Annotated in this window: 393 protein-coding genes, 7 tRNA genes and 5 pseudogenes (2 of these 405 running past the window's edge); 223 read left to right on the forward strand and 182 right to left on the reverse strand. The window is 44.3% G+C overall.

All coding sequences use genetic code 11. The features are described 5' to 3' along the window. Window positions 1-469, reverse strand: partial view of a hydroxymethylpyrimidine/phosphomethylpyrimidine kinase gene (locus JMX03_RS01295; RefSeq protein ID WP_201593922.1) — the 5' portion only. 332 nt of this gene lie to the left of the window's left edge; 469 of the gene's 801 nt are visible here — the first part of the coding sequence; it begins with the start codon at window positions 467-469; its stop codon lies beyond the left edge, outside the window. A 345-nt stretch (window positions 470-814) separates the two neighbouring features. On the opposite strand from JMX03_RS01295, the gene JMX03_RS01300 reads away from it, so the two are divergent. From JMX03_RS01300 to JMX03_RS01310, 3 genes are all read left to right on the forward strand, one after another. After that, window positions 815-904 (forward strand) — tRNA-Ser (locus JMX03_RS01300). Window positions 905-1089: 185 nt separating this feature from the next. Continuing rightward, window positions 1090-1166, forward strand: a tRNA-Arg gene (locus JMX03_RS01305). Between the two features lie 259 nt (window positions 1167-1425). Continuing rightward, window positions 1426-2103, forward strand: a complete 678-nt coding sequence (locus tag JMX03_RS01310) for an RDD family protein (RefSeq protein ID WP_201593923.1) — start codon at window positions 1426-1428, stop codon at window positions 2101-2103. 38 nt (window positions 2104-2141) lie between these two features. On the opposite strand, the gene JMX03_RS01315 is transcribed toward JMX03_RS01310, so the two are convergent. From JMX03_RS01315 to JMX03_RS01360, 10 genes are all read right to left on the reverse strand, one after another. Beyond that, window positions 2142-3173: a calcium/sodium antiporter gene (locus JMX03_RS01315; RefSeq protein WP_201593924.1), complete on the reverse strand. Its 1032-nt coding sequence runs from the start codon at window positions 3171-3173 to the stop codon at window positions 2142-2144. Between the two features lie 151 nt (window positions 3174-3324). After that, window positions 3325-3705: an aspartate 1-decarboxylase gene (panD, locus tag JMX03_RS01320; RefSeq protein ID WP_010196068.1), complete on the reverse strand. Its 381-nt coding sequence runs from the start codon at window positions 3703-3705 to the stop codon at window positions 3325-3327. Window positions 3706-3907: 202 nt separating this feature from the next. Next, a complete protein-coding gene (gene pth / locus JMX03_RS01325) occupies window positions 3908-4489 on the reverse strand; it encodes an aminoacyl-tRNA hydrolase (RefSeq protein ID WP_201576029.1) in 582 nt (193 codons plus the stop codon). A gap of 227 nt (window positions 4490-4716) precedes the next feature. Further along, window positions 4717-5397, reverse strand: coding sequence for a 50S ribosomal protein L25/general stress protein Ctc (locus JMX03_RS01330; RefSeq protein WP_201593925.1), 681 nt, complete (start codon window positions 5395-5397; stop codon window positions 4717-4719). A gap of 453 nt (window positions 5398-5850) precedes the next feature. Further along, window positions 5851-6798, reverse strand: a complete 948-nt coding sequence (locus JMX03_RS01335; protein ID WP_201576023.1) for a ribose-phosphate pyrophosphokinase — start codon at window positions 6796-6798, stop codon at window positions 5851-5853. A gap of 109 nt (window positions 6799-6907) precedes the next feature. Then, window positions 6908-6983 (reverse strand) — tRNA-Gln (locus JMX03_RS01340). A gap of 173 nt (window positions 6984-7156) precedes the next feature. Continuing rightward, window positions 7157-7735, reverse strand: a complete 579-nt coding sequence (locus JMX03_RS01345) for a hypothetical protein (protein WP_201593926.1) — start codon at window positions 7733-7735, stop codon at window positions 7157-7159. A 109-nt stretch (window positions 7736-7844) separates the two neighbouring features. Beyond that, window positions 7845-8798 (reverse strand): 4-(cytidine 5'-diphospho)-2-C-methyl-D-erythritol kinase, encoded by a 954-nt coding sequence (gene ispE, locus JMX03_RS01350; RefSeq protein WP_201593927.1) that lies wholly within the window; start codon window positions 8796-8798, stop codon window positions 7845-7847. A 12-nt stretch (window positions 8799-8810) separates the two neighbouring features. Continuing rightward, entirely contained in the window at window positions 8811-9446 is a 636-nt protein-coding gene (gene lolB, locus JMX03_RS01355; protein WP_201593928.1) for a lipoprotein insertase outer membrane protein LolB, read from the reverse strand. 179 nt (window positions 9447-9625) lie between these two features. Next, window positions 9626-11647, reverse strand: coding sequence for a tetratricopeptide repeat protein (locus JMX03_RS01360; RefSeq protein ID WP_201593929.1), 2022 nt, complete (start codon window positions 11645-11647; stop codon window positions 9626-9628). 431 nt (window positions 11648-12078) lie between these two features. On the opposite strand from JMX03_RS01360, the gene hemA reads away from it, so the two are divergent. The 5 genes and pseudogenes from hemA to JMX03_RS01385 form a co-directional block, all read left to right on the forward strand. Beyond that, complete coding sequence (gene hemA / locus JMX03_RS01365) at window positions 12079-13395, forward strand: glutamyl-tRNA reductase (protein WP_201593930.1); 1317 nt, start codon at window positions 12079-12081, stop codon at window positions 13393-13395. Window positions 13396-13562: 167 nt separating this feature from the next. Next, the gene (locus JMX03_RS01370; protein WP_201593931.1) at window positions 13563-14699 is read left to right on the forward strand and encodes an aminotransferase class V-fold PLP-dependent enzyme; all 1137 of its coding nucleotides are present in this window, start codon (window positions 13563-13565) and stop codon (window positions 14697-14699) included. Window positions 14700-14908: 209 nt separating this feature from the next. Continuing rightward, window positions 14909-15346 carry a YeeE/YedE family protein gene (locus JMX03_RS01375; RefSeq protein WP_201593932.1) on the forward strand — a complete coding sequence of 146 codons (438 nt, stop codon included), beginning with the start codon at window positions 14909-14911 and terminating at the stop codon, window positions 15344-15346. Between the two features lie 80 nt (window positions 15347-15426). After that, window positions 15427-15846, forward strand: coding sequence for a DUF6691 family protein (locus tag JMX03_RS01380; protein ID WP_201576002.1), 420 nt, complete (start codon window positions 15427-15429; stop codon window positions 15844-15846). 345 nt (window positions 15847-16191) lie between these two features. Further along, window positions 16192-17327, forward strand: a pseudogene (locus JMX03_RS01385) (RNA-guided endonuclease TnpB family protein); the annotation flags it as partial. A gap of 109 nt (window positions 17328-17436) precedes the next feature. Here the strand turns inward: JMX03_RS01385 and JMX03_RS01390 are convergent. Then, window positions 17437-19101, reverse strand: a complete 1665-nt coding sequence (locus tag JMX03_RS01390) for an AMP-binding protein (RefSeq protein ID WP_201593933.1) — start codon at window positions 19099-19101, stop codon at window positions 17437-17439. A 298-nt stretch (window positions 19102-19399) separates the two neighbouring features. Between JMX03_RS01390 and JMX03_RS01395 the strand changes: the two genes are divergently transcribed. Further along, window positions 19400-21556, forward strand: coding sequence for an NADPH-dependent 2,4-dienoyl-CoA reductase (locus JMX03_RS01395; RefSeq protein ID WP_227695094.1), 2157 nt, complete (start codon window positions 19400-19402; stop codon window positions 21554-21556). A gap of 148 nt (window positions 21557-21704) precedes the next feature. Here JMX03_RS01395 and JMX03_RS01400 read toward each other — a convergent pair whose 3' ends face one another. Continuing rightward, window positions 21705-22469 carry a lysozyme inhibitor LprI family protein gene (locus JMX03_RS01400; RefSeq protein ID WP_201593934.1) on the reverse strand — a complete coding sequence of 255 codons (765 nt, stop codon included), beginning with the start codon at window positions 22467-22469 and terminating at the stop codon, window positions 21705-21707. A 362-nt stretch (window positions 22470-22831) separates the two neighbouring features. Beyond that, entirely contained in the window at window positions 22832-23380 is a 549-nt protein-coding gene (locus JMX03_RS01405; RefSeq protein WP_201593935.1) for a hypothetical protein, read from the reverse strand. A 153-nt stretch (window positions 23381-23533) separates the two neighbouring features. Between JMX03_RS01405 and JMX03_RS01410 the strand changes: the two genes are divergently transcribed. Then, a complete protein-coding gene (locus JMX03_RS01410) occupies window positions 23534-23809 on the forward strand; it encodes an amphi-Trp domain-containing protein (RefSeq protein ID WP_201593936.1) in 276 nt (91 codons plus the stop codon). Between the two features lie 78 nt (window positions 23810-23887). Here JMX03_RS01410 and JMX03_RS01415 read toward each other — a convergent pair whose 3' ends face one another. Continuing rightward, entirely contained in the window at window positions 23888-24907 is a 1020-nt protein-coding gene (locus JMX03_RS01415) for a lipoate--protein ligase (RefSeq protein ID WP_201593937.1), read from the reverse strand. Window positions 24908-25323: 416 nt separating this feature from the next. Here JMX03_RS01415 and JMX03_RS01420 point away from each other — a divergent pair, with 416 nt between their 5' ends. Beyond that, window positions 25324-26370: an AlbA family DNA-binding domain-containing protein gene (locus tag JMX03_RS01420; protein ID WP_201593939.1), complete on the forward strand. Its 1047-nt coding sequence runs from the start codon at window positions 25324-25326 to the stop codon at window positions 26368-26370. Window positions 26371-26497: 127 nt separating this feature from the next. Here JMX03_RS01420 and JMX03_RS01425 read toward each other — a convergent pair whose 3' ends face one another. After that, complete coding sequence (locus JMX03_RS01425) at window positions 26498-26671, reverse strand: hypothetical protein (RefSeq protein ID WP_406947689.1); 174 nt, start codon at window positions 26669-26671, stop codon at window positions 26498-26500. A gap of 27 nt (window positions 26672-26698) precedes the next feature. Continuing rightward, window positions 26699-27010, reverse strand: a complete 312-nt coding sequence (locus JMX03_RS01430; RefSeq protein WP_201593941.1) for a Trp family transcriptional regulator — start codon at window positions 27008-27010, stop codon at window positions 26699-26701. Between the two features lie 259 nt (window positions 27011-27269). On the opposite strand from JMX03_RS01430, the gene trpB reads away from it, so the two are divergent. Beyond that, window positions 27270-28463 (forward strand): tryptophan synthase subunit beta, encoded by a 1194-nt coding sequence (gene trpB, locus JMX03_RS01435; protein WP_406947733.1) that lies wholly within the window; start codon window positions 27270-27272, stop codon window positions 28461-28463. 327 nt (window positions 28464-28790) lie between these two features. After that, window positions 28791-29699, forward strand: a complete 909-nt coding sequence (locus JMX03_RS01440; protein ID WP_201593945.1) for a DMT family transporter — start codon at window positions 28791-28793, stop codon at window positions 29697-29699. Between the two features lie 37 nt (window positions 29700-29736). Here JMX03_RS01440 and JMX03_RS01445 read toward each other — a convergent pair whose 3' ends face one another. Then, complete coding sequence (locus tag JMX03_RS01445; RefSeq protein WP_201597686.1) at window positions 29737-30303, reverse strand: LOG family protein; 567 nt, start codon at window positions 30301-30303, stop codon at window positions 29737-29739. A 32-nt stretch (window positions 30304-30335) separates the two neighbouring features. Next, entirely contained in the window at window positions 30336-31484 is a 1149-nt protein-coding gene (locus JMX03_RS01450; protein ID WP_201593947.1) for a hypothetical protein, read from the reverse strand. A 261-nt stretch (window positions 31485-31745) separates the two neighbouring features. Here JMX03_RS01450 and nemA point away from each other — a divergent pair, with 261 nt between their 5' ends. Continuing rightward, window positions 31746-32855 (forward strand): alkene reductase, encoded by a 1110-nt coding sequence (gene nemA / locus JMX03_RS01455; protein WP_201593949.1) that lies wholly within the window; start codon window positions 31746-31748, stop codon window positions 32853-32855. Between the two features lie 121 nt (window positions 32856-32976). On the opposite strand, the gene JMX03_RS01460 is transcribed toward nemA, so the two are convergent. Further along, window positions 32977-34278 carry a BaiN/RdsA family NAD(P)/FAD-dependent oxidoreductase gene (locus JMX03_RS01460; protein ID WP_201593950.1) on the reverse strand — a complete coding sequence of 434 codons (1302 nt, stop codon included), beginning with the start codon at window positions 34276-34278 and terminating at the stop codon, window positions 32977-32979. Between the two features lie 869 nt (window positions 34279-35147). Between JMX03_RS01460 and acs the strand changes: the two genes are divergently transcribed. The 4 genes from acs to pgsA all read left to right on the forward strand — a co-directional run bounded on the left by acs (window position 35148) and on the right by pgsA (window position 40212). After that, window positions 35148-37106, forward strand: coding sequence for an acetate--CoA ligase (gene acs / locus JMX03_RS01465; protein ID WP_201593951.1), 1959 nt, complete (start codon window positions 35148-35150; stop codon window positions 37104-37106). A 197-nt stretch (window positions 37107-37303) separates the two neighbouring features. Beyond that, the gene (locus JMX03_RS01470; RefSeq protein WP_201593958.1) at window positions 37304-38461 is read left to right on the forward strand and encodes an NAD(P)/FAD-dependent oxidoreductase; all 1158 of its coding nucleotides are present in this window, start codon (window positions 37304-37306) and stop codon (window positions 38459-38461) included. Window positions 38462-38553: 92 nt separating this feature from the next. After that, window positions 38554-38982: an MgtC/SapB family protein gene (locus tag JMX03_RS01475; protein WP_201575966.1), complete on the forward strand. Its 429-nt coding sequence runs from the start codon at window positions 38554-38556 to the stop codon at window positions 38980-38982. Between the two features lie 549 nt (window positions 38983-39531). Then, window positions 39532-40212 (forward strand): CDP-diacylglycerol--glycerol-3-phosphate 3-phosphatidyltransferase, encoded by a 681-nt coding sequence (gene pgsA, locus JMX03_RS01480; protein WP_201575965.1) that lies wholly within the window; start codon window positions 39532-39534, stop codon window positions 40210-40212. Between the two features lie 125 nt (window positions 40213-40337). Here the strand turns inward: pgsA and JMX03_RS01485 are convergent, their stop codons facing one another. Further along, the gene (locus tag JMX03_RS01485) at window positions 40338-40832 is read right to left on the reverse strand and encodes a pyridoxamine 5'-phosphate oxidase family protein (protein ID WP_201593960.1); all 495 of its coding nucleotides are present in this window, start codon (window positions 40830-40832) and stop codon (window positions 40338-40340) included. A 478-nt stretch (window positions 40833-41310) separates the two neighbouring features. Between JMX03_RS01485 and purL the strand changes: the two genes are divergently transcribed. Further along, entirely contained in the window at window positions 41311-45339 is a 4029-nt protein-coding gene (gene purL / locus JMX03_RS01490; protein WP_201593962.1) for a phosphoribosylformylglycinamidine synthase, read from the forward strand. A gap of 370 nt (window positions 45340-45709) precedes the next feature. On the opposite strand, the gene JMX03_RS01495 is transcribed toward purL, so the two are convergent. The 13 genes from JMX03_RS01495 to JMX03_RS01555 all read right to left on the reverse strand — a co-directional run bounded on the left by JMX03_RS01495 (window position 45710) and on the right by JMX03_RS01555 (window position 57912). Then, entirely contained in the window at window positions 45710-46681 is a 972-nt protein-coding gene (locus JMX03_RS01495; protein WP_201593964.1) for a DUF4435 domain-containing protein, read from the reverse strand. Continuing rightward, a complete protein-coding gene (locus JMX03_RS01500; protein WP_201593966.1) occupies window positions 46681-47706 on the reverse strand; it encodes an ATP-binding protein in 1026 nt (341 codons plus the stop codon). Before JMX03_RS01500 ends, JMX03_RS01495 begins: the two co-directional genes overlap by 1 nt. Before the next feature lie 355 nt (window positions 47707-48061). Then, window positions 48062-48247 carry a hypothetical protein gene (locus JMX03_RS01505; RefSeq protein WP_201593968.1) on the reverse strand — a complete coding sequence of 62 codons (186 nt, stop codon included), beginning with the start codon at window positions 48245-48247 and terminating at the stop codon, window positions 48062-48064. 19 nt (window positions 48248-48266) lie between these two features. Next, window positions 48267-49010, reverse strand: a complete 744-nt coding sequence (locus JMX03_RS01510) for a type 1 glutamine amidotransferase (protein ID WP_201593970.1) — start codon at window positions 49008-49010, stop codon at window positions 48267-48269. Window positions 49011-49114: 104 nt separating this feature from the next. Continuing rightward, complete coding sequence (locus tag JMX03_RS01515) at window positions 49115-49996, reverse strand: N-acetylmuramoyl-L-alanine amidase (protein WP_201593972.1); 882 nt, start codon at window positions 49994-49996, stop codon at window positions 49115-49117. 141 nt (window positions 49997-50137) lie between these two features. Continuing rightward, complete coding sequence (locus JMX03_RS01520) at window positions 50138-50392, reverse strand: hypothetical protein (RefSeq protein ID WP_201593974.1); 255 nt, start codon at window positions 50390-50392, stop codon at window positions 50138-50140. Window positions 50393-50406: 14 nt separating this feature from the next. Continuing rightward, a complete protein-coding gene (locus JMX03_RS01525) occupies window positions 50407-50904 on the reverse strand; it encodes a type II toxin-antitoxin system HicB family antitoxin (protein WP_201593976.1) in 498 nt (165 codons plus the stop codon). After that, window positions 50897-51157 (reverse strand): type II toxin-antitoxin system HicA family toxin, encoded by a 261-nt coding sequence (locus JMX03_RS01530; RefSeq protein ID WP_201593978.1) that lies wholly within the window; start codon window positions 51155-51157, stop codon window positions 50897-50899. The genes JMX03_RS01525 and JMX03_RS01530 overlap by 8 nt, the downstream gene beginning before the upstream one ends. A gap of 483 nt (window positions 51158-51640) precedes the next feature. Next, window positions 51641-52411, reverse strand: a complete 771-nt coding sequence (locus JMX03_RS01535) for an MOSC domain-containing protein (protein ID WP_201593981.1) — start codon at window positions 52409-52411, stop codon at window positions 51641-51643. 194 nt (window positions 52412-52605) lie between these two features. Next, entirely contained in the window at window positions 52606-53007 is a 402-nt protein-coding gene (rsfS, locus tag JMX03_RS01540) for a ribosome silencing factor (protein WP_201593983.1), read from the reverse strand. Between the two features lie 153 nt (window positions 53008-53160). Beyond that, window positions 53161-54030, reverse strand: a complete 870-nt coding sequence (nadD, locus tag JMX03_RS01545; protein WP_201593985.1) for a nicotinate (nicotinamide) nucleotide adenylyltransferase — start codon at window positions 54028-54030, stop codon at window positions 53161-53163. Window positions 54031-54219: 189 nt separating this feature from the next. Continuing rightward, window positions 54220-56364: a phosphate acetyltransferase gene (gene pta, locus JMX03_RS01550; protein ID WP_201575950.1), complete on the reverse strand. Its 2145-nt coding sequence runs from the start codon at window positions 56362-56364 to the stop codon at window positions 54220-54222. Between the two features lie 315 nt (window positions 56365-56679). Next, window positions 56680-57912, reverse strand: coding sequence for an acetate/propionate family kinase (locus JMX03_RS01555; RefSeq protein WP_201593987.1), 1233 nt, complete (start codon window positions 57910-57912; stop codon window positions 56680-56682). Between the two features lie 699 nt (window positions 57913-58611). Between JMX03_RS01555 and lptM the strand changes: the two genes are divergently transcribed. The 4 genes from lptM to JMX03_RS01575 all read left to right on the forward strand — a co-directional run bounded on the left by lptM (window position 58612) and on the right by JMX03_RS01575 (window position 62401). Further along, window positions 58612-58809, forward strand: coding sequence for an LPS translocon maturation chaperone LptM (gene lptM, locus JMX03_RS01560; protein ID WP_201575946.1), 198 nt, complete (start codon window positions 58612-58614; stop codon window positions 58807-58809). Window positions 58810-58885: 76 nt separating this feature from the next. Further along, entirely contained in the window at window positions 58886-60238 is a 1353-nt protein-coding gene (lysA, locus tag JMX03_RS01565) for a diaminopimelate decarboxylase (RefSeq protein ID WP_201593989.1), read from the forward strand. A gap of 248 nt (window positions 60239-60486) precedes the next feature. Continuing rightward, the gene (dapF, locus tag JMX03_RS01570) at window positions 60487-61374 is read left to right on the forward strand and encodes a diaminopimelate epimerase (RefSeq protein WP_201593991.1); all 888 of its coding nucleotides are present in this window, start codon (window positions 60487-60489) and stop codon (window positions 61372-61374) included. A gap of 34 nt (window positions 61375-61408) precedes the next feature. Next, window positions 61409-62401: a tyrosine recombinase XerC gene (locus JMX03_RS01575; RefSeq protein ID WP_201593993.1), complete on the forward strand. Its 993-nt coding sequence runs from the start codon at window positions 61409-61411 to the stop codon at window positions 62399-62401. A 35-nt stretch (window positions 62402-62436) separates the two neighbouring features. Here JMX03_RS01575 and JMX03_RS01580 read toward each other — a convergent pair whose 3' ends face one another. Further along, entirely contained in the window at window positions 62437-63339 is a 903-nt protein-coding gene (locus tag JMX03_RS01580) for a carbon-nitrogen hydrolase family protein (protein WP_201593995.1), read from the reverse strand. A gap of 302 nt (window positions 63340-63641) precedes the next feature. Between JMX03_RS01580 and rpoN the strand changes: the two genes are divergently transcribed. Further along, window positions 63642-65351, forward strand: a complete 1710-nt coding sequence (rpoN, locus tag JMX03_RS01585) for an RNA polymerase factor sigma-54 (protein WP_201593996.1) — start codon at window positions 63642-63644, stop codon at window positions 65349-65351. A 394-nt stretch (window positions 65352-65745) separates the two neighbouring features. Continuing rightward, window positions 65746-66117 carry a ribosome hibernation-promoting factor, HPF/YfiA family gene (gene hpf / locus JMX03_RS01590; protein WP_201575935.1) on the forward strand — a complete coding sequence of 124 codons (372 nt, stop codon included), beginning with the start codon at window positions 65746-65748 and terminating at the stop codon, window positions 66115-66117. A 204-nt stretch (window positions 66118-66321) separates the two neighbouring features. Here hpf and thiS read toward each other — a convergent pair whose 3' ends face one another. The 4 genes from thiS to JMX03_RS01610 form a co-directional block, all read right to left on the reverse strand. Beyond that, a complete protein-coding gene (gene thiS / locus JMX03_RS01595; protein WP_201593998.1) occupies window positions 66322-66522 on the reverse strand; it encodes a sulfur carrier protein ThiS in 201 nt (66 codons plus the stop codon). 69 nt (window positions 66523-66591) lie between these two features. Further along, window positions 66592-66957: a DUF423 domain-containing protein gene (locus JMX03_RS01600; RefSeq protein WP_201577595.1), complete on the reverse strand. Its 366-nt coding sequence runs from the start codon at window positions 66955-66957 to the stop codon at window positions 66592-66594. A gap of 82 nt (window positions 66958-67039) precedes the next feature. Next, window positions 67040-67903 (reverse strand): RNA polymerase sigma factor RpoH, encoded by an 864-nt coding sequence (gene rpoH, locus JMX03_RS01605; protein ID WP_201577593.1) that lies wholly within the window; start codon window positions 67901-67903, stop codon window positions 67040-67042. A gap of 250 nt (window positions 67904-68153) precedes the next feature. Then, window positions 68154-68648: a sulfurtransferase TusA family protein gene (locus tag JMX03_RS01610; protein WP_201594000.1), complete on the reverse strand. Its 495-nt coding sequence runs from the start codon at window positions 68646-68648 to the stop codon at window positions 68154-68156. Window positions 68649-69027: 379 nt separating this feature from the next. On the opposite strand from JMX03_RS01610, the gene JMX03_RS01615 reads away from it, so the two are divergent. Next, complete coding sequence (locus JMX03_RS01615) at window positions 69028-70713, forward strand: M48 family metalloprotease (protein WP_227695110.1); 1686 nt, start codon at window positions 69028-69030, stop codon at window positions 70711-70713. A gap of 51 nt (window positions 70714-70764) precedes the next feature. Here JMX03_RS01615 and JMX03_RS01620 read toward each other — a convergent pair whose 3' ends face one another. Together JMX03_RS01620 and rpsU are read right to left on the reverse strand one after the other, a co-directional pair. Next, window positions 70765-71214: a GatB/YqeY domain-containing protein gene (locus tag JMX03_RS01620; RefSeq protein WP_201575931.1), complete on the reverse strand. Its 450-nt coding sequence runs from the start codon at window positions 71212-71214 to the stop codon at window positions 70765-70767. A gap of 401 nt (window positions 71215-71615) precedes the next feature. Continuing rightward, window positions 71616-71831 (reverse strand): 30S ribosomal protein S21, encoded by a 216-nt coding sequence (gene rpsU / locus JMX03_RS01625; protein ID WP_201575929.1) that lies wholly within the window; start codon window positions 71829-71831, stop codon window positions 71616-71618. A 396-nt stretch (window positions 71832-72227) separates the two neighbouring features. Between rpsU and JMX03_RS01630 the strand changes: the two genes are divergently transcribed. The 4 genes from JMX03_RS01630 to crcB all read left to right on the forward strand — a co-directional run bounded on the left by JMX03_RS01630 (window position 72228) and on the right by crcB (window position 74801). Continuing rightward, window positions 72228-72593 carry a hypothetical protein gene (locus JMX03_RS01630; RefSeq protein ID WP_201594002.1) on the forward strand — a complete coding sequence of 122 codons (366 nt, stop codon included), beginning with the start codon at window positions 72228-72230 and terminating at the stop codon, window positions 72591-72593. Window positions 72594-72677: 84 nt separating this feature from the next. Then, on the forward strand, window positions 72678-73214 hold the full coding sequence (locus JMX03_RS01635) for a c-type cytochrome (RefSeq protein WP_201594004.1): 537 nt from the start codon (window positions 72678-72680) through the stop codon (window positions 73212-73214). Between the two features lie 133 nt (window positions 73215-73347). Next, window positions 73348-74397: a tRNA (adenosine(37)-N6)-threonylcarbamoyltransferase complex transferase subunit TsaD gene (gene tsaD / locus JMX03_RS01640; RefSeq protein ID WP_201594006.1), complete on the forward strand. Its 1050-nt coding sequence runs from the start codon at window positions 73348-73350 to the stop codon at window positions 74395-74397. 32 nt (window positions 74398-74429) lie between these two features. Beyond that, complete coding sequence (gene crcB / locus JMX03_RS01645; RefSeq protein WP_201594008.1) at window positions 74430-74801, forward strand: fluoride efflux transporter CrcB; 372 nt, start codon at window positions 74430-74432, stop codon at window positions 74799-74801. Between the two features lie 82 nt (window positions 74802-74883). Here the strand turns inward: crcB and JMX03_RS01650 are convergent, their stop codons facing one another. The 6 genes from JMX03_RS01650 to potA form a co-directional block, all read right to left on the reverse strand. After that, entirely contained in the window at window positions 74884-75300 is a 417-nt protein-coding gene (locus JMX03_RS01650; RefSeq protein ID WP_201594010.1) for a hypothetical protein, read from the reverse strand. Continuing rightward, entirely contained in the window at window positions 75297-76025 is a 729-nt protein-coding gene (locus JMX03_RS01655; protein WP_201594012.1) for a hypothetical protein, read from the reverse strand. Before JMX03_RS01655 ends, JMX03_RS01650 begins: the two co-directional genes overlap by 4 nt. Window positions 76026-76212: 187 nt before the next feature. Next, on the reverse strand, window positions 76213-77103 hold the full coding sequence (locus JMX03_RS01660; protein WP_201594014.1) for a LysR family transcriptional regulator: 891 nt from the start codon (window positions 77101-77103) through the stop codon (window positions 76213-76215). A 104-nt stretch (window positions 77104-77207) separates the two neighbouring features. Further along, window positions 77208-78026, reverse strand: coding sequence for a spermidine/putrescine ABC transporter permease PotC (gene potC, locus JMX03_RS01665; RefSeq protein ID WP_201594016.1), 819 nt, complete (start codon window positions 78024-78026; stop codon window positions 77208-77210). Beyond that, complete coding sequence (gene potB, locus JMX03_RS01670) at window positions 78026-78913, reverse strand: spermidine/putrescine ABC transporter permease PotB (protein ID WP_201594018.1); 888 nt, start codon at window positions 78911-78913, stop codon at window positions 78026-78028. Before potB ends, potC begins: the two co-directional genes overlap by 1 nt. Continuing rightward, entirely contained in the window at window positions 78913-80184 is a 1272-nt protein-coding gene (potA, locus tag JMX03_RS01675) for a spermidine/putrescine ABC transporter ATP-binding protein PotA (RefSeq protein ID WP_227695115.1), read from the reverse strand. Before potA ends, potB begins: the two co-directional genes overlap by 1 nt. 510 nt (window positions 80185-80694) lie before the next feature. On the opposite strand from potA, the gene JMX03_RS01680 reads away from it, so the two are divergent. From JMX03_RS01680 to JMX03_RS01690, 3 genes are all read left to right on the forward strand, one after another. Further along, complete coding sequence (locus JMX03_RS01680) at window positions 80695-81333, forward strand: carbonic anhydrase (RefSeq protein ID WP_201594020.1); 639 nt, start codon at window positions 80695-80697, stop codon at window positions 81331-81333. 296 nt (window positions 81334-81629) lie between these two features. Continuing rightward, window positions 81630-82076 carry a lactoylglutathione lyase gene (gene gloA, locus JMX03_RS01685; RefSeq protein WP_406947734.1) on the forward strand — a complete coding sequence of 149 codons (447 nt, stop codon included), beginning with the start codon at window positions 81630-81632 and terminating at the stop codon, window positions 82074-82076. 52 nt (window positions 82077-82128) lie between these two features. Beyond that, complete coding sequence (locus JMX03_RS01690; protein ID WP_201594024.1) at window positions 82129-83103, forward strand: mechanosensitive ion channel family protein; 975 nt, start codon at window positions 82129-82131, stop codon at window positions 83101-83103. Window positions 83104-83311: 208 nt separating this feature from the next. On the opposite strand, the gene JMX03_RS01695 is transcribed toward JMX03_RS01690, so the two are convergent. The 3 genes from JMX03_RS01695 to ribA all read right to left on the reverse strand — a co-directional run bounded on the left by JMX03_RS01695 (window position 83312) and on the right by ribA (window position 85736). Further along, window positions 83312-83785, reverse strand: coding sequence for a c-type cytochrome (locus JMX03_RS01695; protein WP_201575902.1), 474 nt, complete (start codon window positions 83783-83785; stop codon window positions 83312-83314). 216 nt (window positions 83786-84001) lie between these two features. Continuing rightward, on the reverse strand, window positions 84002-84994 hold the full coding sequence (gene hemF / locus JMX03_RS01700) for an oxygen-dependent coproporphyrinogen oxidase (RefSeq protein WP_201594026.1): 993 nt from the start codon (window positions 84992-84994) through the stop codon (window positions 84002-84004). A gap of 67 nt (window positions 84995-85061) precedes the next feature. Next, window positions 85062-85736, reverse strand: coding sequence for a GTP cyclohydrolase II (gene ribA / locus JMX03_RS01705; protein WP_201594028.1), 675 nt, complete (start codon window positions 85734-85736; stop codon window positions 85062-85064). 486 nt (window positions 85737-86222) lie between these two features. Here ribA and dxs point away from each other — a divergent pair, with 486 nt between their 5' ends. Both dxs and JMX03_RS01715 read left to right on the forward strand, forming a co-directional pair. Further along, entirely contained in the window at window positions 86223-88301 is a 2079-nt protein-coding gene (dxs, locus tag JMX03_RS01710; RefSeq protein ID WP_201594030.1) for a 1-deoxy-D-xylulose-5-phosphate synthase, read from the forward strand. A 369-nt stretch (window positions 88302-88670) separates the two neighbouring features. Next, the gene (locus tag JMX03_RS01715) at window positions 88671-89498 is read left to right on the forward strand and encodes an inositol monophosphatase family protein (protein ID WP_201575897.1); all 828 of its coding nucleotides are present in this window, start codon (window positions 88671-88673) and stop codon (window positions 89496-89498) included. A gap of 103 nt (window positions 89499-89601) precedes the next feature. Here the strand turns inward: JMX03_RS01715 and JMX03_RS01720 are convergent, their stop codons facing one another. After that, window positions 89602-91002 carry a WS/DGAT/MGAT family O-acyltransferase gene (locus tag JMX03_RS01720; protein ID WP_201594032.1) on the reverse strand — a complete coding sequence of 467 codons (1401 nt, stop codon included), beginning with the start codon at window positions 91000-91002 and terminating at the stop codon, window positions 89602-89604. A gap of 258 nt (window positions 91003-91260) precedes the next feature. Beyond that, window positions 91261-92088 carry a thiazole synthase gene (locus JMX03_RS01725; protein WP_201594034.1) on the reverse strand — a complete coding sequence of 276 codons (828 nt, stop codon included), beginning with the start codon at window positions 92086-92088 and terminating at the stop codon, window positions 91261-91263. 306 nt (window positions 92089-92394) lie between these two features. Between JMX03_RS01725 and gspE the strand changes: the two genes are divergently transcribed. Beyond that, complete coding sequence (gene gspE, locus JMX03_RS01730; RefSeq protein ID WP_406947735.1) at window positions 92395-93879, forward strand: type II secretion system ATPase GspE; 1485 nt, start codon at window positions 92395-92397, stop codon at window positions 93877-93879. A gap of 103 nt (window positions 93880-93982) precedes the next feature. Here the strand turns inward: gspE and JMX03_RS01735 are convergent, their stop codons facing one another. Then, window positions 93983-94477, reverse strand: a complete 495-nt coding sequence (locus JMX03_RS01735) for a RidA family protein (RefSeq protein WP_201594038.1) — start codon at window positions 94475-94477, stop codon at window positions 93983-93985. 104 nt (window positions 94478-94581) lie between these two features. Next, the gene (locus tag JMX03_RS01740) at window positions 94582-95301 is read right to left on the reverse strand and encodes a DUF4442 domain-containing protein (protein WP_201594040.1); all 720 of its coding nucleotides are present in this window, start codon (window positions 95299-95301) and stop codon (window positions 94582-94584) included. 193 nt (window positions 95302-95494) lie between these two features. On the opposite strand from JMX03_RS01740, the gene JMX03_RS01745 reads away from it, so the two are divergent. The 7 genes from JMX03_RS01745 to gspF all read left to right on the forward strand — a co-directional run bounded on the left by JMX03_RS01745 (window position 95495) and on the right by gspF (window position 101895). Beyond that, window positions 95495-96997, forward strand: coding sequence for an McrB family protein (locus tag JMX03_RS01745; RefSeq protein ID WP_201594042.1), 1503 nt, complete (start codon window positions 95495-95497; stop codon window positions 96995-96997). Window positions 96998-97002: 5 nt separating this feature from the next. Continuing rightward, on the forward strand, window positions 97003-98616 hold the full coding sequence (locus JMX03_RS01750; protein WP_201594044.1) for an McrC family protein: 1614 nt from the start codon (window positions 97003-97005) through the stop codon (window positions 98614-98616). 224 nt (window positions 98617-98840) lie between these two features. Then, window positions 98841-98917: transfer RNA gene (locus JMX03_RS01755), tRNA-Pro, on the forward strand. Window positions 98918-99010: 93 nt separating this feature from the next. Next, window positions 99011-99087: transfer RNA gene (locus JMX03_RS01760), tRNA-Arg, on the forward strand. Between the two features lie 40 nt (window positions 99088-99127). After that, window positions 99128-99203: transfer RNA gene (locus JMX03_RS01765), tRNA-His, on the forward strand. Window positions 99204-99606: 403 nt separating this feature from the next. After that, a complete protein-coding gene (locus JMX03_RS01770; protein ID WP_201594046.1) occupies window positions 99607-100563 on the forward strand; it encodes a hypothetical protein in 957 nt (318 codons plus the stop codon). A 129-nt stretch (window positions 100564-100692) separates the two neighbouring features. Continuing rightward, entirely contained in the window at window positions 100693-101895 is a 1203-nt protein-coding gene (gene gspF / locus JMX03_RS01775; RefSeq protein ID WP_201594048.1) for a type II secretion system inner membrane protein GspF, read from the forward strand. A 159-nt stretch (window positions 101896-102054) separates the two neighbouring features. Here gspF and JMX03_RS01780 read toward each other — a convergent pair whose 3' ends face one another. Continuing rightward, on the reverse strand, window positions 102055-103131 hold the full coding sequence (locus JMX03_RS01780; protein WP_201594050.1) for an RNA-guided endonuclease InsQ/TnpB family protein: 1077 nt from the start codon (window positions 103129-103131) through the stop codon (window positions 102055-102057). A gap of 425 nt (window positions 103132-103556) precedes the next feature. Here JMX03_RS01780 and gspG point away from each other — a divergent pair, with 425 nt between their 5' ends. The 15 genes from gspG to JMX03_RS01855 all read left to right on the forward strand — a co-directional run bounded on the left by gspG (window position 103557) and on the right by JMX03_RS01855 (window position 121843). Then, window positions 103557-104003 carry a type II secretion system major pseudopilin GspG gene (gene gspG, locus JMX03_RS01785; protein ID WP_201597690.1) on the forward strand — a complete coding sequence of 149 codons (447 nt, stop codon included), beginning with the start codon at window positions 103557-103559 and terminating at the stop codon, window positions 104001-104003. Window positions 104004-104135: 132 nt separating this feature from the next. Continuing rightward, the gene (locus tag JMX03_RS01790) at window positions 104136-104645 is read left to right on the forward strand and encodes a protein-disulfide reductase DsbD domain-containing protein (protein ID WP_201594052.1); all 510 of its coding nucleotides are present in this window, start codon (window positions 104136-104138) and stop codon (window positions 104643-104645) included. Between the two features lie 128 nt (window positions 104646-104773). Next, the gene (locus tag JMX03_RS01795; protein ID WP_201594054.1) at window positions 104774-106888 is read left to right on the forward strand and encodes a cytochrome c biogenesis protein CcdA; all 2115 of its coding nucleotides are present in this window, start codon (window positions 104774-104776) and stop codon (window positions 106886-106888) included. Window positions 106889-107228: 340 nt separating this feature from the next. Then, the gene (locus tag JMX03_RS01800) at window positions 107229-108677 is read left to right on the forward strand and encodes a phospholipase A (RefSeq protein ID WP_201594056.1); all 1449 of its coding nucleotides are present in this window, start codon (window positions 107229-107231) and stop codon (window positions 108675-108677) included. A 21-nt stretch (window positions 108678-108698) separates the two neighbouring features. Continuing rightward, window positions 108699-109508 (forward strand): ComF family protein, encoded by an 810-nt coding sequence (locus JMX03_RS01805; protein WP_201594058.1) that lies wholly within the window; start codon window positions 108699-108701, stop codon window positions 109506-109508. A gap of 335 nt (window positions 109509-109843) precedes the next feature. Continuing rightward, a complete protein-coding gene (locus JMX03_RS01810; RefSeq protein ID WP_227695117.1) occupies window positions 109844-110326 on the forward strand; it encodes a pilus assembly FimT family protein in 483 nt (160 codons plus the stop codon). Continuing rightward, on the forward strand, window positions 110326-110889 hold the full coding sequence (pilV, locus tag JMX03_RS01815; protein ID WP_201594060.1) for a type IV pilus modification protein PilV: 564 nt from the start codon (window positions 110326-110328) through the stop codon (window positions 110887-110889). Before JMX03_RS01810 ends, pilV begins: the two co-directional genes overlap by 1 nt. Next, on the forward strand, window positions 110889-111992 hold the full coding sequence (locus JMX03_RS01820) for a prepilin-type N-terminal cleavage/methylation domain-containing protein (RefSeq protein ID WP_201594062.1): 1104 nt from the start codon (window positions 110889-110891) through the stop codon (window positions 111990-111992). The genes pilV and JMX03_RS01820 overlap by 1 nt, the downstream gene beginning before the upstream one ends. 44 nt (window positions 111993-112036) lie before the next feature. Further along, on the forward strand, window positions 112037-112957 hold the full coding sequence (locus tag JMX03_RS01825) for a pilus assembly PilX family protein (protein ID WP_201594064.1): 921 nt from the start codon (window positions 112037-112039) through the stop codon (window positions 112955-112957). Between the two features lie 60 nt (window positions 112958-113017). Then, window positions 113018-117010 (forward strand): pilus assembly protein, encoded by a 3993-nt coding sequence (locus JMX03_RS01830; protein ID WP_201594066.1) that lies wholly within the window; start codon window positions 113018-113020, stop codon window positions 117008-117010. After that, a complete protein-coding gene (locus tag JMX03_RS15245; RefSeq protein ID WP_320158294.1) occupies window positions 117003-117623 on the forward strand; it encodes a type IV pilin protein in 621 nt (206 codons plus the stop codon). The genes JMX03_RS01830 and JMX03_RS15245 overlap by 8 nt, the downstream gene beginning before the upstream one ends. A gap of 2 nt (window positions 117624-117625) precedes the next feature. After that, window positions 117626-118072 (forward strand): type IV pilin protein, encoded by a 447-nt coding sequence (locus tag JMX03_RS01840; protein ID WP_320158295.1) that lies wholly within the window; start codon window positions 117626-117628, stop codon window positions 118070-118072. Between the two features lie 406 nt (window positions 118073-118478). Beyond that, window positions 118479-118976 (forward strand): pilin, encoded by a 498-nt coding sequence (locus tag JMX03_RS01845; RefSeq protein ID WP_201594068.1) that lies wholly within the window; start codon window positions 118479-118481, stop codon window positions 118974-118976. A gap of 548 nt (window positions 118977-119524) precedes the next feature. Then, window positions 119525-120040 carry a pilin gene (locus tag JMX03_RS01850; protein ID WP_320158296.1) on the forward strand — a complete coding sequence of 172 codons (516 nt, stop codon included), beginning with the start codon at window positions 119525-119527 and terminating at the stop codon, window positions 120038-120040. A gap of 297 nt (window positions 120041-120337) precedes the next feature. Next, a complete protein-coding gene (locus JMX03_RS01855; protein WP_201594069.1) occupies window positions 120338-121843 on the forward strand; it encodes a fused MFS/spermidine synthase in 1506 nt (501 codons plus the stop codon). Between the two features lie 247 nt (window positions 121844-122090). On the opposite strand, the gene JMX03_RS01860 is transcribed toward JMX03_RS01855, so the two are convergent. The 4 genes from JMX03_RS01860 to mutS form a co-directional block, all read right to left on the reverse strand. Continuing rightward, window positions 122091-122705 carry an REP-associated tyrosine transposase gene (locus tag JMX03_RS01860; protein ID WP_265090437.1) on the reverse strand — a complete coding sequence of 205 codons (615 nt, stop codon included), beginning with the start codon at window positions 122703-122705 and terminating at the stop codon, window positions 122091-122093. A 115-nt stretch (window positions 122706-122820) separates the two neighbouring features. After that, window positions 122821-123144, reverse strand: a complete 324-nt coding sequence (gene fdxA / locus JMX03_RS01865; RefSeq protein WP_201594071.1) for a ferredoxin FdxA — start codon at window positions 123142-123144, stop codon at window positions 122821-122823. A gap of 96 nt (window positions 123145-123240) precedes the next feature. After that, on the reverse strand, window positions 123241-123564 hold the full coding sequence (gene fdxA / locus JMX03_RS01870) for a ferredoxin FdxA (protein WP_201594073.1): 324 nt from the start codon (window positions 123562-123564) through the stop codon (window positions 123241-123243). An 84-nt stretch (window positions 123565-123648) separates the two neighbouring features. After that, a complete protein-coding gene (gene mutS / locus JMX03_RS01875; RefSeq protein ID WP_201594074.1) occupies window positions 123649-126861 on the reverse strand; it encodes a DNA mismatch repair protein MutS in 3213 nt (1070 codons plus the stop codon). A gap of 698 nt (window positions 126862-127559) precedes the next feature. Between mutS and secA the strand changes: the two genes are divergently transcribed. Together secA and JMX03_RS01885 are read left to right on the forward strand one after the other, a co-directional pair. After that, window positions 127560-130385, forward strand: coding sequence for a preprotein translocase subunit SecA (secA, locus tag JMX03_RS01880; protein ID WP_201594076.1), 2826 nt, complete (start codon window positions 127560-127562; stop codon window positions 130383-130385). A 375-nt stretch (window positions 130386-130760) separates the two neighbouring features. Continuing rightward, on the forward strand, window positions 130761-131087 hold the full coding sequence (locus tag JMX03_RS01885; RefSeq protein WP_201594078.1) for a hypothetical protein: 327 nt from the start codon (window positions 130761-130763) through the stop codon (window positions 131085-131087). Window positions 131088-131209: 122 nt separating this feature from the next. Here the strand turns inward: JMX03_RS01885 and JMX03_RS01890 are convergent, their stop codons facing one another. The 5 genes from JMX03_RS01890 to JMX03_RS01910 form a co-directional block, all read right to left on the reverse strand. Continuing rightward, window positions 131210-131848 (reverse strand): YsnF/AvaK domain-containing protein, encoded by a 639-nt coding sequence (locus JMX03_RS01890; protein WP_227695120.1) that lies wholly within the window; start codon window positions 131846-131848, stop codon window positions 131210-131212. A 345-nt stretch (window positions 131849-132193) separates the two neighbouring features. Then, window positions 132194-133042, reverse strand: coding sequence for a DUF2382 domain-containing protein (locus tag JMX03_RS01895; protein ID WP_201594080.1), 849 nt, complete (start codon window positions 133040-133042; stop codon window positions 132194-132196). Window positions 133043-133577: 535 nt separating this feature from the next. Further along, a complete protein-coding gene (locus JMX03_RS01900) occupies window positions 133578-134759 on the reverse strand; it encodes a thiolase family protein (RefSeq protein WP_201594082.1) in 1182 nt (393 codons plus the stop codon). Window positions 134760-134919: 160 nt separating this feature from the next. After that, on the reverse strand, window positions 134920-136272 hold the full coding sequence (locus tag JMX03_RS01905) for a homoserine dehydrogenase (RefSeq protein ID WP_201594084.1): 1353 nt from the start codon (window positions 136270-136272) through the stop codon (window positions 134920-134922). Between the two features lie 143 nt (window positions 136273-136415). Then, entirely contained in the window at window positions 136416-137261 is an 846-nt protein-coding gene (locus tag JMX03_RS01910; RefSeq protein ID WP_201594086.1) for a DsbC family protein, read from the reverse strand. Window positions 137262-137621: 360 nt separating this feature from the next. On the opposite strand from JMX03_RS01910, the gene JMX03_RS01915 reads away from it, so the two are divergent. Beyond that, on the forward strand, window positions 137622-138551 hold the full coding sequence (locus tag JMX03_RS01915; protein ID WP_201594088.1) for a DUF808 domain-containing protein: 930 nt from the start codon (window positions 137622-137624) through the stop codon (window positions 138549-138551). Window positions 138552-138687: 136 nt separating this feature from the next. On the opposite strand, the gene JMX03_RS01920 is transcribed toward JMX03_RS01915, so the two are convergent. After that, window positions 138688-142710, reverse strand: a complete 4023-nt coding sequence (locus JMX03_RS01920) for an Rne/Rng family ribonuclease (RefSeq protein ID WP_201594090.1) — start codon at window positions 142708-142710, stop codon at window positions 138688-138690. A gap of 1114 nt (window positions 142711-143824) precedes the next feature. Here JMX03_RS01920 and JMX03_RS01925 point away from each other — a divergent pair. Both JMX03_RS01925 and JMX03_RS01930 read left to right on the forward strand, forming a co-directional pair. Then, window positions 143825-144835 (forward strand): RluA family pseudouridine synthase, encoded by a 1011-nt coding sequence (locus JMX03_RS01925; protein WP_201594092.1) that lies wholly within the window; start codon window positions 143825-143827, stop codon window positions 144833-144835. Between the two features lie 56 nt (window positions 144836-144891). Further along, entirely contained in the window at window positions 144892-145611 is a 720-nt protein-coding gene (locus tag JMX03_RS01930) for an HAD-IA family hydrolase (RefSeq protein WP_201594094.1), read from the forward strand. Window positions 145612-145729: 118 nt separating this feature from the next. On the opposite strand, the gene tnpB is transcribed toward JMX03_RS01930, so the two are convergent. After that, a complete protein-coding gene (gene tnpB, locus JMX03_RS01935) occupies window positions 145730-146878 on the reverse strand; it encodes an IS200/IS605 family element RNA-guided endonuclease TnpB (RefSeq protein ID WP_201594096.1) in 1149 nt (382 codons plus the stop codon). 157 nt (window positions 146879-147035) lie between these two features. Continuing rightward, window positions 147036-147764 (reverse strand): ribosome biogenesis GTP-binding protein YihA/YsxC, encoded by a 729-nt coding sequence (gene yihA, locus JMX03_RS01940; protein WP_201594098.1) that lies wholly within the window; start codon window positions 147762-147764, stop codon window positions 147036-147038. Between the two features lie 432 nt (window positions 147765-148196). Between yihA and JMX03_RS01945 the strand changes: the two genes are divergently transcribed. The 4 genes from JMX03_RS01945 to JMX03_RS01960 all read left to right on the forward strand — a co-directional run bounded on the left by JMX03_RS01945 (window position 148197) and on the right by JMX03_RS01960 (window position 151333). Next, window positions 148197-148535, forward strand: coding sequence for a c-type cytochrome (locus JMX03_RS01945; protein WP_201594100.1), 339 nt, complete (start codon window positions 148197-148199; stop codon window positions 148533-148535). A 343-nt stretch (window positions 148536-148878) separates the two neighbouring features. Further along, window positions 148879-149547 (forward strand): c-type cytochrome, encoded by a 669-nt coding sequence (locus tag JMX03_RS01950; RefSeq protein WP_201594102.1) that lies wholly within the window; start codon window positions 148879-148881, stop codon window positions 149545-149547. Between the two features lie 275 nt (window positions 149548-149822). Continuing rightward, complete coding sequence (locus JMX03_RS01955) at window positions 149823-150965, forward strand: hypothetical protein (RefSeq protein ID WP_201594104.1); 1143 nt, start codon at window positions 149823-149825, stop codon at window positions 150963-150965. After that, the gene (locus tag JMX03_RS01960; RefSeq protein ID WP_227695122.1) at window positions 150953-151333 is read left to right on the forward strand and encodes an RnfH family protein; all 381 of its coding nucleotides are present in this window, start codon (window positions 150953-150955) and stop codon (window positions 151331-151333) included. The genes JMX03_RS01955 and JMX03_RS01960 overlap by 13 nt, the downstream gene beginning before the upstream one ends. Window positions 151334-151407: 74 nt before the next feature. On the opposite strand, the gene JMX03_RS01965 is transcribed toward JMX03_RS01960, so the two are convergent. After that, a complete protein-coding gene (locus JMX03_RS01965) occupies window positions 151408-151842 on the reverse strand; it encodes an outer membrane protein assembly factor BamE (protein ID WP_201594106.1) in 435 nt (144 codons plus the stop codon). Window positions 151843-152157: 315 nt separating this feature from the next. Between JMX03_RS01965 and fur the strand changes: the two genes are divergently transcribed. After that, the gene (gene fur, locus JMX03_RS01970) at window positions 152158-152592 is read left to right on the forward strand and encodes a ferric iron uptake transcriptional regulator (protein WP_201594108.1); all 435 of its coding nucleotides are present in this window, start codon (window positions 152158-152160) and stop codon (window positions 152590-152592) included. Between the two features lie 107 nt (window positions 152593-152699). Here fur and JMX03_RS01975 read toward each other — a convergent pair whose 3' ends face one another. Together JMX03_RS01975 and JMX03_RS01980 are read right to left on the reverse strand one after the other, a co-directional pair. Then, a complete protein-coding gene (locus JMX03_RS01975; RefSeq protein WP_201594110.1) occupies window positions 152700-153821 on the reverse strand; it encodes a PilT/PilU family type 4a pilus ATPase in 1122 nt (373 codons plus the stop codon). A gap of 51 nt (window positions 153822-153872) precedes the next feature. Next, window positions 153873-154928, reverse strand: coding sequence for a type IV pilus twitching motility protein PilT (locus JMX03_RS01980; protein WP_201575814.1), 1056 nt, complete (start codon window positions 154926-154928; stop codon window positions 153873-153875). A gap of 404 nt (window positions 154929-155332) precedes the next feature. On the opposite strand from JMX03_RS01980, the gene JMX03_RS01985 reads away from it, so the two are divergent. Continuing rightward, entirely contained in the window at window positions 155333-156061 is a 729-nt protein-coding gene (locus JMX03_RS01985) for a YggS family pyridoxal phosphate-dependent enzyme (protein ID WP_201594112.1), read from the forward strand. Window positions 156062-156094: 33 nt separating this feature from the next. On the opposite strand, the gene JMX03_RS01990 is transcribed toward JMX03_RS01985, so the two are convergent. Beyond that, window positions 156095-157369: a hemolysin family protein gene (locus tag JMX03_RS01990; RefSeq protein ID WP_201594114.1), complete on the reverse strand. Its 1275-nt coding sequence runs from the start codon at window positions 157367-157369 to the stop codon at window positions 156095-156097. Window positions 157370-157567: 198 nt separating this feature from the next. Next, the gene (locus JMX03_RS01995; protein WP_201594116.1) at window positions 157568-159256 is read right to left on the reverse strand and encodes an NAD+ synthase; all 1689 of its coding nucleotides are present in this window, start codon (window positions 159254-159256) and stop codon (window positions 157568-157570) included. Between the two features lie 806 nt (window positions 159257-160062). On the opposite strand from JMX03_RS01995, the gene JMX03_RS02000 reads away from it, so the two are divergent. The 3 genes from JMX03_RS02000 (at window position 160063) to epmA (ending at window position 163771) form a co-directional block, all read left to right on the forward strand. Continuing rightward, window positions 160063-161223, forward strand: a complete 1161-nt coding sequence (locus JMX03_RS02000) for an AI-2E family transporter (RefSeq protein WP_201594118.1) — start codon at window positions 160063-160065, stop codon at window positions 161221-161223. 266 nt (window positions 161224-161489) lie between these two features. Further along, complete coding sequence (locus JMX03_RS02005; RefSeq protein WP_201594120.1) at window positions 161490-162677, forward strand: 4-phosphoerythronate dehydrogenase; 1188 nt, start codon at window positions 161490-161492, stop codon at window positions 162675-162677. A gap of 59 nt (window positions 162678-162736) precedes the next feature. Continuing rightward, window positions 162737-163771 (forward strand): EF-P lysine aminoacylase EpmA, encoded by a 1035-nt coding sequence (gene epmA / locus JMX03_RS02010; protein ID WP_201594122.1) that lies wholly within the window; start codon window positions 162737-162739, stop codon window positions 163769-163771. A gap of 185 nt (window positions 163772-163956) precedes the next feature. Here the strand turns inward: epmA and JMX03_RS02015 are convergent, their stop codons facing one another. Continuing rightward, entirely contained in the window at window positions 163957-164595 is a 639-nt protein-coding gene (locus tag JMX03_RS02015) for an NAD(P)H-binding protein (RefSeq protein WP_201594123.1), read from the reverse strand. A gap of 150 nt (window positions 164596-164745) precedes the next feature. On the opposite strand from JMX03_RS02015, the gene JMX03_RS02020 reads away from it, so the two are divergent. Then, entirely contained in the window at window positions 164746-165849 is a 1104-nt protein-coding gene (locus tag JMX03_RS02020) for an RNA-guided endonuclease InsQ/TnpB family protein (protein ID WP_201594125.1), read from the forward strand. 247 nt (window positions 165850-166096) lie between these two features. Here the strand turns inward: JMX03_RS02020 and JMX03_RS02025 are convergent, their stop codons facing one another. The 5 genes from JMX03_RS02025 to JMX03_RS02045 form a co-directional block, all read right to left on the reverse strand. Beyond that, on the reverse strand, window positions 166097-166546 hold the full coding sequence (locus JMX03_RS02025) for a YaiI/YqxD family protein (RefSeq protein ID WP_201575800.1): 450 nt from the start codon (window positions 166544-166546) through the stop codon (window positions 166097-166099). Continuing rightward, entirely contained in the window at window positions 166546-167937 is a 1392-nt protein-coding gene (locus tag JMX03_RS02030) for a 5-(carboxyamino)imidazole ribonucleotide synthase (RefSeq protein ID WP_201594127.1), read from the reverse strand. Before JMX03_RS02030 ends, JMX03_RS02025 begins: the two co-directional genes overlap by 1 nt. A 206-nt stretch (window positions 167938-168143) precedes the next feature. Beyond that, on the reverse strand, window positions 168144-168689 hold the full coding sequence (gene purE / locus JMX03_RS02035) for a 5-(carboxyamino)imidazole ribonucleotide mutase (protein ID WP_201594129.1): 546 nt from the start codon (window positions 168687-168689) through the stop codon (window positions 168144-168146). Window positions 168690-168832: 143 nt separating this feature from the next. Next, complete coding sequence (locus tag JMX03_RS02040; protein WP_201594131.1) at window positions 168833-169777, reverse strand: metallophosphoesterase; 945 nt, start codon at window positions 169775-169777, stop codon at window positions 168833-168835. Between the two features lie 55 nt (window positions 169778-169832). Next, a complete protein-coding gene (locus JMX03_RS02045; protein WP_201594133.1) occupies window positions 169833-170441 on the reverse strand; it encodes a rhomboid family intramembrane serine protease in 609 nt (202 codons plus the stop codon). Window positions 170442-170784: 343 nt separating this feature from the next. On the opposite strand from JMX03_RS02045, the gene JMX03_RS02050 reads away from it, so the two are divergent. Next, entirely contained in the window at window positions 170785-172515 is a 1731-nt protein-coding gene (locus tag JMX03_RS02050; protein ID WP_201594135.1) for a hypothetical protein, read from the forward strand. 638 nt (window positions 172516-173153) lie between these two features. Continuing rightward, window positions 173154-174749: an OmpA family protein gene (locus tag JMX03_RS02055; protein ID WP_201594138.1), complete on the forward strand. Its 1596-nt coding sequence runs from the start codon at window positions 173154-173156 to the stop codon at window positions 174747-174749. Between the two features lie 106 nt (window positions 174750-174855). On the opposite strand, the gene nagZ is transcribed toward JMX03_RS02055, so the two are convergent. After that, window positions 174856-175959 carry a beta-N-acetylhexosaminidase gene (nagZ, locus tag JMX03_RS02060; protein WP_201594140.1) on the reverse strand — a complete coding sequence of 368 codons (1104 nt, stop codon included), beginning with the start codon at window positions 175957-175959 and terminating at the stop codon, window positions 174856-174858. A 495-nt stretch (window positions 175960-176454) separates the two neighbouring features. On the opposite strand from nagZ, the gene JMX03_RS02065 reads away from it, so the two are divergent. After that, on the forward strand, window positions 176455-178677 hold the full coding sequence (locus JMX03_RS02065; RefSeq protein WP_201594142.1) for a carboxy terminal-processing peptidase: 2223 nt from the start codon (window positions 176455-176457) through the stop codon (window positions 178675-178677). Between the two features lie 508 nt (window positions 178678-179185). Here JMX03_RS02065 and JMX03_RS02070 read toward each other — a convergent pair. Beyond that, entirely contained in the window at window positions 179186-179671 is a 486-nt protein-coding gene (locus JMX03_RS02070; RefSeq protein ID WP_201575776.1) for an FKBP-type peptidyl-prolyl cis-trans isomerase, read from the reverse strand. 347 nt (window positions 179672-180018) lie between these two features. Here JMX03_RS02070 and JMX03_RS02075 point away from each other — a divergent pair, with 347 nt between their 5' ends. Beyond that, window positions 180019-181923: a M61 family metallopeptidase gene (locus tag JMX03_RS02075; protein ID WP_227695130.1), complete on the forward strand. Its 1905-nt coding sequence runs from the start codon at window positions 180019-180021 to the stop codon at window positions 181921-181923. A 21-nt stretch (window positions 181924-181944) separates the two neighbouring features. Here JMX03_RS02075 and JMX03_RS02080 read toward each other — a convergent pair whose 3' ends face one another. From JMX03_RS02080 to JMX03_RS02095, 4 genes are all read right to left on the reverse strand, one after another. Next, on the reverse strand, window positions 181945-182310 hold the full coding sequence (locus JMX03_RS02080) for a glutathione S-transferase N-terminal domain-containing protein (RefSeq protein WP_201594144.1): 366 nt from the start codon (window positions 182308-182310) through the stop codon (window positions 181945-181947). A gap of 108 nt (window positions 182311-182418) precedes the next feature. Continuing rightward, window positions 182419-183279: a CopM family metallochaperone gene (copM, locus tag JMX03_RS02085; RefSeq protein WP_201594146.1), complete on the reverse strand. Its 861-nt coding sequence runs from the start codon at window positions 183277-183279 to the stop codon at window positions 182419-182421. Window positions 183280-183442: 163 nt separating this feature from the next. After that, window positions 183443-184057, reverse strand: a complete 615-nt coding sequence (locus JMX03_RS02090) for a pseudouridine synthase (RefSeq protein ID WP_201594148.1) — start codon at window positions 184055-184057, stop codon at window positions 183443-183445. 423 nt (window positions 184058-184480) lie between these two features. Then, entirely contained in the window at window positions 184481-186700 is a 2220-nt protein-coding gene (locus JMX03_RS02095; protein WP_201594150.1) for an NADP-dependent isocitrate dehydrogenase, read from the reverse strand. A 749-nt stretch (window positions 186701-187449) separates the two neighbouring features. Between JMX03_RS02095 and JMX03_RS02100 the strand changes: the two genes are divergently transcribed. The 3 genes from JMX03_RS02100 (at window position 187450) to glyA (ending at window position 190971) form a co-directional block, all read left to right on the forward strand. Further along, window positions 187450-188811: a GNAT family N-acetyltransferase gene (locus JMX03_RS02100; RefSeq protein ID WP_201594152.1), complete on the forward strand. Its 1362-nt coding sequence runs from the start codon at window positions 187450-187452 to the stop codon at window positions 188809-188811. An 86-nt stretch (window positions 188812-188897) separates the two neighbouring features. Beyond that, the gene (locus JMX03_RS02105) at window positions 188898-189389 is read left to right on the forward strand and encodes a chorismate--pyruvate lyase family protein (protein ID WP_201594154.1); all 492 of its coding nucleotides are present in this window, start codon (window positions 188898-188900) and stop codon (window positions 189387-189389) included. Window positions 189390-189714: 325 nt separating this feature from the next. Further along, window positions 189715-190971 (forward strand): serine hydroxymethyltransferase, encoded by a 1257-nt coding sequence (glyA, locus tag JMX03_RS02110; RefSeq protein ID WP_201594156.1) that lies wholly within the window; start codon window positions 189715-189717, stop codon window positions 190969-190971. Window positions 190972-191090: 119 nt separating this feature from the next. Here glyA and JMX03_RS02115 read toward each other — a convergent pair whose 3' ends face one another. From JMX03_RS02115 to JMX03_RS02140, 6 genes are all read right to left on the reverse strand, one after another. Further along, window positions 191091-191339: a DUF2164 domain-containing protein gene (locus JMX03_RS02115; RefSeq protein WP_201594158.1), complete on the reverse strand. Its 249-nt coding sequence runs from the start codon at window positions 191337-191339 to the stop codon at window positions 191091-191093. A 103-nt stretch (window positions 191340-191442) separates the two neighbouring features. Next, window positions 191443-192099, reverse strand: coding sequence for a leucine efflux protein LeuE (gene leuE, locus JMX03_RS02120; RefSeq protein WP_201594160.1), 657 nt, complete (start codon window positions 192097-192099; stop codon window positions 191443-191445). Window positions 192100-192298: 199 nt separating this feature from the next. Beyond that, window positions 192299-193573, reverse strand: coding sequence for a sodium/glutamate symporter (gltS, locus tag JMX03_RS02125; protein WP_201575761.1), 1275 nt, complete (start codon window positions 193571-193573; stop codon window positions 192299-192301). Between the two features lie 50 nt (window positions 193574-193623). Beyond that, window positions 193624-193995, reverse strand: a complete 372-nt coding sequence (locus tag JMX03_RS02130; protein ID WP_201575757.1) for a barstar family protein — start codon at window positions 193993-193995, stop codon at window positions 193624-193626. 1 nt (window position 193996) lies between these two features. After that, a complete protein-coding gene (locus JMX03_RS15090) occupies window positions 193997-194782 on the reverse strand; it encodes a ribonuclease domain-containing protein (RefSeq protein ID WP_201594162.1) in 786 nt (261 codons plus the stop codon). A 134-nt stretch (window positions 194783-194916) separates the two neighbouring features. Next, window positions 194917-196218 carry a glutamate-5-semialdehyde dehydrogenase gene (locus tag JMX03_RS02140; protein ID WP_201594164.1) on the reverse strand — a complete coding sequence of 434 codons (1302 nt, stop codon included), beginning with the start codon at window positions 196216-196218 and terminating at the stop codon, window positions 194917-194919. 518 nt (window positions 196219-196736) lie between these two features. Between JMX03_RS02140 and JMX03_RS02145 the strand changes: the two genes are divergently transcribed. The 9 genes from JMX03_RS02145 (at window position 196737) to JMX03_RS02185 (ending at window position 206046) form a co-directional block, all read left to right on the forward strand. Beyond that, window positions 196737-197048: a hypothetical protein gene (locus JMX03_RS02145; protein WP_201594166.1), complete on the forward strand. Its 312-nt coding sequence runs from the start codon at window positions 196737-196739 to the stop codon at window positions 197046-197048. A 219-nt stretch (window positions 197049-197267) separates the two neighbouring features. Beyond that, window positions 197268-198065 carry an ABC transporter ATP-binding protein gene (locus JMX03_RS02150; RefSeq protein ID WP_201594168.1) on the forward strand — a complete coding sequence of 266 codons (798 nt, stop codon included), beginning with the start codon at window positions 197268-197270 and terminating at the stop codon, window positions 198063-198065. A 235-nt stretch (window positions 198066-198300) separates the two neighbouring features. Further along, a complete protein-coding gene (locus JMX03_RS02155; protein WP_406947690.1) occupies window positions 198301-199098 on the forward strand; it encodes a transporter substrate-binding domain-containing protein in 798 nt (265 codons plus the stop codon). 59 nt (window positions 199099-199157) lie between these two features. Continuing rightward, window positions 199158-199997 carry a transporter substrate-binding domain-containing protein gene (locus JMX03_RS02160; RefSeq protein WP_201597708.1) on the forward strand — a complete coding sequence of 280 codons (840 nt, stop codon included), beginning with the start codon at window positions 199158-199160 and terminating at the stop codon, window positions 199995-199997. A gap of 297 nt (window positions 199998-200294) precedes the next feature. After that, window positions 200295-201125 (forward strand): ABC transporter substrate-binding protein, encoded by an 831-nt coding sequence (locus tag JMX03_RS02165; RefSeq protein ID WP_201597710.1) that lies wholly within the window; start codon window positions 200295-200297, stop codon window positions 201123-201125. 411 nt (window positions 201126-201536) lie between these two features. Beyond that, window positions 201537-202271, forward strand: coding sequence for an ABC transporter permease (locus JMX03_RS02170; RefSeq protein WP_201575738.1), 735 nt, complete (start codon window positions 201537-201539; stop codon window positions 202269-202271). A 13-nt stretch (window positions 202272-202284) separates the two neighbouring features. Next, a complete protein-coding gene (locus JMX03_RS02175) occupies window positions 202285-203010 on the forward strand; it encodes an ABC transporter permease (RefSeq protein ID WP_201594172.1) in 726 nt (241 codons plus the stop codon). A 213-nt stretch (window positions 203011-203223) separates the two neighbouring features. Next, window positions 203224-204972 (forward strand): DUF3616 domain-containing protein, encoded by a 1749-nt coding sequence (locus JMX03_RS02180; protein ID WP_201594174.1) that lies wholly within the window; start codon window positions 203224-203226, stop codon window positions 204970-204972. 39 nt (window positions 204973-205011) lie between these two features. Next, a complete protein-coding gene (locus JMX03_RS02185; RefSeq protein ID WP_201594176.1) occupies window positions 205012-206046 on the forward strand; it encodes a hypothetical protein in 1035 nt (344 codons plus the stop codon). 29 nt (window positions 206047-206075) lie between these two features. On the opposite strand, the gene JMX03_RS02190 is transcribed toward JMX03_RS02185, so the two are convergent. Together JMX03_RS02190 and JMX03_RS15095 are read right to left on the reverse strand one after the other, a co-directional pair. Further along, complete coding sequence (locus JMX03_RS02190) at window positions 206076-207404, reverse strand: erythromycin esterase family protein (RefSeq protein ID WP_265090438.1); 1329 nt, start codon at window positions 207402-207404, stop codon at window positions 206076-206078. Beyond that, window positions 207391-208059: a protein-L-isoaspartate(D-aspartate) O-methyltransferase gene (locus JMX03_RS15095; RefSeq protein ID WP_201594180.1), complete on the reverse strand. Its 669-nt coding sequence runs from the start codon at window positions 208057-208059 to the stop codon at window positions 207391-207393. Before JMX03_RS15095 ends, JMX03_RS02190 begins: the two co-directional genes overlap by 14 nt. 441 nt (window positions 208060-208500) lie before the next feature. Here JMX03_RS15095 and JMX03_RS02200 point away from each other — a divergent pair, with 441 nt between their 5' ends. From JMX03_RS02200 to JMX03_RS02210, 3 genes are all read left to right on the forward strand, one after another. Then, window positions 208501-209151 carry a fumarylacetoacetate hydrolase family protein gene (locus tag JMX03_RS02200; RefSeq protein WP_374220375.1) on the forward strand — a complete coding sequence of 217 codons (651 nt, stop codon included), beginning with the start codon at window positions 208501-208503 and terminating at the stop codon, window positions 209149-209151. Window positions 209152-209401: 250 nt separating this feature from the next. Beyond that, window positions 209402-211630: a PhoX family protein gene (locus JMX03_RS02205; protein ID WP_201594184.1), complete on the forward strand. Its 2229-nt coding sequence runs from the start codon at window positions 209402-209404 to the stop codon at window positions 211628-211630. A gap of 122 nt (window positions 211631-211752) precedes the next feature. Next, the gene (locus tag JMX03_RS02210) at window positions 211753-213069 is read left to right on the forward strand and encodes an IS4 family transposase (protein ID WP_265090439.1); all 1317 of its coding nucleotides are present in this window, start codon (window positions 211753-211755) and stop codon (window positions 213067-213069) included. A gap of 80 nt (window positions 213070-213149) precedes the next feature. On the opposite strand, the gene JMX03_RS02215 is transcribed toward JMX03_RS02210, so the two are convergent. Continuing rightward, on the reverse strand, window positions 213150-213656 hold the full coding sequence (locus JMX03_RS02215) for an IS630 family transposase (protein ID WP_201594186.1): 507 nt from the start codon (window positions 213654-213656) through the stop codon (window positions 213150-213152). Window positions 213657-213700: 44 nt separating this feature from the next. Further along, window positions 213701-214186, reverse strand: a complete 486-nt coding sequence (locus JMX03_RS02220) for a winged helix-turn-helix domain-containing protein (RefSeq protein WP_201594188.1) — start codon at window positions 214184-214186, stop codon at window positions 213701-213703. A gap of 150 nt (window positions 214187-214336) precedes the next feature. On the opposite strand from JMX03_RS02220, the gene JMX03_RS02225 reads away from it, so the two are divergent. Then, window positions 214337-215815: an alpha/beta fold hydrolase gene (locus JMX03_RS02225; protein WP_201594190.1), complete on the forward strand. Its 1479-nt coding sequence runs from the start codon at window positions 214337-214339 to the stop codon at window positions 215813-215815. A 320-nt stretch (window positions 215816-216135) separates the two neighbouring features. On the opposite strand, the gene hslO is transcribed toward JMX03_RS02225, so the two are convergent. Then, window positions 216136-217104, reverse strand: a complete 969-nt coding sequence (gene hslO / locus JMX03_RS02230) for an Hsp33 family molecular chaperone HslO (protein WP_201575725.1) — start codon at window positions 217102-217104, stop codon at window positions 216136-216138. A 382-nt stretch (window positions 217105-217486) separates the two neighbouring features. On the opposite strand from hslO, the gene JMX03_RS02235 reads away from it, so the two are divergent. Together JMX03_RS02235 and cspE are read left to right on the forward strand one after the other, a co-directional pair. After that, a complete protein-coding gene (locus JMX03_RS02235; RefSeq protein WP_201594192.1) occupies window positions 217487-217909 on the forward strand; it encodes a YbaN family protein in 423 nt (140 codons plus the stop codon). Between the two features lie 283 nt (window positions 217910-218192). After that, window positions 218193-218402, forward strand: coding sequence for a transcription antiterminator/RNA stability regulator CspE (cspE, locus tag JMX03_RS02240; RefSeq protein WP_068403593.1), 210 nt, complete (start codon window positions 218193-218195; stop codon window positions 218400-218402). 167 nt (window positions 218403-218569) lie between these two features. Here the strand turns inward: cspE and JMX03_RS02245 are convergent, their stop codons facing one another. Beyond that, on the reverse strand, window positions 218570-219658 hold the full coding sequence (locus tag JMX03_RS02245; RefSeq protein WP_201594194.1) for a YeiH family protein: 1089 nt from the start codon (window positions 219656-219658) through the stop codon (window positions 218570-218572). A gap of 183 nt (window positions 219659-219841) precedes the next feature. Between JMX03_RS02245 and JMX03_RS02250 the strand changes: the two genes are divergently transcribed. Further along, entirely contained in the window at window positions 219842-220777 is a 936-nt protein-coding gene (locus JMX03_RS02250; RefSeq protein WP_201594196.1) for a LysR substrate-binding domain-containing protein, read from the forward strand. Window positions 220778-220923: 146 nt separating this feature from the next. Here JMX03_RS02250 and JMX03_RS02255 read toward each other — a convergent pair whose 3' ends face one another. The 4 genes from JMX03_RS02255 to JMX03_RS02270 form a co-directional block, all read right to left on the reverse strand. Beyond that, a complete protein-coding gene (locus tag JMX03_RS02255; RefSeq protein ID WP_201575718.1) occupies window positions 220924-221385 on the reverse strand; it encodes a universal stress protein in 462 nt (153 codons plus the stop codon). A 41-nt stretch (window positions 221386-221426) separates the two neighbouring features. Beyond that, entirely contained in the window at window positions 221427-221888 is a 462-nt protein-coding gene (locus JMX03_RS02260; protein ID WP_201575716.1) for a universal stress protein, read from the reverse strand. A 297-nt stretch (window positions 221889-222185) separates the two neighbouring features. Next, entirely contained in the window at window positions 222186-222647 is a 462-nt protein-coding gene (locus JMX03_RS02265; RefSeq protein WP_201575714.1) for a universal stress protein, read from the reverse strand. A gap of 79 nt (window positions 222648-222726) precedes the next feature. Then, window positions 222727-223188 (reverse strand): universal stress protein, encoded by a 462-nt coding sequence (locus JMX03_RS02270; RefSeq protein WP_201594198.1) that lies wholly within the window; start codon window positions 223186-223188, stop codon window positions 222727-222729. Window positions 223189-223428: 240 nt separating this feature from the next. Between JMX03_RS02270 and JMX03_RS02275 the strand changes: the two genes are divergently transcribed. Together JMX03_RS02275 and JMX03_RS02280 are read left to right on the forward strand one after the other, a co-directional pair. Further along, window positions 223429-226500: an insulinase family protein gene (locus JMX03_RS02275; RefSeq protein WP_201594200.1), complete on the forward strand. Its 3072-nt coding sequence runs from the start codon at window positions 223429-223431 to the stop codon at window positions 226498-226500. A gap of 229 nt (window positions 226501-226729) precedes the next feature. Beyond that, window positions 226730-228094: a serpin family protein gene (locus JMX03_RS02280; RefSeq protein ID WP_201594202.1), complete on the forward strand. Its 1365-nt coding sequence runs from the start codon at window positions 226730-226732 to the stop codon at window positions 228092-228094. Between the two features lie 163 nt (window positions 228095-228257). Here the strand turns inward: JMX03_RS02280 and JMX03_RS02285 are convergent, their stop codons facing one another. Further along, entirely contained in the window at window positions 228258-228821 is a 564-nt protein-coding gene (locus tag JMX03_RS02285; protein WP_201575705.1) for an NUDIX hydrolase, read from the reverse strand. 541 nt (window positions 228822-229362) lie between these two features. Here JMX03_RS02285 and JMX03_RS02290 point away from each other — a divergent pair. Next, on the forward strand, window positions 229363-230109 hold the full coding sequence (locus tag JMX03_RS02290) for an NUDIX hydrolase (RefSeq protein WP_201575703.1): 747 nt from the start codon (window positions 229363-229365) through the stop codon (window positions 230107-230109). 47 nt (window positions 230110-230156) lie between these two features. Here JMX03_RS02290 and JMX03_RS02295 read toward each other — a convergent pair whose 3' ends face one another. The 3 genes from JMX03_RS02295 to nhaA all read right to left on the reverse strand — a co-directional run bounded on the left by JMX03_RS02295 (window position 230157) and on the right by nhaA (window position 233464). Further along, complete coding sequence (locus JMX03_RS02295; RefSeq protein ID WP_201594204.1) at window positions 230157-231506, reverse strand: oxygenase MpaB family protein; 1350 nt, start codon at window positions 231504-231506, stop codon at window positions 230157-230159. Between the two features lie 105 nt (window positions 231507-231611). Next, window positions 231612-232190, reverse strand: coding sequence for a DUF2799 domain-containing protein (locus JMX03_RS02300; RefSeq protein ID WP_201594206.1), 579 nt, complete (start codon window positions 232188-232190; stop codon window positions 231612-231614). A 68-nt stretch (window positions 232191-232258) separates the two neighbouring features. Beyond that, window positions 232259-233464 carry a Na+/H+ antiporter NhaA gene (gene nhaA / locus JMX03_RS02305; protein ID WP_201575700.1) on the reverse strand — a complete coding sequence of 402 codons (1206 nt, stop codon included), beginning with the start codon at window positions 233462-233464 and terminating at the stop codon, window positions 232259-232261. Window positions 233465-234209: 745 nt separating this feature from the next. Between nhaA and JMX03_RS02310 the strand changes: the two genes are divergently transcribed. From JMX03_RS02310 to JMX03_RS02335, 6 genes are all read left to right on the forward strand, one after another. Continuing rightward, a complete protein-coding gene (locus JMX03_RS02310) occupies window positions 234210-235097 on the forward strand; it encodes an ABC transporter ATP-binding protein (RefSeq protein WP_201594208.1) in 888 nt (295 codons plus the stop codon). A 96-nt stretch (window positions 235098-235193) separates the two neighbouring features. Continuing rightward, entirely contained in the window at window positions 235194-236876 is a 1683-nt protein-coding gene (locus tag JMX03_RS02315; protein WP_201594210.1) for an ABC transporter permease family protein, read from the forward strand. Window positions 236877-236953: 77 nt separating this feature from the next. Continuing rightward, on the forward strand, window positions 236954-237946 hold the full coding sequence (locus JMX03_RS02320; RefSeq protein WP_201594212.1) for an extracellular solute-binding protein: 993 nt from the start codon (window positions 236954-236956) through the stop codon (window positions 237944-237946). 37 nt (window positions 237947-237983) lie between these two features. Next, complete coding sequence (locus JMX03_RS02325; RefSeq protein WP_201594214.1) at window positions 237984-239126, forward strand: TIGR03364 family FAD-dependent oxidoreductase; 1143 nt, start codon at window positions 237984-237986, stop codon at window positions 239124-239126. Then, window positions 239126-239860, forward strand: a complete 735-nt coding sequence (locus JMX03_RS02330) for an HAD family hydrolase (protein ID WP_201594216.1) — start codon at window positions 239126-239128, stop codon at window positions 239858-239860. Before JMX03_RS02325 ends, JMX03_RS02330 begins: the two co-directional genes overlap by 1 nt. Before the next feature lie 448 nt (window positions 239861-240308). Then, on the forward strand, window positions 240309-241064 hold the full coding sequence (locus JMX03_RS02335; protein WP_201594218.1) for a TSUP family transporter: 756 nt from the start codon (window positions 240309-240311) through the stop codon (window positions 241062-241064). Between the two features lie 127 nt (window positions 241065-241191). Here the strand turns inward: JMX03_RS02335 and JMX03_RS02340 are convergent, their stop codons facing one another. From JMX03_RS02340 to radC, 3 genes are all read right to left on the reverse strand, one after another. Beyond that, on the reverse strand, window positions 241192-242556 hold the full coding sequence (locus JMX03_RS02340) for a dicarboxylate/amino acid:cation symporter (RefSeq protein WP_227695133.1): 1365 nt from the start codon (window positions 242554-242556) through the stop codon (window positions 241192-241194). A gap of 496 nt (window positions 242557-243052) precedes the next feature. Beyond that, window positions 243053-246049, reverse strand: a complete 2997-nt coding sequence (locus tag JMX03_RS02345) for an acyl-CoA dehydrogenase (RefSeq protein ID WP_201594220.1) — start codon at window positions 246047-246049, stop codon at window positions 243053-243055. A 342-nt stretch (window positions 246050-246391) separates the two neighbouring features. Then, entirely contained in the window at window positions 246392-247072 is a 681-nt protein-coding gene (gene radC, locus JMX03_RS02350; protein ID WP_201594221.1) for a RadC family protein, read from the reverse strand. Between the two features lie 161 nt (window positions 247073-247233). Between radC and coaBC the strand changes: the two genes are divergently transcribed. Next, on the forward strand, window positions 247234-248622 hold the full coding sequence (gene coaBC / locus JMX03_RS02355; protein ID WP_201594223.1) for a bifunctional phosphopantothenoylcysteine decarboxylase/phosphopantothenate--cysteine ligase CoaBC: 1389 nt from the start codon (window positions 247234-247236) through the stop codon (window positions 248620-248622). A gap of 84 nt (window positions 248623-248706) precedes the next feature. Continuing rightward, window positions 248707-249498, forward strand: coding sequence for a sulfite exporter TauE/SafE family protein (locus JMX03_RS02360; RefSeq protein ID WP_201597714.1), 792 nt, complete (start codon window positions 248707-248709; stop codon window positions 249496-249498). Window positions 249499-249676: 178 nt separating this feature from the next. Here the strand turns inward: JMX03_RS02360 and JMX03_RS02365 are convergent, their stop codons facing one another. From JMX03_RS02365 to JMX03_RS02380, 4 genes are all read right to left on the reverse strand, one after another. Then, entirely contained in the window at window positions 249677-249883 is a 207-nt protein-coding gene (locus JMX03_RS02365; RefSeq protein ID WP_201594225.1) for a DUF2905 domain-containing protein, read from the reverse strand. 56 nt (window positions 249884-249939) lie between these two features. Further along, window positions 249940-250857 carry a histone deacetylase family protein gene (locus JMX03_RS02370; RefSeq protein WP_201594227.1) on the reverse strand — a complete coding sequence of 306 codons (918 nt, stop codon included), beginning with the start codon at window positions 250855-250857 and terminating at the stop codon, window positions 249940-249942. Window positions 250858-250935: 78 nt separating this feature from the next. Beyond that, on the reverse strand, window positions 250936-251724 hold the full coding sequence (locus JMX03_RS02375; RefSeq protein ID WP_201594229.1) for a YbjN domain-containing protein: 789 nt from the start codon (window positions 251722-251724) through the stop codon (window positions 250936-250938). A gap of 31 nt (window positions 251725-251755) precedes the next feature. Next, complete coding sequence (locus JMX03_RS02380) at window positions 251756-252820, reverse strand: hypothetical protein (protein ID WP_227695135.1); 1065 nt, start codon at window positions 252818-252820, stop codon at window positions 251756-251758. 237 nt (window positions 252821-253057) lie between these two features. Between JMX03_RS02380 and ccmA the strand changes: the two genes are divergently transcribed. The 5 genes from ccmA (at window position 253058) to ccmE (ending at window position 256474) form a co-directional block, all read left to right on the forward strand. Further along, window positions 253058-253687 carry a heme ABC exporter ATP-binding protein CcmA gene (gene ccmA, locus JMX03_RS02385; protein ID WP_201594231.1) on the forward strand — a complete coding sequence of 210 codons (630 nt, stop codon included), beginning with the start codon at window positions 253058-253060 and terminating at the stop codon, window positions 253685-253687. Window positions 253688-253697: 10 nt separating this feature from the next. Then, window positions 253698-254432 carry a heme exporter protein CcmB gene (locus tag JMX03_RS02390; protein WP_227695137.1) on the forward strand — a complete coding sequence of 245 codons (735 nt, stop codon included), beginning with the start codon at window positions 253698-253700 and terminating at the stop codon, window positions 254430-254432. Window positions 254433-254714: 282 nt separating this feature from the next. After that, window positions 254715-255503, forward strand: coding sequence for a heme ABC transporter permease CcmC (ccmC, locus tag JMX03_RS02395; RefSeq protein ID WP_201575680.1), 789 nt, complete (start codon window positions 254715-254717; stop codon window positions 255501-255503). Between the two features lie 87 nt (window positions 255504-255590). Next, window positions 255591-255815 (forward strand): heme exporter protein CcmD, encoded by a 225-nt coding sequence (ccmD, locus tag JMX03_RS02400; protein WP_201575678.1) that lies wholly within the window; start codon window positions 255591-255593, stop codon window positions 255813-255815. Between the two features lie 158 nt (window positions 255816-255973). Further along, complete coding sequence (gene ccmE / locus JMX03_RS02405; RefSeq protein WP_201594233.1) at window positions 255974-256474, forward strand: cytochrome c maturation protein CcmE; 501 nt, start codon at window positions 255974-255976, stop codon at window positions 256472-256474. Window positions 256475-256618: 144 nt separating this feature from the next. Here ccmE and JMX03_RS14895 read toward each other — a convergent pair whose 3' ends face one another. Both JMX03_RS14895 and JMX03_RS14900 read right to left on the reverse strand, forming a co-directional pair. After that, window positions 256619-256942 (reverse strand): aldo/keto reductase, encoded by a 324-nt coding sequence (locus JMX03_RS14895; RefSeq protein WP_227695145.1) that lies wholly within the window; start codon window positions 256940-256942, stop codon window positions 256619-256621. 11 nt (window positions 256943-256953) lie between these two features. Then, the gene (locus JMX03_RS14900) at window positions 256954-257487 is read right to left on the reverse strand and encodes an aldo/keto reductase (RefSeq protein WP_227695152.1); all 534 of its coding nucleotides are present in this window, start codon (window positions 257485-257487) and stop codon (window positions 256954-256956) included. A gap of 311 nt (window positions 257488-257798) precedes the next feature. Between JMX03_RS14900 and JMX03_RS02415 the strand changes: the two genes are divergently transcribed. Then, on the forward strand, window positions 257799-259055 hold the full coding sequence (locus JMX03_RS02415; protein WP_201594235.1) for an amidohydrolase family protein: 1257 nt from the start codon (window positions 257799-257801) through the stop codon (window positions 259053-259055). A 100-nt stretch (window positions 259056-259155) separates the two neighbouring features. Here the strand turns inward: JMX03_RS02415 and JMX03_RS02420 are convergent, their stop codons facing one another. The 6 genes from JMX03_RS02420 to JMX03_RS02445 form a co-directional block, all read right to left on the reverse strand. Continuing rightward, the gene (locus JMX03_RS02420) at window positions 259156-260130 is read right to left on the reverse strand and encodes a MetQ/NlpA family ABC transporter substrate-binding protein (RefSeq protein WP_201575670.1); all 975 of its coding nucleotides are present in this window, start codon (window positions 260128-260130) and stop codon (window positions 259156-259158) included. Window positions 260131-260364: 234 nt separating this feature from the next. Beyond that, window positions 260365-261051: a methionine ABC transporter permease gene (locus JMX03_RS02425; RefSeq protein ID WP_201575668.1), complete on the reverse strand. Its 687-nt coding sequence runs from the start codon at window positions 261049-261051 to the stop codon at window positions 260365-260367. Between the two features lie 34 nt (window positions 261052-261085). Beyond that, window positions 261086-261856, reverse strand: a complete 771-nt coding sequence (locus JMX03_RS02430; RefSeq protein ID WP_201594237.1) for a methionine ABC transporter ATP-binding protein — start codon at window positions 261854-261856, stop codon at window positions 261086-261088. Between the two features lie 329 nt (window positions 261857-262185). After that, window positions 262186-264342, reverse strand: a complete 2157-nt coding sequence (locus JMX03_RS02435) for a sensor histidine kinase (RefSeq protein WP_201594239.1) — start codon at window positions 264340-264342, stop codon at window positions 262186-262188. 101 nt (window positions 264343-264443) lie between these two features. Beyond that, window positions 264444-265166: a response regulator transcription factor gene (locus JMX03_RS02440; RefSeq protein ID WP_201575662.1), complete on the reverse strand. Its 723-nt coding sequence runs from the start codon at window positions 265164-265166 to the stop codon at window positions 264444-264446. A gap of 342 nt (window positions 265167-265508) precedes the next feature. Next, entirely contained in the window at window positions 265509-266831 is a 1323-nt protein-coding gene (locus JMX03_RS02445; RefSeq protein WP_201594241.1) for an HlyD family efflux transporter periplasmic adaptor subunit, read from the reverse strand. Between the two features lie 585 nt (window positions 266832-267416). Between JMX03_RS02445 and pilG the strand changes: the two genes are divergently transcribed. From pilG to JMX03_RS02480, 8 genes and pseudogenes are all read left to right on the forward strand, one after another. Then, window positions 267417-267797 (forward strand): twitching motility response regulator PilG, encoded by a 381-nt coding sequence (pilG, locus tag JMX03_RS02450; protein WP_201575658.1) that lies wholly within the window; start codon window positions 267417-267419, stop codon window positions 267795-267797. A 196-nt stretch (window positions 267798-267993) separates the two neighbouring features. Continuing rightward, window positions 267994-268356 (forward strand): response regulator, encoded by a 363-nt coding sequence (locus JMX03_RS02455; RefSeq protein WP_201575657.1) that lies wholly within the window; start codon window positions 267994-267996, stop codon window positions 268354-268356. Window positions 268357-268359: 3 nt separating this feature from the next. Next, on the forward strand, window positions 268360-268887 hold the full coding sequence (locus JMX03_RS02460) for a chemotaxis protein CheW (protein WP_201594243.1): 528 nt from the start codon (window positions 268360-268362) through the stop codon (window positions 268885-268887). Window positions 268888-269450: 563 nt separating this feature from the next. Then, a pseudogene (locus JMX03_RS02465) lies at window positions 269451-270500 on the forward strand (methyl-accepting chemotaxis protein); the annotation flags it as partial. Window positions 270501-270580: 80 nt separating this feature from the next. Then, window positions 270581-274408, forward strand: coding sequence for an Hpt domain-containing protein (locus JMX03_RS14905; RefSeq protein WP_227695159.1), 3828 nt, complete (start codon window positions 270581-270583; stop codon window positions 274406-274408). 30 nt (window positions 274409-274438) lie between these two features. Further along, window positions 274439-277510, forward strand: a complete 3072-nt coding sequence (locus tag JMX03_RS14910; RefSeq protein ID WP_227695168.1) for a response regulator — start codon at window positions 274439-274441, stop codon at window positions 277508-277510. Further along, window positions 277503-278513 carry a chemotaxis protein CheB gene (locus JMX03_RS02475; RefSeq protein ID WP_201594247.1) on the forward strand — a complete coding sequence of 337 codons (1011 nt, stop codon included), beginning with the start codon at window positions 277503-277505 and terminating at the stop codon, window positions 278511-278513. The genes JMX03_RS14910 and JMX03_RS02475 overlap by 8 nt, the downstream gene beginning before the upstream one ends. A gap of 8 nt (window positions 278514-278521) precedes the next feature. Beyond that, on the forward strand, window positions 278522-279106 hold the full coding sequence (locus JMX03_RS02480) for a hypothetical protein (RefSeq protein WP_227695178.1): 585 nt from the start codon (window positions 278522-278524) through the stop codon (window positions 279104-279106). 242 nt (window positions 279107-279348) lie between these two features. On the opposite strand, the gene minE is transcribed toward JMX03_RS02480, so the two are convergent. The 5 genes from minE to JMX03_RS02505 form a co-directional block, all read right to left on the reverse strand. Beyond that, window positions 279349-279639: a cell division topological specificity factor MinE gene (gene minE / locus JMX03_RS02485; RefSeq protein ID WP_201575649.1), complete on the reverse strand. Its 291-nt coding sequence runs from the start codon at window positions 279637-279639 to the stop codon at window positions 279349-279351. Window positions 279640-279641: 2 nt separating this feature from the next. Next, window positions 279642-280454, reverse strand: coding sequence for a septum site-determining protein MinD (gene minD / locus JMX03_RS02490; protein ID WP_201575647.1), 813 nt, complete (start codon window positions 280452-280454; stop codon window positions 279642-279644). Window positions 280455-280918: 464 nt separating this feature from the next. Continuing rightward, on the reverse strand, window positions 280919-281740 hold the full coding sequence (gene minC / locus JMX03_RS02495; RefSeq protein WP_201594251.1) for a septum site-determining protein MinC: 822 nt from the start codon (window positions 281738-281740) through the stop codon (window positions 280919-280921). Between the two features lie 297 nt (window positions 281741-282037). After that, window positions 282038-283117, reverse strand: coding sequence for a hypothetical protein (locus JMX03_RS02500; RefSeq protein WP_201575643.1), 1080 nt, complete (start codon window positions 283115-283117; stop codon window positions 282038-282040). Window positions 283118-283270: 153 nt separating this feature from the next. Beyond that, window positions 283271-284233, reverse strand: coding sequence for an acyltransferase (locus JMX03_RS02505; protein ID WP_201594253.1), 963 nt, complete (start codon window positions 284231-284233; stop codon window positions 283271-283273). A gap of 541 nt (window positions 284234-284774) precedes the next feature. On the opposite strand from JMX03_RS02505, the gene JMX03_RS02510 reads away from it, so the two are divergent. From JMX03_RS02510 to JMX03_RS02540, 7 genes are all read left to right on the forward strand, one after another. Beyond that, window positions 284775-285431, forward strand: a complete 657-nt coding sequence (locus tag JMX03_RS02510) for an OmpA family protein (RefSeq protein ID WP_201575640.1) — start codon at window positions 284775-284777, stop codon at window positions 285429-285431. Between the two features lie 337 nt (window positions 285432-285768). Further along, on the forward strand, window positions 285769-287229 hold the full coding sequence (locus JMX03_RS02515; protein WP_201594255.1) for an imelysin family protein: 1461 nt from the start codon (window positions 285769-285771) through the stop codon (window positions 287227-287229). A gap of 210 nt (window positions 287230-287439) precedes the next feature. Next, complete coding sequence (locus JMX03_RS02520; RefSeq protein WP_227695180.1) at window positions 287440-289068, forward strand: di-heme oxidoreductase family protein; 1629 nt, start codon at window positions 287440-287442, stop codon at window positions 289066-289068. Between the two features lie 64 nt (window positions 289069-289132). Then, complete coding sequence (locus JMX03_RS02525; protein ID WP_201594257.1) at window positions 289133-290281, forward strand: imelysin family protein; 1149 nt, start codon at window positions 289133-289135, stop codon at window positions 290279-290281. Window positions 290282-290284: 3 nt separating this feature from the next. Further along, window positions 290285-291844 (forward strand): DUF1513 domain-containing protein, encoded by a 1560-nt coding sequence (locus JMX03_RS02530; protein ID WP_201594259.1) that lies wholly within the window; start codon window positions 290285-290287, stop codon window positions 291842-291844. Between the two features lie 85 nt (window positions 291845-291929). Continuing rightward, the gene (locus JMX03_RS02535; RefSeq protein WP_227695182.1) at window positions 291930-292514 is read left to right on the forward strand and encodes a M48 family metallopeptidase; all 585 of its coding nucleotides are present in this window, start codon (window positions 291930-291932) and stop codon (window positions 292512-292514) included. Between the two features lie 217 nt (window positions 292515-292731). Next, the gene (locus JMX03_RS02540; protein WP_201594261.1) at window positions 292732-293334 is read left to right on the forward strand and encodes a methyltransferase domain-containing protein; all 603 of its coding nucleotides are present in this window, start codon (window positions 292732-292734) and stop codon (window positions 293332-293334) included. Here JMX03_RS02540 and JMX03_RS02545 read toward each other — a convergent pair. Beyond that, window positions 293323-293985, reverse strand: a complete 663-nt coding sequence (locus JMX03_RS02545; RefSeq protein ID WP_201594263.1) for an HD domain-containing protein — start codon at window positions 293983-293985, stop codon at window positions 293323-293325. The two genes, JMX03_RS02540 and JMX03_RS02545, sit on opposite strands and share 12 nt — an antisense overlap. A 15-nt stretch (window positions 293986-294000) precedes the next feature. Further along, window positions 294001-294915 carry a hydrogen peroxide-inducible genes activator gene (locus JMX03_RS02550; protein WP_201594265.1) on the reverse strand — a complete coding sequence of 305 codons (915 nt, stop codon included), beginning with the start codon at window positions 294913-294915 and terminating at the stop codon, window positions 294001-294003. A 290-nt stretch (window positions 294916-295205) separates the two neighbouring features. On the opposite strand from JMX03_RS02550, the gene ahpC reads away from it, so the two are divergent. Continuing rightward, entirely contained in the window at window positions 295206-295772 is a 567-nt protein-coding gene (ahpC, locus tag JMX03_RS02555; RefSeq protein WP_201575632.1) for an alkyl hydroperoxide reductase subunit C, read from the forward strand. 232 nt (window positions 295773-296004) lie between these two features. On the opposite strand, the gene JMX03_RS02560 is transcribed toward ahpC, so the two are convergent. Beyond that, window positions 296005-296253 (reverse strand): YdcH family protein, encoded by a 249-nt coding sequence (locus tag JMX03_RS02560; protein WP_201575631.1) that lies wholly within the window; start codon window positions 296251-296253, stop codon window positions 296005-296007. Window positions 296254-296768: 515 nt separating this feature from the next. On the opposite strand from JMX03_RS02560, the gene ahpF reads away from it, so the two are divergent. Continuing rightward, window positions 296769-298346, forward strand: a complete 1578-nt coding sequence (gene ahpF, locus JMX03_RS02565) for an alkyl hydroperoxide reductase subunit F (RefSeq protein WP_201575630.1) — start codon at window positions 296769-296771, stop codon at window positions 298344-298346. A gap of 66 nt (window positions 298347-298412) precedes the next feature. Here the strand turns inward: ahpF and JMX03_RS02570 are convergent, their stop codons facing one another. After that, the gene (locus JMX03_RS02570) at window positions 298413-299273 is read right to left on the reverse strand and encodes a bile acid:sodium symporter family protein (protein WP_201594267.1); all 861 of its coding nucleotides are present in this window, start codon (window positions 299271-299273) and stop codon (window positions 298413-298415) included. Between the two features lie 105 nt (window positions 299274-299378). Here JMX03_RS02570 and JMX03_RS02575 point away from each other — a divergent pair, with 105 nt between their 5' ends. From JMX03_RS02575 to JMX03_RS02585, 3 genes and pseudogenes are all read left to right on the forward strand, one after another. Then, window positions 299379-299585, forward strand: coding sequence for a helix-turn-helix domain-containing protein (locus JMX03_RS02575; protein WP_201594269.1), 207 nt, complete (start codon window positions 299379-299381; stop codon window positions 299583-299585). A gap of 19 nt (window positions 299586-299604) precedes the next feature. Further along, window positions 299605-300254, forward strand: a pseudogene (locus JMX03_RS02580) (IS1595-like element ISPssp3 family transposase). 28 nt (window positions 300255-300282) lie between these two features. Next, window positions 300283-301242 (forward strand): annotated as a pseudogene (locus JMX03_RS02585) (RNA-guided endonuclease TnpB family protein); the annotation flags it as partial. 222 nt (window positions 301243-301464) lie between these two features. On the opposite strand, the gene JMX03_RS02590 reads toward JMX03_RS02585, so the two are convergent. The 4 genes from JMX03_RS02590 to JMX03_RS02605 all read right to left on the reverse strand — a co-directional run bounded on the left by JMX03_RS02590 (window position 301465) and on the right by JMX03_RS02605 (window position 304598). After that, on the reverse strand, window positions 301465-301797 hold the full coding sequence (locus JMX03_RS02590; RefSeq protein ID WP_201594273.1) for a TIGR01244 family sulfur transferase: 333 nt from the start codon (window positions 301795-301797) through the stop codon (window positions 301465-301467). Between the two features lie 122 nt (window positions 301798-301919). Next, the gene (locus tag JMX03_RS02595; RefSeq protein WP_201575615.1) at window positions 301920-302246 is read right to left on the reverse strand and encodes a beta-lactamase hydrolase domain-containing protein; all 327 of its coding nucleotides are present in this window, start codon (window positions 302244-302246) and stop codon (window positions 301920-301922) included. A 236-nt stretch (window positions 302247-302482) separates the two neighbouring features. Then, window positions 302483-304192, reverse strand: coding sequence for a SulP family inorganic anion transporter (locus JMX03_RS02600; protein WP_201594275.1), 1710 nt, complete (start codon window positions 304190-304192; stop codon window positions 302483-302485). A gap of 118 nt (window positions 304193-304310) precedes the next feature. Further along, complete coding sequence (locus JMX03_RS02605; protein WP_201577535.1) at window positions 304311-304598, reverse strand: ArsR/SmtB family transcription factor; 288 nt, start codon at window positions 304596-304598, stop codon at window positions 304311-304313. 470 nt (window positions 304599-305068) lie between these two features. Here JMX03_RS02605 and JMX03_RS02610 point away from each other — a divergent pair, with 470 nt between their 5' ends. The 3 genes from JMX03_RS02610 (at window position 305069) to trxC (ending at window position 306714) form a co-directional block, all read left to right on the forward strand. Next, entirely contained in the window at window positions 305069-305938 is an 870-nt protein-coding gene (locus tag JMX03_RS02610; protein ID WP_201594277.1) for an MBL fold metallo-hydrolase, read from the forward strand. Window positions 305939-306042: 104 nt separating this feature from the next. Then, on the forward strand, window positions 306043-306225 hold the full coding sequence (locus tag JMX03_RS02615; RefSeq protein WP_201575610.1) for a YgaP family membrane protein: 183 nt from the start codon (window positions 306043-306045) through the stop codon (window positions 306223-306225). Window positions 306226-306276: 51 nt separating this feature from the next. Then, window positions 306277-306714: a thioredoxin TrxC gene (gene trxC / locus JMX03_RS02620; RefSeq protein ID WP_201575608.1), complete on the forward strand. Its 438-nt coding sequence runs from the start codon at window positions 306277-306279 to the stop codon at window positions 306712-306714. Between the two features lie 393 nt (window positions 306715-307107). Here the strand turns inward: trxC and JMX03_RS02625 are convergent, their stop codons facing one another. From JMX03_RS02625 to JMX03_RS02640, 4 genes are all read right to left on the reverse strand, one after another. After that, window positions 307108-307509: a hypothetical protein gene (locus JMX03_RS02625; RefSeq protein ID WP_201575606.1), complete on the reverse strand. Its 402-nt coding sequence runs from the start codon at window positions 307507-307509 to the stop codon at window positions 307108-307110. A gap of 88 nt (window positions 307510-307597) precedes the next feature. Then, the gene (locus JMX03_RS02630; protein ID WP_201575604.1) at window positions 307598-307957 is read right to left on the reverse strand and encodes a SirB2 family protein; all 360 of its coding nucleotides are present in this window, start codon (window positions 307955-307957) and stop codon (window positions 307598-307600) included. 113 nt (window positions 307958-308070) lie between these two features. Next, window positions 308071-308403: a BolA family protein gene (locus JMX03_RS02635; protein ID WP_201575602.1), complete on the reverse strand. Its 333-nt coding sequence runs from the start codon at window positions 308401-308403 to the stop codon at window positions 308071-308073. A 248-nt stretch (window positions 308404-308651) separates the two neighbouring features. Next, window positions 308652-309464, reverse strand: a complete 813-nt coding sequence (locus JMX03_RS02640) for a M48 family metallopeptidase (protein WP_201594279.1) — start codon at window positions 309462-309464, stop codon at window positions 308652-308654. Window positions 309465-309995: 531 nt separating this feature from the next. On the opposite strand from JMX03_RS02640, the gene JMX03_RS02645 reads away from it, so the two are divergent. Together JMX03_RS02645 and JMX03_RS02650 are read left to right on the forward strand one after the other, a co-directional pair. Then, window positions 309996-310070: transfer RNA gene (locus JMX03_RS02645), tRNA-Gly, on the forward strand. A 198-nt stretch (window positions 310071-310268) separates the two neighbouring features. Further along, complete coding sequence (locus JMX03_RS02650) at window positions 310269-311060, forward strand: glucose 1-dehydrogenase (RefSeq protein WP_201594281.1); 792 nt, start codon at window positions 310269-310271, stop codon at window positions 311058-311060. A gap of 340 nt (window positions 311061-311400) precedes the next feature. Here the strand turns inward: JMX03_RS02650 and JMX03_RS02655 are convergent, their stop codons facing one another. From JMX03_RS02655 to nadR, 3 genes are all read right to left on the reverse strand, one after another. Next, window positions 311401-311877: an Mpo1 family 2-hydroxy fatty acid dioxygenase gene (locus JMX03_RS02655; RefSeq protein ID WP_201594283.1), complete on the reverse strand. Its 477-nt coding sequence runs from the start codon at window positions 311875-311877 to the stop codon at window positions 311401-311403. Between the two features lie 159 nt (window positions 311878-312036). Continuing rightward, window positions 312037-312786 carry a nicotinamide riboside transporter PnuC gene (gene pnuC, locus JMX03_RS02660; protein WP_201594285.1) on the reverse strand — a complete coding sequence of 250 codons (750 nt, stop codon included), beginning with the start codon at window positions 312784-312786 and terminating at the stop codon, window positions 312037-312039. Window positions 312787-312820: 34 nt separating this feature from the next. After that, a complete protein-coding gene (nadR, locus tag JMX03_RS02665; protein WP_201594287.1) occupies window positions 312821-313867 on the reverse strand; it encodes a multifunctional transcriptional regulator/nicotinamide-nucleotide adenylyltransferase/ribosylnicotinamide kinase NadR in 1047 nt (348 codons plus the stop codon). A gap of 582 nt (window positions 313868-314449) precedes the next feature. Between nadR and JMX03_RS02670 the strand changes: the two genes are divergently transcribed. The 5 genes from JMX03_RS02670 (at window position 314450) to JMX03_RS02690 (ending at window position 319560) form a co-directional block, all read left to right on the forward strand. Then, window positions 314450-314662, forward strand: coding sequence for a PspC domain-containing protein (locus JMX03_RS02670; RefSeq protein WP_201575595.1), 213 nt, complete (start codon window positions 314450-314452; stop codon window positions 314660-314662). A gap of 217 nt (window positions 314663-314879) precedes the next feature. After that, on the forward strand, window positions 314880-315530 hold the full coding sequence (locus JMX03_RS02675; protein WP_201574297.1) for an IS1595-like element ISPssp3 family transposase: 651 nt from the start codon (window positions 314880-314882) through the stop codon (window positions 315528-315530). A gap of 430 nt (window positions 315531-315960) precedes the next feature. Then, window positions 315961-316938: a glycine--tRNA ligase subunit alpha gene (gene glyQ, locus JMX03_RS02680; protein WP_406947736.1), complete on the forward strand. Its 978-nt coding sequence runs from the start codon at window positions 315961-315963 to the stop codon at window positions 316936-316938. A gap of 9 nt (window positions 316939-316947) precedes the next feature. After that, window positions 316948-319041: a glycine--tRNA ligase subunit beta gene (gene glyS / locus JMX03_RS02685; protein ID WP_201594291.1), complete on the forward strand. Its 2094-nt coding sequence runs from the start codon at window positions 316948-316950 to the stop codon at window positions 319039-319041. Window positions 319042-319260: 219 nt separating this feature from the next. Beyond that, the gene (locus tag JMX03_RS02690) at window positions 319261-319560 is read left to right on the forward strand and encodes a hypothetical protein (RefSeq protein WP_227695184.1); all 300 of its coding nucleotides are present in this window, start codon (window positions 319261-319263) and stop codon (window positions 319558-319560) included. 16 nt (window positions 319561-319576) lie between these two features. Here the strand turns inward: JMX03_RS02690 and JMX03_RS02695 are convergent, their stop codons facing one another. Both JMX03_RS02695 and JMX03_RS02700 read right to left on the reverse strand, forming a co-directional pair. Continuing rightward, window positions 319577-320020 carry a cell division protein ZapA gene (locus tag JMX03_RS02695; protein WP_201575588.1) on the reverse strand — a complete coding sequence of 148 codons (444 nt, stop codon included), beginning with the start codon at window positions 320018-320020 and terminating at the stop codon, window positions 319577-319579. Between the two features lie 150 nt (window positions 320021-320170). Continuing rightward, window positions 320171-320611 (reverse strand): hypothetical protein, encoded by a 441-nt coding sequence (locus JMX03_RS02700; protein ID WP_201594293.1) that lies wholly within the window; start codon window positions 320609-320611, stop codon window positions 320171-320173. A 226-nt stretch (window positions 320612-320837) separates the two neighbouring features. Between JMX03_RS02700 and JMX03_RS02705 the strand changes: the two genes are divergently transcribed. The 6 genes from JMX03_RS02705 to nrdD all read left to right on the forward strand — a co-directional run bounded on the left by JMX03_RS02705 (window position 320838) and on the right by nrdD (window position 326701). Then, window positions 320838-321491 carry a UPF0149 family protein gene (locus tag JMX03_RS02705; protein ID WP_201594295.1) on the forward strand — a complete coding sequence of 218 codons (654 nt, stop codon included), beginning with the start codon at window positions 320838-320840 and terminating at the stop codon, window positions 321489-321491. 74 nt (window positions 321492-321565) lie between these two features. Next, window positions 321566-322051, forward strand: coding sequence for a nucleoside deaminase (locus JMX03_RS02710; RefSeq protein WP_265090440.1), 486 nt, complete (start codon window positions 321566-321568; stop codon window positions 322049-322051). A gap of 57 nt (window positions 322052-322108) precedes the next feature. After that, the gene (gene argE / locus JMX03_RS02715) at window positions 322109-323335 is read left to right on the forward strand and encodes an acetylornithine deacetylase (RefSeq protein WP_201594297.1); all 1227 of its coding nucleotides are present in this window, start codon (window positions 322109-322111) and stop codon (window positions 323333-323335) included. Between the two features lie 121 nt (window positions 323336-323456). Then, window positions 323457-324188, forward strand: a complete 732-nt coding sequence (locus tag JMX03_RS02720; RefSeq protein ID WP_201594299.1) for a LysE family translocator — start codon at window positions 323457-323459, stop codon at window positions 324186-324188. A 268-nt stretch (window positions 324189-324456) separates the two neighbouring features. Then, complete coding sequence (gene nrdG, locus JMX03_RS02725; protein WP_201594301.1) at window positions 324457-324915, forward strand: anaerobic ribonucleoside-triphosphate reductase activating protein; 459 nt, start codon at window positions 324457-324459, stop codon at window positions 324913-324915. Then, entirely contained in the window at window positions 324908-326701 is a 1794-nt protein-coding gene (gene nrdD / locus JMX03_RS02730) for an anaerobic ribonucleoside-triphosphate reductase (protein WP_201594303.1), read from the forward strand. The genes nrdG and nrdD overlap by 8 nt, the downstream gene beginning before the upstream one ends. Window positions 326702-326849: 148 nt before the next feature. Here nrdD and miaB read toward each other — a convergent pair whose 3' ends face one another. Then, window positions 326850-328319, reverse strand: a complete 1470-nt coding sequence (gene miaB / locus JMX03_RS02735) for a tRNA (N6-isopentenyl adenosine(37)-C2)-methylthiotransferase MiaB (protein WP_201594305.1) — start codon at window positions 328317-328319, stop codon at window positions 326850-326852. Window positions 328320-328889: 570 nt separating this feature from the next. Between miaB and JMX03_RS02740 the strand changes: the two genes are divergently transcribed. From JMX03_RS02740 to JMX03_RS02765, 6 genes are all read left to right on the forward strand, one after another. Next, window positions 328890-330947 carry a lytic transglycosylase domain-containing protein gene (locus JMX03_RS02740; protein WP_201577530.1) on the forward strand — a complete coding sequence of 686 codons (2058 nt, stop codon included), beginning with the start codon at window positions 328890-328892 and terminating at the stop codon, window positions 330945-330947. A gap of 517 nt (window positions 330948-331464) precedes the next feature. Further along, the gene (locus JMX03_RS02745) at window positions 331465-332328 is read left to right on the forward strand and encodes a ribonuclease T2 (RefSeq protein WP_227695187.1); all 864 of its coding nucleotides are present in this window, start codon (window positions 331465-331467) and stop codon (window positions 332326-332328) included. A gap of 261 nt (window positions 332329-332589) precedes the next feature. Further along, on the forward strand, window positions 332590-333579 hold the full coding sequence (locus tag JMX03_RS02750) for a malate dehydrogenase (RefSeq protein WP_201575575.1): 990 nt from the start codon (window positions 332590-332592) through the stop codon (window positions 333577-333579). Between the two features lie 94 nt (window positions 333580-333673). Continuing rightward, complete coding sequence (locus JMX03_RS02755; RefSeq protein ID WP_201594307.1) at window positions 333674-334189, forward strand: helix-turn-helix domain-containing protein; 516 nt, start codon at window positions 333674-333676, stop codon at window positions 334187-334189. Beyond that, window positions 334177-335022: an IS3 family transposase gene (locus JMX03_RS02760; protein ID WP_265090490.1), complete on the forward strand. Its 846-nt coding sequence runs from the start codon at window positions 334177-334179 to the stop codon at window positions 335020-335022. Before JMX03_RS02755 ends, JMX03_RS02760 begins: the two co-directional genes overlap by 13 nt. Window positions 335023-335226: 204 nt before the next feature. Continuing rightward, window positions 335227-335466, forward strand: a complete 240-nt coding sequence (locus JMX03_RS02765; protein WP_201575573.1) for a DUF2789 family protein — start codon at window positions 335227-335229, stop codon at window positions 335464-335466. A gap of 139 nt (window positions 335467-335605) precedes the next feature. Here the strand turns inward: JMX03_RS02765 and ribF are convergent, their stop codons facing one another. Beyond that, a complete protein-coding gene (gene ribF / locus JMX03_RS02770) occupies window positions 335606-336649 on the reverse strand; it encodes a bifunctional riboflavin kinase/FAD synthetase (RefSeq protein ID WP_201594309.1) in 1044 nt (347 codons plus the stop codon). Between the two features lie 271 nt (window positions 336650-336920). Between ribF and JMX03_RS02775 the strand changes: the two genes are divergently transcribed. Next, a complete protein-coding gene (locus JMX03_RS02775) occupies window positions 336921-337535 on the forward strand; it encodes a GNAT family N-acetyltransferase (protein WP_201594311.1) in 615 nt (204 codons plus the stop codon). Here JMX03_RS02775 and JMX03_RS02780 read toward each other — a convergent pair. The 3 genes from JMX03_RS02780 to ampD form a co-directional block, all read right to left on the reverse strand. After that, window positions 337532-338176, reverse strand: coding sequence for a hypothetical protein (locus tag JMX03_RS02780; RefSeq protein ID WP_201594313.1), 645 nt, complete (start codon window positions 338174-338176; stop codon window positions 337532-337534). The genes JMX03_RS02775 and JMX03_RS02780 overlap by 4 nt on opposite strands. A gap of 137 nt (window positions 338177-338313) precedes the next feature. Continuing rightward, window positions 338314-339864: a murein biosynthesis integral membrane protein MurJ gene (murJ, locus tag JMX03_RS02785; protein WP_201594315.1), complete on the reverse strand. Its 1551-nt coding sequence runs from the start codon at window positions 339862-339864 to the stop codon at window positions 338314-338316. A gap of 136 nt (window positions 339865-340000) precedes the next feature. Continuing rightward, complete coding sequence (gene ampD / locus JMX03_RS02790) at window positions 340001-340606, reverse strand: 1,6-anhydro-N-acetylmuramyl-L-alanine amidase AmpD (protein WP_201594317.1); 606 nt, start codon at window positions 340604-340606, stop codon at window positions 340001-340003. A 265-nt stretch (window positions 340607-340871) separates the two neighbouring features. Here ampD and JMX03_RS02795 point away from each other — a divergent pair, with 265 nt between their 5' ends. The 11 genes from JMX03_RS02795 to ftsZ all read left to right on the forward strand — a co-directional run bounded on the left by JMX03_RS02795 (window position 340872) and on the right by ftsZ (window position 355044). Further along, complete coding sequence (locus JMX03_RS02795) at window positions 340872-342968, forward strand: Lnb N-terminal periplasmic domain-containing protein (protein ID WP_201594319.1); 2097 nt, start codon at window positions 340872-340874, stop codon at window positions 342966-342968. A gap of 88 nt (window positions 342969-343056) precedes the next feature. Further along, window positions 343057-343902 carry an SDR family oxidoreductase gene (locus JMX03_RS02800; RefSeq protein WP_201594321.1) on the forward strand — a complete coding sequence of 282 codons (846 nt, stop codon included), beginning with the start codon at window positions 343057-343059 and terminating at the stop codon, window positions 343900-343902. 110 nt (window positions 343903-344012) lie between these two features. Continuing rightward, entirely contained in the window at window positions 344013-345065 is a 1053-nt protein-coding gene (locus JMX03_RS02805; protein WP_201594323.1) for a hypothetical protein, read from the forward strand. 61 nt (window positions 345066-345126) lie between these two features. Further along, window positions 345127-345855 (forward strand): orotate phosphoribosyltransferase, encoded by a 729-nt coding sequence (gene pyrE, locus JMX03_RS02810; RefSeq protein ID WP_201594325.1) that lies wholly within the window; start codon window positions 345127-345129, stop codon window positions 345853-345855. A gap of 81 nt (window positions 345856-345936) precedes the next feature. After that, on the forward strand, window positions 345937-346911 hold the full coding sequence (gene gshB, locus JMX03_RS02815) for a glutathione synthase (RefSeq protein WP_201594327.1): 975 nt from the start codon (window positions 345937-345939) through the stop codon (window positions 346909-346911). A 264-nt stretch (window positions 346912-347175) separates the two neighbouring features. Continuing rightward, window positions 347176-348261: an undecaprenyldiphospho-muramoylpentapeptide beta-N-acetylglucosaminyltransferase gene (gene murG / locus JMX03_RS02820; protein ID WP_201594329.1), complete on the forward strand. Its 1086-nt coding sequence runs from the start codon at window positions 347176-347178 to the stop codon at window positions 348259-348261. A gap of 92 nt (window positions 348262-348353) precedes the next feature. Continuing rightward, window positions 348354-349814: a UDP-N-acetylmuramate--L-alanine ligase gene (gene murC / locus JMX03_RS02825; RefSeq protein WP_201575557.1), complete on the forward strand. Its 1461-nt coding sequence runs from the start codon at window positions 348354-348356 to the stop codon at window positions 349812-349814. Between the two features lie 29 nt (window positions 349815-349843). Further along, window positions 349844-350965 (forward strand): D-alanine--D-alanine ligase, encoded by a 1122-nt coding sequence (locus JMX03_RS02830; protein ID WP_227695189.1) that lies wholly within the window; start codon window positions 349844-349846, stop codon window positions 350963-350965. Window positions 350966-351224: 259 nt separating this feature from the next. Next, window positions 351225-352019 carry a cell division protein FtsQ/DivIB gene (locus JMX03_RS02835; protein ID WP_201594331.1) on the forward strand — a complete coding sequence of 265 codons (795 nt, stop codon included), beginning with the start codon at window positions 351225-351227 and terminating at the stop codon, window positions 352017-352019. 178 nt (window positions 352020-352197) lie between these two features. Beyond that, window positions 352198-353490 (forward strand): cell division protein FtsA, encoded by a 1293-nt coding sequence (gene ftsA / locus JMX03_RS02840; protein WP_201575555.1) that lies wholly within the window; start codon window positions 352198-352200, stop codon window positions 353488-353490. 357 nt (window positions 353491-353847) lie between these two features. After that, entirely contained in the window at window positions 353848-355044 is a 1197-nt protein-coding gene (gene ftsZ / locus JMX03_RS02845) for a cell division protein FtsZ (protein ID WP_201575554.1), read from the forward strand. Between the two features lie 396 nt (window positions 355045-355440). On the opposite strand, the gene JMX03_RS02850 is transcribed toward ftsZ, so the two are convergent. Together JMX03_RS02850 and JMX03_RS02855 are read right to left on the reverse strand one after the other, a co-directional pair. Beyond that, window positions 355441-355947, reverse strand: a complete 507-nt coding sequence (locus JMX03_RS02850) for an IS630 family transposase (RefSeq protein WP_201594333.1) — start codon at window positions 355945-355947, stop codon at window positions 355441-355443. 44 nt (window positions 355948-355991) lie between these two features. Beyond that, complete coding sequence (locus tag JMX03_RS02855) at window positions 355992-356477, reverse strand: winged helix-turn-helix domain-containing protein (protein ID WP_201594188.1); 486 nt, start codon at window positions 356475-356477, stop codon at window positions 355992-355994. Between the two features lie 189 nt (window positions 356478-356666). Here JMX03_RS02855 and lpxC point away from each other — a divergent pair, with 189 nt between their 5' ends. Further along, on the forward strand, window positions 356667-357584 hold the full coding sequence (gene lpxC / locus JMX03_RS02860; RefSeq protein WP_201594335.1) for a UDP-3-O-acyl-N-acetylglucosamine deacetylase: 918 nt from the start codon (window positions 356667-356669) through the stop codon (window positions 357582-357584). Between the two features lie 299 nt (window positions 357585-357883). Here lpxC and JMX03_RS02865 read toward each other — a convergent pair whose 3' ends face one another. Further along, a complete protein-coding gene (locus tag JMX03_RS02865) occupies window positions 357884-358399 on the reverse strand; it encodes a hypothetical protein (protein ID WP_201594337.1) in 516 nt (171 codons plus the stop codon). Window positions 358400-358658: 259 nt separating this feature from the next. On the opposite strand from JMX03_RS02865, the gene JMX03_RS02870 reads away from it, so the two are divergent. Further along, a complete protein-coding gene (locus JMX03_RS02870) occupies window positions 358659-359387 on the forward strand; it encodes a CHAP domain-containing protein (RefSeq protein WP_201597727.1) in 729 nt (242 codons plus the stop codon). Between the two features lie 262 nt (window positions 359388-359649). Here JMX03_RS02870 and JMX03_RS02875 read toward each other — a convergent pair whose 3' ends face one another. Next, complete coding sequence (locus tag JMX03_RS02875) at window positions 359650-360459, reverse strand: DOMON domain-containing protein (RefSeq protein ID WP_201594339.1); 810 nt, start codon at window positions 360457-360459, stop codon at window positions 359650-359652. A 230-nt stretch (window positions 360460-360689) separates the two neighbouring features. Further along, a complete protein-coding gene (locus JMX03_RS02880; protein WP_201575548.1) occupies window positions 360690-361001 on the reverse strand; it encodes a YhbY family RNA-binding protein in 312 nt (103 codons plus the stop codon). A gap of 395 nt (window positions 361002-361396) precedes the next feature. On the opposite strand from JMX03_RS02880, the gene JMX03_RS02885 reads away from it, so the two are divergent. Beyond that, window positions 361397-362029: an RlmE family RNA methyltransferase gene (locus JMX03_RS02885; RefSeq protein WP_201594341.1), complete on the forward strand. Its 633-nt coding sequence runs from the start codon at window positions 361397-361399 to the stop codon at window positions 362027-362029. Between the two features lie 387 nt (window positions 362030-362416). After that, the gene (ftsH, locus tag JMX03_RS02890; RefSeq protein ID WP_201594343.1) at window positions 362417-364312 is read left to right on the forward strand and encodes an ATP-dependent zinc metalloprotease FtsH; all 1896 of its coding nucleotides are present in this window, start codon (window positions 362417-362419) and stop codon (window positions 364310-364312) included. Window positions 364313-364371: 59 nt separating this feature from the next. Here ftsH and JMX03_RS02895 read toward each other — a convergent pair whose 3' ends face one another. Beyond that, on the reverse strand, window positions 364372-365688 hold the full coding sequence (locus JMX03_RS02895) for an IS4 family transposase (protein WP_265090441.1): 1317 nt from the start codon (window positions 365686-365688) through the stop codon (window positions 364372-364374). Window positions 365689-365991: 303 nt separating this feature from the next. On the opposite strand from JMX03_RS02895, the gene folP reads away from it, so the two are divergent. From folP to JMX03_RS02915, 4 genes are all read left to right on the forward strand, one after another. Beyond that, window positions 365992-366894, forward strand: a complete 903-nt coding sequence (folP, locus tag JMX03_RS02900; RefSeq protein WP_201594345.1) for a dihydropteroate synthase — start codon at window positions 365992-365994, stop codon at window positions 366892-366894. Window positions 366895-367026: 132 nt separating this feature from the next. Then, on the forward strand, window positions 367027-367290 hold the full coding sequence (locus JMX03_RS02905; protein WP_201597731.1) for an FAD assembly factor SdhE: 264 nt from the start codon (window positions 367027-367029) through the stop codon (window positions 367288-367290). A 35-nt stretch (window positions 367291-367325) separates the two neighbouring features. Next, the gene (locus JMX03_RS02910) at window positions 367326-367787 is read left to right on the forward strand and encodes a hypothetical protein (RefSeq protein ID WP_201594347.1); all 462 of its coding nucleotides are present in this window, start codon (window positions 367326-367328) and stop codon (window positions 367785-367787) included. Between the two features lie 349 nt (window positions 367788-368136). After that, complete coding sequence (locus tag JMX03_RS02915) at window positions 368137-368847, forward strand: YidB family protein (RefSeq protein WP_201594349.1); 711 nt, start codon at window positions 368137-368139, stop codon at window positions 368845-368847. Window positions 368848-368973: 126 nt separating this feature from the next. Here JMX03_RS02915 and JMX03_RS02920 read toward each other — a convergent pair whose 3' ends face one another. From JMX03_RS02920 to trmB, 3 genes are all read right to left on the reverse strand, one after another. Beyond that, window positions 368974-370035, reverse strand: coding sequence for a regulatory protein RecX (locus JMX03_RS02920; RefSeq protein WP_201594351.1), 1062 nt, complete (start codon window positions 370033-370035; stop codon window positions 368974-368976). 40 nt (window positions 370036-370075) lie between these two features. Further along, window positions 370076-371134 carry a recombinase RecA gene (recA, locus tag JMX03_RS02925; RefSeq protein WP_201575536.1) on the reverse strand — a complete coding sequence of 353 codons (1059 nt, stop codon included), beginning with the start codon at window positions 371132-371134 and terminating at the stop codon, window positions 370076-370078. A gap of 985 nt (window positions 371135-372119) precedes the next feature. Next, a complete protein-coding gene (trmB, locus tag JMX03_RS02930) occupies window positions 372120-372941 on the reverse strand; it encodes a tRNA (guanosine(46)-N7)-methyltransferase TrmB (RefSeq protein ID WP_201594353.1) in 822 nt (273 codons plus the stop codon). Between the two features lie 192 nt (window positions 372942-373133). On the opposite strand from trmB, the gene JMX03_RS02935 reads away from it, so the two are divergent. After that, entirely contained in the window at window positions 373134-374063 is a 930-nt protein-coding gene (locus JMX03_RS02935) for a DUF2628 domain-containing protein (RefSeq protein ID WP_201594355.1), read from the forward strand. Window positions 374064-374194: 131 nt separating this feature from the next. Here the strand turns inward: JMX03_RS02935 and JMX03_RS02940 are convergent, their stop codons facing one another. From JMX03_RS02940 to gmk, 9 genes and pseudogenes are all read right to left on the reverse strand, one after another. Beyond that, window positions 374195-376084 (reverse strand): monovalent cation:proton antiporter-2 (CPA2) family protein, encoded by a 1890-nt coding sequence (locus JMX03_RS02940; RefSeq protein WP_201594357.1) that lies wholly within the window; start codon window positions 376082-376084, stop codon window positions 374195-374197. Between the two features lie 60 nt (window positions 376085-376144). Next, the gene (locus tag JMX03_RS02945; RefSeq protein ID WP_201594359.1) at window positions 376145-376849 is read right to left on the reverse strand and encodes a hypothetical protein; all 705 of its coding nucleotides are present in this window, start codon (window positions 376847-376849) and stop codon (window positions 376145-376147) included. 496 nt (window positions 376850-377345) lie between these two features. Then, window positions 377346-378627 (reverse strand): annotated as a pseudogene (locus JMX03_RS02950) (IS256 family transposase). Window positions 378628-378838: 211 nt separating this feature from the next. Beyond that, window positions 378839-380068, reverse strand: coding sequence for a cation diffusion facilitator family transporter (locus tag JMX03_RS02955; RefSeq protein WP_201594361.1), 1230 nt, complete (start codon window positions 380066-380068; stop codon window positions 378839-378841). A 226-nt stretch (window positions 380069-380294) separates the two neighbouring features. Then, on the reverse strand, window positions 380295-382583 hold the full coding sequence (locus tag JMX03_RS02960) for a primosomal protein N' (protein WP_201594363.1): 2289 nt from the start codon (window positions 382581-382583) through the stop codon (window positions 380295-380297). Between the two features lie 261 nt (window positions 382584-382844). Next, window positions 382845-383225 (reverse strand): RidA family protein, encoded by a 381-nt coding sequence (locus JMX03_RS02965; protein ID WP_201575522.1) that lies wholly within the window; start codon window positions 383223-383225, stop codon window positions 382845-382847. 146 nt (window positions 383226-383371) lie between these two features. Continuing rightward, complete coding sequence (locus tag JMX03_RS02970; protein WP_201594365.1) at window positions 383372-385570, reverse strand: RelA/SpoT family protein; 2199 nt, start codon at window positions 385568-385570, stop codon at window positions 383372-383374. A 426-nt stretch (window positions 385571-385996) separates the two neighbouring features. Further along, window positions 385997-386257 (reverse strand): DNA-directed RNA polymerase subunit omega, encoded by a 261-nt coding sequence (rpoZ, locus tag JMX03_RS02975; RefSeq protein ID WP_192524480.1) that lies wholly within the window; start codon window positions 386255-386257, stop codon window positions 385997-385999. Window positions 386258-386419: 162 nt separating this feature from the next. Then, the gene (gene gmk / locus JMX03_RS02980) at window positions 386420-387046 is read right to left on the reverse strand and encodes a guanylate kinase (protein WP_201575520.1); all 627 of its coding nucleotides are present in this window, start codon (window positions 387044-387046) and stop codon (window positions 386420-386422) included. Window positions 387047-387306: 260 nt separating this feature from the next. Between gmk and ispH the strand changes: the two genes are divergently transcribed. The 12 genes from ispH (at window position 387307) to JMX03_RS03040 (ending at window position 399160) form a co-directional block, all read left to right on the forward strand. Then, a complete protein-coding gene (gene ispH, locus JMX03_RS02985; protein ID WP_201594367.1) occupies window positions 387307-388263 on the forward strand; it encodes a 4-hydroxy-3-methylbut-2-enyl diphosphate reductase in 957 nt (318 codons plus the stop codon). Between the two features lie 65 nt (window positions 388264-388328). After that, window positions 388329-388574, forward strand: coding sequence for a hypothetical protein (locus JMX03_RS02990; RefSeq protein ID WP_201594369.1), 246 nt, complete (start codon window positions 388329-388331; stop codon window positions 388572-388574). A 154-nt stretch (window positions 388575-388728) separates the two neighbouring features. Continuing rightward, a complete protein-coding gene (locus JMX03_RS02995; RefSeq protein WP_201594371.1) occupies window positions 388729-389544 on the forward strand; it encodes a thioesterase family protein in 816 nt (271 codons plus the stop codon). Window positions 389545-389871: 327 nt separating this feature from the next. Next, the gene (locus JMX03_RS03000; RefSeq protein ID WP_320158297.1) at window positions 389872-391404 is read left to right on the forward strand and encodes a catalase; all 1533 of its coding nucleotides are present in this window, start codon (window positions 389872-389874) and stop codon (window positions 391402-391404) included. Between the two features lie 243 nt (window positions 391405-391647). After that, window positions 391648-393618 carry a molecular chaperone HtpG gene (gene htpG, locus JMX03_RS03005; RefSeq protein ID WP_201594373.1) on the forward strand — a complete coding sequence of 657 codons (1971 nt, stop codon included), beginning with the start codon at window positions 391648-391650 and terminating at the stop codon, window positions 393616-393618. 342 nt (window positions 393619-393960) lie between these two features. Further along, complete coding sequence (locus JMX03_RS03010; protein ID WP_201594375.1) at window positions 393961-395451, forward strand: C13 family peptidase; 1491 nt, start codon at window positions 393961-393963, stop codon at window positions 395449-395451. Between the two features lie 111 nt (window positions 395452-395562). Continuing rightward, on the forward strand, window positions 395563-396453 hold the full coding sequence (fghA, locus tag JMX03_RS03015) for an S-formylglutathione hydrolase (RefSeq protein WP_201575508.1): 891 nt from the start codon (window positions 395563-395565) through the stop codon (window positions 396451-396453). 209 nt (window positions 396454-396662) lie between these two features. After that, a complete protein-coding gene (locus JMX03_RS15250; protein WP_374220372.1) occupies window positions 396663-396950 on the forward strand; it encodes a TIGR03643 family protein in 288 nt (95 codons plus the stop codon). 114 nt (window positions 396951-397064) lie between these two features. After that, complete coding sequence (gene rpe, locus JMX03_RS03025) at window positions 397065-397760, forward strand: ribulose-phosphate 3-epimerase (protein WP_201594379.1); 696 nt, start codon at window positions 397065-397067, stop codon at window positions 397758-397760. 104 nt (window positions 397761-397864) lie between these two features. Then, window positions 397865-398215, forward strand: coding sequence for a hypothetical protein (locus JMX03_RS03030; RefSeq protein ID WP_227695199.1), 351 nt, complete (start codon window positions 397865-397867; stop codon window positions 398213-398215). Between the two features lie 124 nt (window positions 398216-398339). Then, entirely contained in the window at window positions 398340-398651 is a 312-nt protein-coding gene (locus JMX03_RS03035) for a hypothetical protein (protein ID WP_201575502.1), read from the forward strand. Between the two features lie 197 nt (window positions 398652-398848). Further along, window positions 398849-399160: a hypothetical protein gene (locus JMX03_RS03040; RefSeq protein WP_201575501.1), complete on the forward strand. Its 312-nt coding sequence runs from the start codon at window positions 398849-398851 to the stop codon at window positions 399158-399160. Between the two features lie 225 nt (window positions 399161-399385). Here JMX03_RS03040 and rpmG read toward each other — a convergent pair whose 3' ends face one another. Next, window positions 399386-399541, reverse strand: a complete 156-nt coding sequence (gene rpmG / locus JMX03_RS03045; protein ID WP_010201403.1) for a 50S ribosomal protein L33 — start codon at window positions 399539-399541, stop codon at window positions 399386-399388. A 38-nt stretch (window positions 399542-399579) separates the two neighbouring features. Beyond that, entirely contained in the window at window positions 399580-399816 is a 237-nt protein-coding gene (gene rpmB / locus JMX03_RS03050; RefSeq protein ID WP_201575500.1) for a 50S ribosomal protein L28, read from the reverse strand. Between the two features lie 485 nt (window positions 399817-400301). Between rpmB and JMX03_RS03055 the strand changes: the two genes are divergently transcribed. Then, complete coding sequence (locus JMX03_RS03055) at window positions 400302-406037, forward strand: Ig-like domain-containing protein (protein WP_201594381.1); 5736 nt, start codon at window positions 400302-400304, stop codon at window positions 406035-406037. A 215-nt stretch (window positions 406038-406252) separates the two neighbouring features. After that, window positions 406253-407215 carry a formyltetrahydrofolate deformylase gene (purU, locus tag JMX03_RS03060; RefSeq protein ID WP_227695207.1) on the forward strand — a complete coding sequence of 321 codons (963 nt, stop codon included), beginning with the start codon at window positions 406253-406255 and terminating at the stop codon, window positions 407213-407215. A 117-nt stretch (window positions 407216-407332) separates the two neighbouring features. Here purU and JMX03_RS03065 read toward each other — a convergent pair whose 3' ends face one another. Further along, window positions 407333-408124, reverse strand: coding sequence for a cytochrome C assembly family protein (locus tag JMX03_RS03065; RefSeq protein ID WP_201594383.1), 792 nt, complete (start codon window positions 408122-408124; stop codon window positions 407333-407335). A 408-nt stretch (window positions 408125-408532) separates the two neighbouring features. Between JMX03_RS03065 and ffh the strand changes: the two genes are divergently transcribed. The 8 genes from ffh (at window position 408533) to JMX03_RS03105 (ending at window position 415971) form a co-directional block, all read left to right on the forward strand. After that, complete coding sequence (gene ffh / locus JMX03_RS03070) at window positions 408533-410080, forward strand: signal recognition particle protein (protein WP_201594385.1); 1548 nt, start codon at window positions 408533-408535, stop codon at window positions 410078-410080. Between the two features lie 198 nt (window positions 410081-410278). Next, the gene (tsaB, locus tag JMX03_RS03075; RefSeq protein WP_201597746.1) at window positions 410279-411004 is read left to right on the forward strand and encodes a tRNA (adenosine(37)-N6)-threonylcarbamoyltransferase complex dimerization subunit type 1 TsaB; all 726 of its coding nucleotides are present in this window, start codon (window positions 410279-410281) and stop codon (window positions 411002-411004) included. A 140-nt stretch (window positions 411005-411144) separates the two neighbouring features. Beyond that, the gene (locus tag JMX03_RS03080) at window positions 411145-411987 is read left to right on the forward strand and encodes an undecaprenyl-diphosphate phosphatase (protein ID WP_201594386.1); all 843 of its coding nucleotides are present in this window, start codon (window positions 411145-411147) and stop codon (window positions 411985-411987) included. Between the two features lie 70 nt (window positions 411988-412057). Continuing rightward, window positions 412058-412960, forward strand: coding sequence for a class I SAM-dependent methyltransferase (locus JMX03_RS03085; RefSeq protein ID WP_201594388.1), 903 nt, complete (start codon window positions 412058-412060; stop codon window positions 412958-412960). Between the two features lie 57 nt (window positions 412961-413017). Next, the gene (locus JMX03_RS03090) at window positions 413018-413254 is read left to right on the forward strand and encodes a hypothetical protein (protein WP_201594390.1); all 237 of its coding nucleotides are present in this window, start codon (window positions 413018-413020) and stop codon (window positions 413252-413254) included. Between the two features lie 66 nt (window positions 413255-413320). Next, window positions 413321-414238 carry a 4-hydroxybenzoate octaprenyltransferase gene (gene ubiA, locus JMX03_RS03095; protein ID WP_201597748.1) on the forward strand — a complete coding sequence of 306 codons (918 nt, stop codon included), beginning with the start codon at window positions 413321-413323 and terminating at the stop codon, window positions 414236-414238. Window positions 414239-414374: 136 nt separating this feature from the next. After that, entirely contained in the window at window positions 414375-415232 is an 858-nt protein-coding gene (locus tag JMX03_RS03100) for a hypothetical protein (RefSeq protein ID WP_201594392.1), read from the forward strand. A 46-nt stretch (window positions 415233-415278) separates the two neighbouring features. Beyond that, window positions 415279-415971, forward strand: a complete 693-nt coding sequence (locus JMX03_RS03105; protein WP_227695209.1) for a DUF4112 domain-containing protein — start codon at window positions 415279-415281, stop codon at window positions 415969-415971. Between the two features lie 104 nt (window positions 415972-416075). On the opposite strand, the gene JMX03_RS03110 is transcribed toward JMX03_RS03105, so the two are convergent. The 6 genes from JMX03_RS03110 to JMX03_RS03135 all read right to left on the reverse strand — a co-directional run bounded on the left by JMX03_RS03110 (window position 416076) and on the right by JMX03_RS03135 (window position 420883). Further along, window positions 416076-416735 (reverse strand): hypothetical protein, encoded by a 660-nt coding sequence (locus JMX03_RS03110; RefSeq protein ID WP_227695211.1) that lies wholly within the window; start codon window positions 416733-416735, stop codon window positions 416076-416078. A 53-nt stretch (window positions 416736-416788) separates the two neighbouring features. Next, a complete protein-coding gene (locus JMX03_RS03115; RefSeq protein ID WP_201594396.1) occupies window positions 416789-417214 on the reverse strand; it encodes a secondary thiamine-phosphate synthase enzyme YjbQ in 426 nt (141 codons plus the stop codon). A gap of 114 nt (window positions 417215-417328) precedes the next feature. Continuing rightward, window positions 417329-419410, reverse strand: coding sequence for an FAD-dependent 5-carboxymethylaminomethyl-2-thiouridine(34) oxidoreductase MnmC (mnmC, locus tag JMX03_RS03120; protein WP_201594398.1), 2082 nt, complete (start codon window positions 419408-419410; stop codon window positions 417329-417331). Between the two features lie 54 nt (window positions 419411-419464). Next, complete coding sequence (locus tag JMX03_RS03125; RefSeq protein ID WP_227695213.1) at window positions 419465-419863, reverse strand: hypothetical protein; 399 nt, start codon at window positions 419861-419863, stop codon at window positions 419465-419467. After that, on the reverse strand, window positions 419860-420189 hold the full coding sequence (locus JMX03_RS03130) for a YciI family protein (protein ID WP_201594400.1): 330 nt from the start codon (window positions 420187-420189) through the stop codon (window positions 419860-419862). The genes JMX03_RS03125 and JMX03_RS03130 overlap by 4 nt, the downstream gene beginning before the upstream one ends. 142 nt (window positions 420190-420331) lie before the next feature. Then, window positions 420332-420883, reverse strand: coding sequence for an inner membrane-spanning protein YciB (locus tag JMX03_RS03135; protein WP_201575484.1), 552 nt, complete (start codon window positions 420881-420883; stop codon window positions 420332-420334). A gap of 203 nt (window positions 420884-421086) precedes the next feature. Here JMX03_RS03135 and JMX03_RS03140 point away from each other — a divergent pair, with 203 nt between their 5' ends. After that, window positions 421087-421968, forward strand: coding sequence for a PHP domain-containing protein (locus tag JMX03_RS03140; protein WP_201594402.1), 882 nt, complete (start codon window positions 421087-421089; stop codon window positions 421966-421968). A 316-nt stretch (window positions 421969-422284) separates the two neighbouring features. Beyond that, on the forward strand, window positions 422285-423784 hold the full coding sequence (locus tag JMX03_RS03145) for a GGDEF domain-containing protein (RefSeq protein ID WP_201594404.1): 1500 nt from the start codon (window positions 422285-422287) through the stop codon (window positions 423782-423784). 5 nt (window positions 423785-423789) lie between these two features. Here the strand turns inward: JMX03_RS03145 and truD are convergent, their stop codons facing one another. After that, window positions 423790-425016, reverse strand: a complete 1227-nt coding sequence (gene truD, locus JMX03_RS03150; protein ID WP_201594406.1) for a tRNA pseudouridine(13) synthase TruD — start codon at window positions 425014-425016, stop codon at window positions 423790-423792. A gap of 224 nt (window positions 425017-425240) precedes the next feature. Between truD and JMX03_RS03155 the strand changes: the two genes are divergently transcribed. Beyond that, complete coding sequence (locus JMX03_RS03155; protein WP_201594408.1) at window positions 425241-426848, forward strand: FAD-dependent oxidoreductase; 1608 nt, start codon at window positions 425241-425243, stop codon at window positions 426846-426848. A 401-nt stretch (window positions 426849-427249) separates the two neighbouring features. Continuing rightward, entirely contained in the window at window positions 427250-427906 is a 657-nt protein-coding gene (locus JMX03_RS03160; protein WP_201594410.1) for a GNAT family N-acetyltransferase, read from the forward strand. A gap of 29 nt (window positions 427907-427935) precedes the next feature. Here the strand turns inward: JMX03_RS03160 and JMX03_RS03165 are convergent, their stop codons facing one another. Next, the gene (locus tag JMX03_RS03165) at window positions 427936-428148 is read right to left on the reverse strand and encodes a hypothetical protein (protein WP_201594412.1); all 213 of its coding nucleotides are present in this window, start codon (window positions 428146-428148) and stop codon (window positions 427936-427938) included. 130 nt (window positions 428149-428278) lie between these two features. Here JMX03_RS03165 and JMX03_RS03170 point away from each other — a divergent pair, with 130 nt between their 5' ends. Beyond that, window positions 428279-428602, forward strand: coding sequence for a hypothetical protein (locus JMX03_RS03170; protein WP_201594414.1), 324 nt, complete (start codon window positions 428279-428281; stop codon window positions 428600-428602). Window positions 428603-428692: 90 nt separating this feature from the next. Here JMX03_RS03170 and gorA read toward each other — a convergent pair whose 3' ends face one another. The 3 genes from gorA to JMX03_RS03185 form a co-directional block, all read right to left on the reverse strand. Then, complete coding sequence (gene gorA / locus JMX03_RS03175; protein ID WP_201594416.1) at window positions 428693-430048, reverse strand: glutathione-disulfide reductase; 1356 nt, start codon at window positions 430046-430048, stop codon at window positions 428693-428695. Window positions 430049-430226: 178 nt separating this feature from the next. Further along, a complete protein-coding gene (locus JMX03_RS03180) occupies window positions 430227-430679 on the reverse strand; it encodes a threonine/serine exporter family protein (RefSeq protein WP_201594418.1) in 453 nt (150 codons plus the stop codon). A 1-nt stretch (window position 430680) separates the two neighbouring features. Beyond that, complete coding sequence (locus JMX03_RS03185) at window positions 430681-431502, reverse strand: threonine/serine exporter family protein (protein WP_201597750.1); 822 nt, start codon at window positions 431500-431502, stop codon at window positions 430681-430683. Between the two features lie 284 nt (window positions 431503-431786). Between JMX03_RS03185 and JMX03_RS03190 the strand changes: the two genes are divergently transcribed. After that, window positions 431787-432068, forward strand: coding sequence for a DUF503 domain-containing protein (locus JMX03_RS03190; protein ID WP_201594420.1), 282 nt, complete (start codon window positions 431787-431789; stop codon window positions 432066-432068). A gap of 289 nt (window positions 432069-432357) precedes the next feature. After that, window positions 432358-433212 carry a M48 family metallopeptidase gene (locus JMX03_RS03195; protein ID WP_201594422.1) on the forward strand — a complete coding sequence of 285 codons (855 nt, stop codon included), beginning with the start codon at window positions 432358-432360 and terminating at the stop codon, window positions 433210-433212. Between the two features lie 134 nt (window positions 433213-433346). Here JMX03_RS03195 and JMX03_RS03200 read toward each other — a convergent pair whose 3' ends face one another. After that, window positions 433347-434480: an ArsO family NAD(P)H-dependent flavin-containing monooxygenase gene (locus JMX03_RS03200; RefSeq protein WP_201594424.1), complete on the reverse strand. Its 1134-nt coding sequence runs from the start codon at window positions 434478-434480 to the stop codon at window positions 433347-433349. A 217-nt stretch (window positions 434481-434697) separates the two neighbouring features. On the opposite strand from JMX03_RS03200, the gene JMX03_RS03205 reads away from it, so the two are divergent. Continuing rightward, a complete protein-coding gene (locus tag JMX03_RS03205) occupies window positions 434698-435102 on the forward strand; it encodes a RidA family protein (protein ID WP_201594426.1) in 405 nt (134 codons plus the stop codon). Window positions 435103-435293: 191 nt separating this feature from the next. On the opposite strand, the gene JMX03_RS03210 is transcribed toward JMX03_RS03205, so the two are convergent. Together JMX03_RS03210 and uvrA are read right to left on the reverse strand one after the other, a co-directional pair. Further along, window positions 435294-436319, reverse strand: coding sequence for a hypothetical protein (locus JMX03_RS03210; protein WP_201594428.1), 1026 nt, complete (start codon window positions 436317-436319; stop codon window positions 435294-435296). A gap of 162 nt (window positions 436320-436481) precedes the next feature. After that, window positions 436482-439388, reverse strand: coding sequence for an excinuclease ABC subunit UvrA (gene uvrA, locus JMX03_RS03215; RefSeq protein WP_201594430.1), 2907 nt, complete (start codon window positions 439386-439388; stop codon window positions 436482-436484). Between the two features lie 534 nt (window positions 439389-439922). Here uvrA and JMX03_RS03220 point away from each other — a divergent pair. The 11 genes from JMX03_RS03220 to JMX03_RS03270 all read left to right on the forward strand — a co-directional run bounded on the left by JMX03_RS03220 (window position 439923) and on the right by JMX03_RS03270 (window position 453205). After that, complete coding sequence (locus JMX03_RS03220) at window positions 439923-441287, forward strand: MFS transporter (RefSeq protein WP_201594432.1); 1365 nt, start codon at window positions 439923-439925, stop codon at window positions 441285-441287. Between the two features lie 159 nt (window positions 441288-441446). After that, on the forward strand, window positions 441447-443237 hold the full coding sequence (locus JMX03_RS03225; protein ID WP_201594434.1) for a choline/carnitine O-acyltransferase: 1791 nt from the start codon (window positions 441447-441449) through the stop codon (window positions 443235-443237). A gap of 241 nt (window positions 443238-443478) precedes the next feature. Continuing rightward, window positions 443479-444066: a single-stranded DNA-binding protein gene (ssb, locus tag JMX03_RS03230; RefSeq protein WP_201594436.1), complete on the forward strand. Its 588-nt coding sequence runs from the start codon at window positions 443479-443481 to the stop codon at window positions 444064-444066. A gap of 502 nt (window positions 444067-444568) precedes the next feature. After that, window positions 444569-444892, forward strand: coding sequence for an H-NS histone family protein (locus JMX03_RS03235; protein WP_201575446.1), 324 nt, complete (start codon window positions 444569-444571; stop codon window positions 444890-444892). A 139-nt stretch (window positions 444893-445031) separates the two neighbouring features. After that, window positions 445032-445850, forward strand: coding sequence for a type II secretion system protein N (gspN, locus tag JMX03_RS03240; RefSeq protein WP_201594438.1), 819 nt, complete (start codon window positions 445032-445034; stop codon window positions 445848-445850). Beyond that, a complete protein-coding gene (locus tag JMX03_RS03245) occupies window positions 445851-446777 on the forward strand; it encodes a type II secretion system protein N (RefSeq protein ID WP_201594440.1) in 927 nt (308 codons plus the stop codon). A gap of 133 nt (window positions 446778-446910) precedes the next feature. Continuing rightward, window positions 446911-449133: a type II secretion system secretin GspD gene (gene gspD, locus JMX03_RS03250; protein WP_201597753.1), complete on the forward strand. Its 2223-nt coding sequence runs from the start codon at window positions 446911-446913 to the stop codon at window positions 449131-449133. 23 nt (window positions 449134-449156) lie between these two features. Next, entirely contained in the window at window positions 449157-449318 is a 162-nt protein-coding gene (locus tag JMX03_RS03255; protein WP_201594442.1) for a hypothetical protein, read from the forward strand. Between the two features lie 140 nt (window positions 449319-449458). Then, entirely contained in the window at window positions 449459-450508 is a 1050-nt protein-coding gene (locus JMX03_RS03260; protein WP_201594444.1) for a TatD family hydrolase, read from the forward strand. A 54-nt stretch (window positions 450509-450562) separates the two neighbouring features. After that, on the forward strand, window positions 450563-451414 hold the full coding sequence (locus JMX03_RS03265) for a tRNA threonylcarbamoyladenosine dehydratase (RefSeq protein WP_201594446.1): 852 nt from the start codon (window positions 450563-450565) through the stop codon (window positions 451412-451414). Between the two features lie 33 nt (window positions 451415-451447). Further along, window positions 451448-453205: a GAF domain-containing hybrid sensor histidine kinase/response regulator gene (locus tag JMX03_RS03270; RefSeq protein ID WP_227695233.1), complete on the forward strand. Its 1758-nt coding sequence runs from the start codon at window positions 451448-451450 to the stop codon at window positions 453203-453205. A gap of 110 nt (window positions 453206-453315) precedes the next feature. Here JMX03_RS03270 and efp read toward each other — a convergent pair whose 3' ends face one another. Then, a complete protein-coding gene (gene efp / locus JMX03_RS03275) occupies window positions 453316-453888 on the reverse strand; it encodes an elongation factor P (protein ID WP_201594450.1) in 573 nt (190 codons plus the stop codon). A gap of 236 nt (window positions 453889-454124) precedes the next feature. Between efp and epmB the strand changes: the two genes are divergently transcribed. The 6 genes from epmB to JMX03_RS03305 form a co-directional block, all read left to right on the forward strand. Then, a complete protein-coding gene (gene epmB, locus JMX03_RS03280) occupies window positions 454125-455129 on the forward strand; it encodes an EF-P beta-lysylation protein EpmB (protein ID WP_201594452.1) in 1005 nt (334 codons plus the stop codon). 118 nt (window positions 455130-455247) lie between these two features. Beyond that, window positions 455248-457155, forward strand: coding sequence for a hypothetical protein (locus JMX03_RS03285; RefSeq protein WP_201594454.1), 1908 nt, complete (start codon window positions 455248-455250; stop codon window positions 457153-457155). 237 nt (window positions 457156-457392) lie between these two features. Continuing rightward, window positions 457393-459477, forward strand: coding sequence for an EAL domain-containing protein (locus JMX03_RS03290; RefSeq protein ID WP_201594456.1), 2085 nt, complete (start codon window positions 457393-457395; stop codon window positions 459475-459477). A 162-nt stretch (window positions 459478-459639) separates the two neighbouring features. Further along, the gene (locus JMX03_RS03295) at window positions 459640-460095 is read left to right on the forward strand and encodes a c-type cytochrome (RefSeq protein WP_201594458.1); all 456 of its coding nucleotides are present in this window, start codon (window positions 459640-459642) and stop codon (window positions 460093-460095) included. Between the two features lie 150 nt (window positions 460096-460245). Further along, complete coding sequence (locus tag JMX03_RS03300) at window positions 460246-461286, forward strand: AAA family ATPase (protein WP_201594460.1); 1041 nt, start codon at window positions 460246-460248, stop codon at window positions 461284-461286. A 56-nt stretch (window positions 461287-461342) separates the two neighbouring features. After that, on the forward strand, window positions 461343-461373 hold the 5' portion of the coding sequence (locus tag JMX03_RS03305; protein ID WP_227695235.1) for a DUF58 domain-containing protein. 1058 nt of this gene lie beyond the right edge of the window; the window shows 31 of its 1089 coding nt (coding positions 1-31); its start codon is at window positions 461343-461345; its stop codon lies beyond the right edge, outside the window.

Consider the following 461373-nt stretch of genomic DNA (forward strand, 5'->3'; position numbering starts at 1 on the left):
CGCTGTGCAGATCTTGCTCTCCGCTTAATGCCCTTAGTTCGTGAGTGTTTGGAGTGATTAGGGTGGCATAAGGCAGCAGCTCTCTAAACGCTGTGACCAGCGTCTGCTCGTCGCCCAAGCTCCCACCACTATTGGCAACCAGTACAGGATCAAGGACGAAAGGAGTCTCTTCACTGATAGTGTGCTCAGCAAACAGATGGGTCAGCATCGAGATATTATCCGTTGTACCCATCATGCCAGACTTAATGACTCGCACAGGCAAATCCTTGAGTACGGTCGTTGCCTGATCTTTTACCAATGTCGCTGAGCAGGCCTCAAACCCGAAAACTTGCTGTGAGCTCTGCACAGTAATGGCAGTGCAGGCGATGGCAGCATGAGCACCTGTCGCTCCGATGGACTCTATGTCTGCTTGTAGCCCCGCACCACCTGAGGGGTCCAATCCTGAAAAGCATAATACTACTGGTCGCATAACCGCTCCTTTATGGCTAAGTTGAATAACAAATACTATAGCCACACAATAGCAAAAAAGCCACCGCAGTAAACTTCTTATATCTCTGTTGCTTAAGAAAGTCTGTTGAACCTATCTATTGCTGTTTTTTATGGCTGTAAATGGCAATTTTAAGTATCAAAAATACCTAAAATTAATTAAATCGATAATTATGGCAAAAGCAGAGCTAAATCTGTAGACAACGCTTGCAATTCGTTTTGGCTTTGTTATAATACTCGCCCACGACATAAGACGTATCATTAGCATCGATACTGTATTTAGAGAAGTGTTTTTATAAAATATTTTGATAAGTGTCTTAAATCGTTCGGTGAAGTGGGTGAGTGGCTGAAACCAGTTCCCTGCTAAGGAACCATACGTGTAAGCGTATCGAGGGTTCGAATCCCTCCTTCACCGCCATTTATTCGGTTTATTGTTAGATTTAAAATGCAGTATATCGATGTTAGATAGGTTTTTTAATTAATATAAAAAATATTTTGTTTTAATTATCAAAAGTTATTGACATCATCTGGATTATCTATATAATAGCCAACCTAATTTGCTGTAAATGTTCGTTAAAAAACAGCAGATAATGTGCAAAGTACGCGCCTGTAGCTCAGTTGGATAGAGCACTTGGCTACGAACTAAGGGGTCGGGAGTTCGAATCTCTCCAGGCGCACCATTTGCATACTAGCTTACATTATTAATATAGTAATTAAGCTGAACGAAGTCCTAAATAAATCGCCTGTCTAACGACAATTTGGCGATTTTTTTGTGTCTGTTATTTTTATAGTGATCATTTCCTTCTTTTAAGTTTAAGCTTTTAAGCCTAAGTATTTTAATGCCTTTCTTATCAAACCTTCTTTGATGTTAATGTACGCTAAGCGCCTGAATTACGGTACAATAGTGCCATTATTCCTTGCTTGCTATGAGCTTGTATCATGTCAAAAAGTACCTCAAAAGCTACTGTTAAATCAAAATCTCAGCGCAAACACTCGCCACAGCAAATGCCTGTCGTCGAAGAGCCTGTGATTGCCAAACCAACGACCCGAATCGTGGCTATCATTTACGATGGTATGCTTATCTTGGCATTATTGTTTTTGGTAGGGACAATGCTGACTGTCATTGGCACGCTGCTGACCATGGAGACGGGTACCGAGTCATCACAAGCGCAGTCGCTGCCCACTTGGTATCAAAACTTTGTCATGACCCCATCTTTTATCCTAACTTTGGTAGGTTTTTATGGCATATTTTGGCGTCGGGGTGGGCAGACATTGGGTATGCAGACATGGCGTTTAAAGACCGTAAACAATGCAGGGCACTTATTGACGTGGGGACAGTCGTTCAAACGTATCTTGGCTGCCAGTTTGATGCCATTATTGTTTGGTATTATCGGTAGTTTGATCGGTGGCTCTCGCGCCATCTTGCTGACCAGCGCATTTTTGGGCTTAATTTTTAATTATGTGTTTTGCTTATTTAATCGCCGCGGTTTGGCGGTACAAGATATGCTCTCTAATAGCATTACCTTAAAAATGCCCAAACAACAACATGAGGGCTTATGGCGTGGCTTCAAAAACCGTAAGCAGCCCAAAAGCAGTCAAGAGAATGCACAAAAATAATATAAATATCAGGATGACAAGGCCTATATATTAAAGGCCTACATATTAATGGTTTTGATCAGCCATATCGTATAGCCAACAAAGCACATGAGCAGCGCTCCGCCAGACAGTCGCCCAAATTTACGCTGGGTAAGATAAGCAAAAGTACATAGCACAAATAGTAGTACGGTTAATATACTGACCATCGATATGTCTCTCGATAGAATCAAAGGGTTGGCCTCAATCGGTGCAATAAGAGCTGCTAAGCCAACCACGCCCAAAGTATTAAACATATTAGAGCCGATGATATTACCGAGCGCCATATCATGCTCACCATGTCTTGCAGCTGCAAGGCTTGCGACCAGCTCTGGTAGAGAAGTGCCAACAGCGACAATGGTCAAACCAATGATTAGCTCGCTAAGTCCCCAAAACGTTGCCAGTTCAACCGCGCCCCAGACAATAGCGCGTGAGCCCAGTACCAGCATGAGCATACCAATGAATAAGCTCGCAAAACCGCGTGATATGCTAGGTTCTATGTAGCCAGCTTCTGTGCTGTCTTTCATACCATGCTGTGATGTGCTGTTATTCTCTAAGCTCAAGCTTTCTTTATGTGCGTGTACCTGTTCAGCTTCTGTCTGATTGTCACCCATACTAAAAAAAATCTGTACACCTAGAACGAGCATCAGTAGTATTAATAAAAACACCCCATCAGCTAGGCTCAAAAAGCCATCACGTAGCTGCCACGCTGCCAAAGCGGTAATCAGTAGTAAGATGGGTAAGTCTCGCGCTACGATGCTCTTATGGATGATAATAGGGCTTATCAGTACTGTTAAGCCGAGCACTAGGGCGATGTTCATGATATTTGAGCCATAAGCATTACCCAATGCAAGCTCAGGACTACCGTCGATTGCTGCTAGCACCGATACCACCATTTCAGGTGCTGATGTGCCCAAACCTAAAATCAATACTCCAATCAAAAAACTTGGTACGCCGAGCTTTTTTGCTAATGCGGTGGCACCCTCAATAAAAACATCAGCACTCCATACAAGGATTGCTAAGCCAATTAGTATTGCAACAACTGCCAACCACATCAGGGTATTCCTTTGCTCGTCATAAAGGTGTCATAAAAAATACTTTGTATTTGAAGGATAAAAAAAGCTGAATCACAATACGGATTCAGCTTTTTATTAAAACAGATAAATAAGAGAGTCCAGCATCTTGAGGCGCTAGACTGAATAAAGACTAGGCCACTTGCACAGGAATGATATTCGCTGTGTCTTTGACGGTATTGTCTTCATTACAATAGACCAGTTTTGGCTGATAAGTCGAGGCTTCAACTTCATCAAAATGGGCATAAGCGCAGATGATGACGATATCACCTAAGTCTGCCATATGGGCAGCAGCACCATTGAGCGAGATAATGCCAGAGCCAGCTTCAGCACGGATAGCATAGGTGCGAAAGCGTTTGCCGTTGGTGACATTATAAATGTCGATAGATTCATTCTCGCGTAAACCTGCAAGATCTAATAAATCGCCATCGATACCGCATGAGCCTTCATAGTGCAGCTCAGCATGCGTGACGCGGGCACGGTGCAATTTGCATTTAAGCATATTAAGTAGCATGAATTGCTTCCTTAGCGTAACAAAAGTAATCTGTTAATGGGGGCAAATAGCGCAAAATAAAAGGGTAGTCCACTGTTTTAGCGGTCAAATCTGCACTACTGGCCTGAATATAAAACATGAAAGAGTGCTATAAACGCTTAAAACAACATCCATACTAAACTTGAAGCAACCATCATGTTTTAGACAGCAAGTATCATACCGTTCAGTCAGGCAATTTAAAACTATTAATTTGCGAACGCGCCCGTTCAATATCACCATCTAATAATAATGGCAATGCTTCAAACGCTGCGGTAAGGGCACTATCGATTGCAGTTTGCTCATCTGGTGCTGCTTTTGAGAGTACATGGCCAGTCACTTTAGACTTATGACCAGGGTGGCCAATGCCCACACGCAAACGATGAAAGTCATTACCTATATGTGGGGTGATATCACGCAGACCATTATGGCCACCATGACCACCACCTGTTTTTAGCTTGATGCTCCCAGCAGGTATATCGAGCTCATCATGGGCAATCAATAACTCATCATTATCAATACCATAAAAATTGACCATGGGTACCACGGATTGACCAGACTTATTCATAAAGGTCAGTGGCAATAATAGACGCACGTCATGGCCATGGATTTGCCCTCGGCCTGTGACCCCGTGGAATTTTTTGTCGGGGCTTAAGTCAATATTGAACTGATGCGCCAGATGCTGTACAAACCAAAATCCTGCATTATGCCGCGTATACATATACTGCTGACCAGGATTGCCAAGACCGACGATAAGTTTTAGTGCCATGACTATACTCTGCCTGAATTTAGAAATAAGAGAATGAATAAAATACGATTTGAAAAAATAGCCACTGCCAGTACCATATTTAAATGTTCAACAGACCCTAGTTTTTCAAAACCTACTTACAAAAACAGCAGGAGATATCGATCCCCTGCTGTTTTATACATAACCAAAAAGCTAACTGCTTAACAGGCAACAATAATGCTTATTAAGCAATATAAAAGACATCTGAATTATTCTTCTTCGCCTTTATCTGCAGCTTCGCCTTGCGCTGATGCAGGTACGTCAGCAGCATCAACTTCTTCAGTATCTTCGTCAACTTCTTCAATTGTTGGTGGCTGCATGTTAACGATCGTGCGATCGACTGCGTCTTCCATATCAAGATCAAAGATGATTACGCCTTCAGGCAGGTTGATGTCTGATAGACGGAATAGATCACCGATTTCCATACCAGATACATCTACTTCTAGATATTCAGGTAGCTGTGATGGTAAGCAAACGACTTCAACTTCAGTAACCAACGTAGATAGGATACCGCCCGCTTTAGTACCAGGTGCTTCTTCACGACCTGAGAAATGTAGTGGGATGTTCATGTTGATTTTCTGGCCTTTTACGATGCGCTGAAAGTCAGCATGCATTGGAAAGCCTTTAGCTGGGTGGCGTTGCAAGTCTTTGATAACTGCTTGATGCTCTTCGCCGTCAACAGTGATGGTCAAAACCTGAGAGAAGAAGGCTTCATACTCAAGTGATTTTACCATTTCGTTAACTTTGATAGCGATAGCCATTGGCTCTTCACCACCACCATAGATAATAGCAGGAACTAGGTTCTGCTTACGTAGGCGGCGGCTCGCACCTTTACCTTGTTGGTCTGCAGAACGGTCAACTGCGTTAATTGCAAAATGATCAATGCTCATGGATATAATCCTATAAAAAGATAAATGAAGTGTCTGGTCATAAAAAAGTGGATTTGCGACCAATCCACTAATAGGTGATGATAGCTAGTGTTCATAGTGGTTAATTAAAACTAGTAACTAGTTAGTAACTAATGGGTCACTATGAGCTTCGCCACTCGCTCATGATAGCGGTTTGTAGTGATGTTTATTTTCATTACAGGCGCTACTATGTTGCGTGATCAGCACTTTTGAAAGCGCTCACCCTGCTTAGTCACTCTAAATTCTATATATGATAAGCAAATGGTCAGCACAGGCGCGCATTATACGTGGTTTTGTAGCAATAATAAAGACCTACGCAAAAGCCTAGTCAAAAAACAGCACCAAGTAAGGATACGTGGCGCTGTTTTTGAGTGTTAGATAGTTTATCTCAGCCAGTTTTGTTGTTAATTTAAACAACAACTAGCAGTCAAGTCTTTAGGCATCAAACATAGCGCTGATAGATTCTTCGTTATTGATACGGCGTAAGCTTTCGGCCAGCATGGGCGCGATACTTACTTGGCGTATTTTGCTACACGCTTGAGCGGCAGGTGATAATGGAATCGTATCGGTGACTACCACTTCGTCCAACTCTGACTCGTTGATGTTATTGAGGGCATTACCTGATAGCACAGGGTGGGTGATATACGCCAAGACGCGGCGGGCACCGTTTTCTTTTAGCGCGACTGCTGCTTGGCACAAGGTACCTGCAGTATCGACCATATCATCAACGATGACGCAATCACGATCACGTACGTCACCGATGATGTGCATCACTTGTGACTCATTGGCGCGCGCACGACGCTTATCAATAATCGCCATGTCGGTATCGCCCAACTGCTTGGCCATTGCACGGGCACGCACAACGCCGCCAACGTCAGGTGAGACCACCATGATGTTGTCATAATCTTGTTTTTTTAGATCATTCAATAAGACAGGCGTACCGTAGATGTTATCCACTGGAATATCAAAGAAGCCCTGAATTTGATCGGAGTGCAAATCAACGGTCATGACGCGGTCGATACTAACGATGTTTAGCATGTCAGCAACGACTTTAGCAGAGATGGGTACACGTGCCGAACGCGGGCGGCGGTCTTGACGAGCATAACCAAAGTACGGCATCACGGCAGTGATACGGCCAGCACTTGAGCGACGCAGAGCGTCAGCCATCATCATGATTTCCATCAAATTGTCGTTGGTCGGTGCACAGGTGGGCTGCATGATAAACACGTCTTTACCGCGTACGTGTTCTTTGATTTCCACAGCAATTTCGCCATCAGAAAAACGGGTGACGTCAGCTTTACCAAGAGGAATATGCAGGTGGTCGGCTACGGTTTTCGCAAGTTCAGGATGGGCGTTGCCCGTAAAAATTGCCAAATAAGGCATGACTGAAGTCCTATTGATTGACTCAAGCAGCGACCGCTAAGCAGTGTCTAACTGCCCAAATAAAGAAAAGAGTGATGAACGTTGGTATTGATATACTTACTACAGAAAATGGCAGGGGTAGCTGGACTCGAACCAACGGATGTCAGGATCAAAACCTGATGCCTTACCAACTTGGCTATACCCCTATTGTGGCGACCTATTATAAGTAAATTTTTAGATTTTGCAAGTCATTTGCGGCTTTTTATGGTTTTTATTCGAAACTAAATAAATTAGCGTGAGTTGCACAAGCCCTATTGTAGTAGGTAGAGATTTTTTTACAGAGTCTTTGAATTGCAAGTTGGTGCTGCACTAGGCTTATTTACACTAGAGGAGTCACCACTCTACCACTCATAAACACCGCAGGTTCTGTCAGACAAGCAGTATTCTCTGGATCATCGATGACGGTATCACCTTTTCTTAAATAATAACTACCTATTCGCTCTTTAATTATACCGCTAGTGACAACCTCCTCACCTAGTTTAACTTTGGTTCCATTTAAAGAAATAGTTTGTTCATTCTCATAAAGAATGGCTCTATCTGGATAAAAAATAGGACTAAGGTACTCGTTGTCATTTTTAACAAAGTATAAGCAGTTATTTTTGATAACGTATTTGCCTTTGAAAACAAAATTGATTTCGCGCATTGAAAGAGTAGCGGCATAAGTGAATAGTTCGGCAGGCGAGCTGAGTTTAGAGTCTGGCTGAGAAATAGCTATATTTTGAGAGTTGTCTTTTACTTTTATGTCTAGTTGCTGTGGCAAAGCTATATTATCAGATGAGCGATTAGAATTCGATTCACCGTTAGATTTAGATAGTGATGTACATCCAGTCAAACTTGACGACAGGCAGATAAAAACTGTGGCGGTTATTAGACTCTTATTTAAATATGAATGGTTCATATTAATACCAACTTATTTTAAATTTTTATTAGGATACGCTCAGTGCAAATAAAAGATACGTACCTCTTAAAAATACTACACTGGGCGCACCCTAATCTTAAATATTATTCTATAAATTGCCAACCACATACCCAGCACAAGGCGCATTCGCAATCCACTCTGCCAACAGCGCCTTATCAGTAATACTCGCATCCAACGGCAAAAACACCGCGCTACCAGAGCCAGTCATCCGTGCTGTGCCCAATGCTATTTTTTCTAAACTATGCAAATACTGCAATGCCTCATCAACAGCAGGGGCGAGGCTTGTCACCACTGGAGTAAAGACATTGTGATAGGGTGCAAGTAGATTTTGTGTGTAACTCCCTGACTGACTTTCGATAGCTTCAGTTGCGAGTGATGCTATATCTCGGCGTAATTTAGGATGCGCAAACAGCTTGGCAGTATTGACGTGGGCATCAGGCGTCAAGACTAAATAGTGCTGATCTGGCAAGTCAATGGCTGTCAGTTCTTCACCAATGCCCATCGCAATAGCATCTTGCCCAAAGATAAATATTGGCACATCTGCGCCGATAGTGGTGGCTATTTTGATAAGTTCATCTTGGCTTAGATTAAATTGCCATAGCTCATTTAAAGTAAGCAAGGTCGTGGCTGCATTAGAAGAGCCACCGCCTAGACCTGCGCCCATCGGTAACTGTTTGTCTAACGTAATACACACTTGCGGTAGCTGCTGAGGCAGCTTGTTTGATTGCATGGCAAACGCTAATAGTGCGCGTGCAGCCTTAAAAATGAGGTTGTCATTTAGGCTGACAGTTATCGCTTCTGCGCCAGCCAAGGTCAGTAGCTGACCACACAGCTCGTTCATGTCTAAAGAAATATCAGGAGTTATCACTTCATCCGTGACTGAAAAATGCAGATAATCGCCCCAGTCAAGCAATCGAAATACCGTCTGCAAGTTATGGTAGCCATCTGCGCGTTTGCCTGTGATATGCAAAAATAAATTTATCTTAGCAGGAGACAAACGTGTCAGAACGGTAATTTGGGGCGATGAGTTATCAGTCGTCATGAGTTATATCTATTAGCTACTTTGATGGTTGATAGTCATGATGACTTTGTGGCCTGCAGGCTGTACCGCGCTGATCTTAACGGGTAATTTATCTGCGCCTTTATAGGTGAAGCTTGCCGTCCATTCGCCGTTGACTGAGCTGATCAATCTGCCTTGCTCGTCCAGCTGTGGCGCACTGTCTGAAGGGGCTGAGCGTCCAGATATCCAGTAGGGCATTTGCGAGATAGGCGCTTGCCAACCTGTGGCTTTTTGTAGCAAGGTTTCAGGGTTGTCCGCGGTTAAGGTGCCTGTTTTTTCGCTGACTAAGGTTGCCGTTTGACCATCATATTCGATATTGGTCTTACCAATGCCCAGAGCACCAATCAGCTCGATAGCGAAGCGCTCTTGTTGTTGCCCCCAAGCATAAAATGCACTGCCACCTTGCGCTCCTGTATTGGTAGCGCTTACTGCAGGCGTGGTCACGCCGATTTTGCCAGTAATAGTGAAGTTGTCGAGCTTTTGAGCTTGCACCATGGAGGAGGGGCTAGAAGTAGCACCGGCACCTTGTAAAGACTGACAGCCAGAGGTGATTAGCAGGGCTGCAGTAAGCGCTGTAAATACAGCAAGTTTTTTAGGTTTATGGTTGGTTTTTATTAAAAAATCTGACATGGTGTTTCCTCAAAGTGTATGAGCTTAAGATATGGCCAAAGTAGCTTACGCTCAATTTGTTACTCAGTTATCGCCTATTGTTAGAAACTTATAAATGGCGTGAGTAATGATTGTATGTCACGCAGACAAGTGCCATTAATGCTAAGTCATACCATAAGCTATGAAGTCAGGTGAGGTCTTCAATAAAGCTGCACACGATCATTGACGTTTTGTTGTCCAAAGGAGAAGCGTTGCTGTAGGTCGGCTAACAGTGCCTCGACTTTGTCATCATCTCCTAGGCCTTGATAGGCACGCAATAACAGCACACCAGAACGTAGTGTAGGCAGCACATCATAAGGCGTCTGTAGATACTCTATAACTTGGGTATAATTGTCATTGGCTAAGGCATTGCTCGCCAGCACATTCAAGGCTTGTAGATGTAACTCATTGTCATAGCGAGGATCATCATAGCGGATTTGAATGACAGCTTGCGCAATTTCTAAGCCTCTTTCAGAATCACGATCATTAGATAACAATAGCTGCGCGTAGCTGAGCTGATATGATAAGTTGCTAGGGTCTAGTGCTTGTAAATGGTTGAGTAAGGTGCGTTTGACGATATAGTCTGTGACGTCATCAAGCAGTTGCGTGCGGGCAAATAAGATCATCTCATTATCAGGATACTGACGACTGGCACGAGTCAATAAATCTAGTGCCAGATCTGCTTCATTATTTTGCCATAAGATATCCGCTTGTAAAACGTAAGCATCGGGCGCAAAAACCTCAAACTGTCTACGGAGCTTTTCTAACGTCGCGATGGCCGCATCGATGTTCCCCATCAACAGCTCAAGGTCGACTACTTTTTTGCGTGCCGCCAATACCAAGTCTTCTTGTATGACTTCATTTAAGTACGACTTGGCCTGAGCAAAGCGTTGCTGGCGCTCAGCACTGATGCCAAGATAATAATAGGCTTGATCCAGATAGGCTGGGTTTTTTGCCAGCATATTCAGCAGTTGGTCTGCGCTACGATATTCTTCAATATCCAAACTGACCAAAGCTGCCAATAAGGTGATCTCTGTATCATCGCTAAAGCGATTATGCGTATCGAGCAGTAGCTCCCATGCCGCTTGGCTTTCCTTTAAATCTAGTAAGTAGCGAATCTCATATAAATATAAGCTCTTGCTGTTTGGATTACGCAAACGTGCCTGACTGACATAGTTTATGACCGTCTCTGCTGGTTCTATCTTGCGTAAGATATCCGCTTTTAGGGTCACAAAAGGCACATAGTCTGGCTGACGCATCAAAGCACGGTCGATATGTATCAGAGCGATTTCTGGCTCGTTAAACTGATTGAGTAGCCCCGCCTTTAACACCGATAAAGAGGCGTTTTGCTCACTGTTAATTGGCTCTAATGCTGCTAGCAGTTCACGCTGATCACGATCGGTCGTCGGGTAAATTCCAATCAGAATTTCACTCAAGTCAGTACGTGGATCATAGCGCAAAATACGGTTTAGAGTCTCGCCTGCCAGGGTATAGTCATGAGCTTTCAGTGCCAAATGCGCCACATAAAACCAAGCAGGGACGTGGTCTGGGTTTTGCTCTTGCCACGACTTGGCAAACTGCAGCGAGGATCCAACGGCTTCATGACGCAGTGACAAACTCAGCGCGCGCTCAAATACCGCGGTGGCATCTTCTTTAAAAGACTGCTGTTTATAAAGCGCTAGCGCACGGTTGATGTCACCACGACTTGCCGCAAACTCCGCATCTAGCAAGGCATATAGGCTGGGTTCGTTTAGCTCTGGTTGTATGACAATGGCTGAAGGTGGGCTTTCAAGATTATTAGCATCGTTAAAACCATTACGCTGGTTTGATAGCGTAGTGGATTGATACATTTTATCAAAACCAACTGCCCCATCTGTATCAGCATCAGCTGAAGATACAGAGTTCGGCGCTGACGTTTTTGTATCATCAGCAGCTTTATGCAGTCTAATATAACTGGTACTGCTATCCTGAATAGCGCCTGCAGTACTGTCTATATTTAGCTCAGCAGAGCTTGCTTGAGCAGAAGTCCCTAAACACAGACAAGCGGCCAACAATAATGTTAGCTTACGATAGTGGCGCAGACGACTCATAATGACGTTTAATAAAGCCTGAATACGAGATTGGCTGTCATACTCAAGTGTTGGCGCGGGCGTTGATGGCAACAATGACCCAAAACAAATCATAGATAGCGGTATTTACCTATTAAAAGAGTTCTTTATTATAAAAGTGGATGAGGGCAGTTAACAATAGTACTCGTGTTACCTAATAGCGAATACTACCGAAAACCGATGCACGGTTCTATAGTAGAGGTCACTGACTGGTATTATTTATATTATAAGTACAAATTCTATTATAGGTACAAACTAAAAGCAGGTAGGGCGGTTGATTTATGCTCTGAGTGCCCAGATACAAGCGGATACTGGCTAAGTATTAAATAAAGCCCGTAAAAATGCTATAATAAACGGTTTTATATATAGCAATTGCTGTATAACCTATTCAAATTAATAACGTTATATTAGATATGCACCGGTTTACGTTCGATAATAGTATGCTTATGTGTAGCATTGCTATTGTCTAGCATATTTCTGAGCGTTATATTTATGGTCTATTGATAATGAGATTAGTGGTCATTGGGGTCAATCACAAAACCGCACCAGTCGCTTTGCGTGAGCGTCTGGCGTTTGTGGGCGATGATGTGGCCACCGCACTTGGTGAGCTCAAAGCTTTCACTGACGGCAGCGTGATTGTGTCGACTTGTAATCGCACAGAAATTTACGCCTTGGTACCTGAGCCTAGTAGTGCAACGACAACGTCGGCTACCGCGGTGATGTCCGCACATGTCAATCATATCAAAACTTGGCTTGCTAATTTTAAGCAGCTACCGATCGCTGAGATTGAGCCTTTTTTATATGTGCATCGTGACACACATGCGCTGACCCATTGGCTTAGAGTCGCTGCAGGGCTTGACTCCATGATATTGGGTGAGCCGCAAATACTTGGCCAAATCAAACAGTCGGTACAACTGGCGCAGGCTGAACAGTCGTTAAGTGGTCAGCTAAACTGGGTGGTAGATCAGATATTTGCAGCTTCCAAACGGGTACGTAACGAGACTAAGGTCGGCGCCCACGCCGTATCGCTTGGCTTCGCAGCGGCCAAACTGGCCACGCAAATTTTTGATGACATGTCCAAGCGCACTTTGCTGATTGTCGCTGCAGGCGAGATGAACCGCTTGGTGGCCACGCACATTGCAGGTCTAGGAGTAGGCCGCATTATTATTTGTAATCGCAGTCCTGAACGCGCTGAGGCCTTAGCAGATGAGTTACGTCTGCCCAATCGCACTGTGGAGGTCAGATCACTACAAGATCTACCGCAAGTACTTGCAGAAGCCGATATCGTCAGTAGCTGTAGTGGCAGTATGGACATCTTGATTGATAAGAATATGACGGTGCAAGCACTAAAACGCCGCCGCTATCAGCCAATGCTGCTGATAGATTTGGCAGTGCCACGTGATATTGACTCGACCATCAGCCGTATGGATGCCGTCTATTTGTACTCGGTTGATGACTTGCAGCATGTCATTGCAGGTAATCTTGAGCAGCGTCGTCAAGCTGCCGTCGATGCTGAACTGCTGGTCAGTCAGCTGGTCGTCGAGATGGAGCGCAGCTTTCAAGTACGTCAAGTGGGCCGTGATATTCAACAATATCGTATACGCACCCATGACCAAGTGGATAAGTTGCTGCATGAGTCTATTGCCAAGCTTGGGCAACAAGATGCCAGTGCTGAAGACATCATTACTGAGCTGTCACGGCGTTTGACTCAGACTTTGACTCACGCTCCATCGAAGCTCATGCGTAAGGCTGCGCGTGAAGGTGACAGTGAGCTGCTGGATTTTGTGGTATCAGGGTTACATGACGCCTATCGTCGGCGCTAAAAACTGACATTAAATGAAGCGGTCTGTTAGGGTTGCTGTGATGGTTTTCAGCCATTGTCAGGCAGCATTTTCAGTGCTAGTATCAAACCATCAGGGTCATTGCTATCAGCATTACCAAACGGACATTCATTTAACGGATATTTACTTAATATTACCAAGGAGCTTCCATGCCAGCATTACGTCAAGATATTGATCCAGAAGGCTTATTAGAGTACTCAGTGGTTTATACAGACCGCGCCCTCAACCATATGTCGAAAGTCTTTCAGCAAGTCATGAAGGATCTGTCGAGCAATTTGCAAGCAGTCTACAACGCTGATGCGGTGGCCATTGTGCCAGGTTCTGGTACATATGGAATGGAAGCGGTCGCACGTCAATTGGCAAATGATGAAGATTGCTTAATCATTCGTAATGGTTGGTTTAGCTATCGTTGGACGCAAATCCTAGAAAAAGGCAAAATTGCCAAGTCGTCTACCGTACTGACAGCAAACCGTGCTGAAGATACGGATGCGCCAAAACCGTTTGCACCGGTCGATATCGATGAAGCCGTTGCCAAGATTAAAGAAGAAAAACCAGCGATTGTGTTTGCTCCGCATGTTGAAACCTCATCAGGGATCATCTTGTCAGAAGACTACATTAAGGCCTTAGCAGATGCCGTGCATAGTGTTGGTGGTTTGTTGGTTATCGACTGCATCGCTTCTGGTTGCGTCTGGCTAGATATGAAAGCACTGGGCATTGACGTGATCATTAGTGCGCCACAAAAAGGCTGGAGCAGCACACCGGCTGCTGGCTTGGTGATGTTAAGCGCTGCGGCAGTCAAAAAAGTAGAAAGCACTGAGTCTGATAGTTTTAGCTTGGATCTTAAGCAATGGCTAAACATTATGCGCGCCTTTGAAAACGGCGGTCACGCTTATCATGCGACCATGCCGACAGATAGCTTACGCCAGTTCCGTGATACCATTATGGAAGCCAAAGAAATCGGCTTTGATAAGCTTTGCGTTGCTCAGTGGGAGCTAGGCACACGTATTCGCCAAGTGCTTGCAGACAAAGGTATTGAAAGCGTCGCGGCTGAAGGGTTTGAAGCGCCAGGTGTGGTGGTTGCTTATACTGACCGTGATGACATGCATAAAGGCAGTGCATTTGCTGAAGCTGGCATGCAGATTGCTTCTGGTGTACCGCTTAAAGTCGGTGAGCCAGAAAGCTTTAAGACTTTCCGCTTAGGTCTATTTGGTTTAGATAAGCTTACTGACGTAGATGGCGCAGTGCAGCGTTTTGAGTCGGTTCTTGTTAAAGTATTGGCTAAATAGTCATACATCATTGTAATAACCATAGCGATAAATCTTGTTAATAAAGTAAATAAAAATACTGAGCTTCTGAGCTCAGTATTTTTTGGCTATTTACTATGTTTTATTATATAATGTATTTATATGAATCGAATATATGTGCAACAATACAACGCATTTAAAATCAAACAACGACATATCAATAAATTAAAAAGCAGGCTAGGTGAGACCTTATGAGTATACAAATAGACTGGCAAGCATTTACTCCGATCTCTTTAGTAGGTGGAATGATGCTAGGCGTGGCGACGATAATTTTGCTACTGGGCATTGGGCGTATAGCGGGTATTAGTGGGATTTTTTCCAGCCTGCTAAAACCCAAACGCGTAGAGATGTGGCAGGTATTGTTTATACTTGGCCTCATCATCTCGCCATTGTTATATAAGCTGGCACGGCCGTTACCTGATGTAGAGGTCAGTACCTCCTTGCCTCTGCTCATCGCTGCAGGTTTGCTGGTGGGTTTTGGTACGCGCTTAGGTTCAGGCTGTACCAGTGGTCATGGTATTTGCGGTAATGCGCGCCTATCTCCCAGATCATTGGCGGCGACCGTGACCTTTATGTTTTTTGGCATCTTCACCGTCTATATTGGACGGCATCTACTCGGACTGCTCTAAATGTTGAGCAGAATAGATAGAGTGCGGTGAAGACAGAGTTTAATACTATTAATAAAAGATGATGATAGCGAGAGACGACAATGCTAAAAAATATAATTGGATTACTAGCAGGGTTATTATTTGGATTTGGACTGCTGATATCGGGCATGACTGACCCTGTTAAGGTACAAGGCTTCTTGGACGTGTTTGGTGCGTGGGATATCTCCTTGGCACTGGTGATGGGTGGCGGCTTGGCAGTCGCTATCGTTGGCGTGCAGTTGGCTAAGCGTCAGCAGACCAGTTGGATTGGTACATCAATCGATATGCCAAGCAAAACAGTCATTACGAAGCCGCTTATTATTGGGGCGATGCTGTTTGGTATCGGCTGGGGTCTTGTTGGTATTTGCCCTGGACCAGGTATAGTACTGCTCGGTACTGGACAGTGGCAAGCTTATGTCTTTATCCCAGCGATGATCCTTGGTATGCTGATATATCAATGGCTTGAGCCCAAGCTTGGCTAATGGCTTTGATTAATGAAAGAGTAAACAAAAAGGTCAGCCTAAAATTATTAGGCTGACCTTTTTATGACTGTAAATTAAACTATAGTCAGTACTAAATAAAATCGCTACGTTAATAGCTACGTGCTACTGGTATAAGTTTTCCTCGCTGGCTGTGCGCTTCGCACTCCAGAGGCTTCGCAAAATTTATTCCAGCAGCACTGTATCGGTTTTAACATTTCAGCGCAGAATTCCCCTACTTCTAAAGTAGTGGGATGAATGCGTTATTGATAACTACCCTTACTCCCTATGGTATTATAATTAATAATTATAACGCCAATTAACAACAAGCTCCTTATGACCAAGCAAATCCTAAAAGCCCATAAAGTCAGGCTGTACCCCAATGAAGAACAGCAAATATTCTTTGCCAAATCATTCGGCTGCACACGCTTTATCTGGAATAGGATGCTTAGTGACAAGATTGAGCATTACAACGAGCATAAGGCCGAGCTTAAAAATACTCCTGCTCAATACAAAAAAGAGTTTGAATGGCTAAGAGAAGTCGATAGCCTGGCACTGGCCAACGTCCAGCAAAACCTAAGAGCCGCTTATAGTAAATTCTTCAAAGGTTTAGGCTTTCCTAAGTTTAAGAAAAAAGGTCAGCGTGACAGCTACACCACCAACAACCAAAAAGGTACGGTATCCATCACCAGTAATAGCGTTAAGCTGCCCAAAATTGGTTATATCAACGCTAAGTTCCCAAATAAAATAAATGGATTAATCAAGTCAGCGACCATCAGCAAAACCCCCTCAGGCAAGTACTATGTCAGTCTATTAGTTGAAACCATCGCTACAACACTGCCAAAAACACACTCTAACATTGGTATTGATTTAGGACTGACAGACTTTATCATCCTATCAGATGGCAGCAAAGTCGCTAATCCTAAGTTCTTATCAAAGCTGCAACATAAGCTTGCGCGAGAACAAAAGATACTGGCCAAGCGTAGAGCAATGGCCAAGGCCGATCAACGCAAGCTGTCTGACAGCCGCAACTATCAAAAGCAAAAGTTAAAGTCGCTAAGGTATATGAGAAAATAAGCAATACCCGAAAAGACTTTCTACATAAACTCTCATTCAATCTCATCAAAAACCACGATGTGATTGCCATAGAGGACTTAAACGTCAAAGGCATGGTTAAGAATAGAAAGCTTGCTAAAGCCATATCAGACAGCTCATGGTCAACCTTCACCACCATGCTGGCTTACAAAGCCGATTGGTACGGTAAAACGCTAATCAAGGTTGATAGATGGTATCCCTCATCTAAGACCTGCTCAGGCTGTGGTCACTTGCTAACTAAGGCTGAGCTGCCATTACAGGTGAGATCATGGAATTGCCCCAGCTGCTTGCAATCCAACGATAGAGACATCAACGCCAGTATCAATATCCTCAATGAGGGTTTGAGACTGGCATCACTCAAAACCGTCGGTACGACGGGGTTAGCTTAGTCCATTTGCCTAACCGCTGATACAAAACATTGTATCAAGTAGGGGTATTACCTAAGAAATCCCCACCTCTATAGGTGGTGGGTAGTTCATAGCAATTTGACTATATGCGCTAGGTGGCACTTGGAATGACCTTGGGTGTTTCATGCGCTAGCGACTTAGCCGCTTGCCGTAACTCAAATTTTTGCACCTTACCTGTACTACTCTTCGGTATTTCAGTAAAGATGATATATTTAGGCACTTTAAAGCCAGCCAAATGCTGTCTACAATGTTCAGTCACAGCATCGCGCTGTAGGGTGCTGTCTTCATGAATCTCGATAAAGGCAACTGGTACTTCACCCCATTTCTCATGTGGTGCTGCAACGACCGCACAGCTTGCGACAGCTGGCATGCTGTAGAGCACGTTTTCAATCTCAATACTCGAGATGTTCTCGCCACCTGAAATGATGATGTCTTTGAGCCTATCCATGATTTTGATATAGCCATCAGGGTATTTAACCCCTAAGTCACCGGTACGGAACCAGCCATCAGCAAAGGCAGCTTCAGTAGATTTGCGGCTTTTGAGATACCCTTTCATGATCATATTGCCGCGCAGTGCCAGCTCGCCCATCTCCTCGCCATTGGCCTCGACAGGCTCTGTAGTGCCTTGTTTAAAGACATCAAAACCCGTCATCAGGTGTGAGCGTACGCCTTGACGAGATTTCTTTTGCGCGCGTCCATTCACGTCAAGCTCGTCCCATTCTTCTTGCTCAGCACAAACTGAGACTGGTCCATAAACTTCGGTAAGTCCATAAACGTGCGAGATATGAAAACCCATGGCCTCCATCTGTGCCAGCATGGTTTCTGATGGCGGCGCACCAGCGACCCAGCCTTTTACCTGATGCTCAATCGCTTCTTTATATTCAGCTTTGCCGCCAGCAATCATATTATGCACGATAGGCGCCGCGCAGTAATGGCTCACTTTATGCTTGGCAATCAGTTGCAAAATCAGGTTGCCATCAATCTTACGCAGGCAGATATTGACTCCTGCGCGTTCAGCAATTGTCCATGGAAAGCACCAGCCGTTACAATGAAACATCGGTAGTGTCCATAGATACTGCGGATGCTTGGGCATGTCCCAATCTAGGATGTTTGACACCGCATTCAATGCAGCGCCGCGATGATGATACACCACGCCTTTAGGCGCACCAGTGGTGCCAGAGGTGTAGTTGAGAGAGATAGCATCCCACTCATCGAGCGGCTTTTCCCAATTGTCTAGATTGTCTGAGCTGGCGATTAGCTCTTCGTAGGTCATTTTGCCAAAGCGTTCAACGTCAATGGCATCATCTGTCGCATGGATCACGATTAAGTTAGGAAAAGTCTCATCGATAATCTCGGCAAGATCCGCAAACTCACTGTCCATGATGAGTACTTTTGCCTCAGAGTGCTGTACGCAAAAGGTGAGGGCGTTGATATCGAGACGGGTATTCAAGGTACAAAGGACGCCGCCTGACATGGGTACGCCAAAAGCGGCCTCAACCATAGGCGGAGTATTTGGCAACATAACCGCCACGGTATCGTTTTTATCAATGCCCAGTTTGCGCAGGCCATCAGAGAGCTTGCGGCAACGCTCATAAGTCTGCTGCCACGTTTGCGTTAGCTCATTGTTTTCAAGATCATCATAGATGATGGCGGTTTTATCAGGATAAACTTGTGCGCTACGAATGACAAAGTCAATAGGCGTAAGTGGTTGGTAGTTAGCAGCGTTTTTGCCGAGACCTGTGTGAAAGTCAGTCATAGAGATAGTCCTTTATCGTGTTTTTTCCATTTGGTGAAGCAGCTACAAACTGATGAAACGTTTGACTCACTGTAAACAATAGCCCATTCATTATAGACAAAAATACTTAAAAAGTAAGCATACTTTGTGACGTTTGCTTAATTGGGCGCTGTGAGCAAGAGAAATTATCACGATAGTGTTCACTCATCAGTCGTTTGTCCGCGTAGCTGATGATAATCGCGGTGTGTTAGGATAGATTCAATATTAATTTTCGAGTTATTTATAGAGCGATAACCCATTAATTCATAAGGATAATGATATGAGCACCAGCACCACTGCTACTCGTAATGCCAGCACTGATAAAGCAATTGATGTTGCTAATACCAATGAGCAATACCCACACTTATTTGAGCCGCTGGACTTGGGTTTTACGACCCTAAAAAACCGTGTGGTGATGGGCTCTATGCATACAGGCCTTGAGGATCGTTTTTATAATTACGGTAAGCTTGCTGCCTATTTCGCTGAGCGTGCCAAGGGCGGCGCAGCGATGATGATCACGGGCGGTATCTCACCCAATCGTGAAGGTTGGCTCTTGCCTGCTGGCGGCACTATGAATACCAGAGCTGATGTCATCAATCATCAGCGTGTCACTCGTGCTGTGCACAAACATGACAGCAAAATCATCATGCAAATCCTGCACAGTGGTCGCTACGGTTATCATCCCTTTATCGTGTCAGCAAGCCCGATCAAATCACCGATTACGCCCTTTAAACCACGTAAGATGAGCATCAAAAACATCGAGCAGACGGTTGAGGATTTTGCTCGTTCAGCACGCCTAGCTAAGCAAGCGGGTTATGACGGTGTTGAAGTGATGGGTTCTGAAGGTTATTTGCTCAACCAGTTCTTATCTCGTCATGTCAATAAGCGCGATGATAAATACGGCGGTGATATTCATAATCGTATGAAGTTTGCCGTCGATGTGGTTAAAGCTGTCCGCGCGGCAGCTGGTGAAGACTTTATCATCATATTCCGCTTATCGGTCATTGATTTGGTCAAAGACGGTAATACCATGGAAGAAGTCATCACTGTCGCCAAAGCGCTAGAAGAAGCAGGCGTGACTATTATGAATACTGGTATCGGCTGGCATGAAGCGCGCGTACCGACCATCGTAACCAGTGTCCCGCGCGCTGCCTTTGTCGATTACACTGCCGAGGTCAAAAAGCACATCAGCATTCCGATGATGGCCGCCAACCGTATCAATATGCCAGATACTGCAGAAAGCATTGTCGCTAGCGGTCAGGCTGATTTGATTCAAATGGCGCGTCCGTTCCTCGCTGATGCCAACTGGGTCAATAAAGCCAAAAGTGGTCAGGCCGATCGTATTAATACTTGTATCGCGTGTAACCAAGCTTGTCTCGACCATACTTTTGAGAATAAACGTTCAACCTGTTTGGTCAATCCGCAAGCCTGCTATGAGACCGAGCTGGTCTATAAAAAAACCAAAAAGCCGCAAAAAGTCGCGGTCATCGGTGGCGGTGTCGCTGGCATGTCAGCGGCGCATGTCGCAGCGCTACGTGGTCATGAAGTCACCTTGTTTGAAGCAAAAGATATCTTGGGTGGACAATTTAACTACGCCAAGGTCATCCCAGGTAAAGAAGAGTTCTTTGAGACCATTCGCTACTATGTCAATGAGCTTGAGCACTTAGGCGTTGAGATTAAGCTTAATACCAAAGTCGACAAAGCCATGCTCGAAAAAGCTAATTTCCATCATGTCATCGTCGCTACTGGCGTGGTACCGAGAAGCCTAGAAGGTAAGCTGGAAGGTGCTGACCTGCCACAAGTGATGAGCTATGCAGAGTTGCTATCAGGTGAGAAATCTGTTGGTAATACGGTCGCGGTCATCGGTGCAGGTGGTATTGGCTTTGATGTCAGCGAATACCTGACGGCCAATCATGGTCAGCCACTGGATGAGCTTGGGCCTGAGACCCTAAAAGATCCAAGCTATCGTCCTACGCCGCAGTCGGTTGATGAGTGGCGTGAAGAGTGGGGCGTCAACGCTGAGCCTAACTATCAAACCGAGGGCGGCCTGATCAAACCTGAAGGCATCACACCAGTTCGCCAAGTGTATCTCATGCAGCGTACCAAAGGCCGCTTAGGTCGCGGTCTCAACAAGACCACAGGTTGGGTACACCGCGCTCATGTCAAATCGCATGGCGTCATCCAAGTATCGGGCGCCCAGTACGAAAAAATCACCAATGAGGGTATTTGGATCACCAACAATCAAGGCCAGAGTCAGCTACTACGTGTCGATAGTGTGGTGGTCTGTGCTGGTCAGGAGTCAGTGGTAGAGCTGATGCCCAATGTCGGTGATGCGCCAGACGCACAATACCATCTCATCGGTGGCGCAAAACTAGCGGCAGAGCTCGATGCCAAACGCGCGATTCGTGATGGGGCAGAGGTTGCCGTGCAGATTTAGAGTACGATTCAAAATCATAAGTTAAAATTAGCAGACGGCAGGGGAGCAATTTCCTGCCGTTTTTTTTGGTTTAGAATATTTGTTTTCTTAGAATACGTATTCAGTTCAACTTACGATTGTCCCGAAAGAATGAAGAGATTCGGCTCACTTAATCTCGTTCTAATAGTATTCTATCCAAATAACCTCGCGCACCACAACGCCTCAATCTAAATTGGTCATCAATATCTCTCAGTAATAACTGAGTTTTGCCTTTATAAGGTGCTGGATATAAACGTAGCTCAAGGGTTTCATTTGCTTGATTCTCATCGTTAATAACCCAATGATTCTGTGACCATCTTGCAATGCTTTCTCCAATACTACAGCTATGAAAATTAGTAAAAAATAAATCTCCTTCAATAACGGAGAGATGAGGTTTGTTAACGACACTATTAATTGAAAGAGTGTTTGTTACTTCTTGTGCATCATTTCGGCCAGTTTCTGAGTTATATATTGAGATTTTAAAGGTTTGGGAAAACTTGCCAAATGAGTTCTTGCTCGGTAAATCAGAATGACTTAACTCATCTGAAAAGCTCCAAACCGTACCTTTGATATTTTTATCTTCAATATACTCTTGATACTCACGTATAAGACATGCTTTATCTTCGCAAGTATTCCGTTGAAAATCTAGCCATAATTTCTGATCTATAATGACATTATTTTTATAGATTTCGCTATCTTCTTTAGCTGCATCAGTGAGATTGCTTCTATATTTTTTTGCCATTACTTCATCAAACTTTGATAGTTCAGGGCTTTTGCATATAGTCTTTTCCACCCAAGTACTGGCTTTATTACAATCAAAGCTTGCCGAATTTGCATTACTATTCAGTGTGCAAACACCTAATATACTTAATATTGTTAAAGATATTTTTTTCATATTTTTTCGTTTAATAGAAAGTGAGTGTTTTTTGATAAAGCTAGATTAGCCTAGCTTTATTCATAAAGTATAAACAAATTTATAGTCATAAAGTCATCTTAATTTAGCACAATGAAATATAGCTTTATTTCATTCAACTTGTTCGCTGGGCTAAAAGCCCAGCCTACATTTCTTGCTGATGGCGTGCGGACTAATTTGTGCAAGGAGAATTCTCCTTTAAGGGAATTCTCCTTGCAAGCCTAAAATTGTGTGCAATTTTTTTACGGCTTTCACGTCAGGGCTAGCGGTGAGATCTTGTTTCTTGCGGATAATGGTCGTGGTTTGGGTTCTTTATTCAGAACCAATCAACACCACCTCCAACCTTATATTTCAGCCAATACTTGATTCAGTGGTTGCTTAAGCTGCTGATATTTTTCAGGCATTTGCTTAAAAGGCTCGAGGGTAAAGCTAAAGGTTTTATCTCCATCAAAAACCCAGTAATTCCCCACCAGTTTGCCGTCTTCGGTTTGCAGATTGTCATGCGGGACATGATTGACAGAGAATTGATTTTTCTTAGCATCATACCAAACACCCATCGCCCGCAGCGCTTGCTCGTCGCCATAAGTCAGCGTTAGCTGTGGCTGAATCTGACTATCCAGTGACGCCAAACTAAGCGTCTTGGTAGTAAAACCGTCTAACGCCTGCGCCCAAGTAGCATCACTTGTAGTCATCGCAGACACGCCAGCCCATAGCTCTCTAGCAAGAGTTAAATCAGCCTCTGAGCGAATAATCGCAAACAAATCCTCTTGGACGATTTTTATTTGTTGGCTTTGAGGATGTATCGTCACCGTCGTTTTATCAGCGGCTATTATATTATTCTCTATCCCAAAAAAAGAGGTCAGCGCGAAGAAAAGAATGGTGAGTTGTTCCATAGGTTGAGTTACCGAGTTTTAGGATGATTGTTGATGAGCTTAGGGGCGGTATAGCATTTGCTGGTTTATTAGCATACGCTTAATTGATAATTTAAATATGTAGGCTATCATAATAGTAGTACATGCCAGTATCTTTGATAAAGGAGCGCTATCATGGCCAAAGAAGTTAGATTGTTTAAAAGTAAAGAGCGAAAAACCAGAGAAGAAGTTGTGGCGTTTTTGCATGAGTTGGCGGACAAAATCTCCACTGGAGCGTTGGTACTCAGCCAAGGCACCGAGGATTTGCAATTAGAGTTGCCAGAGAATCTTACTTTAGAAGTCCAGGTCGAAAATGAAGAGAAAAAGAGAAAAGGTACCGAGCATAGCCTTGAGATCGAGCTCAAATGGTATGACAATGATCAATCAGCAAAAGGGCTAACGCTTAAATAGCCTCTTAGCTTTAGTAGCTTATCATTTGAATGAGAAGGTGGGTTGACGGTAGCTCAACCCACATAATTATTTAAAGATTTAAGTTTCCATCTCACCAAGCAACCACGCAGACACGTCATTAATATGCGCTGCCAAATCAGAATGCGCTTTGCTGAGCTCAGCAAGCTTGGCTTTTACCTCATGTCTATCATATTTAATATCAGTCAACGTCTCTTTTAATAGATCGATTAATTCAACGTTTAGCGCATCAGAGAAGATGACCACCTCGCTAATCACTGCGTGCTTCACATCAAGGTGCAAATCAATAATGCCCCAATCAAAGCGCGTCTCAATGTGATGAGTAAATTCAGGGGTCTTGCCAAAACGCCAGTCCCAATCTGCCATTTGCTGATAGTATTTGTTCAGGTTAGGCTGCTTGGCGAGACTGGCTTCATCCAGCTCTTCTACTGGCACAGTGTCGCCATAATCAGTGTCACGATAGTATTCAAAAAACGCCTCAATAATTGCATCTGATAACGTCTCGTGATTGATGTCTTCATTAAATTCAACCAAATTGGCTACGCGCGCACGTACCGATTTAATGCCTTTGGCTTTGAGCTTAAGCGGGTGCGGATTGAGATAATCGCCCAGCTTTTGCATATTGGCATTCACCAGTAACGTGCCGTGATGAAAGCTACGATCCGCCGCATGTTTAAAGGCGCTGCCTGATATTTTCTTATCACCGACTTGCATATCGTTACGACCAGATAACTCCGCGTCTATGCCCAGTTTTTTTAGCGCATTGATGATAATGGTAAAGTTCGCTTCTTGGTCGTAGTCGTCTTTGGGCGATAAAAAGGTAAAGTTGGTATTGCCCAAATCATGAAACACCGCGCCGCCGCCGCTCTGACGCCGCGCCAAAAATACATCGTCTTCTTCCATCTTATCAATTTTGCATTCTACCCATGGGTTTTGCGAGCGCCCAATGACCACGGTCTCGCTATTGCGCCATAAGAATAGCGTGTGTGAGTCGGGATTGAGCGTATTAAATATCCAATCCTCGGTCGCGAGGTTAAACCAAGGGTTGGTCACGGCAGACTTTAAGATGCGTAGTTTCATTGTTTGTCCTTTTTATTATGAAGATTATTAATAGAAGCTATTGTTGCTGATGCGGGGTTAGAATTCAATGGCTGTCTGGTAGGGAGGATAGTTTTAGGATTTGAATATTGAGAAGAGGATTTATAAAGTTTTGGGGAATGGTTAGTTGTTGGAGCCAATCCTGCTATCCGCTTGTACCTAACTTGTCGATGGCGTGCGGACTGGTTTGTCTGGTGGCGTTTCAACATTTGAGCGATCACCCCCCCCAGCCATAGTCGGCAACGCCATCGTCGGTGTTAGGATACCGCTACTATCAGGGCTAAACCGCTTCCCAAGTCGACCATTGATATTTTAAAGCTTCACTTATTCCTATGCTATTATTAGGACTAAACTTAAGTAAATAAAAATTCATTTTAAAACTAGCTCGGTGAGAATACATGTCAAATAAAAAAATATTAAAATTAAATGAGTTATTAATACTTAATGTTGACGCCTTAACTAAAAGAGTTAGTAACCGAGAAAGTGAACGTAGAGAGTTTAAGCTAAAGTTTGATAATGGTAATTTACCAAAGCTAGCTCGAACTATGGCATCTTTTGCTAATAGAGAGGGTGGGGTTTTATTCTTTGGCATTAGAGACCAGCCTAGAGAGCTAGTAGGTGTAAATGAACACGAGATACCTGATGATGTTATATTTACTAATTTCTTAAAGCAGTATTTCGAGCCTGAAATTTTGTTTGAATCAAAAACTATAGAGTTATTGGGCAAGAACATTCATTGTTTGATTATAAAGCCATCAATTAATAAGCCTGTAATTTGCAGAAAATCAAAATCTCTAGTAATGCAAGGCAAGCCACAGAAAGAAATATTAAGAGAAGGTGCCATTTATTATCGCTACTCTGCTTCATCAGATGAGATTAAGTACGCTGATCTAAAAATCATACTTGATAATGAAAAAGAGAATTTTTTTAAGTCTATGATAGATAATATTACTCTTTTAAATAAAGTTGGAATGGATAGAGCTGCTATTATCGATGCACAAGAACTGTCTGAGAATGATAGCTCTGCATCTGTATTTCTAACCAATGATACAGCGCGGAATCTAAACTGGATAGATAGTGGTAGGTTTGTCGAAGATGAAGGTGATGGAGAAAAGGCTTATTATGTGGTAAGAAAAGTTGAAATAAAACATGGTGTGGAGATAGCTAAACCAACAGATTTTGCAATAACGCATCAGTTAACAAAAACAGCCTTATGTAGGTCCGTAAAAATAAGTGGATTGAATTTCGATGCAGTTATTTGGAAATTAGGAATTAAAGACAACTCTAAATATCATATATCTTCAAATCACGGAAAAAATAAAATACATAAGTTTAAAAAAGAATGCGAGGATATCATCTTAAATGCTTATCCTTTAGATATGGAAAAACGTCTTGAAGCAGTGAAAAAAATCACCGAAGAATATAAGGCTGCTTTACGTAAATAATAACGATCATCTTGAGATATGGTTTAGGCTAAACGAGCAGATATAAGATGATGGCAGGATTAGCTCCACCAAATCCATAACCCAAAAAAAACGCCCCTAAAGAGCATTTTTTTCATCTACCCAAATCCTAAACCCCAACACCCTGCCCAAAATCCTCCCGCAAAATCCTCGCCATATTACGCTCAGCAAGTCCGGTAATAAACACATACGGATTGACGCCTGCGCTGCCAAGGATTAACGCGCCGTCTTGCACGTAGATATTCTTATGCCCTTTGACGCGGCCAACTTCGTCAGTCGCCAAACCCAATACGCAGCCGCTATGCAGACTTCACAGCTTAATCTCTTTACCAATATCAGTTAACCACTCATCAACCTGATGCTGCTCAAACACCTTAGCACCACGCGAAACGGTTGCGATACCGACACCAAGCTGGGCGCTAATCTCTCTTTGCGTGACGCCTTGCTGTAGTAGGGCAAATATGGTTAAGCGATTGGCTAGCTCTGTTTGCTCTTTTTCTGTCATGAGCGCATCGAATATCGCTGATAGGCGCGTTCTGTCATCCGTCTCTACCAGTAGCTTAAGTAGATAATCATAAGCATCGCTTGCCTGATTTTTTGCCTGATGGTCATCTTGTCGCATTTCAACATCCTCTTAAATGAATCAAACCAGCTAATAAAAGCTCACTATAAATACGTGCAAATCAACTCTAGTTATTGACCTTATACAGGACTTAACTTAAAATACGTTTCAGTGTACTAGAACATGAATACAACGGCCTTATTATAACGCCACAAAAATAATTTGCTTGGATAATTTCCAGATATTAAAGCTTCAAAACTAAAATCCCAAAAACTAAGGTTTAACGATGACAATTGAAAATACGGCAAGTAGCTACGGGCTGCATCACTCAATCCTACCTAATAATGAAGGTTTGTACGGTGAGTTCGGTGGCAAGATTGGCCACCCTGAGCTTGCCAAAGCCATGGATGAGATAGAGAAGGGCTTTCGTGAAATTATCAAAGATGAAGACTTCGTCACTGAGATGAAACGCTTGCGTGAGACTTATATCGGCAGACCAAGCCCGATATTTCATGCCAGACGCTTAACCGAGCATTGCGGCGGCGCGCAGATTTACTTTAAACGTGAAGACTTAAACCACACTGGCGCGCACAAAATTAACCATTGTTTGGGTGAAGTGTTACTGGCGAAAAAGCTTGGCAAGACCAAAGTTATCGCTGAGACTGGCGCAGGGCAACACGGCGTAGCCTTAGCAACGGCGGCTGCCTTGATGGGCGTTGAGTGCGAGATACATATGGGCGTGGTCGATATCGAAAAAGAACACCCTAATGTCAGCCGTATGAAAATTTTGGGTGCCAAAATCGTACCAGTATCACGCGGGGCAGGGACGCTAAAAGAAGCGGTAGACAGTGCCTTTGAAACCTATATGAATGAGCTGGATAGCAGTATGTTTGCGATCGGTTCGGCATTAGGGCCGGCGCCTTATCCAGAAATCGTTAGCTACTTTCAGTCGGTCGTTGGCCGTGAGGCACGTGCGCAGTTTTTGGAGACGACTGGCCAGTTGCCCAATAAAGTAGTGGCTTGTGTCGGTGGCGGCTCGAATGCGATTGGTATTTTTAGCGGTTTTTTGGATGATGCAAGCGTTGAGAAAATAGGAGTGGAGCCTGCGGGCGAGGGTTTAGATACTCCCAATCATGCAGCCACCATGACGCTGGGTATTAAGGGGGAGATTCATGGCTTTAAGTGCTATGTACTACTCGATAAGGATGGCAAGCCAGCCCCTGTGCATTCGATAGCTTCTGGTCTTGACTATCCAGGCGTAGGTCCGCAGCACTCGCTGTTACGCGATATGCAGCTAGCGACTTATGAATCGGTGACAGACGCCGAGTGCTTAAAGGCCTTTATGGCGCTGTCACGACTGGAGGGTATTATTCCAGCCTTAGAGTCCGCCCATGCCATTGCTCATGCGATGAAAATTGCCAAGGATATGTCACCAGAGGAGACTATCTTAGTCAATTTATCAGGGCGCGGGGATAAGGATATTGATTTTGTATTGGATAAGGTAGATCTGTAGAGTAGCAATGAATGATAAGCCGATAAAAATAAGTGATTAATCAGAGCGGATGCACTCTCTGTTTAGTCTTTGGTTAGTTCCTATTTAGCCACTATCTATCAAGCCTATAAACCGTTATGATTGCCATGTTTTTATAGCATGGCATTTTTATTGACTGGCCCAAACAGTCTATAGTTAATACACTTTAGAAATGACATAGCGCTACTGGAATGAATTTTGCGTAGCCTCTGGGAACGCAGCACGCAAGTAAAATTTATACCAGTAGCGCATCTCAATCTATAACAGTTTTATTTTCAATTGACTATATACGCTCAATAGGATTATTCAGTGACCAAACGCGATCTCATTACCTTTATTACGCTCTCTTGCATGTGGTCGCTGTCCTTTATCTTTTATCGGGTTGGCGTTCCTGAGTTTGGTTCGTTATCGTTTGCCAGCTTGCGCGTGGTGTTTGCTGGATTCACGATGCTAATCTTTGTTTTATTGAATGCCAAAAACAGACGCGGTATTCGTGAGAATTTAAAAACACTGGCGCTTGTGGGTTTGTTTTCTGCTGCCATTCCCTTTGTGTTGTTTTCATTTTCGGCGCAGTCAGTGAACGCAGGGGTGCTAGCTGTGCTTAATGCTTCCGTGCCGATGATGAGTGGCTTTATCGCCAGCACGTTTTTTAATGATAAATTGGCAAAAAAGCAAATCCTCGGCTTAGTCATCGGCGTCATCGGGGTGGTGATTTTGATGAGCGAAAGTTTGTTTGGCGGGCAGAGTGCAGAGTTAGGTATCAGCTCAGGGTTATTGCCGATGGGCTACGCTTTATTTGCTTGCGTCGGCTATGCTGTTGGCGCCAATATCACCAGAAACTACTTGGATGACATCTCACCGATTGCGATCACCTCAGGCTCGTTGATCATTGCCAGCGTGGTCATGCTCCCCATTGCAGTGGTTGAGTTTCCGTATGGCAAAAGCATCAGTCTATTCGCTTGGGTGTCAGTGGTTTGCATCGGGGTGTTTTCAACGGCGATTGCGCTCATCTTTATGAACCAGCTGATTAAAAGTATTGGCCCAATGCGTGCCACGAGCATTACCTTGGTGATTCCAATCTTTGCTATTATTTTGGGGTATTTGCTGCTTGGTGAAGCGCTGGATCTGCTGGCGATTATCGGCTCAGTGGTGATATTGATTGGGACGTATCTGTCTCTGAACTTGTCATTGACGATGTTTAGAAAAAAGACGATTTAGTTGTGGGAAGCTTTAGCCTGCTTATATTGGCGTAAGCTTAAGTTGTCCATTTAGGTTTGGGCGGTGTATAAGCGGCCATTTGATCAAACAGCTCTGTCACGTCGTCTGATATCATCAGCATATCCAGATATTCTTGTTTCATAAAGCCACCAGCGACCATGGTCTCAAAAAAGGTGAACAGGCCATCAAAATAACCGTTCACATTTAAAAAACCACAGGGCTTGTGGTGCAATCCTAGCTGACCCCAAGTCCAGACTTCCGAGATCTCTTCTAGCGTGCCAGGACCTCCAGGTAGGGCGATGAAACCGTCAGCAAGATCTGCCATGATGGCTTTACGCTCATGCATGCTTTTTACCAATATGAGCTCGTTGACGCCAGTATGCGCCAGCTCCTTATCTGCCAAATGATCGGGAATAACGCCGACGATATGTACGCCAGCAGCAATGGCTGTATCAGCCAGTGCGCCCATTAGCCCGACCTTACCGCCGCCATAGACGATATGCAGTTTTTTCTTTGCCATGACTTGAGCCAATTCAATGGTTTTTTCGAGATGCTTTGGATCTGCCCCTTGGCTTGATCCACAAAAAACGGCAATGCGCATTATTTTCCTTAAGAGTTTTTATTTGAACGCTTTATTTATTGGCTAGTCTCGTCTACACAAATGATACCATGCAAGCAGTTTCTAGCTCGTACGCTATCCCATGGCGAAGATATTGCTAACGCTTGACCCAATTGATAATGAGTCACTTGCCATGCGTTTATTTTTTGATCGTTTTCATCTTTGTCAGGCACAGGATATGACTGATGGCGCTCGTCATCTGACTGCTGCATAAATACCAAAAGCTTTTGTACATCTTGAGCCAGTTGACTGTCAGTACGTTCAGTCAGTTGCATCATCAAGCGTTCATCTGCTGGAATATAAAATTTGCGTAGATCATCATCAAACCATTGAGTATTCTCTGAACCAAAAAAGAGTAGATAACGATAGGTATCAAACAAAGCCTTAGCATCATTGTAGAAGTTACTTTGTGGATAACGTTTCATAAAGTCTTCCCAGAAGACAGCACGTTCAACCAATTCTTCAAAAGAAAAGGCAATCGCCGCATCGAACCAAAATAACTCTTGGTTGTCTTGCGCCATACGCTGAATAAATTCACTTTGGTCATCTGGCAGATAAGGGGTAAATATATCAGCCATTGCCGATAGGTCGTGATGAAACTCAAAATCGTTTGCGCCCATGTATCTTATGCTAACGTCCGCATTACTTCTGATCAAACCAATAAGATATCGAGCACGAGGGCTGATCTTTCTTAATTGTGCTACAGCGATACTTTTACCTTGTTCCACATTGCTCATAACGGTAAAAAAGTCTTCATCGTCTATAGAGCTATCAGACTGCAAAAACCGTGCATACATCGCTTGGTAGTTTACTAGCCACTGCAGTACCTCAGCATTATCAGCCGCTGGTAAGCAAGCAGCTAGTTGGCGCTGCACCGCACGCAGGCTTTCGATTTTACTTGTATGGTCAACAGCGTTTATATTGTCATCAAGCTTGCTACAAATGAGCTGCTCTCTTAATCTATCCGCAGATGAGTCTACTAAGGCAGTCGTAAGTTGCTTTGGAGTTTTGGCTTCTATCAAAGGCTGGGTGCTTGGAGGCGTTGCCGTTTGCGTAGAGGTTGAAGTGGCGTCCGATGGGTCAGTTTTATCCGCAGGAGGCTGGCAAGCAGTGATACCAAACAGTAGGCTTGCACCTATGATAAGTGCTATTTTGTTCTTTTGCACAAATTATATCCTTTGAATAATTGGGGAACTTATATAATGTAAGAAATTCTACTACCTTCTTCATAGCTTTAGAACACCGCTCATATAATCATTTTTAAAAATAAACGGTCTTAAACGAGTGTTGTTGTTTGTAACGCCCGCTTGAATAATAGCGTATACCCCTTATAAAGGAAATCGAAAACAGCGCTTTAAGACATGCTGGTATAAGCATTATTAAATAACTTTATCATCCGTTTTATATAACAACAAACAAGGCTTTTTATGGCACACGATAACTTATTTGAACCGCTCAAGATGGGTACTCAAACGCTAAAAAACCGCATCATTATGGCACCGTTGACACGTCTGCGTGCGATTGAGCCAGGTGATGTTCCAACGGCGCTGGCTAGTGAATATTATTCGCAGCGCGCGGGCGCAGGACTTGTCATAACTGAGGCAACGCAGGTTTCTTTTCAAGCTAAGGGCTATGCTGGCGCGCCAGGTATTCATACCCAAGATCAGACCACAGCATGGAAAGCCATCGTCGACAACGTCCATGCCAAGGGTGGCAAGATCGTCGCACAGTTATGGCATACTGGCCTTGTTGCGCACAAAAGCCTACAGCCTGACAGTAAAGCCCCTATCTCTGCATCAGACGTCAAAGTCGGTGCTCGTACCTCTCTTCGCGATAGCGATGACCAAGCGATTCGTGTCGAAGCGACACCGCCGCGCCCAGCGACTATTGATGAGATTAAGCAAGTCGTTGCTGACTTCGCCCATGCGACCAAATGTGCGCAAGAGGCAGGTTTTGATGGTGTAGAGATTCATGGTGCTCACGGTTATCTGTTGCATCAGTTCTGGGTCGAGCAAACCAACAAGCGTGATGATGAATATGGCGGTAGCCGTGAGAATCGTGCGCGCTTGACGCTTGATATCATCGAGGCTTGTGTTGATGCTTGGGATGCGGATCATGTCGGTATTCGCGTGTCACCACAGGGTACTTTTAATGGTGTAGAAGCAGGCTACGATGAAGATGACAATATCTGGCTAATTGAGCAAATCAATAGCCATGGTCTGATGTACCTGCATCTGTCAGAGCCTGATTGGGCAGGCGGTACACCATATAATGATGGCTTCCGTCAGCGTATCCGCGATGCTTTTGACAATATGATTATCGCCGCTGGCGGTTATACGATTGAAAAAGCGGAGAAAAATATCAAGGCAGGTTATATTGATGCCGTTGCCTTTGGTCGAGACTATATTGCCAACCCTGATTTGGCAGAACGTATCCGTCAAGGTGCACCTTTAAATGAGCAACATCCGCAAACCTTCTATGGCGGCGGTACGGAAGGCTATACCGATTATCCGTTTTTGGATGAGAAACAAGCTTAATATTACAGCAAAGTGATAAAGCTTTCGTTCCTAAATCAAGCGAAGCCCCGATAGCGTAATGCTGTCGGGGCTTTTTATTATATTTTAATGATACAACCAAACGATATAATAAAATACTTCCTTAAACCACTTCACCGCAGACAAAGCCGCTGGCCCACGCCCATTGAAAGTTATAACCGCCAAGCCACCCTGTGACATCGAGCACTTCACCGATGAAATACAGCCCGTCTTGCAAGTTACTTTGCATGGTTTTTGAGGAGATATCGTTGGTTTTGACGCCGCCGCGTGTCACTTCTGCCGTGCGATAACCCTCAGTACCAGAGGGCTTTAGTTGCCAGCCATTGAGAGTAGCCCCAAGCTCTATTAGGCGCTCATCTTTAATATTGGCAAGTTCAGTATCTTTGATATCTTCCCAAAGATGGCTTTGTAATGCAGCAAGCAGCTTTTTGGGGAGAGCATTGTCAGTGCTTTCTGCCAGTACCGTTCGTATTAACTGCTTGGGGTGCGATTTTTTGCGAGCGAGAAGCAGCTCCGTGACATCAGTTTCGGGCAATAAATCAATAGTGATGGTCTCGCCAGTGTGCCAGTAGTTAGATAGCTGCAGCATAGAAGGGCCTGATAAGCCGCGATGGGTAAACAGCAGTGGCAACTTGAATGAGATACGCTCATTACTAGCGATCACAGGTAAGCTGATACCAGCCAAGGCGCGAATGAGCTCGCCGGTTTTATCGGTAAAGGTAAAGGGCACTAGACTGGCATCGGTTGCGATAAGTGTATGTCCAAATTGCTGCGCCAACTCATAGCCAAACCCGCTTGCGCCCAGTGTTGGAATGGACAAACCACCTGTCGCCACCACTAATGATTCACAGCGATAGCTGGCTTGCGAAGGTTTGGCGGCATTGGCTTCGGTTGCAGTGAGAGCAGCTTGTTTGTCTTTTTTGCTGAGTTTTTTCGAGGTTAGTAATTGAAAACGCGCGTTATGCTTATCAGCAGTGGCCTCAATAGTCTCAACTTTGTCAATCTGGGTGTTGATTCGGACTTGCACACCGACCGCTGCACATTCATCTAGCAGCATGGTTACAATATCTTTTGCTGAATCATCACAAAACAGCTGGCCATTATCTCGCTCATGATAAGCAATGTTATGCTGTTCGACCATGGCGATGAACTCCCAACTGGGGTAACGGCTTAACGCTGATTTAAAAAAATGCGAATTGCTGCTGATAAAATGCTCAGGCTCGACGAAATAGTTGGTAAAGTTACAGCGGCCACCCCCTGACATCAGGATTTTTTTGCCTACCTTATTGGCATGATCTAACACCAATACACGGCGACCACGACGCCCAGCGGTCAGCGCACAGTATAGCCCAGAGGCTCCCGCGCCGATAATGATGACATCATAATATGTAGGGGAATTATTCATTGTGGTTAGAATCCATAGAGGGTGGTCGATAAAGTATAAATACTAGGGCATGTCCTCAATTCAATCGAAGGATACCTAAATGGGCTAAAAATGGCTAAATCTTGCCAAACAGCTTTAAATAGCTAGGTAATATCCCGATATTATCTGCGCTCTTTTCCTTGTTTGACGGCAGTTTATCTCATTTTTATCTCCATTTTTAAAATGAGGACACGCCCTAGTGTAAAAAATCTATCACTAGAGGGGCTATTGTCCATATTTAACAGGCAGTTACAAGGATTAAATATCAGACGACTGTTGGTTAAGGATGAGGGCTTTAACGCAAAAAGTGCTATGTCTACAAATGTACATTAAGGTCTGTTGAACATTCAAATATTAGGGCTGCTGATCGCTAAAATTGTACCAAACTAGGCGTAAACCGACGATAATGTCTAGACCTTAGCTAGGTTTACAACACCGTTTGGGGTGATTTTAGCATCAGCCCTTCGGGGCGGGGCTATTTTTTGCCAATACATGGCGAAATTGTCTACCCTAGAATGACTAGGCTGCGAAAATTTCACTGCGTATTGTCTAAAAATAGACGCCGCCAGTACCACATTTGAATGTTCAACAGACCCTAAAATTGTTGTGATTGGTATTTGATGTCTTGCATCAAACATTCATATTTGTCAAACTGGAGTCGAGAGATTATCAATCATGGAAGATGGTGCTAGATAGTATTAATCATCTGAGGCTGTTGCCTTATCGTTCATGATGATAATTGCTTGATGGTGGCTTTGCATTGGTTAAAGTTCCAAAAAAGTTTGGTAGTTGATATAGAAAAACAGCAAATACGCTTGTGCAGAAAGTAATAATTAAAAAAGGAATTTATAATGACGCAACCCTCATTTCCCATTTCGGCTGAGTTTGTCGCTGCCGCCAATACCACTTCTGCACAGTACATCGAAGATTATCAAAGATCCATCGCATCACCTGAAGCCAATGAGGCTTTTTGGGCTGAGCGTGCCGAGCTTATCGACTGGATAAAAAAGCCAACCAAAATCAGCAATGTGAACTATGATTTGGACGATTTTCATATCAAGTGGTTTGAAGATGGAGAGCTGAATATATCCGTCAACTGTATAGATCGCCACTTAAAAACCAACCCTTATAAGCCAGCCATTATCTGGGAAGGTGACCACCCATCCCTGCACAAAATTATCTCTTATAAAGAGCTACATGCTGAGGTTTGCCGACTTGGTAATGCCATGCGTAAGCTTGGAATCAGTAAGGGCGATCGGGTCACGCTATATATGCCGATGGTACCTGAGGCCATGATCGCCATGTTGGCCTGCGCGCGTATTGGCGCCGTACATTCAGTGGTGTTTGCTGGTTTTTCGGCTGAGAGCTTGGGCAGCCGTATCATCGATAGTCAATCCAAGCTTGTCATCACTGCTGATGAAGGTCTGCGTGGAAATAAGCATACACGGCTCAAAGCCAATGTCGATCGTGCCTTAGAGATGGACGGCACTCAATGCGTTGAAAAAGTCATCGTGGTACATCGTACGGGCAATTCAATTCCGATGAGTGGTCGCCGCGACGTTTGGTATCATTCTTTGGTCGCTGGCGAGTCGGCAGAGTGTGAGCCTGAGGTCATGAATAGCGAGGATCCGCTGTTTTTATTGTATACCTCTGGCTCAACAGGCAAACCCAAAGGCGTCCTGCACACCACGGGCGGGTATATCACTTATGCGCTCTCAACCTTCCGTGATGCATTTGATATAAAGGAAGAGGATGTCTACTGGTGTACGGCTGATGTTGGCTGGATCACTGGTCATACCTATTCTACCTATGCGCCACTAGCCAATGGCACCACGACTCTAATGTTCGAAGGCGCACCAGACTATCCAACGTGGGCACGGGTTGGGCATATCATCGATAAGAATAAAGTCAGTGTGTTATATACCGCACCGACGGCTATCCGCTCGATGATGAAAGAGGGCGATGCCTTCGTCCGTGAGTCTGATCGCTCAAGCCTGCGTCTGCTTGCTACCGTTGGCGAGCCTATCAACCCTGAAGCTTGGGACTGGTACTATGATGTCGTTGGCGGTGGTAAATGCCCCATAGTAGATACGTGGTGGCAGACAGAAACGGGCGGTATAATGATCGCGCCCATACCAGGGACAGTCGCACTCAAACCCAGCTGCGCGATGAATCCTTTGTACGGCATCATGCCCGAAGTCGTTGACAGCGATGGAGAAGTGCTAGAAGGTCTGGCTGAGGGGAACTTGGTCATTCGTGGCAGTTGGCCGGGGCAGATGCGTACTATTTATAATGATCATCAGCGCTTTTTGCAAACTTACTTCACTGAATATCCTGGCTATTACTTTACGGGAGATGGCGCACAGCGTGATGAGGATGGTCACTACTGGATCACAGGACGGGTGGATGATGTGCTCAATGTTGCAGGCCACCGTTTGGGTACTGCAGAAGTTGAGAGCGCAATAGATTCTCATCCTGCTACCGTTGAGGCGGCGGTGGTCGGTATGCCACACGAGATTCGCGGTGTGGGTATTGCTGCTTTTGTTATTCTCAAATCGGGAGAAGTTGCAAACAAGCATCTAAAATCTGAGCTAAATCGTCATGTACGTGCAGAGATTGGCCCGATTGCCAATTTAGACGCTATCTATATCGTTGATGGCTTACCAAAAACCCGTTCAGGTAAGATCATGCGCCGTATCTTACGCAGTATTGCAGCAGGGCAGTATGTTGGCCTTGGTGATTTATCGACCCTTGCAGACAGCTCGGTCATCAATAAGATAATTGAGGTGGTCAAAGCAGAACATCAATAAGTTGTACGGTTGATAGCCCATAGCTACTTATACACTGTCACAAAAGTCATGCTGTTTTTAATAGCATGACTTTTTATTATGGTGATATTCAACAATAATAAAAGCGATACTTTGTGCTTTATGTTTTTCCTTAACACGTCGCTTAATAAGCGCTCCTGCTCATTATCACTAACTCTTTTATAAGGTCTATTGTTACTATGACAGATCACTCTTTGCACACTGCCGATGCACAATCACCACAGATCGCTATTATCGGCGCTGGTTTGACAGGGCTGTTTACCGCGACCTTATTAGAGCGCGCTTTTAGACAAGCCAATGACAGAGCTCTCGTACCACAAATAACTGTCTTTGAAAAATCAGCGGGTGTTGGTCGTTTGGCAACACGTTATCGTAGCGATAGCGTGACTAAACAAAACTGGCAATGGGCATTTGGAGCGCAGTTTTTTACGGCAAAGACTTCCAGCTTTCAGCAGTTTATTGCACCTTGGCTTGAGTCAAAGCTCATTCAGCCGTGGTGTGCGCAAGTGGTTGATTTAAATCCAGCGAGCGTTAGTGGTCAATCCCTCGATATTCAGCAAAAGGAGCAGTGGGACACGGCGCAGGCGCGTTATATCAGTACACCAAAAATGACCAGTTGGGGGCGAGCATTGGCCGATGAGCTAGCGCATACGACCATCAACTTTAAAACCCGTGTCGCACCGCTGGCTCACGACACACAAAATCAAGTTGATAACAAAACCGAGCTATTCGATGAAACGGGAGACAGTCTGGGCTACTTTGATTGGGTAATTTGTACGGCGCCAAATGCTCAAGCCGTAGAACTAATGGCAAATAGCGGCTTTACTAAACAAGCAAAAATAATCGAGCCCCAAATGCAGGCTTGTTACACACTGATGTTAGGTTGGGATAACGTGCAGCCATTACCTGAGGCGTTAAACAAACAAGGGAAACCAGCATGGGATGTGGCTTATGTGCATGATTCAATAATTGACAGAATATTCATTGAACAGCAAAAGCATGCCCATGATGAGCTGCTGCCCAGTGTCACGATACATGCACGTAATGATTGGTCAGAGCAGCAAGTCGATGAGGATATCGAAACCGTCAAAGCGCAATTATTACAGGCAGCTCAAAAGGCTTTAAATTGGAATGAGGACAGCGCACCCAGTCAAGTAGACTGTCATCGTTGGCGTTATGCAGCGACGATCATTGGGACTGATAAAGAAGCATTAGGTATCTTGCTTGATCAGCAGCAGCAGTGGATTGTCAGTGGTGATTGGTGCGGGCAAGGTAATATCGAGAGCTGCTATCAGATGGCACAACAAACGGTAGAAATGGTCTGTCAAACAACTTAACTATAAGGGCGACTGTAGTAAGTTATAAAAAGATTTAGCTAATCTGCGCTTAGTATTTAAAAGCGTTTACGGCAATAAAAAGGAGATAAACGATGTTTGGATTTGATATAGATTTAGACCTCATGCAATATCACTTTTTTCAGTTGGGCATTGCGTTTATCCTCTCCCTGCCGATCGCTCTAAACCGTGAGATGAAGGACAACGGCGCAGGTCTTAGGACATTTCCGCTGGTGACGATTGCTTCTTGTGCCTTTATGTTGGTCGGTAGGGATATTTATGAGTCTGCAGGTGAAGCGAGGATTATGTATGCCATCATCACGGGTATGGGCTTTATCGGTGGGGGTGCTATCTTCAAAAATGAAATGGGTTCTAAGGGTACGGCAACAGCAGCAAGCTTGTGGAATACAGGCGCAATTGGCATTTCGGTGGCATACGGTCGTTATGAGATTGCCATTATACTGTCTGCTGTCGGCTTTTTAATCCTGCAGTTTTCAGAGCCCTTTAAGGTGAAAAGAGATTAGGTAATAGCGGTATCGAAATTTAAAAGACAAAAAAAGACCCACAGAGGAGGAAACTGTGGGCTGAGGAAAACTGGCTATGTAGCAAAACTACAAGAGCAGTAAGTGATAATTATTATTGTTAGCTTTTTTGGTACTGTTCACTATAAATAAGGGTGTTTTTTGATAATTCAATAGCGATATACACCTACTTACAAATCTAAGTGTACAACTGTGTCCTTACTCTGATCATCATAGCTGAAATGCGGTACCTTAAGCCAGCTTAATTACATGACCTTACGTTTCAGTCAATTTGACTACATCTTTTTATAGGTATCAGGTTTTGAGATATTTTTTAACTTTTACCTTATTTCTGCCTAATCCTTGCTACGTATGGCTTGTATCTGAAATATTAGATATAAATATCAATGATAGAAGTGTGGTTTTAAAGGTACTGATATCTATATACCTAGATTCCAATTCGCGACGATAGCAAAAGAGATGGCATGACTGTATGCCCGAAAAATGCTAAGCTAGCACTCATCCTTACGTCTACATACAACTGGGTTTGCCATGACCGAGAGCACACAGCTGCATACGCCACAGCCGTCACAACCGCAAAACGAAAAAAGCATTTTTAATTTGCCCAACAACCTTACGATTGCGCGTATTTTGATGATTCCGCTATTCGTCGCAATCGCTTATTGGCCACCAGCAATGGGTATTGGCTTACCTGCGATTTCAGATAACGTCATCGCTCGGGTAGGGATGAGTGAATTTAGCGATAGCCTATTACGCCATTTGTTATTGACAGGCGTCTTTATCATCGCTGCCATTACTGATTGGCTCGATGGTTACTTCGCCCGTAAGCTCAATGTAGTCTCAGCTTTTGGTCGCTTTTTAGATCCCGTTGCTGATAAGCTGATGGTTGCAGTAGCACTGATTATCTTGGTGCAGTGGCATCCCAATATTATTATGGCGATTGCTGCGATTGTAATTATCTCGCGTGAGATTGCGGTATCCGCATTACGTGAATGGATGGCAGAGCTTGGTAAAAGTACCAGTGTCGCAGTGTCGTATGTTGGCAAGCTGAAAACCACCTTTCAGATGGTTGCTATCACGGTGCTTTTATTAAACTGGGAGTCGCTTGAAACCATTGGTTATGTGTTAATGGTTGCGGCCGTTGTTTTGACCCTATGGTCGATGATGATTTACCTAAGAGCGGCTTGGCCATACCTAAAACAAAGTGGTTAAGCGCACAGTACTGATATTAAAATAGTAAAATCTAAATACAAAAAACGCCAGTCGCATGAGCCACTGGCGTTTTTTATTATCTAGGTAAAAGTGTTGTCTAAGTAAAAGTGTTGTTCTTATATTGATTATAATTCTACCGAAAAGGTCTCGCCCATATCTTCAGCAGTTTTTCCTTCTTGCAATGCTGCTGCGGCCATCTTGAACATATTTACCGTAGAGCTACCACTAATCCAACACTCCGCGCCTTTTGGTACGACTTTGATCAGTTGAACGTTTGGATCTTCTTTGCCTTCAGCAAAAAACGCATTGTAAACAGGAGACCACAGCTCCTCTAATTTGTTTTTGTCATCTGGTAGTTCCGCATCACCAGTAATTGAAACAAAATCTTTGTCATCTTGACTGGCGTAAGTTAGACCAACGTTTGAGTTGTCTTGAAGGTCTTTTACTACGTCTGAAGTTTTGTCACCAATGAACCAGATTTCACGACCGCCAATACTGGTTTCATTAGTGGTCATTGGCCAAGCATGCAAGTCACCTTTTTTATTGACCGTACTCATCATCGCAAATTTGACATCTGTGATGATTTCTTGGATTTTGTCGATATGATCTTGTTTACTCATAGTGATTTCCTTTTCTTTATAGTGATTGGATTTATGATAACCAGTCTTCTTTATTTAAACGAGCAGGATTTAAACTCGCAAGTTGTATTTATTGAGCTCTTAAATAGTAGCTAATTATGTGCGGTTAACTATGATTAGAATAACGAGAGATAGTCGTCGAATTATATAGGTTGCCAGTAATGCGATGTGAGGGTTTGTAAGGAATACAAGGATTGGGTAAAAATTGTGACGCCATACGGCAATCCTTTCTGTTTTGAAAAAGCCTTGTGTGAGTCTCTAAAATTAAACGGCAGGTCCGAAAAGGAACTTAGAAGAGTTGTTTTTTAATGGCAACTTCCTAACGCTTTGCCAGCGCGATAACTGAACACTTTAGCAATTTATTTGGTTTTGACCTGCTTATTATGGGGCTTCTTGTTATAATACGCGGACCATTTACTTTGCATGGCAGAGATGCCTTGATCTTACGGATTATGCCTTTATGATGACCATCGCCGGACAACCGTTTCTTACCGATTTTCAGACGCAGCAACTCATCAGTCAGTTTCAGCAAAAAACCGAGCTAAATGTCAGCCACATCCATACTCAGCAAGTTTATGTGCTATCACGAGAACTAAAAGGTGATGAGCATAAAAAAGCGCTGGACTTATTTGGTATTAAAGAAGATACCCAGCTTGCCGCCCCGCAAGATAACCAATTACAAGTGATCGTGAGCCCGCGTTTTGGTACGATTTCGCCGTGGGCAAGTAAAGCGACCGATATTTTTAATAACTGTGACATTAAGATTAACCGTGTCGAGCGCGTCATTGTTTATACCCTAACTGTTGATGAAAAAGCAGACGGCAAAGTAGGTGCTACGCTACCTAAAGCCGCTGAGCAATTATTGTTTGATCGCATGACCCAAAGCTTGGTTTATGACTTAAACGATGTGAATAAATTGTTCGATGACGAGCAACCAGCGTCGCTTAATCATATCGATGTGATTGGACAAGGTCAGTCAGCGTTAGAAGCAGCCAACACAGAGTTTGGTTTTGCGCTATCTGTTGAGGATATTGACTACCTAATGAATGCGTACGTCAATGAGCTAAAGCGTAATCCAACCGACGTTGAGCTAATGATGTTTGCCCAAGCAAACTCAGAGCATTGCCGTCACAAGATTTTCAACGCTGAATGGACAGTTGATGGCGCAGTACAGCCAAAATCACTGTTCCAAATGATTAAGAATACTTATAAGGCCAACCCACAAGGTATCTTGTCGGCTTATAAAGACAACGCTGCGGTAATGGCTGGGGCAGAGGGGATGCGTTTTTACTCGATTCCTACCGACGCTCAAGATGCTAATTCTGCCCATCCCTACGATTTTCATCAAGAAGAAATCGATATCTTAATGAAAGTCGAAACCCATAACCATCCAACCGCGATTGCCCCTTATGCCGGTGCAGCGACAGGTGCGGGTGGTGAAATTCGTGATGAAGGTGCAACCGGTCGTGGCGGTAAGCCCAAAGCAGGTCTGACGGGTTTCCATGTGTCACATTTACATATCCCAGAGCTGAGCGAAAAGTGGGAGCAGTCCGGTCAGGTCAGTACGCAGGACTATGGTACGCCGGATCGTATGGCAACCAGTCTTGAGATTATGACCGAGGCGCCATTGGGCTCAGCTAACTTCTCTAACGAGTTTGGTCGTCCAAACCTATGCGGTTACTTCCGTAGTTTCCAGTTGGACACTTCAGCGGCAAAAGATGGCAGCCAAATGCGCGGCTATCATAAGCCTATCATGCTGGCAGGCGGTTACGGCAATATCAAACGCAACTTGATTGAGAAAAACGCCATTCAGCAAGGTGACCTGCTTATCGTCCTTGGTGGCCCTGCGATGCAAATTGGCCTTGGTGGCGGTGCAGCGTCTTCTGTCGATAGTGGCTCACTCGATGAAGGCTTAGACTTTGCTTCTGTACAGCGTGATAACGCTGAGATGGAGCGTCGCTGTCAAGAAGTCCTTGATCGCTGTTGGGCCCTCGCTGGTAATGGAAAGTCTGGTAACGATATTGACGCAAGCAACAACAGTAAAGATGGCAACCCAATCGTTTCATTACATGACGTCGGAGCAGGCGGTCTATCGAATGCCATGCCAGAACTGGTCAATGATCATGAAATGGGCGCGGTGTTAAATCTACGTAAAATCCCGTCGTTAGAAGCAGGCATGTCGCCAATGGCGATTTGGTCAAACGAAGCGCAAGAGCGTTATGTGCTGGCGATTCGCCCTGAAAGCAAAGAGCAGTTCGATGCGATCTGTGCGCGTGAACGCTGTCCGTATGCGATCTTAGGCGAAGCAACTGAAATCCGTCAGCTTGTCGTTAATGATGAGCTGCTGCCTGAGCAGCCAGTCGATATGCCGATGCAAGTGTTGCTCGGTGGTACGCCGCAAATGCAGCGTAGCTTTAGCCGTCAAGAGGCTACTTTGCCAGCGCTAGAACTTAGTGAAGTCAATCTAGCCGAATCAATCAAAGATGTATTACGTCATCCAACCGTCGCTAGCAAATCGTTCCTGATTAGCATCGGTGACCGTTCTATCACTGGTATGGTCGTGCGTGATCAGTATGTTGGTCGCTATCAAGTTCCTGTAGCAGATTGCGCGGTTACGGCATCAGGCTTGATAGCTCTCGATGGTCAGCCAATGAGCGGTGAAGCGATGAGTGTTGGTGAACGTACGCCTGTCGCGCTTATCAATCCAAAAGCCTCTGCACGATTAGCCGTTGGTGAAGCGATTACCAATATCGCGGGCGCGCGTATCACTCAGCTATCTGATATCACGATGTCAGCGAACTGGATGGCAGCTTGTGGCGAAGACGTAGAAGATGCGGCATTATTTGACGCCGTCCATACTGTCGGCGAAGAGCTATGCCCAGCACTCGGTATCGCTATTCCAGTTGGTAAAGATTCGCTATCCATGCGTGCCAACTGGAGTGACGAAGACGCTGATAATCAAAACCAAGACAAATCAGTCGTTTCACCAATGAGCCTCGTCATTACGGCCTTTGCACCAGTCGTTGATGTGGCAAAAACCCTAACGCCTGAGCTAATCAATGGCGATAGCGCCTTCTACCGTATTGATTTATCAAAAGGTCAATTCCGTCTAGGCGGCTCAATCCTTGCGCAAACGCTTAGCCAACTAGGCAATGACTGCCCAGATTTAGCGCAGCCAAGCGACTTGATCGACTTCTTTAACTTTGTCCAAGCGGGTAACGAGCAAGGCGTCATCAGCGCCTATCACGATATCGGTGATGGCGGGCTGCTAGCGACTATCGCTGAGATGCAATTCACCAGCCGCCAAGGAATCAAGCTGTCATTGACTGATGATAATCTGCTCGGTCAACTGTTCAGTGAAGAGCTGGGTGCAGTTATTCAAGTACTACCAGAAAATGTTGCCGCGTTAATGCAACTGGCAGAAGAATTCAACGTCAGCGATATGCTGAGTCTCGTTGGTCAAAGCTCAGAAGAAGACAGCTTAATCATCCAAACGCCAACGCTCATGGGTGACGATACTCTACGCTTTAGCCGTAGCGAGCTGCAACAAGAGTGGAGTCAGGTTAGCTATCAAATTGCTCGCCGCCGTGACAACCCAGCTTGCGTACAGCAAGAATATGACTTGATTGCCGATACAAACCACAAAGGTCTAATCGCTGCACCAAACTTTGACCTCAATCAAAAGGTTGAAGAACCGTACTTAAATAGCCGTGAAACTAAGCCAAGAGTCGCCATTTTGCGTGAGCAAGGCGTCAACGGTCAGTCAGAAATGGCAGCAGGCTTTACGCAAGCTGGCTTTGAAGCGGTCGACGTGCACATGAGCGATTTGCTTGAAGGTCGTATCAATCTACGTGACTTTGACGGTCTAGTTGCTTGTGGTGGCTTTAGTTACGGTGATGTACTCGGCGCAGGCTCGGGCTGGGCAAACTCTATCTTGTTCCATGACGAATTACGCATGCAGTTTGTGCGCTTCTTTGCCCGTCCGGATACCTTCTCACTTGGTGTCTGTAACGGTTGTCAGATGATGGCGCAATTGAAAGACCTCATCCCAGGCGCGGAAAACTTCCCAAGATTTATTGCCAACCAGTCAGCTCGTTTTGAAGCGCGTACGGTCAACGTCAAAGTCGAGCGTACCAAGTCCATCCTATTCAAAGGTATGCAAGATAGCATCTTACCAATCGCTGTGGCGCACGGTGAAGGCTATGCCACGCTGGACAACACCGAGATCGACGGTATGGCAAAACATGGTCAGCTGGCCATGCGTTATGTCGATAGCCAAGGTCATCCAACTGAGACTTATCCGCTCAATCCAAACGGTTCGCTCGGCGGTGTCACGGGTCTGTGTAGCACCGACGGTCGCGTCACTATCATGATGCCGCACCCTGAGCGTACGCTACGTGCCTACAATCACAGCTGGAAACCAGAAGAGTGGAACGAGGACGGCGCGTGGATGCGTATGTTCCGTAATGCGCGGGCTTGGTTGCGTTAGTCACAAACCTTTAGAAATTGCTTATAGTTTAGATATAAAAAAAGGTGGGCTTAGGCTCACCTTTTTTATGTTTGGGATTTGAGTGTTTTCAGAAATAGGGGAGCTAATCCCTGAGAAGCGTTAAAAAATTGCATTGCAATTTTAGCTTCGCAAGTGAAAATTCCTCAAAGGGAATTTTCTGTTTCGCTACTATCTGCCAGTCTGGGAGAGGCGCTAGCTAAGGTTTGGGTCGTCGCTTGCTCCGCGTCGACACCCCAAAACCTAGCCACCGCAACTCGCCCAAACCAGTAGGGCACTGTTCCAGTTGGAGGTGAGTGGCGCCTTCTTATCGATATTATGATCTAAATTCACCAATAAGAATTAACTGAAGTCAGGGTTTAAGAGCTTCAATTTTTGCAAATATTTTTTGATGAATTTCATCTTCATCGCAAATAGGATATCTACGTAGATATGTCTTGATTTGAGACTCTTCTGCGAGAGTTTTCTTTACCTGAGACTTTCGTTCACTAATTTGATCGCCTTGAAATTTTCTTTTGATAATATCTAATTCTAAATGAGACAATATAGCAGTCAATTGGTTTACTATATTAATAACTAGTTCTTCTAGCTTGTGCCCGTTTATAAATCTGTAAGCATTATCCTGATTAACGCCTAATTGAAGTAGATGATTTCGAGCATTCAATTCTTCTGATAATGAAAGTGTATAATGCTGGAAATAATTTTGGAATTTATGTGAAATACTATCTAAAACAGTCATATCAATGATTGGCTTATTCTGATCATTAACCGTTATGATTCTTTTATCTGTTATATGAAAGCATTGATGAAATTCATCATGATTTAAGTTCTCTTTATTGATGTTTTTTAGATGAATAAATTTTATGAGTCCATCAAACACTAATGCTGAAAATCTTTTAATAAACAGATCTACGTTAATGTCGTGAGTGATAGTAAATTTAATATCTGATATAAATTGCTGAAGACTATTTTTTTCTATGAGTACACTCTCACGGTTATATGCAAATGTATGTAAAAGGTAGGGATTAGAGTAGAACTCATTTCCGTACCCAATATTTGGGCACAGATAGTCGAAATCACTATCTACAGCAATTAGAGCCTCAAGCTTTGCGTCTGAATAATGTGGCGCTAAATTGCATTTTCCGCGTTTACTCCAAGGAACAATACGATATTTATCTGGAAGACTTTTCGTAATAAATTTTTCCCAAAACCAAGTATCGCTACTGTCCTCAATATATAGATTGTATTTCTCAAAACCAGAGTGAATTTTATTGTATGCTTTAATAAAATTAGGATTAAAAGGATACTGTATAAAGGTTAACATTAATCAACCTCATAAGAATCAATATTATCAAAAACAATATCTTTAATATCTGTAAGACAGTCAAACCAACCATTCATTAGTATTGCTGGGCTATGAGTAACAATTATGATTTGGCTGGAACTGTTTACTTTATTAATTTCATCTAACAGTTTTTCTTGCCATGATAGATGAAGTGAAATTTCAGGTTCATCCATCAGAATTAAAGAGTTATTGATACTTGCATTAATTACTTTTAAAAATATAAATACAACTTGTCTTTTCCCAGAAGATAGCTCTTTAAAACTTAATTCTTTACCATTAAGTAACAAAACCTTCAAATTGTTATTGATAATAACAATTTCCTTATCAGTCTCATTAAAAAGATTGTTTAAAGAGTTTGTAAGCTTTTCTTTCAGATTTTTTTCTGGATACTTTGAGCTATTATCAAGCAATCTTTTGATCTCATTGCTAATCTCGAGATCAAGGAACGTTGTAGGGTTTCCACTACTTGTAGTTACATTGTTTACAGAATTGGCATTCATATTTATTGTTGAAATAAACTCAGTTTCCATAGGTTCAACATTGATACCAAATTTATAACTCGACAACCCTTCTTGATTTATTCTATTTTTATCTTGGATACTAGATTTTTTCTTGAAATCTAAGATGACATTTTTTTTAATGTTTTTGATTATTTCTGTATTAAATTTTTCAGCCTCTTTGAAGTGGGTCAGAGAGCTTTCAATTGCATTCATAAAATCGTCTGAAGTAGATAATTCTTTTATAATCACTTCAAGAAGATCAGGTGGGATAGCCTCTTTTAAAGCATGATATTTGTCATTATTTTTCATCTCGAGCATTACGTCATCACAAAGATTTAGATATTTAGAGCTTTCTTGAGTAATAGCTGAATTTATAAGGTGAAGGATAGTAGATTTGCCAAGGCCATTTTTTCCAACTAGAACATTGACTCTATTGAGTTTCCAGTTGATGTCTTTCTCATCAAATAAATTTCTGATTTTTATGCTTTTTATATAATGATTCATAAATTTTCTTAAGGTCAAATTATTATGTGTATTTAAAACCAAACTAAGGGATTTTAAATATAGTGGCTATTTAAATTTTTTAAATAGCAATAAATGTTAGCTCAATAAATACTATCGAATTGATAGAAAGTTTAGCGAATGTTATATTGTGGTTCTTGCTAAGGCACCAATTCATTGATGTACAGTAACAGGTTTTTAAGGTTTAGTGAAGACTCATATACTACTAGGTCTATTACATACTTGTATGTATACTTATAGCGTTTAAATCTTGTAGATTCTAAGCAAAATATAATGATTGAAATCGTTGTGAATATTATATAAAAACAAAGTAGACTAGAAGCTCATAATTCTCCAGCTAATCACTATCCAAACCCTTCCGTGCCTCAGCAATCAACTCCTTAACCCTAGCACTCTCCCTCAACACACAAGCCTCATATTCAGAGAGGGGCTCAACTTCCTGCTTCTTTTCTTGTTCTTGTTTGGCTTTTTCTTCTAGATATTTCTGAAGCTCATCTTGTTCGTCATGTTGTGAGTCACTCATGGTTTATTCTCCTTACTATTTATTTTTCAGCTATCCGATTTAGCATAGCGGATAGTCTTGCGTTATTTTCTTCGATGTATTTATCACCCAGTGCGATTATCTCAGCGGGTGATTGCACGGTTTTGGGATATTCTTTCAGTCCACTTTGAATGGAGTTATTACCATTTACTACCATCTTGGCAAGACTCTCTTTGGTCACTTCAAAGTGACATTGCCACGCCAGTAACCAAGTGCCCAGCTCTTTATGCAGTGGGGTCTGATAGACAAAGCCTTGATTCGCCCAAGCATCCGTCGATGCAATAATGCTAGCACCTTTTGGACAGTCAAAACCATCACCATGAAAGTGAAAAACGGCAAAATCTTGCTTGGGCAAATCTTGTAATAGAGGATGCGCCTGACCTGCTGGCGTGAGTCGAATCGGCAACCAACCGATTTCTTTTACCCCAGACGGCTGCACGCTAGCACCCAAACAATGGGCGATAAGCTGCGCCCCTAAGCAAATACCGATGACCGTTTTGCCTGCATCAACACTTTGTTTAATCAAGCGTTTTTCCGCGATGAGCCAAGGATGCTTTTCTTCATCATGGACACTCATCGGTCCACCCATCACGATGAGCCAATCAAAGCTATCTAGCGCTGGCAGGGCATCATCATCGTAAGAACGACTGAGGTTAAGAGTATGATTGTGACTGTTTGCCCACTGCTTGATGAAGTTAAAGTCTTCATAATCGGTGTGGAATAGAGCATGGATGCGTAGTGTCATAAGATACCTCATTAGCAAATACTGATTAACAAGCATTGATTAACAAGTTTGATTAGCAAATATCAGTTAAAGAACACCGTTTTGCCAAGGCTTTAAATTCAATCTCAATAAAAGTTATCACGACCAGCATACTTCTTATTGAGTGCCTTTAAAATAGCATAAGTCTCTAAATCTAGCTCTCCCGTTGGACGCTGCGGTCTGAAATGCAATTGAAACGCATAAACCACATTGCGACTGGCTTTATCCCATTCGCCTGTATCGTTGATTTGATAGCCATAATTACGAAAGGCTTGCTTAATCTCAGGTATCGTTGCTGCTGCAAACTCGTCTGGATGCATAAAGAATTGCTTGTCAAATTCATCATACCAAGCGCCAACGCCGTACTCGAAATACAGTCGCTTCCAAGGGAACTTGGCACCGGGGTCGATTTTGCGTGACGGCGCTATATCAGAGTGACCAACGATGTTTTTTGGAGAGATGTCATATCTTTTTACCAAATCCTGTAATAGCTGCGCGACCTTTTTAATTTGCAACTCATCAAATTCCACATAGTGCTCATAAGGTCGATATTCTAGCTCGCTATTTCTAAGCGCGTCTCGATATTCAGGTTTAATACCGCTATTTACAATTTCGATGCCGATAGAGGTATCGTTGAGGATGGTTCTACCTGCAAACCCGCTGTCACCCGCATGCCAAGCACGCTCGCTTTCGGGCACGAGGTTATAAATTTTATCATCGTCACTGGATAAGATCAGGTAGTGGGAGCTGACCTGACCAGTGGTCAAGGTCTTTATCGATCGCTCATTATCTGAGACTGTATAGTGCAGGACAATAGTTTTAATGCGCTCGCTTTTGCCTTGGGCTTGATAGGTTTCACTATCGATAAGGTAGCGCGGCTCTGAGGTGGCGACGCAGCCGATAAGTGGCACTGTCATAAACGATGTTAATACTGATGCTAGCGCTAAAGAGGTGATGTTTTTTGCCATGAATGAAATGCTCGGCACAGGGGAAGTGGTTTAAAAGACAGTTTAAGTTGGTAGGACTTTAGATACAGAAAAGGTGGACTTTAAAGTCCACCTTTCACGTATAATACAGCTATTAGGATTTAGATAATCAAGAAATATATTTTATTCATCAACTAGTTGACTGGCATCAACAGCATTGTCAGTATCTGCTTCCACTTTTATTAGCTTGATAGTATTAAACTCAATTATCAACCCTTGAGTAGACTTATCCTCAGTATTAGATTTTATCTGTCCACCTGTGATATCTGGAATAATTACTGCTAAATAATGCCCATCAGTAATCTCTTCATTTTTCAGGATAAGCTTTGTTAATTCAGTCATACTGTATTGAGCTTCGACATTTCTTTCTTTATTCATGACACTTACCTCCATTACTGCACAGCTTTTGAAACAGTAAACGTCTTAGGCTTAACGGAATAATCATAGTCAAAATCAATCTCAGAGCCTACTGTAGAATAGCTTTTAGGGTGAGTAAACTGTTCTATAAACGTGTTTTTATCAATAAATATGTAACTATCTTTTAGCGTATTCTCTGTAAAATAGTTCTCCACACATTTGGAAATAAAACTATTTAAAGTGATACCTAAAATATTAGACTCATGAATACTCTTTCGGTGCATACTTTCTGACATACGAACATTAAAAGTACCGCTACAGGGTTTGTCAGGACATATATTTTCTTCTGCGCACATCTCTAAATATTCATCAACAGCAGATTCAAAAGATAATTTTAATTCTTCTAAAGTCTTACCATCATACATAACTAGGTCTTGAATCATTTGAATTTTGCCAAAAAGACACATATCTTCTGTACTAAATTCTATTGAACCAGTATAAGCTTTATAAGAGAAGTGTTGTTTGTTAGCCATTGTTTGACCATACCTTATTATCATCAAAGTGCTGAATAACTTGACGTATATAGCATCTTTTCATGATAGATTGTGGATGAGGTTCATGGAAACTCATAGATAAGCCAGTATTCTTATTGATGAACTTTCTTCTGGAGCCGCTACCTTTTGCTAATTGATAATCATGCAAAGACAACAACTTCACAAACTCATCCCATGTGAAATCTGCGGGAACGGTTTTGAAACGTTTTATAAGTTTTTCTGACTTAGACATATAGTACCTAATTGCACACGAGGTTTGCAACTACTTTCTAGTTGCATTTTAAGGTAAAGAGTTTGCTCACAGTATATTGTGTTTAATTATCCTATAAGCACAATATATAGATTATTAGCAATAGTTTACAAAATATGAGTATAAAATACTAGGGTCTGTTGAACATTCACAAATGAGCACTGCTGATAGCTAAAATTGGTCTAGTCTAAGTAAAAATTGCAGGTAATGCTCATTGCATTGGCTATATTTTTACAACGAATAGAGCGATTTTAGCAGCAGCTCATAGAGACAAGCCTATCTTTTCCCGTTTCATTGCTAAAAATAGACGCTTAGAATGACTAAACTTACTATTTTCACCTTTGAATCGCCTAAAAAATAGTCTCTGTCAGTGCCAAGATAGAATAATCAAACAGACCCTATATTGATTTTTATCTATACACCAATATAGATTAGCAGTGCTTTAATATTTTGAGTTACAATACCTTAACCTTTCTCAATTTTCTTCTGAAGCACCTTTTTCCAACTGTCCTCCAAACACTCAATCGCCAGCCAAGGCTCAATCACTTTAGCGTCATACTTCTCTTTTGAGTTCGACAACTGCCACAGCCTCGAGAGCGTTGCAAACGGATAGGGACGTTCGATTAAATATACGGGCAAATTCGCGTCAATCAGCCCATCACGCACCACCTGAAAGTACCAACCCGCGATGCCTTGCTTGCTCACCCATGCGGCTATGTTTGGCACTTTGGTAAACTGCCCGATTTGGTCGTTTATTTTGTAGCAGGGGCGGCGTGGTTGCACGATTCTTAATTGCACGCTATTGCTCTTATCATAATTGGTATCGTCAATATTGCCATATTGGAAAACGTCACCAATACAAACAGTAGACTCGTCCATCTCTGGCAATCCGTCTACGGCTTCGGTTGTTAAGTTTTCACCCAAAGTACCGATACGCACCTTTAGATCAAACTCTGCGTTAATCTTTTCATAAGTCGCCGTTGGCATTTGATGCACTGCTTTTAGTGGGCCGCCATGATGTTTGCGATCAGCTTGCTCATCAGTGCTTAAGCCCATAAAGTTGACGGCGACAGGGGCTTTGATTGGCGCTTTATCAATGGCACTCATTTCTTCACGGGCGAACGGCATGGCTTTACCAGTACGTACGCAGACTAGGTTGGCGATATGTAGGGGCAGGGTAGCATTGAAGTCTTTATTGAGGTGTTCTGTCGTAGAGGTGATGGATTCTATGCTCATTGCTCTTCCTAATTGCCATTGATAATATAAACAAGGGATAGTGTAAACAGATACTATCTAATAGAGCTATATTAGCGCAATCATGGGTGGCTTTCAGCTTGTTTTGTTCTTTATGTTGACTAATATTTAAACAAAAAAAAGACCAGAATATTCATCTGGTCTTTTGCTGTAACAGTATATTTGAGAGGGCCGTCTTAGTTACGGCGACCGGCTTTCTTTTCACGTGGCGTGGCGACCAGCTCAGCTAGGCTCTCAGGTGATGACCATAGACCTTCCAGATCGTAGAACTCACGAGCTTGTGGCGTCATCATGTGTACGACGACAGCACCCAAATCGATGAGTGTCCATTCAGAGTCAGCACCGCCTTCACGGCCAAGTGGCATAAAGCCAGCTTCTTTGGCCGCTGCACCGACATTGTCAGCAAGGGCGCGTACATGACGCTTAGAAGTACCGTCAGCGATGACGATACGCTCCATCACGTCAGTCAATTCTTCTACATCAAGTACAGTAATGTTTTTAGCTTTCATACCATCTAAGGCATCTTTCACTAAGGTTAAGCACTCTTCTAAGCGTTCGTTAGTCATGGTTTTGATCATAAATATTGGTCTCTTGGATCGTTGTCATTAAAAATGAAGTAATCAATAGTCATTAAAAATAAAAGGAATAAATGGTCATTTGACATTATCTAAAACGAACTCTAACCATTCGTATATAAGATGCTGATGCGCAATGACATAGATAAGGTGATTTTAACGGAATTGAGTCGCAGAATATAGCTGATGGGCGATAATATATTGATAAACAGCAGGATTTAGTAATCTGCTCACGTTATTTGGCTCGATATCGGCCTTAGTAGGGTGCATTTGTAGCTGTTTGCGTATGTCAGTACTGGATATGGCATTGACTTGGCGCTGGTCAATATAAATGCGTCCTTGGTCGCCTTTTTTCAAGAGCGCGCAGTTTTGAGCAGAGTAGCTGAAAGGCTGCACTAAGTCTAGCGCTGTTTCAGTGACCTGTGCTCGCAGCTGCGCGGGAAGCTCGCTGCAGAGACGGGTGATATCTTGGGCGCACAGAGTGTCTGCGTTGTCGTATTCTTGAGGTGTTGCGACGCTTGGCATCGATAGATTAGATGACGAAGCATCTGATAAATTAAGGTTTTCTATACGGTTAAAGATCCAGAGATGCACATAGTCAGTCAGTTGTAGGCCATCCTTCCACTTAGCCAGCGTCCGTGCGCTATCCATCCCCATGATAAATATCAGGCTGTCATCAGGGTAGCGTTTGCGCAGAGTTTGTACGCTATCGATAGTATAGACAGGCGGTGTCTGCCATAGCTCAAGCTCGCTAATCTGTAGAGGCGTCTCTTGCGTCGCTAGTTTTAACATGGCTAGACGGTGTGCAGGATTAGTGCTGCGGTCTTTGAAGGGAGAGCGAGCATTGGGTAATAATGACACCTGCAGTTCGCGTTGTTGCCGCTTTGCGATGGGTAACAAATGCTTATAAACAGACATCGCCATTTGCAAATGGCCATTATGCACAGGGTCGAATGAGCCGCCAAGATACGCGCGAATGGCTGGCGCAGGGTTTTGGTCATGATGACTATTGGCGTTATTTGACATAAATGAGTGAGCAACAGAGTTATGCAGGATTAGTTGAGCATATTGTAGAGCGCAGCTGATAAGAAGTACACTGATTCAGTAGCTGTTTGAAACGATCAGCACCAAAAAGCCGACCATCGTTATGACAGTCGGCTAAATAAAAGAGTGCTTTTGAGTTAAATATTGCTTTGGGTTAAATACTATACCCTACTAAATCTCATCACTATACGCTTGAATGGCGGTTAGAGCGATGGTATAGATGATGTCATCAACCAACGCACCACGGGACAAGTCATTAACAGGTTTGTTTAGACCTTGTAGCATCGGTCCAACACTGACGACGTTGGCGCTACGCTGTACCGCTTTATAAGTGGTGTTACCGGTGTTTAAATCTGGGAAGATAAAGACGTTGGCTTGACCAGCGACAAGCGAGTCTGGCGCTTTTTGTTTACCGACACTCATCACTGATGCCGCATCATACTGCAGCGGGCCATCGACTGCCAGATGAGGGGCACGCTCACGGACTATTTGCGTGGCTTTGATGACTTTTTCGACATCTGCGCCGGTACCTGAGGCGCCTGTTGAGTAGCTGATCATCGCAACTTTTGGCTCAATACCAAATGCCGCAGCAGACTGAGCAGACTGGATAGCAATCTCAGCCAGCTCTTCAGCATTAGGATTTGGGTTAATCGCACAGTCACCATAGACCACCACTTGCTCAGGTAAGAGCATAAAGAAGATCGATGATACCAGTGAGTATTGCGGTGCTGTCTTAATCAGCTGAAACGCTGGGCGCACAGTATTGGCAGTGGTATGGATAGCACCAGAAACCAAGCCATCCACTTCGTCCATCTGTAGCATGATGGTACCTAAGAATACCGTATCTTCAAGCTGTTCAGCCGCCATCTCTGGCGTGGTCTTGCCTTTGCGGCGCTCAACCACCGCATCTATATATTTGCTCATATCGAGACTTGCAGGGTCGATAATCTCTAAGCCTTCAGGCAGGATAAGATCGCGGTTTTTGGCGACTTGTTCCACATCTTCACGCTTTGCAAGTAGCACGCAGTTAGCGATACCACGGCTTTGACAGATACAAGCAGCCTCTACTGTACGCGGCTCAGAACCTTCTGGCAGTACCACCCGTTTTTTGGCGTGTTGGGCTTTTTTGACCACCTGATGACGGAACGCAGCTGGCGATAAGCGCGGTTTGTGCTCGCCGCTGAACTGCTCTTTAATCCAGCCCAAATCTAAATGCGCTGCTACATAGCGCGTAACTTCTACAGCGCGTTCAGTGTCATCACTTGGAATCTCAGAGCTCATGTTCAAGAGGCTCTGTACGGTCTCAAAACTATCAGATTCAACACTCATGATAGGTAGGCCAGTCTCCAGAGCAGACTGCCACAACTCGGCGACAGTAGCGTTTGGCGTGACGCCGCCCGTGAGTACCAAGCCAGCTAGCGGAACACCATTAATACAAGCCAGTGCGGCTGCCAGTAGTAACTCATCACGATCACCAGGTACCACGACGAGAGTGCCACGTTTGAACACTTCATCCACGCGTGTCACTGAGCGTGCGGTCAAGCTGATATCATTGATGCGGCGTGTTTTGGCTTCACCAACATTGATCCAAGTGGCATCAAGCTCAGCCGCGATATCCCATGTACGGGGTACGGATAAAGAATCGCTAAAAGGCACCACACCTATCAGGCGAAATTGCTCGGTATCAAAGTAGGGTGACAGACGTTGCACTTCTTGAATGAAACCTTCATCTAAGCTAACAATCGCCTCGCCAGGGGCAACGGGCTGATTTTCGAGGGTGTTTGGTATATTCACCCGCATCAAGATACAGCCCAAAGTACGATCAGAGCCCATACCGCTAAACTCACGAGCATGGACGTCTAGTTTGTCTGCCAGATGAGCAGGTTTGCTGGTATCGACGTTACTGACGAAGATGATTTTGGCATCTAGGGCGTGGGCAATGGCACGGTTGACTTGTGAGGCGTAAGACGCTTCTGTGGTCGACACCAAGCCTTCACAGATGACGACGCCATAATCACCCTCGATGGAGTGATAGTTTTCAACCACTTCTTCCATCAAGTCATCCAGATTGTCATCACCAATCATGCGCTCGACACGTTGGCGATTGATGGATTTAGGCGGGGTCAGACCGAAGGCGTGCATGGCCAAGGCACTTGAGCTGTCTAGGCTGCTTTGTTTGTCTAAGGTATCGTCTTGCAAAAATGGCTTCATAAAGCCGGCTTTGACGCCGTTGTAATCAAGCGCGCGAATCAAGCCGAGAGCGGCTGAAGTGACACCGATACCGCGGCTAAGAGGAACGAGTAAAATGGTTTGCATAGCGTATCCTACTATCTATTAATATGTCCTTGAGGGAGGAGAGACTGCTGACTGCTATTGCCATCAGAGCTGTTTTATAGAATGGCTGTTTTATAGAGTTGCTGCTTTACCGAGCTCATAGCTGGGTAAAATAAGTATTAACATTTAGCATCACTGAGTGAGATTGGGCTGCTATTCATCTAATTGATCAATAGCAGCGCCGCACAATCGTTAAGAATAGTATCGCTCAGCTTGGCTTTGCAAGAGGCGATTATTTAGACAGTTAATCTCTATAAACTCAGCTTCTAAAACAGGCAGTTAATAGCGACTCAGCGCTTAGTCTAGTCCCAATGTTTGGCGAGTCTCTTTGGCAATCTGACATTCTTCGTCAGTTGGGATAACCCACAGCTCAATACTGCTATCATCGCTGTGAAGGCTGCCTTCTGCGCCGCCAACAAGAGAGGCGTTTTTGTCTTCATCAAACTTGATGCCAAAATGACGTATGACATTCAAGATACGCGCACGGGTGGTCGCTGAGTTTTCACCGATACCACCAGTGAAGACAATACCAGTGAATTCAGGTAGGGCACAGCTTAGGCTGGCAAGGTATTTACCCACACGGTAGCAGAACATCTCAATCGCGAGCTGGGCATCTTTATGACCTTCATTAGCGGCTTGCTCAATGGTACGCAAATCATTTGATAAGCCTGAGATACCAAGCAGACCACTTTCGCTATTGAGCATCTTATCGATCTCTTCTAGGCTCATGCCCAGCTGACGCTTTAGATGGACATGCAGACTAGGATCAATATCACCACTACGTGTCCCCATCATCAGGCCTTCAAGAGGGGTCAGACCCATACTGGTGTCTAAGCTCTTGCCATCATAGACAGCAGTTGCAGAGCAGCCGTTACCTAAATGCGCAGTCAACCAACCATGTGGCCCTTCAGCACTCGTAATCTCGCTGGCACGTTCTGAGACGTAAGCATGGGAAGTACCATGGAAACCATAACGACGGATTTTGTGTTCTTCGTATAAGGCTTTTGGCAGCGGATAACGGTAAGCCACCGCTGGCATGGTTTGGTGGAAGGCCGTATCAAAGACGACGACTTGCGGGATTTCAGGATAGATGGCTTGGACAGCTTCGATGCCTAAAGCGTTGGCAGGGTTGTGTAGCGGCGCTAGTACCTTTAGGCGTTTTACTTCTGATAATACATGCTCGTCCACACGTACTGCTTCTGAGTACTCTCGGCCACCATGAACACCGCGATGACCAACAGCGATAAAGTCATATTGCTCAAGTAGCGCAAGGATTTTTTGTAGTGCCAATTCATGACGACCACCTGGAATGGTAATTTCTAACTTTTCACCATTCAAAGTAGTGTGTTTGATGCGGGCGGTATCTAGGCCTAAGTTTTCAGCCAGACCAGTGATACGGGTAGAATCATCTTCACTGATCAAAGCGTATTTGATGGAAGAAGAGCCGCAGTTTAGTACCAGAGTAGGGTTGGTGAGTTTTGATTTACCAGCATTAAGATCGTTAAAAGTAGTGGTTACGCTGTCGCTCATGCTCTATCCTTAGATGGTTTTAGTAGGGGATGGGTCATCACAAATGAGTCATCCATTGAACAAACAAATATCAGCTACATCCACGCTAGCGCTGCGGTGGAGTCTGTCAAAAAACAACACTGCTGATAGCCTATCATTATTGGGTTGCAACTAGATATGAGGTGCGTATTTGCACCTCGCTTACAACCACAAGGTCTTCATATAATGTAACATGTTTTGACTGTTATACCACGACAACTATAAGGATTACAATAAGTAGTGCTCAACTAGTTATAACAACTGTTCACTCGCTGCGTCTGCTATCTATTGACTAATATAGAAGGACATTACAAATTACTGAAATTGTAAGAAAGTTTGTCAAAGCATGAATGAAGCGTTTTTTATAAGTACGCAGCTCCCTTATCTATGTCCAATGTTTTAAAGGTCAGACAAAGATATAAGCCCTATTGAATAACAATAATGCTGTTATAGTCTGTTGCAAGCAAGCCGGTTATATAGATTTAAACTGCTAATAAAAGCTAAGATAAGCACAGCTTTAGCGAATAATGCTATGATTAGCGCCTGTTAGTGTCCACCTTATACAAATATTTAGCATACTTTCAGTGGCTTATTAGGCGGTCAAAAATCTGACCATGGAACTGCCACTGGTAATAATAAATACACCTATCATCTCAATACTGTTGCAAGGTTGATTGCCCTATGTTTACGATACGTCGCTCTTCAAATACTGGCTCATCTGTTGGTGCCAATCGCCAAGCGTTATATGTGCTGCTAATTGGTACAGTCATGGTTGGATTGTCTGGCTGCGGACAAAAGGGCGATTTATATCTAACCGATACCAGTAGTGAAACCATTGCTATTGGAGCAGAGGCTAGTGATGACCCCAATGACTATTAACAGATTGCCACACTGAATAAACTGCTGAATTGAAAACTTTTAATATTAACGAATTGATTAGATGAGAGAGCCCGATATGAGTAATTCTGAGTTGCAAGCTGCATCCGTAACGACCCAAACTGAGCAAGGGTTGTACGTCGACCCTATGGCTTTAACGGCTCATCTACCTGCACTACACTATAGCTATGATGCGCTGTGTATGGAGGAGGTGAGTATCAGTGAGCTGGTAGAGCGCTACGATACGCCGTGCTATGTCTACTCAAAACAGGCAATCCTTGATGTCTATCAAGACTATAGCGACAGCTTTGCTGCGATTGACCATCAGATTTGCTATGCCGTGAAGGCAAACTCCAACATTGCCGTACTCGGGATACTCGCGCAGGCGGGTGCAGGGTTTGATATCGTCTCTCGTGGTGAGCTTATGCGGGTACTGGCAGCAGGCGGACAAGCCAGCAAAGTGGTGTTTTCAGGCGTTGGCAAAACTCACGATGATATCGAGTATGCGCTTACCCAAGGTATTGCTTGCTTCAACGTTGAGTCGGTCAGTGAGCTTATGCTGATTAATGACGTCGCGCAGCAGCTCGATAAGCGCGCGCCGATATCGCTGCGGGTCAATCCAGATGTCGACGCCAAGACTCACCCTTATATCTCCACAGGTCTAAAGGACAATAAATTTGGTATTGCCCATGAGCAAGCATTGGACGTTTATGAACAGTCAGCGGACTTATCGCATATCGATATCGTTGGGATTGACTGTCACATTGGCTCACAGCTCACGGAAGTAGAGCCGTTCATTGCCGCCTTGGATAAGGTCATCGAGCTGGTACATAGTCTGAAAGACAGAGGCATTGAGCTGCGTCATATTGATTTAGGCGGCGGCTTGGGAGTGCGCTATATCGATGAAACGCCCGTTTCGATCAGTGAATTTGCACAGGCACTATTACCCAAGCTTACAGAACTTGGAATGACGGTATTCTTTGAGCCAGGCCGCAGTGTCGTTGCCAATGCTGGCGTATTATTGACGCGTGTCGATGTACTCAAGCCAACTGAACATAAGAACTTTGCTATCGTTGATGCAGCGATGAACGACTTGATTCGTCCAGCCCTTTATCAAGCCGAAATGGCGGTGATTCCTAATGTATTGCCCAGTGCTGGCATAGATACGGCTGGCACGCAGCCGTGGGATATCGTCGGTGCTATCTGTGAGACGGGCGACTTCTTGGCAAAAGATCGCTTATTGTCATTGGCGACAGGCGATATCTTAGCGATCACGGGCGCGGGTGCGTATGGCTTTACCATGAGTAGCAATTACAACTCTCGCGGGCGAGCAAGCGAGGTGATGGTCTCAGAAGACAGCCATCAATTGATTCGTCAGCGGGAAAGTCTCGAAGAGTTATATGCTAATGAGACACTATGGCAAGGTGAATAACGCGCAAAAAATACCCAGCACGCGCAAAAGACATAAGCGCTATAGCTGGTTAGGTTTCATAGTCGCTAAGCCAGCTGGATTTCAAAGTATAGAAGTATAGAGAGGACCCATTGTTATCATGACAGTGGGTTTTTTATGGTCTCTATTTTATTAAGAGGGATATGGCCTCTGGTGCGGTGATAGTTATCATTGTGCTAGGCAGCGTGCTAATATAACGGACACATAAAAATAGAATAGGACAAATGGATATGCTAATAGAATTTACTAAAATGCATGGCCTAGGCAATGATTTTATGGTCATCGATTTGGTGACCCAGCGCCTAGAGCTGACTAAGGAGTTGGTACAATTATTGGGTGATCGGCACTTAGGAATCGGCTTTGATCAATTGCTCGTCGTTGAGCCGCCGATGCGCCCTGATGTTGATTTTAGTTATCGTATTTTTAATACTGATGGCACCGAAGTTGAGCAGTGCGGTAATGGCGCCCGCTGTTTTGCGCGTTTTGTACAAGCGCGCAAGCTGTCATTTAAGCAGCGCCTGCGTGTTGAGACGGCCAGTGGTATTATTTCTCTCACCACTGATCGTTACGGCTGGGTTGAGGTTGATATGAGCAAACCTAAGTTTGAGCCAGACGAGATTCCATTTACTCCAAAAGCCACGACTAAAATTCAAAACGCCTATCATCTGAGCGTAGATGGTACGCCAGTACAATTGTATGTGGCCAATATGGGCAATCCGCATGCCGTTATCAAAGTAGACGACGTACTGGATGCCGATGTTGAAAACCTAGGCAAGGCCATTGAATCGCATCCAGCATTCCCTGACAGAGTCAACGTCGGCTTTATGCAAGTGATGAACCAGCGGCACATACGCTTACGTGTTTATGAGCGCGGCGTCGGTGAGACGCAAGCGTGCGGTACTGGTGCCTGTGCCGCAGTTGCTATCGGTATACGTGAAGGCTGGCTAGATGAAGGTGAAGAGATACGCGCACAGCTATATGGCGGTAGTATGATAGTCCGCTGGCAGCCAGGGTATTCAGTGATGATGACGGGGCCAACTGCCTTTGTTTATGAAGGCGTGTTTAGTCCAGATGGGTTGATGGCGCAAGCGGGTATTAAGCCCAATCCAGCCAGCTAAAAGGGGCTTATATATTTGGTATTAGGTAACACTCATGTCTATAAAAGATGACTATATCTACATGCCTGCTGAATCGATGGAGCTTGATAAGCAGCTACGTGAGCTGCTTGCGCCTGTGCATCGGTGGCTCAATACCTTAGCAGTGCGCAATCACTCAGTGCATACCTTGACGGCGTACTTTGCTGCCCTGAGTCAGTTGGCGCTATTTTTGCGCGGTAAAAGCCTGACTTGGACGCGCTGCGATAAGCGTCAGCTTGCCCAGCATATCAGTCAACGCCTTGACGAAGATAAGCTGGCGCTTGCCAGCGTGCAGCAAGAGCTATCCGCTATCCGGCACTTCTATGGCTGGCTGATTGAAGAGGATTTGGCACGTATTAATCCAACCACGGGTTACCAGTTAAAACGCAGTCCGAGACCTTTGCCTTCTATTGCAGATGTAGACTTGTTGACTCAGCTACTGGATCAACCCATTCCTGATACTCCTGAGCAGGCGCGGCTGTGGTTGCGTGACAAGGCCATGTTTGAGCTTCTTTATAGTAGCGGTCTACGAGTGGGTGAGTTGGTCGCGCTCGACACGACAGACATAGACTTAACGGATTTGCGCGTACGCGTGATGGGTAAGGGCAATAAGACCCGCATTGTGCCCATAGGCGCAAAGGCTGCTGCCGCTATTACCCGTTATCTGCCGCATCGTAATCTGTGGGTAGAGCAGCAAGACAGTGCGTTATTCATCAGTGAAAAGCTTGGTACGCGGTTATCGACACGGGCAGTGCAGCAGCGCCTCAAGGTCGCAGCAACACGTGCTGGCATCTCGCAAAACCTATATCCACATCTGCTGCGTCATTGCTTTGCCTCGCATATGCTCTCGGGCAGTGGTGATTTGCGCGCCGTTCAAGAGATGCTAGGACATAGCGATATCAGTACGACGCAAATCTATACTCATGTCGACTTTGCCAAGCTGACGCAAGTTTATGACCGAGCGCATCCGCGAGCCACACATATCAAGCAAGATACAGAAGAAAGCTAGAACCTACTAAATAATAGGCTCTACCAAATGCTAAGCTAGGCCAAACGATGACAATCAAAAATGGGCATTTTTTGTCGGCCTTGCTGCTGCGCCTCTTTATCTAAAGTGGCAAATACTAGCGCATAGTCGTTGTCAGCCGCTGCGTCTTGTAGCGCACTATTATCATAGTTGTCTACCACTGTGCCATTAAAGTCAGTAATCGCAGTATGACCCCATGTCTCACGCGTCTTGCCGTTTTTATAGTGATGCTCACCGCCCTGTGCCGCTCCAATCACCATACACTGACTGTCTAAGGCACGCGCTTGCAACAGCAGTGACCAGTGCGCTTGACCAGTCATATAAGTAAAGGCTGAAGGTGCACTCAGTATATCGGCTCCAGCTTGTCGCAAGCGCTGAGCCAGTGCTGGAAAACGTAAATCAAAGCAGACCATCATGCCTAGTTGAAAGCTGGTATCGTTTAATTCAATAGGCGCTACGACTGTCTGCGTGCCTGGCTCAAAGGTTGCGGCTTCATCATAGCTGCCCTGCTTGTCGGCAACGGTTGCAGTAAATAAATGAATCTTGTCATAGCGTGCCACCATCTTGCCATCTGGCGCAAATAATAGGCTGACTTGACGTAAACGACCATTAGGTACAGCATTACCATCAGGGCGATACAGACAAGGAAGCGTGCCTGCGAGTAAGTAAATACCTTGCTCGCGTGCATAGCCCGCTAGAGTTGCTGATAGCTCGTCAAAGCGCTCAGCAGTTGGAAACTGCCGTCCCATGCTACAGCAGTTCTCAGGTAGTACGATGAGTTTGGCTCCTTGCGCACTGGCCTCACTGATGGCTGATTGAATAGTGGCAAGGTTGTTTTCGATGTCTTGCTGAGTGTTCATTTGTACCGCAGCGACGGTCAGCTTATTATTGTTCATCGTGTCGTTCGTGATGTCATTCATAGTATTGTTCTCAATTAGCATTTGTAGATGCAGTGACTCTTAACTGGTTTTTTATTTATATGATTTTTTATAAAATGCATTAAGGAGACGCTCTAAAGGGTTGACGGATGTTTATCATTAGTCTTTGATTGCTTATATGGCTCTATGCGAAAGTAAATAACCAGATTAGAGACATAGAAGAGAGATTATCATAGCAAAGCGGCTACGAAAAATGCTATCGTCATGACTTACGCAGTTAGGTTACCAGTTTAACTAGCATAACATAGACAAAACCACCACTACCGGAGTGCAATAAACCAGCCATGAGTATGTCGTTCGGATTGGCAGCTACGCTAAGCACCTCGCAAAAGCTAACGCCACAGATGCAGCAAGCAATCAAACTGCTTCAACTCTCAAGCCTTGAGTTGGCGCAAGAGGTGCAGGCGAAGCTAGACAGCAACCCTTTGCTTGAGCGCGTTGAGGAAGAAGATGAGTATGATGAATTCGATAGTGACTCAGTAGATGACTATCCTGAGCTCTCGACGCTTGAGATGTGGAACAATGAGTCGACAGTGAGCTTGGCTGCAGAAGGCTCTGACACTGTTGAGAGTGCAGATTTCGAGTTTGAAGATACCTTTAACGACAGCTTAGATATGTTGCAGCAAACCACCATCGATAATGATGCTATCGACGATGTTGCAATGGATAATGACTATCAGAGCAGCGATTACACCAGCAGTGACAACCAAGACAGCGATTATCAAAACAGCGTGAGCGATATAGATTATAGTAGCTTTGATACGGGCAGCTTTAGTAGTGGTAGCTCATCGTCTGCGCTTGCGGACTTTGATGATTTTGATAGTTACCAAGGCAGTACCAGTGCTACTATTCAGGATCATGTACGTTGGCAGCTTAATTTTAAGCGCCTATCAGATACGGATACGGTGATAGCAGAGTACTTAGTCGATTCGATGGATGACATGGGTTTCGTGCAGCTAGATATCGATGAGTTGTTACAAACCTTAAATATGATGGCCAGCTTTTATCAGTGGGAGCAGCAGGTTGAGCGCGAGGAGATTGAGGTGGTGCTGCGTGTCATTCAATCTTGTGACCCACTAGGGGTAGGTGCGCAGAGTTTGAGTGAATGTCTGGCTATCCAACTGGCCAAACTTGATCCTAACACCGAACACCTTGAATATGCTCAAAAACTGCTATCAGCAAGCGAGCATTTGGTCAGTAATAACATCAAAGCATTAACCGATATCACAGGTTTGTCACCATCGCATATCACACCGGCACTTGAGCTGCTGCGCACGTTAAATCCTGCACCAGGATTGGCGTTTCAGAGTAGTCAGCCTGACTATGTTCAGGAGCCAGAAAGCTATGATATTCCCGATGTACTCGTAACGCCCATACGTTATCACAATGCTGAAATTGCAGGGCAAGATGGTGGCTGGCACGTACGCCTTAATCCAGAGACGCTACCAAAGCTGCGTGTCAATCAAGAGTACGCAAGCCTAGTCAAGCGTGGCGACGATAGCCCTGATAATCAATATCTGCGCGAAAACCTCACCGATGCCAGACTGTTTATTCGTAGTATTGAAGAGCGTAATCAAAACTTATTAAAGGTCGCTAGCAGCATCGTGCGCCGTCAGGATGAGTTTTTGCAACAGGGTGCTACTGCCATGCAGCCACTCATTTTGAAGGAAGTCGCAGAGGAAGTTGGCTTGCATGAATCTACAGTCTCACGTCTGACTACCAGCAAAAGTATCTTGACGCCGCAAGGTCTGTTTTCACTCAAGTATTTTTTCTCATCGCATGTGAGCAGTAGTGATGGTGATATCTCGTCAACGGCCATCAGTGCTATGATCAAGCAGCTGATCACAGATGAAGACCCAAAAAAACCACTCTCAGATAGCCGTATTCAAGCTCAGCTACTGGCTGAGGGTATCGATATTGCAAGGCGTACAGTGGCCAAATACCGCGAAGCAATGAATATTGGCTCATCGACTCAGCGCAAAAAGAAATACTAAGGCGCGCTGAGATAAGACGCGACTTAAAAAATGTTTACCACTTTTTAGAAAGGTTATATTAACGCAAGCGATTATTAAAAATAAAATTTTTCGATTATATACAATTTAGCAGTCAATATAAGATTTATTTACATTTATTTACATTATAGCGTCTTGCTACTATCCGACTTTCATGACAAATTAGAGTCATACCAACGATGATTACCACCCAGTTTGTCTATATTAAAACACGTGATCAAAAACTTAATTAAAAAGCGTGTGGATAAGGTGGTGATAAAAGGATACGCCACAAAATATAAGATGAACTAGTTGAGGTTGTTGGTACAGTAGGATGCTTTAGGTAGGAATGCCAAAGCATCTATTTACTATCAGTAATAAATATAAGGATAAGTATATGAATGTTTCTATTAGTGGTCACCACATCAGCGTTACTGAGGCGATGGACACAGCAGTCCGTGAGAAACTTGAGAAAGTAGAACGTCATTTTGACCAAATTCAAAGTATCCAAGTCATTTTGTCACTAGACAATAGCGGTGGTGGTAAAAAAAGCCATAAGGCTGAAGCCATAATGCGTGTTTCAGGTCATGAAATGTTCGTACAGTCGTATGATGATGATATGTATAAAGCCATTAATGACATGGCGGATAAACTCAGTAGACAAATCCGCAAATATAAAACCCGTCTAGAGCGCAAAAAGACACAAGGTGCAGGACGTGATGGACGCTACCAAGACCTTGCCGATACGGATGCAGCACCGGCAGTTTAGTTATATAAAGGTTAATGAAGAGTGGCTAAATAATAATAAATAGTCTAAATGCCCGCTTCATTAACCCTTTATCAATACAAGAAAAAAGACCTCAAACGTTTGCTACGTTGAGGTCTTTTTTAGTATCTATGGCTTTAGAGGCAGTCAATCAAATGCAGTGACTTAAAGACAGCCAATGACAATAATCAATGTTAATAGTCGATCCTAGCCACCACCGACAGCTTGTACGACTTCAATACTCATGCCTTCGGCGATACGCAACTGGCCAAGCTCACTCTTTGGAATAAGCTCGCCATTGACCTCGACAGCATAGCGGCCTTTACTAAGCCCTAGCTCATTAACGACGAGCTGTACCGTTTGATGAGTGGTTTGTAAGGTCTGTCCATTGACAGTAATAGTACTCATAGTGTTTTCTTCCTATAACTGAAACTGTTTATTTTTTCTAGATGACTGACGGCATAACGAGGGCTATGGCTAAGGTTTTATTCGAAAAGCAGTCACTGCCAACCACGTCCAACCTGCGATCATCAGCACGCCACCGATAGGGGTAATCGCCCCAAACCAACGCGGGGCTCCAAGTGTCATGGCAAATAGGCTACCAGCGAAGATGATGACACCGATTTGTAATAGCCAAGCGGTGGCTTGAGTGGCGTAGTTTAGGCGAATCAGCAACCCAACCATCAACAGCCCTAAAGCATGGATAAAGAGATATAGGGTTGCAGTGTGCCACCAAGCCAGCTGCTGGGCATTGACCATGCTTTTAATACCATGAGCACCAAAAGCACCCAAAGCCACAGCGACAGCCAGATTAATCGCTGCAATGCCTATCCAATTTAACATCATAAAACTCTTACTATTAAGGAGTTGAGTGCTTACTCCTTGCTACTAATGACAAGCCCTAGCGAACAGCGGTTATGTTTATTTATTGAATATCATCGGGCAATATAACGCTATCGATAGTCATGGCGTCACGGATTTTATCCATGGCGTTTTTCTCGATTTGGCGTACCCGCTCTGCAGAGATGGAGTAAACTGCCGCCAGCTCATGCAAGGTTGATTTTTGCTCAGAGAGCCAGCGCTGCTCGACGATATCGCGTGAGCGATCATCTAGCGTATCCATAGCGGCGACCAAGGCTGAAGTATTGCTGTCTTCCCAGTCAGACTCTTCTACTATCTCTGCTGGATCCACGCCATCTTCTAAGAACAGCTGCGGCGCATAGCGACCATCATCGTCATCACTAGATTGAGTCTCAAAAGAGGCGTCATAAGACGTCAGACGAGACTCCATCTCTAGCACCTGTTTGCGGCTGACATTGAGATCTTTTGCGATGGCATCCGCTTCTTCTAAGGTTAGCTGGTTATTGGTCTTTTTTAAACTGCGCAGATTAAAGAAGAGCTTACGATGAGCTTTGGTGGTGGCGACTTTGACGATACGCCAGTTACGAATCACAAACTCATGAATTTCAGCTTTGATCCAATGCACAGCAAAGGAGACCAAACGCACGCCCTTATTAGGATCAAAACGCTTGACGGCTTTCATTAAGCCTAGATTGCCTTCTTGAATCAAATCCGCTTGCGGCAAGCCATAGCCAGAGTAGCTGCGGGCGATATGAATGACGAAGCGCAGATGTGACATAACCAATAGGCGTGCAGCCTCGACGTCGCCTTCGTCATAATAACGATGGGCAAGCTCCTGCTCTTGAGTGGGCGTCAAAATTGGGATTTGATGGACAGTATTGATATAAGCGCCCAGATTCACTCCAGGAGCAGATAAATGCGTCGGCATAGCGGGCACTAAATCACGCGTGCTCGTATCTTCTAAGGCACTAGAGTCATAGGGAGGGCGTTTAGAGGCGGCTTCTAGTGCCGCTTCACGCGCTGCGTTTTTCTGAGTAGCACTGCTATCAGTAGTGCGCTTTTCTTTGCTAGGCGCTGAGTTGTTAGGAGGAGTAGCCATATTCTTGACCTTGATCAAATAAGTAAACAATTATGCAATTGAGAATTTTTATTATCTTAATTGTAAAGGATAGTCGCGCTTAGTTGCTATCAGTTTTGGTAATGATGAAGTGAAATATTGTATCGGGCGGCTGTTTTGGCAAGCCATGCGTGCCATTCACTGTTTGCCCGCCAGTCATTTTATTTACCGTTAATAACAGCGTATCACCATGAGCAGCTTGCTGGGTTTGGCGACAAAAAGCAGTAATATCTGCTTGTGAGTTGGGATCAGTGGCGACAACATACAGTGATTCAGCAGTCGCCACATCACGTAGAGCCACTTTGGTTTTTAATAATGGCATGGGGCAAGCCATGCCGCGTCCGTCAACCATGCGCTTAATATTAACGGTTGATTGATCGACTTCACTGTCATCGCTGCTTTCAATGGCGCTAATGCTTTCAATGGCGCTAATACAGTCAGGCGGCAACACAGCCAATAGGGACTGTGCGGTATCCCGCTCAGCATCAGATAATTCTGATGATAGATATACCTTAAAAGGTACGTGCATGTTGATAGAATGACTGTCAGCAGACATAACAGGAACCCTTAAAGTCTTAGTGTTTAGGCTTGAGGTGTTAGCCATGAGTTTTGATAATTGTATAAGACAGGATGCTAACACCAAACATTGATCAGAACCGCTCATTATAACAAATTGCTGCTTAGCAATTGCAGTTGAATATAATCATCATAAGATTGAGTCGATTAGAACCAAACGGCTGCTGCATGAGTATCTTGAAGATAGTAATTACGTGATCGATATGCAATTGTTTCACTATAGAATTACACAACCATGTTGCACGAAAGTGACGCGCTGCCTAGACATTGGTAGCCAGAAGAACACTGCAATTGACGTGGTCAGGTCAACCTCGTATAGTCAAAAATGATGATATTGCCAAAAGCATAGGATGCAGACATTGAACCACTATAATAATAACACCACTCGAGCGACTGGCTTTGTGACCAGCCAATGTAACGCAGGTAGAGGAAAAAGGCGACATTATATCGGGCTGCTGACACTGGCAGCTTTGATTAGTAGTCTTAGTATGCAGGGTAATGCGCTGTCTTTTGCAAACGCCAATACTGCAAGTTTCAATGCTAGTACTAGTACGCCATCGGCCTTATCTGGTCCAACATATGGCTCATGGCAGACCAAGAATTACGATGAGTTAGAGCTGCCAAGTTTGCAAGGTCAGGGGCTAAGCTTTTCCGATCAATATCAAAATAAGCTCGTCGGTGAATGGGCGCTGCAAAACATCAACGGCCGCATAAAGATGGAGCATGACCCTTGGATTCAAGAAACCATAAAAGACATGACATGGCGCATGAATGCCCAAGTGCGTCAGCAAGCACCATTGGCTTTGGTGGTCATTGATAATCCGAGTATTAACGCCTTTGCGGCGCCAGGCGGGGTAATAGGGGTCAATACTGGTACCATATTGGCCGCAAATAGCATGGATGAGCTGGCCAGTGTTATTGCGCATGAGGTGGCTCATGTGAGCCAGCGTCATTATGAGAGCGGTGCAGATGAGCGCAAAAAAGCCTTACTGATGCAGATAGGTGGCATGTTAGCAGCGATTGCGGCATCGGCCGTGGATGGTGATGCTACAGCAGCAGTCATGATGGGCAGCCAAACAGCGATTATGAATAGCAGCATGGCTTTTAGTCGTAGCAATGAGCGTGAAGCTGATCGGGTGGGCATGCAAATCATGAATCAAGCTGGTTATGACCCACGCGCCATGCCAAGGTTTTTTGCCACGATGAATCAAAAAAGCCAGCTCAATCAGGTAGAAAACCAGTTTTTGCCAAGCTTTGTACGCTCGCATCCTTTGAGTAACGAGCGTCTCAGTGATACACAAAGCCGTGCTCAGCGTTATCCCTCCTTATCGCTCATCCAGCAGCAGCGTCATCAAGCGTTATTTGACTTGCTCTATTGGCGGGTACAAGTTATGGGCAAGCATGCCTCGGAGACGTCCCTGACGACCGCCGCCAAAAATAGCATTGGTGCCAAACTGGCCTTAATGTATTGGTATAGCGAGCAACAGCGTTTTGACGACGCCAATGATCTTATGACTGAGATGAGAGCTTTACCTACTCGGCAACAGCAATCTATAGAGCCCCTACTATCCATCACTCATAGCCAAGTGCTGAGTGAGCAAAACAAATGGCAACAGGCGGCAGAAGTACTGACGCGTCAGCAGCGCCTGTACCCTGAGCGCCGCGATTTGCGCTTATATTTGGCGGAAGCGCTCACCAATAGCAATCAGCCTCTGCAGGCACAAACCTTGCTAAAACCACTCATTCAGCAGCAGTCTAGTGATCGCTATGCGTGGCAGAGTATGCAACTGGCCAACGAAAAGATGGCCAAAACGGCAACCTCACCGCAAGTGGCACGCATTGCTACCATCAATGCGCTGCGTTATCGCAGTCATGACCAGCTATGGAATGGTCGTTATGACTCAGCGCTGACTTCACTCACGCAGGCCAAGCAGCTTGCAGAGCAGATGCAGGCGAGTGGCCAAGGCAGCAGTGCTCGTCCGCTCCTTGCGAATATCACGCAAGAAATAAAAGACGTAAAAACCGCGAAAGACTATAAGCCTTAAGCGGTTATTAGGAGGTCAGAGGTGTTATTGCTCATTGATTTTGACGAAGCTTTAGCCTTGTAGCGCTTCTTTTACCAGCTTTGAGATGAGAGCAGGATCGGCACGGCCAGCGGTTTTGTTCTTTAGCACACCCATGACGCTACCCATATCGCGCATTGAGGTGGCACCTTGTTCAGCGATCTCAGCCTTTACCAATGCTGCAATTTCTGCTTCGTCCATTTGCTTGGGCATGAACTCATTGATGATATCAATCTCGAACTGCTCTTTGCTCGCCAGATCATCACGGCCATTTTCTGTAAAGATGCCCAGTGACTCTTGGCGCTGTTTAAGCTGTTTTTGTAGTATCTCTAAAACGCCAGCGTCATCCAGCTCTGTTTGACGGTCAATTTCAATTTGCTTAACGACTGCTTGCACGTTGCGTAGCACTTTGACGCGCTCAAGCTCACGGGCTTTCATAGACGTTTTGATATTATCAGATAGGGTTTGTTTAAGTTGGCTCATGATTGTTATTGTTCCTTATGTCATTGAAATCTTATGTTATTGAAATCTTATGTTATTGAAATCTTATGTTATTGAAATCTTATGTTATTGAAATCTTATGTTATTGAAATCTTATGTTATTGAAATCTTATGTTATTGAAATAAAAAATAAACGCAACGCTAATATAAACGCAAATAAACGCAACGCTAATATAAACGCTAAGGCATCATACTAAAAAGTGTAGCATAAAAAACGCCACTGATATCAATGGATAGCAGTGGCGCTGAGATATATGGGGATAATCTTAGTTTCAATTATGGTCGTTACAATTACTAGCCAATATTATCGAAACTTAATATCCAACCTCATTATCGACCTTAACAAACATAATTGGTGTTAGTAAGCAGTCGTTAATAAGTGATTAGTACATACGCGTAGTACGGATAGTTTCGCGTTGTAGTTTTTTCTTGTAACGCTTAACGGCAGCGGCTTTTTTGCGCTTACGCTCTTGCGTTGGTTTTTCATAAAACTCACGTTTACGTACATCTGATAACACACCAGCTTTTTCACAAGCACGCTTAAAACGACGGATAGCGATATCAACTGGTTCGTTTTCTTTAACCTTAACTGAAGGCATGAAGACTCCTTTTGGATGAGATATAAGGGCATTAGTTTGGCTGTGTATTAGTATTTAGCCGCAATATCTCAAGATTGCAGGCATCAGCTCAAACTAGGATTATCTTGCGCTATAGCACAAGGGCAACTATTCTACTAAAAAATACCAGTAAAGTCAAAGCCTTTAGGGCATTTATGTATGACTATCTTATTGTTTTATAGTGAATAAATAAGGTTTTTTGAGATTTACTACTTAACTTCTGGAGTTTTTCATTCGAGGCAGTCCTGAAACTCTTAACCAATCACAATAAAAAACCCTACTGTCTATAACGTATTCAGTGCAGTTTATGCTATGATTATTTCCATACAGTAATAGATTTTTTTACGCTTTTATGTCAATTTTATTGAGGGTTTTAGAATGAAAAAAACAGCATTAAACATGGCGTTAAGTACCGCACTCATCATCAGCTTTGGTATGGGTATCAGTGCCTGTAGTGGTGATAAAGAATCAAAGGTCTATGCACCTGATCGCGTTGATGAAGCGGCTGAGCTTGCTCGTAGCAACGCGCCTGAAGCTGAAGTAATGGATTTTCCAGAAGTGGAAGTAGTGGCGACAGATGCTGAAGCAGATACTAGCATGGCAACGGAAGAAGATGCGATGGCAGATGAGACGCTAGAGTCTGATGCTGATACAGCAGATACAGAGGTGGCTGACGCCGAAACGCCTGCCGCGGATGCTGTTGCAGCAGATGACGAAGTAGAGCCTGAGCCAGCAGCCAGTTAATAGCTGCCAGCGTATTTCGAGTAATATGAACGTGTGAATGGCAATAAAAGCCATTGCTATAAGCCAATCGATAAGGATTTGAGCATGGATTGCAAACAACAACGTACGCAGACAAAACCAAGGGGTAAATTGCTTTTGTCTGCCATGAGCCTTAGTGCGTTATTAGCGCTTAGCGCTTGTAGTGGTGACAATACAGCTGCTGAAGAGCCTGCGGCTGTCAACGAGACCGAAACAGTAGTGGTTGAAGCGCCAGAAGCAGAGACTGAGGTTGTCATTGATGAGCCCGTGGCGGAGCCTGAGCCTGAAGAGGCGGTAGTCGTAGAAGCTGAAGAAACTGCCGTGGAGCCCGAGCCTGTCGCTGCTGAGCCAGTAGTATTGTCTGCAGATACGGGCGCCAAGATATATGAGGCAAACTGTAAGCTATGTCATGAAAGCGGTTTGCTAAGTGCTCCAATACACGGTGACAAAGCGGCGTGGGCTCCTCGCCTTACTAAAGATAAAGAAACGCTCTATATGCACTCTGCAAAGGGCTTTAACAAGATGCCAGCACAAGCCACTGACAAAGTGAGTGAAGCTGAGGTTCATGCTGCTGTTGATTATATGCTCGCAGCGGTAAGCTAAATCAGCTTACTAGCCATTGAAATTTGCTAAACTGGCCGTCATTGTAGCTTACAATGGCGGTTTTTTTGATTAAAAACAGCGATAAATGTATTGAACGTATCGCTATGCTAAACAACGAAATAAAGGCAAAAGCATGAAAGTATTGGGTTTAGAGACTTCTTGTGATGAGACTGGGCTGGCTATTTTTGATAGTGAGCAGATAGACAGTGACAATCAAGGCCTGCTTGGACAAGTGCTGTACTCACAGATAGAGCTGCATGCCGTCTACGGCGGCGTCGTGCCTGAGCTTGCCAGTCGTGATCATATCCGTAAGCTTGTGCCTTTATTTCATGAGCTCTTGGAACAATGCGGCATCAGTAAAGATGAGATAGATGCTGTTGCTTATACCAAAGGCCCTGGGCTGATCGGTGCTTTGATGACGGGTGCATTATTTGGGCGCAGCTTGGCGTATGGTCTAGATATTCCAGCGATTGGTATTCATCATATGGAAGGGCATTTGCTGGCACCGCTAATGGGTGCAAATCCGCCCGCATTTCCTTTTGTGTCGCTCCTGGTGTCTGGTGGCCATACTTTACTGATTGCCGCGCGTGGTGTTGGGCAATATGAGATATTGGGTGAGTCGATCGATGATGCAGCAGGTGAGTGCTTTGATAAAGCCGCCAAGATGCTCAGCTTGCCATATCCTGGCGGGCCCAATATTGCCAAATTGGCGGAAACGGGTAATCCGAATGCTTACGACTTACCAAGACCCATGTTACATCGCGGTTTGGACTTTTCGTTTAGCGGTATGAAAACAGCCGTGCATAACCTGATCAAAGATACCCCTTATTCGGAAAGTGGCCCTGACGGTGATCCACAAGTTCGTGCCGATATTGCCGCAAGTTTTCAACATGCAATGGTTGATACGCTAGTGAAGAAGAGTGTTAAAGCATTAAAACAAGCAAATATGAGCCGCTTAGTGATTGCAGGCGGCGTCAGTGCCAATACTCATTTACGTGAAACGTTAGAGGCTGAGTTGGCTAAAATAAATGCGACCGTCCATTATGCCCCGCCTGCGTTATGTACAGATAACGGGGCAATGATTGCTTATGCCGGTTACGAGCGCTTGCAAGCAGGGCAGTCCGATGATTTAGCGGTGAGCTGTGTGCCACGTTGGCCGATGACAGAATTGCCTGCGGTATGAAGTTTAAAAGCCATACAAATTAAGGATAACATATGCAGTGGCTCGCCATGGGTTTAGGAGCAGCATTTGGAGCTTGCTTGCGGGCATGGTTAACACGTTTTAATCTGCTACATAGCTGGATACCACTAGGTACATTAAGCGCAAATGTGTTAGGAGGGCTGCTGATTGGTCTGGCATTGGTATGGTTTGAGCGGATGGGTAGTGGCCTGTCAGATAATGTCAGGGTGTTTGTCATGACTGGATTTTTGGGCGGGCTGACGACCTTTAGCACTTTTAGCGCTGAGGTATTTAGTTTTATGCATGATGGACGGCTGTTGGCAGGTCTAGCACTGATAGGGTTGCACGTCGGACTGACATTGCTGGCAACCGCGTTGGGATTTTACTTTTTTAAGTTAGTTTTGTGACTTTTGCTAGATATTACTCGTTTGATGGTCTGATATAAGTAGTTCCTTTATATCAGGCTGTTTTAGGTAGTCTGTTAATTGTTTAAGAGGTCTGTTTTGGTGGTTCCAGTGGGGTATAATTAATTCTATTCAATCCATCTTTTATTCGATGCATGTTCCTGATACTGTATTCATAATTAGACTGTTTCTCATACTCACATAATCTAGATTCTTGTAAAAACGAATTGAATAGGTTCTCATAATCTTCTGAAAAATATCGCCCACCCATTATAGCTGTTCCTAACTCTACTAGTGTTCTTAAGCTTGCTATTTCTTCATCTGTAAGGGTATTAATATGCCCTTCGTTCAGATCACCCGATAAAATTTTAGATAACTTATCTTTATCTATTTGAAGTTCATAAATATTTGGATAAATATAACGTTTAAACTCCATATGGTTTTTGATAATATCAATCGCTTCCGATAGTTCTCTAGAGCCTATTAATAGCTTAGCCTTCAAGTTTTTTTTATATCGGAGAAACTAGGGTTACTCCATTCCTCGAAAATAGGTAGCTCTTGCGCTATAGCCTCTATATCTTTCCGGCTTAGGCTTTTAGTAAAGGTTTTTGCTTTGTACTCGTCTACTAGCGAATCCATTTCATAAGTAAACGATTCACAAATTTTAGATAATTCAGTGAATTTATTATAGAAATTGAAAAGCCCAATTACTCCCATACCTTCTAAATGCATTGCTCCTTCAGAGCTGTATGGGTATCTAAACGTTTCTCCAGTCGGGTCGATGCTGTTAAAGTCTTGAATATAAGGTGCGATTTTTTCTATATAAACAGCCAGTCTTGAATCCTTTGTTCTCTCAACAATATCAACAAAAATATTCCAAAGTCTTTCTATATCATGTGTTTTCACTAATTTTTCATCAATATTTTCTTTAACTTTAAAGTAATTAATAGTATCTATTTTTTGTTTAATATAAATTTCAATAAAATGTCTAGCAGTAAATAGTATAGGATAAGCTGAGGTATCATTATTCCAAAGAAAGGCGTGCTCAGGTCTATTGTAATCTACATCTGGAATATATTGAGATAAGATGGATTCTAACATCACTAAAGTAGCTGATTGGTAGCCATCAATATGAGAGAACATTCCTCTCCAGCCGTTGTTACCGACACATGCGTTAAATTGAGAGTTTTCTTGCTCGTTACCGAATAAATCTGCTGTTTCACTCATTTTTGAAAACACCCTATATTCTGTATAAATGTCCAAAAAGAACACTGCAATTATTTAATAACCTGAACCATTGATACCATTAGCCTACAACCGAATACTCAAGTCCTCACTAGGGAACCATGATATACCATAACATCCGTCATGGCATAAGAAAGTATTTAGTGTTAGTTAACTAAAAAATGGTGTCTTACAACGGCTTCACAATACCCTCTAACAAACTCGCAAACCCCTGCATATAAGCGGTATCTTGGCTTGAGGTACGCGTCGCTGCATATAGCTGACAGTGTACGCCACTGCCTAACGGACGCGAGACAACCCAGCCTTTTTTCTCATATTCTGCAACCACCCAATCAGGTAATGCCGCTACGCCGCGCTCACTAGCGACCAACTGAATCAGCATTGCCGTCAGCTCTGTGCTACGAATGCTCGCAAAGCTCACTTCTGCAGGCGTCATAAAGTTGGCTATAATGTCGAGACGCTTTGCTTCCACGGGATACGCGATTAAAGTCTCGTCAGTCAAATCACTGGGTTCAATAAACTCTTGCGCGGCCAAATCATGCGTTGGTGAAAGTACCAAGCGACTCTCATACTCGAATAGGGGCTGATAGCTGATACCCTCTATCGGTAAATCACTGGTGGTAATGAGCAGGTCAATATCACCTTCCATCAACAAATGATGCGGTTCAGGCTCAAAGCCAGTCGCAAAGTCCAGCTCCACATCCGACCATTCACGGCGGTAATGATTAAGTATCGGCATCAGCCAATCAAAGCAACTATGGCATTCAGAGGCTAGGCGTAATCTGCCAGCTTGACCATGTGCTAAGCGTTTGAGATTGGATTTGGTACGGGTGACTTGCGGCATTATGCTGTCTGCCAATGCCAGTACCGTCTTGCCAGCTGGGGTAAAGGTGAGTGGACGGGTGCGGCGATTGACCAAGCTGATATCGTAGTAATTCTCTAGCTCTTTTAGCTGATGCGACACCGCAGAGGCGGTGACGTGCAGCTCATCGGCGGCCGCAGCCAATGAACCATGCGCACGCAGTGCCGTTAAAGTATTGAGATGGCGAAGCTCTAACATAAGACAACCTAACCGCTAAGGTGAGAAAATTTCATTATAATCGATATAGCGCTGATTTTCATTCAAAGCTTAAGATTGACAGGTTCTTCATAACTCTTCAATAGCTAGCGCCGACGTAACAATAGCTGCGAGATGATGACTAAGATAAGCGAGGCGGCTAATAGCAATGTACCAATGGCGTTGACTTCTGGCTTGAGTCCTACGCGTACCATAGAATAAATTCTCAGCGGTAAAATCTCATAGCTAGGGCCCGTGACAAAGGTGGAAACCACCACATCGTCTAGTGATAAGGTAAAGGCGAGTAGCCAGCCTGCCATCACTGCGGGCAGAATGACGGGAATCAGTACCGTACGCACCATCGTTGATTCGTTCGCGCCCAAGTCACGCGCGGCTTCCATTAGGCGCTCATCTAAGCTACTTAAGCGTGCAAACACAGTGATGACCACAAATGGCAGACAAAAGGTAATGTGCGCCAGTAATAGCGATATAAAGCCTAATTGCAGACCAATTAATAAAAATAACGCGAGCAATGAGATAGCCAAGACAATCTCAGGTGACATCATTAGCACAAACAACAGCCCGTTTAACAGACCTTTGCCGCGAAAGTTGTAGCGGTGTAGGGCAAGCGCTGTCAGTGTACCTATCAAAGTTGAGACGGTCGCGGCGACCAAACCCAAAACGATAGAATGCCAAAAAGCATCGAGCATCGCTTGGTTATTGAATAGCGACTCATACCACTTTAAGCTAAAGCCACCCCAGTTATAGCCAATCTTCGACTCATTGAATGACATCACTACCAAAACGATGATGGGCAGATATAGCATCGCATAAATTAGGCCAAGATAGCCTTTAGCCGCGATGCTGCCAATTTTAATAGGACGCTTATTGTTAACGGGTGAGTTGTTTAATGATCTATTAGACATTAGGCCACCTCATTAAAGTCGGTCTTGCCAATGCGGCGGCTACTGGCACGATAGGCGAGTAATAGTACGGCCATCGCAAGGGTCAATATCACGCTGGCTGCGGCACCAAATGGCCAATCGCGCGCATCCAAAAATTGATTTTTGATGATATTACCGACCAATAAATTGCGTGAGCCACCCAAAATATCTGCCACATAGAACATACCCATCGCTGGCAATAGTACCAATAGCACCCCCGAAATAATCCCAGGCGTGGTCAAGGGTAGCACCACGTGCCAAAAGGTTTGCGTTCTGGAGGCGCCCAAATCCTGCGAGGCAAGCAGCATGTCATTACGCAAATCGGTAAATACTGCATAGAGCGGCAAGACCATAAACGGGAATAGTAAATAAGTCAGTCCAGCTATTACCGCACCTTGGGTGTATAAAATATCGATAGGGGCATCGATGACACCTATCGCTAGTAGGGTTTTATTAATCAAACCGTTATTGGCAAATAGTAATTTGAGCGCATAGGTCCGTACTAGAGAGTTGGTCCAGAACGGCAGGATTAATAGCATCATTAGCAAGGGCTGCCAGCGCACTTTGGCTTTGGATATCAGCCAGGCAAAAGGATAGCCCAGCAATAAGCAAATGATCGTGGTGATACCCGCCATCCATAAAGAATGGACAAATACCTCGAAATACAGCGGGTCAACCATGCGTATATAGCTGTCGATACTGACAGGTAAGCTAATAAAGGCACTGCTATCACGGGTCAAAAAACTGACAGCGATGACCAATATATTTGGCAATAACGCAAATATCAGTAGCCAACCCCAGATTAGCCATAGCGTTGCGGTGCGAAAAGGGCTTTTGCTGCCCAGATTGAAACGGCTAGTACCTGCCATCAGCTGCCATCCTTTTGCGCAAATACGTTTTGCCCAACTTCATTTTGCTCAGTTTTATTTTCAATAGGCACAGAGTCATCTGGCAATACCCACTCCCAGCCATCCACCCATGACACTCTGACCGCTTCATTTAATTTATAGTCAAAGCTTGGATCATCTTCATCAAAGAACTCAGAGGCCTTAATAATATGACCGTTTGCCAATTCGATAATCGAATCTAAGGTACTGCCTTTATAGTTACTTTCAATGACGCGGCCTAGTAGTCCCGTGTGACCATTATCTTTCGGGTCATAGATTCGCAAATCTTCAGGACGTAACAGTAAGTTTACGATGTCGCCTACTTGCACATCATTAGCAAAATCAGGACGACGCAAATTACGTAATGTCGTTGGACCGTCTTGTGCCTGCGCCTCACAGACCTCGACTTCGATGCGCCCGTTGGTCACTTTTCCATCACGATCTGGCTGGTCGGGATAGACGCCTTTTACCTCGGCTTTAAATAGATTGGTCTCACCGATGAATTTGGCGGTAAATAAGTTGGCAGGGGTTTCATAAATCTCAATCGGCGTGCCAATTTGCTGAAACCTGCCGTCTTTCATGACCGCAATACGATCTGACATCGACAGCGCTTCTTCTTGGTCATGGGTGACGAAGACAAAGGTAATGCCAAGCTCACGCTGCAAACGCTTAAGCTCAGATTGCATTTGCAGGCGCAGTTTATAATCAAGTGCGGATAACGGCTCATCGAGCAACAAGAGTTTAGGACGATTGATGACTGCACGTGCGATGGCAACGCGCTGCTGCTGACCACCAGATAAATCCTGCGGTTTACGGTTGGCAAGATGCTCAAGCTGTACCATTTCTAGGATTTCACGCACCCGCGTTTGGATCTCGGCTTTAGGAACCTTTTTTAGTTTTAGCCCATAAGCCACGTTTTGCGCGACGCTCATATGCGGGAACAGTGCATACTGCTGAAACACAGTATTGACTGGACGCTTATCAGCTGGCAAGCCTGCCATCTGCACACCATCCAAAAAAATCGCGCCTGCTGTTGGCTGCTCAAAACCTGCAATTAAGCGCAGCAGTGTGGTTTTGCCGCAGCCCGATGGACCAAGGAGGGTTAAAAACTCACCATGCTTGATATCTAGGCTAATATCAGTCAGTACTTCGGTTTGGTCGTAGACTTTTTTTAGACCTGCCAGTTGCAGCAGTACCTTATCAGCGCTAGTCGTCGCAGAGGTTCTATGCGTGTTCGTAGGTGAGTCATTCATAATATTGTTTCCTAAGCGCTCAATAGACTGGTACAGCAACTACATAAAATCGCTGCAATGTAGATAGTTGGCCTGAACGTAAGCGTGGTCGGCTGGTTGCTCAGTATTATAACAAACCCTTGATATAAGTCAGTGCAAGTTCGTTATAAGTTACCCGAGTCATACCGTCTTAATCATAAATATTCTTTAAAGTCCCTACGCCAATATATTTAGTGAGTTGAGAGAGGGGTAGCTTTACGTGGCTTTTTAATCATTTTTACGGCCATTTGATTGTAGGGAGTATTACGCTATTATTAAAACAACCTTAAGATAGCGACATTAAAACAAAATTTTTTATCATTTTTTAGTCGCTATTCCTATACAATTACTTTATGGCTAACAAATATAATCAGTCTGATAGTTTAGTCATTATCAGCAATCATTTTGCCAATACTTATTTAATTCAAGATCTACTTAATCCGAATTGCTACCATTCATTATTTTAATATCTTTGATACTCAAGGATCCTTTATGCCTACTGATACACGTCCAAAAACTGGTCAAGAAGCACTCGAGCTTTTGAAAGAAGGTAATGTGCGCTATGTTGAAAGCCTTACAAACACTGACCCTTGCATGCAGAGGCGTCCAGAGCTAATCAGTGATCAAGACCCTCTTGCCATCATTTTGGGTTGCTCGGATGCGCGTGTACCAGTGGAGATTGTGTTTGATCAAGGCTTGGGTGATCTGTTTGTCATTCGGGTAGCGGGTAACGTGGTTGCGCCTTCGCAGATTGGCTCAGTCGAATTCGCCGCCGAAAAATTTGGCACCAAGCTGGTTGTGGTACTCGGGCACTCACATTGCGGTGCGGTGACAGCCTGCGTAGAAGCGCTTATCAATCCTGAGCAGAACTATTCTCCAAACTTGCAGTCTATCGTAGATCGTATCCGCCCCAGTGTTTATAACCTGCATGAGCTGGCGACTGCCAACGGTCATGATGTCGATGCTGATGAGTTGGTTGATCTGTCTATAAGTGCCAACGTGCGTATGTCGGTCAGTCAGCTCAAGCATGGTTCGCGGGCTTTAGAAGACCTAACATCTAGCGGTAAGTTATTGATCGTCGGTGCGGAGTATGATTTAGAGACAGGTGAAGTGCGGTTTTTAGAAAGCTAACCCGTGTTATAAGTTGACCATATATTGACCATATTGAGTCACGTTCTTACAAAACCCTATCACTCATCGCATGGTTTTTTATTATCATGAGACAGTCAAACGAATCATAACAGTCATGGTTTGTTTGCTTACAAATTCTATTTTCTGTAAATATTGGGATAACTATGTCTAATTTAATGCCTCATTCAGCAACTAATAATAATGAATCAACGGTAGCGCAACCTGACAGCAGCGTAAAGACAGAGGGCGTTCAGCCCATCTCTGCGCAGACCACAGGTTTTACCTTTAATCACACTATGCTACGGGTGAAAGATCCTGCCAAGTCACTTGAGTTTTATACGGGCGTGCTCGGTATGACGCTACTGGCAGTAAAAAAGTTCCCTGAGATGGAATTTGATTTGTATTTCTTAGCCAAGCTGACTGACAGCGAGCGTGAGAATTTACCAGCTGGTGAAGAGTTGGAAATCTTTGCATTCCGTCAGCGCGGTATTTTGGAATTGACCCATAACTATGGCACTGAAACCAAGGCTGACTTTAGCTATCACGATGGTAATAGTGAGCCACAAGGTTTTGGTCATATCTGCTTTAGCGTCCCGAACCTAGATGAAGCGGTGGCTTGGTTTGACAAAAACAATGTCGAATTCAAAAAACGTCCAGAAGATGGCAGCATGAAAAACATCGCCTTTATCAAAGATGTTGACGGCTACTGGATTGAGATTGTACAAGCCGATTTGATGGGCTAGGTTTTAGAACCTGACAATAAAAAACTGAACCAACCAAAGGAGTGACCCCTGAATGCCTACCTCTGAGGCAGGAACCACCGTGAGTGCTGAAACAGCTGCTGGATCGACAACGACTGATGCCTTTACCTATCAAAGCATCATTGATTCAGCAAATGGAATATTGATTGGCTTTGTCGAGCGTATTCCATATTTTGTAGCATCAATCATTGTTATTCTGATTTTTTGGTTTTTATCGACTGTTTTCAAAAAGATCGTCTTCAAAATATTGGGAAGTCGCAGTCGCCATCAGAATTTGGTGAAAGTGTTTCAACGGGTAGGCGGGGCACTGATTATTTTTATTGGTTTTATGATCGCCATGGTCATTGCGGTGCCAGGGTTTACGCCTGCCAAACTGATTGGGGCGCTCGGCATTGGCTCGGTCGCTATTGGCTTTGCTTTTAAGGATATTTTTCAAAACCTATTGTCAGGTATTTTACTGCTTATCTCGGAGCCATTTCGTATCGGTGATCAGATCGTTTCAGGTGATTATGAAGGCACTGTTGAGGATATCAAAATCCGTGCGACGACTATCAAGACTTATGATGGTCGGCAGGTGGTCATTCCGAACTCAGATCTCTATACCTCGGCATTGACTGTCAATACCGCCTATAAGCAGCGCCGTTTGCAAGTCGCTGTCGGTATCGGTTATGAAGATGACATCGAAGCGGCTAAGGCTGAGATTTTGCAGGCATTAGATAAGGCAGACACGGTATCTACTAAGGCTACGCCAAGCGTGATAGCGACAGGATTTGGCGGTTCATCCATAGATTTGGTTGTGCGCTGGTTTATCGAAGACGGTACCCAAGCCAACAAGGTCGCTTCTATTCACCAAGTCATTGTAGAGATCAAAACGGCGCTTGATGCAGCAGGCGTGAATATTCCGTTCCCGATACGCACCATAGATTTGAGCGATCCTTCTGTGACGGCTATCGTCAATAAAATGCACGAGCAGCAAGCTGTTGATGTCAATAAGACCGCCACAGAGTAGTCCTACTCTCAACTATCTAAATATGTTGGCGTAGGCTGTGGCTTTAGCCCAGCATTTTGCTTTTGCAAAGATTTAAGCTGGGCTAAAGCCACAGCCTACGATAACTCACACTAAGCTGAGAGTCAGGTTTCTCATGAATTTGTATAAAAAAACCGCCATATCATTGATATGGCGGTTTTTTCTATGCTTAAATCTTAGCTACTAACTATTAGCTATCGTCTTTTACTTTATAGTCGGTGTGGCACGATTTGCAGCTCTCGCCGACAGCGCCAAGGGCTGGCAAGACTTCTTCGATACTAGTTGCTGTTTTTGCAGCAGCATCCAACTCAGCAGTTACTTGCTGGAATTGTGCGGCTTTGGCGGTGAAGTCGTCATTGTTGCTCCATACTGCTGACGTTGCATTACCTAGCGCTTCTGAGTCTTCAAAATGCGTCCAAGGCGTCGCCGCATCACCCGCTAAGTATGATGCTTGCTCTTTGAATACTTCTGCATCAAAGGTGTCAGGTGCTTCAGCCATATCGCCCATGACGCCCATCGCATCACCCCAGCTTTTCATACTGTCTTGACGGGCTTTGATGTCAGGGCTAGCAGGACTGCTACATGCTGACAGACCAAGCGCTGCGGCTACTAGGGTAATGCCAAAGATGGACTTTAGTGAGGTGTTGGTTTGAACCTTTACCATAGGAATAACTCCTTTATGTGTTGCTATTGATTAATAAGCACTTAAATAATTGGCGCGTAAGTAAATGCCGGCCTCCAAATTAAATGGCGATAACATGTTGTTTAACATTAACCATCTTTTAAAAGTGATTTTATAAAAACCACCTTGCTTAAATGACTATTGTAGATAAATTATCTACTAATATGACCATAATTGGTATAAATGATGTAGTTTATGTTATCCATTCAACCAATCACGAGGCTTTAAGTAATAATCGGTCAGCTCAAACTCTGCGGTACCTGGTTCAGGCTCGAAGCGATAGTGCCAACTTACCAATGGCGGCATACTGACCAAGATGGACTCGATTCGTCCATTACTCTGTAGCCCAAAGAGCGTGCCACGATCATAGACTAGATTATATTCCACATAACGTCCACGGCGATATAGCTGAAATTCACGCTGCTCGTCGGTAAAAGGAGTGTTTTTACGTTGTTCAAAGATGGGAAGAATGCCGTCCAGGTAGCCATTACCTACTGCTTTCATAAAATCAAAGCAAGTCTCAAAGTCCCAGCCACGGCTGTCCGTATTGACATCATCATAAAACAAACCCCCTACGCCGCGCTGCTCATCACGATGACGCAGATAAAAGTATTCATCACACCATTGTTTAAAATCAGGATAAATAGTGTCACCAAAAGGTGCACATAAGTCATGACAGACCTGATGCCAATGTAAACAATCGGCTAATACTGGATAGAAGGGTGTCAAATCAAAACCGCCACCAAACCACCAGATAGGATCCTCACCGTCTGCTTCGGCGACGAATAGACGCACGTTGGCATGACTGGTAGGGACGTTTGGGTTCCTTGGATGCACAACCAGTGATACGCCCATTGCTTGGGCCTTACGGCCAGCGATATTGGGATGGCGTGCGGTCGCTGAGGCAGGCAAGTTATGGACATGGATATGGCTAAACATGACCCCTGCTTTTTCGATGACCTCACCATCTGCCAAGATACAGGAACGACCACCGCCGCCTTCAGGGCGTTCCCAGTCATCAGGAACAAAGGTTGCATCGCCGCCGCCATCACGCTCTTGCGCCTCTAAGGCTTGGCAGATTTCTGCTTGCAGGCTGACTAAAAACTCACGTACCCGCGCAATATCTTTATTCGTAGGAACGACGTTAGTATCAGCAGCTGTTGTCGAACTTAGTATATTAGGAATAGTCATAAAAACATCTATAATAAAAGTAGGTGATGATAAATTTTAAGGCCAATGACGTCCTTTATCTTAACGTTCATTTATTGAGGTGAGCCTCGGTATAAAACTCTTTATCAAGTAAGTGCCCCATACGGTCACGCTTGGTCGCTAAATACTCAGCATTCATGTCATTGACTCCGACCACTGAAGGCACGCGCTCAGTGACATTGATCCCATGATCCGTTAAATAAGCGACTTTGTCAGGGTTGTTGGTGATGAGGCGTACCTCGTCGACACCGACATGTGCCAGCATCGGCCCGCACATATCATAAATACGCGCATCTGCAGGCAAGCCAAGCATCAGATTGGCATCAAGCGTATCATGACCTTGATCTTGCAAGGCATAAGCACGTATCTTATTGGTCAAGCCAATGCCGCGACCTTCTTGGCGCAAGTACAAGATAGCGCCGCAGCCAGAGGCCTGTATCGCTTGCATGGCAGTATTTAGCTGTGGCCCGCAGTCGCACTTTAAGGAGCTAAAAGCATCCCCTGTCAAGCACTCAGAGTGAATGCGCACTAATGGGGCGGGACGCTGTGACAGCTCGTCGTCTTTTTTGTCCAAGGTAGCATCAAGCTCTATGTCTTGATCGACCACAGGCAGGCCGACAGTGAGCATGACATGCTCCTGACCGTCTTGATTCTCAAAGACATGAAGATCAAACTTGCCATGACGAGTGGGCAACTTAGCACTAGTAATAAATTGATATGACATTAATGTCCTGCGATAGACTGATCATCGTGATAGTAGATGGTGTAGTCATAGTCATGTCGTGATAACTATGGTGATATGGTTGTATAATGCTAGCAAAAATAGCATGTTAGTCGTATTTGCGAGAAAAACACACAAAGTTCACAGACTACGCACGATGATTAAAGCGACTGTTTAAAAAAAATGCTATTATGCCATACTATTTTAATGGATACAGTGACAAGTCTTTGTCCTTACATTACTGTATCGTCATTAGCGCATAGTGAGCTCACATTTTACTGAGAAACAAAGATGTGGCTATACTCATGCAAAATCGAATAACACAATGACGATGCGTCAACCACGTCTTAACTTATCCTTGATAATCATACATCGTTTGTGATTATTGAGAGTTGGATTATCCCATACTACCTTATCAATACGGTAAGGCAGGGTGGTGATATGTTAAGGTAGCATCTTGTCAGCAGATTGGTAGGTATCGTACGATTTATGCAGCAGACATCTTATTCCACACAGTCTTGGTCTTCACCTGCGTCGCTCTCTACGCCATCAGCTACCGACTCTGCTGCACACTTATCTGGCTTGCAACAGACCTTCGAGCAGATACCGCGTACGCGTCCTGACACGCCACTACTCGACGCTATTGATGCACCGTTAGACCTAAAAGCACTCACTACAGATCAGCTGATTACTTTGGCTGATGAGCTGCGCTTGTTTTTATTATATTCAGCAGGCCAAAGTGGTGGGCATTTTGGTGCAAACTTAGGCGTGATCGAGCTGACCATTGCGTTACATTATTTATTAGATGCTCCTAACGACCAGATTATTTGGGATGTGGGTCATCAAGCTTATGCGCATAAAGTCTTGACCGGACGTCGTGACAAGCTTGGCAGTATCCGCTCAAAAGAAGGTCTGACTGCGTTTCCTGAGCGTGCTGAGTCTATTTATGACACTTTTGGTGTTGGTCATTCTTCAACCTCTATTTCAGCAGGTCTGGGAATGAGCTTGGCGCTGCGCTATCAAGGTCGTCCGCAGACCGTCGCTTGTGTGATAGGTGACGGTGCGATGACAGGTGGCATGGCCTTTGAAGCCATGAATGACGCTGCACAACAAGACGCTGATTTATTAGTCGTTCTAAATGACAATGATATGTCGATATCCTGCTCTATTGGCGGTTTTTCAAGACATTCAGCGATGCTTTGGGAGTCAGGTTATCAGGTCGATATCTCAGATGAAGGTGAGCCATTAATCCGCCGTCGCCCAGATATGCGGGCTTATGATAGACGCAAGCGTCATAGTGAGCAGCGCAATGTACCGCAATTAGAAGACAACTTATTCAAAGCCATAGGCTTTACTTATTTTGGCCCGTTTGATGGTCATGACATGCCTGAGCTGCTGCGAGTATTATCGCTAGCGAAGCAAGTGTCTGGACCTGTATTGGTACATATTTATACCACTAAAGGTAAAGGTTTTGCTCCTGCTGAGGCTGATCCAGTCGGTTATCATGCGATTAGCAAGTTACCTGTAGAAGAGGTAGCGAAGACTGACTCAAAGAAAGACAACGCTGCTGATACTATGGTGCCGGCACTGAAGTATTCGCAAGTGTTTGGTCAGTTCTTATGTGACAAAGCTGCTGAGGATGACAAGCTGCTCGCTATTACCCCTGCTATGGAAGAAGGCTCGGGTATGATTGACTTTGCGCGTCATTTCCCTGAGCGTTTCTTTGATGTGGCGATTGCTGAGCAACATGCAGTGACACTCGCAGGCGGTATGGCTACTCAAGGCGTCAAGCCAGTTGTGGCTATTTACTCCACCTTTTTGCAGCGTGGTTACGATCAGCTTATTCATGATGTTGCCCTACAAGACCTTGATGTGACTTTTGCTATCGATCGAGCAGGCTTGGTTGGTGAAGATGGCGCCACTCATGCGGGCGTGTTTGACTTGGCTTTTTTGCGCTGTGTGCCCAATATGCTAATCGCCACGCCAAAAGATGAAAATGAGTGCTATCACTTATTGAATACTTGCTATGAGTACCAAGGTAGCACCGCAGTACGCTACCCACGTGGCACAGGTACTGGTGCGATGATCAGCCGCCCAGCGCAGAGCTATAAAGTAGGTCAAGCGGTCGTAGAGTCAGTCTTAGGGCAAGCAAACGCCCCTAAGAAGCTTGCGCTGCTCGCATTCGGGACGATGGTAGCCACTGCGGAGCAAGCGGCCCAAACTCTGACATCTGACGATGTGAAATCCGATTGTCAGGTGCAGGTCGTTAATATGCGCTGGGTGAAGCCATTAGATACCAATTTGCTTGAGACTTTGCTTGAGCAAGGCGTCACCCATATAGCAACCCTAGAAGAGCATATGATCATGGGCGGGGCTGGTAGTGCTGTCAATGAGTACTTGCTTAATGCGTCTCCAGCCTTTGCCACTAGCCGTCCCGCTATTTGTAATATTGGTATTCCAGATCGTTTTATCGCCCATGGTTCACAGGCAGAGCAGTTAGCGGATTGTGGCCTTGACGTGAGCGGTGTGGTTATTCAGCTACAGCAGCTATTGTCTGAAAAAGCATAGATGTATTAAGTGGATAGAAAAGGTTAAGTAAACAGAGAAAGCTTTAAGATACCTCGAGAAAAATAAAACTCCGATTAATCGAAGTATGATTTGACCAAAAATATTTAAAATGTCGTAACGCCTGCTTGCCGCAGGTGCTCATTGTTTTACAGCTTACGTAGTTTGTGATGGCAACCATGAAAGATGGTAAGCTTGGTGTTTTTGATTTTTCTTATTTCGTGTTTTTAGTATGCTGTTAGCAGTGTTTTTAGGTTGTAGAGAAGTAAGGTAATACAGTGGACAATCGTTCTGCTGTTTACGAGTATATAGGCAATATTAGTAGTTCTCATTCTTTCGTTTTTATTCATTCATTAAGCAGATAGGTTATTTATGGAACCCATGGTCGTCATCGCAGCGCGTACTGCCGAAAAAGTTGGTGCAGAAATTTTATACGCGCATCAAAACCGCCACAAAGTCGAGTTTGAGACGGAGTCAAAAGGTCTCGATGGCTTGGTAACACGCATCGACCGCTATAGTGAAGAGCTGACCATAGCCACACTAAAAAACAGCTATCCGAATCACTCGTTTTTGGGTGAAGAGTTTGGGATGCAAGAAGGCCAAGGCGAAGATGCTGATTGGTGCTGGATTATTGATCCGCTAGATGGTACCAAAAACTTCGTTTATGGCGTACCGCATTTCTGTGTATCGATAGCCGTGCAGCATAAAGGCGTGACGCAACATGGTGTGGTCTACGATCCAATTCGTGATGAGATGTTCTCTGCCAGTCGCGGTAAAGGTGCTCGTTTGAATCAGCGCCGTATCAGCGTTGGTGAGCGTAAAACCATTGATGGTGGCTTATTTACGACTGGGCATCCTCTTGAGCGCAAGCGTGATGGTCAAGTCATCTCTTATGCCAAAGAGCATTTTGAGAGTTTACAAAAGGTCGCTGAGGCAGGTGGTCAAACTCGCCGTTTAGGATCAGCAGCACTTGATTTGTGTTATGTGGCTGCAGGCCGTTTTGATGGTTACTTTGAGATGTCTATCAAGCCGTGGGACATCGCAGCGGGTGAGCTGATCGTATCAGAGGCACGCGGTGTGGTCGTTGATCATACAGGTGCACACAACTCTATGACCTCAGGCTCTATCTTTGCTTGTAATGTGAAGCTATTGAAGCCATTGATGCAAGTGGTCGTGCCAACATGGCGTGATGTAGTATAAGCCAATGACAAAGCTGTAAGTCTGTCAGACTCACGAATGTAAAAAAGCTGGTTCCGTTATGGAGCCAGCTTTTTTATTGCGCTATGGTTCTTGTCTGGTTTGGCTAGTCACGAAGCCCCAACCCTGACGGTAACTCGTTGCTGGTGCGTTCTAGTAGCTGTAACTCTTCTTCTATCAACAAGAGCATGTCTTGCACATGAGGCAAGGTCTTGCTACAAGCAGTGATACCAAACTCAATCTTATCCAAATAACTGGCAAGCGTAATATTCATGGCTTGTCCGTTAAATACAACAGAAGCTGGATACAAGGCTTGCAGACGTGCACCATTCCAATACAATGGCTTTTCAGAGCCAGGAACGTTGGAGATGATCAGGTTAAAGGCTTGTTTTTTTGGAAAGAGGCCAGTCGCCAGATTGATACCTTCCCACGCATAGGCGATGGCGCTGTAGTTGATGACTTGCGCTTGGGTCATACGTCTAAAGCGGCGTTTACCATTATTCATACTGCGATGAATCAGCTTCATTCGGCGCATTGGGTCGTCTAGATGTGTGCCCAAATTGGCCAACACAAATGAGAGCTGATTGCCTGCTGTGCTGTTATCACTGCGTAGTGACATCGGCACAAACGCAATCAATGGCTTGGTAGGCAAGGCCTTCATCGATATTAAGTAGCGACGGATGGCACCAGCACAAACAGCAAGCACCACATCGTTTCTACTCACCTCTAACTTATCAGCAATATCATGAAAGCGCTTGATGTCATAAGACTGAGCCGCTATCCGCCGTGAAGCAGATATACGCTTGTTCAATATGCTCATGGGCGCGTCAAACGTACCGACATAGTCGTCATCACCATAGTTTTTTAGATTATCCATCAACTCTGTAAATACAGGCTTGATGGTGGATAGTTGCTCTTTTACAATTCCAAAGGCCGAGCGTTTGGCAGGTGATGCAGCGTTGATTTGGTTGCGATGGCGAGCTACTAACGACCAGACTGGCAGAGTGACTGTTTCGGTCGGTGATTGTGATAGCGTCTTTTGCAGTAGGCGCATGGCGGCGATACCATCAACTAGAGAGTGGTGAATCTTGAAATATAATGCGAAACGCTCAGGGCCATCTTCGGTATCTGGTTGCACGCCTTCAATCACATGGCATTCCCATAGTGGCATAGCACGGTCAAGCAGGCGTCCATGCTCTCTTGAAACATACATAAGCAGTTCGCGCACGCGGGCAGGCTTGGGCAGGGCGACATGGTGAAAGTGATGCTCAACATCAAAGTGTTTATCTTCTTTCCAAAAAATCAGATTCTCAAGCACTTGGTTAAATGGAAAGCTTGGTGGTACCTCAGAGTTTTGCATCTGCTTGACCAACTCGTAAACAAAATTATGCTCGGCACCCTGAGCGTCTTCGGGCAACTCAAACAAGAACAAACCGCCCACATGCATCGGCTGTTTACGCGATTCAAGAATTAAAAATAGCTGATCAACTGCTGTCAAAAGTCGCATAATAAGTCCTTTTATGGCGATAAATAATGGGTAATGAGCTATTCATATTCACCATATAAGCGCCTACTTAAATGATTACTACCTTATAGAATTGCTAATATCTTAAATAATTACTGATACCTTAAATGATTACGACAACAAGGCGTCTATACAAATATAGACTGCTGTGTCCAAGCTTTATAATTGTGTTTTATAAATATTTTGTATATGGAGCATAAGTTAAGTACCAGTGCGTAAATATCAGTACACTCTCATAAGCTACTGAAAAAAGTAGCCAGTCTGCGGTGAGCTGGCAGCTGCCATCTTGCGCATCGGCATACGGCCTGCCAAAAACGCCTCACGACCTGCCCAAATGGCATGTTTCATTGCTTGTGCCATCAGCACTGGATTTTGTGCATTGGCAATGGCTGAGTTCATCAGTACGCCATCGCAGCCAAGCTCCATCGCGATCGCCGCATCGGATGCTGTGCCAACGCCTGCATCCACTAACACAGGTACTTTGGCGTTTTCGATGATGAGGCTTAAGGTATGACGATTGAGCAGCCCAAGGCCAGAGCCGATAAGGCTGCCAAGAGGCATAATGGCGACGCAGCCCATGCTCTCAAGCTCTTGTGCAACGATAGGGTCATCTGAAGTATATACCATCACCTCAAAACCATCATCAACCAGTACTTGTGCCGCTTTTAATGTTTCCATTACATTAGGGTAGAGGGTTTTTTCATCACCCAATACTTCAAGCTTGACTAGATTATGCCCGCCTAATAGCTCGCGAGCAAGCTTACAAGTACGAACCGCTGTTTCGGCATCAAAACAACCCGCAGTATTGGGTAAAATGGTATATTTATCAGGTGAAATCACATCCAGTAAATTTGGCTCATTACTGTTTTGACCAATATTAGTACGACGAATGGCAACCGTCACAATCTCTGCCTCTGAAGCGGCAATGGCAGCACCAGTTTCATTCATGTCTTTATACTTACCAGTACCTACCAGTAAACGTGACGAAAATGTGCGACTACCCACCGTAAAGGTATCTTGAGGAAGTGCTAGGCTTTCAGTAGTAGTTTGGGATAGAGCTTGTGACATATCTGGAATCCTGATAATAGACGGACTATAAAAGATAAAAGCGTCATTCAATAAGTAAACAACAAATATAGAGTAAAGCGCTAAAGGTCATTCAAATGGCCAACGCCTGCTCATCTCATCATAAAATGGCGCAAAAGCCTTGCGAATCACGCAAAGCAAAATGTTATTATAACAAACTCATCAGCGCTTACTGACAAACTTTAACCAGTTTAACGCATTCACGTATTTTATTTTTATCAGGTCGTCTTTATGATGCAACTGCCGTACAGTTTTGCAAAACGTCATCAGCTTTTGCTTGTTTTGGCCATGGACCCTGAGCTGCCGCCGACGTTGGTTTTAACCAAAGCGACGCCGCTATCAGCTATCAATGAAGCGGTGCGGTTTTTGCAGCAGCAAGGCGTTCGTGGCGTACCGACGTACGAAAGTGTCAGCCCAGATGAGTTTGAAAAACGTCTGAATGCCGCTTATGCAGGCAATACAGGCGAATCACAGCATATTGCCGCTGGACTAGAAGATCATCCTGATTTGGACAGCTTAGCAGACAGCGTGCCTGAGACTGAAGATTTGATGGATCAGCAAGATGATGCGCCCATTATTCGTCTGATTAATGCGCTGTTGTCCGAAGCCATTCGTCTCAATGCCTCAGACATTCATATCGAAACTTTTGAGAAGCGGCTAGTGGTACGCTTTCGTGTCGATGGTGAGCTCAAAGAAATCATCACGCCAAAACGCCAACTGGCACCGCTCTTGGTATCACGTATTAAAGTGATGGCCAAACTCGATATCGCCGAAAAGCGCGTACCGCAAGATGGGCGTATCAGTTTGCGGTTGGCAGGGCGTGAGGTCGATGTGCGTGTCTCTACGCTACCTTCAAGCTTTGGTGAACGCGTGGTGATGCGGCTGTTGGATAAACAAGCAGGGCGCTTAAATATGACGTACCTTGGGCTTTCGGATAATGATTATACTGAGCTCAAACGCTTGATTCACCGTCCACACGGTATTATTTTGGTGACTGGTCCGACGGGTTCAGGTAAGACCACCACGCTGTATGCGGCACTGACCGACCTCAATGATCAAACGCGTAATATCTTGACCGCTGAAGATCCTATTGAGTTTCAGCTAGACGGTATCGGGCAGACGCAAGTGAATAATAAAGTTGATATGACCTTTGCCAAAAGCTTACGGGCGATGCTACGTCAAGATCCCGACGTGGTAATGGTTGGTGAAATTCGAGATATTGAAACCGCTGAAATCGCGGTACAAGCGTCATTGACGGGGCATTTGGTATTATCAACCTTGCATACCAATACGGCTATTGGTGCGGTGACGCGTTTGCAAGACATGGGTGTGGAACCATTTTTATTGTCATCGTCATTGATCGGTGTGGTTGCGCAGCGCTTGGTGCGGACACTGTGCTCACATTGCCATACATGGCAAGCAGCGGATACTGAACAAGCCAAACTGTTTAGCGAGATTGGGGTAGAGGTAGGTGCGGAGAGTTTGACAAATAAATCGATCAACTTACCCACGCCAGTCGGCTGTGATAAATGCAATCAGTCTGGCTTTAAAGGCCGTACAGCGATATATGAGGTCGTGCCTGTTGACGACACGTTACGGCGGATGATTCATAGCAATACCGCAGAGTACGAGCTAGAAGACTATGCCAGACAAAAGACCCCGTCCATTCGTGCCGATGGATTGCATAAAGTGATCGCAGGACGGACAACTTTGGAGGAGGTGCTGCGAGTGACCAAAGAGAGCGCTGTCATCGATGACACGATACTTGGGTAAAATGCTTAGATAGGAAAATGAGGACACGGCCTAGCATCTAAAAAAATAACTGACTATAAAAGCCAGTTATTTGATTTTAATGCTATAAAGCTGCACGTTGCTATTATTTTGCCGCGATACATTCAACTTCAACATTGGCACCGACGGCCAAGTCTTTTACCGCAAACGCTGAGCGTACTGGATAAGGTTTGGCAAGTTCCGCTTTATAGACTTCATTAAACGCGTTAAAGTCGTTTATATCGGTCAGCATGACCATACACTTAACAAGGTCTGACTTTTTATAGCCATACTGTAGCAATACCCCATTGATATTATCTAATACTTGCTTGGTCTCTGCTTCAATACCACCTTCAACCAGTTTGCCGTCTTTAAAGCCAAGTTGCCCTGACATATATAAAGTATCTCCCACACGCACCGCGCTAGAGAATGGATACTCGCCACCACCACCCAGAAAAACAGGAGTGGATTTGGTCATGGTTGCATTAGCCGCCGCTTTCTCTGGAGCAGCATGAGCGCTGATAGCCAGCCCTAATGAGCAGACGCCTACTAGTAACGCCTTAGATAAGTTTGCACTAACTTTCTTGGTAAACTTGGACATCAATGTCTCCTTATTACTTAGGTTCACACCAGTATCGCATGATTGTGTAACTATTTTCCGTTAGTCGTTTGTTGTTCAGTATAGCCAATCCACTATAGTGGTGTTTAAGTCGCTGATTGTTCGTTTTGCTCAGCTTGAATGATGTTTTCCTCTACAAGTTTGTCCTGAGACTTTCCTTGACGGCGTGCTTCTAGTTCAGACTTAGGCACCCACGCCCATGTCATCTCAACGGTAATAGGGTCGCGCTCACTATCAGACTCACGATCATTGATGACACACGGGATGACCATCTCACCTTTGGGCTGGTTCAAGATATCTAAGCGCTGCTCATCACTCAAAGTAGCAATGGCAGCAACCTGACCCTTCCTAAGAGGACGGTAAAAATTCACTGAGTAAGATTTGATCAATAACACACGGTCAGAAGGTAGGTTTAACCCCAAAATAAAGCCTGTGGCCGTTTCGGCAAGTAGCGTCACCGCGACTGCGTGGATTGAGCCGATATGGTTTTGTACCGCTTTATTATTGTTTAGACTGACCACGACCTGATTGGGATCGACCGTTTCGTAATAGATGCCTGTGGTGCCCACATAAGGAACGACTTTGCCAAAAGCCTTAGATAAAATACTTGAGCGCGCGCCGGCAGGTAAATATTTGGTGACGGCCAGCAGCTTAGAAAACTGATTGTTGATCGGTTTGAGACTGCTTTTTGGCGCGTCATTTTGAGGGCTAAGCGCATCAGAGATCTTTTCTGGTAGGTTGGCTGGCAACTCAGTCGGTATCTTCGCTGATAGCTTACCGGGTAATTTATTTAGTAATCCTGACATAAAAGTTCCTCAAATTAACCTAATGGGACAGTAGTTAAGCAGCGTGCTATAAGTATTAGCAAGCAATAGCACACTTGGCTATGTTAGCATTAACCCGCATACGCCTGTCATTAATAACTTAAACTACCACGCTCAAAAAGTGCAATATAGCGCGTGCAAAATACAACAGACCTTATAAATGCTGAGTTGATCCATGAGTGGTTCGTCCATTAACAGTCTAAATATTAACAGTGTAAACAGTAGCAATCAAAACACTGCCCAGCCAACCAACATCATTTATACAGGTGTGGCTGGTACGGGAAAGACATATCGATTGCTACAGCTTGCGAAGGAGTACACTCATCAGCTATCAGCAACGGATAGTCATGAGCTGCTAGCACAGTTGTTACATGCCCTGAGCTGGCGAGAAGTGGTGTGTTTGGTGTTTTTAGATTTAAGAGCCCAGCAGCAAGACTTGGTGAAGGTACCTGAGATTGTCGCCCATGAGTTCTTTATCGCTAAGGCTGCCCAAAATGAGCGCGATAAAAACTTAAGCAACACCGCATGGTCAGTGCTGCAAACGCACAGTCCAGCCAGCTCACAAACAGTTATGTATAAAAATCGCTCAGCGCAACCTTACTTTGATAAAGACAATAGTGGTGCGTGGTATTTGCTAAAGGCAAGCATTCCACTGCTAGACAGTTTGGCTCAGCAGCTAGCGGAGTTTCGGCAGGTGCAGCAAGACCATCAGCCTATTATCAATCAGCGCTATAGTATGGTCAGCTTTCATCAAGCCTACGGCTATGAAGAGTTTGTCGAAGGCATTCGTCCAGTGATGAGCGCCAATCAAAAAAGTGGGCAGGGCAGTCAGATGCACTATGATATTCAAGATGGCGCGTTTTTACGTCTCTGCCAACGCGCGGCTAAAGATCCTGAGCATCGTTATGCCATGCTGATTGATGAAATTAACCGCGGCAACGTATCGCGAGTATTTGGGGAATTGCTGAGCTTGATTGAGCCTGATAAGCGCGCAGGGCAAGCGCATGCCATGCAAGTAAACTTGGCGTATTCTGGACGTGTCTTTAGCGTGCCATCCAACGTAGATATCTATGCCACTATGAATACTCAAGATCACTCGCTAGCGCCGCTAGATATGGCGCTCCGTCGGCGTTTTCGCTTTATCGATTGTCCGCCACAGCCTGAGCTGCTTCCTATTATCCAGATCTCTGATAACGTATCGATAAGCTCAGATGGCTCAGATAAATCGGACATGCATGAGGCGACAGAGACTATTGATCTAGCAAAAGTGCTCTCTGGCCTAAACCATCGTATCAGTCAGACCTTAGGGCAGGATGCACAATTGGGTCACGCCTTTTTATTGTCGGTAACGAGTCTAGAGCAGCTACAAAGTGTACTGGTTGAGCAAATCATTCCGCAGTTGGCACAAGCAGCAGGCGGGCAGGTGGCGCTATTACAGTATTTGTTTAATGATGAACAGCAGTCAACTGCCGCACAGTTTATTCATGATGATCAGGTTACGGGGCAGCAATCCGACATTGCTCAAGCTCATCATGATGTGAGTCATAGCTCACTATTTGCCAGTCAAAATGCGTTTTCAGGCTCAACGCTGCACATGGGTGGCTATCGTATCAACCCAGACCTCATCGCAAAAACGGGTGAATTTATCCATGCTACTGTCTATCAGCGCTTGTATTGATACTTATGATTAATCATAAACATGGCGCAGTCGCTGCTCAGAGTACTAATGACGCTAATGGCATTGGTTTAAAGGCATCTCATATATCTATTATGAGCGTGTTTGAACATCAGCGTTTAAGCGTACAGAACTTTGCTCGGAGGTCAGATTTTGACTGGCTGTTGGCGCAAGAGTTTGCGGTATTCACCATTAAACGCCAACATGGACAATGGCAACTAAAAGTCGGTCATTACATTGGCGTCATCATGCTACCAAGTGGCATCACGCTTGAGATATTGCCAAAACTTGTCGCTGGAATGTCTAATCGCGGCATGTCTAACACTAGAACATCTAACCATAATCATGCACAACAAGAAAGTGACATATCACGTACCCGTCAATGGGTGCAGCAGATGTTGACTGACTTAACGGCGACAGCAAACAACAGCAAGCTGCCTCACACGAAAAATTTAGGTCAGCTCAGTCCGCACCTCGCTCTACTAGCAACACAAACGCCGCCCTTATCACAGTGGTTTGTCACGCAGTTTTTGCAGTTGCTGTCTGGCTATCAGCTGACGACAGAGTATCAAACGCAGAGACGCAATCAATCTATGCTACAGGGTAAGCTGCTAATCAAAGAGCAGTTGCGACGTAACAGCCACCAGCCGCACAAGTTTGTCAGTGAGATCAGTCAGCTCAGCCAAGACACGCTAGCCAATCGCTTGATCAAAAGTGCGCTGCTATTGGTTCAGCAGTTGGCAGGTTCGCAGTACGGATATGAGGTGCAGTCAGCGTTATGGTCTGCCGCAGTGATGCCATGGCGACAGGTTGTCGCGTTTAGCCAGTATGAGCTCAAGCAGCTTGAAGCACTATACTTAACGGCGAAGCGGCAGCTAGACAGTCAGCCACTGGCAAGGCCACAGCGGCACTCAGCGCATCAGCTACTGGACTTGGCTTATTGGTTATTACAGGTGCAGCAATCAAGTATAACGACAGGAAGTAGCATTAGTAAGCAGCAACCGCCAGAATTTGCTACGCGCAATCACTCACCGTTACGCTTGTGTTTATTGATCAATATGAACCAAGCGTTTGAGCAGTGGGCAACTCAGCGCGTCGCTGCATTGTTCGCGCAGGTGCTGGTAGACGGCAAACCGCGTTATCAAACCTTTTGTCAGTCAAGAGAGGTTTGGCTCAGTGATGAGTCAGGGCAGGCTTGTTTGTCTATGCAGCCAGATTTACTGGTTTATGACACCGCTGCGAGTAGCGATACGCTAGATACTGGCGATATTGTTAACCATAAACCCTATAACCATAAAACCTATAATCATAAAACCCCTATACACAGGGCTGCAGAGAAGCGTCACTGTAGCCATGTGATTGATATTAAATGGAAGCATTTGTCACATTCACGTGATATCAGTGCCAGTGACGCCTATCAGCTGACCAGCTATGCGCAGGCCTATCAAGCCCAGCAAGTATGGCTGGTCTACCCAGTAACCGATAGCACGCACCAAGCGGTGGCGCTGCGGCAGCCGCTGCAGTCTGAGCTGTCAAATCACGCAACGCTGTGGTTGATGCCTTTTAACATTCTCACTGGTAGGCTTAATAGCGACTTGCCTAAAGATTTTAATATTGTATAATAGCGGCAATAAGGAAACAGATAGAAAGTACTTGTAGCAAAAAACACTCGTTATAGGCGCTTTTTATTAGAAAACAGCAGTTTTGTTAAATAGTTTGAAAATAGATGTTGACACAACTGACTTTACCCCTTATTATGTGCACCTCGATAGCGAGGAACATTAACCAGTTAGCGGCATTGCCAATAATCAGTTAATAAATCAAGCTATCGTGATAATAGAAATATCGGAGTGTGGCGCAGTTTGGTAGCGCATCTGGTTTGGGACCAGAGGGTCGTAGGTTCGAATCCTATCACTCCGACCATCTATTTTAAGAGCCTTACAGGCTTTTTTTTATGTATGATGGTTTGGTTTCTGATATTATTAACTCACCAGAATACGTAGAAGTCCTCTAAGAGCGCCTGTAGCTCAGCTGGATAGAGCATCTCCCTTCTAAGGAGGTGGCCGCAGGTTCGAATCCTGCCAGGCGCACCATTTAGCCTGAAAATCTTGCCTACTCTTGGCAATAGTTATGGCGGTTGTAGCTCAGTTGGTAGAGCCCCGGGTTGTGATCTCGGTTGTCGTGGGTTCGAGTCCCATCAGTCGCCCCAATTTTTATTCTCACTCCTCTATTTGTATCTTCTTGTTTTTATTTATACTGATTGCCCTCGTTGGCATTTTTTTTCGTCTAAATTTTGTCCAAGACCGCAAAAAGGCTTTATAGGTCTTATTTGCCGAGTCTATTAAGGCGTGTCCTCATTTTTAACCCATTTAGATATTATCGTTCAGATTGAGGACACGCCCTAGTATACCTCTCTTATCTTATGCGTTGTTGCATCCGTCTAGTCATGTCTGATAACTATAGTAAAGCTGACAACTTAGCAGCGTTCAGGTACTATATAACTGTGTACTGTCTTAGCGCAGGCGTTTAAGTAATAATGCCTTTGGTTCAATTACTTAACAGGCTGAATAGCGACTAGGATGGCTTTTATTCCTTGCTGGTGATGGTACGTTATGACCCAACCGACTTTTGAACACAGCTTACCTTCTGTAAATATAGACAGTGATCAATCCGATCAGCGAAACCAATCTATGCCGCTGAGCAAAGCGGAGTTACTCGCTCTCTTTACCATGCAATCTGATGCGACATTGAGTCACACAGATCAAGCACAAGAGACAGTAGAGTCTAGCGTTGCTGAGCAGCGTTTGGCGCTGTATCACGAACAGCATGAGCGTACGCGGCTGCTGTATCTAGCGCCAGCAAGTACTCGCCCGACCTATCTGGTACAGACACTAAAAACTCAGTTTGCAGAGTATCAGCAGTACAAGCTGGCACAGCAGCTGGATAAGCGTGGTTTGCTGGATGTTGCTGCACTTGAGAGGCTATGGCAACAGCTGCACGTGGTCGACGACATTATCGCTGATATTGTGCGTCATATGCCTGCTCAAAAGCCGGCAGGATGGCAACTGACTGCCCAAGATGGTCACAATCCATTGCGTATTGCGACTATAGGTAAATTAAGGCACCCGAGGCCCATCAGTGATCAAGCCAGCTTAAATAGCTATGTGCTGGGTCATTTTGGGGTTAGTAGCTTTACCTATGATCGTGCCTATTATATTGGTCATGTGATTGGTTACTTATTCAGCTGCTACTTCTGCGCCCATCTGTCCATTAGCTACGGCGTCACAGCACTGGGTGACAATGTCGTTGAAGGCTACGATTATGCGAGCCTCGAAACCCCCTATATGGTGCGTTTATTGCAAGGTCTTGATGGCTATTGTAAAAAGCGTGTCTATCAGTTGGCAGTGATTTGTGCGCGGCTCAGTGTCTATGCGTCTGATAAGCGCATTGAAAAAATGCTCATCGCTGAAGTCAATGATTTCGATAAAAAGCTACAGCAGCAGCATTTAGATGTCTTACTACTGCAAGGCATGATGCCTGAGAGTAACGACTCTACGCCTTTGTTTTAGAAAGGCTGCTTTAACTATAATGGTTTTAAATACAGCTGTTTTAAGCATAAGAGTGTAAACATATCGCTTTTTACTTTTCATTCAAAAACGCTTTGCTTCTTAACCTGCCGCCTTAGGATATTTTTTGCCATGCCTGCTTATCATTATAAAGCGCTTGATGATCAAGGCGCTGTCCGTAAGGGGCTATTAGAAGGCGACTCTGCACGGCAAGTACGTCAACAGCTGCGTGATAAGCAGTGGACACCAGTAGAGATTAGTGCAGTCAACAGTCAGCAAGGTCGGCAGCGTAACCGTTACAAAAAGCCTTCCGCTTATGAGCTGGCGCTACTTACCCGTCAGCTTTCTGTGTTGCTCGCCGCAGGCATTCCGCTTGAGGAAGCGCTCGCCGCCGTTGCCAAGCAATCTCCCAAGACTCATATCAAATCTCTGATGTTAGCAGTGCGCTCGCATGTGCTTGAAGGCTTAAGTCTAGCGCGCTCCTTACAGCAAGCAGCCAGTTTTCCGCCACTATATATCGCCACCATTGCCGCTGGTGAAAAGTCAGGCCATCTGGATTTGATTCTCAATCAGTTAGCAGATTACACCGAAAACCGCTTTGCACTGCAAAAGAAAATCCAAGGTGCGATGGTCTATCCCATCGTACTGATGGTGATGGCGTTTGCCGTCATTATGGGGCTTATGAGCTTTGTGGTGCCCAAAATCGTTAAGGTATTTGAGCAATCAGAGCAGGCGCTGCCGCTGATTACGCAAGTGGTATTGGCCATATCTAACGCAATTACCGATTGGTGGTGGCTTATGTTACTGATAATGGCAGGCGTGGCGTTTTTATTTTACCGCTTTGCGCAGACGCAGGCAGGCAAGCTGGCTATTGATAGTGTGGTGCTCAAGCTACCGATACTGGCACGACTGTCCAAGGGTCTGAATGCTGCCCGCTTTGCCAGTACTCTTGCGATATTGGTGCGCTCAGGTGTGCCGCTGATTGAGGCGTTGCATATCGGCGCGGCAGTCACCACCAATCTACATATTCAAAAAACCATTACCGATGCAGCCGATAGAGTCACCGAAGGGGCGAGTCTCTCAAGTCAGCTAGAAAAATCCTCCTACTTTCCACCGATGATGGTGCAGATGATCAAAAGTGGCGAGAACTCAGGGGAGCTTGAAAGCATGCTAAGCCGTGCAGCCAATATGCAAGAAGCTGAAGCGACTAACTTCATCAGCACTTTACTGTCGTTACTAGAGCCTTTGATGTTGGTGTTGATGGGCGTAGTAGTGATGATCATAGTGATGGCAGTCATGCTACCTATCGTCAATATGAATGATTTGGCGGGTTAGGATAAATATAAACCCACTCATCTAACGAGACCTTGTCCAAGGTTTCGCAAGTCTTGCCTATTGTTATAACTTAATAGCAATCGATGTCATTATATGAATGAGTAAGTTATAGTGGCTTTCAGTTGACTTCCTCCCCTCCCTAAAGTGAGGAGATTCCTACTAAAGACGGCCAAGCCCGACCGCGAGAATGTTTTTTGCTCCATTAACATCTCTGTTATGGACAGTTTGACAAGAACTGCAAAACCATTCTCTTATACCAAGCGCTGATCTACCTTTCGGACTGTCTTGGCGGGAGCCGCAACACGAGCAGGTTTGGGTGGTGTACGCTTCATTGACTTCGATATAGTGGCAACCTGCATGCTTGCATTTGTAATCCAGTTGCCGCTTAATCTCAAACCAACCAGCGTCATAGATGGATTTGGCCAGTTTGGATGAAGTGAATGATGTTGATTTAATTTTACCAACAACGATTAGGCTGTTGGCTTTAACAAGCTTTGATGTGAATTTATGGATCAAATCTTGGCGGGTGTTTTTAATCTTGGCATGAATGGCCTTAACCCGTTTTTTATTCTTGGCACGTTGGGCAATTGCTAGTTTTTCTGCGTATTGATGGGTTAGTTTGATTTGTAGCTGATCACCCTCACTACTGACTGCGGCATCTTTACAGCCTAAATCAATACCGACTTGGCCCGTGCCACACTTAGTCTTTGGAAATTCTTTGACGGTGATACAGGCATACCAGTGGCCGCGATTGTCTTGCACTAGCTCACAGGTGTTGATGGTATAGAGCGAGAGATTATAACTGTCCCACAAATCAATGATCAGCTTTTGACGGTTAGCCAAGCTGAATTGTAGGGTGGTTTTTAGAGACTTTTTACCGCTTTGGCGGGTGCTGATATGCTTAATGGCTGTCTTTTTAAAAGGAATCCAACCCAAGCTTCTTCTCTTGGCTTTTGGGTTATTGGTGCGCCAGTTGAGTTTGGCTTTTTTAAACTGTTTACGGGATTTAGCGTGAACCTCACTGATCGCTTGCAAGGTTTGACTGTGCAGATTCAGGTATTCACCCGCCCCTTTAGTGTAAGCGGCCAAATCATAAGCTGAAAAGAATTTGCCTGTGCGCTTAAGATGTTTGAAGCTTAGCTCATTAACGTAATTCCAGACAAAGTTAACCGCCCCAGCTAAGATATTGAGCTGAGTGGCGTGTTTGTCTTTGATGCGTAGTTTGAGCGTTTTCATGGAGTAATTATGATCTCAATGAGTGCGGTTATCAAGGGGTTCGCAATACTGGGCGACAACGGTTGACGCCTGGTATCCACGCCCTAGAAGGACGGGGTTTTACGGCGCTGGTTGATAAAGCACTGGGTTCGTTATAGCGACTGTGCTGTCATCATCTAACACAAAGCGCAGTGTGATCTGCCATGTCAGATGGCTAAATAGTACGACGTACTTAATAGACGTTAGTGACCTGTAGAATCTGTGTCTGATGGTAGATAAATAGAATATCATGGTCTATAGTGAGCGTTGCTTACCAACTGAGCGTGCAGCTGATCTGGTGATACTTACCTATAACGACAAAGACAGTAGTGATGATCATGAAAAATCGATATCAAGCAAATACCAGTAATAAAAACATTATGAAAAACCATCTACTAAGCCAAGGCATGAATGAGCAAAGTACTTTGAAAGACAAAAGATCGAGTCAGTCAGGGTTTACCTTGATAGAAATCATGGTAGTGATTGTTATTTTGGCCATTCTTGCAGGCTTGGTAGTGCCAAAGGTCGTCGGGCAAAGCGATAAAGCCCGGGTCAAAACAACAGAGACAGCACTGGCGACGGTGTCCAATGCTCTGGATATGTATAAAGTAGATAACGCTCGCTATCCAACGACAGCTCAGGGGTTAGATGCGCTGACCACACCGCCCGCCGATGCCAAGAATTATCCTGAAGGTGGCTATATCAAAGGCGGCTATCCGACTGATGGTTGGGAAAACGAGCTGCAGTATGTGGCGCCTGGTAGTGAGGGCAAGCCTTATGACTTATTTTCTTTGGGTGCAGACGAACAGCAAGGCGGTGAAGGGCAAGACGCTGACATTTATGCTCAATTATAGCGAGCTTAGGTTGCACAACAGCACTTAATAACTCACTGCGAACAATCAATAAAAGATTATTGGTTGATTTTTTATTACACTCTGATTTGTACGCTCTGGTTTTTTACGCTTTAATAATGACAGGTAACTCCTATGTCCATCAAATCTCTAATCATCAAACCTTTGTTGTTTGCTTTATTTTTCGCCAGTGCTACGTTGAGTACTATGTCTAGCCATGCCGCTGGATTGAGCGATTTATTTGGTAATAGCGCTAATAAATCTAAGTTCTTGCCTGTCGATGAGGCCTTTCAAGTCAATACCAATACCAAAGCCACTGCCAAAGGCACGCGCTTAACCATCACGTTCGATATTACACCTGAGCACTATGTCTACAAAGACCAACTGAGCGCCACCTTCCCTAAAGGCGTCAGCGCCACGCCTTTTACGTTTAGTCAGTCGCCCGTGTCTATTGATGATCCCACCTTTGGACGTGTACCCGTATTCACCCAAAAAAGCGTGGTCGCCACCACCACGTTGAGCACCAATAATGGCAAAGCGGCTAAAAACGTCCCTGTTGTCATCGGCTGGCAAGGCTGCGCCAAGGCTGGGCTGTGCTATCCGCCAGAAAAAATCAAAACTAAGGTCAATATTGCTAAGCCATAAGTAGTTGAATGAGCAGTGTCAGCGCTGCGCATTAATCCGCTCAAGTATTAGTCATAATAAGTTATACCATCTTTAAAAGTTAATCGTACTTTTTGGGTTTGGTATTAGCAATAAAAAGGTAGCTCTTCATGACTAACATGACGTCAAAAAAACCCCCTAATAAAAAGTCTTCTATATGGGCCTTAGCTTTGGTCAGTACCTCATTAATGCTAGGACTGCCAACGACTGCTACGACCGCCCAAGCAGTCAGTTTGGGAGATTTGTTTGGCAATAACCAAAGCAGCGCCCAGAAGTTTTTGCCAGTGGGCGAGGCCTTTCAGGTCGGTCACACCACTCAGTCGACGGCTGAGGGCACACGCTTAGCGATCAATTTTGATATTACCCCTGAGCATTATGTCTACAAAGACAAGATAATGCTGAGCTTACCCGATGGTGTGAGTGCTGCGCCCTTCGCTTTTAGTCAGACTGCGGTGACTATCGATGATCCCACCTTTGGGCAAGTGCCCGTGTTTGATCAAACCAATGTGGTGGCAACCACCACGCTGACAAACTCCAGTGGCAAGGCAATAGAGAATGCTGCGCTGACCATCGGTTGGCAGGGCTGTGCCAAAGCAGGGCTGTGCTACCCTCCTGAAAAGATTAAAACCACTATTAGCGTGGCAGCGCCTTCTCAAGCTTCTGCGGCCAATTCGTCTGCAACTGCCGCGGCGTCAACATCTACGCAACCACAAGCACTGCAAGAGGCCAGCGCTAATGATGACGCTAACAATGAGGTTATCGGTGACGATGGGTTAGAGCGTGCTGCTGTAGATAATGACGTCATGGATAGTGATGTCATAGATTACGATGCGCTAGAGGGTGACGCAACGGCGACCAATAGCATCTCTGGGGCAGATGCTACTACTGATGACGCTGTCGTTAATAGCAATAATAGTGGTGCCACAGATGGTAGCAGTGGCTTAGTCGATGGTGATCCGTTCGGCTTAGCCTCGCATCCTTGGTTGGCGCTAGGCCTGCTGTTTTTAGCGGGTCTGGGTTTGGCATTGACCCCCTGCGTCTTGCCAATGTTGCCCATCGTTGCCAATATCGTGGCGCGTCAGCAGAATCCAACCGTCAAAAAAGGCGTCATCTTGACCACCAGCTATGCCATTGGTGTGGCGACGGCTTACGGTATGCTCGGTGCTTTGATTGCCGTATTTGGTGAGTCCTTGGGTATTATCGGTTGGTTACAGAACCCAATTATTCTTATTAGCTTTGCCATTGTTTTTGTCTTATTAGCCTTGTATATGTTGGGTGTGTTTACGATTCGTCTGCCCCATGCGATCAGTCGTAAAATGCAAGGCCTGAGCCAAGCGGGTGATAGTAAGCTTGGTAGTACTGGCGGTAGCTTGGTGGCTGGATTCTTATCAGCATTGGTCGTGTCGCCTTGTGTGTCCGCGCCATTATTTGGTGCGCTGCTTGCAGTCTCTACCATCGGTAGTCCGCTGCTTGGTTTTGCCGCGCTGTTTATGCTTGGGTTTGGTTTATCAGTGCCACTTATCATCATCGGTGCGACCCAAGGCAAGATTATGCCCAAGGCTGGCGAGTGGATGAACTGGGTGAAGCTAGGCTTTGCGCTGTTACTATTTGCAGTGGCGCTACTACTGGTTGAACGGGTATTTATCTCTCCTGTGATGCTGCTGGTATGGGCACTGTGGTTCATGGTCGTTGCAACATGGGCCTGGAGCTGGCTCGGTAAAGGTCGAATGCTGACCCAAGCGCTTGCTCTGGTCGCAGGTATTTGGGCAGCTATGTTGATTGTCGGCGCGGCACTGGGCAATGATGATAGTTTACATCCACTAGCCTCACTGAGCGCCGCTCCGATGATGATGCAATCAGCTGATGGTCAGGCGCTGGGCAATAGTAGTGCCTCAGATGAGCATATCACCACGCTTGCCGAGCTAGATACCATCGTCGCTGACAACTCCAAAGTTATTGTTGATTTGACCGCTGACTGGTGCGTTGAGTGCCGTATCATGGACAAGAACCTTTTCCATAATCGTCCAGCGCAGATGCAAGGGTGGCAGTTGGTGAGACTTGATATCACGGACACCACTGAGCACTCTAAAGCGGTCTTATCACGCTATAAGTTATTTGGCCCGCCAGCATTGATGTATTATCAGGATGGTCAGCTGGTGAATCAGCAAGTGGGTGAGATTGGTCGCTCAGAGTTTGAGCAGACCTTGACGGCGCTCAATCGATAACGCAGAGCGCGTAACTCTTCATCCTGTACATATAACGTCTTATTGTGTCTCAGATCCAGCGTATTGCTAAGAGCAGTGCGCTGGATTTTTTGTTAAAGATGAATAGGTTAGTAGCTGCGGATGGCGCTATCAATAACATTGTTGGCGGGCTGAACTAATAAACGTTTTTGGCAATTAAAGCTTGTATATAATGTTGATAACGCTAGTATAATGTCCGTATTTTCATTACAATAACGCAACAATGCTAGGTCAGAGACCAGAGCGTATTCAATACTCAGTCGTTTGATAATAGCTACTTCAATATTTACTGGTCATTCTGCCAGTAAGATAAAGGATTTTTATGTTTGCTCACAATATCTCACCGCGTCAGGCAAATTGCCCAAGTACGACTGCTAATACTGATCAAGACACAGCATCTCAAGGTTGCAAGACTTATCTCAGCATCGCTGTCGGTGTAGCGTTGACTTGCTTTAGCATTCAAGGACATGCAGCCAGCAATGGTCAAGTCTATAACGAGCTACCTATGGAAGGTGTATCAATAGAGCAGACTTATAAGTCGCCACAAGGGGCTGTTTTGCGCTTAGAAGATCCTATGGCGACTACTGATAATATGGAATGGCTAAGTGAGGAGTTCATATCTCAGCAGACCAATCTATTTTTAGAGTGCACGCAAGTACAAGCCAGTGCGGCGCGTTTGGCCTGTTATGATAAGGTGGCCGATCAAGGCAAAACACCAAGCTTTACTATGAACAAACAGCCTGTAGATCTAGCAAGGACTATCAAGAAAACGATATCAGGCAATCCGCAGTTCGTACTCGCAGGGCAGGATGCCGAAGAGGATGAGACGACTGAACAACTTGCCGAACAGACAGCATCCAATGAGCGTCTAGATACCATCGGACTGACCAAAAGAGAAGCGCAAGTCTTAAAGGATGTGGGCGTCACGCAAACAGATATCGAAAGGTACACTCCACTCAGCATGGCTTATGATCTCGATCAAAACGGCGAACGTGGTACGTGGACAGCCAGGCCACACAATCCTAACTATGTATTGCCTCTGTTCTATAGCTTCGATCCCAATCTTAGCCCCACCTCAAGTAGCGAAGAAGTAGAGAGAAGAGAGTACACCCCTAATGAGATACGCAATACAGAGCTAAAGTTCCAGTTGTCTCTAAAAACCAAAGTCGCCGAGGACTTGTTCAATACCAGATCTGATCTGTGGTTTGGTTATACTCAGCAAGCGCACTGGCAGGTCTATAACGAAGACAACTCAAGACCGTTTCGCGCGACTGACTATCAACCAGAGATTTTCTTGACTCAACCGGTCACCGCCGATCTGCCTTTTGGAGGGCGTCTGCGTATGCTCGGAGTGGGGGCTGTGCATCATTCAAATGGTCGCTCTGACCCTATCTCACGGTCATGGAATCGTGCTTATCTGATGGGCGGTGCTGAATGGGGTAAACTCTCAGTCATACCACGCCTTTGGACGCGAATAAAAAATGAAAGCTCTGATACGGACGATAACCCAGACATCACAGACTACATGGGTCATGGTGATTTGACTTTGTTATATGATTTGCCCAAACAGCAGAGCATCAGTAGTACCTTACGCTATAATACTGAGACCAAAAAAGGCGCAGCACAGATTGACTACATCTACCCATTAACAAAGAATGTCAATGGCTATGTGCAACTGTTCCACGGTTATGGCGAATCCCTCATTGATTATAACCATGAGAATACGACTATCGGTGTTGGTATAGTGCTCAATGATTGGAAAGGGTTTTAATGAATCGATAAAGCATAACTGATGCAGCGCTTAGCACCATATCAAAGTGGCTTATGGCTGGCAGAGTATATTAATTTGTGCTGTCAGCTATGCCATGTCTATCGCAGCGCTCCGCAAGATCTAGCCTCTTGGCAATCAAATAACCTATCTCATACCCATAATAGTACTCAATCTTTTCTCAGTCGGCTGCATTATAAATTCAATAAAGGTCTGTTATGTTCACGCTGTCATGACAGCATAGCGTGGCGACCGACCGCTTTCACTGTCGATATCGCCGCTGGCACCTCATTGCCCATTCAAGCGGCTACCTATTACGATTATCCACTTCGGCAAGTCATTCGCGCCTTTAAGCATCATGAGGACATGACCAAGCTGCCACTTCTCGTGCATGTCATACGTCAGCTACCCAGACCAACAGGCTGCCATAGTGGCAACAGCGTCATCCTGCCTATGCCCACTACCGCAAACCGCTTGGTAAAGCGCGGATTTGATCCAGTGACTATCTTGTCGCTCTATCTCTCTAAGCACTGGCAAATACCGCTGTGGCACGGCGTCAAACGCGTCGATGACACCATTAGCCAGCAAGGTCTCACACGAGCCGAGCGTCTCACCAATCTTGATAATGCCTTTGTGCTCAGTGAGCTGCCTCCAGTCAAGCGTATCTTGTTGTTTGATGATGTTGCGACGACGGGTGCCAGCTTACAGGCGCTAGCACGTACCTTATATCAGCAGTCTGCTCCTGCCTTTTTGACTGATCAAGACAGCACCACTCAATCCAAGCGTTATCACTTATCTGCCTACGCACTCGCGCATGGCAATATGGGCAAATGACCATACAGTTGTAGAGATTAAGTTTTTAATGCAATAATTATGTATACTTAATACTACAGATTTGTTTCCGTATGATTTATTGTGTTTGCTTTTGCGCATGACTCATGACTCTTTAATCAACGATCTGTCTGACGTACTCGTATTTGGCATAAATCACATTTCAGTATACGAATATACTGGAACAAATCTTGCATGGTAAAGAGTGATAAGTAATAAACAGGCAAAGTCGTTTTAAATAGATTCGTCAGTATTGATAAAGATATAAAAGGTAGTTGTACCTTAGTAAATGTGCAGCCGCTATAGATAACTATAGCCGTTATAAATAGGATTTTGATGTGAATGCATCTATAAATAGCTCATCACGCCAACGACCAATGTCCAGTGCAGGGTTTACCCTGATTGAGCTGATGGTGACTATTGCGGTATTGGCTATCATTGTCAGCATTGCTGCGCCCAATATCAGTACCCAACTTGCCAATCAGCGGGTAAAGTCGACGACTGCCACATTGGTAAATGCGTTAAAAGAAGCTAAGGTCGAAAGTGTTATTAGAAGGCAGTCTCTAGAATTTAGCTTTGATGACGGTAGTCACTCAATGGTCATAATAAGTAAAAATGCTAACTCAGATGAGGTGGCAAGCTATAGTTATAATGCTAAAAATATAATAAAAGCGGATAAAGCCTCGATTACATTTCATCCAAGTAAACGTACAGATACAGTTGTCTTTAATATATGTGATAGCAAAAATTCATCTGCCACGATGCAAGTTGTTGTCACTGCAGCTGCTAATATAAGTACCGCAGCAGGAGGAACTTGTTAATGGCTCAATTAAATAGCCAGAGTGGGGTAGGCTTAATCGAGGTCATGGTGTCTTTGTTACTATTGGCAATCGCTGTGCTAGGGTTTAGTGCATTGCAGATAAGTGCGTTGAGTGCTACAGATGAGAGCTTGGTACGTAGTCGTGCTATGAGCATGTCAAAACAGCTATCAGAAAACATGCGCTTGAATACTCTGTCTACCGATGATTTTATGACAGCATTGAATACCCTGAACCAAGGTGCAGATAATATCACTAAGTATTGCGAAAAAGTTGCACAAGCAAGTAGTAGCTTTGATCAAGACAGCTGCAAATCAGATGCTTGTAACGCCGAAGAAATAGCAGCGCTGAACACATGGCAAGCTGCCAGCTTGGGCTGTGAACAAGACATTATGCTCAATATGACCACCTGCCCAGATATGGCTGATATCAACGATAGACAATGCATCATTACCTCATGGGGTAAGACGCTACCTGTTCTAGACGATAGTATTGACAATGCTTGTGGCAATAGTAATGGATCTTATAAATTAGGTTCACATTGTCTAGTAATGGAGGCTTATTAATGAAGACCTCAATCCGTCATCATTGTGATAAGACCCAAAAGGGATTTACACTAATAGAGCTCATGATATCGTTGTTTTTAGGCCTCTTGGTATCTGCAGCAGCAATACAAGTCTATATAATCAATGCAAAAACAGCAGGCATACAGTCAAGTGCTTCAGAATTAGTCGAAGATGCTGCCTTTAACCTGCCCATTATTGAAAGAAGAGCACGCCTTGCAAACTTGGGGTTAGCAGATAATGTCGCAGCTAACGAGCCTGGCTCTGGTATCGTATTGACTAGTGCTAACAATGCTCTAGAAGATGAAGATGGTAATAAAGAATTGGACAATTTTCGAAACCCCAAAGTCCTAGCAGGTGATCCAAAACTGCCTAAAGATATTACTCTAGGAGGCTCTCCTATAGAGGTAGCTTTGTTGACTCGTACTGGCGACCAAGATGGAGGTACTCAGGCAAATGAATGGACTGGTGCAAGTAATGTAAGCTCAAAAAGTGGTCAGCTGACCATTCAGTATCGCGCTCCACAAGACATGTATGATTGCGAAGGTAAGCTCGCTTTAGGGCCCAGACAGGTCACTATTGGTGGGGTAAAAGAAATCATTGACGGACAAGTTATTGTGGAGCGCTTTTATCTCAGGGCGCCGGATGCCTCGAAGCCCACAGAGCTCTCTTTATACTGTGATGCAGGTAAATATATTACTGAAATCATGGATGACTATGCTGAGCAAAGCAAGCCAGAAGAGAAACTGCCGAAGTCTGTAGAGTTTACCACCAATAGTGAAGTTAGAGATTTTGGTGACGCAGGCCAAGAGATTATGACCAATGTAGACTACTTCGATATATTATTGTCGACTAGAGACAGTGATCTATTACAGTATTATACGGTAAAAGATTATTTAGACTTAGACATTGAGGACCAACCACCTATCGTAGGTATCAAGTATGGTCTGATTCTGCGTTCTGATAATGCAGTACTGACTGAAGAAGGCCCTTCTGAGTTCACTGTATTGGGCAAAAGTTCTACTATAAACAATGGCTTGAGCAAAAAATATCTACGTACAGTAGTAGAGTCGTATGTGACATTAAGAAATATTGTAGATGAGTAAACAACACCTGATGTGCAAACCTGTCTCGCTTAGGTAATAATATTATGAATAAGTATCCTAGATATCAGCTACCAACCTCTCAAAATGGGGCTACATTAATCGTGGTTTTAATGTTTTTGCTATTGATTATTGTAGTAGGTGCCATTGCCGTACGAAATAGCATGACATCATTACGCTTAGCGACTAGCGATCAGGTGGATACTTTACTGTTAACTACTTCAGATACATCCAACAAAAACATCGAAAATATCATCAATGATCCGACATACAGCAGTGAAAAAGCCAATATTCTCGGTCCGCTTGGGTTTTTCGGTTATTTTTTAAATACTGGTGCCACATCAAACCGTGGTGACCAAGTTCTGTTTTGTTATCGTCCACGCCAAAACTATTTTTTTAAGATGTCAGAGGCAACTATTAATACTCCATCTGGGCAAAGTAAGCTGATAGGCGGTGCAGGATCAGGAGGTTTCTGTCGACCTAGTCAAGCTGATGACTTTGTCAATGCTCGTCAAAACGTGATGACTCAGGTGTCAGTGACCAGACCAAATACTCAATCATTACCAGTGACACCTTTTGGGAATGTACCGTTAGAGATAACCATCAACTCGGATGATCAGGCCAGTAGTTCGCCAAGCTTTCGTATTCACTCAACCTCGTTTTTGCCAGCATTGTCAAACGTATCAGACGCAAAAATTACTGAGTGTCTCAAAAAACCCAGCGAAAACGCCGCATCATTTGTAGCCGCAATAGATGAAGACGATCCGACCCAAAATACCTATTTCGGTGAAACTCGCAACGAGTGTTTGGCCAAGATTGGCGTACCGGCCAAGGTGTTGGTCAAGGAAGCCAAGCTAGAGAACGTTGTCGATACTGAGAACTGTATAGATTATGGTGAAGGTACTGGTGAAATATCTCAAGAGTGCCAAGATCTATTGGGCTTAACGCCTACTGGCAAAATAGCTTAGCTGGCAAGTTAACGGTTAACGTGGGTTACATTTATAACTAGTATATAGCAGGAATTCAATATGAAGCTCATTCGATCTACTACGCCTTTATTAAAACAGTTTCGGCCAACTGCTATCACGCTAGCGGTATGCGCGCTTATGACCGCTTCAGTAACGACTCACTCAGGAACCAGCTATGATGTCGTCGGCAATCCAAGCTACAACAAGCTTGGCGATCTGACCATCTATCAACCCAGCACTGAATCAAACAAGCCTACGCTGATGCTGATGCTAGATAAGTCAGGTAGTATGGGTGGTAGCGTGAGCTTTTATGAAGATGAAAAACCAAGTGGGCTGTATAGGGTATATCGAGCTTACACCGAGTCTTGTAATAGTTGGTGGAATTGTAGAAAAACTTATTACTATTACCTTAATAAAAGTGATGTACCACGCCATCAGACAAAAGATCGATATGTGAATAGATATACAGTACCAACCTTAATTGGTGCGGATAAACAACTCTGTATTGCGAGTAATACAGAGGGTGGCTATTCAGATTCATATAACCCTATATATCAAGAAGTAGAACATGGTGTGCATTTAGAATATTGTCTAAAAGGAGAGGAAAAAGTATATGACCGTATGTCTAAGCTAAAGATGGCACTAATAGAGCTGCTTGAGTTTGAGAGTGTTAATGAAGACATCATCATGGGGGTTGGTGCCTTTGGTTATACTGATAGCCGTGGCCAAATACAAGTAGCTGCTAAACCCCTAAATGCTACTCAAAAAGAGAAAATTTACAAATTTCTAAGAAAAGATGTAAAGCCTGGTGGGGGCACGCCGATGGCACCAGCGTTTGCCGATGCTGCTGCCTATATGTTAGGCACTTCGACTTATAATGGTGGTTCTACTTACAGTGGTATGCGAGCCACAAGGGATAAGGAGATTGTGCAAGGTAACGATTCTAATAAAAAATATATTGCGCCAGAGACTCAACAGTGTGGTGCGAAGGGTGTTTATCTGCTAACCGATGGTTTCCCAAATGGAGTATCTAGTCAAAGCGACTTGACAAATATGATGGCTGGAGCTCTAAATACATCAAGACTGTCTTGTCCTAGTTCAGGTGGGCTTTTAGATGGAACAGAGAAGGATTACTATTCTCGTGACCAAACAGGTCAATGGAAATGCATGGGCGAGTTTGCCAAGCAGCTAAGAACAAAAAAGAACGTCAAAACCGCAATGGTTGGCTTTGGCGCAGACTTCAATACGGTCGATAATCCAAGCCATTATAAGTCTAAAGAAATCACGATCAATAAGTTTACCGACAGTAATGGCGCACCTTATAAATATACCAAAAAATACTATGACTGCTCGCAAATATCAGCCAGAAATAATCCCGATGCACGTAATGCATGTAACCTAGGCATGGAAACTGGCATCTATGATGGTGTCGGTGGCTATGGACAAGGTGGGTTCTATTTTGCCAAAGATACCAAAGACATCGTCGGTAGTGTGCTATCGGTGATTGAAGACCTAAAGTCAGATCTGCCTAGTGTGCCAGCAGGTACCATCACTGTACCTGCTGACCCGCTCAGTAGCTTAGGTGTCAAGCCTTATGCCTATCTGCCGATGTTAGAACCAAAGGTAAACAGTGATTTGGCAATATGGTCAGGTAATCTAAAAAAATACCACGTCAAGCAAGCCACGTTGTTTGGGCAAGACAATAAAAGATTGTATATCGATGAGGATGGTGATGGTTTCCCTGACGACTTGAACCCAGATGCCCAAGATATCTGGAGTACAAAAAATGAAACCATCCTTAACGCAGCTGGTGTTAGTGTCAATGTAAACAATAGAATAACAGCGGGCGGGTTTTATGCTCAGTTAAAGACGCCAGAGATCGGAGGTGTAAACAACACCACACGCAATGTCTATGTCGAAAACACCGTGGGCGGAAAAACACAGCTCCTGAAAGTAGGCGTCAAAGACGGGGAGCTGCAAGGGTTCGATACGCTTGATAGCTCATATACCACCTTGACTAAATTGTACCTATTAAACTTCTTAGGATATGATGCCAGCCCGATTCAAGCTGAAGCAGAACGTATCGATGCCGCAGCTGGCGGTGTGGAAGCAGAGCTCGAAAAAATCATTGCCAATCCACCAGGTGATATAAAAGTACTCGGCGGTGTGATCCACTCCAGACCGACCCTCATCTCTTATGGTGCCAACATCAACGCCAATGACAAAGACAGTGATGGCGATGGAAAAATAGATGCTGATGCAGGCATGGTAGCGACTGATGAGAGCAGCCGAGATGATTATGTGATGTTTGGCTCAATGGAAGGTGCTTTGCATATTGCCTCAGCAGATAGCGGTCAAGAGAGTCTGGCCTTTATTCCCAAAACCATCTTAACCAATCAGATTCAAGCCCTACAGCCAGAAGGTTCTATTGCAAATGCGCCAGCCTTTGGCGTCGATGCTCCATGGTCAGTGCAAGGCAGCTATAAGTACGACTTTAGTTCGCCGACATCTGAGTCCTCTGGCAAAATCATAGCCGACAAGGTCTATGTCTATGGTGGCCTACGTCAAGGCGGCAAAGGATTGTATGGTCTAGATGTCAGCAGCCTAAACAGTCCAAAAATGCTATTTAGCATAGATACTAGCACTGATGGTTATCAAGCGTTAGGAAAGGTATGGAGCGAGCCAGTCTCAGGCAGGATAAGAGTTGGCACAGGCAAAAACAGCATCAAAGATGTCATCATCTTCGGTGGTGGTTACGATGAGTGCTACGAAGATCCGACATATCGTCTAGGCGCTACGGACAACGAATTTACAGAATGTCAAAGCAGTGTCAAGTCGATGGCAGATGGCAATGCGGTCTATATTGCAGACGCTAAGACTGGAGAGGTTATCTGGTCTATCTCTGGCCGATCGTCAGGTGCCTCTGGCAAGCATATCCAAGTGCCAGAGATGAAGCATAGTGTCGTCAGCAAAATCACAACCTTAGATCGTGATGATGATGGCATGATAGATCATTTGTACTTTGGTGATTTAGGTGGTCAGTTGTTCCGCGTGGATCTGCGGAATGGGCAATCTATCAGCGGTAGTACAGGTATCAATAACTTTACCCGCCGCATCGTAAAGGTATTGGATGCCAATACAGGTACGCTTGAAGCAGAAGGTTTACAGCGCCGGTTCTATGGTCAGCCTTCTGTGAGTTTTTATAAAGATAAAAGCGTCCTGTTTGCGCTAGTCAATATAGCCTCTGGTGATAGAAGCAATCCGATATCACGCTTGCGCAATGATATATCCAGCCAGTCCGATCGACTGTTTGGCATTATTGATCGAGATATCGCCAGTCCTGGACTGTATGGTGAAGACGATAAGATTAGTTTAACCACTACAGATCTCACTTCAGATGATTTGACTGAATTACCTTTTAATCAAAATGATACCAGTGCAACCAAAGCAGGGGTACAGGCACCGATGCGACCAAATGTCGCTACGTCCCAAGGTTGGTTCTATCCGCTAACCCAGTTTGATGGCAATAGCAAAGTCAAAAACGTCAAATCCATGGGAGATGGTCTAGCCATAGGCGGTGTCTATTACATGACGGCCTATAGCCCAGAGATGAAGTATGATGAGACCAGTGGCTGTGCCGCTCAGATCGTCGGTGGTTCTGAGCGTCAGATGTACTGTCTGCCTTACGGTGTCTGTGAGCAAGACGACTCTGAAAATGGTACAGGTGGTTTTGTACGGGCAGGCAAAGGCATTCAAGAGCTGGCGTTTGGTGCATTTAATCCAGACAATCCTACGACACGTATCATGTTAGGCACTCAGTCGTTTAGTGAACTTGTCAAATCTGATAATCGAATCAACTTCGGTGCCGCTTGGTCATCAAATAATGCATCAGGACTAGATACCAACTGTCCTGGTGGCAATTGTGCTGGCTCAAGTATTGATGCTGATAATGTCAACGCTAGCGGCTCTGGCGGCGGCAATGTCAGTACTATGAACTATCGCTTATTCACGACCAGATGGTACGAGCAATTATCGGAGTCGATTAATGAGTAGGCTTAGCGTCTTACAGCGGACATTGAGCAACGAGCCAATAGGCTACTCTCAATGTATGCTGCATAATCCAAGACACGCAGCAGCGCACAAAGGATTTACGCTTATTGAAGTAATGGTTGTGGTTTTTATCCTAGCTGTCTTGGCGGCTATCGCAGTGCCAAGCTATCGTCGCTACATCATTATCAATGCTGAGCGTGATGCTCAAGCTAGGATGCTACAGCTACAAATCGAGTTGGAACGTTGGCGCGCCAGTGCTTTGACTTATAAAGGCTTTGTGCCACAGATAGCAGACAGCAATGGCAATAAAGACTACAGCTATGCAGATACTGCCAATACCATCATCAACATTCCAGCAGGCAGTGGTGATGACTATCGTTACCGCATTACCTTGGTCGATGGTGACACGTCAGGCACGCCTAGCAGCTTAGTGTCAACTGAAGATGTGGACAATATCACAGGACGTACATGGAAAATGCTGGCAGTGCCTAACCCCGATGCCTATGTCAAAAACGGGCATAAAATCCTCTTGACCAGCTCTGGAACTCGGTGTATGACAGCTAGTACTCTCACTATCAAATCAGACGATTGTGGTAACGGCGCTCAGGGATGGTAATGATGATGAATGATATAGATACCGCTACTCAACGAGGCTTTACCCTCGTTGAGCTGATGATTGTGGTCGCTGTCATCGGGATAATCTCTGCCATCGCTTATCCCAGCTATCAGGGCTATATAGAAAGAGGTATGCGTGCCGACATGATGAGCGAGATGCACAATATCTCTGCACAGATCCAAAGTCGAAAACTAGAACAAGGCAGTTATCGTAGCATTAGCACGGGTGTCACATCGGATCTGGCTGGTAACTATCCTAGGCAAGGCGAAGCTCTCTACAGTGTTGCGATGACTCCTAGTCCTCTGACATCCGAATGGACAATCACAGCCACCCCTATACCTAGCATGCGCATGGCAGATGATGGTACGCTGACGTTAAATTATCTGGGTGTTAAGTGCCGCGGCGATGGTGCAGACAAAAAATGTGGCACAGGCGACCAGTGGAAATAGAATTACAAAAAACCACTTTTCATTGATTGTTACTGACAAAAAACGTCAACTAAACCTTAGATAGTGTGAAAGGCGTTTGGAAAAGGTGACAATTTTAGTAACCTTATAGCAACAATCCAAAATGTACAAAAATTGTCACTCAATACCTCGCCAAGCCTTTAATAGTAAGTGTTTGATTAATATCCATATGTCAGATAAATAATACCGCTTGTACTAATCAGTCCGATTATCCTGCCAAAAACCCATAAAATTTTCTCAAAATCCAAAAAGTTGGCACGCTAGCTGCAACAGTACTGACAAGACGGTTAATTTAACCACCAACCATAATATTTATGACTGATGACAGATATCAATGCTGCACTATAACTGGCTACGCTGTCATTACATTGTCCCAAAAGGAGTTCTTATGAACACTCAAAAAGGTTTTACCCTAATCGAACTCATGATCGTGGTTGCGATCATCGGTATTCTAGCTGCTATCGCTATTCCTGCTTATCAGAATTATACGGCAAAATCTCAAGTAACTGTAGGTCTGGCTGATATTAGCGGTGGAAAAACCAATACCGAAGTTCAGCTATCTGAAGGTATTGATAGTGCTGGTCTGAAGACTCCAGCAGCCGTTGGTTTGTCAAAAGAAACAGGAGCCTGTTCAGAAATAAGAGTTAACGTTGCTCAGAATGGTAATTCTACAATTCAGTGTGAGCTTCAAGGTAGCAGTCGCATTAATGGAAAATTTATTCAATTAGTACGCACCCCTGACTCTGACGCTGTTGCAGCCAAGAAAGATGTTGAAGGAGATAAAGGTTCTGATGCTAGTGTAGGTAAGTGGGCTTGCGAAACTAGTGTAGCTGGTGAATTAGCACCTAAAAACTGTGAAATTAAAGAAATCACAGTACTAAGTTAAGTCAGGTTTACCTCATATGTTGTAGCTAAGTATTTGTATTAAAACCTAAATAAAAAAAACCAAACGAACTGTTTGGTTTTTTTTATTTAAAATAATTGAAACCATACGACGTCAGCTCTCCAAACCTAACTTAAAAATTAAAAGCAAGCGTAGGCTGGGCTTTTAGCCCAGCTCATATTTTGCAAGGTTGAAATGCTGGGTTGAAAATTCAGCCTACGATATCTTAGTTTGTAAAACAGCTTATACCATTCCTAAAAAACGAAACCCTGTGTTTGGTTTTTTTATGTTTAAAATCATTCAAAGTGTTTTAGCATTAAATTTTAAGTATTTATAAAGCGTAAAAGCTGGGTTAAAAACTCAGCTTACAAAACACCTCGTATAATCCCCAAAAGCCAAACTCTATGTTTGGCTTTTTTGTATTTGAATCAATTAAAATCATTCGAGATAAAACCTCACTTTTATCTCAAAGATCATAGTCATCTTAAGGCAGACCTTTATGGCACGGTGCCTGCATCATAAACATATAACAATATTACAATGATGACGCTATGAAACACTCCCAAATTTGTCACCCCACCGCGCCCCTCTTGCCAAGACAGGCAGGATTTACCCTTATTGAGCTCATGTTAGTGATTACTATCATCGGTATCTTAGCCGCGATCGCTATTCCTAATTATCAGATGTATGTTGCTAAAGCTCAGGCGACGGTAGTCATCAATGAGTTAGGGCAGTTACGACTACCAGTAGAGGAGTGCTTACAAACAGGTAGCTCAGTTATTGGATTCGGTGCTGGTGAATGTAACCCACGGGCGATTGTTCCCAATATAATCGTAGATGACTCACTGACAGGAGCAACTTTATCCAGTGGTATGGCGGTGCTAGAGGTTACCAATCCACTGACAGAGACGACCAGTATCATCGCGACAGTAACGTCGCAAGTTAATCCTCGGTTGATAGACAAGAAGATCTTATGGTCACGTAGCAGTGAGGGAACTTGGCGTTGTAGCAGTAGTATCGCAGCCGTTTATTTGCCCAGTTACTGTACCCATGTCGCTGCTTTATAATATCAAGTTCAAAACAGTTAAGTAGGGTGGGTTAGCAAAGCGTAACCCGCCTTACCCGCAGTAAGCGTAGGCTGTGGCTTTAGCCCAGCATTTTGTTCTTACAAAGTTTTAAAGCTGGGCTAAAGCCACAGCCTACGAAAAACAAAAATTCCAGTGCAGTTTGTTTACGTTTCTCAAGACTAATGCCACAGCCTATGATAGACCCTAAGCGAGTAACCCGCCTTACCCGCAGCGACAACATCCCAGCAAGAATAGTGTAAAATCATGCTATCTATCACGATAAGCTGATGAGTTTTTATGCAAAAAAAGGTCTTGGCAATATGTTTGGTCATCGCACTACTTGAAGGCTTCGCCGGTCTCGGTATCGAGATCTACGCCATCAGAATATCAGCAACCTATATCGGTGCCTCCATCGCCATCACTGGCGTCATTCTCGCCATGGTACTGATCGCCATCGCCGTCGGCTACTGGTATGGCGGACGCCTATCACAGTCGATTACCTCCCCAAGACAAGCGCTACTAAAAGCGGGACACGTCCTATCATGGTCGGCAGTCGCGCATGCCATCGCCTGTATGGTGCAGTTGCCCCTGCTGGCCGCCATGACCGCCAGTACCGACAGCCCTATCATCGCCGCTATCGGTGTCGGGCTACTGTTTGGTGTCGGACTGGCGTTTGGCTCGACCGCCATCCCGCTGATTACCCAGTTTTTATCGTTAAAGTATAAAAATCTCACTGACGATAATGGCAAGGCTGGCGTCGATGCGGGCAAAAACGCTGGCATGATGGTGGCGATCACCACTGTCGGCAGCGTGCTGGGCTCAACCGCCACCCCGATATTGTTATTGCCGTATATCGGCTTGATGAGTAGCTTGGCGTTATTTATCACCTCATTGGCATTTAGCGCCTGGCTGTGTACCCGTCTGGGCGTACAGATGCAGAGCGACGAGCCTAGCAGTCAGTCTCTGCCTGTCATCAACTACATGCTGGCACTGTCAGCGGTGGTGATGACCGTCGCCTTTATCAGCTTAAATAAAACAGATACGGGCTTGCAAACCGCCACTGGCGCTTGGTTTATCAATTATGCGGTCGCTGATGGTCAGATGGCCGTCACCATCTCTGACAACCCTAGACACACTACCAGTAGCTGCTGGATGCCTGCGATCAAAAAGAACTGCCACTGGTATGGCGAAAGGGCAGTCGAGAGTATCGAGCAGACCCTGCCCGAGCGCTTGGTATTCTTGGGCGGCGCTGGTATGGGCACGCCGAGCGAAGTGGCCTATCACCATCCTGATATGGCGCTGACCGTCATCGATATCGACAAAGACCTGCCAGAGATTGTCGAAGCGCATTTTTTGGAAGCGCCGATAGCGGACAATATTGAATTCGTCGGTGATGACGCCAGAGGTTATCTGAATCGCCATAGCGATTTACGCTATGACTTCATGCTCATCGATGCCTTTCAAGGCAGGTTTGTCGCCAGCAACTTATATACCTTAGAGGCGCTGAGCCAGTTTCAGCAGACCAGCAGCCATATCATGGCAAATATCATCGGCAGGCCAGCCATCGAGCACGGCTATACTCAGACGATACTCAAAAACTGGAGTGAGGTATTCGGCGACTCGGCCTACATCATGACTAGCCATGACGGTACAGATCTGCAAAATATCCTGCTGTGCAACTTTGCCTGCGTTGGTGGGCAACCCTTAGCGCAAGTGGCGTTTTTTGATAACACTCAACCTGTGCATACCGATGATTTACCACGATTAGAGAGATATTATTATCGCTCGATTGAAAGATTGTGAGTGGTGATTGAAGAGTGATTGGTTTATAAGTGAGTAGGGTAGATTGAGTAGGGTGGGTTAGCGATAGCGTAACCCGCCAGATACGTAATCCAAATATTTAACGGCGGGTTACGCCTTGACGGCATTCTCTACGAGAATTTGACAAGTCTAACCCACCCTACGAAAAATTAACTTTCATAATACATCTATTGTAGGGTTAGCAATAGCGTAACCTGCCTTATTCATTAAAAAGGTTAGCTAAAACTTGTTATTCTCCAATATCGCTATTATCAAATGCTTCTGTAGCCCAATCTTCAGCATACCTTCCTTTTTTAACCTCACGTAAAAAACTAGAATACGCCCAATCAACGGCGCGCCTGACTAGCTTGTGTTTGACAGGATTGTAATGAATGTAATCCATATGATTATTAAAATCCAACTCATCACGTATCGTATGTTCCCAAAATCGGCGTTGCCAAACACCAGTTTCTTGACGATTCATGCGACTAACACTGCTCGTTCGTTTTACCGATTGCGGTAGCTGACGACTAAAGTGACTTTTAAACAATCTGATACGGGTAGGGTAATCATCGTCATGGTTAGGCATAGTCCATAGCGCATGAATATGATCGGGAAGTATGACCATAGCTTCAGTAGTAAAAGGCAGTTTTGATTGAGTTTTTTGATAAGCCTTTCTTAACTCATCGATATAGTCAATCAAAAGGGAGCTGCGTCTATCATCTAAACAAAGTGTGAAAAAGTAAGTCGCACCAGCTTGTCTATTTCTACGATAGTTTTTCATAGGATATACAGAAAAAGTTAATAATAAGGGTATATTAACAAGATTGATTCTGGCGGGGTGGGTTGGTTTTATTAAATTCATAACATTGTTTGATGAGATGTAATCCGTCTATCAAACAATGTTATGAAAAGGCGGGTTACGCTTCGCTAACCCACCCTACAAATCTACGAATACTTGAAAAGCATTTATTCGCGATCTACTGCTTAAGATACTGAATCTTGCCCTCGACCCCGTCCCACTTTTCAGCGTCTGGCAGTGGTTCTTTCTTCTCCGTAATATTCGGCCATTTTTGCGCCAGCTCTTCGTTGAGCTTGATAAATACTTCTTGTCCTTTAGGCACTTCGTCATCTGCATATATCGCATTAGCGGGACATTCAGGCACGCATAAGGCACAGTCGATGCACTCATCGGGGTCGATGGCGAGGAAGTTTGGCCCTTCATAGAAGCAGTCAACAGGACAGACTTCCACACAGTCTGTGTATTTACAAAGAATACAGTTCTCAGTCACGACAAAGGTCATATCGAGGCCTATACTTTAGAAAATAACTAATAAAAAACCATCTAACCGCATAACGCTATTAGATGGTTTCAATGTTTAAAAGCATTTATTTGCGATCTACTTCTCTAGATACTGAATCTTACCTTCCACCCCATCCCACTTTTCCGCTTCTGGCATTGGATCCTTCATCTCAGTGATGTTTGGCCACACTTGTGCCAGCTCGGCGTTGAGCTCGATGAATACCTCTTGCCCCTTTGGCACTTCGTCCTCTGAGAATATCGCATTGGCTGGACATTCAGGCTCGCATAGCGCGCAGTCGATGCACTCATCAGGATCGATGACTAAGAAGTTTGGCCCTTCATAAAAGCAGTCTACAGGGCAGACTTCCACACAGTCAGTATGTTTGCAAAGGATGCAGTTATCTGCAACGATAAAGGTCATATTGATGTCTACCTGTTATTGGTTTGGCTAAATGAATAAAATAAGGCATATTTTAGCGCTTTTGGGCCAGTTTCACAAACCTCTTTAACGACTAATGAGTTGTTTGAGATCATAGAGCAAATCATGCGCTTGCTTAGGCGTGAGACTGTCAGGATCGATAGTATCAAGCTGCTGTTGTACGCTAAGCAGTTGTTTTTGTTGTTGATTATTAAGTAGTGACTCGTCTGGATGATAGGTTCTTATAGATGTCTCGGCGGTAGAGTGATGACGGATTTGTTGTTCTTTATCCGTTACTGACTTAGCTAAGTCATTTTTATCATCAGCCGATTTCCCCTGATCTGCTGTCAGGGTGTCACTGGCTAAGGTGTCGAGCAGGTAGCGTTTGGCATCGCTGAGCACTTGGTTTGGAATGCCTGCCATCTTGGCCACATGTAGGCCAAAGCTAGAGCTGGCTGCGCCTGCGTGTATTTGATGCAGCAGCAGTAGTTGTCCATCGACCTCACTGGCGGCGACGTGTACGTTGCGAATACCATCGTTGTGATTTGCCAGTTCCGTCAGCTCAAAATAATGAGTGGCAAATAATGTCAGGCAGCCAATTTCCAGCAGTCGGTTGACACAAGCGTGGGCGATGGCCAGTCCATCAGTGGTCGCCGTACCGCGTCCGACTTCGTCCATCAGTACGAGAGATTTGTCAGTGGCCAAGTTCAGGATATTGGCGGTCTCTATCATCTCCACCATAAAGGTCGACTTGCCACCTGCCAAGTCATCAGCCGAGCCAATACGGGTAAAGATACGGTCGATATCACCGATATGAGCACTGGCGGCGGGCACAAAGCTGCCGCAATGGGCAAGTAGCACGATCAGCGCTGTCTGGCGCATATAGGTAGATTTGCCGCCCATATTGGGGCCAGTAATGATGAGTAGACGTTCAGGATGTTCTTCAGCGCCTAGCGTACAGTCGTTGGCAACGAAATGGCTTATATGGTTGGAATGTTCAGCATGGTTGTTTCTATGAGCGCTATTGGTTGGATTTAACGCTGCTTCGACCACCACATGGCGACCTTGGCGAATGTCGATACAGGTGTGGTCTTGATGTTTATGAGGGTTTTGAGCGTGGTTTTCAGTGTGGCTTTGATGGTGGCTTTGATGGTGGCTCAGATTTTGGTTTAATAAAGTAAGCTGCTGTTGGCCATTCTGTCTATGATCGCTGTTTTTGTCAGTTATATTGGCTGTATCTGCCATATTATCTGCAAGGTTATTTATAATGCCATTGGTATTATCGGCACTCATGATCGGGCGTTGCCACTGATAGCTCATGGCCAATTGCGCCCAGTTACTCAGCACGTCTATCTGCGCGACAGCTGCGCTGAGCTGTTGTAGCTCGGCTAAATGACTGGCAAGGGTGGTCAGTAGCTCCTGATACAGCTGCTTTTCCCGTGCCAAGGCGAGAGTCTGCGCGCTTAGATATTCGGTCTCGACGGTTTTTAGCTCGTCAGTGATAAAGCGCTCGCTATTTTTTAGCGTTTGTCTGCGGATGAAGTGCGCAGGGGCGTGTTGCGCTTGCATCTTGGGCAGCTCAAAGTAAAAGCCGCTGACTTTATTAAAGCCGACTTTTAGGCTTGGTAGCTGATTGTTTTGCCGTGCGCGCTCTACCATCTCGTCCAGTGTCACTTGGATGTTGTCATGGAGATGAGTAAGGCGATCAAACTCCTCATCAAAGCCAGCGGCTAACATACCGCCATCACGGATATGGGCTGGCGGCTCTGCAACGATGGCGCGTTCGATCAGCTCGGAGACCACTTGCACGGCAGGTAGCTGCGCGGGCAATTGCTGCATCAACATCGGCAGCAGTCCTGCATGCTCATGGCTGATGCCTGCAGCATTGAACAGGGCATTTAGTTGCTCAGTACTGGCAATACTGTCGGCAAGCTTACGCAAGTCACGCGGCTTAGCGCTTATCAAGGCGATACGGCTACTGATACGTTCGATATCGCCAATCGCATTGAGCGTTTCGCGTAGGCCAGTGACGAGACAGGAGTTTGGTACGACAGAAGAGCTAGATACGCTAGCAGCGTCTGGCAAGTTATTTGCTGCGAGTAGGCTTGCAATCGCATCCAAGCGCTGATTGATGCGGGTATGCTGACGCAGGGGCCGCTTCATTTGCTGCACCAGCAGACGCCTGCCCATCGGGGTCTTACAATGATTGACCACCGATACGAGCGAGGTGCCATTATTGCTGGCAGGAGTAAACAGCTCAAGGTTTTGCTGACTATTGGCATCGATGATCAGATAGTCATCGCTGTATTCTACAATCAGTTGATTGACTTGTGGTACGTGGCGCTGCTGAGTCTGGCGAGCATAATGAATCAGCGCGGCACAGCTTGATTGCGCCAGTGCTGCATCAGCAATGCCCAAGCCATCAAGGCGCTGTACGTCAAACTGCTGACACAGCGTCGCTGCCGCATGCTCACGGTGAAAGTCGTTGGCCGCCACTTCTATAATCGGGCAGTCGAGATGACTGCGCAGCCATGCCAACCATGTCTCATCAAGTGCTTCGCTAACGATACATTCACTGGGGGCAAAGCGCGCCAGTACGGTAAGCATCTGTGCTTGTAGCGGCTCAATGCCCTCATTGTTTCTATTATCTGCCGTTAGCGTTTGCGTGGTCAATGTCCCCGCTGCCAGATCCAACTGGCTGACGGCGGCTTGTAGTGGTTGCTTGGAGTTGGCTTTTGGCGCAGCGATATCTATGGCGACCACCGTTGGGGTATGATTTGGCGCGATAAGTGCATCATCTGTGATGGTGCCTGCGGTCAGGGTCTTGACCACTTCGCGGCGCATGATGCCACCCGCAGTTGGCTTGCTATTATCCTTTTTTTGCTTCTCGCCCATAGCGGGAAGGTGAGGGGTGTGACTATTAGCAGTGCTGCTGGCTGATTCATCAATTTGCTCACAGACCACCACCGTTTGCCCAGCTGCAATCAGTCGCGCCATATAGCTGTCAGCTGCGTGGAAAGGTACACCTGCCATGGCGATAGTGTTGCCTGCTTTATCAGTACCACGGCGGGTCAGGGTAATGTCTAATATCTGCGCCGCGCGCTTGGCATCATCAAAAAACAACTCATAAAAGTCGCCCATCCGATACAGCAGTAACGCATGGGGATAGTTTGCTTTCATGGTCAGATATTGCACCATCATCGGCGTATGATGCGCTAGATCGTAGACCGCATCGCCGATGGTCAAGATTTCAGCAGCAGTGTGGTTGGTATCATTGGTCGCAGAGGGTTTAACAGTCATGCACAGTCTCTTATATTTATTGCTTGGCTTATATTAAATTGACAAGGATTTGGATGGGTTTGGATCAAAAATAGGATTTTTTTTATGGTTATAACCACACTCTCAACTCACTAAATGTATTGGCGTAGGCTGTGGCTTTAGCCCTGAGAAACGTTAAAAAATTGTATTACAATTTTAGTTTCGCAAGAGAAATTCTTTAAATGGAATTTCTGTAAGATGTTTTGCAAAATATAGCGCAGTGCTTCACTAAAGCCACAGCCTACCTAGAATATAGGGTTTTTATAGCGTTACCTTCCATTATCTGGCTTATTGGCATAAACACCATTTTAACATGAGCTGCCGCGTTTCGACGTTGGCGAACAGTTGGGCATTTATCTGGTTGGTTATCTATTCATAGCTGATTCACTTAAAAACGATACAGTGCTGCTGGAATGCTATTTTTTGAAGTACAGTTGCGCAGCCTCTGTCGGCGTAGGCACAGCACGCAAGTAAAATTTATACCAGTAGCACGTGGCTACTAATAATGTATCGGTTTTATTTAGTAATGACTATATTTATCCGCCCACTTATCTGCTCAATGCCCTTGTATCCATCAGCGCCATAACCATATATAATAACGGCACACTTTATTGGGTGATAAGATGACGGCAGGCTAATGTGCGCGCTCATTATCGAATATTTCCATAGGTTAAAAAATTATGTTATCAAAGATTGTAGGCAGTGTTGTTGGCACCAGAAATGACCGTGAACTAAAACGTATGCGTCGCGTGGTCAGCAAAATTAATGCCCAAGAGGATGGCGTGCAAGCCCTGTCTGACGAACAACTGCAACAAAAAACCGAAGAGTTTAAAGCGCGTTTTCAAAAAGGCGAGAGCTTAGAAGCCCTGCTACCAGAAGCCTTTGCCGTTTGTCGTGAGGCCTCCTTACGCATCACCGGCATGCGCCACTATGATGTGCAGCTGATCGGTGGTATCACCTTGCACGAAGGCAAAATCGCCGAGATGAAAACTGGTGAAGGTAAAACCTTGATGGCGACGCTGGCCATTTATCTCAATGCCATTAGTAGTAAAGGCGTGCACGTGGTCACGGTCAACGATTACTTGGCCGCCCGTGATGCGGATTTGAACCGTCCGCTGTTTAACTTTTTGGGATTGACGGTTGGGGTTATCTATTCGCAGCAGCCACCGCAAGAGAAGGTTGACGCTTATCAAGCGGACATCACTTACGGTACCAACAACGAGTATGGCTTTGATTATCTGCGTGACAACATGGTGTTTAGTCTCGCGGAAAAAAAGCAGCGCCCGCTGAACTTTTGTATCATTGATGAGATCGACTCCATCTTGATTGATGAAGCGCGTACGCCACTGATTATCTCAGGGCAAGCCGAAGACTCATCGCGGATGTATGCGCTGATCAATACCATCATTCCAGTATTGGTACGCTCAAAAGATGAAGAAGCCAATAAAAATAACGAAGACGAAGACTTTTGGATCGATGAAAAAAACCGTCAAATCGAGATCAGCGAAAAAGGCTACGAAAAGATTGAGCGCTTCTTAATAGAAGTCGGCGAGCTGGGTGAAAACGAGAGTCTGTATAGCCCAAGTCGTTTGCCACTCTTGGCACACGTACAAGCCGCTATTCGTGCCCATCATATCTTTGTCAAAAACGTCCATTATATCGTTGATGATGGCGAAGTGGTCATCGTCGATGAAAACACAGGTCGTACTATGCCTGGTCGCCGCTGGTCAGAGGGTCTGCACCAAGCGGTAGAAGCCAAAGAAGGCGTGGAGATTCAAGCCGAAAACCAGACGCTTGCGACCACCACTTTTCAGAACTTCTTCCGTCTGTATGACAAGCTATCTGGGATGACTGGTACTGCGGATACCGAAGCAGCAGAATTTAAGTCGACCTATGATTTAGAAGTAGTGGTTATCCCAACTCACAAGCCCATTGCGCGTATCGATATGGATGATCAGATCTTTTTAACCAAATTGGGTAAGTACAAAGGCATCATCCGCGAGATCAAAACGATTCAAGAAAAGGGCGCGCCCGTACTGGTTGGTACAGCGACCATTGAAGCCAGCGAAGAGCTGTCGTATTTGCTCGATCAAGAGGGCATCAAACATAACGTCCTAAACGCCAAACAACACGAGCGTGAAGCCGAAATCATCGCGCAGGCAGGTAGCCCAAAAGCGGTGACCATCGCCACCAACATGGCAGGCCGTGGTACCGATATTATCCTGGGTGGTAACTGGCAGTCGTTTATCGAAGATATCGACAATGTCAGCCCTGAAGAGATGCAGCGCTTGCGAGAGCAATGGCTGGTCAAGCACAATCAAGTGGTGGATGCAGGCGGTCTGCATATCATCGGCTCAGAGCGTCACGAGTCACGCCGTATTGATAATCAGCTGCGTGGTCGTGCTGGTCGTCAGGGTGACCCTGGTATGTCGCGTTTCTTCTTGTCATTAGAAGATGATTTGATGCGTATCTTCGCCGGCGATCGCGTGGTCAATATGATGCGCGCCATGGGTCTCAAAGAAGACGAAGCCATCGAACACAAAATGGTTTCTAAGTCGATTGAAAACGCGCAAGGTAAAGTTGAAAGCCGCGACTTTGACGCGCGTAAAAACCTACTAAAGTATGATGACGTGGCCAACGAGCAGCGTAAAGTCATCTATAGTCAGCGTGATGACCTGCTCGCTGAGACGGATCTGCTAGAAGCCATCGAAACCATGCATCATGAAGTCTATAATGCCATGATCAATCAGTTCATCCCGCCAGGCTCTATTGATGATCAATGGAATATCGATGGGCTAGAGGATGAGCTAGAAGAAGAATTTAAGCTGTACATGCCGATTAATGATTGGCTCGATGAAGACCGTCGCCTTGATGAAGAAGGTCTGCGTGCGAAGATTATCGATACCGCGCTTGCGCATTATCACAGTCGCCGTGAGCAGATGGGTGAGGAAAATGCCGCCCAGCTTGAGCGTCACTTTATGCTCCAAAGCCTTGATAAGCACTGGAAGGAGCACCTAACGCAGATGGATCAACTGCGTAAAGGGATTCATCTACGTGGCTATGCACAAAAGAACCCTGAGCAGGAATATAAGCGTGAATCATTTGAGCTGTTCCAGATGATGCTGGGTGCGATTAAGTCAGAGACTGTACAAGATTTATCACGCGTTCATATTCCAACCAAAGAAGAGTTAGAAGCGCTAGAGGCGCAGCAGCGTGCAGATGCTGAGCGTATGCAAATGCAGTTTGAGCACAGCGAAGTGGCCAACCTAGCTGGCGAAACCCCGCCAACGCCGCGCCCGCAAAATCAAGGCGCAAGGGCAAGTGGCCAGATGCGAGTGAACCTTAGTGGCGGCGTCGCAGCAGGTGCTGGTATGGCTGCAAGTGCTGCTGATGCCAATGCAGCTGACGCTGAGCCAAACCCATACGCAGGGATGAATATCAGCCGTAACGCTCCTTGCCCCTGTGGTTCGGGTCTCAAATACAAGCAATGTCACGGCAAAATTTAATGGTTAGTGTTTAGCAGTGAATATTTAACAGTTATAGGTATATTGTGACTGATCTTAAATACCCATAATGGTGCACCGTTATGGGTATTTTTATATCGATTTATCATCCCGCGCCGTAAAACCACGTCCTTCTAGGTCGTGGATATCAGGCGTCAACCGTTGTCGCCCAATATTGCGAATGCCTTGATAACCGCACTCATTGAGATCATAATTACTCCATGAAAACGCTCAAACTACGCATCAAAGACAAACACGCGAGTCAGCTCAATATCTTAGCTGTTGGGCAAGCACAGCGCTAAGAAGTGATTACTTACAAATTCAGCATAGGCGTGCAGATATGGACACGTTATAGTGTTTAACATATCTAGCTAGGAGATGACGATGAGACTAGGGCAATTAAAACAATTACGATCTTATATATTTATGACGGGTTTGTTGGCTGCTGCTATCAGTATCAGTGCCTGTCAGAAGCAAGAGCCAGAGTCGGACCTAACTGACAGTGTCAATGCTGAAGAGTCAGTACCAATGTCCGCTGAGCCTGCAGAGCCTAGCGACATAGTGATTTTGGATGATAATGATGACATTACGATGGAACCAGAAGGTGAGATAGGCGCAGAAGATGAGTTAACAGATGCGACCTCAATGGATGTAGAGAGTGACGCAGTGGTGGATGCTGATACCGAGACTGATGCAGCACAGTAATTTGGTTATCGTAGGGCGTGGCGGCTACTGAAGCCCTAAGTATAGACAACAAAAGCAACGCGGCGGCGTTGCTTTTTTTTGTGCATCAAATTGTTGTAAAAAGTTGACGTCTTTAAAGAGGTTTATTTTTTATGAACGCGCGCGGCCTCATGCTCCAAAAAGCCTTCTTCTTTGACATCCAGCTCTTCATGTTTGAGCTCAACTTGGATACTATCAGTATGTGTATGGGTGGTTTTACTGACCTCGACTTCCTGAACTACGTGAGTATCTTTGGTAATGGTGGCGACTTGCCGTGATAGCACAATCTCGACGGGCTCATCACCAATCTCAACCTGTTTGCCATTGATGGTGACGACAGCTTTGCTATCTAAGGACGGTTCAACGTGGCGCAGTATGTCTTTATCATCGTACTGACCTGAGAGCAAATCTTGGCTTTCGGCATCATGATATTCTGTACGAATAGTGAGATATTCTTCTACTAGCTCAATAGGTACTTCAATCGTTTTGCTGCGTGCATGCTTAGTGACCGTGACTTTTCCAACGTCCAAGCGTTCTTTATTGACGACTGGACGCTCTTCTAGTAGCTCTAGATGGTGAGTGCTTGCTTGTTCATTGATCGGAGTGTCGGCACTGGCTTTTAACATAGCGTTATCAGCTGTTTCCGTTACGTTATCGGGTGCGGGCAGTTTATTCTCAGCCGCATGATCTTCTATTTTTGCGTTAGTGTTAGTTGCGCTATCGTTATTATAGTCGGTGCTCATGATCATAATCCTTATGGTTGAGAGAGTGTTCTTTTATATCGTAGCTTTCAGAGTTTCAGAGTTTCGAAGTAGGGTGATTGACCTACTTTATTCTTATCATAATCTTTATACTGGTATCATGGTAGCTTGATTATATATGACGCTTTAATCCTTTAATCCTTCTTAAAACCATGCTTTTATAGTGTTAAAAAGTGAAACATAATAAGCATAAAAAAAGGTCAGAGACTGACTCTGACCTTAATTGACTGAGTCTAGATACTCAGCTAAAAAGCATTAACACCATTCTTATAACTATATTAATAAGGATAATGCTAAAGCATCATATATCAAAAGCTATATAAGAAATTACATACCACGAACGCGGCGTACGTCTTCAGCAGTGATGTCGTCACGGTCTATGATATTGCCTTCACGGTCGACAACATGGCCTTCATCATTGACGTCTAGCTCTTCACGCTGGATAGTCTCAAGGATAGTCTCTGTGTGGCGTTCGGTGGTTTTACCGACATTCACTTCTTCTGTGACGTATGTTTCTTTACCAACGCGAGCACGTTCAGCTTCTAGCTCAACCTCGATAGATTCGTTGCCAGTCACATCACCGATACGACGATCCGTTGGGCGATCTACATTGGTACGTTCGATATGAGCATGCTCTTCTTCTAGCTCCACATCGACATTACGGTCTTCTGTAACCACATGCTTGCCTACTTTTACCAGACCTGCAACGATGCGGTCTTTATTCACCGTCAGGCGCTCTTCTAGGAGCTCTAGGGTATTTGGTGCATCATAGGCAGTATCTGCAATATCCATACGCTCTTCTGTCGGTACGGTGTCAGCGACAAAGGCTTGACGATCTTTTTCGTACTGGTCTTTATAGCTGTACTGATAGTCATGGTCATACTTCTCCATGGCTTCTACTTGTGACTTGGTTAGGCTATCAAAGAATACGTCATCACCAACGATGCGAGCAAGACCTGCTGGCACAAGGACTTCTTTTGAGCTAAACCATCCACCAACATCAACAATCAAATAACGAATGCGGCCAGTCGTATCTTCTACTAGAGCACCTTCAATTTTACCGATTTTTTCTTCATTGACGCCATAAGCAGTTTTGCCTGTTGGGTCAAAGTAATCATCACCAATAAGGTCTTGATGCGTTGCTTGGATATCTTTTAAACGAATTAGTTGGCTCATTGTTGTCATCCTTTTCTATTATTAAGTCATTTTTATGAAAATATAGCGCTAATATTAACGCTCATATCAGCACTCATTATTGAGTCTTATTAAAAATAAATTTGCTGTATATAGCAGCAAGTGTTTTTATACTCGTTGTCTTTGCTTGCTGCTCCAACAACATGTGATTATCGTAACACTAAGATTTTTAATGAAATATAGGAGTGAAGTAGCCGTGTGTGCAACTGACGTAATTGCGTGTAATGGGCTGTAAGTGCCACAACATTGTAAGGGTAAAAATTAACGCTGCTTTACATTGAGATGAGATTGCGACTTAATTTTATACCAAACCCAAAAAGTACGATTAATTTTGTCAAACTTGCTAAGCCTACTAGGAGTAGTACTTGCACAAGTTTGCCGCGTTACTCTAATTTTTGGAAGTGGTATTAGTTCAGTGAAAAGTTATCAGGCACAAAAAAACCGCACTGTACGCTGACAGTGCGGTCATCGAGTTTTAAGGCAATTTACAAAACCAGCTTTTGTAAAGCAAGCTTATTTAGGCAAGTTCAATAGCGACAGCAACAGATTCACCGCCACCGATACACAAAGCTGCAACGCCTTTTTTGCCACCAGTACGTTTCAGTGAGTTGATAAGCGTCACTAAGATACGTGCACCTGAAGAACCGACAGGATGACCTAAGGCACAAGCACCGCCTTCGATATTTACTTTAGCAGGATCGATTTTTAGCTCGTCCATGGCTGCCATAGTAACCATGGCAAAGGCTTCGTTGATTTCCCATAGATCAACATCTTCAACCGACCAACCTGCTTTAGGCAATAACTCATTGATAGAGCCAATATTTGCAATGGTAAACTCACTTGGATGACGTGAGTGCGAGGCAGTAGCGATGATACGTGCTTGATATTCAAGCCCTTCAGACTTAGCCTGCGACTCTTTCATCAGTACGACAGCTGCTGCACCGTCTGAGATAGAGCTAGAGTTTGCTGCAGTGATAGTACCGTCTTTGGCAAAGGCTGGGCGCAGCGTAGGAATACGCTCAATATTGGCAAGACCTGGCTCTTCGTCAGTATCGACTGTTTGCTCGCCTTTACGGGTCTTAAAAGTAACTGGCTCAATCTCGTTTTTGAAATGACCGTCTTTGATAGCGGTTAAAGCGCGGTTGACAGACTCAATAGCAAACTCGTCCATTTGCTCACGCGTGTAGCCTTTTTCATCAGCCATCTCTTGCGCGAACTGACCCATTAGGCGGCCAGTTTCGGCATCCTCAAGACCGTCTAAGAACATATGATCTTTGACTTCTTTATGCCCCATACGATAGCCACTACGTGCGCTTGGCATGATATAAGGGGCATTGGTCATTGATTCTAGACCACCTGCGACAGCGATGTTGATGCTACCCGCTTTGATCGCATCATGGGCTTGCATCACAGCTTTTAGACCAGAGCCGCACAGCTTATTAATGGTAACGGCACCTGTCGCATCAGGTAGACCTGCTTTACGCATTGCTTGGCGGGCAGGGCCCTGGCCAAGACCAGCTGACAGGATACAACCCATAATGACTTCATCAACGCTCTCTGCGCTGACGCCTGCACGCTCTACCGCCGCTTTGATAGCAGTGGCGCCTAGATCGGTAGCGCTAACGTCTTTTAGTGCGCCTTGAAAGGCACCCATTGGAGTACGGGCACCATTAACAATTACAATTGCATCATTAGACATTATTTTTTCCTTGTTGGCATGTGTTAAAAAGCTCAGCACTCAATTGGTTCGGTGAACCTCTTATAATGCCAAGTATCATTGGAGAATCAGTATCGTTGGACAGTAATTATAATGCGTATATACGAAGCATAATTCAAGTGCGCTGATTCAAATGCTTTGATTAATCAAGCTCATCTAAACGAATACGCACCACTTTGTCCGTGACGGCATCAAGCTTTTCGATTTTTTCGATGGCAAGATTCATCTGATTTTCAACCACAGGTAGGGTTAAGATAATCACGGGTACTTGGCCAAGCTTGTGCGCAGGTTTTTGTAAAATAGCATCAATATTGATACCAGCATCACTCAAGATACGAGTGATATCAGCGAGTACCCCTGGATTGTCATAAGCGTGGACACGTAAGTAGTAGCCTGTTGTCATTTGCTCTGCACGCAGGATAGGCGTGTTAGACAGCTGCTCTGGCATAAAGGCCAGATGCGGTACATGATGACTGCCTTGGCTTTGATCATCATTAGCCTTAGCATCGCCATTGTTACCTAATATGCGTACCAAATCCATGACGTCCGCCATCACGGCTGAGGCCGTTGCACCAGCGCCAGCACCATCACCGCAGTACAGTGTCTGCCCGAGTGGGTGTGAGTTGACCAACACGGCATTTTTTACGCCATTGACATTGGCAAGCAAAGCATCTTGCGGGATCAAGGTTGGATGAACGCGGAGCTCAATACCAGCACTGTCTGAGTCTGCACTGTCACGGCGCACAGCAAAGCCTAGATGCTTGATACGGTAGCCTAGCTCTTCAGCGTAATTGACGTCTTGTAAGGTGATGCCAGTGATGCCTTCACAATAGACTTTGTCAAACTGTAGCGGAATACCGAAGGCGATAGAGGCCAAAATAGCCAGCTTGTGTGCCGCATCGATACCTTCTACATCAAAGGTAGGGTCCGCTTCAGCATAGCCAAGCGCTTGCGCCTCTGCCAGTACGTCTTCGAAGGTCCGACCTTTATCACGCATCTCACTCATAATAAAGTTGCCTGTACCATTGATGATACCAGCCAACCAGTCGATTTTATTGGCCGCGAGTGCTTCACGCATGACTTTGATAATCGGAATACCACCAGCGACTGCTGCCTCGTAGGCCACATGCACGTTGTGTGCTTCCGCCAAGGCAAATATCTCATTGCCATGCTCAGCAAGTAAGGCTTTGTTGGCAGTGACCACATGCTTGCCATTTTTGATGGCGTGGATGATGAGGTCTTTGGCAAAAGTCGTACCGCCGATGACTTCGACGACGATATCGACATTGTCACTGCTTGCAATGGCCATCAAATCATCGTTTTGGACAATACTAGTATCAATATCGTCACGCTGTCTGCGTGTACCAACTTCGGTGATAATGATATCGCGTCCGCTGCGACGTTTGAGTTCGTCTAAGTTGTCATTGATTAGGTTGATCACGCCAGTACCGACAGTACCTAGGCCAAGTATCGCTAGTTTGATGGATTTACTCACAGTATCCTCAGGAGGTCAAATAGGTGAAAAAAAAGTAAATAACGCTTTATCGTATCATACTGATAAGCGCTAAGGGCGTCTACACAATGTACGGTCGCGTATAGTGCTTTTTTATGAACAATTAGGTTTATCTGTTACTAATATCAGTTGATGCCTACCGCTTGCGCCAACTGCGCTGCTGGTAGATAGCCGCCGACTTGCTCACCAGACTCAGTAAAGATAGCAGGCGTACCGCGCACACCCAGACTGGCACCTAAAGCCATATGCTCGGCGACCGGATTGTCACAGGTAGGTGCTTGTACGTTGGCACCCATCTTGGCTTGATCCATCGCAGCGATGCGATCTTCACTACACCAGATCGCTTCCATCTTAGGAATCGATTGCTGATTACGCGGCCAAGCCAAATAGCGCACTTCGATGCCACGGGCATTGATGTCTTCTATTTCTTCATGGAGCTTGGTGCAGTAAGGGCAGTCGGCGTCGGTAAACGAATAAATGACTGATTTGGTTGCGCCTGTCGCTGGATAAATGATCATCTCACTTTTATCGACATTTTTTAGCGTTTCTTGAGCAGTACGGGCGACTAACGGACTACTGATATCAACAGGCACTTCGCCGCCGACACTGATGATCTGACCTTGAATAATATGTTTGCCTGACTTGTCAGTAAAGAAAGACGGCAGACCTTCAGCGCTCACCCAGTAGATGCCTTCCATATCTGTTGGCACTGCTGAGGTGATGGTTTCCTCAATGCCAGAGGCCTGCAAGTTCTCTTGTAAAGACTTGACGACTGCTGGGTCACTGTCTGCTGTAGCAGTATTTGTAGTACTACTTGTCTGCACGTTTTTTACCGTACTGCTATCGCTGGCCGCATTATTCGAGCAGCCTGCTATGCCTAGCACGAGCAAAGCACTTATGATGGAATGAGAGAGTTTATTGCGAATAAGCGCAGTGCTAGAGTTTTTGACAGTAGAAGATAAAAAAGACATATGATGTTTCCTGTGGGCAGGCACGCCTAAACATGGTTTTGGTATAAACTGAGATCGGAAAGTTGTAGGTTTATAACGCATTTACTGCTAAAAAAAAGCATAATAAAGTAGCGTTAAAATATTTTATAGCATTTAAAACGCTCTATACTAACATATTTAGATAAATGACCGTCAAAAGGCTAGTACCTTAAATTGCTAACGCGTTAAACAACAAAAAATAAAAACAAGATACATTCTTACTATGTCATACATGGCGTTGGCTAAGTAGGCTACAATAAATATTAGCAGATATTTTACTTATTCATGGCATCATTTATGCTGTGAAAATCATATAACAAAAACTTACTCTAAGGAACGCGCATGGCAGGTGGTAGTTTATTAATGTTACTCGACGATATCAGTGTCATTTTAGATGATGTGTCAGCCATGACTAAGGTGGCGGCCAAAAAGACAACTGGGGTATTGGCTGATGACTTGGCACTGAATGCTGAGCAGGTGTCTGGGGTCAAAGCAAATCGAGAATTGCCAGTGGTATGGGCGGTAGCAAAAGGCTCTTTTGTTAACAAACTTATCATAGTGCCAGCAGCATTGCTTATTAGTGCTGTCTACCCACCTCTAGTTACCTTTTTATTAATGTGCGGCGGCTTATACTTAGCTTATGAAGGGGCAGAGAAGGTCATTCATAGGTTTTGGCCCCACCTATTACCCCATGACGAGCAGCAGACTGCCCGTCTGCAAGCCAATGCGCAAAACGTCGACTTGGTAGCCCTTGAGAAGCAAAAAATCAAAGGCGCTGTCAGGACGGATTTTATTTTGTCGGCTGAGATTATCGTGATTGCGCTCGGCTCAGCAGTAGCATCAGGTGCTACTTTTATGCAAAAAAGCTTGGTGTTGTCTGTCATCGCTGTCGCTATCACCGTTGGTATTTATGGTTTGGTTGCAGGTATTGTAAAAATAGATGATGCAGGTTTGCATCTGATGGACAAAGAAAGTGACGTTCAACAAAAAATAGGTAAGGTTTTATTTACTGCTGCTCCTAAGCTTATGAAGTTCTTATCTATTGCTGGTACGCTCGCCATGTTTTTGGTCGGTGGTGGTATTTTGGTTCATGGTATCGGATTTTTACAAGATGGCGTAGAGGATATAGCGGATCTGACAGGGATCTTTGAAAGCGTGACCACTACACTGTTGAATGGTGTTATCGGCTTCATCATTGGCGCTGCCGTTGTCGCTATTTTTACTATTATAGGCAAGATACGCGGTAATAATGGTAAGTCGTCTGCACACTGATGCTCTCGATTTACTATAGGTTAGCGCAGGCTGTGGCTTTAGTTAGTTGAGAGTGTGCTCAAAATAGAAAACCCCCAAAATTGCTAGCAAATTTGGGGGTTTTATTTTGTATACAGTATCAGAGCTAGAGCGTGTATTAGCTGTCGCTATCCGAGTGTTCAGATTCTGCTTTTTCCGCTTGCGAGGGCTTTTTATGCTCAGATTTTGGCTTGCGACTACGAGCCTTAGGAACCTTTGGCGTCGTCAAACTAAACATACCCGTTTGTGGCAGCAGTTGCTCAGCGACATTTTCAATCATGTTTTTATAGCTGGCAATCGTGGTTTTAGACTTACCTGATGCATCCTCTGTCGCAGACTCATCATTATCTGCTTGCTCGACTTCTAGCAAATGCTCACTTTCAGCACTGATATCGTCCGCTTGCTGCTGGCTGCTCAAAGCGTCTGCTTCTATTTCATCGGCAGCGACTTCACTGCTGTCTTGCGTAGTATCGGCTTGGAGTTCATCAGCTGAAGCCTCATTAGTCACGGCCTTTGACAGCTCATTACTGTCAGTTTCAGGGCTTTCACCTTCAGGGCTTTTGGTTTCAGAACCCTCAGCTTCAGATGCCGAGTCCGCTTGCTGCTGTGTCTCCTGACTGTGCTGCTCCGGCTGTGCATTTTCAACACTAAGCACTGCTACTTCTTGGTAGTCAGGATGCTGTCCACGAGGGTCATTGCTAGCGCGTTTGCTGATAGCGCGTGGTTCAACTTCCGTCTTACCTTGAGCCAAAGCAAACTGGCTGACGGCTTGGGTCATGGCATCGAAGCGTGCAATATAATCCGCGCTTAATGGCTCATAGCCGTAGTTGCTAAAGTCAAACTCGCCATTATCGACAGCAGCTTTTGCATTGTCATCAGCAGGTTTGGTTTGCTGTGCTTGTGCGTCAATAGCGGCAATGAAACAGCTGATCACACCGTCATTTTGCAAACGACTCTCTGCGTCTGTTAAGGCTGCACGGATGAACGCTCCAACCGTACCACGAATAGCTGGTGCACTCGTCTGAGCTTGCGCGCTGACGTCTACAGTTGCAGCACTTTGCTGCTGGCGCACGACACGTGGGTCATTACTGGCTTGACCAAACTTCTCAGCGGTCACGTAACGCTCAGCAAAAAACTCATCATGAGTCAGCGTAAACTCAGCGCTCTTGTCAGCACTACTGGTATCAGTGCTGACCGTTGCCTCAGCTGCATTATGACTGTCAGTAGCTTTAGCGTCTGCAGTAGTATCTAAAGCAGTATCTACAGTGCTCTCAGGTGCATCGGCTTTTGCCGCCACAGGCTCTTGCTCTGTCGCACTGCTCTCAGAAGCTTTGCTATCTGTCGCTTGGCTTTCTTTGGCTGTGCTAGGCTGCGAGATACTCTCAGCCTTATCTGCAGTAGCAGTTTCAGCTTTTGTCTCGCTGACGGGAGCTGACGTTTGCGCGGCTGGCTTACTATCGCTGCGGTTAGGAGTATCAGACGGCTTGTCAGTTGCTACTACGTTGGTTGCATTAGCTTGCGTGGCCACATCCTTAGGTGCCGCTTTTCCTGCCTTACTGTCGTCTAAAGACAGATGCACCACTTCAGCGGCTTTGAGCTTCGCTGGTGCGACATTGACCTGTAGCGTCACTTCGTTAGGGTCTTGACTGCGCTTAGCATTTGGCTGAGCTTTGTTGTTAGCAGCTGATGACTGGCTGCTTTGTTTGCCATTGTCAGTCGCTGCGGTTAATGTCTCACCACGCTCAAGCTTGCCACGTGAGTCGCGCTTACTATGGGGTTTGCGCTTAGCACGAGATGGCTCGGCAGAGGTGCTGCTGTCTTGACGGTGGTCGTCGTTACGGTCAGCAGTGGTACGCTCGCTGCCATTGCGATCGCTGCCATTTCGTTCATTGCTTTGACGACTGCGGCCACGGTCACTACTGCGCTTGTTATCGTGCTCACGCTTATCTTGACTGTCAGTCTGCTTGTCGCTAGAGCCGTTAGCAGTGCTGCTATCACCCTCATTATCGTCGCGCTGCTCTCTTCTTTGACGCGGCTTAGAAGGTCTTGGTTTGCGTGATTTACGTCTTCTTTTGTCGTCGTTTTCACCCTCGCCATTACTCTGACGAGGTGCTTGGGTGTGCTCGCTTGACTGCTGGCCGTTATCCTGTTGAGCCGCTGCTGCACTTTGAGTTTGGCTCAAAGCACTATTATCAACTTGACCAAACGATCCTAGACTTTGAGCACCTGTATTGACCAGTGCCTCAATGGCTTCGGCAGCATCACGGCTGCTGACACTAGCGGTTGCTTGTGCTTGCGGGGCCTGTGCAAAGAGATTGGATAGCCAAGCGACCGCTTGTGGCTGGGCGGCAGATGCAAGCTGCGTTGCGACTGGAGCAGGGCTAGGCTGATTACTTTGGGCGCCATTGCTTGGAGCTGCAGCGCGCGCTGACGAGACCTGCGTGCTACTGTTGGCAGTAGCTTTGTTCATCGCCACACTACTTGAGCCAGTGCTCGTGGTTGGCTGTGAGCGAGCTTCGTTTTTTTGCTGACTTTGATTGTCAGCAGCTTTACGTGGCTGGCGAGTAGGCTGCTGCTCTGGGCGTTCTTTTTCAGCCGTTTGCCAGTCAACATTATAGCCAAGGTCGCTATGTTCTTGTTGCTGAGTATCGGTGATACGCTCATAGCTTGTCGGGGCAAAGCCGTCACGATTATAGTGCAGCTTGAAGTTAGGTGACTCTAAATGTGCATGTGGCAAGATGGTGATGCGCGTGCCACTGTCTTGCTCTAGATAGACCAAGCTATCACGCTTCTCATTCAATATGAACGCAGCAATATCCGTCGGTACTTCAGCCTGTACTTCACCTTGACGCTCTTTTAAGGCGATCTGCTCAATTTGACGCATGATAGAGAGTGATAGTGAGCGCAGGTCACGAATCATGCCGTTGCCATGACAGCGTGGGCAGATATAGCCAGTCGACTCTTCTAGTGAGGGACGCAGACGTTGGCGGCTCATTTCCATCAAGCCAAACTTCGATATTTCACCAAACTGAACGCGCGCACGGTCGTATTTGGTCGCATCAACCAGACGTTTTTCCACTTCTTTTTGATGCTTATTGTCATTCATGTCAATAAAGTCAATGACGATTAAGCCGCCCATATCACGTAGACGCAGCTGGCGTGCAATTTCATCAGCCGCTTCTAGGTTGGTATGGTAGGCCGTTTCCGCGACGTCTGAGCCTTTAGTTGATTTGGCAGAGTTGATATCGATAGAAACCAGGGCTTCTGTTTGATCAATAACGATTGAACCACCTGATGGCAAGCGTACTTCACGGTGATAAGCGGTCTCGATTTGTTTTTCGACATTGAAGCGCGAAAACATCGGCTCATAGTCAGTATATTTACGCAGCTTATCTGCTTGTTTTGGCATCACCGCATCGATGAAGCCTGCTGCTTCGACATAGGCGTTTTCGTTGTCAATCCAGATCTCAGCGATATCATCACGTAGATAGTCACGTACGGCACGAGTGACCACACCAGCTTCTTGATGCACGAGACGTGGCGACGGATATTTTTGATTTTGTTCTTGAATGGCTTGCCAGATATTGAGCAGGTGGTTTAGGTCATGTTGCAAATCTTCTTGAGTTTTGCCAATGCCAGCGGTACGAATGATAACGCTCATACCTTTTGGTAAGTCAAGATTGCCTAGCATGCGTTTCATGTCTTCACGCAGTTTGCCAGAGATTTGACGCGAGATACCGCCACCACGAGGGTTGTTTGGCATCAGCACCAGATAGCGACCCGCTAAGGAGACATAAGTCGATAGCGCCGCGCCCTTGTTACCACGCTCTTCTTTTTCGACCTGTACGATCAGCTCGTCACCTTCTTTGATGAGCTTTTTGATGTTTTCATCACGTGGGTTGCCGCTTAGATATTCGGCAGAAATCTCACGTATGGGCAAAAAGCCTTGACGCTGTGAGCCATATTCCACAAACACAGCTTCAAGCGATGGCTCGACACGGGTGACGTGGCCTTTATAAATGTTGGATTTTTTTTGCTCGCGCGTACGGTTTTCTAGATCGAAATCGTACAGATGATTGCCTTTACAAAGGGCAACACGAATTTCTTCGTTTTGAGTAGCGTTGATTAAAATGCGTTTCATACCAGTTCCTATGAGTACGCATGACAACGACGAGAGGGGTTTTTATATTAAAATTGGCTGTCAAGTGGCTTTTGAGTAAAGACGTTAACTTGGTAAAAGCGTTAACGGTTTATTCAAGCTACCAAAAGGGCAGCGGCAAATATAAAAATTGCCAAAGCAAACATTGAGCTTGCAGTGTAGTAAGTGACGCTAAAGTAAGCGCTAAATATCGGATGTCAGTTGAGCTTAACGCTCAGATAAATGGTGATAAATAACAAGCTCGACCTCATGGGTATGGATAGTATCGTTATGGCTGAGCTTTCAGTACTCGCTATGAATAGCGCTCGTTTGAAAGTGCCGCACTCTATCGTCTCATACTCAAAGCTTGAGTTTATAGAAGCTATCGCAGGGTGTAAGGCTACAACGTTTCTATGGTCTACTGTTTTGCTAACGCGTGTTATGGTTGGGTGTTATTAATACGCTTTGTAAGAGGGTATTAAAGAGTCAATCCGCTATCATATCAACACCAGCTCATCGCTTGGTATGAGGTCAAATCCATCTGGTCGTTCTAACTATATATTTATCGTATTATCTAATAACATTGATCATATCTTGGTAGCTTATATTATGAGTGCCACTGCACTGATTGTCAGCGGGGCGTACTCGGCAAACAGAAGGGGAACCGGCTTATTGGCGCGGTATCGTATGTGTTTTTATTTAACATTTATCGTATCTGTTTGACCGCCAATACTCAGGCAGCTATAAACCCTTAACATCGGGCTACCGTCACTTGCTCAACTGCGCGTGCCAAAATGATTGCAAAATCAAGTCATGGTCAGGCGTTATTTTTAGAGTAAGATACCTGATAACAGTCAGTATCTTGCTTGATAAAATGAATTGTTAAATTAAATATAATCGTGTTAATAAACTAGGCCAACATGCCCATTTATTAAGCGAAAACAGCACACAATTACTCATTTAACGCCTGACCATGACTTGATTTTGCAATCATTTTGGCACGCGCAGTGGTAAGCAATAACTATTATTGCCGTCGCCTCTGCTTAATTGGCGCTCAACATGCTAAACTATACCAAATCTTTGTGTAAATACCTAACTAAAAATGACAAACTCAAAAATGAATGATGAAACCCCTATCCATGAAGCCCCTGCCATCTTCAACAGCAAAACCCGTCCGCAAAGCGCCGATGATGAGATTAGCACCTTTGAAAAGGTCAATTACCTTGAAGTGACGCGCCATCAGCATGATCAGCGCTTGGATAATTTTTTGCTAAACCGCTTAAAGGGTCTGCCAAAATCGCATATCTATAAAATGATTCGCTCGGATGAGATTCGCGTGAACAATAAACGCTGTAAAGCGCATGATAGACTGCAGCGCGAAGATGTCGTACGTATCGCACCGGTACAGCTGGCGACCCGTGATAAACCCATTATCAGTACTGAGTTTGCCAAAAGCCTGTTGGCACGTGTGGTCTATGAAGATGAGGGGCTGCTCGTACTAAACAAGCCTTCAGGTATTGCCGTCCATGGCGGTAGTGGCCTTGACTTCGGTGTCATCGAAGCCATGCGTGAAGTGACTGGCAAGAAGTACTTGGAGCTAATACATCGTATCGATAAAGATACCTCAGGTCTGCTGATGATTTCTAAGAAACGCTCAGCGCTCAAAGCATTGCAGCAGCATCTGGTAGACAAGACCATCCAAAAGCACTATTTATGTCTAGCAAAAGGGCAGCCTGCGCTTAATGAGCAGCGTATCGATGCGCCACTGCTGCGCTATACGCTTGCCAGTGGTGAGCGCCGCGTCAAGGTAGACGCCCAAGATCCTCAAGCCAAAGAGAGCCAAACGGACATCATTGTCCATGAGCGTTTTATGCTAGCAGGTCAGCCAGTCAGCTTGATCGAAGCCAAGCCACTGACGGGACGCACCCATCAAATCCGTGTACATTTGGCTCATATCGGTCATGCTATCTTGGGTGATGACAAGTACCATGTGCATGACAAGTCAGGCGTGCATCGTCTATGCTTACATGCGTGGCGTTTAGACATTCCAGGTTATGAGACCATTACCGCACCATTACCAGATGAGATGGCGGACTGGTTACCAGAGCAAACCAAGCTGCCTGAATAAGCCGCCGTGACGTTTTAGTATCTGTAATTTATCATCTTATTTATTAAGGTAAGTTCATGAAACAACAACCCAATTATCGTAGCGCAGCAGCTATTAGCTCAAAGCATTCTCATGCATCGACCAATCATTGCTTGATAGACAAGACGCTTATTATCTTTGATTGGGATGGAACTTTGATGGATTCGATTGGTTTAATCGTAGAGACTATGCATATCGCTGGCGAAGCGCACGGTTTTCAAACGACCGACCAAGCAGTGCAAGACATTATTGGTCTTAGCCTAATGAACGGCATTGATATCTTGTATCCCAAAGCCAACGAGTCGCAAAAGCTGGCCATTCAGCAAAGCTACGCCGACTACTATATTGCTAACAGTCATCGCACGCCATTATTTGATCCTATCGAAAATATGCTGCAGCGCCTGCAAGCGCAAGGCAAACAGCTTGCTGTAGCAACTGGCAAAAAGCGAAAAGGCTTAGATCGGGTATTGGATGCGTCTGACAGTCATGACTATTTTGTCATGACCCGCTGTGCTGATGAGTCGGGCTCTAAACCTGATCCGCAGATGCTGACTGATATCCTAAACTATACTCAGCAGCAGATAGCTGACTCGGTGTTTGTCGGTGATAGTATTTATGACATTCAAATGGCGAACCAGTTGGGGATGACCAGTATAGCGGTCAACTATGGCACAGCATCGAGTGTAGAGCTTGCGGCACAACAACCTAGCTATCAGGTCGATACGCCGCAGGATTTGGTTGATCTACTAAGCCCTTAGAAGAAGGCATGTGCAGTGAGCGCTACTAATGAACTACCCACTACCTAAAGAGGTAGGGGTTTCTTAGGTAATACCCATACTTGATACGATGTTTTGTATCAGCGGTTAGGCAAATGGACTAAGCTAACCCCGTCGCACCGACGGTTTTGAGTGTTGCCAGTCTCAAACCCTCATTGAAGATATTGATACTGGCGTTGATGTCTCTATCGTTGGATTGCAAGCAATTTGGGCAATCCCATGATCTTAATGACAACGGTAAATCAGCCTTATTCAGTAAGTGCCCACAGCCTGAGCAGGTCTTAGACGAAGGATACCATCGGTCTATTTTGACAAGCTTTTTGCCGTACCAGTCCGCTTTATAAGCCAGCATGGTAGTAAAGGCTGACCATGAGCTGTCTGATATGGCTTTAGACAACTTTTTGTTCTTAACCATGCTTTTGACGTTTAAGTCCTCAATCGCAATCACATCGTGGTTTTTGATGAGATTGAATGAGAGCTTATGCAGAAAGTCTTTTCGGCAATTCGTGATACGCTCGTAGACTTTGGCGACTTTAATTCTTTGCTTTTGATAGTTGCGATTGTCTGATAATTTGCGATTGGCGGCTTTAGCACCCTCTCGTCGTTTGGCTAAAATTTTTTGTTCTCGCGTAAGCTGAGCTTGTAGCTTTGCTAGAAACTTAGGATTAGCCACTTTTGTGCCGTCTGATAAGACGATAAAGTCGGTTAATCCTAAATCAATACCTACTTTTGAGTGTGTTTTAGTGAATGGTTCGACAACCGTTTCAACCAGTAAACTGACAAAATACTTACCTGTAGGCTCTTTACTGACCGTGGCGCTCTTAATCAAACCATTTATCTTGGCTGGAAACTTGGCTTTGATATGACCAATCTTAGGCAGTTTAACGGTGTTGTTTGTGACCGCTACTGTGCCTTTTTGGTTGTTGGTGGTGTAGCTGTCGCGGTGTCCTTTTTTTTTGAATTTTGGGAAGCCAAAACCTTTGAAGAATTTACTATAAGCGGCTCTAAGATTTTGCTGGACGTTAGCCAGTGCCAAGCTATCGACTTCTTTTAGCCAGTCAAATTCTTTTTTATATTGCGCAGGAGTGTTTTTAAGCTCGATCTTGGTGTTTTTATAATGCTCAATTTTGTCACTAAGCATCCTATTCCAGATAAAGCGTGTGCAGCCGAATGATTTGGCAAAGAATATTTGCTGTTCTTCATTAGGGTACAGCCTGACTTTATGGGCTTTTAGAACTTGCTTTGGCATGAAGCTATTGTACCATGTCAAACCTCTAACGCATTCATCCCACTACTTTAGAAGTAGGGGAATTCTGCGCTGAAATGTTAAAAGTTATTAAAAACCATTAAAAAAAGGGTTTACCATTGACTCATCTAATATGAGCCATATCGTAAACCCTTATTTTTTATTCTGCGTCTTTTCCCTCAAAATCCTCTATCACTGTTTCGACAGCTGCCGCGACTTGTTCACCATCAAGCTTGTACTGATACCATTTACCCATGACCCCAGCCAGTTCATCAATGCCGTCTTTTCTAAGGGCAGAGAATAGCTGAATGGTGCAAGATGACAATCCTAACTTTTTTAACGCTTGACGGGTATTCAGCAGGGCATTTTTGGCAGCGCCATACTTTAGCTTGTCAGCTTTGGTTAATAAGATGTGTACGGGTAGCTCACCGTCTTTTGCCCAGTGCAGCATTTGCTCATCAAAGAACTTTAGCGGATGACGAATATCAGTGAGCAATACTAAGCCTGCCAGACTTGAGCGTGATACCAAGTATTCCTCTAGCTCGACCTGCCATTCTTTTTTCATTTCAAGCGGTACGGCAGCATAACCATATCCAGGCAGATCGACCAGTCTAGTATCGGTATCTCCGATACTAAAAAAGTTAATCATCTGCGTACGGCCAGGGGTCTTTGATGAGCGTGCAAGCTGACGCTGATTGGTCAAGGCGTTGATGGCTGAAGATTTGCCAGCGTTTGAACGCCCTGCAAAGGCGACTTCTAAACCCTCATCGGGAGGACAGAGACGGAAGGTCGGCGCTGAGGTCATAAACTCAGTTTGTTGTATGCGCTGACGGGCTTTGGTATTGAATGCCGCATGTTCGGCGGCGACGTCTTTATACTGGGTACTCATAAATAACTCATTAACAATTAGAAAATAAAAAACGAAATAAGGGGTAGCAGCGTAAAGAAAACCAGCTTTTTAATAGCAACTCAGTCATGCAGCCTCTGGATGAGTTTTACTATAAAGGATATCCAATAAAGCGACAGATGATATGATGGTTTACTTAATGACAAAGCTATGACTATGTTGACAACAGCATAACACTAAAATGCGCCGTCGCTTAGTGAAAGTTAGAGAACAGCTAAGATGCTCTGATGGCGAAAACAGGATATTTCTATATTGATAAGAAATATTTTGTTACTATGATAGAAGTATCAAGGTAAAAGCGTTTAGCAATCGCCCTATTATAAATCAACACGATAATGAGGTGTGACCTCGTTGATTAATACCTTAAAGAGCACCAGATTATATTTATCAATCATCAGCCAATGGAGGTGTCAGATGTCTACAATAAATACACTTTTCGTCAAAGCAGGCTGGACTTTGGGCAGCACTGCATCAGCGCTCTTACTCAGTATTGCTATGATGAGTAGTGGGGTAGCTGCGGATGACATATCAACTGTTTACAATAATTCATGCGCTGCCTGTCACGATAGTGGCGCCTTGAATGCGCCTAAGAAGGGTGACCGTGCCGCTTGGCAAAAGCTCATTCAACAAAAAGGCATGGATGGACTGGTAAACTCCGTCAAAGGCGGTATGACTCAGATGCCAGCAGGTGGACTACACGAGAGCGGGAATGATACAGAGTATCGTAAGCTGATTGAGTATATGAGTAAATAAACGTACCGAGCATAGTGATTGAGGTTTGTTGAGCATAAAAAACTAAGCTCAATAAGGTTTAAATGACAATATATATATGCTGATGATGTCCTTATCGATACATCATAGATAGAAAAATCATCATATATTATGATTAAGTAGGCAAATCCTATAAAGTCTTGCTATAATAATCGCAAATAAACCCTGATATTAGTAAGTACTTTCAGGCTGCTTGTGATTAAGACCTAAAACTGTATGAATTGCTTCGTTATATATCATAGCTTGGCTGATGATTCATATTAAGGTGTCTATCAATACAATCAATCTAAACAATGCTTACGTCGAGTTAGTAGGATTCGTATCAATGAAAAAGTTAATCGCTGCCGCCAGCTTATGTGTTGCAAGTTTCAGCGTACAAGCTGTTATTACTGTTCCTGAATATGATGCTAATGCAGGTAAACAAATCGTTGAAACGGTCTGTGCCGCCTGTCATGGTATGAACGGTATAAGCCCTATTCCCTCTCAGCCTAATCTGGGTGGTCAAAACATCAAATACATGTACAAGCAATTGATCGATTATAAGACGGGTTACCGCAAAAACGGCATCATGCAATCGCAGATTGCTAACCTGTCACAGCAAGATCTTGCGAACGTATCAGGATACTATGCTGAACAGCCAGTATGGAATGTTGGCTTTGCAGATCCTGCGACCACTGAAGAGGCAACCAAAATATACTTGGGCGGTCAAAAGTCGCGCGGTGTGATTGGGTGTGCTGGCTGTCACGGTCCGGATGCTGCTGGCAATGATTTTGCCGCTTTCCCGCGTTTAGGTGGACAGCATGCGGAGTACATCGCAACTCAGCTCAAACTATTCCGTGCCGCTGGTCGTGAAGACGATATTGCAAGTGATGATAAAAAGCGTATCAATGATGCCGACAAAGAAGGTGAGATGGGCATGATGCAAACAGTGGCAGCGCGCTTGTCAGATCGCGACATTCGTATCTTATCTGACTATATCAGCGCTATTCACTAATTGCTCTTCATTTAGTTATTAAACCCCGTTTTCGGGGTTTTTTTATTGGTATATGTCCCCTATATAGTCAGTTGAAAACAAAACTGTCATAAGTTCAAAAATGCTACTGGTATAAATTTTCCTTGCTTGCTGCGTTCCCAGAGGCTGCGCAAAATTCATCCCAGTAGCACTATAATACTTTTAAATTGAATCTACTATAGTATAGACAGGCTTTTGATACTGCTACAATGAGTCATTTTAAATATCATTAACTTTAGATCGTTTGGATTGAAATTATGATGATCCGTTATGCTTCTTATTTTATGGCAGCATTATTGCCGCTACTTCTATTTCGTTGGTTTGCGCCCGCTTCCATTGGTGAGATTGACTTTTGGTTGCTCTGGTTGCTAGCGATGGTTCTAGTATCACTACCAGTGGTCTATGCCGAGATAGCACTGGCCTATCGTAGTGTTGATGCGCCTCTAGCTGGCATGCAAAAGCTCACTCGTGAGGCAGATGCCAGTCCGCTCTGGCGTAGCTTTGGTTGGCTAGCCGCGATTGTCGCCATCATCATTGCTGCTCTTGTCATCTCAGGAGCGAGCATTGGTCTCCTATCTGCTTTGGCTGAGCTAGGCAGTGCGCCTAATCTGCCAAGCTTTGCCGTTGCTGCAGGCCTCATGATCATTGCACTACTGTTAAGCCTACTTGGAGTCGCGCCATTACCAATAGGCTTAGGGCTTATGGTTGTGGGTTTGGTGATGGGCGTCACTAACGGCTTACCACAAGTCAATTTTGCCATGACTGAGATTAGTCTTACCGAGTGGGCGCGTGCTGTTGCCCTAGCATTGGTCAGTGTGGGAGCAGGTACAGGCTTGTATTGGTTCGGTCAGCATTTGGTGACTAGACAAGACATAACTGCGTTAGAAGCAGGCAATCTGCATGCGCATGATTCACGTGCCTCTAAGTCTGCAAACGCTTACCGCGCTACCAAGTTGGTATTACCTATTTGGATACTACAATTGCTCGTAGGTGTGGTGGCATTGTTTATCAGCGGCTTGACGTTGCCACCTATCGGACAGTTATTATATTGGGCAGGCGTGGTATTTGTAGCCAGTTATCTACTGCACTATAGTGCTCAGCAATTGGCACATAAGTTTGGTTTCTTGGTCAGTTTATTGATGACCTTAGCGCTAGGAGTGCTATTAGTGGTAGCCATACCCACGGCTTGGCTGGTAGGCTTATTAATCATTATTAGTAGCGTGGCAGTGCTATTGTTATCTATCTTTGCTGGCTGGCGCATGAAAATCAGTCATCTGCGTAAGTCTTTGAATTTCAGCAGCGAGGCCTTATATAACTTATGGCGGGTGGCTATTCGTCTCATCGTACCCTTGGCATTGATTTTTGCGTTAATAGGCTGGGTGATGCAGTGGTTAAGCTAACAGATAATGCTTCTATGCAGTCTCAGCCATTAGGGAAGATAGAGACGATAACAGTATATTTAGCGTATGCTGAGGATGTGCAGCGCCAACACTATCTGACTTTACAAGTGATTGGCGGTACGACTTTATATGAAGCGCTCACACAGGCTGGTTGGTTGGTTCAGTTTCCTGAGCTAGCAACATGGTGTGAGCAGGTAGTCGATATCCAGATACCAGCGGCTAAGCGTTGGCACGTTGGTATCTATGCGCAAAAGCAGCCGCTAAGCTATGTCTTGCAGCCGCTTGATCGTATCGAGGTCTATCGTAGCTTGAGCGCTGATCCAATGTCTCAGCGCAAAAGTAGAGGTATACAAAAAAAGCAGAAGTAAGCCGCTAAGCCATAATATTAAGCTACTAAGCGATAGTATAAGTATTGCAGCTATGGGCTTAAGCTATAGAGCGCTTAGGATTCAGGTAACGTTTCGATACCTTCAATACGATTAACAATACCATTGGCATCAAAGTAAATAGTCAGATGCTGACTGGCGTTTTTGACATCCGCAATACCATCACGCTTACCTTGAGTGCCTGCTTGATAGTCATAGATATAATCCCAGCGATTGGGCGCTAAGGTATCTCGAATGGCTGGACTTCCCAATATATATAATACTTGGTTTTGATTCATACCGACTTGTAGCTTTTGCACTTGGGTCTGGGTAATAGGTGTACCCTGAGGTAAGTCAATTGTATACACACTAAACAATGAGCAACCAGATAGAGCGACAGTGGCACCAAGGGTCGCAGTAATCATAAGTTTACGTAAGGTATTTACCTTGTTAGATGTGCGATGGTTCAGTGTAAGATAAGTTAGAGGCTTTATCATGGTAAGATGACTCATAAATAATGGGTTAGGCACGGTTAAGGGCAACGGATGCGTGTCTTACCGGCAATCTTTGACAAATGATACGTTATTTACTTGCAATTGCCTACCACTTACGACATTATTTACCAAACACTACCTAATGTAATCTAGCATTTATATTTTAAATTCATAGACTTAACATGGCTGCAAGCGTTAGGTAACGGCATGATGTTATCATACAGAACTACTACCATTGCTTTTAGATATAAAGCTTGTTAGATAGACAGTTATTGTTAACGGTTTTTATTTCTCGAAATTTTTGCTAAGACTTTAATAGTCATAAGGGATACCATGGCTTCTTTATCCAATCAAGAACTACGTAAAGCGGGATTGAAAGTAACCTTGCCACGTCTCAAGATTTTGGAGTTGCTTGAGAACGCTGAGTTGCATCATATGAGTGCAGAGGAAGTATATAAGGCACTGATTGAGCAAGGAGAAGACGTAGGTCTAGCGACAGTTTACCGAGTGCTGACACAATTTGAACAAGCGGGTATTGTCGAGCGTCACAACTTTGAAAATAACTTATCTGTCTTTGAAATCACTCAAGAAGAGCATCACGATCATCTCGTTTGTGATATTTGCGGTAAGATTGTGGAGTTCCGTAACGCAATCATCGAAGAACAGCAGTTAAAGGTTGCAGAAGAGTTCGGTTTTACGCTGTCTGGTCACTCACTGGTGCTGTATGGTATCTGTGATAATCAAGAATGCAAAGACAGTGCTAAATAAGCTACGTGATGTCTATTTTTGCTGTGCATTAGCATGAAGTGCTAGACAGTTTGAATCAAAAAAAAGCGCTCACCTTGAGCGCTTTTTTAGTGGTTAATAATAAGCGATTAACGCATATCTAAAGATAAACTATTGGCGTTTTCATCCACGTTTGCAGTGCTGTTTTTACCATAAAGCTTGATTTTTAGACGTACATCATTTGGTGAGTCAGCATGTTTTATAGCATCGTCATAGGTAATATCGCCGTTTTCGTATAGATCAAACAGTGCCTGATCAAAAGTTTGCATACCGCTATCGCGTGAGCGTGTCATGACATCTTTGATTTCGTGCAGCTCGCCTTTACGGATATAGTCGCTAATCAGCTGCGAGTTCAGTAGGATTTCAATGGCGGCACGTCGACCCTTACCATCAGGAGTTGGAATCAATTGCTGAGCAATAACCGCCTTTAAGTTCAGGGACAAATCCATAAATAGCTGATTATGACGGTCACTTTCAAAGAAGTGAATAATGCGGTCAATGGCTTGGTTAGCGTTATTGGCGTGCAAGGTGGCAAACACCAAATGCCCTGTTTCGGCATATTGAATGGCATAGCTCATTACCTCTCGGTTACGAATCTCACCAATCAAAATAACATCAGGCGCTTGGCGCAGCGTGTTTTTTAGCCCTGCCTCAAATGATAAGGTATCAATGCCAACTTCACGCTGGGTGATGATACAGCCTTGATGCTGATGCACAAATTCTATCGGATCTTCGATAGTAATGATGTGGCCGTGAGAGTTTTGATTACGGTAGCCTACCATCGAAGCAAGTGTCGTCGATTTCCCTGTACCCGTTGCGCCTACTAACAGAATGATGCCACGTTTTGTCATGGCCAGCTCTTTAAGTGAGGGCGGCAAATTAAGCTCTTCAACGGTCGGGATTTTAGTTTCGATCTTTCTGAGAACCATCGCTGCCATATCACGTTGAATAAAAGCACTGACCCGAAAGCGTGCCTGCTGCGCTTTATCTGAGATGGCAAATTGACATTCGTGAGTCTCATCGAATTCTTTTTTCTGAGCATCTGTCATAATGCTTTTAACCAAAATCATGGTTTGTTCAGCGGTCAGAGGGGTTTGGCCTATAGGGCAGATTGTGCCATTTACCTTCATCGAAGGTGCGACATTGGCAGTGATAAATAAATCTGAGCCGTTCTTTTTTATCATGAGTTGCAGCAGTTTATCGAAGTCCATAGCATGCCTATATTAAAATGATGTTATTAAGGAAAAAGTCAGTTCTTAGTGCTAGATAAAGTCATCAGGCTGCTTAGCATATGGCCGTGCAACATCTTTATGAATCGTGCCTTTGGATACCAAGTTTTTCAGTGATTGATCCAGAGTAATCATGCCGTCACCTGCGCCAGTCTGAATAGATGAGTACATCTGCGCGACTTTGTTTTCACGGATTAAGTTACGAATAGCAGGTGTCCCCAGCATAATCTCATGCGCCGCGACTCGTCCGCCTGTTTGTCTGCGTAGCAGCGTCTGGGAAATGACAGCCTGTAGGGATTCAGATAACATCGCACGAATCATGTCTTTTTCAGAGGCAGGAAAGACATCAATCACTCGGTCAATGGTTTTGGCCGCGGAGCTGGTATGCAAGGTGCCAAATACCAAGTGACCCGTTTCGGCAGCGGTTAAGGCCAGACGAATAGTCTCAAGGTCACGTAGCTCACCAACCAAGATAACGTCTGGATCCTCACGTAGTGCCGAGCGTAGTGCAGGCTCAAACCCTAAGGTATCGCGGTGCACCTCGCGCTGGTTGATGAGGCTTTTTTTGGATTCATGGACAAACTCAATGGGATCTTCGATGGTCAAAATATGCTCTTTACGCGTATCATTAATATAATCAATCATAGCTGCTAGTGTCGTTGATTTACCAGAGCCAGTAGGACCAGTCACGAGTACCACACCGCGCTTGAAGTCTGAAACCCGTTTAAATACTTCGCCCATGCCTAAATCGTCTAGGGTTAATACCTCTGATGGAATCGTACGGAATACAGCACCAGCACCGCGGTTTTGATTAAAAGCGTTTACCCGAAAGCGAGCTAAGTTTGGGATTTCAAAAGAGAAATCCGTCTCAAAAAACTCCTCAAAGTCAGCGCGCTGCTTGTCATTCATGATGTCATAAATCAGCTGATGCACAACCTGATGACTCATCACTGGCATATTGATACGTGTGATCTCGCCATCGACTCGAATCACTGCCGGCATGCCAGCGGAGAGATGTAAGTCTGAGGCTTTATGCTTAACTGTGAACCGCAGCAGATCTTCGATACTTAAGTTACTTTTTTCAGTCATGGTCAGGAATTCCTAATGATCAAAATGGGTAGATATATAAAAGGCTATTTTTCCGCGTTATAAAATCCATATAAATACGTTAAGATAGGCGTGGCAGGCAGCAACGTATTGATAAATACTAATTAATAAAAGTATCAGGTTAAATTATTTTTGTATTTCTTACTGTGTTAACAGTATATGTTAAATCGTGTAACAATATCATAACAAGACTGCTGATATTTAACCATCCACTAGACAAATTAAATAAAAAATATTCAGTGTGGAAAATCAGTTAAAAAAAGGGTTCTGTTATTATTTTATATTGACGAATATTTAACCCATATTTATCTTTAAGAAACTCAAACGGGCCATTTATGTATAGTGATTTTACAGGTCACACCAACAGTGAGGTTATAAAGAGCGACATGGCAGATAATCTTGATCAGCAAGGTAACTTTGATAAACAAGCTTTGATCGATAACTGGCAACAGGTAAATCATCAAATAAAGGAGGCTTGTACTCAAGCAGAGGAGAGGGAAGCAGGAAGCGTTAGTTTATTGGCAGTATCAAAGACCAAGCCTGCTGAGATGATCGCAGCATTAGCTCAGCAAGGTCAGCGTGATTTTGGCGAAAACTATCTACAAGAAGCCATTGAAAAGATTACAGCACTGCAAGCTCAGCCTGATACGAATCACATTGCATGGCATTACATCGGTCATATACAGCGTAATAAAACCCGTGATATCGCCGAGCATTTTGACTGGGTACAAACAGTAGAGCGCGATATCATCGCCAAACGCCTGCATAGTCAGCGCCCTGATAACTTACCGCCTCTGAATGTGTTGATTCAAGTAAATATCGATAATGAGGACAGCAAGTCTGGTTGTTTGCCTGAAGAGTTGCCAGAGCTGATAGTCTCTATCAAAGATTATGAGCGTCTGCAGCTACGAGGTCTGATGATTATCCCAGCCCAAGAGGATACAGATGCTTTTGCGCGCACCAAACAGCTGTTTGAGCAGATTCAACAAGCGTATCCAGAGCTCAAGGCATGGGATACGCTGAGCATGGGCATGAGTGGTGATATGGCAAATGCCATCGCTAATGGCTCTACGATGGTACGTGTTGGCACAGCCATATTTGGTACGCGTGACTAGTCGCTGATCGTTGGAGGTTTAGATTAAAATTTATTAGGTAACCTCATCGGATTTAGTGACCAGCAGCTGATTGATTTTTAAATGATCAGTGGCCAGTATCTCGAAGTGATAATTGGCATAGTCGATACTGTCGGTCTTTTTGGGTATTTTGCGCAGCATATACATCATAAAGCCACTCATAGTCTCATAGTTTTGGCTGCGTGGCAGATCGACAATTCCCAAAGCACGAATGACGTCCTCAATCGGCGTCATGCCATCTACTAGCCATGAATTATCAGTACGCTGTACGATAGGCTGCTCTTCCAAAGTGACCAGCTCGCCCATCACAATGCTCATGACGTCTCTCAAGGTGAGGACGCCCACGACTAATGCATATTCATTGACGATGACAGCAAAGTCTGCGCCAGTAGACTTAAAGGTTTCTAATACTTCAAATAGTGACAAGGTATCTGGGATAAAGAGAGCAGGTTTTAATAATGCCTTGTCCGTGAGACTGACATCTTGATGCTCAAGCACTAACGCCAAAAAGCTGCGTGACTCAACATAACCGATGATGTTTTCTAGATCATCATCCTTACAGACCAAAAACTTATTATGTGGCTGTTTGATCATGGTCTTGACGATCTCGTCGGTCGTGGCCTTGGTATCGAAATAAACCACATGCTCGCGTGGGTTCATCACTGAAGTGACGGTACGCTCTTGCATCTCAAAGATGTTTTCGATTAAGTGATGTTCTTGTTTTTTGAGGACACCCGCTTCTGCGCCAGCGTCCATCACAGCATAGATGTCTTCTGGAGTCATGTCATCTTGACGTACAGTTGAGATACCAACCAGTTTGAATAATAAGTTGGCTGCTCCATCAAACACCCAAATGACAGGCTTAAATATAAAAATCAACAGCATCATTGGTCGCACTAATTTCACTGCAATAATCTCAGTATTTAGCATAGCCAAGCGTCTGGGCATCAAATCGGCGAGCAATGAAAACAAACTGGTGATTAAGACAAATGATATGATCGATGAGGCAGCTTCATGTTTGATTAATAGCTGTAGATAAGGGCTAATCGCAGACTCACCAACGGCACCCGCTGAAATTGCCACCGCGTTTAGCACGATTTGAACCACAGTGATAAAACTGCCAGGATTGTCCTGCATCTTGAGGACGTCCAGTGCGCGGACGTCACCGTCTTTTGCCATGATTTGCAGCTTAATTTTGCGGCCAGCTGCAATGGCAATCTCGGCACTGGAGACAAAAGCGCTTAGGGCAAGTAATAAAAGAAGATAGATACTAGCAGTTAGCAAACTCATGAGATACTCGGATAAAAACAGATAGGCTCAATCATTGAGCCATTGGAATCTGCTTGATAATTAGAAAGATAGAGAATAGATAGATAATAAAAAAGCTGGGCATACACCCAGCTAATGATAAAACAAGAGAATTATAATTCTATTGCACTCAGCCCGCCACTTTTAATTGTTTGTTGTGACAGGCGTTGAGTGTGGTGCTTAGCCTTTAAGAGACCATTTATTCACCAGCGGATAACGGCGCTCACGGCCAAAGGCTTTGTGGCTAACCTTAGTACCAATAGGTGCTTGCAAACGTTTGTATTCGCTACCATCAACCATCTGGATGATTCTACCGACCATATCAGCATCGAAACCTTTATTGATAATATCTTGGTAACCCATATCTTCATCGATATACAAGGTCAAAATACCGTCTAGCACATCATAATCAGGGAGGCTGTCTTGGTCTTTTTGATCAGGACGTAGCTCCGCAGAAGGCGGGCGGGTGATGACGCGTTCAGGAATGACAGGCGTATCTTCAAGACGATTGCGGTAGCTGGCTAAGTTATAGACTTGTGACTTATAGACGTCTTTAAGCACGTCAAAACCACCAGCCATGTCACCGTATAAAGTGGAGTACCCGACTGCCAGCTCAGACTTATTGCCAGTGGTGAGTACTAAGTGTCCAAACTTATTAGAGAGTGCCATCAAGATAACACCGCGTGCACGCGCTTGAATGTTTTCTTCAGTCGTGTCGGTAGGTGACTTGTTGAATAATGGTGCAAGCGTATGGCGAATGCCTTCTACCGCATCAAAGATAGGGCAGACGGTATAAGAGACGTTCAGGCGGCGTGCTTGTGCTTGCGCATCTTCTAGGCTGATTTTAGAAGTGTATTCATAAGGCATCATCACTGCATAGACCTTATCAGCGCCCAATGCGTCAACCGCTATACACAAGGTAAGGGCTGAATCAATCCCGCCTGAGAGACCTATAAGCACCCCTGTAAATCCTGAATGGTTGACATAGTCGCGCAGTCCAACGACCAAGGCTTGATACATTTCTGATTCACGGCTGAGCGACAGTGGCGCTTTGGTTTGGTTGTCAAATTTGAGGGTGTTGACATCCAAAGTTGCCAGCATTAACTGATCTAAAAAGCGCGAAGCTTCATGCGCGATAGTGCCGTCGGCTTGTGCGACCATAGAGCCGCCATCGAATACTAAGTCGTCTTGACCACCCACCGCATTTACGTACACGATAGGCAGCTTGTGCTCGCGGCTACGTTTGGTCAGCATGGCTTTGCGTGTGTCTTGCTTATTCGCTTCAAACGGTGATGCATTTAAGCAAACAATGAGATCTGCGCCTTGCTGTTTGAGATCAGCGATTGGCGTTTTTTCCCATAGGTCTTCACAAATAAGAAGCCCGATAGTGATGCCTTTATAATCAAATAATACTTGATTGCGACCTTTATCAAAATAACGACGCTCATCAAACACGCCATAGTTTGGCAAAAACTGCTTATGATAAAAGCCTTTTTGGTGACCGTTATGCAAGATAGCCGCTGAGTTAAAGGTACCATGATGATCGACATGTGGGTAACCGACGATCATCACAATATCCTCGATATCACTGAGCGCAGACAGTGCGTTTTTGACGCGACCTGAAAGGCTTGGACGTAATAGTAGGTCTTGCGGTGGATAGCCCAACAGCGCCAATTCTGGGAAGACAATCACGTCGGCGCCTTGCGCGCGTGCTTCAATAGCAAGCTGACGCATTTTATCCGCATTGGCAGTAATATCACCCACTAAAAAATGTGACTGAGCTAAAGCAAAAGTGACAGTGTTGGGTATAGAGTTTGAGTTGGCAGCATTCTCTGCTGTAAGGTTGGAGGTATCAGTGTCTTTTGACATTGTTATTGTTCCTATAAATATATCAATTAAAATTTGGAGGATTTATCAATCCGAATAAGATCTTTGAAAACTGTGCGAGCAGATATGCTCTGTCTAAGCACAGCGCCTTAAATGATCAGGCTTTATTCTAAAAACGCTCATAAGCTGGTACTAAGTCATCAATACTTATCGCATGCTCGTTATTTATGATGCTGAGATTTGCGCAGAATGTTGCGCTAAAACTTATTTAGCAGCTTTGAAAAAACTAAAATAGTCGCTTTAGTATAACATCAATTATCAAGGCTAAGAGCAAGCCGCGATGATTTACCTCTATTAGAAGACTCCTTTATGAGACTACTCGACACTATAAAGTGTAGCTTGATTAGGGCGTGTTGAATATTCGACCGCGGCACTGATAGAGACTGTTTTTTAGAATCTAAGTAGTAATGATGCTAAGCTGCTTAAATGAAATTGTAAGTAAAAATTACAACATAGCGTTATCCTATTCAGTCATCTTATTGCATAATAGACGCGAAGCACGAAATCTGTTTGCTCAGCACTCAAGCGCAGGCGGTAGGTTGGTTGTTTAATCTGATAAATCAATGAGTTTATCAGCTAATCATATCCATTGACGGTTATTAACTATAAGATATGGTTGATAAAAAATGATATAAAAGAAAGTCTTCGATGCCAAATATCAAACTGACCAGATACTTATCTCGCCTATGGCTACCGTTTATGGATATGGTTCGTCAACAGTAGCTTACTTATATATTTTGCAGCAAAAGCGTGCCCACCTTTTGCGGTTAACTTTTGGTTTACACGTTATGATTGAAAACTGGACAAAAGAGTTAGTCATTCAACGCTTACTCGCCATCACTTTGCTCGCAATATTAATAATCCTGTGCTTTCAAGTGGTACAGTTTTTTATTGTACCTGCATTGTGGGCAGCGATTTTGGCTTATGTCACCTTTCCAGTTTATAACTTTTTTCATGAAAGAGTGCGTTTTAGCCCAGATCTCAGTGCCGCCATCATGACTGTGAGTATCTCTTTAATCATGGGTGTGCCGCTGGTTATTGGCTTGTTTATCTTGCAACAAGAGGCGCTGAGCCTTATTAGTAATTTGATTTACCGTGTCAAAGTTGGTTATCTTGATGTGCCAGAGTCGCTCAAAGAGTTGCCTATTATTGGTCAGCAAATCAAAGATATATTGTGGCAAATAAATCGAAACCCTGAAGGGGCATTAGAAGCATTTCGTCTGTGGATACAGTCGCATTTGTACTATGGGAAGGTCGCACTTGATGTGGCGTTTAGCACGCTAGCTAAGCTTGGTATGGCGTTGATGACGTTGTTTTTCTTTTATCGTGATGGGATCAGCTTGATACGCCAGATTCGTCAGGCATTGCGTAATATTATCGGTAATCGTATCGATGGTTATATTGATTCGGTTGGTAGCACCACGCGTGCCGTGGTTTATGGTATTGGGCTGACAGCATTAGCGCAGGCTTTGCTTGCGGGTGTTGGCTATTATTTTTCAGGGGCACCAAGTCCAATCTTATTAACCATTGCTACTTTTATGATTGCATTAATTCCTTTTGGTACACCGTTTGCTTGGGGTGCAGTATCGATTTGGCTATTGAGTCAAGGTCATACAGCAGAAGGTATCGGCCTAGCAGTTTGGGGTACCTTAGTGATTAGCTGGGTAGATAACTTGATTCGTCCTATGGTGATCAGTGGCGCAACCAAAATCCCTTTTATTATTATTTTTATCGGGGTGTTAGGTGGTCTGACGGCCTTTGGTTTTGTCGGTTTGTTTATTGGGCCAGTCGTATTGGCAATTGGTCTTGCCGTGTGGCGCGAGTGGATATCTCAACATAAAGACGAGATATTTTCGCCAAAAGAGGTCATCCTGACAGACAATCAAATGTTGTTAGACTTTGATGACTCAGCAAAAAGTAACAGTGATAAGCGTAAAATAAAAAAGTAAGGTATGGTTAGGGCGTGTCCTCATTTTGGAAATGATGATAAAAATGAGATAAATTGAAGTCAAACAAGGAAAATAACGCAGATAATATCGGGATACTAGCCAGTTATTTGACGCCGTTTGGCAAAATTTAGCCATTTTTAGTCCATTTAGATGCAATCGTTCAGATTGAGGACACGCCCTAGTTGTCGTGCATATGATACTAGCCGACCCGATCATAACAATCAGCAGACACTCAATAATACTCTTAATCAATCGAGGCGCTTATTATGCCCAACGCTATCAACTCTTCTGTACTGACTGAGCTTGCGCCAGATAGTGCTTCTCACGGAATCTCTGAAACAACAGATAGTCTGACCATTATCGCAGATAGCAATATTGCCAGTCTTGACGACTTTTTTAACGCGCAAACGCTGGGTCAGGGTATTTATCAAAGCGTTAATATTATCAAAGCCGCTGGGCGAGACATTAGTGCGCAGCTACTTGCCGAGACGCAGCCAGATGTCTTATTGATACGCTCTGTGACGCAGGTAAACGCGCATTTATTAGCAAATAATGGCAGTGTAAAGTTTGTCGGTTCGGCGACCATTGGTACCGATCATGTCGATCAGGAATATCTGGCGCAGCGCAATATTAGCTTTGCCAATGCTGCAGGCTCTAGCAAGCATTCAGTTGTGCAATACGTATTGACGGCAATTTTGACCTTGCGTCCACAGTACTGGCAGCAGCCACCGGTGCCAGTAACCTTGGGTATCATCGGACTGGGTAATATCGGTAGTACACTGGCGCAGTATGCTACTAATCTTGGGTGGCAGATATTGGGGTATGACCCATTACTGCCTGCATCGAACATCAATAACGCCAGCTTTGAGCAAGTCATTAACCAAAGTAACATCATCAGCTTGCATGTACCGCTGACTGATAAGAAGGGTGAATCTAGCCTTAGTGGTAGCGACTATCCAACACGGCATTTGATTAATAAAGCTGTATTAGATGCCATGCCATCAGAAGCCTTATTAATTAATAGTGCCCGAGGTCCAGTGATTGATGCAGCCGCATTACAGGCTGATATTGAAAGTAACGAGCGCCAAGTAGTGCTCGATGTGTTTGAGCATGAGCCGCAAGTCTCTGAGCAGTTATTATCAAAGCTCGCAATCGCCACAGCGCATATTGCAGGCTATACCTTAGAAGGTAAGCTGCGAGGTACACAAATGATCTATGATGCATTATGTGAAGCGCTTGCCGTTAATCCGACACAGTCTATGCAGCAACTATTACCAGTCAATATGTATTTATGGTCGGAGCTGAAGGAGCATCCTGATAGGCTAGTGAAGTTTTATGACATTATGCAGGATGATAAACAGCTACGCGCAAAAGTTACTAACGGGCAGGTGAGCGGTGCTGACTTTGATAAGCTGCGTCGGGATTATCATCTACGCCGTGAATGGCAGTTTTAGCAATCCAAGAATAGTAGCTAAATATAAAACCTATTGTTAATAAGTTGTAGTCAATATTCATGAGTCAAAAAAATAACCATCCTAGGCATGATGCAGATTGCAGCTATGCGCCAACCATGACACTGGCAATGGCGCAACAGCGCGCACAATTCATGAGCAATATCCGTCAGTTTTTTGCCAGTCGTCACATGCTTGAAGTGCAAACGCCACTGCTGTCGCAAGCAGGTAACACCGATACATTCTTGCAGTCAGTCGCTGCGCAAGTCACTTATCAAGATAAACCCTGTATGTATTATCTGCATACCTCACCTGAGTTTGCGATGAAGCGTTTACTCGCCAGCTGGCAGGTACCTATCTATCAGATTTGCCCAGTATTTCGAGATAACGAAATAGGTGTGCGCCATAATATTGAATTCACCATGCTTGAATGGTATCAGCCAAATTATAGTTTAGATGATATGGCGACTGAGTTAGGCGAGTTACTAGAGGCGCTTTATGGTCATCCAGTGGTGATGAGTCATTACCGCTATGTCGATGCGTTTATGGACTTTGTCGGTATCCATCCGCTGACGGCCAGCCTTGCAGCGCTACAAGCAGTCGCAGAAGACAAAGGCTTAACGGGCTTTGATTTCAACGCTGACATCAATGATGCAGACGAGAGTGAAGAAAACATTCGCCAAAGCTGGTTGGATTTGCTATTCAGTCATGCAGTAGAGCCGAATCTGGGTCATGATTTGCCGACGTTGATTATCGAGTATCCACCTGCAACGGCAGCACTGGCAAAAACGGCTGTTGATAAAGAGGGCAATAATGTGGCCAAGCGTTTTGAGCTCTATATCAATGGTATTGAGATTGCCAATGCTTATGATGAGCTGGCAGATGGACAGGCGTTACGGGAGCGCTTTGAGCAGGACAATCAATTGCGTCAGCAGCATCATTTGCCACAAATGCCAATCGATGAGCATCTATTGGCAGCGTCTGATGCTCTGATGCCTTGTAGCGGTATCGCAGTTGGTGTTGATAGATTATTGATGGTTATAGCAGGTGCTAGAAATTTGGAGGAAGTGATTTCTTTTCCCAGTGGCTTGGCTTAATGGCTGATCTTAGTTTAGTGGTTTAGTAGCGCTCTGAAATAGTTAACGCTCTGAAAGGATTGCATAGTAGTCGCTGCCTCGTTAATAGACAGCCATAAAAAAACGAGTAAACCTTTCGGCTTACTCGTTTTTTCTGTCTTTAGCTATCGTAGAGCGACAGGTTATTTATTATAAGTCTCTAATTATTATAGTTTTGCGATAGCGTCAGTGATGGCTGTTGCACCATTGTGAATACTAAAGACTTTCTTAGTCGTGTTGCTCGCATTTAGTACGGCAGCTAACGTAGTAGCCACATCTTCAATCGAGTTCTCACCCGCATTATCATCATTGATAGTGATTTTACCCGTCGCTTCGCGCTCTTTTAGCGCACCTGCTTGTACGATAGTGTAGTCAAGGTCGCTGTTATTGACCAACCACTGATCGGCGTAATGCTTGCAAATATAGTATTCTTTTAAGTCTGCAATACCAGGGTTGTCCCATTTGCTAGTGTCTAACGAAAACACCGTGCTTAACATGATATAGCGTTTGATACCTTTATCTTGCGTCGCTTGCATGGTCTTAACCGCACCGTGTAAATCTACTTCTAAAACGTCCTTACCGCCAGAGCCTGCGACAAAATAGACAGCATCAATATCTTGCTCGATTTGTTTTTGAATTGCATCCTTTTCAGCGGTAATGTCTAAATCTAACTGACTATAATTGTCATCGTTAAATAGCTTTTCTTCTTGACGAGTCGTGCCAATCACTTGATGCTTGTCCGCTAATAACTGTTTAACCAAATCCGTACCCACACGACCACTTGCGCCAATTACTAAAATTTTCATAATCATTCCTGTTTTTGTATACGTTATTGTTTTTTATCACCAGTCGCCGTAAAACCACCCACTTCAGGGGGTGGACATAAGGCGACATACACTGTCGTAAGAAGCAGTTAAAGGGTTGTAAGTTAAAATTAACCTCGCCATACTAAGCATATGAAAACACTCAAACTACGCATCAAAGACAAACATGCAAACCAGCTAAACAAACTAGCTGGGAGTGTTAACTATGCGTGGAACTATGTTAATGCGTTAAGCTTTGAGCATTTAAGACGCACAGGTAAGTACTTTTCAGCCTATGATTTAAGCCAATACACCAAAGGTAGCGGTGAGTATTTAGGATTACACAGTCAGACGTTACAGGCTATCAATGAGACTCACGCTAAATCACGTAAACAATTTAAAAAAGCCAAACTTAACTGGCGTAGCAATCGTCCTGATGCCAAACGTAAATCACTTGGGTGGATACCTTTTAAGAAATCTGCTATCAAGTATTTGCAAACAAAGCAGACAGGTAAGAAGGCACTTAAATCAACCATACAGCTATCCCTAACTAAAGGTCAAAAGCTCATCATCGATGTATTCGATAGCTACAACCTAAGCCTATATCAAATTAACACCTTAGAGATAGTACAAGACAGTCGTAATCGTTGGTATGCGTGTATTACCGTTAAAGACTTTCCTAAGCAAGTAAGTGGTAAGGGCAGCGTTGGAATTGATTTGGGCTTAAAAGAGTCTGCTACTACCTCAATGGGCGATAAACTCACTATTAAGCAGACCCAAAAATGGGCGAATAAATTAGCAGTAGCCCAGCGTGCTAGTAATAAAAATCGTGTCAAAGCAATCCATGCCAAAATCAAAAATACACGCCAAGACCTCATACATAAATTCACCACCAAGCTTGTTAAAAACAAAGCCTTAATCGTCGTGGGTGACGTTAAGACCACCCAATTTAACAGTAGAAAAGGCAAACTGGCCAAAAGCGTATATGACGCAGGTTGGTTTGAACTCAAACGACAATTGACCTATAAATGCGAGAACGCAGGTTGCCGTTTTGAAATCGTGAATGAACGATACACTACCCAGACTTGCTCACACTGTGGCGATATGTCCAGTAGTCCGAAAGGTAGAGCAGGTTTGCGAATAAGAGAATGGACTTGTGCAAAGTGTGGCATATGGCATGATAGAGATATCAACGCCAGTAAGAATATTCTTGCGGTCGGGCTTGACCGTCTTGCAGAAGGAATCCCCTCACTTTAGGGAGGGGAGGAAGTCAATGACATCTTCTTTGTGTAAAGTCTTTGTGCCAAAAACTGAATATATACTAACAAGAATAGTCGGCACGCTTCGTTATGAAGCGTGCCGTTTGCATAGTGTTTGGTTATAGAGTGTATACGCTTTGCAAGATTGTATGTTTTGCAGAAAATAACGCGTATTAAAGAAGAGGAAGAAAGGATAGCTTTCAGGTTGAGGCTGGATAAAGGTTGGCTTAAAAGTAGGTGTGAACTTAACGTACCAACTTATTTAAGCCGTCAGCAAAAGCTTTTTTGTCCCGATCGCCATAAGGTTTTTGCCCACTCATTTCTTGTAATTCAAGTACGCCAGTACCGCGCATGGTATCCATGAAGTCACGCATATTGAGCTTTTGCTTAATATTATTTTTGTCGTAGACCACCCCGCGCGTGGTCAAGACCATGCCGCCTTTGTCCAAAATATCATTGGCCAAAGGAATGTCACTGGTGATGGCCAAATCGCCTGGCTGTATTTGCTCGACGATATAATCATCAGCTTTATCAAACCCTGAAGGCACCACCGTCATGACGAGCAGGGGAGACTTACGCAATTTAATCGGCTGATTGGCGACGAATATCGCTACCGTCTGCGTACGCTCAGCAGTTTTAATAATCAAATCTTTGGCGATTAATGGCACCGAGTCAGCATCTACCCAAATCTGCATTATTTTTTAGCCTTTGCTGTTTTTGCCTGAACCTCTTCCGCGCTATTCACTTGACTCACTTTGTTATCTTTACTTACTAAGTCAGCGTTTTCGACAGCTGTTTCGGTTTCGTTATCAAGGTTTTGGGCATCTTGAGTAGGAGTCGCAGTTGTCTGCTCCTGACGCTCTTGAGTAGCTGCGATAGGTGGATATTCTTTGTCTAAGCCGACCTTATTGGGTAACACGGCGACCAGTTTAGCCATGGATGTGTCTAAGTCGGTCACGTCATTGGGCATCAAGGTAATGTGGGCGATTTTGCGATCTTCGCGCTCCGCCTTGTGATAGCTATGATAATGCGCACCATCGATAGCCAGTACGTCACTGATATCAGGGTACTGTCCCAGTACGTTGACCATAATCGCAGGATGGACGTTGTCGGTATCTCCCAAAGGCAAGTTGACGACCGCGCGGATATGGTTCTCAAACTGACTGGTAATCGCCCCTTCAATACTCCAGTGACCAGAGTTGTGCACGCGTGGAGCAATCTCATTGGCAAGCAGGTAATCATGACCGCGAGCATCTTTGGTAACGAATAATTCAAGTGCCATCACCCCGACATAACCCAAATGGTTCATGACCGTGGTAATGGCTTCTTGTGCTTGGCTAAAGAGATGGCTAGTGCCTACAGCAGGCGCTTGGGTCTTGGCCAAGATGCCATGATGATGGTCATTTTCCACCAAGTCATAACAGCGTACACTGCCATTTTGGGCGCGTGCGGCGATGATAGACAATTCACGGCTGAAATTAATAAAACCCTCTGCGATAAGTGGTGCAGGGGTTGGCGTTAGGCTGCCTTTGCCGCTGACGGCGTCTTTTAGATCTTGCCAAGCAGTTTTGATGTCACTGTCTTGCTTGATGACGTATTGGCCTTTGCCATCGTAGCCACCGCGACTGGTTTTAAGGACGATGGGCAGTCCTAACACTTCACAAGCTTGTTGTAACTCAGCTTCAGAGCTGACTTCTTTAAAAGGTACGGTGGCGATATCTAAATCATTAAACATCTGCTTTTCTTTTAAGCGATCTTGGGCAATCTCAAGGGCAATCGGCGGTGGAAACATACCTTGTTTGCTGCCCGATTTTGATAATTTGGCTAACTGCTCGACAGTCGCTGTCGGAGTGTTTTCAAACTCTAAGGTAAACACATCGGCGGCAGCGATGAACTCCTCTAATTGCTCACTATGGAACACTTTTCCATATAGGCTAGCAGGACAGTCAGTGCTGTCTTCTAAAAACACACACTGATAGCCGAGCGGCAGAGCAGCTTGGGCGAGCATCATACCGAGCTGACCACCGCCTAAGATACCGATGGTACGAATAGTTTGAGTAACAGGATAAGCATTGGCTGTAGTCATGATAGAGACTCTTTGAGTTAAAAATGGATTAAAACGATCATATTAAAATAGGAAAAGGTGCAACGTATGCACCTTGTATTTAGTAAAACCCACCTTGAAAAAACATCAAATGACAATTGTTTATATTTAAGTGATGGGTATTCAAGTCTTGGGCTTTTTTTAGAAACTGTCGCTAACTTAGCTTTTTTCAACATTGGCTTTTCTGATTAATTAATAATCCCAGGTGTTGGACTGGCTAAGATGGTTTCCGTTTGGGTGCTACGCAGATTATCCAGCTTAGTAGCAATCTCGCTATCATGCAATGCCAAGACCTGAATCGCAAGGAGAGCAGCGTTATAAGCACCTGCCGTACCAATCGCTAACGTGCCGACAGCGACGCCTTTAGGCATCTGTACAATAGAGAGCAAGCTGTCCCAACCGCTCAGCATCGAGGACTTTACTGGCACTCCAAATACAGGAAGTGGCGTTTGACTGGCACACATACCAGGCAGGTGCGCTGCGCCGCCTGCACCAGCGATAATCACTTGTAAGCCTTTATCTTTAGCGCTTTTGGCATAGTCAAATAACCTGTCTGGCGTTCGGTGTGCAGAGACGACTTCACAATCAAAAGCAATCTCAAAATCAGACAGCAACTGTGCCGCGGCGCTCATCGTCGCCCAGTCAGACTGTGAGCCCATAATAATGCCAACTTTTGCTTGGCCGGCAGGAGAAAAGATAGGTTTGGGATGTTCAGTAGCTGATTGGGTGCTCATAATGCGATATCCTCAAAAAGACCATCATACAAAAAATATACTATGGCCGTAAAGCCAAGTTTTATCAATAATTGCAAAGTAAGCGTCATTACTTATTCACTACTGGTTCAAAACGGAGTCAATGTGTAGATAATATTTGTCAATTAGTCATGGCGATATTGGATAAAGTTATCGGCATTTAGTGGCAATGGCTTGGCAGTATCAAGCTGATAACACGTCAAGTAGCCGCTATCTATCGCTGCTGAATAGTCAGTACAGACTACTCGTGCGCTTAGTGGTTCGGGCTCTCCTGCGAGCCAGTAATGACCGACAAACACAGGTTTGTGTGTCTTAAGCGCAAAGTCGATGTTTTTAGCCATCGCATCTATTGGGATTTGCGCCAGCGCTGATGAGGGCGCACGAGCAATCTCATGCAGTGTGCGTGATTTCAAGTTATCAAGCCACCAGCGTACCCGTACGCGCTTGCGTACAGTACCTTCTTTATCTACCATCACAATGCCTTCAGGCAGCGGTGTTTCTACACCTTTTAATACCCGCTCGAGGGCATCAAAGGGTGCGGTAAATTCTCTTGAGGTTACTTCAAGGGCGTGAGGGGTCAAGCAATTGTCAGAGGTGAGCATCGGCTTGAGCACCGCCATACTGTCTACATCCCAACAAGCATGCACAAAGCAGGCATAGTCAGTTTCAATCCACAATGGAATCTCATAAAAGCGCTTGATCCAATATTGATGTTGCTCTGAGCTAAAGGGTACTTCTGCCAAGAAGGTTTCGTGTTGGCGTGTATGGATATCATTATGTGAGCGCAAGTACTCACCTGGATTGCGAGGATCAGGCGTGGCAAAAGCGATCGCATTGTATTCATGGTTGCCCATCACGACATCGGCGACATCAGCGTCTAGCATCGCAAAGACGATCTCAAGTGTTGCTACTTGCTGTGTGCCGCGGTCTATCAAATCACCAATAAACAGCGCCCGATGGCCTTCTGGTGGTACAAAGTGCTGACCATTATGGACATACCCTAACTGCTCGAGCAAGCCAGTCAGCTTGTCAGCATAACCATGAACATCACCAATAATATCTATAATCATAAATCGTTATCAAAACCCAAAAGCTAAGTGAATGAAGAAAGGTGCTAAAAACAAGCTAAAAATTAGGTGAAAGTAAGGCATTAATAAAATGCGGTAATACTTGTGGCTCAAGAGCGATGGTCGCTATCACCCCAAATGCACCGCCCCACATATGTGCCATATGGTTGATATTGGAGCCACCGCGCTTATCAGAGTAAATACTATAGCCGACGTATGCAATGGCAAATACTATCGCAGGAATAGGAACGACAGCAAATAAGTAAAGCGTCTCCCAAGGAGCAAGCAAAATAAAGGCAAAAAGTACCGCTGACACCCCACCTGATGCCCCTAAGCTTAAATAACTGGCACTGTTTTTATTTTTGATGTAGCTTGGTATCATCGCAACGATAATTGCTAGTAGATAAAAAACGATAAAGCCATAGCCAGCTAAAAATGGCTGATACAGTCCTTCAATGGCACGACCAAAAAAGTATAGAGTAAACATATTGAACAATAGATGCATACTATCAGCATGAATAAAACCATGACTGACAAACCGATACCATTGACCTTCGCTCACGGCTGGCGGATAAAAGATTAGCCGATTAAACAACGCCTTGTTTTGCCACGCTAGTAAGCTGACAATAACGGTGACGATAATGATAAGAGTAGTATGGTTGAACAATGAATAATCCTTAGGCCATGCCAAATAAACAAGGCGTCGCAAATGTAATGGTTGTTATCGCTTTAGAATGAGGAAAAGACGGCTGTACAGCAAAGGCTATTGCTTGGTTGTATTGACGACGAATTAAGAAGCAGTTATTTACAGTTGAGCAGTGATAGCTTCATCGTAATTTTTTTAATGGAGAATTACAATTAAATCGCCGCTCCTTTTACATATGCATACACATTATACTCAATATACTGTCTAATTGATTAAGAATAATAACGACAAAGCGTAAGCTTTGCTGTGGCTGCTGTTCTAATACTTTTTACTACCCAAACCAACCAAAATAAAGACGTTATTTATGACTCTCATTGACCAACTCGAACGAACCGTTACCACAGCCGTGTTAGGCAATGATGATAACGTGGCACATACCAGCTTGCTGGAACAGTTTTATGCTATTTTGATTACACGCTTGGCACAGCCAATGGCATACTCACAGCTGCTGCGTAGTGACCACAGTGTAGCAGTACCGTCAACGGAAAATACTAACGTATTTGAGCAGATCTGGCAGTCAATTGATCAGCGTCAGCTATTGATTGATGAGTTGGCAGTGACTCATCATGTTGATGCTGTGGCTACTGAACAGCTATTGATAAACGCGGCGCAATTAGCTTATCAAGAGCTGAAGAATCAAGCACAAGGGCAATTCTTGCCTGCATTTCTGCAAGCCGAGCAGCCTGCCGTGCGCCAGTATCTACCGGTATGGGCTGACGAAGTGCTCTCACTGATAGCTGTAACGGATGAGAAGGTTCATTCGATAGATAACTCTTCAGTAGGTACGTCGACTATCAATACTCTAAACAGCCATGCTGAAAGTGAAAATACTGCAAATGACAATGTTGTAAGTGACAATGCTTCAAATGCCAATGTTCCAAGTAGCAATGCTAAAAGGTATGACGCTACAAAGGATGATAATGGTACAGCGACTGATATGACGGATCTAGCAAGTCCAAGTCTAATAACTGCCACAGCTGATGTGCCAGTTAACAGCTCAGAAGGTGCAAGTGAGCAAATGCCAACGCAAGTAGAGCTTAGCGAAGCTCAAAAAAACAGTATAGATGCTATTCATGTTAATCCATCGGATTATCGTGCGTCGCATACTGCTACAGGCAGTGCAGATGTTAGTAATCGTAAGCGAAGAAATGCCATAGTTATAGGGTTGCTGCTGGTTGGAGCGTTAGTGGCTATTGGCTTGGTTTGGGCGCTGGTCATTCAACCGAACTCTACGACACCTGCAGAGCCAGTTGCAACTGCACCTGTCATCACTGCGCCTAACGAAGCGCCTGTCGCACAAGTGTTGACGCCTGCCGAATTGGTCGTGGCAGTTGATAACAGCGGCAGTTTGTATAACTGTACGGCTATCATTGGCGATGACGCATTGCAAGGTGCGCTTAGACAGGGCTTAAATGTCAGCTTTGGCGAGCAAACAAGTAGCTGTGAGCTGACAGTAAAGGAAGGTGTTGCCACTAGCTTATCTGGAATTAACACAGAAACCCTGCCTGATATATTTACCTTGTTGCGCTCAGTACCCTTTGCACGCCTACAGTTGCAAAATGACACCCTTAACTTAGAAGCGCCTGATGCTGTGCTGCTGCAAAATTTAGTTACTGATATGCGCACTCTCATACCCGCTATTGCTATCACCACATCGGCTCCCTTACCATTGTCTGACAATAATGCCATGACCGCTGATGAAGCTAATGATATGGCTGCTATGAATGGAGTTGACGATGAGTATAATGAAGGGGTGTCAGTCAATGAGGGTTATGGTGGCGATGTCAATAATACTCAAATGAGTACCGCTCAGAACTATCAGGCATTAGATGATGATACCAATGACAGTGTCGTTCCAGCACCGCCTAACTCTAATAGCAGTTTCAATAACAATTTTAATAATAATAGAGCGACTGCTACACGAGCGGGTACTATGTCAGCGGCAGAGGTCGATGAGCTTGCCAATACGACTATCGTTGCCGAACAACTACGCAATGAGCGTCCTGTAGATAAAAATGTCACGCAAGATAGATAGTTTTATTGACACCCATATTCGTCTTTATTGGTCATTTATAATGCTGTACCAAGTATAGTGCAGTACCAAGCTTATAAGGCTTAATAGTTTTACGCTTTGTAAACAGACAGATATAGACAAGCTGACTGTGCTTACTAGCCTGTTTACAAAGTATTCATAATCTGCGCTGTCGATCTGATCTTATCCTTCCTTTATGCTAGACATTCTGTCGTAGCTGTACCAATCGACCCTATTTGATGATGATTATCGTGTATTACCTGTTACGTGTCACAACTGAAAAATTACCTACTGTATCATTTGCACAACAGCCCTTGATTGTACTGTGCCAGTGATCACTCTTATAATTACCAAAGCGAATATCAATAGATTGCTCGAGTGAAATCGACTTTTAAGTGTATTATTAGAGACATAACCTTGAAGTGAATACTGAATAGGCTAACAACCAAACGTTGACGGTTAGAAAAGCTGTTTGTATGAAGCGGTAGTCTATTGGGTCGTAAGGTTTTCTCAGGGTCTTTTAATAAAAATGAGAAATGAAGACAGTAGTTACTGAAACCAAAAGGTCATTCATAGCTGTAGAGTAGTTTTGCTGAGGTTATTTAAGATTAAAAAAATTAATGGTAAATGGAGGAGTTATTATGGATATTATAGGTCATTTGACGCGCACGGTTAGCCCAGCAGTACTTGGAGATGATCGCACGCCTGCCAAAAAAAATCTACTTGAGCAGTTTTATGCAATCTTTGCTGCTCGACTAGCCGATGACGATACTTACAGTCGTTTCTCAAACGAAAATATTGCCCGTGATGATCAAAGCTTTTATGAGCGTGTATGGATGGATGGTGCCAATCGTGACCGTGTTTCACGTGAACTTGCTGGCGCGCATAATGTAGACGCAGATGCCTCCCGTGGTCTGGTTGCTATGGCAGCACCGCTAGCCTATCATGAGATTAAAAGCTTAGCTGGTACCACACCCGTGCCACAGTTTTTGCGTGACAATCTTGCGAGTTATCAGCACAACATTCCAGCATGGGCAGGCGCTGTATTGCCCGCAGGTATGTTGGCTGCTGCGCCTGCCGCAGGGAAAATTTCTGATACTACTAGTACGGCACCCCTGCAGCGTGAGGAAGAAGAAAAAGGCAGTTTTATGAAAGCGCTGCTCCCCATTGTTGGTCTGATTATTTTGGCGGCACTGGCCTGGGCTCTACTGCGTGGCTGTCAAGAAAACCCTGAGCCAGTCGGTACCCCCGTAGCGACCGAACAGCAGCAAGATTCACGTGATGATGTACAAGCCATGGCAATCGCTGATATCGAGCCTGCATCGTTACGCATTGCTACTGGTGAAGCAAATACCTTGTATGCGTGTCGCATGAACGTTGGTGATGAAGCATTACAAACGACAGTGATGAATGCCATGACCAGTACATTTGGTGAGGAAGCTAGTAAATGCCGTGCTGATGTCGATGATGGCTTTGCAACCGATATGCCTGCAGCTGCTCAGCTTGCTACTATTTTACCGATTCTAAAAAGCGTGCCAAATGCCAGCATGATCATTAAGGGTGATGAGATCATCGTTAATACTGCGGATGCATCTTTGTTGGATAAGTTGGTGAGCGACTTACAAGCTGCAGCTCCAGGCATGACTGTAAAAGCTGAAGGCCCACTAGATTTGCAAGGCGAGATTGACAACAGTCTGGCCGCTGCAGATGTCGCTATGACGAACCTTGGTGAAAACCCAGATCCTCGTGATGTCGCGCGCGCATTAAGCATTCAGGTTATCAACTTTGAAGTGGATGAAGCTGCTATTCCTGAGGTTAATAAAGAGCTGCTTGACCGTGCTGCCAAAATCATCACTGAAGTGCCAGATATGAAGTTGGTTATTATTGGTCACACGGACAGTCAAGCATCTGATGCTTATAATATGGAGTTGTCGCAGGAACGTGCTGATTCAGTCAAAGAGTATTTGGTGTCTCAAGGTGTTGATGCCGATAAGCTGACTACCAAAGGTATGGGTGAGACAGATCCTATCGCAGATAACTCAACCGATCAGGGCCGCTTCCGTAACCGCCGCATTGAGTTCGTTGTAAATGATGAATCTGTGAGTGCAAATGATGGTATGTTGATCAGTAACGATGCGCTTGACCCAGACTTAAATCCGCTAGATAGCGATAATGATGATTTATTGCCAGACGGAGATGATCCTAGTCAAGGTACGGTAGTAGATCCAACAAACTAATTGCTGCTATGTTTGAGATGTTTTATTAATTAGTCAGTACTCAACAAAACCGCACCTTATCGAAGGTGCGGTTTTTTACTTTTCATCAGGCGTTTTTTATAAAGCGTTATTTGTAAGCGGTAGGATCTATACTGTCGTTCCTTCTGTCATTCCCTAACTGGCTGTCAAAAGCAGGCGTATCAAGCTCAGCGCCAAAAAACGTTTCAGTCACACTATCTTTGGCTTGTTGCCAATACTCAAACTGTTGGCAAGTAGACGTAAGATCTCCTTGCCATGAGGGAATCTGTCCACGCATGGCTTTGATACGTTTTTGATTCGGATAGGGGAGCTCTTGCGCGGCTTCAGCTGCTTCGTGTGCTGCAATGCGATCATTACACACCAATGCAATATCACAGCCCGCTTCGATAGCGGCTTTGACTCGGGCACTGACATCACCTGCCGCTTGCGCACCCGCCATGGATAAGTCATCAGAGAACAAGACGCCTTTAAATTTAAGGGTATCGCGAATGATATCTTTTAGCCAAATTTTAGAAAACCCTGCCGGCTTGTTATCCACTTGTGAGAATATTACGTGCGCTGGCATTAAAGCATCTAACCAAGGTAGCGTTTGAGAAAAAGGCTGCATATCACTAGCTAAGATTTCATCAAGGCTACGGTTATCAATGGCTTCTGCTACATGGGAGTCAGGCGCGATTGCACCGTGTCCAGGGAAGTGCTTACCCGTGGTGGCCATTCCTGCTGCTCTCATGCCACGCATGAATTGCGTGGCTAGGGCGACGATGATTTGTGGGTCTTCATGAAAGCTACGATCGCCAATCACTTGACTGATACCGTCTCTATCGAGTACTGGTGCAAAGCTCAAATCAATACCGACAGCCAGTACTTCTGCGGCCATCAAATAGCCACAGTCATAAGCGCTGCTCAATGCTTGGGTGGGGTCACGGTCGAACAATTTCCCAAGCTTGCCCATCGCAGGGAGTTTGGTAAAACCTTCGCGCAGGCGGGCGACACGTCCCCCTTCTTGATCAACGCCGATTAAGATATCGGGGTTGTGATAACGGATATCATCACAGAGCTCGCGCACTTGTGCGGCACTTTCGACATTGCGAGCGAATAGTATCACGCCGCCTACTTGAGCTTGTTTGATTAAGCTGACATCTTCAGCAGTCAAGGCTGTGCTGTCGATATCAATCATTAATACGCCGTACATGATGGTATCCTTAGAGTGCGATGCACTGTTATACGATGGATTTATATTATGAGCTTTGAATGAGCGTTACATTATGCCAGATATTATGCCAGTTATTGGAGGTTAGATATATGTTACCTTAAGTGCAAATCATGGTTGTCTGATATTTTAATGCTCATTTGGTTATTGAGAGTAATGATGAGCTGCTTGGTATCAGGTCAGCGGTGTATTTGGTCATAAGAAATCTAAGAGAAAGTTTGGTATGTAGAGGCGTAGCGTGTAAGATTGCTTATACAGTTTGAGACAGTGGCTAGCCGACACCCATGATAATATTAATTGCTTTTTAGCTAGGTGGCTTTTGGTTAAGTGATATAAGTATTATCTAAGCCATATAATAATGAGACACATACTAAATAGACAAGAATTATAATAGAATCAGATATGGTTTATGTAACGATTGATCATAACAAAATAAATTTTAGGTATTTTACAACTTAAGACAATTAGGTATATATGATGAAAAAACAACCAGCACAGTGGTTACTCAGTGTGGCGTCAATTGGCTTGGCCGGTGTTATCTTGACCCAGAGTTATAGCGCAGCGGTGGCAAACACTGATACTGAAGGCTTCACGCAGACACCTGAGCAGAAGCTAACGACTCGGCAAGTAGCGGCCTTGTTGGATCGCAGCCACTATCTGAATCAGCCATTGGATACCGAGATGGGTAGTGAAATCTTATCCATGTATATTGATAATCTAGACCCAAACCATACCTTGTTTTTGCAGTCTGATGTTGATGAATTTAAAGAAAAATATGCCAGTGACTTTGGTAATCGACTAAAGCGTGGTGATTTATCTGCCGGTGTAGATATTTTTGAGCGTTATCGCAAACGCTCAAACGAATACTTTGAGATGGCAAAAAGAATGCTCAAAACAGATATAGATCTGACGAGCGATCAGACCATTATTCTAGATCGTGAAAATATTGGTCACCTTAAAACAAAAAAAGACCAACGTGATTATTGGGAGCGTCAGCTTAAGTTTCAGTTGATGAGTATCACTTTGGGTCAAGAAAGCGAAAAGGGCAAAGAAAAAATATTTTTAGACAACCCTGACATCACGCTTGGTCAGGACCTTGTACGTGACGATAAACGCACACCAAGTGAGATATTGCTCAATCGTTTATCACGACAGCAAGGACAGATGAAACGTCTAAAAGATGATGAGATCATGGAAACGGTACTCAACACCGCCATGCTGACTTATGATCCTCATAGCAATTACTATGCGCCAATTCAGGCAACTGAGCTACAGATACAGTCAAGCTTACAGCTAGAAGGTATCGGCGTCTCTATCCGTCCAGATCGCAAAAACCCAGACTATACTCGTATTGTCACCTTAGTCGATGGCGGGCCTGCAGCCAAAACAGGTCAAATCAAACCTAATGATTTGATTATCGGGATTGCTGAAGACGGCAAAAACATGACCGACGTGGTCGGCTGGTCGACGCGTGAGATTGTCGGCTTGATACGCGGCAAACGTGGCACTTCAGTTACTTTAAGGGTAATGCAGCCCAATACACCAGAAGCGAGTGCCCGTACGGTCACTGTCGTCCGCGATATCATTGAGCAAGAAGAGTCGGGTGTGACTCATCGTACTATAGACGTACAACGACCTAATATTGATGCCACACCAAAACGTATCGGTGTGCTTGAGATACCCAGTTTTTATTTGAATTATCGCGCGCGCCGTAGTGGTGAAGACTATCGTAGCGTTAGCGTTGATACTGAACGTGCCCTAAAAGAGCTCAATAAACAAAACATCGATGGCTTGGTTGTTGACCTACGCAATAACCCAGGTGGCTCGCTAGATGAAGTGGCCAAAATGCTTGGGTTGTTTATTAAGGGTGGGCCATTGGTACAGATTCGTGATAATCGCGGTAATATCCAAGTCTACAGTGACGAAGACGGTGGCAAGCAGCTATATGACGGCAAAGTCGTGGTTTTGACCAACCTAGCATCCGCCTCTGCCAGTGAGATATTTGCCGCTGCCATTCAAGACTATGGCCGAGGACTGGTGGTGGGCAATACCACTACAGGTAAAGGCTCAGCACAGATTCAGCTAGACAATTTGGCGTTAGGATCGGCCACTTTGACTCAGCGTAAGTTTTATCGCATCACGGGTGGCAGTACCCAGAATAAAGGCGTTGTACCTGATGTAGAGCTGGTTAATATTTATGATGATGCTACTTTTGGTGAACGGGCACAGAAAAAAGCCCTGCCATGGGATACCATCAAAACAGCGGCCTACAAACCAGAAGCTAAATTTAGCTCAGATACGCTGGCAACCTTGAATCAACAGTCTAAAATTCGCCAAGAAAAAAACCCGCAGTTTGTATACTTATCGACACTCAATGATATTCGAGATATGGAAGACAGTAAGCAGCCAATCGATCTTGATATCAACAGTCGCCGCGCAAAGATGAGGTTGATCGAACAGCGGACATTAGAAGCGGAGAACAAACGCCTAATAGCCACTGGCGAGCGCCCGTACAAAGACTGGAACACCTATCAGGCAGCAATGGATGCAAAGTTTGAAGAGCGTAGCCAAATGAAGTCAAATGAGCGTCCGCAGCTACCAGAAGATGAAGTTTTTGTAAAAGAAGCGGCTTATCTCATGCTTAGTGCAGAGGCGGATATCAGCGTCAGCCCTGAAGAAGCGCTTATGGCAGAACGATAGAGACACTCATAAAGGTTTAGAAGCAGTGTAAGCATATGCTTACATGCAATGACGTTGTGACCTCTTACTATAAACTGAGTAATCTGCGATTATATACCCACTGCACAATTTAACGATACTGTTTGTTGATACTAGGGATTGGTATTTATAGGATTGTTTATAAATTGCGTCAGGGATGGATTGCTGATTACGGATGATAAGGTTGGATGCCTGTCAGTTGCGACATATCTTGGGATTGGATATGACGTGACATTAACAAGGATAGTTAGTAACTAAAACCGTGTAGCCTAATGGCTATACGATTTTGTTATATCTGAGATATGCAAAGCTTGTCAAAGCATGTAAAAACCTATCATGTACAAATACAAACTCATAAAATTTGCGCCAAAAAAAGACCAATAGCAATGCTACTGGTCTTCTTAGATTGAAGGGCGCAGTCATATAATGATAGCACCCTCCAATTTTTAGCAGTTATCTGTATAGACTAAATAAGCTCAGTCATACAAGATTAGTGCTCAACGCCGCCAGCACCATGTACATGGCCGTGGTTTAGCTCGTCTTCAGTCGCTGCACGTACTTCTTGGATTTCGACATCAAAGGTCAAACGCTTGCCAGCTAGTGGATGGTTTGCATCAACAGTAACGATTTCGTCGTTCACATCAGTAACAGTCACCAACATCACTTGGCCACCAGCTTCTGACTGAAACTGCATGCCAGGCTGAATGTCTTCAACGCCTTGGAAATTATCACGAGGTACTTGTTGTACTGCTTGCTCTTGATATTCACCGTAGCCATCAGCAGGCTCAACGACTGCGTTGACTTTTTCGCCAGCAGACTTACCTTCTAGTTGCTTTTCTAAGCCAGGAATGATGTTCTGGTGGCCGTGTAAATAAGCAAGTGGCTGACCTTCTGGAGATTGGTCAAGTACGTTGCCTTCGTCGTCTTTAAGCGTGTAATTGAATTTAACGGCAGTGTCTTTTGCGATAGTGGTCATAAATTATCCTAAATATATCTATGTAAAAAATTAAATACGATGGAAATAAACCTAAAAAAGCCAATCAGCAAGCCAAAAGCCACATCATTAGTCAATTATCATCAGTTTATTAGGGTAACTTTAGCAGTTAGCCTCTTTAATTGCGATGGAAGTGATAACTTTCAAGGCAAAATCATAAAAAATAGTAATATTAATGAAGTTTGAGTCAATAAAGACCCTAATCGCTGCTTTTATGTCAGTTGCGTTTTTTGGCTAGGCCTTCTACCATGGGTACAGACATTATAATAAGCATTTTTCCTGAATCATATAACTCGTATAAATAAACTTACATAATTAAAGTAACTACTATGAATAAAACTCTTATGACCAAATCCACGACCGACGCTGCTGCGGCTGCTGATATTGACTATATTCTTGATTTTGCCCGTTTCAATGAGCATTTGGTCGATATCACCCTCAGCTTTACCGCAAATACATCGGCTCCTCGTTTATGGTTGCCAGCATGGATACCAGGCAGCTATCTGATGCGTGAGTTTGCGCGTCATATTACCGCTGTATATTATCAAATAAAAGACGAAAATACTGATGATGAAAATACCGTTGACGACGGTGTTCTGCAGCGGGCGCACAAAGTTGACAAAAACACTTGGCAATTGCCAACCGTAAAAGCAGGGCAGACGCTGAGTGTGCATTATGAAGTCTATTGTTATGATTTGTCTGTGCGTACCGCCTATGTCGATCAGCAGCGTCTCTATGGCAACTTTACCTCGCTGGCTTTGGCGGTGGAAGGGCAGGAGCAGCAGCCCATACAAGTGAGCTTACTGGTACCAACCGCATTTGTAGCAGCGCAAGATTTAACGATAAAAGGTAGCGAGGTAGTGCTTGCTTGCGGGCTTGAGTCCACGCATTTACAGAGTGAAGATCAACACGGCTATCAGCTACATGCCGAGAGCTATCACGATCTCATTGATCATCCGTTTGAGATAGCAGCCCAACAGTCATTTGATTTTATTATTCAAGATAACGCGCATCAGACTTTGAGTCATCGCTTCTTCATCTCTGGTAAACACAGTACTAATATGGGTCGCTTGCAGCAAGATATCACCCAAATTTGTCAGACGTATCTCAATTGGCTAGAGGATGCGCCATTTGCTGACTATACCTTTATGACTTATGCCAGTGGCAACGACTATGGTGGTCTTGAGCATATCAACTCGACCAGTCTCATTACGCCGCGTAATGATCTGCCAAGTCGTGATGAGCCACAGATACCAAGCAGCGATTATCAGCGCTATTTGGGACTCTGTAGTCATGAGTATTTTCACGCATGGTGGGTCAAGACCGTGCGCCCAGATGTCATGATAGACGTGGATTTACGTAAAGAAGCCTTTACGCCGTTACTATGGGTGTTTGAAGGTTTTACTTCTTACATCGATGACTTCATGTTGCAAGCATCAGGCGTGATTGACAAAGCCAGCTATCTTAAGCTGTTGGCTGAGCAGATCAATCGCTATCATCAGACCGATGGCCGCGCGCATCAAAGTGTCGCTGAATCAAGTTTTGACGCTTGGATTAAACTCTATCGTAGTGATGAAAATACCGGTAACGCAGGCATAAGCTACTACAATAAAGGGGCATTGGTCGCATTGTGTTTAGACTTAACACTACTGCAAAAAAGCGACGGTCGCTACCGTCTGTTTGATGTGGTCAAGGCGTTTTATGAGCAAGCAAAACAAAACGATAATAAGCGCATTGGGATTAGTAGCGCCGATATGGGCACAGTCATCAGTCAGTTTATGACCCAAGCAGAATGGCAGGATTTTGAGCACCGCTATGTCAATGGCATCGATGCGCTGCCTATTGATCAGCTACTAACAGCCAATGGCATCGAAATACATAGTGATAAAAAAGACAGCACACTGCCTTGGGGTATCAGTGTACAAGAGATCCCTGAAGGCTTGCGAGTCAATAAGGTGCTGCGAGATAGTGTCGCAAGCGCAGCAGGACTCTCAGCTAAAGATGTTATCATCGCAATTGATGGTATCAAAGCCGACAAAAAACAACTGAAAAACGCTGCTAAGTCTGACAAGGTAATGAGTTGCCATGCTTTTCGCCGTGATGAGCTCATGATGTTTGAAGTACACACCAGTACAGCTTCAGGCGTATCTGCCAATCCGAGATTAAACAAAGTCAGCTTAGCGCTAAAGGAATCAGGGTTTGAGGACTGGTTAACTGTTGATTTTACTAAATAACAGATCTTTTAAATCTATGCATTAGCTAAAGCGCTGCTGTAGATAGGCGATAATATCATCTGATTCATACATCCATTTGACATTATCGCCCTCATCAATACGTAAGCAAGGCACTTTGATGTGTCCACCGTTTTCAGCCAACTCACTGCGAAACTGCTCATTATTTTTGGTATCACGCAGCTCGATGGGTAAGTTTAGCTTATGCATGTGCCGACGTACTTTGACACAAAACGGACATAACTGGAACTGATACAAAGATAGGTTATTGCAAGCCTCATTCACTTTGGCTTGCGCCTCTGGCGTACGTTTCATCGCAGCACCTTGAGTTAAAATATTCAAGGCAGCGATGATGCGTCCTAAACCTGTCCGTATAATGCTAATTAACATCTGTACCTCTATATCTTATATTGTGTGTGTGAATGGTCTCTGAAAAAACATAGCTGTGCCCGATTCCTCTAATCACCATAATGCTTGGTAGACGGTGATAGAATGATACTATTTTTGTTCTACCTTGCTCTCTTGCGCTTCACGCTCAGTGACACTAACATCTGATTCATTTTCTGTATCCAAGTCATTTTGCTCATCTGAATCAATCAAAGAATCGTTTGTTGCAAGCCAGTTTTCTGTCGTCTGAATTCGGCGCTGCTGTGCATCGATGATTTGTAAGGCAAGGTCTCGCATTTCTTCATCTGTACCGTACTTTAGCTGTATCAGCGCCATATCTACAGCGCCCACGTGTAGCGATAGCATACTACGTGCAAAGGCTATATCTGCCACTGAAGCTGTGATACCTTTTTCCATATCCTCATACATATCTTCTATATCATCGGCGTAAGCTTGCTGCATGGCTTCGGTATTAGGCTTAGATTTGGCAGCATCAGGATGGCTAGCAAGCCACCTTCTCATCGTATCAATTTTAAGCTGCTGATTATCGATGATATCTTCTGCCAGTGCGCGCATCTCGGCATCAGTACCATATTTTAATTGAATCTGTGCCATATCGACGGTACCGCGATGGTGTCCAAGCATACTTTTGGCAAATGCAGTATCAGGATCGTTGTAGACCATACCAATCAGCATCTCATCATTCATTCTGCTTATAGCTCTGGTATAGTCGTTAAACATATCTATAATCTTGGTATCGTCTACCGTCTCAACTTCGGCGACCTCTGCACTTGAATCTTGCTCTGCTTCTATGTCGTCAGTAACATCCGCTTCAGGAGTAGCGACTGGCGGCGTCACAACTTCCTCAGTAGCAGTAGGCTCGGTATCCTCAGGTTTTGGCTGACAAGCACTAAGCGCAAGGGCTGCGGTGACGCCAAGAGCGATAACGGATATACGATAAGAAGAAGTCATGATATGTCCTTAATATAAGATAGGAAATATAGGCGGGCAAAATATACAATGTAAGATAAGTATCGATATATATAATAGTATATGAATACTAGCAGATAAACCTTACCAATTCGAGACGCTACTTCTAAAGAATGGTAAGGTTTGTGATATGTCAGTAGGCAAACTAATCTCGTATACCCAGCTGCTGGCAACGCTCACTATTTAAGTGTATACGAACAAACTCACCGACAGCTAAATGGCCTAACTCAAACCCAGCCACTGACCAGCGAATCAAACGCAGGCAAGGTAACCCTACGTGTGCTGTCATACGTCGCACTTGACGGTTTTTACCTTCATAAATGGTTAGCATCAGCCATGAGTCTGGTACGCTCTTACGCTCACGTATCGGTGGGTCTCGTTGCCAAAGCGACATTGGTAATTCATCTTCAGCGACGTGTTTGACTTCGGCAGGCAGGGTTTTACCATCTTTGAGCATCACGCCCTTTTGCAGCTCACTGAGTTGTTTAGAAGTAGGGCTGCCCTCAACTTGCACTAAGTAAGTCTTGCCTTGTTTATGCCCAGCATTGGCTTTGGGTGGATGGGTAATGGCTTTATTGACTCGTCCATCATTGGTCAAAATCAACAAACCCTCTGACGTAGCATCAAGCCTACCTGCGACTCTTAATGACTTATCGGTAAAGTACGGTGCTAGCGTTGAGTGAGCATTATTACTGTCATCGCGAAACTGACTTTGCACGCCGTAAGGCTTATTGAACAAAATAAGGCTTGAGGTCGACATAAAGTAAAACTTCCTAAAATAACAAATATAGTCGGAGCACTTTTAAACCGCTACGGTGTTACCCGCCCTAGATGTACTTAGTGTACTATCTGCGGTCGGTCGCCTTGTAACGATTTTAAAATTACTTAATTATAGATAAAATCTGTTTTGAGAGATAATAAGCTGTGAAATCTAATGGTTCTGATAAGACGGCTTGTTTTAAATTTAACACGGGCACTTGTCAAAAGATGTTCTTTTCATTTTAACACTAACTGTGTCTAGAATGATTTATGACATCATTTATAAAAGCTTTATAATTGACACAAAAAAACACCCCAAAAGTCTGAGACTTTTGGGGTGTTTATAGGTTGAGTATGCTATAGGTCAGGTTTGCTTAACTTGACCTATAAAAGCAGTCCAATAACTAATAACTTTAGTACGCAATTATAACGAGGCTATCGTGTCATTGAATAAAGCACTTGGGCGCATTACTTGCTTGGCCAACTCTTCATCTGCATAGTAGTAGCCTTTGATATCTACAGATTTGCCTTGAACCTCATTCAGCTCTTTGACAATGGCTTCTTCGTTGTCTTTTAGCTTTTGTGCGAATGGTGTAAATTGCTCTTTTAATTCGCTATCTTGATCCTGCGCCGCCAGCTCCTCGGCCCAGTACATGGCTAGATAGAAATGGCTACCGCGGTTGTCTAACTCACCCGTTTTGCGTGATGGTGACTTATCGTTTAACAGCAGCTTTTCGGTCGCTGTATCGAGGGTGTCTGCCAATACTTGTGCTTTGGGGTTGTCGTCGTTATTGGCCAAATGCTCCAAAGATACCGTCAAGGCCAAGAACTCACCCAAGGAATCCCAACGTAAGTGGTTTTCTTCTACCAGCTGCTCGACATGCTTCGGAGCAGAACCACCAGCGCCTGTCTCAAACAGACCGCCACCTTTCATTAATGGTACTACTGATAGCATCTTGGCGCTGGTTCCTAACTCTAGAATTGGGAACAAGTCAGTTAGGTAATCACGTAAGATGTTACCTGTCGCAGAGATAGTATCAAGACCACGAGCAACGCGCTCTAAGGTATAACGCATGGCACGAACCTGTGACATGATTTCAATGTGCAGGCCTTCAGTGTCATGATCTTTTAAGTAGGTTCTAACTTTTTTGATCAGCTCATTTTCGTGTGGACGATATGGGTCTAACCAAAAGATGACAGGGGTGTCTGATTCACGTGCACGGCGAACAGCGAGCTTCACCCAGTCTTGAATTGGCAAGTCTTTGACTTGACACATGCGCCAGATATCACCCTTTTCAACACGCTTTTCGAGCAGTACTTCGTCGGTATCAGCGTCGACAATACGGGCAATACCTGCATCGCTAGACTCAAAAGTCTTATCATGTGAGCCGTACTCTTCAGCTTTTTGTGCCATGAGGCCTACGTTAGGAACCGTACCCATAGTAGTTGGATCAAAGTTACCATGCCACTTACAGAAATTAATCATTTCTTGATAGATACGGGCAAAGGTAGACTCAGGCATGACGGCTTTACAGTCATATAGCTTGCCATCAGCGCCCCACATTTTACCGCCATTACGAATCATAGCAGGCATAGAAGCATCGACGATGATGTCGCTTGGCGAATGGAAGTTGGTAATCCCTTTTGCCGAGTCAACCATGGCCAGACGTGGGCGATGCTCTTGACAAGCATGCAAGTCTTGCTCAATCTCTTCACGCTTCGATGCTGGCAATGTTGAGATTTTGTCGTATAGATCAGCCATACCGTTATTGACGTTAATGCCTAGCTCATCAAAGAAATCGCCATGTTTTTCAAAGGCTTCTTTGTAGTAGATTCTAACCGCATGTCCAAAGACGATAGGGTGTGATACCTTCATCATGGTGGCTTTTACGTGCAGTGAGAATAAGATGCCAGCCTCACGGCAATCTTCCATTTCACGCTCATAGAACTCTAGCAGCGATTTTTTGCTCATGACCATCAGATCAATGACTTCTTTGTCTTGTAGAGCGATTTCAGGCTTCAAAACTTTCGTGCTGCCATCATCAAGTAACAAGTCCATACGTACGGTACGGGCTTTGTCCAAGGTCATCGATTGCTCGCCATCATAGAAGTCGCCGCCATGCATGTGCGACACGTGCGTGCTTGACCACTGTTTCCATTCACCCATCGAGTGTGGATGTTTGCGAGCATAGTTTTTGACGGCTTTAGGGGCACGGCGGTCTGAGTTACCTTCACGTAATACTGGGTTCACCGCACTGCCTAGGGCTTTACCATAACGCTTACGCAGCTCTTTTTCTTCGTCAGTCTGCGGGTCTTCAGGAAAGTCAGGTAACGCATAGCCTTTGCTTTGCAGCTCTTTGATGGCGGCTTTAAGCTGTTGCACAGAGGCACTGATGTTTGGCAATTTGATAATATTGGTATTTGGGTCTTGTGTCAGACGACCAAGCTCAGCTAGGTTATCTGGAACGCGCTGTTCTTCAGTTAAGTAGTCGGGGAATTCAGCCAATACACGCGCGGCAACAGAGATGTCACTGGTCTCAACAGCAATCCCTGCTGTCTTGGTAAATGCTTCAACAATAGGTAAGAATGAAAGGGTCGCAAGCGCTGGGGCTTCGTCAGTTTTGGTATAAATAATCTTTGACATTTATAATTGTTCCTCTAGTCTGTGGTGAATAATAAAGCTCAAATATAGCTTAATAAATCTATGCAATAACGGACTATATGATTAGATCGAGTTCATCAATATAGTCTTTAGGAAAAAGTCTCTGGAAATTTTCGAGACTGCTTAAACACTTTCTTTCGCCAACATTAACTTTGGCTAGTTTTCATCAAAATGACACTTTGATAACCGTCTTAGCGACTGATATCTAAGCTATCTGACATTTGAGTACTTATAGCTGATAAGTACGGGCAGCTGATAAGTACTGGCGGCATATTATAGTGAATCCACTATAAATCCGATACGATGTCAATCCCGTATCATGAACTAAGTGTACTGTTTTCGCTCATATCCTATGTATCAGAATTATATTAAGCTGATAACAACCTTATTCTACCAGTCATCAGCATCAATATCATCTTTTCCATTGAAGTAGCCTATCTTTAGTCTCTTTTTAGAGTCGCTATGGTCAAAAAGACATAAGCACCCTCGGTATAACTACCTTTAATAGAATATCTGTACTCAATACTGTCATTAAAAACAAAAACCCACCTAAAGTCATCTGCATTTTTGTAGATGATTGTTTAACCTTATTTAGCAATCCTTGCAGAACCTCTCTAGTTGCAGGGTTTATGATGTTTACAGAGGGTGTCTGCAGATTTTTGCAAATTGTGACAGCATCAGGGCAAAAATTTGGTAGGCTAAAGCACTATATAAAAGACAGAGTGGGTGTTATGAATTTACAATATGCGCTACTCAATGATACCAGTTGGCAGAGTCAAACAGATTGGCAGATCCCTGATACGCCATTTATGTCTTTTGCCTTTTGGCAAGCATTGACAGAGACGGGTGCGATTGGCGAGCAGGCGGGCTGGCTGCCGATATTTATATTAGTACATCGTGTAGCAGCTAGCTCAACAGATGATGAGCAAAATAACGAAGATTATGTTGCAACTGACAGTGCACAAAAAGCTGAAGAAGTTGAAACAACGACAGTGACGCAATCTGTTGCTGTGTTACCCGTATTTATAAAGAACCATCATCGCGGCGAGTTTGTGTTTGATCATGCTTGGGCAGAAGCCTACGCCCGTTACGGTGTTGATTATTATCCAAGGCTGGTGACCAGTGCGCCTTATACCCCGATTACTGGTCAGCGGCTATGGTTGGCAGAAGGTGAGGTGCTGACGGCTGATATTTTGCAGACGGCAATAGCAGGGGTGGACGATATTTCTCAGCAAGTGGGTGCATCAAGTTGGCATGGGTTGTTTGTGACGCCTGAGCTGGCTTCTGTTGCGAGCGCAGCGATGCCTACGGATGTCGATATAGAGCGTGCGCTCGCCGCCCAAGATAATGGTTTAGAGCCAACCGCTATCGATATACCAATACTTGAGCGTCAAGGCTGTCAGTTCTTGTGGCAAAATAAGAATTTACTTGACGATGAGCAGCCATTTACAGACTTTGATGCCTTCTTAATGACCCTGACAGCAAAGAAGCGCAAAAATATTCGCGCTGAACGCAAAAAAGTTGCGAGACAAGGTATCCGCTGCGTCCGAAAATGCGGTGAGGACATTACTGAGGGAGACTGGAAAGCGTTTTATCACTGTTATGTGATGACCTATGCCATACGTGGGCAGAGACCATACTTAAGTGAAGCCTTCTTTAAAAAGCTGGCGCAAAGCATGCCTGAGCATCTGTTTTTAGCGCAAGCTTATAATGAGAGTGACGAGATTATTGCCAGCAGTTTGTTTTTATACGATAAACCTCATAGCAAAGGCGCTACTCTTTATGGCCGCTATTGGGGCGCACTGGGTGAGTACGATAGCCTGCATTTTGAGCTCTGCTATTATCAAGGCATTGAGTTTGCCATTGAACAGGGCTTGACATATTTTGATCCCGGTACTCAAGGTGAGCATAAGTTAATACGCGGTTTTATCCCAACCAAGACGCACTCGTTACATCGCATCTATGACCCGCGCTTCGTGCCAGCTATTAGCGACTTTTGCACAAAAGATCGGATGCATATGGCGCAGTATCGCAAGCAAGCGCATGAGGCATTGCCATTTAACAGTGATAATATGCCATCCTTTGATTCTTGATAACCATCACTTATGATGATTCATTATCATAAGTCACGATTCACGTGAGCCTTCTTCTTTTAGCACTCAACAATTAGCTATTTACTATGTCCAATAACCACTCTACAACTTGTACGCCTGCGGCTGAGCTATTGGCTTGGCTGAATGCGGAAGGCTCTCTGACTGCCATGCTAGAACAAAAAGCAGGACAGCCATTACGCGTAGAGCGCAGCTTTGAAGGCTATCGCTCGCTGTCTTTAGCCCAAAAAAAGCAACTCGGCGTGCAAGGCGCCATGCTCAATCGGCCCATGTTGGCATGGGTGCGTGAAGTACAGTTGTATGGTAACGATGAAAGACCATGGGTAGCAGCGCAAAGCATCTTTCCACTGCCTAGTCTAAAAGGGCGTGCACGGCGTTTGCAGCAGCTAAAAGGCACGCCCATTGGCTATGTCATGTTTAAGCGCTGCCGTACACTGCCAAGCCAGCGTTTCATTGCTCAGACGGCTGCTGGTTGGCAGCGACAAACGCGTTATGACTGGTATGGTCGCAAGCTGCTCATTAGTGAGACTTTTTTGTCAGCCTTTTGTCAGATTCTTTAAGTGCTTATAGATGCTTTGCTTTTCATTTGTCACAACACCAAGTCAGTTATGCTAGTTAGTAAAATGAAGCTTTAGTAAGGCGCCTTTATGATGTTAAATGAATTGTTTTGTATCGCTATTATAGTTAATTGTCAGACTAATAAACTCACTCATGCCAAGATGAGTTTTTTGCGCTCGTAACATAAAGTTTCATGTTACACTTGATTGCAGCGATATCTCAGATGCAAAAACGCATCAAAACTATTGCTGAGAACGAGACGCTAGCTTAGGCTTCTCCCCCTCTAACAGCTCCCTCCTAATAATAGTGAATACATAGGACATCAATATGTTTAAAGATATATCTATCAAAGATTATGATCCTGAGCTTTCTGCTGCTATGGAAGCCGAAAGTGTTCGTCAAGAAAACCACATCGAGCTTATTGCATCAGAAAACTACTGCTCGCAAGCAGTCATGGAAGCACAAGGCACAGATCTCACCAATAAGTATGCTGAAGGCTATCCTGGCAAGCGCTATTATGGTGGCTGTGAGCACGTTGACGTGGTCGAGCAGTTGGCGATTGATCGTGCAAAAGAGTTGTTCGGTGCCGAGTATGTCAACGTACAGCCGCATTCAGGTAGCCAAGCAAACTCAGCAGTATTTTTGGCGCTGCTTGATGCCAACGATACCGTACTTGGCATGAGCCTAGATGCTGGTGGTCACTTGACGCACGGCGCACATATTAACTTCTCAGGTCTCAACTATAACGCCGTACAATATGGCTTAGTTGAAGAGACAGGCCTGATTGATTATGACGAAGTGGAGCGTTTGGCAAAAGAGCACAAGCCTAAAATGATTATTGCTGGTTTTTCAGCGTACTCACAGGTTGTGGACTGGCAGCGTTTCCGTGAAATCGCTGACGAAGTAGGTGCCTACTTACTCGTTGATATGGCGCACGTTGCTGGCCTTATCGCTGGCGGTGTTTATCCAAACCCAGTACCATTTGCTGATGTGGTTACCACTACGACGCATAAAACCTTACGTGGCCCACGCTCGGGTATGATTCTTGCCCGTGACGAAAAGCTTGCCAAAAAGCTCAATTCTGCGGTATTCCCAGGCAACCAAGGTGGCCCGCTGATGCATGTGATCGCTGCTAAAGCGGTTTCATTCAAAGAGGCATTAGAGGACAACTTCAAAACTTATCAGCAGCAAGTGGTCAAAAATGCAAAAGCAATGGCGAAAGCTATCCAAGAGCGTGGTTATGAAATCATCTCTGGTGGTACTGAAAACCATCTGATGCTGATCAGCCTAGTTAAGCAAGAATTGACTGGTAAAGAAGCAGACAAGTGGCTGGGTGATGCGCATATCACGGTCAATAAAAACGCTGTACCAAACGATCCAAAATCTCCTTTCGTCACTTCTGGTATCCGTATCGGTACGCCAGCGATTACGACACGCGGTTTTAACGAAGCGCAAGCTGGTGAGCTGGCAGGTTGGATTTGTGACGTACTAGATAGCCGCGGCGATGAAAAGGTCGCTGCTGAAGTGCGTGCTAAAGTAGAAGCGATCTGTAAAGAGTTACCAGTTTACGAAAAAAACCAGTAAGCCAGTTCTCTTAATTTTAGTCAGCACTTATTGAAAATAGTGAAAATAGTAAAAATAGTATAAAATAAAAACCGCTTAGCTTTTGCTAGGCGGTTTTTTGTTGGCAACTTTCCTGCAAACTAATCTTTCTTCAACGCATGACTGTCTTCTAAGATAACGGTAAACCTCTCGTGTAACCAAGGCTCAAGCTCATCAATGGCTTGGTTATAGAGTTTTGGCCCTATTAGCTCGAGTAAAAAATCTAATAATATTTTTGCTGGAAAGTCCTCAAGTTCAAATTCAAGCTCATCTCTCATATAACATTTTAAGCTATCTATGATGGCGTCTTCATCTTCAGCGGACAGTTTTATACCTCTTTTGTTTTTCATTGTTTCCTCTGCAATTACTTAAATTGTGAAAGCCATCCTATAGCTTACTAGATGCGGTAGGTTATAACCTCTCATTCAGCAAGTTAAGCAAAACAGACTTCTATTAAGTGAGCTGCGCCATCCATAGATTAATGGCAAATCCAATGAATATGAAGCCAGTAAAACTCATGCTTGCTATGATTAGCCTGGGTGACTGGCTAAATTTACGCGATAGGTTTTTACCAGAAAACACCATCACGCTTTGGTAGCTGACACTGATGATTTGCAGAATTACTGCCAATATAAAAAAAGATAAAAACGGATGCGGATAGGCGGGATCAACGAACTGTACAAAGAACGATAAGAAAAACAGAATGCCTTTGGGATTGGTCAAGCTAAGGAGCAGGGCGCGATAAAAGAAGTTTTGACTTGTTGGCGGTGTAGAGAGCTTGGGCTCGGCATCGGCAAGTAGTGCTCTATGACGAAAGGTTTGATAAGCTCCCATGAGTAGCTTGACCCCAAGGTATAGCAAATATAAGCCGCCAATCAGCTTGATACCATTGAACAGGACTGGGTATAGCTTGAGTAGACCACCAACCCCAAGTACAGTGACTAGCATCAAAATACTATCACCCACAAAGATACCCGCTACTGCGCGGTAGCCTTTGCGCACGCCATGGGCGGCTGCGACAGATAGGCAATACAGGCTGTTTGGACCTGGCAATAATATGATGATGATTGAACCGATGATATATGCGGTAAGATCAGTAATGCCAAACATAAAAAGTCCTTTACCACGCCCAAATATAGTCGGAGTACTTTTAAACCGCTACGGTGTTACCCGCCCTAGATGTACTCAGTGTACTATCTGCGGTCGGTCGCCTTGTAGCGATTTTAAAATTCCTTGACTATAAAAGCCCCAATTATAAAATATAATCGGGGCTTATTTATATCAATTCAGTCTTATTTGATGACTAAAGTCACATAAACGGTAAATTAACGAAGATCTGCAATACCGTAGCGTTGACGATATCGACAAAGAAAGCACCAACCATAGGTACAATCAAAAACGCTTTATACGAGGGTAAGTAACGATCGGTGACCGCTTGCATATTAGCAATCGCCGTCGGAGTTGCACCCATACCAAAACCACAATGTCCTGCTGATAAAACCGCTGCATCGTAGTTTTTGCCCATGATTTTAAAGGTCACAAAGTACACATATATAATCATGACCACTGTTTGTACCAGCAAGATAATCAATACTGGGCCTGCCAGATCAGTCAGCTGCCATAGTTTCAACGATAGTAATGCCATGGCCAAAAACAGACTCAAAGAAGCGTTACCTAATACATCAATGGCACGGTCAAACATATCAAAGTTAAAGAAGATGGTGAGGACGTTACGAATAATCACCCCGCCTGCCAGTGCCCAAACGAACGTTGGTAGCTCAAACCAAGTATCTGCGGCAACCAAAGTCATGGTCTCTGCAAACGCCAAAGCACCAGCAAACAGCGCTAAGGTCTCAATCGTAGAAGAGGCTGTAATAAGGCGAATATGGTCAGGTTTTTCAAAGATTTCTTTATCACCAAGAATATCGTCTTCATCGTGTTTGGTGCTATACAGCGACTGCGCGCCAGCGACTTTTTCGATATCGCTTGGATCTGGGTTGTAAGGGGTTGGTTTTATCCCAAGCTTTTGAATCAATCGATGAGCCACAGGGCCACCAACCACGCCGCCCGCTACCAAGCCATAGGTTGCAACCGCGATACCCAGTGTCGTCGCTCCGACCACGCCGTATTCTTGCTCTAAGGTAATGCCCCAAGCGCCTGCTGTTCCATGGCCACCAGTTAAAGCAATAGAGCCTGTCACCAATCCAAGCAGAGGGTCAAGTCCAAGCACGCTGGCCATAGCGACGCCAACGACATCTTGTAGAACAATGAAAACTGAGACCACAATAGTGAAAATTAACAATGGCGTACCGCCGGCTTTAAGCTTGCTAAAATCAGCACTCAGTCCAATAGAGGCAAAAAACATCAGCATGGTGGCCGTCTGTAGGCCTTGGTGAAAGTTAAAACTAAATCCCCAAAATATATTGAGCACATAAACAATAATCGCAGCGACCAAACCGCCTGCAACAGGTTCTGGAATATTAAAGTTTTCCAAAAACTTAATATTTTTTACTAAAAAGCGTCCTAGCAGTAGCACTAAAGTGGCTAAGATCAGCGTATAGTAGCCGTTTAAAGTAATTTCCATAAGTTAATCCTTTTTATTATTAAGGGAAGAAAGTAAGTAGCAGGGATAAATTATTTATCTTCACTCGGTACCACAATCCATAACTGCGGTTTGCCAAAATCCTTATAAGCATCCTCAATTATGCTTCTAAAAACATTCAAGTCTTCGGTGTTTATCTTTTCTACGCCAACCAAACAAAGCTGCAAATGGCTGACATCGCTATCGGTCAAGCAGTCCCAAGCACTGTCCCAATTATGAGCAAAGTAGCTGGGAAAATGACACGCTTTGGCTAAGCTGGTTAACAGAGTGGCTTTATCAAGCACACCATTAATCGGAATCTTAACAGCCTGCTCAGGAATGCTATCACTTAGTGTTGTACCGTTTTGGTTAATACTGTTTTGGTTAACGCCGTTTTGGTTAATATAGTAAATGGCTTGGCTCATATCAGTTCACATCCAGTTTGGTAAAGCTATCGTAATGGTCGATGGTCAAATAATAGACGGTAGGGGGATTGCCACCCGTGACAATACGCCGCGCCCCTCGATGAGAAACTCCAGGCGTGGGTACGGTGTATTCTCGGTAGTAGCCTTGAGACTGCGTGGGTAGTCTGCCTTCGCGATTATAAAACGTCGTGCCGTCTTTGTGAGGATAGGGGAAGGGCCCGCCTTGCTGAATCAAAGCGACTGTTTGGTCTATCTGTGGGTCACCAGTGATAGAGCTTGTATCCGTCTCAACATAAGAAGGCGACGGCATAGAGCTAGACTGAACCTCATCATTAAATAAGGTCGGCTTTAATTCTGTATAGCCGAAGAAGACGATCGCTATAACTGTTAGAATACTGATTGCGGTAGACTTCCAGCCCTTTGTATTCTGTCCATGACTATTTCGATTAGAGTTGCTATGTCTATTAGATCTGTTGTTTTTATTAGGGCGCTTAGGACTGCTTCGATGGTTTGAGCTATTGTCGTCATTTCGGTCCGAATCTGTTGACGTATGCTTAGAGGAAGATGAGTTTTCTAAGATACTTAATGAAGAATCGGTCACTTCAGTAGCTCGCAATTGATTTTTATCATTACGTTCACTATTGAAATAAACCTGCTGACCCTCCATCGGCTGCTGCGAGAGCTTCCATGTGCTGATATGAAAAAACACATCCTCACGCTGATTATTAGCGTCGATAAAGCCATAACCTTTATCTGAATTATAATATTTGACTTTACCACTTTGCATGAGCGCGTTTTCCTGTAGGTTTTGTATCTTTTAGCAGCATGTGCAACGTACTTATTTTTACTAATAAAAAACGCCAGCAATTACGCTGACGTTTTTTTGTGGATTATACTTTAAATTGTACTATAAATGGCAAATTAAGCGCGAGTCTCGCCATGCCCATAGACGATCCATTTTTGCGAGGTGAGACCTTCCAGTCCAACAGGACCGCGCGCATGGATTTTGTCGGTTGAGATACCGATTTCTGCACCCAGACCATATTCGAAGCCATCAGCAAAACGGCTAGAGGCGTTAATCATCACGCTTGCCGAGTCTACTTCACGGATAAAGCGCTGCGACTTGCTATAGTTGTCAGTAATGATGACATCGGTATGCTGACTGCCATGAGTGTTGATATGCTCAATCGCTTCATCAATGCCGCTCACTACCTTGATGGCTAAGATAGGCGCAAGGTATTCGGTATCCCAGTCCTCAGACGTGGCGGCAGATAGATGACCGTCAAGCTTGGCATTACCATTCAAGATATTTTGCGACTTATCATCGAGACGTAGCTGCATGGCATCATCGGCTGCAACAATGGCTTCGGCAATCTTCGGTAATAGCTCATCTGCAACGGCTTCATCGACCAATAGCGTCTCCATGGTATTACACGTACCGTAGCGATGGGTCTTGGCATTGACACTGACTTCGATGGCGATACTTGGCTCGGCATCCCGATCAATAAAGGTGTGGCAGTTACCGTCTAAATGCTTAATAACGGGCACTTTTGCGTCATTGCTGATACGTTCAATCAGGCCTTTGCCGCCACGAGGTACGATTACGTCCACATATTCTGTCATGGTGATCAGCTCACCGACAGCAGCGCGATCTGTGGTTTGTAGCACTTGCACGCTATGCTCTGAGAGACCAGCGTTTTTTAGACCTTGATGGATACATTTTGCAATGGCTTGGTTAGACTCAAAGGCTTCAGAGCCGCCGCGTAGGATAATGGCGTTACCTGATTTTAGCGCAAGAGAGGCTGCCTCCAAAGTGACGTTGGGACGTGACTCATAAATCATACCGACCACACCTAGAGGGACACGCATCTTACCCAAATGGATACCTGAGGGGCGATAGGTCATATCTGTCACTTCGCCAATAGGATCAGGCAAGGTAGAGACGTCTTTTAGGCCTTGGAGCATACCCTCAAACCGATCGTCATTTAGCTCTAAGCGATCCAGTAGCGCAGCATCAAGGTCGTTTTTGTGACCCTTATCCATGTCAATTTTATTGGCAGCCAAAATATCTTTTTTAGCACTTTTTAATTCATCGTGAATTGCCATCAAGGCTGAGTTTTTGCTACCAGTATTGGCAGCGGCAAGTGCACGAGAGGCGGCACGTGCTTGCTGACCAACTTGTTGCATATAAGCGGTAACATCTGCGGTATTCGATTGACTCATAGAACATTTTCCTTATGTCTGTGGATGGGAGTTGTTGATGATATGGAGGGTTGTTATTCGCTATTGATTTGTTGACAGCCAGTATTGTTGGCAATGCATGAGCTACATTAAGTAGTAAGCTATATAACAGCGAATGAAAAAAAGCGAATAAAACAAAGAAAGTAGGCCAAAATAAAAAGTGGCCAAAAAACATCACTTTCTATCAATCTTCGGGGCTTTTTATCAACCTTACGGGATTATGCTATTTAACATAGAGGAGATTGGGACGATAGTAAAGACGAATTTGTGAACAGAATCTGCTTACACAGGCTTATTGAGCCCTTACGTCCCTTGTGTTTTGTCATGATTTTACCATAGGCACTCAATTGTGTAGTCGTTACGCATTCTGCACATAACTGTGCTGTAACTACTAAAGTAGTCGAGAGCAATTATGAGTATATTGAATACTGAAACCATAATTAGTTATATACCAACTTGTTCAATACTAGCTTGTTTAATACCAGCGATGGAGAGTCGAGATGACCATTATGAAAAAACCAATTAACTTGTCAACACGTAAAACTTGGCTATTTGCGTCTTTAGCCGCTGCTGCTTTAACACTTGGGGCTTGTGCAGATAAAGAGCCAGTAGCTACGGAAGATGAGACAACCATTGATGCTCAAACCACCGTGGAGCAAGAAGCAATAGCTGAAAACACGGATGATGTCGCTGTAGCAAGCGCTGATGAGAGCATGGTCGTAGGTGATAACGATGATGTTGCAGTCGCCACAGCAGATGACTCAGAAGTTCTTGATGGCAGTGAGTCAGAAGAGCATGTGTCTACCTATTAACTTAAGTTTAGTATATGTGAGTACAAAATGGCTCAGATACGTTTTTACGTTCTGAGCTTTTTTATATTGCAGCAGGTTTTGGGGAATAGGTGTAAAATTAGCCATAAAATTTGCCTTTTTACTGTATTTTGAGCGACAATGGCGCGCATCATGCCCTACATCTCTGGGCGAAAAATTATTCTGCCTTTTTATTCATATTTATTGGAAGTTTGCTAACCCATGCTTGAGACTGCCGAAAACTCGAATCGCCCGATCGCTCTAGAGCTACAAGATATTCATAAAAGCTTTGGCTCATTGGCTGTGCTCAAAGGAGTGTCACTCACTGCCTATGATGGTGATGTGATCTCTATTTTGGGCTCGTCTGGCTCTGGTAAGTCTACCTTGCTGCGCTGCATCAACTTGCTAGAAAAGCCCACCCAAGGTCGAATTATCATTGGTAATGAAGAGCTGATATTAAAGCCGACCAAATCAGGTGAGATGCAGGCGGCGAACATCAAGCAGCTAGAAAGCCTACGTGCACGAGTGGGTTTTGTCTTCCAAGGTTTTAATTTATGGCCGCACAAGACAATCTTACACAACATTATCGAAGGGCCAACACAGGTCTTAAAGATAAAAAAAGATCAAGCCATCAGCGATGCTGAAAAGCTACTGGATAAAGTAGGCTTGCTGGATAAAAAGGATGCTTACCCAGCAAACTTGTCAGGCGGTCAACGCCAGCGGGTTGCGATTGCCCGTGCATTGGCAATGCAGCCACGGGTATTGCTATTTGATGAGCCAACTTCAGCACTAGATCCTGAGCTGGTCAATGAAGTGCTGGCAGTCATGCGTGAACTAGCAGAAGAGGGGCGTACGATGTTGATTGTCACCCATGAGATGCGCTTTGCGCGTGAAGTATCAAGCCAAGTGGTTTTTTTGCATCAAGGTATCATTGAAGAGATGGGCACACCTGAGCAAGTCTTTGACAATCCAACGTCAGAGCGCGTAAAAGACTTTATGGCTTCCCATCGTCAAAACTAACAGCGTGATAAAGCGCGTTAGTTTTGAAATTATCTAATCATAAACTCTTACTTATTTTTCATTACACAATAATGACAGTCAATACGTAAAACGTTTGTTTTTGGTATTTTAGTCAGGTATTATCGATTGAATTATCGCTTATTAATACCTGTGACTCTCAGTACTAGCATGGATGGTAGCGCTGAGAGTCATGAAGATACTTATCTAAAACCAAGCAAAAACTAAGGAACGTATGATGTCGAACTCTCGTCTACTGTGGTCATCGATGACCATTACTGCAGCGCTAGCACTTAGTGCCTGTAGCCAGCCTGCTAATGAAACCACTGATGCCAACGCTGACGCTGCCACGACAGATGTCGCTGGCAAGACCATTCGTATCGCCACTGAAGGCGCATACCCTCCTTTTAACTATACCAATGCTGATGGTAGCTTAGCGGGCTTCGATATCGATGTGGCCAATGCGCTCTGCGAGCAGATGCAAGCCAAGTGTGAAATTGTCGCTCAAGACTGGGACGGTATCATTCCAGGGCTTTTAGCACAAAAGTATGACGCAGTCGTCGCTGGCATGTCGATCACTCCTGAACGCCAAGAAAAAGTTGACTTTACTGAGCCGTATTTTGCCAACACCATGGTTTGGCTAACGGACACTGATGGCAGCTTTGACCCAAAAGCGATAGCAAACCTAACGCTTGGTGGACAGCGCTCAACCACGCCAGGGGCGTATCTGCAAGATAACTATGAAGGCAAAGACGGCAACACTGTGCAGCTGTATGATAACTATGACAACGCTTACTTAGATCTAAAATCAGGCCGCAGTGATGCAGTGCTGGCCGAAAAAGTCTCTGCCAATTCGTGGCTAGCAGATAATCCTGAAGGCTTTGGCATCGTTGGTGATGAGATTGATAACGATGATAATATTGCTATCGCTGTTCGTAAAGATGACCCTCTAAAAGATGAGTTAAACAAAGCATTGAGCGAAATCCGTACCAATGGTGAGTTGGCCCGTCTTGAGCAGGCAAACTTTAGCCAGTAACCGTCAACAAACCCTGATTTAGAAACGTGATCTGATTTAGACATGAAGGAATAGCAATGATGACATCATCAATGAAAACAAAAACAATGTGGCTTGCACCACTAAGTGCGGCGATGCTTATGTTGGCTGGTTGTAGCAATGGCTCAGCCCCAGAAGAAAGTGCGGCCACTGATACCACTGCCGATGCTCCAATGAGCGTAAAAATAGCGACTGAGTCAAGCTATAAGCCCTTTAGCTATACGGATGCTGATGGCAAGCTGATTGGCTATGAGATTGAGCTAGTCGACGCTTTATGTGCGCAGATGAAAGCAGAGTGTGAGCTTATCTCTCAAGACTGGGATGGTCTTATCCCAGGTCTAAACGCACAGAAATTTGATGCCGTTATCGCTGGTATGTCAATCACCCCTGAGCGTAAAGAAGTCGTAGAATTCACTGATCCGTACTTTCATACTGGTATTATCTTAATCGGTAAAAAAGGCGATGATATCAGTGTGGCAGATCTAGCAGGGCAGCCAGTTGCTTCACAGCGCTCGACAGTGTCATCGCAGTACTTACAAGATGAGTATCCAGATGCTGATATCAAGCTTTATGATACCCAAGATAATGCCTATCTAGATCTTACTTCAGGCCGCGTACGCGCGATGATGTCAGATAAAGTGACTGGTATTGATTGGTTAAAAACTGAAGCTGGTCAAAACTATGAAGTGAAAGGCGATGAGATTAGCACTGAGGAAGATGCGATGGGCATAGCGTTTCGTAAAGGTGATCCTTTAGTGGCTAAGTTCAACACTGCTTTGGCTGAGATTAAAGCTGATGGTACCTATGATCAGATCACTGGCAGCTACTTTGGTACCAGCACCACTGCTGCTGCACAAGAAGCAGAAACAACGACCAACTAATCTACGTATATAACAACCTACGTATTTAAAGGCTTACGTATTTAAGGGTAAGTCTCTTAAAGACAAGTCGCTTAAGGTCTGCATGTTATCTAACAGAGTTTTAGGTTGATGACATAGCAGGCCTTAACTTTTTATAGAGTAAGCAGTTTATCTAGTAACAAAAACAGGAAATCAAGGATGACTATCGGTAACACGCCAAGAATGAATACTTCAAACAGCAGTTCTGTCCAGTTTATAGCCAATACTAAGTCCAACATTCGCTCTGTGCGCCGTCTATCACTGTCGCTTTTTGCAGCAATGACAGCCGCTGCTTTAGTGGGCTGTGGTAGTGGTTCAGATGCTGGTAGTGAGACCAACGCAGATAATACGGCAGCGAACGCAGCTGCGCCTGCGGGCGAGGTGTTGCGTATTGGTACGGAAGGGGCTTATGCGCCTTTTAACTATACCAATGCTGATGGAACGCTTGGTGGATTTGACGTCGATATGGCCAATGCCATCTGTGACGATATGCAGGTCACTTGTGAGATTGTTGCCCAAGATTGGGATGGTATCATTCCAGGGCTAAAAGCGGGTAAGTACGATGCCATCGTAGCGGCGATGTCGATCACACCAGAGCGCGCGCAACAAGTTGCTTTTACCGAGCCTTACTTTAGCAACTCTTTGGTGTTTTTGGCAAAAAAAGACAGCAGCTTTGACCCTAGTAAAAGCAGCGATATTAATGCTCACTCTATAGCAGCGCAGCGCTCTACGCTCTCCTCGCAGTGGTTGGAAGGCGAGTATCCAGAAGTCAATATGAAGCTATATGATACGCTAAGCAATGCATTTTTGGACTTAGAGTCAGGCCGAGTGGATGCCATGATATCTGATAAGCTACCAGCGATAGAGTGGCTAAGCTCAGAGTCTGGCGGTGACTATGCGGTCAAAGGCGATGAGATCGATATCGATGACCACTTTGCCATTGCTGTGCGTCCTGGTGATGAGCTGCAAGCAAAAATCAATCAGTCCTTGGCCAATCTAAAAGCCAATGGTACTTATGATAAAATCAATCAAAAATACTTTGCGGTGCCAACGTCTGCTACGGTAGTGACAGCCGAGTCCGAAGTTATGGCAGACAGCACTGCTCAGTAGCAGGTTGAAAGAGTCATACCTTTTTATTTTGAACTGAGGATGCTATCGTGGTCTTGCAAAAGGATATTACCAAACTGGTGATATCCTTTTTTCTTTATAAATGCTGACTGAACAGTGTTGTATTCACTGTCTTATTTTTAGCGAATTTAGTATGATGCGTGCTGATTTGGATACAGCTTTTACGTGCGAGCATTAACATAGAGTCTACTGATTATGATAAAATCACAACTCTTTTCTACCGAGTCAATTATCGTCGCCATAATCGTAGGAACTGCACGTCAATCTATGACGCAAAAGACCCATCTCTAGATGGTCTACCATACGATTATCAGCAGCGCTCAGCCATTGGTGCTGATTCTTTTAACTCATATTTTGCTAACTTGCTAATATAAAGAGACTGAGTGGACAACCGTGTTTGATTTACAAGGGTTCGGCGCGCTATTACTTAGCGGCGCAACTGTCACCATAAAGCTTGCCATGACCAGTTTGATCATAGGCATGTTTTTGGGGCTTCTGGGTGCCACCGCCAAGCTGTCAAATGTCTGGATACTGCGCAAAATTGCGACTGTCTATACGGCAACGATGCGCGGTATTCCCGAGCTATTATTGGTGCTATTCATTTACTATGGCGGCTCCATGCTGCTCATGAGCGTCCTCAAAAAATTCGGTTATAACGAATATGTTGAGATCAGTGCGTTTTGGGGCGGGGTGATGGCGCTGTCTATCGCTTTTGGTGCCTATGCGACTGAGATTTTGCGCATGTCTATCCAAGAGATTCCGGTAGGTCAAAGCGAAGCTGCGCAAGCGATTGGTATGCGTCCCTTTCAGATATTTTATCGTATTACTTTACCGCAAGTATGGCAGATTGCACTACCAGGTCTTGGCAACTTATTTTTAGTCCTACTAAAAGACACGGCTTTGGTATCTGTTGTGGGTCTCAAAGACATTATGTATCAGTCATCACGCGCGGCTCAGTCGACACAGCAGCCTTTTACTTTTTATATGGCGGCTGCGATTATTTATTTGGGTCTAACTATGCTGATCACAGGGTTTATGATGTGGCTTGAGTGGCGTGCAAATCCAGCCGCACGCTATGCCAAAAAACTGAGCCGTCAAACAGCGCCCCGTCAATCGACCATAGGGTAGAGGAGAGAGTCTTATGGATTGGAATTGGCAGGTTATTTTCGATCATATCCCAGATCTACTAGGCGGGGCGGTATTGACCGTGCAGCTGGTGGTTATTTCGGGCATTATCGGTTTATTCTTTGGTTTGATTTTAGCTTTACTACGATTGTCAAAAAGCTGGGTAGTACAAATATTACCTTTTCTTTATATTTTCTTTTTTCGTGGCACGCCGCTGCTGGTACAGATATTCTTGATTTATTGTGGCCTCGGGCAGTTTGAGGCAGTACGCAACTCCTTCTTATGGGAGCCAGTGCTGAGCCAAGCCTACTGGTGTGCCATTATTGCCTTCACCATGAATACCAGTGCATATCTCGCTGAGATTATTCGCGGCGCTATTCAGACTATTCCGGTTGGTGAGCTTGAGGCTGCCGATGCTGTTGGTATGTCTAAGTGGCAGAAGCTGACGCGCATTACCTTGCCGCGAGCGTTTGGTATAGTGATCCCTGCTTACAGTAATGAAGTTATCTTTATGCTCAAAGGTAGCGCTCTAGCGTCAACCATTGCTCTGATGGATATTACAGGGGTTGCCCGTACGATCAGCGCGCGTACTTATACTTTGATGGAGTTGTTTTTCGCTGCTGGTATTGTTTACTTATTATTATCTTGGATTATTTTATTTGCCTTTGGTCGGTTTGAAAAAAGAATGAATCGCCATCTCGGTTATGTGCCGCCAGATGTAGCGACGCGCACTATTCCTTAGGTTTCAATGTTCTTAACTTATTTTAATGTGGTTGCAAAATACTGACAGCTTGGCAACAAAGGTGCAGTAAGGTATATATATGTTTAAATGAATGATTTATTATTTAGACATATGACCTTTATCGACAGTCGCCATATTTGTTTCAAGTCGCTGTTTTTTGCGAGAGGCTATGTGTTAAAGGTTCCTGTATCCAAACATTAAGTAGGGCAAACTTTGAGCAAAGACTTAAGTAATGAGCCAAGCAAGGATTTAAATAAAGAAACAAGTAAAGACTTGAGTAAAGACTCTATCAAAGATTTGAGTAAGAAGCTTAGTAAGAGCTTGAGCAAAGAGTTAGAAAGAACCAAGAGGAAGGAAAAAGAGAGGAAAGATAGAGAAAAAGCCGAGGCTCAGGCTGACAAACAACCGCTTCTCGGCACATCTAAAGCGGTAGAAACTATGTTTCGCAACGCCTTACGGGCTGAGCTTGACTTGATTGCGCTAGCAGCCACCAAAGCCAATATCATGATTTCCCTCAATGGAGTGATCATTTCGGCACTGATGATTTCTGGGGCATTTATCTTTGCCTCCTCACCGACATTTATTATCCCTGCAGGGATATTTATGTTCACCGCATTGGCCTCAATTCTCTTCGCCATTCTCTCAGCATCTCCCGAAAAAGCGCATTTTTTCAATGGCTTTTCAAGCTGGTTTGGTGCTCTTCTCAAACGTGAAGCGGGCTTTGGTGATTTGCGCACGTATCTCGATCGTGCCAATCAGTCTGGGGATGATGGTGACGATCTTAATCTGCTCATCAATACCGATCGCATGATGCTTTCACGAGAAGAATATTGGGAACAGATGCAGCTGTTGATACAAGATCGTGATGAGACCTATCGAGCGATGAGCTATCAGCTGTATTGGCTTGGTCAGATGAGCGCCCGAAAATTTAAGCTACTCAATGTCTCCTATGCTGCTTTTCGTTGGGGTTTACTGATCTCAGTTTTGGCATCGCTTATTCTACATTCCTTGTTGTTCCTATATCCTAATGTATTAGAAAAACCTCCAGCACGCTTGACAGAGTCGGGCATGGGGGCATTTAGTGGGTTGTATGAGCCCTCAGGTGCTCAGCAGCTTCCTGATGGCAATATGTTGGTGGTTGAAGATGAAGCTAAGCGTGCCATGAATATTCTGACCGTTGCGCCCGATGGTGGCTTGGTAGAGAATGCAATTTCCAACCTCAGACTGACTCGAAGCTTTGGGCGTGAGCTCAATGATTTGGAAGGGCTGGCAGCCGACGCACAAGGCTTTATTTATGCAACTACCTCGCATTCATCGGATAAGAACGGCATACGCCAGCCAGCACGTGAGCAGCTCCTAAGGTTTAATGTAAAAGGTAGTAAAGCGGGTAATATCGCTACCGTCACCACATTGCGTGATGCTTTGACAGAATCACAATTAATCGCTGCAGCAATTAGAGCACGCACAGGTGAGGACGCCAATTTTGACAAACTTGATATTGAAGGTTTGGTTTATTATGACAAAACTCAGGAGTTATTACTTGGTTTGCGTGACCCAGTCGTGGCCAATCTGACTATGATTGTTCCTATTACCAATCCCGCTGAGATGTTCGATAATGATGCCGCTCCAGCATTTGGTGAGCCTATTTTTCTTGATATAGAAGGCGGCGGCATTCGCTCCTTACATTTTGATAAGGCGTTAGATAGATTTATTATTGCCAATGAGCTCGAGGATGAGGAAGGGGATAAATTCTCGCAAATATGGACGTGGAGTGGCAACGCGCAAGATGAAACCATACCTATGGACTTACCTCAATTATTGGACTTAAAGAACATAGAGGCGATTAGTACGATTACGGTTGATGGCGAGTCAAAGCTGGTATTTATGGCCGATGAAGGCGATGCCAAAAAAGGGGTTCATGCCAGATACGTCATATTAGATTATGAGGAGTTCACAAAATAACGTGACACGCCCTAATCAGTTTTACGATAAGAGGTCATGATGCAGCAGTTACCAAAGGATTCTTTTTTACATTTTCGCCGAAGGATGTCGGCTTCAGCGTTGGCGGCCATAATTTTTGGTGCAGTTGCGTATGTTTATCCCAATGTCTCGTCTCAAGCAGCGCTGAGCTTGAGCGATGATGGCCTGGGAGTTTTTAGTGAGATTTATGAGCCCTCAGGCGTGATTCAGTTGGCAGATGATAGAATGCTGATTGTTGAGGATGAGGTGCATAGAGCCATGAGGCTTTTGACCATTGCGCCAAATGGGGCTTTGGTTGAAGATAATGATGCTAATGAGCAGCTTACTAAGAGCTTTGATAATAAGCTTTCTGACCTAGAAGCAGCAGCCACTGATCATAGAGGTTATGTGTATGCCACAACTTCACACTCAAACGTAAAAAAGAACAAGCGCGACGAAGATCGTGAGCGCTTGCTAAGGTTTCGAGTGCAGGGCAACAATGCCATTGATATCAGTGAAGTCACGAGTCTGCGTGATGATTTAGAGCAGTCAGAACTGATTGCTGATGCGATAAAAGCGCATTCAGGTGACAAGCCTGATTTTGATGACCTTGATATCGAAGGCTTAACTTATCAGCGTAAAACTAACAGTCTGCTGCTGGGCTTGCGTGCGCCAATGTCAGATAATAAGAGTGTTATTATAGCCATTACCAATCCAGATCAGGTGTTCGATAAGGGCGCTGCTCCCGAGTTTGCCAAACCTATCTTTTTAGATATGGATGATGGTGGTATTCGCTCTTTGCATTTTAATAGTGATTTGAACAAATACGTTATCGCCAACGAAGTCGAAAACAAAAAAGGCAAGAACCGCTCAAAGATATGGACATGGAGTGGTGATGCTAAAGACGATCCTGTCCTTATGGATTTGCCTGAGCTGGATGATTTAAGAAACATAGAGGGTGTTGCTGCGGTTACCGTTAATGGTCAAAAAAAGCTATTATTCACCCCCGATGAAGGGGTAGAGAAAAAAGAGAAACCAGCGAAATATCGCTACGTTGATCAAAGCAAATTTAGATAGCCAAGCAAACTAAATTTATAAACCAAAACTTATAAACCAAAGGGGAAGGTGTCGAATGTTCCTTCTCCTATCTCTTTCGTCAAAGCTTCAACCGCACGCGTTTTATCAAACCAGATATACTCATCAAACTGGGAGGGCAAAGAGGCATAAAAATAATGACTCTGCATCTCAGTTTCAGGTCTATAAATGACGCCTATCGCGCGCTCTAAACGCTCTGGGAGTAATTCTTTACGGACGTCTTCATTCAGTGGATAACGTAATGGTAAAAGAAAGTTATCAGTAGATACCTTATGAAAAATACGTTCATAACTGTCAATATGTGAGGGCTGTACTGGTTTTATTTCCATTGGCCCTCCCCATCTAGACGCAGCGGCAACGGTACCATGATCGGTGCCAAAACCTATATTATAGGCTTTATCGCCATATTCTTGACGTGCTAATTGACCTATATTTAATTCGCCACGTGCGCCCATTTGAGTTGCCCGAGCATCACCAATGTGGGAATTGTGCGCCCAAACGACCGCCTTTGATTTGGAACCTCTAAACTCAAGCACCGCCTGCAATGCTTCAAACATGTGTTGATCGCGCTGATTCCATGAGTTATTTTCAGCACAATAAAGAGTACGGTAATAATGCTCGGCATTGACTATCAGCTTGGCATTTTGTTCGGCATCAAAAAACTGCTCTCCACTGGCTACAGAATATTCTAAGCGCTTATTGACTAAATCCTGTAGATTTTTTAGTACTTCTGTCTCACAGCCCTCGTGCTGCTTGGTTGCAACAGCATGACCATACAGAGCAGGGTCGTCTGCCCAAGGCATCAGACAGCCATAACGATCGCGGGCAGTATCTGCCGCCTTAGGGTCTACTTGCTGTAAATAGTCCAATACTGCTTCAATAGAGCTGTATAAGCTGTATAAATCCAGACCATAAAAACCTACTTTTTGTGCTGGAGATTCAGTTTTAGCGTTCTCAATTTTAGTATTATAGGCATGAAGCCAATGGGTAAACTCAAGCATGGATTGATTTGCCCACATCCAAGTGGGAAATCTCGAAAAAGGCTTATTTTGCAGCAAGGCATCATCTTCTCTGCCATGAATATAATGATGGATATGCGCGGCATCTGGCCAATCCGCTTCAGCAGTGATAATAGTGAAACCTTTCTTTTCTATCAGCTCTTTGGTGATACGCGCCCGCATTTCATAAAATTCAGCCGTTCCATGTGATGATTCTCCAAGCAATACGACACGGCTGTCTCCAATACGCTCCATGAGATTATCTAGATTGACGTCATCAATATTTGCAAAATGCTCACTTGATTGGCCAACTAACTCAGGCAAAGTTCTATGATCTTTCATTACCTTCCTCCTGCCAACCTGCTGCACCAACCAAAGGTACAAATCGAACGTCTCCCAAATCTTCTGTTTTATATTCATCTTTACTGATACGACGAACACGTACCAGTTTCTGTAAATTTAAAGATTGACCAACGGGAATGACCATCCGTCCGCCAATGGCTAACTGTTCTTTAAGTGTTTGCGGTACTTCAGGCCCACCTGCTGCCACTATGATGGCATCAAAAGGTGCCTGCTCTACCCAGCCAAGGGTACCATCGCCATGCTTGACCTGAACATTGGTATATCCCGTCTCTTTTAGCCTTGCCCGGGCAGTATCTGCCAAAGTTTTATGGCGCTCAATGGTATAGACATTCTCACAGATCTCCCCGAGCACTGCTGCGGCATAGCCAGAGCCTGTACCAACTTCGAGTACGCGGTGATCTGGTTTTAACTCAAGTGCCGCAGTCATCAATGCCACAATATAAGGCTGTGAAATGGTCTGATTTTCCTCAATAGGTAAGGGGGAGTCTCTATAAGCAGATCCGATGAGGTCTGCAGGCGTAAATGCTTCGCGCGGTACCTTGCCCAACGCATTAAGTACCGTTTGATCATGCAAGCCACGAGCCTTGAGTTGCTCATCTATCATTTGCTGTCTTAATTTTTTAAAATGACTCATTATGATCTCCTTAATTTTCATTTTGGAAGATTCGATATCACATACAGACAGTCCTAAATAAAAAAGGTATAACAATGTGTAATTGAGAAAAAATCATTCGCTGGCTGTACGTCGTTCCAAAGGGCTGTAAGCTTTACCAAAGGTTGTGTGCAAGGTCTTTTGTTAGCCTGTGTTTTTTAAAGTGAACCGATTATATTCATTGTTTTAACTAACGAGAAATACACGCCCTAATAACCATGATGCTAAAGGTGATATCGTTCTAGGTTATGGTTAATACTTCTTCAGTTCAATGAGTTTTCGTCTGACTTTTGTCATATTAAAATAATATCCATAAATTTATAGTGAGAATCTATTATGAGGCAATCGCCACATATGTCTTTAATTGACACCCTTGCAGCGAATACTAATGAAGTTGACACCGAGGCTAAAGCCAACAAGAGCTTGCAGACTGCCATCGGCAAAGTTGTCTGTGTCGGTCGTAACTATGCTGCGCACGCTGCTGAGCTTGGCAATGCTGTACCGACACGCCCATTATTATTTATTAAGCCTGCTTCTAGCATCATCTCTTTAACAGACGCAATTCCTAGCATTATCAAGGATGTGCCTCGAGATAAAAGCTACCCAGTACATTATGAAGCTGAGCTGTGTATTCGTTTGGGACGTGACTTAAAATCTGCCTCGCTAGAGGAGGTGATGAGCACCACGGATTTGATTACATCGGTTACGTTAGGACTGGATTTGACGTTGCGCGATATGCAAAGCGAGCTGAAGGAAAAAGGCCATCCGTGGGAGCGAGCGAAGTGTTTTGATGGCTCTTGCGTCTTGGGTGAGTGGGTAAGTGCAGAGGCGTTTGCTGATTTTACTCAAGTAAACTATCAGCTCTATATCAATGATGAGCTCAAGCAAGATGGCGACAGCGCTTTGATGCTGTTTCCCGTCTATGAACTGCTCAGTGAAATTAGCCATGCCTTTAGTCTGCAAGCGGGCGATGTAATAATGACCGGTACGCCAAGCGGGGTTGGGGTATTGCAGGCAGGTGATAAGCTGCGGCTAACGCTTGGTACGCATGAGTGGCAGGCGAGCGTAGAGTAGGTTTTTTACCAAGTAGAATCCCTCAAAAACAGAAAGCCAAATCTAACCTCAAGTGTGATGCTTGGGGTTTTTTTGTGCAGTAAATTCTTTCTACTTGAACACACCTTGTCATCATATTGTCATCTAACTTTCATCCTAGTGTCATGAGGGCTGAGTAGACTCAAGCGTAATTCGTACTTTTGTAGTCGTCACTACAAAGACGTGATGATTCCATTCATGCCAACTTAGCCTAACAGCACGGTGACCAATAATGACATTATTAAAGAACAAGCAAAATCTTGCCCACGAAGTTGTTGAAGACTCCAACCCTACTAACAATACCAGCTTTCAAACCATCATCAACCGTCGCTTGAACCGCCGTAGTATCCTAAAGGGAGGTACGGGATTGACCGCTGCTGCTTTTTTTGGTGCTGTTCCTCTAGTAGCATGTAGTGACGATGATGACAGCAATGCGACCGTGAATAATGATAATAGCGCCGCTATCCCTGCGCAGGGTGACTTGACCCGTCCTGAGACGTTAGAGTTTATCGCAGTCGCCCACTCAACCGCTGCAACGATGAGTGTGGCAGCAGGTTATAAAGCTGAGATAGTATTGCCACTAGGAACACCGCTAATCTCTGGGATTGAGGAGTGGAAAGACAACCGTGAGCAGTCTGCTGAATCGTTTGAATGGCGCATGGGTGATAACCATGATGGCATGTGGTTTTTTGGAAAAAAGAACGGCGCCTATGATGCAAAAGCGTCAGATAGTGGTCTGTTGGTCATGAATCATGAGTATGTTAATAGTAGCGAGCTGAGCCCTTTTGGTTACCATGTGATCGAAGATGATAAAGCTGCGCCTATATTCCAGAATCGTCGCCTCGCCAGTGATGTGCGCCGTGAGGTCAACTGTCATGGGGTTGCCGTCGTTGAGATGACCCGACGCGACGATGGCACGGGCTATGAGATGGTGCTCAATTCAAAATATAATCGCCGCATCACCAGTAGTACAGTTGCGCAATTGGCTGGCCCTGTAGCAGGCTCTGAGTTAGTGAAGACCAAGTTTGATCCAACTGGCTTTCAGACTCGCGGTATCAACAACAACTGCGGCGCTGGTCTGTCACCTTGGGGGACTTATCTGACTACAGAAGAGAACTTTTTGGGCGTTTTTGCACGCGGTGAAGATGCCAGTCAACTTAGCGAAGGGCATAACTATGGCCGTGTTCGTTATGGGGCGACTGAGAATTTCCCTGGTTGGGACTATCTCTGGCATACGCCTGATGGTAAGGATGCCAAGATAGCGGATGAGTTCTCACGCTGGGACATGACTGCTACTGGAGTCAATGCAACTGATGATTACCGTAATGCATTCAATACCTTTGGCTATATTACCGAGATTGATCCCTTTGACCAAAACTCTCTACCACAAAAGCGTACTGCACTGGGTCGCTTTGCTCACGAAAACTGCGCTTATGCACCTGTGGAGCAAGGTAAGCCTGTTGTCTTCTATATGGGAGATGACGCTCGTGGAGAGTATATTTATAAGTTCGTCTCCAAAGCCAAGTGGTCAAATAAAGATATCGGTGGTGGCTTAAAGGCAGGTGATAAATACCTGAATGAAGGCACGCTATACGTGGCGATTTTTAATGAAGATGGTAGTGGTCAGTGGCAAGCCTTAACTCATGGTCAAAATGGACTGGATGTTGCGAATAGCGCGATGCCTTTTAAGGGACAAGATGACGTCTTAGTCTTTGCCCGTGCTGCCGCTGATGCGGTAGGAGCGACTAAGATGGATCGTCCAGAATGGGTGTCTGTCAGTCCCATGACGGGTGAGGTTTATGTGACTTTGACCAATAATAAGTATCGCGGCGAACGAGAAGATCAGCCAGTGTCAGCGTCTAACCCGCGCAGCTATGACGCTCGTGGGAAAGCGCGCGGTAATGACAATGGGCACATCATTCGTTGGGCAGAAACAGACGGCGACCATGCTGCACTGAGCTTCGAGTGGGACATCTATCTATTTGCAGCACCCAGTGACTTGTCAGCAGAAAACTTATCAGAGCTGAATCAGAATAATGACTTCTCCTCACCAGACGGTTTGTACTTTGACCCACGTGGTGTGTTATGGATTCAGACGGATGACGGTGCCTATACGGATACCAGCAGCTGTATGTTACTGGCGGCGCTACCGGGAAGTGTGAATGACGGTATACTCACAACGACGTCAGCAGGGCAGCCAACCCGAGTGAGGAGAGCAGCCAGTAATGATAATATCAAACGCTTTTTTGTCGGTCCTGAAGGCTGCGAAGTGACGGGCATTACGATGACCCCAGACTTCAAGACTCTGTTTATCAATATTCAGCATCCTGGCAATACGTGGGGCGCAGTTGCGGGCGGTAGTACCCCGCGCTCAGCCACGGTCATGATTACCAAAGAAGATGGCGATGTGATATTGGCAGAGTCATTTTCACCAGCAACTGGTACGACATCAGTGACTTAAGTAGCAAGCTGATTCATACTTTATAGAGTGACTTATATCTAAAACCCCAGCTGTGTCTGTAATGCCAGTCAGTTAAGGCAAAAACTCAATAAAAGTAATAAAATAGCCCATCTAATAAGTAGATGGGCTATTTTACTATGAGACTACAAGACGCTATTAATGAGACGCATAAAAGGATTCCAGACACCCTAGAACAATTTAGTGAATTAATAGACCCTGAGTGGATACAGCAAGCTTTAGAGTATACCGGCAAAGCGAGCATTAGAAGGCGTAAGCTACCTGCCGAACACGTTGTTTGGATAGTCATCGGCACAGCTTTATATCGAAACCGTTCAATTTGGTATATCACAGAGCAGATGCGGCTTAATATAGACTCACAGGCCTGCGTACCCAGTGCAGTGGTACAAGCAAGACAACGCCTCGGGCATGAGCCTCTAAAGCAGCTATTTCATCAACTAAGTGCTCACTACCAAACAGAATCACGAGCCCAGCAGCAAGACTTTATGGGACTTAGCGTCCAAGCTGTAGACGGTGTCGTATACTCACTACCCTATACTGATGAGAACCTTCAGTACTTTAGTTCAAGCAAAGGCAGAACTAAAGAGGCGCCCTATCCCCAAATGCGTTCGGTATGCCTGATCAATACTGACACGCATGAGATCATTGACACAACCCTTGGAGATATGGGTCAAGGAGAGATCACATTAGCCCGTCAGCTAAATATTCAAGACAACAGCATTACGCTCTTTGATAGAGCCTATTTCTCAGCAGACCTACTGATTAGTTGGCAACAAACCCATCCAAACAGTCACTGGCTCATGCGGGCTAAAGATAATCTGCGTTACACTGTGATTGAAACCTTTAGTGAAGGGGACTACTTGATACAAATGCCGGTTTCTCCCCAAGCTCAAAAGAAAAATCCAAACCTACCCGATACTTGGCAAGCTCGATTAATTGAGTGTCGTTATGAGGGTAAGATAAGACGATACATCACCTCTTTAATAGATGATAAACGCTTTACTAAGGATAAAGTGGCACAGCTGTACTTGCAGCGCTGGGAGATCGAGATGGCTTTTAGGGAAATTAAGTCTGATCTACAGCAGGGGCTGTTGTTAAGAAGTAAGCTGCCACAGCTTGTGTTACAAGAGTTCTGGGGGCTTATGATTGCTTATAATCTGATAAGACGTTTGATGCGCTATATGGCAGTTAGAGCTAAGGTTAGCCCTCTACGAATTAGCTTTCATATGGCGTCTATTACGATTGTTGATCTGTTACGGTTTGCGCCTTTACAGGCTGCAGGACTCTTCCCTAAGTTGTTAGATGCAGTTTTAGAGGAGGGAAAACTGTTTGTCATTCCTGAACGCAGAAAGCGATCTTGCCCGAGGGTGGTTAAGGGTAAACCACAAAAATATCCCAAAAAAAATACCAGTCAGCCTTAACTGACTGGCATTAAGCTGTGTCTGGGGTTTTAATTCAGCGCTGAAAATACATTCAATCATACTTATACCAAACCCAACAATTAAAGTTGCGCCCAGGTACGAGTAGTTAAAGACCGAATTCTTTGTGGCTGTTTAAGCAAATTATTCCAAGCCAAGCAAGTGGCATCGACAATAGCCTCATAACTGTCATAACAACGATTAGATAGCTCATTTTGCTTAAGGTACTGCCATACTCTCTCAGAGGGATTGAGCTCAGGTGAATAAGGCGGTAGTTTAAGCATAGTGACATTAGCCTGATTCAAGCTTGGTTGATGCCATAATGCGCCGTCCATCACCACCACCGCATGACGTCCTTTTGGAACGGCTTTACTAATCTCTTGCATATGCAATAACATGGTGTGTTTATTAACGAAAGGCAGTACTAAGCCGACAGCCTTCTTTGTCGCTGGACAAAAGGCACCAAACAGATAAGCGGAATGAAACTGTTGCTGCTTGATCAGTCGAGGTCGCCCACCGCGGTAATGCCAAACTCTGGTCAATGAGCCTTGTTGTCCTATTCGAGTTTCATCTTGAAACCAGATGTCCACTTGATCTAGGCTCACATCAGTAGGCAGTGACGCCTTAACCTGTGCTATAAAGTTTTTTTAAAAGCGTCTTGAGCTTGTGGGTCGGCTTTTGGATGCTGACTACGAGCACTTATCCAACTCATATCAATACGCTTGAGTAGCTCGTAGATACCGTTAACGGTGTAGTGAGCGTTGTAGTGTTCTTTAGCCAATTGCTGAATGTCTTTGCCGGTTAGACGACCGCCAGCGCGCTTTTCTTGTTCAGAGACTATCATGGCTTTAAAAGCGGCTGTGTCTGCTTCTGCCAATTTGCTGCGACGACCTCGACGATGACGATCGTAGAGACTCTCAAGTCCTCGTTCATAATATCGCTTCAATGTCCGTCTGGCAGTTTCAGGATGTATGCAGAGGTCTTTGGCAATATCGTTGGTGGCTTTGCCTATACTATATTGGTATAAGATGAGCAGGCGTAGTCGGGCTCTGGGATTGCGCTCAGTCTTTGAGTGTTTGCCAAAGTCATGGTCTTCTAGGTTATGTATTGGTATAGTCATAAGTGGATTATACTATATATTTTGGGTTTGGTATAACTTATCAGTACGCTTCATAGCAGACGTATCTGTCAGTCAAATCATTCCCCTTTCGTTTCGTGCATTTACAGGATAATATGTAATGCTACCTTTTATGTTAAATATGCCAAAATTATGCTTAGTCCAAAGTCGTTCGACATCATTCATGACCTCTTCGCCAGTAGTCAGCGTGAATCTGTTATTCACCCTGACTCGGATGCTAGTAAGCGTTTTCAGGGGGAAGTGTATGAGCAGCTGGCTGAGCTTGAATATATCTATGTGGATGAGTCAGCCCTATCAACGGCGGATGAGTGTCCTACTACTGCTATAAGTGAACAAGTCTCTTTGGGGGATTTTTTTGAAGGGTTGGCACAGCTAGCAACGTTGGGTGTGGTTGAGGTCACTGATATTGTAGAGGCTATCCACCGTGAGATTATTTTACGTCCCATAGGGCGTTTCAATGATTTTAATCTAAACAAGTGGCAAACGGGTATTACTGGTCGTATCTATGGCACGGTAAGATATGTCATGCTATTGGTGGGCAAAAACTTGGCGTCAGTGTTCCGACTGTATAAAGCCATGATAAACCAAAAAACAGTGCGCCCAGTATCAGGGTCATTGAAGCAGCTGGTTAATGTCCTAAATGGGGTGATGGGCGATCATCTGGTTAATAAAAACAACCCAATCGCCCTCCCAATGGTGCTATATGATAGATACGGACAGCCGCATAATGGTGAGATTTCAGGGCGCGTTGCTGTTTTGTGCCATGGTCTTTGCTTGAGCCATTTAAGTTGGCAGTCGTTCAATAATGAAGGCTTGGGTGAGGAGATTCTTCGTAGTCAGCCTGAGACTACGGTGCTCTACCTTGATTATAATACGGGACAACGTATCTCATGCAATGGGCGTAATCTTTCCCAAGTGCTGCAAACGTTGACAGATAACAACCCCAATGTTTCTCAGATAGATCTCGTTGGTCACAGTATGGGCGGATTGGTCGCTCGCAGTGCTCTGTTTTACGGCAAGCAAGAGGGTCTAGACTGGATAAAACGTGTCGGCAATCTTGTCACTCTCGGCTCACCACATCATGGTGCCATCCTTGAGCGTATCGGCTTTTTTGTGCAAGACGTCATTGCAAGGCTGCCTTTTGCTAATGCGCTGGCAAAGCTCGGTGACCTGCGTAGTGCTGGTATCATTGATCTGCGTCATGGCAGTATTCGGGATGCTGACTGGATGTCTTTAGAAGGCCGAAGTGTCTTGCCACAAGATTTTCGCCATCCAGCGCGCCTGCCTCGACATGTCAATACTTATCTCGTCGCCGCTACCTTGATGGAAGGTCATTACGACTCTAAGGCGACCAGTTTATTGGGTGATGGTTTGGTGACCATAGATTCTGCTCTAGGCGATCATAAAGGTGAGCATATGTTGATGGTACCAGAAGGGCGCAAAGCTGTTTTTTATGGGCTGGGTCATATGAGCTTAATTTATAGTAAAAGAGTGCATAAGCAGGTCGTTGCATGGCTGTTAGATAATGGCAAAAGTAGCTTTAATGGAGAAGATGATGCACTTGGTATGCGCATACATTCTTACCCTGATGATTTTGATGTGGCGATTTAAGTATAGTAGGCTTGGTTAGCATTGTTTAGCCGCAGCTATTTGTGCATGTTCAATATAGCCCAATCATTTGAATGATGATTGAATAATTAATCCTCTGTTTTTATCTTACCCGTTATAGTTAGCTGAAAGTAAAACTGTTATATAGATTTAGAAGCGCTACTGGGATAAGTTTTACTTGCGTGCTGCGTCCCCAGAGGCTGCGTAAAACTCATTCCAATAGCGCTATACTCTTTTTAGAGTGCATCGACTATAGAGTGCACTGCATAAAAAAAGCCCTCAAACATCAGGCTTGAGGGCTTTTTGCTCATACGAAATTCAGACTAGTCGGCAAATATCGTTGCAACATCGTCTTTATTAAATTTATAGACCTCACCGCAAAACCCGCAATCCATCTCGAATGTACCGCCTTGCTCTTCGATGATGTCCAAGGCTTCCGTTTCACCGATTTGCTCAATTGCCATCTCGCATTTCTCACGTGAGCAGGTACAGCCAAAGGATAATGCAACAGGCTCAGGCGCAACGACGTTTTCTTCATTGTATAAACGATACAAAATTTCGTTGCTATCAAGTGTGGTTAGCTCTTCAGCTTTGACAGTGCGCGTCAAAACGCTCAAACGCGTCCATAAATCGTCATCGATACCAGCATCTTGGTTTTGCTCTACCTCATAAGTTTCCTCAGCGGTACGAGGCAGCATCTGTACCAAGATACCACCCGCTTGTAGACCATCAGAAGCCAAGTTAATCAGCGTTGGAATCTGCGCCGATTGCTTTTGATAATGCGCTAAACAGTCGGCCAAATTATCATGGCTGCGTTCTACAATGCCCTGATAGGATTCACCGCCAGCAGGTTGAATGTTGATAAATAACACACCCTGACCGGTTTCACCAAGCTCAGCAAAGGCCTCATCAGCACTGGTCATATTCTCCCAAGCTTGTACTTGCTCATCAGTATCCGCTTTCCAGCTGGCAAGCGCACGAATGATACCGTCTTGGTCGCATTCAGCCACTGCCCAATTCAGTAAGCTATTACTGTCTGAGGATTGCAACTGAATGGACAGGTGACCATCAATTTTAACCGTACCGATCAGTAAACTGGCAGCCGTCAGCATCTCACCAAGTAAGCGTTTAATCGCTTCAGGGTAAGGCTTTTGGGCGATGATGGTCGCATAGCCACGTGATAGGCGTACCACATCACCACGGACAGGTGAGTCTTGAATAAAAAAGCGCTGACGCACATCGCTATCGACAGTAACGGTTTGGGTGTTTGGTGTTTGATTGGCTTGAGTCATAAGTCTTTTCTAATATTGAGAAGTTGCTAGCTTTATGGGGATTACTAACAATTTATCAATAATACGGCTGTCCTAAATAGTTTAACTATCTATAACGTGGACGCGTCATCAATTAAAGCATTTATATTTTTACTCTCAAGATCTAATAGGTGACACAACCTAGGACAGCTGCCACTGGTTTATAAAAATAAGTAGCAATTGAGTGTAATTATGCTCCTTTACGATTACTCAATCACTAATCAAACATACTCATCGATAGCAAAACATCGCAAAAATAGTCTTGCACGGCTATAAAGGATATTGCATGCTTAATAGCTATATAAAGCTGATAACCACCACTATATAGCTATAGCCATTCAAACTCTACCGACCACTACATCCTATGACCGAAAACAAAAAGTCTTTTTATTATAGACCAAAGACCAATCAGTCCAGTAACGCAACAGTGCGCTGGACGTTTGTGACGCTTGGCTGGATATTCTTTGTACTTGGTATTATTGGCGTGCTGCTGCCAGCGATGCCGACGGCTCCTTTTATACTACTGGCAGCAGGGTGCTGGGCGCGTAGCTCACGGCGGTTTCATTTTTGGCTGATTAACCATAGGTTCTTCGGTAAGTATGTCCGTGACTGGGAAGAGCGTCGTGCAGTGCCGCATTATGCCAAATGGCTGGCAACCATCATGATGGCCATATCGACCACGATGATGTTCTATCAACTGCCTGCTGATATGATTTGGGTGGCGTGGGTGATAGCGGCAGCTTGTAGTGTGGTGGTAGTAATACTGTTTCGCTTGCCCAATGCTTAACCCGATCTATATGAATAAATATTAACTTAAGAACACTAAATAGCCATAAAAGATGCTTAAAAAGACGATTAATGTTGTTTAGTTACACAAAGTAGCATTTAAGACTTGCGCTAATGCAATTAGCCCCCTATAATGCACTCAAGCTTAAGAGCAGTTCTGCACCAAATCATTACCTCGTAGTATTAGTTATAATCCTTCGTTTTAATATTTATCGTTCAGTAGCTATTTGCAAGCGTTATCGGCCAATTAGGCCAAAAATAAATTAAATATCAGGGTTATGACTATGTCAGACGTTCAAAAAGGTACAGTTAAGTGGTTCAATGAAGCTAAAGGCTTTGGTTTCATCGCTCCAGAAAATGGCGCAGACGTTTTTGCTCATTACAGCGAAATCACTGGTTCAGGTTTCAAAACTTTGGCTGAAGGCCAAGAAGTTGAGTTCACTGTAACTCAAGGCCAAAAAGGCCCACAAGCACATAACATCGTTGCTATCTAATTTTATCTTTTATAGATGAAACATAGATAAATAGATGTTTAAAAAACGAACCTTCGGGTTCGTTTTTTTTCCTCTGCGATTTATTATTGAAGACTTGATATTAAAAGCTTGAGCTTATTTTTAAATCAAATTATAAGTCGAGTAATTAGTGCGAAGTATTTTTTCTATTAGATAAAGCTAATCCCAATATTAATCAGCCCGCCACCTACAATAAGCCAAACAAACATCATCGCGGCTAAGATAAGAGGTTTGACCCCAGCTTGCTTAATAGCGCTGAGATGAGTGGTCAAGCCTAGTGCAAACATGGCCATGGTCAACAAAACATCATCCAATATGATCATATTCTGCTCAAAGCTAGCAGACATTGGCACCCATGTGTGCAGTACGACGATAAGAATAAAAATAAAGGCAAACCAAGGGACTTTGACTTGTTTGATGCGTGCCACAAGCGATGGTTTTTTATCACTGCTATTGCTATCGTTAGCTGTGGTTAGCGCAAAGGATAGTATCAATAAAAATGGCGCCAGCATCATCACTCGAATCATCTTAGTGACGACAGCGGTATTGCCGACCTCAGGGCTGATGGCATTGCCTGCGACCACGACTTGTGCCACTTCATGTACGGTCGAGCCTGTATAGACACCGTATTGTTGGGCATTAAGCCATGGCTGCAGCCAGCCCAGATGATATAAGAAGGGATAGAGCAGCATCGCAATAGTGCCAAAGACCACTACCGTTGCCACAGCGATAGTAACTTTATGGGCTTCTGCTTTGACCACTGGCTCTGCCGCGATAACGGCTGCTGCCCCGCAAATACTGGCGCCTGAACCAATCAAAAGCGTCGTTTGCTTATCGACCTTGAGCCACTTTGTACCCAGCCAATAGGTTAATAAAAAAGTCGAGGTTAGCACCAGTGCATCCGTCATAATCGCTGGCATGCCAACGCTTGCTACTTGTGTCATCGTCAGCTTAAAACCATAAAACATAATGGCCAAACGCAAAACTTGACCTTTAGCAAAGACAACGCCAGCATCTAAGCGCTCAGCGAAATTAGCATAAATTGTATTGCCGAGCAGCATACCGAGTAAGATGGCTAAGGTTAAAGACGATAGACCTTTGATGCGTCCATCAGACCAGGTGTCCAAGCTGGTATTTAGCCATAAGCAAAATAAACTACCAATCAGTACCACGACTAGCCCTGCTAAGTGGCGATTGCTCGGAACATAATGGTTGATTGATTGGGCAAAAGCGTGCATGACAGACGCATCCTATTAGAATAATCAAAATAAGCATAAGCTTATGAGTAGACAGTATAAGTCAACTCAATTTATAATAAAAACAGATTAATAAGATACAAACTATCGATTTTTTAGGTTAGTAAGCCAATGTTTATTCGGTCAACGTAAGATGTGATTATAAATAAGGTGTGATTATAAATAATGAAAAAAGCGATACAGGTGCTACCGAAGATTACACTAAAGCAATTGGCAGTTTTTGTCAGTATTTATCAAACAGGCAGCACCAGTCGCGCCAGTGAAGAATTGCATCTCTCACAGTCCGCAGTCAGTAGTGCGCTCACTGAGCTAGAGGCAAGATTGCAAATGCCATTATTTGAACGGGTAGGGCGCAGACTGAACCAACACCCTAATGCTCATCCTGTTTATGTACAGGCACAAGCTATCTTGGGGCAATCGTTGACGCTTGAATATTATTATAAGTACCAAGCAGGGCAGATTCATATCGGCGCGAGTACTACTATAGGCAATTATGTTTTGCCACCACTGCTTGCCAAGCTATATGAAGCACTGCCTGATGCAAATGTCGATATGTATATTGCCAATACCCAAGAGGTGGTCAGTGAGGTTGAACAGTTAAATATCGACATTGCCTTAGTAGAAGGCATGCCACGGCCAACAGATATGAAAGTCATTGAACAACGAGCATGGCGTACCGATACCTTGATGGTGTTTGCCAAGCGCGATAGCAAATGGCTAACTGAGGTAGCAGCATATAACCATGATGGTGACTGCTATCAGCTTACGGTTGAGCAGTTAGCAAAGCTGCCACTACTCGTACGTGAGGCGGGATCGGGTACACGGCAGATTATTGATGAGCAACTGCTACAGCACCTACCTGATGCTGAGACAATCATAGCTATCCAGCAATCAGAAGCTCTAAAAAACATGGTAAGCGCAGATATTGGACTTGGCTGTCTATCGCAGCATGTGATTCAAGCGGAGTTAGAGGCGGGCACGCTTGTGCAGGTCAAAGTGGCTGGAATAGATTTAACGCGAACGTGGTGGTTAGTTTGGCACAAGTCGCGTCACCAAAGCCCAATTTGGCAGACGTTTATAGATATTATTCAGCACGGTTAGACATAAGCTTTAGATATTATTGGATGTTAAATAAAAAAATTGCAGCATAAATAAATACGCTGCGATTTTTAATTGCTGCACCAATAGGTATCAGAACCAGCTTAACGTTTAATATAGTTTTAAGCTAATATAGCTTTAAGCGATCTTTATTTTGCGACTGGCTTATCGAGTCTCACCACCAAGCTGTCACAAGGGACATTAGGAAGGATATTATCCGCAGTCGCTCCGCTGAGCCAAGCGGCGATGCCGTGACGCTCATGGCGTCCGATGACCAATAGGTCAACGTCATGCTTATGGCAGTAATTAACGATACCTTCACTGCTAGAGATGGCAGTTGTGACCTCAGACTTCACAGCCTGTAACTGATTGCGCTCCAAAAACTCAGCAAGCTTGGCGCGTGCTTCTTGGCAACGCACATCATCAATCTCATCGTAAAGACTAGAGGCGGGTACCAGCTCATAGCCAAAGCCAACCATGGTATCTTTGACGATATGCAGGACAGATAGCTTGGAGCCAGGACGATTGTCGACAATGCGCTTGGCTTTTTGCGCAACGATATCTGCATCTGCCAATAGGTCAGTAACCAGTAAGATATGTTGGTAACTCATGATATATTCCTCGTATCGGATGGCATTTAGCGTTTATCAAACTACTTTGCTACAGGGTGATCAAGCTTGACTACTAGACTGTCGCACGGGGCATTGGGCAAGATATCATCTGCTGTCGCACCGACTAACCAAGCGGCGATACCACGGCGCTCGTGGCGTCCAATAATCAACAGGTCAACGTCATTTTTATCACAGTAGTTGATGATGCCTTTAGCATTAGAGATGGCGGCGGTGACTTCTGATTGGGTAGCATGTAAGTCATTACGCTCAAGAAACTGTGCCAGCTTGGCGCGTGCTTCTTGCCAGTGTTCACCGTCTTTTTCACCTGAAAGACTAGAGGCAGGGACCAGCTCGTAGCCAAAACGCACCATATCATCTTCGACAATATGCAGGACCGAAAGCTTGGCCTCAGGGGAGCCAGCGATGACACGTTTGGCTCTTTGCGCGACGATATCTGCATCAGATAATAGATCAGTGACCAGTAAAATATGTTGGTAGCTCATAAGGTGCTCCTTTTATTACATGTACTTAACTATAACACTACTCCTGATAGCTGTTAAGTGTACTTTGTAGAGATACACCAGTTATGAAGCGCGTTTTAGCTGTTTTTACATTGGCCTAGTTTTTATGTAAATTTATATTATAGCAATATGCCTTAATCCATTTTCGAATTAGCATAGACTATGCCAATATAATCAGTTGAAAATAAAACTTTTACATAAACTTAAACGCGCTATGTTCTTTTTAAAGCGCATCGACTATAGAGTTAAATAACTGAGAATGTGGTATGGCACTCTTATTTATTGTGATACTGGTTTATCAAGCTTGACGACCAAGCTATCGCAAGACACGTTAGGCAATATATTATCGGCAGTGGCACCGACCAACCACGCTGCAATACCGCGGCGTTCATGGCGGCCAATGACCAACAAGTCGACATTTTCTTCACGGCAATAGTTCACGATGCCTTCACTGCTAGAGATAGCTGCTGTTAATTCGGATTTGGTTGCTCGTAGCTCGTTACGCTCAAGGAACTCTACCAGCTTTATCCTAGCTTTAGGCCAAAGCTCTTCTTCTTTTTTATCAGCAATTCTAGAAGCCTGTACCAGCTCATAACCAAAGCGAGCCACGTCCTCCTCAACGATATGCAATACGGAAAGCTTGGCTTCAGGAGAGCCAGCGATGACACGTTTGGCCCTTTGCGCAACGATATCTGCATCAGATAATAGGTCAGTGACCAGTAGAATATGTTGGTAGCTCATAAGGTAATCCTTTTAATAAACAGCCTTTTAATAAACAGTAAGTGTGATTGAACGTATACCGTCAAAACACTTTGGGGCGCTACTCTAATACAGGTTCGTTCAGTTTGACGACCAAGCTATCACAAGGAACGTTGGGTAAGATACTGTCTGCCGTCGCCTTAATCAGCCATGCAGCGATACCTTGACGTTCGTGGCGGCCAATAATCAACAAATCAACGTTTTGTTCGCGGCAGTATTTGACGATATCTTTATCATTAGAGATCGCTGCAGTGACTTCTGAGTGTGTCGTTTTAAGATCATTGCGCTCAATGAATTGGGCAAGCTTTTCTCTTGTTTCTTTCCATTTACCACTTGGATCATCGTCGGTCAGTGTGGTCTCAGTGACAGGCTTGCGACCGAAATGTACTAAGTCGTCTTCGACGATATGCAGCACTGATAGCTTAGCCTCAGGAAACCCGAGGATAACTCGTTTGGCTCTTTGTGCGACGATATCAGCATCAGAGAGTAAGTCAGTTACTAATAGAACGTGCTTATAATTCATGAGTAAATCCTCGTGTATGAGAAGGTATAAAGTAGTCATTCAAATAAAACAATAGCTGATAACTCCATAGTAGCACTATGGATAAGCTTTGTTAAGATAGTAGACACTTGCTGGTTATTAATATTGTGTTTTATTGATACCATTAGCCGCCTTCACTGCCTTGACTTATCATGCTATTAGCCCCATCTAATCGCATTAGGCAAACATATTGATATTCAAAAATAACTGATAAGGACAACTATGACTGACACGCCATTTACCGCTGATTTAACGCTGCATCCAGCATTTGAGCTACTTGAGCATCGCCATATTGAGGCGTTATCAATGGATGTGCTGATCAGCCAGCATGTCAAAACAGGTGCGATGCATTACCATTTGGCGCATCCTAGTGACGAAAACGCCTTTTTGGTTGGCTTTCGTACGCAGCCTATGGACTCAAAAGGCGAAGCGCATATCTTGGAGCATGTGGCATTATGTGGCTCCAAGAAGTTTCCCGTCCGTGATCCGTTCTTTTCGATGATCAAGCGCTCATTGAATACCTTTATGAATGCCATGACTGCCGCTGATTGGACAGCTTATCCTTATGCAACACAAAATAAGAACGATTATTTTAACTTGCTCGATGTTTATCTGGATGCCGCATTCTTTCCCAATATTCATCCGCTGGACTTTGCCCAAGAAGGCATCCGCGTTGAGCTAGACGCTGAAGATAAGCCGCAGTTTAAGGGTATTGTGTTCAATGAGATGAAAGGGGCAATGAGCGGTGAGATTGATCAGCTCTATCATGCTGTCGCCCATCATTTGTTCCCAACGACGACTTATCACTATAACTCTGGTGGTGATCCTGCTGATATTCCTGACTTGACCCATCCTGAGCTGATTGAGTTTCATCAAAGCCATTATCATCCGTCAAACAGCGTGATTATGAGTTTTGGTAATATTCCCGTTGCCGAGACTCAAGCGAAGATACATGAAGATGCGCTAATACAGTTCGAAGCGGGCAAAAAGCATGTCTCGCGTCCAGAGCAGCGTTTATCTGCACCGATCAGTGCCACGGATACTTATACCGCTGACGAAGCGGGTCCTGATCAAACCCATCACGTGGTTGCTTGGTTGTTACCATCCATCACTGATCCAAAGCAGCGTCTGGCACTGCGTTTGCTTGAAGGAGTGTTGATAGAGCATGCAGGCTCACCACTACGTGCTTATCTTGACAGTCATCCGCTGGGCAAAGCGCCAAGCCCCCTATTAGGGCTTGATGATAGCCATTATGAGATGGTGTTTTATACGGGTCTACGAGGCTCAAACCCTGAGCATGCCGAAGCGGTAGAGCAGGGCATTATGGACTTGCTGGCGCAAGTTGCCAGTACACCGATTGATGATGAAACCATCGAGACTATCTTGCATCAGATTGAGATTGATCAACGTCATATCGGCGGTGATAGCATTCCTTATGGTCTGAACTTGATGTTAGAGGGTTTTAGTACGGCGATACATGATGGTAACCCTCTCGATATCTGGGAGGTTGATGAGCATTTAGCTTGGCTACGTGAGCAAGTCGTCGACCCGCAGTGGCTGCCCAATTTAATCAAAAAGCACTTACTAGAAAATACCCACCGCGTACGTTTGACATTGACGCCTGATAGCGAAAAGTCAGCACGCCTTGCTGCCGCTGAGCAGACGCGTTTGGATACCATCGCGATGAACCTAACCGCTGATGATAAAGACATCTTACGTAAGCAAGCGCTAGATCTGGCGGCACGCCAAGCAGCCCCAGACGACTTGAGCCTGTTGCCTAAGGTGGGTTTGGAAGATGTGCCGACTGATATTAGCTTCAAACAAGGCTCGCAAAAACAGATCAATTTGGCAGGTCAAGACAGTACGTTGTTTGAATACGAAGCAGGCACTAATGGTTTGTATTATTATCAAATCATCGTGCCATTAACCGATACGATTGGTGACGGTAATGCAGAGGAGCTACCAGCGAATGAAGTGATCAACCATCCGTTATTGCCAATTTATTTGAGCCTACTGTCAGAGCTAGGGACAGACTCATTAACGGCTTATGAGCTGCAAGCCAAGCAGGCAGCGCATTCATCAGGCGTGACGGCACGTATTAGTCAGCGTACCAGTATTGAGAATAACCAAGCTATTAGTAGCTATTTTGTCATGGCGACGCGGGCGTTGAACCGCAAAGTAGAGGCGATTGATTTGCTCAAAGAGGTGATGGAGCATAGCGTCTTCACTGAGCATGATCGTATCAAAGAAATCTTGCAGCAGCGCCAAGCAGCATGGCAGTCACGTCTGGCAAGTGCAGGGCATGCTTATGCCATGCAAACCGCCAGTCGCGGTATGAGTCGCCAGTCGCATCTAGAATATGTGCGTAGTGGCTTGCCAGCGCTCAATGCGCTCAAAGACTTCCTCTCTCATGCCAGTCAAGATGATGCGCAGTGGGACAAGCTAGCAACCAGCCTGATGGAGCTACATCAGCACATAATCAGCTTGCCTAAACACGCACTGATCATTTGTGAAGCTGAGCAAACAGAGCGCTTAAGTGATTTAATCGTCAAGAGCTGGAAAGACAGCCGTGCGTCAGAACTGGCAGTCAGAACAGCAGATATCAATATTGAAGATGGTATTCCAAGCGAGTTTGTTAGTCTGACTTTAGACCCAGCCTTAGATGGGGAAAGCGCTACTGACCAAGCTACTGCAAGTGGCGCCGCGATAGACGTTGCTGACTTAGCTTGGCTGGTTGCGACCAATGTCTATCATAATGCCAGTGTGTACTCGGCTCCTGCTGCAGACCACCCTGATACCGCAGCGTTGATGGTTTTAGCGCCTTACTTACGTAATGGCTACTTGCACAGTGCCATTCGTGAGCGCGGCGGTGCTTATGGTGGCGGTGCGGGTTACGATGCCAATGCCTGTGCGTTTAAGTTCTTTAGCTACCGCGATCCGCACTGTGCTGAGACCTTTGAGCACTTCGAGGCCAGCATCGAGTGGTTGCTCAATGAGCCACAAACTGCTGAGCAATTAGAAGAAGCCATCTTGGGTATCATCTCAGGTATGGACAAGCCAGGTTCGCCAGCAGGTGAGGCGGTCAAAGCGTGCTTTGCTGACTTGCATCAACGCGGCGCAGACTGGCAGCGCAAAATGCGTGCGGCTATCTTAGAAGTCACTATCGATGACTTGCAGCGCGTCGCGAAACAGTATCTGCAGGGTCAGAAGCATGTGCGTGCAGTACTTGCGCCATACGATAAAGAAGAGGACATTAAAAACCTAGGCTTTGAAGTGTGCAAAATCAAAAGTTAGTAGTGTTTTTTAGTTAAACGTTAGTATTCATAGATAAATAAGCAGATAATACTTAGGTATTGTCTGCTTTTATATTAGTGCTCAATAATTTATTATTTTGTTAGGATATGTCTGTCTTTATTCGCTTGGCTGCTTACTATAGACTATGGTATCTGCAGAGTTCTGTAAGACAGTCACTTAGTACGGTGTCAGTCGCCTAATGCTTTAATAAAAACGCAAAGAGAGGATCATGGTTTTTTCTAAAAAATCGCAATGGTTAGGACTGTTGGTATTAGCACTAGCGCTTAGCGGCTGCGATAAGCAGACATCAACTTTACCCTCTAATAATGCAGAGATGACGATAGAGCAGGATATTTTGGCTGCACAAAAAGCATTATCCCGTTATTTTAAACAAGAGTTTGTGCCGTCAGATGATGTAGGAGCGACTGCTGCAGGTGTTGAGCGCATCGTAGCTGCTAATAATGACTTTGCATTTAACATGTATCAAAAACTTTCTCAGAATGATGATAATTTACTTTTTTCTCCTTATGGCTTATCGTCAGCGATGATGCTTGGTTATGCAGCTGCACAAGGTCAAACTTATGAGGAGATTAAAGAGGTCTTTTTTTATCCGCCAATGGAAGAAATGCTACCAAATACAGCGGCTATCTATAATCAGCTGAATCGTCCTAACCCAGATTATAGTCTGGCCAGTAGCAATAAGTTATGGGTACAACAAGAGTTGTCACCCACAAAAGACTATTTAGAGACGGTTACGCGTTACTTGGGTGCTCAAGTGACGCCTGTAGATTTTATTAAAGATAGAGCATCAGCACGGCAGACCATTAACAAAGCGATTAGTGAACAGACCAATGCTCGTATACCAGAGCTGCTATCTGATAGTGCAGTCAACGAAAGTACGCGCAATATTCTGACCAATGCCCTATATTTCAAAGGCACATGGGCCAATGAGTTTTTTGCAGAAAGCACTAAACCTGAGCCTTTTCATGTTTTTGAGTCGTCTCATGATAAGGCCTCCGTGCCTACTGTCGATATGATGTATCAAAATAATACTTTTAATTATACTGAGGATCAGCACGCGCAAGTCATTGAGTTACCATATAAAGGCGACTCATTGTCTATGATGGTTGTACTGCCGAAGGCTACAGATAAGTCAAGTATGGAGCGACTCAGCGCATCGTTAACCGCTGATAAAGTCAGAGCGTGGCGAGATCAGTTCGATTATAAAAACGTAGATTTATATTTGCCTAAGTTTAAGCTGAATATGAACTATGAGTTAGCTGAAGTATTGGGTTCAATGGGAATGCCAACCGCATTTTTAGCAGCAGCAGATTTTTCCATGTTCAGCTCGTCATCCCAGTTGGTGTTTGATAAGGTCATTCATCAAGCCGTGATAGAAGTCGATGAGATGGGTACAGAGGCAGCAGAAACGGCGTTGGTCATAGACGCTTCTACAGCAGAAGCGCCAGTAGCGCCCGTTGTGTTTAAGGCAGATCATCCTTTTATTTTCTTTATTTATGACAAACAGATCAACACCGTTTTATTTATGGGAAAGATGATGATGCCACCAGCATCATCAGTAACTTCTGATTAATCATTGATTTCTAAATAACACGTATTTCAGCAATAAAACACCGCCACTTTGCATCAAAATGGCGGTGTTTTTGTAGTAATAGCAAACCCAAAAAGCACGATTAACTTTGTCAAACTTGCTAAGCCTATCAAGCATTTGCTCAGCGACATACAAGCTCATGAGTCTAATAACGCTTAATACTCAGATCTTTACCGATTGTATCCTGATGAATAGGAAAGTCGGCTAAGGTATCGAACTGCTTGCGATCAGCAAAATAACTGGTCAATGTGCGGCGTACGGCTTCAAAGGCAAGCTTATCCCACGGGATATCCTCTTCACTAAATAGCGCACAGTCCAGGCTTTCAGCGCCGATGCCATAAGCGCCATCTTTTAAGTCAGTCAAATAAATGCTGTAGATCTGTCCGATAGCTGGTAGATCATAAATGCAGTACAAATGTGGATTGAGCGCCACGGCATCAGCTTCTTCAAAGCACTCGCGTGCAGCGCCTTCCGCCATGGTCTCACCGTTTTCCATAAAGCCTGCTGGTATGGTCCATAAGCCATACTGAGGTTCGATGGCACGGCGACACAACAGCACTCTGCCTTTATGCACTACCAAAGAGCCACAGATCACTTTTGGATTTTCATAATGAATATAGCTGCAATTGGGACAGACCAAACGCGGTATATTATCAGTGGGTGGGATTTTGCGTTCAGCTTCATGACCGCATTGTAAGCAATAGCGCATATTAACTGCCTTATTTTGATGACGTAAAAAAGCTAATTCGAAATATTTGTCTTAAGATACCATAAAATAGCCCAAAGCTGAGCGTTGATAACATCAACACCTCATTTGCTGGTAACAAACGACATAGAGTGCACCCAAACAATGTCAATACGATAAATAACATAGCATAGGTGACGGGTTCAACTAGCCTAGCAAGTCAGTATCCTAAAGCACATTGCATGGTAATATGACTCATAGCCATATAGGGTCTGTTGAACATTCAAATATTAGGGCTGCTGATGCTAAAATCGCACCAAACTAGGCGCAAACCGACGATAATGTCGAGACCTTAGCTAGGTTTGCAACACCGTTTGGGGTGATTTTAGCATCAGCCCTTCGGGGCAAGGCTGTTTTTTGCCAATACATGGCGAAATTATCTAACCTAGAATAACTAGGCGTCAAAAATTTCACTGCGTATTGCCTAAAAAATAGCCACTGCCAGTACCACATTTGAATGTTCAACAGACCCTAGTTAATAAAGCAAAATAATAGGGTAAGAATAATGACGGTATTTCAGCCTTCTGTACGTTTTGATGAGTTTTCAGTTGCGTTACCAAAACTTATTCGTCATCCGACACTCAGACAGCTGGCTGAACGGGTGCAGAATGAAACATTAAATGAGCTAAAAATCCCAGCGACGCCTGATTTTACTGATACTTCCCGCAGTGCTCGCGTTTTAGACAGCTTATATCAAACACCGATTGCGGATGCGTCAATATTGGTTGCTATTACCCATGAGCGCCATCCTAAGCTGTTGTTGACGCGCCGCGCTGCACATATGACCAGTCATGCAGGGGAGGTCTCTTGTGCAGGCGGTAAATACGACATTGGTGATGGCAGTAACGTCATTACTGCTTTGCGCGAGGCTTGTGAGGAAACAGCACTACCGCCGAATAAAGTACAATTGCTCGGTCAGCTGCCTATTCAGATATCTAAAAGTGGCATGAGTGTCCGTCCAATTGTGGCACTCATCGCGCCAGATTTGGTATTGGTGCCTGAGATTGGCGAGATATCACGTATCTTTTGGGCAGACTTTGAAGCGCTACTGACTCAGCCGACGGTAGAGTATTCAGTCGAATATAAAATGCTAGATCAGACTGCAACTCTGCTGACGCCCAGCTGGCAAGTGGATGGTGAGACGGTCTGGGGTTTGACAGGGCGAGTCATCGCTAATCTGCTAGAAACTGGCTTTGATCGACAGCTTGAATGGTATTATCACATAAAAGATCAGCATGACCTATTACGCTAGATGGCACTAGCGTCTAAAACAGACAGTACTCTAAAGATTTATGCTGACTATTTATAATACTCATCATTTCGCTTTAGCCACCAGTTCATATTGTCCTGACGCTTGGCACGGAACGCTTCTAACTTATCAGCAACGGTCTGATTGTGCTGGCGTGCGGTATCAAGGGTAAATAAGATAGGCACTGAAGACAGGACACCAAAGCGTATTTTTGACTTGGGTAATTCTAGCCCATCGCCAACATCGTCACCGACTAGGGTACGTGTCACGCTGGCATTAACCATCTCAACGAAACGCCCGCGGCGATTATCCTCACCCATTAGCTGGCGCGGCAAATCGTGTAGGGCTTTGGCCAGTGGCCGCCCCATCTTAAAGTCAAGTTGCTGAATAGATAGATAAGTATATAGCCATTCCCAGCAGGCAGCCTCATCTTTCGGTAAGCGGTTTAAATCAACCCCCATCCAGTAGCTCGCCAGATTCCATAGATGTAAGATGCCTTGCGCTTCTTCTTTGCTAATACGTGCGCCTAGTAATTGTAGCCCGCGCATGATGAGTAAGGAAAACTGTAAATGCGTGGCAATCATATCCGTCTGGTTAATTGGTACACCCCAGTAATCCCTATTCCAACTGCCATCAGGGTTATGATGCTGAGCCGCTTCAGGAATGAGACCTGCAGCACCCGTCAGCTTACCCTTGAGTAAATTCTGACGTACCAAGGTATGGATTTGGCGAACTCTGATAGACTGCCGCCAACCTTCAGAGCCGATGTCTAGTACTTGGTCAATAGGTTTGCGATCATTGCGCGCGCTCATATTGGACTGTGGATGCTCAGAGACCGCTAAAATATAAGCATAGGTACGCATCAGACGTGGTAGAGCGTCATTTGTCAGTGCGCCAGTTTGAATCAGAGGCAAGGATAGGGCAGGAATGCTGTAGCCAGCCATCAATGCGACATTGCGCAGTAGCCAAATCAGCATAAGGGGATAACGGCGGTATGCGATAGCGCCGACCTCCGCAAGCTTGGGATCAAACCAATCAGGGTGGCTGCTAAATTGCTCAGTGAGTGTGCTAAAGGACGGGTTGGAGATAATATCATTGCCAACGTTATGGCTGCCGCTGCTAATGATTTGCTGTAAGGGCTTTGCAAAACGGATACCATCAGTGGCTAACGCATCTGCCAGCGGATCGCCAATATCGTAACCCGCGACCATCTCATGTAATAAATCCTGCGAGATGGTAAAGTCTTTTGGTAATAAGTAACGCTTAATACGTCTTAAAACCTGCAGGTCGCTATGATCGTCAATAGCGGTGGTACGTCCATGGCGCTGATAAGATGCTGTCGATTGTCGGCGCTGGTTTTCAGTCAAAATACTTGCGGGATTGGTGTTGTTCTTGTCCATATGTATCAAGTACTCTCATGATTAGGCTTTATCAAACTGACCGTATCGTTAATCGTTTTTCATTTTTTTATAACAGATTTGTACAATAGAACTGCTTGTAACAGATCAGTCATAAGGCCTCCTCATCTGGTTGAATGAGTTGAGTTGTCTCTGCGTATTAGTGATACGGTGTGTCACTTTTCGCAGCTCTGACGATAAATGTAGTAATCGCGCGCGTGCCTCTTTTTCATTAGCAAAGTCTAGTATCTCACCATTTTCGAGCTTATCAAATTCATTCTGATATTCATCTAGCAGCCGATTATCTTCCTCTATTTGACGTTCTAAAGAATAGTAATCTAGGCCACGTTGATTGGCCTTTTGTAGGGTGTTTACCACCGCTATCGGACAGACATTGTTTAGTTTACGCCCACGTCTACCAAGGTTATAAGCGTTACTGGCCGTGCAATACTGCTTGAGACCAAGCTGACGACCGCGCTCCCATGCCTGATAATCAGGTGCAATACTGGCTTTTGCACAAGCTTTGGCATGGGATGCGAGTCGCTCTGAATGGTAGCCTGCCACACCGTCATTGTAGCCAATCGTCTGCCAATCGCCGACCATGCACTCCTCTTTCGATAAGGTCGCACAGCCTGACAGTAGATAAATGCTACTAAGAGCCGTTACGCTTAATGCAAATCGTAACATTGTTCTCTCCTTTAGCAACTCAAAACATTCTGAACTAAGTAGCAGTGAGCGACAAAGCGCTCAGTGCATCATGAGGGTGTGCGAGTTAAATCTACTGAAGTGCCGCTGACATCTTCTTTTAGCGTCGCTTTGAGCAACAGATAACCAGCCACACCAGAGACGATTGAACCCATGATAATACCGAGACGCTCATCAAATAGTGGCGTATCGCCAGCAAATGCCAAGCCACCAATGAATAAGCTCATGGTAAAACCAACACCGCACAGTAAGGCTGCGCCATAAATCTGCTTAAAGTTCATGCCTCTTGGCATGGTTGAGATACCCATTTTGAAAATCAACCAGCACATAAACATAATGCCTATTTGCTTTCCAATGAACAATCCAGCGGCAATACCAAGCGGTACTGAGTGGAATAGCTCAGCGAAACCTGCACCCTTGAGCGATATACCAGCGTTGGCAAACGCAAATAGCGGCAAAATACCATAGGAGACAGTGTCTTGTAGGTCATGCTCCAGCTCTTCTAGTGGAGAGTGCTCAGGGTCAGTACGGTCGAACAGCGGTATGAATAATGCCAAGACCACACCCGCCAAAGTCGCATGCACGCCAGATTGCAGCACGGCAAGCCACATGATGATACCGACCAATAAATAGGGGGTGATACTGGTAACATTACGGCGATTTAGCGCATATAGAATCGGCAAGCAAATTGCAGCTACCGCCAATGAGAACAGAGATAGATCACTGGTATAAAACAAGGCAATGATGACAATGGCGCCAATATCATCAAAGATAGCAATGGAGACTAAGAATACTTTCAAAGCGTTTGGTACGCGATTGCCGAGCAGACTCAAAATACCGAGCGCAAAGGCAATGTCCGTTGCTGCTGGAATAGCCCAACCTTTGAGGTAGGAAGGCTCATGATAGTTAAAAAGCAAGTAAACAATGGCGGGTGCAATCATACCACCGACAGCCGCGCCGGCAGGGAGAATGATTTGCTTAATATTGGATAGCTCACCAATCAAAACCTCACGCTTGAGCTCAAGACCGACCAAAAAAAAGAAAACCGCCATCAGACCATCATTGATCCAATGCTGCGCATCTTTAGCAAGTACAAAATCACCGACTTGAATAACAACAGGGGCGTGAATAAAACCTGCATACCAAGTATTGAGTGGGGTATTGGCAATAATCATTGCAGCAATGGCAGCCAGTGCTAAGACGATACCGCCAGATGCCTCGAGGTCAAAAAATGCTTTAATTCGTCGCATTGCCATATTTATCCTTATTTACTAAATACACGGTAAACTCGAGCGACTGCTTTAACGCATCATCACGATAACAACAGACTGCCTCAGTTTCTCATAATCTGATCAATATAAAAAATAAAATGCATCAAACCGTTTCTATCCGCCTGTTACTCATATGAATAACACGATAAGGCTTCATGATATGGCTGATAGCACTTTGGCGACCAACTGCTAGGCTATGGTCGAGATGCCTTCTTCCTTGAAGGCTCTATTATTACTGTCAGGTGTTTTATCTTATCATAGCGACTGATAATCGCCATTGATATGTTATATATTTTAGAACAGCTTACTAGCATCATAGAATATATAATCGTCACATGATAGTGTTCACTGAATGGTGAGCATGCAACTTTGCTAAATTTAACAGACTTTAATAGGTTTTTGGCTTTTTATCGTTTGAAATTTTTGTTTCCACCCTTTTTTATTCATATATCAGCTATTGACGCTGATTGGTTTTTTATCATCAAATCGACTCTAACTGCTCTTTTTAAATAACTTCACTTATCTCTGTACTACTCTTAAACAACCTTCCTTCAAATACCTTTTTTGCTATCAAACGGTTTCCGATACTGTTTATGCGTTTTCATGGCGAGACGACAGTCATTGTATTGTCATATATCCTTAACGGAAATGTAATATCTAATAGATACACTGCTGACCTACGCAAGATAAGTAATTAAATGATTAATTATAGGCGATTAGGTGAGTTGATATGTTAGAGCTTAGGCAGGTTACCAAGAAATATGACGACAAAGTTATCTTTGAAGATCTTTCACTCAAAATTAACAAGGGTGAAATAGTCTCAATATTAGGGCCATCTGGCTGCGGGAAAACGACGTTATTGCATATCATTCTAGGTTTAACGGATATCAATGGTGGCCGGTTGGCGTATAACGGTGAGGATATTACTCGTGTTCCTATGAGACAAAGAGGGTTTAATATTGTCTTTCAGGACTATGCTTTATTCCCAAATCTTAATGTCAAACAAAACATCGAATACGGTCTACGTAATAACCCGAATATCAGCACCCAAAAAGAAGTCGATGAGCTGGTCGACTTGCTCGATATTAAAGCCCATCTAAATAAGCGCATTCATCAGCTGTCTGGCGGTCAAAAGCAACGTGTGGCGTTGGCTCGTACTTTAGTTATGAAGCCCAAAATATTACTGTTAGATGAGCCATTATCTGCTCTAGACGGTGTGATCAAAGAAACCGTTAAACAGCGTATCCGTGAGATTGCTGTCCGTTATCAGCTAACCACCTTGATCGTCACTCACGACCCAGAAGAGGCCATGACCTTATCTGATCGCATCCTACTACTATCAGATGGCAAAATCGCACAATTTGATAAGCCAACTGAGATCATAGGTAATCCTGCCAATGACTTCGTCACAAATTTCATTCTGAATCAGCTCAATATCAAACGTCGCAATATCTTAAGTTTATTTGCAGGGGACACCTCTCAAGTTGATCCACTAAGTAAATACACTCAAACCCAAAGCTATGGACAGCATGAGGCTGATATTGGCCCTCGTCATGCTGACTCTAAAGCCATCGCTGTCCATAATAAGCAAAAGTCAAAAGGTACTGTGAAAGGCTGATTTTATAGAAGCTGACAGTGACTGAGTCGGCAACTGAGATACTGATTATAGAGGTCATTCAGTAAAAACCTGACCATTTAATTGTTTTGGACGTTTATGAAGCTTAGTAATCCACCCCAAGCAAAAGCCATTTGGCTATTTGTGACGATTTTATTCATCGCCTTTCTGTTTGTACCATTAGGAAAGGTGTTGGCGTTATCCTTGAATACCAGCGATGGGTTTGGCTTAGATAACTATACGAGTATCGTTAGTAGTAACGACTTTCAACAGGTGATGATCAATAGTTTTGTTGTGGCGACGGTGAGCGCGCTGAGCGCCACAATGCTCGCTTTTATTTTAGCTTATACCGTACATTGGACCAATTTGCCTAAAAGCTTCAAAAAAGTCATTAAAATCGCGGCATTATTCCCCATGCTATTGCCAACGGTGACTTACGGTTTTGCCATTATCTATACCTTTGGTAAGCAAGGCTTGCTGACACAAATACTGGGCTTTCAGCTATTTGAGAACATATATGGCTTTCAAGGGATGTGGCTTGGCTACACCATCTATACTTTGCCCATTGCCTTTTTATTACTCAATAATACCTTTCAATATTTAGACAAAAAATTCGTCATTGTCTCAGAATTGATGGGCGACTCCCATCTGCGCCAGTTCGATATGACGGTGATTCGTCCTTTGATTGGTACCTTTGCCGCGGCCATGATTCAATGCTTCTTTTTAGCCTTCACTGACTTTGGGATACCAGCCTCTATTGGCGGCGAGTATAAAGTCATCGCTATTGAACTATACACACAGATATTAGGTGCGTCGCCTTCGTTTGAAAAAGGCGCAGTGGTCGCGCTGTTTATGCTCATTCCTTCCGTACTGAGTATTGGTCTGCTGTGGTATGTCGCTCGTTTTAATATCCGTTACAACACAGTTGAAAGTATCGATTTACCTACCTCGAAAGTTAAAGACAGAGCGTTAGCCATTTTATCCAGCACTATCTTGTTTTGCTTACTCACTGTGTTTGCGGTGATATTTATCATTCCATGGATAAAAACATGGCCTTATCAAATGCAATTTAGCACTGAGACGGTCAGCAAGGTTTTAGCCTCTACCAATCTAATGCGGGTCTACCAAAACTCACTCATCGTCGCGGTGTTGACAGCTGTCTTTGGTACTTTAATCACTTATTTTTCAGCGTTATTGTGCGAGCGCTCTGGTTTATTCAAAATCGGAAAATTCAGTATAGAGAGCTCAGCTCTGGTGACCAACACCGTGCCAGGGATGGTCGTGGGTATCGCGTATCTCATGGTGTTTTCTGGATCTGCTGTTGCCAATACCATCTTTATTATCGTAATAAGCAACATAATTCATTACTTTGCGACGCCTTATCTGATGAGCAAAAACGCGCTATCTAAAATGAACTTAGGCTGGGAGACGACTGCTAGTCTATTGGGCGACTCATGGGTTAAGTCTCTGATACGAATTGTGATTCCGAACTCATTGTTTACCTTAATTGAAGTCGCGTCATTCTACTTTATCAGTGCCATGGTGACGATTAGCGCAGTTATTTTTATTTCTGGTGCAAAAACCATGGTGCTCACCACCAAGATTGTAGAGTTACAGCATTTTGCGCGTTTTGATGAGATTTTCATCTTATCCCTTATGATACTGATCACCAATATCTGCGCGTTACTTCTGTTTGCCATTATTCGTCATTTATATAGTAAACGCCTTTACGGCACCACCAAAGTAAAAGACGAGACACTTGTTGTGCCAACGACAGCATGAGCAGATCAACTGATCGTTATCGACCATACAAATAAGACTGTAATCATTAAAACTCAATAAAACTTATAGGATAAAAAATGTTTCCATTCAAAACGTTAGTGCTAGGACTTACGTGCAGCATGATATTGACAGGCTGTGGCTCAGCGTCTTCAAAGGGAAGTAGCACAGAGGAGGTCATCATTTATAGTAACGCCGATGTAGAAGCGGTAGAAGTTATTCAAGAGGTATTAGACGAAGCAGGCTATGAGGGTCAATATATCTTCCAATCCTTTGGCACCGGTGAGCTGGGCGGGCGCTTGTTGGCAGAAGGTAAAAACACAGAGGCAGATCTGGTTACCATGAGCTCGTTTTATTTAGAGAGCGCGCAGGAAAAGCATTCGATGTTTAAGGATGTCAGCTTTGAGGTCAACCCGCAACTTGCAGTACCAAGTTACTATGCGCCCATCTTAAGTTTTACTGGGGCAATTATTTTAAATACCAAAGAGATGGCCGCGCAAAATCTGCCTAGACCAACCAGCGCCAAAGATTTGGCAAAGCCCATCTACCAAAACAAAATTGCTATGGTTGATCCCAATGGCTCGTCTACTGGTTGGTTATTTGTACAAAACATCACCGCTACGTATGGCATGGATGCCGAAGGACAAACACTCATGAATCATATTCGTGACAACGCGGGGCCAAATTTAGAGCTGTCAGGATCAGGTCCGTTAAAAAAGGTCATGGCAGGTGAGGTGCCCATTGGTTTTGGTATGCGCCATCAAGCAGTCGTTAATAAAGCAGAAGGTCTGCCCATTGATTACATTGACCCAAGCGAAGGCAACTATACGCTGAGTGAATCAGTCGCGATCATCGATAAAGGCGAAAAAACCAACCAAAATGCGATGAAAATGGCCGAAGTCATCGTCAAAAATGTACGGCCTCAACTGCTAGAGATATACCCAAACATCATCTATGACGGCGAGACAGTGGCACCTGAGAACCAAATCAAAAATGTAAAAACCTATGCTGAACCGCTTACCGCTGAGTTATTAGATAAGCACAGGGCATTTTTTCACGGTCAAAAGATATAAGTTCTAATTTTTGAGGTTAAAACCAAGGAATACCCCTATGCAGTTATCAACCAAATTACCCCCAAAAAAATACGATGTGGTGATCGTCGGTGGCGGCATCATCGGTCTTGCCAGCGCTTATGCCGCAGTCAAAAAAGGACTGAGTGTGGCACTGGTAGAGCGGGAGTCGCAGAATAAAGATGCATCAGTACGCAATTTTGGTTTTGTTACCGTCAGTGGCCAACAAAGTGGCGCACATTGGCAACGTGCGATGCACTCCCGTAACGTGTGGGCGGATATTGCACCTCAAGCGGGTATTGAAATGGAGCATAGCGGCTTGCATATGCTGATTCAGCGTCCAGAAGCGATGGACGTGGCTGAGGCGTTTTTACAGACAGATATGGGCGCGTCTTGTCGATTACTGACTCAATCTGAAATAGCTGAAAATGCCCCTTATCTTAAACAAGGTTTGGGTGTGTTATATAGCCCTCATGAGCTCAGAGTCGAATCAAAGACCGCTATCAGTAAATTAGCTAACTGGTTAGCGCAGATCCATGGCGTGGACTTTTATAACAAGACGACCGTCCATTCTATCGAGTTGCCAGTGGTGCATACCAGCCGTGGTACGCTGCAGGCCGAGCATTGTGTTGTTTGCCCTGGTAGCGATTTGCACAGTTTATATCCAGATACCTTGGCGCAGGCTAAGGCCAAACTTTGCACGCTCAATATGATGCGTGTGATGCCCAAAAAAGACTTTAAGTTAAATGCAGCGGTGATGTCGGATTTAAGCTTTGCTCGCTACGATGGGTTTGCTAAGTTACCTGAAGCTCAAGGGTTAATCACTTTACTAGATGATATTCAGTCAGCCGAGCGTAAGGCTGGTGTGCATCTGATCGTTGTACAATCTGCGGATGGCTCTCTCATTATCGGTGATAGTCATGATTATAGTGATAGAGAGCTGCCATTTAGAGAGGTGCGTCTTGATGAATTGATTATCAATGAATTCCATCAAGTGATGGATATAGGTGAAATTGATATTGTGCAGCATTGGTTAGGGGTTTATCCCAGCGGTGATGATGTGGTGTTCACAGCGTCTCCAGAAAAAGGCGTGGTTATCGGATCGGTGACTGGCGGTACAGGTGCTTCAACAGGATTTGCGTTCGGTGAAGAGTTAATTGATTTAGTATTGGAGTCGAAATAATGAGTACAGATATTATGAGCATCAAAGATAAGTTCGATAACATCACACTTTGTGTCTTTGACATGGCAGGTACGACCGTCAATGAAGATAATTTGGTTTACAAAACAGTGCAGGATGCTATCAATCAGGTACTCGCTGATGCAGGTAAACTTGATAAACAAGTAGATCTGGATATTTGCTTAGTATTTGGGGCGGGCAAGGAAAAACGCCAAGCCATTAATGACATACTTAACCAGTTAGATATGCCTGATATTGAGGTTGAACAGCTGACAAACACAGCGTTTGCTGTCTTTAAAACCAGTTTGGCGACAGCTTATACAAAAGATACCTTAGCTGCGTTTGAGGGTATATTGACGTTGATTGACAAGCTAAAAGTCAGTAATAGAAAGGTCGTCCTAAATACGGGCTATGATGCAAAGACTGCCAATAAAATATTAGATATATTGGGGTGGTCAGCAGGGCGTGAGATTGATGCGTTGATTACTGCGGACGATGTCACGAATGGTCGTCCTGCGCCAGATATGATTATGCTGGCGATGGACAAGTTTGGCATTGAGGATTCAAAGAAAGTGTTAAAAGCGGGTGATAGTGGTATCGATATTGAAGAAGGTAAGAATACTGATTGTGGCTTATGTATCGGCGTTCTGACTGGAGCGCAGACCAAGGTACAACTTGAAAAGTATTCACCAGATGTAGTATTAGATAAATTGACTGATTTGGCTGAATTGATTTAGAAATAGTAGCGTTTTAAATTTAGATATAGTAGCGTTTTAAATTTAGATTTAGCGAGCAGCCAAAATTTAAAATAATGCCAGTTTATTGTAGATAAAGAGGGTTGCACAGAAGTGTGACCCTTTTTGTGTTGAGCATTCGCTGCTCCTACGCAGTGTGAAAGCCTTAAAATAGTGATGTCTTTGAAACTTTAAAAAATGGATAATACCTATTCGTGATTGGACAGTATCGCTCTATGGCTTTATCATGGCGCGTTCTAAACAAAGTGGCTAATGAAATGAGCTGCGGTTATATTTAGTTAGATAGCTTTAACTGTGTCAGCAGTCATTGCTATCTGTTCTTCGAGTATTTCTTTATCAAAATCTTCCTTAGATTTTTATTTTAGTTTGATATGTATTAGCACCAGACCAGAGGTCCGATGCTGACTATTTCTATTACAAGGCCAGAGTCATGGACTTATCGTTATCTTTAGAAATTATATTAATGCTCACTGCGGTAGCGGCGCTTGCTGGCTTCATTGACGCTATCGCAGGGGGTGGCGGCTTGCTGACCATTCCTGCCATGCTGCTGGCAAACATACCACCAGTCATGACATTGGGCACCAACAAGTTACAAGCCGCGTCAGGGGCGCTTGCAGCGTCTATTACCATGATTAGAAAAGGTATCGTTAAGCCTCAACGCATCAAAGTTGCCATTATTGCTGCTTTTTTGGGTTCAGTACTTGGTACGATCGCAGTACAGATGTCACCCCCTGATTTGCTTGAAAAGCTTATTCCGTTTTTGATTGCCGCCATCGGTATTTATACCTTATTTGCGCCCAGACTTGGCGAAGTAGAAGCGGCACCGCGTATCTCAGAAGGCAAGTGGCAAAAAGTTGTCGCGCCACTCATCGGGTTTTATGATGGTTATATCGGCCCTGGTACAGGGATGTTTTTTGCGCTTGGTAATGTCGCTTTGCGCGGTCGGCAGATTATTGAAGCCACGGGTGCGGCAAAGGTATTGAACTTATCAACCAATATTGGCTCGCTGATATTTTTTATTTTGGGCGGTAATGTGATTTGGAAAGTGGGGCTGGCGATGATGGTTGGGCAAATAATCGGCGCGTATTTTGGCTCAAATATGGTGGTCAAAGGTGGTAGTAAGCTCATTCGCTTTATGATTGTTTTGGTGTGCTTGGCAATGATTACCAAATACGTCATTGGTTGATTTAGAGTTAACAGACCCTAGTAAGAATGCTGTTTTAAACAAAACCCCAGACCAAATTGGCTGGGGTTTTGGTGTTTTATAACACTTGTTTCAGTTAAATTATTGAGCTAGCTTTTATATGCTCTGGTTATTTGCGACGATCCACATCATCATATTCGCTACCCATCAAGCCATCGCTAAAGACTTCAGAAAACTCACGTTTGCTGTCTTTATCAATATGACCGTCGAATACATCTTTGGTACCTGCATCAGGGTCATTATAGATAGCCACGTCCATCTTGTCTTCTGATTTTGCCACAATAGCAGTCACTGCAGCATCACCGCCGACGTTCACAGCAGTACGCAGCATATCAAGAATACGATCCACACCTAGGATAAGACCGATGCCCTCGATAGGTAAGCCAACTTGAGCAAATACCATCGATAACATAATCAGACCGACACCAGGGACACCAGCGGTACCGACAGACGCCAGTACAGACATCAAGATGACAGTTAGATACTCTGTGACTCCCAAATCAATGCCATAAATATTGGCAATAAAGATGGTCGCTGTCCCTTGCATGATGGCGGTACCATCCATGTTGATGGTAGCACCAAAAGGTACGGTAAAAGACGCGACTGAGTTATTGACACCCATGCGCTTGGTAATCGTGCGTAAGGTAATAGGAATGGTGGCATTCGAGCTTGAAGTACTAAAAGCAAAGATTTGTACTTCACGCATTTTTGCCAAAAAGGTTCTGACTGATAAGCCAGAAAATAGCTTAAGTACAATCATCATGGTTATAAAGAAGTGGAAAGCCAGTGAGCCAACCAGTACAGCGACATAGCCTAGCAGTGACCAAATCAGATCTAAGCCGAGCTCAGCCATGGCTTTGGTCAAAAGGGCAAATACACCATATGGTGCCAAGTTCATGATGATGGTCACCATCTTTAGGATGACTTCATTAATCAGCTCTAAGCTTTGTACCAAGCCTTTGGCAGGCTTGCCAACCATTAAGATACTGATACCGATCAAGATAGCGAAGAAGATAATCGATAACATATCGCCATTTGCCATCGCGCTGATGGGGTTAGAGGGGATAATGTTAGAAAATACATCCAGTAGCGGCGGTGCAGACTTGGCTTCAAATGCTGCTTCGGTGGCGATATCCATGCCTTTACCGATGCCAAATAGCGAGCCAAGTCCAATAGCAGTCGCGATTGCTAGCGCCGTTGTCATCATATAGATGAGGAAAGTCTTGGTACCAATACGGCCAAGCAAACGGATGTCACCGATACCACACACACCACAAATCAGTGAGATGAGTACTAATGGTACGACTAGCATTTTTAAAGAGTTGACGAACAGCTTACCGATGATGGCCATAAAACCATTGGTAATATATGTGTTAACAAAACTGCCCTCAGCGTTAAGTCCAGAATAGTTTATAAATAAACCCAGTGCGATACCGAGCACCATGGCAACGATGATCTTGCCCGTTAGCCCCAAATTTTTCTACATAATACATATCCTTTTTGTGCATAACGATCGTGTGAATATACGGTGCTCAAATCAATGTGATTATGAGAGTGGTTTCCATCACAGTTACAGTTATGCCTATTAAATTCTTTAGGTTGTCTTTCGAGTTTGTCGCTTGATGCTATATTTTCGAGGACAATATAAAAGAATAGTTAAGGGTACTGCAAGATTTTTTTATAATTTAAGTTCAATGGACGTTCCTTGTCACCGCTATGTGCCCACAAATAGCTGTTTTTATTCTAAACGGTTTGTTGGGTATATGAAACAAAATATTTATACAACTGTCTATGAGACAAATAATGACCAAAAAAAAGCAAGACAGCCGTCAAAGGGCAATCTTGCTTTTAGGGTCTATTGGACATTCGACCTTGGCACTGACAGACCCTAATAAAGCTCACAATTCATAAAGGATGATAAAGGTTAGGATTGCTAAACGCTTCCTAACCTTATTTTTTTAACGAAACTGTTAAACCTTATCGTCTTCTTTATGATGCAAGTCATCTTGAAATTTTTGGGTGTCCTCTATGGATTTGACAGTCGCTTTTGTTAGATCAGGGTCAGCGCCTAGTTCTTTACCTAAGGCTTTAGACTCAGCGGCACGTTTGCGGCGATTATGATTGTAGTTCATGCGCTCATTCAATATGGAATCAGCATCGCGGACACGGTGGTCAAGCACTTCTACCTGAGGGTCCGAATCGTTAAAGTCAGTCTGCGCGTGAACTTCTTTTGTAGTGTCTTGCTCACCGACTAGCGTGACGTCGCCGTCAGTTTCATAGCCGTGATTGGGATTATCATCACCAGTTTTGTCATCGATATCTGTCGCCACTGTCTCTATGTCATCTGTAGGAGCTTCATCGCTGCTAGCTTGGTCAGTCTCTAGACTGTCTGTCAGGGTCTCTTCTTGAGCTTGCTGTTCAGCTGCCAATTGCTTGTTTCTACTCTGTGCATCGCTCTTGATTTGGGCATAGTCGGTCAACTGATGCACCGCATTTTCTAGACTGTGCGGATTGATCCGCTCTTGCGCCTGCAAGAGATGCTCATCGAACACGTCGGTCAATAGCGAGTCAAAACGTAGCCCATTATAATGAATCAGCTGCTCAGCTTCCTCTTCAGTGATATCACCATTTTGGCTAGCATAGACTACGTGATCTTCAAAAGTTAAGCCTTCAAAGTCACCATCATGTTCTGCTTTTTTGAATTGCTTCCAAAGTGGTTCAATCGCCAGCAAGGTTTGATAAGCATTTTCCATACGACCAGTGACGTCTTCAGGATCAGTATTGTAGTAAACCATGGTTTTGAGAAAGTCGCGAAATGGGTTGTCCTCGAAGTCATCCATAAAGGTATCGCCCAGTTTGCGTTTCAACTCGTCACTGGCTGGAGTAAAGATGCGGCCACTTGGAAAAGTCACGAAGCCAACGACATTTGCCGCCAAGCGATTTGGGAAGTTGGCAAAGAAAGAGACGAAAGCTTCTTGGATAGTATATAAGCTATGCTGAAGGGCAACCTCAGCATGCAAGCGTTCAGCTTCTGACTTACTGCCATGCTGATAAAACTGCAGGATAGCAGTGGCGATAAATAAATGACTATGGATATCGGCAAGGCGACCAGAGAGCATCTCTTTGCGCTTGAGATCACCTGCAAGCAAGCCGAGAGCCATGTCTGCTGTGAGCGCAAAGCTGGCGCTCAAACGGTTGATATGCTTGTAGTAAGGGCGGGTAAAGCCATCAGCATAGCTTGGCGCTTTACTACTACCGCCGACATAACCTGCGACAAAGGCTTTGGCACCGCGATTGAAGGTATAGCCCAGATGCTTAAAGAATAAGTCATCAAATTTCTCAAGCGCGCTGTCTTTATCGTCACTTTGCAGCAGTTGCAGCTCATCAAATAAATAGGGGTGACAGCGCATCGCTCCTTGACCAAAAATCATCAACGAGCGGGTCAGGATATTTGCGCCTTCAACGGTGATCGAAACAGGAATGGCTTGATAAGGAATGGCCAAAAAGTTGCGTGGGCCCATCTGAATGGCGCGGCCACCAACTACATCCATACCGTCGTTGACGACCTTACGCATGGTTTCGGTGGCATAGTATTTTGCCATCGCAGTCATGACTGACGGGGTACCGCCTTGATTGAGACCACAAGTAACCAGATGACGAAAAGCCTCTAACATATAAGTGTGACTAGCAATGCGACTGGTCGCATCTTGCACACCTTCAAAGTTACCGACGGAGATTTTGAACTGTTCACGCACTTTGGAAAATGCACCAACGGATAGGTAGCTCATCTCACTGGCAGAAGTCGATAACGCAGGCAAGGAGATGCCGCGACCAACCGCCAAGCATTCCATCAGCATGCGCCAACCACGTCCAGCATTGTCAACGCCGCCGATAATGTAATCGAGTGGAATAAAGACATCCGTACCATCGACAGTACCATTCATGAAGGGCGAGCCACTAGGATAATGACGCGGGCCAATGACAACACCATCATGGCTAGCAGGGATTAATGCACAGGTAATGCCATAATCAGTTTTGTTAGGATCACCAAGCAGACCTTCTGGATCATGCATCTTGAAGGCAAGCCCCACAACAGTTGCGATAGGGGCAAGTGTGATCCAGCGCTTGGAAAAATTCATGTTTAGACCGAGCATATATTGCCCATCATGGATACCGTAGCAGACCACGCCAGTGTCAGGAATAGCGCCAGCATCAGAGCCAGCTTCAGGGCCTGTGAGACCAAAGCAAGGAATCTCCTCACCTCTAGCCAGACCTGGTAACCAATATTGCTTTTGCTCCTCTGTCCCATAGTGCATCAGCAGCTCACCAGGGCCGAGTGAGTTTGGCACCATACAGCTGACTGCTGCGGTTGGCGAGCGTGAAGCAATCTTGCTCATCACACGGCTTTGCGCATAAGAGCTGAACTCAAGACCACCATACTCTTTTGGGATGATGAGACCCAAGAAGCCGTTGTCTTTAATAAACTGCCATACCTGTGGTGGCAGGTCTTTATATTCTGCATTGATTTGCCACTCATCAAGCATCGTACACAGCATCTCAACTTCATTATCAATAAAGCTTTGCTCTTCTTCTGACAGCTGTGGATACGGATAGTTTTCAAAGGTTCGCCAGTTCGGCGCACCCATAAACAGCTCCTTTTCCCACCAACTGGTGCCAGCGTCCAGTGCTTCACGCTCGGTATCACTCATGCTAGGCATGGCATTGCCCAGCGCCTTATAGACAGGCTTGGTGATCAGCGCTTGGCGAACGGGAGAGATAAGAAGCATCAAACATAAGAGTGCAATTGGCACGCCCAAAATCAGCGACCATGGACTAATAAAGGCAGTCACTAGGACCGTAATGATAGCGACGATACTGCCACTAACCCGTGATAAGGACAGTAAAAATATGGCCAAGACGACGGCTAACTGAATAAATACTGCCAAAATGAATAAGCCAATCGTCATGACTGTCTCCTTAGCAAAAGTGAATGAAAAATTGGAAAGCGAAGTTACTCATTATAAGTAACTTATAATGAGTAACTAATTTTAAATAACCAGTCATAAAATACGTAACTAGTCATCATTAATAAAGTGTCTCTAGCAAATTTTTTATTATTTATTTAATAGCTGTAATAAGCTTTTATAAAAGATAATAAGTATAAATTGATTATAGCTAGCGATTATATAGATAAATTGTCTACTAATATGAAACGAGTTGGGCAAACTATCAATAGGGAAAATGCTACGCTATGTCGACAATATGTATCAGTCCGAATGGATGGCTTCAATTCCGAAGCTGCTATTGAGTTAAAAGGGCGTCAAGCCTTTTTCAGCATATGACAGCGTATCATTACGGCCGACGATAATATGATCGACAAGCGACAAGTCCAATAGGTCGCAGGCTTTTTTTAGCTCATAAGTCAGTAGGTTGTCTGCTGTTGATGGCGTGGCATCTGTATGTGGATGATTATGAGCGATAATCAACTGACTGGCGGCATGGGTTAAGGCGTGACGCAGGACATGCTTGATACATACTGAGCAAGAGGAAATACCACCGGTAAACAGGATCTCAAAGTTTAAAAGGTTTAGGGCGTTGTCTAAGCACAGCACGGCAAAGACTTCACGGTGCTCACCGCGTAGTTGGGAACTGATATAATCTTTGACCACTTGTGAGCGCCCAAGTGCTTGTCCCATTTTTAGCTGACTGTCCAGATAGCGCGTCCCCATCTCGAGAGAAGCCATTATTTGGGCATATTTGGCAGGGCCGATACCGTGACAAGCCAACACCGTCTCTTGAGGAGCAGCCAACAGCTCTGCAAGGCTGCCAAACTGATCAATGAGGTGCCGAGCAAGCTCAATGGCTGACTGCGACTGAGTGCCGGTACGCAAGAATATCGCCAAAATCTCTGCATCCGTTAGGTGTGCTGCTCCAAATTTCAGTAATTTTTCGCGTGGTCTGTCGTCTTCATGCCAGTCTTTTATGGCCATTATTTTTCCTTGTGCTTTAAAAAGTGGGTTAGCATCAGGTAAATATTATGATGAATAAGATGATAATTAAGATAAGAATATAAAATCTTACCCAACTTATCTCATAATTGTTACTATAAGCGCAATTCTTATCTTTCAACTTTTTTATAGATGCCATGCCTATGTCAAATGTTGTGCTCGCTATCACTGGCGGTATTGCCGCTTATAAATCCGCTGTTTTTGCTCGCTTACTGATTAAAGCAGGCTTTGAGGTGCGCGTCATTATGACCGCAGGCGCACAAGCCTTTATCACGCCGCTCACTTTGCAAGCTCTGACGGGTAATGAGGTACATATCTCTTTGCTTGATGAGCAGGCGGAAGCAGGAATGGGTCATATCGAGCTGGCTAAGTGGGCAGAATTAATCATCATTGCGCCAGCTTCGGCCAATACCTTGGCGCGTCTGTCTATGGGTATGGCAGATGACTTGTTGACGACTGTGTGTCTTGCGACTACTGCACCAGTCATTATTGCTCCAGCGATGAACCAGCAAATGTGGGCTCATCCAGCAGTAAACCTCAATGTGCAGACCTTATGCGATATGAATTACCATATTATTATGCCAGCGAGTGGTGAGCAGGCGTGCGGCGATGTGGGCGCAGGACGCCTGCCTGAGCCTGAGCAGTTATTGGCTGAGGTGCGTTTGTTTAACGCCCAGCAGACTATCCCACAATATCTAGCAGGCAAAACAGTCGTCATTACCGCAGGGCCGACGGTTGAAGCAATCGACCCAGTACGCTATTTGTCCAATCACTCTTCAGGGAAAATGGGCTTTGCCTTGGCGCAAGCTTGCGTAGAAGCAGGGGCGCAGGTGACGTTAGTCGCTGGTGGTAAGGTGACATTGGCCACACCGCTTGGGGTCACGCGTATCGATGTGTTGTCTGCGGCAGAGATGCTAACCACTGTCGAGCAGTGTGTGGCTGGCACGCATCCTGCGTTACTACATTTACTACCTTTGGCTAAGAATGCGCAGACTTTGGCTGAGAATGTTCAGAGTGATGATCATGAACACCATCATGAACACGACTGTGATTGTCAGGAGCCACACGAGCATATTGAGCAGCAGAGTGCCCAAGTGAATACTCCTCGTCATGCTGATATCTTTATTGCCACTGCGGCTGTAGCTGATTATCGTACGGAAGAAGCCGCGCCGCAAAAAATCAAAAAGACGCAAGATGCGATGTCGCTCAGTCTAGTCAAAAACCCAGATATCTTAGCGACGATTTCTCATGCATATCCTGACATGTTTGTGGTAGGTTTTGCCGCAGAGACGCAAGATGTGGAGCACTATGCTCGCGGAAAGCTGGTCTCTAAAGACTTAGATTTGATCGCTTGTAATGATGTCTCACGCTCAGACATTGGCTTTGCCAGTGATGATAACGCCATGCAGGTGTTTTTCTCTCAGCGCTATCAAAACGATACAGTGACACTAGAAAAAGCCAGTAAAGATAAGATTGCTGCACAGTTGGCGACGATTATCGGTGAGACAATATGGCAACGTCATAATGGTTAGTTGTGTCGTTTCATGGATCGACATAGTCATAGATCTAAATGTAGGCCCTAAACTAAGCGTAAAGCCTTGCGTGCTATGTCTGACATGACAGAAGTGCTGGGCAGCGATAGTAATCAAACGCTATTGCTGATAGCAATCTTCGCGATAGCCTCATTACTCCATGGTATTAGCGGTCTGGGTATCACCTTGGTGACTACGACCGCCTTAGCCAGTATTTATCCGTTACCCCATGCCATCATTTTAGTTATCTTTCCGTCATTACTACTCAATGCAATGACGTGGCTGTCCGGCGGTGGTCGCAGTATTTGGCAAAACTTTATTTATTATGGTCGCCGTTATTGGCTGTCGGCCCTAACCAGCTTAGTCGGTAGTATTTTGGGCGCTAAGCTGTTGCTATGGGTAGATAGTGCCTATATCTTAGTGGTGTTAGCGGCTGTGATTGGTTTTTATGTCATCAGCTCGCTATTGGGTAAGCAAATTCGGCTACCTGATACCAAGCTTGTGCTGATTGTCGTGGGACTCAGCGCAGGCGTCATTGGCGGTGCGACCAATGCCATGTCGACTATCTTGATGATGTATTTGCTGTCGGCAAGCGATGATAAAAACACCATCGCCAAAGTCGGTAACATGTGTTATCTGTTGGGAAAGATTGCGCAAATTATCGTCCTTCGCGAGCCCATCATGGCGCTGAGTAGTAGGGAGTGGCAGCTGATAGTACTACTAAGTGTGCTGTCTATCGGGGTGTTATTAGTAGGCATTCGTCTGCGTCGTTACTTACCGCAAGCACGATTTCGTCAGCTTATCTTGCTTATATTGACAGTGCTAGGATTACGGGTGGGCTGGCAGGGAATTACAGCGCTATTAAAATTGGTATAGAGGCAAATTGGCGTAGCGTATAGTTAATTGAAAATAAAACAGTTATAGATTTAGACGCGCTACTGGGATGAATTTTGCGCAGCATCGAACGGATACAGCAAGCAAGTAAAATTTATACCAGTAGCGCTATGTCATTTTTAAAGAGTATTTACTATAACTTATCATTTTCTTTGGTCATTTAGCGATTAAACAAGTTCAACACTATGGTGGCGATAATACTGACGACTATCATGGTGACGATGGGGAAGTAAACACTGGTATAGCCTGATTTGTATTTAATATCGCCTGGCAGATTACCCATCCAAGAAAACGCGCTTGGAAATACCAACCAGATGATTCCAACAGTCACCAAGACCATGCCTACAATAATCAATATTTTTGCCATGTAAACCTCGCCTCGTCAGTAAATATTGTCTCGATTATTGCTTGATAAGATATACATTAGCTAACCGTTTCACCAAAATATAGCTGTTGCGCGAGCCGAAAAGTATTGCAGTGTGCCTCAACCACATCTTCGACATCCTCAGAATAACCACCACCCATCACGATAGCCACTGGAATATTGGCCGACTTTGCTTGGCGTAAAACATACTCATCACGCGCTTTGCAGCCCTGTTGTGACAGTGCCAGCTTACCGAGCTTATCCGTTGCCAATACATCGACCGCCGACTGATAAAAGATCATATCTGGCGCAAAATCACTAATTAAGCGCGGCAAAGTATCTGTCAAGATTTGTAGATATTCTTCATCACCAGTATCGTTTGCCAGCTCAATATCCAAGTCTGATGCCTGCTTACGAAAGGGGTAGTTTTTTGCCCCATGCATACTAAAGACAAAAACCCGTGATTCATCTGCCATGATACTGGCATTGCCATTGCCTTGATGTACATCTAAATCGACGATTAAAATTCTTTGTGCCTGCCCACGATTCAATAATAAGTTGCTGGCGATACAGACGTCATTAAACACACAAAACCCCTCTCCATGATTGGCAAAGGCATGATGTGTACCACCAGCGACATTCATTGCGACACCATGCTTCTGAGCATACAGCGCACACTCGTAGGTGGCATGAGCGATATAGCGTCCGCGCTCCACTAAGGTAGGCGTCATCTCAAACCCAATCGCTCGAGCTTCTTTTCGGGTGAGCGTCTGAGTTTTTAACTTATGCCAATACTCCTCAGTATGGGTGGTCAAAATCTCCTTTTCGCTCAAACGCTTGGGCGCAAAAAAGTTATCCTCAGTGATCGTCCCTTCGGACAATAGACGCTCAGGAATCATGGTGTATTTTTGCATGGGAAAGCGATGCTTTTCGGGTACAGAATAACGAAAAACGTCAGAATAGGCGATTTTTAGCATAGTTTTATGAGATGAATGGCGTGGTTGATGGGTTAAGGTAACGGTAGCTCTGTTTATAAATGGTTTCTTACCAATACTTCACTGCACATACTGCGTTGGTAAAAAGAAGGTTCGAGCATCCTCCTGCTGACGTAGTTCACTGAGTAAGGTCGACATATTTTCACTAGGCTCTGGCGTATTCATTAAGTCGCTGAATAACTCATAGCTTACGGTAGTCATTGCAATCACTGTTTGTAATAGATGCTCAATAATATGATCGTCGAGACCAACGGCTTCGACGTCAATGGCGTTTTTATAGCGAATCTCACCGTCGCTGATATCCATCTCCAAATTACCAATCAGCATGTCATAGTTAATTTGGGTAATGAGTAGCATAGCAGCGCTTTGATGGCTCTCAGGTATTAAAAAGGGCAAAATACCATAGACCGCGAGCAGGTTGTTGCCTTCTTGTACTCGAAACAAATAGCCACAATCAATTTGTTTATTGCGCATTCGTAGTGATAGATGATGCGATTGTTGGCTATCGTTTTTTCTTGGAGAGTAATAAGTATAGTGCCACTGCTTATTGTTTAAGTACTCTTTTAATCGATTGATAATGGGCAGGTCATCATTACTGCCGGGCTCTGAATGGCTTGTTTGCGATTCATCATCTTGTGCGCTTTCTTTATTTTCTGCAGTCGTTGTTTTGTCTAAAGTTTTTTCGGCTGTACTTTTTTTATTGACACTATGAGTCTCTGCAGCCGCCTCATCAACCTCTGTGGTTGATGAATGCTGAGGCACGTCTAGCGAAGCTTTAGACTGCGACGCGGATGCAGTCAATAGCTGTTTGATTTTTTGCCATAAGCTGAGTTTATTGCTGTGACTCATAGATTTGCTACTAACTATTGATAATTTAGGGTCAGTTGAGCGTAAGACTTTCTTTGATACTTGGCTGCTCGTAAAAAGCCTGTAGCATCTCTTTGATATGTGTCGTGAACCAATCACTTTCAAGTGCATCATTAACGATAGGCATCAGCGCAGTACTAAACGATGTCATTGCAGCTTCATCAATATTCAGGCTAGTCGCCAAGACAGCGATAGAATCAGACTGATGAATGGCATACCAAGTATCTACTGCTGCTGCAACCAAACTCTGCAAATAAGGAGAGATTCGCAAGCGGTTATAGCTTTGCTGCAAACTGGTTTCGAGGTGCTCAATACTGCTGTGCTCAGGATCATCACGTAAATAGTCTTGCACACGACTGATGGGTTGATCTTTAACACGTACCCAGCCTGTTACCAGCAGGCGCGTGACTTCTTCATTTGATAAGTGTGCTTGGGCATTGGCCTCTGCTCGTCGAGCCAAGTCTTTGATGTTGCGATGCAAATACATTTGCAGTTTTTCATCAAGATTTCTGTTGGTCGCTTTTTCAAAAGAGCTGCGCCCCATCTTCATCAGTTTGCCGACGCCCCCAGCTTTGTCTAAGGTGGTTTCCATAAAATCGTTGATAGCGTGATAAAGCGTTTGGGTCAGTAAATCAGCGAAAGTATTGTTACCAATCAGCGTACTAATGAGAATGTTACGCTGCTGCTCATAATTGCCAACATAAGTAGCAAGGGTCTCAACCTGGGTATCATCGATCAGATCAGACAGGGGTACGTTGTCATTGGCGGGGTGATAAATCAACGTGTGCAAGATATCGCGAATATCAGTGCGCATGACGTCGCTCATTGGTTGAGCGAGTATCCAGTTGTTGATGAGGTGCTTTAAATCATCGGCGTTTAGATACTTGTTCAACGGCTGTTCGCCTAACCATTGCCAAGCCTCTATCGTCAGTGGCTGCGCTTGATCGCGTAACCACTGCTGCACGAACGCAACTTGGGCATCGATTAAGCGGTCTATGGTTATGCTAGCTTGGTTTTGGTTACTAGCAGCGTCAGTTGATTGAATGGCTAAGTTTTGGGTATGTTTTTCAGTTTGCATAGGTTTTGAGGTCATAGTAATCGACAATTTGTTATACTGTGTGGTTGTAGTGAACCAACTACGAAACTGTTACAGCGTCAGACTTGCTTAATGTACTGGGTGTACTATTTTCGCTCGTCTTTTTTGTAGCAGTTTTATATTTGAATCACTATAGTGAGCATAGGGTATTATGCCATGAACGCCGTTAGGGTTTGTGGTGAATATTTATTGCTGCTTGATAAATAATAAGAGGTTTTGATGACAGCACTGCATTCACCCTTACTTACCTTTGATGAGCTGACCGTTCAGCGCGGGGAGATACCCTTGTGTGAAGGGGTTACGCTCAGCTTAGCTGCTGGTAGCATCTGCCATTTAGTCGGTGCGAACGGTACCGGCAAAACCACCTTGCTCATGCAGCTTGCGGGACTATTACCGATATTGACAGGTGCAGTTGGTTATCAAGGGACGGCAGGATTGCCAATACAACCGTTATATGTCTCCCACCAGTTGGGTATCCATTCAAGCTTAACGGTCGCGCAAAATCTAAGCTTTTTGTTGAATTTATATGGCATCACGCCAACTGGGGCTGATATTGATGAGGCGTTGGCATGGGTAGGGCTGCAAGGGTTTGAAACGCTGAGCTCAAACCATTTATCGGCTGGGCAAACGCGCAGAATTACGCTGGCACGCTTATATTTATTGACGCCACAAGTCACCCCGTTATGGCTACTTGATGAACCCTTTACCGCGCTTGATGTGGATATGGTTGCGCGGATGGAGGACAGGCTGCGTGAGTTTGCTGATGCTGGCGGTGCGATATTAATGACCAGCCATCAGCCAGTGGCTGTCGCCAACCAAGTGCTCGATTTGTCAGATTATATGGTATAAGGGGCGCATAATGACACAGAGCAAAGTGCAACCAGTAGTGAATACTTCCAAAAAATCTGACGTCGCTGCCATACGTGGTATTCGCTTTGGTCAGCTGTGGCGCCGTGAATGGCAAGTCAAACAGCAAGGGACAGTACAGTGGCTGTATCCTCTGGTGTTATTTTTGATGATTATCACTTTATTTCCGTTAGCAGTGGGCAGTGAGCCGCAGTTGCTGCAACGTCTTGCCGTATCGGCAGTGTGGATTGCCGCATTATTATCACTGGTGATGGGTGTCGATGGTTTGTTTAAGCCGGCACTGGATAACGGCACGCTGGCACAGTTGGTAGTGGCAAAGGCTTCTATACCGCTTTGGGTATTGATACGCTTAGCCATTCATTGGATATTTAGCAGTGGTATTGTGGCGGTACTCAGTTTGCTTGCTGTGCCACTGTTTCAGCTCGGCTGGTTTGAAGCTGGGATTTTGATGGCTTCTATCGTGGCTGGTAGTCCTATGCTGCTAATGTTGTCGGCGATTGCCAGTAGTTTGACCTTGTCCTTAAAAAACGGCGCGGTATTGGTGCCCTTGATTGCGCTGCCGATGCAATTGCCAGTGTTGATTTTTGCCACGGGCGCGGTTGATTTGTTTGCGACCGGCCTGAATGGGCTGCCTATTTTAGCCTTGTTATTGGCAGGTAGTATCATGTCTGTGTTGCTCATGCCATGGGTGATTGCTCAGACTCTAAAGATGGCATGGCTGAATTAAAATGTCAGTTTTATATATTCGATATAGTTAATTAAAAATAAAACTGTTATAGATCCAGTAGCGCTATAACATTTTTAAAGTGTATTAACTATAGTTGTCCTTTAAATGAACAGCGTGGTTAAAACTGGCAACTTTGCTATAATGGTAGTTTATAGATTCTATCCCATATTTAACGCCAGCAGGTTCATAGATAATAGCTTATAAGGTAGTCGCTTAATGCGTACGGCAATACCAGCTGAGTTTATCTGTCATAACCGATATGCTGTGCAATAGGTTGATTCCATGCCCAATATGAAAAATGTCTCATCTCCTAGTTTGTGGCAGCGCATTTGGCAAGTATTCTTGACCACTGTGGGTACCAAGCAGTTTTTTCGTATTTTTGCGCCTTGGGTTAAGTGGCTTGCGATATTGGCCAGTATTTGCCTTGTGATCGGTAGTGTCTGGGGATTGGCGTTTGCGCCGCCCGACTACTTGCAAGGCAATAGCTATCGCATTATTTTTATCCATGTACCAGCAGCCAGTCTGGCCATCTCTATTTATTTTGCCCTTGCCGTGCTAGGCGTCATCTTTTTGGTTTGGAAGATTAAGACTGCCAGCTTGGTGGCGCAAGCACTTGCGCCTTTGGGCTTCTTATTGTGTGTCATTAGTTTGCTGACAGGCTCTATTTGGGCAAAGCCAACGTGGGGCACTTACTGGGTTTGGGACGCACGCCTGACGTCGATGCTGATTTTGGCGTTTTTGTATGCAGGGGTGATGGCGCTATTTGCTGCTTTTGAACATACTGCCAATCGCGGCAAAGCGGCGGCTATCTTGTCAGTGGTTGGGGCTGTGAATCTGCCCATTATTAAGTATTCTGTACAATGGTGGAATACCTTGCACCAAGGATCGACTTTTACCTTGACCGCTGCGCCAAAAATGTCAGCAGATATGTGGATGCCGCTGTTACTTATGACCATAGGCAGCTATTTGTTGGTTGGGACATTGGCGATTTATCGTACCAATACGCTTATTTTGTATCGCGATCAAGGCAAAGCTTGGGTAAAAGAGTTCGTCCGTGAAAAAAACAAGTAACACCCAAATAATACCCAAGTTATTATTTATAGATAATACTGCATCATAAAGTTAAGTTTAAATGATAAAAATACCTAGGAGAAAATTGTGCAGCCCTATTTTTATAGCTTATCGGAATTTATCGCCATGGGTAAGCATGGTGTTTTTGTCTGGTCGTGCTGGGGCATTACCGTAGGTTTGATGTTCATTTTTATTTTGTATAGTCGCCGACAAAGACAGGCGTTGATTCGTCAGCTGGCCATTCAACAAGCAAGACAAGCACAGCGTACCTCTAAGACTCCTAAATCTGTAAATAAGCATCGACCTTCATAAAATGACTTTAATATCAATAAATAAGGGTATTGAATTGTCCAAAAAATGCTACTATATAACTATTATCAACGGGATTTGATGGCGATGCTTTTAGATCCTTTTTTTTATTCAAAATTTCCTTTATTTGTACAGTAGTCACTCATTCATGAGGTAGTGGTATGAACGCAGTTCGTCGCAAAAAATTGATGTGGGTTATGTTTACGCTTGCAGGCGCAGCGATCGCTGTGGTATTAGTCGTTTATGCCATTGGGCAACAAACGGACTACTATTTTGATGCGACCGCCATTGCACAAGGTGAAGCGCCACAAGACAAACGTATTCGTGCTGGTGGTATGGTCGTGGCGGGCAGTGTGCAGCGCTCAGTCAGTGATCCTTTGAGTGTCGAGTTTGCGATTACTGACTTTGCTTCAACGGTTCCAGTGACCTATCAGGGTATTTTGCCTGATTTGTTTGCCGAAAACTCAGGCGTCGTAGCGACAGGAAAAATGCAAGGCGAAACCTTTGTCGCAGGCGAGGTGTTGGCGAAACACGATGAAAACTATATGCCACCAGAAGTCGCCAAGTCGCTGAAGGAACATAACCGTAGCGGTGCCATTCCCGCGTCTGAGCAGTATAATCCCGCTGAACCGATACGTGAGATGGAAACAATACAGCAGTAGCCAGCAAGCAGTCTTTTGTCTTAATAGTAAAAAGCCACCGATTATATCAGTGGCTTTTTGGTTTTTTCGCTTAATAAATAAGATGAGTTTGATAAACAAGAGTGCGACAAGTAACTGTATCTACTTGCGATAGCTAAAGACGGTCTAGTCATCCCATTCAGGCTTATAATCAGGATGTTCAATCTGACGGCCATCAGAGCGGGCTAGACGGTCAATCTTGGCTAACTCATCTGCGCTCAATTGCACTTTGATGGCATCTAAATTACCTTGCAAATGATTAGGGTTAGAGGTCTTTGGAATAGCGATACGATCTTTGTCGGATAGAATCCAAGCCAATGATACTTGTGCTGGCGTCACCCCATGCTTGTCAGCGATCTCTTTGATTACGTCATTATTAAATACATCACCATGAGCAAGCGGCGAGTAAGCCTCTAGTAAAATATGATGATTATGCAAAAAAGTCTGCAAGGTATTTTGCTTTATAAACGGATGAATTGCTTTATAAACGGATGAAACTCAACTTGGTTGACGACGATAGGGACATCAGCATATTTCTTTGCTTCAATGATATTGGCGATATTAAAGTTAGAGACACCGATATGACGTGTCAATCCTTGCTTTTGCAATTCACATAATGCAGGAATGGTTTTGGATAAGGGAACGCGGTCATCAGGCCAATGTAGCAGCAATAAATCAACATAATCGGTATCTAGATTTTCCAGTGAGCGTTTGGCAGCTGCTTTTAATTTTTCTGGCTCAAACTTCATATCGTCAGGGAATATTTTGGTGGTCAAGAATAACTTATCACGCGCCACGCCTGATTGCTTGATACCTTTACCGACCTCAACTTCGTTACTATACGCTTGAGCAGTATCAATGTGCTCATAGCCCATTTTCAACGCTTGGCTAACGATATCAATACAGTCTTGTCCCTTCGATCGCCATGTACCTAATCCAAGCACTGGAATTTTGGCTTGTCCAGCAGTGCGAATGTTATAGTTTTTAGTGCTCATATAATTATCCTTTTTATATGCGGTCTTGTAGCCGTTTGACCCATCGTTTTTTATACAGTGTATGATTTACTTGGAGTCAAAAACTTATAAACCATGGTTCATAGTAGTAATAGTAAAATCTAGTCCAATAGGACGACTATGTCACCTAGCCACTATAAAAACATTCAGCACAAAGCGAAAGAGCGAGTGACGGTTTCCTACAAAGGACAAACAGGCTGTAACGTCAGACAGGCTTATCAAACAAAGCTTTAGACGCCATTATGGTTTAGGACACGTCCTAATCACTGACTAAATAAAAATAGGAGTTTTTAATGCTTAAATTTACCAATGCCAATATTTATCGTAATAGCGATGCCAATGAGATTTTAGTTAAGAATGGTGTTATCGAGCAGATCGGTAAAAATCTGCCTGCTGCCGAGGAGGAAATTGATTTAAAAGGTCGGCTAATCGTACCGCCTTATGTGGATTCGCATCTGCATCTTGATTATGTCTATACCGGCGGTGGCGATGATGCCAAGAACGCATCAGGCACGCTATTTGAAGGTATCGCGCGCTGGCATGATGTCAAAAAAACGCAAACCTTTGCAGATGCCAAAGCGCGGATGCTAAAAGGTATTCAAGAAGAAGTCTCCAAAGGCGTGCAATATATTCGTACCCATATTGATGTCTGCGATCCTGATCTGACAGGACTTAAAGCGATGCTTGAGCTGCGCGAAGAGTTGAAGGATAACGTCACTATTCAGATTGTGGCTTTTCCGCAAGAGGGTATGTACGCCTATAAAGGCGCAGTTGAGTTGATGGAAGAGGCGCTGAAGATGGGCGCGGATTGCGTCGGCGGTATTCCGCATTTTGAATGGGCATACGAGTTCGGTCAAGACTCGGTGCGCAAAACGGTTGAGCTGGCGCTTAAATATGACAAGCTCATCGACGTGCACTGTGACGAAACTGACGATCCGATGAGTCGCCACGTTCAGTTATTAAATGCTTTGGTGATGATTGAAGGTATCGGTGCGCGTACCGCTGCTAGCCATACTTGCTCATTTGGCTCAGCAGATGATGCCTATGCGTTTCGCATGATGGGTCTGTTTGAGCATTCAGGCATGAACTTCATTGCACTGCCTACTGAGAACGCTTATTTACAAGGTCGTCAAGATACCTATCCTAAGCGCCGCGGACTGACTCGCGTCAAGGAGTTTTGGGAGAGTGGCATCAACGTCAGCTTTGGTCAGGATTCTATCAATGACCCTTGGTATCCAGCCGGTAACGGTAACATGATGAATATTCTAGACAATGGTATTCACTTGGCACAAACCATGTCATTGCCGCAGCTTGATGTCTGTCTTGATTTCATCACCTTTAACGGTGCGAAGACCTTGAATATCGAAGAGGAATACGGTTTAGAAGTCGGACATGCAGCCAACTTTTTGGTGTTGGATGCCGATAGTCCATTTGAAGCGGTGCGCCAACGTGCCGACGTATTGGCATCAATCCGTAATGGCAAGTATCTATTCAAAAAACCTGAACCCAGTTATGAGATTGAACTGGATCTGTTTAGAGAAACCAAATAACTGTGTTTGATAAATAACTATAAAATGCAGGCCATAAAAAACGCCCATTACTTATCGGTAGTGGGCGTTTTTACTATTATCAGTACACAACATTTAAAGCTTATTCAGCAGCTGCAGCAACGGTACCTTCAGCGGTCGCTGTACCAGCAGTCGCAGTAACGGTTTCTGCTTGGTCAGCTGTGTTCCAGATTTTTGGATATTTATAACCTGGGAAGGTGTCATGAGCGTATTTCTTGAACTCATCCGAGTTATAAGCTGCCGTCACATCTTGTACCCATTTTTTGCCGACATCAGCAGATTTAACCGCTGACCAGTTCACATAAGCGAAGCTTGGCTCTTGGAATAATGCATCTGTCAATACAATACCAGCGTCAGTAGCATAGTTGCCATTAATAACGGCAAAGTCTACTTCGTCACGGGCGCGTGGTAACTGGGCAGCTTCTAGCTCAACGATTTTGATATCGTACTTGCTGTTATCAGCGATGTCCGTTTTTGCAGCGGTGAGTGGGTTGATGTCGTCTTTTAGGGTAATCCAGCCAAGATCGTCCATCATGACCAAGGCACGAGCAAAGTTACTTGGATCGTTAGGCGCTGAGACACTCATGCCTTTATAAGCGTCATCAAGAGAGGTTTTTTTGCCAGTATAGATACCGAGTGGCGCTGTTGGTACTTGGAATACTTCGACCAAATCAAGATTGTTTTCAGTTTTGAAGGTATCAAGGTAAGGCTTGTGCTGAAAGATATTGATGTCCAAATCACCTTCGGCTAAAGCAAGGTTAGGACGGACATAATCAGTAAAGGCAACCAATTCAACTTCATAGCCTTGTGCTTCAAGCGATCCTTTGACTTGGTTACGCACCATGTCTGCAAAATCGCCTTCGGTAGTGCCGATGATGATTTTGCTATGCTCAGGATCGATATCGCTAGCGCTCGTTTCCGCTGTCTCTGTCGTCGCTGGTGTTTCTTTGGTGGCTTCTGGAGCAGATGAGTTGTTACAGCCAACTAAAACTAGGCTTGATACACCAACAGCGGCAAATGCGGTTGCCAACTGACGGCTGATGTCTGTTAATTTCATGAAATTCCCTTAAGAATAATAAATAAAAAGTGATTGGTTCAATGCTTGTAATACATAGCCATTAAAAAAGCAACATTATAAATAGTAATGTTGCTGCACAGACTGCATATATATTAAGTTGCTAGAATGTTAACAAAGTTATATGGTTTCTAAGACAAAATCAAGCATTTTACTTATGAATAATCCCCATCAAACGCTGAATTTTATTCATAGTAAGTGTTTAGTAGCAAGCACTCAGCGTTTATCTAAGCGCGTTGCTAACCAGTTGCCACCTGCCTGTATAGAAATAACCATGACCGATAACATGATAACAATGAAGATCATGACCTCGGTTTGATAACGGTAATAGCCATAACGAATCGCTAAATCACCCAGACCACCACCGCCAATCATGCCAGCCGCTGCTGAAAATGACAGCAAGCTAATGCAGAGGATGGTGACCGATAGTACCAGTCCCGAACGTGCTTCATTAAGCAATACCTTAATAATCGTAAAGGGACGAGCGCCCATTGACTCAGTCGCTTCGATGATACCGCGTGGTACTTCGCGTAGGTTTTGTTCAACCAAACGCGCAAAGTAGAATGAGCCTGCAATCGCTAGTACCAAGGAGGCGGCGATAGGACCAATACCTGTGCCGACAATGGCTTTGGTAAAAGGACTCATGGCAATCATCAAAATCACAAATGGAAAGGCGCGCATAAAGTTGGTGATACCACCCAAAATGGCATAAAGCCCTTTATTTTGTAAAAACTGCCGATCGCTGGATAAAAACAAAAATATCCCAAATAAGCCGCCAATGACGATGGCTGCCGTAGTGGAGATGCCTAACATCAAAAAGGTATCGAAAGTCGCTTGCCAAATCTCTTTACGCAGCGCAAGCAGCTTATCAATCGAAGCGGATAACTCAGCACCGGTCAACATATCTATTTCTCCTGCCTCATTAGTCTTCGTCTCTCTAATCTTCGTAAACTAGGCCTTGGCCTATCGGGGTAGTGGCCTGAATCAGACCATCTCGGACATCTGCCACTTCAAGTAACTGGCCTTCGTGCAATAATGCAGCACGGTCACACAGTCTGCGAATGACGCTCATCTCATGAGTAACAATGACAATAGTCACACCAAGTTGCTCATTAATATCACGCAAACAAGTCAGTAGGCTACGTGTCGTTGCAGGATCAAGTGCGCTGGTTGCTTCATCAGCCAATAAGACTTTTGGGCTTGGCGCAATAGCACGCGCAATACCGACACGCTGTTTTTGACCACCTGACAACTGCGCTGGATAGTGACCAGCACGATCTGTCAAATCCACAATGGCAAGACAGTCCATCACACGCTTATAAATATCGCGGCTTGGATAACCTGCAACGGTTAAGTTAAACGCGACATTGTCAAAGACCGTACGGTTTGACATCAAGTTGAACTGCTGAAAAATCATACCAATATTGTGACGAGCGACACGCAACTCACTAGCTGATAATTTGGTTAAGTCCACGCCATCGATGATGACTTGACCGCTATCTGGGCGCTCAAGCAAATTGATTAGACGCAGTAAGGTGGATTTTCCTGCTCCTGAATAGCCCATCAGGCCAAATATCTCACCTTGCTTTACAGATAACGACGTCGGCTCAACAGCAGTAAACCAATGCGGCTTGCCGTTTTTGTCTTTTATCGATCGGTCGCTTAAAAAGCGCTTGGTCACATCATTTAGGACGATCATGTCACTCATGGAATGCTCAAAATTTAATAGAGTTAGGGTTTGTATCGCGTTCAACTATTGAGACTGCGGATAGCTGAACTCTATACAGATCCATAATGGTTTCAAAGCGGTAAAGGCTATTGCAAGTGACAGCGCTGAGTTGATGGCTGCTATCATTAACAATGTAATAAGGGGCGTTAATATAGCATATTATACAAGGCTTTGGATATGCACATCCGTGACCAACTTATGACAATATAGCCATAAGTCAAATTAAATAGCGAGGTAGGTTAAGTGTTGAGAGGGTATTGGCTAAAATGATAAAAAACAGGAGTCTACTTAAGAGCAGTTATATAGGGCTAGTCCCGGTCGTTTTGGTAGCTATGGTGAGGGTCATGTTTTACTGGTATGACGACTAAAAACCGAGTGTGACCGTTGATGGTATCAGTGATGATATGTCCCTGATGCGCAGTAATGATTTGTGATACTAAGGATAAGCCAAGCCCTGAGCCTTTGTTTTTTTGTTGCAAACGTACAAACGGGCTAAAGATCTCTTCACGTTTGTCTTCAGGAATGCCTGCGCCTTCATCGATGACAGCGAGTACCGCATACTTGGGTAAAGGTCGTGTCGGCTCTGACTTGGATTTTTTTAGGTGCTTGGAAAACAAACTTTCTTTACGAGGGACGTTGGCAGTTTCGCTTTCATCTGTCGTAGCACTTTCATTGATCACATCATTGGCCACAGGTTTAGCGTTACTTACCTTGCTAGCTTTGGGTTCATCGCTTGTACTATCGGCTTTTTGTTGCTGTGCAGTATTAGGGACGATACTCCAAATAGCCTGTTTGATTTTGTCCGCTATCTCTGTGGTAAATTTACTATAATGATTGATGAGTGATTTATCATTGAGTAAAGAAGCGCTGGTTTTTAATGAGCCAGAAACTTCGTTCGTTTTTTCAACTGCGTTATTAGACGCATCAGTAGGCAAGGCGTCACTGAGTGAGGCTTCTGAATTAACCGCACTTTTTTGTTTTTCTTTTTGACTAGGCTCAGCCACAGGACATTCGTTATCGGTGCACTCGGTAGCTGTCTCGTGCAAGCTATCTTCCTCATCAGGAAGAGCAAGCGTCTCGCCATTTCGATAAATAACGGGCGCTGATAAGATATCTGCTGAATCTGAGGTGTCAGTTTCCGTATCTTGATCAGCCTGCTCGTCAGAGAGACTGTCAGCATAGTCGTTTAAGAGCTTGGTGCTCGCCGCATCAGGTCTTGGTTCCTCATCGCTGTCAGTCAAGGTATTATAATCCGCAAAGCTGTTGTCCATGATCGATTGCAACAGATAATCAGGCACGGTATCTGCCTCATCCATGGTTTGCACACCATAAAGTAAGATGGTGACGGGCGGTACACCATGGAGCATAGCATTATTGAGTAAATTGCGAATCAAGTGGGTCAGCATGGCTGGCTGGCCGTCAATGACAATGTGCTCACCAATTAATGTCGCTTCTGGATAATGCTGCCGTTCTTGGTTGATAAGGTCATAAAGATCAACGCGTTCGACCTGCTGCATCACGTGACCTGCATCTAAGCGACTGACCAATAAGATACTTTCAACCAAATCGTTCAGTCCTGACAAGTCACGATTGATGGCTTGCGCGCGCTTATCGAACTTAGCTTTGGTATCTGTTGGCATGGCATTTGCGAGCATGTCCATCATTTCAATCTGTAAACGAATACGTGTGATGGGCGTACGTAACTCATGTGAGGCATGAGCTAAGAGCAAGTTGTTGGCATTGATAAGGTGTTCTATCTTTTGTGCCGCTTGGTTAAAGCCACGCGCAAGAGACGCAATCTCGTCATTACCGCGACTATTGACACGTACCGTAAAATCACCATCACCCAGTTGTATCATCTGCTGACTCATCTGGTTGATGCGCCATGTCATTGAGCGGGCAATCCACCACAAGACGCCTGCCATGATGATGAGCAGCAGCAGGGTGCCAGTAAATAAGTTTAGAGCGGCAGACAAAGCGGGTTTCTTAGGGGTTAAGCGTGACTCATAGAGTAGGGTATAGCCAGTACTGCTATAGACTTGTGCTTGCTGGATAGCAGGTGCATCTGAAAAAGAAGGAAAAATACGGGTTAATAAAGAAGGGGTGTCAGGCAACTCTAATGGTAAGTCACTATTGTCTGTCTGCATGAGCAGACGCCCTGTATTGTCATACAAGCCCATTTTGGCCTGTAATGATTCATCAAAAATATCAAAGCTTTTTTTGACCACTGCCAACATAAAGCGCGCTTGTAGTCGATTGTCTTTACTGACAGCGACGTTGAGCTCTTGCAAAAAAGGATCAATCTGCCCTAGGATTTGAGTGGCGACTACCTCAGAGCGTATGCCTGCATCTTTATCATGAACCAGCTGCGTCAATAGCACCATAGCTATCGCAAATAAGATAAGAGCCAGCATGACACTGGCAAATAGCTTAGCGAAAACGGAGCGAAAACCCAGTTGTTGCATGCATTAATCTCTAGTAATAAATACTTAAAAGTGACTAAACCTGTTAACCGCCATTAACAGTATAAATACCGTGGCGATTAAACAAGCTTAGTCTGTCGTGATTAAACTTGATCGGTTGCGAACTGATAACCAACACCGCGCACCGTGATGATACGCTTAGGTTGACGAGGGTTATCTTCAATAAGTGCGCGCAAGCGAGAGATATGCACATCGATGGCTCGATCAATATTGTCTGAGCTATCGTCATTGGGCATGGCCTGCCACAACTGCTCACGGTTGAGTACCTTGCCTGCATGCGTGGCAAAGTAGTGCAGCAATTGGAACTGATGGGTAGTCAGGCGTACAGGCTGATCATCGATGGTTACTTCATGACTGTCAGGAAAAACACTTAAGCGTCCAAATGTCAGACTATCGGATTGGCTGTCTGCTTGGTTTGGCTGCTCATGGCGACGAATCACGGCACGAATACGTGCCAAAAGCTCACGGGGTTCGAACGGCTTGGCAATATAATCATCCGCGCCCATCTCTAAACCCAATACGCGATCTGTCGTATCCCCTTTGGCAGTCAACATGATAATAGGCACTTTATTGGTCATATTGCTTTTATTGCCGCGTATTTTTTGGCAGACTTGCATGCCATCCATATCAGGCAGCATCAAATCTAGCACGACTAAATCAATATCACGCTCTTTGGTGTCTAAGATATCAAGACCTTCTTGGCCAAGCCCAGCGTGATGAACATCATAATAATTCATCGTCAAATAATCGCTGATCAATTCAGCCAAATCTGGATCATCTTCAATCAATAGGATTTGCTTACTCATAAAATGTCCTCTAGTAATGGTTATAATGATTGTTATTGTTGGTTGAGCATACGTTTTATCAAGCGATCAGTTTTATCAAGCAGTCATTGAGAGTGACCGTGACAATTATGCATTATTGCTGTTATCAATATCTATTACAGCTATTAATATCATTAATGTTAACAGCGTTACTGTGTCTATTTTGCCTAATATAGACGTTACCAAACAAGACGCCCTTTGTTAATGTTTCTACAGAATGTAACAACTTACTGACTAATAGCTAAATGGTGATAGAAAGGCGCCTATACTACAGTGCGCTCCCTGCTGTGTCCTAATGCGCTGATCTGTAGTTTATATTGTCTATCATGAGATGACTACTTTTTTACCAACAGACTCTATTGGTAGATCTGCCAAGCAAATCAGGCTGTCATTGCTGATGCCTGCAATGAGATATTTGCCCGTACTGGGATCATATTTAATAACATCTATCGGCTGACGCGTCAGACGCTGATTTTGTTTGATAATCCAAACATTGGCAGTCAAGGGTGTCAGTGGCTGATAAGGAGGAGTCTTCAGAGAGGATAGATCCACATCTTGAATCGCTTGTTCCGGAACGATATTACCGACAGCGATTTGCCCATAATCGACGCGGCCTATGACTTGCATGCCTAGCTTTAGCTTATCGCGGCTGGCCTCGTTTTTGACCACACTCACAGAGACCATCAATTCATCTGGCTGCTGCTGACTCGTGCTCAGCTTGCTAACTTGACCTGTAAAAGTTTCTGAGACACCTTTAGCAGTGAAGTTGACTGTCTGACCGACCGAAAGCTGAGACTCGGCCTGCATAGGTAAGGTAGCGGTAAAGCGTAGATCTTTATCATTGCTTAACCGTAGCAAAGGTTTGCCAGCAGCAACTTGTTGCATGTTCTCCACGTATAGCGTGTCCACGCGCCCTGAAAAGCTAGCATACACTACAATAGGTGGCTGTGTTGACTGTTGTGAGCTGGTTATATCCTGATCCTGTGCATCAGTAGATTTATTGTTATCTACATTAGCATCAATTGCTATGCTAGCGTTATTCGATGTTTCAGGCACAGGAGTGTTATTGGTATTGTCATTGGTTTTTGATTCATCGGTGGCTGTCTCATTGAGCTTACCATCAGCGTTGCTCGCGCTACTATCATTTGCTTTGCTTTCTTGTTTACTTTCTTTCTTACTTTCTTTCTTACTCTCTTTTATGTCATCAGACACTTGCTCTGCTGAGCTTTTTTTAGTTGCTGTTGGCTGCTTAGGCTTAGCCTCTGAGTCTGAAGGCGTGGTCTTATTGCTTCCTACACGTTCATGTTGCTGTAAGAGTAGTAAAGGCGCGCCATCCTCTACCCATTGACCTTCTTTGACCAGTATTTTTTGTACGCTGACATCACGAGTGGTGACAAATCGCGACTGCTGGTTTGGCTCAATGGTGCCTTGCAATCCAAGACTGGGCTGATAGCGTGAAGGTTTGATATTCAGTATATAGTCTGATGACATGGTGACACTGTCAGCATCAATAGTTATAGGCGAGTTTGCCTGCTCACTGTCTTGAGAAAGCTGATGATTATCGCTAGGTGAGGGTGGCTGACAAGCACTGACCAATAAAGCCGCTAGCAAAAAAGCACTGTATTTAGAGTATTTAGAAAGTCTCATAGTTGTCATTATCGGCCATCATCATAAACGTTATTTTATTATATAGACAATGGCAACAAGGTGCGATAACTAAGCATTATTATCTTGGTATTATCATCTTGGCATAATAGTCTTCTATTTGTCTTTCAACATGAGTGACTTATGACCGTTATTGGAGATAGGGAAGATTTAGGTCACTAGAAAACTCTGTAGAACTATGATAGAACGAGGGCTGAATACTTAATTGATACATACACGTTACAAACAAGTATAAGGCTGTAAAAATAGTATTTATAAGGCCGCAAACCTATAGACTGTGAACGCTGCGTCTATAGATAGTATTAACCAAATGATGCGAGTCAGTAACAAAGTGGGTATAGTAGCTCATGATTACTGCAATTTATGACAATTGTCCTTTTAAGGATATTCATTGGCACGGATAGTGCATATATTTTGACTAGGCGACTTCCTAAGATATGAGTTTTTGCTATAACAAAGTAACTATCTTATACAAGCGCTTATCAATAGGAACCAAAGCAAATCAATGCAGAATACAGCTGATGATAGTTGTATTAAGAATAAACAGTCGTTCATAGGACAATGATAATGGAAAATAATTTTGAAGGGTTGAAGGTCATGGTCATCGATGATTCAAAGACCATTCGCCGTACCGCGGAGACCTTATTACAAAAAGTAGGCTGTGAAGTTGTCACGGCTATCGATGGTTTTGACGCGTTAGCAAAAATCGTTGATAACAATCCAGATATTATCTTTGTCGATATCATGATGCCGCGTCTCGATGGCTATCAGACTTGTGCATTGATCAAAAACAATCCTGATTATGCTGACAAGCCCGTCATTATGCTGTCATCAAAAGATGGGTTGTTTGATAAGGCACGTGGCCGTATTGTCGGTTCTGATGAGTATCTGACCAAACCTTTTAGTAAAGATGAACTGTTTGATGCGATTAACCAGTATCGCTCGTAGCTGTCAAATTTTGGCACAGTAAACTAAGAATAAAAATAGATGTAGATAAGCAGTGACAAGATAGGCAAATAGGCAATAGGAAGCGACGATGCTTTTGAGACGCTAATAAGTGCTTAGCATGAGAGTAAAAGACGTCATTTTATTGTCTCTAATAATAATATCCTAGCGGATATCATCAAATACAAAGGAAATACCCATGACAACTGTATTAGTCATTGACGATTCGCCATCTGAAATGGCGAAATTTCGTGACATGCTTGCAAAAAACAACTTTCAAGTATTGGAAGCAGTTAATGGTGAGCAAGGCTGCGCGATGGCAGCTGAACATTTGCCAGACGTAATTTTGATGGATGTGGTGATGCCTGAAATGAATGGTTTTCAAGCGACACGCAAAATTACTCGTGGTAAAACAACGGCTCATATTCCAGTCGTAATGATCAGTACCAAAAACCAAGAAACTGATCGTGTGTGGGGTAAGCGTCAAGGCGCGAAAGAATATCTTACCAAGCCGGTTGATGAATCTGAGCTGATGCGCATTATTCGTTCGGTAACGGAGTAACTTGTGGCCTCTAAAGGATTTATTGAGCTTTTACGTTTAGCTGACTTAGCCAAAACTCGTAGTACAGGTCTCCAAAGTGGTAAAGGGTATGACTGGCGAGGGGTGGTTTTTGAGGTTGGTGACCAGCGTTTGGTTGCACCGATGGGAGAGGTATCTGAGGTGTTAAATATGCCTGAATATACCAGTATGCCTATGGTGGAGCCTTGGTTGTTAGGTCTAGCAAACATACGTGGACGCTTATTACCTTTAACAGATTTACCGCAGTTTTTACATCTACCTAATCGTCAGCAAAAGAAACAACGTAAAGTTTTGATTATTGATAATAGCACTGTGTTTTCAGGTTTAGTAGTAGATAAGGTGATTGGTATTGAGCAGTTCACGCGTAGTCAATATCGCGCTGAAACCCTTGATAGTGACTCACCATTTGCCCCTTATAATCATGGCAAGTTTGTCAAAGACCAACAAGACTGGTTCGTCTTTATGCCAAGCTTGTTGGCCAAAGATCCACGCTATATTGATGCCGCTATGTAAATTGAAACAACTTATATAAGTATGGCTTGTTATCTGTTTTGATGCAGGTAAAGCAAAGCAGGAATGACTGAAATAGCACATTAAAGTGTCTACACCCACAAAAAAGAAATTTGATGGCCGAGAGATGTCTTTTATTGGCTAATAATAATTAGCAAAGCCAGTCATGATACGACTTAAACGACCGTTTGGAAGGAATAAGCACGATGAGTGATGTTACAAAAAGCCCTGTAGCTGGCGCCAGTCAAAACATCTCAGGTACTGAGGATTCTAAAAATAAGTGGAAGATTCTATTAGGAGTTTTTGCCTTAGTGAGTGTGGCCTCTTTGATTTGGGCAATCAACTCAATAGCAACGGTAAGTAATTACTTAAGTGAAGTTGAGCGTGATGTTTTGACCCATAGTGGCATAATATGGGCAGCCATTCTGTTCTTGATCGGCTTGCTCGGTATTCTACTGACCCTAACGCAGCTATTTAAAAATCGCGGCGGTGCTGAGCGCTTATTAATCGAAAAAGAAACCCTACGGCGCCGACAAGAAGCGGAAACGGAGTCTGAGCGCGCCCGTCAAATCCAAGAAGAAAACGAGCGTAATCAGATGGCGATTTTGCGCCTACTTGATGAGCTCGGCGATTTGGCTGAAGGTGACTTGACGGTTAACGCCACGGTATCAGAAGACTTTACTGGTGCGATTGCTGACTCGGTAAACTTCGCGATTGATCAATTGCGTCAGTTGGTATTGGTTATTAACAGTACTGCTGACCGCGTTTCTCAGTCCTCTGAACAGACTCAGATGAGTGCTGTTGAGCTCGCTGAGGCTTCTGAGCATCAGGCTCAAGAGATTGCTGGTGTTTCTACTGCTATTAATGAGATGGCGATGTCTATTGACCAAGTATCGACCAACGCTACGGAATCTGCAGGCGTTGCGCAGCGCTCAGTTGCTATTGCTTATAATGGCGCGGAAGTAGTACAGCGCTCCATTGAAGGTATGAACGTTATTCGTGATCAGATTCAAGAAACCTCAAAACGAATCAAGCGCTTGGGTGAATCATCGCAAGAGATTGGTGATATCGTAAGCTTGATTAATGACATTGCCGATCAGACCAACGTCTTGGCATTAAACGCTGCCATTCAGGCTTCGATGGCCGGTGAAGCTGGGCGTGGTTTTGCGGTCGTTGCTGATGAGGTTCAGCGTCTGGCTGAGCGTTCAGCCAACGCCACCAAGCAGATTGAAACCCTAGTCAAAACCATTCAGGCAGATACCAGCGAAGCGGTCATGTCGATGGAATCAACCACCTCTGAAGTAGTGCGCGGGGCGCGCTTAGCAAAAGATGCTGGTGAAGCGCTAGAGGAAGTACAAAGTGTCTCAAACACCTTGGCCGACTTGATTCAAAACATCTCTGATGCCGCGCAGCAACAGGCCAAGTCTGCCGGTCATATTTCGAATACCATGAACATCATTCAAGATATTACCTCACAGACATCATCAGGTACTATGGCGACAGCGCGCTCTGTCGGTGAGTTGAGCGAGATGGCTGCTGCGCTACAAGAGTCTGTAACGGGCTTTAAGCTATCGAACGAAGATGATCATTTAGATAGCATTGACGAGCGTTTTTAAGTCGTTGACTAGGTATTAATGCGATAAAGCGGCTGTTAGCATGGCAAAAAATCAGTGCATAAACGAGTTAGGATAACCCTATGAAAAACCAGCCTAATGAAATGGTGAGGCTAGAGTGGCTACTACCATTATTTGATCAGCAGTTATCAATTATGTCTGATGGTTGGCAACTAGATGCTCATCCTGACTTTGAGCTTATGGCTCAGTATTATCATGAGACTAGTGGTGCCTTGACGATGGTGGATCTGCCTCATCTTGCAACGCTAGCTGCCAAGCTTGCACAGTTTGCCAAAACATTCAGTCGTGAGACGCTCGATGCTGAGCACAGTCGATTGGCACAATTCGCCCATCAATTGTTGCAGCACGAATTAACGCAATATGTACAAACGGGCGCTTATCGAATCGTACTGCTGAATAAGGTTATTCAGCAGCTCTCTCGAGCCTTAGTGCAGAAGAATGTCGCAGTAGATGATAGTACAGCGCCGTCTGTAGATACTCTTATAGATACTGAGGTTTCTCACAGTATTGAAGTCGTTACCCCGAGTCATTCAGATTTAGAGGTTTTGCAACCTGAGCAATATCAGCTATTACTATTGGCATGGCGTCAGCAAGTTCAGCAACTACTCGCGGCTAATAGCAATCTAGAGACGGTCTTAGTAAGTCTAGAAAAATCCAGCTATTATTTATGGCAAACCAGTACTGACGTTCAACAGCAGCGCTTGTGGTATTTGACAGCACTATGGTTAAGCAACCTAGCAAATAACGCTCTGCCATTACCCTCAGGCTACGCACAGTTACTTTCACGCTTAGATCAGGTCATAGAAAACCGCCATCAGCAGACCTCTCATACCGACGAGCAGTCAGATAAGAGTATACAAAAAAACGATATTGAAGGTTTGCTGGCTGAGATATACATTCAACTCAGTATTCTTGAAAATATTGATGAGCCAGCCCGAGATATACTCAGTCATTTATCGTCAGCCCATGATGCTAAGCTGCACTTTTTGCCACGCATACTAGCAGGACTTGAGTCTGTCATTTTTGGACTGGATGAGCCAAAAACACTCATAACACCATTGCAGCACATCAAAAAGCAGCTGGGACGACATGGCTGGATACAGTATGAGTCACAGGTTAGCCAAGTTTTGCTGGATCTTGAAGACAGCATGGCCTCTGATACTGTATTTGCCCAAATGCAGTGGCAGATTGAGCGCCAATTGCAAGAGCTCTATAGTGCTATTTATCATACCGAACAATCTATTGATCTTAATATTGGTCATACCGACTCTTTAAAGCCCTTATCTGGCTCAAGAGATAATCAAACTGTTGACGCTTTTTCTGATGATACGTTATACAAATTGCGTAACGCTATCAAAGAGGTAAAGCAAGGTTTTAATAGCTATATAGACGGTAAACAAGACTATCTATCTTCTAGCGCGGCAGCCTTCACTGATATTGGCAACATACTAGATGATATGGGACTTGGTTCAGTGCGAGCGGTTAGCGATAAACTGGCTGAGTTATTCAAAAGTCTGGAAACTCATGAAATACAGAGACTCAGTAAAGAGCTTGTACAAGCACTAGCGCAAGGTGTCGCATCCATCGAATTGTTATTGGATTATCTGGCGCAGCAGGTACTGGATCAGCAGCTATTATCACAAGCAAGTGAGCATCTCGCACAGGCTTCTACTCTGGTAGATGCATTCATAGCGGCACCTGACGCAGATATTGATGTCTACTATCCTACTGCGGCGGCGACTTCTGATGTGGTGCGTTACGATGATAGTGGTGAGATAGCGCCAGACGATTCAGTAAAGGAGAAAGCTAACGCAGATGCTACAGGGAATATAGGTGAGATTGCTGAGGCAGTCAGATCAACTTCCGATGTATCTAATACTAATAGCGTAGAGAGTGAGAGCTTACAGGCTGCCCGTAGACAAGTTCAACCTGATAACTTTGAAATTGACCAAGAGATTCTCGAGGTTTTCATTGAAGAGTCGACAGAGATTGTGGAAGATCTAAGCGACTTTGTTTCTATCTGGCAGCAAGATGCTCAGGATCTGACACCATTGACAGAGGTACGCCGCGGCTATCACTCCCTAAAAGGAGCGGGGCGAATGGTTGGTGCCTTTAGTATCAGTGAGATGGCCTTGTCTATAGAAGGCTTGCTCAATAGAGCGTTAGATAAGACGTTACCAATAACTGAAGAAATGGTGATGCTGGTTGTAAAGACGACAGAGCAGTTGCCAGCGATGGTGGCAAGTTTTATAGCAAAGCAAGCACCAACTAACGATCCTGCTATTACGATTTTACAGAGTAATAACCTAGCAATAGGGCAGCCACTAAATAATGGCCTAGATGAGTCTGCGACTCTAGAGTCAGACTCAGCTGAGTCTATGCGTTTAACAGAACCGCAGTCAAAACCAACGATTGCACCTGATGACTCATATGAGCATATGATAAATGACTCAATAGATGAGTTGACAGCAGCACCTGCAGATAAGGTCATACCTGCAGTGCTTGAGCCTTTTATGCAGCAAGCGTTGCAGTCACCAGTTGACGATCAAGATGCGGATCCCGACATCAAAGAGATATTTATTGAAGAGGCGACCGAGGTCTTGGCTGATATCACGCCAAGATATGCGCATTGGCGCAGCAACCCTTCTGATTTGACTGAATTAAAAGAGATACGACGTGGTTTTCATACACTAAAAGGCTCTGGTCGTATGGTTGGAGCGCATTATACTGCAGAGCTGGCATGGGCTGTGGAAGACATGCTAAACCGTATTTTAGATCATAGTATCACTGTATCTACAGGTATTATCGAGCTGATAGACGATGTCTTAGCAGCTTATCCTGATTTGGTGAGTGTTTTCGCCAATAACACCTCAGCGACTAACAAGGATGGCGAGAGTTCTGATTATCCGACGAGTGTGCCCTTGTGGGTAGCATGTGCCCATGCTTATAGTAAGCATCACGGTGCCGAACTTAGTTACGATGCACTACGTAAGAGTGTGCCTGCACAGGATGAGCAAGTAATTACCAATGCTGATGATGCAAAGGCGCATAGCACTATGTATTGTTCTGATAGTGTGGAAAACCCTGTCAATGTGAGTGTCAGTCATGATCCTGCTTTAGCGTCTATTCATTCTGTGAATGAAATGATGGCAGATGCTTCAGCAATAACAACCCCTCAAAGCAATGAAGAGCAAGAGTTTTGCGCAATATTTATCGAAGAAGCGCAAGAGCTACTGCAAGATGTCAAAAACTTTGTCAATGCCCATCGTGAAGATAGTGAGGTTGAAGTTGCAGATGAAATAGTACGGGCATTTCATACTTTGCGTGCAGCCTCGGGTTCGAGTGCTTTATCTGCTATTAGTGAGGTTAGTGCCACTATAGAGCAAAGCTTAATGCAGCTACAGCAGCAAGACACCCTTATGGGGAGTCAGCATTTACAGGCACTGTGTCAATCAGTGTTATTGATTGAAAATTATCTGAATAATTATAAGCAGGATGTTAATCAGCAGGACGTACCAGTTGAGACACTACAAAACCAAGACGATCTAGCTTGTTTACAGTTTATGCTTGGTGAGCCTGATGAGGCTGAAACAGCTATAAACAATGAGTTAATGGTTGCTAAACTGCTAGAAACCAATGTCGATGGGTTACTGGATGCTGAGTGGCAGCTAGAAGATGAGCTAAGCAATCAAGATACTAACGCTATTCAGAACTATGTGCAGCAACAAATCGGTCAGATTGAACGCTTAGCAGCGCTAACGACAGCATCGGCAAAATTCACTGCTATATTGAATGCTCTGTACTTAGTGTACGATCATATTGCTCAAAACCTGGAAGCTGCTCATGAGACTAAAGTACAGACGGCGCTTCTGGCGGGTCATAAGCAGTAAGTCGGCTTATTCGGCGCGCTAGCAGCCAGCATGTCACTCAAAATAGATCCGCGAGCTCTTCAAGGTTTACAAAACATTGCTACTGGCAACACTGTGGCTGGTCATGATGCCGACCAACAAGAAGGTGCAGTCGAAGCGAGCGTCAATAGTACTCAAGCAGATGAGCTGCGACTTGAGGCGATCAATACAGATATTGAGTTGCTAGAAATATTTTTGGAAGAAGCTCAAGACTTGGACAGTGCTATCGCTCAGACATTCAATGAGTGGCGTACTGACCTTGATAATCATATCATCCTAAAAACACTTCAACGCCATATGCATACCATCAAAGGTGGTGCGCGAATGGCAGGTATTCGTAGTATTGGTGATTTGACTCATATAGCAGAAGTTATTTATGAAGCTTTTGATGAGCAAAGGTTACGTCCAACGTTGCAGTGGTTAACCATCATGCAAATGCTGCATGACACTCTATCGTTACAGATCGATTATGCTGCACGTTATCAAGAGTCTTTTTTTGCTGATGAGTTTATTGAGCAGTTGCAGAAGTTTGAGCGTAGCAAAGAATTACCATTGGCAGTCACGCTGGTCTTACCTGCTCTGCATAAAGACAGTCACGAAGATTTAGAAGAATTAAATGCGGACGAGCTTGCAGAAGCTGAGCAGGCTGCTAAAACCATAAGTTTCGATAAAATTATTGCGCAGTCATGGCCAAATGGCTTACCTGACGCTGATATCTTGGAAGTATTCTTAGAAGAGGCTGAAGAAATCATTGCCAGTAGCAATAAGTACCTGCAATTGTTTTTAAGTAATATCAGTGATGTGACTGCCTTACAGGCATTGCAGCGAGATTTGCATACCATCAAAGGTGGTGCGCGCATGGTTACGGCCAACGGCATCGCTGACTTGGCTCATGAGATGGAAACCGTCTACGAAGAGTTGGCTATTCGTCGGCGTCCAGCGACCAAAATGGTCTCTCAGTTACTCATGGCTTGTCATGATTGGCTGGCAGATGCTGTCTTTATTCTCACGCAAAAGGTAAACCCGCCGATACCATCTGCACTGGTCGCTGCGCTGAAACAGTTTAGTAAAAACCCCGATAACTTACAACAGGTTCCAAGAGAGTCATTACAAGAGCAACTTAATATGATTTCTGCTGCCAAAAAGCAGCAGAAAGAAAGAGTGGTAGCAGACGTTAACGAGATGCCACCGATGACGGGCAGCTTTGAGGTACAGGAGCAAAGCGTTAGCCATAATGAGGTTATTCGTATCTCAGGCGGCTTGGTTGAGCACATGATTAACCTCTCAGGTGAATCAGCAATCAACCGTGCGCGTATCGACATGGGTATAAGTAGCCTGACCAATAGCATCGAAGAGATGGGTACAACTGTCCAGCGCCTTGCCGATCAGCTGCGCCGAATGGAGACGGAGCTTGAAGCTCAGATTTTATCGCAGATTGATGACGAGAAGTTAATCAACGACGAGGGTTTTGACCCATTAGAAATGGATCAGTATTCGTCTCTAAACCAATTGTCAAAGTCATTGTCAGAGTCGGCCTCTGACTTGGTGGATATTAAAAGTACCTTGTTAGAAAAAACGCGTGACAGTGAAAGTCTCCTGCTACAGTTAGCACGCACCCAAGCCGAGCTACAAGATGGGCTGATGAATTCGCGTATGGTACCGTTTACGCGAGTAGTGCCACGCCTTGAGCGTATTGTGCGTCAAACGGCGCATGAGCTTAATAAGTCAGTAGAGTTGAGTATCATCAATGCTGATGACGAGATTGATAGAACCATTCTTGAGCGCATTACGTCACCACTTGAGCATATGCTGCGTAACGCTGTCGATCACGGTATCGAAAATATACAAGCCCGTTTAAGAGCAGGCAAAAGTCGTAGTGGTCAAATTACTTTAGAGGTACTACGTGAAGGCAGTGAAGTTGTTATCCATTTATCAGATGATGGCTGTGGTATCAATGTCGATGCCGTCCGCAAAAAAGCCATTGCACAGGGTCTGATTGCAGAAAACGACGATAGTCTGAGTGATCTTGATGTTATGCAGTATATCTTTAACGCTGGTTTGACGACTCAAAAGAAGGTGACCCAAATCTCAGGGCGCGGTGTTGGGATGAACGTGGTTATCAGTGAGATCCGTCAATTGGGCGGTGTCGTCTCTGTAAACTCTGAAGAGGGTAAAGGGTCGCGCTTTACCATCCGAGTACCACTGACAGTCGCCATATCAGATGCCTTGGTCGTGCGTGCTGCAGATCGTTATTATGCGATTCCTTTAGTACAGATTGAGCGTGTCATTCGTGTGAACCCTGAAAAACTTTACGATTATTATGAGTCAGGTGCCACTAGTTTAAATATTGAAGATGAAAATTATCGAATTCGCTATCTCAATGAGATTTTATCTGGTAATAAATTTAACGAATTGATGGTTAGTACTAATACCAGCTTGCCAGTTATTGTCATAAAAAATCGTACAGGTCAAAAGATTGCCCTACAAGTCGATCAGATTGCAGGCTCACGTATTGAAGTGGTCGTAAAACCGCTTGGCCGTCAGCTATCACGTCTTTCAGGTATTTCAGCTGCAACCATCATGGGTGATGGCTCTGTTATGTTCATCTTAGATCCTATTGCTTTGATGCGTAATGCACCGGTCATCAAGGATGTGAGTCAGGGCGTAGTGGCTGAAAGAGAGGATGTGAAATCACGGATCACAGTATTGGTCGTTGATGACTCAGTGACAGTACGTAAGGTCACATCGCGCTTACTAGAACGTCAAGGTATTAATGTCGCCATTGCCAAAGACGGGATTGATGCCATCGAGATTTTGCAAGAGACCACTCCAGATCTTATCTTGTTAGATATCGAGATGCCACGTATGGATGGTTTCGAGGTTGCAACCCAAGTGCGGCATAATAAGCGTTTACGTGACATACCCATTATCATGATTACTTCTCGTACTGGTGAGAAGCATCGCGAGCGTGCGTTCAAAATCGGTGTCAATGACTACATGGGTAAACCATTCCAAGAAAACGAGTTGCTGGATAAAATTCAAGCGCAATTGGGCCAAGATATTAGCTTAAGTCATAATGAATAATACTCGTTTATCAGCATTGAGCGCCAAAGCCAGTAGTGCTATTAGAGTATTGGTGGTCGCAGAGAGTCGGCATCAAAGACTGGCGTTTAGTGACACTGTGCGCAGCTGTGACTTTACTTTGATTGACTGTCTCTCTCGCCAGCAGCTGCAAGACAAGCCACAACCTTATAAGGTACAGGTTGATATTTGGTTGATCGATAGCGAATACGATGACGGTATCGCCACCGTGATTAAAGCTTCTAACTCTAGCGCAGTATTGGTAGGTTTTAGCCAAGCGCCACATTTAAACGAAGTACAGCGCTATGCTAAATGGCAGCGCAAGTTAAAACGTAAGCTGGCGCAATTACTTGATAGGCCGACGCTTTTAGAAACTAGCGTTTATGCTGGTACGCTGCCATCTTGGCGCTTTGTGGTATTTCTAGGCTCTGCTATGGGTGGTCCTAGTGCAGTAAAAGAGTTTTTGGATAATTTGTCACCCACGCTGCCGATTTGTGTTTTACTCGCACAGCATTTTAATCAGAATATGATAGAAACCTTACCACGTGTACTCAATCATCATAATGAGTGGTATTGCCAAGTCATATCTACCACCCAAAGACTACGCTCTGGATATTGTCTAATCGCCCCAGCTGATCGACAGATTGTTTGTGATTCTGAAGGTCGAGTCATCCTAACAGAGCAAGAGTGGTCTGGAGAATATCAGCCGTCTATTGGCCAATTACTCAAAAATACCAGCGATGTTTATGGCAGTGAGCTTGTGAGCATCATATTCTCTGGCATGGGTAATGATGGCACACAGTACTTGGATGCCATTCAACAAAATAACAGTCAGCTGTGGGCACAAGATCCAAACCTAAGTACTTATTCTAGCCAGCCACAAGCGATTGTTGATTCAGGCTATTGTCAATTTATCGGTAGTCCTGAAGCACTCGCCCAAAAACTCACTGAGTATGTCGGTGAGAGGATGGCAACCCTTTCTTCATCTACGGTGAGCGATTTATGAAGCAAATCATGAAGCATTCATTTGAAGCAGTCAGTTTGTTGACAACCAGTAAAGGTATGCTTGAAGTGACCATTATCCCAGCTATGAGTCAGCCTGATTGGATCATTCCAAGTAGCTTGATCTTGAGTATCGATGATTATGATGAGCGTATTGCCACATATTTATGGCAGCAGCAAGAAGTGGCAGTATTTCATCTGGTGCCAAGTGATCAGCCCGTTGATACAATCGTTGTACTCGAAGGCAACACTGTTGCCCATCGTCTGGCGTTACAAACAGTAGGGCAGCCGTATCAGATGCAAGTGCGAATCTCAGATGTTGAGGATGCTGAATTACCCGAACGCTATAGGCAGATAGCGCAGAGTAATAGTGATGCTAATCATGATGACGATAATAATGATGATGACAATGCGCTACAGAGTGACCATGCTAGCAATGAGAATTCGAGTAACGACGCAGAGGATACGGCAGATAAACGCTTTAGAGAAAACGTCGTCACTTCTTATATGTTTAATACCGTTGTCATTGATGATGAACCATACCTAGTGCCAGATTTAGACAAAATTGCTCACCAGCTGGTCGATTTGGATAGCTGATTGAGTGTGATCTAAATAATCGGTTTTATAATATCGTACTTTTAATAGCGGTTAATGAAATGGTTCTATGAAAAAGCTCAATGATACAGTCCAAAACCATCTTGCTCTGAGTGTTTGAGTTGAGACCCAGATAACACAAAAGCCCCAAACATGACGCTTGGGGCTTTTCTATCGAGTGTCTAGTAATGAGCTAGATTGAATTCGCACTCACTGTCATTGCTACTTTAATCTTGCAATTGGTCTTATTTCTTATGTTCAGGTAAGCTGATGTTCATTTCAAGAACGTCAAGGGTGTCCTCTGAACGATGATTGATATTAACATCGTCAATCTGTACACCGTTGACATACTTATTGACCACTTCTAGTATCTCGCGCTTCATCTTCTCAATACGATCTGCTGTTAGTCGGTTATTCAGCCGATTTTCGCTAGCAACAATGACTTTAAGACGTTCGGTGGCCATGTTGGCACTACCGGCGTTACTGCTGTCATCTGTGCCAAATAGGCTACTCCAAAATCCTTTTTTCTTACTCATTATTAACCCCCAAACCAGCGCTGTAATAGACTCTTTTTCTTAACGTCGAGATGACGTAGCGGACGCTCTTCTCCCAAAAAACGGGCAACGATATCATCATAGCATTGACCAGCGACTGAATCAGTATAATGAATGACTGGCTCACCGTGGTTAGATGCTTCTAGTACGGCATCGCTCTCAGGAATAACACCAAGTAACGGGACCTTTAAGATATCGTTAGAGATGGTATCAATGTCCATCATTTCATTGGCGGCAGCGCGTTCAGCGTTATAACGAGTAATGACTAAGTGCTCACGCACAGGCCCTAGGCCTTCTTCAGCTTTTTTGGTACGACTTTGTAAGATACCGATAATGCGATCAGAGTCACGTACTGATGAGATTTCAGGGTTGGTGACGATGATGGCCTCATCTGCATGGTACATTGCTAGCTGTGCACCGCGTTCGATACCTGCTGGAGAGTCGCAGATGATATAGTCGAACTGTTTTGATAGTTCGGCCATCACCTCAGCCACGCCTTCATCTGTTAGGGCATCTTTATCACGGGTTTGGCTGGCAGGCAAAATATATAAATTCTCTAGCTGCTTGTCTTTCACTAGTGCCTGTGACAAACGGGCATTGCCGTTAATCACGTCAACAAAGTCGTACACAATGCGATTTTCACAGCCCATAATCAAGTCTAGATTACGTAAGCCCACGTCAAAATCGATAACAACTGTTTTATAGCCACGTAATGCTAAGCCGGCGGCAAAAGATGCGCTTGTTGTGGTTTTACCCACACCGCCTTTACCTGAAGTGATTACAACAATCTTCGCCACAATGGCACACTCCTATAGTTAAATGGGATATCTGATAGATAAAAAATCGTTCGATAACATGTATATGTGTTTGCTACTGTCTTTTGCAGCACCAATGAGAGGGCTACTCAATCTTATAGCTACTAAGTCTTATAAAGGGATGCTTATGAATCAACTGCACAGTTATGCTACGACTACTATCTGCGAGCGTAAGCCTAGCATAAATATACAATAATTTATAGCAAAGCTATTATGATACGGCAGTAACTTGCTCATTAGGTACTAAGGTAGCACAAGCCACTATCTATATGCTATTGCCATTATGGATAGTGGCTGAATTATCAATTTTTCGTAAGGTTTTTTTGTTAAATTAACTTACCTGAATATTAAAGCTCAGTGTTTACGCTCATACTGATGAAGACCGTAACCCTATAAAGTCATAAGACTGATTCTAAGCGACAGTTTATAGGTAACGGTCATGGATATTATGAATTGTCCATAACCGTAAATACTAAGCCTTCACCCTCAACGAAACGCACCTGTACTGGCTTGTCAATGGTCTCTTCAGGTAAGTTATCTCGTAGGCAGTAGGTACCAGCAACTGATACCAGTGATGGGTTAAACACTTGGCAAAAAATACGCGCGTCTTTATCCCCGGTTGCCCCTGCCACGAGTCTGCCTTGGGCACGGCCATAGACATGAAGGCTGTTGTCGGTAATGGCTTCAGCGCCACTATTGACACTATTGGTTAATATCAGATCACCACCAACATGGTTGATACTCTGTCCAGATCTCAGCATTTGATCGTAGATCATACTGGTAATATGGTCAGCACTCAGTAGCGTCTCAGTAGCTGCATCTGGAGAGTTGAGAGTCTCCGATGGACTGGCGTCTTGTTCGCTGTCTTTTGATTGTACTTCTGCGGCTTTAGGCTCAGTTGTTTGACTGATCTCAGTTTTGGGTTTTTTTGTGGGCAAGATACGTTCGATACGCTTACCATCACTTGGAAATATTGCCAACCTTTGTATACGCGCTTGTTCGTCAAGTAACCCTGTGACCACTCCGATGGGCTGTAGCCCCCATGACCACAGTAGATCTACCAAGGCAGATAAATTCTGCTCAACGCTACTGTCAATAACGACTGGAATGTTACTGTTCTTGTTGCTAACCAAGCCTGCTAAATGCGCTTCAATCGCTGCTGGATCATCAGTATGCAACTGCAAGCGCGAGAATGTCAGCATCTTGCCATAGAAGCTGATCGCAGGTTGAGTGGTCGTCACTTGGTTGTCTGTATCCGAAGTCGTCATAATGTAAATCCTTAAAAGATACTCATACTGCTGTGATCATGGTGCAGTTATTATTATATAGTCGGAGTACTTTTAAACCGCTACTGTGCTGCTCGCCCTAGATGTACTCAGTGTACGATCTGCGGTCGATCGCCTTGTAGCGATTTTAAAATTCCTTGACTATAAGTATATCGTTAATCATTTTATGGTCATTGTTTATCATTGTGCAGTGTACTAAGAGACGCTAGGAATTAACAAGCCCTTAACAACATAAATATAGCCAAAAAGCCGTGGTTAAGTCCATGCTTGTGAGTTTGGCTACAGATGAAACATCTCTCGATGCTTCCATTGCTGTACTTTGACCTGATTTTCTAGCTCTGACAAGCTATCAGAAATAATAGTGGCAATCAGCGCTTCGAGCATCGTATCTGATGTATCGATATTTGCGACACCATGAGCGATCTCTTGCATGAGCTTATCGAGAATCTCTGTACTTAATAGACGCTCATTAAGAGATAGGATGGAGTTTTCACCAATACTCTGTCCGATTTGCTGTAATTGTGACTCAATTAAGCTGCCTGCAATGGGGATAAGACGCAAATAACGGCGTAGCTCAGGGGTGTTTGCCAAACCATCTTCAATGGCTTTACCAACTTCGTTTGCCAACAGATTGCCCTCTGCTGTTGTATCGTTCAGCCTTTGCAATTGCGGTATCAGCTCTTTTCGCAACAACGATAATATGACCGCTTCAATCTCGGCGCGGTTGCGAGTAATGGTTGATTCTATCAGCGATTTTTGCATCTCAGGATCGGTTAGCTGCTGGCGATAATTGGCAATAGTGGTCAGAATGACTCGATCAGACAGCTCTTCTAATAATAAGTCTATATAGAACTTAATACGGTTAAGCCATGGCTGTGGCAGTACTTGGTAACCAAGCTGATATAAGCGTCGCCCGATGACCACCGCCCGAAACAGTCGTAGCGCCCGCAGCTGCGGAAAACAGCCAAGCACCTCATACCAGTGGATAAATGGGAAGAAAAACCAGCGATAATAGACCTGCTCTTTAATCGCTATCGCCCAACGTATGAGCAGCTCAACAATTAAAAACACTGTAAAAAACCCACCAGCCGTTCGCAATGGATCGTGTAGGGTGCTTTGATACCAATTAAGTCCGTCACTAAGCGCTAGCCAACCAGCAACCTCATAACTAAAGTTACTCATCAAAATCGCATCAAGACCGATAAGCAGAAGGTCAATACTGATAACGACCAACATGATGATGTCATAAGTCAGTTTTGTGCGATTTGGTGCGGGGCGTTTAGGGCGTTGTGGTGTTGCAGAGTCTGATGAGGTATTGGGCAGAGGTTTGTTGTTTATAGAAGGGTCGGACACGGTCATCCCTTATCTCAGTAAATATTTGGTTATCTAGTTATTATAAGCAAAAAGGAGGTTTTGGTATTCCAACAACCTCCGCTGATGCATGTTCAAAAACATCATGCAGCTATTATCTCGCTATTATAAAGGAAAGCCAGTTAACTGTGAGATTAATGACTAAGATTTTGACGTTTGTGGCTCATTTTCAAAGTCAGCCAACATCTCATCGATAAGATGGTCTTTTTGCTGCCATATGTCATCAATCCAATCGAACATCTGCTTTTTGATGGCTTCATCGTTTTCGTAGCCGCCATTTTGGATAGCAGTAAATAACTCATCAGGCATATCAATGTGACGTACATTGACACCTAAGCGTTTAATGTTGCCTTTCCATAAATCACTATAGTTTGGTACCCCATCAGGGTAAACAATGGTCATATCTAAGATGCCATCGATATCCGTGCCCAAAGCATTGATCGCCAATGACAGACCGCCAGCGCGTGGTTTCAGCAGATGCGTATAAGGGGAGTTTTGCTTTGCGTGTTTGGCCTTGGTGAAGCGCGTACCTTCTAAGTAATTGAGTAGAGTGAACGGCTTGTCTTTGAGCAAAGAGCAGGCACGTTGAGCTTCTAGTAAGTCCTTACCTTTTAGCTCAGGGTTTTTGGCGAGCTCCTCTTTAGAATGTCGACGCATCATGGGAAAATCTAAAAAATAAAAGGTCTGACCGACCACAGGAATATAGATTAGCTCAAATTTGGTAAAAAAGCGCGTCAGCGGTAAGCGGTTTTCACTGATATATTGTACGATACTGGTATCCACCCATGATTGATGGTTACTAACAAGCAGATACTTGCCATCAATGCGTACGTCGTCAGGCAAGTTAATACGCCAATCTTTTTTTGGTAAGATGTGGTTGATGACCGCATTGTTACTTTTAATCCAGTGGTTGGCAATTTTAATGACCGTTTCGTCGGCAATAGAGGAGCCAGTGATCATTTTAGTCGCACCCATAAGCCATATGGGGATGCTGCCGCCTATACTATTTGCAGCGATAACACCAGTGGCAGTCGCTAGCGAAACCGCTTTACCAAGTTTGGGCGCACGTTCATGCAATTTTTGAATGGAAGAAGTCAGTCGCATGTTAAGTCCTTTTTTATATCAGTCTTTTAATAGGTATTCAGCTCAGTCTTTAATACACAAGCCAAGGGTTTTGTTGTTAGAGTCATAAAATATGAATACTTTTATTAATGATATACCCCAGTTTTGAGCAAATTTTTAACATTGATGATTTTAGCAGAAATCAGCAATAGTGTACGACTGTTAACGTGACTGACGGTAGCAGATAAGCGGAGATGGAAAATATACTTTTTGAGAGCTGTATGAAATTGTGAGCTGACGAGCGACTTAGGGCAGTGCGAAATCGTGCATACACACCTTGGTGTCTATGCTCTTATATGGGTAAATATAATACGCTGTGTAAGGTGCCACGCACTTTTCATACAGAGGTATGACAAAATATTACACATAGATAGCTTGGGCTTGCCATACTATAACTGGTGTGCTTAGCATCTAAATCACTATTTTATATAGTCTTGTTGATTATATGCATAGTGTGTTTTATATTTAGAACTTACAATAGAATAAATCAAAATTTTTAGAGTTAACTTAAGAGGAAATAATTATGCGTAACAAATTAATGATCGCAGCAGTCGCTTCAGGTCTAGCCCTTACTGGTTGTGTGACAGATCCAAATACTGGACAGCAACGTTTGAATAAAGCAGCTATCGGTGGTTTGGCCGGCGCAGCAGGTGGTGCAACTATCTCAAAAGCAACTGGCGGTGATAAGACTGGCCGTGATGCTCTGATTGGTGCTGCGCTTGGTACTGGTGTTGGCTATTATATGGAGCGTCAAGCAAGACAGCTTGAGCAGCAAATGGCTGGTACTGGCGTAACTGTTGAGCAAAACCCAACTACTGGTAACATTGATCTAGTCATGCCAGGCAATATTACTTTTGCCTTTGATGATGCAACCTTGAGCTCTTCTTTCAAGCCAACGCTTGATAAGCTTGCCTCAACGATGAATCAGTACAACCAGACTACTGTAAATATCGCAGGTCACACAGATAGTAGAGGTGCTGCATCTTACAATATGGGTCTGTCACGTGACCGTGCTTACTCAGTAGCGAACTACTTGAGCGCACGTGGCGTATCATCAAACCGCATTAATGTGGTTGCTTATGGTGAGTCACGTCCAATTGCTGACAACAATACAGATTATGGCCGTCAGCAAAACCGCCGTGTTGAGCTAACCATCAACTCACCACAGAACTTAAACTAATAAGAAATCTTATATAGTACTATGTGTTGAGTATTTCGATACAAAAGGGTCAGCGATAAGCTGGCCTTTTTTCTATGTCTTTAATTTGGGTTTTTGAGCAAATCTTCATTTTTCATAGTGCTTATTTTCCATAGTGCTTATCTGCTACAGCAACAATATTTATTAAATAATCCTATTATATGAAAAGCAAACACTACGAAAAAGTGATGTAAATATAAAATTAAATATTGATAATGATTATCAATAACTTTATAATTCTTGAGTATCTATTATTGCAGTATTCTTTAATTGAGACTGACGACTACTTTTTCTTTTGCGATATCTTTTGAGGGTGTGTATGACGATTACTACAGTGACGAGCCGTAAAATCTTCCCAACTACTTTAGCTGCAGCGCTTGCAGGGCTGTTGATGGTGTCGGGTTGTACCAAGCAAGCCAGTGAGGGCACTGCTGCTGACGCTGAGACGCAGACAGAGGTGCAAAACGCACAGTCGACCGACAATTCAAAGCTGTCAGCTGCTGAGCAAGCTCACACTGATAGGTTGGTCATCAGTTATGCCAATATGGCACATGCCGCTTATAAAGACTCGTTAGAAACAGCCAAATTATTGCAAACAGCGGTAGAAACCTATGTAGCCACACCGACACAAGCAAATCTCGATGCGGCAAAAGCGGCCTATAAAGCGGCGCGTCAACCATATTCGCAAACTGAAGTTTTTCGTTTTGATGAAGGCTTTGTGACTGCTAACGATGAGCGTGCCATCGGCAGCATAGATAGCTGGGAAGGGCAGGTAAATGCTTGGCCGCTTGATGAAGCACTGATTGATTATGTCAGTGACAGCTATGAAGGTGAGTACAACAGCCAAGACAATATCGTCAATAGCGACAGCATCACTGTTGGTAGTATCAAACAAGACACCAGCGAAATCACTCCTGAACTATTAGCCGAGATGAATGAGATCGGCGGTAGTGAGGCTAATGTCACTACTGGCTATCATGCCATTGAGTTCATGCTATGGGGTCAAGATACCAATGGCGTCGGCGCAGGTGCAGGGAATCGCCCTGTGACCGATTATGTGACCGAAGCAGGTCAATGTACCAGCGGTGAAACGGTCAATGAAGATGCCAGTATATGTGAGCGTCGCGGTGAGTTTTTGAAGGCCGCTACTCAGTTGTTGGTTGATGATTTGACAGCGATGGAAGCCGAGTGGCAGCCTGAAAGTGAAAACACCTTACGTAGTGATCTTTTAGCGCGTAAATACGACAACGGTCTGCGTCAAATCCTGTACCAGATGGGCAGCCTAGCACTGGGTGAGCTGGCTTCTGAGCGTATGCAAGTCGCCTTTGTCACAGGCTCCACCGAAGATGAGCACGAATGCTTTAGCGATTTGACGCATTTAAGCTATGCCAACAATGCGCGCGGTATTCAAAATGTCTTTAACGGCAGTTATCAGACAGTCGCTGGGAAAGCAGTCGGTGGTTATGGCATCAAAAACTATCTCATCGATAGTGGTCATAAAGAAGCTGCTGATAAGCTGGCTGCTGATTTTAAAAAGGTAGAAAGTGCCTTTAACGTCATCGTCGAAAAAGGTGAGAAAGAAGGCATTAAGGTTGATCAGATGATTGCAACCGTTGGTCAAGCAAGTAAGCATGGCGTCTCTGCTGAAGAGCAAAACACCCGTCGTGGCTGGATTGAGGCTGGTATTACTAGCTTACAAGAGCTGACTGATGGTATCGAAAATGCGGCAAAAGCGGTCGGTATTGATAACTTAGATGCGGACGCAGGGTCACAGTTTTAAGTTAACCTTTGTCTTGAGTTGATTTCTATATATTTATACCTGCTAATAAGTCACGATAAACTCAAGATAAGTCTTTTTGTGAAAGTATAAATCAGATACGATACATGCGTTGTTAGCTATGGCTAGCAACGTATTTCTAAGAGCATTAAAATAGGTCGATAGCATAGCACGCGATTTTAATGGTTCTATTCTAGAACTAAGGCAACTCCTATGAACGCCATTCATATTAAACCCTCTGTTTTTTCTTCTACAATCCTCCGAAGTGTGTCATCCAAACTTGCGTTAATTATGATGGGTACACTGACTCTTAGTGCTTGTCAGCCAGCTGATAATATTGCTAATGATATTTCTGCTAATGAAAACAACCAAGCGTTAGCGCCTGAACGTACGCAAACCATTGAGGCGATCGCGGGCGTGCCAATGCAGCAGCTTGCCACATTTGACCCGCAAGAAATTAAACAAGGGGGCGACACTGGTATCACTATCACTAGTAGCGAGAGCTATTCCAAGCCTTCATCAAACTTAACGGCTTCGCGTAAAGGCTCATTTTTTATTGGTAATGCCTTTTTTAAGCAGCCTTGGGTGGTTGCACCTGCGAGCACTGACAGTCGTGACGGTCTAGGAGCATTGTTTAACGTCGCTGCTTGTCAATCCTGTCATATAAAAGATGGCCGTGGTCACGCTCCAATGAATAGTGAGGACGATGCTGATAGCTTGCTTATTCGACTGGCGATGCCAGCGACCACAGATGAGCAGCGAGAGCAATTACAAAACTCACTTATCGAAAAAGTAGTTCATCCGATGTATGGTGGTCAGCTGCAAGATCGCGGTATTCAAGGCGTGCCTGCCGAAGCAAGAATTGCGGTGCAATGGACAGAGAAGCCAGTCACCTTTGCCGATGGTCATGTTGAGACGCTCCGTGCGCCAACTTTTAACTTAACCAAACCTGGTTATGGTGCATTTGATGATGAGCTGATGGTATCACCGCGCGTGGCCTTACCAATGATTGGACTTGGGCTGCTTGAGCAAATTCCCGATGAAGATATCAAGAAACAAGCAGATAGCGATGACGAAAATAATGACGGTATTCGCGGTAAATTTAACTGGGTAATGGATCCGCAAACAGGAGAGACAGCTTTAGGTCGTTTTGGCTGGAAAGCGGGGCAAACCAAGCTCCTTACCCAAAACCAAAGTGCGTTTAATGAAGACATGGGATTGACCTCAAACATCCGTCCTCATGAATCCTGCATGCCGATGCAAACGGCTTGTTTGAATGCAACGACTGGTGCTGATGAACAAGGTAATGGTAAACCGCCCGTTGAAGTCAATGATGAAGTGGCGAAGTTTGTAGAGTTTTATACGCGTAATCTGGCGGTGCCGCATCGACGTAATGCTGATGACAAGCTAGTCTTAGCTGGCAAAAAGCGCTTTTATGATATGGGCTGCCAAAGTTGCCATACGCCAAGATATCAGTTGCCAAAAACCGACGATGACCATCTTGAGCAGCATGGGCAAGTGATTTATCCTTATACAGATTTATTGCTGCATGACATGGGTGATGACCTTGCTGATCGGACGATTGCGGGCAAGTTGCCACCGAAAGACGCGCAAGTAGAGTTTTTAGCCAACTCCTATGAATGGCGCACGCCGGCATTGTGGGGTATTGGCCTTGCGCAAACCGTCGATTCGCAAGCAACGTTTTTACATGATGGGCGTGCACGTACATTGATGGAAGCGGTACTGTGGCACGGCGGTGAAGCTGAAACACAGAAACAAAAAGTATTAAAGTTAGATAAACAAGGGCGTACTGAATTGAATGCGTTCTTAAAATCCTTATAAAAATGATGTGGTTTATCTGCTTTTAACGACTAAAATAACTACTTATATAAATACCGAGAAACTTATGAAAATAAACCCTGCTTTAGCAATGGCGCTATCTGCTCTAAGCGCTGGCTTGCTTATCAGCTGCGTCAAACCTGCTGACGAGAATAAAGCGCCAGAGGTTGATAGCCAAAAGGTTGCGCAAGATAGCGCAACTGCTAGTGCGGCAAATAATAAGAGTGGCAGTGCAGATAAAATTATCGCCGTAGATATCAGCGCAGATACTGAAAAAACCTATCTGACTCATGTGGCAAATGATATTGTGATTCCAGCGTATGCAGATGCAGCGAAGCATAGTAATCTATTGCATGAATTGGCACAGAAGCATTGTCAGCAAGCGCCAGTAAGCGGTGATGAGCTACAAACGCTGCGCGATCAGTGGCTGTTGTTAGCACAAGCATGGGCAAATGCAGAAATGATCAATTTTGGCCCTGCAACTGCCAGTATGAGCAATTTATATATCAATTATTATCCTGATGAACGAGGGCTGGTACACAGCGGCGTTGCAGATTTAATCGCTGCTAATCCAACATTGACCGCTGAGCAGCTGGCTAACGAAAGCGCTATTGTGCAAGGAGTGCCAGGATTAGAAGAAGCGTTATACGCCAATGACAGCTTGGATGCTGGGCAATGTGCTTATGTGATGAGCGCAAGTAGCGCCTTAAGTACACGCCTAAAAAATATCGAAGACAACTGGCAGCAGAATGCCACTGAGCTATTAGCGATTGATAAAACAGCAGATAGCGATCGAGGTTTGAACCAATGGTTTAACTCTTTATTATCGTTGGTTGAGACCATGAAGTCTAATGCCATAGACCAGCCTTTGGGTCTAACGGGTAAGGCCAAAGGTCATCTGCCAGCCGCGACAGCCGGGCAAAGCCGCGCTATTATCAATGCCAAATTGGCCACACTAAATCAAGCGCTGACCGATCCAGTTTTAACCGCTATCCTTGGCAGTAATAACGAAAACGAAGTGGCTGATAGTTTATCAACCGCACTTGCTGATGCCACCACGCTGTTGGCACAAATGCCAGAAGATTTAGCGACTGCGGATAAAGCCACACAGCAAGAATTACATGAGCATCTAACCACCATTACTCGTGTCATTAAGCGCCAATTGATTCCGACACTCGGTCTTCGTGTGGGCTTTAATAGCACTGATGGCGATTAAATCATGCAGAATACCGAAGCTAAGACAGTAGCGCTAGTGACTGAAGATTCTTCTGAGTCACAGGGTCTAACACGCAAACAGTCTAATAATCGAAACAATACTCGATTAGGCCATGAGCTGTTGACAACCTCAGCACTGACAGCGCTGTCTACTGTGGTAGGTACAGCGGCACTTGTCGTTATCCATCATCGCTATCGTAAGCAGCGTCAGCCTGATGCAAGATTGTTAGATTATGTAGCAGGCGTCCGTGCTCAATTGAGTTTATTATCATCAACCGCTAAACCTGAGTTAACGCGATTTCGCTATGCTTGTCAGCAAGCCGCTGCTGCGTGGCAACAGTCGTATCATAACGCTATAGAGGACAAAGGTAGCGATAGTGACACTACTGATTTTAGCGCTGCTCATACTACGACCATGCTAGCGCGCCCAGTTTGCTGGGTGAGTGGTGTGGCCTCTATGCCAAAAAATATTTCATCAATGAATGATGATGGTAATCCTGGAAATGACTTCGGTGTGGTTGGTATCGATGCGGATAGGGAAGTCGTTTGGCAGACCACCATGCCTGAACGTGTGCATGATATCGTTGTACAGCCAGTTTCTGATGCTCAAAATACAGCTATTAATGATAATCAAAATCGCAATGTGGTAGTCATGGGACGGCGTCCAAGCGAGAAGTTTTGGGTGCTAGATACAGCGACTGGTCAAGTAAAGTTCGCCATCAAAGCTTCAAACCATCGCCATTTTTATGGTCATGCCTGTTATAGTTTAGACGGTAAACTGCTGTATGTGACCGAGAATGACACCATAAGCTTAGACGGTAAAATCGGTGTTTATGATGCTCATGACGCTTATAAAAAAATAGCAGAGTTTGACTCGCATGGTATTGGTCCGCATGAGCTAATCATGCACCCTAATGGTGAAACGCTGGTGATTGCTAATGGTGGCATTAAAACCGAGCAAGCTTCTCGTGAAGAGCTAAACATAGACAGCATGCGTCCCTCACTGGTTTATTTGAATCGTCATGATGGCTCATTGCTTGAGCAGATTGTTCCTGAGCACAATCAAATGAGTGTGCGTCATTTAGCCATGCATGATGACGGCACTGTGATGATTGGCATTCAGTTTCAAGGTGACAAGCATATCAATGTGCCGTTAGTATTGACCCATAAACGCGGTGATTCTGAGTTTGAACCGCTCACCATGCCCAATAATCAATGGCAACGCTTTCATCAGTACATTGCCAGTGTGGCGGTTGACAGTGATAACAATTTATTATGCGTGACCACACCGATTGGTGGCTGTGCAGCGATTTATGACTTAAACACTCGAGAATTGATTGATGATGTCAATTTGCCAGATTGTGCAGGGGCAGCAGTGTTGCTCACTGATAAGAAGCCAGGCTTTATCGTTAGTGATGGGCAAGGTCAGCTGACGACGCTAGAGGTGAAGGATGCGTCAGTGACAAAGTTAACTGACAAGGATAAGATTGAGAAAACTCAGCGCATTATTAAAAACAGTAAGGTGCATAAAATGTCTTTTGACAATCATTTGCAAGCGCTGTAGCTCTTATGATTATTAAGCAAGGAGATATGACATCAGTTTAAATACTGTTAGACAACAACTTGCGCAGGCGGGCATTGAGCTACACGTGACCAAAAAGCGCGTCAAAAATATCAATTTTCGCTTGCAGCCACATCTTCTTAAAGTGTCAGTACCTAAAACCATTAGCGCTGTGCAAATTGAGCAAGCTGTTGCTAAGCGGGTACCTTGGGCGATTGCTAATCACACGCAAGTCTTGGAGCAATATAAGCGTAAACAAACCTCTTCACCAGATACTTCAACTACTGAAAGTCCTATTCTGCTGTGGGGTGTAGAACAATCATTTACCTTATGTCATGATGAAAAAATTGCTTATTATCGGCAACAACTCTCTGAAGTCATGCCTTCTCTGTTTGAAAAATGGCAGCCAGTTGTCGGCGCTGAGGCCAATGAGATACGCCTAAAAAAAATGCACACGCGCTGGGGCAGCTGTAATACGCGCGCGCGACGGATTTGGTTATCCGTTTATCTGCCCGCCTATCCTATTGAATGCACAGAATACGTCATCGTTCACGAGCTGTGTCATTTGCATCATGCCAATCATAGCCGTGCGTTTTGGCAAACGGTGGCGACAGCAATGCCGGATTATCAGCATTGGCATAATATGCTGGCAGGCAAGACGGGACAGTTATAGTCGGAGTACTTTTAAACCGCTACTGTGTTGCTCGCCCTAGATGTACTCAGTGTACTATCTGCAGTCGATCGCCTTGTAGCGATTTTAAAATTCCTTGACTATCGATTAACACAGCCCGTAAATAATATAAAAAAAGCGTGATAAGACTGATATGATAGGTCATAACGGTACACAGCGTATTGTTATAAAAATATAAATCAGCATACAAGGATGTCATATGGGTAATGTCAATCAAGCCGAGTATTGGCAACAACGTTACGAGTCGGACAGCATACAATGGGATATGGGTCGGGTGTCGCCACCGCTAAAAGCCTATATTGACCAGCTGCCTGACTCTGCTAAAAACCAAGCCATTTTAGTGCCGGGTGCTGGTAATGCGTACGAAGTGGGCTACTTACATGAGCAAGGATTTACCAATGTCATTTTGGTGGACTTTGCTCCTGCACCAATTGAGGCGTTTGCTGAGCGCTATCCTGACTTTTCCGCTGAGCATCTGATCTGCGCGGACTTTTTTGATTTATCAGCAGAGGATTATCAATTTGATTGGATACTTGAACAGACGTTTTTTTGTGCGATAAACCCATCGCGCCGTGATGAGTACGTGCAGCAGATGGCAACGCTGCTAAAACCTCAAGGTAAGCTGATTGGGTTGTTGTTTGATAGAGAGTTTGGTGGTGATGACATTCCCTTTGGCGGCTCAAAAGAGGAGTATCTACAGCGTTTCAAAACGCATTTTGATATCGATGTCATGGAGACGAGTTACAACTCACACCCAGCAAGGCAGGGCACTGAGTTGTTTCTCAAGCTCTTAGCAAAGTAGCAGACTGATCTCTCGTTTGATATTGTCCCGTGCTTGCGCTTCCAACCGCTCAAAATAGTAGTCAGTGAGATATAAGCGAGGATGTGCAAGCAGCCCTGCTAATACTTTAGTTCGTCCTGTACGATAATTTGTGATCGGAACGTGACTATATTCTTGACGCACGGCTTGCGCGTATCTTTTGTAATCAGACCAAACGCTGCCTAAAATACTCAAATCCATATCAAGCAAAAAAGCTGCGTCAAGGTCGCTATCTTTATCCTCATCAAGCTCGTGATCAGCGGTCAGCATTATCAAGTCATCAATACGTCGGCACTGCTCAACATCTAAATAGGGGCTGAGTTTTTTAATCATGTATTCTGCACTTTGCAGCTCGTTATCCGCGTGCCTCGGCTCGTAGATCACATCATGATAATAGAGTGCCAAAGCGATGATATGCGGCTCATGTAGATACTGCTGCACCTGTTCAAACTGCGCAAACAACTGGGCCAGATGCTCTAAGGTATGATAAGCGCGCTGACTTTCGTTATAACGATCAGCGATGTCCTGCCAAAGTAATTTAGCTTGTACTGTCTCAATGTCACCATTAAGAGCAGATAGATGCACAACAAAAAGCTTACCAAGATCAGAAGTGGTTTGTGCAGATGCTTTCATATATAACCTGAGCTGCTATTGTTTGTTGTGACTGGCATCGTCTTCAAAGGCCTTTTTGAATAACTCACCGAGCAAGTTTACATCATCCACGCGTGCATAATTCAGACGAGTGACGAAGGCAATATGTCGATGCGGCCCTGACTCTGCTAATGGGACAGCGACCGAGTTTTGGTTTTCTAGATGGAGTTGATCCAGCGCCATTTCAGGCACTAGTGTCGTCCCCATGTTGGCGAGCGCCATCTGAATGAGGGTGTTTAAGCTGGCATCAGAAAAGCTTGATTTCATTTGTTCTCGATCGAAGTCGCACACTGACAATGTCTGATCAGTGAGGCAATGACCTTCACCAAGCAACATTAAATTGGCTGTTGCCAGCTCATCGGCATTAATGGTCTCAAGCTTGGCATGCACATCGTCTTTTGGAAAGACGGCAAAGAAGTCCTCTGCCCAAAACTCAAACGTATGTAAGCCATCTACTGCATAAGGCAAGGCTATAATTGCGGTGTCAATATGGCCGTAGCGCACCTGCTCAAGTAAGCGCTCAGTTTGCTGCTCTATAATGGTCATACGAAAGTTTGGATATTGCGCTCGTAGAGCAGGCAATACTTTGGGCAACAAATAAGGGGCGATGGTTGGGATGATGCCGACAGTCATTGGATAGGCAAGTGGCGTTTGGTGACTGTGGGCACGACTGGTCAAATCGTTCACTTCAGAAAATATCCGCTGCGCCCGTGTCAAAATCTCTTGGCCGATAGGGGTGATCAGGACCTGTTTGTTATTACGCTCAAAAATTTGCGTATCCAGCTGCCTTTCAAGCTCTGCGATACCCAAGCTGAGCGCAGACTGGGAAATACTACAGTCTTCCGCGGCACGTTTAAAATGGCGATGCTTAGCGACGGCTAAGGCGAATTCAAGCTGACGTAGGGTGATCATAAAGGCTCTCTTTTAAGGGGGTTTTAGTGCAGTTTTTATACTTATTAATCCAGTATACGATAGCAGTTTACCGATAGTACACTGGTAACAAAAAGCAGATAGAATAGTTTAACAAGATTAATAAAACAAAACATCACATTAAAAACTTTTAACTGGATTAACCATGGAATTCGCGTATAGTTTGTCTGGTAGCCGAGATAGTTAAAGGCTTAAACAGAAATTTAGTCCAGATTAATAAATGATTACTAAATACAAATTAACCAATCATCTTAACAATTAAGGAGCCCATCATGGCGTCTATTATCAATCAGGAAATCCCAGAGTTTTCAGCAGAAGCGTTTGTAAACGGTGAGTTTAAGACCATCACTTCAAACGACGTTAAAGGTAAGTGGGCAATTTTCATGTTTTACCCAGCAGACTTTACCTTTGTTTGCCCAACTGAACTAGAAGACATGGCAGCTCAGTACGAAGAGCTACAAGGTCTAGGCGTAGAAGTTTACTCAGTATCTACTGACACTCATTTCACGCACAAAGCATGGCATGACTCTTCAGAAGCCATTGGTAAAGTAACTTTTCCAATGATCGGTGACCCAACTGGTCGTATCACTCGTGGCTTTAACGTCATGATCGAAGAAGCTGGTTTGGCTGAGCGTGGCACATTCTTAGTAGATCCAGATGGCTTGATCCAAGTTGCTGAGATTCATGCTGGCGGTATCGGCCGTAGTGCAAAAGACATGTTGCGCAAAGTAAAAGCAGCACAATATGTTCGTGAAAATGACGGCGAAGTTTGTCCAGCAGCTTGGGAACAAGGTGGTGACACGCTAAAGCCAAGTCTTGATCTTGTTGGTAAAATCTAAGTATTGATTTTAAGTATTGATTTGACGAGCGAGTTTGACGGTCTAAAGCTTGGTAATATTAGACCCAGCATTTAGCTCAACTCAGTACTATCAATCTCAGTACTATGAATAAAGACCCCATCAGCATAAGTTGATGGGGTCTTTTTATGTCAATGTGCATGCACTTGGTGGTTCATCTAAGTGCCCAAATATGAGATTTTTTTATTATTATGTCTCAATGACAAGCTCAGTATCAGGCTTGAGGTTTCACTTTATTTTTATCAATTATTTTATAAATCTCATCTTTTAACTGTAGCTTTCGCCTTTTCATCTGTTCTATTTCCTCATCACGGCTGGCGTGCTTCACCAAGTCTTTGTCGAGCTGATTGATTTGCTGATCAAGCTGAGTATGTTCATCAAAAATAGTCGCAAAGTGGCTGTCTTTTTGCTTAAGCTCGGTAATAATATCTCTGTTATCTTGCCATGTATCCGTCTTTCTCATGTGATCATCCTTGTATTGAGCGCAAGCTTGGCATAAGCGTCAGCGCATTGTCGTTAAGATTGCTATGATTGTGAGACTGAATAGCTGTTGAGCCAAATCGCTATCTTAATCGTACCTGCCAAATATTGAACTGAGCATATAGTGATAAGGCTGAATAGCAGCAGAAGGGACTTTGAAAAACACGTGCAAAAGTCAATCTGCCAGTAGGTAAATAAGATTTTTTCTTATTGTCCTCAGTTGATTGTAGCGAAAAAACACCTTTGATACTATGACAATAATGCCTTGATGGTTTTAATTTTAGTAAAAAAATCTCATTAACGATTGGTTTTATAAAACGTAAGGTTTGGGTTTCTCAGCTTGCTCAAACCCACGAAAGCTATGATAATAGAGACATCAAAGGGCATAAAGCTATTGCCTATAATATTTTAGATAAAACTATTAGTATCAAATAATCCATATTTACACGTGCAACATGATAGTTGCCGTTACATATTCAGTAATGATGAGGAACAAACATGATAGATCAAAGCTTATTAGATGCCGTTAAGAGCTATAGCGAAAACATGACCCGTCCGATTAGCTTCGTATTGGGTAGCGGCGAGCATGAAAAACGTGCCGAATTGATTGATTTTTTGACCAAAATTGCTGGCACGACTGACAAAATTAATTTTGATGCAGCTGCGAACGATGACAGCTTACCAAGTGCGATTAGCTTTGCGGTATTGAGCCATATCGATGATACATTGGTCGATACTGGTATCGTCTTTAGCGGTATTCCAGGTGGTCATGAGTTTACTTCGCTGATTTTGGCCATCTTGCAAGCTGGCGGTCACACGCTAAAACTAGATGAGGGCATTCAAAAGCTTATTAAGCGCTTTAATAAGCCATTACAGTTCCAAACTTACGTGTCGCTGTCTTGCCACAGCTGTCCAGAAGTCGTACAAGCGCTAAACCAATTCGCGCTCCTAAACGATGACATCAGTAATGAGATGATCGACGGTGCCTTGTTCCAAGAGCAAGTGGAAGCGAACAACATTCAAGGCGTACCAGCAGTATTTTTAAACGGTGAACCGTTTGCAAACGGTTTGATTGACACGGCCAAATTGATTGAGAAGTTGCAAGAGCAATTCCCTGATTTATTAGCAGCAGCTGACGATGATGCCGAGCAGTTAGAGCAGCAAGACGTTACCATTATCGGTGCTGGTCCTGCTGGAGTTGCCGCAGCGATTTATACGGCTCGTAAAGGTCTAAAAGTGACGATGGTTGCTGACCGCATCGGTGGGCAGGTCAAAGACACACAGGATATCGAAAACTTAATCTCTGTGCCAAAGACCACAGGTACTGAATTGTCTGCCAACTTTGAAAAGCATTTGCAAGAGTACAATATCACTCTAAAAGAGCACGTGAGTGTTAAAGAGATCGGTGAGACTGAAGAGGAAAACTATCGCATTCATCTAAACACAGGTGAGACGTTTGAAACTCGCAGTATTATCTTAGCGACTGGTGCGCAGTGGCGTAAGCTTGGTGTCCCTGGTGAAGAAGAAAACGTCGGTAAAGGCGTCGCCTACTGTGCACACTGTGACGGTCCTTTCTTCAAGGGTAAAGACATCTCAGTCATTGGTGGCGGTAACTCAGGTATTGAAGCAGCGTTAGACCTTGCAGGTATCGTTGAGCATGTGACGGTGCTTGAGTTCGCTGATGAGCTAAAAGCCGATCAGGTATTGATTAACAAAGCCAAAGAAAAAGACAATATTGAGTTCATCACTAGCGCAGCGACGCAAGAGATTAAAGCGACTGATGGTAAAGTGACTTCTATCGTTTATCAAGATCGCAGCACAGGTGAGACCCATGAGCGTGATTTGGCAGGGGTATTCGTACAGATTGGTCTAGTACCGAATACGGAGTTTGTCAAAGGCTTTGTTGATTTAAACCGCTTTGGTGAGATTGAGATCGATGAGCGCTGCCGTACTGATCGTAAAGGTATCTTCGCTTGTGGTGACGTGACCACGGTGCCCTTTAAGCAGATTAATATTGCGATGGGCGAAGGTTCGAAAGCCGCATTATCAGCATTTGAATACTTAGTGATGCAGTAAGCCGTTCAGCTCTAATGTTAGTTTAAGAAGCCACCTCTTTTGAGGTGGTTTTTTTATCCGCTAAACTCAGTTCTTCTTCCTCATCAAAGCAATAATCGGTAGCGCAATCACATACATCAATACGCCATATACGGCAGCAGGTAAAGCGATGACAGGCAGACCAACAGTGGTGCCCATAATAATAGGCGCTAAGGTGATGGCGGTCGTACTGTTTTGAATGCTGGTCTCTATTGATATGGTTTTGGTATCAAACCAGCTAAGCTTTAACGCTTTAGAAGTCAAAAAGCTTAATACAAATAAGGCCATGATAATCAGCACCAGCTCAAGCCCCATTGATGTCAATTGCGACTTTAGCAACTCCCAATTAGAAGCGATGGCTGCAAAGACGATTAATACAAAAAATAGACTGGCTAAGCCGTTAAGAATGCCACTTCTACGTATCATAAATCTACGGAACTTATAGCGAGCAAGCATGCCGAGGGTGACGGGTAAAGTCGTCAATAAAAACATCACAACGCCAATTTTTACCGCACTAATAGAGCCCGCTTGGTCTTGCATAAAGTGGTTAAAGGCTAAGGTAATTAAGATAGGTAAGGTTACGACTGATAGCAAACTGACCACGCCAGTAAGTGCCACTGAGAGTGCGACATTGCCCTTAGCATAATAGGTGAGCATATTACTGGTCACGCCGCCTGGACAAAAGCTGATCAGCATGATGCCAAAAGAGATGGCTGGTGGCGTCGCCATCACTAAGACTACCGCCAAAGCGACCAAAGGTACAAAAACCACTTGATTCACTAAGCCTACCAAAAACGCTTTTGGGTGGTTGATGATGACCTTAAAGTCACTGGGTTTTAGCCCTGTCCCTAAGGTAAACATGATGTAGGCAAGAGCCAGCGGGAGTAAAGCCAGTACGGTATTACTCATGAAACATTCCTTGTAGAATACTTTTTAACATTTCAGCGCAGAATTCCCCTACTTCTAAAGTAGTGGGATGAATGCGTCAGACTTTTGATATGGTACAATAGCTTCATGCCAAAGCAAATTCTAAAAGCCCATAAAGTCAGGCTGTACCCTAATGAAGAACAGCAAATATTCTTTGCCAAATCATTAGGCTGCACACGCTTTATCTGGAATAGGATGCTTAGTGACAAGATTGAGCATTATAAAAACACCAAGACCGAGCTTAAAAACACTCCTGCTCAATATAAAAAAGAAGGGGCTGTCCTAGATAAGTAAAATTATTTAGGATAGCACTATGAGAAAAAGCAAACTAAGTTGGTATAAACAAAGCAGACTAATCGAGTTATTTGTTGCCGGTTCTACTGCCAGAACAGCAGCAAGCCTAGTTGGTGTTAATAAAACTACAGCCAGTTATTACTTTCATAGGCTACGACTACTTATTTACGAGAATAGCCAAGACCCTGGTCTATTTGAAGGCGAAATCGAAGTAGACGAATCATACTTTGGTGGAACTCGTAAAGGCAAGCGAGGGCGAGGTGCTGGTAGCAAAGTGCCCGTGTTTGGCCTACTAAAGCGTAATGGCAAGGTCTACGCTTGTATTATACCCAATGCTAAAGCAGATACTTTGATCCCCATCATAAGAGAAAAAGTGAAGCCTGATAGCATTGTTTATACTGACTCATTTAAAAGCTATAACGCATTAGATGTCAGTGAGTTTACTCATTATCGTATCAACCACTCTAAACCTTTGTTAATGACAAGAATCATATTAACGGTATAGAGAACTTCAGGAACCAAGCTAAACGGCATCTACGTAAGTTTAACGGGGTCCCAAAAGAGCATTTTCACCTCTATTTAAAGGAATGTGAGTGGCGTTTTAATCACAGTGACCCAAAGTCGCAATTACTACAATTAAAACAATGGGTTAAACAGGGTTTGAGCTAATTATCTAGGACAGCCCCAAAAAGAATTTGACTGGCTCAAAGAAGTCGATAGCTTGGCACTGGCAAACGTTCAACAAAACCTGAGAGCGGCTTACAGCAAGTTCTTCAAAGGCTCAGGCTTCCCTAAGTTTAAGAAAAAAGGCCATCGTGACAGCTACACCACCAACAACCAAAAAGGCACAGTAGCGGTCACAAACAACACCGTTAAACTGCCTAAGATTGGTCATATCAAAGCCAAGTTTCCAGCCAAGATAAATGGTTTGATTAAGAGTGCCACGGTCAGTAAAGCCCCCTCAGGCAAGTACTATGTCAGTCTATTAGTTGAAACCATCGCTACAACACTGCCAAAAACACACTCTAACATTGGTATTGATTTAGGACTGACAGACTTTATCATCCTATCAGATGGCAGCAAAGTCGCTAATCCTAAGTTCTTATCAAAGCTGCAACATAAGCTTGCGCGAGAACAAAAGATACTGGCCAAGCGTAGAGCAATGGCCAAGGCCGATCAACGCAAGCTGTCTGACAGCCGCAACTATCAAAAGCAAAAAGTTAAAGTCGCTAAGGTATATGAGAAAATAAGCAATACCCGAAAAGACTTTCTACATAAACTCTCATTCAATCTCATCAAAAACCACGATGTGATTGCCATAGAGGACTTAAACGTCAAAGGCATGGTTAAGAATAGAAAGCTTGCTAAAGCCATATCAGACAGCTCATGGTCAACCTTCACCACCATGCTGGCTTACAAAGCCGATTGGTACGGTAAAACGCTAATCAAGGTTGATAGATGGTATCCCTCATCTAAGACCTGCTCAGGCTGTGGTCACTTGCTAACTAAGGCTGAGCTGCCATTACAGGTGAGATCATGGAATTGCCCCAGCTGCTTGCAATCCAACGATAGAGACATCAACGCCAGTATCAATATCCTCAATGAGGGTTTGAGACTGGCATCACTCAAAACCGTCGGTACGACGGGGTTAGCTTAGTCCATTTGCCTAACCGCTGATACAAAACATTGTATCAAGTAGGGGTATTACCTAAGAAATCCCCACCTCTATAGGTGGTGGGTAGTTCATAAAGCCCACATCCTTTGTGGCGATATAGCGGTAAATATAACCTAAGACAACAACGTCTCAAATATTATAAAAGCCCTCATACGTATATGGGCTTAGTTAGGATCTGTTTAATTATTTAAGATGTCTTATTTATTAGTCGTCTAAAAGATCCATTTTTTTAGCGGCTTCATAGATACCCGTTGAGCGCGCACCGCTGCGGCAGAATATCAAAACAGGCTGCTCGGCTTGATTAAAGAAATCAGCAAAGTCCTCGACGTGAGTTTGATTCAAATCACTACCAGCAAATGATATTTCCTTATAAGCAACTCCCGCTTTTTTAGCAGCAGCAGCGATATCAGCACTGGTTGGCTGTCCAGGCTCTTCACCATCAGGGCGGTTGTTAATGATGGTTTTGAAGCCGTTTTCGGCAATCACAGGTACTTGGTCAGGGGTGATTTGTCCAACAATGCTAACTTGATGGCTCATAAGAGCTCCTTTTTTATCAGTTTTGGGGTTTAAAGAAATAGGATAAGATATAAATCGTACAGATGCGGATTTATATATCGCAATCTGACGATTTATATCTATGATTTAATTAAAGACATATTCTATAGCAGACCTTGCATTAGAGCGCTTTGATAGAGCAGTTTTGCGCGTGCACCAGTACCACAAAACATCAAGATGGGTTTGGGCAGTGCGTGATAGTAGGTGGCAAATTGCTCAACTGTCATACAGCTCAGGCGCTCATCATCAAAAGGCAAGTAATGATAGCTTAAGTTTGCATGCTTAGTGGCAGCAGCAAAATCACAGCTATTAGGCTGGGTAGTTACTTCGGCATCGGGGCGTACATTGAGCACCGAGCGGTAACCAAGCTCAGCAATTTTGATGCATTGGCTAGGATAAATTTGCTTATAAATCGTTAAATCATCGGTCATAAATAATGTCAGTAATAATGAGTAAAAATAATAGAGAAGGTTAGGGCTAAGCAGCTAGGCTTCTACAGTAAGTTTTTGATGCCAATGAAAAATCAGCTTTTGCGATAGTATATCAATTTAGCATAATACAGGCTTTATCGTAACGATATTTGCTTACTGACAACAATAAATATTGTATATCTGGTATAAAATAAATTTTGTAATTATCTAGCCGTTCTTTATTTAAGAGGCATTCATTAGGTGTCTTTCAGTTCACTGACAGCCTCTATCGTACTGAGATAGACCTGTCCTGATAGCTCATCAATAAGCGGAGTGTGGCCGATGATATCCATCACAGGGCCTTTAATAAAGCTGAAGTGTAAACGCTTATCTTGCATCGCCAGCTCTTGATTCAGAGTGCTGAGCATCTCTTGCGCCGTCAGGTCGATGTGATTGACAGCAGCCATGATGAGAATGATTTCCTGGGCTTCTGGATATTGTCGTATTGCCTGTAATATCCGCCGATGCACCGACTCAGTATTACCAAAGAACAAACTCTCATCAATGCGTAAAATCAATAAATTCTTAAAGGTCTGCACATCGTGACGATTGATATTACGGAAGTGCCCTGTACCACCCAACTGACCGACGATGGCCATATGCGGCTGGCTTGATTGCCAGATCAGACTGGCAAATGACATCATAAGTCCAATGACCAATCCAGTATTTAGCCCGAACATCAGCACACCCACAAATGCTGCTATAAAGCTGGCGGCATCTAAGCGATCACGCTGCCAAGCTGATCTTAATGTCGAGACATCAATCAGCCCAATGATGGAGGCCATGATGGTTGCGCCAAGCAGCGCATAGGGTAGTGGGGCAAGTGCGCTGCCAAAGGCTATTAGGGCGGCAATCATCACTAACACTGTCACAAAGCTGGCAAAAGGAGTCTTGGCTCCTGAGTCAACGTTGATGGCCGTACGTGAAAACCCGCCCGCTACCGCAAAGCTTTGAAAAAATCCACCTGACAAGTTAGCAAGGCCGAGTCCTGTCAGCTCACGGTTGGCATCAAATGTCTCACCGCGCAGCCGTGCATAGGTGCTGGCAACCGAACTACTAGAAACAAAGGCAATCAGCGCCATCAGTCCTGCTGTCGGTAACAAATTCAATGCTTCATTAAAGTCTGGTATATGGGGCAACGTAAAGCTTGGCATCCCTTGTGGGATATTGCCAATCGTCGCCACTCCAAGCTCGCTCCATTGCATACTTATGCTAAGCATAATAGCGATAATCAGTAGGATAAGTGGAAACAAACGCTCTGCCCATTTGGCATAAGAGGCTGATAGCCACGAATGCCACACCCATTTCTTACCATAACGGTTAGCAACCAAAAGGGCAAAGGCAATCACTCCAATAATTAACGTTAGCGGATGCAGCTGGCGAGCATACATCTGCATACTGGATAAATAATCTATTAAGCTACTACCCGCGATTGGGATATCGGTTAAGTACTTCAGTTGGCTGACAAAGATAAGTACCGCTGCACCGCTGACAAAGCCTGCCGATACCCCGCGACTGATGAACTGCATGATCCAGCCAAGCTTTAGCTGACCTGCAATCCAGAGTAGGGCGCCTACCATTAGGGCCAGCAGGCTTGCCATCAGTACATACTGCTCAGTGCCTTGTTCAGCGTAAGGATACAAACTACTGGCCGTCATAATGGCGGTGATAGCAACGGGTCCTACTGCTTGCACATTGCTAGAGCCGAGCCATGCATAGACGATGACAGGGACGATCGCTGCATATAGGCCATATACTGGCGGTAGTCCTGCTAGTACCGCGTAGCCCAAGCTTTGAGGGATAACCAACACGCCTACTACCAGTCCTGCGATGACATCGGTCGGCAAGTCGGCAAGTCGGTATTGGCGCAACCAAGCAGGAATCAGTCGAGCAGCGATAGAGGACATATCAATTCATCATCACATCAAATAGTAAGGCAGGCGTAGAGTCGGCAACCTATAGCGAGTCTTTAGGTTCACCATTGAGAATCATCATTATAGGGCAAGCTATTGGTCTGTTTTTCTACTACTTTACCTTTGCGCAAAAGCGCTGATATAGCAGTTCCAATACAGCTAAAGCGTCGTCACTCGCGATACTATAATAGATTTGCTTGCCATCACGGCGTGTCGAGACCAGCTCATCTTTACGCAGGATACCGAGCTGCTGTGACAAGCTTGGCTGTCCGACACCGACTAAGTCCTCAAGCTCACCGACACAGTATTCCCCTTGTGTGAGCTGGCACAGAAGTAGCAGGCGATCTGGGTGCGAGAGTGACTTTAGTAGCTGGCTGGCTTGCATAGAGGCTTGTTGCATCTGCTGAGCAAGATCTGTCGGTGCAAAGCCAGTGATGCCTTGTTCTGCTTGTTCTGCTTGTTCAGTAGTGTGACGAGTATCTGTCATGGTTGGGCTGATTTCTGAAATAGAAGTCATGGTAGTGAGCTCCTTACACGAAGCGGCGAAAATTGTCGCGGCATTGGTTTGTGATTAGTTGTGATCATTATATAGTCAAAGAAGTTCCAAGTCGCTACGGTGTTGACCTCTGCCAGATAAACTGTTTGTAAAATCTGCGCTTGGTTGCTTCGTATTGGTCTTGGACTTCTCTAACTATGATATTGATGATCATATAGTGTTTACTGTCTATTATATAACAGATTATATCAAATTATCTTCATTTACATTATATAAATTGATAAAGTGTGTAATAATTGCTATATTAATGACAACAGTTAAGTAGTATTTACATTTAAATATCAATATAGATATATACAAATAGAGAGGTATTCATGGAAGTTCACTCTTTCTTACATAGCGATACAGAAACTTATACCCACGTACTTGCGGATGTTAAGCAGAAGCTATGTGCGGTCATCGATCCGGTATTAGACTTTGATGCCAAGTCGGGACATACCAATACAGCTGATGTTGATAAAGTGATTGAGTTTATCCGCGAGCATGATTGGGAGTTGGTTTATATTATTGAGACTCACGCGCACGCTGATCATTTATCAGGCGCTATCCATCTAAAAGAAACGTTAGGCGGACAGTTGGTGATGGGTCGTCATATTACCGAAGTACAAAAAATATTCAAACAGATTTTTAACTTCGATACCAGTTTTCGTACCGATGCCAGTCAGTTTGATATCTTGACAGATGAAGGTGAGACTCTAGCGCTTGGTGATATTACCATTACTGCCATGCACGTACCAGGTCATACGCCTGCCGATATGGCTTATCTCGCTGCCGACGACGAAAAGACAGTGGTGTTTGTCGGTGATACTTTGTTTGCGCCTGATGTGGGCACGGCACGTTGCGACTTTCCGGGCGGCGATGCCAAAACCCTATATCACTCTATTCAAAGGCTCTTGGCACTTGATGAAGATACCGTGATGTATTTATGTCATGACTATCCAAGTAAAGGTCGTAAGCACTGCCCAACGACCAGTGTCGCTGCGCAAAAGCTAGGCAATATCCATGTAAAAGACGGTATTAACGAAGCCGAGTTTGTACAGATGCGTGAGAGCCGTGATGCGACTCTAGCAATGCCGCGCCTGATCATCCCATCGGTACAGGTCAATATTAATGCTGGTCATTTACCAGAACCTGAAGACAATGGAGTGCGCTATTTAAAAGTGCCACTTAATGCGCTCGCCTAATAGTCACTCAATAGATACACCATTTATAGCAATGCTAGTCTAAGCTGTAGTAATAATGGCTAGCTTATTTTCAAATACTAAGCATAAAGCTTAAGGAGTCAGCAATGAAGGCAAATGTTGGAAGTACGGAGAGAACGTTGCGTATTGTAGCCGGTTTGATCATCATCGGGCTGGGTGTATATTATCAAAGCCTATGGGGTGTGATCGGTTTGGTCCCCTTACTGACAGGACTGTTCCGTTTTTGTCCCTTGTATACCATGCTCGGTATCAATACCTGCAAGCGCTAAGCGGCTATTAATCTTTTGATAGTATAAGACTGATAGAGTAGGAGTCATGTTATGAGTGAACCAAGTTTACATCTGGTATGTCCGCATTGCCAAGCGACCAACCGTGTGCCAGCCACGCGGTTAAGCGCTGCTCCCAACTGTGGTAAATGTGGTCAGTTATTATTGTCAGGCAGTCCGCATGAGATGACAGCGCAAACGGTCAATAAAATCATCCAAAAAAACGATGTCTTAACCGTTGTTGATTTTTGGGCGAGCTGGTGTCAGCCATGTATCATGATGGCGCCGCAGTTCAAAGAGGCGGCAGGGCAACTGCCAGAAGTGGTATTTGCAAAGCTACAAACGGATAAGTATGAGCAAGCAGCAGCCCCTTACAATATCCGTAGCTTACCAACGATGGTGGCATTTAGAGGTGGCAAAGAAGTCGCACGCCAGTCAGGTGCGCTGCCAAGCAATCAAATCGTGCAGTGGGTGAAAAGCCTGCAATCTTAATGTTTCATCTAAAGCACTATGTACAGATCAAAAAAAGCCAATATGCACAGTGCATATTGGCTTTTTACTTGACTAAATTTAGGGTCTGTTGAACATTCAAATATTAGGGCTGCTGATAGATAAAATCGCACCAAACTAGGCGCAAACCGACGATAATGTCAAGACCTTAGCTAGGATTGCAACACCGTTTGGAGTGATTTTAGCATCAGCCCTTCGGGGCAGTGCTATTTTTTGCCAATACATGGTGAAATTATTTAACCTAGAATGACTAGGCCGCAAAAATCTCACTGCGTATTACCTAAAAAATAGCTACTGCCAGTACCACATTTGAATGTTCAATAGACCCTAATCAAAACTGTTTTTTGCTACTTAATTTGGCATATGTAGAGTGCTTTACTCACCATAGATTTTGATGCCATTGGCAAAGCTGCAACGCTTAACGCGTGCGGATTGGATGATGGCATCGCGCTCACCGTACAAGCGTGAGAGCTTGGCGTCACGAGCTTTAGTGTTATTGCTTTTGCCAACACCGAAGCTGATATTAGGGGAGATACCCCAGCGCCCTGCCGAAACACCAATGCCGACGCCAGAGGTCGATAGTGAGGACTGCTCATTACGCGCGGCTTCAACATAGCGATTGACGCGATTGTATTCTTGACTCAGCGTCTGGCAGTCATAGCCTTGATAGTTACTTGGCGGCACATATTGCGGCGTGATGTTACCAGTAGAGGCGCAACCAGAAAGACCTAATAGGCCAGTTGCTGCTAGCAATGTCGCTGCAGTAAATATTTTCATAATGACTCCGTAAAGCTAAAGTACGATACTTTAAGATAGCAAAAATAAGCTGGCTGCGATACCAAAAACACAGTTTCACGCCCTAACCTCAAAACAAGTTATCAGGCTTGGCAATCGCTAGTATCAAGATGCCAGCATAAGCCAAGCTTGCGATCAGAATACCCGCTTTACTTTGTGCAGGCGTTGCATGGTTATTAAAAGCTTTCATACTGGCACTGATAGCAGCAACCAGCAAAATTATTTTGGCAAACACCCATTGGACAGGGGCATTGGCACTCATCAGCTGCATGAGAATCCCCGCCCCAGAAAGAATAATGAGCGCATAAACGATGTGGGTAGAGATTTTGACTACGCGTGGCGCTCGACTATTTGAGCTCAATACCAGATAGCTTTGATATAAAAAAAGTACAATGATCAGTACCGCCATCAGCATATGTAAGTGTTTCATTAAATATCGTTCCTTATACAGTCGCAATTTGCAAAGATTCGCCTAATTATTGTTGCTTAAGTGCTATCGCTTAAGTATTAGCGCTTAAGTACTGGCGTCTAACTATAGTCAAGTTACGCTTTATTTTGACCAGCACAGAGTGGGCTGTCAGGGCTTTGTCCTTGCCACTCTTGCGGCGTATAAGCATGGATAGCCAGCGCATGTACACTGCCGCCTTGAGCCGTTAATAACTCTGTCACAAGCTCATAGATAAGCTGATGGCGGGCGACTAAGCGTTTGCCAGTAAATGCTTCACTCACGATAGTCAGCTTAAAGTGGCTTTCTTTACCTTCAAAGTAACCAGCATGATCCATTGATTCATTGACGAGGTCAATATGCTGCGGCTGTAGGGCTTGTAGCGCATTATGTAATGCGGCAGCAGTAGGGGTAGAAGCGGAAGTAGTCATAATGATCCTTTTTAGGGTAAGACCTAAATTAAATGATATTTAACAAGAGGTAGATGATATATGGTCAGTAGTATAGCAGACGCCGAGCTGACTGAAAGTACATCAAAACAATGCAAAGTACGGATATGACCTAATAATAAAAGATACATAAAAAAAAGCAGAGCATGATCAACTTCTCATACTCTGCTTTTCTGTCTTATTATCTATCCTACTTTAGCAAATAACCTTTTAGGCATAACTGCGCAAAATTAACGACGCGACTTTTGATACAGAGGCATCACCTTTGGCATTAGAGCTTGCAACTCAGCGATACGGTTGCTGCTGCTTGGGTGAGTGCTCAAAAACTGTGGTGGCTCGCCTTGGCTGGCACGCTGCATTTTTTGCCATAAGGTAATAGAAGCCTGCGGGTTGTAGCCTGCACGTGCCATCAACTCAAGACCGATACGATCAGCTTCACTCTCTTGAGTACGGCTGTGTGGACGGCTAAGTCCAAAGTCCCCAGCTAAGCTGGCAAGCTCTGCCTGTCCTTGCGAAAAACCAAATATACTGGCTGCAACACCAATGCCTGTCTGAGTCGCATATTCACGTGAGAGACGTTCGCGCGAATGCTCACGTAGCGCATGAGACATTTCGTGCCCCATGATTGCCGCGATTTCATCATCTGTTAAATTAAGGCGTTCGATGATACCCGTATAAAACATAATCTTGCCGCCTGGCATGACGAAGGCGTTAAGCTGGTCAGACTTGATGGTATGGACTTCCCACTGCCAACGCGCTGCATCTGGACGATAGACACCTACTTGACCAATGAGACGGTTAGAGATGTTTTTCAAGCGATTGACTTGAGCTTTGTTGGTATCTAGCACACCGCGGGCGCGTGCTTCCTGAATACTCTTATTATAGCTTTGCGCGGATAGCTGCAATACTTGTTCGCTAGAGACAAGCAGTAGCTGCTGACGATCGACGCCGACGGCACCAGTACTGGTAGTACTGCTACAACCTGTGAGAGTCAGCGCTGACAATGATGCTGCCAACACTGTTGTAGTAAGTAGTTTTTTCATAATAATCCTCATATATATTCAAAAAGTAAAATCTAACAAAGTAAATATAAGTGCAACTGCTCGATCAAGGACAAATAAGTCATGACATAATAATAAATAACAGGCGTTTCATCAGCTAATATGAAATGCTCAGTACTAGGTGCTTAGTTTTTTTAGTTCATCAGCATAACCATGAAATTATGCGTCATGATGGAATCCTATTAATCAGGTTACAAGTATAAATCTGATAATCTCACAAAACCAGTGCAGCAAAAGTAACAATACTACGTATGATTGTAAGTAAATCCTGCTGAGCCAATATAATAATAGTGCATTATCACCTTGTAGTTGCAATAAAAATAACATCGCGCAAATTGATTGAATACATATAGAAATCAATAGTGTATGGCTGTTTTTGTCATAGATTTCAGTATTGGATAGAGATATTTTTTGGGAAAGTTAAAAAAAGGGATTGACACTGCCAGAATAGTTGCTAAAATAGCCATCCTATCGAGACGTAGTAGATGTTAATCAGATTGCGTATTGATATAAGCGGGAATAGCTCAGTGGTAGAGCATAACCTTGCCAAGGTTGGGGTCGAGAGTTCGAATCTCTTTTCCCGCTCCAAATTCTAAAAAGCCTCACTTCACAGTGAGGCTTTTTTTTATGCCTGAAGCTTAGGTAGTATTTGATAAGCATGCAGCTCAAAGCCCTTAATTACAAAACCCAATTAACTTGTCACATTGTATTGGCTTGAAACAAGCATACTGAGCAGGCTGATTATAAAGTTTGTATAACAAAAAATTAAATGAATAAGGAGCTTGCATGCAGCAGTTTAAACATAAAGAGTTTAATGAGCTATTTGATCTAACAGGTAAAACGGCGATCATCACTGGTGGTGCCAATGGCATCGGTAAAGCCTCTGCTTTACGTCTCGCACAAGCGGGTGCAAATATAGTCATTGCTGATCTTAATATGGACGATGCAAAAGCAGCGGCTAAAGAGATCGAAAGCTTCGGTGTCAAAGCATTGGCAGTTGAGTGCAATATTTTAAAAGACGATGACTTGGTCGCTATGGTTGATCAAGCGATGAGCGTGTTTGGCTGTATCAATATATTGATCAATAATGCGGGCGGCGGTGGTGGCGGTCGTGAAAACCCATTCAAAATCTCAGTGGATGATTTCCGTCGTGACTTTGAGTTGAACGTATTCAGTGCATGGCGCTTATGTCAGCTATGTGTGCCGCATATGAAAGCATCGGGTTATGGCTCTATCGTTATTACAACTTCTATGTCCAGTATCAATAAGAGTCCAAATATGAGTGGCTATGCGGCTTCCAAAGCAGCGGTAAACCATATGGTCGCAAACTTAGCTCATGATTTCGGCCCTGAAGTACGTATCAATGCCGTCGGTCCTGGGGCAACTCGCACCGATGCGCTAAAGTCAGTACTAACCCAAGAGATCGAGGAGCGTATGCTATCTGGCACCCCTATCAAGCGTTTGGGTGAAGCCGACGATATCGCAGGCGCGATGCTGTATTTTGCCTCGCCGATATCAGAGTGGGTGAGCGGTCAGACACTTTTCGTCAATGGTGGTGGCGTACAAACACTAGAGTAATTATATAGTCAGTACTAAATAAAATCGGTACATTATTAATAGCCACGTGCTACTGGTATAAATTTTACTTGCTTGCTGTGCCTACGCCGACAGAGGCTGCGCAAAATTTATCCCAGCAGCACTGTATCGTTTTTAGAGTGAATCAACTATAGCTATTTTCTATAACTGTGAGACAATAAAAGCGTCATTCAGTCTATTGCTGAATGACGCTTTTTATCTGTTTTAACGGCTCAATTTTGAAGGTTCAATCAATATCACTAAGTAGCATGAAACAGTCAGTTCACTTGAGCTTACGATATTAGATAGTAGTCTTTAGTAGTTAACCATCTATCAGCAAGACTTAATTAGCACTGGCCTTATTAGTACTGGGGTGTTTGCGTTTACCACGCATCAAGCTATCCGCTACCCATGCAGGACCAATTAATAAAAACTGTAGATCCTCAAAGAATGAGGGTTTTTTGCCTTCTATTTTATGACCAATAAACTGTCCAATCCAAGCCACAACAAATATACTCGCCCAAACCTTAAAACCCCAAGGCAGGGCTGTCATGACTGCCAGACAGATGAGGATGAAGATGCCCATTACCAAAAACAGTGGGGTTGAAAGTCGTATATAAAATAATAGCACCAATGCGCTAAGCACAAGAGTCAGCCAGACGGACAAAGACATACCCATACCCAAAATACTGACAAAAATAGTAGGGACGCATAGCCAGTGGATTCTTTTATTAATCAGATTTTGATGGCTAACAGCATATTCACTGAGCCATTGTTCTAGCGTGCGCTTGGACATACGTTTTTGAGAAGTGCGAGACATACTAACCTCCTTGTTAGTAAGTGGGTGAATCTGTTCTGTACTATTAGTTGTAGCACTAATCTAGGCACACTGCCATTTTATCTGGCAAACCGCCTAGTCACTATCTTCTTATTCAATCGCGTCTTATCTCAAGATAAGGCTGTTTTATAACTGTATAGCTTAGACCAACACTTCTACAGAGTCGCGCTCACTACGATGCCACTCATAAAGACCGACAAAAGAGTTCACCTGATAGACCATGGTTTGAATGGCAAAGATATAATTGCCTGACATAAGGTTTACCGTTAACCAAACGAAGTTAGAGATAATCCATAACCACCAGTTAAAAGAATAGCGCAAAATCATCGCCGCTTGGGCAGTGATAGAGAGTACAAAGGCGATGACGTTAATCCAGAAAAAAGAGATGAGTCCCAAAAACTTACTATTATCGTCTTCTACAACGGCATAACCGTAGCTCGCAAGTAAATCATTGACCGTTGGAAACAGTGCTAAACCGATAGTCATGAAGGTGATGGTAATTAGCCAGACCCATTTACTGGCTGATTTAGGCACCATATCACCATCTAAATCCGTGTGTTTGGACCAATAAAAGATACCGTAAACATGAGTGAAAAAGTTAAATAAAGGCGCGAGCATCAGACCAACTGCGCCGGCGGTGCCTTGGACGATGACCTCGCCAGCAGTCGCTGCCATCCCAAAACCATTACCCATGACATTTTTGCGAAACGATAGTGACACCACGCAAATTAAGCCAATGAAAGACACGCCCAGATAAAACATATCAAGAGTCGTATGCTCAGTCGTGAGCCAAAATCCAGCTGATAGCGCCAAAACCCCACAAATGAACCAGATAATAATCCATTGCAGCGCCCATTTTCCGGTAATGTTGTCCAGTAGCTGAATGCGCATAAGTTTCTTTCCTTAAATTATTATTGTTGTTATTTTATGCTTTTTTACCATAAATAAGCTCATCGATAATAACCAATGCTTGCTTGTAGCGCTCATCATAGTCAGGTGCATCAATCATATAGGGCTTTATCTCATGCCGAGCAAAGATATCCAGTAATCGCTGCTCAAAGCGTCCACGGGCATCAGGAGTGCCCAAAGAGCGCATACCATCATCAACCCATGGCGTATTGTTATCGAGCATAATGGTATGGTCCAAACGGAACTCGTCGATACAGGCAGCCACAAACGGATGTGTGCGACCCTCATACTCTTCACAAAACGCTTGTGTGGTCACAAAGTCAGTATCGATAATCGTAACAGGCGCTGTTGCGGTAGCCGCAGCCTCTCGAATAGCCTGAGCATGATTGAGCGCAATCGGTCCATAGTCGCTATATTGCAAGCCAATCTCTCGTCCGCCCAGATCTGTTGCCACATACAAGCGCCCCATCTCTAGCGCAAAGGTAGCGCCATAATAGTTCGCCAGCTTATGCACCAAGGTCGTCTTGCCAGAGCTCTCTCCGCCAACTATGGCTATCGTCTTAGTATACTCACTGCGCGCTTGCGGGTGTATGGCTGTCCAATGGGAAATTGGATCACGAGCAATGGCATAAGAGTCAAACTCTGGCAGCAGTGGCGTAGTCAGTACGGTCATTGCCAACTGCTCTTGGACGTTGCTGTTGGCTAATGGATGGTTGTCAGCAACAAATAATACCGTATCTGTCGGTAGGCTTAATGCCTCGATTAGACGTTGCAACTTGGCATTGCTAGCAGATACGTCAATAGTGACGTCATCAAAATTATCATGTAGCGGCAGCTCGACTTTATCAGTGGTATGAATCTGGGTAAAAGGCAGATCAGCACAAGCCATCTGTAGCCAGCGAGCTTTGTCTTGTAGGGTGATGGTAAAGTCTGGATGCGGTGAAGGATGGACGGTGATGACGATGTGCAAGGTCTTTGCTTGTCCTGCCGCATCCAAGATACTACGCATTTGCCCTAGATGTAGGGGTTCGAAGTGCCCAATCATTAAGCCAGTATCGTACATAATATTTCCTAAAATTTATTTTATGGGTTGGCGCTTTTTATCAGAACGCTCGAATCTTTCGTTAAATTTATCAGTTATTTATCATCGATTGGTGATGCTTGAAGTAATTTTAGTAACATCATACAAAGGTTTTTTGAGCGTTGCAGGTAGGTTATCGTAAATGTGAGCTTTAATATGGTGAGCACTTGTAAATATTCATGATTTTACTAACTTCACTCATATGTCGTATCAACAACGAGGTTGGACACAAAGATTGGTTATGAAATAGTCGGGGCGGTTCATAGTAATAATAATTACATCGTAAAATTAGCGCAAGAAGAGCGTAACAAAGTCATCTCTGAAACATTTTGAAATAGTTATTTAAAATCAGGGAGTTACCGCAGTTTATGACAGGTTAGTGCAAGTTTAGGTAGCATAAAGTCACAAAGCACACCTACACTGCCAACAGATAAAATTTGAATGCTTGCTATAATCGTTTATAAGTTAATAAGACCTAAAGACAACTGATAGAAATATTGATAAATAAGCAGGTCTGAAATAGCACTAAAATATTAAAAAGACAAAAAAAGAGAGGTATGAGATTTGGCTAAATTAGCAAAATTACATCGCTCACAGAACAGCCGTATGATTGCAGGTGTGATGGGCGGAATAGCAGAATACTTAGGTTGGTCACCGATGTGGGTGCGTCTATTATTCGTAGTGGTGTCTTCCTTGAGCGCCGCAGTACCTGGAATACTAATCTATATCATCTTATGGATTGTGATGCCGAAAGCTACCAGTCAGTCATATCAATAGCACTTAAAAATATAGTAGTCCACAAATAGTAGTCCACAAAAAGTAAAAAGCCTGACCAAAACAGGATAGCAGCGATACACTTTTCCTCCTGCCCAGATGCTAACCCATCTGGGTATTTTTTTGTCCTGTGACTTTTGCGCTATAGTCAGTTGAAAATAAAACTGTTATATAAGTTAAGGGGCTGTCCTAGATAAGTAAAATTATTTAGGATAGCACTATGAGAAAAAGCAAACTAAGTTGGTATAAACAAAGCAGACTAATCGAGTTATTTGTTGCCGGTTCTACCGCCAGAACAGCAGCAAGCCTAGTTGGTGTTAATAAAACTACAGCCAGTTATTACTTTCATAGGCTACGACTACTTATTTACGAGAATAGCCAAGACCCTGGTCTATTTGAAGGCGAAATCGAAGTAGACGAATCATACTTTGGTGGAACTCGTAAAGGCAAGCGAGGGCGAGGTGCTGGTAGCAAAGTGCCCGTGTTTGGCCTACTAAAGCGTAATGGCAAGGTCTACGCTTGTATTATACCCAATGCTAAAGCAGATACTTTGATCCCCATCATAAGAGAAAAAGTGAAGCCTGATAGCATTGTTTATACTGACTCATTTAAAAGCTATAACGCATTAGATGTCAGTGAGTTTACTCATTATCGTATCAACCACTCTAAAACCTTTGTTAATGACAAGAATCATATTAACGGTATAGAGAACTTCTGGAACCAAGCTAAACGGCATCTACGTAAGTTTAACGGGGTCCCAAAAGAGCATTTTCACCTCTATTTAAAGGAATGTGAGTGGCGTTTTAATCACAGTGACCCAAAGTCGCAATTACTACAATTAAAACAATGGGTTAAACAGGGTTTGAGCTAATTATCTAGGACAGCCCCTAAGTTAAAACGCACTACTGGTATAAGTTTTACTTGCGTGCTGTATTCACAGAGGCTACGCAAAATTCATTCCAGTAGTGCTATGTTCTTTTTAGAGTGCAACATATATATTGATCATATATATGTTGCAACCTGCTCTAAGTGATGAGTTTTTGCGATTTAGTATTTATTGACACTGATGCCTCTCTCATTTATGCGATATTTTGCGCTCAAGAGAAATTTAGTTGCTGTAAATATGGATAAAATAGCCGTTTTTTAGTAAGGTGGGCAGGCAAATAGATTCGTTGCCAAATCGGTCATGCGAACCCTATTAAGGTTTCATTTAATAATACTCATTCCACAGTGGCTTTATGACGATGCCCCAAACTATGACAATCCAAACTATGACATCCCAAGTGAAAAACTCTCAACCAATGACTTTTCAAGACTTGATTTTAACTCTACAAAATTACTGGGCAGATAAGGGCTGTGTGGTCTTACAGCCTTATGACATGGAAGTGGGAGCAGGTACTTTCCATACCGCTACTTTCTTGCGCTCATTAGGTCCTGAGCGCTGGAACGCGGCTTACGTTCAGCCGTCACGCCGTCCAACCGATGGCCGCTATGGTGATAACCCAAACCGCTTGCAGCATTATTATCAGTTCCAAGTAGTATTGAAGCCCAATCCGCCCAATATCCAAGAGTTGTATTTGGACTCGCTAAAAGCCATTGGTATTGATCCTTTGGTGCATGATGTGCGTTTCGTTGAAGACAACTGGGAGTCGCCAACGCTTGGTGCGTGGGGACTGGGCTGGGAGATTTGGCTCAACGGTATGGAAGTCACGCAGTTTACTTACTTCCAGCAAGTGGGCGGCATTGAATGTTTCCCAGTAACTGGCGAGATTACATACGGTCTGGAGCGTTTGGCCATGTATGTGCAAGGCGTCGATAGCGTCTATGATTTGGTCTGGGCAGATGGCGAGTTTGGCCGTGTCACTTATGGCGATGTGTTTCATCAAAACGAAGTTGAGCAATCGACCTATAACTTCGAGCACGCTGATGTGCCGATGATGGGTCAGATGTTTGATTTTTATGAGCAGCAAGCAGATAAGCTGGTTGCCGCTGGTTTGCCATTACCTGCTTATGAGATGGTGCTAAAAGCCTCACATACCTTTAACTTATTAGATGCACGCGGTGCGATTTCGGTGACTGAGCGTCAGCGTTTTATTTTACGTGTGCGCACGCTGGCACGCAAAGTCGCGTTTGGTTATGTAGAAGCACGCGCCAAGCTTGGCTTCCCGCTGACAGATGAGGCACATCGCCAAGCGGCGCTCGATAAGTATTTGCCAAAAGAAGAAAATGACATGGCAGCTAAAAACTCAAAATCCACTCAAAAAAACAACGATAAATAGGAGCATCCCATGAGTACTATTCTATTTGAACTGGGGTGTGAAGAGCTACCTCCAAAGAGCCTAAAGCCATTGCGTGATGCGCTACAAAAAAGCGTCACCGAACAGTTGGCTGAGGCTGATATCAGCTTTGATAGCATGAAGGCCTTTGCCGCGCCGCGTCGTCTGGCTATTCAGATACAAGGCATTAGTGACAAGCAGCCTGACCGCACAGAACAAAAACGTGGCCCTGCGATTAAAGCGGCGTTTGACGCTGATGGTAATCCTACTCGCGCGGCAATGGGCTTTGCCAAAGGGTTAGGTATCGAAGCAAGCGAGCTTACGACCATTAACACCGATAAAGGTGATTATGTCGGCTACGAGCAAACCATTCATGGTCAAGCGACGACTGAGCTGCTACCTGCTATTTTTCAAGCCGCGCTTGATGATTTACCAATTGCCAAGCGTATGCGCTCAGGGGCGAGCCGCAATGAGTTCGTGCGTCCAGTACAGTGGGCGGTATTGATGCAGGACAGTGCAGTTATCGATGCCACCATTCAAGGACATCAAACTGGCACGCAGACACGTGGGCACCGTTTCCACAGTCCTGACTTTTATAACATCGATCATGCCAATGACTATGAGCCTCTGCTAGACGGCCTAAAAGTCGTCGCGGACTTTGATAAGCGTCAGATGCTGATCAAAAACCAAGTCAAAGCGCTGGCCGACGAAATCAATGCTGATGCCATCGTGCCGCAGGGTTTGTTAGATGAAGTCACAGCCTTGGTAGACTTTCCAATTGCGCTACGAGCGGACTTTGAAGCGCGCTTTTTACAAGTACCACAAGAAGCGCTAATCTCAACCATGCAAGCGGATCAGAAGTACTTTTGTCTGACAGATAAAGCTGGCACGCTACAGCCTTACTTTATCTTTATCACCAATATCGAATCAAAAGATCCTCAGCAGATTATCGAAGGTAACGAAAAGGTCGTGCGTCCGCGTTTGGCTGATGCTGAGTTCTTCTTTTTACAAGATCAAAAGCAGCCATTATTTGCGCTGACAGAAAGCTTGAAAACTCGTGTGTTCCAAGATCAATTGGGTACGATTTGGGAAAAGTCTGAGCGTATTGCTAAGCTGGCTGCTTATATTGCAGCCTTAATGCAGCAGCAAGGTCATGAAATTAATATCGATGACACGGTACGTGCTGCTATGCTGTCAAAAGCAGATTTGGCAAGTTCACTCGTCGGTGAGTATCCTGAATTGCAAGGTATTGCAGGTACCTATTATGCGCGCCTGAATGATGAGCCTGAAGCCGTCGCTGCCAGTTTGGAAGAGCAATATCTTCCAAAGTTCAGTGGTGACGTATTACCGCAAACATCGATTGGTATCTGCTTAGCATTAGCAGATCGCTTGGATACCTTAGTCGGTATTTTTGCTATTGACCAAGCGCCGACTGGCTCAAAAGATCCGTTCAGCTTGCGCCGTTCAGCAATTGGTGTCCTGCGTATTTTGATCGAGAAGCAGTTGCCGATTAATCTAGTGGCTTTGGTTGAGCAGGCGATTAAGAATTACAGCAGTAGCGACGGTAGTAAGATTACCAAAATGGGTGATACCTTTACTCAGGTTATGGCGTTCTTGAATTCACGCTATCGCGCTATGTATACCGAGCAAGGTGTCAGCGTCGATACCATTCAAGCAGTGCAGGCAATTCATCCGCATATGCCACTTGATTTTGATCAGCGTATTCGAGCGGTACAGACCTTTAGCGAGCTGCCACAAGCAGAGCAGTTGGCCGATTCTAATAAGCGTGTGGCAAATATTTTAGCCAAGTCTGAAGAGACGGTCGCTGATAAAGTGGATGAAGCCTTGTTGACTGAGCCTGCAGAGCAAGCACTGTATGAGACGGTTCGCCAAGCGCAAACGGCTGTCACGCCACTGCTTGCAGAAGCTGACTATACGCAAGTATTGCAAACATTGGCTGGCTTAGATGCACCGCTCACGCAGTTCTTTGACGATGTGATGGTCAATAGTGAAGATGCAGCGCTTAAAAACAACCGTTCGGCATTGCTTAAGCAAGTACGGGCGCTGTTCTTAACAGTGGCTGACATCAGTGAGTTGCAAATTTAAGCATATCTGTTGAGCATTATTGTTATCAATAAAACACCATAAAATAAAAAACTGGCTGCGCTGTAGCCAGTTTTTTGATTTATATAAGTGGTTAAAAAGCCTTAATAAATAACAGTGCAGCAATTGTGCTATCAGTATTGTTTACGTAAACTTTATGTCATCACTGTATTTTTACTCAAAAAATATCACGTCTAAAAGATTAATCAAAGGAGCGTTGCCGTGGCTGCTGCTATTATTGTCATCGTTATTATTTGGATCTCGATGTGGGGGTTTTATAAGTTCATGTATCCACGTCCACCGCAAAGCATGATGCCTAAAGAAGGCGATGTGACCACCCCGCGTCATTGCGACTTTTGCGGCAACAGTCTTGCTGAATATCGCGGTGTGCTTGAAACCAATTCTACATCGGCTACCGCGCTTGCTAACAACAATAACCCACCCAAAGATGAGCTATTCTTTTGTAACTATGAGCATCAGGCAGACTATCACGCTGGTAAAAGCTATCAGCCAGGGATGTAGGCTGCCATATAGGCGCTTATAAGACAGACTGGGCGTCTTTCATGATTTTGCTCAGGAGCATCTCCGCCTGTTTGGACGCTTGCGCTGCATCATCACTGGCTTTTGTCTGGGTATGAATCTTTTCGTAAAGGTTTAAGCAGCATAATACGAGTAAATTTTCTTGGCTTAAGCTCGGTGCGCCTTTTTTGATATCGAGAAGAAAGTTATTGATATAATATACCGCTGAACGTAGCTCTGCTTCTTCATGCACTGGGCAATAGATCTGATACGTTATCCCAGCGATGACGATATCGACCTTTTTCATTTGTGGTTCAGGGGCGCTTGTTTTTGCAGTTGCGTCCTTAGTGGCTGCTGTTTCTACAGGTGTTTTTTTAGCATTATTGGTTTGCTCTGGCAAGTTTTGGGTTTTTTGAGAGTGTGGCTTATCATTTGCAGCGGTCTTGCTATTGTTATCAGTCATGAGAAATCCTACAAAATAATGTCATTGAATTAGTATAAATGGGGATGCGTAATCAGGAGCAACACGCTACGTCAGCGCTTACTGGCTTTATGCTTTCTTTATTGCTCTCGAGATTGCTCTTTATAGTTGCTTAGCTCTCAACAGTTACGGTTAGCCTTCCATCTGATCGATGCGAGTCAGTCGTTTTAACACTACTTGGGTGCGCTCTGCGGCCAATAGGTTTTTTTCTTGTAAATCGTGATTTTGTTGTTTGAGCTCGCTATTTTGCTGTTTAAGTTCGTTGTTCTGCTGTAGAAGCTCTCTGTTTTGTTGTTGCAACTCGCCCAATTGTGTTTGCAGTTTGTCTTGCTCTTCACCGATCATATGATGCGCTTCGGCAAGGCTTTGATAGCGCTTATCAAGATCAGCCAGCTGTTTTTTTGCCGTAGCGTATTCAGTATTACGGCTATCGAGTTGTGTTTTGAGAGCAGCCAGCTCTTCTGGATCAGCATTGGGCTTTTGTTTGAGGCTGCTAAGTTCAGCACTGACAAGCTGATGCTGTTTTTTGATGTCGAGTATCATTTTTTCTAAGCTTCTAAGTTGATCATACATAGTCAGTTTTTATCCTTAACAAGTGATACGTGGATGAATTTGTTTCGTTACGTTTAATAATGCCATAGGTGACCGCATAATATCTATATCAACAAAGTAATTGCGCGTATTGCGCTCTATTTTTGACCCTTATTAGTCATGGTGCTACAAACAATGTAGGGCTATGCTTATTTATAACCAGTAGACGCTCATCGTTAGGCGTTAATGAATCGATAGGATGTACATTATGAATGACAATATTTCTGGCTGGAACACTTGGAGTAATACCTTTGAGCAATGGAATGATGTGAGTATCAGTGAGCTACATGGCTTGATGACAGGGCTGATGACGGCTTGTTATGCACCTGATGAAGCGGGCTGGGCGACAGTGCTCGAGGAGCTCAGCTTTGCGCCATTGCCAGAGCCTGCATTGACCTTGCTTACTGAAGAAGCAGAAGATACGGTATTTCAGCTAAAAGATAAAGATGACGCTTATGCCTATACGCCACTGGTACCTGATGACGAACATGATTTATACGAGCGGGTAATGGCGCTGAAACAGTGGGCGAACGGCTTTATGACGGGTTTTGGGATTAGCGACTGTCGCCTAACTGCGGAAGAGAACGAAATGCTGAGCGACTTGGCAAAGATTGGTGCTATCCGTCTCGAAGAAGATGAGGATTATGAAGGCGGCGAAGAGTCCTATCTTTATATTTATGAGTTTGCGCGCATGGTGCCAGTCAGTTTTGCCACCCGCAAGCGCAAGCCAGTAAAAGAGCTGGCGCTAATAGCAGGTCTGCCAATGGGTGCCAAAACCACTAAAGAGCTGCAAGCAGAGGGTAAGCTACCCAAACCAATGCCACCTGTCGTAGATGTAATGAACCAACATAACTCGTCATAAGCCTTTATTTAGAAGGTCGTTTGCAACACAGTATAGAATAAGGTAATAAAGAGTAAGATAATAAAAGGACGACTATGATAATTACTGATAAGGACATGATCCATTTGCGCCGCTGCGTTGAGCTTGCTGCCGAAGCTTTGGATGCGGGCGATGAACCATTTGGGAGCGTGTTGGTCGATGGTGATGGCAATGTATTGCAGGAAGACCGTAACCGCGCCAATACGGTCGATGCGACTTATCACCCTGAGATTGCTGTCGCAAAGTGGGCGGCACAAAACATGACTGCTGAAGCGCGTGCAAAAGCGGTGGTTTATACATCAGGTGAGCATTGTGCGATGTGCTCTGCGGCGCATGCTTGGGCAGGACTGGGACGTATTGTCTATGTCAGCTCCTCAAAACAGCTGGGTGAGTGGATGGCGGAGGCTGGGGTAACATCAGACTCACCGATTAATACCTTATCTATTCAAGAAGTTGCACCAAATGTACCAGTCGCAGGTCCTATTGCTGGCTTGGATGAAGAAGTAGAAGTATTACAAAAGCGCTCATGGCAACAAGGGTAGCGCTTTTATCTTTTTATCTCATAGTATGACAACATCACAGCATGATAAGGATATCTCATGGTTTTAAATAACAATGACCGTCAACTTATAAATACTGCTTATCCAATGACAAGCATCGATTGGCTAACGCGTCTGATTGGCTTTGATACCGTCAGTCGCCATTCAAATTTGGCATTGATTGAAGAGGTACAAGGGTACTGTGAACAATTGGGATTGAGCGTTGATTTGACCTTTAATGAAGCTAAAGATAAAGCCAATCTATTTGTCACTGTGCCGGCAGGGGCCAACGCTGACCAAGTCAATCACGGTCTCGTGCTATCTGGACATACCGATGTGGTGCCTGTCGATGGCCAAGACTGGTCGTCAGATCCGTTCACTGCCACGATTCGTGACGACAAGCTATACGGACGCGGTGCTTGTGATATGAAGGGCTTTATCGCCTGTGCATTGACGCTATTGCCGCAAGCGGTAAAGCTGTCTAATGCAGGCCAACTGCGACGTCCGCTGCATTTGGCGTTATCATTTGATGAAGAAGTTGGTTGCCTAGGTGCGCCACTGATATTAGCAGACTTGAAGGCGCGCGGTATTGCGCCTGATTATTGTATCGTCGGTGAGCCAACTAACATGACGATGGTGGTGGCTCATAAAGGCATCGCTGTCTATCGTTGCCGCGTTCATGGCAAGTCTGCGCATTCGTCATTGACTACGCAGGGTGTCAACGCCATCAGCTACGCCAGTCGTCTGATAGGTTATGTCGATGAGTTGGCGGAAGAGATCAGTCATCGAGAGGATAATGACTCCTTGTTTGATGTGCCTTATTCGACACTGTCAGTGGGTACGGTACAAGGTGGCACAGCAACCAACATTGTTCCCAATCTCTGTGAGTTTACCTTTGACTATCGCAATCTGCCACATATGACGCAAGATGATATCCTTGCGCCTATCAAAGCTAAAGTGGCTGAACTAAGCGCACAGATGCAAGCGCGCGCACCAGAGACTGGCATTGAGCTGCTGCAAATGGAGGGCGTGCCTGCGATGACGGATAATGACAATGGCGAGCTGCAAAATCTGATAAGCGCGCTTACAGGCGATGATGAGCGTCATAAAGTCGCTTACGCCACTGAAGGCGGGCAATTTACCAATGCTGGCATTCCAACGATTATCTGCGGGCCTGGTAGCATTGAGCAGGCACACAAAGCCAATGAGTTTGTTAAGCTGAGTGAGATTGAACGCTGTGATGGATTTTTGCAAAAGCTGTTAGATAGCTGCACGGTAAGCGCTTAAACTATTCGATTTTGATATAAATTGCTATAAAATACACCGTCTTTATGGCGGTGTTTATTTTTTAGTGCTATCGCAGTATTCAGTTAATGTTTTCTAATAATAACAAAGTAGGGGTTGGTCGATGTCTTGGCATCTGTTTACCGTATTTTTTGTCAGTACTTTTTTTATTTCCGCGACCCCAGGCCCCAATATGCTCCTAGCATTTCAATATGGGCTAAATTATGGTGTTAAGCGCACATTATGGACGCTGGCAGGTCTGAGCCTTGGGCTATTCATCCTGCTACTATCGACCTTGCTTGGACTTGACGTTATCAGCCGTCAGTCACCTTGGCTGTTGGATATTATTAAGACGGTTGGCGCGCTATATTTAATCTATTTAGGTATCGCATCATGGCGCGATGCAGGCGATGGTAGCTTAATGAGTGATGCGCAAGAGATGGGTGCCGAAGTAGCTGCTGACTATCCTAGCACTATGCAACATACGGCTGATATGCCTAAGCCACGCTCACTATCGAGTGCGGCAGTCAGAGGGTATCCGAGCAATGTGACCTTATTTCGTACTGGCGTTTGGGTGTCACTATCTAACCCGAAAGCCATCTTGTTCTTCGCCGCCTTTTTCCCCAAGTTTATCAATTTCAGTGCGCCACTATGGCCACAGTATATTTTACTGACTATAGGGCTGTTTTTCAGTGAAACTATTTGGCAGATCATTTATACCGTTGGTGGTAAACAGTTGGCTGGATGGCTAGATATTGGCAACCGTTTAGCATGGCTAAACCGCGCTTGCGGGGTGATATTTATCTTAATTGCAGCGGCTCTGTTAGTTGAGGTTGCCAGTACCTTTATTGCTTAAAAATATAAGCAGTTGCTAAAGTTATTTTGAAAAATTGCCTATCAGAAAGCCGTTCAGTAATGAACGGCTTTTTTTTATTTTACTTATCTCTGACTTAAGGAGTGCATAAACATAATAATTAGAGTATCAAAATAATATACTACATGTTGTGTTTAATATTATTATAATATACTATATGTGCTAATACCTTGATTTGATTGTGGGTTTTCTATCGTTTTGAAATCGCCTGTTTAATTGCTTATTTAGAGTGGTTGTTTAGAGTAATGCTATGTTGAACATTGTTGAGTACGACATCGTGTTTCAAGAAGTACCGACCGAGGTAAGCTTGGCGCTGACGGTTGCAGGGTGCCCGCTCATGTGCCGCGGCTGTAGTCGTGCCGATACGTGGAAAGAAGAGCAGGGCACACCGTTAACCCATGATTTTTTAGCTGAGCTTTTGGGACGCTATGAGGGTTTAATCAGCTGCGTGTTGTTTATGGGCGGTGAATGGCAGCCATCAGCACTGCTTTTAGCACTTAAGCAGTGCCGGCAGGCTGGACTCAAAACGGCGCTATATACCGGCTTGGATGAGATTAAACCTAGCTTACAAGCAGAGCTTACCTATCTAAAAACAGGGCCGTGGATGGTAGAGCGCGGCGGGCTTGATAGCCCCGCAACCAATCAGAAGTTTATCGACTGTTCTAGTGGTGAGATATTAAATCATTTGTTTTGGAGGACGCATGTATAAATTAAGTTCAGCGCAACTGGTGGATAAGTTGTCTTTCATCGAAGATTACACTCAAGCGCACAACGCTGCAGATGGCTCGCGAGTGGATGCCAATGCCAACGTGACGGTAAAAAATATCGCCACGCTTGAGAATGAAGTGATGAAGGATTACTTCATTCAGATTAATCGTGCTCAAGTACAGCGAGAGATTACAGCGCATTTCGATAGCGAGTTGGCACAAGAATATGTGCGCCAAATTGAGTCGCACGAGATATATGTACACGATGAGACCAGCTTAAAGCCTTACTGTGTATCGGTATCGCTGTACCCGTTTTTGCTTGACGGTCTCAAGAAGCTTGGCGGTGAAGCCAGTCCGCCGCAGCATTTGGCGTCGTTTTGTGGCTCATTTATCAACTTGATATTTGCTATCAGCTCGCAATTTGCAGGGGCAGTGGCTACCGTTGAGTTTCTGGCTTATTTTGATTATTTTGCCCGCAAAGACCATGGCAAAGATTATCTGAGCACTCACAAATCACTCATCGAAAACTGCTTTCAGCAAGTGGTGTATTCGATTAACCAGCCCGCCGCCGCTCGTGGCTATCAAAGCGTGTTTTGGAATATCTCCTTGTATGATGAGCATTATTTTGAAGCTATGTTCGCCAATTTTGTCTTCCCCGATGGCGAGCGCCCTTGTTGGGAAACCGTTAAAGCACTGCAAGCGCACTTTTTGAGGTGGTTCAATGAAGAGCGTAAACGTGCCATTTTGACTTTCCCAGTGGTAACCTGTGCCATGCTCACCGAAAACGGCAAATGCAAAGACGATGAATATACCGATATGCTAGCGCAGGAGCTCGCAGAGAAGAACAGCTTCTTTATTTACCAAAGTGACAATCCAGACTCGTTAGCTTCTTGTTGCCGCTTGCGCAATGAGATTACCGACCACAGCTTTTCGTATACTTTGGGGGCAGGCGGCGTGGCGACAGGGTCGATTAACGTCATCACCCTTAACCTAAACCGTATGATTCAAAACGGGCAGGATTTGGCTGCAGAGGTGCGCAAAATTCATAAATATCAGGTCAGCTATCGCAAACTCATAGAGCAGTATGAGGCGGCTGGTATGTTGCCGGTCTATGATGCCGGATTTATCCAGCTCGATAAGCAGTTCTTAACCCTTGGTATCAATGGCATGGCAGAGGCGGCGGAAAGCCGAGGCATAGTGGTGGGCAATAATGAAGAGTATCGCATCTTCGTCAATGATATTCTCAAGACTATTTATGATGAGAACCGTAAAGCCAGTGTGCAGTATGGTTTGAAGTTCAATACGGAGTTTGTACCAGCAGAGAACTTGGGCATTAAAAATGCAAAATGGGACAAACAAGATGGCTACGCGGTGCAGCGTGATTGCTACAACTCCTATCTATATCTGGTAGAAGATGACAAAACCACTACTTTAGATAAATTTATGCTGCATGGGACAGAGCTGACTCAGTGGCTTGATGGCGGCTCGGCACTGCATCTGAATTTGGATGAAACGTTAGATAAAGAGCAGTATCGCAAGCTGCTCGATATTGCAGCGACCACAGGCTGTCAGTACTTCTGTATTAATGTGCGCACCACGATTTGTAATGAGTGTCAGCATATTGATAAGCGTACTCTTTATCACTGTGAGGCTTGTGGCTCAAATAACGTAGATCATGCCACACGCATCATTGGTTATCTAAAACGGGTGTCTGCATTTAGTGAAGGTCGCCGCTTGGAGCATCAGCTGCGCCACTATCGTCGTGAGCGCCAAGTCGAAGTGGCTTAAGTCGCTTATATAGCTTATGTGATTGAAGCTTTATATAAACTGAAATAAATAAGGGCGAGATACTCGCCCTTATTTGGTTAGATTTTTTCAATTTTTAAATGAATTTTGACAGGTAAGTTCATGACAATAAAGCAAACCCTTATCAAGTCTATGCCAACACTGCCTCAAGCTCACCCTTCACCATATGCGGGCTGACAAAGTCGGTCACACGGACGCTGACGATTTTGCCAAGTAGTTCAGCCATTTTATCAACGTCATAAGGGAACATTACTGTGCGTGTATTATCCGCGGTACCAATCAAGCAGTCTGGATGACGGTCGGCGATTTGTTCGACCAATACCCGCGTCGTGGTGCCGACCATCTCATGAGTTTTGGCAAGCGTTGAATCGATAATGACTTTTTGAAATTCAGCCAAGCGTGCTTTTTTAGTGGCAAAGCTCACATCGTCGGGCAATTCTGCTGCTGGTGTGCCTGGACGTTTGGAGTAAATAAAGCTGTACGAGTGGTCAAAGTTCAGCTCTTTTGCCAAGTTTAATGTCGCTTGAAAGTCTTCATCGGTCTCGCCAGGGAAACCAATGATAAAGTCGCTAGATAAATAAATATCAGGGCGAATGGCTTTTAGCTTATTAATCTGATCGATATAGACATCAATAGTGTGGTTGCGTTTCATCGCAGCTAATATCGCATTAGAGCCGCTTTGCACTGGTAGATGCAAGTGCGACACCAGCTCTGGCAACTGCGCATAAGCGTCAATGATATCATCGGTGAACTCTAACGGATGGCTGGTGGTATAGCGAATACGCTCAACGCCATCGACATGCGAGACATAGTGCAATAGCTCGGCAAAACGGCAAATACTGCCATCGTCTTTTTCGCCGCGATAGCCATTGACGTTTTGACCCAATAGGTTGATTTCACGAACGCCTTGCGCTGCTAGGCTATCAATCTCTGCCAATACATCATCGAGAGGACGAGACAACTCTTCACCGCGAGTATAAGGCACCACGCAAAACGAGCAATATTTTGAGCAGCCTTCCATGATAGACACAAAGGCTTTATAACCGTCGACTTTTGGCTCAGGCAAGAAGTCAAACTTTTCGATACTGGGGAAGGAGACATCAACCGTACCAATACGGTTTTTAGGTGAGATGTCACGCTGTTCACTAGATTGGTCGTAGAGCTCTGGCAGGCGATGCAAAGTTTGCGGGCCAAATATCATATCGACGTAGGGTGCGCGTTTTTGGATATTGTCGCCTTCTTGTGAGGCCACGCAGCCACCGACGCCGATGACGAGGTCAGGACGTTTTTCTTTCAGCTTGCGCCAGCGGCCCAATTCTGAAAACACTTTCTCTTGGGCCTTTTCACGGATAGAGCAAGTATTCATCAATAGCACATCGGCTTCATCGATGTCATGAGTGACTACCATGCCATGCGAGTCACCAAGCACATCAAGCATTTTGTCAGAGTCATAAACGTTCATCTGACAGCCTTGAGTGGTGATAAAGACTTTTTTATGCGCAGTAGATGTTTGCACTGGGTTTGGCTCTACGAGTGCAGTGACATCAGGCGCACTATCCACGGCGTCATTGATGCGGGGATTAAATACAGAAACACTCATAAGGATTGGTCCATGATTATCAAACAGTAGATAGCGGCGGCAGGCCATTAATATCGTCAATACACTTTAAAAAGAATACAATATTACTGGGATAAATTTTATGAAGCCTCTGGAGTGACACAGTCACACAGCAAGCGAGGAAAATTTGTACCAGTAGCACGTTAGCATAACTGTATTTACTTTATTTCGGACTGACTATAGGTGGCGTATTTTATCATAACCATCTGCCAATGTGAAAAGTAAGCGTATACTATTGGCTATAATCATGACAGATTATTTATAATACTATCAATTGCTTATACTGCCTTAGTATATATTTAATCAGCCCCTAGAGTTTATGCTTATATCACCTTTGTGTTACACAGGGCTATCGTATTTATTGATAAATGGTAAGGGTGCTGGTTGAAAGTCAAAACAATATAGTATGATGAGCGCTATATTACCTGATCACTAAGACAATTGAAGAAAATAAAGAGAGTAAATATGACAAAGCAGCCAGTTGGCTTTCGCAAACATAATGACACTTCTAAAGATGCCAACAGCTCGCTACAGGAGTCTGGCCGAAAAGGTATGGCGCGTTTAAATGCAAGCACCTTGCGTTTTGGTGCGTTAAGTCTGGCGACAGCGATGAGCGCACTGGGGTTGTCACAAGTGGCTTGTGCCGATCTGACTTGGGGCGATGGCAGTAGCACACAGCAAAGCGGTAGCTATCAACAGGATAATAGTGTGGATCATTTCACTGCCGCTGCGATAGCCGCAGATCGGGGTGATGTCAGCGCGTTATTCAACTATGAGCAGCTGATGAGTGGTGGACTGTTTGCCATGTATCCAACATATTGGCGCATGAATTTAGACTTGAATTCGCAAAGCTCAGCAGCCGTATCGCAGTTTGTGCGTCAATATCCAGGAACAGTGATGGCAGAAAAGCTGGTGGCTGACTTTGCTGAGACCAAAGCGGCATCAAACGATTATGCGTCAGTACGACAAGTGGCGAACCTGATCACCAACCCTGATGCCAGTGAACGCTGTGCCATTGCGCTTGGCTTCAATAATGGGGGCGATCCCATGCGTGCGATGGCAGCCAAATCAGACGTTTGGCTGACGGCGAAAAAGCAGCCAGCACTGTGTGATCAATTGGCTATGGAGATGAACAACAATGCGCTTATCAGTAATCAAGACCGTGTAGCTCGCCTTAAGCGTATGCTGCGCGCAGGTAAGACTGGCGACATCATGGCGCTGTCTTCACGTCTTGGTACGCCAATTCCTTATTCTAAATTAAGTGAAATACAGCTTAATCAATCATCGTTCTTTAGCCGTTTTGGACGCGAGCCTGCAAGTACAACCAATCAATATTTATATTTATATGCGATGGGGCGTCTTGCCAACAAATCTTATCGTGAGGCTGCGCTGCAATTGGATTTCGATATCAAGCAGGACAATCAGCGCTCAGCAAGATTGTTAAATGACGAGACGCGCCGATATGCCTACCGCATCCTTGGCGTTCAGCGTATGAATCACAATACCGATGATGGCTTTAACTCTGAAGCTGTCGATTGGTTTCGCCAGAGTTTAGATGATGATTTTAGCTTTGAGGAAGCAGAATATTACGCTATGGCTGCTATTCGTTTCAGTCGTTGGGATGATGTGGTCGAAGCTATCTCACAGATGGATGCCGAGATTCAACGAACCAATCAGTGGCAATATTGGCTAGCGCGTGCTTATGAGCAATCGAGCGATGCTAATAAGCGCAATACTGCCAAAAAGATGTACCAACATCTGGCCAAAAGCAACGAATACTATGGACTAATGGCAAAAGATAAAGTCGGTCAACGTTTCGATGTCAGTAGTATGGGCGGTGGCAACTTACCTAATGTCAGTAGTAGCGATCGTGCCCGTGCTATGCAAGATCCGCATTTTGCCCGTGCGTTTGCCCTATATAATGCTGATGCGAGCCGTGCCTATGCCAACCGTGAATGGAACTGGGCGGTGAAGCAAGCACGTGACAATCACGATGATGCGTTAATGGTCGCTGCCGCTCGTCAAGCTTATGATATGGGCTGGCTAGACCGTGCTATTTACGCCGTTGATAATACGGAAAGAGTGCATAATTTAGCATTATCGCATCCGATGCCGCATCAAAGTGCAGTAGTGCGTTATAGTCAGTCAGCAGGTATTGATCCAGCGTGGGCATACGGCATCATGCGCCAAGAAAGCCGCTTTGTGACCTCAGCGCGCTCAAATGTCGGTGCAAGTGGTCTTATGCAGATCATGCCAGATACCGCCAAGTATATTGCACGCAACTTAGGCGAGTCTTATAGTGCTAGCCGCGCCAATAGTGGCGATACCAACATCCGCTACGGTACTTGGTATATGAGCGACATCATGGGCAAGCTTAATTATCAGCCAGTATTGGCAACCGCTGGTTATAACGCGGGCCCCAATAACGCCAAACGCTGGCAGCCAGTCTATGGGTCGCTTGCAGCAGATCAGTATGTCGAATCGATTCCTTTTCCAGAAACCCGTAACTATGCCAAGCATGTCATGGAAAACGCCACTATTTATAGTAGCCTATTAGGTCGTAACCAACCGATCAGTCAGCGTATGGGGACTGTCCCAGCTGCCTTTTAAGCTTTCACGGATATAGATGCTGAGATAAAGCATCAAAGCGACTGTTGCTGAAAGAAAAACATACTGTAATAAAAAGCCATTAATCATATATGATTAATGGCTTTTTTTATGGTTTGATTGTTATTGGTCGTTAATAATCTATATTTTTCTAGGCACAGAGAACATCCTGTATAAAAAACAGAAAAGCAAGCTTGTATCAACCTATTTTTTTGCACATATCAAGGCAGTTTTTACGTGAAGCCTACGATTCTGCTATGGATTAAAAAAGGGTATTTGCTACCATTGTATTTATATACGTGCGGGTTGCATTCTGAGTTTGTCGCTGCAGTGTTTATATGTTTTTATATATGCTGATTTCAAACTATTTTTCGCCCACACTATTTTCCCACCCATATTGTATAAGTTGTGCCAGCTTAATCTGTGTAGCCTCGATTGAAGGGCTGTACTGGATAATGTAACTATTAGACGATTTAAATATTGTCGTTGATGATTGATAAAGGCTTAATATCTTTTTCTTATGAAAAAACTCGATACCGACATGCTTATGCAGAAAACAGCTGAACAGCAGCCGTCTGTTCAGGCACGTATACGACACGTATTAAATTTTGCAAGGTTAAGAGCTCGATCACCAAACAAAAATTGTGTATCAAAAAAAACCACGCAAAAAGAAGTACAACAAAAATCACCACCAAACGAATTGATAACACAAAGCGTACATTCAGATAGCCATTCAGGCAATAAATATAATCGTCATACATTATCTACCATTATAGGGTTAGCGGTTGTACAAGGAATGATGTCACTGCCAGCACAAGCAGCCAGTGCGTCTAAGACAGGACAGCGGGTATTAATGGTCGAAATGACGCCAGCACTGTGCAGCTTGCAACCATCACGTACTCGCATGCGCCAATGTTTAGAGGGTTATTCATTAACCGTGTCAGGCCTTGATCTTGGATACGGTGAGCGCTGCGGCCGAGGTAGTGAGCCAAGACTCAGTCCACTGCAATTAAAAGTCGTCAACCGTATCATGCCAGACAGCAGTGTTCGTAGCCAGGCATGGCAACACTATGGTGCTTGTAGTCCGCTTAGTGCCAGCAGTTATTTTCGACAAATCGTCAATCTTGCTGGTCAGTTAAAACTGCCCAGTGAGTTGAATACTGGTAATAGCTACACGGTCTCCAAGTCCCGTTTTATCAGCCAAATGACTCGGCTAAACAGTGGTATGTCTGCTGATGGTATCGATTTAATCTGTCAGGATGGTAGCCGCCGGCAGTCGATATTGACCGATATTCATATCTGTTATGAAGGCAGTCAGTTCGGTAGCTGTCATAATGTGGTCAACAGCTGTGGTAAGAACTTCATCATTTCAGGTCGAAAGTAATCTTCAAGATACCTAACGTCACCGTACCTTATCAGCGTTATATTGCATACGCACTGAACTTTTGTCAGCATAAAATGTAACAATATAAACGCCTATCATCGTTATATTCTATCTAGACGATTCACTAAATGAAGTGATACACTAGCCCTCGGTGAATGTCATCTACCATTTTTTGAGTTCAAAGCTAGAATGCTGGCGCTAAAACAATGGTGAGTACATTATCTAATGGCCAATATCTAATAATCAATTAGGGAATATTCTATGTCTATGAAACAGCCTTTACGCGTTGCCGTGACTGGTGCTGCTGGTAATATCAGCTATGCTATGTTATTTCGTATTGCATCTGGTGAGATGCTAGGAAAAGATCAGCCAGTTATCTTGCAATTACTTGAAATCACTCCAGCTCTCGATGCTCTAAAAGGTGTCGTTATGGAACTAGAAGATTGTGCATTCCCTTTATTGGCAGGTGTGGTTCAAACTGATGATGCTAATGTTGCATTCAAAGATATTGACTATGCATTATTGGTTGGTGCACGTCCACGTGGCCCAGGTATGGAACGCAAAGACTTGCTAGAAGCCAACGCTGCGATTTTCTCAGCACAAGGTAAAGCCCTTAATGATGTGGCAAGCCGTGATGTAAAAGTATTGGTCGTGGGTAACCCTGCCAACACCAACGCCCTTATCGCTCAGCGTAACGCACCAGATCTTGATCCGCGTAACTTCACTGCGATGACTCGTTTAGATCATAACCGTGCTATGGCACAGTTGGCTGAAAAGACTGACAGCACTGTTAATGACATCAAAAACATGACCATCTGGGGCAACCACTCATCAACTCAGTATCCAGACCTGACTGCTTGCACCGTAAATGGTAAGCCAGCGCTAGATTTGGTTGATCGCGAATGGTACGAAAACACTTATATCCCAGAAGTACAGCAGCGCGGTGCAGCGATTATCAAAGCTCGCGGTGCTTCATCTGCCGCTTCTGCTGCCAACGCTGCCATCGCACACATGCGTACGTGGGCACTTGGATCTGACGAAAACGATTGGGTATCAATGGGTGTTTACTCAAACGGCGAATATGGTATCGCTGAAGGTTTGATCTACTCATTCCCATGTACTTGTAGCAATGGTGACTGGTCTATCGTCGATGGCGTAGACGTATCTTCAGATTTCTCAAAAGAGAAAATGGCCGCTACTGAGCAAGAGCTGAGTGAAGAGCGTGATGCAGTATCTCATCTACTACCGTAAGTAGACAGATCGCTAAAACCTGAGTAATAATTACAAGAAGCCCTCCTTTTGAACTGACCCCCATAAGTTGGACACAACTTTTGGGGGTGTTTTTATGCGTTACGATCTAGACTTTAAGATCAAAGTCATTGCATACTACAAAGAAGGACATAGTAGCAGTGCGACAGGTGAAAAGTTTGGTGTAAATCCAAGGTTTGTACGCAAATGGATTGAACAATATCAAAGCGGTGGTATAGGCGCCATTAAACCTAAGACCAGTAAAGCTAAATACAGTAGCGAGTTTAAGTACAAAGTGATTGAAGCGATGTTGATAGAAGGATTAACCCAATCTGAAACCGCCCTTAAATTCCACATCAGCTCACCTGCGCTTATTAGCCACTGGCACAAAGCTTATCGCTTCTACGGTATGTCTGGACTCACATCCAAATATAAAGGTAGTCACTCTATGGCATCTCCTATCACAGACAAACCTGATAATGAAAAGACCCTAGCAGAGCTCAAGCGTGAACTGCAATATCTGCGTGCGGAGAACGCCTATCTAAAAAAGCTCGATGCCTTGCTTCGGGAAAAGGAACAAGCCGCGACAAAGCAAGGCTCATCGAAGGATTAAGACTAAAGCACGCGTTATCTGACTTACTCACCATAGCAAAGCTTGCAAGGAGTAGTTTCTACTATCATAGAGCACAGCTTTGGAGTGAAGATAAATACGCCGATCTCAAACAGCGCATCAGGGATATCTATCATCAGCACAAAGGTCGGTATGGCTATCGTAGAATCACTCAAACACTTAAGAGTGAAGGGTTAAGGTATAACCATAAGCTCATCGCACGGCTTATGAGTGAGCTTAAGCTGACTGCTAGAATCAGACAACAGAAGTATCGATCCTACAAAGGACAGTGCGGCGTCATAGCTAAGAATAGAGTCAAGCGCAAGTTCAGGGCGGGTGCGCCTAATCGCAGGTGGTTTACTGACATTACTGAGTTTAAAGTGGGCGAGGATAAGTTGTATCTGTCTCCTATACTAGATTGCTATAACAATGAGATCATCAGCTATACGCTCTCAAGACGACCGGTATATGACTTAGTGAAACAGATGCTAGATAGTGCACTTAAAGGCATACCTAAAAAGCGCAAGGAGCAGCTAACACTACATTCAGATCAAGGCTGGCATTATCAGATGAAGCCGTTTGCAAAGTCGCTTAAAGCGAATCATATTAAGCAAAGTATGAGCCGTAAGGGGAATTGCTTAGACAATGCATTGATGGAAGGGTTCTTCGGTACGCTGAAGTGTGAGACGATTTATATTGAGAAACCAGAAACTATTGAGGACTTAGAGCAACAGATTCATGAGTATATTCACTACTATAATCATGAGAGAATTCAGATGAAACTAAAAGGACTGAGCCCTGTGAAATACAGAACTCAGTCCTTGATACAAACTTAAACAGTCCAAGTTTAGGGGGTCAGTTCACTTTATGTGAGGGCTTTTTTGTTGTTAACATAACTGATAACGTTGGATAACAGCTTTTAAAATGAGTATTGCTACAATAGGTCTTGTGGTACACGTTTAGACAGTAGGTATTATTATGCAGAATATCTATTGATCTAGCGCATAAAAATAAACGAATAATACTTAAGGAGTGAGATAATGTTAGGTGATATAGATTATACGATGAATGATTTATTTGCGCAGTTAGGACTTGATAGCTCAGATGAGGCCATTGAAAGTTTTATCAAAAATAACCAGTTGGGAAGAGATGAGTCATTAAAAGATTCTGATATTTGGAATGAGAAACAGCGCATGTTTTTACAAGAAGAATGGAAGAGAGATGCCGTTTGGGTTGAGATTATTGATGAGCTGAATGTGCGAATGCATCCAGAGGCTTAATCTCAGGTATTTGTCATCAAGCGCATAGCAATACAGAAATGATGACAACGCAAAAATAAAGTGAAAAACCCATAATGCTGATGATTATGGGTTTTTTTGGTTGAGCTCCACGGTTAAGCTATTTGATTGATGATGGCTATCAGCTAAGTTGCTCTTTTCGCCACTCTAGCAGTTCTGTAATGTCATTTTGGATGCCACTCTTTAGCGCATCCAAGCTTTCGTAGCGGCGCTCACCATGCAAGAAGTGTAAAAAGCGTACCTGTAATCTTTTATCGTAAAGGTTCGCTTGCAGCTGCGGAAAATGTACCTCTAAACGCCACTCAAGCGCTTTATCAACAGAGGGTCTAGTGCCTATATTTGCAGTGCCAAACAGACTATGGGGTCTTAGGCCTGCTAGACCTTTTTGCTCATCATTATCTGCTAGAGCCGCCAGCCCATTCGGTACTATTTGATTATCATCATCAAGTAGCACCACATCGACAGCAAAGATACCATGTAAGGCAGGTTTGATCCGCGCCAGATCGACATTGGCAGTTGGAAAGTCTATGGTACGGCCAATTTTGTCACCACCTACCACGATACCAGAGATAGTATAATCTCGACCTAATAAAGCATTCGCTGCACATAGGTCACCAGCCAGTAGTAGGTCACGAACACGAGTAGAGCTAATACGCTTTGCAGTATCACTATCATCAGTGACCGTTTGCAAGTTGGTTACGTGTAAGCCGTAGTTACGTAAGAACTGACTGTCACCTGTGCGGTCATGACCAAAACGAAAATCATCACCCAAAACCAACGCTTGTACATTTAAACGTTGAACCAATATATCCGCGAAAGCTTGTGCAGAGAGTGCGCGAAAGGAAGCGTCAAAGCTGGCAACAATCAATGTCTCGACGCCATATTCCGCCAGTAAGGCTTGTTTTTCTGCCAGATTGGTCAGGCGTGCAGGAGCAGTCTCTGGTGAAAAAAACTCACGTGGCTGCGGCTCAAAGATCATAACTGCTGAGCCAAGCTTACGCTCATCTGCCAACTTGCGTACTTGAGCAAGCATTGCTTGATGACCTAAATGTACGCCATCGAAGTTACCAATAGTCAGCACACAGGGTGCTAATACTATGGGGCTAGTGTTTGCCTGCATAGCGTTTGGTAACGCCATCAGTTGCTCAAGAAAGTAGGTGTTCATAAGTTTGCAGCTGTCATAGGGTCAGGTAATAGATAAAAACACATCCATAGCAAAACTATGGTCAAAAAAGTGTTGAGTCGCTACAATCTTAACCGCCCAAGATGTACTATTTGTACAATCTGCGCTCGGTCGCTTTGTATCGATTTTCGACTTTTCTGACTGGAAGTGTGTTCAAAACTTGCCATTATAAAGTAAAATAGCGGCACTGACACCATTATCAGTGCCTCATGAGCACTTAGTAGCAACTCTTCATTATTCATCAGGGAATTCTATGTCTGACCTCAGTTGTATAGCGCCCACATTATCGATAGCTAGGCTGAGCGATCAGTTCATAGTGCAGCGAGCCAGTATAGAAGACCTGCCAACCGTATTAGAGATTTATAATCAAAGCATACCTGGCAAGCAGGCAACAGCCAACTTGGCAGTGGTGACCATCGATGAACGTGCGGCTTGGTTTGCTGAGCATCTGAACAGCCCAACGCGCCCCATCTATGTGGTCAAAACGCTTGCAAGCAGCGAAAAAACGACGAGCAAATCGCCAACTGTGGTGGCATGGGGCAGTTTTAGTGATTTATATGCGCGTACGGCTTATCACATCAGCACTGAGATCAGTATTTATCTGCATCAAGAGTATCATGGACAAGGATTGGGTAGCTTACTAACCCGCTGGATGCTGACGCAAGCGCCAAATCTAGGTATTCAGAATGTTGTCGCGCTTATTTTTGCTCATAATCAGCCAAGCTTAGGACTGTTTCATAAGCTTGGCTTCGAGCAGTGGGGATATATGCCGAAAGTCTGTGATATGCAGGGCTTCATCGCGGATGTCGTGATGCTGGGTTTAGCGGTGGCATCAGTTGATGAGAACAACAACAGCGAGACGCTTTAACCCAAGATTTTCCACTTGCCGTCTATCTTTTGTAACTCATAAATCAAAGGTGCAGGCGCGCTTTGACCTTTTAGCATCAACTCACCTGTAATGGTGGCACGCGTTTTATCATCATTATAGGTAGTATCAGTGATGGTCACGGCGTCGACCGTTTGTTGAAAAGCAGATTGAGTGTTGGCAAGCTCTTGCTCAAAGTGTGCCATATCTACTTCGTAGTAAGAGGCGGACTTTTTCGCGTCGCCATAATACAAACTATCTAACGCCTGCTTAACGGTATCTTCTGGCGTGCCAGCTTGGGTGGGGTTGGTGACTAGACTGGGCTGCTTATCAGTGCTTGTTATAGGGTTTATATTATCACTGGTAATGGTGGTTTCGTTCTCTATATTTTCTAAGTCGGTATCAGTATCAGTAGCATCTGCTATCTGCGCATCTCCAGCAGCATCGTCATCTAATGTTTCTACTTGAGCAGCTGCGTCATTTTCTGAATCTTCAACCACAGCTGCCGCATTATTTGTTTCGACAGTGGCTTCTGTCTCTATATTATCGTTATTGCTACAAGCGCTCAGTAGCAGTCCGCTGCTCAGGACACCAGCAGCAAATATAATGAGTAGGCGTTGGGACTTTACCTGTTTATTTATCATATCAAACCTCAAAACTCATTTATCAATTAATGACTCATTTATAAACAATTATGACAATTATCAGTATCGTTGACTGTCAATTCTCATGATAGGCTTGTTTTGGTTTAGTAAGTTTATGCCTTATTGGATTCATTCATTTATCCATGTCTGAGCTGACGCGGGCGAAACCCTGAAACCAGTAACACCACACCATATACCAAGGCGCCAACCGCACACATGATGAGCAAAGCAATGATACGTCGCCACTGGGTATCATCGGTTGGGAAGTAGGGCAGCATGACATAAAGTACGCCCGTCATAGCGCTTGTCGCCAGCAAAAACTGTGCAAAAAGCTTTTTCCAGTGACTGCCAAAGCGGAATATCCCGCGTTTGTGTAAGAAGTAATATAATAAACCCGCGTTCACAAATGCGGCTCCTGTGGTCGCTAGAGCCAAGCCACCATGCAATGGCATCTCAAACAAGTAAAATATTCCAATAAAAATCACACTAAAAATCATATTGGCAAACACAGATACGATACCAATTTTGACCGGTGTTCTGGTGTCTTGCCGTGCAAAGAAGGCTGGAGCGAATATTTTAATCAGCATAAATCCTAAGATGCCGCCAGCCATACTACGCAGTGCCAAGCCACTCATCTCTGCATCACGTAATGAAAACTCACCACGTAAAAACAATGCCTGCATCAGGACGTCAGAGAGGATAAATAGCGCCGCTGATGCTGGCACGCCCACCAAAATAATCAAGCGAGCCGCCCAATCGATGGTCTTTTTAAAGCTCACATCATCTTTTTGTGCTTCGCTTTTTGATAAGCTTGGCAAAATAACCGTACCAATCGCTACACCGATTAGCCCTAATGGCAGCTCGCTCATACGCTCAGCCGCATAGAGCCAAGAGACGGAACCGCCAATCATCAGTGAGGCAAATATCGTGTTGAGTAATAGGTTAATCTGAGTGACAGAGACACCGAAGATAGCGGGTAGCATCAGCTTTAGAATGCGCTTAACCCCTTCGTGGCCAAAGTCGACCTTGGGTGCGACCAGCAGTTTTTGTTGCCATAGCTGTGGCAATTGTATCAAGAACTGCAGTAAACCTGCGATAGCGACGGCATAACCAAGCGCCATAATCGGCGTATCGAACATAGGTGCAAATATCAGAGCACCGCCAATCATACACAGGTTGAGCAGTACTGGGGCAAAGGCCGGCGCGGCAAAGCGTCCATAGCTTTGCAGGATGCCGCTGGCAAACGCGGTCATGGAGATGAATAACAAATAAGGGAAGGTAAGACGCAGTAGCTCAGCAGTAATGGCAAATTTATCGGGTTGGTTGGCAAATCCTGGGGCAAATAAAGTCACTACCCAAGGCGCGATCAAAATAACAACTACCGTCAGCATGGATAAAACCAGCAACAGCGCTCCAGAGGTGCGACTGACCAGTATCTGTACCTGTTGTAAGCTGTATTTTTCTTTATACTCAGACAGTACAGGAACGAAAGCTTGACTAAAAGCGCCTTCTGCAAATAGACGCCGCAAAAAGTTAGGTATCTTAAAGGCGACCAAAAAGGCGTCCATGAGTCCGCCTGCACCAAATACACTTAATAACACCACATCACGTACCAAACCTAAGATACGCGATAGCATGGTCATGCTGCTGACTATCATTGTGGAGCGAAATAAACGACTTTTTGCCATGAGAACCTATTTGCTAATTTGTCTGCGGATATATTTGTTAACTTAATAATGCCAAAAAACTGACGGATTATAGCACTTTAAGTATGCGGGTAAATGAATTGATTGTGGAAAGGCCAAAAGCTGCCTTCAGGTATTATTAGGTAAGGTTCTTAGAGAGCATCTCACGCAGCCGAGTCCACTCAAAATACTCACCAGGATCAGTCTTACGACCTGGGGCGATATCACTAAGCCCAGTCAGGTGTCGGCGCGTTTTGGGGTAGGCGTCGTATATCGCAGTGATAACTTGTACGAGCGAGTCATATTGAGCCGCAGCAAAGGGTACAAAGTCTGACCCTTCAAGCTCGATGCCAATGCTATAATCATTGCATTCAGGTCGCCCAAGATAGGCAGATCTACCGGCATGCCACGCACGCTCATGAAAGTTTACAAACTGAGTAATAGTGCCGTCGCGTTCGATCAGTAAGTGTGCGGAAACTTCAGCGCCTTCAATGGTCTGAAAATAAGGGTGTGCCTTCCAGTCTAGCTGATTGGTAAATAATGCCTTTACATAATGCAGACCATCCGCGCTGCACGCGCCAAACTCATTGGGTGGTAAGCTGATGTTGTGAATGACAATGGTGTCAATGCTGGTATCTGCAGGTCTGGTATTGAAGTTCGGCGAAGCCAGCCAAGTGGCAGCGGACAGTAGACCGTCATTTATAGTCATTGGAGTCTGTGATGATGTTTGTGGTGCAGATGACATAGTATTCTCTGTTATTATTACACTGGATTGGCTTATGTTGAAGAAGATGATAACGGATTTTGATATCACTATGATCTTTTATCATACCGCGCTATTGTAAACAGTGTCTTTAAATAGAAATTCTCAATAGCACTCTGAAATGAGCTCCATCATAGACTTTATTTGGGCGAGTTGAGCGAGTATTTCACACGCATATAATATTCTGGTGTAAACCCAATTGAGCAGTCGTAGAGCTGTTGTGAATTTAAAAAAGAGATTTTCACTCATGTTTAAAAAACCATTGTGGGTAAGTAGCCCTCATGTCCGTCTACCGCCGCACTCTGCCATTGCAAGCGCCGTTGTAGGCTCATTATTGAGTCTATCAGTGCAGGCAGTACTGCCTATTCCTTTTGCTGTAATGGATACTAATGAAAATATAACAACTGAACTGGGCAATACGGCGCTTGTTGGGAACACTGTGAATGTTGCGAGTAATGTTAGCAATGAGACGCAAAATATTCAAAGTACTGCTGCTGAGCAACTGCTGGCAGAATGGCGCAAACAAGTACAAACAGACAATTTAGCGCAGCATACAACATGGCGACGCCTGTTGTACTTTCTTGATGATAATAAAAACATCTTTACCAAAGGCAAAAATAAAAGTCTGATTGACGATCCAACATTCTTTTTAGCTGATAATGGTCAGCAGGACTCAGCAGCAGAGCTGGATGCCATATTAGTCGCACTTTCTCAGCAGCTTACGTTACCTGCTGTCAGCAAAAAACCAGCAGATAATAGCTCAGTGCTGTGCCGTTTTCCAGCGCGAGTAAATTGGTTGGTTGAGACTTTGGGGATTCATCATACAGGTCTGCAGGTTGACTGCCCAGAGCTTGATGAGTGGATGACCATGTTGGATCCTGAACAGTTATCTATTATGTTTGGTCAAGAGTACTTGGATAATCCCATCTCTGCTTTTGCGCATACACTATTGCGTATTGACTCAAAGGCTAGTGTGGCTGACCCTAGTCAAATTCATCATGCCTATGCCCTTAATGACACGGTCGATGGTAATCCTAATGATAATTTTCTGATTTTTGCCATCAAAGCAGCAAGCGGCGGTTATGATAACCGTATCGAGATCGATCCTTATCCAGAAAGACTGGCAAATTATTTACAAAAAGACGAGCGCGATACTTGGACGTATCAATTGGATTTGACCCCAAGCGAGGTACAGCAAATCATGCTGCATGTATGGGAGACTAAAGACTTAGACATTCCTTATTACTTCGCCACCGATAACTGTGCTTCCGAGATTTTGCGCCTCATTGATGTGGTGCGCCCGCAGCAGAACTTATTGAGTCAGCTGCCTTATGCGGTTATTCCCTCTGATGTGATCAAATTGCTTGATGATGAACAGCTGCTCACAAATACCCTTTATACACCGTCGGACAGTACCTTACGTCAAGCACAGCTGAACAAGGCAAACGCCGCGGCAAGGTTGGGCTATCAAGCGTTTAATAAAGAAGATATAAATGCCATTAAATCAGAAGACGTTAACTTAGCCTCAAGCATATCGGCAGATAATAAAAGATTAGAGCCGCTTGAGATTGCAGTTTCAGATAACAATCCCATCGATCGCCAGCCGCTACAACGAGGACATGTCGCTGTTGGTCAGCGCGGAGATAATAGTTATATAGACCTCGGTCTACGCGCAGGCTACCATAGTACGCTTGATCGTCCTGCAGGATTTCCGCAGTTTCTAGATCTTGAAGGCGTCGCTGCCACTCTGCGCTTGTATGATACCGATAGTGATAAAGCCAATCAGCCAAAAAGCGTGGTCTTGCAGAACTTTACGTTGATTCGTGGGCGCTCCTTCAACCCTGTCAACTCTGCTAAGAAAGGCCATACATGGGGCGCGAGTGTCGAAGCCACCCGCGTCGATGATGGCTCGCAAGCACAAGCTAGAGACCATTTGGTTGCCAGTACCGCCTTTGAGTATGGTAAGTCATGGGTGTTTGGCACGCCGACTGCTAATACAGGCGAGATGCCACCGCAGCTGTGCTATGCCTTTGCAACAGGTGCGCTGCAAGGCGGGCGCGGTATTAATAAAGGCTTTCGCGTTGGGGCAGGAGTGAATGCTGGTTGCCGCTATCAGATTAACAATCGCTTACGTGCGCAAGCTGAATTGCAATTACCATATTGGTATCATGGCAGCAGCGCTCAGCCAGACGTTCAAAGTCATTATTGGCAGCCGATCAGCACGTTTGGACTGCAATACGATATAGATAAAAAACAAGCACTACGAATTAATGCCAGCTACGATTGGCAGGATCGTGTCGAGGCAAATGATGACGTAAAACTGTCTTATATGCGTTATTTTTAGAAATGGTTTTTAAGTGGTTTTTAAGTATTGCGTCTAAATATTACTTCTAAGTGCTTTTTTAAACACCGTGCCAAAGGGATAAAAAGTTATGAGTATTAAAAATTGGCTGGTTATTGGTCAAGGTGATATCGGCTTACCCGTCACCAATCAGCTTGCTGAAGATGGTCTTTCTGTCACTGGGCTTGCGCGTAGTGACCGCAGCCATTACGCTTTAGATGCTCAAGTGACGTTTATCCAAGCCGATGCATTAACGCTTACCGCTGAACAGCTGCAAGACTTTAGCAGTATTGCTATTATCGTTACTCCTGATGAATATTCAGCTAGTGGCTATAACAACAGTTATTTGGCCATCAGCCAGCATTTGGCACAGTTTACAGAGCAACTGACCCGCCTTGAGCGCATTGTGTTTATTTCATCGACGGGTGTTTATGGGCAAGATAATGGTGAGTGGATTGATGAATATACCACGCCCATCACTCCTGAGCGCGAAGCATCAAAGGTAATACTGCAAGCAGAGCAAGTACTGCAGCAAGGTTTTGGTGATAAAGCAATTATTATTCGCCCGAGCGGTATTTATGGGCGTGAGCGCTTAATGCGTCTACGCAAAGCCCGCGAGCCACAAAAAGAGCCCGTCGCCGCTGTCCACTGGAGCAACCGTATCATGGATCGTGATTTGGTTAATATTATAACCAAAGTGCTGACCATAGAGACGCCGAAGCCCCTTTATATCGCCACTGACTATTTGCCTGTCACCACCCTTGAGCTTGGCACTTGGTTGAGCGAGCAGGTCGGTGCAGCTGCCCCCGAGATTGATAGCGAAAAAACCGCAGTTACGGGGAAGCGCTTACATAGCAATATTCCGTTAGCTTGGCTGCGTTATCCTGACTGGCAAATAGGATATGCTGATATTTTACAGCAGCAAAAGCAGACTTAAAGGGTTGGACTGATATAGGACAGCTATAATAGTTTTATAGATGGCTGTTTTAACTACACTCAACTAATCTGTATTTTATAATCTTTTAATGTTTCGTCTATGGAGATGTCATGACTCAGTCGTTTACCTCTGATAATAGCTTCACTCATGCTCAGTCATTGCAAGGGCAGAGTAAGTCTGTGACAGACAAATCTGAGTCTTCAACTAATATGGCTAATAGCACCCAGCCTGCTATTGTCCATCCCAATTTTGATCCTAGCCAGACCCCGCTTGATCCAGCCAGACCATTGACAGACATTCCAGAGCCTGCCCGCCGAGGCAACAATCAGTTACGTCGTCTGTATGGCAGGTCTGTGCGCTTTCATCAGCCGCGAGAAGAGACGTTGTCAAAGTGGCAGCTAGTAGCATCAGAGCCTTTTGCAGAGCATTTGGCGTTACTTAGTGCCGCAAACCTTATTGATCTTCCGGACAGTTTTTATTGCCCTTATCATAATCAAAGCCAAAGCGCACAGTCCCTATTATCATCACTAGAGCAGATGAGCTTAGTGGATATGACAGACATTCAGGCCGCTATGAATCAATACCCTAAGTTGACTCGCTATGGCTTTAGCGCACTTGATGATCTAAATAGTGACTTGTCAAAAAAGGCGGTCAAAAAAAGCGTTAAAGATAAGGTCGCACCTGCTAACAGCAGTGCTAACAACAAAGTACTTAGCTTGCATACAGTGGCCAAACGTCACAATCCTGATGAGCTGCTAAATAGTATGTATGCGGATGATTGGCAAGTCATCTTGCAGCCGCAGCAGTTTGAGACAGGCGCAGGCAGTTTGGCGACAGATATTATGGCCTGTAGCGTCGCCGTGCATGCCCTAAAACAATGCGCTACTCGTAAAAGTATCAATCACAGCTATAGCGCTGCGCAAATTTGTCAGCATTTACGCAGTTATTTACTGAGCCAAGTATATCTTACACCTACTCAGCGTTATCAATATCGGCAAATTCGGCTGTTTTCTGGACACATCATCGTTGCTGCTGTGCACTTAGGTTGGGATATTCATGTCCGTAGCGATGGAGAGTGCTATTTTAATCTATCATCGCGTAGTAGCCTATTGACTCGCTACCCCAATATGCAGGATTACGACATCAATGGTTGGTCAAGCTAAACAATAATACGTACAATAATGCAAATTTTTTATTCTTAATATTTCTGATAGGAATGCCATAATGCTCAATACTCCAGTGCCTGATGCTCAACCTGCCCAAAACCAATTATTTTCATCTCATGATTTTATACAGCTGGCTTTAAACAATGAAGTGCTCAAGTTTGGCGAGTTTGTCCTCAAGTCTGGACGTGTCAGTCCATATTTTTTTAATGCAGGATTGCTGGCGACGGGTGAGATGTTATCGTTGTTAGCGCGTGGTTATGCAGATGCTTTGGCGGAGCAAATGGCTGCTAATGACAGTGTGGATAACGCTGCAAATGCTAAAGAGTTGGTTATCTTTGGCGCAGCATATAAAGGTATTCCTTTTGTGGCAGCGACAGCGCAAGCGCTATGGCACCATCACGGTATCAATGCCAAATGGGGTTATAACCGAAAAGAAGCCAAAACCCATGGTGAAGGTGGCAATTTAGTCGGTGCGGATGTCAGTGGTAAGGCCGTATGGGTACTCGATGATGTCATCACTGCTGGCACCGCAATGCGTGAAGTGGTCGATATTTTAGAGCAGGCAGGTGCAAGTGTGGCTGGCATTATAGTCGCGCTTGATCGTAAAGAAAAAGGCCAAAGCGATCATTCTGCTATTCAAGAGCTTGCCGCCACTCTAAAAGTGCCCGTACGTGCGCTGGTCGATATAGATGATTTGATCGGCTATTTAGCAGATGAAAACAGTCAACATAAAGATGCGACCCAGCTGGAAAAAATGCAGCATTACCGTGAGCAGTACGGCGTATAACTTGGGAGCAGACTGGCAGCACATTGCCTATCTCTGTTCTATATATCAATAATATTAATAATATAAAAAGTGAGTTCTATTATGAGCCAAACAGAAAATAAGAAGTCTTTGAACATACTCGTCATCATGGATCCTATCGAACAGGTCAACTATAAAAAAGATACCAGCTTGGCAATGATGTGGTCAGCGCAAGACCGTGGTCATACCCTCGGCTACTGTCAAATCCATGACCTATGGCTGGATCGAGGTCAGCTCATGGTAGATACGCAGCCAGTCACAGTAAAGCGTGATCCAAATGATTTTTATACACTCGCAGATAAACAGACAGGGCCAGTCACGGATTATGATGTGATCTTAATGCGTAAAGATCCACCGTTTGACATGCGCTTTCTTTATTCAACTTACATGCTTGATCATGCTAAAGCGGCAGGTGTGCTAGTGGTAAATGACCCACAGGCGATTCGCGACTGTAACGAAAAGCTATTTGCTACTTGGTTTAGTGACTACATGAGCCCAACGATTGTGACCAGTAAACAGGCACATATTCGTCAGTTTATCGCCGAGCAACAAGATGTGATTGTCAAGCCGCTCGACGGTATGGGTGGTACTGGCATCTTTCGTCTGACCGCTGACAGCCCAAATATTGGGGTCACGCTTGAGATTTTAACAGAGCTTGAAACCTTACCAATCATGGCGCAGCGTTATTTACCAGAAATCAAAGAAGGCGATAAACGTGTCTTAATCGTTGATGGGTCAGTGGTAGATTATAGCTTGGCTCGTATTCCAGTCAAAGGCGAAACCCGTGGCAATCTGGCGGCAGGCGGTAGCGGCGTTGCAATGCCATTGACAGATATTGAGCGCCAAGTGGCAGAAGTAGTCGCCCCAATCGTGAAAGAAAAAGGTCTTATGTTCGTTGGTTTGGACTTAATCGGTGGCCGTATTACCGAGATTAATGTCACGAGTCCTACCTGCGTACGCGAAATTGACGACCAGTGCGGTACAGATATTGCCACAGATTTTATACTGGCGGTAGAAGCGCGTTGTACGCAGAAATAGTTTTATAAAACAGCCTATAAGTTATGGTGGTCTGTTTTTTGGCAAACATTTTTATTATTAGGCAATACAGTCACTTAAGCCGTTATTCAACCGAAAAAACACTATATATACCAGCGTGATTTACTCTATACTATGCGGGTTTTAGAATGTGGTTGTTTACAGAGAGCAGCTTACAGGGAGCGGTTTATAGAGCACTGCTCATAGTAAGCTGCGCCTACTAATATATTTAATACTCATCAGTAAAGATAAGAAGGGCAGGGGTTAATGAAGACACCGCATATATTAATGATGGCTGCAGGCACTGGCGGGCATGTATTCCCAGCGCTTGCGGTAGCTGAAGAGCTAACCCAACGTGGTGCGGTCATTCATTGGCTAGGTACGCCAACTGGTATGGAGAATCGCTTGGTCGAGCCGACTGGCTATACTTTTCATGCCATTGAAATGCAAGGCTTGCGTGGAAAAGGGATAGGGCGAGTGCTCAAACTGCCTTTCACCTTGTTATCAGCCACCATGGCAGCTATTAAAGTTATTCGTAGTAATAAAATCGATATGGTCGTGGGTTTTGGCGGCTATGTCACAGCGCCTGGCGGTATTGCTGCTCGTCTTACAGGTACACCCCTGATTATTCATGAACAAAACGCCATCGCTGGCATGAGTAATCGCTATTTGGCCAAAATGGCGACCAAAGTGTTGCAAGCTTTTGAGAATACTTTTGCCAACAGTGAAGGTGATGCTAAGCTCGAAACGGTCGGTAATCCAGTACGTAATGCGATCACTGGTGTCGCTGAGCCGAGTGTGCGCTATGATGTTAATGACAGCTCACCCTTGAAGTTGCTAGTAGTTGGCGGCTCACTTGGCGCACAAGCTCTAAATGATACTGTACCGAAGGCGCTTGCCTTAATAGACCGTCCTTTTGCAGTGCGTCATCAATGTGGACGCAATAATGAAGCAGCGACACAGGCAGCTTATGATGAACAACAGCTGAGCCAACATGAGTTCAGCGTACAGCCATTCATTGATGATATGGCGGCTGCTTACAATTGGGCAGATATGATTGTTTGCCGAGCAGGCGCATTGACCGTGACCGAGATTCAAAACGTCGGTATCGCTGCGATTTTTGTGCCTTTGCCGCATGCAGTGGATGATCACCAAACCGCTAATGCTCGTACTTTGACCTCCCATGATGCGGCGATTTTGATACCGCAGTCGACATTGACGCCCAAGCGTTTGAGTGATGAGCTGACAACGTTTGATCGACATCGTTGCTTAGAAATGGCGCAAAAAGGCCATGCACTTGCCAACCGTCATGCCAGTCAGCAAGTTGCTGATATCATTTGGCAGTCACTGTAGAGCAAGTAATTTGCTGACCGTTAATTTGTATAACTAACGATATTTTTCATTAAAGCCCCCATATTTATCTCCCTAAATAAAGAGAAACTCCTATGTCCACAACTGCTTCAGCTGTTACTCCTATCACTAAGGCTTTGCCTAAACGCTTGATTGAAATACCCGAGATGCGCCGTATTCAGCATTTACACTTTGTGGGAATCGGTGGTTCAGGTATGTGTGGTATTGCTGAGGTTATGAGTAATCAAGGTTACCAAGTGAGTGGGTCAGATATAGCAGAAAGCCTTGTGACAAAGCGTTTGCAAAATATCGGTATCGAAATATTCATTGGTCATGATTCCAAAAATATCTCTAATGCGGATGTGATAGTCGTGTCATCTGCCATCGATCGTAGCAACCCTGAGATTACAGCAGCACTCAAAGCGCGTCTGCCAGTGGTACGCCGTGCTGATATGCTTGGTGAGTTGATGCGCTATCGTCATGGTATTGCGGTGGCTGGTGCCCATGGCAAAACCACAACGACCAGCTTGTTGACGACCATGCTTGCAGAAGGACAGCTTGACCCAACGTACGTAATTGGCGGCAAGCTCAATGCCTCAGGTAAAAATGCAGCACTCGGTAGCAGTCGTTTTTTGATTGCTGAAGCAGATGAGTCTGACGCCTCATTTTTATCTCTGCACCCGATGGCGGCGATTGTGACCAATATCGACCAAGATCATATGGAAACCTATGAAAACAGCTTTGATAAATTAAAAGCAGCTTATATTCAGTTTTTACAAAACATGCCATTTTATGGTTTAGCAGTAGTATGTGGTGACGACCCTGAGCTCTATGCGATGATTGACGATATTGGGCGTCCAGTGCTGACTTTTGGGCTTGAGCCTTTTAATGATGTGCAAGCCGTAGACGTGGTGGTTGAAGGCACCAAAACTCACTTTACGGTACTGCGCCGCGACCGTGAGCCATTACGTCTGACCTTAAATATTCCTGGCATTCATAATGTCTATAATGCGCTGGCTGCTATCACGATGGCCACTGATGAAGGTGTGGACGACGAAGCAATTGAGCGAGCGCTACAAAGATTTGAAGGGGTAGGTCGCCGCTTTGAGCAGCACCCGCCTGTCGCGGTTGACGAAGGCGATGTACTGCTGATTGATGATTATGGTCACCACCCTAGAGAGGTTGACGCTACCATTAAGGCGGCACGCCAAAGCTTCCCTGAGCGCCGTTTAGTGATGCTGTTTCAGCCGCACCGTTATAGCCGCACCCGCGACTGCTTTGATGAGTTTGTTGAGGTACTATCAAGCGTCGATGAGCTATTATTGTTGGATGTATACTCAGCAGGAGAAACTCCGATTACAGGTGCAGATACCAGAGCATTAGCACGCAGTATCCGTCTGAGAGGTGAAGTTGAGCCGACGATTATTGATAAAGACAACCTGGCCCCTACTATGCAGCGCTTACTGAAAGCCAATGATATGCTCATCACCCAAGGTGCGGGCAATGTGGGTCAGGTAGCTGTTGAGCTTGCTGCTAATAATTTATATCTTAAGTAAGCCTTAAAAGAATCTTAGGAACTATCCTCATGACTATTAATCATCAAGAAAACAGCCATCAAGGCAATAAGCAACAAGAAGATCCAAACATGCTTAACCAAGCCAACGATTCTGCTAGAAGTACGACAATTATCACTAATCCAGAGCCAGCATTAGTGGCTGCTGGACAAGCAGAAGGTAATCACATAAATAATCAGTCAAATCATGAGCCGCTACAAAGTGCCGCCAACAGCAAGGTAAAAGATGCCAGCGAGTTTGGCAAGGTGGCTGTTGTTTATGGTGGTACCAGTAATGAGCGTAGTGTCTCCCTAGACAGTGGTGCGGCAGTACTACAAGCACTACAAAACAAAGGCGTTGACGCTACTCACTTTGATCCCAAGCACCAAGACATTACTGAGCTGCGTGACTATGACCGAGTATTTAATGTGCTACATGGTCGCGGCGGAGAGGATGGCTTGCTGCAAGGGGTATTGCAGTGGTTGGATATCCCGCAGACAGGTTCAGGGATTTTAGCATCAGCCCTTGGTATGGACAAAGTACGGACCAAGCAGCTGTGGCAAGGCTGCGGACTATCGACGGCGCCGTTTGCTCTGCTGACTGCTGATACTGATTGGCAACAAGTAGTAAATATGTTGGGCCTACCACTGATTATCAAGCCAGTACATGAAGGTTCAAGTATTGGTATGACCAAAGTCAATCACCTAGATGAGCTGCCAGCGGCTTATGCAACGGCTGCACAGTGCGGTGATAAAGTGATGGCTGAGCGCTGGATTACTGGCCGTGAATTCACCATTGTTATTATTGATGATGAAGCCTATCCAGTCATTCGTCTAGAGCCTGCCGATATCAGCAATTTTTATGATTTTGAAGCCAAGTACAATCGCAACGATACTGGCTATTATATTCCTTGTGGGCTCAGTGAACATGACGAAAAACACTTGCAAGCGTTAAGCTTAGCGGCTTTTCGTGCAGTTGATGCAAAAGGCTGGGGGCGCATCGATGCCATGCAAGATAATAATGGCAATTTCTGGCTACTTGAGATCAATACCGTACCAGGTATGACCAGTCATAGTTTGGTACCAATGGCAGCAAAAGCACGCGGTATGGACTTTGAAAGCTTGTGCTGGCACATACTGGCGCAAACAGTCTAAGAAATATTAAATGTATCGCTAGGGCTGCTATAACACAGCATCGTGTAAACTTGTGTAAAATCATCAGCAACAGCATACGTTGGGCTATTGTTTGCCATCAAAATACGTTAATATTGTAAGAATAAGTCTATTTTGGCAAGATTCATCTCATTTTAGGGTAAAATCGTCTAATAAACTTGCAGGTATTAGTAAGTTCAATTGTAGTAATAAGCTACTAGTGATTCGATAGCGTATATTAGATATAGGGACAAAAGCGATCATGGCTCAAACTGTCAACAGAGCAACTGACTTGATGAGTGATAACGCACGTCGTCCAAAAACCAACTTACAGTTACCAACTTCGGCCAAGTATTTTTTTACAGCTTTAGTGATAGGGTTGTTGCTGCTGATACTAGCGATGGGTGCTAAAGCCTTACGTGATGCACCACCAGCGGCAATACAAGTGAGTACTCATGGTTTGACGGCTGCTCAGCATCAAACTTTGCAACAAACCATGGGCCAACAGCCAGTCAGTAGTTTTTTTACCACTAACTTGCAAGCTCTGCGTGATATTGCAATGGGACTTGCTTGGGTTGATCAAGTGAGCGTCACACGTGACTGGCAACAAGGTATTGTGATTACCGCACTGCCAAAACAAGCAGTTGCCAATTTTGGCACTGAGCGCCTAGTAGACGCTAGGGGCGCTGTGTTTGTACCTGTTGATAGTGAAGAGTTGACCAGATCACAGTTTGCGACACTACAAGGTGAGATCAGTCAAGCGCCAGTCATTATGCAGCAAATGCAGCAGATCAATGATTGGTATGCCCCACTTGATATGCGAGTTGAGGATATTATTCTAACACCTCGTATGACTTGGTTAGTACGCTTCGATAGTGGTTTACGAGTCATTGTTGATAATGAAAATACAGCACAAAAGTTGCTGAACCTCAGTCAACTGCTCACTAATCAGCTGAGCACGCGCCGTGAGGAGATGCAGTCTATAGATTTGCGTTACAAAAACGGCTTTACTATTACGTGGAAGGTTGTAGAGCCAAAAGCGGAAGTATCTGAATAGTTTAGAATGCCACTTGCCACAAATAATTTGATTTAATAGCATCTTTAAGTTGCCGCAGGATATTACCTGCTCTTTTTATTGTGATGTATGTGATGTAATGGTTTTGAAATAATGCTTTTTCAATGATTCAATGGGAACGTCATCTAGTTTCCTGTTTAGCGATAATTTGTTTGGTAACATGAAAAATACTGAAAATCTGGTTGTTGTCCATATAAGTGCCACTGCAGTATATGTAGTGATTGGCAGTGTTGTGTCCGAAAAAGACATTCGTATCATGGGCGTTGGGCAAGTCAAAAACAGCGACTTTTACCAAGGCCAGATCAAACATCGTGAACGTCTGCAGGGTGCCATTAAACAAGCCATTCAGGACGCGGAAGATACCGCAAACTGTCGTGTGCACAGCGTGTGGCTAACAATAGCGACCCCAGAGCTATTGAGCAAAAATAGCTCTGGATATGTCACAGTAGAAGAAGATACTGTCAGCGCAAAAGATATGGTACAAGCGCTGTCAAATGCCAAGTCACAAGATTTGCCTTCAGATTATTATTTGATGCACTGCTGTCAGCAAGGTATCTATATCGATGAGCAAGAAACGATGGTAGATGATGCCATCGAGATGTTTGCCAATGACATTACCGTTATGTATCACATGATGATGCTGCCGGTTGCCAGCCGTCAGAATATTCAAAAGCTACTACAAAGCTGTGATGTGGGTATTGATCATATTGTATTTGATGCCGTGACGAGCGCAGAGTATGGCTTGATGAGTGAAGAGCGTCAACAGGGCGTTTGTTTGGTGGATATTGGCGCTGGTACGACCAGTCTCTGTGTCTACAAAGAAAACAAGCTCATTTTTACTCATTGCATAGCAAGTGGTGGTCATGAAGTCACGATGGATATCTCAGCAGATATGGGTATCTCGATGATAGAAGCTGAGAAACTAAAAAAACTACATGGCACAGTGGACATTCATAGTATTGATCCAAGTGCGTTTTTTGTTTTTAAGCCACAAGGTTCAGGCGATGAGATCAATGTCAGTGTGTATAATTTGGCGCGTATCATTGAAGCCCGTTATATACAGATATTCACCGAAGTTGCTCGTCAATTGCATGAGGCGGGTCTGCTCAGCTATATAGAGCGCGGCATCGTCTTAACTGGCGGTGGCAGTACCATTAAGGGTATGGTACCTTTTGCTAAAAAACTGCTCAAAATGCCTGTTGTATTGTCCAATACCCATCCGGCTATCAGCGCTTATAGTTACTTTGATAATGAAGAATCATTCAAACAGCTGAACTTGCAGATTAATGATCGTGCCTATCAAACTGCGTTTGGTACTTTGCTTTATAGTCAGAGTGAGCAGTTTCGCCGAAGTGAGAAAAGCGAGCCTGAAGCGTTACAAAAAGGCGGCATGAAGAGCACGTTCCGTAATGTAGGGCAGCGCTTTTCGAATGTGCTGAAGAAAATACTTTAGATATATTTATAATCATGAATATTTGAGATGGTATCATAAAGGCATTATTATGGAAGTACGCTGTCAGCAAAAAATGCTTAACTGAAGAATACTATCTTGCTAGGTAATAATGTTTTTTGAGTAATAGTATTTTGCTAAGTATAGCCGGCTTCTAAAAAATAGTGATATTACTAGGTCGTTTTAATTATGTTCATAAGCAGCATGATATATTTAGGCTTTAAATGGATTGTATAAGCCTCACCTTTTATAACCCTTATTTAATTAAATACATTTATATATAGTAAGTCGATAGTACATCATGCGAGTGCGTTATTACGTATTGACCATCACGCTATCTGCAACTGGAGAATCTTTTTTATGTCAAAATACACCATGCCAGATGAAAACCAACCTCTAAACAATGGCCAAGCTCGCTTTACCGTATTCGGTGTTGGCGGCGGCGGCGGTAATGCGGTTGAGCATATGGTTCAACAAGGTATTAAGGGTGTAACGTTCGTTTGTGCTAATACTGACAGACAAGCGCTTGATCGTCTGACAGTACCGCATAAATTGCAATTGGGTGCCAAAACTAACCGTGGCTTGGGTGCGGGTGCGAATCCAGAGGTTGGGCGTGAGGCTGCAGAGAGCGAAGAGGAAGCCATACGTACGCTGCTTGAAGACTCAGATATGGTCTTTATTACCGCAGGTATGGGCGGCGGTACAGGTACGGGCGCGGCTCCTGTTATTGCGCGTATTGCCAAAGAAATGGAAGTGCTAACCGTGGCCGTCGTCACGACACCCTTTAAGTTTGAAGGGGGTAAACGTAACAAGTCTGCCAAAGCAGGTATTGAGCAGCTGACCAATTTTGTTGACTCTATCATTACCATTCCTAATGATAAGCTGATGAGTGTCTACGGCAATATCTCTATGAAAGACGCGTTCAAAAAAGCAGATGACGTACTGTTACACGCCGTACAAGGTATCGCTGAAACCATTGCCCGTTCAGGTTTGATTAATATTGACTTTAACGATATTCGTACCGCGATGACAGCCAAAGGTCATGCGATGATGGGTATTGGCCGCGCGAGTGGTGATGATCGAGCCCGTCAAGCAACTGAAAAAGCCATTAAATCACCGTTACTTGATGATTTATGCTTAGAAAATGCCAAAGGCTTATTGGTTAACGTAATCTCCTCTGAAACGCTTTCATTAGATGAATTTAGCAAGATCAGTGAAATTGTTGAAGGTATTACCGATACTGATGATGCCAATATTTTCTACGGCTCAGTCGTTGACGAAGAAATGGGTGATGATATCCATGTCACCGTGATTGCCACTGGTTTGACCTTGGATGAGCGTGCGGGTGAAGAGGCTAAACAGCCGCAAGCCGTTCCTCCTGTAACCAGCACACAACCAGTAGATCCGAATCTGCATACCAGTGCTTTAAATAGTCAGAAACTGTCACAAACTCGAGCGTATCAAGATAGTATGAGTCGCTCTACGCCTGCTCAAGATCAGCAGCAGACGAAGACCAACAGCATTCAAGACTACCTAAAACGTCAACAAAATAAATAATTTATTCAGTTAAATTGTTAATTTATGATAAGTAGTATTGAGCTTTAGTCGTGTTTTATGGCTAAAAACGGATGGTTTAGTTTGAGAAGGTCTTAACAGGTAACGTAAAATCCAGCGTCTAAGCGCTGGTTTTTTTTGTGCCTATATATTAATAGACCTGATTAACAAGTATATTCATTGAGTTTGATGGTTTATACAGTCAAGGTACTCCTGAACAGCCTCAGAGCTATATTCGGTATGCTGATACAAGCTTTGATACATATGTGTTCCGATTTTATATACTTCGGCGCAAATCTCATCGTTTTATGAATATTAGCTTTGAAATGGTCATTAAACTCTTTGGTTTAAAGCAGCTTATGAAGGAAGTTTTACTTATACTAATACCAAACCCAACAATTAAAGTTGCGCCCAGGTACGAGCAGTTAACGACCGAATTCTTTGTGGCTGTTTAAGCAAATTATTCCAAGCCAAGCAAGTGGCATCGACAATAGCCTCATAACTGTCATAACAACGATTAGATAGCTCATTTTGCTTAAGGTACTGCCATACTCTCTCAGAGGGATTGAGCTCAGGTGAATAAGGCGGTAGTTTAAGCATAGTGACATTAGCCTGATTCAAGCTTGGTTGATGCCATAATGCGCCGTCCATCACCACCACCGCATGACGTCCTTTTGGAACGGCTTTACTAATCTCTTGCATATGCAATAACATGGTGTGTTTATTAACGAAAGGCAGTACTAAGCCGACAGCCTTCTTTGTCGCTGGACAAAAGGCACCAAACAGATAAGCGGAATGAAACTGTTGCTGCTTGATCAGTCGAGGTCGCCCACCGCGGTAATGCCAAACTCTGGTCAATGAGCCTTGTTGTCCTATTCGAGTTTCATCTTGAAACCAGATATCCACTTGATCTAGGCTCACATCAGTAGGCAGTGACGCCTTAACCTGTGCTATAAAGTTTTTTTAAAAGCGTCTTGAGCTTGTGGGTCGGCTTTTGGATGCTGACTACGAGCACTTATCCAACTCATATCAATACGCTTGAGTAGCTCGTAGATACCGTTAACGGTGTAGTGAGCGTTGTAGTGTTCTTTAGCCAATTGCTGAATGTCTTTGCCGGTTAGACGACCGCCAGCGCGCTTTTCTTGTTCAGAGACTATCATGGCTTTAAAAGCGGCTGTGTCTGCTTCTGCCAATTTGCTGCGACGACCTCGACGATGACGATCGTAGAGACTCTCAAGTCCTCGTTCATAATATCGCTTCAATGTCCGTCTGGCAGTTTCAGGATGTATGCAGAGGTCTTTGGCAATATCGTTGGTGGCTTTGCCTATACTATATTGGTATAAGATGAGCAGGCGTAGTCGGGCTCTGGGATTGCGCTCAGTCTTTGAGTGTTTGCCAAAGTCATGGTCTTCTAGGTTATGTATTGGTATAGTCATAAGTGGATTATACTATATATTTTGGGTTTGGTATAAGCCAGTCTAATGAGTCGTTTTTACCAAAAAAATGTCCATGATGAGTCGAATCAATTGAAGAAATAAGTAAATAACTGTTTTTTTGCTATAGCGAACTGGTAGCAGCTAGTGGTACACTAGGCTAATTGTAACAAGATATGTGAGGAACTAGCCATGAATCAAAGAACCATACAAAAAGCCATCGCTATCACAGGTATCGGTCTACATAGTGGCGAACCTGTCGATTTAGAGTTTCATCCCCAACCTGTAGATACAGGCATTGTTTTTGAGCGCTCTGACATAGTGGGGAGTACGCCTATTCCTGCCAGTGCCTTCTTGGTGCAAGATACGATGATGTCCTCAAACTTGGTTTTTGGTGGAACACGTGTCGGTACGGTTGAGCATCTATTGAGTGCAGTTGCTGGTCTTGGTATCGATAATCTATTAATACGGGTTTCTGCCAGTGAGATTCCCATTATGGATGGCAGTGCCTCACCTTTTATAGGTTTGTTATTACAGTCAGGTTTTCGTGAGCAAGAAGGCTTAAAGAAGTTTTTACGAATAGTGCGCCCAGTGCGAGTAGATGTCGATGACAAATGGGCGGAGCTGCGTCCTTATGATGGGTTTGAATTAAACTTTGAGATTGATTTTGATCATCCTGCGTTTAATAAAGACTTTCAACACGCACAGTTGCAGTTTTCGACGCAAAACTTCATCGAACAATTAAGTGAAGCTCGTACTTTTGGTTTTTTGCAGGACATTGAGACGTTACGTCAGAATAATTTGGCATTAGGCGGTAGCATGGATAATGCCATTGTCATCGATGATGCGCGCGTACTCAACGCTGAAGGCTTGCGTTTTGCAGATGAGTTCGTCCGTCACAAGATATTGGACGCCATAGGCGATCTATACTTGATTGGTTATCCTATTTTAGGCCGTTTCAATGCTTATAAATCTGGTCATGCTTTAAATAACATGTTGGTACGTGAAGTATTGTCAGATAAAAATAATTTTGAAATTGTAACTTTTGATGACAATGTAACCTGTCCTATCGAATATTTGCCCTTAAAAGGTATGACCGTTGAAGGATGAATACGCAAATATACATGATGTATCGCAACACTTACGTAAGATTACATAGTCGACCTTTGATAACGTGCAAATTATAATCGTAATAATGAATATATGTGTTGGGGTTTTTTGTGGCACTTTCTCCAACCCAGAGTATACAAAAGCTTTATCCAACTACAAATCATCTAGAGGTTAGGTCCATATTTTGGATTCAACTTTTAGATGATTTTTTTTGTTTATAAAATCAGTGATTGTCTATGCCAAAAACGGCGTTTAACTTAAATTACTTACATAACTTTACATTGTAAACGACTGTTTTTTTACTCATCAGCCAAGCGCAAAAGTGCTTTTTTGAGGTTTTTATCAGTGGTGACATGCTTTGCAGCCTGTGTTATAGTCCGCTTTGTGTTTTGGCTAAGAGCCTGATTTTCATTGGCTTTATGAGGTTTTAAAGCTGTCGTTGATGATGCTAAATGTTGATTAGACGATGGATTTACAGCTGGTGTATTTGTTACCACGACACGGATTTGCTTGAGTTGTTGAAATGTAATTGACTGCTCTGTTAACACCTGCAAATAGGCGTTTTGTAAATAACGAATATGATTGGCTGCTGTGACCGAGCCCACGCTGAGCGTTAATTGCTCAGGAGTTAAGCCCACAACCCAACAGTTATCAAGTATTTCCTCAGGTAGACAATCTACCAGAAGCTTTTTTACCTCATCAGTGGCCTTTGTATAAAGCTGCATATTATCAGCTAGAGTTTTAGGTAGCGCGCTACCCGCGAACTCTTGATGATCAATAAGCTGAGCGAGCCGATTAGGCTGTTTTTTTGACATCGTGTTTACTCATCAATTAGGTGATAAAGCCGATTTGCAAGATTAGCAAGCTCAACTTTATAGATAGAATGAAAAGCGAGCGATTTACGAGGTGAGCAACCACACTGGCAATGATGCCTAGGTTGACCACTGTAGACTAAATAGTAAGCGGCTGTATTCAGAATTTTATCATGATTGTCTCATGATTATATTCTCTAAATTAATCGATGCTTTGTTATGGATGGCAGGCAATCTTGTATTAACAATAGGTAGTAAATTTATGAAACAAGCTTTATTAATTTTGTCAGTATTGGGAATGGGCATAGCACAAACGAGTGGTGCTGTCGAAACGACCTTTCAACCAAATAATACCTTGACTCATACCATCACTAATATCTCAGCCTCAAATAATTATGGTTCTAGCCGTAATATTTATAGTACTAATAGTGGCGCCCATGTCTTTAGCAATGACGAAATCAGTCAGGCTATCGATAACCTAAGTGCTCATGCTCAGCAAAAAGAGTATCAACTTGCCTCACTAACCAGTCGTCTATCTTATGAGCGTCAGCAGCAAACCAGTAGCCGCGTACCAGATAGCAACTCAGCACCTGCACTTGCAGCTGCCCGTGCATCACGAGCAGCACTGTCTAGAAGCTCTGGTTACTGTGCCCGTTATGTACGTAAAGCATTACAGTCTGCGGGATACGAGTTTACGCCCAACCCTTCAGCATATCAGTATGCCTCTCGTGGCACTCTAGCACAGGCAGGCTTCACTAAAATCAGTAATGATATGCCACCACAAATTGGTGATGTTGTCGTTTATGACCGCACCTCAAGACGCCCACATGGGCACATTCAAATATTTGATGGCAACGGCTGGGTATCAGATTTCCGTCAAAAAAGCATTAGCCCTTACAGCGGCACTCACAGCTATACAACATGGCGCGATTCACAATACGTTGATGATGCATCAGATCGTGGCATCTACCTTGCTATGGCTGACAAATAAGACCTAATAATCAGATTTAATAAATAGTTAGGCCATAAAATTTAAAGTTTTCTCCAGACTCAGTAATGTCTTTAATGATATTACTGGGTTTTTTTATGCAGTATTTTAAATTAGAGCAGTAAGGAAAAAGAGTGCAAGCCTCATCTCTCCAATTGAACAAGGTTGATGCAGTTAGTTGTTTTTTGTATTGTAACTATTTTTAGCCTATTTAGAGCTTGTTGCTCAGATTGAGTTGAGAACACGCTCTAGTAGACAGTAATGGCTATGTAGCAGCTGCGGCTTGATAGTCAAAGTGTGACCAATGACAGCGTTGATGAAAGTCAGGGGGAGAAGCATGAGCGGGCGCAAAGTATAAGGCAGTATCACCGAACCATAAAATCAGACAAGGATGGATGAGCTTAATGGCATTATGATGGCCGTTAGTATTAGAGATGTTTAAGCCACTATCCAAGCCACCATTTAAGTCATGAGTTAGGTTCTCAAGCCTACTTTTGGTAGATGATGTAGAGGGTAGCTGATCTAGAGAGAAACCAAGTCTGCAGTGGTAGTTATAATTACCATCATAGCGCTGAGATTTAGAGGGTTTCGATTGGGTAGCAGGCCAGATGATATGAGCGCGCTTGCCAGTACTCGCTTGTATCAAAGGCATTGGGGGCAACTTTGCTGGATTGCGATAGCTCTGGAAATGATAAAGGGCGTACTGTCCACTTGGGCTGGCGCTTATCTCAATATAGCTGTTGTCATTCTCTATACTATTAGCACTATCGCTACTAATGAAGCACTCAAGACAGGTCTGCTCCCATAAGTAGTCGGCAAAACCAACCTGATCCTCACGCCATGCAGGCCAGCACAGTTGCTCAGCCAGTATGGATGAAGGTAGCTGTATCTGATAGCTGAGCCATAGCTGTAATGCCATGCTTTGATTATCACTATATGGAAGGGCATTTTTTTGCACAACCGAAGCATCAACTTGTATGCTAATGTCTTGTAGCTGCGCAGGACTGACGCCCAGCTGTTTTGCGTCTGCTGCAATGCTGTCGGTAGCTAGTATTAAGGTAAAGGTCTGGCTCATAGTGAAAATTCATTAAGCATGATGAGTGAGAGTAATGTTATATATAAGAATAGCAGTAGTGAATGAAGTTTTTACTTATCGAGGGTGAACGTGGCAATAATGATAGAGATACTGATAAAAATACTGAACCATCAATACTAATTACAAGAAGGCCACGAACAGAATGAACGTGGCCTTGTTGATCTATCCCAATGAACTTTTACCTTAGAGTCCATACGAATAGCATTGTCTTATTGAGCGTGACGAACTAGATTGGATAGCTTTGGATTGGCATTCGGGTTTTGACGGAGTAACAACGCCATACGACCGATAGAATGTACCAAAGAAGCATTAGCCGCTTTGGCAAGCTCAGCTCCAACGATATCACGTTCTTCTTTCGTGCCTGCAGGTAGCTTTACTTTGATGAGTTCGTGATCGGTAAGGGCGCGATCAATCTCTTCAGTGATCGAGGGTGTGATGCCTTTGTTGCCAATCATGACAATAGGTTTGAGCTCATGACCAATACCTTTTAAGCGTTTAAGGGTAGCGTTATCGAGTTGCATAAATGTCCTAAATATTTGTAAAAATAAAAGTTGATCTTGAAAAAAGTTACCACTTTTATTATAGCCAAGTGTAAAAAATAGCGAAGTATAAAAGCGGTAGAGAATATCATTAAAAAAGTTAATACCCATTATAGATAAACTGTCTCCATCTTGCATGAAATCAGCAGGATTCTGCACGATTTTAGGTGATGGAAATGTTAAACTGGATAACTTGTTGCATTATAGACGCTGTTAGCAGATAAATCTGTTAAATCATTAACATTACTGTTTATTTCAGTTATGAGCAAAGCAGTATGACTGACAATGGTGTCTATAGCTTTGATTGATGGATAATAGCGTCATGGATGTTCACAAATTATGTATCAATGCATTTAAAAGTAAGAGGAGCAGGTGTTTTGGCCACGCGTATTGAAAACAAAAAATTATCAAAAAGCAGCAGTGCTTGGATGAAAGAGCATATTGATGATCATTATGTACAAAAAGCGCAAAAAGATGGCTATCGTGCGCGCGCCGCTTATAAGTTATTAGAGATCAATGAAAAAACCAATCTTATCAAAAAAGGCATGACGGTCGTTGATTTAGGCAGTGCACCTGGCAGTTGGTCACAAGTCGCCAGCAAACTTGTCGGAGAAAAAGGCATATTGATCGCCTCTGATATTTTGCCGATGGATAATTTGCCAGACGTCACCTTTATTCAGGGCGACTTTCGCGAAGCAGATGTATTCGACACTATCATGGCAGAGGTTGGCGATAGGCAAGTGGATGTGGTGTTGTCCGATATGGCGCCTAATACGGCAGGCAATAGTGCCATAGATCAGCCACGAATGATGTACTTGTGCGAGCTTGCAGTAGACTTTGCTTTGGAAACCTTACCAGAAGGTGGCGCCCTTATTATGAAAGTGTTTCAAGGTGAAGGGGCTCAAGAATTACGCAGGCAAATGCAGTCTAAATTTAGTAAGATTCGTAGTATCAAACCTGCTGCATCACGACCACGTTCGAAAGAGATGTTTTGGATAGCTATTAAATAGCTTATAACTAATATAGTTTATAACGTCAGTATAGAGTAGTGATGCTTAGTTTTAGGGGACTGATTGAGTAGGTTAAATAGTAGAAAACCGCTACAATAGTTAACTGAATAAACGCAGCGCTTGCTTGAATTATGCCAGTCAGTACCACATATAATTGTTATATTAACTTTGTTTCAAGCAAAGTCGCTTGATAATGTGAGTAGTCTTTCTGCATTATTCTTTTTATTTGTGTCTCTTTTATACTTTAATATGCGGTAAGATGAGCATGCAAGTATCGAGATACGATATGAATGTAAAGATTGAATGATATCGCAAAGACTAAATGATACATTACAAGGCGTCACGTGTTTAGTAAACCCACCAATAAGTAAGGGATGGGAATAACTAGTGAGCGACATGGTAAAAAATACCTTATTGTGGCTGGTGGTAATCGGCATATTAGTGCTGGTGTTTAGCGGCTTTGACCAATCGACAGAGCCGGATAGCCTTAACTACTCTGAGTTTGTGACCGCAGTGTCTGAGAACCAAGTAGCCAGTGTTGAGATCGACGGTGAACAAATCACCGGCGAAAAGAAAAATGGTTCAACCTTTGAAACCATTAGGCCAGCTGTAGCTGATGACCAGCTAATGCCAATGCTGCGTGAGAACCAAGTCGAAGTTCAAGGAACGGCACCGAAACGCCAAAGCGTATTGATGCAACTGCTGATAGCCAGCTTCCCAATTTTATTAATTATTGGTCTGTTTCTATTCTTCATGCGTAATATGCAAGGCGGTGCTGGCGGTAAAGGCGGCGGTCCGATGAGCTTTGGTAAGTCAAAAGCCAAAATGCTGACTGAAGATCAAATTAACGTCAACTTTGAAGACGTGGCTGGTTGTGAAGAAGCCAAAGAAGAAGTCGTTGAAGTTGTCGAGTTCTTACGTGATCCAGACAAGTTTACCAAGCTTGGCGCGATCATCCCACGTGGTATTTTGATGGTAGGTCCTCCAGGTACAGGTAAGACACTATTAGCCAGAGCCATTGCTGGTGAAGCCAAAGTCCCTTTCTTTTCAATCTCAGGGTCTGATTTTGTAGAGATGTTCGTTGGTGTTGGTGCCTCTCGCGTACGTGACATGTTTGAACAAGCAAAGAAAAGCGCCCCTTGTATCATCTTTATTGATGAGATTGATGCAGTCGGTCGTCATCGTGGCTCAGGTATGGGCGGCGGTAATGATGAGCGTGAGCAGACGCTTAACCAGTTGCTGGTTGAGATGGACGGTTTTGAAGGTAATGAAGGCGTTATCGTCATTGCTGCAACCAACCGTGCGGATGTTCTTGATAAAGCATTATTACGTCCAGGTCGTTTTGACCGTCAAGTACAAGTTGGCTTGCCAGATATCAAAGGCCGTGAACAAATTTTAAAGGTGCATTTGCGTAAGCTACCAAATACTATTGGTGTGGATGCCAACTCACTTGCTCGTGGTACACCTGGGTTTAGTGGTGCACAGCTTGCCAACCTTGTAAACGAAGCAGCATTATTTGCGGCACGTCGTAACAAGACCAGTGTCGATATGAATGATTTTGAAGATGCTAAAGATAAGCTGTATATGGGTCCTGAACGTAAGTCTATGGTCATACGTGAAGAAGAGCGCCGTGCAACTGCTTATCATGAAGCAGGCCATGCCTTGGTCGCTGAGTTGCTACCTGGTACGGATCCGGTGCATAAAGTAACGATTATGCCGCGTGGCTTTGCCCTTGGTGTTACTTGGCAGCTGCCTGAGCATGATCAGACCAGCATGTATAAGTCAAAAATGCTCAATGATATTGCTATTTTATTTGGTGGTCGTATCGCCGAAGAAGTATTTATCAATCAGATGTCGACAGGTGCTTCAAACGACTTTGAACGTGCAACCAAAATGGCACGGGCGATGGTCACTAAGTACGGTATGTCTGATGCACTTGGTATTATGGTGTATGAAGATGAAGACAGCTCACAAGGTTACTTTGGCTCTAGCAGCCGTACGATATCAGAAGCCACGCAGCAGAAGGTTGATGAAGAAGTGCGCCGTATGCTAGAAGAGCAGTATGATATTGCTCGTGAGCTTATCGAAGGTAATCAAGAAAAGATGCACGCAATGGTTGATGCGTTAATGAAGTGGGAAACGATTGACCGCGATCAGTTGCAAGATATCTTGGCAGGTGAAGAGCCACGTCCACCAAGAGTGTATCAGCACAATGAGGTGAATCTGTCCAAAAACGATATCAAAACCACTGGACCAACACCGCCACCATTACCAGCGATGTAATCCTATAGTTAATTAATCTCGAATATCAAAAGCCCTTTTTATAAAGTAATGCCAGTCAGTTAAGGCTGACTGGTATTTTTTTTGGGATATTTTTGTGGTTTACCCTTAACCACCCTCGGGCAAGATCGCTTTCTGCGTTCAGGAATGACAAACAATTTTCCTTCCTCTAAAACTGCATCTAACAACTTAGGGAAGAGTCCTGCAGCCTGTAAAGGCGCAAACCGTAAAAGATCAACAATCGTAATAGACACCATATGAAAGCTAATTCGTAGAGGGCTAACCTTAGCTCTAACAGCCATATATCGCATCAAACGTCTTATCAGATTATAAGCAATCATAAGCCCCCAGAACTCTTGTAACACAAGCTGTGGCAGCTTACTTCTTAATACCAGCCCCTCCTGTAGATCAGACTTAATTTCCCTAAAAGCCATCTCAATCTCCCAGCGCTGCAAATACAGCTGTGCCACTTTATCCTTAGTAAAGCGTTTATCATCTATTAAAGAGGTGATGTATCGTCTTGTCTTACCCTCATAACGACACTCAATTAATCGAGCTTGCCAAGTATCGGGTAGGTTTGGATTTTTCTTTTGAGCTTGGGGAGAAACCGGCATTTGTATCAAGTAGTCCCCTTCACTAAAGGTTTCAATCACAGTGTAACGCAGATTATCTTTAGCCCGCATAAGCCAATGACTGTTTGGATGGGTTTGTTGCCAACTGATAAGTAGGTCTGCTGAGAAATAGGCTCTATCAAAGAGCGTAATGCTGTTGTCTTGAATATTTAGCTGACGGGCTAATGTGATCTCTCCTTGACCCATATCTCCAAGGGTTGTGTCAATGATCTCATGCGTGTCAGTATTGATCAGGCATACCGAACGCATTTGGGGATAGGGCGCCTCTTTGGTTCTGCCTTTGCTTGAACTAAAGTACTGAAGGTTCTCATCAGTATAGGGTAGTGAGTATACGACACCGTCTACAGCTTGGACGCTAAGTCCCATAAAGTCTTGCTGCTGGGCTCGTGATTCTGTTTGGTAGTGAGCACTTAGTTGATGAAATAGCTGCTTTAGAGGCTCATGCCCGAGGCGTTGTCTTGCTTGTACGACTGCACTGGGTACGCAGGCCTGTGAGTCTATATTAAGCCGCATCTGCTCTGTGATATACCAAATTGAACGGTTTCGATATAAAGCTGTGCCGATGACTATCCAAACAACGTGTTCGGCAGGTAGCTTACGCCTTCTAATGCTCGCCTTGCCGGTATACTCTAAAGCTTGCTGTATCCACTCAGGGTCTATTAATTCACTAAATTGTTCTAGGGTGTCTGGAATCCTTTTATGCGTCTCATTAATAGCGTCTTGTAGTCTCATAGTAAAATAGCCCATCTACTTATTAGATGGGCTATTTTATTACTTTTATTGAGTTTTTGCCTTAACTGACTGGCATTATTTTTATAAAGGGCTTTTTTATTGGCATCATTTTATGAAGGGTTTAGGACAGCGTAAGATTTACTGGTATCATAAGCACAGATAATAAGATCAAAACTTTCTTATACCAAACCCAAAAAGTGCGATTAACTTTGTCAAGCTTGCTAAGTCTACTAGGTGTAGTACTTGCGCAAGTTTTCCGCGTTACTCTAATTTTTGGAAATGGTATTACTTATAAACCTTATTTATGATGGATCGTTTATGTCATTATTTGAGCCCCTACCTATTTATAGCGTTTCGAGCCGCGACAAGGTGCTTGATCTATCGCAGCCACATATTATGGGTATTCTCAACGTAACGCCAGATTCGTTTTCGGATGGTGGGCAGTTCAATGCGGTCGATAAAGCCCTTCAACATTGTCAGCAAATGATGAGTGAAGGCGCAACGATTATTGATATTGGCGGTGAATCTACGCGTCCAAATGCTGACCCTGTTGCCACTTCTGCAGAGATTCAGCGTGTTGTACCAGTTGTGCAAGCCATCAGACAGTATTTTGGTCATGATATTTGGCTGTCTATTGATACCAGTAATCCAGCGGTGATGCAGGCAGCTTTTGCTGCAGGTGCTGATATCTGGAACGATGTACGAGCGCTTAAGCGCGAAGGTGCCGCCCAGTTAGCGGCAGCGCTTGATATACCAGTTATGCTGATGCATATGCGTGGTGAGCCAACGACCATGAATGATTTGGCACAGTATGATGATGTGGTTGAAGAGGTCAGTACTGAGCTTGCTGCGCGTATTGATGAGGTGTTAACTCTCGGTGTCAAACGTGAAAAAATAATTATTGACCCTGGATTTGGCTTTGCTAAAAACTACGAGCATCATTGTGCTTTATTAAGTCAGCTTAAAAAGTTACAAGCACTCGGATTGCCGATGATGTTTGGGATTTCGCGCAAGCGTTTTTTAGCGGAAGTATTGAGCAGAAGCGGAGTTGAAGCAGTTGCTAATACTCAAGCGTTAGAACGTGATGCCGCAGGAATGGTAGCGGGACTTTTTGCTCTACAACAGGGTGCGAGTATCATTCGCACGCATAATGTAGCGATGATGCAGCAAGCCGTGGCACTATGGACTCAGCTGTCTGCTTATAATAAACATCAATCCTGACTAAGCTTGATAAATATCACAGACATACTATGAATCAAACACTTAACATTCTAGGGCGTGTCATCAATTAAAGCATTTATATTTTTAATCAATGAAACCATCGATAGGACGACAAGCGATATGACCAGAAACATGCAACCAGAACCAACCAATGAGCAGCGCCGTATTATTTATCAAGCTCGCCGCGGTTTAAAAGAGTTAGACTTTTATATTGATCCTTATGTCAAAGAGTTGTATCTGACCGCTGATCCTGCGGAGCAAGCTGCTTTTGCCCAGATGCTTACTCATGAAGATCCTGATTTATTGGATTACTTTACCAATCAAAGCCGTCCAGATGATGAGGCTATATGGACCTTGGTCAATAAAATTAAAACGTGGTGTCATGCAAAAGACTAGGGTTTACGATACGACCACCTCAGGTGCGCGATAGCGTGGCAGATGTCGAGCAGGCAGGATCGCTACGTATTGACACCGTCATTAAGCCAAATAGCTATTTGCGTACCCTGTTGTATTCAGGTCTGATAATTACAATAATAATATTGGCATGGTTTGCACAGTTATTATTGTGGCACTATGTGCTGGTAGTCATTATCAGTGTCATGGTAGTGAGTTATTTGGCTCTCTCACGGCCGATATTACTACACTTAAGTCAGCCGCCTTTAGATAAGCAGATAAATAAAGACTGGCAGCTGCTGATGCGTACAGGTCGAGGTGACGAGCTGTGGCTTGCTGATTTGAATAAGGTAAATAATTATAGCTGGCTAATAAGTCTTAGTTTTGAGACGATCGAACCATTTAAACGGTCATTGACTGTCATTATATATCGAGATCAAGTGAGTATGGATGAATGGCGACAGCTGATGATCTTGGCCAATGTAATCGACACACCTTAGTTAAAGGTCATACCTTCAAAGTTTGAGCTGTACTTTGGCTCATAACAGTAAGCTAATGAAGTCCTACACGCTATAACAAAACACTTATCTTACCAGTCAGCAGGATTTGCTATATTATACCAAACCCAAAAAGTGCGATTAACGTTGTCAAACTTGCTAAGCCTACTAGCTGTAGTACTTGCACAAGTTTTTCGCGTTACTCTAATTTTTGGAAATGGTATTAGACAGCATTACTGAATAATAATGCATTGAAAGCTATGCATATTAAAAATGACTCAAATCACACAGATCTCAGATAGTTATGATGACATGTGTGATAATGGAAATATGATAATAAAAGGATGACATTATGAGCTTATTAGGAAATTTAATTACACAAGTCGCCCGTAGCGCTATGGATCCAGAAGACTCAAAGCGTAACCCAGTGAACCAAAATATTAATCCGCGTCGCACCGGTGGTCTTGGTGATATTTTAGGCGGGGTACTAGGTGGCAGCGCTAATAGCCCTAATAACAATCAAGCAGATAACGGCTTTGGTTTAGACGATGTTTTAGGTGGCCTGATCGGTGGTAACGGCAATCAGCGTGCTAACACCAACTCTGGCGCAGGTGGTTTGGGTGACATACTGGGTAGTGTGCTAGGCGGTCAAACCAATAGGAGTGGCTTTGGCGGCGGTAAAGGCATGCTAGTTGCGGCACTGCTACCTATGGTGATGAGCTGGATTCAGCGAAATGGTGGCTTGGGTGGCGCACTATCAAAGATCACCAGCATGGGTTTTGATAACCAAGCACGCTCTTGGATGAGTACTAATGAGGTTAATGATAATTTGGACCCTAATGATATTACTCGTTTATTTGATACCACTGAAATTCAACAAGTCGCTGCGCATACGGGCGCCAATGAAGCAGAAGTTCGTCAAGGTCTCGCTGAATTATTACCTGAAGTCGTCAATCAGTTGACGCCCCATGGCAATTTAGACAACGAATCAGAAGCTAACCAAGAGATTGATCAGATTGTTAATCAAATCTCAAGCCGCTTACGCTTAGGTACGCTAAAATAAAGCCTTGCTACCTACCTACGCCCATAATAACTAGAGCTAAACCGTAACTACTAAAGTTAAGCCGTAGCAACTAGAGTTAAATAGAGAGTGCACTGAATGGTGTGCTCTTTTTGGGTTTATAAAAGCCTAGAAGCGTTCGTCCAAGGTTTCTAAGGTATGGTTAAGAGCCTGAAAACAAATGTCACCCTTAAAACCCCGATACTGTAAAAACCGCAGCTGGCGAGCCTTGTCTTTTGGCTCCGTAGGAATGTCGTCACCGTATTTTTTGGTGCGTGCTGTGACGGCAAGCTTGAGCCAGTCAACGCCTTCGATTAGGCTATCTTCGCTATCGTCAACAAACTCGCTAAACTCTTCAGATTCTGTATTTGCCATATCAATGAGCTCATCGATATTATCTGGCATTTCTACCTTCTTGCGATAAAACTCTTGCTTGATACGAGCGCGTCCACGACCTTTACGAATATTCTCACGAATCAGCATCAGTGTCGTACGGTAATCACTTTGATAGCCTTTTTCCTCGAACTCATCGAGTAGTGCCTCTATTTTTTCTGGATCTTGCTCTTTATCGAGCAGTTTTTGTTTAAGCTCAGCTTTGCCGTACTCACGCCGTGATAAATAATAAAAAGCCAACCAACGCAAGCGACTTTCCGCTTTGATAGCATCAATCTCAGCTTGTTTTTGTTCTGGAGTGCGTAGATAGGCTTTGAGCGCAGAGGGTAGGTTATCGAGATCTGTTTGAGTGTTTTTGGCGAGCTCTTTTTGTTGGTCATCGCTATTGGTAGTCGCATCATGAACGTCACGCTTAACCTCAGCCAGCATCTCCTTGATACTTTGCGCTTCAGGTGGCTGATAAACAGGAACATCACTAGGTTCAGGGACAAAGTTAGCCGCTGGGTGAAAACGTTTTTTGCGCTTCTTATGCTTTTTGGACTTAGAGGGTTCTTGATGGGTAAGGGAAGGTGAGTCGCTTGGTGCTACATCAACAATAGAGTCATCGTACACCGATTGCTCTTTGTCTGAATGGATCGAGCGTTTGCGCGTTTTAATGGATTGTTTGGTTTTATATGATGGTGTAGATGGGCTAGAACGCTTAGAAGGTGTAGTAAGATTTTTTGATTTAACACGAGGAGTACTCGCTGAATCGGTTTCCGATTCAGCGAGTATTTCAGCTAAGGTTTTAATTTTCATAACAAGTCATGATCATTGATAACGGTGAATAATGAAGCCGTTATTGTACAGGTTCAGAAGCCAGCGCTGCGTCAGCTTCCTCAGTATCTGTTGCTTTGGCACTCTTTTTTGACCCAAGCTTTTCATCACGAATCTTATCTTCAATTTCTTTCGCGATAGCAGGGTTTTCTTTTAAAAACAGCACAGAGTTGGCTTTACCTTGACCAATTTTTTCATCGCCATAGCTATACCAAGAGCCTGCTTTGCCGACTGCACCAATCTCAACGCCTAAGTCGATCACTTCTGCCAGATGGTTGGTACCTTCACCATAAGTAATCTCAAACTCCGCTTGACGGAAGGGAGGAGCCATTTTGTTTTTGATCACTTTGACACGGGTTTGGTTACCGATGATTTCATCGCCATTTTTGACGGCACCGATACGGCGAATATCCATACGAACTGAGGCATAGAATTTGAGCGCATTACCACCAGTCGTGGTTTCAGGGCTGCCGAACATCACACCGATTTTCATACGAATCTGGTTAATAAACACCACCATACAGTTAGAGCGTTTGGCGTTACCAGTAATTTTGCGTAGTGCTTGGCTCATCAGGCGTGCTTGCAAGCCCATATGGGAGTCGCCCATCTCGCCCTCAATCTCTGCACGTGGCGTCAACGCAGCAACCGAGTCAATAACGATCATGTCGATCGCACCCGAGCGTACCAGCATATCAGTGATTTCAAGTGCTTGCTCACCATTATCAGGCTGAGAAAGCAATAGATCATCAGTGTTTACCCCAAGCTTGCGGGCATAGACAGGGTCAAGCGCATGCTCAGCGTCGATAAAGGCACAAGTGCCTCCTTGTTTTTGACACTCTGCGATAGCTTGCAAGGTCATGGTGGTTTTACCTGAGCTTTCAGGGCCATAGATTTCAACGATACGCCCTTTTGGTAGGCCGCCTATGCCGAGTGCAATGTCTAGACCCAATGAGCCTGTTGATACGACATCCACATCCATGATAGCTGAATCATCGCCTAGATGCATGATGGTATTTTTACCAAACTGCTTTTCGATTTGACCTAACGCTGCTTTAAGAGCTTTGGCTTTGTTCTCATCCATAATGGATTCCTTGTAAGTACTAAAATGAATATTAAGGTGTTTGAAGGTGGTAAATTAATAAGCTGTCATTATCATATAAAGATTAATATGGATTAATCCACTATACAGTAAAATATATAAACAAGATAAATCGATGGTGTTTTAGAGTGACTAAATGTCGTCATAACATCTGTATGGGTTATCACTACCAATCAGTAATGATAAATAATGTGTCATAAAAATAAGAGGGTATGAAACTAACAAAGCTCATTTTTGCTAAAGCAATCTTCAGTAAGAATATACAAATGCTGAATATTACTGTGTCAAAATGAACTTAATTGTCAGCTGTTTTATTAGATAAGGTAATTATAACAAAATCCAAGGGTCATAGAAGCGCGCAAAACATACTATACGACATTGAGTGTCGTGTAGTATCTGATAGATAGTATATTGATAAATGGCCAAATAGAAGTAATTTTGAACATTTATTTAGAACACTTAATATCAGAATTGTCAATAAAAATAAAAGTTGTCCACAGAAAATAACGGTATATAACGCCAATACTGTGAAACATCAGATAATAAAAAAATATTTAAAATTTATTTTAAAAAAAGTTTTTTTATAAACCATGTGAGTCTAAGTCTTTGATTTTGTTGTAATTAAAAGTTGTACAAAAAATGACCAATTTTACCCAAGCCATTAAGCTATCAAGTCGTATGCGTGTCAAGTCGCCACTTATCCACATAGTTATCCACAGTTTATGGGGAGAACTCACCAAGCCCTTATGCTATCGATGTTAGCGCAGATAGTAAATGTTTAGCGCTCAGATAATAACGGATTTATTGCTTTGAACTGGAGTAATAATTGTCTAAAAGCCAATGAATGATTGCAATGTTCCACGCAGTAGCAGGGTTGTTTTGTGATCAGCAAGCCATAAAAAAGCGGCTTCATTGATGAGCCGCGATATATAAAATGGTTTGAAAAGCAGAACAGTAGGTTGATAGTCTAGTCTTTGATATAGATTAAATCCCAGACACCGTGACCCCGCTCTAAGCCGCGACGTTCAAACTTGGTCATTGGGCGAAAGTCTGGGCGTGGGGTAAAGTTGCCTTTACCAGCTTGATTGCTAAGACCGTCAAAGTCATCTAAAACATCGACCATCCAAAAAGCATAATGTTCCCAGTCGGTTGCTGTATGGAACCAGCCGCCAGGTTTTAAGCTGCGAGTAACAATCGCCATACGTTCAGGACTGACAAAGCGGCGCTTATAATGACGCTTTTTTTGCCAAGGATCAGGGAAGTAGAGCTGGATACGATCGATATGGTTTTCTGGCAGCTGCTTAAGCAGTTGAATCGCATCACCATTGATAATTTTTACATTGGTCAAGCCTTGAGTGCCTGCCATATAAGCACACTTACCAATGCCTGGCTCGTGTACTTCAATCCCAACAAAGTTGCGTGCGGGGTCAGCAGCTGCCATTTCAATAAATGAATCACCAAGCCCAAAACCAATCTCTAAGGTAAGCGGTGCAGCGCTACCATTAGGACTATCAGCGAACAACGAGCGTAAATCGTGGATAGCATCTAAGTTGCCATCACCAAAGCTGTTGTTGACCAAATACTCAGCGAATTCTGGATCTGTTAGTGCCTGTTCAGCATTTTTGTTCATATGCGTGCGCCGCTTCATAAACGTTTGCACGATGCGTTTATGTTTATCATTCGGTGGAAGTGCTTCGGTGGCCAAGGTTGTATTATCCGTATTTTGAGGATCTGTGACCCTATCAGGGTGGCTATCAAAAGGGTTGTTGGTGTGAGGATTTTGAGTCATAAGATCAAGAGAACTTAAATAAGTTGCGAATATGAGCGTATTATAAGTCAAATAGCCCTTAGAGTGAACGCACAATCTCACAATGGCCTGACGATGCCTGATAAGACATAGAGAAGTACGTCGCATCTGGATTAACGTTGTCATATAATAATGACTAGTATGAAACCCAAATAGCCAACAGAGCCTAGCGTAATGTTATTTATCGAGACGGATTCGCCACCACCATTTTATCAAGCAAAGCTGACACCTGCTAAGCGTAAGCAGCTGGATCAATGGTTTATAGGCCATCGTACGCAAAGTTATTATCTCAAGCGCTTTGAGCAGTTTGACAAGCAAGGATATCTGTCACCAAAGTGGCATTGGGCAGCATTTTTTATAACCTTGCCTTGGTTACTATATCGCAAGCGCTATATGGATGCTTTGGTTTATAGCGTTGCTGGCTGGTCATTTATTCAGCTCAATATTGCCATTGCTCTAGTGACATTTGAGTTTGTAGCGATGTCTTATATTCCAGAAGCGTATCAGATGGCGATACGTATTGGGATTGCGGCAGTGATTTGGCTGTTTTGGGCAGCTATGGTAGCGCGCTGGACTGATGCGTACTATTATCGAATGGCACGGCGCGAGATTGCGGATGCGCTTGATGACTATCCACAAGACGCCGCCTCGCAAGAAGCGCATCTGCGCCGCGAAGGCGGGGTGAGTTTGTTTGGCTTAGGTCTTGGTTTTGGCTTTTTTATTTTCGCATTGATGGTTATCAATGTGCAGTTTTTGCCCATTGTCGCTAAGCAAAGAGAGAGTGAGATATTATTTGATGCTTATTATGCGACCAAAACGGCACAAGACCACGTAGATGAGGTCTATCAGCAAACAGGTCAGTGCCCAGTCAGTTTGCCATTGGTGAGTGGTACTCAACAAGTAAGGCTACGCATTGAAACGCAAATGGAAGGCATTCCTAGCAATGACTGTGCAGTGATTGGTACGATGCAGAATATTAAGTTTCCTACCCGTTATCTCAATGATCACACCTTTGTGTTTTATCACAATCTTGATAGTAACGATTGGGAGTGCATTAGCTCACTCAATAAAAAGCAAGCCCCTGCATATTGCACCACTGATTAGCCATCATCAGATATAGTCGGAGCACTTTTAAACCGCTACGGTGTTACCCGCCCTAGATGTACTTAGTGTACTATCTGCGGTCGGTCGCCTTGTAGCGATTTTAAAATTCCTTGACTATACTGATAGGCGAGCTAAACTTTAGGATCAGTTACGATATCGTTTGTAGTATCTTCAACGGGTGTGGCTTGATCTTTCAGCGCATCGTAAAAATCTTCTAAGTCCATCTTTCGCGCTTTATCAATGTCTTCATCGAATAGACTTTCAAGCTCTGCCATCGCTGACTGTGCTGACTCAATCAGTCGCGCTTCATCATCGTAAATGGCTTGCTGGCGCTCGATTAAATCATCATCATAATCACGGAAAGTTTGAATGGTTTCTCGTGCTTTATCTGGCGGTATACCAAGCAGTTGTAATGATTCACGCGACATATCTAGTGAGGATAAATAAGTCTCACGCCAGATATGACGGACGCCTACCTCACGCAAGCGATAATAGTGCTGTCGATCGCGGGCGCGGGCAAGTATGACCAGGTCAGGGTAGTTTTTGCGCAGATACTCAGCGGTGGTGATAGAACGCTCCAAATCATCCACAGCAATGATGAACAGACTGGCTTGTTTAATCCCAGCTGCGCGTAAAATCTCAGGGTTTTTCGGATCACCGTAATAGACTTGGTTACCAAACTTACGCACAAAATCCACTCGGTTTGCCGAGCGTTCGATGGCTGTAAATTCAATATTATGCATACGCAGCACCCGACCAATGATTTGTCCAACGCGGCCAAAACCCGCGATAATGACTGGATGCTCATGATCTGGAATCGTATCATGTTCGCGGCTAGGTTTGCTTTTAGCGAATAAAGGCTCGCCTACTTTGTCTAATAATAAGAAGGCCAGCGGTGTCAGCGCCATAGAGATGGTCACGATAAGATTGAGCGTGTTTTCTAATTCAGGGGCCAATACATTTTGAGTCGCCGCGACGTTGAATAAGACAAAGGCAAACTCACCGCCTTGAGCTAAGGTGACCCCAAGCCGAATACTGGTGGGCCAGCGATTGCCTGATATTTTTGCGATAGCAGTAATCACCGCAAACTTGATAAACATCAACGCCACTGCACAACTGATAATAAATATCGGGTGCGCCATAATGAGTTTGATGTCGGTCAGCATACCTACTGACATAAAAAACAAGCCGAGTAGCAGGCCTTTAAAGGGTTCAATACTGGCTTCTAACTCATGACGATACTCAGAGTCAGCCAATAACACGCCAGTCAAAAATGCGCCAAGCGCCATAGATAAGCCAATTTGACCCATCAAAATTGACACACCCATGACGATAAATAACGCTACTGCAGTGAGTAGCTCTGAGGCGCCACTGGATGCGACAAACTTAAAAAATGGCCTGATGACGTAACGACTGGCAAAGATAAGCCCAGCAAAAACGGCAAAGACTTTACCGAAGTAAATGAGATCGTAACTTTGCTCACGTACGCCAGATAAAAATGGAATCACAGCCAATAAGGGAATGACGGTAATATCTTGAAATAACAAGATAGTAAAAGCTTCACGGCCGTGGGTACTGGAGAGCTGCTGTTTTTCGGTCAAAATTTGTAGCACAAAGGCAGTAGAAGAAAGGGCTAGACCAAAGCCAACGATAAATGCAGTGTCCAAATGTAGAGAGAAGAACTGGTATAAAATCGCCATTAACAGCACGCCAGTAAGTCCGACTTGCAAACCACCAAGCACAAAGATAGAGCGGCGTAATGCCCAGAGCCGTGATGGCTGCAACTCAAGGCCGATGATGAATAACAGCATCACCACCCCAAACTCAGAGAAGTGCAGCAAGCTTTCAGCATCACCAGCCACATCTAGTGCACTTGGGCCCAATATCAAGCCTGTAATGAGGTAGCCGAGTACCGTGGCTATGCCGAAGCGTTTACCCAGTGGTACAAAAAGCAGCGCTGCACCCAAAAAGATAGTGGCCTGTAACATTAAGTTTGGTGAGCCGGCAGCGGCAGCGAACATATAACATCCTTAGCAATCAATTCAAAACCATAGCCCTTTAAAACTATAGCGTGTCTTTATTTATTTTTTACGGTAAACCCTCCAAACCCCATTATCTGCTATTGGGTTACTGTACGCATCGTTGCGCCGCTTACGGGGTGTTTGCCTGCTATCGACGATCTTAAAATTGGGTAGGGCATGGACGATGAGTCCAGTACGATAAAAGCGTACTCGTTCAGGCTCTAACATCTCGCCCTTATTGTCACGGCAAAAGACATAGGCACGCAAGTCAATAAATTCACGATGTGCCACCAAACGCGCCTCGTCGTCATTATCGAACACTGCTGACATACGCGCAATTTCATCAGCACTATAATCACCGCATTTATCAGTCAGTGCTCCCACTGAGCCAAAGCTTTTGGATTCTTTGGCGCGGGTCTTGGTCAGATGTAGACGCTGAACATGATAGATGAACTGCGGTATCTCAAGGCTGGCTGGTAATGGTAAATAGTCGGGTGGCAGATAAGCGGCTGGATAAAAAGCCATCGCGCGCTCAATAAGAGGCTGCCAGCGTTGTTGGTAGGCTTGGACTTCTGCTAAGTTGCCTTCAAAAATGGGCATATCACGAATTTGGCGCAAAATATCAGGCGGAAACTGCTCATCACGAAAGCTGGCAATGTCTTCTTGCAGTGTTGATAGCAAAAATTTGGCGTGTTTTTTGCCATCCTTTGAAGTAGGGTTGTCGATATAGTCGGGGGCGACAAAAGGTGCCGAGCGTCTAGACATAGTGGTATATCTTCGATAGATAAAATAAAAAATACTAATAAGACTGCTTGCCAAAGTCAATCAGTATGCTAAATAGTGGTTTGATATGGTTATTATAACCATATAAGCCCCCTTGGAACTGGTTTTTTTAAAATTGTGCAAGCAAAAGTCTGATAGAAGTGTTTGATTTAGATAGTAGTAATAAGGAAAGTAATAAATTTGGTGATTTCGCACGATTGGAACAATGTATTAAAGCAACTATCGAGACTGATTACTCATGGATAATAAGCCAAAAACCCATCCTGCTGTTAATAAGCAGCACGCCTTATTAATATTTATTGGAAAAGTATTTGTCAGAATACTGGTTGCAGTCTTAGCACTAGCCTTTGGGTTTTGGTTAGTAATGGCCTCGAACATGGGACCAGCTTATCTGACTAATGTGTGTAATGGATGTTTAGACTTTTGGATTAGAATGACGCTGTTAGGGAGCCCATCCCGAATTCTGTGTAACTGCCATTTAGATTAAATGCTTACTAATACGATCATCAAACATAATCATAAAGCGATTCAAAGCAGACGTCCAGTTACGGATTGGCATCGACCACTTTTTGGATGCCTGCTGAGTTGCTAAGTACACCACCTTGAATGCTGCCTGATCGGAGGGAAACACCTTACGCTTATTCATCGCTGTCCGAATTACGCTGTTTAGCGACTCTATCGCATTGGTGGTGTAAATGACTTTTCTGATGTCTTTAGGGTACTCAAAGAACGCCGTTAAGCCCTCCCAGTTATTGCGCCACGACTTGATGACATGCGGGTACTCTTTACCCCATACTTCATCAAAGTGCTCAAGGTTGGCCTCTGCCATCTCAAGCGTATCAGCACCGTAGATGGCCTTTAAATCAGCTGCTACGGCCTTCTTGTCCGTCCAAGGTACGAACTTCATCGAATAGCGCACCATATGCACGATACACAGCTGAACCTGAGCGTTAGGGTAGACCGTATTGATGGCATCAGGGAAGCCTTTTAGGCCGTCTACACAGGCAATAAGAATATCTTGAACCCCGCGGTTTTGCAATTCAGTGAGAACACCCAGCCAGAATTTAGCGCCCTCATTCTCTGATAGCCACATGCCAAGCAGCTCTTTTTTACCATCAAGAGCAACGCCTAAGGCCAGATAGATAGCTTTGTTGATGATCTGCTTGTCCTGACGAACTTTGACGACAATGCAGTCTAAGTAGACGATAGGATAAACACTGCTCAGTGGCCGGTTCTGCCAAGCGGTGATGTCATCCAAGAGGTTGTCAGTGACTCTGGAAACCAAGCTGCTTGAGATGTCGACGTCGTAGATGTCCTTGATGGTTTCGACAATCTCAGTAGTGGTTTGACCTTTGGCGTATGAGCGAGGATCAGCAAGTGTCTGGGAGACACTTGCCCGAAGCGCAAGACGGAAGGCTATGCCTGTAGTGAAATATGATTTTGTCATCAAGACCTGAAATACGGGTTTGATGCTTACTGACAAGTACAGGCTCAAAGCTGCCACCGCGGTCTCTTGGAGTGGAGATCTCAAGGTCGCCTGTGTCGCTACGGACGGTCTTTTTAGTATGACCGTTGCGCTTATTAGGCCTGTCTGCCTTTTCATGCTTGGGGTAGCCGAGATGCTCTTCCATTTCTGCTTCTAGGGCAGTGTCGATGAAGGACTGCATGAGCTGCTTTTGAAAGTCTTTGATGTCATCGAAGCTTTTCATGCTGCTGGCCATTTGCTCAGCCAGTTTCTTGATGTCAGATTGAGTAGTCATTGCTTATTCTCCTGTTAGTGGATTATAAGCAGCTACACAAAGTTTAGGAAACTCCCCTGTTAGGTCTTGGATTTATCGTTTGGATTATCACAGCAGCTTGGTTATTTTGGCCTATATTACGCTATATTTATCGTTGCATTAGACGTAACTACTAAAGCTACGTCTATATCATTTACAGTTTTCCGAACTAACGGCTCGTAATTGGCTGTTACTAATGACTGTGACCAATATGATTGTTACCCTCAGAAGGACGCTCTAATATGTCACAGACCAGTGCATCACCATGTGCTCGAGTATGCGAATGTAACAGGCTCTCAACCTGAATAGTAGCATGGTCGATACCAAGGTCTAATAGGCGCTGTTCCAGATCAGCGATCAGTAAACTAGACTCGTAAATGCTCATTTCACCATCGACCACAACGTGACAAGATAAGGCATTTAGGCCGCTGGTAATACTCCACACATGTAGATCATGTATCTTGTGCACTTGTGGATGCGCTACCATCCTTTGCTCTACCTCAACCAGTGATATGTCTGCTGGCGTGCCTTCCATTAAGATATGTACCGAGTCGCGTACCACGCGATAACCACTGATTAATATCAGTATGGCAACCACCACTGATGCCACCGCATCCGCCCATATCCAACCAAACGCAATCATTAATAAAGCGGCGACAATAGCGGCAACAGAACCCATCAAGTCACTTAATACATGCAAATAGGCACTGTGCATATTGAGGTTAACTGGCTCTTCAGATCTCTTTTTGCGTGCTTTTTGCGTGCCGTTAGATGATGCTTGCTCTGTACTTAAGTCATGGCTGTGCTGGTGTTCATCTGCTTTGGTACGGCTACCTCGGTGCATGAGCCAAGCGACCAAAATATTGACCAACATGCCAATAGTGGCAATGATGAGCATACCTTCGCTAGCAATGTCAGTCGGTGAGTTAAAGCGTTTAATGGCTTCATAAAAAATCATGACAGCGATAATGACGAGAGTGGCACCATTGACGGTAGCGACCAAAATCTCAAAACGTTTATAACCAAAAGTTTTTTGATGGGTGGCAGACTTTTCACCGATTTTGAATGCCATCAAGGTTGCGCCAAGTGCTATGGCGTCGCTTAGCATGTGGCCTGCATCGGATAATAGCGCCAAACTACCAGTGAGCCAGCCACCTATCGCCTCGATGAACATATAAGCAGTGATGATAATAAAGCTAAATAGCAGCGTGCGCTGATAGCCTTTGGTGTCTCGCGGTGCCGTTGTGACCTCTAAATGCTCGTCGTGATCGTGAGTGTCTTGATTACCATGGGTATAGTTCTTTATTTTGCTGTCTTTCTGTAGACTCTCAGGACGACCAGTACCCTCAGAAGCGTGCTGAGGATTAGCATTTGTTTGATTGGGGCTGCTATTTTGTTCAGGGTTCAAATCATTTGGACTCATAACAACACTCAAGATTATAGAAGCAAGTTAATTAATATATAGAGCGCGCCTATAAGGCTGTGCTCTATAAAAAAGTACGTCTAAGAGCGTACGTCACGTCATTAGTAAGCGTCATACTTTTTCGATATACAAAGAATTTAGCATATCTAAGACCTCTAAGCTGTAACTAGGCGTTAAAAAGGCAAGAAAGCCTATCTTAATCGTTTTCAGTTTATGGTAGGGATTGCTACCAACCAACAGGGTCGATGTCTAAGGTAAGCTTAAGATATTTGGCGCTTGGCATGGCAAGTACTGGCTGCCACCATTGATTTAATACATGATGTAATTGCTGTCTATCTTTGGCTAAGAGCAGCAATTGTGCATGATAGCGGCTGTTCTTTTTACTCATCGGCGCATCGATAGGACCAAGTACTGCAAGGTTGTGTCCATGAGGCAGATTAATAACCGCATCCTTGAGTGCTTGGGTGGTAGCAGCCAGGGTCTTGCCTTCACAACGTATCAGCGCGGCATGGCTATGAGGCGGCAGCCCCATCATCTTTCGCTCTTGCAGCAATTCACGCGCAAAGGAGAGATAACCATCTTTCACCAGTTTTAATAATAGCTCGTTATCTGGTTGCAGCGTTTGAATGAGTACGCGCCCAGCTTTATCACCGCGTCCAGCACGCCCTGCTACTTGAATCATTAGCTGTGCGGTATGTTCAGGCGAGCGGAAATCTGCGGACAAAAAACCGCGATCAGCATTGGGCAAACAAACCAAGGTAACATTGGGGAAATGATGGCCTTTGGCGACCATCTGTGTGCCAACTAAGATGGCAGGATTGCCTTGATTGATACGCTGATAGATATTCTCCCAGCTGTCTTTGCGCCTTGTGGTATCGCGATCGATTTGGATAATTGGATACAGCTCTTTACTGGTTTGTGGATTGGCAAAAATAGCGTGCAAGTTTTCGCTCAGCCTTGTGGTGCCCATGCCTTTAGCATCTAAATTTTGACTACCGCAATCAGGGCAAACTTTTGGAATATAGGCTTGCCAGTCGCAGTGGTGGCATTTCAAATATGAACTATTTGAGTAATTACTCTGCTGGGCTTGGCTATTATAATGAACGGTTAAATGGGCATCACAGCGTGGGCAATCTGCCTGCCAACCGCAAGCCTCGCATAACAAGACAGGGGCATAGCCGCGACGATTTAAGAATATCAATACTTGATCGCCAGCTTCAAGCGTTTGTCGTATCGCGCCAATGAGTGCATCGGTTAAACCTGTATCATAGCGCGTGCCGTCATCGGTTGTTTGTTGATGAGTACTGTGCAAGCGCGCATCGATCAGCTGCATCGTTGCAGGCTTTGCATTACCAGGACGAGTAAGCAGCTGACACTCTACCAGCTTGCCATCATCAACCAGTTTTAAATGCTCAAGAGAAGGGGTGGCAGTACCAAGCACGACTGGGATGTTGTATTGCAGACCGCGATAAAGCGCGACGTCGGCAGCATGATAACGCAAGGTATCTTGCTGTTTATAAGAGCCATCATGCGCTTCATCGACGACGATGAGGCCTAAATCTGCGAAAGGATAAAGCACCGCTGAGCGTGTCCCGATGATGATTTGTGCATGACCAATACGGCAGTCTTGCCAGCCTTGCAAGCGATGGGTATTGCTCATGCCTGAATGAAGCAACACAATCTGAGCGGCAAACCGGCTAGCAAAGCGTGCACGCGTCTGCGGTGTCAGTCCAATCTCTGGCACGAGAATCAAAACCTGCTTACCAGCTTCTAATACGGCTTGCATCGCTTGTAGATAGACTTCAGTCTTGCCACTACCAGTAATGCCGTTTAATAAAAATCCTGTATAGCGTTTAGCTTCATGGGCAGCAACAATGGCTGCAACGGCAAGCTGCTGTTCATCATTGAGATCAAGCGGCATTTTTGCGAGCTTGACAGGTGAAGGTGCTTGTTTGGGTTGAATATAGCGCTCTATAAGACCTTTTTCTTCTAGCGTTTTTAAAAAGCTCCGCTGCATGCCTTCTAATAACAGGACATCTTCACTAGCACCGCGCTCGCCATGTAGTTTAAGCATGTCAAACTGTTGCTTTTGTTTTTTTGCATTGGCGCGAAAGTCGTCATCGGTGATGTGTGGCAAAATTCGCCAGTGGGTGATCAGAAGATCTAGTGGTTTTCCTTGACGAACTAGGCTTGGTAAGATGACGGCTAGGACGTCACCAAGTGGGTAGTGATAATAACGGGCAAGCCAATGAGCGAGCGTGAGCATGCTAGCATCTAAGATAGGCTCAGCGTCCAAGCATTTATTGATGGGTTTTAGCTTTTTGATGGGGACGCTGCTCTCAGCTTCAGAGACATGAGCAACCACGATACCGATTAAGGTCTGACGACCAAATGACACCTCAACGCGGCACCCAATATGCGGTAAAGAGGGGCTTGATAAAGTGTTAGTATCTGCCGGTACACTATAGTCAAATACCCGATAAAGGGGCACGGGTAGAGCAACTTGTACCAACATAAAATACACCTATAGCTTTTAAATATAGTCGGAGAACTTTTAAACCGCTACGGTGTTATCCGCCCTAGATGTACTTAGTGTACTACCTGCGGTCGGTCGCCTTGTAGCAATTTTAAAATTCCTTGACTATAGTTAGATCATGACATTGGTAGAGATAAGAGCAGTAAGCCCAAATAGCTATATTTGGGCTTACTTTAGAAATGTTTTTTAGAGTTGTTTTTTGACTTAATAACTTGAGAGTTAAGTAAAAAATACGTCCGTTTACTCAATATACAGGATAGCTTCAATCTCAACCACGCCACCTTTAGGCAATGCGGCGACCTGTACAGCTGCGCGGGCAGGATAAGGCTCGCTCAAGTTTTCAGCGAATATCTCATTCAGGACAGCAAAATCGCTTAAGTCAGTTAAAGACACGTTGAATTTAACCACATCATTTAAGCTGCCACCCGCTGCTTCGCAGACCGCTTTTAAATTAGCGAATACTTGCTTAGCTTGCGCTTCAAAGCCGTCTTTTAGCTCCATAGTCTGAGGGTCGAAACCAAGCTGACCTGAAACATAAACGGTATTGCCAACTTTGACCGCTTGTGAGTAAGTGCCAACGGCTGCAGGGGCGTTATCAGTTTGGATGGTTTGACGAGTCATAATTTATCCTTGTCGTTCTTGTGTTATTTTAATCTGCTGAATGTTTGGGTAGCAGATGAGTGAGGGGTATTCTAAACTTTTAAAGCAAAGTTAAATAGGGGTTGTTAGCCGTCATACGAACAAACAAGTGAAAGTAGTAATCATCTTTATAGTTGATACAATCGTATGATATTTGGGAAGCCTAGTAATGAGCGCAGGTCACGAATGCCTTGTGCTAAGTGATTGCGACTACGGACGATGACATGGACGATAGTATCAGTACTGCGCACATCGACCTTTTCGACACCGATATTGAGCTGACGCAAATGATAGATGACTTCACTGATTTGCTCATCACTGAGAGCGATAGAAAGCTTTAGATAAGCTGGGAAACGAATCTCTCCAGTGGTTTTACCATTGATTGCATCTGCCTCATTCGTTTTGACCGTTTTATCGTCACGCCAGCGCAGCTGTATGACTTGATAAGGATTATCCTTACGAATATCGTCTAGCGAAAAGCATTTGTGGCGGTGTACGACCAGACCATGCCGTGATAAATGGCCTACAATTGGGTCACCATAAATAGGATGACAACAATTGGCAAAATCAAGCTCGACGCCTGTCGCGTTCGCGATTAGCTGCTGCGCCTGTGTCATGCCATTGTTTTGTTGTTGCGTTTGTAGAGTGCTGACTTCGTCGCTAAATAAGCGTGACACCACAAGCTGTGGCAGTAGAGTACCAGAGCTTATTTGTTGAAATAACGCGTCTTTTTCTGGTACGCCTCGCCATTCGATCAAGTTCTTCCAGTCGTTATCTGTTAAGTCGTCGAGACTCTTTTGGTAGGTTTTTAGCGCACGATCCAATGCTTGCTGACCATGATGTTGCTTATCGGCGGTCGATAAGTCTTTAAACCAGCGCAGTATCTCTTCACGGGCTTTATTGGTCACCACAAATCCTAGCCATTCCGCTTTTGGTTCAGAGTGGCTGTTTACTTCAATCTCAACCTGTTGGCCATTTTTGACCACCGTACCAAGCTTGGCTTTTTTACCATCGATGTTTGCGCCAACAGCCACATTACCAACCATAGGCCCAACAGCATAAGCAAAGTCCAGCGCTGTGGCACCTTGTGATAGCTCATAAGCACGGCCTTGCGGACTATAGCAGATGATTTTGCTAGAGTGTAGGTAGTCCATTAGCTCATTAATCGTAGAGACAGCCGCTGTAAAATCTGGGTTGTTTTCATTTAAGGTATCTTCATCGACCAACTCTTTCATATTGCGCAGCGATGCTTGGATGACTGAGCGACTGACATCGGAGGCATGCTCAGCACCAATGACTCCAAGCCGTGCAGCATTTTGCATTTTTTTGGTCAAAATAGTGACTTTCACAAAATCGCTGTCACGCTCATATATCAGCGTCAGTGATTGGTTACCACCTGGCAGAGGGCGACGAATATTGTCTTTAATATGAGAGTTCTCTATTTGGTATTTTTTTATCAGGTAGTAAGCGAGCTTGTCACACTCTTCGATGCTATCAAGCACAATCTCAAAAGCATAGTGGCGTAGCAATGCATTGATCTCACCGCGATTACGGAAAAACTGGCGATATATCACCACGCGATTATCGAGTACTTTTACGTGTCCGTTTAGTCCTAAATTACTGAGGACAATACTGAGGTAACGGTGAATGGACTCTCTTTGGAAGTTGCGCCCAAGCCCATGCTGCAATAGCTTGTCAGACAGCTTGTTGTACATCTCAGAATCAAGGTTACGATAACAAAGCACTTCGATATAATCAGCAATATCATTGAGCCCCATCAAACGTGCGAATGGCACATAAAAGTCCAACGTTTCTTGGGCGGTCGCGCGCTGCTTTTCTGGACGTACCGCATCAAGCGTAGACATGTTGTGCAAGCGGTCAGCAAGCTTGATGATTAATACGCGTGGATCAGCGAGGGTTGCGGTTAGGATTTTATGAAAGGTAGCGGCTTTGTTTTGTTGCTTATCATGATTGGATGATTTTAGTTTAGTCACACCATCGACCAGTGTGGCGACAACTTTACCATAGCGCTGTTCGATTTCATCATCACTAACATCCGTATCTTCGACGGTATCATGCAAAATCGCAGCTATAATGCTGTCTCGATCTAAGCGGAAGCCTGCTAAAATCTCAGCAACCGCAATCGGATGGGTGATATAGGGCTCACCTGATTTGCGCTTATCTTTTATGTGAGCGATATCACCAAACTTGCACGCATCAATAATATCACGGCGATCTGCTGCGCCAAGATACCCAACTGAACGCAGCAAATCATACTGAGCTTCGTCAACCAGAGGATGACTGAGTTTGGGTAAGGTTTGGCTCATAGAGGGATGATCCTATAGTTCGTTGCTTTCAAGAATTGCTTGTGAAGAAGCGCTTGTTAAGAGTAAGGTTTTAATAGATGTTTATATTGCAACAGCTGTCTGTGAAGGTGACCTTTCATTATTGCAAGGCCACCCTCTAATTAATCGTAAATTGCTCTCAATGTCAACTACTAAGCGATTGGGCAGCTCAAAAAAATTGAAACCCTGCTAAGCAAATTCTGATAGTTACAGAGAGCAAATATAAAAAAGTTGACAGTCGTTTAGAAAAATAACAGGTTTAAACGCCAAAAAACCACAGCATGAACTGTGGTTTTTTGAATTGGAATATAAGTTTGGTGGTGTTTTGAGGAGACAATATTTTAAGGAGACAGTATCTTAAGGAAACAATATCATCAGCCTAAAAACCAACCTGAAGCCTGAGTGGCTTTAAAAGCTATGGTCACCTGACAATGCTAAATCTAGTGAGCTGGTTGCAAAGTTGTGCTCTGGTTGATTTAGAATATCACGGGTGATTTTGCCAGCAGCGATTTCGCGCAGTGCCAAAACAGTAGGCTTGTCATTATCGACATCAACCATTGGTTCAGCGATACCTTTGGCCAATTGACGGGCGCGTTTACTGGCAACTAAAACCAGCTCAAAGCGATTATCAACATTATCCAAACAATCTTCAATCGTCACTCGTGCCATAAATAGCTACCTCGGTTGTTTTTATTAGTGGTGAGCTGTGTCCGCCACTCAATAAAAATAATATCAAAAACATAAAGGGGAATAGCTAGGCATTATAGCATTTTTTGTACAGTTGCGCAGTTGCTTTTTATGCCCAGCCTATTTGAATTGAATAATATTTATCTAATCGAGTGCTTTATTATTCAGCAAGGTTGTGATGGTGCGATGATAGCGCTGCTGCTGACGCTTTAAAGTCTGTCTATCAGCGACTATGATGGCCTTTAGCTCTGTTAATGCAACCTCAAAGCTGTCATTAATAATGACGAAATCAAAGTGTACATATTGCTCCATCTCGGTCACTGCGCCAGCCAAACGTTGTTCGATGACCTCGGCAGTATCTTGGTTACGAGATGATAAGCGTTGACGTAACGTTGTCAGGCTTGGCGGTAAAATAAAAACTGTAATGGCATCGGCAAATATTTTTTTGACCTGTAGAGCGCCTTGCCAGTCAATCTCTAAGATGACATCAATACCCGCATCTAGCTGTGCTCGTACGCTTTGCTCTGAGGTACCATAATAATTCCCAAATACTTCTGCATGCTCCAAAAACTTGCCCTCATCGACTCCTGCTGTAAATGATGCGACATCAGTGAAATGATAATGATGGCCATCAATCTCGCCAGGTCGTGGATCGCGAGTGGTATGGGAGACACTGACAGTCAAGTCGTTGGTGGTGGCTAATAGCTGCTTAACCAGTGATGTTTTGCCAGTACCAGAGGCGGCAGTAATAATAAATAATGAACCTGTCATACAGTGTATCCTAATGGGATGAGTGAGCGAGTAAGGGCTGGTAAAATGAAAAAAAGACATCATGTAGGATGATACAAATCATGCATGCCTGTGAATTATCCGTTTAATTATAAATTGATTTTAGCTCCTAAAACCTACTTTACCGTATTACGTCCGAGACGACGGTATTTTAAACGGTAATAAAGGCAATTTATGCTAAAGTAGGGTATTCGCATTATTGTAAACTTTTGACTCTAAATTATCTAATGATAGGCCTTCTTATGCAAATTTATCTTGCCAATCCACGTGGGTTTTGTGCTGGTGTGGACCGTGCGATTGCGATTGTGAACGAAGCATTGACCCGTTTTGAACCTCCTATTTATGTCCGTCATGAGGTCGTACATAATAAGTTTGTGGTCTCAGATCTTGCCAATCGCGGCGCAGTATTCGTCGAGGAGCTCGATGAAGTGCCGGATGGCTCCATCGTTATTTTCTCTGCACATGGGGTCTCAAAAGCGGTCGAAGATGAGGCTGAGCGCCGTGATCTCACTGTGTTTGATGCAACTTGTCCTTTGGTCACCAAAGTGCATATCGAAGTAGCAAAGTTTGCCCAAGGGGGGATGGATGCTGTATTGATTGGTCACGCTGGACATCCTGAGGTTGAAGGCACTATGGGGCGTTTTAACCACCGTCATGGCGGTCAAATCCATTTGGTCGAAAACGAAGCAGACGTCGAAAAACTGACGGTACAAAATGCTGAGCGCTTGGCTTTTGTTACCCAGACCACCCTTTCGATGGATGATACAGCGCGCGTCATCGATGCACTGCGGGACAAGTTCCCTAGTATCCAAGGGCCACGCAAAGATGATATCTGCTACGCCACCCAAAACCGCCAAGATGCGGTCAAAGACTTAGCTGGTCGCTGTGAGGTAGTGTTGGTCGTCGGCTCACCAAACTCGTCTAACTCTAATCGCTTGCGTGAATTGGCCGAGCGCATGAACTGCCGCGCGTATTTGATTGATAATGCGAGTGAGATGAATCATAAATGGTTTGATGGGGTGCAAAGTGTCGGTGTCACCGCTGGTGCGTCAGCGCCTGAGATTTTAATTCAAGAAGTACTGCAACAGTTGCAGGATTGGGGCGGCGATTTGCCAAGTGAGCTGTCAGGTATTGAGGAGAACGTGACCTTTAGCCTGCCTAAAGCTTTACGTATTCCAGTCACACAAGTGGGTAAGTAAAGTAGGATATAATGAGTTATAGAGCCATCTACTATTATAAGCACAGTAGGAATAGGTAAGATAGGATGAAAAAACAGCGAAAAAGATTCGTATTGGCAGAAGCTAGTCTTAAAGAAGTCAATAAGCAATTAAATATCAATATGTTTGTCATTAGCATATTGGCGATGATGCTTGGACTAGACATAGCGCACTTTATGAAAGAGTACAGTCTTTTTTATGGAGCACTCGTTGTCATCATGGGTGTTTTGCTGTTTTTTACTCTGAAAAGTCGTCAGCTTCTTAGGATGAGAAAACAAGAGCTTACTAAATAGAGCGTGTTGAATATGCATGCTCTCTTTCAATAATAAAACCTAATAATATTTTTTCCATACAACGATAACGATTTCTCATAACCTTCAAAAAGTATTGGATAGTCCAAAAGTACTGGGTAAATGAGAAAGGATTGATAGAACACTAAGGAAGGTCATGTCAGCTTATTACAACTTTATCAAACGTGAACAGCAGGAAGACGGTGTCTGCGTTGCACACTATCAGCCAACCAAGCATGCGCAAGGCGCTTGGAATGAGCATGAGCAACATATGGCACCAGCAACAGGTGTACTCACAGCAGAGCTGAGCCAGTTTGCGCCGCAAAACAACATGCGCATCGCACGTATTAGTCTGGATATATTAGGACTGATTCCGCTCGATGAGTTTACGATTACCACCCGCTGTATTCGACCGGGCAAGACGATTGAGCTTGTGGAGGCGGTGATGAGTAGTCGCGGGCGTGATTGCATTATTGCTCGTGCGTGGCGGCTGATGACTCAGGATACCAGCGAGATTGCAGGGCTTGAGGATCAAAAGGCAGTGAACAAGCCAGAAGAGTTGGCCGTTTGGGATGATATGAAAGGCTGGCCGGGCGGTTTTATCGAAAGTGTGCGTTTGGTCGCTGCTCCCGATCGTCGCGAAGGCAAAGGTATGGTTTGGATAACCAATGACATCGAGATGGTAGAGGGCGAAACCACCGATGATTTGGTGCATCTATTGGGTATGGTAGATACCGCCAACGGCGTGGTGCCAAGACTTGGTCTAGGATTGTCAGAGCTGCAATGGATGTTCCCCAATACTGATTTGCAAATTCATATGCATCGCACGCCACAAGGGAAATGGCTAGGTATCGAAGCTGTGCAGCAGTATGGCGACGACGGTATAGGGCTCACCAGTGCGGTATTGCATGATGTACATGGCCCTTTTGGTCGTAGCGAGCAAATTCTTACGATTCGTCCGATGCCGCGCTAGTGAGTAGTCTTATGATGGCTGGCTAGATGATGGTTGGTTAGCTCAGTTGCTGTGGTTTTTGATAGCTAAGTCGTTTTTAATAACCAATCATGCAGTGGCCTATGTTTTAAAAAACAAAACAAAAGAATGTGATTAATTTATTATGCAAATTTATCAAAATCAGTTGTAATAGTACTTAACAAGGCAACTTAATTGCACTAATAGATTACTATGAAAAAGACTCACCGTTATTCAAACAAACTGACGACTATTCTAGGGCTACTGCTAGAAGCTTATTCAGAATAGAATTTGTACTTTAATCCAATTGCTTTTCAAAGGAGTATCACTATGAGCAACGACATGAGCGATAAAAAATGTCCCTATGCACCGACCCAATTAACGATGGGTAATGGCGCACCAGTCGCTGACAACCAAAACAGTCTCACGGCAGGTAAGCGCGGTCCACTATTGGCGCAAGATGTCTGGCTAAACGAGAAACTAGGCAACTTTGTGCGTGAAGTGATTCCAGAGCGCCGTATGCACGCCAAAGGATCTGGTGCCTTTGGTACGTTTACCGTGACCAACGACATCACCAAGTACACCCGTGCCAAAATCTTTAGTGAAGTGGGCAAGCAGACTGAGATGTTTGCGCGCTTTAGTACGGTTGCAGGCGAGCGCGGTGCTGCTGACGCTGAGCGTGACATTCGCGGCTTTGCGCTGAAGTTTTATACCGAAGAGGGCAACTGGGATATGGTGGGTAACAATACGCCAGTATTCTTTATGCGTGACCCGCGTAAATTCCCAGATTTGAACAAAGCGGTTAAGCGTGACCCACGTACCAATATGCGTTCACCAACCAATAACTGGGATTTTTGGACGCTATTACCAGAAGCATTCCATCAGGTTACTATTTTGATGAGTGATCGTGGCCTGCCAGCATCTTATAGAAACATGCATGGCTTCAGCTCGCATACTTACAGCTTTTGGAATGAAGAAAATGAGCGCTTTTGGGTGAAGTTTCATTTCCGTACGCAGCAGGGCATCAAAAACTTAACTGATGCTGAGGCAGCAGAAGTCGTCGGTATGGATCGCGAGAGCAATCAAAGAGACTTATTTAATGCCATCGAAAATGGTGATTTCCCTAAGTGGAAGATGTATGTGCAAATCATGCCTGAAGAGGAAGCGGATCAAGTACCTTATCATCCGTTTGATTTGACCAAAGTATGGCCAAAAGGGGATTATCCGCTGATTGAAGTAGGTGAGTTTGAGCTCAATAAAAACTCGAACAACTACTTTGTTGATGTCGAGCAGGCAGCTTTTGCGCCAAGTAACCTAGTGCCAGGCATCAGTGTCTCGCCAGATAAAATGCTGCAAAACCGTTTGATTAACTACGCCGATGCTCAGCGCTATCGTGTCGGTGTCAACCATCAGCAAATCCCTGTTAACAAGCCACGTTGCCCAGTGATGAGCAACCATCGTGATGGTGAAGGGCGTGTCGATGATAACTATGGCGGTCGTCCACACTATGAGCCAAACAGCTTTAGCCAGTGGCAAGAGCAGCCTGAGTACGCTGAGCCACCACTCAAGATCAACGGCGATGCAGCACACTATGATTTCCGTGAAGACGATGACGATTACTTTAGCCAGCCACGTGCGTTGTTTAACTTGATGAATGATGAGCAGCAGCAAGTACTGTTTGAAAACACCGCCAGAAATATGGGTGATGCGCCTGACTTTATTAAGTATCGTCATATCCGTAACTGCAACTGGTGTGAGCCTGCATATGGCGAAGGCGTTGCCAAGGCACTTGGTATGACCGTAGAAGATGCCATGGCAGCCCGCGAGTCAGATCCTGCTGGTCATCTGCCTAGTTGCTTGTAATTCCTAGATTTTAAGAATAAACCATTCATTGTATAACGACACCGCCTTAGGACACTAAGGCGGTGTTTTTTGTTTAAACAAGTCTTTGAGCTTGAAATATTTCTCCGCGCCCCTATTAGTAGTAACAGCCTAGCGCTATTTAAAACCAAACGCTCTGATGCCTATTTGATGCTGACTTGAGTGATTTTGGTTTGATTACTGCTGTTTAATAATAAGTTTTGACATACATTAAAGGAGTTTTTTATGAGTGAGCCAAAAAACGACACCCCCATAGCTGATGAGAATAATCCAGAACTAAAAAAACATACGTTTGAAGCGGAAGTGGCGCAGCTGCTGCATCTAGTGACGCATTCGCTATATTCTAATGCTGATATCTTTGTCCGTGAGCTGGTATCAAACGCCTCTGATGCGTGTGATAAATTGCGTTTTGAAGCCACCAATGACGACAGCCTGTACGAAGATGATGGTGAGTTAAAAATTCGTATTGCCGTCGACGAGGAAGCCAAAACCATCACCTTTACCGATAACGGTATTGGCATGAATGAAGCCGATACCATCGAAAACTTGGGAACGATTGCCAAATCGGGCACCAAAGCTTTCTTGGACAAGCTCTCTGAATCACAAAAACAAGACGGTCAATTGATTGGACAGTTTGGGGTTGGCTTTTACTCAGGCTTTATCGTTGCAGATTCCATCAGTGTCGAGTCACGTAAAACAGGTGAGACGGCTGATAAAGGCGTGCGCTGGGTATCTGATGGCACTGGAAGCTTTACCGTTGAGCCCATTACCAAAGAAGCGCGCGGCACCAGTATCATCCTGCATCTAAAAGAAGAGTATTCTGAAGGTGAAGATAACTATCTAGACCGCGGCAAAATAAAGCGTTTGGTCAATAAATACTCAGACCATATCAGTTTGCCGATTCAGATGCGTAAAGAAGTCTGGCAAGAAGATGAGGTTGAGGAAGGCGACGACACGCCAGCTAGTGGACAAATGGTACTGACTGATGAGTGGGAAACCATCAACAAAGCCAGTGCGCTATGGACACGCTCAGCGTCTGAGATTGAAGAGGATGAGTACGCCGACTTCTATAAAAACATTACCTATGACATGGATGCACCGCTCACGTGGACGCACAACCGTGTGGAAGGTCGCGTGCAGTATACGCAGCTGTTGTACATTCCCAAAAAAGCACCCATGGACTTGTATACCCGTGAGCAGCAACATGGTCTCAAGCTGTACGTCAAACGCGTCTTCATCATGGATGACGCCGAGCAGCTATTGCCAATGTATCTGCGCTTTGTCAAAGGGGTGATTGATTCAGCAGACTTACCGTTGAACGTTAGCCGTGAGTTATTGCAAGAGTCACGCGATGTAAAATCTATCCGCGATGGTAACGCACGCCGCGTCTTGACCATGCTCGCAAGCCTTGCCAATAGTGAAGATGAAGCCAAACAAGAGAAATTTGCGCAGTTCTATAGCGAGTTTGGCGATGTCATTAAAGAAGGTCTGGGCGAGGACATGGGCAATCAAGAACGTATTGCCAAATTGCTGCGTTATGCTACCAGCACCAATGATAAGGTTGAGACCAGCTTTGAAGACTACAAAGCACGTATGAAAGAGGGTCAAAAGGCCATCTACTATCTAACGGCTGACAATCTGGCCGCTGCCAAAAACAGCCCGCAGCTTGAGCTGTTTAAGAAAAAAGGCATCGAAGTTATCCTCATGACCAGCCGCGTTGATGAGTGGGCGATGAACTTCTTGACCCAGTTCGATGAGACGCCGCTACAAAATATTGCCAAAGGCGCGGTAGATTTGGGCGACTTGCAAGACGACGAAGAAAAGGCGGAAGCTGAAAAGGCGCAAGAAACCATGAAGCCAGTCGTCGACAAGCTTAAAACAGCATTGGGCGATCGCGCAAAAGATGTCAAAGTTTCAACGCGTCTGGTCGATAGTCCAGCATGTCTGGTGGTCGGTGAAGGTGAGCTGTCTCCGCAGATGATTCAAATGCTACAGCAAATGGGTCAAGATGTACCAGAGAGTAAGCCGACGCTAGAAGTTAACCCTGATCACCCACTCATCAAAAAGCTTGAGAGTAGCGAGCAGTTTGACGACCTTGCACAGGTTATCTTTGATCAAGCACTCTTGGCTGATGGCGGTCAATTAGAAGATCCGGCCGCTTATCTGAAGCGCGTCAATGAGTTATTGATGCGATAGTGGTTATCTTTAAACGATTTGTCTGATGAGTAAAGAAAAGGTCTTAACTATAAGGCCTTTTCTTATGTTTATTCTTTCTATCTACTTTTATAATTTCTACCTCACTCTCAACTTTTTAATCATATTGAAATAAGTGATGGTATCTACAAAACTGCACCGTATTGGTTTTAAGGTGAATTAACTATATCAGCGCTTTTTACAAATCATACTTATTGTCTTAACTGACAATCCGTTACAATCGTGAGAGGTTAGCAAGATAAACTATGAGGTTAGGTTATCAAGATAGGCTCATACTCACTGCAAGAATGCGCATTTATCTTGACTGGATAGAGGTCTAAGTCTTTGCCACTTTCGTCGCTAAAAACCATTTCTCTTCAGCGTTTTTCATTGAATTTCGCTGCCAATATTATTGCCGCTTTATGGATGCTGGTAGGGTCAACCCGCGCGTTTTCTTGGGTGAAGCCAACCTTTATGCAGTTTGCAGCGTTTGCACTATTGGCACTTGGCAGTAATGTGCTTTTTTCGTGGTTGGCTGCTGAGCAAGGAAGTGTTTTCAACGAGCAGGGTTTGGTCAGCTACCTAATTTGGCCAGCGATTATCTCCTTGGGCGGTATCATTCTTGCGCGGCGCTCAGGCAACCAAATGCTATTGTTTGTACCAGTAGTACTATGGCTGGTGGCTGATACACTATCTGCGCTGCTGCAAAGCTTGGTGCAGTTTTTGGGTAGTCAAGGGTGGCTGCCAGACTGGAGCTATTCATTTTTGCCAATTTTGTTTTTAGTGCTGTTTTTATGGCAAACGTTGGCGCTGCTATGGATTTTTGCCCGCAGGCAACGTACGCCTTGGTGGGAGCGTATCATCGTACTGGTAGGAGCGGTGGCACTATTGACCATCTGGCAGCGTAACGTCGCCGACCAGCCTATCTTTAAGCAAATCCCTGTACAGCCTGTGTTACAAGAAGCAGCGCTTTATAAGCAGCCACAGCTATTGCAGCAAGCACTAGCGGGTATCGATCCGAGTACACCAGGCAAGAGTGATTGGTATTTTATGGGGGTTGCGGGATTTTCTGATCTAGATGTCTTCCGCTCTGAGATTAATAAAGTGCGCGAGCTGTTTGATGTGCGTTTTGGCACTAGTGGCTACTCATTGGCACTGATTAATAATACTTATAGCTGGCTAGACGAACCAGTCGCCACGAAGACCAGTATTTTGCAAGGGCTAAAAAGAATTGGTCAGCAAATGAATGCCGATGAAGATGTGCTCTTTATGACGCTGTCTTCACATGGTGATCAAGACTTTATTCATTTATCTAATCCACCCCTTGAGATGGACAATCTGGATGCCACCTGGCTGCGTGGGGCGCTGGATGCATCAGGCATTCGTTGGCGGGTGATTGTGGTGTCTGCTTGCTATTCTGGCTCATTTATCGATGAATTGACGTCACCGACTACTGTGGTTATCACGGCTTCAGCAGCGGATAAGATGTCGTTTGGCTGTACCAATACCGCGGAGATGACCTATTTCGGTCAAGCATTCTTTGCTGAGAGTCTGCGTGAAAGCAATAGCTTTTCTGCTGCTTTTAAAGAAGCGAGTCTACGTGTCAGTGAACGTGAGAGCTTTATGGGTTTTGAGCCATCAGAGCCACAAATGATCGTTGGTAGTCTGATGAAGACAGCATTGCCTGCATTTGAGCAAGTACTGTTTGATAAAGCGCGTTCACCAATCGCCAATGTTACTGACGGTACTGGCAATACTGACGATGGCGCTATTGACATATTGTATGAAGATGCTACTAATACTAGTCTGCCTATGACTACAACGACTACTAATTAGGGCAATTCCTAATTAATAAATGCTATTCATTTTTTAGTGCTTACTCTTTGGTTTATTAAATAATTTTATAAATCATCATTTGTTTTAATTTCTATAAAAAGGATGTTAATCATGAATAATGCTTACAATAAAAGTTTATCTGCCAATACCCAGCTTACCCAAATCAGTGTGAATCGCTGCTTTAATGGTGAGCAGCATTACTATAGTCACGAATCGACGGCTACTAAGACACCGATGACGTTTAGTATTTACCTGCCAGATGAGGCGCTGTTAGGACAACGCTGTCCTGCAGTTTTGTATTTGTCAGGTCTGACTTGTAACGCAGATAACGTCACTCACAAAGCGCACTTTCAACAAAGATGTAGCGAGCTTGGCATGATATTTATCGCACCTGATACTTCTCCTCGCAGTAGTGAAGACACCGATGTGCCGAACGATGAGCGTTATTTTGTCGGTCAGGGTGCAAGCTATTATGTGGATGCGACGCGTGCGCCATGGGCAGAGAACTTCAATATGCAAAGCTACATCGTTGATGAGCTTTATGACCTAGTACGCTCTGAGTTTGCGATTAGCAGTATCGGTGTGACAGGACACTCCATGGGTGGTCATGGAGCATTGTTATTAGGTTTCAAATTCCCAAGTAAGTTTGTCAGTGTCTCAGCATTATCGCCTGTCTGTGCAGCCAGCGAGTCTGCTTGGGGTGAGGCGGCCTATACAGAGTACTTCGGTGACGATAAGGCGCTATGGGCGCAGGCTGATGCATCACATACTATCAAAACCGTTGGCCGTCAGTACTCGAGTATCTTAGTAGATCAGGGCGCTGCTGATAACTTTTTGGCAGAAGGACAGCTGCAAACGGCTAAGCTACAACAGGCTTGTGAAGAAGCCAAGCAGCCGTTAACACTCCGCTATCAGGCAGGCCACGACCACAGCTATTACTTTATCCAGACAGTCATCAATGATCATATTGAGCATCACTGGCGCATGGCGCAGCTGAGCTAAAGGCTGATGTCTTATGCTGTTTTAAAAATTAAAAGGTAAGTTATATGGCAAGTTATCAAGATTTAGCAGCAGTGGACGTAGATACCAAATCAGCGCTTGCGATCATGCAAGCTGACATGGAGGCTGCTTTGCAAAATAAGCAGCACGCCAGTGTTGATGTCGATGTTAATGTTAATGTCAATGTCAATGTTAGTAGCAATGGCAAGCCGATAGGCTCTGTCAAATCACGCAATGAGACAGGCGGTAAAGTGCTTGATGAGGCGCAAGTCTCACGAGTGATAGAGATGGCCTGGGAAGACAGAACGCCATTTGCAGCGATAGAGCATAGCTATGGACTCAATGAAGCCGCTGTCATTAGACTGATGCGCCATGAGTTAAAACCTTCGTCCTTTCGCTCATGGCGTCAGCGTGTGACCAATCGTGCGACTAAGCACCAAGCAAAACGTTCATTTGCCGTCGGTCGTGCTTACTGTAAGACTCAATATAAACAGCGCTAGTGAGTTGAATATTCAATCTAAGTCTTTTAAAGATTGAAGCTTTACTTGGACCAGTTCCAAGTCTTTTTTTATTTTATGACACTTTTATATAAACATGAATTAGGTAATTCAATTATGAGCAGTCCTTCTAAACCCTATCTCATCGCCCCTTCTATTTTATCTGCCGACTTTGCCAGACTGGGCGAAGAGGTAGAGCGGGTATTGGAGTCTGGTGCAGATGTCATACACTTCGATGTCATGGATAACCATTATGTGCCCAATTTGACCTTTGGCAGTATGATCTGTAAAGCGCTGCGTGACTACGGTATCGATGCGCCAATTGATGTGCATCTGATGGTCAGTCCTGTCGACGGTATGATTGAGCAGTTCTTAGAAGCGGGTGCCAGCATCATTACCTTCCATCCAGAAGCCAGTGGGCACGTTGATCGTTCTCTAAAGCTTATCAAAGATGGCGGCGCTAAATGCGGCCTTGTGTTAAACCCTGCGACACCCCTACATTATCTAGATTATGTGATGGATACCGTCGATCAAATTTTACTGATGAGCGTCAACCCTGGATTTGGTGGGCAGTCGTTTATTGAGAGCACTTTAGACAAGGTGCGCGAAGTGCGTCAGCGTATTGATGCCAGTGGTCGCGACATCAGACTTGAAGTCGACGGTGGTATCAAAGCCAGTAACATCCGCGCTATCGCTGAGGCAGGTGCGGATATGTTTGTTGCAGGCTCTGCTATCTTCAACCAAGAGGATTATAAAGCCGCCATTGATGAGATGCGTCAAGAGCTTGCTTTGGTCATCAATAGCGGTCATTAAGTAAGCATAAGATTAAAGTAACTTTTAAGACATGAAGTCTAATAAGTGGCTTGTAAAAGCGACTTGTCAGTATCGACGTGTTTTATGCCACACAAAGGTGCATTATGGATAAGCCAACCACGCAAATGCCAGATGATAATCAACAGCGCCCTCAAGATCAGCCACGAAGCTTAGTACCTAAAGGGATTACCATTGGCCTAGCAGTGTTTTCATTAGTGCTGAGCCTTGCAGGTTATGGTTTTCGCTTGATGATAGGTGAAGATATAGAGTCAGTGTTACGTCATGCGGCGTTCATCGTACCCGCATTTGTCCTCGGTATTCCATTGCTGTTTTGGCTTGGCTCACGAGTGTTCAATAAAGTAAAAGGTACCCATATCGAGACTAGAAACGCCTTAACGCTTGGTTGGCTGACCGCTTGTGTGTCCATGCTGTGGCTAATGGGTACTTACAGCTAATCCGCTGCTTGCAAACCCAGTCGGCTGTTTTGACTGGTAAATGGAACGATCATCAAACCTGTCATATTATTAAAATTTTTACTCATCAATAAGTCACGCTTTTTGGGTGTGACCGGACGCTAGCATGCCAAAAACCTCTAATAAAATTACTGATATTATCTTTCCAAAAGACTTACCAAACGGTTTGTTTATCGCCTTAATCATTGCCTGCTTGCTGTTGGGTTTGGCGTCATTGCGTCATGGTACCGATCTGCAAGGCTGGCTTGGTGTGTTTGAAAACTGGCTACTCATGCTGCTGATCTTTCCCACCGCGACGGCGACAGTCGCGCTACCATTTAAGTACCGTGACCCAAGCTTTGAGCTAAAGCTGGCTTATTATCTGGGTATGTTCGTCGCATTGCTATTTACCTTAGCAAAACTACGCTACTGGCGTTAGAGCAGCGACTGTTTTTACACAATCAATAAATAGATTAAGACCTACTCATTGATAACACTTGTGTTACAGCCCTTGAATTCTAAGCTCAAAGCGTCCATTGTATGAATAAGACAGTTTTACCCGTATTGCTGTATAACGATAATTTTGCTACATGCGATTTTTTGCCAGTATATGACGGGACAATAAGGAACACATAAATGCCATATGATATTGATAATGAGATTGAAGTAGACAACGATAACCAAGATAGATTTGCAGGATTCGGTAAAGAGACGACTCTTGAGTTAGTCGAAGCAGACGATGGTAGGTTATTGCTGCGCGATGCCGAACAAGATGATGCACCGCTGATGACCATTGATTTTTCTGACAAGCTAAAAGAGTTGCTCGGCAGTGATACTCAAGCCATCGGTCAGCATATGATTCATGCTGCCATTCAGGTGATTATGCAAAAGCAAATGAGCCAGTGGCATGCGCACGTCTATGACAAAGAGCCAACGCACTATAGCTGATACACTACTGCATACTCTGGTTTGGCTAAGAGACTTTGTTAGAGTAGAGTTTGTTAGAGTGGTGTGAAGGTGAAATAACTAGATAGAGACAGTCAATTATAAGTATAAGTGACTGAGATAGCAGCCAATAAAAAGACAGACAATAAAAAGGGCTTATCAATTGATAAGCCCTTTTTATATTTCAAATAACGTTGTTTATAAGTGGTTAAGCTTATAAAAAATAAATTATTTGATTTTTGCTTCTTTAAAGATCACGTGCTGGCGAACTTTTGGATCAAACTTTTTGATTTCCATTTTGCCAGGCATAGTGCGCTTGTTTTTGGTAGTGGTGTAGTAATACCCAGTACCAGCAGTCGATACTAATTTGATTTTATCTCTCATGATAGCTTTCCTTTAGATGGTGGCGATAAGCGCGTGGCTTAAACTTTTTGACCTTGTGCGCGCAAATCTGCTAACACTTTATCAATACCAACTTTGTCGATGATGCGCATACCTTTGGTAGACACACGTAGACGTACAAAACGGTTTTCTGATTCTACCCAAAAACGATGGTTGTGAAGGTTTGGTAGAAAGCGACGACGGGTTTTGTTGTTTGCGTGCGAAACATTATTACCCACCATAGGGCGCTTTCCAGTCACTTGGCAAACTCTAGCCATGAGGAACTCCTAATCTATGAGGTATGAGGGATTCTCATACCAGTCTGGGCAAGTCGCGCGTTTTTGCGGCATGGACACAGCAAGCGTTACTTTTGCACCAAACAAAACTATATGAAGGTTGAGCTGGTATTTCTGTCATCTAAAGGCAAATAACAGGACGACCAATTCAGAAAATTTTAAAGGCGACATTTATACCACAAATACAATGAATACTCAAATTATTTTGTGACTATTGTCGTCATACAAGTCAGCTATTATACCCTGAATTTGCATTGCTATGTGATTGATTAGTTAACCCAAAAGTATAATTTTTTGTTGTAACTTACAACAGAAGTTAGTAAAGTTGATGTTATAAAATTAATACGATCTATATAAATAGAAATTATACTGTAATATAAGTAATTATATTTTTACATACCCTTAGATTGGGAACGATTCTTGCTTGTTTTTACGAATATACATCATTGCCGATTCGGAGTTCAAAAATGTCCTATAGTTCACTACCTTTTACTTCTAAGTTGTTTCAACTCACTTCTTTGACTTGCGCATTGGCATTGGCAGGTTGTGGTGGTGGTGATGGCGATACCGTAGATTCTGTCGCGCCAGCACCTGATTTGGGTGTTACCCAACCTGGTACTGGTGGTAATGGCAATACAGGTGGTGGCAACAATGATGGTGGTGAGCAAATACCTGTAGAGGATTTTAGCTTACAAAAACTCTATACTGATCCAACTATCATAAAGCTCACCGATGAGCCTGTCACATTTAATGTTACGGCTAAAGCAGTAGCAAAATCAGGTGGTGCAGCGATTAACAGATCGGTGAGTTTGAGTATTGATGATTCTACCAATACTGGTGTAACTATTCAGGGTGCTAGCGTCCAGAACACGAATGACAAAGGTGAAGCTATCTATGAGCTGAAGCTCAACCCACTAGTGCTTAATGAGAAACAGAAAGCCGACTTGATAGGTAATGGTTTTGGATTAAAGGCAACCGCCAAACAGTCATCAGATGGCTCAGTACTTACTCAGGTTACGACAATTAGTGTTAGAAAAGATGGCAGCGGAGAGGGTGCAGAGGTTATTGAAAGTAAGCTTGAGATAGGCACCTTATTAAATACCAGTTCAGTATCTAATAACATTTTAAATATTTATGGTGATAGTGCCAAATTTGAAGTGATTATCAAAAATAAAGACGGTGCTCGCGCACAAGACGTAACCGTAGGTTTGGGCATTGATAGCATCAAAGGTATTGCCATTATAGGCGGCAATAGCAAAGTGACAGATAAGAATGGTGTCGTTACCTTTGATATAGAAGTGGATAAAAATCTCTCAAAATCTGAGCGTGATGCACTTTTAAAGGGTGTAACCTACGCTGTCAATATCAGAGAAAAAAATGGCGCAACCAAAACCAAAACAGGCAAGCTATCTGTCGCGATACCTGTCTCCGATTACATGCTTAATGCCACAAGCAATAGCAATAAGATAAATGCTTATGGTGATACGCAGAAGCTAACCATTAAAGCAACCCCTAAAAATAGCAAAGTGCCAACGATTATTAATGGTGCAAAAGTATCTATCAAGCTTAATAGTGATACTAATGGTATAAGCTTAAGTACTAATATGCTTACACTCAATGCTAATGGTCAGGCGACAGTAGATTTGATAGTAGCACCAACATTAGATGCCGCGACTAGAGCTAGGATTGCAAAAGAGGGTATTAGCTATACTGTTAGCTTATCTGAGCCTAATCGTTCTACCACGACAAAAACTGTTAAAAGTAGCGTTGAAATCCCTATTGCAAAATATGACATTAGTTTTGATAATAGCAGTAAAAAACAGTTATCAAGTTCAGGTGGTACAGCGGCTATTAGTTTCCGTGTGAATGATAAAAATGGTGGTGCGATTGCTAATCAAAAGGTAACAGCAAGCTTGCCAAAGGTTTTAACAGACGCGCGTTTGTTAACATTTGATGGCGCTGCTGAGCAAATTACCGATGCTAAAGGTATGGTTAGTTATACTGTTATTGTCCCAGCAGGCTTGACTGTATCTCAAAAAGAGACGCTAGAAAAGGCAAATAGTTTTGTATTAACAGCTACTGTCACCGAAGCCACGGGTGCTAGTAGTAGAGTTAGTAGCGAACCTATCGCAATCGGCTCAGATATTGGTCAAAGTGAGATTGCTTTAACCGCTAAGAGTGTACCTTCTTTGGTTAGTGTCTTAGATGAGCAATTTACCTTGCAGGTTGCGGGTAAACGTAAAGATGGCAGTGCTGCAGCTGGTAAGTCAGTCAAGCTGATTATTAACAAGGGAGATGGTGCTACTGTTGTTGGTAACAAACAAACCACTAATGATAGCGGCATTGCGACATTTAAACTCAATATCAGCCAAAGCTTAACGCCGACCCAGCGTGATACATTGATTAAATCTGGGATCAACTACACTGCTGTTCTGACTGATGAAGACGGTACTCAATCTACAATCACTGCTACTGTAAAAGTTGTGCAACCCTCGACTAGCATCAAATTTGCTTCTATTATCACACCAAGTATCAGTGAGTTTGGCGGAAGTGGTACTATCAGTGTTGAACTAGCCACTAAAAATGCACCTATCAAGCCTATTGAAAAACAAGTAGTAGCTATTCAATTGGGTAAAGCAGCGCTTGATTATGGGGTTACTGTTAATGCCGCATCAGGAATTACTGACTTTAGTGGTGAGACCACGTTTATCGTTACTATTCCAGAAGGTCTGACAGCAGAAGAGCGTACTGAGCTTAAGCGTATCGGTATTAACTATCAGTTATCGTATATCGAAAAAGGCGTCACCTACTCTGAAACCAAGAAGGTCGTTATTACGACTCCTGACGTTGATTTGACGGTAATTAACGCACCTAATCTTATTAATAATCGTCCCTTTTATACACTAAATGGTGAAGGTGATACGGTTGTTGTTAATGCTGGACTAAGTACTCGAAACACTAGCTTTAGTATTAGTGGTCAGCCTATCGAGTTGGAGTTTGCTAACAAAGAATTGGCAGCACTGTTAAACGTAAATGGTAAGCCAGGCTCAAATATTAATATTGTCGACACTGGCGCTACGGGTGCAGCGAGCTTTACGGTTATTGTGCCTAATAATTTAAACAAGGATCAAAAGGCGGCACTTAAAAACCAAAAACTAACAGCTACTTTAACCGAAACATTGACAGGTAAAAAGCAAGAAATTCAGTTTAATATACAGTCAACCAAAGCCGCTATCGATCTTATAGCTATTAAACCTGAGACCCTGAATCTCAATGGCGGAGAAGTTCAAATTGAGGTAATAGCTAAGGATAGCAAAGACAATGTAATAGAAGGGCAGAAAGTGTTCTTGGCATTGCCTGCCGCTATTGCTAGCCAAGGTGTTATTCTGGCAACCAGTGGTACTCAAACTACTAATGATTCTGGTAAAGCAACTTATACTATTGCTGTACCAACTGGTCTTACTGCTGAGCAGAAAAAAGCGATTGGCAATAGCTTTACGGTTGTATTGTCAGCCGCTGATGCAAACGGTAATATCGCTACCAAGATCAGTACTGTAACCACAAAAACCCCTGCGGACAATGGTACCCAAGAAAACCTAACCATTGGCGCTAATAAAGTCGTTAATACCAAAGGCGATACCTTTAAAGTCTTTGTACGAGTGGCGGATAACGACAGCAGTATCGCCAATCGCGAAGTGCGCTTAAATGTAGATGACCCTATACAAACTGGCGTTACCATTACTAATAACACCGCTAAAACGAATGGTGACGGTGTAGCAACTTTTGATCTCACGCTTATAGATGATGCTAGGGTCAATCAAGTGGTATTAGAAGGCGGTATCAAACTAACAGCAACCACTACGACCGCTGAAAATATTAAGTTAGTACAGAACTATATCGTCGCAGTAGATACTGCCACGATTGATAGTTACCAGATAATAGCCTCTTCTGATAAATCCACTCTGAACACGGGCGGCGACCAGACCAATGCCACTATCCGTGTCACTGACAGCAAGGGTGGTATCTTAGCTGGCGTGCCTGTACAGCTATCTATTGAGAACCTTGAAGCCAGTGGCGCAGCTTTGACCACCCCAAGTATGGTAACGACTGATGCCAGTGGTCAGATCGATGTGGGCGTTTTATTGGCCGCCAATAGTATCAACGCGCGTCTCAATCATAGCGTGGTGATCAATGCAAAAATAGTCACGCCACAATATGATGCGAATGGCAATGTCAGTATGCAAGTGCGTGAAGAGAAATCATTAAGCTTGTCCGCAATAGGTACGCAAATCACTCTATCGGCTTCAGAAACCAATCTGCAAGATGGTGCGCCTACTACTATCTCCACTACTCTCATAGATGGTGCAGGACGTGCTATTGCCAATGCTCGTATGGAGCTGGTGAATGCAAATGGTGATGTGATTGCCCCAAGTGTGACCGCAACTACCAATGCGGATGGTGAAGCGGTATTTACTATCAACGAGACTGATCTGAGCTTTGATAGCAATGGTAACCTGCGCGTTTTCGCTAGAGCATTGGGTGAAGGCTCGATCAATATTCAGCGCAGTCTGAGTAGTATTGATCTGGTAAAAGTCTCGCAAGCAGGTATTAGCTTTATTAACATTAAAGATATTTATAATGTCGATGAACCACAAGAGATTCAAATCCAAATCCGTGCTGATAACTCTAATCAAGCGAACTCACTAATAGGGAAACAAGTAGAGTTACAAACCTCATTAGGTAGCTTAATTGCCAATTATCTAGATAAGTTTAATGATGATGTCATCATTACTAAGCCTATCCAAGCCAGTGACATACAAGGAGAGGTGATTGCTGTTAGGGTATGGCTAAAATCGCAATTAGCGGGCACAGCAGTATTACAAGCTAAGGTATTGGGAGAGACGCAACAAAACGGTGAGCTACGCTATCAAACTACCGTCGATACACGTTTCCGTGCTACCACACCTGCCAAGATGTTATTCCAAGCGGTGAAGTCGGTGATCACGCCAGGTGGTAGCACCGAAATCGTCGCTACGGTAAAAGATAAAAATGATGTGCCCGTAGAAGGGCAAACGGTGGTCTTTAGCCGTGCGGCAGACTCATCCGCAGGTCGCTTATCGGCTGCTACAGCGATAACAGACAGTAAAGGCGAAGCGCGCGTGGTGTATAAAGCCAATGCCAGCTCTCCTATCGGCGGTGTGAAAATCAATGCACGCTTATTAGATAGTACCTTTGGGGTTCCTGATAAGACCACTAATATCACTGTTTCAAAAGAAGCGGTCTATACCACTTTGGCATTTGGCAATAAGTTATCCTCTGATGATATTTACTACACCGTACAGGGATCAATTTCAGTGATGGATGGTTCGGGACGTTCGGTACCTAATCAAGAAGTGTCAATTAAGTCTTATGCGACTGATTATGCACAAGGTAAGGTGTGTCTGCTAAACAGTACCGTGACCTTCCAAGGAAGAGAGACGACTGATAACAACGGTGTTATAACTACACCGGATCCTTTAGTTAAGGAAGATAAAGAGTTAATTCAATTTGAGTCAGACTGGATTAATAGTGAAGATGATCCAAATTATAACTTTACGTTTGATAAGGATCCAAACTACAATTACACCTTAGATAAAAACCAAGATCTTAATGGCAACGGTATACTTGATACTATTAATCCAGTCGCTATTATCGGTGGTACGGTATCAGATGATGGTTATACCTTTATTACTAACGAAGAAGGTCGCGCTGACTTTAGTATTCGCTATCCAATGCGCTACTCAAACTGGGTCAAAGTACGTTTTGATGCCACTACTTTCTTAAATGGTAGTGAAAATAAGCAAAGTATTCATTACAGACTTCCATTTGCAGAGAGTGATAAATCTATTAATGGCTCAAATGTAGAGTCGCCATGGATTGGCGCTACTAGTCCATTTGGTGATGGGGGCGTAGAGTGTGTAAGTAGTATGAATATTAAGGTTGACGAAAGAATAGGAAGCAACGGTTATACAGCAGTTAGTTTGTTATCTAGTTCGAAAAATAGTCAAAATTATACGATTTCTATTGGTAGAGAAACTAAGACAGATAATGGTGCGAATCATCCGTTCTATTCAGTTGACTTTAATCAAGCCTTTAGTTTGGGCTCTGTCATTAATGTCAGTAATGATGGTATTAAATTTCCAAAAACTATCTCAGTTGATTGATTTTAAACATAGTTATAGATGATAAAAAAGCCCTCAATCAAATTGAGGGCTTTTTGCATTGGTAAACTCAATAACCAAATACAAGCAACTCAATCAGCAATTTTCTCAAAAAGCGATTAGAATAGTCAGTTTCTTATACTTTTATTAAATTTTTGCTTTGAGCGTTAATGCTTAATGGCAGACAGACTTGTTTTTCTTTTTGAATTGGGCGCACTATGTCAACTACTACAACGTCAACTAATACCACATCAAACAGTACAACGGCGGCTTCAGCATCGAGCACACCGTCGAAGACATCCTCTACTAATACAGCCGCTGCGGCGGCTATCGATACCGCAACCCTGTCGATCAAATGCCGTGATCAAGCGGGTATCGTGCAAGCGGTATCTGAGTTTATCCATCGCTATGGCGGCAATATCATCTCTCTTGATCAGTATTCAACTGCCCATGAAGGCGGGCAGTACTTCATGCGTTTGGAGTTTGCCTTAGCAGGGTTAAGCGAGATCATTGATAACTTTGAAGCCAGCTTTGGGCATACAGTGGCCAAACGGCACAATATGGCTTGGCGACTACACGACAATGCGATTAAAACCAAAGTTGGCATCTTGGTGTCAAAGTTTGATCATGCACTGTTAGATTTGCTATGGCGTCATCAGCGCGGTTTATTGGATTGTGAGATTACGTCTGTCGTCAGTAACCATGAAGACTTACGCCAAGCGGTAGAGAACTTTGGCATACCCTTCCATCATGTACCCGTGACCAAAGATAATAAGGCAGAGGCAGAAGAGCAGATCCATGAATTGATGGCAGGTAATGACTTGCTGGTATTGGCGCGCTATATGCAGATCCTGTCGTCTGATTTCATTGAACACTGGCCGATGCAGATTATCAACATCCATCATTCGTTCTTACCTGCCTTTGTCGGGGCAGATCCTTATCGCCAAGCCCATGATAAAGGCGTCAAGCTTATTGGAGCGACCGCGCATTATGTCACTGCTGAGCTTGATCAAGGACCTATCATTGAGCAAGACGTGCATCGGGTGACCCATCGTCAGAGTGTGGTAGAGCTGCGTGCTATTGGCCGTGATATCGAGCGCAATGTATTGGCACGCGCCGTAAATTGGCATGTGCAAAACCGCGTGATTGTGGCAGATAATAAGACGGTGGTGTTTAACTAGCTTTTCATTAGAGCGATTTTAAACCGAGAATAGCGCGTTAAAAAAGCCGCCAGTATTATCATTTCATAATACTGGCGGCCATATGTTTTTTATTACATTGCTACAGTGAAACTGAATCTATAGCAGCATCTCTAACACAAACTTGCTACCGACAAAACCAATAGCCAGTAGTATAAAGGCATAGATAGTGATGTCGGTCGCGCGTTTGCCACGCCATCCAGCGCGCCAGTTGCCGAGTAGTAACGCCCCAAATAATAACCACGACAGCACGCTAAAGACTGTCTTGTGGGCGATGTGCTGTGCCATTAAGTCTTTTACATAGACAAAGCCAATGCCCAAGGCGATACTCAGCAGGACAAAACCGACCAACAGCATATCGAATAATAAGCTCTCCATGCTTTGCAATGACGGCAGCTTATTAACCCAAAAACGGTGTATGGTCTGATGCTTAAGTTCACGAATCTGTAGACGCAAAAACAGCGCTTGCACCGCGGCCATCAGCAGCACACAATAGGCGGCAAACGATAATAGAATATGAGTCTCAAGCCCAATACCGATATCTGTCAAGGGTTGATAAGGGGCGCGGCCAACATAGCCAATCGTCAACCCTACGAGTGCAGTTGGTGCAGCTAGGATACCGAGGCTAATAATCGGGCGATATAGGCTGAAAAGTACGTAAAACAATAAGAAAAACAAGCTGATCAGGCTAAGCACGTTAAATAGATTAAAGTTCAGCCCATACAGGGTGACGACATATGGATAGAGTAGCGTCGCATGCGCGAGCATACCGACTACTAATAACCCCAAGCTGATGTTTTTGTTAATAGGTTTATCCTGAATCAGCGACCAACCAATATGGATGCTAACTAAGATATAAACCAGACTAGCCAGTAAGAATGCAAGGTGCACGGATAGAAAACCTCATCTCATAATGAGCGCAAAATAGCCGCTCAATCTAACGCTAAAGTGGTATTATCAGAATGATTAGAATAATCGTCCAATTTATCATAAAATGGGTACCAATTGAGTATCATCTTGCTTATCGCCTACAAATGCTTGTGGTCAGCCAATGATAGTAAGGATGAGATAACAGCGGAAATAGGTGAATTATAAATTATGGCGCGCTTCCTTTTGCAAAACGACTATCAATTTTGAGCCGTGTTAATGCTATAGTATTGATAACATGCTATTTTTTGCTGTTTTTCGAAGGAAGGTAGCATGGCTGAATATTACATCACACATCCTAATACTATTTAAAAGTTATTTGAAAACTATTTGAATTATTTAACTAAGAATTATTTTAACTGAGAGTTATTTATGTTTGATACCTTAACAGAACGCTTATCGTCTAGCCTGCGCAATATCGTAGGGACTGGGCAACTGACTGAAGACAATATCAAAGACACCTTGCGTGAAGTGCGCATGGCGCTGCTAGAAGCCGACGTGGCGCTCCCTGTGACTCGCGACTTTGTGAAGCGTGTCAAAGAACAAGCGCTTGGTGCTGAAGTGCTCAAAGAGTTGGCACCAGGACAAGCATTTGTAAAAATCGTTCACGACGAGCTGACTGAAATGATGGGCAGTGCTAACCAACAGCTTGAGATGACGGGTAAGCCGCCAGTTGTTTATCTCCTAGCGGGTTTGCAAGGTGCGGGTAAAACCACCACTGCTGGTAAATTGGCGAAGTTTTTACAAGAGCGCCATAAGAAAAAGGTCATGCTAGTCTCAGCTGACGTCTACCGTCCAGCTGCTATTGCCCAGCTTGAGCAAGTAGCGGGTCAGGTCAATGCCAAGTTTGTCAATTCAACCACAGATGAAAACCCTATCGATATCGCCTTACGCGCTATCGAAGAAGCCAAAATCCAATATCAAGATATTTTGATTATTGATACCGCAGGTCGTCTACATATTGACGATACCATGATGGATGAGATCAAAGCCCTCACGGCAGCGGTTAATCCTTCTGAGACGTTGTTTGTCGTTGACGCTATGACGGGTCAGGATGCGGCCAATACTGCCAAAGCCTTTAACGATGCGCTGCCGTTAACCGGTGTTATCCTCACCAAAACCGATGGTGATGCTCGCGGCGGTGCGGCATTGTCTGTACGTGCTATCACCGGTAAGCCGATCAAGTTCTTGGGCCGCGGTGAGAAATTAGATGCGTTAGAGCTGTTCCATCCTGAGCGTATCGCCCAGCGTATCCTTGGCATGGGTGACGTACTGAGTCTGGTCGAAGAAGTCGAGCAAAAAATCGACCGTGATAAAGCCGAAAAAATGGCGAAAAAGATGCAAAAGGGCGGCGAGTTCGACCTTGAGGATCTATTGACCCAGTTTCAGCAGATGAAAAGTATGGGCGGCATGGCAGGTTTCTTAGATAAAATGCCAGGCATGGGCGGCTCTGATATGCAAAAGGCGGTTGAAGATGCTAAGCCTGAAGAAAAAGTACGTGAGATGGAAGCCTTGATTAATTCAATGACGCCGTTTGAGCGTAAAAATCCAGATAAGATCAACCCTAGCCGTAAGCGCCGTATTGCCGCAGGTTCGGGTAAAGAGATTCAGGACGTCAATCGTTTGCTCAAGCAGCACAAACAAATGGCAAAAATGATGAAAATGATTTCCAAGCCTGAAGGCATCAGCAAAATGATGAAAGCGGTACAAGGCTTAGCAGGTGGCGGCGGCGGAGCTGGCGGTGGTGGTCCTCTATTTGGCGGTGGCGGTCAGCAAGGCGGCGTCAAGGATGTGAATCCACAACAAATGGCGAAGCAAATGGGGCTGGATCCAAACAACATGCCTAGCACCGAAGAGATGCAAAAGCAGATGCAAGAGATGCAAAATCAAGCGCCAAAGAAGTTTAAAACGCGCTTTTAAGTAGGGGCTGACCTTATCAGCACTATCAATCTCATGAAACCCAAAGCTAAAGTAGTTTTGGGTTTTTTTATGGATAACATACTTATATGCCCTTTAATGAATAAAGTATGAAAAACGTAGAAATTAATAAAATTCGCCTATCCTAAATGCTATGATAGGCGCTGATTTATAATACCAAGACGATAAGCCGAGGTTGTGATGTTTTTAGCAATGGATACCGTGTTTGATCAGTGTTCGATCGCGATTTTAGATGCGAGTGGTCAAGTGCTGTCGAGTCGTACCGAAACAGGTAAGCGCCAGCAGACCCAGCAAATTCTGCCGATGATTGATGCTGCTCTGTCTGAGGCTAAGTTGCGCCTTGCTGACGTAGAAGCATTGATATTTAACCGAGGTCCTGGTGCGTTTAGCGGTATACGGATCAATACGGCAGTGGTGCAAGCGCTATCTGTGGCGCATGATTTGCCCTGTGTGGGTGTCTCAAGCTTGCAAGCGATTGCGCAGCAGGCCTATCAGCAGTATGGTCTGACGCAAGTATATAGCGCCCTTGATGCACGCATGCAGCAAGTATATTTTGGCCAATATGAAATAAAAGATAGTGATAAAGCAGGCAATCAATCAGGCAATCAATTAGACCGTGCCATTATGCAGCCTGTACTGATTAATGAAAGTGAGAGCACTGAGCAGCTGCTCGATTATGACAGCCAAACCGTACTTAATCTGCCCATCGTCGGTAATGGTGCGACGCTATTAACATTACATGATGATCAAGTATGTTATGAAGATGTCTGGCCAGATGCAGTGGTGATAGGGCAGTTAGGCATTGCTCAGTTTGCGACCTCTGGTGGTACCGATGCGGCGAATGCATTACCCAAATATCTGCGCAATCAAGCGTGGAAGACTCTCAAAGAGCAAGGTAAAGCATAGTTTTCTATTAAGTTAAAAGCTATCTTGTAACGACTAAAATCTAGCATCAGTTATGCACAAGCTAATACAAAACAATGATAGCTAATACAAAACAACGATAATACAGGACAGCCATTAGGTCTGTTTTTAGGAAGTTAATTGTGGATATACTGTTACTAATTCAAGCGGTCATCATGGGTATCGTTGAAGGTATCACTGAGTTTTTACCTATCTCTAGTACTGGCTACTTGATTTTATCAGCAGATTTGATGGGGTTTTGGACCAAAGACAAAGTTGATTTGTTTGTAGTGGTGGTGCAGCTTGGGGCTATCTTGGCGGTTATCTATGACTATTGGGGCAGACTCTGGCAAGCACTGATGGGGCTGCTGACTGGTAAAGCAGAAGGCATGAGTAATCCAAGACAGCTTGGGCTGAGCTTAATTGTCTCTACCATTCCAGTAATGATAGTGGGCTTTACCTTTGCCGATGAGATCAAAGCGTATTTGTTTAATCCCATCGTGGTAGCGATAATGCTAATCATCGGTGGTCTGCTGATATTCTATGTCGAAAATCGCCCTAAAACAATTATTGCGCAAGAAGCAGAAGACGTCAGCCTAAAGACAGCTCTGATGATAGGTCTGTTTCAATGCCTTGCTTTGGTACCAGGGACTTCGCGCTCGGGTGCGACTATTATTGGTGCGCTTTGGCTTGGCGTATCACGCAAGGCCTCGGCAGAGTTCTCTTTCTTTTTGGGCATTCCTGTCATCGTCGGTGCCGCACTACTGGATTTGCTGAAGCATCATGAGGTGTTGACCAGTAGCGAGGACTGGTTGGTATTAGGCATAGGCACCGTGGTGTCTTTTGTTGTCGCCTTATTATGTATACGCTTATTGGTCGCTTGGGTCAGCCGTCGTGACTTTAAGATCTTTGCTTGGTTACGCATTATCACAGGCATCATCGTACTGGTCGCTGCTTGGGGTTTTGGCTATCAAATGGCAGGCTAGGATTTATAATGGAATAGTTTTTGATGGTAATACATGTGCTCTTAAATACTAGAAAGGAATGGCAGTTAATATGACCAATGTGAAGCAAGTACTGACCGCTCATATTAACTGCCCGCTACTTTATGTTAGCGAGTCGCAGCAAGCACAGATTGAGAGCCTACAAGACTTGATAGAACAGCATCAGTTGTCCATCACTTTAAATACCGAGCTGTTTACCGATAAGCTTAATCAAAAACGTCGCCAGCAATTAAGCCAGACAGCAACCCAACCTATATTGTTGTTGGATGAAAAAAATAAACTGTCATGGCTCAGTGATGGATTAAGCGTGGCACCAGAATGGGATAAGCTACAGCGCCGTGTGGTGAGTGCCGGACGCAAGTCTGAGTTATTATTGCAAGCTGCTAAAATTACCTCGGATAGCATGATTATTGACGCCACCGCAGGCTTTGGTCATGACAGTTTGATACTGGCCAGTACCGGCGCACAGGTTACTATGCTTGAGCAACAGCCCTTGATGGCGTTATTGTTACTAGCTGAACAGCAGCGGATGAGTGTACTGCCCAATTGGCAAAAGCTGATGAGCCGTTTGCAGATTATTAATATTGATGCGCTCAGTCATTTTGAAAAATTACAGACTGATGCGATAGATAATAGTAAAGAAAATGATGCGAAAGTAGTTGATGTAATATATCTGGACCCTATGTTTCCAGAAGACAGCTATCAAGACAGCAAAACGGGTAAAGGCGCAAAAGTGGGCAAGCATATGCAAGCCTTGCACCAATTGGCTAGCCCGCCAACATTAGAAGAAGAGCTGCAATTGCTACAAAGTGCGCAAGCAGTCGTCAGTCAATATGCTCAAAAACAAGGCCGCGTAGTCGTGAAGCGTCCGCAGTTTGCGCCGTTACTTGCTAATCAACAGCCGAGTGAAAGCTGGAGTAATGAAGCGGTACGTTTTGACGGTTATTTTGTATAGGGTCTGTTGAATGAATATACTGTTGAATCGGTCGGCTTATAAGTTGAGGAGTAAGAAATGTTAACGCTGGTTATTTGGGCGGTGGGTGCAGGTTTATTATTGATCAATATCATGCTACGTACTCGCATCTTAAGGTTAGAGGCGCGTTTGAAAGAGCAAACAGGAACACAAGCGTATTTGGCTTATTTGCGTCAGCATGCTGGCAAAGGCGATGTTGCAGCCATCAAAGCCCTGCGCAAAAAACATCCTGAGCTGTCTTTGGTTGAGGGCAAAAAACTATGGGATCAGTTATAAAACAATGATGAATAACACAACGATTAGTATAAGAATTGAGTAGTAATGATGTATAAGTCACCAGTCATGAGTCCAAAAGATAAGCTATATGCCTACATGCAGCTGACACGCTTTGATAAGCCTGTGGGTATTGAACTATTACTATGGCCAACTTTATGGGGTGTGATGTTGGCAGCGATGGGTCAGGCGCAGCAGCAAGGGGCAACGGCAGGTCTGCCAAGCCTAAAGATATTTGTGATATTTGCACTGGGCGCGATTTTGATGCGCGCGGCAGGCTGTGCGATTAATGATTTCGCAGACCGTAAAGTCGATGGTCATGTGACTCGCACCAAAGGTCGACCGCTAGCTGATGGGCGCTTATCTGGCAAAGAAGCCATTGCTGCATTTTTAGTGTTGGTATTACTCAGTGCCAGTTTGCTCTTCTTTTTGCCCATTGCCGTGTTTTATTGGTCGCTTGGTGCAGTCATATTAGCGTTCATTTATCCCTTTATGAAGCGCTATACGCATCTGCCACAAGTGTTTTTGGCAGCGGCGTTTGGTTGGGCGATACCGATGGCGTACGTGGCCGTGCAAGGCGCTCCTGATATTTGGTGTTGGCTGTTGTTCATCGCTTATATGTGCTGGACGGTGGCGTATGATACCCAGTACGCCATGGCTGACCGTGAGGATGATCTAAAGATAGGGGTCAAATCAACGGCGATATTATTTGGCCGCTATGATGTGATTATTATCTCGCTACTGCAAATGATTTTTTTGCTCATTATGGGCGTGGTCATGTGGCATTATTTTGCGCCGACGACATTAGGTGTCACCCCAGTCTTTGGTTTGGCGCTAGTAGCGATGATGTTTGCCAAGCAAAACAGCGCTTGTGCCAGCCGTCATGCTTTGACCTGCTTCCAGGCATTTTTGGCCAACATATGGGTAGGACGCTATGTCTTTGCTCTCATCGCCATCGCTTGTCTATGGACGAGCATGAAGGGCTAGAAAATATATAGAATACGTATTAGAGGAACGCTATTTTGCCAACAGTAATATGTTAGTATTCTCTAAAATTAGTACTTATTTTTGGTAAGTAACTTTTATTACTCTAGAGGTTTAAGCCCTTAATAAAGGAATTAAAATGGCAATTGCTCAGCAGGAAGTGTCGATTGTAGAAGGCGCTAATAAGCTTTTCGTTTTTGACGAGATTTACAGTTTTCGAGCTGCTCAAGAGCAGGCTGAAAAAAAGAAATTAAATGCCTTTGGCGTGATGGCAAAACTCAATCCATTAAAGCGGCCACGAGAGGATACGGTACAGTTGTCTCGTAAAGAAAGCCGTTTGGAGCCGTATTGGCATATTGAAGCGACAAAGGTTGTTGATTATGACTGCCAGATTACCTATCAGATACCTATTCATAATCCTTATGTGCAATCGATACAGATTAATAATGACGCTTACGAGGTTACTCACAGCAGAGATAAAGCCAAAATAGACGTTACTGCTTTAGAGACTTGCCATCGTAAGATATTTTATGATGAATTGTTAGACGGTCTAAAACGTGATATTAAATCTGCAACTTTTAAAAGCTACAATGAAAAATATAAATTCCAAGAACTTAGCGAAGTAGCAGAAGATAGCAATGTCATTGAGCCACTATTACCACAGCAAGCGGCTATTCAGCAGGCATGTGCCATGCTCAATAGTGATGCGGTGAACGCTCATAATATTCACCACAACACCATTATTTTCAATAATATTCATTTGTTTTTAGTACCAGTGTTTGCCTTTGAGTTCGTTTGGGGCACTGCTTATAAAACAGGGGTTATAGAGGTCAATGGTCTGACAGGTGAAGTAATAGAAGATGGCGAATGGTACAAAGACAAAATAGGTCAGTTATTGACACCTGAGATGTTAATGGATATTAGCGTAGACTTAGCAGGGGAGCTCGTTCCTGGAGGTGGCATTATACTCAGGGTTGCTGGTCAGTTGATACAGTAATGAGGAATCCTCTTATCATTTTGCATACCTAAGAGTATCTTTATAAATGCCAGACAACAATATAAAAACCAAAGCTAAAAGCTTGGCAGCGAAGTTAAATAAGCCACCTGCAACCAAAGCTGCTAATATCGACTATCAGGCAAAGCTGGCTGAGCATGGGCTGACACGTGAGCAAGTCATCGCCACCGAGCGTAAACTGGCAAAGTTTGCCAATACTATGGATTCGCTCGTACGTGTGCCTTTTACCAAACAAGGTATGGGTGCCGATGCGGCGCTGTCGACCATTCCGCTGGCAGGTGACCTAGCAGGACTGGCGTTAACCAGTTACGCGTTTATATTAGGTCGTCAGTTGGGTGTTCCCGCGCATAAGATGACGCCAGCAGTCAGACTGGCGTTCATTGATATGGTGGTTGGCATCGTACCTGGTATCGGCACAGTACTCGATATCTTTATACGTCCGAGTCGCAAGACCTTAGGTATCGTCCACGAGCATCTGCATCATGAGTATGGCATCACTGAAACCATGCATATGGATCGGCCGTTTTTGCATCAATCCTTAGAAGACAAGCAGCAGCAAAGCCGCTTTGGTTTTTTTTGGCGCAACCCAGTCGTTGCGTGGTTGTATTTGCATATTCCTGATATTCTTGGTTTGCTCGTCATTATAGTCATTGGCTGGGGATTATGGACAGTGATCAGTTGGCTGGTCGGCCTATTTGGTAAGACAACGGGCTTTGGCTAGAGAACACTTAAAAATCATAATAAAATGACATCAAAAAGGCGGCACACGATATTACGTGTGCCGCCTTTTTTCATGCAATTTTTATGAAAGCTAATAGTAGGTTGTCATCTTTCTGTGATGACTTCTGCTTCAGCACTGACCGCATCGAAGCTAGTGACTTTATTGTTTTGAATAAGATTAATACTGCCACCACCTGCATGGCTGACTAACTGGATACTACCGTCTTTCGAGCGGTAGGTCGGGTTATTGCCTTGACCTTCAGGTGCACTTAGTGTCATTTTTGGTTTGTTGGGTAGGTTTACGATAGCATTGAGCGCGCCTGCTGCTGAGGTTTCAAAAACGACAGAAAGAGATTCACCAGTCGCGCTTTTATAGCGTACATCGGTAATTTGAGCGCCTTTAATCGCTTGCTCAGGATTGGGAGCTGTAGCAGCATTGTTGGGTATTGTACCAGTTGCCCCAAGATCATTTTCTAGCTGAGTTAAGCTGATATCGAGCTCTGAGTTTTCCGTTGTTTGCACAGAATCATCATTGATAGGCTCATCCATACTTTCATTGTTATCGTCTGGCGTATCGACATTGATATTGGTTGTCACGGGTGTGGTTTGAGTTTCCGTTTCAGTCGGTGTGTCGCTTACCGCTTCAGAGTCAGGCGATTTTTGACACCCTGTCAGTAGCAATAGGCTAAACAAAACAGCAGGAACTGCTTGATGGTAGCGCTTTAATTTTTTTGATTTTGACCATTTAGAAGCGGGAATATTCATGAGAGTGGTGCTGTCCATTAAAAGGGCTTGATTTAAGCATCGACTATAGATTATTAAGTATTAACCGTTATAACCAACTTGCGCTGACTGATATGATTTCTATGCTCACATAAATAAATACCTTGCCACATACCAAGCCCCAATGCGCCATTGATCAGTGGGATGGTTAAGCTGACTCCAAGCATGATGCTTTTAAAGTGGGCTGGCAGGTCATCCGAACCTTCTAGCGTATGGCGATACTCTGGCTGGTCGGCTGGTGCAATTCTATTCAGCCAGTCTTCGGTATCAAGTCTGACATCTGGATCAGCATTTTCGTTGATAGCGAGACTGGCCGAGGTATGCTGTAAAAACAGATGTACCAGACCTGCCTCAGATGAATGCGGTATTAGCGCCTCAATGGCATCTTCAATCAATGGCGTGATGATATGAATGCCGCGCGCATAGGCAGGTAGAGTAAGAGTGGCTTGATGATAAGGCATGGAATCTGTCTCGTTATTAAAATCAACTTATAAAGCTCATACTACAAGATAGTTGTAAGCGTTGAAAGTGTTGAAAGTTAAGCCTTAGGACAGACAAAAACCCACCTCAAAATTTCAAGTAAGCGGCGTTTGCAAGCGCATGCGATTAGGTGACAGACGTGCAAGCATTGCCGCCGATAATGGGGGGGAAGCTCCTAGCATCATATCTGCCAATGCTTCAGCACATATCGGTGCAATCGCATAGCCTTTAGCGCCCATCGCACTCATTACCCAAACCCGCTTGCTGTCTGCAAGTGGTCCAACGATTGGATGGTAATCAGGCGTTTGAGTACGAATACCCGCACGACCTTGCCATAAGCTGCTATCTGTTGGAATAATCGAATCCATCTCAGGAATAGCAGTAATGAGCTTTTCGCGGCTAATCTGATGCTCTTCAGGACGGATGCCTGTGTCTGTATCGTTGCGTACAAAGCTAGCACCCAGTAAGAAATGCGCTGCGCCTTCTACCACATTATTCAAATCATTATCACCAGCTTGAGCGGTAAAAATAGCGCAATAGCCACTGTACTTAAGCGGTATTTTAGGTAGTTTTGTGAATTGTTCGGCGCTGGGCGTAAACCAAGAGAGCTGACCACGGATTTTGCGACAATCAAAAATACGCTTATCCAGCTCATGGCTCTCATAAGCGGCGCAAATCACCACATTATCAGCGCTAATAGTCAGTAGATGGTTATCCTGATTACTGCCTTTTATATAAACACCTTCTTCTGTTTCACTAATATCATCAACGTTTAATTGTTGAAAGTGGATAAGCGGATGTGTCAATATTATATCTTTTAATGCTTGCGGATTGACCAAGCCAGATTGCGGCAAATACAAATTCTCTGATAAATCTTGGACTTTTAAGCCGCTGATATTTTGCGCCTGCTCAAGCGATAAGGTGGTTGCCATCTCATCAGGATAATCAGCGATTTGCTCTGTGCCAATATTGGCCTTTATAAGCAAGTCGAGTGCGCCTGTTGGTTCAAGCACTGGCGCTGTATGTTGCTGTGCAGCTTTTTCATTGAGCACTCGATATAGCCTGCTGCTATAGAGATAGCCTATACTATGTAAATGCTCGTCAACGTGATGGATGGGTGTCATCTTGGGCGCAAGTAGCGCGCGAGGATTGCCCGATGCCCCAGCCAAAGGCGCTGACTTATCTAGTAATGTGACATGAATACCACGATTGGCAAGCGTCCACGCCATCATTAGTCCTGAGACGCCAGCACCAATGACGATGCTGTGGGAGAGGTCGGAGTTATGGCTATTATGCTCGCTCTCACTGTCCTCTGAATAGTCAGGCTCAGTCATGACTGCTGTCAGCATTTCACGCTTACGGCCAAAGCCTTTTACTTTTTTAATCTGAAAGCCGCAGCCTTGTAGCGCGCGCTTAACGATACCAGAACAGCTATAGGTGGCTGCGGTGGTATTGGGACGTGACAGGCGCTGTATTTGCGCAAAGATACTCTCCGCCCATAAGGTGCTATTACAAGAAGGGGCAAAGCCATCTAAAAACCAAGCGTCAACGTAGGGCGCGGGCTTGGTAGAGGTATCTAATGCCAGTTTGGCGAGGCTATCAGCAGCATCACCCAGCCATATATCAACGGTCAAATTATCATCAAAGAAGCTCAGACGATGACAGCCAGCGATAAGGGGCGGGTAAGCAGCTAAAAACCGCTCAATGAGCTCTGCCAACTCAGGAGCACGCTGTCCCCATAGTGCGAGTATCTGTGTGAGGTCAGCAAGCGGTATGGGGAACTTTTCAGTAGTAATAAAATGCAGTTTCGCAGTCGCCAATTGCGGATGGATGGCACGCAGCTGTTGCCATAATTGCCAAGTCGCCAAGAGATTTAGCCCCGTACCCAAGCCCAACTCAGCGATGGTAAAGCATTGCTTTGGCGCAAGGTTTGCCAGTCGCTCTGGCAGCTGATTATGTGCCAAAAACACATAGCGCGACTCTGCTAGACCATCGGCATGCGAAAAATACACATCACCAAACTCGCCAGATATGGGCACGTTATTACCCGTATCATCCACCTGCCAGTCAATGTTGGCAGGAGTGATTTTTGATGGATGAGCCTTTAGAGACTGACTATTTTGAGATTGATCAGTAGAGGTGCAGGCATTGTTTGGTACAGATGTAGGTTTAGGCATAGACAATCACATAAAAGACAATCACATAAGACAAGGCAATAAAGACATAAAGCGCTACCAGCGCTCACGGCGCACAAATACCAGCCAAGAAATAAACACCCCGACCAATAAGCTGATCAATACCGTAAAAACACCATATAAAAACAACTGACCCTTACTTTCATAGATCAAGACATTGACCTGAGTTTGTAAGTCATTCACCTGTCTTTGTAATTGCGCATTACGGCTCAGTAGCTCTTGATTGGCGTCTGATAATGCTTTACTTGAGGGCTGCATCTGAGAGGCAAAGGTAGTATCCGTTGCAGCTATCTCTGTCGCAGGATCGTTTGTAATCACTGTCGGTGCTGCTTGCACCGTTATCGCTGCCAGCATGATAAATAATGCCAACCCCACTTTAGCACTGCTATGCAGCAGTGAGCTTATTAGTCTTAAAAGGATGGGTAGCTGACTCACGATTTTGTAACCTTATCCGTAGCGGTATCTTCAGGTTTGGGCAACACATGAATAAAGGGCTTGAGATCGACATGACTATAGACACCATCACGCAGATAGGGCTCAGCACTTGCCCATGTTTGCGCTGCCGCAAAAGATTCAAATTCAGCAATGACAATACTACCCGACATGGCATTATCGCCGTGCTCAATCGGTGTTGGCCCTGCAATGACTAGGCGCTGCTCAGCATCTAACGCTTGCAAGCGCTCTACATGCTCAGCACGGGTAAGCTGGCGTTGTGGGCTGCTATTGGCAACGTCATGACCGATAATAGCAAATAAAGGCATGGTTTTTCCTTAATAAAAGATAACAGTAAACAGAGTAGGGTCTGTTTGATTATTCACAAATGAGCACTGCTGATAGCTAAAATCGATCTAGTCTAAATAAAAATTGCAGGTAATGCTCATTGCATTGGCTAGATTTTCCTAGTTATTTAGCCGATTTGTCACTCAGTGCTGGGTTGAGATGGTTTTTTAATACCGCAAATTGGGCAGCAATAAACACCAGCATAATCGGAATCCAGCCATAAGTCTTAAAGTTGATCCATGCTTCGTTAGACATGGTAAAGGCCGTGATATAATGAAGTACGCCCATAAGTGCAAAGAACAGTCCCCATGCGACGGTCAATTTTTTCCAACCACTCATGGTCAGCGTAAATACTTCTTTCATCGCCAGCTGCATCAAGGGCTTGTTAATCGCAGCGCTGACAAACAGCGTTAGCGCAAAGATACCGTTGATAATCGGTGACTTCCAACGCAGATAGATATCATCACGCAGCAACAATGTGCCACCGCAGAAGACGATGGTTATTAATAAAACAACCCATTGCTGCTTATCGAACTTGCCTTTTTGGCGTACAAAATGAATGGCATAAACAATCAGGGTCGCAATAAGCAATGCGCCTGCTGCTGCTAATATGCCACTTTGACGGGCAGCGATAAAAAATGCAATGAGAGGAATAAAGTCTAATAGGGCTTTCATAACAGGTGGGATATCCAACAAAAACGTAGAGGATAGTTTACACGTCTACTGCAGCAAAAAGAAGTAATCAACCGCACAATAACGGCTGGTATGAATAAGGGTGTATAACCAGTAACATTACTCAGGGTTATTTAACTATTATTCATTCAACCGTACCAAGAAACTATAACCACAAACTATATCAAGAAATGAAGGCAAAACTTATGAAAATTGACTTACATTGTCACAGTACATGCTCTGACGGTACTTATGCACCAACAGAAGTCGTGCAACGTGCGCAGGCAGCTGGCGTCAATGTATTGGCATTGACGGATCACGATACTCTAGCAGGGATTGATGAGGCGAGAGCAGCGGCAGATACCTATGGTATCACGCTTGTAAATGGCGTAGAAATCAGCTGCGAGCATACACTGAGCGGCGGCTATGGCAAAAACAAATCTACCAATAAAATCATCCATGTGGTGGGTCTTGATTTTACTGATCGCGACAAAATGCATGCAGCTCTACAGCAACTACAAGACAGCCGTGCCAATCGTGGGCAGCGAATCACTGAAAAGCTGAGTGAGTTATTAGATCTTGACTTTGAAGATCTTTGGCAAGCGGTGCTTGATAAAGCTGGTAATAATCCACAAGCGGTGGGGCGTGCCCATATTGGACAAGTGTTGTTTGAACGTGGACATGTCAAGACGGTGCAAAAAGCCTTTGATACCTACCTAGCAGACAACAAGCCCGCTTATGTTGCGATTGATGCGCTGAGCATGGCTGACGGGATTAAATTGATACAGGATTGTGGTGGCAAGGCAGTGCTTGCGCATCCAACGCGCTATCATCTTTCGGCCACGCGAGTCCGTAAACTTATCGAGGAATTTGCGCAGCTTGGTGGTGACGCTTGTGAGCTACCAGCCAATAGTGAGCCTATCAGCACACGGCGCATGGTAGATCGCAGCATCGCTGAGCATGGCCTAGCAGCCTCGATTGGTAGCGACTTTCATGGCAGTAATATGCCATGGCGACGTCTTGGTGATGTGCCGAGTTTGAATGCTGAGCAAAAAGGTGTGTGGCAAAATTTTGCTGAGTTGATATAATGATATATGTCGATATCTGAATATAAATAAGCGGTTAACAACCGTATATCGATAATTAAAGCCTTTCATACAAATTTTGTTGCTAAATCTTAGAGAGGTTGCCAGTATTAATAACAGCGTTGTAGAAATAATAAAATATAATTAGTATCAGCTATCTGATTGTTTTTATTGTTCTTTGTTGTTGGTTCAGTCTCTGACGTCAACAGTATGTTTTTTTATTATTTCCAATGCATCTATCAGCTGTTATTCTATTTTATACCAATAATGTTTAAGTGATAGTTGGTAATAGAATGATTCTTCATATGGTAACGCATTAATGGCTGTCTCTATATACCAATTAGGCTACAAAAAGCTTTCTCGAATCATTTTTGAGTGGCAGGCTGCCGACCGAGCTTCATTGATGGCACTGTTCATCTTAATGGAAGCATATTTACACTGGCTGTGGTGTCTGTATGTTTGGATACGCCGAGATAAGCTAAGCATTTATGTGGATATGGACATGCTGTATCCGATGTGGCTTGGCGTCCATATCATGGGGCTGTTTGCTTGGTGGATGGTCGAGCATTTATCGCGTATCAAAGACGATGATGCGCGTTTAAACAGATGGCAAATCGTACTCATCTCAGTCTATAGCGTCTATATTGCCTTTGTGATTTTGGTGATGGGACAAAGCGGTTTGGTCTCAGGGGTGTCATTAGTCGGCGGCGCGATGTTGGGAATGATGCTGATTAGGCGTCGTTATATTTGGCGGGCATTTCTAGGGCTGATTTTATTGGTTCTAGTGGTGATTAGTTTGCCTTATTGGGGTATCGACTTTCCTAGCTTACAACACATACATGAAAGCACTATACCACTCGATATTTATAGCTATCTGATAGCCAGTGGTCTCAGTACTATAGAGATGAGTGCTATTGAAAACGCCATGGCGACTTCGACCCTCTCAAATGAGGCGCTTGGCATAGACGGTCTTAATGAAGTTCGCCAATCCTCAGCGTTGTTTTGGCATTCGACACATATATATCTGGCAGTGCCCAAAGCCATTTTTATCGTTTATGTATTCCGAGCTTTGTTATTGATCTTAGATGCCAGTAAAGCTGAAACCTTAAAACATGCCAATCAAGATGAGTTGACTCAGCTGACCAATCGCCGTTACGGCCTGACTCAAATGCAGGACACACTTGCTGCCTTAGATCATAAACAAAATTATAGTGTGATTTTGATGGATCTAGACTGGTTTAAAAGCATCAATGACAGTTATGGACATCAAGTAGGCGATCAAGTATTACAAGAGGTGGCAGGCGTCTTAAAAGCCACGCTGAAAGACACAGACAATGTCAGTCGCTATGGCGGTGAAGAGTTTTTGATTGTATTGCCAAGTACCGCTCACCATGAGGTACTGACCATTGCTGAACAGCTGCGCTCTAACATCGCAGAGCACATGATACAGGTGAGTGATGGTTTTAGTTTTCAGGTGACGGCAAGCTTTGGGGTTTATACCTTAACTTGTGAGGAGCTTGCGCGTATCAAGCAAGATCATATGACTACAGAGGCTGAGACGGTCGTGCCAGTGCTGACAAAACTACAGAAGCTAAAACGGCGCAAAAACCCGCAAGGGCAGGTTGCAGGTAACCTTCGTGAGCAGTCACAGAGTGAGCTGCCAAGTGATATATGTCAGCGTTTAATCAGTATTGCGGATAAAGCTTTGTACGAAGCCAAAGACCGTGGACGTAATAAAGTCGTCAGTGCTAATGAGATGCGTGCAGCAAAGAATAGATCTGAGTCGTCGTCTTCCGCCTCTGGCACTGAACCTCTTTGAATCAACTAAGCTGTGCTTAACTGCTGAACCAAGCTTGCTAAGACACTGGTGGCAAAGCTGCCAGTCGTCAGAGTAAAGCTTAATACTAGCGTTTGCTCATCGCTCCACTTCCAACTCATGTCTTCAATCGGGAGTCTCAGCGCTCGTCGTTGTGCTTTGATATCGCGCTGCTCTAAGCCTGTCGCTAGCTGTGTTAATAACGCGCTATTATTTACAACATTTTTCTCGAGCTGAGCTGCTTGGCCACTGACTTTATCGTTGCCCATACCCCATAACACAGCAGTTGGATGAATATCACCGCTGGTAACTCGCGCGCGCAAAGCATCGTCTATTGCCTCACTGTCAAATATCGAGCCTGAGCCATCCAAATTAAACACCTCACCTGCCAGTCCAGTATTCCAACTACCATCGCGCACTCTCGCTGCCAATATCTCATTGAATATCAAGCTACGCGCGGCAGACAATTCCATAGAGTTTTGCTCTCGCGGCGCACGTTTGCGTTTGCTCTTCTTTGGCTGAGGTCGATTCTCTGGCGCTGGACGTGCAAATAAGGCCAATGCTTCTCTAATATTATTGCCATTCCATCCAAAGCGCTGTGGGCCAAAATAATTGGGCACACCGGTTGTACCTATATTGGCCAAATGCTGCTCTACAGATGACTTATCGTCACCCTCCAATTCAATATCACGCAAGGTAATGATAAATTGATTGGCCCTGTGCGTACCGCGATTGAGTTTTTTATTATGCCAATGTTGGGCGAGAATAGTGACCGACTCGTTGTCGCCAATATCTATCGGCGCAAATTCAGAATCAGGTAGTTGCCTCAAAGGTATTCGTAAACTAAACCACTGCGTCGTCAATGCCTGACGATCTTTGAGTCCTGAGTAGCCGACATCACGTAATGGAATATCAGCCCACTCTGACAGTAGCTTTGCCAGATAAGCGGTATTCATCCCAAGCTTTTCGATATGCAGCCATAGATGCTCACCTTCACCTGTAAACTTTAAGGGCAATATTTCATTGACGACGAAGTCTGTTGCACTGGTTTTATAAGTTGCTCGCTGCACAGGCGGTAGAGCCGGCTGCGGTAATTGCGCAGTATCGGCCGCAGCTTGGATATCAATAGTTGAGATATCAAATGACTTGTTATCAACGGTGCCATTATCAAAATTATGCTGAGAAGTCGCTGTCGTTTCGTTGTGGTTATGGTTGTGGTGGTCTTGAGAAGTCATAAAGTCGTCTTGTGTTTTGATTATAAGTTTTAGGTTGAAAGGGGGGAGCTAGGAATTAAAGGCCAGTAGAGGTTAGGAAGTTACGTTTTGCAACGCAGCGAACATACAAATAAACAGCGTCCGCTTAGTTGTCTTGCTACTATCAATGAATCTGCTTTTTAAAGCATATCGACTATTTCAACACGTTTTACTCAGGAAGCCATTATAACTGTTAAGGAAGACTTATGACCAACGCAACGATCAATACCGTCACCATCAGCAAAGCCGATATCCCAGATGGCGGCATGAAATCCTATAAGCAAGAGGACGATAGTATCATTCTAATCACTCGTGATGACGATGAGTTTAGTGCCTTTGATGGTAAATGCCCGCATGCTGGGGCAGATTTGGGCGAGGGGTTACGCTGTGGTAATCGCGTGGTCTGCCCGTGGCACCATGGGAGCTTTGATAGCCGAGATGGCACCTTGCTAGAGCCTGTCGCCATGCGCGGATTGACCCAATATGAGCTGACTGACGATGGCGATAGTTTGACGGTCAATACCTCGGCAAAGATAGACAAACGCATCGAAAATGACAAGCTGATAGACACCCATACCCTCATCGTTGGTGGCGGCGGTGCAGGCTTTATGACGGCCAATCAACTGCGTCATACTGGTTATGGCGGTAAGATAACCATCATTAGTGCCGATGACAAAGCCCCTTATAATCGTCCCTTATTATCCAAGATGTTTTTGGCAGGGAAAATGGACGAGAAGTATTTGCTGCTTGGCGGTGCAGATTGGGCCAGTAAAAACAACATTGATCTACGCTTAAACCAAACCGTCAGTGAAGTACTCCCCAATGAATGCACCATCGTGATTAAAGACCAGAGCGGTCATAGTGAGCAGCAAACAGCCGATTTCTTAGTGGTAGCGACAGGCGCTGAGCCAAAGATACCGCCATTTAATGGCGCTGAGCTGGATGGCGTCTATACGCTACGCAGTATGGACGATGCAAAAGACATCAAAGCCGCCAGTGATAACCAGCATGTGGTCATCGTAGGCACGGGCTTTATCGGGATGGAAGCGGCTTCGGCACTTATGCAGGCAGGTAAGGCCGCGTCTATCACCATCGTAGGTCGTAGCCGCCGTGTGATGAGCAATATCGTCTCTGAGAGCGTGAGTAACGCCTTAATCAAACTGCATGAAGACCAAGGCGTTACCTTCGCCTTCGGTGCTGGCGTTGATGAAATCAATGGAGAAGGTGGTAAAGTCAACGGCATAACGCTGTCTGATGGCAGTAAGCTTGCAGCCGATGTTGTGATTTTGGGTACTGGCGTAGCGCCACGTACAGAGCTGTTAAATGAGGTAAACGCTCCAGACGGCGTGCAAGTGAATGATCATTTGCAACTGCGTGATGGCGTCTATGCGCTAGGTGATATCGCTAAAGCCACTAATCAAATGGGGCGTATGCGTATCGAGCATTGGCGGGTGGCTTTGCAACACGGCATGGTGACGGCGGCAGCTATCTTAAACCAAGACAATGTCAACTCATTAGAGGAGCGCATTCCTTTCTTTTGGACAGGGCAATATGGCAAAAGCCTACGCTATAGTGGACATGCCGCTACGCCAGATAACAATATCCTATTTGGCTCACCAGATAATCTTGATTATATCGAATATTACTTTGATGATGATGGGGAAGATACACGCGCCAGTGCTGCAAGTTCGCTCGGACGTGATAAAGAGTTAATCGCTTTTTCTGAGTTGTTACGCCGTGGTCATGCGCCAACACGCGCGCAAATCAATGCAGGGTTTGATATTATCGAGCAAGCGCAGGTGTTATCACGCTAGGTCGTGTCCTCATTTTAAAAATGGTGATAAAAATGAGATAAATTGCCGTCAAACAAGGAAAATAGCGCAGATAATATCGAGATATTACCTAGCTATAGTCAGTTGAAAATAAAACTGTTACATAAGTTTAAGCGCGCTACTGGTATAAATTTTACTTGCGTGCTGTTATCACAGAGGCTGCGCAAAATTCACCCCAGTAGCGCTATGTTCTTTTTAAAATGCATCGACTATATTTAACGCTGCTTGGCAAGGTTTAGCCATTTTTAACCCATTTAGGTATCCTTCGATTGAATTGAGGACACGCCCTAGTACTCAAAACTGATAAGGTTTAATATAAAGGCTGGCTCATTGATTTGGGTCAGCCTTTTATACTAAATAGATGGAAAAGGACAACCAGTATTATGAACGCAGACTCCATAAACAAAAACCACTTAAATAAAGAATCCGTATTTTTACGACAAGCCAAAGCGGATGATATTGACGCACTTGAACAGCTACTAAACCGCTGCTATCGGCAGACAGAAGGTTGGACCAATGAAGCAGACTTGGTCGGTGGCATTCGTATCACTCAAGCTGAGCTGGCAAGCGTCATTAATAATCCAAAACACTATCTATTCGTCTATCCAAAAACCACGACCGGTGCTCGCGATGACGATGAAACTGGTGAGCTGCTGGGTTGTATCGCGGTCGATATGAAAGTCGATACTGACTCAAATAGAGATGATCAAGATCAGAGCGACTATTATAATAAAGCCTATATCGGTATGTTTGCAGTACATCCAGAGCTGCAGGGACAGGGCGTTGGCAATGTAATTTTAGAAGCGGCAGAGACTTTTGCAGAAAGACATTTACAATCGAGCACGCAGGCGCCCGATGAAAAACCTGCTCGTCTTACCATGTCTATTTTAAGCCATCGCCCTGAGCTATTGGCTTATTATCAGCGCCGCGGCTATCAGTTGAATGGGAATAAAATGCCGTTCCCAGATGATGGTAATAATGGCGAGCCCAAGCGTCAAGATTTAGAGTTATTAGAATTAGAGAAAATCGTCAGTACATAAAGGCTAACTCTCGCTACTTAGAACTAGAGTTAATTCCAAAAATGCCCAAAGGTCATAAACAGGCCAATACTGAGTAATAAGAATGCCACGATGATTAAACGCTTAAACCAATTAAAAGCAGGCAAGCGCGTGGCATTGTCATCGGACATCAAAAAGGCAAACAAGAACAGTAAGCTTGCTGCCAAGGTCATAATGCCCAGACCGATCGGTAATATAAAAAGGTAAAACTGCCACACAGTCATCTCTCAACAGCTTAGAATACTGGCATCATAGCAGTATCGGGATTACACTGTCAGTAACTATCCCGCAAGCCCTAACCATCAAACGTACTCTAATCATCAGAGTCCATATTTAACAGAAACTAAAATACTTATGACTCACTTTAAAAAACTGGCCGCGTTATTACTATTGATGCCACTATTGGCTGCTTGCTCGAATGCACCTGCTGATAGTATCGTGGAAGATCTCATTCGAGGGCAGTATGAGCAAGCGCATAGCATGATGGCAAATGGTCATGGGAGCGTGGCGATGCCGACACTTGAGAATGTCGATGGCGTCAAGTGCCGCTCTGAAGATGGTGAAGAGCGCTATCGATGTATCGCGGATATTACCCAAAGTATCGATGGTAATAGTGAAACTAAGACAGTTAATTTTTTAGTGTATAAATACAATGATGAGTGGGCGCTTGGCAGTTAATCTAGGATTTAAACCAAACAGGCTATTCTCATTAAGAATAGCCTGTTTAATAAATTTTCTAGTTTGTCCAGTCTATCTAATCCACTCTATCTAACGCATGGTCACAAACTCTTCTGAGCCTGTCGGATGAATGGCGACCGTATCATCAAAGTCAGCCTTGGTAGCGCCCATCTTTATCGCTACCGCAAAGCCTTGAATCATCTCATCAACGCCAAAACCAATACCGTGCAAGCCAATAATTTTCTCATCGTCGCCTAAGCACACCAGTTTCATCATGCATTTTTGCCGATGTTGGGTTACTGCACTGTACATAGGAGTAAATGTCGAGGTATAGCATTTGATATTGTCCTTGCCATACTCGTTGACCGCCTCGATTTCAGACATACCAATGGTGCCGATAGGGGGATGGGTAAAGATAACCGTCGGTATCAAATCATAAACCAAATGCTCATCATGCTTATCATTAAACAAGCGCTCAGACAGACGCCTGCCTGCGGCGATAGCGACTGGCGTCAAGTCAATACTGCCTTCGATAATATCGCCGACCGCATAAATGCCATCAATATTGGTATTTTGAAATTTATCGACTTTAATTTTGCCGTTGTCCGTCGTCTCAACCCCTGTCACCTCCAGATTAATATTGTCGGTGGAAGGCGCGCGACCAATCGCCCAAATCAGGCAATCTACCGTATCAAGACTGCCATCTTCAGTAAATAATTCTAAGCTGCCATCGTCATTTTTATTGACTTCACAGATCGTAGTATTGGTATGCAGCTGAATGCCATCTTGCTCCATCTCTAGCATCAAGGTCTCGACGATACTGTGATCAAATGAGCGTAGCGGCGAATGTTTGCGTACGTATAGATGCACCTCAGCGCCTAAACCACTAAGTAGCCCCGCGATTTCAACGGCAATATATCCTGCGCCCACGATAGCTACCCGTTTTGGCAGATGATTCAAAGCAAAAAAGCCATCAGAATCTATGCCGTGTTCTCCGCCTTTGATATCGGGGCGAATAGGATGGCCGCCAGTAGCGATCAAAATATGGTCAGCGGTAATGTGTTCGCCGTTTACCTCTACCGTATTGGTATCGACAAATTTGGCAAAGCCTTTTATCACTTCAACACCATTTTTTGCCAAGTTATTATCGTAAGCGCGGTGAATGTTTTCGATATATTGTTGGCGGCTATGTACCAGTTTTTGAAAGTCAAAGCCTTTGACATCGATATCGAAGCCATAGTCTGGCGCATATTTATGGATGGCTTCGGCAATTTGTGCCCCATACCACATCACCTTTTTGGGTACACAGCCCAAGTTTACGCAGGTACCGCCCAATTGCTCAGCTTCGATAATGGCGCACTTTTTGCCATAGCTCGCTGCGCGGTTGATCGAAGAAATGCCGCCGCTACCGCCACCAATGGCGATATAGTCATAGTGTTTTGTCATTGTTATATCTCTCTAATGAATGCGTGTGAATACAGCTTTGAACTCTATTGTAATGGGTGTCATTATAAATCTTACAAGTTTTTTATCGTTAGGGTATGTTGAGTAGCATCAATATTTTAACCATATCCAAAAGTAGTTAAATAGAAACAGCTTATCATCTAAATCCATTCAAACCCACTTAGACTATGGCACGACGTCTATAGAATAACAGTCCAGGAATGGACAAACCCAGCACCAACCCTGAAGTCACAAACAAGGCCTCAAACAAATACACCATCATTTGGCTAAATAACTCGTCTGAAAAGCCAAAATAACCAATCTGCACCATACTGACCATTGCCTTGTAGGCGGCGATGCCAGGCATCATACAGATGATACTTGGCGAGATTAGGGCTTTGGGCGGTAAGGTATACTTTTTAGAAAAATATACCCCCAAAAAGCTGGCAAGCATCGCGCCAAAAAAGCTGGCTACTACAATGTGTATGTGCTGATAGACAAGCGCTGTTTTTAACCCAAATCCAAAAGCAGTCATCAGCAAACACGGCAAAATATAGCGTTTGGGCACGGTGAACATCAGCGTCCAACCAAGGGTAATAATGCACGACAGTACAACGGTCTCAATAAACCACATGTCAGAATCCCCAGTGCTGTATTCTAAGTAACACCAGCGCCATCACGATACCAACGCACGCCGACAAGGTCAACATATAGGTAAAAACGGCACGCCCCACGCCAATATTGACATAGCCTTTGAGGATGTCTGATAAAGAGTTGATCAAAGGAAAGCTTGGCACCAGTAGCAGCACGCTAGAAGCGACAGCTATATCCGCATTATTACCAATATCAAAATAATAGGTCGTGGCCCCAATTAAAGAGGCGATAAAAGCGGTCACAATGACCGTGATAAAGGGATTGAAATGGTGTTTGGACAGATAGATACGGGTGAACATCGCCACCATGCCAGCGATAAAGGTCACGGCGGTAATCGATAAGCTGCCACCGTTCAGATAAGCAAACGCGGCACAAGATGTGCCAACAAACAGACCCACCAGCCATGTTGGATAAATCGTCTTATCTAACTCATCAAATGCAAGAATGGTGCGGTCTGTCAGTTCATGATTCAGCTTGTTATTGTTATTGTTATTATTATGGTTATCTGTGACCGCTTCGGTTTTATTAACAATTTGCTGAATTTGTACCAATAAATTGACATTGATGCTCTGATTGATCGTGTCTCTGGTAGTGGTGATACAGCGTTCATTGCGGATGGTAGTCAAAGTAATAGCGTTAAAATTCAGCGAACATTCTACGCTGTTCATCCCCAAAGCCAGCCCTAAGCGTTTGGATAAGTCCACCACCACGGCAGACTCAGCGCCGTATTGCATAAGCAGTAATCCGCAGCGCACGCAGAGTCGAGTGATGCGTTGCTGCTGTACGTAGCTGATAGAAGTCATTGGGGGAGTACGCATATTGGCTATTATGATGTTTGTGAATGAGATAAATGTTAGTAATTATAAGGTACTGCTACGGATTGACCAGCTCGTAGTAATGTAACGATAGCATAACTTAAGGTGTTTTTACTTTGATAAATCCATAAGTGCAAAATACAAAACTAAGCCCTTAGTCTAGACACGCTTTCGAGATACTATCTAAGCCTGACCTTTCACTGTTCACTGACACGTAGGTGTCATGTTTGATGCTACTATGCAGTATAAACTGTTTTTGTAAGGAGAATACCATGCATATCGCTATCCTGACGTTGACGTTTTCACTGCCTGGATGCGGTTCACTCAAAGAAAAACGCCAACGTATGGGCGGCTTACATGCACGCTTTGGCAGTAATCCAAGTGTCGCAGTCTGTGAGAGCGGCGAGCGTGATCGGCATGACGCCAGCGAATGGACATTTGTGATCGTTGGGCTATCGAAACGCGAGGTTGAGTCACAGTGTAGTCAAATCGAGGAGAAGATAGAACGTAGTGTCGACGCACGGATGATGAATGTTGAGAGAGAGTTTATTTAGGTTGGTTTTTACATTGACGCAAAAAAACATCTAACTTGTTTGTTGGGTGGAGCCTACGACCATCAACAAACAAGCTATAGATTATAAAATTGATAGACTTTTGTTTCCTGGAGTGATAATATTTCGCAGCAATTCAGACACATTACTTACACAGTAGTTACATTGTCAGTTATATATTGTTATCGACTGGTGTCTTGCATGACATAAATTTTGGTAGTGGAATTTTAAGTTTATCCATTCATTACCTTTAGTTTAGCTATTTAAATATATCTCTCAACTAGGACGTCGAATGACAACTTTTAATAAAATAAAAAATGCTCTATTGCTTACTACAATTACTACTTTAGCGGGTTGTACTACTGTGGCTGATATTGCAGGGTACGATACGGCTACATTAAATACCGATGCGGCAAAAAACTACTCTCAAGTGGTTTCTAAAGCCAGTAGCCAAGGCACAGTAGATAATACGTCTGCCACTGCTATCCGAGTTAAAAACGTTTTCAATCGTATGAAACCCTACGCCGTTCGTGCTAATACAACAGGCGTCCCTTTTGATTGGCAAGTCACGGTGATACGTTCACCTGAATTGAATGCTTGGGCAATGCCTGGTGGAAAGATGGCTTTTTATACAGGTATTGTAGAAAAGTTACAGTTAACAGATGCAGAGATCGCGGCAATTATGGGACACGAAATGACTCATGCATTAGCTGAACACAGTAAAAAGGATGCTGGGCAAAAAATTCTGACCGGCTTAGCGCTTCAGTTAGGTGGTGCTGCGATACAGGAAAAAACAGGGTTAAATGCTGAGGCAATGAGTTTAATTAGTGACTACGGCCTTGATAAGCCGTTTTCTCGTAGTCAAGAATCACAAGCCGATGCAGGTGGCCTACGTTTGATGGCGCAGGCAGGCTACAATCCAGAGGCTGCAATTGCAGTATGGCAAAAAATGGAGGCCGCCAATGGTCGTAGCAACGCCATAGTTACTTTGATGTCTACGCATCCAAACTCTGGGCAGCGTATTGCTAAAATTCAGGCACTCTTACCTGAAGTTAGTCCTATTTATCAAGCGGCTGCTAAAGCACCTGCTAACGCAACTAGTGGGGCAACTACAGGAATAACTACTAGAATCATTAAACGTAAGTAACTCAATAAATACTATCAAAAAAGGTAAGTCAAAAGACTTACCTTTTTTTGTGAAGAAGTATCGAAAAATAGTTGGTTTGACCTTCATCTGGCGCATCGATGTTGGGTGTGGCAATCTCTACGCCAACCTACGTGCTAAGTATCTTTTGCCAAAAAATCTAGCAAGGCGGGCACGTTTTCTCTAGCGCTACGCCCAGCACCTATAATGGTCGCTGAAGCAGGGCTTGCCCAATCGCCGTAGCCAAAGAGCCACAGGCGTGGCTCTTTGAGCGCTTGTCCTTGTTCGGTTAATATCTTCCCATCCTCTTCTATCACACCTAAAGGCGCTAAATGCGCAAGCGCAGGCTCAAAGCCAGTACACCAAATAATAGCGTCTATGGATTCTTTAGTGCCATCAGGCCAAACTACGCCTTGCTCGGTAAAGCGACTAAACATAGGCCGCGTCGTTAATAGCCCTTTATCCCGCACTTTTTTAATAGGCGGCATCATAACGATATTACCCTCAACATTAGCGGCGTTAGTGCTATTACTGCCATCGTCTTCATTATTGATAACTTTATGAGCACTACTTTTATTACTCATAATGCGCGCTGTGGCTCTCTCAAACAGAGCACGTCCATCGACATCGTCTGGTAAAAACTGTGGTGGCTCAAGCGTTACCCAGCTTGCATCAGCGACTTGTACCAATTCTGCATAAATCTGTGCTCCTGAGTTGCCACCGCCGACCACCAGTACCCGTTTATCTTTATAGGCTTCTGGACCGTCATAATGAGCCGAATGGCGCTGCTCACCGAGGTAATCTTGCTGTCCTTCAATATCTGGAATGTAGTAGTTACTCCAAGTGCCCGTAGCGCTAACGACCGCTTTAGCAAGCCAAGTGTAGTGTCCATCGCTTACTTGCAAGCAGTCATTCTCATCATCGCGCTCTACGGTTTTTACTTCATAAGGGCGATAGATAGGTAGCTGATAGCGCTGTTCATAGTCGGCAAAATAGCTTAATACGTCATCTCGATGCGGGCTTTTACCGTCTTTGGAGGACGGCATCAGTCTACCTGGTAAGGAGCTCATCCAAGCGGGTGAAAAAAGCCGTAGCGAAGGCCAAAAATGCTGCCATGCGCCGCCACTTTGGTCTTGATTGTCTAAGATAATAAAGTCCAACTTGGCGCGTCTTAAGTAGTAGCCTACCGCTAAACCTGCTTGACCGCCACCAATGACAATCACGTCGAATATCTTGGTAGACGGTTTTTTAGACGACAATTTAGGTGACATAGTATTTCTAATTCTCTTGATATAAATAAAAAAATCATAACCATTATAACGTGTTACTGGTATAAGTTTTTCCTATGAAAATTATCAATTGGTTCATTGTTAATTAGAGTTTTTAAAGAGAAGTGAAACGTCTTATACTGCTACTAAAACGTTTTTAATAAGAAATAACGACAATATTTAAAATAAAGAAAATTAAAGGTTAATAAAGGAGATTAATATGACACACGAAACGATTAATCCAAGCGCTATGTATGACAGCCTGCAATTTGGCTTCTCTCACGCTACCAAAGCTCAGGGGAAAACAGTCATCCACTGCGCAGGACAATTGGCGTGGGATAAAGACGGCAATACAGTAGGCAAAAATGACTTAGCCAAACAGACCGAGCAGGTTTTTAATAATCTACATACTGTATTACAAGAATCGGGGGCGACGCCAGCGGATGTGGTACGTATGCGAACTTATATTGTTGACCTAGAGCCCGCAAATTTGGAGGTGGTAGGTAAGGCGATTGGTAAGTTTTATGGTGAGATAACACCACCCGTTAATACGCTCATTGGCGTGCAGTCTCTTGCTATGCCTGGCTTACTTATTGAGATTGAGATGACGGCTATGGTTGATTAGTCGTTATTCTTAATAAGTTGACGTTGTATATGTAAGTTAGCAAATTGGCTTGGTGGCGCTTACGATATTCAGTCTAAGACAGATCTAACGTTCACTATGATTAATGTAAGCTGGTGTCCAGGAACGAGACCCAACGAAATATTTCGCTTAATATTAGATTGTTGGGTTTCCTGCGTCAATTTATGAGTTGTTCATAATGCCATAGCTATAGATATAAAATTAGATAAACTTACACCTAAAATTGCCATTCCAGCATCATGTGGATTTTCTAATTTATAACGATTCTGTGCTGCACCATTAAGGCCATAGTCTGAACCATCAATAGTTACTAGACACCAATGCTTTTCTCTACATTCAACAACAACTTCATCTGCGTAAAAAGGCCAATCGCCATCATATTCTGATTTCAAGATTTTCTTCGACTTATATTTGGGGTTCAAGTTTAGTTTAATTCCATCAAGCATCGTTCTCTTATGTGCTTTTTTAGGTCTTTGCTTGTATTTTGTAGTTTGATACCTATAATCTCTTTTTCCAAAATCTTTTTCATATAACATTCCAAAATCGAAAAAGCTCGAAGCAGAAATTTGTTTAGCTTTGTCACCCAAACACTCAAAAATAAACTGTCTTGAAAGTGCGGAAATGTACCTCTCAAAAATAGTAATTATATAAGTCGATATTTTTTGATAGACTTCATGATTTAAGTTTAAGTCTGTCAGTTTTTCGTAGTCTTCTGAATCAAGGGTTTTTTTCTCAAACTCGTTCCACTGTTCTTTCGCATCGATACCAATTTTTGTATTGTCTGTAATCAAGTCAAAGTTATAATATCTTGCAAACTTACCAAATTCAGAAAGTATATAAAGTAGTTCTTTTAAGTCTTGGTCTGTTCGAATAAGATTGCTATCTAGCTCAAATTGAGGTCTATCATAATCGAAGTAATAATTATCAATTATTTCTTTGAGTAGTTTTTCTAAATCATGCCCTAAACACCTTATATATTCTGAGTTTGGAAGTGTTTGGTGTTTGTGAAAGTGACCCAAACAAATATAGGCTTTCATAAACCTTTCAAACCCTTGCGATAAGAGTTGAAAAGGAAGAAAGTAAAAACCATTGCTCGGATTAATGTTTTGAAGCTCACCAAAACCTAAGGTAATCAGCTTTTCAGAGGTTTCCAACTCCTCTAAAAGTGCAGAATATTTTTCGTTTTCAATTTTTACCATGCTCTTCTCTACATAAAATTAAATTGATGTTATCAGACATTTAGTTATTACTGCTACTTGTACTGCTGAGATGTCAACAGGAATTAATATTACCCGCCATCACCCAAAAGAAAAGGCCACCCTAAAAGAGTAGCCTTTCAATCACTTTCTAACTATTATCTATCAACTGGCGTCTTTCATCGCTTGATCCAACATCGGCTTCAAAAACTCACCGGTGTGCGAGCCTTTAACTTCCGCCACTTCCTCTGGTGTACCTTCAGCGATGATCATGCCGCCACCTTTACCGCCTTCAGGGCCCAAATCAATCACCCAGTCCGCAGTTTTGATCACATCTAAGTTATGCTCGATGACTACGATGGTATTGCCTTTATCACGGAGCGCATGCAAGATATTGAGCAGCTTGGCAATATCATGGAAATGCAAACCAGTAGTCGGCTCATCCAAGATATAGAGCGTTTGCCCAGTATCACGCTTGGCAAGCTCACGTGCCAGCTTCACTCGCTGCGCCTCACCACCAGATAGCGTAGGGGCAGACTGTCCAAGACGAATATAGCTGAGTCCAACTTCCATCAATGCTTGCAAGCGACGATAAATCGCTGGAATCGCGGAGAAAAACTCAGTCGCATCTTCTACCGTCATGTCTAGCACATCAGCGATGGTTTTGCCTTTATAGTGAATCTCGAGCGTCTCACGGTTATAGCGCTTACCATCACAGCTGTCACAAGGCACATACATATCTGGCAAGAAGTGCATCTCAACCTTGATCAGGCCATCACCTTGGCAAGTCTCACAGCGACCGCCTTTGACGTTGAAGCTAAAGCGACCAGGCTTATAACCACGAGCGCGCGCTTCTTGCGTTTGCGCAAACATTTCACGCACTGGGGTAAAGACACCCGTATAGGTTGCTGGGTTTGAGCGCGGGGTACGGCCAATCGGGCTTTGGTCGATATCGACCATCTTGTCTAGGTGCTCAAGACCGCTGATGCTTTCAAACTTATCCGCAATTAAGGTTGAGGCATTGTTGAGCTGTGTCGCTGCCAGTGGCATCAAGGTGCGATTGATCAGCGTTGACTTCCCTGAGCCTGAGACTCCAGTGATACAGGTCATGATGCCAACAGGCAGAGTCAAGTTGACGTCTTGTAAGTTATTACCTATTGCACCTTTTAGCTCAATGGTCATCGGTAGTTTTTTGGCTTTGGCCTTACCTTTGGCTTCACTCTCAAGCATCTTGGGTTGATGACGAACCTTCGGCACATCGATTTTCATTTTGCCAGACAAGTATTGCCCAGTGAGCGACTCTTTCGAGCGCATGATGTCATCGACTGAACCTTGAGCGATAACGTGACCACCATGAACACCAGCACCCACACCGATATCGATGACGTGATCAGCGTGGCGAATAGCATCTTCGTCATGCTCAACCACGAGTACCGTATTGCCCAAATCACGCAGACGCATCAAGGTCTTTAACAAGCGATCATTATCGCGTTGATGCAGCCCAATCGAAGGCTCATCGAGGACATACATCACGCCCATCAGACCTGCACCAATTTGGCTGGCTAGACGAATGCGCTGCGCTTCCCCGCCTGATAGTGTCTCGGCAGAGCGCGCAAGTGACAAGTAATCCAAGCCGACACTGACGAGGAAGTTTAGACGCTCATTAATCTCTTTAAAGATCTTTTCCGCGACTTCGCCTTTATGACCGCTGATTTTCAGCGTTTTATAATAGTCAGCCGCATCACCGATGGAGAGCTTGACGATTTCAGCGATGGTTTGGTCATCGACGCGGACATTGCGTGAGATTTCATTGAGACGCGCGCCATCACAGACGTTACAAGTGGTATCGGCCAAGTATTTCGCTAGCTCGTCACGCACAAGATTACTTTGAGTCTTGGCATAACGACGCTCTAAATAAGGTAAGACGCCTTCAAAGGGTACGGTCTTGTTGGTTTTGCGGCCGCGCTCATCAGTGAAGTTAAAGGTCAGCTTTTCTTTGCCTGAACCGTGCATGATGAGGTCTTGCTGTTCTGTAGACAGCTCTTGCCACGGTGCATCCATGTCAATTTTGAAATGATTACAAACGGTCGACAGCAGGCCAAAATAATAAGCGTGACGCTTATCCCAACCATTAATCGCACCTTGATTGAGCGATTTTTCATGATGAGTAATCAGTTTCTCAGCAGAAAAATACTGGCGTTTACCCAAACCATCACAGGCAGAGCAAGCGCCATAAGGGTTGTTAAAACTAAACATCCGCGGTTCAAGCTCAGACACTGCGCGATCGCAAACAGGGCATGAGTGTTTGGCTGACATCACTTGGTTGTCGTCGCCGCCTTCTTTTGGATTACCATCCATAAAGTGCAGCGTGACCAGTCCTTGACCTAAGCGTAGGGCAGTCTCCAAACTTTCAGCGACACGGTTGCCCAAGTCGTCACGGACTTTGAAGCGATCAACCACCACTTCGATGGTGTGCTTTTTCTTTTTATCGAGTGTCGGTAGCTCGTCGGTATCGTAGACATGACCATCAACACGTACACGCACGAAACCTTGACCAATCAGTTGCTCAAGCAAGACGGTATGCTCGCCCTTACGCTCACGAATCACTGGCGCTAAAATCATCAGCTTGGTGTCATCTGGCAGCGCCATGATTTGGTCAACCATTTCAGTCACTGACTGTGCCACCATCGGCTCGCCATGTTCTGGGCAAAAAGGCGTACCGATACGCGCATAGAGTAGACGCAGATAGTCATAAATCTCGGTAATCGTGCCGACCGTTGAGCGCGGGTTATGGTTGGTCGATTTTTGCTCAATGGCAATCGCCGGCGACAAGCCTTCAATACTGTCGACCTCTGGCTTTTCCATCTGCGAGAGAAACTGACGCGCATATGCCGACAAGCTCTCAACATAGCGACGTTGACCTTCGGCATACAGTGTATCAAATGCTAAAGATGATTTACCTGAACCTGATAAACCCGTAATCACTACGAAGTTATCGCGTGGAATATCTATGTCAATATTTTTTAGATTGTGAGTACGTGCACCGCGTACTGAAATATGGTCATTTGCCATCGGTTATAGGTTTCCTATTTGCTAAAATGGTATTTGAAAAATAACTAAAGATCAAAAGAATCAATAAAACTAAGTGGATTTATTAAATGGATAAACCCTTTTTTAAATTCATATTGTTTTATAAAGGATTGATGACTTCATAAAGCAATATAAACGCCTATATTAATTTATGGTTTTGCTTATCAATTCACGCTGACTCAAAAAGGCCATAATCATCAAGTTTGGTTGATATCACTAAGTTTGGTTGATTGGGTATAACAGCTTGCGACGCCTTACTTTATTGTCATGGTAGCAGCATTATTCAAGGTATCGAGACACATCAGATGCACTTAGTAACAAAATTATTGTCTAATATGAAAGGCTTAAGTTGCTACTAGAGGGGCTGCGGCGGTAGTAAGACAAAAGTTTCGGCAACCAAACGGCGAATGTCTTATACTAGGGGGCTTAATTTTTAGGCTAAAGCCTTGATAGAGTCATAGTTATATAAGCGGTGCAGTAGTAATAGATCAGCAATGATAAACCAGTGAGGCAAGTATGAATAGCGTAGAAAAACGGGCAATTCTCGGGGTCGGTGGTATTTTTGCCTTGCGGATGATTGGTCTGTTTATGATTGTGCCAGTGTTTGCTGTATATGGTGACAATTACACGCATGCCACACCGTTTTTGATAGGTTTGGCTGTCGGTGTCTATGGTCTCGGGCAGGCTGTGTTTCAGATTCCGATGAGTCTTGCAGCTGACAAGTTCCCGCGTAAGCCCATTATTTTATTTGGCTTAGTGCTGTTTGCGCTAGGGAGTATTGTAGCGGCCAATGCGACGGATATTTATGAGGTTATTATTGGTCGGGCGCTGGCAGGTAGTGGCGCCGTTTCAGCAGTGCTGATGGCGTTGTTAGCAGACGTAACGCGTGAAGAGATGCGCACCAAAGCGATGGCGACCATGGGCTTGACCATTGCCACTTCCATTATGCTTGCCTTTGCATTCGGTCCGCTCATGGTAGATTCGATTGGTATCTCAGGACTGTTTTGGTTGACTGCAGGTTTTGCCGTCTTGGCAATGGTGTTATTGTGGGTGGTGCCCACGCCATTACGAGTACTCAAGCATAATCTAGATAACAAATCGATTGGTCAGCAGCTGGCTACCGTCCTAAAAATCGGTGATTTGAACCGCTTGCACATCGGTATTTTCGCCCTACATTTGACCCTCACCGCGATATTTGTGATTTTGCCGCAGCAATTGACCGATGTCATGGGGTTATCTGTACGCCAGCAAGGCATGGTGTATTTGCCACTATTATTTATTGGCTTTGCCGTCGCCATTCCTTTTATTATCATCGCCGAAAAGAAACGAAAAATGCGTCAAGTTTTCTTAGGGGCGATTGTCCTCATGACCGCCTCTTTGCTGCTCTTAGCATTGGGCAGTCAGCTTGGTATTGGTATTATCCTCGGTTTACTGTTTTATTTCATGGGCTTTAACTTACTTGAGGCGACCATTCCCTCATGGATATCGAAGCGTGCGCCAGTCGCCAATAAAGCCACAGCGATGGGGCTTAATTCCTCTAGCCAGTTTTTTGGTGCGTTTGTCGGCGGGGCGATGGGCGGTCTGCTATTGACTCAATCCAATCTGTTGGCATGGGGAATACTCGCGGCAATCATGGGCGTGGCATTATTGATTATTATCCCGATTGCCCAGCCACCGTACCTATCGAGCACCACGGTGACTATCCCTAAGAATATCGACATCCAAGACTGGTCGCGGAAGATGCTTGCGGTAGAGGGCGTCGATGAGCTGGTAGTGATGGCAAAGGAGCAGGTCGCGTATCTGAAGTTAGATAAGACTCAGCTGACTGATACTTCACGCCAACAGCTATCAAGTCTGGCGCAGAGTCCTTTAGATATTTAACGGAATCTTGGGCTAGTATGTTACTGTCGTAGGCTGTGTATTTGGAATGAGTTTTTGTCGTATCGAGAAAGGCTTGCGCAGAGCGTGCAAAGCAATCTCCTCAAGCCATCTTATATTCGTCTTAAATGGAAATGACTACCTCAAAAGGAAACACAGTCTATGCAGCTCCTTCCCATTCCGCCTGTCACCCAGACACTTCAGCGCTTTATTGAGGGTATATCCCCGCTATTAAATGAGACTGAGCGTGAGAAAACCAAAGCGGCTGCGGCTGATTTTGCCACTAATGACGCGCCAATATTACAACAGCGCCTGATGGATTATGCCGAAGAACAAGCAAAAAGTGGACAAAGTTGGCTGACCAAAATCAAGCTTGCCGAATACCTGCAAGATAGACGTCCGCTAGCGCTGTCTAATAACGCCAGTTTGCAGCTAGACTATCCTGACAAGGCAGTAGGTACGGCACGCGCCGCCTCGTTTATTCATCGAATGGTTCGTACGCATATCGACTATATGAGTGGCAATATAACGCCGCCAACGGATCCGCGCGGGCAGCCTATCTCTACCTATAACTGGCGTATTTTGACTGGCGCGGTACGTGAGCCGCATCCTGAAGGCGACTACTATTACTACGCCGCCAACCAAGTTGCCAATCGTCATATTAGCGTGCTCTGGCAAGGGCATCATATCGCTCTGCAAGTAACGGATGCACAGGGCAAAGTATTCTCAGTTGAGTCGCTAACAAAGGCGCTTGAAGCCATTATAAATAGCGACTATGACCAGCCCGCTTTTGCGTTTAGCGCTATTAGTGCTTTGGGTAGTGCAAAAACTGCGCATTATCTTGATTTGCTCAGCAAAGAGCCAGCAAACAGACGAGCTTATGACGCTCTGCGCGATAGCTTATTTACCTTTTCGATGTACCATTTTGCAGACTCGTCCAAAAAGACTGAGCTTGAACAAGCCGAGACCGAGCAGATACAGCAGCAAACCTTTATGCCTGGCAATGCTTGGCAATTTAAACCTATCAATTATCAGATGGATCTACAATCAGACTTTTTAGCCATTCATTTTGAGCATAGCGAAATCGATGGCGCAGCGCTGAATCATCTATTCACTTATGCTTTTGCGCTTGAGCTGCAGGATGATGGCAATGAAGAGAAAGAAGAGTCAGACCTGCCATCTTTGCAGCAATTAGACTGGGCGTGTAATGAGCATAATCATAATGAGGCGACGATAGCGAGTATCGTACAAGATATTGCAGCCGTTACTGCGCAAGCAAAACAGATCGAAGTACAACGATGTACGGTCGACTATAGCGCCATCATTAATAAAAACAGCACCAATAAAGACAATAGCATCAAAGTCAGTCACGATGCCATGATGCAGTTTGCCCTGATTTATGCGCAGTTAAAAGTATTTGATAAAGTACGTCATACTTATGAAGCGGTTGATACCAGTCACTTTATGGCGGGGCGTACCGAAGGCCTGCGTCCTAACAGTCATGAGGCGATTGCATTATGCCAAGCGTTGCTGACGGGTAGTGCCACTCAAGAACAGCTGGCAAGCGCCTTTACTACCCATAAACAGCGGGTCATCGCTTGCAAAACCGGTCAAGCGTTCGACCGTCATTTAACGGGCTTGAAAATGATGATGCAGGATAGCATCAATCAAAGCGACATGAATCAAGCAAAGGTATTTTTTCAAAGTGCAGGTTATCAGAAACTGACTGGCGGTGACTTTCTATCTACTTCATCTATGGGCGTTCGCTATCCTGTTAAGCGTATTTTATTTGCACCAACGTATGCGGGCGGTTTTGGAGTGAACTATAGTTTGGGTGAGTACAAATATGAATTTGTACTTTTTGCGGATAAAGAGAGTAGGCAGCACCTTAATGATATGTGTAAAAGTTGTATTGAAGGTATTGATAAACTGATTGAACTCATAAACAAATGAAATAAAAACTGTAAAAGCCTAAGTGATTGATTTAAAGTAAACTAAGAGTGATGTAAATGTTTATCGACGACATTAATTGTCGTGTGCCTCATAGAGGTCGCTGGATATTTGCGTAAAAACGGTATAAAGTAAAACCATATTAGTAAAAGTATCATATGTCAGTGGTAGCTGGCTTTGATTACATAAGTTGTTTTTATACTAAAATTTTCATTGATAATATTCATTAAAAAAGGAAGATACTATGCGCGGTGTTAATAAAGTTATCATTATTGGTAATCTCGGTGCCGACCCTGAATCACGTCAATTCAGTAATGGCGGTAGCGTGACCAATATTTCGGTAGCGACTTCCGAACAGTGGACAGACAAACAAAGCGGCGAAAAGCGTGAAGCGACTGAATGGCATCGTATCTCCTTATTTAACCGTTTGGGTGAAATCGCTGCACAGTATTTACGCAAAGGCAGCAAGGTCTATATTGAAGGTAGCCTGCGTACACGTAAATATCAAGATCAAAGCGGGCAAGATCGTTACATCACCGAAATTCGTGCTGAGCAAATGCAAATGTTAGATGGCGCGAGTGGTGGTCAGGCTCAAGGAGGCGGTTATGGTAATCAAGGCGGCCAACAAGGTAGCGGCTTTGGTGGTCAGCAAGGTGGCTATAATCAAGCTGGTGGCGTAGCAGCGGCAGCACAAGGTGGCAACCAAAACAGCTTCAACAATCAGGGTGCTCCTGCTCAGCAGAACCAATTTAATCAGCCTGCTCAAGCGCCAACGCAACCTAAGCCTACAGCAATGCCAGATGGCCCTGTAGATGATGATATCCCGTTTTGACGTGTACCTGAGAGTATAGTGTAGTGTTTATGATTTGGAGCCTGTGTTTACAGGCTCTTTTTTATACCTATACTTTTAGAGTATTAACTTTATTGGAGACTATCGCTGAGTTTATATTTGACTATCTATAAAGTATGATTGTTTCTTCAATCTTTGTTGTGACATAGTTTTTTATAAATATACTCAGGATTTATTATAAGAGAGGTTAATCCCTAATGGCTTTATTGAATTATAAATAAGGTATTGAAGTTAAGGCTTGGATAATTACCTCTTATTATTTTATTTTTAATTATTCATAAAATATAAATAATATGTTAATCTACTACGGTTGCTAATACGGATTGATTTAATCGTATATATCGATATAAATTCTACAATTTTTCGATTCTAATATGGAAAAGAATCGACCGTAACAAAGCAGTATCATTGTTTAACTGTCTGTAACCTAATAAGTCGTAAAAGACCTATTGGGCCTATCCCTGTTTTTATAGCCGAGGTTATTATGAATAAGAATAAAACCATTGATTTAGACAATCTAGATGTAGATGAGTTACGTGCAATCACCGAAAATGCACAGCAGCTTATTGCAAAAAAACAGCATCAGCGTTTATATGATGCTTATATGCAGTTTGAAAAAATTGCAGAAGAGAGCAATAGTACTATTGAAGAGATCCTAAAAGCTGGTGAAAAGCTAGAGAAAAAACGCAGTATTAAATATCGCAATACTGACAATAGTGAAGAGACTTGGACAGGCCGTGGTCGTAAGCCCACTTGGCTGGTTGAAGCGCTAGCAGCAGGGCGTGATCTTGAAGATTTTGCGGTTTAAAAATACCGTATCAAGTAGTATAGCTAGTAAAAAAAGCCAGTATCTTTAAATGAAGATACTGGCTTTTTTTCTGTCATCTATAGGTGATTGTTTGTTATGATAACGTCATTTTCACTTTACCTATATAAGTAGTCTCACTGTGCCTCAAGCGTCTGCTTCGTCTCATAAACGTCCTCGTAAGCTATGGTGGCTAATTGGGTTTGTGCTATTTGCTTTATTTACGCTGTTACAAATGCCAGCAGCGTGGGTGATCGAAAAATACGCGCCCGAGTCGTCTTATGTACAGCATGTCTCAGGTAATCTATGGCAAGGCTCTGTCATTTGGCAACTGCCTTTAACGACGACACCGTTGACCGGCTCAGCCAGTTGGACGTGGCAGCCATGGCAGTTGTTTTTGGGCAAGATTGGTGCCGATGTCGATATCAGTACAGGGCAGACACGGCTGAATGGACAAGTCAAAGTCGGACGCCACTCTTGGCAGATTGCCGATATGAGTGGCAAGATCGCCCCTGAGACGCTGGCTAGCGTGGTCGATTGGCAACTACCCAATACTCCTATTCAGGTCAATGCGGTTTCATTGCAGCGTCGGTCAGGTTCAGATGCAAAGGTCGCAGGCTTTACGCAAGCAGATGGTCAGCTGACATGGGTCGGTGGTGAGGTCGGCTATCCAAATGGCGGCAAGGTTTTTTATATCACGATGCCCGCCATGCGTGCGCAGCTCACGACAGAACAAAAAAACAATAAAAACCTGCTACATGTGAATTTATTAAACAATCAAGATAAGCGCTTGGGCAATTTATATCTTGATGGTGATAATATGCTGGATGTCAGTTTGACGCAGCGCTTACTGGAAAACATGCCAGAGTATAAAGGGCAAGCACCACAAGACACCCCTGTGGTAAGCGTGCGTCAGCCATTACTATCAGGGTCGTTATTGTCGGATTCAGGGGCGCGTTAAATGATAAGTATCTCGGCACGCCTAAAACCAGTCGTAAATAGTCTAAATCGTTTTTCAGGCTGGCTGTTATTATTGGCAGTTGGCTGGTTGGCTTGGACAGCCGCACGGCTGTTGTGGCTGATATTAGCTCCGCCAGCAGCCCCTGCACTTCCAGTACAGGCATTGCAAAATAATATGGGCTCGACAGCTGACAACAGTAGTCTCTTCGCCATCTTTGCCGATCCCGAACTGGCTGCCGCTGTGACTCAGCCACCGCCTAATGTGGCACTAAAAGGGGTGATGCTGGCCATACCGTCAAGCCTGTCCTCAGCTTTGTTGGATGTGAATGGCGAAGTAAAGAACTACCGCATCGGTGATGAATTGCAAGATAGCGGCTATACCTTGGTCGCAGTTGATTGGGATTCTGCCATTATTGCCGATGCTGCTGATAAGCAAAGTGTGATTAGTATGGCGGATGCTATGCCACTGGATCAAGGCAGTATGGCGGCAGGCGGTATGAGCAACCAGCGTTTACCTGAGGGTGTCCCGATGTCATCTACAATGCCGCAAGCGTTGGCTTTACCCAATGCCTTAGATACGAATGAAGGTGTCAATTCTGTTAATAATCCTGCCGTCAATACTGAGAGTCCCACATCTGCTATCGATGAAGCAGTGGAGGCATTGCAACAAAGCCCAGCCAGTTATCTGAGTCGTATGGGTGTGATGGCTGCAGGCGAAGGCTATCAAGTAACAGCGGCAATGCCAGCCGAGGTGCGCAATCGTTTGGGGTTAGAGCCGGGGGATCGGGTAATGACGGTCAACGGTCAAAGCGTCGGCAACGATCCTATGCAAGATGCAGGAGTATTACAGCAAGTACAGCAAACAGGCGAAGCGCAGATCGAAGTCAAGCGCGGTGATCAAGTAATCACCATTCGTCAGCAGTTTTAAATCTTATAAGCCGTTTAAAACCTTATGAGTTGGTGCAAACATCCGTTGTTTAAACCACATAAAAACCTCGTTAATGCTATTTTAGCAGCGTTTCAGTTCAAACTGAGTGACATCACAGTGGATAATTATGACCATGGCAACTATGCATAAATTGACAATAAACCCTTTGCGCCACTCACTGCAGCGTTTGCTGACTCTCTGTCGGCCATTGTGTTTAGCCTTGCCACTCTGGGCCGCGACGTGCGGAGTTGCCAGTGCTGAGAGCTGGAAGGTGAATCTGCAAGATGCCGATATCAAAGCCTTTATTAATGAAGTGGCCACCATCACCGATCAAAACTTCGTTCTCGATCCGCGTATCAATGGTAACGTCACCGTCATCTCTAACCGCGCCCTATCACGTGATGAGATCTACCAGCTGTTTTTGAGTGTCATGCAAGTCAATGGTATTGCCGCGATTGATTCAGGCACCACGGTAAAGCTAATGCCGGACAATATCGCTAAGCAATCTGGTATAGCGGTAGACCTGCGTGGTGACAGTATTGGCGAGTCATTAGCAACCCGCGTCATTTATTTGACCAATACCCAAGCCGCGGAAGTGCTCGGTGTTATCAGGCCTTTGATGCCGCAATCAGCGCATGCTGCTGCCGTGCCTGGGGTCAATGCGCTGGTCTTATCTGACCGCTCTGACAGTCTCAATCAACTGACTGCTTTGATTCGTGATTTAGACAGCAATGTCAACGATAGCTTGCAGGTGATACCGCTGCGTCATGTCGATGCTGAACGCATGATGGATCTGATAAGTAGCCTTGTTGCCAGTGCAGGCGGCGCGCAGGCGCAGGGTAGTGATCAGCTCAAAGTCATCGCTGATAGCGCCAGTGATAGGCTGCTGGTCAAAGGCAGCCCTGAGATGATCGCCAAGGTACAAGAAATGGTCAATCAGCTCGATACTACCCCGTCGCGTCGCTTAAGTGGTCTGCGCGTCTTTCGACTAAAGTATGCCAGTGCCAGTCATATTGCCGAGATGCTACGGGGACTGTTATCCAATCAATCGATTAATAGCTCTGGTGCCAGCTCTTCTTTAGAGTCGGCATCATTATCCGATAGCAGCAGTACGGGTGCGGCGCTAAATACTAACAATGCAGCGAATTCAACTAGTACGAGCAATTCGGCTGTCAACACAGGCGGAAGCAATAATAGTATGGGTGGTAGACCCTTTAGTATCATCGCTGACGAAACTCAAAATGCTGTGATTGTTAATGCGGCGCCAGAGCTGATGTTTGAGATTGAAGAAGCGGTCAATCAACTCGATAATCGCCGTGCGCAAGTGCTGATTCAAGCGGCTATCGTGGAAGTCTCAGGGGATGATGCGACCCAGCTTGGAGTCCAGTGGGCACTTGGTAATGCCAATAGTGGCTATGGTGTTGTCAACTTCAATAACGTCGGTGCCAGTGCCGCCTCGCTCGCTGCTGCCGCTCTTTCAGGTAATGCCAGTGCGGCTGTCGGCTCGATTGCGGGTGCTTTGGTTGGTATTGGCAACAGTAGCAAAGACAGTCAAGGTAATACGCAGTTTTATGGTGCTATCTTGCAAGCGTTGGATTCCTCTACCAGTGCCAATCTACTGTCCATGCCCTCAATATTGACACTGGATAATGAAAAAGCCAGTATATTAGTGGGTCAAAACGTGCCCTTTGTGACGGGTTCTTTTACTACGACTGGCGACTCCTCTACCAATCCGTTTCAGACCATTGATCGGCAAGATATTGGTATCAATTTAAATGTCATTCCCCATATCGGCGAAAATGGCACAGTGCGGTTGGAAGTCTCGCAAGAGGTGTCTTCGGTAGTGCCAGGCAGTCTCGGTAATGCCAGTGGCTTGATTACCAATAAAAGCTTGATTAACACCACGATTTTAGCGGATGATCAGCAGACCATTGCTCTCGGTGGCTTGATGCGAGATAACACCACCACCAGACAGCAAAAAGTACCTGGTCTAGGTAGTGTGCCAGTCATAGGCCGACTCTTCCGCTCAGATAATGACACCACCCAAAAGAGTAATTTAATCATATTTCTGCAACCGACTATATTGCGTAATGGCGGCGCAGTGGCAAGTGTCACAGAGCGTAAATACAATCAAATGCGCGTCTTACAATTGGTGATAGACAAAAACGGTACGATTAAGCAGCTGCCGTTAAGTGGCACCGAAGGTTGGGGCGGCAAAGTTGATCCTAACTACGAGCTGATGCCGCTTAATCCACTCGTTCCGAAAAAAGATCAGACATCACGCCCTGCATCGCAAGGGTTTACCAGAGTAGACAGTCCTAACAGTGAGATGACGACCTATCCGTTAAATCGCTAAATCGTGGCTAGGAGTAAGAGACAATGAATAAGAAAAAATGGCTTACTCTCAGCGTTGTCGCAACGGCCTTATTATTGATCCCAAGGCGTAGCAGTCGACAAGCGACGCCTGACCATCATAAGCCTTCTAAAAAAGACACTGTGAACCAGCCAAATCAAGCTCCGCTTAACGATAAAGATGCTTGAGCGTAACCCGATAAACGTACCATGATAAAACACTTCTATTTTGCCTCGCTTGTAGCTTGACTTGTATTCTCTGCGCTCGACATCCATAAAAGCCATATATTTATTCACAAATTATATATTCACTAACATGGAGGCGCCTGATGACTGATATAAGTTCATCGTTCACGGCTCAAAGCCAATCATCTAACGGCTCTCAATCTCATGCTGTTTATCCAACAACCCCATATCCACTCATAGATACCCATACGCACTTTGATGCGCCAGTCTTTGATCATGATAGGCGCCAGCAAGCAAAGCGTGCCTATGCGCAAGGCATTCGGCACCTGATGTTGGTTGGCTATCTGCATCGTCACTTTGATAGGTTGTATGCAACGCAGCAGGAACTGGCGCAGATAGAATCAGCTGATGCTAGTGAGAAAAATCCCTCCTCGGATACTTATCCTCAAACCCATATTGCGTTAGGGTTGCATCCTTTTTATATCGAGCAACATACTGACGCTGATCTCAGCAGTATGGCGCAAATAATCCGTCAGCAGCGCCCGATCGCAATCGGTGAGATAGGCTTGGATACTTATACCGATGCTATGAAACAGCCAGCAGCCTTGGAAAAGCAGCAGCGTTTTTTTGCAGCGCAGTTGGACATGGCGGTGACGCATCAACTGCCTGTCATGCTGCATATTCGTAAGGCTCATGCTGAGGCGTTGGCGCTGTTAAAAGCACACGATTATGATGCTCATAAGCTTGGCGGTATCGCGCATAGTTTCAGTGGCGGCGTACAAGAGGCGAAGGCTTTCGTTAAGCTAGGCTTCAAACTTGGCGTCACGGGTCAAGTCACCAATCCTAATGCCAAAAAACTGCGACTGGCCATTCAAGCGGCCGTCGATAGTTATGGTATTGAGTGTTTGGTTATCGAGACCGACTGTCCTGATATGACGCCCATTATGTGTCAGACATCAGGTATGACTCAGCCTGCCAACCAGTCGGCCTTGGGACAGAATGCCGATAATGAGTGGCAAGGCGCTGATGGTCACAATCGCAATGTGCCTGCCAATCTGCCTTGGGTATTGACTACCCTAAGTGAGCTGCTTGATGTTGAGTGTGCAGTGTTGGCGCGTCAGCTTTGGCAAAATAGCTGTGACGCCTTACAAGTATCATGGGCGTATCCAGATCTTGAGCAGCAGAGCTTTTAACCCATTATGAATCATCCATCTACCCAAATCGAAACAGGATTTAAGGCGACTGATATGGCTTTAAAAAACGACACGTTAGAAGTTGGCACGTTAAATGCTACAAGTACAGATAAGCAGTATGAGCGCCGCTTTCAAGGAACGCAGACGCTTTATGGTAGTGCTGCGTTTGAGACTTTTGCAGCGGCCCATGTCTACGTCATCGGTGTTGGCGGTGTTGGCACTTGGGCAGCTGAAGCATTGGCACGTACCGCTATTGGGACGATTACTTTGATTGATTTGGATGTGTTGGTCGCATCCAATGCCAATCGGCAACTGCCAGCGCTTGATAGCACCTTTGGTCAAAGCAAAATAGCAGCGATGGGTCAACGCATACGCGAGATTAACCCAAAAGTTACCCTGAATCTGATCGACGATTTTTTGACGACAGAAAATGTTGAATTACTGTTGCCTAGCCGTAAGGATGCCAAAGCCGCTGCCGATGCGCATCGTCCTATTGTGATATTGGACTGCGTCGATGATATGAGTGCCAAGCTTGCCATCGCGCTGCATTGCCGTTTTAACAAATTAAAGCTGATTTGTGCGGGCGGGGCGGGTGGCAAGATTGATCCACTGCAAATCACCGTCAGTGACTTAAAGGACAGTTATCAAGATCCTTTACTGGCACGACTGCGCAATAAGCTGCGTCATGAAAAAGGCATTAATAGTGCCCTAAAAGACAAGTTTGGCATCAAGTGTGTGTATTCGACAGAGCCGCCGCGAGTGGATAAAAGCTGTCAAACAGGTGGATTGCACTGCGGTGGCTATGGCTCAGCAGTGGCAGTGACCTCGGTGGTTGCAATGATTATGGTCAGTGAGGCGCTACAGATGTTAAGCAAACAAGCAGCCATAAAACGCACGAACTTATAACTTCGTATGAAGCTTGGAGAGATGGAGAGAGATGTGTTAAATTATCAGTATCCGTTAGCAGCAGATGAGCAAGACCGAATTGCTAAACTGCGTGAATATGATGTATTCAATAACGAGCATGACCCCGCATTTGCACGTCTAACGGAACTGGTAAAGCTGTTTTTTGATTTTCCCATCGTGACCATCACCTTCATGGATGAGCGCACCCAGTATCTAAGAGCACCTCACGGAATGCAGGGTGCTTGTACGACCTCACGTGAAGTCGCTATTTGTAACTATACCGTACTGTCTAATGATGTTTTTGTGGTGCCAGATTTAGCAAAAGACAGCCGCTTTATTCACAATCCCTTAATCACCCAGAGTCCTCATTTACGCTTTTATGCAGGAGCGCCTATTCTTCTGTATGAGGGTAGTAAGGTATATCGTTTGGGGTCTTTGTGTCTTATGGATACGCAGCCGAGCGACACATTTGATGAAGAACAGGCTGAGGTGCTGACTAAATTTGCAGCTATGGCAGCAGACGCGTTAGAGCTACAAAAGAGTCAACGCCTCGCTAGGCACGACAGTAAGATGAAGTCAGACTTTTTGGCCAACATGAGCCACGAGATACGTACGCCAATGAACGGTATTATTGGTATGGTCGAGATGCTCGATGAGACTGAGCTAAATACTGAGCAAAAAAGTTATATCGATAATATTAAAATATCTACCGAGCATCTATTAGCGATTATAAATGGCATTTTGGACTTATCGAAAGTTGAGTCTGGAAAAATGACGCTAGATTCGGTACCGATGAATTTGTCAGTACTGTGTCATGAAGTGATTGACTTGTTTGCAGTTCGAGCACAGCAGCGCGGGCTGACACTTGATTATCATTATACTTCGGAATTATCGCCTTATGTAAAAGGCGATCCAGTACGATTGAAGCAGGTTTTATCAAACCTTGTCAATAATGCGATTAAGTTCACTCGTGAAGGTGGACACGTTAGTCTCAAGGTCATGCATGTACCGAACTGTGATGATGACAGTAAGGCCAATGAAGGTAGTGCTGATAAAGGCAAGGCTATCATGCGCCATGACTCTAATGACTGCGACATCACCTTATGTATTGAAGTGACAGATACGGGGGTCGGTATTAAGCCTGAGGCGCTAGAAGCTATATTTGACGCTTATAGCCAAGCAGATAACTCTACCCATCGATTATATGGGGGTACGGGTCTGGGGCTGTCCGTTTGTAAGTCTTTGGTCAATCTGATGGGTGGTTATATTTTGCTAGACAGTGTGATAGGAGAGGGTACGACCTTCAAGGTGTTGTTACCCATGCCGATACTAGAAAAGTCCCAGTATGAAGATTGGCATCATACCAATGCTATAGATGTCAAACCACTCTCGCAAAATATAGGTCGCATACTGCTTGTGGAAGATGACAGTGTCAGTGCCATGGTAGCCATAAAAGCCTTAAGTAATAGCGGGCATACGGTCACACATGTCACTGATGGACAACAGGCCATTGAGCAGTTATCAGCCTGTCCGCAGCGTTTTGATGTGATACTCATGGACCATCACATGCCAATTATGGATGGCATTCAAGCAACGGCTGAGCTACATAAACGCTATGATCCTAAACATTTACCACCCATCATTGCGCTAACGGCCAATGCGATGAATGGCGATCGTGAAAAGTATTTGCAAGCGGGCATGCAAGACTACTGTACTAAGCCCTTCAAAAAAGAGGCGCTCACGACATTGGTACAATATTGGCTCACGCAAAACTCATCAAAAAAGAATTAATATCGACAGCAATACGTGAAATAAACAACAAAAAAGACAAACGATAAAAAAAGCTCAACCATCACATGACGGTTGAGCTTTTTTATGACTTCATCAAAGCCTTAGCTATATTAGCTGACGCGGGTTTGATAGTCGCTAGTGCGAGTGTCTACTCGTACCACTTCACCTTGCTGTACAAATAAAGGTACACGAACCACTGCGCCAGTCTCTAGAGTGGCAGGTTTACCGCCGCCGCCAGAGGTATCACCGCGGACGCCAGGATCTGTTTCAGTAATTTGTAGTTCTACAAAGTTTGGCGGGGTCACTGCAAGAGGGACGCCATTGAATAGAGTGATGGTGCATAAGTCATTACCATTCTCTTTTAACCACATCTTGGCATCAGCCATGGCCGTTGCATCTGCTTGCAACTGCTCAAAGGTCTCAGGGTGCATGAAGTGCCAAAACTCACCATCGTTATAAAGATAGTTCATTTCGGTATCGATCACATCGGCCGCTTCTAAGCTTTCACCTGACTTAAAGGTCTGCTCGAGCACTTTGCCGCTACGTAAGTTGCGCATCTTTACGCGGTTAAAAGCTTGGCCTTTACCAGGTTTAACAAACTCGTTTTCGATAATGGAATAAGGGTTGCCATCAAGCATTACCTTGAGACCGGCTTTAAATTCGTTGGTAGAAAAATGTGCCACAAGAGACTCCTAAGGGTTACTAGTAACTCTAATTAGTAATAAATAATTAATAATCAATAGTTTGGATGAGAGTAAATCAATCATCAACGCGCCGCCAAACTTGACGCTAATAAAACATTAATCCGATCATATCAAGAATAAGGAGAGGTGAACAGATAGGTTTGGTTGGCATGCTTTGATAGAGTGCTGACTTACAGCGTATAATGTCGGTTTTTAGGCGCATGTATTAGGGTGTCATGATAAACCATTTAATCACACAAAAAAACTGGCAAACACAATTATCTGAAGCAGTCACTTCGGTAGATGAGTTGCTCACTATGCTCAACCTCGAGTCTTTAAAGCCGCAGGTTTATATACCTGAGCACTTTGAGCTGCGTGTTCCACGTGGCTTCGTTGCCAAGATGAGGGTTGGGGACGCCGAGGATCCGTTACTAAGGCAAGTCTTACCTGACAAACAAGAGCAAGTCGCGGTGAGCGGCTATGTGACTGATCCATTGGCCGAAAATGAGCAAAATCCAACCAAAGGACTGCTGCATAAGTACCAGTCACGGGTTCTATTGACGATTACAGGGGCGTGCGCTATTCACTGTCGTTATTGTTTCCGTCAGCACTTTGATTATAGTGCCAATATGCCCACTACCTCTGCCCATGCAGCTATTATTAGCTATATAGAAGCGCATCCTGACATAAATGAGGTTATCTTAAGTGGTGGCGACCCATTAAGCGTCTCCAATCGTCGTTTGTTTGCTTGGCTCGATACACTAGAAGCACTCCCGCAGCTGACCACCATCCGCTTGCACACACGTATGCCTCTGGTTATCCCCGAACGCTTAGACAATGACCTATTGGATCGTCTGGCTCAAAGTCGCTGTCATATCATGATGGTAATACATTGTAATCACGCCAATGAGATTGATACAAATACAGCTGAGTACTTACAGCGTGCGCGTAAAGCAGGGGTTACGCTACTCAACCAAGCCGTTTTATTAAGAGGTATCAACGATAGTGTCGCGACACAAGGGGCTTTGAATCAGCGCTTGTTCAGTGCTGGTGTTCTGCCCTATTATTTGCATGTCCTAGATAAGGTCGCTGGCGCTGCTCACTTCGATAGCGACGAGCGGTTAGCTATCGAGCTTTATTGGTCGTTATTGGCTGAGCTTCCTGGATATTTGGTTCCAAAACTGGTCAGAGAGTTGCCGAACAGACGTTTTAAGGTGCCAGTTGACATTTACAAAAAGTAGCAGAGTGCTCAAAATGGTAACTTAGGATACCTTAAACTACCAAACATTAGTGGTGGTTTTTAGCGTACCTATTATGACTATATCGGTCGTTGGTTCATACCGTCATTAAGGAGCACTTGTGATCACGTTATCGGCTTTTCAAGAGTATCTATCGTCTAAGGTGCCCTTGCCACAGCCTGCAAGCAAGTATATCAATGGGGAGGAGCAGCAACTGCTTAAATGGGCAGTAACCCTACCCACGCAAACAGAAGCGCAGCAACTGGATCAAATTGAAAAAATACTGACTGAGTTGGCAGTGTCTGATTTGGAGGATGAGCCGCGTCTTAAGCTGATGGGTATTGTTGCTACGGCCTCCGATCGCTTGATTGCCTCATTGCGTCAGCACTATATCAATGAGTCAGGAGCGCTGAATAGCGAACAGTTGCAATATAGCGCAGAAGTTAAGTCGTTATATTATTTAAGTATTCTGGTTTATGATGGCATTGTAAGGCGAGAGAGTCAGAGATTAGATTATCAACAGCGAACCTCTGCAGTCACAGGCTGGAGACAGATATTTTCTTTAGGCAAAAAGCCTCCTATCACATTAGCGTCTGCCATTTATCAAACACTGGCTACTTATCAAAGGTTGCTGTATGAGCAAGCCATCTCATATGAAAATGCTCAGCAGCATTTATGGGAAGCGATCAATCAGCTGTACTACTTAGCTCATCGGCACGACATCACTCATGTCAATCTCAGCGAGCATGTAGTGGTGCGGCAGGCAATCAGTATTCATGAGATTTATCTTCAGATATGTCTGCATAGCTTGTTGAATACTCGTGCCATGCGCAGGGCAAATATCATATTGATACACCGCTTGCTACCCTCATGGTCAGCCCACGTTAATGCAACCATAGAGCCAATAACCGATACGCGTGTTTTTGTGGATTTGCAAGGCAGTAGCCCGCCAGTTTATCTGACAGCAAACTCCACCATCAATCCGTATGACGAGTATCTCAACTGCTTGTTCATTGAGCTTGACCCTCTAGCATCGTACCTGCAACAACGTCAACAAGTGCTACTTGAAAGTGGCTACGAGAGCATAGAAGCTCAATTAGTCGCTAAAGTATTAATGGCCATCAAACACCGATACATTAACAGGCAAGCGACCATACCTGCCAAGCTCAGTCCTAAGCTGCGGGCAACAGTCATTACTGGTTTTGACGCCATACATTATCATGTGGCAGGTGGACATAGCCTAATGAGTATGATTGCTGCAAAAGAACTGCCGATTGAGCAGTTGCCAAGCTACGATACGCAGCCTAAAGAATATGATCAAAGTATTAAAGATAAAGGTATTAAAAAAGATACTAATGACCAAGATGCTAAAAAACAGCACAACTCTATTAAGCTCTATGTAGACACTTTTGATAGTACCGATACCACATCACAAATAAGGCTGATGCAGTTATTATCAGCCCAGGACATCATGCAGCGACAAGCCATTATCGCAGATCGAATGGCAACGAGGCAGTCAAACTTAACTAAAATGCACAAACATCAGCCTGTGATTGAAGAGACCTCTTTGTCTGTCACGCCAGTTGAATTGGATAAAACTCAGAGTAACAAGAGAGAAGGTGAGCAAGGTAGCGCGCCACCGCTGTCATTGATGAGTATGTTTTTGCTGTGTCGCCCAAATGACAGTAGTAAGCTTAAATGGTCGCTGGGTATGGTGCGTTGGCTCAATCTTGAGAGTAAGCTTATCGAGGTAGAGTGGCAGGTGCTCGGCCATGAGCTGACTGCCTGTGCGCTACGCTTGGATAATAGAGGTAATATAGACCAGCGTAGTCAAAAATTTATTCCAGCCTTTCTCATGGCAGGTGATGAAGACTTGCAAACTGACTACAGTGTCATCGTACCCTCTTACCGCTTTCAAACTGGAGACAGAGTGATGATGCGTATCAATGACAACCAAGAGCCGTTGCGGTTACAGCAGTGTTTGATTAATAGTGAGGAGTTTAGCCAGTATAAATTTGTCCGCCTGTAGCACGATATTAATACCCTCAAAAACTGTTATGGTCAAATATACAGTCCTCGATAAAGGCTAGAAATGGCTGATATGGGTTGCTGTTGCTATAAATATATCCTTCATTAGTTGACGACATCATTCGCTATCACGCTATAATACGGGTTCGATAATCAAAAGCCACTCAGGTATAATGGATTTGACAGAAAAGCTGATGATTGCTCCAAAGTAGCCCCTACAAGAATAAAAAGGCCTGATATGCACACCAAGTCCCTCTTGAACTTATTAGTGATAGATGATGATCAGCTATATGCTGAGCGTCTGGTTAGATTGTTGTCTGCTTACTACGATGAGGTAAATCTAGGGTTTTTGGATGATAAAGAGGAGCTGATGAAATCCCTGCGTCATCAGTGGGATGTTCTCGTTTTTGGCCGCGCTTATGACATAAGCTTCACTGATGTGGTCGGTATCGTTCAGGAGCAAGGCCTTGACTTGCCTCTAGTCGGTTTGATGAGTGATGAGATGGCAAATACTGGGCGCAATGGTGACGGCATGCCCGCAGTCATTGATGGTACTATGGTCAAAGCGCTGCTAGCAGAAAAAGAAACACAAGTTGTAATGGCGATATGTCTACAACACGCCAACCTGCGTTGCCGACGTCAGCTACAAACACTCCAACACGTCCTGTCTGAAGCTGAGCAGCGCGCCAATATTTTGATCAAAAACTCCAAAAGTGCCGTCGCTTATATTGATCAAGGCATTCATATCTTCGCTAACGACCCCTACCTTAAGCTATTTAACTTTGAATCGATGGACGAAATCATAGGACTGCCAGTGATTGATTTGATCGCAGGTGGAGACAGCATTAAAGAGTTTAAGGACTTTTTGCGTCAGTTTGATAAAGGTAATCGCGAGCAGGTCGAGTTTAACTTCGAAAGTCGGCGTTTGGATGGCACTACCTTTGAGGCCAAACTGCAGTTGGCAGCTGCAACGTTAGATGGTGAGCCAGTGACTCAAATCATCATTCAGCAGAGTGGTGCGAACAGCGCTGAAATTGCTCAGCGTTTAGCGGCTGCAGAGCGCCAAGATAACCTCACTGGACTTACTAACCGCCGCGGCTTTGAAGAGCGCTTTGAGGCACTATGTCAGTCAATATTGCAAGATAAAAGTAATGCAGGTTTATTATACATTCAACTAGATAGTATTGGTAAGATTAGCAGTAGTTTGGGTTTGCAAGGGGTAGATGCCACCATCAAGCAAGTGGCTGAAATGCTAGATGAGATGTTAGCAGATGCTCATATCAGTCGCTTTAGTGACACTGCATTTACGGTATTGGTGAAAAATGTCACAGTAGATACACTCAAGGCGTTAGGTGAGCGTATTCGCCAGCGTATCAGTGAGATGCTCATCGAAGTGGATACAAACACTACCAATACCACAGCCAGTATCGGTATTGTACAAATTGACTCAAACGCGGCTGAGCCGCAAGTGCTGCTTGAGCGTGCCGTTGAGGCCATTAGTCATATCAGAGTTGAGACGGCGAACCGCGGTGATGCCATTCATATATATGATCCCAGTGAGTATGCTAGTAGTGACGAAAACGCCTTAGCTGAGTACTTAGTAAATGCCATTACCAACAATCATTTTGAGGTACTCTTTCAGCCGATTTATGACGTCAATAATGATCGTAGTGACTTTTTTGAAGTCTACTTGCGCCTCCCATTGAACGATGCTGACAATACAGTATTGACCCCTGATCAGTTTATGATGGTCGCTAAGAAGCATGATTTACGTGAAAAAATAGACCGCTGGCTACTGATCAATGCTTGTAGGCAACTGAATGATGTCCGCAGGACGCATCCAGAAGCACGCTTATTAATACAATTGACCAGCGCCTCATTGGTAGATAAAAAGTTGGTCAATGTTGCCAGTCAGCTGATAAAAGCGGTGGGTGGTGCACCTGGGGCATTGACATTGCAGTTCAATGAACAAGATGTGGCCAATCATTTAACCGTTGCTAAGTCGCAGTTTTCATCACTAAGAGAGGTTAGTTGTCAGCTGAGTATCCATAACTTTGGAGCCTCTGCTAAATCAGTTGAGATCGCCGAGTTCGTACATCCTGATATGACGCGACTGGCTCACAGATATGTCGAAAACATTGATAGTACAGAAAGCTTAGAAGCTATCAAATCCTTGATTGGACGTACTAATGAGTTGGGTCTGGATGTATTAATGCCTCATATTGAAGAAGCTGCAACGATGTCAGTGGCATGGAGTGTGGGCGCACGCTATCTACAAGGTCACTATTTTGAAGAGCCAAGCAATACCATAAATGTGGTTTAAAAAACTCAATCTGCCGTAGTCTAATACCTGAGCTACGGCTTGCTTCATCTCCTTCTGTTATATAAACGCTTATCGCTATCTACTTACTTTCATGGCCATGCCTGCTATGATTGTCTTTCCGTGAACCTTTCTTAATCAAAAAAACCTAAAGAATATATAAATATGCCTATTAATATTAAGTTTCGACTTAGTGGTATGCTAATTGCAGTGCTTTTAGTGAGTGCTTGTGAGAAGACGCCAGCAGATTATCGTGCGCCTGTGACCCTGCCAGAATATACTCAGGGTAATGCCGATCAAGGGGCAATAATCTACGGCGATGCCTGTGCTCAGTGCCATCAGCTGACGCCTGGACTGAATAAAAAAGGCCCGCAGCTGATGAACATATATGGGGCGTCTGCTGCAGAGTTGGCAGACTATGATTATAGTGATGCACTCAGCAGCTCAGGCTGGGTTTGGGATGCTGAGACGCTTGATCCTTATATTGCCGATGCTGAAAAAGCCATGCCTGGCTCAAAAATGCTTTCAGATCCGATGCCAGACGCCAATGAGCGCGCCGATGTGATTGCTTATCTATCGACCTTGCGTGCTGCTGCACCAGTCTCTACAGAGGATCAGTAAGCGCGGTATGGTACATCAATTATGGTGGCTTTATCATAGTGCAGTGTGTCTCGGTGCTGACAGTGGTCATTTATAATGACTGTTTGTACTGAATGTTTGTGAATGTTCAATACGCCCTATATTTACCATAAAAAAATTCGGTAGTTTATTATGCGCCAAAGCAATGCTTATGACTTATTGCCAGAGGAAGGTAGGGTATTGATAAAATCATCCGCTATTTTTAAGAAACCTGAGGTTAGTGATAGTACAAACTACATGACCAATCAACGCCAAGTGGCGCAGTTACTTGTACAGCTCAATCAAATTGTACTGGATAAGCCGCAAGTGGTTAAGCTGGCGCTCAGTTGTGTGCTGGCAGGGGGACATTTGCTATTACAAGACTTGCCAGGTATGGGCAAGACCACGCTGGCACAAGGGCTAGCGCAGCTACTTGGGTTGTCATTTAATCGGGTGCAATTTACCAATGATATGCTGCCAGCAGATATCTTAGGGATGAGTATCTATGATCAAAGCACGCAGAGCTTTGAGTTTCGTAAAGGCGCTATCTTTACCCAGTTGCTACTGGCTGATGAGATTAATCGTTCCAGTCCGAAGACGCAAAGTGCCTTGCTTGAAGCAATGGAAGAAAGGCAAGTTACTCAAGATGGGTATTCTTACCCATTACCTGAGCCGTTCTTTGTCATTGCTACCCAAAACCCAATGCAGCAAGCGGGTGTCTATCCGCTCCCTGAATCGCAATTAGATCGCTTCTTGATGTGTTTATCGCTCGGGTATCCGTCACCAGCTGCAGAGCGGGAGTTGCTGCGCGGTCAAGATCGCCGTGAGCTATTAGCAAGCTTAGATGCGGTGCTAGATACGCAGGCCGTATTGTTGGCTCGCCAAGGGGTACAACAAGTCTATGTAGCGGATGTGGTATTGGATTATCTGCAGCGTTTGGTCGCAAAAACGCGGATTAGCCAAGAGTATCATGGGCTGTCCCCACGTGGCGTGTTGTCACTGCAGCGCGCTGCACAGGCGCATGCATATGTGTCAGGGCACCAAGAAGTGTCACCAGAAGACATTCAAGCGGTGTTTGCCGCTGTGACAGATCACAGGCTGGGTCAGCGATTTATGCCGCTGCATGTCGATGGAGGGCAGGCAGCGCAGACCATTGCTCAGCGTATTATCAATGAGGTAGCGGTGATTGTCTAAAGGTATACTTAAACAGACGCTCTCTACGTGCCAATCATGATAAAGATAGGGCAGTTATGACAGTACCAATGCCACAAACGCCGCCAG

This window comes from Psychrobacter fulvigenes, assembly GCF_904846155.1.
GTDB classification, from domain to species: Bacteria; Pseudomonadota; Gammaproteobacteria; order Pseudomonadales; family Moraxellaceae; genus Psychrobacter; species Psychrobacter fulvigenes.

Coding starts and splice junctions, on each gene's coding strand:
- dapF (WP_201593991.1), top strand. CDS start 60,487: ATGCTAATAGAATTTACTAAAATGCATGGCCTAGGCAATGATTTTATG.
- JMX03_RS01920 (WP_201594090.1), bottom strand. CDS start 142,710: ATGAAACGCATTTTAATCAACGCTACTCAAAACGAAGAAATTCGTGTT.
- ccmA (WP_201594231.1), top strand. CDS start 253,058: ATGACAGCACTGCATTCACCCTTACTTACCTTTGATGAGCTGACCGTT.
- JMX03_RS02875 (WP_201594339.1), bottom strand. CDS start 360,459: ATGAGCCAGACCTTTACCTTAATACTAGCTACCGACAGCATTGCAGCA.
- JMX03_RS02800 (WP_201594321.1), top strand. CDS start 343,057: ATGAGTATTAAAAATTGGCTGGTTATTGGTCAAGGTGATATCGGCTTA.
- JMX03_RS02175 (WP_201594172.1), top strand. CDS start 202,285: ATGGATTGGAATTGGCAGGTTATTTTCGATCATATCCCAGATCTACTA.
- JMX03_RS02650 (WP_201594281.1), top strand. CDS start 310,269: ATGCAGCAGTTTAAACATAAAGAGTTTAATGAGCTATTTGATCTAACA.
- crcB (WP_201594008.1), top strand. CDS start 74,430: ATGCAGTGGCTCGCCATGGGTTTAGGAGCAGCATTTGGAGCTTGCTTG.
- JMX03_RS01475 (WP_201575966.1), top strand. CDS start 38,554: ATGTTTGGATTTGATATAGATTTAGACCTCATGCAATATCACTTTTTT.
- JMX03_RS01995 (WP_201594116.1), bottom strand. CDS start 159,256: ATGTCAAAAGACACTGATACCTCCAACCTTACAGCAGAGAATGCTGCC.
- JMX03_RS01990 (WP_201594114.1), bottom strand. CDS start 157,369: ATGAGTTTGCTAACTGCTAGTATCTATCTTCTTTTATTACTTGCCCTA.
- rpoZ (WP_192524480.1), bottom strand. CDS start 386,257: ATGGCACGAGTGACGATTGAAGATTGTTTGGATAATGTTGATAATCGC.
- JMX03_RS01805 (WP_201594058.1), top strand. CDS start 108,699: ATGCAGCGCTTAGCACCATATCAAAGTGGCTTATGGCTGGCAGAGTAT.
- JMX03_RS01395 (WP_227695094.1), top strand. CDS start 19,400: ATGAGCACCAGCACCACTGCTACTCGTAATGCCAGCACTGATAAAGCA.
- JMX03_RS02360 (WP_201597714.1), top strand. CDS start 248,707: ATGACAGAAGTGCTGGGCAGCGATAGTAATCAAACGCTATTGCTGATA.
- JMX03_RS02600 (WP_201594275.1), bottom strand. CDS start 304,192: ATGTCCTCTATCGCTGCTCGACTGATTCCTGCTTGGTTGCGCCAATAC.
- JMX03_RS03090 (WP_201594390.1), top strand. CDS start 413,018: ATGTTAACGCTGGTTATTTGGGCGGTGGGTGCAGGTTTATTATTGATC.
- lolB (WP_201593928.1), bottom strand. CDS start 9,446: ATGTCAGATTTTTTAATAAAAACCAACCATAAACCTAAAAAACTTGCT.
- ribA (WP_201594028.1), bottom strand. CDS start 85,736: ATGTCATATCAATTTATTACTAGTGCTAAGTTGCCCACTCGTCATGGC.
- JMX03_RS01660 (WP_201594014.1), bottom strand. CDS start 77,103: ATGTTAGAGCTTCGCCATCTCAATACTTTAACGGCACTGCGTGCGCAT.
- pgsA (WP_201575965.1), top strand. CDS start 39,532: ATGACCGAGAGCACACAGCTGCATACGCCACAGCCGTCACAACCGCAA.
- JMX03_RS01830 (WP_201594066.1), top strand. CDS start 113,018: ATGAAGCTCATTCGATCTACTACGCCTTTATTAAAACAGTTTCGGCCA.
- JMX03_RS01860 (WP_265090437.1), bottom strand. CDS start 122,705: ATGAATTTAATAAAACCAACCCACCCCGCCAGAATCAATCTTGTTAAT.
- ahpC (WP_201575632.1), top strand. CDS start 295,206: ATGGCGTCTATTATCAATCAGGAAATCCCAGAGTTTTCAGCAGAAGCG.
- tsaB (WP_201597746.1), top strand. CDS start 410,279: ATGTTTTTAGCAATGGATACCGTGTTTGATCAGTGTTCGATCGCGATT.
- JMX03_RS02345 (WP_201594220.1), bottom strand. CDS start 246,049: ATGACGATTGGCTTATTCATTTTGGCAGTATTTATTCAGTTAGCCGTC.
- JMX03_RS03295 (WP_201594458.1), top strand. CDS start 459,640: ATGCCTATTAATATTAAGTTTCGACTTAGTGGTATGCTAATTGCAGTG.
- JMX03_RS02150 (WP_201594168.1), top strand. CDS start 197,268: ATGCTTGAGACTGCCGAAAACTCGAATCGCCCGATCGCTCTAGAGCTA.
- JMX03_RS02615 (WP_201575610.1), top strand. CDS start 306,043: ATGAAGGCAAATGTTGGAAGTACGGAGAGAACGTTGCGTATTGTAGCC.
- purU (WP_227695207.1), top strand. CDS start 406,253: ATGTCAACTACTACAACGTCAACTAATACCACATCAAACAGTACAACG.
- JMX03_RS01965 (WP_201594106.1), bottom strand. CDS start 151,842: ATGAGTCATCTTACCATGATAAAGCCTCTAACTTATCTTACACTGAAC.
- JMX03_RS01845 (WP_201594068.1), top strand. CDS start 118,479: ATGAACACTCAAAAAGGTTTTACCCTAATCGAACTCATGATCGTGGTT.
- JMX03_RS01680 (WP_201594020.1), top strand. CDS start 80,695: ATGCCTACTGATACACGTCCAAAAACTGGTCAAGAAGCACTCGAGCTT.
- JMX03_RS03030 (WP_227695199.1), top strand. CDS start 397,865: ATGGATAAGCCAACCACGCAAATGCCAGATGATAATCAACAGCGCCCT.
- trmB (WP_201594353.1), bottom strand. CDS start 372,941: ATGACTCAAAATCCTCACACCAACAACCCTTTTGATAGCCACCCTGAT.
- JMX03_RS01380 (WP_201576002.1), top strand. CDS start 15,427: ATGCTAAAAAATATAATTGGATTACTAGCAGGGTTATTATTTGGATTT.
- JMX03_RS03200 (WP_201594424.1), bottom strand. CDS start 434,480: ATGTCACCTAAATTGTCGTCTAAAAAACCGTCTACCAAGATATTCGAC.
- recA (WP_201575536.1), bottom strand. CDS start 371,134: ATGGATGAGAACAAAGCCAAAGCTCTTAAAGCAGCGTTAGGTCAAATC.
- JMX03_RS01335 (WP_201576023.1), bottom strand. CDS start 6,798: ATGCCTTATTTGGCAATTTTTACGGGCAACGCCCATCCTGAACTTGCG.
- JMX03_RS02610 (WP_201594277.1), top strand. CDS start 305,069: ATGGAAGTTCACTCTTTCTTACATAGCGATACAGAAACTTATACCCAC.
- purE (WP_201594129.1), bottom strand. CDS start 168,689: ATGAGCACCCAATCAGCTACTGAACATCCCAAACCTATCTTTTCTCCT.
- JMX03_RS02375 (WP_201594229.1), bottom strand. CDS start 251,724: ATGAGTCACAGCAATAAACTCAGCTTATGGCAAAAAATCAAACAGCTA.
- JMX03_RS02205 (WP_201594184.1), top strand. CDS start 209,402: ATGACATTATTAAAGAACAAGCAAAATCTTGCCCACGAAGTTGTTGAA.
- tsaD (WP_201594006.1), top strand. CDS start 73,348: ATGAAAGTATTGGGTTTAGAGACTTCTTGTGATGAGACTGGGCTGGCT.
- JMX03_RS14905 (WP_227695159.1), top strand. CDS start 270,581: ATGAAAAACCAGCCTAATGAAATGGTGAGGCTAGAGTGGCTACTACCA.
- JMX03_RS02190 (WP_265090438.1), bottom strand. CDS start 207,404: ATGAAAGATCATAGAACTTTGCCTGAGTTAGTTGGCCAATCAAGTGAG.
- ahpF (WP_201575630.1), top strand. CDS start 296,769: ATGATAGATCAAAGCTTATTAGATGCCGTTAAGAGCTATAGCGAAAAC.
- JMX03_RS03135 (WP_201575484.1), bottom strand. CDS start 420,883: ATGAAAGCCCTATTAGACTTTATTCCTCTCATTGCATTTTTTATCGCT.
- JMX03_RS03170 (WP_201594414.1), top strand. CDS start 428,279: ATGACTCACTTTAAAAAACTGGCCGCGTTATTACTATTGATGCCACTA.
- rsfS (WP_201593983.1), bottom strand. CDS start 53,007: ATGATCAAAACCATGACTAACGAACGCTTAGAAGAGTGCTTAACCTTA.
- JMX03_RS02570 (WP_201594267.1), bottom strand. CDS start 299,273: ATGAGTAATACCGTACTGGCTTTACTCCCGCTGGCTCTTGCCTACATC.
- rpsU (WP_201575929.1), bottom strand. CDS start 71,831: ATGCCTTCAGTTAAGGTTAAAGAAAACGAACCAGTTGATATCGCTATC.
- JMX03_RS01855 (WP_201594069.1), top strand. CDS start 120,338: ATGCAAAAAAAGGTCTTGGCAATATGTTTGGTCATCGCACTACTTGAA.
- ffh (WP_201594385.1), top strand. CDS start 408,533: ATGTTTGATACCTTAACAGAACGCTTATCGTCTAGCCTGCGCAATATC.
- JMX03_RS02055 (WP_201594138.1), top strand. CDS start 173,154: ATGGATATTATAGGTCATTTGACGCGCACGGTTAGCCCAGCAGTACTT.
- purL (WP_201593962.1), top strand. CDS start 41,311: ATGATGACCATCGCCGGACAACCGTTTCTTACCGATTTTCAGACGCAG.
- JMX03_RS02000 (WP_201594118.1), top strand. CDS start 160,063: ATGATTGAAAACTGGACAAAAGAGTTAGTCATTCAACGCTTACTCGCC.
- JMX03_RS03255 (WP_201594442.1), top strand. CDS start 449,157: ATGAATAAGAAAAAATGGCTTACTCTCAGCGTTGTCGCAACGGCCTTA.
- hslO (WP_201575725.1), bottom strand. CDS start 217,104: ATGACTCAAGCCAATCAAACACCAAACACCCAAACCGTTACTGTCGAT.
- fdxA (WP_201594071.1), bottom strand. CDS start 123,144: ATGACCTTTGTCGTGACTGAGAACTGTATTCTTTGTAAATACACAGAC.
- JMX03_RS02020 (WP_201594125.1), top strand. CDS start 164,746: ATGAAAACACTCAAACTACGCATCAAAGACAAACATGCAAACCAGCTA.
- JMX03_RS03055 (WP_201594381.1), top strand. CDS start 400,302: ATGTCCTATAGTTCACTACCTTTTACTTCTAAGTTGTTTCAACTCACT.
- JMX03_RS03290 (WP_201594456.1), top strand. CDS start 457,393: ATGCACACCAAGTCCCTCTTGAACTTATTAGTGATAGATGATGATCAG.
- glyA (WP_201594156.1), top strand. CDS start 189,715: ATGTTTAAAGATATATCTATCAAAGATTATGATCCTGAGCTTTCTGCT.
- JMX03_RS02540 (WP_201594261.1), top strand. CDS start 292,732: ATGGGTAATGTCAATCAAGCCGAGTATTGGCAACAACGTTACGAGTCG.
- ribF (WP_201594309.1), bottom strand. CDS start 336,649: ATGAACACCTACTTTCTTGAGCAACTGATGGCGTTACCAAACGCTATG.
- hemA (WP_201593930.1), top strand. CDS start 12,079: ATGAGATTAGTGGTCATTGGGGTCAATCACAAAACCGCACCAGTCGCT.
- JMX03_RS02920 (WP_201594351.1), bottom strand. CDS start 370,035: ATGAAAATTAAAACCTTAGCTGAAATACTCGCTGAATCGGAAACCGAT.
- JMX03_RS02315 (WP_201594210.1), top strand. CDS start 235,194: ATGAAGCTTAGTAATCCACCCCAAGCAAAAGCCATTTGGCTATTTGTG.
- JMX03_RS01330 (WP_201593925.1), bottom strand. CDS start 5,397: ATGAGCATTGATCATTTTGCAATTAACGCAGTTGACCGTTCTGCAGAC.
- JMX03_RS02865 (WP_201594337.1), bottom strand. CDS start 358,399: ATGTCAAAAAAACAGCCTAATCGGCTCGCTCAGCTTATTGATCATCAA.
- JMX03_RS02300 (WP_201594206.1), bottom strand. CDS start 232,190: ATGTTACGATTTGCATTAAGCGTAACGGCTCTTAGTAGCATTTATCTA.
- JMX03_RS02755 (WP_201594307.1), top strand. CDS start 333,674: ATGCGTTACGATCTAGACTTTAAGATCAAAGTCATTGCATACTACAAA.
- JMX03_RS01790 (WP_201594052.1), top strand. CDS start 104,136: ATGTCCATCAAATCTCTAATCATCAAACCTTTGTTGTTTGCTTTATTT.
- JMX03_RS02160 (WP_201597708.1), top strand. CDS start 199,158: ATGACATCATCAATGAAAACAAAAACAATGTGGCTTGCACCACTAAGT.
- JMX03_RS02040 (WP_201594131.1), bottom strand. CDS start 169,777: ATGATTATAGATATTATTGGTGATGTTCATGGTTATGCTGACAAGCTG.
- JMX03_RS02625 (WP_201575606.1), bottom strand. CDS start 307,509: ATGAAAATATTTACTGCAGCGACATTGCTAGCAGCAACTGGCCTATTA.
- lysA (WP_201593989.1), top strand. CDS start 58,886: ATGAGTAATTCTGAGTTGCAAGCTGCATCCGTAACGACCCAAACTGAG.
- nagZ (WP_201594140.1), bottom strand. CDS start 175,959: ATGTACGGCGTATTAATGATTGATATCGACAGCACAGCCTTGACTGCT.
- JMX03_RS03110 (WP_227695211.1), bottom strand. CDS start 416,735: ATGAATATTCCCGCTTCTAAATGGTCAAAATCAAAAAAATTAAAGCGC.
- JMX03_RS02235 (WP_201594192.1), top strand. CDS start 217,487: ATGACCGAAAACAAAAAGTCTTTTTATTATAGACCAAAGACCAATCAG.
- JMX03_RS02290 (WP_201575703.1), top strand. CDS start 229,363: ATGACGGTATTTCAGCCTTCTGTACGTTTTGATGAGTTTTCAGTTGCG.
- ccmE (WP_201594233.1), top strand. CDS start 255,974: ATGAACGCAGTTCGTCGCAAAAAATTGATGTGGGTTATGTTTACGCTT.
- JMX03_RS02090 (WP_201594148.1), bottom strand. CDS start 184,057: ATGTCGACCTCAAGCCTTATTTTGTTCAATAAGCCTTACGGCGTGCAA.
- ftsZ (WP_201575554.1), top strand. CDS start 353,848: ATGTCAAAATACACCATGCCAGATGAAAACCAACCTCTAAACAATGGC.
- ubiA (WP_201597748.1), top strand. CDS start 413,321: ATGAGTCCAAAAGATAAGCTATATGCCTACATGCAGCTGACACGCTTT.
- JMX03_RS01610 (WP_201594000.1), bottom strand. CDS start 68,648: ATGTCTGCTGACAGTCATTCTATCAACATGCACGTACCTTTTAAGGTA.
- leuE (WP_201594160.1), bottom strand. CDS start 192,099: ATGTTTGGCATTACTGATCTTACCGCATATATCATCGGTTCAATCATC.
- JMX03_RS02080 (WP_201594144.1), bottom strand. CDS start 182,310: ATGTTAATTAGCATTATACGGACAGGTTTAGGACGCATCATCGCTGCC.
- JMX03_RS01505 (WP_201593968.1), bottom strand. CDS start 48,247: ATGAGTGACTCACAACATGACGAACAAGATGAGCTTCAGAAATATCTA.
- pta (WP_201575950.1), bottom strand. CDS start 56,364: ATGCAAACCATTTTACTCGTTCCTCTTAGCCGCGGTATCGGTGTCACT.
- JMX03_RS01410 (WP_201593936.1), top strand. CDS start 23,534: ATGGCCAAAGAAGTTAGATTGTTTAAAAGTAAAGAGCGAAAAACCAGA.
- JMX03_RS01420 (WP_201593939.1), top strand. CDS start 25,324: ATGTCAAATAAAAAAATATTAAAATTAAATGAGTTATTAATACTTAAT.
- JMX03_RS03220 (WP_201594432.1), top strand. CDS start 439,923: ATGAATAGCGTAGAAAAACGGGCAATTCTCGGGGTCGGTGGTATTTTT.
- JMX03_RS03085 (WP_201594388.1), top strand. CDS start 412,058: ATGACCAATGTGAAGCAAGTACTGACCGCTCATATTAACTGCCCGCTA.
- JMX03_RS01500 (WP_201593966.1), bottom strand. CDS start 47,706: ATGAATCATTATATAAAAAGCATAAAAATCAGAAATTTATTTGATGAG.
- JMX03_RS03210 (WP_201594428.1), bottom strand. CDS start 436,319: ATGGTAAAAATTGAAAACGAAAAATATTCTGCACTTTTAGAGGAGTTG.
- nhaA (WP_201575700.1), bottom strand. CDS start 233,464: ATGGCAATGCGACGAATTAAAGCATTTTTTGACCTCGAGGCATCTGGC.
- JMX03_RS02905 (WP_201597731.1), top strand. CDS start 367,027: ATGCAACCAGAACCAACCAATGAGCAGCGCCGTATTATTTATCAAGCT.
- JMX03_RS02520 (WP_227695180.1), top strand. CDS start 287,440: ATGAACGCCATTCATATTAAACCCTCTGTTTTTTCTTCTACAATCCTC.
- JMX03_RS02500 (WP_201575643.1), bottom strand. CDS start 283,117: ATGACCGTGTCCGACCCTTCTATAAACAACAAACCTCTGCCCAATACC.
- JMX03_RS02065 (WP_201594142.1), top strand. CDS start 176,455: ATGAAAAAACAACCAGCACAGTGGTTACTCAGTGTGGCGTCAATTGGC.
- JMX03_RS01715 (WP_201575897.1), top strand. CDS start 88,671: ATGGAACCCATGGTCGTCATCGCAGCGCGTACTGCCGAAAAAGTTGGT.
- JMX03_RS01980 (WP_201575814.1), bottom strand. CDS start 154,928: ATGACTGAAAAAAGTAACTTAAGTATCGAAGATCTGCTGCGGTTCACA.
- JMX03_RS02805 (WP_201594323.1), top strand. CDS start 344,013: ATGACTCAGTCGTTTACCTCTGATAATAGCTTCACTCATGCTCAGTCA.
- JMX03_RS02105 (WP_201594154.1), top strand. CDS start 188,898: ATGTCCAATAACCACTCTACAACTTGTACGCCTGCGGCTGAGCTATTG.
- JMX03_RS02945 (WP_201594359.1), bottom strand. CDS start 376,849: ATGTCTAGACGCTCGGCACCTTTTGTCGCCCCCGACTATATCGACAAC.
- JMX03_RS02705 (WP_201594295.1), top strand. CDS start 320,838: ATGAATGACAATATTTCTGGCTGGAACACTTGGAGTAATACCTTTGAG.
- minE (WP_201575649.1), bottom strand. CDS start 279,639: ATGAGTAAGAAAAAAGGATTTTGGAGTAGCCTATTTGGCACAGATGAC.
- JMX03_RS02965 (WP_201575522.1), bottom strand. CDS start 383,225: ATGACTCGTCAAACCATCCAAACTGATAACGCCCCTGCAGCCGTTGGC.
- gloA (WP_406947734.1), top strand. CDS start 81,630: ATGCTACGGGTGAAAGATCCTGCCAAGTCACTTGAGTTTTATACGGGC.
- gspE (WP_406947735.1), top strand. CDS start 92,395: ATGGACCCTGAGCTGCCGCCGACGTTGGTTTTAACCAAAGCGACGCCG.
- panD (WP_010196068.1), bottom strand. CDS start 3,705: ATGCTACTTAATATGCTTAAATGCAAATTGCACCGTGCCCGCGTCACG.
- pth (WP_201576029.1), bottom strand. CDS start 4,489: ATGGCACTAAAACTTATCGTCGGTCTTGGCAATCCTGGTCAGCAGTAT.
- JMX03_RS01735 (WP_201594038.1), bottom strand. CDS start 94,477: ATGTCCAAGTTTACCAAGAAAGTTAGTGCAAACTTATCTAAGGCGTTA.
- gspF (WP_201594048.1), top strand. CDS start 100,693: ATGCCTGCTTATCATTATAAAGCGCTTGATGATCAAGGCGCTGTCCGT.
- JMX03_RS02030 (WP_201594127.1), bottom strand. CDS start 167,937: ATGACTACAGCCAATGCTTATCCTGTTACTCAAACTATTCGTACCATC.
- rpoH (WP_201577593.1), bottom strand. CDS start 67,903: ATGCCGACGCATTTATCTGCTCCTGGAGTGAATCTGGGCGCTTATATC.
- epmA (WP_201594122.1), top strand. CDS start 162,737: ATGAGTCAAAAAAATAACCATCCTAGGCATGATGCAGATTGCAGCTAT.
- JMX03_RS01890 (WP_227695120.1), bottom strand. CDS start 131,848: ATGAGCACCGACTATAATAACGATAGCGCAACTAACACTAACGCAAAA.
- secA (WP_201594076.1), top strand. CDS start 127,560: ATGTTATCAAAGATTGTAGGCAGTGTTGTTGGCACCAGAAATGACCGT.
- JMX03_RS03140 (WP_201594402.1), top strand. CDS start 421,087: ATGAAAATTGACTTACATTGTCACAGTACATGCTCTGACGGTACTTAT.
- mutS (WP_201594074.1), bottom strand. CDS start 126,861: ATGACTGTTAAACCCTCTGCGACCAATGATACCAACCACACTGCTGCT.
- JMX03_RS01985 (WP_201594112.1), top strand. CDS start 155,333: ATGGCAGATAATCTTGATCAGCAAGGTAACTTTGATAAACAAGCTTTG.
- JMX03_RS03145 (WP_201594404.1), top strand. CDS start 422,285: ATGGCTGTCTCTATATACCAATTAGGCTACAAAAAGCTTTCTCGAATC.
- JMX03_RS03165 (WP_201594412.1), bottom strand. CDS start 428,148: ATGACTGTGTGGCAGTTTTACCTTTTTATATTACCGATCGGTCTGGGC.
- JMX03_RS01910 (WP_201594086.1), bottom strand. CDS start 137,261: ATGTCTTTTTTATCTTCTACTGTCAAAAACTCTAGCACTGCGCTTATT.
- JMX03_RS02415 (WP_201594235.1), top strand. CDS start 257,799: ATGCTTAAATTTACCAATGCCAATATTTATCGTAATAGCGATGCCAAT.
- JMX03_RS01575 (WP_201593993.1), top strand. CDS start 61,409: ATGTCTATAAAAGATGACTATATCTACATGCCTGCTGAATCGATGGAG.
- JMX03_RS01555 (WP_201593987.1), bottom strand. CDS start 57,912: ATGAGCGACAGCGTAACCACTACTTTTAACGATCTTAATGCTGGTAAA.
- JMX03_RS02870 (WP_201597727.1), top strand. CDS start 358,659: ATGAAACAAGCTTTATTAATTTTGTCAGTATTGGGAATGGGCATAGCA.
- JMX03_RS01580 (WP_201593995.1), bottom strand. CDS start 63,339: ATGAATGACATCACGAACGACACGATGAACAATAATAAGCTGACCGTC.
- JMX03_RS14900 (WP_227695152.1), bottom strand. CDS start 257,487: ATGAGCACTAAAAACTATAACATTCGCACTGCTGGACAAGCCAAAATT.
- JMX03_RS03265 (WP_201594446.1), top strand. CDS start 450,563: ATGGCTTTAAAAAACGACACGTTAGAAGTTGGCACGTTAAATGCTACA.
- JMX03_RS02265 (WP_201575714.1), bottom strand. CDS start 222,647: ATGAGCTACCAACATATTCTACTGGTCACTGACCTATTATCTGATGCA.
- JMX03_RS02250 (WP_201594196.1), top strand. CDS start 219,842: ATGAAAAAAGCGATACAGGTGCTACCGAAGATTACACTAAAGCAATTG.
- epmB (WP_201594452.1), top strand. CDS start 454,125: ATGATAAACCATTTAATCACACAAAAAAACTGGCAAACACAATTATCT.
- JMX03_RS01930 (WP_201594094.1), top strand. CDS start 144,892: ATGAAACAACAACCCAATTATCGTAGCGCAGCAGCTATTAGCTCAAAG.
- JMX03_RS01945 (WP_201594100.1), top strand. CDS start 148,197: ATGTCTACAATAAATACACTTTTCGTCAAAGCAGGCTGGACTTTGGGC.
- JMX03_RS02295 (WP_201594204.1), bottom strand. CDS start 231,506: ATGGACAAGAACAACACCAATCCCGCAAGTATTTTGACTGAAAACCAG.
- JMX03_RS02145 (WP_201594166.1), top strand. CDS start 196,737: ATGACCATTATGAAAAAACCAATTAACTTGTCAACACGTAAAACTTGG.
- thiS (WP_201593998.1), bottom strand. CDS start 66,522: ATGAGTACTATTACTGTCAATGGACAGACCTTACAAACCACTCATCAA.
- JMX03_RS02185 (WP_201594176.1), top strand. CDS start 205,012: ATGCAGCAGTTACCAAAGGATTCTTTTTTACATTTTCGCCGAAGGATG.
- JMX03_RS01530 (WP_201593978.1), bottom strand. CDS start 51,157: ATGTCTAAGTCAGAAAAACTTATAAAACGTTTCAAAACCGTTCCCGCA.
- nadD (WP_201593985.1), bottom strand. CDS start 54,030: ATGTCAAATAACGCCAATAGTCATCATGACCAAAACCCTGCGCCAGCC.
- JMX03_RS02545 (WP_201594263.1), bottom strand. CDS start 293,985: ATGAAAGCATCTGCACAAACCACTTCTGATCTTGGTAAGCTTTTTGTT.
- murG (WP_201594329.1), top strand. CDS start 347,176: ATGAAGACACCGCATATATTAATGATGGCTGCAGGCACTGGCGGGCAT.
- JMX03_RS01415 (WP_201593937.1), bottom strand. CDS start 24,907: ATGAAACTACGCATCTTAAAGTCTGCCGTGACCAACCCTTGGTTTAAC.
- JMX03_RS02710 (WP_265090440.1), top strand. CDS start 321,566: ATGATAATTACTGATAAGGACATGATCCATTTGCGCCGCTGCGTTGAG.
- JMX03_RS02740 (WP_201577530.1), top strand. CDS start 328,890: ATGGCGCGTTTAAATGCAAGCACCTTGCGTTTTGGTGCGTTAAGTCTG.
- pnuC (WP_201594285.1), bottom strand. CDS start 312,786: ATGCGCATTCAGCTACTGGACAACATTACCGGAAAATGGGCGCTGCAA.
- JMX03_RS02695 (WP_201575588.1), bottom strand. CDS start 320,020: ATGACTGATAACAATAGCAAGACCGCTGCAAATGATAAGCCACACTCT.
- JMX03_RS02505 (WP_201594253.1), bottom strand. CDS start 284,233: ATGCGACTGACTTCTTCCATTCAAAAATTGCATGAACGTGCGCCCAAA.
- JMX03_RS02455 (WP_201575657.1), top strand. CDS start 267,994: ATGACAACTGTATTAGTCATTGACGATTCGCCATCTGAAATGGCGAAA.
- JMX03_RS02320 (WP_201594212.1), top strand. CDS start 236,954: ATGTTTCCATTCAAAACGTTAGTGCTAGGACTTACGTGCAGCATGATA.
- nrdG (WP_201594301.1), top strand. CDS start 324,457: ATGTTGAACATTGTTGAGTACGACATCGTGTTTCAAGAAGTACCGACC.
- JMX03_RS02765 (WP_201575573.1), top strand. CDS start 335,227: ATGTTAGGTGATATAGATTATACGATGAATGATTTATTTGCGCAGTTA.
- JMX03_RS02750 (WP_201575575.1), top strand. CDS start 332,590: ATGTCTATGAAACAGCCTTTACGCGTTGCCGTGACTGGTGCTGCTGGT.
- htpG (WP_201594373.1), top strand. CDS start 391,648: ATGAGTGAGCCAAAAAACGACACCCCCATAGCTGATGAGAATAATCCA.
- JMX03_RS02880 (WP_201575548.1), bottom strand. CDS start 361,001: ATGCAACTCGATAACGCTACCCTTAAACGCTTAAAAGGTATTGGTCAT.
- JMX03_RS01405 (WP_201593935.1), bottom strand. CDS start 23,380: ATGGAACAACTCACCATTCTTTTCTTCGCGCTGACCTCTTTTTTTGGG.
- JMX03_RS01620 (WP_201575931.1), bottom strand. CDS start 71,214: ATGAGCCAACTTAAACAAACCCTATCTGATAATATCAAAACGTCTATG.
- rpe (WP_201594379.1), top strand. CDS start 397,065: ATGAGCAGTCCTTCTAAACCCTATCTCATCGCCCCTTCTATTTTATCT.
- gshB (WP_201594327.1), top strand. CDS start 345,937: ATGAGCCAAACAGAAAATAAGAAGTCTTTGAACATACTCGTCATCATG.
- JMX03_RS01795 (WP_201594054.1), top strand. CDS start 104,774: ATGACTAACATGACGTCAAAAAAACCCCCTAATAAAAAGTCTTCTATA.
- rpmG (WP_010201403.1), bottom strand. CDS start 399,541: ATGAGAGATAAAATCAAATTAGTATCGACTGCTGGTACTGGGTATTAC.
- JMX03_RS03155 (WP_201594408.1), top strand. CDS start 425,241: ATGACCAACGCAACGATCAATACCGTCACCATCAGCAAAGCCGATATC.
- JMX03_RS02855 (WP_201594188.1), bottom strand. CDS start 356,477: ATGACTATACCAATACATAACCTAGAAGACCATGACTTTGGCAAACAC.
- fdxA (WP_201594073.1), bottom strand. CDS start 123,564: ATGACCTTTATCGTTGCAGATAACTGCATCCTTTGCAAACATACTGAC.
- JMX03_RS02380 (WP_227695135.1), bottom strand. CDS start 252,820: ATGCAAACTGAAAAACATACCCAAAACTTAGCCATTCAATCAACTGAC.
- JMX03_RS02225 (WP_201594190.1), top strand. CDS start 214,337: ATGCTTAGTCCAAAGTCGTTCGACATCATTCATGACCTCTTCGCCAGT.
- JMX03_RS01915 (WP_201594088.1), top strand. CDS start 137,622: ATGGCAGGTGGTAGTTTATTAATGTTACTCGACGATATCAGTGTCATT.
- tnpB (WP_201594096.1), bottom strand. CDS start 146,878: ATGCCAAAGCAAGTTCTAAAAGCCCATAAAGTCAGGCTGTACCCTAAT.
- JMX03_RS03115 (WP_201594396.1), bottom strand. CDS start 417,214: ATGCCTTATCATCAAGCCACTCTTACTCTACCTGCCTATGCGCGCGGC.
- ampD (WP_201594317.1), bottom strand. CDS start 340,606: ATGTCATCTGCACCACAAACATCATCACAGACTCCAATGACTATAAAT.
- JMX03_RS02210 (WP_265090439.1), top strand. CDS start 211,753: ATGGGCTATTTTACTATGAGACTACAAGACGCTATTAATGAGACGCAT.
- JMX03_RS02960 (WP_201594363.1), bottom strand. CDS start 382,583: ATGTTGGTACAAGTTGCTCTACCCGTGCCCCTTTATCGGGTATTTGAC.
- coaBC (WP_201594223.1), top strand. CDS start 247,234: ATGTCAAATGTTGTGCTCGCTATCACTGGCGGTATTGCCGCTTATAAA.
- JMX03_RS01820 (WP_201594062.1), top strand. CDS start 110,889: ATGAAGACCTCAATCCGTCATCATTGTGATAAGACCCAAAAGGGATTT.
- JMX03_RS03205 (WP_201594426.1), top strand. CDS start 434,698: ATGACACACGAAACGATTAATCCAAGCGCTATGTATGACAGCCTGCAA.
- rpmB (WP_201575500.1), bottom strand. CDS start 399,816: ATGGCTAGAGTTTGCCAAGTGACTGGAAAGCGCCCTATGGTGGGTAAT.
- JMX03_RS01740 (WP_201594040.1), bottom strand. CDS start 95,301: ATGTCAGGATTACTAAATAAATTACCCGGTAAGCTATCAGCGAAGATA.
- JMX03_RS02515 (WP_201594255.1), top strand. CDS start 285,769: ATGACGATTACTACAGTGACGAGCCGTAAAATCTTCCCAACTACTTTA.
- JMX03_RS02635 (WP_201575602.1), bottom strand. CDS start 308,403: ATGACTACTTCCGCTTCTACCCCTACTGCTGCCGCATTACATAATGCG.
- JMX03_RS02525 (WP_201594257.1), top strand. CDS start 289,133: ATGAAAATAAACCCTGCTTTAGCAATGGCGCTATCTGCTCTAAGCGCT.
- JMX03_RS02970 (WP_201594365.1), bottom strand. CDS start 385,570: ATGAGCCAAACCTTACCCAAACTCAGTCATCCTCTGGTTGACGAAGCT.
- pyrE (WP_201594325.1), top strand. CDS start 345,127: ATGCTCAATACTCCAGTGCCTGATGCTCAACCTGCCCAAAACCAATTA.
- JMX03_RS15095 (WP_201594180.1), bottom strand. CDS start 208,059: ATGAGTCATTTTAAAAAATTAAGACAGCAAATGATAGATGAGCAACTC.
- trxC (WP_201575608.1), top strand. CDS start 306,277: ATGAGTGAACCAAGTTTACATCTGGTATGTCCGCATTGCCAAGCGACC.
- JMX03_RS02370 (WP_201594227.1), bottom strand. CDS start 250,857: ATGCTAAAAATCGCCTATTCTGACGTTTTTCGTTATTCTGTACCCGAA.
- dxs (WP_201594030.1), top strand. CDS start 86,223: ATGCAGCAGACATCTTATTCCACACAGTCTTGGTCTTCACCTGCGTCG.
- JMX03_RS02595 (WP_201575615.1), bottom strand. CDS start 302,246: ATGACCGATGATTTAACGATTTATAAGCAAATTTATCCTAGCCAATGC.
- JMX03_RS01950 (WP_201594102.1), top strand. CDS start 148,879: ATGAAAAAGTTAATCGCTGCCGCCAGCTTATGTGTTGCAAGTTTCAGC.
- rpoN (WP_201593996.1), top strand. CDS start 63,642: ATGAGTATGTCGTTCGGATTGGCAGCTACGCTAAGCACCTCGCAAAAG.
- JMX03_RS01925 (WP_201594092.1), top strand. CDS start 143,825: ATGAATGATGAAACCCCTATCCATGAAGCCCCTGCCATCTTCAACAGC.
- JMX03_RS03245 (WP_201594440.1), top strand. CDS start 445,851: ATGATAAGTATCTCGGCACGCCTAAAACCAGTCGTAAATAGTCTAAAT.
- potA (WP_227695115.1), bottom strand. CDS start 80,184: ATGAATGACTCACCTACGAACACGCATAGAACCTCTGCGACGACTAGC.
- JMX03_RS02140 (WP_201594164.1), bottom strand. CDS start 196,218: ATGAGTCAATCGAATACCGCAGATGTTACCGCTTATATGCAACAAGTT.
- JMX03_RS01695 (WP_201575902.1), bottom strand. CDS start 83,785: ATGGTAAAGGTTCAAACCAACACCTCACTAAAGTCCATCTTTGGCATT.
- JMX03_RS03105 (WP_227695209.1), top strand. CDS start 415,279: ATGCCAGACAACAATATAAAAACCAAAGCTAAAAGCTTGGCAGCGAAG.
- JMX03_RS02550 (WP_201594265.1), bottom strand. CDS start 294,915: ATGATCACCCTACGTCAGCTTGAATTCGCCTTAGCCGTCGCTAAGCAT.
- JMX03_RS02440 (WP_201575662.1), bottom strand. CDS start 265,166: ATGAGTAAGCAAATCCTATTGATTGAAGATGATCCAGATTTGGCTGAA.
- JMX03_RS02955 (WP_201594361.1), bottom strand. CDS start 380,068: ATGAGTCCAAATGATTTGAACCCTGAACAAAATAGCAGCCCCAATCAA.
- JMX03_RS02390 (WP_227695137.1), top strand. CDS start 253,698: ATGACACAGAGCAAAGTGCAACCAGTAGTGAATACTTCCAAAAAATCT.
- ftsA (WP_201575555.1), top strand. CDS start 352,198: ATGAAAAATACTGAAAATCTGGTTGTTGTCCATATAAGTGCCACTGCA.
- JMX03_RS03100 (WP_201594392.1), top strand. CDS start 414,375: ATGGCAATTGCTCAGCAGGAAGTGTCGATTGTAGAAGGCGCTAATAAG.
- JMX03_RS02640 (WP_201594279.1), bottom strand. CDS start 309,464: ATGAAAAAACTACTTACTACAACAGTGTTGGCAGCATCATTGTCAGCG.
- JMX03_RS02100 (WP_201594152.1), top strand. CDS start 187,450: ATGAATTTACAATATGCGCTACTCAATGATACCAGTTGGCAGAGTCAA.
- JMX03_RS01510 (WP_201593970.1), bottom strand. CDS start 49,010: ATGACACTACGCATCCATGCTCTATTCCACACCGATTATGAAGACTTT.
- JMX03_RS02655 (WP_201594283.1), bottom strand. CDS start 311,877: ATGTCTCGCACTTCTCAAAAACGTATGTCCAAGCGCACGCTAGAACAA.
- JMX03_RS01850 (WP_320158296.1), top strand. CDS start 119,525: ATGAAACACTCCCAAATTTGTCACCCCACCGCGCCCCTCTTGCCAAGA.
- JMX03_RS02015 (WP_201594123.1), bottom strand. CDS start 164,595: ATGAAAATTTTAGTAATTGGCGCAAGTGGTCGTGTGGGTACGGATTTG.
- JMX03_RS01515 (WP_201593972.1), bottom strand. CDS start 49,996: ATGGCAAAAAACATCACCTCTTTAGCGCTAGCATCAGTATTAACATCG.
- JMX03_RS02775 (WP_201594311.1), top strand. CDS start 336,921: ATGTCTGACCTCAGTTGTATAGCGCCCACATTATCGATAGCTAGGCTG.
- miaB (WP_201594305.1), bottom strand. CDS start 328,319: ATGAGTGTTTCTGTATTTAATCCCCGCATCAATGACGCCGTGGATAGT.
- JMX03_RS02435 (WP_201594239.1), bottom strand. CDS start 264,342: ATGCAACAACTGGGTTTTCGCTCCGTTTTCGCTAAGCTATTTGCCAGT.
- JMX03_RS03185 (WP_201597750.1), bottom strand. CDS start 431,502: ATGACTTCTATCAGCTACGTACAGCAGCAACGCATCACTCGACTCTGC.
- JMX03_RS01900 (WP_201594082.1), bottom strand. CDS start 134,759: ATGTCTAATGATGCAATTGTAATTGTTAATGGTGCCCGTACTCCAATG.
- JMX03_RS02425 (WP_201575668.1), bottom strand. CDS start 261,051: ATGTTGACCGGTGCTGAGTTATCCGCTTCGATTGATAAGCTGCTTGCG.
- JMX03_RS02070 (WP_201575776.1), bottom strand. CDS start 179,671: ATGACCACTATCGCAAAAGACACTGCCGTTAAATTCAATTACACGCTT.
- JMX03_RS01895 (WP_201594080.1), bottom strand. CDS start 133,042: ATGAGCCAACTAATTCGTTTAAAAGATATCCAAGCAACGCATCAAGAC.
- JMX03_RS01360 (WP_201593929.1), bottom strand. CDS start 11,647: ATGATTTGTTTTGGGTCATTGTTGCCATCAACGCCCGCGCCAACACTT.
- JMX03_RS02475 (WP_201594247.1), top strand. CDS start 277,503: ATGAATAATACTCGTTTATCAGCATTGAGCGCCAAAGCCAGTAGTGCT.
- JMX03_RS03160 (WP_201594410.1), top strand. CDS start 427,250: ATGAACGCAGACTCCATAAACAAAAACCACTTAAATAAAGAATCCGTA.
- JMX03_RS01460 (WP_201593950.1), bottom strand. CDS start 34,278: ATGAATAATTCCCCTACATATTATGATGTCATCATTATCGGCGCGGGA.
- nadR (WP_201594287.1), bottom strand. CDS start 313,867: ATGTACGATACTGGCTTAATGATTGGGCACTTCGAACCCCTACATCTA.
- JMX03_RS02720 (WP_201594299.1), top strand. CDS start 323,457: ATGTCTTGGCATCTGTTTACCGTATTTTTTGTCAGTACTTTTTTTATT.
- JMX03_RS02245 (WP_201594194.1), bottom strand. CDS start 219,658: ATGCACGCTTTTGCCCAATCAATCAACCATTATGTTCCGAGCAATCGC.
- JMX03_RS01400 (WP_201593934.1), bottom strand. CDS start 22,469: ATGAAAAAAATATCTTTAACAATATTAAGTATATTAGGTGTTTGCACA.
- JMX03_RS02280 (WP_201594202.1), top strand. CDS start 226,730: ATGGTTTTTTCTAAAAAATCGCAATGGTTAGGACTGTTGGTATTAGCA.
- JMX03_RS03260 (WP_201594444.1), top strand. CDS start 449,459: ATGACTGATATAAGTTCATCGTTCACGGCTCAAAGCCAATCATCTAAC.
- JMX03_RS02780 (WP_201594313.1), bottom strand. CDS start 338,176: ATGATAAATAAACAGGTAAAGTCCCAACGCCTACTCATTATATTTGCT.
- JMX03_RS01975 (WP_201594110.1), bottom strand. CDS start 153,821: ATGGACTTCGATAAACTGCTGCAACTCATGATAAAAAAGAACGGCTCA.
- fur (WP_201594108.1), top strand. CDS start 152,158: ATGGCTTCTTTATCCAATCAAGAACTACGTAAAGCGGGATTGAAAGTA.
- JMX03_RS02745 (WP_227695187.1), top strand. CDS start 331,465: ATGAAAAAACTCGATACCGACATGCTTATGCAGAAAACAGCTGAACAG.
- JMX03_RS01535 (WP_201593981.1), bottom strand. CDS start 52,411: ATGAGCATAGAATCCATCACCTCTACGACAGAACACCTCAATAAAGAC.
- JMX03_RS03000 (WP_320158297.1), top strand. CDS start 389,872: ATGAGCAACGACATGAGCGATAAAAAATGTCCCTATGCACCGACCCAA.
- JMX03_RS01800 (WP_201594056.1), top strand. CDS start 107,229: ATGTTTGCTCACAATATCTCACCGCGTCAGGCAAATTGCCCAAGTACG.
- JMX03_RS01720 (WP_201594032.1), bottom strand. CDS start 91,002: ATGCGACTTTTGACAGCAGTTGATCAGCTATTTTTAATTCTTGAATCG.
- truD (WP_201594406.1), bottom strand. CDS start 425,016: ATGACTTCTCAAGACCACCACAACCATAACCACAACGAAACGACAGCG.
- JMX03_RS02935 (WP_201594355.1), top strand. CDS start 373,134: ATGTTATTTATCGAGACGGATTCGCCACCACCATTTTATCAAGCAAAG.
- JMX03_RS02530 (WP_201594259.1), top strand. CDS start 290,285: ATGCAGAATACCGAAGCTAAGACAGTAGCGCTAGTGACTGAAGATTCT.
- gmk (WP_201575520.1), bottom strand. CDS start 387,046: ATGACAGGTTCATTATTTATTATTACTGCCGCCTCTGGTACTGGCAAA.
- JMX03_RS02115 (WP_201594158.1), bottom strand. CDS start 191,339: ATGAAAAACAAAAGAGGTATAAAACTGTCCGCTGAAGATGAAGACGCC.
- uvrA (WP_201594430.1), bottom strand. CDS start 439,388: ATGGCAAATGACCATATTTCAGTACGCGGTGCACGTACTCACAATCTA.
- JMX03_RS02285 (WP_201575705.1), bottom strand. CDS start 228,821: ATGCGCTATTGCTTACAATGCGGTCATGAAGCTGAACGCAAAATCCCA.
- JMX03_RS02510 (WP_201575640.1), top strand. CDS start 284,775: ATGCGTAACAAATTAATGATCGCAGCAGTCGCTTCAGGTCTAGCCCTT.
- JMX03_RS02895 (WP_265090441.1), bottom strand. CDS start 365,688: ATGGGCTATTTTACTATGAGACTACAAGACGCTATTAATGAGACGCAT.
- JMX03_RS02260 (WP_201575716.1), bottom strand. CDS start 221,888: ATGAGCTACCAACATATTTTACTGGTCACTGATCTATTATCTGATGCA.
- JMX03_RS02605 (WP_201577535.1), bottom strand. CDS start 304,598: ATGCAACAAGCCTCTATGCAAGCCAGCCAGCTACTAAAGTCACTCTCG.
- JMX03_RS02165 (WP_201597710.1), top strand. CDS start 200,295: ATGACAGCCGCTGCTTTAGTGGGCTGTGGTAGTGGTTCAGATGCTGGT.
- JMX03_RS02325 (WP_201594214.1), top strand. CDS start 237,984: ATGCAGTTATCAACCAAATTACCCCCAAAAAAATACGATGTGGTGATC.
- JMX03_RS01345 (WP_201593926.1), bottom strand. CDS start 7,735: ATGAACCATTCATATTTAAATAAGAGTCTAATAACCGCCACAGTTTTT.
- hpf (WP_201575935.1), top strand. CDS start 65,746: ATGAATGTTTCTATTAGTGGTCACCACATCAGCGTTACTGAGGCGATG.
- JMX03_RS01655 (WP_201594012.1), bottom strand. CDS start 76,025: ATGAGTGAAACAGCAGATTTATTCGGTAACGAGCAAGAAAACTCTCAA.
- JMX03_RS01485 (WP_201593960.1), bottom strand. CDS start 40,832: ATGAGTAAACAAGATCATATCGACAAAATCCAAGAAATCATCACAGAT.
- JMX03_RS02420 (WP_201575670.1), bottom strand. CDS start 260,130: ATGAAATTAACAGACATCAGCCGTCAGTTGGCAACCGCATTTGCCGCT.
- JMX03_RS02025 (WP_201575800.1), bottom strand. CDS start 166,546: ATGCAGATTTGGGTAGATGCTGACTCGGTGCCATTAATCGCCAAAGAT.
- JMX03_RS01520 (WP_201593974.1), bottom strand. CDS start 50,392: ATGAATAAAGAAAGAAATGTCGAAGCTCAATACAGTATGACTGAATTA.
- JMX03_RS01600 (WP_201577595.1), bottom strand. CDS start 66,957: ATGTTAAATTGGATAGGCATTGCAGCGATTAATCTGGCTGTCGCTGTG.
- JMX03_RS03040 (WP_201575501.1), top strand. CDS start 398,849: ATGCCATATGATATTGATAATGAGATTGAAGTAGACAACGATAACCAA.
- JMX03_RS03180 (WP_201594418.1), bottom strand. CDS start 430,679: ATGTGGTTTATTGAGACCGTTGTACTGTCGTGCATTATTACCCTTGGT.
- JMX03_RS03035 (WP_201575502.1), top strand. CDS start 398,340: ATGCCAAAAACCTCTAATAAAATTACTGATATTATCTTTCCAAAAGAC.
- JMX03_RS02480 (WP_227695178.1), top strand. CDS start 278,522: ATGAAGCATTCATTTGAAGCAGTCAGTTTGTTGACAACCAGTAAAGGT.
- minC (WP_201594251.1), bottom strand. CDS start 281,740: ATGACGACTTCGGATACAGACAACCAAGTGACGACCACTCAACCTGCG.
- JMX03_RS01370 (WP_201593931.1), top strand. CDS start 13,563: ATGCCAGCATTACGTCAAGATATTGATCCAGAAGGCTTATTAGAGTAC.
- JMX03_RS02940 (WP_201594357.1), bottom strand. CDS start 376,084: ATGTTCGCTGCCGCTGCCGGCTCACCAAACTTAATGTTACAGGCCACT.
- JMX03_RS03190 (WP_201594420.1), top strand. CDS start 431,787: ATGCATATCGCTATCCTGACGTTGACGTTTTCACTGCCTGGATGCGGT.
- JMX03_RS01780 (WP_201594050.1), bottom strand. CDS start 103,131: ATGAAAACGCTCAAACTACGCATCAAAGACAAACACGCCACTCAGCTC.
- JMX03_RS02335 (WP_201594218.1), top strand. CDS start 240,309: ATGGACTTATCGTTATCTTTAGAAATTATATTAATGCTCACTGCGGTA.
- JMX03_RS03195 (WP_201594422.1), top strand. CDS start 432,358: ATGACAACTTTTAATAAAATAAAAAATGCTCTATTGCTTACTACAATT.
- JMX03_RS03300 (WP_201594460.1), top strand. CDS start 460,246: ATGCGCCAAAGCAATGCTTATGACTTATTGCCAGAGGAAGGTAGGGTA.
- JMX03_RS01690 (WP_201594024.1), top strand. CDS start 82,129: ATGCCTACCTCTGAGGCAGGAACCACCGTGAGTGCTGAAACAGCTGCT.
- JMX03_RS01745 (WP_201594042.1), top strand. CDS start 95,495: ATGAGTGGTTCGTCCATTAACAGTCTAAATATTAACAGTGTAAACAGT.
- copM (WP_201594146.1), bottom strand. CDS start 183,279: ATGACTTCTTCTTATCGTATATCCGTTATCGCTCTTGGCGTCACCGCA.
- JMX03_RS15245 (WP_320158294.1), top strand. CDS start 117,003: ATGAGTAGGCTTAGCGTCTTACAGCGGACATTGAGCAACGAGCCAATA.
- fghA (WP_201575508.1), top strand. CDS start 395,563: ATGAATAATGCTTACAATAAAAGTTTATCTGCCAATACCCAGCTTACC.
- JMX03_RS02700 (WP_201594293.1), bottom strand. CDS start 320,611: ATGTATGATCAACTTAGAAGCTTAGAAAAAATGATACTCGACATCAAA.
- JMX03_RS02255 (WP_201575718.1), bottom strand. CDS start 221,385: ATGAGTTACCAACATATCTTACTGGTTACTGACCTATTGGCAGATGCA.
- JMX03_RS02155 (WP_406947690.1), top strand. CDS start 198,301: ATGTCGAACTCTCGTCTACTGTGGTCATCGATGACCATTACTGCAGCG.
- gspD (WP_201597753.1), top strand. CDS start 446,911: ATGGCAACTATGCATAAATTGACAATAAACCCTTTGCGCCACTCACTG.
- JMX03_RS02075 (WP_227695130.1), top strand. CDS start 180,019: ATGAATAAAACTCTTATGACCAAATCCACGACCGACGCTGCTGCGGCT.
- mnmC (WP_201594398.1), bottom strand. CDS start 419,410: ATGCCTAAACCTACATCTGTACCAAACAATGCCTGCACCTCTACTGAT.
- JMX03_RS02795 (WP_201594319.1), top strand. CDS start 340,872: ATGTTTAAAAAACCATTGTGGGTAAGTAGCCCTCATGTCCGTCTACCG.
- JMX03_RS01375 (WP_201593932.1), top strand. CDS start 14,909: ATGAGTATACAAATAGACTGGCAAGCATTTACTCCGATCTCTTTAGTA.
- JMX03_RS01470 (WP_201593958.1), top strand. CDS start 37,304: ATGACAGATCACTCTTTGCACACTGCCGATGCACAATCACCACAGATC.
- JMX03_RS01725 (WP_201594034.1), bottom strand. CDS start 92,088: ATGTCACAAGCTCTATCCCAAACTACTACTGAAAGCCTAGCACTTCCT.
- cspE (WP_068403593.1), top strand. CDS start 218,193: ATGTCAGACGTTCAAAAAGGTACAGTTAAGTGGTTCAATGAAGCTAAA.
- JMX03_RS01770 (WP_201594046.1), top strand. CDS start 99,607: ATGACCCAACCGACTTTTGAACACAGCTTACCTTCTGTAAATATAGAC.
- nrdD (WP_201594303.1), top strand. CDS start 324,908: ATGTATAAATTAAGTTCAGCGCAACTGGTGGATAAGTTGTCTTTCATC.
- JMX03_RS01840 (WP_320158295.1), top strand. CDS start 117,626: ATGATGAATGATATAGATACCGCTACTCAACGAGGCTTTACCCTCGTT.
- JMX03_RS02830 (WP_227695189.1), top strand. CDS start 349,844: ATGACTATTAATCATCAAGAAAACAGCCATCAAGGCAATAAGCAACAA.
- gorA (WP_201594416.1), bottom strand. CDS start 430,048: ATGACAAAACACTATGACTATATCGCCATTGGTGGCGGTAGCGGCGGC.
- JMX03_RS02445 (WP_201594241.1), bottom strand. CDS start 266,831: ATGAGACTTTCTAAATACTCTAAATACAGTGCTTTTTTGCTAGCGGCT.
- JMX03_RS01430 (WP_201593941.1), bottom strand. CDS start 27,010: ATGCGACAAGATGACCATCAGGCAAAAAATCAGGCAAGCGATGCTTAT.
- JMX03_RS02995 (WP_201594371.1), top strand. CDS start 388,729: ATGTCAGCTTATTACAACTTTATCAAACGTGAACAGCAGGAAGACGGT.
- yihA (WP_201594098.1), bottom strand. CDS start 147,764: ATGAGTACCCAGTATAAAGACGTCGCCGCCGAACATGCGGCATTCAAT.
- glyQ (WP_406947736.1), top strand. CDS start 315,961: ATGACTTTTCAAGACTTGATTTTAACTCTACAAAATTACTGGGCAGAT.
- ccmC (WP_201575680.1), top strand. CDS start 254,715: ATGCCCAATATGAAAAATGTCTCATCTCCTAGTTTGTGGCAGCGCATT.
- JMX03_RS02270 (WP_201594198.1), bottom strand. CDS start 223,188: ATGAATTATAAGCACGTTCTATTAGTAACTGACTTACTCTCTGATGCT.
- hemF (WP_201594026.1), bottom strand. CDS start 84,994: ATGACTATTCCTAATATACTAAGTTCGACAACAGCTGCTGATACTAAC.
- JMX03_RS15090 (WP_201594162.1), bottom strand. CDS start 194,782: ATGCAAAGTGGTAAAGTCAAATATTATAATTCAGATAAAGGTTATGGC.
- murJ (WP_201594315.1), bottom strand. CDS start 339,864: ATGGCAAAAAGTCGTTTATTTCGCTCCACAATGATAGTCAGCAGCATG.
- JMX03_RS02430 (WP_201594237.1), bottom strand. CDS start 261,856: ATGAGTGACATGATCGTCCTAAATGATGTGACCAAGCGCTTTTTAAGC.
- JMX03_RS02365 (WP_201594225.1), bottom strand. CDS start 249,883: ATGGCAAAAATATTGATTATTGTAGGCATGGTCTTGGTGACTGTTGGA.
- JMX03_RS02590 (WP_201594273.1), bottom strand. CDS start 301,797: ATGAGCCATCAAGTTAGCATTGTTGGACAAATCACCCCTGACCAAGTA.
- ssb (WP_201594436.1), top strand. CDS start 443,479: ATGCGCGGTGTTAATAAAGTTATCATTATTGGTAATCTCGGTGCCGAC.
- JMX03_RS01885 (WP_201594078.1), top strand. CDS start 130,761: ATGACGATGAGACTAGGGCAATTAAAACAATTACGATCTTATATATTT.
- JMX03_RS03235 (WP_201575446.1), top strand. CDS start 444,569: ATGAATAAGAATAAAACCATTGATTTAGACAATCTAGATGTAGATGAG.
- lpxC (WP_201594335.1), top strand. CDS start 356,667: ATGAATCAAAGAACCATACAAAAAGCCATCGCTATCACAGGTATCGGT.
- JMX03_RS02835 (WP_201594331.1), top strand. CDS start 351,225: ATGGCTCAAACTGTCAACAGAGCAACTGACTTGATGAGTGATAACGCA.
- gspG (WP_201597690.1), top strand. CDS start 103,557: ATGAATGAGCAAAGTACTTTGAAAGACAAAAGATCGAGTCAGTCAGGG.
- JMX03_RS01390 (WP_201593933.1), bottom strand. CDS start 19,101: ATGACTGACTTTCACACAGGTCTCGGCAAAAACGCTGCTAACTACCAA.
- JMX03_RS02310 (WP_201594208.1), top strand. CDS start 234,210: ATGTTAGAGCTTAGGCAGGTTACCAAGAAATATGACGACAAAGTTATC.
- JMX03_RS02560 (WP_201575631.1), bottom strand. CDS start 296,253: ATGAGAAAGACGGATACATGGCAAGATAACAGAGATATTATTACCGAG.
- JMX03_RS02330 (WP_201594216.1), top strand. CDS start 239,126: ATGAGTACAGATATTATGAGCATCAAAGATAAGTTCGATAACATCACA.
- JMX03_RS02575 (WP_201594269.1), top strand. CDS start 299,379: ATGCCAAAGCAAATTCTAAAAGCCCATAAAGTCAGGCTGTACCCTAAT.
- glyS (WP_201594291.1), top strand. CDS start 316,948: ATGAGTACTATTCTATTTGAACTGGGGTGTGAAGAGCTACCTCCAAAG.
- JMX03_RS02675 (WP_201574297.1), top strand. CDS start 314,880: ATGAGAAAAAGCAAACTAAGTTGGTATAAACAAAGCAGACTAATCGAG.
- JMX03_RS02990 (WP_201594369.1), top strand. CDS start 388,329: ATGAAAAAACAGCGAAAAAGATTCGTATTGGCAGAAGCTAGTCTTAAA.
- JMX03_RS02275 (WP_201594200.1), top strand. CDS start 223,429: ATGACTGACACGCCATTTACCGCTGATTTAACGCTGCATCCAGCATTT.
- argE (WP_201594297.1), top strand. CDS start 322,109: ATGGTTTTAAATAACAATGACCGTCAACTTATAAATACTGCTTATCCA.
- JMX03_RS02915 (WP_201594349.1), top strand. CDS start 368,137: ATGAGCTTATTAGGAAATTTAATTACACAAGTCGCCCGTAGCGCTATG.
- gltS (WP_201575761.1), bottom strand. CDS start 193,573: ATGGAAATTACTTTAAACGGCTACTATACGCTGATCTTAGCCACTTTA.
- JMX03_RS02005 (WP_201594120.1), top strand. CDS start 161,490: ATGCCCAACGCTATCAACTCTTCTGTACTGACTGAGCTTGCGCCAGAT.
- JMX03_RS14910 (WP_227695168.1), top strand. CDS start 274,439: ATGTCACTCAAAATAGATCCGCGAGCTCTTCAAGGTTTACAAAACATT.
- lptM (WP_201575946.1), top strand. CDS start 58,612: ATGTTTACGATACGTCGCTCTTCAAATACTGGCTCATCTGTTGGTGCC.
- JMX03_RS01955 (WP_201594104.1), top strand. CDS start 149,823: ATGATGATCCGTTATGCTTCTTATTTTATGGCAGCATTATTGCCGCTA.
- JMX03_RS02630 (WP_201575604.1), bottom strand. CDS start 307,957: ATGAAACACTTACATATGCTGATGGCGGTACTGATCATTGTACTTTTT.
- pilV (WP_201594060.1), top strand. CDS start 110,326: ATGGCTCAATTAAATAGCCAGAGTGGGGTAGGCTTAATCGAGGTCATG.
- JMX03_RS01750 (WP_201594044.1), top strand. CDS start 97,003: ATGATTAATCATAAACATGGCGCAGTCGCTGCTCAGAGTACTAATGAC.
- murC (WP_201575557.1), top strand. CDS start 348,354: ATGTCCACAACTGCTTCAGCTGTTACTCCTATCACTAAGGCTTTGCCT.
- nemA (WP_201593949.1), top strand. CDS start 31,746: ATGGCACACGATAACTTATTTGAACCGCTCAAGATGGGTACTCAAACG.
- JMX03_RS02220 (WP_201594188.1), bottom strand. CDS start 214,186: ATGACTATACCAATACATAACCTAGAAGACCATGACTTTGGCAAACAC.
- JMX03_RS01825 (WP_201594064.1), top strand. CDS start 112,037: ATGAATAAGTATCCTAGATATCAGCTACCAACCTCTCAAAATGGGGCT.
- JMX03_RS03130 (WP_201594400.1), bottom strand. CDS start 420,189: ATGCCTTTATTTGCTATTATCGGTCATGACGTTGCCAATAGCAGCCCA.
- ispH (WP_201594367.1), top strand. CDS start 387,307: ATGCAAATTTATCTTGCCAATCCACGTGGGTTTTGTGCTGGTGTGGAC.
- pilG (WP_201575658.1), top strand. CDS start 267,417: ATGGAAAATAATTTTGAAGGGTTGAAGGTCATGGTCATCGATGATTCA.
- folP (WP_201594345.1), top strand. CDS start 365,992: ATGTCATTATTTGAGCCCCTACCTATTTATAGCGTTTCGAGCCGCGAC.
- JMX03_RS02130 (WP_201575757.1), bottom strand. CDS start 193,995: ATGAGCCAAGCCATTTACTATATTAACCAAAACGGCGTTAACCAAAAC.
- potC (WP_201594016.1), bottom strand. CDS start 78,026: ATGTCTAATAGATCATTAAACAACTCACCCGTTAACAATAAGCGTCCT.
- JMX03_RS02050 (WP_201594135.1), top strand. CDS start 170,785: ATGACTCTCATTGACCAACTCGAACGAACCGTTACCACAGCCGTGTTA.
- potB (WP_201594018.1), bottom strand. CDS start 78,913: ATGGCAGGTACTAGCCGTTTCAATCTGGGCAGCAAAAGCCCTTTTCGC.
- JMX03_RS03225 (WP_201594434.1), top strand. CDS start 441,447: ATGCAGCTCCTTCCCATTCCGCCTGTCACCCAGACACTTCAGCGCTTT.
- JMX03_RS01525 (WP_201593976.1), bottom strand. CDS start 50,904: ATGGCTAACAAACAACACTTCTCTTATAAAGCTTATACTGGTTCAATA.
- JMX03_RS01630 (WP_201594002.1), top strand. CDS start 72,228: ATGAAAAAAACAGCATTAAACATGGCGTTAAGTACCGCACTCATCATC.
- JMX03_RS01310 (WP_201593923.1), top strand. CDS start 1,426: ATGTCAAAAAGTACCTCAAAAGCTACTGTTAAATCAAAATCTCAGCGC.
- radC (WP_201594221.1), bottom strand. CDS start 247,072: ATGGCCATAAAAGACTGGCATGAAGACGACAGACCACGCGAAAAATTA.
- ispE (WP_201593927.1), bottom strand. CDS start 8,798: ATGACGACTGATAACTCATCGCCCCAAATTACCGTTCTGACACGTTTG.
- acs (WP_201593951.1), top strand. CDS start 35,148: ATGACGCAACCCTCATTTCCCATTTCGGCTGAGTTTGTCGCTGCCGCC.
- JMX03_RS01495 (WP_201593964.1), bottom strand. CDS start 46,681: ATGTTAACCTTTATACAGTATCCTTTTAATCCTAATTTTATTAAAGCA.
- JMX03_RS01315 (WP_201593924.1), bottom strand. CDS start 3,173: ATGTGGTTGGCAGTTGTTGCAATACTAATTGGCTTAGCAATCCTTGTA.
- JMX03_RS02095 (WP_201594150.1), bottom strand. CDS start 186,700: ATGTCAAAGATTATTTATACCAAAACTGACGAAGCCCCAGCGCTTGCG.
- JMX03_RS01635 (WP_201594004.1), top strand. CDS start 72,678: ATGGATTGCAAACAACAACGTACGCAGACAAAACCAAGGGGTAAATTG.